The organism is Halorubrum sp. CSM-61 (assembly GCF_003781945.1).
Classification (GTDB): domain Archaea; phylum Halobacteriota; class Halobacteria; order Halobacteriales; family Haloferacaceae; genus Halorubrum.
The window spans coordinates 107987-470365 of record NZ_RJJW01000003.1 but is presented as its reverse complement, the minus strand read 5'-3'; the positions used below and the strand labels follow the sequence as shown (position 1 = coordinate 470365).

At 69.1% G+C, this 362379-nt stretch carries 335 protein-coding genes, 4 tRNA genes and 2 pseudogenes (1 of these 341 running past the window's edge); 158 read left to right on the top strand and 183 right to left on the bottom strand.

The window, feature by feature from the left end; genetic code table 11:
- On the bottom strand, positions 1-851 hold an 851-nt coding region (locus EDM04_RS07955), incomplete at its 3' end, for a transposase (RefSeq protein ID WP_164471107.1).
- Positions 852-1037: 186 nt separating this feature from the next.
- On the opposite strand from EDM04_RS07955, the gene EDM04_RS07950 reads away from it, so the two are divergent.
- Positions 1038-1250: a PLDc N-terminal domain-containing protein gene (locus EDM04_RS07950; protein ID WP_123620869.1), complete on the top strand. Its 213-nt coding sequence runs from the start codon at positions 1038-1040 to the stop codon at positions 1248-1250.
- Between the two features lie 34 nt (positions 1251-1284).
- Here EDM04_RS07950 and EDM04_RS07945 read toward each other — a convergent pair whose 3' ends face one another.
- From EDM04_RS07945 to malA, 3 genes are read right to left on the bottom strand one after another with little or no spacing between them, the layout of a single operon-like run.
- Positions 1285-2316 carry a sodium:calcium antiporter gene (locus tag EDM04_RS07945; protein ID WP_123620868.1) on the bottom strand — a complete coding sequence of 344 codons (1032 nt, stop codon included), beginning with the start codon at positions 2314-2316 and terminating at the stop codon, positions 1285-1287.
- 3 nt (positions 2317-2319) lie between these two features.
- Positions 2320-3810: a 4-alpha-glucanotransferase gene (gene malQ / locus EDM04_RS07940; RefSeq protein ID WP_123620866.1), complete on the bottom strand. Its 1491-nt coding sequence runs from the start codon at positions 3808-3810 to the stop codon at positions 2320-2322.
- Positions 3811-3870: 60 nt separating this feature from the next.
- Positions 3871-6006, bottom strand: coding sequence for an alpha-amylase MalA (gene malA, locus EDM04_RS07935; protein ID WP_123620864.1), 2136 nt, complete (start codon positions 6004-6006; stop codon positions 3871-3873).
- Between the two features lie 147 nt (positions 6007-6153).
- On the opposite strand from malA, the gene EDM04_RS07930 reads away from it, so the two are divergent.
- Positions 6154-10911, top strand: coding sequence for a glycoside hydrolase family 15 protein (locus tag EDM04_RS07930; protein ID WP_123620862.1), 4758 nt, complete (start codon positions 6154-6156; stop codon positions 10909-10911).
- A gap of 527 nt (positions 10912-11438) precedes the next feature.
- Here the strand turns inward: EDM04_RS07930 and EDM04_RS07925 are convergent.
- The 6 genes from EDM04_RS07925 to EDM04_RS07900 form a co-directional block, all read right to left on the bottom strand.
- Positions 11439-11882 (bottom strand): hypothetical protein, encoded by a 444-nt coding sequence (locus EDM04_RS07925; protein ID WP_123620860.1) that lies wholly within the window; start codon positions 11880-11882, stop codon positions 11439-11441.
- A complete protein-coding gene (locus EDM04_RS07920) occupies positions 11875-13743 on the bottom strand; it encodes a DNA mismatch repair protein (RefSeq protein WP_123620857.1) in 1869 nt (622 codons plus the stop codon). The genes EDM04_RS07925 and EDM04_RS07920 overlap by 8 nt, the downstream gene beginning before the upstream one ends.
- Positions 13744-13810: 67 nt before the next feature.
- On the bottom strand, positions 13811-14959 hold the full coding sequence (locus EDM04_RS07915; protein ID WP_123620855.1) for an acyl-CoA dehydrogenase family protein: 1149 nt from the start codon (positions 14957-14959) through the stop codon (positions 13811-13813).
- A gap of 61 nt (positions 14960-15020) precedes the next feature.
- On the bottom strand, positions 15021-17057 hold the full coding sequence (locus EDM04_RS07910; protein ID WP_123620903.1) for an AMP-binding protein: 2037 nt from the start codon (positions 17055-17057) through the stop codon (positions 15021-15023).
- A 15-nt stretch (positions 17058-17072) separates the two neighbouring features.
- Positions 17073-17507: a universal stress protein gene (locus EDM04_RS07905; RefSeq protein WP_123620853.1), complete on the bottom strand. Its 435-nt coding sequence runs from the start codon at positions 17505-17507 to the stop codon at positions 17073-17075.
- 115 nt (positions 17508-17622) lie between these two features.
- Positions 17623-18576, bottom strand: a complete 954-nt coding sequence (locus EDM04_RS07900; RefSeq protein WP_123620851.1) for a transcription initiation factor IIB family protein — start codon at positions 18574-18576, stop codon at positions 17623-17625.
- 254 nt (positions 18577-18830) lie between these two features.
- Here EDM04_RS07900 and EDM04_RS07895 point away from each other — a divergent pair, with 254 nt between their 5' ends.
- Together EDM04_RS07895 and EDM04_RS07890 are read left to right on the top strand one after the other, a co-directional pair.
- Positions 18831-19232 (top strand): hypothetical protein, encoded by a 402-nt coding sequence (locus EDM04_RS07895; RefSeq protein WP_123620849.1) that lies wholly within the window; start codon positions 18831-18833, stop codon positions 19230-19232.
- 4 nt (positions 19233-19236) lie between these two features.
- Positions 19237-19860: an METTL5 family protein gene (locus tag EDM04_RS07890; protein WP_123620847.1), complete on the top strand. Its 624-nt coding sequence runs from the start codon at positions 19237-19239 to the stop codon at positions 19858-19860.
- A 644-nt stretch (positions 19861-20504) separates the two neighbouring features.
- Here the strand turns inward: EDM04_RS07890 and EDM04_RS07885 are convergent.
- The 3 genes from EDM04_RS07885 to EDM04_RS07875 all read right to left on the bottom strand — a co-directional run bounded on the left by EDM04_RS07885 (position 20505) and on the right by EDM04_RS07875 (position 23286).
- Entirely contained in the window at positions 20505-22463 is a 1959-nt protein-coding gene (locus EDM04_RS07885; RefSeq protein ID WP_123620845.1) for a rhomboid family protein, read from the bottom strand.
- A gap of 96 nt (positions 22464-22559) precedes the next feature.
- A complete protein-coding gene (locus EDM04_RS07880; RefSeq protein WP_123620843.1) occupies positions 22560-22838 on the bottom strand; it encodes a UPF0058 family protein in 279 nt (92 codons plus the stop codon).
- A gap of 232 nt (positions 22839-23070) precedes the next feature.
- Positions 23071-23286, bottom strand: coding sequence for a surface glycoprotein precursor (locus EDM04_RS07875; protein ID WP_015910219.1), 216 nt, complete (start codon positions 23284-23286; stop codon positions 23071-23073).
- Between the two features lie 235 nt (positions 23287-23521).
- Between EDM04_RS07875 and EDM04_RS07870 the strand changes: the two genes are divergently transcribed.
- Positions 23522-24139 carry a sulfite oxidase-like oxidoreductase gene (locus EDM04_RS07870; RefSeq protein ID WP_123620841.1) on the top strand — a complete coding sequence of 206 codons (618 nt, stop codon included), beginning with the start codon at positions 23522-23524 and terminating at the stop codon, positions 24137-24139.
- An 80-nt stretch (positions 24140-24219) separates the two neighbouring features.
- A complete protein-coding gene (locus tag EDM04_RS07865) occupies positions 24220-25572 on the top strand; it encodes an isochorismate synthase MenF (protein ID WP_123620839.1) in 1353 nt (450 codons plus the stop codon).
- A 33-nt stretch (positions 25573-25605) separates the two neighbouring features.
- On the opposite strand, the gene EDM04_RS07860 is transcribed toward EDM04_RS07865, so the two are convergent.
- On the bottom strand, positions 25606-26346 hold the full coding sequence (locus EDM04_RS07860; RefSeq protein ID WP_123620837.1) for a proteasome assembly chaperone family protein: 741 nt from the start codon (positions 26344-26346) through the stop codon (positions 25606-25608).
- Positions 26347-26461: 115 nt separating this feature from the next.
- Here EDM04_RS07860 and EDM04_RS07855 point away from each other — a divergent pair, with 115 nt between their 5' ends.
- Both EDM04_RS07855 and EDM04_RS07850 read left to right on the top strand, forming a co-directional pair.
- The gene (locus EDM04_RS07855) at positions 26462-27412 is read left to right on the top strand and encodes an RsmB/NOP family class I SAM-dependent RNA methyltransferase (RefSeq protein ID WP_123620835.1); all 951 of its coding nucleotides are present in this window, start codon (positions 26462-26464) and stop codon (positions 27410-27412) included.
- Positions 27409-27969 (top strand): hypothetical protein, encoded by a 561-nt coding sequence (locus tag EDM04_RS07850; protein WP_123620833.1) that lies wholly within the window; start codon positions 27409-27411, stop codon positions 27967-27969. Before EDM04_RS07855 ends, EDM04_RS07850 begins: the two co-directional genes overlap by 4 nt.
- 20 nt (positions 27970-27989) lie before the next feature.
- Here EDM04_RS07850 and EDM04_RS07845 read toward each other — a convergent pair whose 3' ends face one another.
- Together EDM04_RS07845 and thiC are read right to left on the bottom strand one after the other, a co-directional pair.
- Positions 27990-29507, bottom strand: a complete 1518-nt coding sequence (locus EDM04_RS07845) for a DUF790 family protein (protein WP_123620831.1) — start codon at positions 29505-29507, stop codon at positions 27990-27992.
- A 75-nt stretch (positions 29508-29582) separates the two neighbouring features.
- Complete coding sequence (thiC, locus tag EDM04_RS07840; protein WP_123620829.1) at positions 29583-31031, bottom strand: phosphomethylpyrimidine synthase ThiC; 1449 nt, start codon at positions 31029-31031, stop codon at positions 29583-29585.
- 110 nt (positions 31032-31141) lie between these two features.
- On the opposite strand from thiC, the gene EDM04_RS07835 reads away from it, so the two are divergent.
- The 7 genes from EDM04_RS07835 to EDM04_RS07805 all read left to right on the top strand — a co-directional run bounded on the left by EDM04_RS07835 (position 31142) and on the right by EDM04_RS07805 (position 39027).
- Entirely contained in the window at positions 31142-32890 is a 1749-nt protein-coding gene (locus EDM04_RS07835; protein WP_123620827.1) for a tRNA uridine(34) 5-carboxymethylaminomethyl modification radical SAM/GNAT enzyme Elp3, read from the top strand.
- A 56-nt stretch (positions 32891-32946) separates the two neighbouring features.
- A complete protein-coding gene (locus tag EDM04_RS07830; RefSeq protein ID WP_123620813.1) occupies positions 32947-33207 on the top strand; it encodes an AbrB/MazE/SpoVT family DNA-binding domain-containing protein in 261 nt (86 codons plus the stop codon).
- A 1-nt stretch (position 33208) separates the two neighbouring features.
- Positions 33209-33616 carry a hypothetical protein gene (locus tag EDM04_RS07825; RefSeq protein WP_123620811.1) on the top strand — a complete coding sequence of 136 codons (408 nt, stop codon included), beginning with the start codon at positions 33209-33211 and terminating at the stop codon, positions 33614-33616.
- Between the two features lie 62 nt (positions 33617-33678).
- The gene (gene rqcH / locus EDM04_RS07820) at positions 33679-35883 is read left to right on the top strand and encodes a ribosome rescue protein RqcH (RefSeq protein WP_123620809.1); all 2205 of its coding nucleotides are present in this window, start codon (positions 33679-33681) and stop codon (positions 35881-35883) included.
- Positions 35884-36186: 303 nt separating this feature from the next.
- The gene (locus EDM04_RS07815) at positions 36187-36570 is read left to right on the top strand and encodes a DUF5820 family protein (RefSeq protein WP_123620807.1); all 384 of its coding nucleotides are present in this window, start codon (positions 36187-36189) and stop codon (positions 36568-36570) included.
- Positions 36571-36719: 149 nt separating this feature from the next.
- Positions 36720-38219: an amidophosphoribosyltransferase gene (gene purF, locus EDM04_RS07810; RefSeq protein WP_123620805.1), complete on the top strand. Its 1500-nt coding sequence runs from the start codon at positions 36720-36722 to the stop codon at positions 38217-38219.
- A 115-nt stretch (positions 38220-38334) separates the two neighbouring features.
- The gene (locus EDM04_RS07805) at positions 38335-39027 is read left to right on the top strand and encodes a halocyanin domain-containing protein (protein ID WP_123620803.1); all 693 of its coding nucleotides are present in this window, start codon (positions 38335-38337) and stop codon (positions 39025-39027) included.
- Between the two features lie 57 nt (positions 39028-39084).
- On the opposite strand, the gene EDM04_RS07800 is transcribed toward EDM04_RS07805, so the two are convergent.
- Positions 39085-39645, bottom strand: coding sequence for a DUF420 domain-containing protein (locus EDM04_RS07800; protein WP_123620801.1), 561 nt, complete (start codon positions 39643-39645; stop codon positions 39085-39087).
- A 203-nt stretch (positions 39646-39848) separates the two neighbouring features.
- On the opposite strand from EDM04_RS07800, the gene EDM04_RS07795 reads away from it, so the two are divergent.
- Positions 39849-39933 (top strand) — tRNA-Leu (locus EDM04_RS07795).
- Between the two features lie 557 nt (positions 39934-40490).
- A complete protein-coding gene (gatE, locus tag EDM04_RS07790; RefSeq protein WP_123620800.1) occupies positions 40491-42374 on the top strand; it encodes a Glu-tRNA(Gln) amidotransferase subunit GatE in 1884 nt (627 codons plus the stop codon).
- A gap of 507 nt (positions 42375-42881) precedes the next feature.
- On the opposite strand, the gene EDM04_RS07785 is transcribed toward gatE, so the two are convergent.
- Positions 42882-43364: an Lrp/AsnC family transcriptional regulator gene (locus EDM04_RS07785; RefSeq protein ID WP_123620798.1), complete on the bottom strand. Its 483-nt coding sequence runs from the start codon at positions 43362-43364 to the stop codon at positions 42882-42884.
- A 182-nt stretch (positions 43365-43546) separates the two neighbouring features.
- Between EDM04_RS07785 and EDM04_RS07780 the strand changes: the two genes are divergently transcribed.
- A complete protein-coding gene (locus tag EDM04_RS07780) occupies positions 43547-44494 on the top strand; it encodes a DMT family transporter (RefSeq protein ID WP_123620796.1) in 948 nt (315 codons plus the stop codon).
- 27 nt (positions 44495-44521) lie between these two features.
- On the opposite strand, the gene EDM04_RS07775 is transcribed toward EDM04_RS07780, so the two are convergent.
- Positions 44522-45094 carry a hypothetical protein gene (locus EDM04_RS07775; protein WP_123620794.1) on the bottom strand — a complete coding sequence of 191 codons (573 nt, stop codon included), beginning with the start codon at positions 45092-45094 and terminating at the stop codon, positions 44522-44524.
- A 228-nt stretch (positions 45095-45322) separates the two neighbouring features.
- On the opposite strand from EDM04_RS07775, the gene EDM04_RS07770 reads away from it, so the two are divergent.
- Positions 45323-46330, top strand: coding sequence for a biotin--[acetyl-CoA-carboxylase] ligase (locus EDM04_RS07770; RefSeq protein ID WP_123620792.1), 1008 nt, complete (start codon positions 45323-45325; stop codon positions 46328-46330).
- 53 nt (positions 46331-46383) lie between these two features.
- On the opposite strand, the gene EDM04_RS07765 is transcribed toward EDM04_RS07770, so the two are convergent.
- Positions 46384-46950: a universal stress protein gene (locus EDM04_RS07765; protein WP_123620790.1), complete on the bottom strand. Its 567-nt coding sequence runs from the start codon at positions 46948-46950 to the stop codon at positions 46384-46386.
- Between the two features lie 128 nt (positions 46951-47078).
- Here EDM04_RS07765 and EDM04_RS07760 point away from each other — a divergent pair, with 128 nt between their 5' ends.
- From EDM04_RS07760 to ptsP, 4 genes are all read left to right on the top strand, one after another.
- On the top strand, positions 47079-47336 hold the full coding sequence (locus tag EDM04_RS07760; RefSeq protein WP_123620788.1) for a hypothetical protein: 258 nt from the start codon (positions 47079-47081) through the stop codon (positions 47334-47336).
- A gap of 90 nt (positions 47337-47426) precedes the next feature.
- Positions 47427-48629: a redox-regulated ATPase YchF gene (locus tag EDM04_RS07755; protein WP_123620786.1), complete on the top strand. Its 1203-nt coding sequence runs from the start codon at positions 47427-47429 to the stop codon at positions 48627-48629.
- 65 nt (positions 48630-48694) lie between these two features.
- The gene (locus EDM04_RS07750; RefSeq protein WP_123620784.1) at positions 48695-49021 is read left to right on the top strand and encodes an HPr family phosphocarrier protein; all 327 of its coding nucleotides are present in this window, start codon (positions 48695-48697) and stop codon (positions 49019-49021) included.
- Entirely contained in the window at positions 49018-50751 is a 1734-nt protein-coding gene (ptsP, locus tag EDM04_RS07745; protein WP_123620782.1) for a phosphoenolpyruvate--protein phosphotransferase, read from the top strand. Before EDM04_RS07750 ends, ptsP begins: the two co-directional genes overlap by 4 nt.
- An 18-nt stretch (positions 50752-50769) precedes the next feature.
- Here ptsP and dhaM read toward each other — a convergent pair whose 3' ends face one another.
- The 6 genes from dhaM to EDM04_RS07715 form a co-directional block, all read right to left on the bottom strand.
- On the bottom strand, positions 50770-51150 hold the full coding sequence (dhaM, locus tag EDM04_RS07740; RefSeq protein ID WP_123620780.1) for a dihydroxyacetone kinase phosphoryl donor subunit DhaM: 381 nt from the start codon (positions 51148-51150) through the stop codon (positions 50770-50772).
- On the bottom strand, positions 51150-51908 hold the full coding sequence (gene dhaL, locus EDM04_RS07735) for a dihydroxyacetone kinase subunit DhaL (protein ID WP_123620778.1): 759 nt from the start codon (positions 51906-51908) through the stop codon (positions 51150-51152). The genes dhaM and dhaL overlap by 1 nt, the downstream gene beginning before the upstream one ends.
- The gene (gene dhaK, locus EDM04_RS07730; RefSeq protein WP_123620776.1) at positions 51905-52906 is read right to left on the bottom strand and encodes a dihydroxyacetone kinase subunit DhaK; all 1002 of its coding nucleotides are present in this window, start codon (positions 52904-52906) and stop codon (positions 51905-51907) included. Before dhaK ends, dhaL begins: the two co-directional genes overlap by 4 nt.
- An 86-nt stretch (positions 52907-52992) precedes the next feature.
- Complete coding sequence (locus tag EDM04_RS07725) at positions 52993-53568, bottom strand: hypothetical protein (RefSeq protein ID WP_123620774.1); 576 nt, start codon at positions 53566-53568, stop codon at positions 52993-52995.
- A gap of 3 nt (positions 53569-53571) precedes the next feature.
- A complete protein-coding gene (locus EDM04_RS07720; RefSeq protein ID WP_123620772.1) occupies positions 53572-54765 on the bottom strand; it encodes a glycosyl transferase family 2 in 1194 nt (397 codons plus the stop codon).
- Between the two features lie 89 nt (positions 54766-54854).
- On the bottom strand, positions 54855-56039 hold the full coding sequence (locus EDM04_RS07715; protein ID WP_123620770.1) for a CynX/NimT family MFS transporter: 1185 nt from the start codon (positions 56037-56039) through the stop codon (positions 54855-54857).
- 118 nt (positions 56040-56157) lie between these two features.
- Between EDM04_RS07715 and EDM04_RS18490 the strand changes: the two genes are divergently transcribed.
- On the top strand, positions 56158-56328 hold the full coding sequence (locus tag EDM04_RS18490) for an HVO_0758 family zinc finger protein (RefSeq protein WP_008849790.1): 171 nt from the start codon (positions 56158-56160) through the stop codon (positions 56326-56328).
- Positions 56329-56422: 94 nt separating this feature from the next.
- Here EDM04_RS18490 and EDM04_RS07710 read toward each other — a convergent pair whose 3' ends face one another.
- Entirely contained in the window at positions 56423-57547 is a 1125-nt protein-coding gene (locus EDM04_RS07710; protein ID WP_123620768.1) for an aldo/keto reductase, read from the bottom strand.
- Between the two features lie 140 nt (positions 57548-57687).
- Here EDM04_RS07710 and EDM04_RS07705 point away from each other — a divergent pair, with 140 nt between their 5' ends.
- The 6 genes from EDM04_RS07705 to EDM04_RS07680 all read left to right on the top strand — a co-directional run bounded on the left by EDM04_RS07705 (position 57688) and on the right by EDM04_RS07680 (position 65641).
- Positions 57688-58602 (top strand): DUF502 domain-containing protein, encoded by a 915-nt coding sequence (locus EDM04_RS07705; RefSeq protein ID WP_123620766.1) that lies wholly within the window; start codon positions 57688-57690, stop codon positions 58600-58602.
- Positions 58603-58677: 75 nt separating this feature from the next.
- Positions 58678-59487, top strand: coding sequence for a diadenylate cyclase DacZ (gene dacZ / locus EDM04_RS07700; protein WP_123620764.1), 810 nt, complete (start codon positions 58678-58680; stop codon positions 59485-59487).
- 5 nt (positions 59488-59492) lie between these two features.
- Positions 59493-60281, top strand: coding sequence for a mechanosensitive ion channel family protein (locus tag EDM04_RS07695; protein WP_123620762.1), 789 nt, complete (start codon positions 59493-59495; stop codon positions 60279-60281).
- Positions 60282-60377: 96 nt separating this feature from the next.
- Positions 60378-61046, top strand: a complete 669-nt coding sequence (locus tag EDM04_RS07690; protein ID WP_123620760.1) for a GNAT family N-acetyltransferase — start codon at positions 60378-60380, stop codon at positions 61044-61046.
- 566 nt (positions 61047-61612) lie between these two features.
- Positions 61613-64057, top strand: a complete 2445-nt coding sequence (locus EDM04_RS07685; protein ID WP_123620758.1) for a DEAD/DEAH box helicase — start codon at positions 61613-61615, stop codon at positions 64055-64057.
- A 57-nt stretch (positions 64058-64114) separates the two neighbouring features.
- The gene (locus EDM04_RS07680; RefSeq protein WP_123620756.1) at positions 64115-65641 is read left to right on the top strand and encodes a deoxyribodipyrimidine photo-lyase; all 1527 of its coding nucleotides are present in this window, start codon (positions 64115-64117) and stop codon (positions 65639-65641) included.
- A gap of 31 nt (positions 65642-65672) precedes the next feature.
- Here EDM04_RS07680 and mvaD read toward each other — a convergent pair whose 3' ends face one another.
- The gene (mvaD, locus tag EDM04_RS07675) at positions 65673-66671 is read right to left on the bottom strand and encodes a phosphomevalonate decarboxylase MvaD (RefSeq protein WP_123620754.1); all 999 of its coding nucleotides are present in this window, start codon (positions 66669-66671) and stop codon (positions 65673-65675) included.
- Positions 66672-67282: 611 nt separating this feature from the next.
- Between mvaD and EDM04_RS07670 the strand changes: the two genes are divergently transcribed.
- Positions 67283-67627, top strand: coding sequence for a 2Fe-2S iron-sulfur cluster-binding protein (locus tag EDM04_RS07670; RefSeq protein ID WP_123620752.1), 345 nt, complete (start codon positions 67283-67285; stop codon positions 67625-67627).
- Positions 67628-68061: 434 nt separating this feature from the next.
- Here the strand turns inward: EDM04_RS07670 and EDM04_RS07665 are convergent, their stop codons facing one another.
- Genes EDM04_RS07665 through EDM04_RS07655 form a run of 3 tightly spaced genes read right to left on the bottom strand, consistent with a single transcriptional unit; the run spans position 68062 to position 72093 of the window.
- A complete protein-coding gene (locus EDM04_RS07665; RefSeq protein ID WP_123620750.1) occupies positions 68062-69132 on the bottom strand; it encodes an ABC transporter permease in 1071 nt (356 codons plus the stop codon).
- Positions 69125-71041, bottom strand: a complete 1917-nt coding sequence (locus EDM04_RS07660) for an ABC transporter permease (protein ID WP_123620748.1) — start codon at positions 71039-71041, stop codon at positions 69125-69127. Before EDM04_RS07660 ends, EDM04_RS07665 begins: the two co-directional genes overlap by 8 nt.
- Positions 71038-72093, bottom strand: a complete 1056-nt coding sequence (locus EDM04_RS07655) for an ABC transporter ATP-binding protein (protein WP_123620746.1) — start codon at positions 72091-72093, stop codon at positions 71038-71040. The genes EDM04_RS07660 and EDM04_RS07655 overlap by 4 nt, the downstream gene beginning before the upstream one ends.
- Positions 72094-72229: 136 nt before the next feature.
- Between EDM04_RS07655 and EDM04_RS07650 the strand changes: the two genes are divergently transcribed.
- Positions 72230-73243 carry a hypothetical protein gene (locus EDM04_RS07650; RefSeq protein ID WP_123620744.1) on the top strand — a complete coding sequence of 338 codons (1014 nt, stop codon included), beginning with the start codon at positions 72230-72232 and terminating at the stop codon, positions 73241-73243.
- Between the two features lie 27 nt (positions 73244-73270).
- Here EDM04_RS07650 and EDM04_RS07645 read toward each other — a convergent pair whose 3' ends face one another.
- The gene (locus EDM04_RS07645) at positions 73271-73786 is read right to left on the bottom strand and encodes a CNNM domain-containing protein (RefSeq protein ID WP_123620742.1); all 516 of its coding nucleotides are present in this window, start codon (positions 73784-73786) and stop codon (positions 73271-73273) included.
- Positions 73787-74119: 333 nt separating this feature from the next.
- On the opposite strand from EDM04_RS07645, the gene EDM04_RS07640 reads away from it, so the two are divergent.
- Positions 74120-74683, top strand: coding sequence for an SRPBCC family protein (locus tag EDM04_RS07640; protein WP_123620740.1), 564 nt, complete (start codon positions 74120-74122; stop codon positions 74681-74683).
- Between the two features lie 27 nt (positions 74684-74710).
- Here the strand turns inward: EDM04_RS07640 and EDM04_RS07635 are convergent, their stop codons facing one another.
- Both EDM04_RS07635 and EDM04_RS07630 read right to left on the bottom strand, forming a co-directional pair.
- Complete coding sequence (locus EDM04_RS07635; RefSeq protein ID WP_123620738.1) at positions 74711-75193, bottom strand: VOC family protein; 483 nt, start codon at positions 75191-75193, stop codon at positions 74711-74713.
- A gap of 81 nt (positions 75194-75274) precedes the next feature.
- Entirely contained in the window at positions 75275-75724 is a 450-nt protein-coding gene (locus tag EDM04_RS07630) for a DoxX family membrane protein (RefSeq protein WP_123620736.1), read from the bottom strand.
- Between the two features lie 69 nt (positions 75725-75793).
- On the opposite strand from EDM04_RS07630, the gene EDM04_RS07625 reads away from it, so the two are divergent.
- Together EDM04_RS07625 and EDM04_RS07620 are read left to right on the top strand one after the other, a co-directional pair.
- On the top strand, positions 75794-76201 hold the full coding sequence (locus tag EDM04_RS07625) for a helix-turn-helix domain-containing protein (RefSeq protein WP_123620734.1): 408 nt from the start codon (positions 75794-75796) through the stop codon (positions 76199-76201).
- A 393-nt stretch (positions 76202-76594) separates the two neighbouring features.
- Positions 76595-77068: a hypothetical protein gene (locus EDM04_RS07620; protein ID WP_123620732.1), complete on the top strand. Its 474-nt coding sequence runs from the start codon at positions 76595-76597 to the stop codon at positions 77066-77068.
- Positions 77069-77078: 10 nt separating this feature from the next.
- On the opposite strand, the gene EDM04_RS07615 is transcribed toward EDM04_RS07620, so the two are convergent.
- Positions 77079-77357 carry an acylphosphatase gene (locus EDM04_RS07615; RefSeq protein ID WP_123620730.1) on the bottom strand — a complete coding sequence of 93 codons (279 nt, stop codon included), beginning with the start codon at positions 77355-77357 and terminating at the stop codon, positions 77079-77081.
- Between the two features lie 115 nt (positions 77358-77472).
- Here EDM04_RS07615 and EDM04_RS07610 point away from each other — a divergent pair, with 115 nt between their 5' ends.
- The 7 genes from EDM04_RS07610 (at position 77473) to EDM04_RS07580 (ending at position 86285) form a co-directional block, all read left to right on the top strand.
- A complete protein-coding gene (locus EDM04_RS07610) occupies positions 77473-78981 on the top strand; it encodes a phosphomannomutase (protein WP_123620728.1) in 1509 nt (502 codons plus the stop codon).
- Between the two features lie 197 nt (positions 78982-79178).
- Complete coding sequence (locus EDM04_RS07605; protein WP_123620726.1) at positions 79179-80351, top strand: BMP family protein; 1173 nt, start codon at positions 79179-79181, stop codon at positions 80349-80351.
- 123 nt (positions 80352-80474) lie between these two features.
- Positions 80475-82091: an ABC transporter ATP-binding protein gene (locus EDM04_RS07600; protein WP_123620724.1), complete on the top strand. Its 1617-nt coding sequence runs from the start codon at positions 80475-80477 to the stop codon at positions 82089-82091.
- On the top strand, positions 82088-83434 hold the full coding sequence (locus EDM04_RS07595; RefSeq protein ID WP_123620722.1) for an ABC transporter permease: 1347 nt from the start codon (positions 82088-82090) through the stop codon (positions 83432-83434). Before EDM04_RS07600 ends, EDM04_RS07595 begins: the two co-directional genes overlap by 4 nt.
- Positions 83427-84479 (top strand): ABC transporter permease, encoded by a 1053-nt coding sequence (locus EDM04_RS07590; protein ID WP_123620720.1) that lies wholly within the window; start codon positions 83427-83429, stop codon positions 84477-84479. Before EDM04_RS07595 ends, EDM04_RS07590 begins: the two co-directional genes overlap by 8 nt.
- Before the next feature lie 171 nt (positions 84480-84650).
- Positions 84651-86021 carry a geranylgeranyl reductase family protein gene (locus EDM04_RS07585; protein ID WP_123620718.1) on the top strand — a complete coding sequence of 457 codons (1371 nt, stop codon included), beginning with the start codon at positions 84651-84653 and terminating at the stop codon, positions 86019-86021.
- A gap of 84 nt (positions 86022-86105) precedes the next feature.
- Entirely contained in the window at positions 86106-86285 is a 180-nt protein-coding gene (locus EDM04_RS07580; RefSeq protein ID WP_123620717.1) for a hypothetical protein, read from the top strand.
- 37 nt (positions 86286-86322) lie between these two features.
- Here EDM04_RS07580 and EDM04_RS07575 read toward each other — a convergent pair whose 3' ends face one another.
- The 4 genes from EDM04_RS07575 to EDM04_RS07560 all read right to left on the bottom strand — a co-directional run bounded on the left by EDM04_RS07575 (position 86323) and on the right by EDM04_RS07560 (position 90364).
- Positions 86323-87603, bottom strand: a complete 1281-nt coding sequence (locus tag EDM04_RS07575) for an amidohydrolase (protein WP_123620716.1) — start codon at positions 87601-87603, stop codon at positions 86323-86325.
- 70 nt (positions 87604-87673) lie between these two features.
- Positions 87674-87964 carry a DUF6360 family protein gene (locus EDM04_RS07570; protein ID WP_123620715.1) on the bottom strand — a complete coding sequence of 97 codons (291 nt, stop codon included), beginning with the start codon at positions 87962-87964 and terminating at the stop codon, positions 87674-87676.
- A gap of 73 nt (positions 87965-88037) precedes the next feature.
- Positions 88038-88466, bottom strand: coding sequence for a universal stress protein (locus EDM04_RS07565; protein WP_123620714.1), 429 nt, complete (start codon positions 88464-88466; stop codon positions 88038-88040).
- 137 nt (positions 88467-88603) lie between these two features.
- Positions 88604-90364, bottom strand: coding sequence for a nitrite/sulfite reductase (locus tag EDM04_RS07560; protein ID WP_123620712.1), 1761 nt, complete (start codon positions 90362-90364; stop codon positions 88604-88606).
- A gap of 704 nt (positions 90365-91068) precedes the next feature.
- Between EDM04_RS07560 and nasA (EDM04_RS07555) the strand changes: the two genes are divergently transcribed.
- From nasA (EDM04_RS07555) to EDM04_RS07545, 3 genes are all read left to right on the top strand, one after another.
- Positions 91069-93183, top strand: a complete 2115-nt coding sequence (gene nasA / locus EDM04_RS07555) for an assimilatory nitrate reductase NasA (RefSeq protein WP_123620710.1) — start codon at positions 91069-91071, stop codon at positions 93181-93183.
- A gap of 195 nt (positions 93184-93378) precedes the next feature.
- Positions 93379-95517 carry an assimilatory nitrate reductase NasA gene (gene nasA, locus EDM04_RS07550; RefSeq protein ID WP_123620708.1) on the top strand — a complete coding sequence of 713 codons (2139 nt, stop codon included), beginning with the start codon at positions 93379-93381 and terminating at the stop codon, positions 95515-95517.
- 490 nt (positions 95518-96007) lie between these two features.
- On the top strand, positions 96008-97357 hold the full coding sequence (locus EDM04_RS07545) for an MFS transporter (protein WP_123620706.1): 1350 nt from the start codon (positions 96008-96010) through the stop codon (positions 97355-97357).
- A gap of 29 nt (positions 97358-97386) precedes the next feature.
- Here EDM04_RS07545 and EDM04_RS07540 read toward each other — a convergent pair whose 3' ends face one another.
- Positions 97387-97719: an uS10/mL48 family ribosomal protein gene (locus EDM04_RS07540; RefSeq protein ID WP_123620703.1), complete on the bottom strand. Its 333-nt coding sequence runs from the start codon at positions 97717-97719 to the stop codon at positions 97387-97389.
- Positions 97720-97921: 202 nt separating this feature from the next.
- Here EDM04_RS07540 and EDM04_RS07535 point away from each other — a divergent pair, with 202 nt between their 5' ends.
- Positions 97922-98368 carry a bis(5'-nucleosyl)-tetraphosphatase gene (locus EDM04_RS07535; RefSeq protein WP_123620701.1) on the top strand — a complete coding sequence of 149 codons (447 nt, stop codon included), beginning with the start codon at positions 97922-97924 and terminating at the stop codon, positions 98366-98368.
- Positions 98369-98422: 54 nt separating this feature from the next.
- On the top strand, positions 98423-99418 hold the full coding sequence (locus tag EDM04_RS07530; RefSeq protein ID WP_123620699.1) for a DUF5787 family protein: 996 nt from the start codon (positions 98423-98425) through the stop codon (positions 99416-99418).
- A 565-nt stretch (positions 99419-99983) separates the two neighbouring features.
- Here EDM04_RS07530 and EDM04_RS07525 read toward each other — a convergent pair.
- Positions 99984-103055, bottom strand: coding sequence for an FAD-binding and (Fe-S)-binding domain-containing protein (locus EDM04_RS07525; RefSeq protein WP_123620697.1), 3072 nt, complete (start codon positions 103053-103055; stop codon positions 99984-99986).
- A gap of 138 nt (positions 103056-103193) precedes the next feature.
- Between EDM04_RS07525 and EDM04_RS07520 the strand changes: the two genes are divergently transcribed.
- The 3 genes from EDM04_RS07520 (at position 103194) to EDM04_RS07510 (ending at position 106396) form a co-directional block, all read left to right on the top strand.
- On the top strand, positions 103194-103763 hold the full coding sequence (locus EDM04_RS07520; RefSeq protein WP_123620695.1) for an LUD domain-containing protein: 570 nt from the start codon (positions 103194-103196) through the stop codon (positions 103761-103763).
- Positions 103756-105990: an LUD domain-containing protein gene (locus EDM04_RS07515; protein ID WP_123620693.1), complete on the top strand. Its 2235-nt coding sequence runs from the start codon at positions 103756-103758 to the stop codon at positions 105988-105990. The genes EDM04_RS07520 and EDM04_RS07515 overlap by 8 nt, the downstream gene beginning before the upstream one ends.
- A 103-nt stretch (positions 105991-106093) precedes the next feature.
- Positions 106094-106396: a PRC-barrel domain-containing protein gene (locus EDM04_RS07510; RefSeq protein ID WP_123620691.1), complete on the top strand. Its 303-nt coding sequence runs from the start codon at positions 106094-106096 to the stop codon at positions 106394-106396.
- A 15-nt stretch (positions 106397-106411) separates the two neighbouring features.
- On the opposite strand, the gene EDM04_RS07505 is transcribed toward EDM04_RS07510, so the two are convergent.
- From EDM04_RS07505 to EDM04_RS07460, 10 genes are all read right to left on the bottom strand, one after another.
- Positions 106412-106735: a hypothetical protein gene (locus EDM04_RS07505; RefSeq protein WP_123620689.1), complete on the bottom strand. Its 324-nt coding sequence runs from the start codon at positions 106733-106735 to the stop codon at positions 106412-106414.
- Positions 106736-106803: 68 nt separating this feature from the next.
- The gene (locus EDM04_RS07500) at positions 106804-107220 is read right to left on the bottom strand and encodes a hypothetical protein (protein WP_123620901.1); all 417 of its coding nucleotides are present in this window, start codon (positions 107218-107220) and stop codon (positions 106804-106806) included.
- A 22-nt stretch (positions 107221-107242) separates the two neighbouring features.
- On the bottom strand, positions 107243-107935 hold the full coding sequence (locus tag EDM04_RS07495) for a hypothetical protein (RefSeq protein ID WP_123620899.1): 693 nt from the start codon (positions 107933-107935) through the stop codon (positions 107243-107245).
- 84 nt (positions 107936-108019) lie between these two features.
- On the bottom strand, positions 108020-108472 hold the full coding sequence (locus EDM04_RS07490; RefSeq protein ID WP_123620687.1) for a DUF5804 family protein: 453 nt from the start codon (positions 108470-108472) through the stop codon (positions 108020-108022).
- 76 nt (positions 108473-108548) lie between these two features.
- Positions 108549-109589 carry a HAMP domain-containing sensor histidine kinase gene (locus EDM04_RS07485; protein ID WP_123620685.1) on the bottom strand — a complete coding sequence of 347 codons (1041 nt, stop codon included), beginning with the start codon at positions 109587-109589 and terminating at the stop codon, positions 108549-108551.
- Positions 109590-109660: 71 nt separating this feature from the next.
- A complete protein-coding gene (locus tag EDM04_RS07480; protein ID WP_123620683.1) occupies positions 109661-110863 on the bottom strand; it encodes a methionine adenosyltransferase in 1203 nt (400 codons plus the stop codon).
- A 113-nt stretch (positions 110864-110976) separates the two neighbouring features.
- Positions 110977-112098 carry a pyridoxal phosphate-dependent aminotransferase gene (locus EDM04_RS07475; protein WP_123620681.1) on the bottom strand — a complete coding sequence of 374 codons (1122 nt, stop codon included), beginning with the start codon at positions 112096-112098 and terminating at the stop codon, positions 110977-110979.
- Positions 112099-112123: 25 nt separating this feature from the next.
- Positions 112124-113224 (bottom strand): DUF5821 family protein, encoded by a 1101-nt coding sequence (locus EDM04_RS07470; RefSeq protein WP_241154866.1) that lies wholly within the window; start codon positions 113222-113224, stop codon positions 112124-112126.
- Between the two features lie 45 nt (positions 113225-113269).
- The gene (locus tag EDM04_RS07465) at positions 113270-114010 is read right to left on the bottom strand and encodes a tRNA (adenine-N1)-methyltransferase (RefSeq protein WP_123620679.1); all 741 of its coding nucleotides are present in this window, start codon (positions 114008-114010) and stop codon (positions 113270-113272) included.
- Positions 114011-114020: 10 nt separating this feature from the next.
- Positions 114021-114437 (bottom strand): nascent polypeptide-associated complex protein, encoded by a 417-nt coding sequence (locus tag EDM04_RS07460; RefSeq protein WP_123620677.1) that lies wholly within the window; start codon positions 114435-114437, stop codon positions 114021-114023.
- A gap of 150 nt (positions 114438-114587) precedes the next feature.
- Between EDM04_RS07460 and EDM04_RS07455 the strand changes: the two genes are divergently transcribed.
- Entirely contained in the window at positions 114588-115361 is a 774-nt protein-coding gene (locus EDM04_RS07455) for a creatininase family protein (protein WP_123620675.1), read from the top strand.
- Positions 115362-115383: 22 nt separating this feature from the next.
- Here the strand turns inward: EDM04_RS07455 and EDM04_RS07450 are convergent, their stop codons facing one another.
- Both EDM04_RS07450 and EDM04_RS07445 read right to left on the bottom strand, forming a co-directional pair.
- Complete coding sequence (locus EDM04_RS07450; RefSeq protein ID WP_123620673.1) at positions 115384-116091, bottom strand: 6-hydroxymethylpterin diphosphokinase MptE-like protein; 708 nt, start codon at positions 116089-116091, stop codon at positions 115384-115386.
- Between the two features lie 171 nt (positions 116092-116262).
- The gene (locus EDM04_RS07445; RefSeq protein WP_123620671.1) at positions 116263-117549 is read right to left on the bottom strand and encodes a dihydropteroate synthase; all 1287 of its coding nucleotides are present in this window, start codon (positions 117547-117549) and stop codon (positions 116263-116265) included.
- A 152-nt stretch (positions 117550-117701) separates the two neighbouring features.
- Between EDM04_RS07445 and EDM04_RS07440 the strand changes: the two genes are divergently transcribed.
- Positions 117702-117932, top strand: a complete 231-nt coding sequence (locus tag EDM04_RS07440; RefSeq protein WP_123620669.1) for a hypothetical protein — start codon at positions 117702-117704, stop codon at positions 117930-117932.
- A gap of 6 nt (positions 117933-117938) precedes the next feature.
- Here the strand turns inward: EDM04_RS07440 and EDM04_RS07435 are convergent, their stop codons facing one another.
- Positions 117939-118499 (bottom strand): DUF192 domain-containing protein, encoded by a 561-nt coding sequence (locus EDM04_RS07435; protein WP_123620667.1) that lies wholly within the window; start codon positions 118497-118499, stop codon positions 117939-117941.
- A gap of 97 nt (positions 118500-118596) precedes the next feature.
- On the opposite strand from EDM04_RS07435, the gene EDM04_RS07430 reads away from it, so the two are divergent.
- The 4 genes from EDM04_RS07430 (at position 118597) to EDM04_RS07415 (ending at position 121116) form a co-directional block, all read left to right on the top strand.
- On the top strand, positions 118597-119187 hold the full coding sequence (locus tag EDM04_RS07430) for a hypothetical protein (RefSeq protein ID WP_123620664.1): 591 nt from the start codon (positions 118597-118599) through the stop codon (positions 119185-119187).
- On the top strand, positions 119184-119996 hold the full coding sequence (locus EDM04_RS07425; RefSeq protein WP_123620662.1) for an RNA methyltransferase: 813 nt from the start codon (positions 119184-119186) through the stop codon (positions 119994-119996). Before EDM04_RS07430 ends, EDM04_RS07425 begins: the two co-directional genes overlap by 4 nt.
- 101 nt (positions 119997-120097) lie before the next feature.
- Complete coding sequence (locus EDM04_RS07420) at positions 120098-120760, top strand: AzlC family ABC transporter permease (RefSeq protein ID WP_123620895.1); 663 nt, start codon at positions 120098-120100, stop codon at positions 120758-120760.
- Positions 120757-121116, top strand: coding sequence for an AzlD domain-containing protein (locus EDM04_RS07415; RefSeq protein ID WP_123620660.1), 360 nt, complete (start codon positions 120757-120759; stop codon positions 121114-121116). The genes EDM04_RS07420 and EDM04_RS07415 overlap by 4 nt, the downstream gene beginning before the upstream one ends.
- A 110-nt stretch (positions 121117-121226) precedes the next feature.
- Here EDM04_RS07415 and EDM04_RS07410 read toward each other — a convergent pair whose 3' ends face one another.
- The 3 genes from EDM04_RS07410 to EDM04_RS07400 form a co-directional block, all read right to left on the bottom strand.
- Positions 121227-122471: an RNA-guided endonuclease TnpB family protein gene (locus EDM04_RS07410; protein WP_123620658.1), complete on the bottom strand. Its 1245-nt coding sequence runs from the start codon at positions 122469-122471 to the stop codon at positions 121227-121229.
- A 238-nt stretch (positions 122472-122709) separates the two neighbouring features.
- Positions 122710-123852 (bottom strand): pyridoxal phosphate-dependent aminotransferase, encoded by a 1143-nt coding sequence (locus EDM04_RS07405; protein WP_123620656.1) that lies wholly within the window; start codon positions 123850-123852, stop codon positions 122710-122712.
- On the bottom strand, positions 123849-124337 hold the full coding sequence (locus EDM04_RS07400) for an Lrp/AsnC family transcriptional regulator (RefSeq protein ID WP_123620654.1): 489 nt from the start codon (positions 124335-124337) through the stop codon (positions 123849-123851). The genes EDM04_RS07405 and EDM04_RS07400 overlap by 4 nt, the downstream gene beginning before the upstream one ends.
- A 142-nt stretch (positions 124338-124479) precedes the next feature.
- On the opposite strand from EDM04_RS07400, the gene EDM04_RS07395 reads away from it, so the two are divergent.
- Positions 124480-125343, top strand: coding sequence for an aldo/keto reductase (locus EDM04_RS07395; protein ID WP_123620652.1), 864 nt, complete (start codon positions 124480-124482; stop codon positions 125341-125343).
- A gap of 28 nt (positions 125344-125371) precedes the next feature.
- Here the strand turns inward: EDM04_RS07395 and EDM04_RS07390 are convergent, their stop codons facing one another.
- Together EDM04_RS07390 and EDM04_RS07385 are read right to left on the bottom strand one after the other, a co-directional pair.
- Entirely contained in the window at positions 125372-126187 is an 816-nt protein-coding gene (locus EDM04_RS07390; RefSeq protein ID WP_123620650.1) for a hypothetical protein, read from the bottom strand.
- Between the two features lie 40 nt (positions 126188-126227).
- Positions 126228-127577, bottom strand: a complete 1350-nt coding sequence (locus tag EDM04_RS07385) for an adenylosuccinate synthase (protein ID WP_123620648.1) — start codon at positions 127575-127577, stop codon at positions 126228-126230.
- 325 nt (positions 127578-127902) lie between these two features.
- Between EDM04_RS07385 and EDM04_RS07380 the strand changes: the two genes are divergently transcribed.
- Positions 127903-128208, top strand: coding sequence for a hypothetical protein (locus EDM04_RS07380; protein WP_004045854.1), 306 nt, complete (start codon positions 127903-127905; stop codon positions 128206-128208).
- A gap of 190 nt (positions 128209-128398) precedes the next feature.
- On the opposite strand, the gene EDM04_RS07375 is transcribed toward EDM04_RS07380, so the two are convergent.
- The 3 genes from EDM04_RS07375 to EDM04_RS07365 all read right to left on the bottom strand — a co-directional run bounded on the left by EDM04_RS07375 (position 128399) and on the right by EDM04_RS07365 (position 132340).
- Entirely contained in the window at positions 128399-130666 is a 2268-nt protein-coding gene (locus EDM04_RS07375; protein ID WP_123620646.1) for a hypothetical protein, read from the bottom strand.
- 119 nt (positions 130667-130785) lie between these two features.
- On the bottom strand, positions 130786-131259 hold the full coding sequence (locus EDM04_RS07370; protein ID WP_123620644.1) for an NUDIX hydrolase: 474 nt from the start codon (positions 131257-131259) through the stop codon (positions 130786-130788).
- Between the two features lie 103 nt (positions 131260-131362).
- Complete coding sequence (locus EDM04_RS07365; RefSeq protein ID WP_123620642.1) at positions 131363-132340, bottom strand: transcription initiation factor IIB family protein; 978 nt, start codon at positions 132338-132340, stop codon at positions 131363-131365.
- A gap of 347 nt (positions 132341-132687) precedes the next feature.
- On the opposite strand from EDM04_RS07365, the gene EDM04_RS07360 reads away from it, so the two are divergent.
- Both EDM04_RS07360 and EDM04_RS07355 read left to right on the top strand, forming a co-directional pair.
- On the top strand, positions 132688-133860 hold the full coding sequence (locus EDM04_RS07360; protein ID WP_123620640.1) for a Xaa-Pro peptidase family protein: 1173 nt from the start codon (positions 132688-132690) through the stop codon (positions 133858-133860).
- A gap of 69 nt (positions 133861-133929) precedes the next feature.
- On the top strand, positions 133930-135114 hold the full coding sequence (locus tag EDM04_RS07355) for an MFS transporter (protein ID WP_123620638.1): 1185 nt from the start codon (positions 133930-133932) through the stop codon (positions 135112-135114).
- A 45-nt stretch (positions 135115-135159) separates the two neighbouring features.
- On the opposite strand, the gene EDM04_RS07350 is transcribed toward EDM04_RS07355, so the two are convergent.
- The 5 genes from EDM04_RS07350 to EDM04_RS07330 all read right to left on the bottom strand — a co-directional run bounded on the left by EDM04_RS07350 (position 135160) and on the right by EDM04_RS07330 (position 138563).
- A complete protein-coding gene (locus tag EDM04_RS07350; RefSeq protein ID WP_004045847.1) occupies positions 135160-135396 on the bottom strand; it encodes a hypothetical protein in 237 nt (78 codons plus the stop codon).
- 75 nt (positions 135397-135471) lie between these two features.
- Positions 135472-136074 carry a CDP-alcohol phosphatidyltransferase family protein gene (locus EDM04_RS07345; RefSeq protein ID WP_123620636.1) on the bottom strand — a complete coding sequence of 201 codons (603 nt, stop codon included), beginning with the start codon at positions 136072-136074 and terminating at the stop codon, positions 135472-135474.
- A gap of 26 nt (positions 136075-136100) precedes the next feature.
- On the bottom strand, positions 136101-136616 hold the full coding sequence (locus tag EDM04_RS07340) for an adenylate kinase family protein (protein ID WP_123620634.1): 516 nt from the start codon (positions 136614-136616) through the stop codon (positions 136101-136103).
- Positions 136613-137707, bottom strand: coding sequence for a histidinol-phosphate transaminase (hisC, locus tag EDM04_RS07335; protein ID WP_123620632.1), 1095 nt, complete (start codon positions 137705-137707; stop codon positions 136613-136615). Before hisC ends, EDM04_RS07340 begins: the two co-directional genes overlap by 4 nt.
- A 112-nt stretch (positions 137708-137819) precedes the next feature.
- The gene (locus EDM04_RS07330) at positions 137820-138563 is read right to left on the bottom strand and encodes a fumarylacetoacetate hydrolase family protein (RefSeq protein ID WP_123620630.1); all 744 of its coding nucleotides are present in this window, start codon (positions 138561-138563) and stop codon (positions 137820-137822) included.
- Positions 138564-138776: 213 nt separating this feature from the next.
- Here EDM04_RS07330 and EDM04_RS07325 point away from each other — a divergent pair, with 213 nt between their 5' ends.
- Positions 138777-139499, top strand: a complete 723-nt coding sequence (locus EDM04_RS07325) for a metal-dependent hydrolase (RefSeq protein ID WP_123620628.1) — start codon at positions 138777-138779, stop codon at positions 139497-139499.
- A 491-nt stretch (positions 139500-139990) separates the two neighbouring features.
- Complete coding sequence (locus EDM04_RS07320) at positions 139991-140182, top strand: hypothetical protein (RefSeq protein ID WP_123620626.1); 192 nt, start codon at positions 139991-139993, stop codon at positions 140180-140182.
- 23 nt (positions 140183-140205) lie between these two features.
- On the opposite strand, the gene EDM04_RS07315 is transcribed toward EDM04_RS07320, so the two are convergent.
- The gene (locus tag EDM04_RS07315) at positions 140206-142287 is read right to left on the bottom strand and encodes a long-chain fatty acid--CoA ligase (RefSeq protein WP_123620624.1); all 2082 of its coding nucleotides are present in this window, start codon (positions 142285-142287) and stop codon (positions 140206-140208) included.
- Between the two features lie 105 nt (positions 142288-142392).
- Here EDM04_RS07315 and EDM04_RS07310 point away from each other — a divergent pair, with 105 nt between their 5' ends.
- Both EDM04_RS07310 and EDM04_RS07305 read left to right on the top strand, forming a co-directional pair.
- Entirely contained in the window at positions 142393-144309 is a 1917-nt protein-coding gene (locus tag EDM04_RS07310; RefSeq protein WP_123620622.1) for a helicase C-terminal domain-containing protein, read from the top strand.
- 397 nt (positions 144310-144706) lie between these two features.
- Complete coding sequence (locus EDM04_RS07305; RefSeq protein ID WP_123620620.1) at positions 144707-144898, top strand: UPF0175 family protein; 192 nt, start codon at positions 144707-144709, stop codon at positions 144896-144898.
- 657 nt (positions 144899-145555) lie between these two features.
- On the opposite strand, the gene EDM04_RS07295 is transcribed toward EDM04_RS07305, so the two are convergent.
- On the bottom strand, positions 145556-146662 hold the full coding sequence (locus EDM04_RS07295) for a 60S ribosomal export protein NMD3 (RefSeq protein WP_123620616.1): 1107 nt from the start codon (positions 146660-146662) through the stop codon (positions 145556-145558).
- A 134-nt stretch (positions 146663-146796) separates the two neighbouring features.
- Between EDM04_RS07295 and EDM04_RS07290 the strand changes: the two genes are divergently transcribed.
- From EDM04_RS07290 to EDM04_RS07275, 4 genes are all read left to right on the top strand, one after another.
- Positions 146797-147150, top strand: a complete 354-nt coding sequence (locus tag EDM04_RS07290) for a DNA-binding protein (protein WP_123620614.1) — start codon at positions 146797-146799, stop codon at positions 147148-147150.
- Positions 147151-147744, top strand: coding sequence for an asparagine synthase-related protein (locus EDM04_RS07285; protein ID WP_123620612.1), 594 nt, complete (start codon positions 147151-147153; stop codon positions 147742-147744).
- Positions 147745-147832: 88 nt separating this feature from the next.
- Complete coding sequence (gene hisS, locus EDM04_RS07280; RefSeq protein ID WP_123620610.1) at positions 147833-149155, top strand: histidine--tRNA ligase; 1323 nt, start codon at positions 147833-147835, stop codon at positions 149153-149155.
- 61 nt (positions 149156-149216) lie between these two features.
- Positions 149217-150293, top strand: coding sequence for a CNNM domain-containing protein (locus EDM04_RS07275; protein WP_123620608.1), 1077 nt, complete (start codon positions 149217-149219; stop codon positions 150291-150293).
- A gap of 40 nt (positions 150294-150333) precedes the next feature.
- Here EDM04_RS07275 and EDM04_RS07270 read toward each other — a convergent pair whose 3' ends face one another.
- From EDM04_RS07270 to EDM04_RS07195, 16 genes are all read right to left on the bottom strand, one after another.
- A complete protein-coding gene (locus EDM04_RS07270) occupies positions 150334-150762 on the bottom strand; it encodes a DoxX family protein (protein WP_123620606.1) in 429 nt (142 codons plus the stop codon).
- Positions 150763-150814: 52 nt separating this feature from the next.
- On the bottom strand, positions 150815-151099 hold the full coding sequence (locus tag EDM04_RS07265; RefSeq protein WP_164471105.1) for a HalOD1 output domain-containing protein: 285 nt from the start codon (positions 151097-151099) through the stop codon (positions 150815-150817).
- 298 nt (positions 151100-151397) lie between these two features.
- Positions 151398-152177 carry an ABC transporter permease gene (locus EDM04_RS07260; RefSeq protein ID WP_123620604.1) on the bottom strand — a complete coding sequence of 260 codons (780 nt, stop codon included), beginning with the start codon at positions 152175-152177 and terminating at the stop codon, positions 151398-151400.
- On the bottom strand, positions 152143-153480 hold the full coding sequence (locus EDM04_RS07255) for an ABC transporter substrate-binding protein (protein ID WP_206424440.1): 1338 nt from the start codon (positions 153478-153480) through the stop codon (positions 152143-152145). The genes EDM04_RS07260 and EDM04_RS07255 overlap by 35 nt, the downstream gene beginning before the upstream one ends.
- Positions 153477-154370: an ABC transporter ATP-binding protein gene (locus tag EDM04_RS07250; RefSeq protein ID WP_123620602.1), complete on the bottom strand. Its 894-nt coding sequence runs from the start codon at positions 154368-154370 to the stop codon at positions 153477-153479. Before EDM04_RS07250 ends, EDM04_RS07255 begins: the two co-directional genes overlap by 4 nt.
- Before the next feature lie 3 nt (positions 154371-154373).
- Positions 154374-155327, bottom strand: a complete 954-nt coding sequence (locus EDM04_RS07245; RefSeq protein WP_123620600.1) for an ABC transporter substrate-binding protein — start codon at positions 155325-155327, stop codon at positions 154374-154376.
- 243 nt (positions 155328-155570) lie between these two features.
- Positions 155571-156173: a hypothetical protein gene (locus EDM04_RS07240; protein ID WP_123620594.1), complete on the bottom strand. Its 603-nt coding sequence runs from the start codon at positions 156171-156173 to the stop codon at positions 155571-155573.
- Positions 156174-156193: 20 nt separating this feature from the next.
- Positions 156194-156787, bottom strand: a complete 594-nt coding sequence (locus EDM04_RS07235) for a DJ-1/PfpI family protein (RefSeq protein ID WP_123620591.1) — start codon at positions 156785-156787, stop codon at positions 156194-156196.
- A 97-nt stretch (positions 156788-156884) separates the two neighbouring features.
- The gene (locus tag EDM04_RS18780) at positions 156885-157064 is read right to left on the bottom strand and encodes a hypothetical protein (protein ID WP_241154865.1); all 180 of its coding nucleotides are present in this window, start codon (positions 157062-157064) and stop codon (positions 156885-156887) included.
- Between the two features lie 352 nt (positions 157065-157416).
- Complete coding sequence (locus tag EDM04_RS07225) at positions 157417-158079, bottom strand: cytochrome c biogenesis CcdA family protein (protein WP_123620589.1); 663 nt, start codon at positions 158077-158079, stop codon at positions 157417-157419.
- A 4-nt stretch (positions 158080-158083) separates the two neighbouring features.
- Positions 158084-158602, bottom strand: a complete 519-nt coding sequence (locus EDM04_RS07220; RefSeq protein WP_123620587.1) for a TlpA disulfide reductase family protein — start codon at positions 158600-158602, stop codon at positions 158084-158086.
- Position 158603: 1 nt separating this feature from the next.
- On the bottom strand, positions 158604-159323 hold the full coding sequence (locus EDM04_RS07215) for an SCO family protein (protein ID WP_123620585.1): 720 nt from the start codon (positions 159321-159323) through the stop codon (positions 158604-158606).
- An 85-nt stretch (positions 159324-159408) separates the two neighbouring features.
- A complete protein-coding gene (locus EDM04_RS07210) occupies positions 159409-160023 on the bottom strand; it encodes a halocyanin (protein ID WP_123620583.1) in 615 nt (204 codons plus the stop codon).
- Positions 160024-160087: 64 nt separating this feature from the next.
- On the bottom strand, positions 160088-161185 hold the full coding sequence (nirK, locus tag EDM04_RS07205; protein ID WP_123620581.1) for a copper-containing nitrite reductase: 1098 nt from the start codon (positions 161183-161185) through the stop codon (positions 160088-160090).
- Between the two features lie 198 nt (positions 161186-161383).
- Positions 161384-162043: a helix-turn-helix domain-containing protein gene (locus tag EDM04_RS07200; RefSeq protein WP_123620579.1), complete on the bottom strand. Its 660-nt coding sequence runs from the start codon at positions 162041-162043 to the stop codon at positions 161384-161386.
- A gap of 317 nt (positions 162044-162360) precedes the next feature.
- A complete protein-coding gene (locus tag EDM04_RS07195) occupies positions 162361-162864 on the bottom strand; it encodes a DUF4112 domain-containing protein (protein WP_241154864.1) in 504 nt (167 codons plus the stop codon).
- 252 nt (positions 162865-163116) lie between these two features.
- Between EDM04_RS07195 and EDM04_RS07190 the strand changes: the two genes are divergently transcribed.
- The gene (locus tag EDM04_RS07190) at positions 163117-165678 is read left to right on the top strand and encodes a cation-translocating P-type ATPase (protein WP_123620577.1); all 2562 of its coding nucleotides are present in this window, start codon (positions 163117-163119) and stop codon (positions 165676-165678) included.
- 96 nt (positions 165679-165774) lie between these two features.
- Here EDM04_RS07190 and EDM04_RS07185 read toward each other — a convergent pair whose 3' ends face one another.
- From EDM04_RS07185 to EDM04_RS07165, 5 genes are all read right to left on the bottom strand, one after another.
- Complete coding sequence (locus EDM04_RS07185; protein WP_123620575.1) at positions 165775-166257, bottom strand: hypothetical protein; 483 nt, start codon at positions 166255-166257, stop codon at positions 165775-165777.
- Positions 166258-167051: 794 nt separating this feature from the next.
- A complete protein-coding gene (locus tag EDM04_RS07180; RefSeq protein ID WP_123620573.1) occupies positions 167052-167741 on the bottom strand; it encodes a hypothetical protein in 690 nt (229 codons plus the stop codon).
- Between the two features lie 61 nt (positions 167742-167802).
- Positions 167803-169527 (bottom strand): cbb3-type cytochrome c oxidase subunit I, encoded by a 1725-nt coding sequence (locus EDM04_RS07175; protein ID WP_123620571.1) that lies wholly within the window; start codon positions 169525-169527, stop codon positions 167803-167805.
- Between the two features lies 1 nt (position 169528).
- On the bottom strand, positions 169529-170071 hold the full coding sequence (locus EDM04_RS07170; RefSeq protein ID WP_123620569.1) for a cytochrome C oxidase subunit II: 543 nt from the start codon (positions 170069-170071) through the stop codon (positions 169529-169531).
- Positions 170072-170327: 256 nt separating this feature from the next.
- The gene (locus tag EDM04_RS07165; protein ID WP_123620567.1) at positions 170328-171728 is read right to left on the bottom strand and encodes a heme o synthase; all 1401 of its coding nucleotides are present in this window, start codon (positions 171726-171728) and stop codon (positions 170328-170330) included.
- A gap of 269 nt (positions 171729-171997) precedes the next feature.
- Between EDM04_RS07165 and nirK (EDM04_RS07160) the strand changes: the two genes are divergently transcribed.
- Positions 171998-173068, top strand: a complete 1071-nt coding sequence (gene nirK, locus EDM04_RS07160) for a copper-containing nitrite reductase (protein WP_206424439.1) — start codon at positions 171998-172000, stop codon at positions 173066-173068.
- Positions 173069-173095: 27 nt separating this feature from the next.
- A pseudogene (locus EDM04_RS19125) lies at positions 173096-173281 on the top strand (DUF2249 domain-containing protein); the annotation flags it as partial.
- A gap of 93 nt (positions 173282-173374) precedes the next feature.
- Here the strand turns inward: EDM04_RS19125 and EDM04_RS07150 are convergent.
- A complete protein-coding gene (locus EDM04_RS07150) occupies positions 173375-173998 on the bottom strand; it encodes a hypothetical protein (protein WP_123620563.1) in 624 nt (207 codons plus the stop codon).
- A 187-nt stretch (positions 173999-174185) separates the two neighbouring features.
- Entirely contained in the window at positions 174186-175544 is a 1359-nt protein-coding gene (locus tag EDM04_RS07145; RefSeq protein ID WP_123620561.1) for a hypothetical protein, read from the bottom strand.
- A 187-nt stretch (positions 175545-175731) separates the two neighbouring features.
- Between EDM04_RS07145 and EDM04_RS07140 the strand changes: the two genes are divergently transcribed.
- Complete coding sequence (locus tag EDM04_RS07140; RefSeq protein ID WP_123620559.1) at positions 175732-176214, top strand: metal-dependent transcriptional regulator; 483 nt, start codon at positions 175732-175734, stop codon at positions 176212-176214.
- 212 nt (positions 176215-176426) lie between these two features.
- Here the strand turns inward: EDM04_RS07140 and pdxS are convergent, their stop codons facing one another.
- Positions 176427-177335, bottom strand: coding sequence for a pyridoxal 5'-phosphate synthase lyase subunit PdxS (pdxS, locus tag EDM04_RS07135; RefSeq protein ID WP_123620557.1), 909 nt, complete (start codon positions 177333-177335; stop codon positions 176427-176429).
- A gap of 95 nt (positions 177336-177430) precedes the next feature.
- Between pdxS and EDM04_RS07130 the strand changes: the two genes are divergently transcribed.
- Entirely contained in the window at positions 177431-178120 is a 690-nt protein-coding gene (locus EDM04_RS07130) for a molybdenum cofactor guanylyltransferase (RefSeq protein ID WP_123620554.1), read from the top strand.
- 38 nt (positions 178121-178158) lie between these two features.
- Here the strand turns inward: EDM04_RS07130 and EDM04_RS07125 are convergent, their stop codons facing one another.
- The gene (locus tag EDM04_RS07125) at positions 178159-178716 is read right to left on the bottom strand and encodes a J domain-containing protein (RefSeq protein WP_123620552.1); all 558 of its coding nucleotides are present in this window, start codon (positions 178714-178716) and stop codon (positions 178159-178161) included.
- A 124-nt stretch (positions 178717-178840) separates the two neighbouring features.
- On the opposite strand from EDM04_RS07125, the gene mutS reads away from it, so the two are divergent.
- The 3 genes from mutS to EDM04_RS18690 all read left to right on the top strand — a co-directional run bounded on the left by mutS (position 178841) and on the right by EDM04_RS18690 (position 185337).
- The gene (gene mutS, locus EDM04_RS07120) at positions 178841-181684 is read left to right on the top strand and encodes a DNA mismatch repair protein MutS (protein WP_123620550.1); all 2844 of its coding nucleotides are present in this window, start codon (positions 178841-178843) and stop codon (positions 181682-181684) included.
- Positions 181674-183434 carry a DNA mismatch repair endonuclease MutL gene (gene mutL / locus EDM04_RS07115; RefSeq protein WP_123620548.1) on the top strand — a complete coding sequence of 587 codons (1761 nt, stop codon included), beginning with the start codon at positions 181674-181676 and terminating at the stop codon, positions 183432-183434. Before mutS ends, mutL begins: the two co-directional genes overlap by 11 nt.
- A gap of 130 nt (positions 183435-183564) precedes the next feature.
- Positions 183565-185337, top strand: a complete 1773-nt coding sequence (locus EDM04_RS18690; RefSeq protein WP_206424438.1) for a right-handed parallel beta-helix repeat-containing protein — start codon at positions 183565-183567, stop codon at positions 185335-185337.
- On the opposite strand, the gene EDM04_RS07105 is transcribed toward EDM04_RS18690, so the two are convergent.
- Together EDM04_RS07105 and EDM04_RS07100 are read right to left on the bottom strand one after the other, a co-directional pair.
- Positions 185330-186571, bottom strand: a complete 1242-nt coding sequence (locus EDM04_RS07105; protein ID WP_241154863.1) for a mechanosensitive ion channel family protein — start codon at positions 186569-186571, stop codon at positions 185330-185332. The two genes, EDM04_RS18690 and EDM04_RS07105, sit on opposite strands and share 8 nt — an antisense overlap.
- A 129-nt stretch (positions 186572-186700) precedes the next feature.
- Positions 186701-188080, bottom strand: coding sequence for a hypothetical protein (locus EDM04_RS07100; protein ID WP_123620547.1), 1380 nt, complete (start codon positions 188078-188080; stop codon positions 186701-186703).
- A gap of 178 nt (positions 188081-188258) precedes the next feature.
- On the opposite strand from EDM04_RS07100, the gene EDM04_RS18485 reads away from it, so the two are divergent.
- A tRNA-Met gene (locus tag EDM04_RS18485) sits at positions 188259-188412 on the top strand.
- 123 nt (positions 188413-188535) lie between these two features.
- Positions 188536-189030 carry an HPP family protein gene (locus tag EDM04_RS07090; RefSeq protein WP_123620545.1) on the top strand — a complete coding sequence of 165 codons (495 nt, stop codon included), beginning with the start codon at positions 188536-188538 and terminating at the stop codon, positions 189028-189030.
- 502 nt (positions 189031-189532) lie between these two features.
- Here EDM04_RS07090 and EDM04_RS07085 read toward each other — a convergent pair.
- Complete coding sequence (locus EDM04_RS07085) at positions 189533-190672, bottom strand: zinc-dependent metalloprotease (RefSeq protein ID WP_123620543.1); 1140 nt, start codon at positions 190670-190672, stop codon at positions 189533-189535.
- A 152-nt stretch (positions 190673-190824) separates the two neighbouring features.
- Here EDM04_RS07085 and EDM04_RS07080 point away from each other — a divergent pair, with 152 nt between their 5' ends.
- On the top strand, positions 190825-191889 hold the full coding sequence (locus tag EDM04_RS07080) for a M28 family peptidase (protein WP_123620541.1): 1065 nt from the start codon (positions 190825-190827) through the stop codon (positions 191887-191889).
- Between the two features lie 132 nt (positions 191890-192021).
- A tRNA-Glu gene (locus EDM04_RS07075) sits at positions 192022-192096 on the top strand.
- A 161-nt stretch (positions 192097-192257) separates the two neighbouring features.
- On the opposite strand, the gene EDM04_RS07070 is transcribed toward EDM04_RS07075, so the two are convergent.
- From EDM04_RS07070 to EDM04_RS07060, 3 genes are all read right to left on the bottom strand, one after another.
- A complete protein-coding gene (locus EDM04_RS07070; RefSeq protein WP_123620539.1) occupies positions 192258-194630 on the bottom strand; it encodes a family 16 glycoside hydrolase in 2373 nt (790 codons plus the stop codon).
- Between the two features lie 745 nt (positions 194631-195375).
- Positions 195376-195807 carry a DoxX family protein gene (locus EDM04_RS07065; protein WP_123620537.1) on the bottom strand — a complete coding sequence of 144 codons (432 nt, stop codon included), beginning with the start codon at positions 195805-195807 and terminating at the stop codon, positions 195376-195378.
- Positions 195804-196850 (bottom strand): sialidase family protein, encoded by a 1047-nt coding sequence (locus EDM04_RS07060; protein WP_123620534.1) that lies wholly within the window; start codon positions 196848-196850, stop codon positions 195804-195806. Before EDM04_RS07060 ends, EDM04_RS07065 begins: the two co-directional genes overlap by 4 nt.
- Before the next feature lie 119 nt (positions 196851-196969).
- Here EDM04_RS07060 and EDM04_RS07055 point away from each other — a divergent pair, with 119 nt between their 5' ends.
- A complete protein-coding gene (locus tag EDM04_RS07055; RefSeq protein ID WP_123620532.1) occupies positions 196970-197998 on the top strand; it encodes a TatD family hydrolase in 1029 nt (342 codons plus the stop codon).
- A 373-nt stretch (positions 197999-198371) separates the two neighbouring features.
- On the opposite strand, the gene EDM04_RS07050 is transcribed toward EDM04_RS07055, so the two are convergent.
- From EDM04_RS07050 to EDM04_RS07030, 5 genes are all read right to left on the bottom strand, one after another.
- Complete coding sequence (locus EDM04_RS07050) at positions 198372-199265, bottom strand: fumarylacetoacetate hydrolase family protein (RefSeq protein ID WP_123620530.1); 894 nt, start codon at positions 199263-199265, stop codon at positions 198372-198374.
- 92 nt (positions 199266-199357) lie between these two features.
- Positions 199358-199747 carry a Zn-ribbon domain-containing OB-fold protein gene (locus EDM04_RS07045; RefSeq protein ID WP_123620528.1) on the bottom strand — a complete coding sequence of 130 codons (390 nt, stop codon included), beginning with the start codon at positions 199745-199747 and terminating at the stop codon, positions 199358-199360.
- Entirely contained in the window at positions 199740-200912 is a 1173-nt protein-coding gene (locus EDM04_RS07040) for a thiolase family protein (RefSeq protein ID WP_123620526.1), read from the bottom strand. The genes EDM04_RS07045 and EDM04_RS07040 overlap by 8 nt, the downstream gene beginning before the upstream one ends.
- Before the next feature lie 3 nt (positions 200913-200915).
- Positions 200916-202130: a CaiB/BaiF CoA-transferase family protein gene (locus tag EDM04_RS07035; RefSeq protein WP_123620524.1), complete on the bottom strand. Its 1215-nt coding sequence runs from the start codon at positions 202128-202130 to the stop codon at positions 200916-200918.
- 244 nt (positions 202131-202374) lie between these two features.
- A complete protein-coding gene (locus EDM04_RS07030; RefSeq protein ID WP_123620522.1) occupies positions 202375-203139 on the bottom strand; it encodes an IclR family transcriptional regulator in 765 nt (254 codons plus the stop codon).
- A gap of 547 nt (positions 203140-203686) precedes the next feature.
- Here EDM04_RS07030 and EDM04_RS07025 point away from each other — a divergent pair.
- From EDM04_RS07025 to EDM04_RS07000, 6 genes are read left to right on the top strand one after another with little or no spacing between them, the layout of a single operon-like run.
- Complete coding sequence (locus EDM04_RS07025) at positions 203687-204601, top strand: sugar phosphate isomerase/epimerase (protein ID WP_164471104.1); 915 nt, start codon at positions 203687-203689, stop codon at positions 204599-204601.
- Positions 204601-205467, top strand: a complete 867-nt coding sequence (locus EDM04_RS07020) for an SDR family NAD(P)-dependent oxidoreductase (protein ID WP_206424437.1) — start codon at positions 204601-204603, stop codon at positions 205465-205467. The genes EDM04_RS07025 and EDM04_RS07020 overlap by 1 nt, the downstream gene beginning before the upstream one ends.
- Positions 205454-206773: an ABC transporter substrate-binding protein gene (locus tag EDM04_RS07015; RefSeq protein ID WP_123620518.1), complete on the top strand. Its 1320-nt coding sequence runs from the start codon at positions 205454-205456 to the stop codon at positions 206771-206773. The genes EDM04_RS07020 and EDM04_RS07015 overlap by 14 nt, the downstream gene beginning before the upstream one ends.
- A gap of 11 nt (positions 206774-206784) precedes the next feature.
- A complete protein-coding gene (locus tag EDM04_RS07010) occupies positions 206785-208734 on the top strand; it encodes an ABC transporter permease (protein WP_123620516.1) in 1950 nt (649 codons plus the stop codon).
- A gap of 3 nt (positions 208735-208737) precedes the next feature.
- Positions 208738-209484, top strand: a complete 747-nt coding sequence (locus EDM04_RS07005; RefSeq protein WP_123620514.1) for an ABC transporter ATP-binding protein — start codon at positions 208738-208740, stop codon at positions 209482-209484.
- Between the two features lie 2 nt (positions 209485-209486).
- Entirely contained in the window at positions 209487-210224 is a 738-nt protein-coding gene (locus EDM04_RS07000; RefSeq protein ID WP_123620512.1) for an ABC transporter ATP-binding protein, read from the top strand.
- A gap of 212 nt (positions 210225-210436) precedes the next feature.
- On the opposite strand, the gene rdfA is transcribed toward EDM04_RS07000, so the two are convergent.
- A complete protein-coding gene (gene rdfA / locus EDM04_RS06995; RefSeq protein WP_123620510.1) occupies positions 210437-211063 on the bottom strand; it encodes a rod-determining factor RdfA in 627 nt (208 codons plus the stop codon).
- A 267-nt stretch (positions 211064-211330) separates the two neighbouring features.
- On the opposite strand from rdfA, the gene EDM04_RS06990 reads away from it, so the two are divergent.
- Together EDM04_RS06990 and xacR are read left to right on the top strand one after the other, a co-directional pair.
- Positions 211331-212845, top strand: coding sequence for a phosphoenolpyruvate carboxykinase (ATP) (locus tag EDM04_RS06990; protein WP_123620508.1), 1515 nt, complete (start codon positions 211331-211333; stop codon positions 212843-212845).
- A gap of 275 nt (positions 212846-213120) precedes the next feature.
- On the top strand, positions 213121-213876 hold the full coding sequence (gene xacR, locus EDM04_RS06985) for an HTH-type transcriptional regulator XacR (protein ID WP_123620505.1): 756 nt from the start codon (positions 213121-213123) through the stop codon (positions 213874-213876).
- 384 nt (positions 213877-214260) lie between these two features.
- Here xacR and EDM04_RS06980 read toward each other — a convergent pair whose 3' ends face one another.
- From EDM04_RS06980 to EDM04_RS06970, 3 genes are all read right to left on the bottom strand, one after another.
- Positions 214261-215223: a mannonate dehydratase gene (locus tag EDM04_RS06980; protein ID WP_241154862.1), complete on the bottom strand. Its 963-nt coding sequence runs from the start codon at positions 215221-215223 to the stop codon at positions 214261-214263.
- A 196-nt stretch (positions 215224-215419) separates the two neighbouring features.
- Complete coding sequence (locus tag EDM04_RS06975; protein WP_123620503.1) at positions 215420-215875, bottom strand: universal stress protein; 456 nt, start codon at positions 215873-215875, stop codon at positions 215420-215422.
- 127 nt (positions 215876-216002) lie between these two features.
- Complete coding sequence (locus EDM04_RS06970; protein ID WP_164471103.1) at positions 216003-217451, bottom strand: aldehyde dehydrogenase family protein; 1449 nt, start codon at positions 217449-217451, stop codon at positions 216003-216005.
- Positions 217452-217598: 147 nt separating this feature from the next.
- On the opposite strand from EDM04_RS06970, the gene gfo6 reads away from it, so the two are divergent.
- From gfo6 to EDM04_RS06955, 3 genes are all read left to right on the top strand, one after another.
- Positions 217599-218684, top strand: coding sequence for a D-xylose 1-dehydrogenase Gfo6 (gene gfo6 / locus EDM04_RS06965; protein WP_123620498.1), 1086 nt, complete (start codon positions 217599-217601; stop codon positions 218682-218684).
- Positions 218685-218985: 301 nt separating this feature from the next.
- Positions 218986-220224 carry a mandelate racemase/muconate lactonizing enzyme family protein gene (locus tag EDM04_RS06960; protein WP_123620496.1) on the top strand — a complete coding sequence of 413 codons (1239 nt, stop codon included), beginning with the start codon at positions 218986-218988 and terminating at the stop codon, positions 220222-220224.
- Between the two features lie 193 nt (positions 220225-220417).
- Positions 220418-221293, top strand: coding sequence for a fumarylacetoacetate hydrolase family protein (locus EDM04_RS06955; RefSeq protein WP_123620494.1), 876 nt, complete (start codon positions 220418-220420; stop codon positions 221291-221293).
- Between the two features lie 72 nt (positions 221294-221365).
- Here the strand turns inward: EDM04_RS06955 and EDM04_RS06950 are convergent, their stop codons facing one another.
- A complete protein-coding gene (locus tag EDM04_RS06950; RefSeq protein WP_123620885.1) occupies positions 221366-223624 on the bottom strand; it encodes a glycoside hydrolase family 3 N-terminal domain-containing protein in 2259 nt (752 codons plus the stop codon).
- 491 nt (positions 223625-224115) lie between these two features.
- Here EDM04_RS06950 and EDM04_RS06945 point away from each other — a divergent pair, with 491 nt between their 5' ends.
- On the top strand, positions 224116-226383 hold the full coding sequence (locus EDM04_RS06945; RefSeq protein ID WP_241154861.1) for a glycoside hydrolase family 3 N-terminal domain-containing protein: 2268 nt from the start codon (positions 224116-224118) through the stop codon (positions 226381-226383).
- Positions 226384-226476: 93 nt separating this feature from the next.
- On the opposite strand, the gene EDM04_RS06940 is transcribed toward EDM04_RS06945, so the two are convergent.
- Positions 226477-228405 (bottom strand): archaea-specific SMC-related protein, encoded by a 1929-nt coding sequence (locus EDM04_RS06940; RefSeq protein ID WP_123620492.1) that lies wholly within the window; start codon positions 228403-228405, stop codon positions 226477-226479.
- A 793-nt stretch (positions 228406-229198) separates the two neighbouring features.
- Here EDM04_RS06940 and EDM04_RS06935 point away from each other — a divergent pair.
- Positions 229199-229792, top strand: a complete 594-nt coding sequence (locus EDM04_RS06935; RefSeq protein ID WP_123620490.1) for a class I SAM-dependent methyltransferase — start codon at positions 229199-229201, stop codon at positions 229790-229792.
- 41 nt (positions 229793-229833) lie between these two features.
- Here the strand turns inward: EDM04_RS06935 and EDM04_RS06930 are convergent, their stop codons facing one another.
- From EDM04_RS06930 to EDM04_RS06915, 4 genes are all read right to left on the bottom strand, one after another.
- Positions 229834-230754, bottom strand: coding sequence for a DUF3267 domain-containing protein (locus EDM04_RS06930; protein ID WP_123620488.1), 921 nt, complete (start codon positions 230752-230754; stop codon positions 229834-229836).
- A gap of 69 nt (positions 230755-230823) precedes the next feature.
- On the bottom strand, positions 230824-231459 hold the full coding sequence (locus tag EDM04_RS06925) for an Sjogren's syndrome/scleroderma autoantigen 1 family protein (RefSeq protein ID WP_123620486.1): 636 nt from the start codon (positions 231457-231459) through the stop codon (positions 230824-230826).
- A 107-nt stretch (positions 231460-231566) separates the two neighbouring features.
- Positions 231567-231989, bottom strand: coding sequence for a Fe-S cluster assembly sulfur transfer protein SufU (gene sufU / locus EDM04_RS06920; RefSeq protein WP_123620484.1), 423 nt, complete (start codon positions 231987-231989; stop codon positions 231567-231569).
- 81 nt (positions 231990-232070) lie between these two features.
- Positions 232071-232592 (bottom strand): response regulator, encoded by a 522-nt coding sequence (locus EDM04_RS06915; RefSeq protein WP_123620482.1) that lies wholly within the window; start codon positions 232590-232592, stop codon positions 232071-232073.
- Between the two features lie 340 nt (positions 232593-232932).
- On the opposite strand from EDM04_RS06915, the gene EDM04_RS19120 reads away from it, so the two are divergent.
- The gene (locus EDM04_RS19120) at positions 232933-234144 is read left to right on the top strand and encodes a CAP domain-containing protein (protein ID WP_123620480.1); all 1212 of its coding nucleotides are present in this window, start codon (positions 232933-232935) and stop codon (positions 234142-234144) included.
- A gap of 303 nt (positions 234145-234447) precedes the next feature.
- Here EDM04_RS19120 and EDM04_RS06905 read toward each other — a convergent pair whose 3' ends face one another.
- The 3 genes from EDM04_RS06905 to EDM04_RS06895 all read right to left on the bottom strand — a co-directional run bounded on the left by EDM04_RS06905 (position 234448) and on the right by EDM04_RS06895 (position 236774).
- Positions 234448-235725 (bottom strand): aminotransferase class V-fold PLP-dependent enzyme, encoded by a 1278-nt coding sequence (locus EDM04_RS06905; protein WP_123620478.1) that lies wholly within the window; start codon positions 235723-235725, stop codon positions 234448-234450.
- Between the two features lie 281 nt (positions 235726-236006).
- Positions 236007-236423, bottom strand: coding sequence for a transcriptional regulator (locus EDM04_RS06900; protein ID WP_123620476.1), 417 nt, complete (start codon positions 236421-236423; stop codon positions 236007-236009).
- A gap of 33 nt (positions 236424-236456) precedes the next feature.
- The gene (locus EDM04_RS06895) at positions 236457-236774 is read right to left on the bottom strand and encodes a DUF6516 family protein (protein WP_123620474.1); all 318 of its coding nucleotides are present in this window, start codon (positions 236772-236774) and stop codon (positions 236457-236459) included.
- Between the two features lie 544 nt (positions 236775-237318).
- On the opposite strand from EDM04_RS06895, the gene hemC reads away from it, so the two are divergent.
- From hemC to EDM04_RS06875, 4 genes are all read left to right on the top strand, one after another.
- Positions 237319-238578 (top strand): hydroxymethylbilane synthase, encoded by a 1260-nt coding sequence (hemC, locus tag EDM04_RS06890; RefSeq protein WP_123620472.1) that lies wholly within the window; start codon positions 237319-237321, stop codon positions 238576-238578.
- Positions 238571-239359 carry a uroporphyrinogen-III C-methyltransferase gene (gene cobA, locus EDM04_RS06885; RefSeq protein WP_123620470.1) on the top strand — a complete coding sequence of 263 codons (789 nt, stop codon included), beginning with the start codon at positions 238571-238573 and terminating at the stop codon, positions 239357-239359. The genes hemC and cobA overlap by 8 nt, the downstream gene beginning before the upstream one ends.
- Positions 239356-240195: a uroporphyrinogen-III synthase gene (locus tag EDM04_RS06880; protein ID WP_123620467.1), complete on the top strand. Its 840-nt coding sequence runs from the start codon at positions 239356-239358 to the stop codon at positions 240193-240195. Before cobA ends, EDM04_RS06880 begins: the two co-directional genes overlap by 4 nt.
- 286 nt (positions 240196-240481) lie before the next feature.
- The gene (locus EDM04_RS06875; RefSeq protein WP_123620465.1) at positions 240482-240880 is read left to right on the top strand and encodes a hypothetical protein; all 399 of its coding nucleotides are present in this window, start codon (positions 240482-240484) and stop codon (positions 240878-240880) included.
- A 51-nt stretch (positions 240881-240931) separates the two neighbouring features.
- On the opposite strand, the gene glmM is transcribed toward EDM04_RS06875, so the two are convergent.
- Positions 240932-242293 (bottom strand): phosphoglucosamine mutase, encoded by a 1362-nt coding sequence (glmM, locus tag EDM04_RS06870; protein WP_123620463.1) that lies wholly within the window; start codon positions 242291-242293, stop codon positions 240932-240934.
- A 140-nt stretch (positions 242294-242433) separates the two neighbouring features.
- Here glmM and EDM04_RS06865 point away from each other — a divergent pair, with 140 nt between their 5' ends.
- A complete protein-coding gene (locus EDM04_RS06865) occupies positions 242434-243036 on the top strand; it encodes a hypothetical protein (protein ID WP_123620461.1) in 603 nt (200 codons plus the stop codon).
- Positions 243037-243597: 561 nt separating this feature from the next.
- Here the strand turns inward: EDM04_RS06865 and EDM04_RS06860 are convergent.
- The 4 genes from EDM04_RS06860 to EDM04_RS06845 form a co-directional block, all read right to left on the bottom strand.
- Positions 243598-244206 carry a hypothetical protein gene (locus tag EDM04_RS06860; RefSeq protein ID WP_123620459.1) on the bottom strand — a complete coding sequence of 203 codons (609 nt, stop codon included), beginning with the start codon at positions 244204-244206 and terminating at the stop codon, positions 243598-243600.
- Positions 244207-244249: 43 nt separating this feature from the next.
- Entirely contained in the window at positions 244250-244636 is a 387-nt protein-coding gene (locus EDM04_RS06855) for a hypothetical protein (RefSeq protein ID WP_123620457.1), read from the bottom strand.
- Entirely contained in the window at positions 244636-245331 is a 696-nt protein-coding gene (locus EDM04_RS06850; protein ID WP_123620455.1) for an ATPase domain-containing protein, read from the bottom strand. The genes EDM04_RS06855 and EDM04_RS06850 overlap by 1 nt, the downstream gene beginning before the upstream one ends.
- A gap of 116 nt (positions 245332-245447) precedes the next feature.
- The gene (locus EDM04_RS06845; protein ID WP_123620453.1) at positions 245448-245948 is read right to left on the bottom strand and encodes a chemotaxis protein CheW; all 501 of its coding nucleotides are present in this window, start codon (positions 245946-245948) and stop codon (positions 245448-245450) included.
- A 102-nt stretch (positions 245949-246050) separates the two neighbouring features.
- Here EDM04_RS06845 and cheB point away from each other — a divergent pair, with 102 nt between their 5' ends.
- The 9 genes from cheB to EDM04_RS06800 all read left to right on the top strand — a co-directional run bounded on the left by cheB (position 246051) and on the right by EDM04_RS06800 (position 256200).
- Positions 246051-247163: a chemotaxis-specific protein-glutamate methyltransferase CheB gene (gene cheB / locus EDM04_RS06840; protein ID WP_206424435.1), complete on the top strand. Its 1113-nt coding sequence runs from the start codon at positions 246051-246053 to the stop codon at positions 247161-247163.
- Positions 247163-249424: a chemotaxis protein CheA gene (locus tag EDM04_RS06835; RefSeq protein WP_123620449.1), complete on the top strand. Its 2262-nt coding sequence runs from the start codon at positions 247163-247165 to the stop codon at positions 249422-249424. The genes cheB and EDM04_RS06835 overlap by 1 nt, the downstream gene beginning before the upstream one ends.
- Positions 249421-250230, top strand: a complete 810-nt coding sequence (locus EDM04_RS06830; protein ID WP_123620447.1) for a protein-glutamate O-methyltransferase CheR — start codon at positions 249421-249423, stop codon at positions 250228-250230. The genes EDM04_RS06835 and EDM04_RS06830 overlap by 4 nt, the downstream gene beginning before the upstream one ends.
- Positions 250230-251441 carry a HEAT repeat domain-containing protein gene (locus tag EDM04_RS06825; protein ID WP_123620445.1) on the top strand — a complete coding sequence of 404 codons (1212 nt, stop codon included), beginning with the start codon at positions 250230-250232 and terminating at the stop codon, positions 251439-251441. Before EDM04_RS06830 ends, EDM04_RS06825 begins: the two co-directional genes overlap by 1 nt.
- Positions 251442-252314 (top strand): CheF family chemotaxis protein, encoded by an 873-nt coding sequence (locus EDM04_RS06820; protein WP_123620443.1) that lies wholly within the window; start codon positions 251442-251444, stop codon positions 252312-252314.
- Positions 252315-252590: 276 nt separating this feature from the next.
- Positions 252591-253304 carry an HAD family hydrolase gene (locus tag EDM04_RS06815; RefSeq protein WP_123620441.1) on the top strand — a complete coding sequence of 238 codons (714 nt, stop codon included), beginning with the start codon at positions 252591-252593 and terminating at the stop codon, positions 253302-253304.
- A complete protein-coding gene (locus tag EDM04_RS06810) occupies positions 253301-253993 on the top strand; it encodes a class II aldolase/adducin family protein (protein WP_123620438.1) in 693 nt (230 codons plus the stop codon). Before EDM04_RS06815 ends, EDM04_RS06810 begins: the two co-directional genes overlap by 4 nt.
- 54 nt (positions 253994-254047) lie before the next feature.
- Positions 254048-255019, top strand: a complete 972-nt coding sequence (locus EDM04_RS06805) for a ribose 1,5-bisphosphate isomerase (RefSeq protein WP_123620436.1) — start codon at positions 254048-254050, stop codon at positions 255017-255019.
- Positions 255016-256200, top strand: coding sequence for a carbohydrate kinase family protein (locus tag EDM04_RS06800; protein WP_123620434.1), 1185 nt, complete (start codon positions 255016-255018; stop codon positions 256198-256200). The genes EDM04_RS06805 and EDM04_RS06800 overlap by 4 nt, the downstream gene beginning before the upstream one ends.
- A gap of 574 nt (positions 256201-256774) precedes the next feature.
- Here EDM04_RS06800 and EDM04_RS06795 read toward each other — a convergent pair.
- Positions 256775-257980 (bottom strand): hypothetical protein, encoded by a 1206-nt coding sequence (locus EDM04_RS06795; RefSeq protein WP_123620432.1) that lies wholly within the window; start codon positions 257978-257980, stop codon positions 256775-256777.
- A 347-nt stretch (positions 257981-258327) separates the two neighbouring features.
- Here EDM04_RS06795 and EDM04_RS06790 point away from each other — a divergent pair, with 347 nt between their 5' ends.
- From EDM04_RS06790 to EDM04_RS06780, 3 genes are all read left to right on the top strand, one after another.
- Positions 258328-258549: a hypothetical protein gene (locus EDM04_RS06790; RefSeq protein WP_123620430.1), complete on the top strand. Its 222-nt coding sequence runs from the start codon at positions 258328-258330 to the stop codon at positions 258547-258549.
- Between the two features lie 123 nt (positions 258550-258672).
- Positions 258673-260331, top strand: coding sequence for a DUF255 domain-containing protein (locus EDM04_RS06785; RefSeq protein WP_123620428.1), 1659 nt, complete (start codon positions 258673-258675; stop codon positions 260329-260331).
- A 146-nt stretch (positions 260332-260477) separates the two neighbouring features.
- A complete protein-coding gene (locus EDM04_RS06780) occupies positions 260478-261284 on the top strand; it encodes a TrmB family transcriptional regulator (RefSeq protein ID WP_123620426.1) in 807 nt (268 codons plus the stop codon).
- A 629-nt stretch (positions 261285-261913) separates the two neighbouring features.
- On the opposite strand, the gene mptA is transcribed toward EDM04_RS06780, so the two are convergent.
- Entirely contained in the window at positions 261914-262843 is a 930-nt protein-coding gene (mptA, locus tag EDM04_RS06775) for a GTP cyclohydrolase MptA (RefSeq protein WP_123620424.1), read from the bottom strand.
- 198 nt (positions 262844-263041) lie between these two features.
- Between mptA and EDM04_RS06770 the strand changes: the two genes are divergently transcribed.
- The 5 genes from EDM04_RS06770 (at position 263042) to EDM04_RS06745 (ending at position 267069) form a co-directional block, all read left to right on the top strand.
- A complete protein-coding gene (locus EDM04_RS06770; RefSeq protein ID WP_123620422.1) occupies positions 263042-263335 on the top strand; it encodes a 50S ribosomal protein L21e in 294 nt (97 codons plus the stop codon).
- 6 nt (positions 263336-263341) lie between these two features.
- On the top strand, positions 263342-263698 hold the full coding sequence (locus EDM04_RS06765) for an RNA polymerase Rpb4 family protein (RefSeq protein WP_008007107.1): 357 nt from the start codon (positions 263342-263344) through the stop codon (positions 263696-263698).
- A gap of 488 nt (positions 263699-264186) precedes the next feature.
- Complete coding sequence (locus tag EDM04_RS06755) at positions 264187-265029, top strand: translation initiation factor eIF-2B (protein WP_123620418.1); 843 nt, start codon at positions 264187-264189, stop codon at positions 265027-265029.
- Positions 265030-265153: 124 nt separating this feature from the next.
- Complete coding sequence (locus EDM04_RS06750; RefSeq protein ID WP_123620415.1) at positions 265154-266119, top strand: hypothetical protein; 966 nt, start codon at positions 265154-265156, stop codon at positions 266117-266119.
- Between the two features lie 8 nt (positions 266120-266127).
- On the top strand, positions 266128-267069 hold the full coding sequence (locus EDM04_RS06745; RefSeq protein ID WP_123620413.1) for a TIGR03571 family LLM class oxidoreductase: 942 nt from the start codon (positions 266128-266130) through the stop codon (positions 267067-267069).
- Positions 267070-267335: 266 nt separating this feature from the next.
- Here EDM04_RS06745 and EDM04_RS06740 read toward each other — a convergent pair whose 3' ends face one another.
- Entirely contained in the window at positions 267336-268409 is a 1074-nt protein-coding gene (locus EDM04_RS06740; protein ID WP_123620411.1) for an aldo/keto reductase, read from the bottom strand.
- A gap of 159 nt (positions 268410-268568) precedes the next feature.
- Here EDM04_RS06740 and EDM04_RS06735 point away from each other — a divergent pair, with 159 nt between their 5' ends.
- The 3 genes from EDM04_RS06735 (at position 268569) to EDM04_RS06725 (ending at position 271670) form a co-directional block, all read left to right on the top strand.
- Positions 268569-269480 (top strand): acyltransferase, encoded by a 912-nt coding sequence (locus tag EDM04_RS06735; RefSeq protein ID WP_123620409.1) that lies wholly within the window; start codon positions 268569-268571, stop codon positions 269478-269480.
- Between the two features lie 75 nt (positions 269481-269555).
- Positions 269556-270848, top strand: coding sequence for a glucose-6-phosphate isomerase (locus EDM04_RS06730; protein ID WP_123620406.1), 1293 nt, complete (start codon positions 269556-269558; stop codon positions 270846-270848).
- A 93-nt stretch (positions 270849-270941) separates the two neighbouring features.
- The gene (locus EDM04_RS06725; RefSeq protein ID WP_123620404.1) at positions 270942-271670 is read left to right on the top strand and encodes a CPBP family intramembrane glutamic endopeptidase; all 729 of its coding nucleotides are present in this window, start codon (positions 270942-270944) and stop codon (positions 271668-271670) included.
- Between the two features lie 405 nt (positions 271671-272075).
- Here the strand turns inward: EDM04_RS06725 and EDM04_RS06720 are convergent, their stop codons facing one another.
- The 3 genes from EDM04_RS06720 to EDM04_RS06710 all read right to left on the bottom strand — a co-directional run bounded on the left by EDM04_RS06720 (position 272076) and on the right by EDM04_RS06710 (position 274584).
- Positions 272076-273368, bottom strand: coding sequence for a DNA double-strand break repair nuclease NurA (locus tag EDM04_RS06720; protein WP_123620402.1), 1293 nt, complete (start codon positions 273366-273368; stop codon positions 272076-272078).
- Positions 273369-273425: 57 nt separating this feature from the next.
- Positions 273426-273701, bottom strand: a complete 276-nt coding sequence (locus tag EDM04_RS06715) for a hypothetical protein (protein ID WP_123620400.1) — start codon at positions 273699-273701, stop codon at positions 273426-273428.
- Between the two features lie 244 nt (positions 273702-273945).
- On the bottom strand, positions 273946-274584 hold the full coding sequence (locus EDM04_RS06710) for an IS6 family transposase (RefSeq protein WP_123620025.1): 639 nt from the start codon (positions 274582-274584) through the stop codon (positions 273946-273948).
- A 216-nt stretch (positions 274585-274800) separates the two neighbouring features.
- On the opposite strand from EDM04_RS06710, the gene EDM04_RS06705 reads away from it, so the two are divergent.
- Complete coding sequence (locus EDM04_RS06705) at positions 274801-276618, top strand: methyl-accepting chemotaxis protein (RefSeq protein WP_277424147.1); 1818 nt, start codon at positions 274801-274803, stop codon at positions 276616-276618.
- A gap of 23 nt (positions 276619-276641) precedes the next feature.
- Here the strand turns inward: EDM04_RS06705 and EDM04_RS06700 are convergent, their stop codons facing one another.
- Together EDM04_RS06700 and EDM04_RS06695 are read right to left on the bottom strand one after the other, a co-directional pair.
- Positions 276642-277061, bottom strand: a complete 420-nt coding sequence (locus EDM04_RS06700) for a hypothetical protein (RefSeq protein ID WP_123620398.1) — start codon at positions 277059-277061, stop codon at positions 276642-276644.
- Positions 277061-277591: a DUF2240 family protein gene (locus EDM04_RS06695; protein ID WP_123620396.1), complete on the bottom strand. Its 531-nt coding sequence runs from the start codon at positions 277589-277591 to the stop codon at positions 277061-277063. The genes EDM04_RS06700 and EDM04_RS06695 overlap by 1 nt, the downstream gene beginning before the upstream one ends.
- A gap of 170 nt (positions 277592-277761) precedes the next feature.
- Here EDM04_RS06695 and EDM04_RS06690 point away from each other — a divergent pair, with 170 nt between their 5' ends.
- Entirely contained in the window at positions 277762-279000 is a 1239-nt protein-coding gene (locus EDM04_RS06690) for a cytochrome P450 (protein ID WP_123620394.1), read from the top strand.
- Positions 279001-279074: 74 nt separating this feature from the next.
- Here EDM04_RS06690 and EDM04_RS06685 read toward each other — a convergent pair whose 3' ends face one another.
- On the bottom strand, positions 279075-280544 hold the full coding sequence (locus tag EDM04_RS06685; protein ID WP_123620391.1) for a Na+/H+ antiporter NhaC family protein: 1470 nt from the start codon (positions 280542-280544) through the stop codon (positions 279075-279077).
- A 200-nt stretch (positions 280545-280744) separates the two neighbouring features.
- Between EDM04_RS06685 and EDM04_RS06680 the strand changes: the two genes are divergently transcribed.
- Positions 280745-281731: a GTPase gene (locus EDM04_RS06680; RefSeq protein ID WP_123620389.1), complete on the top strand. Its 987-nt coding sequence runs from the start codon at positions 280745-280747 to the stop codon at positions 281729-281731.
- A gap of 87 nt (positions 281732-281818) precedes the next feature.
- Here EDM04_RS06680 and EDM04_RS06675 read toward each other — a convergent pair whose 3' ends face one another.
- The 3 genes from EDM04_RS06675 to EDM04_RS06665 all read right to left on the bottom strand — a co-directional run bounded on the left by EDM04_RS06675 (position 281819) and on the right by EDM04_RS06665 (position 286400).
- Positions 281819-282580 (bottom strand): SIMPL domain-containing protein, encoded by a 762-nt coding sequence (locus EDM04_RS06675; RefSeq protein ID WP_123620387.1) that lies wholly within the window; start codon positions 282578-282580, stop codon positions 281819-281821.
- An 89-nt stretch (positions 282581-282669) separates the two neighbouring features.
- A complete protein-coding gene (locus tag EDM04_RS06670; protein ID WP_123620385.1) occupies positions 282670-284958 on the bottom strand; it encodes a formate/nitrite transporter family protein in 2289 nt (762 codons plus the stop codon).
- A 167-nt stretch (positions 284959-285125) separates the two neighbouring features.
- A complete protein-coding gene (locus EDM04_RS06665; RefSeq protein ID WP_123620879.1) occupies positions 285126-286400 on the bottom strand; it encodes a TIGR00341 family protein in 1275 nt (424 codons plus the stop codon).
- A gap of 192 nt (positions 286401-286592) precedes the next feature.
- On the opposite strand from EDM04_RS06665, the gene EDM04_RS06660 reads away from it, so the two are divergent.
- The 4 genes from EDM04_RS06660 (at position 286593) to EDM04_RS06645 (ending at position 288594) form a co-directional block, all read left to right on the top strand.
- Positions 286593-286838, top strand: a complete 246-nt coding sequence (locus tag EDM04_RS06660) for a hypothetical protein (protein ID WP_123620383.1) — start codon at positions 286593-286595, stop codon at positions 286836-286838.
- Positions 286839-286983: 145 nt separating this feature from the next.
- On the top strand, positions 286984-287865 hold the full coding sequence (locus tag EDM04_RS06655; protein ID WP_123620380.1) for a homoserine kinase: 882 nt from the start codon (positions 286984-286986) through the stop codon (positions 287863-287865).
- A 94-nt stretch (positions 287866-287959) separates the two neighbouring features.
- Positions 287960-288190 carry an antitoxin VapB family protein gene (locus EDM04_RS06650; RefSeq protein WP_123620378.1) on the top strand — a complete coding sequence of 77 codons (231 nt, stop codon included), beginning with the start codon at positions 287960-287962 and terminating at the stop codon, positions 288188-288190.
- The gene (locus EDM04_RS06645) at positions 288187-288594 is read left to right on the top strand and encodes a PIN domain-containing protein (RefSeq protein ID WP_123620376.1); all 408 of its coding nucleotides are present in this window, start codon (positions 288187-288189) and stop codon (positions 288592-288594) included. The genes EDM04_RS06650 and EDM04_RS06645 overlap by 4 nt, the downstream gene beginning before the upstream one ends.
- Before the next feature lie 210 nt (positions 288595-288804).
- Here the strand turns inward: EDM04_RS06645 and EDM04_RS06640 are convergent, their stop codons facing one another.
- The 4 genes from EDM04_RS06640 to trxA (EDM04_RS06625) all read right to left on the bottom strand — a co-directional run bounded on the left by EDM04_RS06640 (position 288805) and on the right by trxA (EDM04_RS06625) (position 291893).
- Positions 288805-289242, bottom strand: coding sequence for a hypothetical protein (locus tag EDM04_RS06640; RefSeq protein ID WP_123620374.1), 438 nt, complete (start codon positions 289240-289242; stop codon positions 288805-288807).
- A gap of 545 nt (positions 289243-289787) precedes the next feature.
- Entirely contained in the window at positions 289788-290360 is a 573-nt protein-coding gene (locus tag EDM04_RS06635) for a class I SAM-dependent methyltransferase (protein ID WP_123620372.1), read from the bottom strand.
- 45 nt (positions 290361-290405) lie between these two features.
- Complete coding sequence (locus EDM04_RS06630; protein WP_123620370.1) at positions 290406-291554, bottom strand: aminotransferase class V-fold PLP-dependent enzyme; 1149 nt, start codon at positions 291552-291554, stop codon at positions 290406-290408.
- Positions 291555-291893, bottom strand: coding sequence for a thioredoxin (gene trxA, locus EDM04_RS06625; protein WP_123620368.1), 339 nt, complete (start codon positions 291891-291893; stop codon positions 291555-291557). It abuts the gene before it with no gap.
- 170 nt (positions 291894-292063) lie between these two features.
- Between trxA (EDM04_RS06625) and EDM04_RS06620 the strand changes: the two genes are divergently transcribed.
- From EDM04_RS06620 to EDM04_RS06610, 3 genes are all read left to right on the top strand, one after another.
- A complete protein-coding gene (locus EDM04_RS06620) occupies positions 292064-292594 on the top strand; it encodes a DUF5817 domain-containing protein (protein ID WP_123620366.1) in 531 nt (176 codons plus the stop codon).
- Positions 292595-292656: 62 nt separating this feature from the next.
- Entirely contained in the window at positions 292657-293676 is a 1020-nt protein-coding gene (locus EDM04_RS06615; protein WP_123620364.1) for a PGF-CTERM sorting domain-containing protein, read from the top strand.
- A complete protein-coding gene (locus tag EDM04_RS06610; protein WP_123620362.1) occupies positions 293673-294140 on the top strand; it encodes a hypothetical protein in 468 nt (155 codons plus the stop codon). Before EDM04_RS06615 ends, EDM04_RS06610 begins: the two co-directional genes overlap by 4 nt.
- Positions 294141-294156: 16 nt before the next feature.
- Here EDM04_RS06610 and EDM04_RS06605 read toward each other — a convergent pair whose 3' ends face one another.
- Positions 294157-294516: a hypothetical protein gene (locus tag EDM04_RS06605; protein ID WP_123620360.1), complete on the bottom strand. Its 360-nt coding sequence runs from the start codon at positions 294514-294516 to the stop codon at positions 294157-294159.
- A gap of 88 nt (positions 294517-294604) precedes the next feature.
- Positions 294605-295441 (bottom strand): ubiquinol-cytochrome c reductase iron-sulfur subunit, encoded by an 837-nt coding sequence (locus tag EDM04_RS06600; RefSeq protein ID WP_123620358.1) that lies wholly within the window; start codon positions 295439-295441, stop codon positions 294605-294607.
- Positions 295442-295646: 205 nt separating this feature from the next.
- Here EDM04_RS06600 and ppc point away from each other — a divergent pair, with 205 nt between their 5' ends.
- Complete coding sequence (ppc, locus tag EDM04_RS06595) at positions 295647-298349, top strand: phosphoenolpyruvate carboxylase (RefSeq protein ID WP_123620356.1); 2703 nt, start codon at positions 295647-295649, stop codon at positions 298347-298349.
- Between the two features lie 268 nt (positions 298350-298617).
- Here the strand turns inward: ppc and EDM04_RS06590 are convergent, their stop codons facing one another.
- From EDM04_RS06590 to EDM04_RS06575, 4 genes are all read right to left on the bottom strand, one after another.
- Positions 298618-299073 carry a 30S ribosomal protein S19e gene (locus EDM04_RS06590; RefSeq protein WP_123620354.1) on the bottom strand — a complete coding sequence of 152 codons (456 nt, stop codon included), beginning with the start codon at positions 299071-299073 and terminating at the stop codon, positions 298618-298620.
- Positions 299074-299209: 136 nt separating this feature from the next.
- Positions 299210-300553: a hydroxymethylglutaryl-CoA synthase gene (gene hmgB, locus EDM04_RS06585; RefSeq protein ID WP_123620352.1), complete on the bottom strand. Its 1344-nt coding sequence runs from the start codon at positions 300551-300553 to the stop codon at positions 299210-299212.
- Positions 300554-300640: 87 nt separating this feature from the next.
- Positions 300641-301960, bottom strand: a complete 1320-nt coding sequence (locus EDM04_RS06580) for a hypothetical protein (protein ID WP_123620350.1) — start codon at positions 301958-301960, stop codon at positions 300641-300643.
- 131 nt (positions 301961-302091) lie between these two features.
- Positions 302092-302289: a hypothetical protein gene (locus tag EDM04_RS06575; RefSeq protein WP_123620348.1), complete on the bottom strand. Its 198-nt coding sequence runs from the start codon at positions 302287-302289 to the stop codon at positions 302092-302094.
- Positions 302290-302476: 187 nt separating this feature from the next.
- Here EDM04_RS06575 and EDM04_RS06570 point away from each other — a divergent pair, with 187 nt between their 5' ends.
- Positions 302477-303202, top strand: coding sequence for a nucleoside phosphorylase (locus tag EDM04_RS06570; protein ID WP_123620346.1), 726 nt, complete (start codon positions 302477-302479; stop codon positions 303200-303202).
- 23 nt (positions 303203-303225) lie between these two features.
- On the opposite strand, the gene EDM04_RS06565 is transcribed toward EDM04_RS06570, so the two are convergent.
- Positions 303226-303675 carry a UPF0179 family protein gene (locus EDM04_RS06565; protein WP_123620344.1) on the bottom strand — a complete coding sequence of 150 codons (450 nt, stop codon included), beginning with the start codon at positions 303673-303675 and terminating at the stop codon, positions 303226-303228.
- Positions 303676-303802: 127 nt separating this feature from the next.
- Between EDM04_RS06565 and tmcA the strand changes: the two genes are divergently transcribed.
- The gene (gene tmcA, locus EDM04_RS06560; protein WP_123620342.1) at positions 303803-306127 is read left to right on the top strand and encodes a tRNA(Met) cytidine acetyltransferase TmcA; all 2325 of its coding nucleotides are present in this window, start codon (positions 303803-303805) and stop codon (positions 306125-306127) included.
- A gap of 587 nt (positions 306128-306714) precedes the next feature.
- On the opposite strand, the gene EDM04_RS06555 is transcribed toward tmcA, so the two are convergent.
- Both EDM04_RS06555 and EDM04_RS06550 read right to left on the bottom strand, forming a co-directional pair.
- Positions 306715-307044 carry a ferredoxin family protein gene (locus EDM04_RS06555; RefSeq protein WP_123620340.1) on the bottom strand — a complete coding sequence of 110 codons (330 nt, stop codon included), beginning with the start codon at positions 307042-307044 and terminating at the stop codon, positions 306715-306717.
- An 82-nt stretch (positions 307045-307126) separates the two neighbouring features.
- Positions 307127-308899 carry a glutamate--tRNA ligase gene (locus EDM04_RS06550; RefSeq protein WP_123620338.1) on the bottom strand — a complete coding sequence of 591 codons (1773 nt, stop codon included), beginning with the start codon at positions 308897-308899 and terminating at the stop codon, positions 307127-307129.
- A gap of 367 nt (positions 308900-309266) precedes the next feature.
- Between EDM04_RS06550 and EDM04_RS06545 the strand changes: the two genes are divergently transcribed.
- Entirely contained in the window at positions 309267-309494 is a 228-nt protein-coding gene (locus tag EDM04_RS06545) for a hypothetical protein (protein WP_123620336.1), read from the top strand.
- 36 nt (positions 309495-309530) lie between these two features.
- On the opposite strand, the gene surE is transcribed toward EDM04_RS06545, so the two are convergent.
- On the bottom strand, positions 309531-310448 hold the full coding sequence (gene surE / locus EDM04_RS06540) for a 5'/3'-nucleotidase SurE (protein ID WP_123620334.1): 918 nt from the start codon (positions 310446-310448) through the stop codon (positions 309531-309533).
- A gap of 236 nt (positions 310449-310684) precedes the next feature.
- On the bottom strand, positions 310685-311746 hold the full coding sequence (gene carA / locus EDM04_RS06535) for a glutamine-hydrolyzing carbamoyl-phosphate synthase small subunit (protein WP_123620333.1): 1062 nt from the start codon (positions 311744-311746) through the stop codon (positions 310685-310687).
- A 96-nt stretch (positions 311747-311842) separates the two neighbouring features.
- On the opposite strand from carA, the gene EDM04_RS06530 reads away from it, so the two are divergent.
- Positions 311843-312256, top strand: a complete 414-nt coding sequence (locus EDM04_RS06530) for an Lrp/AsnC family transcriptional regulator (protein ID WP_123620332.1) — start codon at positions 311843-311845, stop codon at positions 312254-312256.
- Positions 312257-312815: 559 nt separating this feature from the next.
- Here EDM04_RS06530 and EDM04_RS06525 read toward each other — a convergent pair.
- From EDM04_RS06525 to EDM04_RS06505, 5 genes are all read right to left on the bottom strand, one after another.
- A complete protein-coding gene (locus tag EDM04_RS06525) occupies positions 312816-313394 on the bottom strand; it encodes a hypothetical protein (RefSeq protein WP_241154858.1) in 579 nt (192 codons plus the stop codon).
- On the bottom strand, positions 313387-313974 hold the full coding sequence (locus EDM04_RS06520) for a nucleotidyltransferase domain-containing protein (protein ID WP_123620331.1): 588 nt from the start codon (positions 313972-313974) through the stop codon (positions 313387-313389). The genes EDM04_RS06525 and EDM04_RS06520 overlap by 8 nt, the downstream gene beginning before the upstream one ends.
- Before the next feature lie 252 nt (positions 313975-314226).
- On the bottom strand, positions 314227-315489 hold the full coding sequence (gene icd / locus EDM04_RS06515) for an isocitrate dehydrogenase (NADP(+)) (RefSeq protein WP_123620330.1): 1263 nt from the start codon (positions 315487-315489) through the stop codon (positions 314227-314229).
- Positions 315490-315613: 124 nt separating this feature from the next.
- Entirely contained in the window at positions 315614-316552 is a 939-nt protein-coding gene (locus EDM04_RS06510) for a glycosyltransferase (protein WP_123620329.1), read from the bottom strand.
- 74 nt (positions 316553-316626) lie between these two features.
- A complete protein-coding gene (locus tag EDM04_RS06505) occupies positions 316627-318198 on the bottom strand; it encodes an HTTM domain-containing protein (protein ID WP_123620328.1) in 1572 nt (523 codons plus the stop codon).
- 110 nt (positions 318199-318308) lie between these two features.
- On the opposite strand from EDM04_RS06505, the gene EDM04_RS06500 reads away from it, so the two are divergent.
- The 9 genes from EDM04_RS06500 (at position 318309) to EDM04_RS06460 (ending at position 325347) form a co-directional block, all read left to right on the top strand.
- Complete coding sequence (locus EDM04_RS06500) at positions 318309-319244, top strand: isoaspartyl peptidase/L-asparaginase (RefSeq protein ID WP_123620327.1); 936 nt, start codon at positions 318309-318311, stop codon at positions 319242-319244.
- Positions 319245-319682: 438 nt separating this feature from the next.
- Positions 319683-320723 (top strand): 2-phospho-L-lactate transferase, encoded by a 1041-nt coding sequence (cofD, locus tag EDM04_RS06495; protein ID WP_123620326.1) that lies wholly within the window; start codon positions 319683-319685, stop codon positions 320721-320723.
- Complete coding sequence (locus EDM04_RS06490) at positions 320720-321550, top strand: tRNA-dihydrouridine synthase (protein ID WP_123620325.1); 831 nt, start codon at positions 320720-320722, stop codon at positions 321548-321550. The genes cofD and EDM04_RS06490 overlap by 4 nt, the downstream gene beginning before the upstream one ends.
- Positions 321547-322539 (top strand): triphosphoribosyl-dephospho-CoA synthase, encoded by a 993-nt coding sequence (locus EDM04_RS06485; protein WP_123620324.1) that lies wholly within the window; start codon positions 321547-321549, stop codon positions 322537-322539. Before EDM04_RS06490 ends, EDM04_RS06485 begins: the two co-directional genes overlap by 4 nt.
- Positions 322536-323177, top strand: a complete 642-nt coding sequence (locus EDM04_RS06480) for a DUF447 domain-containing protein (RefSeq protein WP_123620323.1) — start codon at positions 322536-322538, stop codon at positions 323175-323177. Before EDM04_RS06485 ends, EDM04_RS06480 begins: the two co-directional genes overlap by 4 nt.
- 86 nt (positions 323178-323263) lie before the next feature.
- On the top strand, positions 323264-323458 hold the full coding sequence (locus tag EDM04_RS06475) for a 30S ribosomal protein S17e (RefSeq protein ID WP_123620322.1): 195 nt from the start codon (positions 323264-323266) through the stop codon (positions 323456-323458).
- A 120-nt stretch (positions 323459-323578) separates the two neighbouring features.
- A complete protein-coding gene (locus tag EDM04_RS06470; protein WP_123620321.1) occupies positions 323579-324814 on the top strand; it encodes a tripartite tricarboxylate transporter permease in 1236 nt (411 codons plus the stop codon).
- Positions 324815-324898: 84 nt separating this feature from the next.
- Positions 324899-325078 carry an HVO_2753 family zinc finger protein gene (locus tag EDM04_RS06465; protein ID WP_004047107.1) on the top strand — a complete coding sequence of 60 codons (180 nt, stop codon included), beginning with the start codon at positions 324899-324901 and terminating at the stop codon, positions 325076-325078.
- A 2-nt stretch (positions 325079-325080) separates the two neighbouring features.
- Entirely contained in the window at positions 325081-325347 is a 267-nt protein-coding gene (locus tag EDM04_RS06460; protein WP_008007020.1) for an elongation factor 1-beta, read from the top strand.
- Positions 325348-325443: 96 nt separating this feature from the next.
- Here the strand turns inward: EDM04_RS06460 and EDM04_RS06455 are convergent, their stop codons facing one another.
- The 6 genes and pseudogenes from EDM04_RS06455 to EDM04_RS19030 form a co-directional block, all read right to left on the bottom strand.
- Positions 325444-325839, bottom strand: a complete 396-nt coding sequence (locus tag EDM04_RS06455; protein ID WP_123620320.1) for a co-chaperone YbbN — start codon at positions 325837-325839, stop codon at positions 325444-325446.
- Positions 325840-325899: 60 nt separating this feature from the next.
- Positions 325900-329535, bottom strand: coding sequence for a UvrD-helicase domain-containing protein (locus tag EDM04_RS06450; protein WP_123620319.1), 3636 nt, complete (start codon positions 329533-329535; stop codon positions 325900-325902).
- The gene (locus EDM04_RS06445) at positions 329532-330812 is read right to left on the bottom strand and encodes a hypothetical protein (RefSeq protein WP_123620318.1); all 1281 of its coding nucleotides are present in this window, start codon (positions 330810-330812) and stop codon (positions 329532-329534) included. The genes EDM04_RS06450 and EDM04_RS06445 overlap by 4 nt, the downstream gene beginning before the upstream one ends.
- Entirely contained in the window at positions 330809-331645 is an 837-nt protein-coding gene (locus tag EDM04_RS06440; RefSeq protein WP_123620317.1) for a hypothetical protein, read from the bottom strand. The genes EDM04_RS06445 and EDM04_RS06440 overlap by 4 nt, the downstream gene beginning before the upstream one ends.
- Positions 331646-332157: 512 nt before the next feature.
- Entirely contained in the window at positions 332158-332568 is a 411-nt protein-coding gene (locus EDM04_RS06435; protein WP_123620877.1) for a DoxX family protein, read from the bottom strand.
- 185 nt (positions 332569-332753) lie between these two features.
- Positions 332754-334108, bottom strand: a pseudogene (locus tag EDM04_RS19030) (amidohydrolase family protein).
- 94 nt (positions 334109-334202) lie between these two features.
- Here EDM04_RS19030 and EDM04_RS06425 point away from each other — a divergent pair.
- The 6 genes from EDM04_RS06425 to EDM04_RS06400 all read left to right on the top strand — a co-directional run bounded on the left by EDM04_RS06425 (position 334203) and on the right by EDM04_RS06400 (position 337357).
- A complete protein-coding gene (locus EDM04_RS06425) occupies positions 334203-334817 on the top strand; it encodes a TetR/AcrR family transcriptional regulator (protein ID WP_123620316.1) in 615 nt (204 codons plus the stop codon).
- Positions 334818-334906: 89 nt separating this feature from the next.
- A complete protein-coding gene (gene phoU / locus EDM04_RS06420; protein ID WP_123620315.1) occupies positions 334907-335581 on the top strand; it encodes a phosphate signaling complex protein PhoU in 675 nt (224 codons plus the stop codon).
- A 10-nt stretch (positions 335582-335591) separates the two neighbouring features.
- Positions 335592-335990, top strand: coding sequence for a thioesterase family protein (locus EDM04_RS06415; protein WP_123620314.1), 399 nt, complete (start codon positions 335592-335594; stop codon positions 335988-335990).
- A 148-nt stretch (positions 335991-336138) separates the two neighbouring features.
- On the top strand, positions 336139-336378 hold the full coding sequence (locus EDM04_RS06410; protein WP_123620313.1) for a glutathione S-transferase N-terminal domain-containing protein: 240 nt from the start codon (positions 336139-336141) through the stop codon (positions 336376-336378).
- On the top strand, positions 336375-336908 hold the full coding sequence (locus EDM04_RS06405; RefSeq protein WP_123620312.1) for a cob(I)yrinic acid a,c-diamide adenosyltransferase: 534 nt from the start codon (positions 336375-336377) through the stop codon (positions 336906-336908). Before EDM04_RS06410 ends, EDM04_RS06405 begins: the two co-directional genes overlap by 4 nt.
- 170 nt (positions 336909-337078) lie before the next feature.
- Positions 337079-337357 carry a hypothetical protein gene (locus EDM04_RS06400; RefSeq protein WP_123620311.1) on the top strand — a complete coding sequence of 93 codons (279 nt, stop codon included), beginning with the start codon at positions 337079-337081 and terminating at the stop codon, positions 337355-337357.
- Between the two features lie 27 nt (positions 337358-337384).
- Here EDM04_RS06400 and EDM04_RS06395 read toward each other — a convergent pair whose 3' ends face one another.
- A complete protein-coding gene (locus EDM04_RS06395; protein ID WP_123620310.1) occupies positions 337385-337894 on the bottom strand; it encodes a hypothetical protein in 510 nt (169 codons plus the stop codon).
- An 84-nt stretch (positions 337895-337978) separates the two neighbouring features.
- On the opposite strand from EDM04_RS06395, the gene EDM04_RS06390 reads away from it, so the two are divergent.
- A tRNA-Val gene (locus tag EDM04_RS06390) sits at positions 337979-338053 on the top strand.
- Between the two features lie 360 nt (positions 338054-338413).
- Here the strand turns inward: EDM04_RS06390 and EDM04_RS06385 are convergent.
- The 5 genes from EDM04_RS06385 to EDM04_RS06365 form a co-directional block, all read right to left on the bottom strand.
- Complete coding sequence (locus EDM04_RS06385; protein WP_123620309.1) at positions 338414-339631, bottom strand: pyridoxal-phosphate dependent enzyme; 1218 nt, start codon at positions 339629-339631, stop codon at positions 338414-338416.
- A gap of 77 nt (positions 339632-339708) precedes the next feature.
- Positions 339709-340548 carry an SDR family oxidoreductase gene (locus EDM04_RS06380; RefSeq protein ID WP_123620308.1) on the bottom strand — a complete coding sequence of 280 codons (840 nt, stop codon included), beginning with the start codon at positions 340546-340548 and terminating at the stop codon, positions 339709-339711.
- A gap of 756 nt (positions 340549-341304) precedes the next feature.
- Positions 341305-341598: a hypothetical protein gene (locus tag EDM04_RS06375; RefSeq protein ID WP_123620307.1), complete on the bottom strand. Its 294-nt coding sequence runs from the start codon at positions 341596-341598 to the stop codon at positions 341305-341307.
- On the bottom strand, positions 341595-341864 hold the full coding sequence (locus tag EDM04_RS06370) for a hypothetical protein (RefSeq protein ID WP_123620306.1): 270 nt from the start codon (positions 341862-341864) through the stop codon (positions 341595-341597). Before EDM04_RS06370 ends, EDM04_RS06375 begins: the two co-directional genes overlap by 4 nt.
- Positions 341865-342313: 449 nt before the next feature.
- Positions 342314-343171 (bottom strand): hypothetical protein, encoded by an 858-nt coding sequence (locus tag EDM04_RS06365; protein ID WP_123620305.1) that lies wholly within the window; start codon positions 343169-343171, stop codon positions 342314-342316.
- Between the two features lie 222 nt (positions 343172-343393).
- On the opposite strand from EDM04_RS06365, the gene EDM04_RS06360 reads away from it, so the two are divergent.
- The 3 genes from EDM04_RS06360 to EDM04_RS06350 all read left to right on the top strand — a co-directional run bounded on the left by EDM04_RS06360 (position 343394) and on the right by EDM04_RS06350 (position 346960).
- On the top strand, positions 343394-344521 hold the full coding sequence (locus EDM04_RS06360) for a tRNA (guanine(26)-N(2))-dimethyltransferase (protein WP_123620304.1): 1128 nt from the start codon (positions 343394-343396) through the stop codon (positions 344519-344521).
- 99 nt (positions 344522-344620) lie between these two features.
- Complete coding sequence (locus EDM04_RS06355; protein ID WP_123620303.1) at positions 344621-345937, top strand: YihY/virulence factor BrkB family protein; 1317 nt, start codon at positions 344621-344623, stop codon at positions 345935-345937.
- A 15-nt stretch (positions 345938-345952) separates the two neighbouring features.
- Entirely contained in the window at positions 345953-346960 is a 1008-nt protein-coding gene (locus EDM04_RS06350) for a phosphatase PAP2 family protein (protein WP_123620302.1), read from the top strand.
- A 264-nt stretch (positions 346961-347224) separates the two neighbouring features.
- On the opposite strand, the gene EDM04_RS06345 is transcribed toward EDM04_RS06350, so the two are convergent.
- The 3 genes from EDM04_RS06345 to EDM04_RS18480 form a co-directional block, all read right to left on the bottom strand.
- The gene (locus EDM04_RS06345) at positions 347225-347629 is read right to left on the bottom strand and encodes a helix-turn-helix domain-containing protein (protein WP_123620301.1); all 405 of its coding nucleotides are present in this window, start codon (positions 347627-347629) and stop codon (positions 347225-347227) included.
- 118 nt (positions 347630-347747) lie between these two features.
- On the bottom strand, positions 347748-348806 hold the full coding sequence (locus EDM04_RS06340; RefSeq protein WP_123620300.1) for a sulfite exporter TauE/SafE family protein: 1059 nt from the start codon (positions 348804-348806) through the stop codon (positions 347748-347750).
- Complete coding sequence (locus EDM04_RS18480) at positions 348796-348960, bottom strand: hypothetical protein (RefSeq protein ID WP_164471102.1); 165 nt, start codon at positions 348958-348960, stop codon at positions 348796-348798. Before EDM04_RS18480 ends, EDM04_RS06340 begins: the two co-directional genes overlap by 11 nt.
- A 260-nt stretch (positions 348961-349220) precedes the next feature.
- Between EDM04_RS18480 and EDM04_RS06335 the strand changes: the two genes are divergently transcribed.
- The gene (locus EDM04_RS06335) at positions 349221-350063 is read left to right on the top strand and encodes a universal stress protein (RefSeq protein ID WP_123620299.1); all 843 of its coding nucleotides are present in this window, start codon (positions 349221-349223) and stop codon (positions 350061-350063) included.
- Between the two features lie 95 nt (positions 350064-350158).
- Here the strand turns inward: EDM04_RS06335 and EDM04_RS06330 are convergent, their stop codons facing one another.
- The 5 genes from EDM04_RS06330 to EDM04_RS06310 all read right to left on the bottom strand — a co-directional run bounded on the left by EDM04_RS06330 (position 350159) and on the right by EDM04_RS06310 (position 355009).
- Positions 350159-351445, bottom strand: coding sequence for an MFS transporter (locus tag EDM04_RS06330; protein WP_123620298.1), 1287 nt, complete (start codon positions 351443-351445; stop codon positions 350159-350161).
- Between the two features lie 32 nt (positions 351446-351477).
- The gene (locus EDM04_RS06325) at positions 351478-352653 is read right to left on the bottom strand and encodes an inorganic phosphate transporter (protein WP_123620297.1); all 1176 of its coding nucleotides are present in this window, start codon (positions 352651-352653) and stop codon (positions 351478-351480) included.
- Between the two features lie 13 nt (positions 352654-352666).
- Positions 352667-353128 carry a YeeE/YedE family protein gene (locus EDM04_RS06320; RefSeq protein WP_123620296.1) on the bottom strand — a complete coding sequence of 154 codons (462 nt, stop codon included), beginning with the start codon at positions 353126-353128 and terminating at the stop codon, positions 352667-352669.
- Between the two features lie 121 nt (positions 353129-353249).
- Positions 353250-353807, bottom strand: coding sequence for a YeeE/YedE family protein (locus tag EDM04_RS06315; RefSeq protein WP_123620295.1), 558 nt, complete (start codon positions 353805-353807; stop codon positions 353250-353252).
- A gap of 8 nt (positions 353808-353815) precedes the next feature.
- On the bottom strand, positions 353816-355009 hold the full coding sequence (locus EDM04_RS06310; RefSeq protein WP_123620294.1) for an MBL fold metallo-hydrolase: 1194 nt from the start codon (positions 355007-355009) through the stop codon (positions 353816-353818).
- A gap of 245 nt (positions 355010-355254) precedes the next feature.
- On the opposite strand from EDM04_RS06310, the gene EDM04_RS06305 reads away from it, so the two are divergent.
- From EDM04_RS06305 to EDM04_RS06295, 3 genes are read left to right on the top strand one after another with little or no spacing between them, the layout of a single operon-like run.
- Positions 355255-355500: a sulfurtransferase TusA family protein gene (locus tag EDM04_RS06305; RefSeq protein ID WP_123620293.1), complete on the top strand. Its 246-nt coding sequence runs from the start codon at positions 355255-355257 to the stop codon at positions 355498-355500.
- A gap of 2 nt (positions 355501-355502) precedes the next feature.
- A complete protein-coding gene (locus EDM04_RS06300; RefSeq protein WP_123620292.1) occupies positions 355503-356075 on the top strand; it encodes a DsrE/DsrF/DrsH-like family protein in 573 nt (190 codons plus the stop codon).
- Positions 356076-356080: 5 nt separating this feature from the next.
- A complete protein-coding gene (locus EDM04_RS06295; RefSeq protein ID WP_123620291.1) occupies positions 356081-356302 on the top strand; it encodes a HalOD1 output domain-containing protein in 222 nt (73 codons plus the stop codon).
- A gap of 120 nt (positions 356303-356422) precedes the next feature.
- Here EDM04_RS06295 and EDM04_RS06290 read toward each other — a convergent pair whose 3' ends face one another.
- The 8 genes from EDM04_RS06290 to EDM04_RS06255 all read right to left on the bottom strand — a co-directional run.
- Positions 356423-357541 (bottom strand): aminotransferase class V-fold PLP-dependent enzyme, encoded by a 1119-nt coding sequence (locus EDM04_RS06290; RefSeq protein ID WP_123620290.1) that lies wholly within the window; start codon positions 357539-357541, stop codon positions 356423-356425.
- Between the two features lie 15 nt (positions 357542-357556).
- Positions 357557-357748, bottom strand: a complete 192-nt coding sequence (locus EDM04_RS06285; RefSeq protein ID WP_206424434.1) for a hypothetical protein — start codon at positions 357746-357748, stop codon at positions 357557-357559.
- 117 nt (positions 357749-357865) lie between these two features.
- On the bottom strand, positions 357866-358492 hold the full coding sequence (locus EDM04_RS06280; protein ID WP_123620289.1) for a DUF1641 domain-containing protein: 627 nt from the start codon (positions 358490-358492) through the stop codon (positions 357866-357868).
- A 2-nt stretch (positions 358493-358494) separates the two neighbouring features.
- The gene (locus tag EDM04_RS06275) at positions 358495-359640 is read right to left on the bottom strand and encodes an NAD(P)/FAD-dependent oxidoreductase (RefSeq protein ID WP_123620288.1); all 1146 of its coding nucleotides are present in this window, start codon (positions 359638-359640) and stop codon (positions 358495-358497) included.
- Positions 359637-359873 (bottom strand): sulfurtransferase TusA family protein, encoded by a 237-nt coding sequence (locus EDM04_RS06270; protein WP_123620287.1) that lies wholly within the window; start codon positions 359871-359873, stop codon positions 359637-359639. Before EDM04_RS06270 ends, EDM04_RS06275 begins: the two co-directional genes overlap by 4 nt.
- A 176-nt stretch (positions 359874-360049) precedes the next feature.
- Entirely contained in the window at positions 360050-361300 is a 1251-nt protein-coding gene (locus EDM04_RS06265; protein WP_123620286.1) for a M20 family metallopeptidase, read from the bottom strand.
- A 100-nt stretch (positions 361301-361400) separates the two neighbouring features.
- A complete protein-coding gene (gene trxA, locus EDM04_RS06260) occupies positions 361401-361814 on the bottom strand; it encodes a thioredoxin (protein WP_123620285.1) in 414 nt (137 codons plus the stop codon).
- 229 nt (positions 361815-362043) lie between these two features.
- Positions 362044-362379: the 3' portion of a hypothetical protein gene (locus EDM04_RS06255; RefSeq protein WP_123620284.1), read on the bottom strand. Its footprint extends 108 nt past the window's final position; only the last 336 of its 444 coding nucleotides appear in the window; its start codon lies beyond the right edge, outside the window; its stop codon occupies positions 362044-362046.

Here is a 362379-nt window from a genome sequence, read left to right as displayed (position 1 = left end):
GGCTCGGAGATGTGTATAAGAGACAGCCGCTGGACGATGTGTTTTGAGAGCGTGTGGAAGTAGTGAGTACGGCGAGCTGACTTCTTCTGGTTTAGCCGCGTGGCCTGCTCGGAGTTCGAATCGTCACACCGAGCGATTCGCTTGCTGAAGTAGTAGTCGTCCTGTTTCAAGCAATTCAGCGGGTATAGCTCGCTGTGACCGTCTTCATAAGCGAGCGCAGCGAAGTTGTTGATACCGAGATCAACACCCACGGTTTTCTCACCCGGGGCTTCATCTACGTCGATTTCGACCTTACAGACAAATTGTAGTTCCCACTCGTCGCCCGTCCAGACAATCTTGACTTGTTGAACGTTCTCCACGGTGGAAAGGTCAACGTCGGGGCGGGTCTGGTACTTACACAGGACGAAGTCCGACCAGTACTCCTTGAGGTTCGAGCCTTTTGAGAGTCGGACTCGGTCGTACTGAGTGTCGAGTTTGAAGCCTTTCTGCTTGAATGTGACCGTTGAACGCGGGTGTTCGTCGCCGTGTTTGCGGTAGCCGGGCGGGTTCGCTTTCGTATCTCCGTTTTGTTGGTTGCTGTACCAGCCCTTGAACGCCTCAGCGAGTTCTTGAAGGACTCGCTGACTTGACTGAGAATGTAAGTCATCGTAGCGTTCGTGGGTTTTGAGGTACGCGGTGAGTTCGGTGTGGTTGGGGATGTGACCGATTTCATCCCAGAGCCGACTGCATGTCCACCGTCCGACGTTCCAAATTTTCGAAGCTGCGAACCCGAGCGAATCAAGGTCGTCCGACACCCGTGACTGGTTCCGAATGGAAGCAGTGTGGGTGCGAGTAACGACCTGTTTCGCCATACGTAACCTATATAGACAAAATTACTTGAAGGTGTGCATTAGCGCAGCGTGGAATATCCACGCATGCCATCAAACGGTGGACTGTGAAGGGTAGTGTCGGATTCATCCCCGCGCTAAAGCGCGAGGCTTTCTCCTCGATTCTCCGTAACCAAAGACACTTATTTTCCGCCTGAGTCGTCGATGACGATGTCCCCGATACTGCTACAGGGAGGAGCGGGCGCGCTGTTCCTCCTGTTCAGCCTCCTCGTGCTGCTCGTACAGCTCGGCATCGTCGTCTGGATCTACTCCGACGCCCAGCAGCGCAGCGACCAGCCCGCGTTCCTGTGGGCGATCGTCGCGTTCCTCGCGCCGCTTCTGGGGCTCGTGTTGTACCTGATCCTCGGTCGGAACCGGTACTGAGGGTCGGCGCCGGCGACGGAGGACGACTAACCCTTTAAACTCCTCTCAGCACCGTCGTCGCCCCGACCGTCTCCGCGACCACCCACGCGACGAACAGGAGGTACGCGACCAACAGGACGGACGACTCCCGATCGGTGAGCGACAGGTCCGTCCGGAGCGTCGCGAACAACAACACGGTCGCCACGGTAAGCACGCCCAGCATCGGGACGGCGGTCGAGAAGTTCACGTCGACGCTTCCGACGATCAACACCCCGACGGGGATGGCGACGAGCAGGTCGAAGGTGTTCGACCCCAGCACGTTCCCGAGGCTCGTCCCGCCGCGCCCCTCGCGCGCGGTCCGGACGCTCACGAGGGCGTCCGGGAGGCTCGTCGCGGCGGCGACGACGGTGACCCCGGCGAGGAACTCCGGGACGCCGAACGCCGACCCGAGCGACTCGACCGACCCGACCAGCCGCTCGACTGCGACGCCGATGAGGAGCAGGCCGGCCGCGAGCTTCCCCCACTCGCGGCGGACGCCCACGCCCTCCCGCACGCGCTCGATCGCCGCGTCGCCGACGTCCTCGTACTGGATGAACAGGTAGAGCCCGTACAGCGCGAGCGGGATCGCCGCGACCGGGCGGGTGAGCTCCCCCGCGATCGGGTCCGACGAGACGGGGTAGTAGATGACCGCGAGCGAGAACGTGACCACAAGCGCCGACACCGCGATCATGTAGAACTGCGCCTCCTTGTACACGATCGCGCGGCTGGCCTCGAGGTCGCCGTCGGCGCCGAACCCGGAGAGGCCGGGGATGACGAGGATGTTGAAGATGGCGGAGCCGACGAGCGCGCCCACGCCCATATCGAAGACGCCGGTGGCCGCGGTGACGACGACGCTGGCGAACTCCGGGAAGCTCGACCCGACGGCGACGACGATCGACCCCTGCACCACCGCCGGGAGCCCGTAGTACTCGGAGAGCGTCTCCGCGGCCTCCTCTAACCAGCCGCTCCCCACCCAGATCGCGCCGGTGGCGACGGCGATCACGGCGACGTGGAGGACCGAGCCGTCCGCGAGGCTCCAGCCGGGCATCGATTATCTGACGTGGTCGCCCGCGAGCTCCCACAGCCGGTCGGCTATCTCGTCGTCGAGCGCGTCGCGGCGGACGCGCCACTCCCAGTTGCCGCCGAGGGTGCCCGGCTCGTTGAACCGCGACTCGCTCTCGAGCCCGAGCAGGTCCTGGACCGTCGTCATCGCCACCACCGCCTCCGAGGCCCACATCTCCTCGATGATCTCCCACTCGGTCGGGCGATCGCCCTCGGCGCCGACGTTGTACCGGAAGCACTCGCGCTGGCGCTCCGGGAGGTCCTCGAAGTACCCGACCCACGTGTCCGTGTCGTGGGTCGACGTGTAGCCGACGACGCCCTCGGGGTAGTGCATCGGCTGGTACTCGTCGCCCTCCGCACACCAGTCGGCGTACTGCGGGACGCGCATCCCGGGGAAGCCGAACTCCGCCATCAGCTCGTCCATCTCCGGCTCCTCGAACCCGAGGTCCTCGGCGATGAAGGGCGCTTTCCCCAGCTCGCGCTCCACGGTCTCGAACAGGTCGCGACCCGGTCCCTCGCGCCACTCGCCGGCCGCGGGGTCGTCGCGGTCGGCCGGGATCGCCCAGTACTTGACGAACCCGAGGAAGTGGTCGAGCCGCGCCACGTCGGCGAGCTCGAACAGCCGCCGGAACCGGGCGATCCACCAGTCGTAGCCGCGCTCCGCGAGCCGGTCCCAGTCGTAGACGGGGTTCCCCCACCGCTGGCCGGTGTCGCCGGCGTTCGGCGGCACCCCCGCGACCGCGGCGGGCCGGTTCCCTCCGTCGAGCCGGAACGCCTCGGGGTTCGCCCACACGTCCGCGGAGTCGAGCGCGACGTAGATGGGCACGTCCCCGACGATCGACACGCCCTCCTCGTCGGCGACCGCCCGGAGGTCGCGCCACTGCCGGTCGAACGTCCACTGGAGGAACTCGCGGAACCGCACCTCGGTCGCGCGGCGCTCGCGGGCGTCGGCGAGCGCGTCCGGCTCCCGCGTCCGGAGCGGGTCCGGCCACTCGGTCCACGTGTCCTCGTCTCTCGCGGCCGAGATCGCGCGGAACAGCGCGTAGTCGTCGAGCCACGGCTCGCGCTCGCGGAAGGCGTCCAGCGCCGCGCGGTCGTCCGCGGTCGCTCGCCCCTCGAACCGCTCGAACGCGGTCCGCAACAGCGGCTCCTTGTACCCGCGGACCGCCTCGTAGTCGACCCGGTCGTCCGGGAAGTCGGGGACCGGTTCGAGGTCGGACTCGTCGAGCCAGCCGTCGTCGACGAGGCCGTCGAGGTCGATCAGGAGGGGGTTGCCGGCGAACGCGGAGGGCGACTGGTACGGGGACTCCCCGGCGGCGTCCATCGTCGGGCCGAGCGGACAGATCTGCCAGTGGCGCACGTCGGCGTCGCCCAAAAAGGAGAGGAACGCCTCCGCGCCGTCGCCCAGGTCGCCGATGCCGTGTCTCCCCGGGAGCGAGGTGACGTGACAGAACACGCCGCCGGAGCGGTCGAGTCGCATGCGTTCCCCTGCGCCCCCCACCGACTCAAGCGTTGCGTCCGTTCAGTCTCGCTGACGGTTTCAGTTCTCGATCTCGCGCACGACCGCGACGTCGTCGACGCGGATCCGCTCGGTCCCGTCGCCGTCGACGACCACGCAGGGCTCGCCGGTCACGAGGTTCCGGTCGCCGTGGTCGACGCCGACCGAGACGCTCGCCGGCTCGGGCGCGAAGTTGAGGACGACGACCAGCGACTCCTCGTCGTCGCTCCGGCGGAACGCCACCACGTCGTCGGGGTGAACCTCCCCGCTGGCGACGATCGGCCGCTCGGAGAGGTCGCCGCTGGCGACGTGGTACCCCACCCGGTCGAGGTCGCCGTCGGGCCCGAGCGCGGAGTGCTCGGCGCGGACCGCGAGCAGCCGCTCGTAGCGGTCGCGGACCCCGTCGCGGGCGTGCTCCCACGCGATCGCGTCGCGCCGGCCGCGCTGACCGATCTCCTGGCCGGCGTAGATCATCGGAACGCCCGGCAGGGTGACGATCGCCGCGCCCGCCGCGGCAGCGGCGGCGTCGCCGCACTCGACGCGGTAGCGCGTCTCGTCGTGGTTCTCGATGTACTGGAGGAACTCGGCGTGGTCCGGGAAGCCGATCTCCGCGCGCTGGTCGATCGCGTCGAGCAGCGACGCGGCGGGGTCGACCCCGCGCCCGATCTGCCGGAGCTGGAAGTACAGCGTCGCGTCGAAGTGCACGTCGAACATCCCCTCGTGGAAGCCGGGGATGTACGGGATCGTCTCGTCCATCAGCAGGAACTCCCGGTCGATGTCCTTCACGCGGTCGCGGAGCTCGCGCCAGAAGGAGTCGGGGACCGCCCACGCCATGTCGCAACGGAACCCGTCGACGAGGGGGGCCCACTCGTCGATCACGTCGAGGAGGAACCGCCGGACGTCGAGGTTCGCGTGGTTTAAGTTCGCGATCAGCTCCCAGTCGAAGTACGTCCCCGGCTCGCCGGACTCCTGCCACTCGTAGCGGTCGCGGTACGGGGAGTCCGGGTTCCCGTAGGCGTCCTCGAACCACTCGTGGTCGCGCGCGGTGTGGTTGGCGACGAAGTCGAACAGCACGCGCAGCCCGTGGTCGTGGGCCGTCTCGACCAGCGCCTCGTAGTCGTCGCGGTCGCCGAGGTCCTCGGCCACGTCGAAGAAGTCGGTAATGTTGTAGCCGTGCGGCTTCCCGTCGTGTTTGAGGACTGGCGTGAGCCACAGCGTGTCGACGCCGAGATCCGCGATCGCCGGGATCCGCTCTGCGATCGCGTCGAACGTCTTTCCGCGCTCGTCGTCGCCGCCGTCGCTCCCCCCGCCATCCCCGTCGGCGAAGGTCCGGACGTACACCTCGTAGACGGACGCGTCGCGGGTCCACGCCGGCGGGTCGTTGAGCCGCACAGTCTCGAAGTCGGAGCCGTTCGGCCCGCCGATCGGCCCGCTCTCGCCGTCCCCTCGCCCTCGCTCGACGCCGTCCCCGCTCCGCTCGACCGCGACCGCGTCGGCGACGCTGACGCGCGGCTCCCGTCCGGGCTCCGCGGCGACGGCGACCCCGTGGACGCGCAGGCGGTCCGCGACCGCGGCCGCGGGAACCCGGATCTCCCGCCCGTCGCCGCTCGTTTCTAAGGCGTCGCGCGGGTTGGTCCGTCCCTCCGCGACCGCGCTCGCGACGTCGCGGTCGTCGACGACGAACGCGACTCGCAGGTCGTCCGCGCCGAGCGAGGAGTGCGGGTTCGGGGTCGGCGTCGCGCGGACGACGATCTCGGGGGCGCCCGCGTCGCCGTCGCCACCGGCCTCGCTCGACACCACGCTCGCGTCTAACCGCACGCGCGGGCGCCCGGTGCCTGCGTCGGCGCGGCCTTCGGCGTAGTCGACGGGGGCGTCACCGGCGGTGCGGTCGCGGATCGCCGTCCCGCTCCCGCCCTTCACGTCGACGCCCTCGTAGCTCGACGGGAACGCGCGGACCGTCAGCAGGTGGTCGCCGTCCGGCGCGTCGAGGCCGATCCGGTAGCGTCCGGGTACGTCGGGGGTGAACTCGGTCACCGAGTCGCTTCCGACCGTCGCTTCGCTGTCCGGGGGCGCGTCGACGACGCGCCACGCGTAGGACGCGCTCGGGTCCGGATCTCGCGGCGCGAGCTCCGTGGTCTCGCCGGTCGCGAGGAATCGCGGGGGTCCGGGATGGTGCATGTAACCCCCATCGGCGCCCGGGGCCTTCGGTGTTGCTCCTGTGCGGATCGTCGCCGACCCGGGCGAGGGACGGCGCAACCCTCGGCGCCGGGGCGCGCAGACGGCCTCGGTCGTCAAGGCTTTCACCTCGGCAATCGCAGGGAACCCATGCGACTGCGAACCGCTCTCACTGAACACGAACGTCGGCGCGGCGAGCGCTACCCGGCGGAGCGACCCACCACCGCCGGCGCGTTCACGGGCGACGACGGTCGGCTGGTCCACGTCGGGCCGAACGGGACCGTCCACGACTGTTCGTACTCCCTCTCCGGGGTCGGCGGCGCCGACCGCCTCCGGATGGGGATCACGGCCGGGCGGGGCGTCCGCTGGTTCGACGACCTCACGACGACCCGCCAGCACTACGACGGCGACACGCCCCTCGTCGAGACCGAGTACGACGCCGGGCGCTACACGATCCACCAGTTCGATCTGGTCGTCAGCGACACCCACCTCACCCACGTCGAGCTGCGCGGCGCGCCGCCGGCGGACGCGGAGCTCGTCGCGGCCTGCGCGTTCTCGCCGGACATGGTCGAGGGGCGCGTCGGCAACCTCGTCCACGAGGCGGCCGGCCCCGAGGACGGCAGCGTCGTCGAGGTGTACCACCGGACCGAACACGACTTCCTCACCGCCTCGACAGGCCTCACGGCCGCGCACGGCCAGCGGCTCCGTACCGTCTCCGAGCTGCTCGGCGAGAGCGGCGAGGGGTTCCCGCACCGCGGCGAGATCGACCAGCGCGAGGACTCCCGGCTCACCCCCGACGTGGTCGTCCGCGCCCCCTTCGAGCGCGACGGCCGGACCGAGCGCGTCACGCTCGCGAGCCGCGCAGTCCTCGACAGGCGGGAGACCCGCGAGACGGTCGACGACGCCAAGGACGCGATCTCGGACGGCCCCGACCGCCAGCGCCGCATCGACGAGCTGTCGCGGATCGCGACCGCCTACCCCGACGCCGACGACCTCCGCGAGGCCGCCGAGGGCCGCGGCCCCGCCGTCCCCGACGACACGCCGCGCCGGTCGGTAGTCGCCAGCGACCTCCGCGCGCTCGACCTGCTCACCGCCGAGTCCGGCGCGCGGATCGCCGCCCCGGAGTTCGACCCCTTCTACTCCACGTCCGGCGGCTACGGCTACACGTGGTTCCGCGACGAGGCGGAGGCGTCGCTGGCCCTGCTCGGCGCGAGCGACGAGCTCGGCTTAGACGCCGACGAGGAGCTGCTCGCCACGGCCTCCTTCTTCTGTCGCACGCAGGACGCCGACGGCTCGTGGCCCCACCGGGTGTGGGCCGACTCCGGCAAGGTCGCGCCCGGCTGGGCGAACGCCCGGATCGAGGGCGCGAACGGCACCGCGGGCCCGAACGACCAGCTCGACCAGCCCGCGTCGGTCGTCGCCTTCCTCGCCCGGCTCCGCCGGACCGAGGACCTCCCCCCGGAGTGGCGCGAGCGCGTTGACGACACCCTCGCGGACGCCCTCGCGTTCCTCCGCGAGACGACCGAGGACGACGGGCTCCCCCGGCGGTGTCAGAACTGCTGGGAGAACGCGCTCGGCCGGTTCACCCACACGGGCGCGACGTACCTCCGCGCGTTCGCCGCCGTGGCGCGCGCGCCGCTCCCCGACGACGTGCGGGCCGACGCGGCCGACGCGGCCGACGCCGCACTCGCCGGCCTGCAAGACCGGTGGAACCCGGACACGGAGCGGTTCCCGCAGCGCGCGAGCGCGGAGAGCCGCGACGACCGCCCGGACGCCAGCACGTTCGCGCTCGCGGGCGCGGCGACCGAGTACGCGTCGCTGCGCGACGAGCGTGGCGAGGCGACCGACGGGGGTGCCGCCACCGCCACCGCCGCCGAAATCGACTTCGACGCCTTCCTCGACCGCGTGACGACGCACGTGCTGACGACGATCGGCGATCTCCGGCGCGAGACGGCCGACGTGGAGGGGCTCGTCCGGTTCACCGGCGACGACTGGCGCACCGCGGAGCAGGGCGCCGCGAAGGTGTGGTCGATCGCGACGCTTTGGGGGTCGACGGCCGCCGCCGAGCTGGGCGGGCTCGTCCGCGAGCGAGACGGGGACGCCCGCGACCTGTTCGGCGCCGCGCGCGACCTCTACGCGCTCTGTGAGCCCGACGGACCGTTCGTCAACGACGCCGGGCTCATCGCCGAGCAGGCGTTCGACGACGGCGACCTCGACGGCGCGACCCCGATCGCGTGGTCGCACGCCCTCCGGATCGACGCGACGGTGACGCTCGCGCGACACGGGGCGCTCCCGGTCCCGCACGACGAGCCGCGCGGACCGGACGAGGCGCCTCACTGGACGACCGGCCGGAAGTTCGGCGTCGGCACGCCCGCCGACCACGAGGCCGCCGACCCCGTGCCGGTCTGGTTCACGCTGACCGAGGGCGCGCTCACCGAGGCGCGGTTCCCCCGGATCGACGTCATGAACGTCCGGACCTTCGACTTCCTCGTCGCCGACCCGGAGACGGGGTACACGGTCCGAACCTTCGACGAGACCAGCCACGTGACGGCGACGGAGACGGTCGAGCGGAGCACGGAGCCGACCGTCGACGACGCCCTCGCGTACACGCAGACGATCCGCGAGACCGGCGACGGCCACGGCCACCGCTGGACGCTCACCGTCGAGTACGCGGTCGACACCGACGGCGACGCGGTCCTCGCCGACGTGTCGTTCGAGGGGAGCCGCGAGTACGACGTGTACGCCCTCGTCGACACCACGATCACGAACGTGGGGACGAACGACCGCGGCGACCGGGTCGGCGGCTCCGACGGCTACCACCTGCTCGCGCGCAACGACGACGCGGCCGAGCGCGACACGGGGAAGCTCGTCGACGACGAGGGCGACTCCTTCGAGGTCGCGCTCGCGCTCGACAGCGCGGGCGGCTTCGACTGGGCGAGCGTGCTCGCGGCGGGGAGCGACGCGTCCGACGCGCTGTTCGCCGACGGCGACCGCGGCGAGGGGACCGAGTCGGCCACCGGCAACGTCGTGCTCGCCGGGCTCGTCGGGAGCGGGACCGAGGTCTCGGACGCGGTCGCGCTCGGGTTCGCCGAGAACGCCGACACCGCGGCCGCGCTCGGCGAGGCACGCGGCGCGGTCTCCCGCGGCTTCGCGACCGTCTCCGAGTCGTACGTCGAGACGTGGCGCGAGTGGCTCGCGGACCGGCAGTTCCCCGACTCCGTGACCGGCGACGCCGACTTGGAGACCCAGTACCGGTTCGCGCTGATGACGCTGGCGGCGGTCGAGGACAAGCGGCACGACGGCGCGGGGATCGCCAGCCCGTCGGTGCCGTGGGGCGAGACGGAGTACGCCGCCGAGGACCGCGGCTACGGCTACAACTTCGTCTGGTCGCGCGACCTCTATCAGGTGTTCACGGCGTTGATCGAGGTCGGCGAGGTCACGCGCGGCGCCGACGCGCTCGCGTACCTCTACAACACCCAGCAGGACGACGACGGGTTCCTCCCGCAGAACACCTACATCGACGGGCGCACGCGGTGGGGCGGCGAGCAGATGGACAACATCGCGTTCCCGTCGGTGATGGCGTGGCAGCTGTACGAACACGGGATCGCGCCCGGCGACGCCGACTACACCTACGATCAGGTCCGCCGCTCGCTCGGCTACATCGCCGCCAACGGTCCGGAGACGGCCCAGGAGCGCTGGGAGGAGGAGGCCGGCTTCTCGCCGTCGAGCATCGCCGCCGAGATCGCGGGGCTCGTCTGCGGGGCCGCGCTCGCGGTCGCCGAGGCCGACCGGATCGAGGCGGGCGGCGTCACCGCCGGCTCCGGGTCGGCGACCGACCCCGAATCGCTCCGCGCCGACGCCCTCGCGTGGCTCGCGCTCGCCGACGACTGGGCGGTCCGCGTCGAGGAGTGGTGCGCGACCGCGACGGGCACCGAGCGACACGGCGAGACCCCCTACTACGTGCGGGTCACCGCCGACGGCGACCCGGAGATCGGTCGCCCCCGGACGATCGCCAACGACGGCCCCACCTACGACGAGCGGGAGATCGTCGACGGCGGCTTCCTCGAACTGGTCCGGCTCGGCGTGAAGCCCGCGGACGACGCCGTCGTCCGGAACTCCGTCTCCGTGGTCGACGACTCGATCCGCGTCGACACCCCGTACGGCCCCGCCTGGTACCGGTACGTCGGCGACGCGTACGGCGAGATCGCGCGCGGCGACCCCGGCGGCCCCTGGGCCGGGAACGGCGACGGTCGCGGGCGCCTGTGGCCGATCTTCACCGGCGAGCGCGGCGAGTACGAGCTGCGCGCCCGCGCCGACGGCCCCGACGCCTTCGGCGGCACCGACGAGGACGCCCTCGAACCCGACGCCCTCCTCGAGACGATGGCCGGGTTCGGCAACTCGGGCCGGATGTTGCCCGAGCAGGTGTGGGACCGCGAGCACCCGACCGACTACGGCTGGGAGTTCGGCGAGGGCACCGGGGGGGCCACCCCCCTCGCGTGGTCGATGGCCGGCTTCATCCGGCTCGCGCACGGCGTCGACGCGGGCGAACCGGTCGAGACGCCGACCGTCGTCCGCGACCGCTACGTCGAGCGCGACCGGGCGGCGCCGCCGGAGCTGACGGCGACCGTGGAGTACGTCGACGACGCCCTCGTCGTCGCCGGCGAGACCGACGCGGACACCGTCGCGGTGTACACGCCGGACGGCTCTGAGCTCGCGACGCCGGCGGACGGCAAGTACGAGTTCCGCCTCGACCCGGCGCTCGACGCGAAGACGCTCGTCGTCGCCGCCGCGAACACCGGCGGAGTCGGGAGCAGCGACGATGACGCGGACGACGAGACTGTCGACGCCGAGACGGTCCTCGACGAGTTCTCCGGCGCCGGAACCGCGGTCGAGCGACTCCGGCTGTAGCCGAGTGCGGTTTTCAACCGGTTCCGGTGAGCGATCCCGTTTCAGACGGATTCTCGGCCGGACCGGTTGGCCGCTGGAGTATTCTCGATCGATAGCGGGAGTGGGTATAGTAAAACGGTGGAGCGGTTGTTTATAAGCGATCGAGTGGTGTTGCTGGCGGCTGTTTATAACTTATCGACGCTACTGTGGTGAAGGTCTTCAAAGCCCCAGTCGCTCTCGGCTCCCACAGCTCGCTGCGGTCCTCGGTCGCTCCGCTCCCTGCGGTCCTTGCGTCGCTGGGGTTCGCCGAGAGCGACTGCCCCTTTGAGTCCCACCCAACCACACACCACCGCGCCTCACGCCTCCCCAACCTCGCGGTTCGCGCTCTGCGAGCGCTCACCGCATCCCTCGCGCGTGCTCCTCGGCCGCGAAGCGGCCTCGGAGGCACGCGCCACCGCACTTATAAACGATCGTCGCTGTCGCTTACGATAATTTAAATACTCCTCACCCACCACCGATCTGCAATACCCACTCCCGGCGTCAATCGTTCATCCAAGGGCGGTCACGTCGACTTCGACGGCCCGCTCGTCACCGACGTCGAGTTCGACGCCGTCGACCACCGATTCGCGGACCGCCTCGCGCCACGACTCGACGGCGTCGGTGTGTCGCTTCCGGCGGGTTTCCACGTCCGCGTCCGGGTTCTCCGCCATCGTCTCGTCCACCTCCGGATAGGGGGGAACGTCCGAGACGAGGTCGCGCGGGTCGACGTGGATCGGGGCAGGGCCATCGCCGCCGGACCCCTCCTCGTCGCCTCCGTCGACCGCGTGGATCCGAGCGCGCATCCGTCCCGAGAAGGGCGGCGTCACGCGGAGCACGACCTCGCGGTCGCTCCGCAGGGTCGCCTCCAGCGCGGTCGCCACGTCGTCGCGGTGGACCGCGATCGACCGGATTCGGTCGGGGCCGCCGGTCCCGGACGGGTCCCCCTCAGTCATCGCCCCTCGACCACTCCGCGTCCGAGAGGGTGCGCTGGACCGCCTCCTCGCCGACCGCGCCGGCGAGGTGTTCGAACCCGGCGCGGACGCCGCGGTCCGTCGCGTTCGCCACCAGCCGCGAGACGATGAACTCCGGCGTCGACTTCCCGACCGTGCCGAACCGCGGCTGGTAGTCGACGCGGAGGTCCAGGTCGTTCGTGAGCCCCTCGGCGAAGATGCCGTCGATCCGGGCGGGCTCCGGGAGCGGGCTCAGATCGTCCGCGAGGTGGGTGACGTAGACGCCGAGCGCGCCCCGGTCCACGGTGAGCGTCACGAGCCCGTTCAAGAGGTCCGCGGCCCGCCCCGGCTCCGTGATCGCCTCGAACTCGTCGACGAGCATGAGGGTCCGGCCGTCGGCGACAAGCGGCGGCACGACCGACTTCAGCGTCGACTCTAACACGCCGGCGTTGAAGGAGGCGTGCCGGCGGTGGAAGACGATCCGGTCGAACGCGCCGACCTCCGCCTCCTCGGCCGGGACCGGGAGCCCCATCGAGGCCAAAAGGGCGACCGCACACAGCGTCTCCAACAGGGTGGTCTTCCCGCCGGAGTTCGCCCCCGTCAGGACGCTCACGCGGTCGCCGGTCGGCGGGGCTTCGGCGTTCGAAACGCCGGGATCGCCCGCCAGCGAGTGCGTGCCGATCGCGTACGACACCGGCTGCACGTCGCCGTCGATGAAGAGGTTGCGGGCGTTCCGCACCGCCACGCCGTCGTCGACGAGGGTGGGTCGCGTCAGATCGTACGCGACCGCGAACCGCGCGAGCGACAGGAGGAACGCGGCGTCGGAGACGGCCGAGACCGCGCCGGCGACGGTGGTTGCGCCTCCTTCGTGCCCGCCCCCCTCGCCTCCTTCGTGCCCGCCCCCCTCGCCTCCCTCATCTCCGCCCCGCATCCCGCCGATCCGCTCGCGGATGTCGGCGGCGACGGTCTCCTCGCGCTCCGCGACCGCCCCCTCCAGTTCCGCGACCAGATCGCGGAGGGTGGCGGAGACGAAGTCGGCGGCGTCGAGCGCCTCGTCCGGCGCGACCGACCGCACCGTCGCCGGGTCGACGACGGTCTCGCTCGCGACGTGGTCGATCGTCGCCGCCTCCAGCGCCTCGAAGTCCCGCAGGGAGCCGTCCCGGACCGCGTCGAGCACGTCGAACGCCGAGTTCGAGAGCTCGCGTGCCGCGTCGAGCTGGTCGCGCCGACGGTCGAGCTCGTCGTCCGCGCCGCGCGCGACCTCGATCTCGCCGTCGCCGCCGGGTCCCGTCGGGTCGATCGCGCCCCGCACGTCGGCGAGCGCGTCGGCGGCGTCGCGCAGGCGCTCCCCGTCGAGCGTCCCAATCTCCTCGAAGGGAGTCTCCGTGAGACCGGCCTCGCGCAGCGCGACGGCGGTCTCGACGGCCGCCAGATCCGAGCCCTCGGCGGCGTCGTACTGGTCGAACGCCTCGGTCACCCGCTCTCGCTCGCCGTCGTCGAGCGCCGCCCACGCGTCGCGGGCGGCGACCACCTCGTCGAGCCGGGACTCGACCGCGTCCCGGTCGGTGAGCGGTGTCAGGACTCGGATCCGGTCGGCGGCGTGGGCGGTCAGCGCGTGGCTCGCCGCCAGCGTGAGGAGGTCGTCGTACACGGAGCGCGTGTCGCCGGTCGCGAGGACGTCCATGCCGGCCTCGCCGTTCGCCCGGCGGAGGATCCGGGTGGCTCGCCCGCGGTGAAGCCCGGCGTCGACCAGCGCCCGTACGTCGGCCGACTCGATCGCTTCGATCGCCCGCTCGGTGCCGAGCGACTCCGTGAGACGCTCGCTCGTCTTCGGGCCGATCCCCCAGTAGTCCTCCAGTCGCATACGTCGTGGTGTCCCCCCGGCGTCTTGGCGTTTTCGTCGGGGACCTCATCCCGAGGAGGCTGTCACCTCACCGCGACTGCCGGTAGATCAGGTTCCGCTGGATGTCGTTGGCGCCCTCGTAGATCACCGGGATGCGCACGTCGCGGTAGACGCGGGCGATCCGGCGGTCGGTGAGGATCGAGCGTCCGCCGTGGAGCTTCATCCCCTTCTCGGCGCAGTCGGTCGCGACCTCGGTCGATTTGGTCTTCGCGAGGGCGGCCCAGTACCCCGCGTCGTCGTTGTCCGCGACCTTCTCGCAGGCGCGCCAGTTGAGCGCGCGCGCCGACTCGAAGCCGATCCGCATGTCCGAGAGGGTGTGCTGGACGGCCTGGAACTCGTTGACGGTGCGGCCGAAGGCGTTGCGCCCGTGAACGAACTCCTCGGCCTCCTCGATGGCCGCGGCCGCGAGCCCGAGCCCGTGGCCGCCGACGATCACGCGACCGTGGTTGAAGAAGTCGGCGAGCACGTAGAAGCCGCCGCCCTCGCTGCCGACGACGTTCTCCTCGGGGACGAAGCAGTCCTCGAAGACGATGTGGCCCTGCTTGGAGGCGCGCATCCCCATCTTCTCCGGGATGTGCTCCGCCTCGTACCCGTCCGAGTCGGTCTCGACGATGAACAGGGTGTAGTTCGAGTAGCGGTCCTCGCCGTCGCCGGTCTTGGCGTAGACGGTGAGCCAGTCGGCCTCGACCGCGTTGCCGACCCAGTACTTCTCACCGGTGAGCTCGTAGCCGCCCTCCACCTTCTCGGCGCTCGTCGTCATCCCCGCGAGGTCCGATCCGGTCTCGGGCTCCGAGACGGCCAGCCCCGAGATCTGGTCGTTCTCCGCGACGGGGCGGAGGTACTCCTCCTTCTGTTCGTCGGTGCCGTACTGCTCGACCATCTCGCAGCCGAAGCTCGCGAGCTGGAGCGTGAGCGCGATGCCGGCGTCGGCGCGGTAGAACTCCTCCGCGATCGCGAGCACCTGCGCGAGGTCGAACCCCTTCCCGCCGTACTCCTCGCCGATGTCCTGCGCGACGAGCCCGGCGTCCATCCCGGCCTCCAGTATCTCCCACGGGTACTCGCCCGACTCGTAGTACGACTCGGCGTTGGGGGCGATGTGCTCGTCGGCGAACTCGCGGGCCTCCGCCTTCACGTCCCTCGCGCGCTCCGGGACGATGCTGTCGTCGAGTAGATCCATGGGTCACGTGTGGACCCCGTGGTCAAAACGTTCGTGGAACAACGGAGAACACCGGGACAGTTTATGCGCCGTCGCGGTCGTTCGACGCTTCGTCGGCGTCCTCGTCGTTAGTCGTCTCTTCGTCGCCGTCGTCGTTGGCCGGCGTTTCGTCTCCCCCCTCTCCCGTAGTCGCCGCTTCGTCACGTTCGCTACCCTCCTCTCCGCCGGCGTCATGCTCATCATTGCCGTCGTCGGTACGGTCGCTATCGGCGGGATCCGAGTCTCCGCCTTCGGCGTGGTCGTTCGCCGCGTCTCCCGCTGTCGGCGACTCGTCCGGATCCGCCGCTTCTGCCGGATCGACCGGTTCGGCCTGCTCGATCAGTTCCGCCGCTTCGGCCGCTTCGGTCTCCGCGTCCGCTCCGGCCGGTTCGGTCGGCTCGGCCGGCTCGAACCCGGCCGTCTCCAGATCGGCGTCGCCCCGCGGGTCGTGCCCGCGCTCGCGGAGGATACGGCGCACCGCCTCCCGGTCGACGGTCCCCGACACGGTTCGGGGGAGATCGTCGACGTACGCGACGGTCTTCGGAATCTTGAACCCCGAGAGCCGCTCCCGCGCGAACGAGACGAGCCGCTCCTCGTCCACGAGCGGCGGCGCGTCGCTCGCGATCGGTTCGGCCGCGCCCGCGGACTCGCCGCCCGTCTCCCCGTCGCCGGCGTCTCGCAGCAGGTCGTCGACCGCGAGCAGCGCCGAGACGCGCTCGCCCCACACGTCGTCGTCGAGCCCCACCACGGCGGCGTCCTCGACCGGCGGGAACTCCCTGAGCACGTCGACCACCTCGCCGGGCTCGACGTTCTCGCCGCCGGTGACGATCCGGTCGTCGAGGCGGTTGAGCACGTAGAGGAACCCCCCGCCGTCGACGCGACCCACGTCGCCGGTGTGGAGGCCGTGTGGACCGAACGCGGATCGGTCGAGAGTACCGGTATTCGGCTCGTTTCCGTCGCTTTCGCCCGCTCGGTCGTTCCCGTCTCCCGCGTCGATGTACCCGGGGGTCACCGTCGGCCCGTCGACGGCGATCTCGCCGGACTCCCCGCGCTCGACCGGCGTCCCCTCCTCGTCGACGATCGTCACGTCGGTCCCGAACAGGGGGCGGCCGACGGTGCCGAGCCGGTCCCTCGTCTGTCGGGGCGTCGCGGTCGCGATCTGGGAGGCGGACTCGGTCATCCCGTAGGTCGGGTACACCGGGATCGAGTAGTCGCGACAGCGCTCGATCAGCTCGTCCGGGGCGGGCGCCCCGCCGAGAAGCACCACTCGGAGCGTGTCCGAGAGGGTCCCGCGCCGGTCGAGCATCCGCTTGAGCATCGTCGGGACCAACGAGATCCCGGTCACGTCGTAGGTGTCGATGTCGTCCGCGGTGCCGCCCGGGTCGAACCCTTCGCGGAGCACGAGCGTCGTCCCGTACAGCGCGGAGCGGTACACCGGGGCGAGCCCGCCCATGTGGTGAAGCGACAGCGACACGAGCCACCGGTCCCCGCGGTCGACGCCGAGTCGGAACGCGGAGGCGACCGCCGAGCTGTACACGTTGCCCGCGGTGAGCGGGACGGGCTTGGGGTCGCCGGTCGTTCCGGAGGTGAACAGGACACAGAGGTAGTCCGACTCCGTCCACTCCGCCGGATCGACCGGCTCCGGATCGACGGCGTGTACCGCCGCGACGTCCTCGGCGACTGGATCGTCGACGGAGAACACCGGTACCTCGCTATCCGTATCACAGCCGTCGACGGCACCGAGCGCGGCCTCTTCCGTCGGCTCCGCACAGACCACCGCGTCGAGATCGGTCCGCTCGACGCGCTCGGAGAGCTCGCGTTCGGTGAGTTCCTGTCCCAGCGGGACGAAGGTCGCCCCGATCCGCATCGCCGCGTGGACGAGCCCCACCGTCCCGACGTACGGCGGCGTGAGCACGCCCAGCCTGTCGTCCGCCTCGATCCCGTGGGCGACGAGCCGCCCGGCGGTCTCGGAGACGAGCCGGTCGAGGTCGGTGTAGGTCCACGCCTCGCCGTCTTCGGCCCGGATCAGGGCGGTATGGTCCGGCGAGGAGACGACGCGGTGTGACAGCCAGTCGCGCATCGTCGTCACCGTCGGCTACTCATCGGCGGGCTGGCGCACCGTCAGCACCGGTACGTCCGACGTGCGGACGACCCGCTCCGTGACGCTGCCGAGCAGGTACCGATCGAGCCCCTTCCGACCGTGGGTTCCCATCACGATCACGTCGATGGCGTTCTCGGCGACGTAGTCGCGGATCGACTGGTAGGCGGTGCCCGTGACGACCGTCGTCTCGCAGTCGACGCCCGCGTCCGCGGCGGCGTCGGCGACGCGGCGCGTGGCCTCTTTCCCCTCGGATTCGAGCGCCTCGACGACGATGTCGGCGCCGGCTTCGAGCGTCGAGTACGCCGCTCCGTCGACGACGTAGAGGGCGTGCAGGCGAGCGTCGTACTGTCGGGCGAGGTCGATCGCGTGCTCGATCGCGGCGTCCGAGGCCGGACTGCCGTCGGTCGGCACGAGGATCTGAGAGTACATCTCGTCACGGGATACGCCCGGTATCGATTAAAAACCCGATCACCGCGGACTTTCGTCGCAGCCGACCTTACGGGGAATCGAGGAGAAAGCCTCGCACTTCAGCGCGGAGAGGATGTCAACGGAAGCCCATCGCTTCGATCTGCTCTTGATACCGGTTGCGGATGGTGACTTCGGTGACCTGCGCGACGTCGGCGACCTCGCGCTGGGTCTTCTTCTCGTTACACAGCAGGGAGGCGGCGTAGATCGCGGCGGCGGCGAATCCGGTCGGCGACTTCCCCGAGAGGAGCCCCTGCTCCGCGGAGACGTCGATTATCTCCGTCGCCTTCGACTGCACCTCCTCGCTGAGCTCCAGCGAGGACGCGAACCGGGGGACGAACTGCTTCGGGTCGACCGGCTTCAGTTCTAAGCCGAGCTCTTGGGAGATGTAGCGATACGTGCGTCCGATCTCCTTTTGCGGGACGCGCGACACGTCGGCGACCTCGTCGAGCGAGCGCGGGATCCCCTCCTGACGACAGGCGGCGTAGAGGGCGGCGGTGGAGACGCCCTCGATCGAGCGCCCGCGGATGAGGTCCTCGTTGAGCGCGCGTCGGTAGATGACCGAGGCGACCTCGCGTACCGATCGGGGGACGCCGAGGGCGCTCGCCATGCGGTCGATCTCCGAGAGCGCGAACTGGAGGTTGCGCTCGCCGGCGTCCTTGGTCCGAATCCGCTCCTGCCACTTGCGCAGGCGGTGCATCTGCGACCGCTTCTCGGAGGAGAGCGATCGCCCGTAGGCGTCCTTGTCCTTCCAGTCGATCGTCGTCGTCAGCCCCTTGTCGTGCATCGTCTCGGTGATGGGGGCGCCGACGCGCGACTTCGACTGCCGCTCCGAGTGGTTGAACGCGCGCCACTCCGGGCCGCGGTCGATGTTCCGTTCGTCCAGCACCAGGCCACAGTCCTCACAGACGAGCTCTTGATCGGCGTCGGTGACGATCTCAGTGGAATCGCACTCCGGGCAGGAGAGCGTTTCCTCGTCCGACTCGTGCTCCGTTTCCCGCTCCTGTTGGCGCTGGCGGCTCGGACGTTCCATTATAAGGTTTCTGGTTACTCCCGCATTTAAACCTTTGTCTGAACTCGACCGTTGCTCTCGTCGCGCCGATCTACAGGACTCCGTTCAAAACGGCTCTCCAACCCGTATACGGCGTGTCCTGTATCTGTCATTCTTCCCAGTATACCGCGGGATTTGACCGACACGAACTCGAATTGAACACGAAACGTGACCGTCTAGGTATTACTATTAAGCATTCAACAAAGCTTTTGTATTACTAATGCATATAGCAGAGTATGAGCACGACGCAGTCCGACGGGATCGAAGCCACGCTCCGCGGCTGTCGACCGGCGGAGATCGACCCCATCGTCATCGACGCCGCCGACCTCGAAAGTACCGCCCCCGAACACCTCCGCGATCTCAAGGCCGAATTCTCCGCCCGCGGCTACCAGCCCGCGACGCTCTCCGTCGCGGCCTGCTTCGACTGTGACGACGCGCTCTCGACCCAGCGCGAGGCCGACCGGCTCCGCGAGTACGTCCGCGCCGCGTCGTTCCTCGGTGCCGGTCGGATCGAGGTCCGGCTGGACGAGGTCGCGGACCGAGGGGCGGCCGAGCCGGCGCTGTCGGCGCTCGCAGAACGAGCCCGCCGGGAGGGCGTCGAACTCGTCCGCGTCGACGACGGCTCGCTCGCCCCCTGAGCGGATGGCGTCGAAGCGATCGCTCGCGACCAAGCTCGGCGTCGTCGCCGGCTTCGAGGCGCCCACCGCCGCGCTCGAACAGTACCCGACGCCCCCCGATCTGGCGGCGCACGTCGTCCACCTCGCCGACCTCCACGGCGACGTCGACGGCCGGACCGTCCTCGATCTGGGCACCGGAACGGGGATGCTCGCGCTCGCGGCGGCCCTCCGCGGTCCCGCGCGCGTGTTCGGGATCGAACTCGACCGCGGCGCGCTCTCGACCGCGACCGAAAACGAGCGCCGGGTCGCCGCCAGCGCCCCCGTCCACTGGATCCAGGCCGACGCGACGCGGCTCCCGCTCGACGTGCCGGACCCCGTGACCGTCGTGATGAATCCGCCGTTCGGCGCGCAGGACGGGAACCGGAACGCCGACCGCGGGTTCCTCGCGACCGCGAGCCGCGCGGCCGCCGTCTCCTACTCGGTCCACAACGCCGGCAGCCGCGAGTTCGTCGAGGCGTTCGCGGCCGACAACGGCGGCGACGTCACCCACGCGTTCGCCGCCGACTTCGCGATCGAGGCGCAGTTCGACCACCACGCCGACGCCGCCCGCGAGATCGACACCGAAGTGTACCGGATCGAGTGGGAGTGACGGCTCGGCCTCGCGTCGCGGGCGCGGTTCTCGCTCGGCTGATTGCTTTTAAATACTGAGCTGGTGATCCACTTCGACCCGATTTCGGTCAGTACAGACACTGTGACGATCGATTACGGGAGTTGGTATATCGATATGGTGGAGTGGTTGTTTATACGTGATCGAGTGGTGTCGCTGTCGGCTGTTTATAAGTCGTCGACGGCGCTGCGGTGAACACTTCCAAAGCCCCAGCCGCTGCGGGCGCCGCACGCTCGCTGCGCGCCTCACTCGGTCGCTGCCGCTCCCTCGTTGCGGTGCTTACATCGCCTGCGGCGCCCGCAGCGGCTGCCCCTTTGAGTCCCACCCGCCCCGCACAGCACCGCAGCCTCACGCCTCCCCAGCCTCGTCGGCCGGCGCTTATAAGCGCCGGCCGACTCCCTCGCACCGTCGGTTCGCGGCCGCCGATGGCGGCCGCTCACCGGGGCGCGCCGCCGCACGCCATTTATAAGCGATCGTCGCCCATCACTTACGATCGTTTAAATACCGAACTATCCCCACCGATCTGCAATACTCACTCCCGCTATCGCTCAAGAAGCACCTTCAGCGACCAATCGTTTCGGAAAGAGTCCGTCTGAAGAAGTAGATCCAAACAGCACCGGGTCACCTCACTGCCGCCCCTCGTACGTCTCCCGCTCAGCGATCCGCACCCGCGTCTCCCCGCGCTCCGCGAACACCGCGTCGCCCTCCCGGATGAACGCGACCCCACGCAGTGTCACCGACTCGTTCGCCGCCGGGAGCGGTGCGGTCTCGGTCTCTTCGCCCCCGTCTACCCGCAGCTCGAACCCGCCGTCGACGGCGGCCACGGTAACGTTCCGACCGTCGATCCGGGGCTCCGCCCGCACCGACTCGCTCGCGTACAGCGTCGTGCGCGTCTCGTCGCGCACCGCGTCGACCCGGTAGGTCGGGCCGCCGTTGGCCGCCACCCACCCGGTGCGCTGGACCCAGACGGTCTCGCGCCAGCCGGTTCCGCCCACGTCGACCGCGCGGTACCCCCAGAACGCGAGGTTCCCCTTCGAGACCGCCGTGGTCCAGATCTCCCGGTCGGCGTTCGCCACGATCACCCCGGAGGTGTTGACGCTCGTCGTCCGGCCGAACGCCTCCAGTTCGACGACGCTCACCACCCGATTCTCGACGTTCTCGGCGTACGTCACCTGATACCCTTCGACCTCGACCGGGTCGCCGGGGAGCTCGTCGTCGTCGACGGCGACGAGGTTCGGACCGATCCCCGGGCCGGCCACGACCGCCAGCGCCGCGACGAGTAACAGGAGGCCGACCGCGGCGGGCGTCACGGACCGGATCCCCTCCCGTATCGTCTCCGGTTCGGGAACCGCGAGGTCCGGTCGGATCGGCTCGTCGCGCCCGGCGACCGCGAGCGCGACGATCGCCGCGAGGACCGCGAGCAGCCCGAGTCCGATCGCGCGGTACATCTCGAACCGCTCGTCCCCGAGGTACCAGTAGACGGCCCAGAGCCGGCGAGACGCGCCGAACAGCAGGATCGCGCCGAACGCGACGAGCGCGCTCGTCCCGGACTGCGGATCGATCCACGCGGGAAGCGCGTCAGACGCGGAGGACGCGTTCCCCGCGTTCTCCGAGCTCCGCCGCCGCCGGACGAGCCACACCGCGGCGAGGATCCCCCCGATCAGCCCGATAGCGTGCCCCTGTATCGCGATGTTCGCCCAGCTCGGCGGACCGTACGACCCGCTGGCCTCCGAGACCACCACCGGATCCCGGATCGCCCGGTAGGCGACGTTAACCAGCGTCGCCCCGGCGAGCCCGGCGAGCGTCCCGATCGGGTAGAAGACGAGCGCGAACCCCCAGAGCGCGAACACCACGCCCGAGAAGCCGATCACCGGGCCGAGCGCGAACAGCGACGAGAGGACGCCGAACGCCAGCATCGCCCCCGGAACGACGACGAACGCCCGGGCGTAGGGGTTCGCGGAGAGCGCTCCGCGAGAGAGCGATTCGCGGGAGACCGATTTACGGGAGAACGACCCGACGGAGAACCTCCCGATCGAGAGCGACTCTCGAAGCGAGGCGGGATCGGAGAGCGACTCTCGAAGCGAGGCGAGGGAGAGGGCGGCGGCCGACGACTCGATCGACGACCGCGAGCCGACCGACGGGAGCACCGACCGCACGGTTCCGCGGTTCGCATCGGTCCCGTCGTCGACGTCGCGGCCGCCGGGGAAGTGCCCGTAGGCGTACTCGGCCAGCGCGCCGGCGACGAGCGTCGACAGGAGATTGCCGGTGATGTGCCCGCGTCCGGAGTGCGCGAGCCCGGACCAGAGCATCCCCTCCGGGTAGAAGTACGACCACGACCGGAAGGGGATCACGACGGGCCGGTTCGGGTTCTCCAGCCCGCTCTGCACGAACAGGTACACCGCGACGACCGCGGCGATCGCGACGAGCGTCCCCCATGGGACGCCGAAGAGGAACCGGGAGCGAAGCGCTCGGGTCCACGCGCCCCGCGGCCTGTCGGCCCGATACACGAGAGCGAGCGCGAGGGCGACGAGAGCGCCGCCGGCGACGAGGTGAGCGGTGTCGGACGAGAGCGCCTCCGCGACCATGTTGGTGGGGAGGCGGCCGGGCGCTTAAGGGTTCGCGGGGCACCTCGGTTTCGGTCGCGCCCACCCCGACCGATTCGGCTCCGGGCTACCGTCGGCTCAGATCTTGCTTTCGGCGTCGTCGGCGAGCTCCTCCATCCGCTTGCCGACGCGACCGGCGGGGGAGAACTCGTCTTCGCTCATCGCGTTCGCGAGGGCGTTGCCGAGCACGAACACGGCGTGTTTGTGTTCGCTCTTCGATTTGTGGACGTGGGAGGGATCGACGTCGAGCTCGTCGTACGGGTCGAAAAGCGAGGCGTCCACGGTCTCGTGGTTGCGGAAGTGCTCCATGATCGTCACCATCTGCTCGTGGAGTTCGAGGAGCTCGTCTTTGTGCATGCCCCTTGCTACGGGCCGTGTACCCTTTAAGCGTTGTTGAGGGGTATACGCACGGTTCTGCAGCGTTTCGATCCGCACGACCGAACCGCTCGGAACGAATTGGGGGACGGGGACAATACGGGGACGGCGCGAGGACGACGCGGACGAAAACACCGTGGCGGGTTCGATCTCGGACGGGCGATCGGAATCAGAGGAACGATCGGAACCGACCGGAACGGAGCGGTTCGTTCCCTCAGAAGACGTACTCGTCCTCGTGGCCCATCATGCCCTCGTCTTCGAACCCGCCGGAGTCCTCCTCGTCTCGCGGACCGCTCGTCTTGAACGCCTTTATGCCCGTCGAAAGGAGCTCTTCGACCGCCTCTTCGCGGTTGAGGAACTCCCCCTGCTCGACCATCTGAGCGATCTGCATCTCCAGATGCTCCGGCACGGTAATCTCTACTTGTGGCATTTCCTGTCCGGGAGTAATGGGAATGGGTATATAAATGTGGCGTCGATGCTACGGCTATTAGAAACCGATTTCGGGCGTTATTGGAACCCTAATTTTGATTTTTAGAACTCTACTTTCAAATATCGAAATTCGTGGAGAACTTCTAACAGTTCTGTGAGGCGCTCTCCGGACCGCGTCCGTCACTCGTCGCCCCGAGAGCGACATCCATAGGTGACGCCGAGACGTAGAGGGGACCATGACCGAAGCCGCCGAGACCGACTCGATCGAGGACCTCACGGACCTCTACCGCGAGTACGGCGACGATCGGCTCCCCCCGGGACAGCGCGAGACCGACCGCTTCCCGGTGCTTTCGAAGAGCGGAACGCCATCGTGGGACCCGGAGACGTTCGAGTTCGAGGTGTGGGGGGCCGTCGAGGAGCCGCTCTCGTACTCGCTTTCCGCCTTCCGCGAGCTCCCCGCGGTGACCCAGCGACAGGACTTCCACTGCGTGACCGGCTGGAGCAAGTTCGACTGCGCGTTCACCGGGGTCGAGTTCGAGGAGATCGTCGAGCGCGCGGGCGTCCGAGACGACGCCGACCACGTCCTCTTCCACGCGCTGGACGGCTACACGACGAACCTCTCGCTGGAGGAGTGCGCCCGCGAGGGCGTGCTGTTCGCGTACGGGTTCGACGGCGACGACCTCCCCGCCGACCACGGCGGCCCGATCCGCGTCGTCACGCCGCACAAGTACGCGTACAAGGGAGCGAAGTGGGTCTCGGGCGTCGAGTTCCTCACTGAGAAGGAGCTCGGCTACTGGGAGAAGCGCGGCTACAGCGACACCGCGAACCCGTGGAACGAAGAGCGGTACAGCTGAACCCCACCCGCACTCGCCCCCGCGGCCGCGAACGTTCCGGATAGTCAGGATAAAGGTTCCCCGGACCCGATCGATCGGCAATGGAACGGGTGCGTTCGTCCCCGACGGCGACTCTCGTCAGCCGGACGACCGGGATCGACAGGCCCGCGTTCGCGGCCGCCTTCGACGCGCTCCCGGCGCCGCGGACGACGTGGAACGCCCCCGACGACGCGCTCGTGCTCGCCAGCGGCGCAGCCGCGACGCTGACCGCGAGCGGCCCGGCCCGGTTCGCCGAGATCCGGGCCGGTGCGGACGACCTGTTCGACTCCGGCGACGTCCACGCCGGGACCGAGGCCGCCCGTCCGCGCCTGTTCGGCGGATTCGCCTTCCACGAAGGAGGCTGTGACGGCGACCCCTGGGGGCCGTTCCCCGAGGCGCGATTCGTGCTCCCGCGCGTGCAGGTCACGTTCGCGGACAACGGCGCGTGGCTCACGGTGAACGCGGTGGGCGACGACGCCGCCCCCGACGCGGTCGAGGAGCGTCTCGCCGAGGAACGCGATCGGCTCGTGGGACTCGGGGGGCCGTCGGGCATCTCGGCCGAAGACCGCCCGCCGCGGCCCGGAATCGCGGCGACCCGCCGGACGACGAGCCGCGAGGCGTGGCGCGAGAGCGTCGAGGCCGCGGTCGACCGGATCCGCGGCGGCGACCTGCGGAAGGTGGTGCTCGCGCAGGCGTTGGAGGCGGACCTCGCCGCGGAATTCCCCCGCGCGGCGACGCTCGACCGGCTCGCGGAGAAGTACCCGGACTGTCACCGGTACTACTTCGAGCCCGACGCCGGTGGGAGCGCCTTCTTCGGCGCGACTCCGGAGCGGCTGGTCGCGCTGCGCGGCCGCACCGTCGAGACCGACGCGCTCGCGGGGACGACCGGTCGCGGAGAGACGCCGACCGAGGACGAGTGGCTCGCGCAGGAGCTGCTGGACGACGCCAAGAACGTCCACGAACACGAGCTCGTCGCCGACACGGTCCGCGAGCAGCTGGAGCCGTTCGCGGCCTCTATCTCCGCGGGCGAGCGCCGCGTCCGGCGGCTCGCCACGGTCCAGCACCTCCACACCCCGATCACGGCCGAGCTGAACGCGGACCGTCACGTCCTCGACCTCGTCGAGGCGCTTCACCCCACCCCCGCGGTCGGCGGGCTCCCGCCGGACCGCGCGCTGGAGACGATCCACGACACGGAGCCGTTCGACCGCGGCTGGTACGCCGCGCCGGTCGGCTGGATCGACGCCGCCGGCAACGGCGCGTTCGCGGTCGCGATCCGGTCCGCGGTGGCGACCCCTCGCCGCGCGACCCTTTTCGCCGGCGTCGGGCTCGTCGCCGACTCCGACCCCGACCGCGAGTGGGACGAGGTCCAGCTCAAGTACCGGCCGATCCTCGACGAGCTCGAGGACGGGGACTGACGGGTCGCCTCCGGCCGAAATCGAGGCCGATCCTCACTGGAACATCTTCAGCGGCTCCGCCTGCGAACTCTCCTCGGTCGCCTCTTGCATCCGCTTCGCGAACGCCTGCTTCGCCTCCCGGATCTCGCCCGCCTGGTCGACGAGCCCGTCGGTCGGCGTTTCGGTCCCCGCGATCGGGTCGATCCCCTTTTGAATGAGGATCCGCGCGGCCTCGGGGTCGGGGAACTGCGGGTCCGACTCGACGACGAGTCCGACCGCGTCGCGGTCGCGCTCCAGGGCTTCCGCGAGCATCGCGCCCGTCGGCCCGGAGACGAGCCCGGCCTCGGGCGGGTCCTCGACGTCGGCGCGATCGAGGGCCTCGCCGCCGTTCCCGGTCGCGATTCCGTAAACCGCCGGCGGCGCCTCCCCCTTCTCGCGCCCCAGCCCGGAGAGGAAGATCGGGAATACCCCGGTTTCCGCGAACCAGCTCTCCAGGCAGCCGGCGACCTCGGTCGCGGCGCCGGGGTTCACCGGTACGTCGCTGCGGAGCGCGACGAGGTCGCGCTCCTCGTCGGCGTACAGCCGCACGGGCGTCGTCACCGCCCGATCGTCCTCGCGGTAGACGGCCACCCGCGGGAGCCCGTCGCAGTGGACGTTCGCGTAGTGGACCATCTCGTGGGCCTCGATCATATGATCGGTCGCGATCTTGCCGACGAGGCCGACGCCGGGGAACCCCTCCACCAGCGTCGGCTCGTCTAACGACACCTCGTCGTCGAGTACGGAGATGCGTGCCATGCGTTCGCGTACGCCGGGCAGCGACCTAAAGGTACGGCGCGAGGTGGCGACCGCGTGGGGCGGTCGCTCGCCCCCGTCCCGAAACCGACTAACCGTCCGGCGCGCAAGGGGCGCCATGAATCCGTTAGAGCGGTACGAGCCGCTCGTCGACGACGCGGCGGCGTTCCGCGCGGCCTGCGACCGGCCGCTGCCGTCGGTCGTCCGCGTGAACGAGATGGCGGCCTCGCCGGCCCGGGTCCGCGAGGCCTTCGACGACGAGGGCGTGGCCTACGAGCCCGTCGACTGGCACGACGGCCTCTTCCGGCTCCCCGAGGGCAATCCCGGCGGGAACTGGCCGTACGTCCACGGCTGGACCCACGGACAGGAGGAGGTCTCCGTGTTGCCAGGGCTCGCGCTCGATCCGCAACCCGGCGAGCGCGTCTGGGACGCCTGCGCGGCGCCGGGCAGCAAGACCACCCAGATCGCCGACGCGATGAGCGACGAGGGGACGGTCGTCGCCAACGACAACAACCTCGGTCGGCTCTCCGCGCTCCGGCACAACGCCGAGCGCCTCGGGATCACGAACGCGATCGTCACGAACCAGGACGCGCGCAACTTCTCGACGAAGCCGCTCGCGTTCGACGAGTTCGACCGCGCCCTCGTCGACGCGCCCTGCTCGTGTGAGGGCACCTGCCGCAAGAACCCGGACGTGGTCGACCAGTGGACGCTCGATCACGTCCACGCGGTCGCCGGGATCCAGAAGGGAATCTTGGCCCGCGCCGTGCAGGCGACCCGCCCCGGCGGCACCGTGGTCTACTCCACCTGCACGTTCGCGCCCGAGGAGAACGAGGCGGTGCTCGACCACGTCCTCGCGAACGAGGACTGCGAGATACTCGACTTCGACCTCCCGCTCGACACGGTCCCCGGCGTGACGGAGTGGGACGGCGAGACCTACGACGAGTCGGTGACGCGCGCGCACCGCGTCTACCCGCACCACAACGACACGGGCGGGTTCTTCTGCGCGAAGCTGCGGGTCGGCGGGGAGGGCAACGAGACCGCGGCCGCCGACGGAGAGGTGGGCGCATGAGCGACGACGCCGAGTCCGCCGGCGAGGCGGACGCCCCGACCGCCACCAACGACGGCCAGCGGTTCGACCGCCTCCCCGAGACCCCCGCCGACCGCGAGGTCGAGGGACGCGCGAGCCGACGAGAAGTGATCGACTGGTGGGAGGAGCGGTTCGGGATCGACCCGAGCGCCTTCGAGGAGTACACCTTCTGGGAGAAGGGTGCGGGGAAGGTCTGGATCTTCAACGGCGAGGCGACCGACCCCAGCGCGGTGGAGGCGATCGGGATGACCTTCCTCCGGACGCGACAGGAACACTGGAAGCCGACGACTCGGGCGGCGACCCGGTTCGGGGGGCTCGCGACGCAGAACGTGATCGAACTCGACCCCGAGCAGGCGGTGGCCTTCGTGGCCGGCGACGACCAGGACCTCCCCGAGTGGGACGGCGACTGGGGGTACCTGATCGCGACCCACGAGGTCGCCGGCGAGTCGGCACCGATCGGGGTCGGGCTGTACCTCTACGACGAGTTACGATCGGTGGTTCCGAAGGGGAGCCGGGCGGACCTGCCGGTCGTGGAGTAGACGCGCGGTTCGACCGCCGACTACTCCTTCTTCTCCCGCACCGTCCCGCCGCCGAGCCCCTCCCACTCGACGCGGTAGCCGAGCCGCGAGAGCGCGGCGCTCGCGTCGTCGATCCCGCGCTCGTCGAGGACCGCCTCGGCTTCCGAGAGTGCCATTCCCGCTTCCAGTTCCTCGCCCGCCGCCTCCAACACCGCGGGGCGCACGAGGGTCCGACCGATCCGCTCGTGGTCCGGGAACGACTTGTCCTCGATCGCCTCGACGCTCACGCCGTACTCGTCGGCGAGCTCGTCGAGCCCGATCGCGTCCGCCTCCGGCGAGAGCGACTCCGGGAGTTCCGCGGCCGCGTCGGCGACGAACTCGGCCTCGTACTCGCGCAACACGTCGACGATTTCCTTCACGCGGACGGTCCCCGAGTAGCTCACCACGCGGTGGTCGCGCGCGGCGATCTCCTCGCCGACGCCGAGGCTCTCGTCGACGGCGACCAGCAGGTCCACGTCCTCCACGTCCGCGAGCTGGGAGAGCTTCTTCTCGACGTACTCTGGGGTCCAAAAGCCCATGACTTCGAAGAACAGTCGGAAATCGGCGTGGTCGTAGTCGAACGCGAAGTCGGGGATCATCACCCGCGTTCCGGTTTCGAGCGGCTCCGGCTCGCGGACGAGCGTCCAGTCGAGGTCGAGCCCGCGGAACCGCCCGGCGAAGTCGGCCTCGACCCCGCTGTCGAAGTCGGGCTCCGCGACCGGCTCGACGCCCGGCACCGTCACGTCGCCGTCGGAGAGGCGCATGGTGCGCTCGCGCCCGCGGTCGTCGATCGTCGCCGACAACTCCCAGTCCGCCGACTCCGCGACGGTCCGGAGCAGTCTCGCGAACGCGGTCCCGTAGCGACGGGTGCGCGAGAACAAGGCGTCGGGCCCGGTGACGACCAGTTCGCGGCCCTCGGGGGTCTGCTCTATCTCGTACATCAGCCGAAGCCGCTTGACCGCGGAGACGAGCCGCTTCGGGTCGTTCGACCGTACCCGGACTTCGGTGGCGTCGAAGAGCGCGGTCTGGGCCAGGGAGAGGTCGTACTGTTCGAGGAGGGAGTCGGGGTCCCACCGCACGTCGGCGTCGACGAGGACCTCGTTGACGTCGCGGTCGGCGTACAGCGACGCCTCCACGTCTCCGGAGCCGATCCCGAGCGCGTCGGCGGCGCGGTCGACCGCCTCGTCGCGCTCGCTCTCGCTCGCGACGCCCACCGCCTCCGCGGCCTCGAACGCGGCCCGCCGAACGCGACGCGGCGGCACGGGAGCCCGCGTCTCGAACTCGCACTCGCGCTCGACCAGGGCCGCGAGCCCGCGGACGAGCTTGAAGTCGCCGCCGGACTCGGCGGCGTCGGCCTCCAGCGCCGCCAGCGCGTCGTCGAGATCGCCGCGCCGCTCCCCGACGTGAGACTCGAAGGTCCCGAGCACCCGCGCCGCGAGCGGGCGGTGCTCGCGGGTCGCGAAGCGGGGGCGGTAGCCGCCGCCGGCCCGCGAGACGCGCAGGAGGTCCTTGCGTAGCACGCTCTCGTGGTTCGGTCCGGTCGACCTAAAACGAGCGGATCCGGTCGACGACCGGGAGGCGCGTTCGAGAGCGGATCAGTCGTCGGCGTGCCCCGTTTCCGGCGTGAAGGTGACGCCGCCGATCTCGATCTCGTCCGGAACGCGGCTGGCGTCGTGGGTTCCGACCGGCGGGACGTTCACCGCCGCGGCGGCGGACGCGTCGAGGTCGGTCTCGCCGTCGATGGCGTCCATCTCGCCGTCCGCGTCTCGCGCGTCCTGATCGATGCGCATCGAGCAGAACTCCGCGCCGCACATCGAGCAGAACCGGGCCTCCTTGTAGTTGTCCCCGGGGAGCGTCTGATCGTGGTAGGATCGCGCGCGTTCCGGATCGAGCGCGAGGTCGAACTGCCGGGCCCAGTCGAACTCGTAGCGCGCCTCCGAGAGGGCGTCGTCCCAGTCGCGCGCACCCGGAAGCCCGTTGGCGACGTCGGCGGCGTGGGCCGCGATTCGATACGCCGCGAGACCGTCCCGCACGTCCTCCGCGTCGGGGAGACCGAGGTGCTCCTTCGGCGTGACGTAGCAGAGCATCGCCGCGCCCGCTCGCGCCGCTTCGGTCGCGCCGATCGCGCTCGTGATGTGGTCGTATCCCGGGGCGATATCGGTCACGAGGGGACCGAGCACGTAGAACGGCGCGCCGTCGCACACCTCCCGTTGCCGATCGACGTTGTCGGCGATCTCGTCCATCGGGACGTGGCCGGGGCCCTCCACCATCACCTGCACGCCGTGATCCCACGCGGTCCGGGTGAGCTCGCCGAGGGTCTCGAGCTCGGCGAACTGCGCCTCATCGCTCGCGTCGGCGAGGCAGCCGGGGCGGAGGCCGTCGCCGAGCGATACCGTCACGTCGTGTGCCGCGAGGATTTCACAGATCTCCCCGAACTTCGCGTACAGGGGGTTCTGCATCCCGTTCTCCTCGATCCACTGGGCGAGGATCGAGCCGCCGCGGGAGACGATCCCGGTCTTGCGACCGTCGGTCAGCGGCAGATGCTCCAGCAACACGCCCGCGTGGATCGTCATGTAGTCGACCCCCTGTTCGGCCTGTTTCTCTATCACGTCGATCAGTAGCTCGTGAGTGATATCGGCCGGGTCGTCCGCTCGCTTCACCGCCTCGTATATCGGAACCGTCCCGATCGGAACCGGCGAGTACGCGACGTTCGCCTCGCGGGTCTCGTCCAAGCGCTCCCCCGTCGAGAGGTCCATGACGGTGTCCGCTCCGTAGTGGACGGCCGCGTGGAGCTTCCGGAGCTCCGCGTCGAGGTCGCTGGTCGACTCGCTGTTGCCGATGTTGGCGTTGACCTTCGTCGAGAACTCCCTGCCGATGATCATCGGGTCGAGCGAGTCGTGGGCGTGGTTGTTCGGTATCACCGCCTGTCCGTCGGCGACCTGCCGACGGACGAACTCGGGATCGCGGTTCTCGCGCTCCGCCACGCGCGCCATCGCGGGCGTTATCTCTCCATCTCGGGCCCGCTGGATCTGTGTCGCCGCCATTGATTACTTAGTTATACTACTAGTTAATATACTCTGGGATCGACGGTTCCGCGCTCCCGATCGGGGCTCGTGCGACACGCTTAACTCCGAAACCCGTCGATCGAAGCGTAATGAGTACCGACGCGGCGAGTGACGCGGACGCCGGAAGCGAGGGGGGCGACGGTGGGGGCGGGAATTCCGACGGCGACGAGCCCGAGGCGTTCGTCCGGGCCTGCGAGCACCTCGTCGACCGGATCCTCGCGGGCGAGATCGACCGCGACGATCTGGAGTCCGCCAAGCTCGACGCCTGCTCGGAGTTCTCCTCGTCGAAGGTCCCGAAGAACACGGAAATACTGGATCACGCGCCCCCGGAGGCCCGCGACGACGTGATCGAGGTCGTCCAGCGGAAGCCCGTCCGGACCGCCTCCGGCGTCTCGCCGGTCGCGATCATGACCTCGCCGAAGCTGTGCCCGCACGGGAAGTGCCTCTACTGTCCCGGCGGGCCGGCATCGGAGTTCTCCTCGGCGCAGTCGTACACGGGCCACGAGCCCGCCGCGGCCCGCGGCGAGCAGAACGACTACGACCCGTACGGCCAGGTCACGCTCCGGCTCGAACAGCTCCGGAAGATCGGCCACCCGGTCGACAAGGTGGAGCTCATCCTGATGGGCGGGACGATGACGGCGCGGTCGCACGACTACCAGGAGTGGTTCGTCAAGCGCGCCTTACAGGCGATGAACGACTACGACCTCGAGAAGGAGCCCGAACCGGCCGAGGAGGAGTCCTTTGCACCCGCCCCCGAGGAGACCGAGTTCGAGTATCTGGAGGACGTGATCGCGGAAAACGAGACCAACGAGATCCGCAACATCGGCACCACCTTCGAGACGAAGCCGGACTGGTGCGATCCGGAGCAGATCGACCGCATGCTCGATCTCGGTGGGACCAAAGTGGAGGTCGGCGTCCAGACCACCTACGAGCGGATCAACCGCGAGATGCACCGCGGGCACGGCAACGAGGCGAGTCGCAACGCCAACCGCCGCCTGCGCGACGCCGCGTTCAAGGTCGGCTTCCACATGATGCCGGGCCAGCCGGGGATGACCCGCGAGATGTGTATCGAGGACTTCCGACAGATCTTCGAGAACCCCGACTGGCGGCCGGACTACCTCAAGATCTACCCGACCCTCGTCGTCGAGGGGACCCGGGTGTACGACCGGTGGCGCCGCGACGACTTCGAGCCGCTGTCGAACGAGGAGGCGGCCGACGTCGTCGCCGAGGCGATGGACCACATCCCGAAGTACACGCGGCTCCAGCGCGTCCAGCGCGACATCCCCGCCGACTTCATCGAGGGCGGCGTCTGGAAGTCGAACCTCCGGCAGCTCGCCGATCAACGGGCCGAGGAGAAGGGGATCGTCCAGCGCGACATCCGCGCCCGCGAGGTGGGTCACAACGACGCCGATCCGGACCCGGACGACGTGGTGCTCGACGTGATGACCTACGAGGCCGGCGGCGGGACGGAACACTTCATCTCGTTCGAGGACCCCGTCCGCGACCTGCTCGTCGGGTTCTGCCGCCTGCGGTTCCCCTCGTTCGCGCCCGAGCAGCCCGGCGCGCCCGGCACCGAGGACGACCCCATCCGTCGCGAACTGGCGGACGCCGCGCTGATCCGCGAACTGCACGTGTACGGCAGCGAGGTCGCCATCGGTGGCGACGGCGACTGGCAGCATCAGGGGTACGGGACGAAGCTCCTCGAACGCGCCGAGGAGCTCGCCCGCGACGCCGGCTACCGCAAGATGGCGATCATTTCCGGGATCGGCGCCCGCGAGTACTATCGGAACAAGCTCGGCTACCACCAAGACGGGCCGTACGTCTCGAAGCGGCTGTAGGCGGAGTCTAGATAGCACCCCCCAAAACTAAGGTATTACGAGAAGTATTACTGTGTATGAGCAAGTCAACACGGATCACGGAGAAGGGGCAGGCGACGATCCCGAAATCTCTCCGCGAGAAGTACGACTTGGCGCCCGGCGACGAGGTGATATGGATGGACACCGACGAGGGAATCGTCGTGAAAAAGCGCACGCGTACCGGCGGGCGAGGGATGCTCGTTCCCGAGGACACTTCCCGAGAGGAGCGGGAGGCGGTCGCCGAGGAGTTGGCGGAGCGCGTCCGAGATCGGCGTGACCGCAACTACGAGGAGGCCTGACGTGTCGGTGTACACCGCCGACGCGGTTTCACTTCTCTCTTATCTCGTCGACGCGCTCCCGCGCACGGCTGATCGGATCTTCAGCGAGGCGGAGGCCGGGGAGACGATCGTTCAGGCCCCGAGCACGGCGCTCGCAGAGGTGTTGTACGCGGTCTCCCGAGACGAAGACGTTCGAGGTGTCACCCTCACTGGGACACCAGAAGACGCTCGTCAGGCGCTGGTCGGTAACGGACCGATCTCGGTCGCGTCGATCGACGACGCCGAACTGGCGGAGTACGTTCAGATTATCGACGAATTGAGTATTCACGACGGCCTGCTAGTCGCCAGTCACCGGGTGCGGGAGACGGACGCGATCATCACAAGTGACGGCGTCATCGCTGACGCCGGCTACGAGACCGTCTGGAACTGAGTTCGGCCTGCGGCAACGACCGAACGACACGCCTTTTTCCGGGCCGGCGGTTTCTATCGAGTATGGACCAGAAGCGGGAGCTGTCGAGCATCGACCTCGGCGCGCTCGTCACCGAGCTCAATCGGTACGAGGGCGCGAAGGTCGACAAGGCGTACCTCTACGACGACGACCTGCTCCGGCTGAAGCTCCGCGATTTCGACCGCGGCCGAGTCGAGCTCATGATCGAGGTGGGCGACGTCAAGCGCGCCCACGTCGCGGATCCCGAGCACGTCGCCGACGCCCCCGGTCGGCCGCCGAACTTCGCGAAGATGCTCAGAAACCGGATGTCCGGCGCCGACTTCGCGGGCGTCGAGCAGTACGAGTTCGACCGGATCCTCACCTTCGAGTTCGAGCGCGAGGACCAGAACACGACGCTCGTCGCCGAGCTGTTCGGACAGGGGAACGTCGCCGCGCTCGACGAGACCGGCGAGGTCGTCGGGGCGCTCCAGACCGTCCGACTCAAGTCCCGGACGGTCGCGCCCGGCTCCCAGTACGAGTACCCCGCCTCGCGGCTCAACCCCCTCGACGTGAGCCTCGGCGGGTTCGAACGCCACATGCGCGAGTCCGACAGCGACGTGGTGCGGACCCTCGCCACGCAGCTCAACCTCGGCGGGCTCTACGCCGAGGAGGTGTGCACTCGGGCGGGCGTCGAGAAGGAGACGCCCATCGAGGAGGCCACCGACGACCAGCTCCGGGCGCTTCACGAGGCGCTCGAGCGCATCGGCGAGCGGCTTCGCTCGGGCGACGTCGACCCGCGGGTGTACGAGGAGGCACTGGACAACGAGGGCGACGACGACGACCGCGAGCCCCGCGTCGTCGACGTCACGCCCTTCCCGCTCTCCGAGCACGAGGGGCTCCCGAGCGTCGGCTTCGACTCCTTCAACGCCGCCGTCGACGAGTACTTCTACCGGCTCGAAGGCGAGGAGAGCGACGCGGGCGAGGCCCCCGCAGACGCCAGTCCGTCCCGCCCCGACTTCGAGGAGGAGATCGCCAAACAGGAGCGGATCATCGAACAGCAGAAGGGGGCGATCGAGGGGTTCGAACAGCAGGCCGAAGAAGAGCGCGAGCGCGCGGAGCTGCTGTACGCGCAGTACGACCTCGTCGACGAGGTGCTCTCGACGGTGCGAGAGGCACGCGAGAACGAGGTCCCGTGGGACGAGATCGCGGAGACCCTCGACGCCGGCGCGGAGCGGGGCATCCCGGCGGCCGAGGCCGTCGTCGACGTCGACGGCGGTGAGGGCACGGTGACGGTCGCGCTCGACGCCGATGGCGACGAAGAGAACGGTGACGGGGGCGACTCGGTCCGCGTGGAACTCGACGCGAGCGCGGGCGTGGAGGTCAACGCCGACCGACTCTATCAGGAGGCCAAGCGGATCGAGGGGAAGAAGGAGGGCGCGACGGAGGCGATCGAGTCGACCCGGAAGGAGCTCGAGGCGGTCAGAGAGCGAAAGGCCGAGTGGGAGGCGAAGGAGGCGGCCGACGACGGCGACGACGCCGGCGGCGACGGCGGGGACGACGAAGACGAGGAGGAGTACGAGACCGACTGGCTCTCCCGTTCCTCCATCCCGATCCGGAGCCCCGACGACTGGTACGACCGCTTCCGGTGGTTCCACACCTCGACGGGGTACCTCGTCATCGGCGGACGCAACGCCGACCAGAACGAGGAGCTGGTGAAAAAGTACATGGGCAAACACGACCGGTTCTTCCACACGCAGGCGCACGGCGGGCCGGTGACGCTGTTGAAGGCGGCGGGGCCCTCGGAGTCGGCCGATCCGGTCGACTTCTCGGAGGAGACCCTGCGGGAGGCCGCGCAGTTCGCCGTCTCCTACTCCTCGGACTGGAAGGACGGGCGCGGCGCGGGCGACGCCTACATGGTCGAGCCCGATCAGGTGTCGAAGACGCCCGAGAGCGGCGAGTACATCGAGAAGGGGAGCTTCGTGATCCGCGGGGACCGCACCTACTTCGAGGACGTGCCCTGCCGGGTCGCCGTCGGCGTCCAGTGCGAGCCCGTCACCCGCGCCATCGGCGGACCGCCCTCGGCGATCGTCGACCGCGCGGCGACGAGCGTCACGCTGGAGCCGGGGATGTACGCGCAGAACGACGCCGCGATGATGGTGTACCGCGAGCTGAAGGGACGCTTCGCCGACACGTCGTTCGTGCGGAAGGTGGCGAGCGCCGATCAGCTCCAGGAGTTCCTGCCGCCGGGAGGGTCGGACATCGTGGACTGAGGCGATCGGGTCGGCCTCGGTCGAGCGTGCCGAGCTACCGGCGCGAGGCCGACCGCCGTCGGCGGTTCGCGTCCGCTTCCTGACGGAGGGCCTCTCGGTGTTCGTCCCAGGTGGCGTACGTCCGCTTCGGCGTCGGTCCGGCCCGGACGCGGGTTTTTGTATGCATGGTATTTCACCACATATTATTCTACTCGTCAGGATATAATCTCTTTTCTCGATCCCGGATACGTTTTTCCTGACTATCTCCCGCGCCGGTACGCCTCGGAGCGCGACCCTTTCAAGCCTCCGCCCCCGATTCCGCCCATGAGATTCGAGGCGCTGCCGGACGGCTGGCGGGTGTGGAACGAGGAGCCGAGCGGCCGGGCGATCCTCGTCTACCGCCCGGACGTGTTCGGCGGCGACGACCTCCCGTCCGAGTGTCTCCCGACGATCTACCTGACGAACGGCGCGCGCAACTCTCGTCCCGGCTCGGGCCAGTACGCCACCGACGAGTGGCACGTCGTCCTCTTCTTGGAGCCCGAGATCGAGGCGGTCGCCGAGACGTACGAGAGCCGCGAGGCGGGCGCGGCCGCCGCCGTCGACGTCGCGGAGCGGTTCGCCGCCGGCGACGTGAACTACCGGGCCGCCTACCAGGTGCCGCGGGAGGCGTACTTCGAGCGATTGGACGAGTTGGTCGGCGGAGCGTGAGAGGGTCGTCCGCCGGCGGGAAAAGAAGGTCGTCGGGTCGGCGAGTTCTCCGGGGTCGATCCATTCTCGTGCATACTTCCGTGTTTTAAACGGGCTATTGTGCCACGAACACGAGGGTTTTTATCGACTCACGCCCCACCGAGGAGTATATGCAAGCCGGTGGGGACAACACCGCTGACGAGCCGCGAGAGAAGTGCGGCGTCGTCGGCGTCTCGCTCGCCGACCGCGAGGCCGCGCGACCGCTGTACTACGCGCTGTACGCGCTCCAACACCGGGGACAGGAGTCCGCGGGGATCGTCACGCACGACGGGTTCCAACAGCACAGCCACGTCGAACGCGGGCTCGTCGGCGACGCGTTCGACGAGGGCGATCTGGAGTCGCTGTCGGGCGGCACCGGGATCGGTCACGTCCGGTATCCGACCGCCGGCAGCCTCGACAAGAGCTGCGCGCAGCCCTTCTCGGTCTCGTTTAAGTCCGGCTCGCTCGGGCTCTCGCACAACGGGAACCTCGTCAACGCCGACGAGGTGCGCGAGGAGCTCGCGGCGGCGGGCCACGCGTTCACCTCCGACGGCGACACCGAGGTGATCGCCCACGACCTCGCGCGCAACCTCCTCGAAGAGGACCTCGTGCGGGCGGTCAAACACACGATGAGCCGCATCCACGGCTCCTACTCGCTGGCGATCACCCACGACGACACCGTGTTGGGCGTGCGCGACCCCCTCGGAAACCGCCCGCTGTGTCTCGGGAAGATCGACGGCGGCTACGTCCTCGCCAGCGAGTCGGCCGCGATCGACACCCTCGACGGGGAGCTGATCCGCGACGTGCGCCCCGGCGAGCTGGTCGTTCTGAACCCCGACGGGACCGGCTACGACACCTATCAGCTCGTCGAGCGCGAGTCGACCGCCCACTGCTTCTTCGAACACGTCTACTTCGCGCGCCCCGACTCGGTGATCGACGAGAACCTCGTGTACGAGGTGCGTCGAAAGCTCGGTCGGAAGCTCTGGGAGGAGTCCGGCGTCGAGTCGGACGTGGTGATGCCCGTTCCGGACTCCGGGCGGGCGTTCGCCTCCGGCTACGCCGACGCCGCCGGCGAGACGACCGCGGACGGGGAGCCCCGTCCCGAGGGCGACGGCGGCATCGAGTTCGCCGAGGGGCTGATGAAGAACCGCTACGTCGGCCGGACGTTCATCATGCCGACCCAAGACGAGCGCGAGCGCGCGGTCCGACTGAAGCTCAACCCGATCAAGTCGACCGTCGAGGGCAAGTCGGTCACCATCATCGACGACTCGATCGTCCGGGGGACCACCTCGACGCAGCTCGTCGAGCTCGTCCGCGAGGCGGGCGCCGAGGAGGTCCACCTCCGGATCGGCGCGCCCGCGATCGTCGCGCCCTGTTACTTCGGCATCGACATGGCGACCCGCGAGGAGCTGATCGCCGCCGACGCCTCGACCGAGGAGATCCGGGAGGAGGTGGGCGCGGACTCGCTGTCGTACCTCTCGATCGACGCCGTCGCCGACGCGCTCGGCGAGAGCCGCGCGGACCTCTGTCTGGGGTGCGTCACCGGGGAGTACCCGTTCGACGTGGCGGGCGAGGAGACCGACCGCGACGTCGAGGGCGACGCGCCCGGCCCGACCCCGGCCGACGACTGATCCGGCTGTCGCCTCTCCTTTCGGCCGCGTTTCGTCCCGGACCCCCGCCGTCGCGTTCTCACGGCGCGGCGTCGGGATCGGGAATTTAAATACGCCGACGCCGGGAGATACGCGTATGACTTCCGACGCCGACGAGACGACGATGACTCGCCGCGGACTGTTCAGGGCCGGCGCCGCGGGGGCCGCCGTCGCGACGGGGCTCGCCGCCGGATCCGGGGGAGCGGCCGCCCAGTACGACGGCTGGCTGGACGACGTCGACAACTACGACGGCACCCACGACTACACCGGGCAGGACGAGGTCACGGTCGCGGTCGGCGCGGTCGACGGGCTCAAGTTCGGCCCGGCGGCGATCCTGATCGACCCCGGGACGACGGTCGTCTGGGAGTGGACCGGCGAGGGCGGCGCGCACAACGTCGTCGCCGACGACGGGACGTTCGACAGCGGCGAAACGGTCAGCGAGGAGGGGACCACCTTCGAGTACACCTTCGACGACGCCGAGGACGGCGACACGTTCAATTACCTCTGTACTCCCCACGAGGCGGTCGGGATGAAGGGCTCGGTCGCGGTCGGCTCGGTCGACGACGACCTCGTGACGCCCGGCGACGGGGGGGACGGTGACGACGGATCCGCCGGAAACCAAACTGACGACGGAAACGCGACCGACGGCGATAATTCGACCGACGGCGAGTCCGCCGGTCGCGACCTCACCGCCAACGACATCGGCGCGCTTTCGCTCGCGTTCGGCGTCGCCGGTGCGCTGCTCGTCCCGCTGTTCTACGCCGCCCACAAGATGGCGAACGAGGAGTAGCGAGAGCCGTCGGCCCCTCGGCCCCGTCGGCCCGTCGGATCGATACCGCGATCTTTCTCAGAAGGCGTGATACAGCATGAGGTAGACGCCGATCCCCATGGCGAAGGAGACCAACCAGAGCACCGCGGCGACGGAGCCGACCTGCGCGTGACGGGTGTGGTACAGTTCTTGATAGGGACGGGTAGCGGCGAGCAGCAGGGCGTAGAAGACGAACGGGATACAGACGATCGCGAACAGGACGTGGATCGCGAGGAACGGGAGGTAGACGTACGTGTACACGGTCTCCGGCCCGGGGAACTCGACGGTCCCGACGAGGATCAGCCGGTAGAGGTAGCTCGCGAGGAACGCGACGAACAGGCCGAACGACGAGAGCATGAGCGCCCTGTGGCGACCGACGTTTCCGCGGGCGATCGCCCGCCAGCCGAGCAGGATGGTGACGATCGCGCCCGCGGAGATCGCGGCGTTGAGGTGCGGGAGCGCGGCGAGGACCGCGTCGCTCGCGCGCGGCAGCACGCCGCTCGGGATCGCGCCGCCGACGGCGCCGAACACCAGGGCGAGCGCGACGGCGGACAGGAGGCCGGTTAAAAACGGGACGTTCTCGCGGGCCCACTGGGACATGGGCGATCGGTGGGGCGCCGCTCCCAAACGCGTGGCGGTTCCGGCCCGCCGGTCCGGCTGGCAGGGTTCCGGCGGGCCGGATCCGGCGACCTCTCGTCGCGCGTGTAGTCGATCGATCGGTGGCAACCTCCGGCACGGTCCCGCCGAATGGAAGGGCTTTTAATTAGGGGAAGGGTACGTGGAGACGCGACAGAACACCGCGAGCGTGGGTAGCCAAGCCAGGCCAACGGCGCAGCGTTGAGGGCGCTGTCCTGTAGAGGTCCGCCGGTTCAAATCCGGTCCCACGCATCGCACGGGGCACACCCCCACGATGCACGGTGTTGTCTACACGACAGCACCCACGCACAATTCCTTTCGAACGTTACGCGCTGAGTGATGACTCTACCGTGTCGCGTCTGTTGCGTCTCGTCTATCGGACGCTCGCGAAACTCCAGCCGCTTGCTTATAATTCGTTGACGCCGGATCGACGGTGAACACCTCCAAAGCCCCAGCCGGGAGGGCGGCGCACACTCGTTGCGCGCTTCGGTCGCTCGCGTTGCTCGCTTCCTGCAGTGCTTACGTCGTCTGCGCCGCCCTCCCGGCTGCCCCTTTGAGTCCCACCCCGCACCGCCCAGCACCGTAGCCTCACACCTCCCCAACCTCGTCAGTCGCCATCGCTTCGCTCGGCGACTGACTCCCTCGCGCGTGCTCCTTGTGGCCTATCGGCCACTCGGAGGCACGCGCCACCGCCTCGTTCACTTATAAATCACGTCGCCGGCGTCGGTTTCCACCGCTCTCTCCCACGGCCGATCGCTGTTCGCGCGAACTGCCACCCTTTTAGTCGCGCGCCGTCGGAGTGAGGCGTAATGAGTACGGACGCGACCCCCGAGTACGACTACGAGGAGCTGGGGCTCGTCGCCGGGCTGGAGATCCACCAGCAGCTCGACACGGCGACGAAGCTGTTCTGCGACTCCCCGACCGTCGAACGCGACCCCGAGGAGGCCGACCGGTCGATCACCCGCCGGCTCCACCCGACGAAGAGCGAGCTCGGCGAGCTCGACGACGCCGCGATGGAGGAGAGCCGCGTCGACCGCGAGTTCACCTACCTCGCGTACGACACCACCTGTCTCGTCGAGGAGGACGACGAGCCGCCCCGCCGCGTCGACGGGGAGGCGCTCTCGGTGGCGCTCCAGATCGCCGACCTGCTCGACATCTCCGTCGTCGATCAGGCCCACGTCATGCGGAAGCTCGTCATCGACGGCTCGAACACCTCCGGGTTCCAGCGCTCGATCCTCCTCGGGCAGGCGGGCGAGATCGAGACCAGCGAGGGCCGCGTGTCGATCGCGGACCTCATGCTCGAAGAGGAGTCGGCAAAGCGCGTCGAGGAGACCGAAGACGGGGTTATCTACTCGCTCGACCGGCTCGGCGTCCCCCTCGTCGAGATCGGGACGGGGCCGGACATCCGGAGCCCCGAGGGCGCCCGCGAGGCCGCCGCGCGCATCGGCATGCTGCTCCGGTCGACGGGCGCGGTCAAGCGCGGGCTCGGTACGATCCGACAGGACGTGAACGTCTCCATCGCCGACGGCGCCCGCGTCGAGGTGAAGGGCGTCCAGGACCTCCAGGGGATCGAGGACATCGTCCGCGGCGAGGTCGGGCGACAGGCCGAGCTGCTCGATATCCGCGACGAGCTCCGCGAGCGCGACGCGAGCGTCGGTGACGTGCGGAACGTGACCGACACCTTCGCCGAAACCGAATCGGGCGTCATACGCGGTGCGCTCGACGCGGGCGGGGAGGTGACGGCGGTCCCCCTCTTCGGCTTCGACGGGCTCGTCGGCCGCGAGATCCAGTCGGATCGGCGGCTCGGGACGGAGCTCTCGGACCACGCGAAGCGCCACGGCGCGGGCGGCATCTTCCACACCGACGAGCTGCCGGCGTACGGCGTGACCGATGAAGAAGTGTCTGCCCTCCGCGACGCGGTCGGTGCCGGCGAGGAGGACGCGGTCGCCATCGTCGCCGCCGATCCCGAGACCGCCGACCTCGCGATCGAGGCCGCCGCCGACCGCGCCGAGACCGCGATCGAGGGCGTTCCCGAGGAGACCCGCGGCGCGAACGACGACGGCACCACCCGCTACCTCCGACCCCTGCCGGGCGCCGCGCGGATGTACCCCGAGACGGACGTGCCGCCGGTCGAGCCGGACCCCTCCGACGTGGACCGGCCGGAGCTCCTCGACGAGAAGGCCGAGCGGTACGCCGAGGAGTTCGGACTCGACGCCGGCCTCGCCGAGCAGGTCGCGTTCGGCCAGCGGTTCCCCCTGTTCGAGACCGCGGTCGACCGCGGCGTCGACCCCACCTTCGCGGCCTCGACGCTGGAGTCGACGACGACGGAAATTCGCCGGGAGGGGGCGGCCGTCGAGAACCTCACCGACGAGCAGTTCCTCGACCTCTTCGACCTCGTCGAGGGCGGCGACCTCGCGAAGGAGGGCGTTCCCGAGGTACTGACGACGCTCGCCGAGAATCCCGAGTTGTCGGCGGCCGAGGCCGTCGAGGAGGCCGGGCTGTCGGGCGTGAGCGAGGCCGAGGTCCGGGAGGCCGTGGTGGCGGTCGTCGAGCGCAACGCCGACCAGATCGAGGAGGAAGGAATGGGCGCCTTCTCCGGGTTGATGGGCGAGGCGATGGGCGCGCTCCGCGGGAAGGCCGACGGCGAAGTCGTCTCCGACGTGCTGCGCGAGGAGATCGGCAAGCGGTCGTAGATCTCGGCGTGTATGGCGTCTGTTTATTTGTAGGCAGTTGGTGTGTATTCGGTCTGTTACGCGTTCCTGTGAGTCGTTTATAAGCGGATGACTGTCGATCGACGGAGAACACCTCCAAATCCCCAGCCGCTCGCTTATAAGTGACTGGCGACAGATCGACGGAGAACACCTCCAAAGCCCCAGCCGTGAGGCGGGCGCACGCTCGCTGTGCGCTTCAGTCGCTCGCGTTGCTCGCTCCTTCCAGTGCTTGCGTCGCCTGCGCCCGCCTCACCGACTGCCCCTTTGAGTCCCACCCCGTACCGCACAGCACCTCCCGCCTCCCCAGCCTCGCCGCTCGCTCGGGGCTCCCTCCGGTCGCCCACGTCGCTCGCGGCATCCCTCGCGCGTGCTCCTCGCGCCCTGGGGGCGCTCGGAGGCACGCGCCACCGCACCTCTGTTAATAAGTGACCGCCCTTCTCCCAATTATGCTTAAAAATGCCGCCGTTGCCCCAGCGAGACCGCCTTTCCTCAGTCGGTCAGCTCCTCGATCAACGTGTCGAGGTCGTAGGTCGCCGGCGCGCGGGACTCGTCGCGCAGGGTCGAGATCGTGAACGTCGAGTTCGTGCGCTCGACCTGCGGGATCGCCTCGAAGTCGCTGATGAGGCGCTCGACGGTGTCGGACGACGAGAGCCGCGCGAGGACGACGAAGTCGGTCTCGCCCATCGTGAAGAACGCCTCCGTGACGCCCTCGACCGCGAGCAGCTCCTCGGCGAACTCCTCGTAGGGCCCCTCGTAATCCGCGAGCACCTCGACGATCACGGTGACGCCGAGCCCGAGCGCCTCGTGGTCGAGGTCGTACAGGTCGTTCTCGATCACGCCGTCCTCCCGGAGGTTGTTCAGTCGGTAGTGGATCGTCGACACCGGGATGTCGGTCTCCTCGTGGAGCCGCTCGGGACTTCCGGTGCCGAGGTCCGAGATCGCCTTCAACAGCCGCACGTCGCGCTCGTCCATACGACCCATTTGAGTGATGGTCTGTTATATATTACGACCGATATACTTGAAGCCAAATTCAAAATTAGCTCTCGTTTCGGGACCGATTCGCAATAGATTCGTATGTGTGATTGTTCATTTCCAATTCGAGGCGATCCGAGAGAATAGTTTAACTATCTCTGCCAATTTCGAATAGATAGCCAATGAATCTGCGGACCCTCATTTCCACTCCCGAATCGATCGTCGCCGCCTTCGTCCTCCTCGCGACGCTGTGGGGCACCTCCTTCGTCGCCATCGAGGCCGGACTGCACTACTTCCCGCCCCTGCTGTTCGCCGGCGTGCGCTACGCCGTCGCCGGCGCGATCGTGTTGGGCGTCGCCGCGGTCATGTCCGGCAGGACGGTCCCCGAGGGCCGCGACGAGTGGCTCGGTGTCGCCGTCGCCGGCGCCTTCGTGATCGCCGCGTACCACGGGCTCCTGTACGTCGCCGAGCTCCACATCACGGGCGCGGTCGCCGCCGTGGTCGTGAGCCTCTCGCCGGTGTTGACCGCCACGTTCGCGGCCGTCCTCCTCCCGAACGAGCGGCTCGGCCCCCTCGAGATCGGCGGGTTCGCGCTCGGGATCCTCGGCGTGATCGTGATCGCCGATCCGATGGAGGCGGGGATCGGCAGCGCCGCCCTGCTCGGAGTCGCGCTCGCGTTCGCCGGCGCGGTCGCCTTCTCGCTCGGCGCGGTGCTGCTCCGCCCGCTCCGCACCGACCTCCCGATCGCCGCGCTGCAGGGGTGGGCGATGGTCTCCGGCGCCGGGATGCTGTTCGTCGGCGCCGCCCTGCTCGGCGAGTCGTCCGCGGCGATCGTCTGGAACGCGACCTCGGTCGCGTCGCTGTCGTACCTCACGTTGCTGTCGGGCGTCGTCGCGTTCCTGATTTACTTCGCGCTGCTCGACGAAGTCGGTCCGGCCCAGCTCCACCTCGTCGGCTACGCCGAGCCGGTCGTCGCCGCGGTCGGGAGCTGGGTCCTGCTCGGGAGCCTGATCGACGCGGAGGCGATGGTCGGCTTCGTCGCGATCCTCGCGGGCTTCGTCGTGCTCGAACGCCGCGAGATCGCCGCCTACGTCGATTTCGACGTCGAAGAGGCGCTTCGGGCGCGCTGAGACCGGTCGATCGTCGCCGAGAACTCCTTATCCGCCGATATCCGCCGTCAGTCCCGCCCGAAGGTCTCGCCCGAAGTAGTGACCGAGCAGCGCCAGCCCCAGCCCTAGCCCGCCGCCGACGGCGAGCAGCGGGAGTCCCCACTGCTGGAGGTAGTCGACCCCGATCGGGAGGAAGCCGACCCCGAGGACGCTTGTCACGGCGGTCCCCGCGCCCGCCGCGGCGCCGGCGAGCCCCGTCTCGACGTACCTCCGCGCCGAGAGGACCAGCCCGACGAGGAACGCGGCGAGGAACACCCCGGCCGCGGAGCCGATCGTCCCGCCGATGATCGGGATCGCCCCGCCGGCGAACACCCCGATCGCGACGGCGACGAGCGCGACGACGAACGACTTCGCGGAGAACCAGCGTCCGTCCATACCGACGCGACCGCGTCCGGATCCGCCCGTCTCCGAACCCGTTCGGCCCACGCTCTCGGCGTCCGACGAATCGTCGGCGCCCGCCGTGGAGCCGCCCCCGCCGTCCATGAGGTCGTCGTCGAGGAGGTCGTCGAGGTCGTCCATCGGGTCCCCGTCGGACGACTCCCGCTCCTTGGAGGGTTGCATACCCGAGCGTTCGCCCCTGAGACCTTGTGTCTTGCGCCGAGCCGGATCCTCGCCCCCCGATCGGAGAAATCGTTGATCCCGCCGTCGTCCCGTGCGATTCGGTAACGCTCGCCGTTTCACCGGAAACCCGGTGTCTCCCATGTCCCGCCGTTCCCGGTTCGGACTGCGGGAGGGAGGCGCGGTCGCCGACCCGGAACGGCTTTGCGCGTCCGCGACGATTCCGACGACATGGACACGCGTCGCGCGCTGCTCGACGCCCTCGGCGACGGCCCCGTCTCCGGGCCCGCGCTCGCCGACGACCTCGACGTGTCGCGGGCGGCGGTCTGGAAGGCGGTCGAGTCGCTCCGCGAGGAGGGGTTCGCGGTCGAATCGACGCCGGAGGGGTACGTCGCGCCCGCGGACCCCGGCTACTCCGCCGCCGGCATCGAGTTCGGACTCGACGCGCCCTACGCGGTCGAGTACCACGACACGCTCCCGTCGACCAACGACCGCGCCCGCGAGCTAGCGGCCGAGGGCGCGATCCCAGTAGGGGGCGTCGCCGTCGTCGCAGACGAGCAGACCGGCGGCCGGGGGCGGCTCGACCGCGAGTGGGTCGCGCCCAGCGGCGGCGTCTGGCTCTCGCTCGCGGTCGGACCCGACGTGCCGCCGGCCCGCGCGCCGCTCTTCACCCTCGCCGCCGCCGTCGCGACCGCCGACGCCTGTCGGGAGGCGGGCGTCGACGCCCACATCAAGTGGCCGAACGACGTGCTCGTCGGCGGTCCCGGAGCCGAGGGCGATGGCAAGGACGGATCGGACGACGACCGCGACGGCGACCGCGGCGGCCGCAAGCTCGCCGGGATCCTCACCGAGATGGAGGGCGAGGCCGACCGCGTCTCGTGGCTCGTCGCGGGGATCGGCGTCAACGCCAACGTCGACGCCGAGAGGCTCCCGTCGGGCGCGACCTCCCTGCGGGAGGAGCTGGGCGAGCCCGTCGACAGGCGTCGGTTCGCCGCGACCCTCCTCGAACGCTTCGCGGCGCTCGCGGGGACGCCCGACCGGATGGACCGGATCCTCCCGGCGTGGCGCGAGCGCGCGAGCACCCTCGGCCGCCGGGTCCGCGTCGACACCCCGAACGGTCCGGTGACGGGCACCGCGGTCGACGTGGAGCCGCCGGGCGCGCTCGCCATCGAGACGGACGACGGAGTCAGACGGGTTCACGCCGGCGACTGCGAACACCTGCGCGACGCCGGCGACTGAGGGTCGGTCGACACGCTCGACCCGAAACGGATCGCGAAAACGGCGGCTTCCGGCTAGCTGTGGCCGGTCGCTTCCGGCTCTCCGTCGGTCGACGGGTCCCCCTCGCCCGGCGTGCCGCTTTCGGCCGGGGCACTCCCCTCGGCCGGAGCGCCGCTCCCGACGCCCTCCGCTTCCGGAATGTCGCCGTCCAGCCGCACCGTCAGCACTGGGACCTTCGACCCCCGGACCACCTTCTCGGCGACGCTCCCGAGGAGGAGTCGATCGATTCCCCCCCGTCCGTGCGTCCCCATCACGATCAGATCACAGCCGTTGCCCTCGGCGTACCGGATGATCTCCTTGCTCGGGGAGCCCTCCACGACCGCCGTCTCGACGGCGAGGTCGGTCTCGGCCGCGAGGGTCTCGACCTCCGCGACCGCCTCGCTCGCGTCGTCCCGCAGGAGGTCCCCGAGTCCCTCCCACGAGCTCTCCATCGGCATCCCCGCGTAGCTCGCCGTGTCGACCACGTACAGCGCGTGGACGCCGGCGCCGTGAGCCGACGCGAGCTCGAGGGCGTGCGCGACCGCCCGCTTCCCCTCGGCGGAGCCGTCGGTCGGGACGAGGATCCGGTCGTATAGGGCCATATGTTCACATACACCACAGACTTGCCGGCACATAACTCTTTGCGCGTTTTGCCGGTACTTTCGCGGTCGTATATGTCGGAATTCGGACGTGTAGGGGCGCTTAAGGTCTCACGCCCCGATATCCAGCCATGACATCCGAGATCCACCTCTCGCGCCTCGAAAACGAGCTGCAGGACTACTCCTACCCGATCGCCCGCGACGACCTCGCCGGGTCCTGCGCGGGCACGACCGTGCTGTTCGCCGACGGCGACGCCGATCTCGGCGACCTCGTGGCCGACGTCGATCAGGAGCGGTTCGAGAGCGCCGAGGACGCGGTCGCCGCGCTCCACAACGTGCTTCCGATCGAGGCGGTCGGAGAGCCGGGGCAGTCCGAGGGCGACGCCTGACCGGGTCCCGAGCCCTCTCCCCTCGTCACCCGTCCCCACGCCACGGCGCGTCTCGCATCGCTTTTCACCGTGGATCGCGCACTGGTGGTAATGAGTTACCGGATCGGTCTCGTCGGCAAGCCTTCCGTGGGGAAGTCGACGTTCTTCAACGCCGCGACGATGAACGACGTGCCCGAGGGCGCGTACCCGTTCACCACGATCGACCCGACCGTCGGCGAGGCGTACGTCCGCGTCGACTGCGCCGCCCCCGAGTTCGACGAGACCTGCACGCCGAGCGTCGGCGTCTGCCGCGACGGCACCCGCTTCGTCCCCGTCAAGCTGGTCGACGTCGCCGGCCTCGTCCCCGGCGCCCACGAGGGGCGCGGGCTCGGCAACCAGTTCCTCACCGACCTCAACGAGACCGACGTGCTGATCCACGTCGTCGACTTCTCCGGCAAGACCGACATCGAGGGCGAGGCCACCGAGGGCCACGACCCGCGCGAGGACATCGACTTCTTAGAGAAGGAGCTCGACGCGTGGTACCTCGACGTGTTGGAGAAGGGCCTCGAGAAGTTCGAGACGCGCTACCACGGCGCGGACGCCGCCATCGAGGCGGAGCTCGCCGACCAGATGTCCGCGTTCGGCATCGACAAGGACCGGATGAAGCGGGTGATCTTAGCCGAGGGGCTCGATCTCGACCCCGAGACGTGGGACGAGACCGACAAGGCCGACCTGGCCCGCGAGATCCGCAAGCGCACGAAGCCGATGGTCGTCGCCGCGAACAAGATGGACACCTCCGAGGCGCAGGCGAACTGGGAGGAGATCACGGCGGATCCCGACTACGACCACCTCTCCTTCGTCCCCGCGAGCGCCCACGCCGAGAAGGCCCTGAAGAACGCCGACGACGCCGGCGTCGTCGACTACGCGCCCGGCGAGAGCGACTTCGAGATCGTCGGCGACGTCTCCGACGAGCAGGAGGCGGGCTTAGAGCAGATCGGCGAGTTCGCCGCCGAGTACGACGGGACCGGCGTGCAGGGCGCGCTGGAGGAGGCCGTCTTCGACGTGCTCGGCTGTATCGCGGTCTTCCCCGGCTCCGCGAACGGGAGCAAAGACGAGAAGGGCGTCTTCCGGGACTGCTTCATCCTCCCCGAGGGGTCGACGACCGAGGACTTCGCGTTCCACATCCACTCGGACATCGGCGAGGGGCTCCTCCACGGCACCGACTGCCGGAGCGGCCGGCAGGTCGGAACCGACCGCGAGCTCTCCCACCGCGACGTGATCGAACTGGTGTCGACGAAGCAGGCGGCGCCGTAGGTCGGTCGGCGCCTCGGATCTCGGCGCGCACTACTTATAAGACCGTTCCGCGCCCATCGAGGCCTATGGAACGTACCGTGACGGTGGTGCCGGAGGCGGGCCTGCACGCGCGGCCGGCCTCGAAGCTGGTGCAGGCGGCGAACCGGTTCGACGCCGACGTGTCGATCGGTCGCGCGGACGACGGCGACGAGGGGCTCGTCCGCGCCGACAGCATGCTCTCGGTGAGCGGGCTGAACGTCGCCCACGGCGAGTCGGTCCGCGTCGTCGCCGAGGGGCCGGACGCGGCCGACGCGCTCGACGCGGTCTGCGACCTCCTGACGAGCGAGGTCGACGGGGACGCGAACGGAGAGGACGACGCCGAGAGCGCCGCCGACGGCGGTGACCCGACGTGAGGGTCCTCACCGGCGTCGGGAGCACGCCGCTTTCGGGCGTCGGCGCGGCGCGCTGGTACCGCCCGGAGGCCGACCTGACGCTCCCCGACCGCCCCGACCCGTCCGCGGTCGACGCCGAGGCCGAACTGGCGCGGTTCGGGGACGCCCGCGACGCGGCCCGCGAGGCGATCCGAGACGCCCGCGACTGGGCGGCCGAGCGCGTCGGCGGGGAGGAGGCGGCGGTGTTCGAGGCCCACGAGCAGTTCCTCGACGACCCCGAACTCGTCGAGGACATCGAGGCGACCATCGGCGACGGGACGCCGGCGGAACACGCGGTGAGCGACCGCTTCGCGGCCGCGGTCGAGCAGTTCGAGGCGCTGGAGGGCCCGATGGCCGAACGCGCCGACGACCTCCGGGACGTGCGGGACCGCCTGCTTCGCGTTCTTTTAAGTGCCGATGCCGGAGCCGTCGCCGACCGACCCGACGCAATCGGTGATCTCCCGGCCGGAACCGTGCTGCTCGCCGAGCGACTCACCCCGAGCGATACCGCGGAACTGGACCCGGACGCGGTCGCCGGAATCGCCACCGTCGCCGGGGGGCGGACCGCGCATGCGGCGATCATCGCGCGGTCGCTGTCGATCCCGGCGGTCGTCGGCGTCGGCGAACGCCTCCGCGAGATCGCGGACGGAACCGAACTGCTCGTCGACGGGGCGGACGGGCGGGTCGTCGTCGACCCGGACGCGGCGACCCGCGAAGGGGCCGACACGGACGCGCCGCCGGCGGTGACCGAGCGCGTCTCGACCGCCGACGGCCGACCGATCGAGGTGGCCGCGAACGTCGGGAGCGAGGCGGAGATCGCACCCGCGGCCGATCGCGGCGCCGACGGGATCGGGCTGTTCCGGACGGAGTTCCTCTTCTACGACCGCGAGGCGCCACCGACCGAGGAGGAGCAGCACGAGGCCGTGACCGCCGCCCTCTCGGCGTTCCCCGACGACCGGGTCGTCGTCAGGACCCTCGACATAGGCGGCGACAAGCGGGTCCCGTACCTCGATCTCCCCGAGGAGACGAACCCGTTCCTCGGCCGGCGGGGGATCCGGCTCTCGCTCGACGAGCACCGCGACCTGTTCGAGACGCAGCTCCGGGCGCTGCTGCGTGCGGCCGCGACCGAGGGCGGCGAGGGCCTCGCGGTGATGTTCCCGCTCGTCTCCCGGATCGAGGAGGTGGAGGCCGCGGTCTCGGCGGTCGAATCGGTCGCCGCCGATCTCGACGGTGAGGGGGTCGAGCACGCGGTTCCCGAGCTCGGCGCGATGGTCGAGACGCCGGCCGCGGCCTTCCTCGCGGACCGGCTCGTCGACCGGCTCGACTTCCTGAGTATCGGGACGAACGACCTCGCGCAGTACGTGATGGCGGCCGACCGCGAGAACGACGGCGTCGCCGCCTACCACGACCCGCTCCACCCGGCGGTGTTGCGCGCGATCGACCGCACCGCGTCGGCTACGGAGGGAACCGACGCGGCGGGGACCGACGCGTGGGTCGGGATGTGCGGCGAGATGGCCGGCGATCCGGAGCTTACCGAACTGCTCGTCGGGCTCGGGCTCGACGAGCTCAGCATGAGCGCGGTGACCGCGCCGGCGGTGAAAGAGCGGGTCCGCGAGATCGATTCCGCGGAAGCGAGCGCGCTCGCCGACGAGGCGCTCGCCTGCGAGACGCGGGCCGAGGTGCGGGACGTGCTCGGCCTCGACGGGGAGTGAGCGCTCGCCGTCCTCCCGCTATAGCTTCTCCATCCCGCGGGCCGCCTCGGCCTGCTCGCGGACCGAGTCGAGCGTGGCGGACGGGTCGGTGGCGGCGACGGCGGCGTTGACCGCGCCCTCGAGCACGGGCGCGTCGGCGATGACGGCCTCCGCGTCGCTCAGCTCGATCGCCACGTCGGCGTTCATCACCGCGCTGCCCAGATCGACGAGGACGACGACGCCCTCGTCGTCGTCGGCGGCGTCGACGGCCTCTCGGATCGCGTCCGGGACGGTGCCGATCCCCCCCTGCCCGTCGCCGCCGACGGGCTCGATGCGGGTGTCACCGGCCATCTCGGCGGCGATCTCGACGATTCCCTCGGCCGCCCGCTCGCTGTGGGAGACGACGACGAGGCCGACCATCAGTCGCCGTCCCCTGACGCCGCGTCGCCGTCCGCGGCCTCGGCCGCCGATTCGTCCGGGATCGTCGGCGAGGTCGCGTCGACGTCGGGCACCTCCTCGCCGAGCGCGTCGGCGGCGACCGCGAGCAGCTCTTCGAGGATGTACAGCGCGCTCGTCGCGCCGGGGTCCTGATGGCCGACGGACCGCCAGCCGAGGTAGGAGGCCCGGCCCTTCCGAGCCCGGATCGGGACCGTGAACGCGACGCCGCGTTCGGCGGCGTCCACCGCCTTCGCGAGGGCATCCAGCGGCGGGAGGCCGTCCGTCTCGACCGATTTCTTGAACGTGTGGACGGCCGGGGTGAGCGCGTCGACCACCGTCTGGTCGCCGACTCGGGCGTCGCCGCGGTCCTCGACCTTCTCCAAGTAGGTCTCGGCGAACGCCACGGCGCTCTCGGCGGTGACCCCGTCGTCGAGCTCGGCGCCCGCGAACACGAGCGAGCCGCCGAACAGGGGTCCGGAGGCGCCGCCGACCTCGGCCATGAGCGTCTTTCCGACCGTCTTACAGACCGTCTGCGGATCCGGGTCGTCGAGCTCGCGGCCCGCCTCGGCGGCGGCCGCCCAGCCCCGCGCCATGTTGCCGCCGTGGTCCGCGTCGCCGATGGCGGAGTCGAGTTCGGTGAGGTAGTCGCGCTCGGCTTCGATGCGCTCGGCGACCGCCTCGACCGCCGCGACGACGGCGGCGCCGTCGGAGTCGCTCACGCCCGACTCGTTCCCGCTCATCGCGTCCGAGTGAGCGCGGGGGTGTCGGCCGGCGCGCCGAGCAGTTCCTTCAGCTCGTCGTCGACGGCGCAGACGGTGACCGACGCGCCCGCCATGTCGAGCGAGGTCATGTAGTCGCCGACCCACGCGTCCCACGTCTCCAGGCCGCGCTCGCCGAGCAGCTCCTGTAGCCGACGGTTGACGACGAACAGCTCCATCTGCGGGGTCCCGCCCATCCCGTTGACTATCGTGAGCACCTCTTGGCCGGAGTCGAGGTCGAGGTCGTCGAGGACGGCCTCCGTCAGCTCCGTCGTGATCTCGTCGGCGCTCATCACCTCGGTGCGCTCGGTGCCCGGCTCGCCGTGGATCCCGATCCCCAGCTCGATCTCGTCGTCTCCCAGATCGAAGGTCGGCTCGCCCTTCTCGGGGGTCACACAGGAGGTGAGCGCCGTGCCCATCGTGCCGACGTTGTCGATCACCTTCTCCGCGACGCGTTTGACCTCCGAGAGATCGGCGCCCTGCGCGGCCTTCGCGCCGGCGGCCTTATGGACGAGGATCGTCCCGCAGACCCCCCGACGGCCGGAGGTGTACAGCGAGTCCTCGACGGCGACATCGTCGTCGACGACGACGCTCTCGACTTCGACGCCCTCCATCTCGACGAGCTCGATGGCGGTGTCGAAGTTCATCACGTCGCCCTCGTAGTTCTTGATGATCGCGAGGACGCCGTCGCCCGCGTCGCAGGCGTCGATGAGCGCCTCGAACTCGTCGGCCGTCGGCGAGGAGAACACGCCGCCCGCGGCGGCACCGTCGAGCATGCCGTCGCCGATGTAGCCGGCGTGGGTCGGCTCGTGGCCGCTCCCGCCGCCCGTCACCAGCGCCACCTTCCCCTCGACCGGTGCGTCGTCCCGGACCATCACCTGCGTGTCCGGGAGCCGTCGGATCCGGTCCGGATACGCCGCGGTCATCCCGTCGAGCATCTCGTCGACGACGTCGTCCGGATCGTTGATCAGCTTCTTCATAATCAACGTCAATGACACTCTCTGCGCCATTAAAGATACCCTCCGAGAGCCCGCGGTCCGCGGCGGGAGGGTCACCGCGAAGCCGACTACCCGTCCAACTCGGCCACGATCCGCTCGCGGACGTCCCCGGCGTCGACGGGCGCCCACGCCTCGATGTCGTAGGTCACGTCGGCGAGGACCTCCAGCCGGTCCGCGTCGCCCGACTCGATCGCGGCCACCGCGTCCTCGGACAGCCGAGCCAACACCGCCTCCGAGAGCGTCTCCCGGTCCACGTCGCGCTCGGATACGTCGAGGATGTGCGGGAGGTCCTCAGCGTCCGCCGGCAGCGAGGGGAACGCCGCCGGGCCGACCGCGAGGGCGACCGCGTCCGCGGCGTCGTCTGCGTCTCCGGGGTCCGCCACCGCGTCCGGTTCGCTCCCTCCTCCAACCTCCGAGAGCGCCCGAGGCGGCGCGGGGACGAGCGCGTACTCCGCGACCGCGACGTCGATGGCGGCGGCGATGGCCTCGTCGTCGACCTCGGCGCGCTGTTTGAAGGCGAGCTCCGAGAGCGCCTCCGACAGCTCCTCGCGGGTGAGCCACTCGAACAGGTCGACGACGCCGGCGAGGTCGTCTCGGGCGGCGACGCTGGGGGCGTTACCGCCGAGTCCGCCTCCGTCCCCCATCGGTCAGTCCTCCCCCGGCGCGGCGTCGGCGCTCGGGTCCGCGGGTCGCCGATCGTCGGCCTCTCTCGGCTTCCGGTTCGTCCGACTCGACCCCTTCCTCCGTACCACCGCGAGGTCGGCCCGCGCCGCGTCGGCGACCTCGGCGGGCGTGACGGGCGCGTCGCGCCACGCCGGCAGGCGGGTGTCGGGCCCCGGCTCGCCGAGGGCGTCGGTGTAGGTCGCGACCTGCTCGCGCTCGTCGGCGCGGTCGTAGTCGAGGCCGTTGAACGCGGCGTCGGTCTCGTAGCCGCGGATCAGCCCGTCGGCCGCCTCCCGGTACCGCTCGGCGAGCGCGCCGTACTCCACCTCGACGCCGGCGTTCTCGACCGCTCGGAGGGTCGCCTCGCCGACCGCCCGGCTCATGTCGGCGAGCCCGGTCGGGCCGTCGACGGAGCGGTGGTCGTGCTCGTACCGGCCCAGGTCGACCTGCGCGCTCTCGGCGAAGCCGGCGTGCGCGAACGCCTCGCCGAGCGTCCCGACCTCTAACCCCCAGCCGCGCTGGACGCGGAGCCGCGAGACGAGGTCGCTCGTCGCCGCGAACTCCCCGGCGAGCGCGTAGCGGAACGCGTCGAGGTACTCCAGAACCCCGGCCTCGCGCCGCTCGGTGGCGTCGGCGAGCGCGCGGACCAAGGGCCTGAAGAACAGCCGGAACAGCCGCCCGTACAGCGACCCGTCCTCGACGCGGGCGTAGTACCCCTTCGAGAACTCGTGGCCGCGTGAGAGCGGGAACAGCAGCCGGTTCACGAACGCGGGCGAGTACGTCTTCGTGTCGGCGTCGTGGACGACGACGAACTCCTCCTCCAAGGCGCGGCCGAGCCCGAGCCACACGTCTCGGCCCTTCCCGCGGTCCCCGTCGAGCCCGCGCGCCGCGAGCAGCTCCGTGAGTCGCGGGCCGCCGCACCAGAGCGGTTCCACGTTCACGTCGAAGCCGTCGAGCCAGTCGGCGAAGGGCCCGACGCGCTCGGCGGGCGCGCGGAGGGGAACGACGACGCGGGCGGGGTCGACCGACTCCAGCGCCGTCAGGACCCGATCGGCCGCGAGCGTCCCGTACTCGCGTTCCGTCATCGGCACGACGACCGCCGCCCGGCCGGTCGGCGCGTCGGGTCGGTGGTCGGTCAACGCGTGCAGCGTGGTCACGCGCTCTTGGACGTACTCCATCTATCCGGTACACGGACGGGACGCCCTAAATAGGTGCGATACCCGTGCTCCCGTGCCGGTCTCGGTCGGCAGCGGACTGCCGACCGCCCTCAGCGCGCCGGCTCCGCGCCCGCGGCGCCGCCGGGAACGCGTCCGGCGTACTCGAGCACCGCGTACGCGACGACGACGAGCGCGAGCCCGCCGGCGAGCGTGAGGAACACCGCGTCGTAGCCGGCGCCGGCCTCGATCGCCTCGCCGACGACCCACGAGCCGGCCGCCTGCGTCGTCATCATCCCGGCGGAGAAGACCGCGTACGCCGACGCCCGCGACTCGTCCGGCAGCGACGCGAGCAGGTAGGTGTCGCCGGCGGGGAACAGCATGTGGATCGCGAAACCGACGACGACGCTGGCGGCGACGACCGCGACCAGCCCGGAGGAGACGATCACGAGGACGACTCCGACGAGGAACGTCGACACGATCCCGAGGAGGTACGGGACGTGCGGGAGCCGGTCGGCGAGGTCGCCGGAGACGAGGAACGCCGGGACGCCCGCGGCGAAGATCACCGTCAGCAGGTTTCGCGCGGTCGCCTCCGCGATCCCCTTGTCGATCATGTACAGCTCGTAGAAGTTGAACAGCCCCTGCCAGACGAAGCTCGTGAGCCCCATCAGGACGACGCCCGCGAGGATGAGCTTCCACTCGGAGAGCGCGCCGGCGACGAAGTCGGTGTCGCCCGCGCCGGCGTCCGGGAGGTCGGCCTGCCGGGCGAAGACGACGAAGACGACGGTGGAGGCGGCGGCGGCGAGCGCGAGCCCGTAGAAGGCGAGCCGCCAGTCGTACCAGAGCGCGACCGTGACGACCGGCGCGGCGGCGACGGCGGCGAGCTGGCTCGACATCCCGTGAACGCCCATCACGCGCCCGACGCGGGTCGGGAACAGCTCCGCGATGAAGGGGTTGGCGGCGACGAAGTAAACGCCGGACGCCAGACCGATCGCGAACGCGGCGGTCATCAGCGTCGGGACGCCCGGGGCCAGCGCGACGCCGAGCGCGCCGAGGGTCAGCATCGCGCCGGAGACGAGGATCACGAACCGCCGAGAGAAGCGCGTCAGCGCCCAGCCCGCCGGGAGTCGCGGGGCCGCCGAGCCGAGCCACGCGAGCGTGACGATCAGCCCGGCGGTCCCCTCGCCGATCGCGAACTCGGCGATGAACTCGCCCACGAGGGGCGCGAACACGACCCGCGCGAAGTTGACGAGGAAGACGATCGCACACAGCGATCCGAACAGCCGGCTCCGTGACACGGACGTCGTTGTCGGCGGCGGGAGACAAGGGTTGCGAAAGCGGCCGCGGCGCTCGACCCGCCGCGTCCGACCGGCGTCGTACGGGGTTTTTATACGGTCACGCGATCAACTTCGAGCCATGAAATCGACGCGGAAGGGGCTTCGCGACGGCGACCTGTTCAAGGACACCTACGAGCGGCTGAACTGCGCCGACTGCGAGAAGGTGCTGAAAAAGCAGAACGACCCGGACGAGGTGTTCTCCGTCCGCGTCTGCCCCGAGTGCGAAGCCACGTTCAAAGAGCTGCGCTGACCCGTTCTCCCGCCTGCTCCCGAAGCGTCACCGAAACCGATCGCATCGCGTCCCTCTCGTGTTGTCTCTCCCCTCCTCCTCGCGTCTTTCTCCGCTACTCGAACACCGCGTCGAACGCCGACGCGCCGAGTGGGTCGAAGGTTCCGGCGGCGACGTTCTCGCGGAGGTGGTCGAGGTCGCTCGCGCCGACGAGAGAGGAGGTGACGCCCGGCGCGCTCCGCGCGAAGTTGAGCGCGCGCTGGGCCGGCGTCTCGCCCGCGAGCGTCGCGTCGACGTCGTCCGGGATCGCGTCCTCGACGGCGAGTTCGCCCTGCCCGATGCTCGCGCTCGTCACCACGGAGAGCCCGGCCTCGTGGGCGAACTCCAGCGCGGAGACCGGCTCCGCGCCGGTGTCGCGGTCGGCGTCGCCCTCGGGCGCGCGGTGGTTCCGCCGCGTGAACGCGTCCGCCATGGCGACGTTGAAGGGGAGTTGGATCGCCTCGAACCCGTGGTTGTCGTCGGGGCCGACCGCCTCGCCGGCGGCCTCGGCCCGGGAGAGCACCGCGGCGAGCGAGAGGTACCGCTCGTCGCCCTCGGGGACCCGGAACGCGTCCCACGTCGCGACGCCGTAGGCCCCGATATCGTCCGCGGCGCGTCGGCGCTCTAGGGCCTCGAAGGCGGCCTCCAGCCGGTCGTACACCGCCTCGCGAGACCGCGTCGCCAGCTGCGTCTCCGGGTTGTGGACGTAGTAGCAGTCGACCGCGTCGAGGCCGAGCCGGTCCAGCGAGCGATCGAGCGACCACTCCAGGTAGTCGGGTGCGATCGCGTGCGCCCCGTTCGCGAGGTCGTCGGGTGCGACGATCCCCGGTTCTACAAATTGCTCTCGGACGAACGCGGCGGGATCGTCGGGGCGCTCGCCGTCGAACGGGAGGAACCCCCCCTTCGTCGCCACGACGACCGCGTCGCGGTCGATCGGGGAGTTCCGAACCGCCTCGCCGACGACGCGCTCGGCGCGCCCGCACCGGTAGTTGACGGCGGTGTCGACGTGGTTCACGCCGGAGCGCAGCGCGAGGCCGATCGCCTCGCGGTACGCGTCGTCGACGGCGGCGGTGGGATCGCCGAGGTAGGTGCCGATCCCGACGCTGGAGACCACGCCGGGGCCGAACCGGCGGAAGTAGGTGCGCCCGAAGGCGTCGCCGAACTCGTCGCGGTAGTCCCAGAGGGCCTCGCGGGTCGCCATGTGCGTCCGGTAGTCGCCTCGGGGCTAAAAGTCGCGCGGGAGGTCGTCCGATGCCCGTCGACCGGACGATCGTCGAGAGACGCCGGTCCGTTCGGTTAACCCGTTTATAATTACAAGACCGCTCCCTCCACAGTGGAACAATGTACGGAAAGGGAGCGATTCAGACGCTCGAGAAAATCATTCTCACCGGACTCGCGATAGTCATTCCTCTCCTCTTAACGCTCTACTTCATCTGGTTCGTGATCGGGCGGATCCGGCAGAGCCTCGGCCCCGTCGTCGGAATGCTCGAGACCGCGGGAGTCATCGGGTTCTTCCGGCGGCGCGCGCTCATCGCCTTCCTCCTCGAGACGGGCGTGTACACCGACGTGATCGGTTTCCTGAGCGAGATCATCGCCATCCTCCTGTTCCTGTTCCTGATCGTCGCCGTCGGTGCCGTCGCGCGGTACCGGTACGGCGAAGCCCTCGTCAACGTGCTCGATTATCTGATCGCGTCGATCCCCGGGATCGGGACGGTGTACCAGACGCTCCGTCGGGTCGGTAACCTCGTCTTGGGCGACGACGTCGACAACTTCGAGGCGGTGAAGCTCGTCGAGATGCTCTCCGAGGACACCTACCTCATCGCCTTTCAAACGGCCGCGCCGCCCGACGCAGTCGACGAGGCGACCGGCTCCGAAGAGATGATAACCCTCTTCGTCCCGATGGCTCCGAACCCGGTCACCGGGGGATTCTTAGTGTACGTTCCGCGCGACCGGGTCTTCGACGTGGACCTCACCGTCGACGACGCCGTCAGAGCGATTCTCACCAGCGGACTCGCCACCGAAGAGGCGGATCAGTTCGGATCGGCTCTGACGACCGACAACCCCTCTCCCGGGATCGGCGCCGCCGCTTCGGAATTCGAATCGGTCGGGACGGCAGCGGATCCGTCGGTCCTCGGCGACCTGCTCGGCTCCGTCGACGCTGATTCGGTCGGCCCCTCCGACACCGGCTCGGTCGGCCCCTCCGACACCGGTTCGGCCGGCTCTTCCGACCACGACGAAAGCGGCGGGGGTCGGTGACGCTCTCACCGCTCGTCTGACGCGCGCACGACGCCGACACAACGACTATACGTCGGCCGAGAGTCCGTGAGAGTAATGGCCTCGCTCACCGATCACCTGTCCGATCTCGTCGAGGACGCGGACGCCGTGTTGCTGTTCTCGCCGACCAGCTCGTTCTACAACCGGTTCGAGGACGGCGACACGGAGATCGTCGTCATCGCCCCCGACAACGACGTCGACGCGGAGGTGTTCGTCGAGCTTCCCCTCCCCTTCGACAACGTCAAAGACCGGATCCGGTTCGGCATCGAGGGAGCGATGGACGCCGGCCTCGTCTCCGAGGGCGACGAGGTGGCCTGCATCGCGTCCGTCTTCGACGGCGGGTCGGACGCGGTGGTCCGCGTCACCGTCGACGAGACGGTCCACACCGGGATATACGACCTCTTCGTCAACTCCCGGGCGGAGCCGAGCGTGATCCGCGACGTGTTCGAGGTCGCGATCGAGCTCGGACAGAAGGGGCAGAAGGGGAAGCCGGTGGGCGCGCTGTTCGTCGTCGGCGACGCGGGGAAGGTGATGAACAAGTCCCGCCCGCTGTCGTACAACCCCTTCGAGAAGTCGCACGTCCACGTCGGCGACCCCATCGTCAACGTAATGCTCAAGGAGTTCTCGCGGCTCGACGGCGCGTTCGTCGTCTCCGACTCCGGGAAGATCGTCTCCGCGTACCGCTACCTCGAACCCGGCGCGGAGGGCGTCGACATCCCGAAGGGGCTCAGCGCGCGCCACATGGCCGGCGGGGCGATCACCCGCGACACGAACGCGACGGCGATCGTGCTCTCCGAGTCGGACGGGCTCGTGCGGGCGTTTAAGGCGGGAGAACTCGTCTTGGAGATCGATCCGGAGGAGTACTGATCGCCATGTCCGCGGTACCGACACCCCTCTCCGAGTTCGTCGCAGCGGTCCCGGACCGGATCTGGCTCGCCCTGTTCGTGCTGCTGTTCGGACTGTTCGCGGCGTACCTCGTGGGCGTGATCAATCGCCGCCTGCTGACTCGCGCGGGCGTCCCGGAGGTGATCGAGGGGACCGCCTTCGAGCGCACCGCTCGCGAGTTCGACACCTCGACGGTGCGGATCCTGGCCCAGCTGTCGAGCTACTTCATCGTCGCCGTCACTATCATCGTCGCGCTGACCGTCGCCGACGTCAACTACCTCCAACGGTTCTGGTCGGACGTCGCCGCGTTCCTCCCGCGGCTGTTCGTCGCCGTCATCGTTCTCATCGTCGGGATCGTCGTCGGCGACAAGGCGGAGCTGCTGGTCGCCGAGCGGCTCCGCGGGATCAAGCTCCCCGAGCTCGGCGTGTTACCGCCGCTCGTGAAGTACAGCGTCGTCTACGTCGCCGTCCTGATCGCGCTCGGACAGGTCGGCGTACAGACCATCGCGCTTGTCGTGTTGCTGGCGGCGTTCGCGCTCGCGGTCGTGCTGTTCGCCGCGCTGGCGACGAAGGACCTCGTCGCCAGCGCGGCCGCCGGGGTGTTCCTCCTGCTCCGGCAGCCGTACGGGATCGGCGACGAGGTGCGGGTCGCCGGCGAGCGCGGGATCGTCCAGGAGGTCGACCTGTTCGTCACCCGCATCGAGGCCGACGGCGAGGAGCACGTGGTGCCGAACCACTCGGTGTTCCGGGACGGGATCGTGCTGATTCGGGAGTAGCGTCCGACCGGAACACCCCGTTGCGGCGCCCGCCCCGTTCCCACGCAGTGGGACCAGCTGTCACGATATAACTCCGCGGGGGACCGACCGTCAGGTATGAGCCACGACGCCACCGTCGCCTGCGACGGCTGGGACGGCAGCGAGTGCGAGGGGACGGTCCACTGTCCGCCGCGCTGTCCGCGCTTCGTCGACAAGCGGGGTGCCCGGTGGACGATTCGCCCCGCGGTCGGGGCGGACGCCGCGGCCCTCGCGGAGATGTACGAGGGGTTCGAGACGCCGGACCGCGCGCAGGGGCTCCCGCCGGTGACCCGGAGTCGCCGGGCCGACTGGATCGAGACGATGCTCGACGAGGGGAGCAACGTCGTCGCCGAGCGCGACGGCGAAGTCTTCGGCCACGCGGTGTACACGCCGAGCGACGCGCCCCGCCCCGAACTCGCCGTCTTCGTCCACCCCGAGACGCAGGGGCGCGGCGTGGGGACGGAGCTCTGCCGCCACGTCATCGCCGACGCCGCCGCCGGGGGGCGCGAGGGGCTCGAACTCCACGTCGAGAGCGGGAACCGGGTCGCGCGGAGCGTCTACCGGACGGTCGGCTTCGAACTCGCCGACCGGAGAGGGGACATCCGGATGACGCTCGACCTCGACGACCCGGTCGCGACCGAGGTGCGCTGGCCGCCGCTCGCCCGCGATGGACCGGACGACCCGCTCCCGCGGGAGCCGATCCCGATGGAGGTCGGTGGGAGGCGGGTCGCCGGCGCCGACGACTAGAGAGCGGTCGAGGCAGACAAGAGCGAGCAATTGCGGGAGTGGGTATAGCACGCTTGTAGAGTGGTTGTTTATACGTGATCGAGCGGTGTTGCTGGCGGCTGTTTTTAAGCGATCGGCGACACTGCGGTGACGACCTCCAAAGCCCCAGCCGCTGTGGGCGGCGCACGCTCGTTGCGCTCCTCACTCAGTCGCTTCGCTCCCTCGTTGCGGTGCTTACGTCGCCTGCGCCGCCCACAGCGGCTGCCCCTTTGAGTCCCACCCGACCGCACAGCCTCCCGCCTCCCCAGCCTCGTCGCTGGCGGCTGTCGCCGCCAGCGACTCCCTCGCACCGTCGGTTCGCGGCCGCCGATGGCGGCCGCTCACTGGGGCGCGCCACCGCGTTGTTCTTTATAAGCGATCGTCGCCGCCGCTCACGGATCCTTTAAATACTGATTCGCCACCACCGATCTGCAATACCTACTCCCGTAATCGACCGAGACCACCTTCGACGCTCAGCGTTTTCGTTCCGAACGGACTCCGTACCGACCGCAACGATTAGGGCCGACCGACCCCACGATACCGTAGCCGTGGAGGACGCCATCGAGTGGCTGCGGAACCGACCGTTCTACGAGGGACAGATCGCGGAGCACCGCCGCCTGCCCGCCCGCGAGCCCGAATTTCGCGACGTCGATCTCGCGCCCCGGATGGCCGACGCGCTCGCGAAAGACGGGATCGACCGGCTCTACCGCCACCAGGCCGAGGCGATCGAGGCGGTCCGCGACGGCGACGACGCCGTGCTCGCCACCGAGACCGCGAGCGGGAAGTCGCTCGCGTACACCGTGCCGGCCTTCGAGGCGGCGATGGACCACGGGGGTCGAACCCTCTACGTCGGCCCCCAGAACGCGCTGATCGCGGACCAAGAGGAGAGCCTGAGCGACCTCGCCCACGGGCTCGGGTTCGGCAGCGGCGTCTCCGTCGAGTCCTACACGGGGCGGCTCTCGCGGTCGGAGAAGCGGGAGGTGCGCGACCGCGAGCCGACCGTCCTCCTCTCGAACCCGGACATGCTCCACTACGCCCTGCTCCCGTACGCGGGGCGCCTGTGGGACTGGTTCTTCTCGTCGCTGGAGTACGTCGTGATCGACGAGGTCCACAGCTACCGCGGGGTGTTCGGCTCGCAGGTCGCGCTGACCCTCCGACGACTCGCGCGGACCTGCGAGCGGTTCGAGTCGAGCCCGCAGTTCGTCTGCTGTTCGGCGACGATCAACAACCCGGTCGAGCACGTCGCGACCGTGACCGGACGCGACCCGGAGGGGATAACTCTGATCGACGAGGACACCTCCGGCCGCGGCCCGCGCGACTGGGTGCTGTGGAACCCGCCGGAGTACGACGACGACTGGCAGGAGCGCGGGAGCGGCCGGCGGAAGTCGAGCCACGCCGAGAGCAAGCGGCTCTTCTGCGATCTCGTGACCGCGGGCGCACAGACTCTGGCGTTCACGCGGGCCAGACAGACCGCGGAGCAGTACGCGACCGACAGCGCGAGCGACCTCCGAGAGCGCGGCGAGCGCGACCTCGCCGGGGCGGTCGGCGCGTATCAGGCGGCCTTAACCGACGACCGGCGCCGCGAGATCGAGGCGGACCTCCACTCCGGGGAACTCCGGGGCGTCTGGTCGACGAGCGCCCTCGAGCTCGGCGTCGACGTGGGCGGGCTCGACGCCGTCATCCTGGACGGCTACCCCGGGACGCGGATGTCGGCGCACCAGCGCGCGGGGCGGGCGGGCCGCGGCGACGACCCGGCGCTCGTGGTGATGGTCGGCGGCGAGGACCAGCTCGACCAGTACCTCATGCGCAACCCGAGCGACTTCTTCGAGGCGCCGCCGGAGGACGCGATCTGCGACCCCGAGAACGACCAACTGCTCCCGGGGCACGTCGCCTGCGCCGCCGACGAGAGCTGGCTCTCGCCCGCCGACGAGCGCTTTTTCGGCGAGTCGTTCCCGAACGTCGTCGCGGACCTGACCGACGAGGGAACTCTGGAGAGGCGGGAGGTCGCCGACGGGATCCGATGGACGTACGCCGGCTCGTCGAGCCCGCAGCAGTCGGTGAGCCTGCGGACCGCCGGCGACCGCGAGGTGGATCTGATCGACTCGTCGCGCAACGAGACGGTCGCCTCGCTCGGGTTCGGCGACGCCTTACGCGACGCGCATCCCGGCGCGATCTACCACCAGCAGGGCCGGACCTACGAGGTGACGGAGCTCGACCTCGACCGCGACGTCGCCGAGTTGCAGTCCTCGTGGGCCGACTACTACACTCGGCCGCTCACCGAGAAGGACATCGTCGTGAACGCGGACCTCGGCGAGCGCGAGCTGTCGGCCCGCCCGGACGTTCCGGTCCGGTTCGCGGACGTGACCGTGACGGAGCGGATTACGGGGTTCGTCCGGAAGGACGCCAAGACGGGCGAGTCGCTCGGGGAGTCGACGCTGGACCTCCCGGAGACGACGTTGCGGACGAAGGCGCTGTACTTCCCGGTGCCGGCGGATATCGAGTCGGAGATGCGCGCGCTCGAGGGGCCCGGCGGGAACGACGGCGGCGCGAGCGAGGCGGTCGCCGACGGGGAGACGGCGACTGACGGTGGCGACGGGGAAGCGACGACCGACGGCGGCGAGGGCCTCCCGGGCGGCGAACACGCTTTCAACGGCGGGATCCACGCGGCCGAGCACGGGCTCATCTCGCTTTTCCCCTTCCACCTGCTCTGTGACCGCGCCGACGTTGGCGGCATCTCGACGCCGTACCACCCCCACACCGACGCTCCGGCGGTGTTCGTCTACGACGGCCACCCCGGCGGCGTCGGGCTCACGCGGCGCGGTCACGAGCGGATCGAGGAGCTGATGGCTCGCACGGCCCGCCTGATCGAAACCTGCGACTGCGAGGGCGGCTGTCCCGCGTGCGTCCAGTCGCCCCACTGCGGAAACGCGAACGAGCCGCTGGCGAAGGCGCCCGCGGTGCGGCTGCTGGAGGCGCTGACGCCGGGCGAGTGACGGATCCGGCGGTTCGCGACCCGGTGGTTTCACGGTCCTCGCACCCCTGCCGATCCCATGGAGCTGTTCTGGCACCGGCGGGACCTCAGAGTCGCCGACAACGTCGGGCTCGCGGCCGCGACCGGGACGCGTGACGACGACCGGGGACCGACCGCACCCGTGTTCGTCTTCGACCCGGACGTGCTCGACCACGCGAGCGACGTGCGGGTCCGTCGCCTCCTCGACGGGCTCGCGGCGCTCCGGGACGAGTACCGCGAGCGCGGCAGCGACCTCCTCGTCGCCCGCGGCGATCCGGAGGTCGTTCTCCCGGAGCTGGCCGACGCACTCGACGCCGACCGCGTCGTCTGGAACCGCGACTACTCGGGGCTCGCACGCGAGCGGGACGCGGGCGTCCGCAGGGCCCTCAACGACGCCGATATCGAGCGCGAGGCGCACCACGACGCGGTCCTGCACGAGCCCGACTCGATCCGGACCAACGCCGGCGACCCCTACTCGGTGTACTCCTACTACTGGAAGAAGTGGACCGACCGTCAGACCGACGACCCGACGCCGACGCCGGAGGCGAGCGATCTCGTCGATGTCGACGTGCTGACTGCGGCGGTGGACGGCGACGACGCCATCGCAGACGGGGGCGTCGAAACCGCCCGCGTCGCCGTCGGCGACCTCCCCGCGCCCACCGATCTGGGGTTCGCGGAGCCGGAGGCGGCGATCGGTCCCGCGGGCACCGCGGCGGCCCGCGACCGGCTCGACGACTTCCTCTCCGAGGCGGTGTTCTCCTACGATGCGGAACGCGACTACCCCGCACAGGAGGGAACCTCGCGCATGTCCGCGTTCCTGAAGTACGGTGAGATCGGGATCAGAGAGGCGTACGAGGCGACGAAAGACGCGATGGACGCGGCAGCGGAGGAGGCCGGCGGGGAAGGCGAGGGCGGCGACAACGGTGGCCCCGTTACCGCGGTCGAGGAGTACCAGCAGCAGCTCGCGTGGCGGGAGTTCTACACGCAGGTGCTGTATCACAACCCCGAGGTGGTGACAGAGAACTACGAGCAGTACGAGGAGGGGATCGCGTGGCGCGACGACCCCGAAGAGATCGCGGCGTGGAAGCGCGGGGAGACGGGGTACCCCATCGTCGACGCCGGGATGCGCCAGCTCCGCGAGGAGGGGTTCATGCACAACCGCGTGCGGATGATCGTCGCCTCGTTCCTCACGAAGGACCTGCTCGCCGACTGGCGCCACGGCTACGACCACTTTCGCGAGCACTTGACCGACCACGACACCGCCAACGACAACGGCGGGTGGCAGTGGGCGGCCTCCACCGGAACCGACGCCCAGCCCTACTTCCGGATCTTCAACCCGATGACGCAGGGGGAGCGCTACGACCCCGACGCGGAGTACATCAAGACGTACGTCCCCGAACTGCGGGACCTCGACGCCGACCTCATCCACGAGTGGCACGATCTGTCACCCACCCAGCGCGCGAACGCGGCGCCCGACTACCCCGCGCCGATCGTCGATCACTCGGAGCGGCGCGAGGAGGCGTTAGCGATGTACAAGCGGGCGCGCGGAGAGGATCCGGACGGGTAGGCGGAAGCCGGTGACGAACCGCCGATCCGATCTAGAACAGCGCCTCGCTCTCGTCGAGGACGCGCGCCGGGCCGCCGACCTCCCAGACGTCGGTGTCGACGCCGATATCGCTGATTCGGTTCTCGACCTCGTCGACGTGGTCGGCGAGCGTGTTCACGTACACGGAGGCGCCGGTGTCCGTCGAGAAGTAGACCGGGACGCCCTCCTCGCGGAGTTCGCGGACCGCGTTGAACACGGCGATCGTCTCGGGCTGCCAGTACACCCACCCCGAGGGGCCGGTCATCGTCGTCGCCGTCAGCGACAGCGAGTCGTGCTCGGCGGTCTCGAAGATCCGGTCGAAGTCGCCCTCGCGAAGCGCGTCGGTCATCTCGACGAGCTGGTCCTGCACGTGGGCGGTCCGGGCCTGCATCATGTGGCTCGCGGCGGCCTCGCGGTGGGCCTCCTCGGTCTCCTTGTACGCGGGGACGTGCGCGGCGACGATCCGGAGATCCTCCTCGGGGTCGAACCCGTCGTCGCTCACGCCCGCGTCGAGCCGGTACGAGCGGCAGTCCTCGTCGTTGAGCCCGGCGTCGAGCCGCGAGTACGCGCCGGTGACCGCGCGGGCCGCGGAGGAGGAGCCGCGGCGGGCGACGGTGGAGACCTCGGGGAGGGTCAGATCGAGGCCGGCGGCCTCGGTCAGGGCGAGCGCGGCGGCCGCGAACCCGGACGACGAGGAGCCGAAGCCGATGTTCGACGGGAAGGAGTTCTCGCTCTCCAGCCGGACCGCGGCGTCGACGCCGGCCAGCTCGCGGACGTGCTCGACGACCATGTCGATGCGCTCGGCGGCGCGCCCGTCGACCTCGTCGCCGCCGATGACGTAGGTGTCCTCGCTCGCGTCGGGCTGCCACTCGACGGTGGTCGTCGTCGCGGTCGGGGCGGTACAGAGGCTGATGCTGTCGTGGTACGGCAGTCGGAGCTGCTCGTCGCGCATCCCGTGGTACTTGACGAGCCCCTGGATCGGGTGGGCTCGCGCGGTGGCCTTCTCGGTCATACCTCGGGAAGCGTCCGGCGGGGGATTAGTCGTTGCGATGGGCGGGAGGGTGAGTGTAGCAGGTGTGGCTTGAGACACGATGAGTCGATCGAGACAGATGCGGTGGCGCGCGCCTCCGAGCGGCCGCTTTTAAGCGGCCGTGAGGAGCGCCGCGCGAGGGAGTCGGTCGCCCGGAGCGAAGCGACGGGCGACCGACGAGGCTGGGGAGGCGTGAGGCTGCGCGGTGCTGGTGGGGCGGGACTCAAAGGGGCAGTCGCGAGGGCGAAGGCGCGGGACGCAAGGACCGCAAGGAGCGAGCGACGCGAGCGACTGAGGACCGCAGCGACCGCACCGAGTCCTCGCGACTGGGGCTTTGGCGGTGTTCACCGCCGGTCCGTCGTCAGCCACTTATTGCCGAGCGACTGGGGCTTTGGCGGTGTTCACCGCCGGTCCGTCGTCAGCCACTTATTGCCGAGCGACTGGGGCTTTGGCGGTGTTCACCTCCCTCATAACGCCACCGACAGATCGACGCGAACTGGACGGAACGCCACCGCTCACGTCTCCTTCCGTCCCCGCGACGGCAACGCGGTCGAGGGGAACCCTTTTTGACGGGTCGGCGGGTACACCGCGCTATGACCGAGTACACCGTCGAGTTCGTCGGCACCGGCGAGACGATCGAGGTGGCCGACACGGAGACGATCCTCCAGCCCTGCATCGAGGAGGGGATCGCACAGGAGTACTCCTGTCGCGTCGGGATGTGCCTCGCCTGCTCCGCGGAGATCGTGGAGGGCGAGGTGACCCAGCCGGCGGCCCGCGGGCTCACCGACGAGGAGGCCGACGAGTACGCGCTCACCTGCATGGCGCGGCCGCAGTCCGACCTGAAGCTCGACCGCGGCAAGTACCCGCCGAGCATCGAGGACGACGCGGCGACGGACGCGGGTGACACGGATTCGGACGGGGTCGCGGCCGACGACTGATACGCAGTCGGAGAGCGACTCGTTCTTTGTAAGCGAGCCGTGGTTCGTCGCGGATTGGTCGATCGTTTATAAGTGCCTGACCGCGGATCGCGGGTGAACGCCACCCAAGCCCCAGCCGCTCGGCAATACGCGGTCGATCCCTCCACGCTGAACGCCACCAAAGCCCCAGCCGCGAGGCCGTCGCACGCTCGCTGCGCGCTTCGGTCGCTCGCGGCGCTCGCTCCCTGCAGTGCTTGCGTCGCCTGTGACGGCCTCGCGACTGCCCCTTTGAGTCCCACCCGACCGCAACCGCACAGCGCCTCACGCCTCCCCAGCCTCGTCGGTCACTCTCCGCTTCGCTCCGAGTGACCGACTCCCTCGCGCGTGCGGCTCACGCCCTTCGGGCGCTCGCCGGCACGCGCCGACCGCCTCGTTCGTTTATAAGCGATCGCCGCTCACGTCTCGAACCCGTTCTCCGCGACGATAGTGCGGACGCCGACGTACGCGACCGCGGCGAGCCCGACGTAGGCGACCACGAGGGCGGTCGTCGTCGCGTCGGCGCTGTCGATCGCGAGCCGCGCGACCGCGTTCGCGGGACCGCCGGCCATCGCCGTGGCGCCGCCGAAGAGGACCAGCACGCCGATCGAGTAGAGGAACTGCGCCGCGCGCCGGTCGGGCGCGAGCGCGGAGATGGCGAGCGCGAGCGCGACCACGAGGGCGGTGAGCGCGGTCATCAGCACGAGGATCGACGGGACGTTGGCCACGGGCGTCCCGTTCGCGCGGAGCAGGAGGAGCCAGAGGAGCGCCTGTCCGGGGGCGATCGCGACCGCCGCCAGCGCCTTCCCGTCGACTATCTCGCCGAGCGTGACGGGCGCGACCCGGAGCAGCTCGAAGGTCCCCTCGTCGATCTCCTCGCTGATCGAGTCGACCACGAGCGACCCCGAGATGAAGACGGGGAGGAACACTAAGACGGGGATCAACACGGTGTACGTGAACGTGAAGTACGGGCTCGTGCCGGTACGTTCGGGGAGGGGAAGCGGCGACTCGCTCAGGAACGCGGCCCGGTCCGCGCGCTCCTGACGCTCGTAGGTCCGGAGCAGGTCGCGGAGCTGGACGACGATCACGGTGGTCTCCACCGTGGCGTCCGGGGCGGTGACCACGGCCGAGACCCCGCCGTCGTCGTTCCGGTTCGCGACCACCACCGCGTCGGCGGCGTTGCGGTCGAAGGCGAGCCGCGCCGCCCCCGCGTCTTCGTAGCGCGTGACCGAGGCCCCGTCGACCTCGCTCGCGGCGCGTTCGAGGTCGCTCACGGCGTCGCCCGCACCGGCCACCTCGACCTCCGCGCCGCCGAGCGATCCCGGGTCGTACATCGAGACGAGCCCGACGACGAGGAACGACGAGAACGCGGCGATGAACAGCTGGATCCCGATCGCGAGCAGGATCGTCTTCTCCGTGCGCAGGCCCGACAGCTCCCGCCCGGCGATCGTCAGGCGGCTGTCCGTCGGCCGGCCGCCCCGACTACGCATAGACGCGCACCACCCCGAAGTTGTACGCGGCGTGGATCAGCGTCGCCAGCGCCAGCGTCAGGACGTAGTACGTCCGCCCCCGGCTCGCCCCCACCGCGGCGACCGTCGTCGAGAACCCGTGAAGCAGGAGGGGCGCGAAGAACAGCCCCGCCACCGCGATCGGCGGGAGCCCCTCCATCCCCGCCACGCTCCCGAACGCGGCGCGGCCGACGAACAGCTCCGTGAGCCCGACCGCCTGCACGACGGCCGTGACTTTCTCCGCGAGGAAGAAGCCGACCGCCGAGGCGCACCCGACCGCGACGGCGACCCGGTCGGTCCGGGCGAAGGCGCCGCGCTCGAAGCCGGCGTAGAGGTGGACGCTCTTCGCGACCTCCTCGATGAACGCGATCGTGACTAAGAGCACGGGGATCGACACCGTTACCGGCAGCGCGAAGAGCAGCGCGACGGCCAAAAGCTCCGCGACGAACACGAAGGGGATCGTGCAGGCCGTGAGGACGGCGATCGGGACGAGCGCGCGGAGGCCGGAGCGGGAGCGGAGCGTCCCGGCACCCGCCTTCCCGACCGACCGGAGCCGCACCGCCAGCGCGTCGAGGAACTTCCGCCCCACCGGTTTCTGCGTGAACATGTCCTCCTCGCGGTAGACGCCGAGCCCGAGCCCGAACAGGAGCGCCGCCCCCGTCGCCATCGGGACGGTCGAGAAGAGGGCCTCGCCGAGTCCGACCGCCTCGCCCTGCAGGTCGAAGACGACCAGCGTGAGCGGCGACACGAGCGCCACGGGCGTCACGTTCGTGAAGATCGCCGGCACGAACGCGTACGTCGTGAGGAGGACGCTCACCCCCACCGTGACGAAGGTGAGCTCCTTGAACGACCGCGCGAACATCGCGCCGACGAAGGTGGCCCCCAGGAACGCCAGCGCCACCGGGAGCACGGCGATCACCGAGAGCGCCCCGCCGCCGACACCGAGGGCGATGCACGTCGTGACGAGCGCCGCGACCGCGACGTACGGGAGCGTCTTCCCCGCGACGATGTCGACCGGTGACAGCGGCGTCACGAGCAGGGGCTCGCCGCGCCGGTTCGTCCGCTCGTCGAGCACCGAGGAGCCGTACGCCTGGATGAGGAAGTTCATCGGGACGAGGAAGACGAAGGCCAAGAGCAGCGAGACGAACGGGAAGGGCGGCGAGATCGACCCCGGTGACCCGACCGTGTCGGCGCCGAACGCCGCGCCATCGACCGAGGGGACCGCGAGTCCGCCGTCCTCGTTCGCTCCGTCGTCGCTCGCGGTGTCGCCGCCGGTTCCGCCGCTCCCGCCGGAGCCGCCACCGCCGCCGTCGGACCCGTCGCCGCCGTCTCCGGAGCCGTCACCGCTTTCGCCGCCCCCGTCTCCGTCGTCGTCTCCGCCGAGCGTCGAACCCTCGTCGAGTCCGCTCGTCCGACCGACGTACTGGAGTGCGACGGTGACCGGGAACGCGGCGGTCCGGTTCTCCTCGGCCGCCATCAGCCGCTCGTTGTGCGCCTCGACCGCCTCCCGGAACTCGGCGGCCGCGGCCTCGCCCTTCCGCGTGTCGCTGGCGCGGACGGCGACGGTCTCGACCGTCCCGCTCCGGCTGCCGTCGACCACGACGAGGTCGGCCGTGTCGCCGAGGACCGCGCCGTCGACGGGGGCGCGCGTCAGCGCCGGCGCCTCCTCGACCGCGTCCGCGTACGGGGAGTCGTCGTTCACGGCCACGCGGTACACGTCGCGGTCGACGTCGAGCCCGACGACGCCGGCCGCGAGTCCGCCGCCGAGGACGCCCCCGGCGACGAGCAGGAGCGCGAGCGCCGCGAGCAGAGTTCGGCGGTCGACGCCGCCGCCCGCGCGGACCGTCTCCCAGCGGGCGACCCGGAGGATCCGTCGGAGTCGGTCGATCACTCGGTCCCCTCCGGCGGCTCCGCTGCTCGCGACTCGTCGTTTGACGGCTCTGCGTCTCCCGCCTGCTCAGCGTCCTCGTCGTCGGAGCCCTCGCCGGCGGCTCCGCCTCCGGTGTACCGCCCCGGCATGGGCCGTCCGACGATGTCGAGGAACACGTCCTCCAAGCTCGGCTCTCGGGTGCGGATGTCGACGACCTCGCCGCCCGCCGCGGCGGCGGCCTCGCGGACCGCCTCGACCGCGTCCATCGTCGGGACGGTGGTGCGGAACCGGTCGCCGACCTCCTCGGTCGCAGCGTCGAGGGCGGCGTGATCGCCGGAATCACCGAACATTTCGACCAGCGCGTCGGTCCGCGCGGGTGCCACGTCGGTGAAGACGCGGTACGTCGTCTCGCCGTGTCGCTCGCGGATCCCGTCGACGCTCCCGCGGGCGACGATCCGGCCCTCGTTCATCACCGCGACGCGGTCGCAGACCGACTCGACGTGATACAGGTTGTGCGCGGAGAAGACGACCGTTTTGCCCGTCTCGCGCAGCTCGCGGGTGAACTCCAGCACGGAGTTCGTCGTCACCGGGTCGAGCCCCGAGGCCGGCTCGTCGTACACGAGCACGTCGGGATCGTTGACGAGCGACCGGGCGATGGCGACCTTGCGTTTCATCCCCTTCGACATGTCGCCGAGCCGGCGCTCGCGGTGGTCCAGTTCGAGCCGGTCGAGCGCGGCCTCGATCCGTTCGTTCGCGGTCTCCCGCGGCACGTCGTACAGGTCGGCGAAGAAGCGCAGGTACGACAGCGGCGTCATCTCCTCGTATAAGGGCGACTCCTCGGGGAGGAAGCCCAACTGCCGGCGCATCTCCGGGTCGTCGGAGGCGAACCCGGCGACCTCGACCTCGCCGTCGGTGGGATCGACGAGCCCGGCGAGCACCTTCAGCGTCGTCGTCTTCCCGGCGCCGTTCGGGCCGACGACCCCGAACACCTCGCCCTCCGCGACGGAGAAGGTGCTGTCGACGACGGCGGCGAAGTCACCGTACGTCTTCCGCAGCCCCTCCACTTCGATCATGCGCTCGGGTCCGCCGTCGGGCGGGTTAAAGCCACGCCCGCGGCTATCACCCGCGAGAACGCGGACGCCGTGGCCGACCGGCGCCCCCGTCCCCTCGCCGGTACCCTTACGGCGTCGGTTCGAGAACGTCTCCCGTATGAGCGATCGACGGGGGGTCACGGGGGGTCGCGACGACGCCCCGGACGAGGCCGGCGGCGCCGCCGCGTCCGATCACCCGGGCGAGCGGGCCGAGGACGCCGCGTCCGATCACCCGGGCGAGCGGGCCGAGGACGCCGCGTCCGGAAATACGGGCGGAGCCCTCGGGAAGGGCGGAGACGCCGGGGAAAGCGGCGACCCCGCGATCGATCCCGCGGTCGCGGCGGCGACCCGCGAGGAGCTGCGCGCCACGTTCGACTACCAGGTCGAGCGGCTCCGCGAGATCGACAACAAGGCGATCGAGATCCTGAAGGCGAACCTGCTTCTCATCGGGATCGTCGTCACCGGCGGTTCGATCGTCGTTCAGACCACGGTGGACCTGGCCGTCTTCTTGAACCCCTTCACCGTGGTCGGCGGGCTCCTCCTGCTCGCGTCGACCGGGCTGGCCGCGGTCACGTACACCGCATCGGACCTCCGCGGCGGGCTGGATATCAAGGCCGTCGACGCCGTGATCGCCGCCGAACGCGGGCAGGGAGAGGGACCGTGGGGCGCTGGCGACGGCGAGCCCGAGTTCGACGAGCGACTCCTCCGGAGCTACGCCGAATGGATCGACTACAACGCCCGCGTCACCGCCGTCAACGACCTGCTGGCGACGGTGACGGTCCTGTTGATCTTCGTCGCCTTCGTCTACGTGATCGCCGGCGTCGTCGTGGGGGCGGCGGGTCTCACGACCACCGAATCGTTGGTCTCCTTCGCCGTTCTCACGGCCTTCGCGACCGCATTTACATGGGTCTCCACGCACATGGACCACCTCGGGCCCGAGACCACGCACCCGGCGGCGGCGTTCGCGGGGATCCCGCTCTCGAAGGGCGGGGATCGGCGGCAGGCGTGGTCGTCGCTGCGGGCCATGCTCGGGCGGGCGCCCACGGAGGACGAAGAGCTTGGTATCGCGACGGTCGAGACGGAGATCGAGGCGGGGGAGAACGGGGACGCCGAGGGACCAAATCCGAGATAACGAGGCGGACGCCCGACGACAGACGACTCAGTCCGTGTACGGCTTCTCGATGTTCGCGTCGGCGCTGATGTACGCGTTCATCCGACGAGTGATCCCGTCGAACAACGTGATGAGCGGGGAGAGGATGCGCTCGACAAGTCGGATCGGGGACGCGATCCGCAGGGACCACCGCTCGGCGTTTCCGAGGCCGAACGCCTTGGGGACGATCTCGCCGAACACGAGGACGAGAAAGCTCGTACACAGCGTCGTCACCACGACCGCGGCGCCGGAGGGGAGATAGCTCGCGACCAGAACGGTCACGATACTCGAGATCGCGATGTTGACGACGTTGTTCCCGACGAGAAGCGTCACCAGCAGCCGGTGTGGATCGTCGTAGAGCTCTCTCAGGACGTGCGCTCGGGGATCGTCCGTGGCGGCCTGCCGTTCGAACCACTCCGCCGGCAGCGAGAAGATCGCGGTCTCCGAACTCGAGAAGAACGCGCTGAGCGCCAGTAGCACCGTTACCGTCGCGATCCCGGCCAACCCGAGTGTGACTCCGACCATACGACGTATATAAAACCGACGTCAAAGAGGGTGCCGGCCGGACGCCGGCGATCGAAGCGGACGCGCTCCGCTCGTGCGGTCGATGCCCGAAGCGGTGCGAGTCACGAACCCCAAGAGTCAGAAATCGCGGGGACGCGCTACTCCTCCTCTTCCTCGACGGGACCTCGTCCTCGTTCCCAGACGGCTTTCGCCGACGTGTCGTTCGGTGCCGTGTGCGAGACGTCTTTCATGGTGTCGCGGTCGTCTGCCATCTTGACGCAGGCTAGCGAGGATCCGCGTATTAACCCTTCGTGGAAAGAGATAATGAGACCTGATACCATTTAAGGAATTAATATGTGTCGGTTTAACTACGACGATATCGTTGAACGGATCGTGAATTCTCGGTCTCATACCGGCGACGAATCGGACGTGCGTTTCGATCGGGGGGTGTGCGCCGGCGGGTCGGCGACGGTCGTCCGCGAGGGGACGACGCTCGCCGTGGGCCGCGACGTCGCGGTCGCGCCGGCGGTCGCCGCGGAGGTCCTCCGCGACACCCGGCGCTGGCCCGACTGGGGGCCGGCGATCGACGCCGTCGAGAGCGACGACCGGTACGTGACTCGCGGGACGGCGGGGCGAGTTCGCGTCGCCGGCGCGTGGCTCCCCTTCCGCGTGACCGCGTGCAACGACCGCCGCTGGGACTGGCGCGTCTCCGGGATCCCCGCGACCGGCCACCGCGTCGACCGGTACGTCGGCGAGCCGGACCGCAGCCGCGTCGTCGTCGAGGTGCCGCTGATCGCGGCGTGGTACGTCCCCGTCTGCCGGCGCGCGCTGGACCGGTTCGCGGCGCTGATCGAGGAGCGGTCGGGCGAGGAATCGGCCGACCGCGCGATCGACGTCGACGCCGTCGACGACGACTGAGGTCGCCGGTTCGCACTGCGGCGCCGCTTAGCTCTCGTAGCCCTCCGCGAACGGGTCGATCTCCTCGCTGCCGGGCTCCTCCTCGTCGCGGGTGAATCCCGGCCCCTCGGTCGCCAGCTCGAAGACGAGCCCGTCGGGGTCGCTGAAGTAGATGCTCTTGAAGTAGGTGCGATCTTTCACCTCGGAGACGCGGACTCCCTGCTCGCGGAGGTGCGCCTGCCACTCGCGGAGCGTCTCCTCGTCTTCGACGCCGAACGCGAAGTGGTGGCTCGCGCCGGGCCCGGGCGCCCCCTGCGAGCCCGGGTACTCGAAGTAGGTGACGTTGGTCCCCGGCTCGCCTTTCGGCGTCGACGAGAAGTAGTAGTGAGGCGTCCCCGGATCGTCGTAGTTCTGCGTCCGCTTGACGGTGTGCCATCCGAGCGCGTCCTCGTAGAACGCGACGGTCTCGTCCATGTCGGTACAGATGTTCGTCACGTGGTGCAGTCCGGTGGTGGGTGGGGCGTCGGTCATGGCTGTGTGATCGGTTATCGGGAGGAAAGTTAGTGGTGAGGGTGGTCGAGGGGCGAGTCGGCGTTCGTCAGGCTCGTCGGCTCAGAACAGACCGAGGCCCACCGCGTACGGCCACGCGGTGCCGCCGACCGCCAACAGCGCGAGCGCGGCGCCGGCGCCGTAGACGTTCTTGAGGAAGCTCGTCATCTCGCTCTGCTTCTCCTCGGGGTCGTCGATCGACCAGAAGTCGTGCATCGTCACGGCGGAGACGAGCAGAAAGGCGGCGAGCGCGCCGGCTGCGAGCACGGGGAACGCGCCGGCCGCGACGCCGAGCCCGCCGAGGACTAAGACGAGCCCGGAGGCGATCACCGAGAAGCGCGGCGCCGGGAGGCCCTTGAACTCGGCGTAGCCGGCCATGGTGTCGACGTCCATGAAGTGGTTCAGCCCCATGAACGCGAGCGTGGCGCCGAACAGGATCCGGCCGAGCAGGAATGTCTCGCCCGCGAGGGGAGTGTCGAACTGTAGCGGTAGCGTCGTGAATTCAGCTAACATCGTGTAACTACGTATACGGACGTAACCTATTTATCGCTTCCCGGACAATAGCGTCAGTAGGTAACCCCGATGTCATCGCAGGAACTCGCCGGCTCCGACCCGGCGGAAACGACCGACGCAGAGCCCGACGCGGACGCGTCTACCGCCTCGGACGCGTCTTCGGCACCGGACACGCCGTGTCCGGTCGTCGACTCGCTCGAACAGATCGGCTCGCGCTGGCGGCTCGTCGTCCTCCACGAGCTGTTGAACGGCGAGTCCCGGTTCAACGAGCTGAAACGCGAGACCGACGCGAACGCCCGGACGCTCTCGCGCGTGCTCGACGACCTGCAGGAGACCGGGTTCGTCGACCGCCGGCTGGAGGAGGACTCGCCCGTGGCGACCTACTACAGCCTCACGCCGAAGGGGGAGTCGCTGGCGCCCGTCTTCGAGGAGATCGACGACTGGGCCCACGAGTGGCTCGCCGAGTGCAGCGGGTAGGAAATCGTTGGTGAGACCGTCGATCGTTTATAAACGGTTGTCGTCGGGACGTACACCTTCAAAGCCCCGGCCGCGAGGCGCTTCGCGCCTCTGGCAGCCGGCGGCAAAGCCGCCGGCGACTGCCCCTTTGAGTCCCACCCCGCACAGCACCGCACCTCACTCCTCCCCAACCTCGCCGCTCACGCCCTACGGGCGCTCGCGGCGTCCCTCGCGCGTGCTGACTCGCGACCGCCTTCGGCGGCCGCTCGCAGGCACGCGCCACCGCCTCGATGATTTATAAGCAACCGACGCCCCCGTTCGTGCCTGTTTATATACTGTGACGCCACTGACGATTTCGCCTGTGAGCCTCTCACCGCCGAAACGCACACCACCTTCCGACCCCTACGGACCGGCGTGTACGCCGGCCTGAAGAACACCCCCTGTTGCCTGTGCGGGCGCGACGACACCCACACCCGGATAGCCGTGCCGCCGCGAGCGATCGGGCTGATGAAAAACGGCGATCCGATCTCGTGGCGGGACGTGGTCGGCACCGTCACGCTCCGCTTCTGTGCCGACGACTGGGACCTCGTGAGCGATCTGGCGATCGAGATGGACACCCACCCGCTCTCGCGGTGCAACGCGGCGCACGTCTCGCTCGACCTCCGCGAGGACCACGAGGCGCTGCTGTCGGCGGTGAAAGGCGAGACCGATCAGACGGAACTGGAGGCGCGACTCGAGTCGGAGGCCGAAGCGACCCTCGACGCCGTCGACGACCCCTACACCGAGGAGCGCGACGTGGTCGAGGCGATCGTGGTGTTGCGCGCGTTAGAGGAGCTCGGCGTGCGGGACCCGCCGGGAGACGTCGCGGCGGTCGCGGACGACGACTGACCTCCCCGTTTTACCACCTGACTTCGAACCCGTCGAGCCCCTCCGGCTCTTCGTAGGTCGCGTTGACGTCGTCGACGTCGGCCGCCTCGCTCCCCGTCTCGCACCACTTGACCATCTCCTCGACGGCCGCCTCCGGCCCCTCGAAGACCGCTTCGACGCGCCCGTCGTCGAGGTTACGCACCCAGCCGTCGACGCCCGTTTCCCGGGCCGTATCGCGGGTCGTCGCGCGGTAGTAAACTCCCTGCACGCGTCCCGAGACGTACACGTGTGCTCGCGTTCGGTCGGTCATCGGGTGGTGGGTGCGTCCGCCGGACTGTTAAGCGTCGCGGGGGCGGTTCGAGAGTCGCCGGCGCCCGTGACCCGCAACCGACGACTTCTAACGGAACGCGGGCGACACCGGAGGTATGGACTTGTTCGGAACCGCGGGGATCCGCGGCAGCGCCGAGACCCGCGTGACGCCGGAGCTCGCGCTGGCCGTCGGCCGCGCGGTCGCGGCGGAGGTACGGGAGGCCGGATCGGAGGACGGAGTCGCCGAAGTCGTGCTCGCCCGCGACGGTCGCGTGACGGGCCCGGCGATCGCGGCCGCGACGGAGTCGGGGCTCGCGTCCGGCGGCGTCCGCGTCCTGCGCGCCGGGCGGCTCCCCACCCCGGCGCTCGCGCACGCCTCGCAGGGGCGGTACGGCGTGATGCTCACGGCCTCGCACAACCCGCCGGCTGACAACGGGATCAAGCTGTTCCGGGACGGCAGCGAGTTCGACCGGGAGGCGGAGCGCGCCGTCGAGGAGCGCGTCGCGGGCGAGGAGCCGCCGGCGACGTGGGACGAGTGGACCGAGGCGGAACGCGTCGACACCCTCGGCGGCTACCTCGACGCGGTCCGCGCGTACGCGGAGCGGTTCGGGGGCGACCTCGACGGCCTCCGGGTCGCCGTCGACTGCGGGAACGGGATGTCCGCGCCCGCGACGCCGGTCGTCCTCCGGGAGCTCGGCGCGGAGGTCGTCACGCTCAACGGGAACGTCGACGGCCACTTCCCCGGCCGCGGGAGCAAGCCGACCCCCGAGACCCTGCGGGACCTCCGGGCGTTCGTCGCCGACGCCAACGAGGGCGTCGAACGCCCGGGTCGCCCGGGCGCGGACGGCGGAGACGATGAGGGCGCCGAGAGCGCCGGCGACGCGGGAGCGGACGGGACCGAGGGGTTCGCCTTCGGGATCGGTCACGACGGCGACTCGGACCGGATCGTGATCGTCGACGCCGACGGCGAGGTGGTCCACGAGGACACCGTCCTCGCGCTGCTCGCGGAGCGGTACACCCGCGAGAGCGACGCCGCCGACCCGGTGGTCGTGACGACGCCGAACGCCTCGGGCCGGATCGACGAGCGCGTCCGCGAGGCCGGCGGCCGGGTCGAGCGCGTTCGGCTCGGCGCGCTCCACGAGGGGATCGCGGCGGTGCGCGCGGAGGCGGCGGACGGCGACGGCGGGGCCGCCTCCGACACCAGCGTCGTCTTCGCCGCGGAGCCGTGGAAGCACATTCACGTCGGCTTCGGCGAGTGGATCGACGGGGTCGCCTCGGCGGCCGTGATCGCCCGGCTCGTCGCCGAGTCGGGGCTCGACGCGCTCCGCGCGCCGATCGCGGAGCGCCCGTACCGCAAGGTCAGCGTCGACTGCCCGGACGAGGCCAAGACCGGCGTGATGGAGCGGCTGGAGACGACCCTGCCCGACGCCTTCCCGGACGCGGCCGTCGACACCGACCACGGCGTTCGGCTGGAGTTCCCGGACGCGTCGTGGACCCTCGTGCGTCCCTCCGGCACGGAGCCGTACGTGCGGGTGTACGCCGAGAGCGACGCGGTCGACGAGCTGATCGCGGATGTCGAGGCGGTCGTCGAGGGCGCGGTGGTCGCGGTCGCCGGCGGCGAGTAGCCGCTTGCCCCGCGGGTGACGAGAACGGTGTGCCATCGAATCCGATTGATCGTTCCTGATACACCACGAACATGTGTACGATTCGGGTCGATCGCGGCGGATAGGTGACGATATTTCCGCGGTATCTCGCGAACGTGCAACACCGAGACGGAGAGAGCGACGAATTTATGCCGCGTACCCGCCCCGTTGTAGGTGACATGGCATCCGACTTCGATCGGCGGCGGTTCCTCAAGGCGGCGAGCGCGGCGGGCCTCGTGGGCCTCGCCGGCTGTAGCGGCGGCCCGAGCGGCGACGGATCGGACGGGTCCGACGGCAACGACTCCGACGGATCCGACGGAATGGACGGCGACGACGGCTCTGACGGGTCCGACGGCGACGACTCTGACGGGTCCGACGGCGACGACGTCCCCGCGACGGTCGGCATCGTTTACTCCGACGGCGGGCTCGGCGACAACTCGTTCAACGACGCGGCCAAGCAGGGCATCCTCGACGCCGAGGAGGAGTTCGGCATCGCGTACGACGAGTCGGAGCCGGACGGCACCGGCGAGTTCGGACAGTACCAGCAGCGCTACGCGAGCTCGACGGATCCCGACTACGACCTGGTCTCCTGTATCGGGTTCAACCAGGGCGACGCGCTCACCGAGACCGCGCCGCAGTTCCCCGATCAGGACTTCATGGTCGTCGACACCGTGGTCGAGGAGTCGAACGTCGCGAGCTACCTGTTCCGCGAGCACGAGGGCTCGTTCCTGATGGGCGTGCTCGCCGGGAACCTCACCGAGACCGACTTCTCCGCGGGCGCGGGCTCGACCGCCCCCGACTCGACGAACGTCGGGTTCATCGGCGGCGTCGACAGCCCGGTCATCCGCCGGTTCCAGGCCGGCTTCGAGGCCGGCGTCGACTACGCGTCCGACGACGTCGACGTCACCACGAGCTACGTGGGCAGCTACGCCGACCCTTCGGGCGGACAGGAGCAGGCGCTGTCGATGTACCAGAGCGGTGCCGACATCGTCTACCACGCCGCGGGCGCGACGGGCGTCGGCGTCTTCCAGGCCGCACAGGAGGAGGGCCGGTTCGCGTTCGGCGTCGACCAGGACCAGTCGATCACCGAGGACTCGTTCGCGGACGTGATCCTGGCGTCGATGGTGAAACGCGTCGACACCGCGGTGTACGAGTCGATCTCGAACGTCATCGACGACGACCACCAGGGCGGCTCGACGGTCGCGCTCGGGCTGGAGTCGAACGGGGTCGAGTGCGTCTACGGCCAAGAGATCGGCGACGAGGTGCCCGACGAGGTCGTGACCGCGGTCTCGGACGCGCGCGACGAGATCATCGAGGGGAACATCGAAGTGCCGGAGACCACGAGCAACTGATCGCGGCGAGCGACTGAAGGCAGACCGCGACTTTTCCACCGATCCGATCGATCGAACGACAGTTCCGCCCCCGTCAGTCGGGAATCCGCGCTCTTTTAGGCTCCGACGCGGAGTTACGGGTGAATGAACCCGGCGGTCCACATGGACGGCATCACGAAGCGATTCCCCGGGGTCGTCGCGAACGACGACGTGGATCTCGCGGTGGAGCGGGGGAGCGTCCACGCCCTCCTTGGCGAGAACGGGGCCGGCAAGACCACGCTGATGAACGTGTTGTACGGCCTCTACGAGCCGACCGAGGGGACCGTCTTCCTCGACGGCGAGCCGCAGTCGTTCGACTCGCCGCGCGACGCGATCGACGCGGGCGTCGGCATGATCCACCAGCACTTCATGCTCGTCGACCCGATGACGGTGTGGGAGAACGTCGTCTTGGGCAACGAGCCGAAGACGTGGGGCGGGCTCCGCGTCGACGAGGACGCCGCTCGCGAGGCGGTCGTCGACCTGAGCGAGCGCTACGGCTTCGACGTGGACCCCGACGCCCGGATCGAGGACGTCTCGGTGGGCGTCCAACAGCGCGTCGAGATCCTGAAGGCGCTGTACCGCGGCGCCGACGTGCTCATCCTCGACGAGCCGACCGCGGTGCTGACGCCACAGGAGGTCGAGGACCTGTACGACGTCTTCGAGGAGCTCACCGACCAGGGGAAGACGATCATCTTCATCTCGCACAAGCTCGGGGAGGCGCTGTCGGCCGCCGACGAGATCACGGTCCTCCGCGACGGCGTCAACGTCGGCACGGTCGCGACCGACGGGGTGACCCGCGAGGAGCTCGCGGAGATGATGGTCGGCCGCGAGGTGCTGATGGACCCGGCGACGACGCCGCAGGAGCCGGGCGACCGAGTGCTGGAAGTGACGGACGTCCGCGCCGAGGACGACCGCGGCGTCGAGGCGGTGTCGGGGGTCTCCTTCGAGGTCCGCGCGGGCGAGGTGTTCGGAATCGCGGGCGTCGACGGCAACGGGCAGTCGCAGCTCGTCGAGGCGATCACCGGGATGCGCGAGGCGACCGACGGGTCGGTAACCTACCTCGGCGAGCCGATGGCCGGCGCGAGCCGCCGCGAGCACATCGACCGCGGGATGGCCTTCATCCCCGAGGACCGACAGGAGCGCGGGCTGGTGATGTCGTACGACCTGACCGAGAACGGCATCCTCGGGAGCCAACACGACCCGCCGTTCGCGTCGGGCGGCCGGCTCGACTGGCGGGCCTCGCGGGAGCACGCGGAGTCCGTGATCGAGCAGTACGACGTGCGCCCGCCGAACGCCGACGCCGAGGCGGAGTCGCTCTCCGGCGGCAACCAGCAGAAGTTCATCGTGGGCCGGGAGTTCGAGCGCGACCCGGACCTGGTCGTGGCGATGCACCCGACGCGGGGGGTCGACATCGGCTCCACGGAGTTCCTCCACGACCGCCTGCTCGAACTGCGCGCCGAGGGGAAGGCGGTGCTCTTGGTCTCCTCGAAGCTGGACGAGGTACAGGGGCTCTCCGACCGGCTCGCCGTGATCCACGAAGGGGAGTTCACCGGGGTCGTCGACCCCGCCACGGTGACCGAAGAGGAGATCGGCCTGCTGATGGCCGGCGAGACGCTCGACGACGACTCCGTCGAGGGGGCCGCGGTCCACGACGCCGCGACAGATCCCGCCGGTGACGCCGAGACAGATGACGACGCCGGCGGTGAGGAGGTGGACGCGTGAGCCGCTCCGACGCCGGGGCTGACGGCGGGAGCGACCCCGACCGGGTCCCCTCGATCGCCCGCCGAGTCGTCGCGCCGTTCGTCGACCGATCGGTCGCCGAGCGCCTCCTGATAAGCGTCGCCGCGATCCTGCTCTCGATCGTCGTCGGGTTCGTCATCGTCCTCATCTCCGGCCGGATCGCGCAGTGTAGTACCGCGGCGTGGACGATGCCGCTCACGGGGCTCGGATTCTGTTACGACCCGGTCGAAGTGTACGTCGTCCTGTTCAACGGCGCGTTGGGCTACCCGTTCGCGGTGGGCGAGCCGGGACTGTTCGATCCCAACTGGACCCCGTTCAACCTCTCGTTCGGGCTGACGCTCTCGGAGACGACGCTGCTGATCTTCACCGGGCTCTCGGTCGCGGTCGCGTTCCGCGCCGGGCTGTTCAACATCGGGACGCAGGGCCAGCTCGTCGTCGGCGCGCTGGCGACCGCGCTGACCGTGCTCGCCGCGGCGCCGTTCCTCCCGGAGGGACCCGCCGCGGGCGTGGTCCTGATCGTCGTCGGCACCCTCGCCGGCGCGGTCGGCGGCGGGTTCTGGGGCGCGATCCCCGGCGCGCTGAAGGCGTACGCCGACGCCAACGAGGTGATCACGACGATCATGCTCAACTTCATCGCCGCGAACATCGCGTACGTCCTCGTGTTGGAGGTGTTCCGCGCCGAGGGCTCGTCGGTCGTCGCGACCCGGTACGTCCCCGAGCACGCTCAGTACCTCCCGTGGTTCTTCCCGGAGTCCAGCGACTTCGCGCTGCTTGCGCTGCTCGTCGGACTCGGCTTCATCGGCGGGCTCTACTACCTCGTCGAGCACACCTCGTTCGGCTACGACCTGCGCACGAGCGGGGTGCAAGCGGCCGCCGCCAAGTACGGCGGCGTGAACGCCAAGGCCACGACCGTGCGGGCGATGACGCTCTCTGGCGCGGTCGGCGGCGTCGGCGGTTCGGTATGGGTGCTGATGTCCGAGGGGCGGTGGATGGCGTCGGTCCCCGCGCTCGGCTTCGACGGGATCACCGTCTCCATCCTCGCCGGGAACAACCCGCTGGGCGTGTTGCCGGCGGCGTTCCTCTTCGGCATCCTGAAGGGCGGCGCCCTGGAGATCGGCTTCCGGACCGACGTGCCGACACAGCTCGTCGGCGTCCTCCGCGGACTCATCATCCTGTTCGTGGCCATGCCGGAGTTCTTCCGGATGGCCGGCCGGTTCATGGGGATGGGCTCCTCGGGTCCGGGCGGGCCCGGCGGGTCGGCGTCGACCGCGGAGGAGACGGGCGACGATTCGGCCGCCGTCGGCGGGGGTGAGGCCGATGCGTAATCCGCTCGCGGACGTCACGATCCCGATTCTCGACGACCTGATCGAGTCCGACTACGTACGGTCGCTGATCGTCGGCACCGTCGGGGTGCTCGGCGCGTTGCTGGTGTTCGGCGCGCTGTTCCCCGACTCCGTCGCGGGCGACCTCTCGGGGATCGTCTTCTCGTCGAGCACCGCGGCCTCGACGTCGCGGCTCGCGGCCCCGATCGTGCTCGCCGGGCTCGGCGGCATCTTCGCGGAGAAGTCCGGCGTCATCAACATCGGACTGGAGGGACTGCTGATCATCTCGGCGTTCGCCTCCGTCTACGTCGCCTCGGTCGTCGGGATCGGCAACGCGGTGCTCGGAATCCCAGCCATCTGGGTCGGCTTCCTCGCAGGGGTCGCCGCGTCGACGGCGCTCGCCGGCGTGTTCGGGGTCGTCTGCATCGAGTTCAAGGCCGACCAGATCATCGCCGGGCTCGCGGTCTGGCTCATCGCGTTAGGGCTCGCGCCGTTCATGTCGACGGTGTTCTTCGGCGGCGTCAACACGCCGAACCTCGGCGCGCGCGTGAGCTGGCGGTACTCCGCGGTGATGGTCGTGGTCGCGACGTTCGCGTCGTGGTGGGCGCTGAACCGCACCGCGTTCGGCAAGCACCTGCGGGCGGCCGGCGAGAACCCGAAGGCGCTCGACACGGTGGGCGTCTCCGTCTCGAAGGTGCGTCACGCCGGCGTGCTGCTGTCCGGCGTGCTCTCCGGCGTCGGCGGCTCCGCGCTCGCGCTCTCGATCGGCCAGTTCGTCGGCTCCGGCGAGACGATGGTGCAGGGGAAGGGGTTCATCGCCATCGTGGCGTACCTGTTCGGCAACTACAACCCGGTCGGGACGCTCGGGGCGGGCGTGCTGTTCGCCGGGCTCGACGCGGTCCAGATCCGCCTCCAGCAGCTCGGCTACGCGGTCCCCGACACGCTGGTCCAGACGATCCCGTACGTCGTCGTGATCGTCGTCCTCGCGCTGGTCGGTCGCACCCGGCTCCCCGAGGCCGCGGGCGAGCACTACGAGACCGAGGACTGAGGGCGGCTCGTCGCCCCGGTCGCGCTCGCCGTTTTCCTTTTCCCCGTCCCGACCGCGCTCGTACCGTGCTCGCACCACGCCCGTCTCGCCCCCGTACCGCCCTCGTGTCGGTCCGAAAGCGACCGAATCGGGAACAAAGAGTTTTGCCACAGGGGCGACCACGCACGTGGTATGAGCATCGACGAGTACGACGTCGTCGTGGCGGGCGCCGGGACCGCCGGCTGTTACGCGGCCGCGACGATCGCGAACGAGGGGCTCGACGTCGTCATCGTCGAGCGGAAGGACGCGGAGGAGGCCGGCCACATCGCCTGCGGGGACGCGCTGAAGGGCGCCGACGCCTTCCCGGAGGCGATCCCGAAAGACCGGCTGGAGCCGGCGTTCACCAACACCGGCGTCGACCACGGGCGCTTCGAGATCCCGCAGGAGGACACGATCCTCGAAATTCCCGTCCCCGGCGAGCTCGCCGTCATCGACCGGTGGGAGTACGGGCGACAGATCATCTCGGGCGCGGAGGACGCGGGAGTCGACTTCCACTACGACACCGTGATCAACGACGTGATCCAGACCGACACCGGTCGGGTCACGGGACTGAGCGCCAAGCGCAAGGGCGACCCGGTCACCTACGAGGCGGATCTGGTCATCGACGGCGCCGGGTCGCTGTCGCTGTTACAGGACAAGGCGGACTTCGAGGAGACGACCTTCGACACCAACGTCCGGTACTCCCAGTTCTGCTCGGCGTACCGCGAGATCGTCGAGGTGCCGGAGCCGGTCGAGTGGGACGACGCCCTCGTGTTCAAGGCGACCGACCGCGCCGCGGGCTACCTCTGGTACTTCCCGCGGACCGCGACCGAGATCAACGTCGGGCTCGGCTTCCAGATGAACGAGGAGCCGATGCAGCTCGTCGAGGCGCTGAAACGCGATCTCCGGAACCGCGACGAGTTCGCGGGCGCCGAGGTCAAAGATAAGCTCGGCGCCGCGCTGCCGACCCGCCGCCCGTACGACTCGGCGGTCGCGCCGGGGTACATGGCGGTCGGCGACGCCGCGGGCCACGTCAACCCGACCACCGGCGGCGGCATCGCCGGCGCGGCGTACGCGGGCAAGTACGCCGGCGAGCAGGCGGTGAAGGCGGTCTCGGACGGCGACGTGAGCGAGGAGAACCTCTGGCGGTACAACACGCGCGTGATGGACCACTTCGGCGGCCGATACGCCGGCCTCGACGTGTACAACGTGCTCTCGACCGCGGTCGACGTCGACGACCTGATGGGCCTGCTCGCGGCGCTGCCGGGCGAGAAGCTCGCTGAGGCGCTGTACGAGGGGTCGACCTCGATGTCCTTCGGCCTGAAGCTGAAGGCGGCGGTCAAGAGCTTCGGGTACTGGGGGACGATCCGGAACTTCTACCAGACGAAGACGCTCGCCGACGAGCTGCTCGACCACTACGAATCCTACCCGACCAGCCCCGCCGCGATGGCGAACTGGACCCGCGAGCGCGACGCGATCATGGACCGGATCTACGAGACGACGGGCGCGGACGCGAAGTACTGAGTCGCAGTCTGATCCCGGGGGGCGAGTCCCTCCTCCGCGTCCCGGCGAACGCTTTTGTCTCGTCGCCCCCTCGTACGAGGGACTATGGGGCTATTCACCGAGCTCGGCCGGCAGGTAGAGACGTTCAAACAGTCCGCGAAGAACGCGGCCGAGAGCGCCGAGACGTTCCGGTGTCCCGCCTGCGGCGAGGAGTTCGACGGTTCGCGGGAGCAGTGCCCGGAGTGCGGGGAGGAGATAGACGGATCGGCGGAGACGACGGAATAGCCGCCTCTAATTTTCGTTTTCCCCGTTCTCTCCCGGCTCAGGGCCGCGTCTGGGCGACCTTCCGGATCGCCCCGGAGAGCACGCCGATTCCGATCGCGATGTCGCCCTCGACGGTGTCGAACGTGCTCGTGTGGTGGCCGCCGGGGTGGTCGGTGCCGACGCCGACGTAGCAGGCGAGCCCGCCGCGCTTTTGAACCGACTGCATCAGGTAGGTGGCGTCCTCTGACCCACCGAGGTCGGCGCTGTCGACGATCTGCGTGACGCCCGCCACGTCGCCGGCGACCTCGCCGACGATCCCGGCGAGCGCGTCGTCGCTCGTCGCGCTCGGGGCCTCGCCCTTCGTCGAGACCTCGACCGCGCAGTCGTGCATCTCCGCGGCCGACTCCAGGATCCGGTCGGCGTGCTCGGACATGGACGAGGCCAGCTCGGTCGTCGCACCTCGGAGCTCGCCCTCGATGAGCGACTCCTCGGGGATGACGTTCGTCGCGGTGCCGCCGCCGACGATCCCGGCGTTCACCCGGGTCGGACCGTCGGCGTGTCGGGGGATCGCGTAGAGGTTCTGGACCGCCGCCGCCATCGCCTGCACCGCGTTCCGTCCCTGTTCCGGACGCGCGCCCGCGTGGGCCGGCTCGCCCGTGAACTCCGCGAGGAAGTGCCGCACGGCGAGGAACCCGTCGACGCCGCAGACGACCTCGCCGGATGGGTGATCGAGGCCCACGTGGACGGCGTAGAGGTAGTCGACGTCGTCGAGGTGGCCCGACTCCGCCATCGGCTTGCCGCCCGCGACCTGCTCTTCGCCGGGCTGGAAGAACACCTTGAGCGTGCCCGCAAAGTCGGAGTCGAGAACCGCGTCGAGCGTTCCGAGCCCCATCGTCGCGTGCGCGTCGTGGCCGCACGCGTGCATGTACCCCTCCCGCTCCGATCGGAACCCCTCGGCCGCGGGGACGTGGTCGGCGTCCTCGGACTCTGTCACCGGGAGCGCATCGATGTCGACCCGGAGCCCGATCACGGGGCCGGGACCGCGCTCGGCGACCGCGACGCAGCCGGTGTACCCGCCCGAGAGCCGGTCGACGATCTCCGGGTCCGCGCCCGCGTCGCGGGCGCGCTGCTCCCACTCCGCGAGCTCCTCGTCGTCGGGGACGTTCATGCGGTCGTCGGTCGCCAGCGCGTCCGGGCCGACGTACAGCTCCGTGAGGTCGCGCTCGCGGAGCTCCTCGACGATCCGGGCGGTGGTGTAGAACTCGCGCCACGCGGGCTCGGGGTGGCGGTGCAGGTCGCGGCGGAACGCGCGGTACGCGTCGTCGTCGAGAGCGCTCATACCGCCGCGAGGCTTCGACCGGGCTTAAACGATCGCGTGGCGGTTCGACTCTCTCGTTCTCTCCGCGTCGTCAGTCGTCGCTTTCGTCTCCGTCCTCGATCCGGTCCGCGTACCGCGTCAGCGCGGCCGCGACCGTCCTTGCCTGCTCCGGCGTGAGATCGACCCTGTCGGCGTGGTTCGGAAGCCGGTCGACGTCGAGGCCGTCGAGCTCGAACTGCAGTTCGACGCGACCCGGCTCCTCGTCGGACGCTGTGACGTTCAACACGCCTGTGGCGTCCTCGGTCCAGTCGTAGCCGACGGCCGCCCCGTCGACGAGGTCCAGCGTCGTGTACGCGGTCACCGACGTGATCCGCTCGTTCATGTCCGGGCGGACGGCGGGAAGCGACATGGGCCTTGCGACGGGGAAAGAAGCGGTCACGTCGGGCGAGGAGCGCTCACTCCGACTCGGGCGTCCGAACCGTGAACACCGGCACGTCGGCGGTCCGGACGACCTTCTCGGTGACGCTGCCGAGCAGGTACTTCTCGATCCCGCTTCGCCCCCGCGTCCCCATGACGATCATGTCGGCCTCGCCGTCGGCGTATCGCGTGATCTCCGTGTGGGGGTCTCCGTCTTCGATCCGCGTGATCACCTCTACGTCCTCGTCGCGGAGCCGCCGCTCGAACTCCTCGGTCACCTCCTCGCCCTCCGCGCGGAGGGAGTTAACGTTCTTGCCGCCGCCGGCGCCGACGCCGGCGTACGTCGTGTTCACCACGTAGAGGACGTGGACCCGCGCGTCGAAGGCCTCCGCCTGACTCACCGCGTGCGGGAACGTCCGCTTCGATGCCTCGCTGCCGTCGGTCGGGAACAGAATTTCGTCGTACATGTGATGGAAGTCGCTCCGGACCGATCTACCAGCCGAACAGCTCCGGCGCGACGTCGGCCGACGCGTGTTGCGCCCGGTCCTCCGTGTCGCCCTCGGCGGCGATCGTGCGGTCGTCCGTCCCCGAACCGATCGCGCGGTCAGTCATCGGACGAGACCACCTCTGGATCCGCCGCCGTCGTCCCCTCCTCGGCGAACGGGTACCACGACTGCTTCGCGTCGGTGAGCGTCGGATCGACGTAGTCGGTCTCCTCGGGCTCGCACAGCTCCGCGAGCGTCTCGTCGTCGGTCGCGGCCACCCACTCGCGGAACGTCTGGCCCGGCGCCCGGCGCTCCCCGAACGCCTCGATCAGGTTCCGGATCGCGCCTGGGGCCTCGTCGGCCGGCACCCGCTGTCGGACGTAGTCGACGAAGGAGGGGTCCTCGCCCATCCCGCCGCCGACGCCGATGTCGACCGCCTCGACCATCTCCCCGTCCTTCCGCGCCCGCATGCCGAGCAGGCCGATGTCCGCCGTGTTGGCCTGGCCGCAGTCGGCGGTACAGCCGGAGAAGTGGACCTTCAGCTGTTCGACGTCGTCGGGCAGGTCGACGTTCTCGCGGAACCAGCGGAGCATCGTCGCCATCCGCGTCTTGGTCTCGACGAGCGCGATCGAGCAGAACTCGGTGCCGGTACAGGCCATCGCACCCCGGACGAACGGGTTCGGCTCCGGGCGGTGTTTCGCGAGCAGCGACTCCGCGAGCAGCTCGTCCACCCGATCGGGCTCCACGTCGACGATGATCGGGTTCTGCCGGCGCGTGAGCCGGATCTCGCCGGAGCCGTACTCGTCGGCGAGGTCGGCGAGCTCGATCGCCTCCTCGGCCGGCAGCCGGCCGACGGGGACGCTGAGGCCCACGTACCGCTTGCCGTCGCCCTGTTCGTGGACGCCGGTGTAGTCCTTCTTACCCTCCTCGGGGGCCGACCCGGCGTTGTAGGTGTACTCGTCGCGGATGTCCTCGCCGGCGGTCCGGAGGTCGGCGTCGACGTACTCCTCCTCGAGCAGGTCGCGGATCCACTCGGTGCCGTGCTCGTCGACGAAGAACCGCGAGCGGTTCTTCGCGCGGACCTGCCGATCGCCGTGGTCGTGGTACAGCTCGACGAAGCCGCGGACGACCTCGTACGCCTCGTCCGGCGTGACGAACACGTCGAGGGGGCGAGCGACCCGGGGCTCGCGACCGCCGAGCCCGCCGCCGACGCGCACGTTGAAGCCGAGCGTCCCCTCGTCGTCAATCTGCTTGCTTGCGGGTTCGAGCCCGATGTCGTTGATCGCGTCCTGCGCGCCGCCCTCGGGCGTCCCGGAGACGCTGATGTTGAACTTCCGGGGCATGTTACAGAGGTCGTCGTCGCCACGGATCTCCTCTTGGAACCGTTCGAGCAGCGGGAGCGTGTCGATCACCTCGTTCGCGTCCTTGCCGGCGACCGGACTGCCGGAGATGTTCCGCATCGTGTCCCCGCCCGAGGAGCGAGTGGTCACCCCGACCGATTCGAGCTTCTCCCAAATTTCCGGGATGTCTTCCAGTTCGATCCAGTGGAGCTGGATCGACTGTCGGGTCGTCAGGTCGATCCACCCGTCGCCGAACTCGGGGTTCGACACCGGCCCCGACGCGTAGTCGCGGGCGACCTCGGCGATCGCGCGGAGCTGACCGGGCTCTAAGATCCCGTTGGCGTTGGTCAGCCGCATCATGAAGTACCCCTCCTGGCCCGAGCGCTGGTGGAACACCCCCCAGAACTTGAATCGGGTGAACCACTTCTCGCGCTCGTCTTCCGGGATCGACTCGAGCCCCGTCTCCGCGAACTCCAGTAGCTTCTCACGCACCTCGTCGCCGTACAGCTCCGACTTCCAGTCCTCCTTTTTGTTGGCCATCACCGATCACTCTCCTCGTTGGTGTGGAACTGTTCCGGGTTTATATTGGCCGAATGGTGGTCCATATCGGGTAGAAGTTTACAGGGAATCATAAAATAGTTCGGTTTTTATAAAATCACAAAATAGAGAGCATAACGAAGCGATCGGAAAGGCGTCGCTCAGAGCAGAATATATTTCTATCTATAACCAACGAAATTATAAATGGGGTAGCGTAGCCGGAGAGAAGTTCACAAATTCAACCGGGCCGTCGCAGTGTGGCGCGAGTCGGAGTTCACTCGTATCGATCGGGTGTCCGCTCCGAGCGAGCGTCACGGTTCGCGACAAATGGGTCACGCGTCGCGTGATCGACCCGTTGGTCGCGGAGATCGCCGTTCGCCGAGCGTCTCGGACCGCACGCGTTCCCGTCCGGCATCGAGGACCCACGCGGGTGCGTCGGCGGCGCGTGCGTGGGCGTCGACGCCCGCCCAAGTATGCGCATGTTTATTTAGAAATACCTTGAATTACTGTGCGTTCCTTTTCTAATACGCGCTATTCATCCATACCAAAACAATTATAGCGCTGATTGGGTATGTGATATTCAGAAACTAACTGATGCGAAACCACGTGTGCGGGCCACCTGTTTCGGACCGGTCACGGATCGGAACCGCCGGCGGATCGACCGCTCTAGCGGGGCGCGGGATCACCACGGAGGAGTCGCACCGCCGATGAGCGAGTGGACGCCGACCACGTGTATGCGGTGTGCCGTCGGGTGCGGGCACCTCCAGCAGGGGTACGCCACCCACTACGGGCTCGACACCGTCCGCGGCGACGCCTCGCATCCGGTCAACCGCGGCCTCGCCTGCCAGCGCGGCATCGACGAGACCGCGAACCCGGACGGCGACTGGCTGACGCGGCCCCTTATCAGGGAAGACGGCACCCTCGTGCCCACCAGCTGGGAGACGGCGATCGGGACCGTCGTCTCGCATATCGAGGACGCCCTCGCCGAGAGCTCGGACGGCGTCGCCGTGTTGGGGAGCGGCCAGCAGACGAACGAGGCGGCGTACGCGCTTGGGAAGCTCGCTCGCGGCGGCCTCGGCACCCGGTACTACGACGCCAACACCACCCTCTGTATGGCCTCCGCCGTCACCGCTTACTACCAGGCGTTCGGGAGCGACGCGCCGCCGCCGACCTACGAGGACGTTCCCGACGCACAGACGCACGTGATCTGGGGCGCGAACCCCGCGGTGGCGCATCCGGTGATGTACCGCTGGATCGCCGACAGCGCGAGCGACGACGACAGCGAGCTGATCGTCGTCGATCCCGTCGAGAGCGAGACCGTCGACGACGCGGACTGCCACGTCCAGGTGGACCCCGGCACCGATCTGGCGTTCGCCCGGGCGGTGTTGGCGCAGATCGTCGCCGACGACGCCGTCGACAGCGAGTTCGTCGCCGAGGCGACGACGGGGTTCGAGGCGACGGTCGACGCGTTGCCCTCGGTGGGAGAGGCCGCCGAGGCCGCCGGGGTCTCGGTCGAGACCGTCGAGCGCGTCGCGGAGGCCGTGACTGACCCGACGCTCGTCTACTGGGGGATGGGCGTCAACCAGAGCGTGCAGGGGACGGCGACCTCGCGAGCCCTCATCGACCTGTGTCTCGCGACGGGGAACCTCCGACCCGGAAGCGGACCGTTCTCGTTGACGGGCCAAGCGAACTCGATGGGGACTCGCGTCTGCTCGTCGAAGGGGACGTGGCCGGGTCAACGCGGGTTCACTGATCCGGAAGAGCGGCGGTTCGTCGCCGACGCGTGGGGGATCCCGCGGAGCCGGCTCCCGGACGACCCGGGTCCGGGACCGGTCGGCATCGTCGACGCCGTCGCGGACGGCCCGCCAGAGGTGTGCTGGACGGTGGCGACGAACCCGGTCGCGGGGATGCCCGACGCGAGCCGCGTCAAGGGCGCTCTCGAAGACGCCTTCCTCGTCGCACAGGACGCGTTCCGGACCGAGACCGTCGAGCTGGCCGACGTGGTGCTGCCGGCGGCGACGTGGGGCGAGTCCGAGGGGACCGTCACCAACATGGAGCGCCGGGTCTCTCGGGTCCGCGCCGCCACGGAGACCTCCCCGAAGATCAAGCAGGATCTCGACATCATCGTCGCCATCGGCGCCGCGATCGACGGGGAGCTGTTTCCGGAACCCGCGGTCTCGCCGGAATCGACCTTCGACGAGCTCCGCGAGCTGACGGCGGGGACGCCCGCGGATCTGTCTGGGATCTCCTACGACCGGCTGGAGGCGGAGCGCGCGGTCAGGTGGCCCGCGCCGTCGCCCGAGGCGGAGGGCGGGTACCGCTACGTCGGCGACGACGGGTGGTCGTTCCCGACGCCGTCGGGCCGCGCGCGGTTCTCGACGGGGGTCCACGACGGCCTCGCCGAGCCGACCGACGACGAGTTCCCGCTGACCTTAACGACCGGCCGAGAGCCCGGCGCGTACAACACCGGGGTTCGGAGCCGCGGGGTCGAGGCCGACGGGCCTCCGACCGCACGGATCCACCCGGAGACGACGCTGGAGTACATCGAGGCGTTCGACCGCGGGAAGACGGTCGTCTCGTCGCGGCGGGGGTCCGCGACGATAAGGGTCAACCCGGACGACGGCGTGCCGAAGGGGGTGGTGTGGCTGCCGATCCACCACCCGGCCGTGAACGTCCTCACGCTCCCGGTCGTCGATCCCGAGTCCGACGAGCCGAACCTCAAGCAGTGCGCGGTCGACGTCCGGGCGCCGCAACCGTCGAACCCGTTGGTCCACGAGGGTCGTCCCACCGCGGACGGCGAGCCCGCCTCCTCGGACGACTGACTTCCCTGCCCCCGTCCCGGTTCCGGCGGACGAGCGAGCCGCGAGCGTTCCGCCCACAGTATACTACACGGTTATTCATGCGAAAAAAGAATTATACCGGACGGGAAAAAACGGAGAGCCAGATCGACACGAGAACAGCGTACGAATGAATGTGATTATCTGTTTAATCGAGACGGTTGCGCACTATAAACGCAAATGACTGATCGAAGGCCAACAACGTGTATGCGATGCGCGGTCGGGTGCGGCTACCGACAGCGCGCCGGCGACGACGGGCGACTCGGCGTCCGCGGCGACGACGGTCACCCGACGAACGGGGGCGAGACCTGCAGTCGGGGGGTCCGCGAGACGGTCGAGCCGAGCGGCGAGCGGCTGACGGAACCCCTGATCCGCCGCGGCGGGACGCTCCGGCCGACGGACTGGGACACCGCTCTCGGGACGGTCTCGGTGCGGATCGTCGAGGCGCTCAGGGACGGGAACGACAACGTCGCGGTCTTGGGAAGCGGCCAGCAGACGAACGAGGCGGCGTACGCGCTGGGGAAGCTCGCGCGCGGTGGCTTCGGCACCCGGTACTACGACGCCAACACCACCCTCTGTATGGCCTCGGCGGTGCAGGCGTATATGGGGGCGTTCGGGAGCGACGCGCCGCCGCCGACCTACGAGGACATCCCCGACGCCGAGACGCACGTGATCTGGGGCGCGAACCCCGCGGTGGCGCATCCGGTGATGTACCGGTGGATCGCCGACAGCGCGAGCGACGACGACGGCCGACTGATCGTCGTCGACCCCGTCGAGAGCGCGACCGCCGCCGACGCCGACTGCCACGTCCGACCGGAGCCGGGGACCGATCTGGCCTTAGCGCGGGCCGTGCTCGCGCAGGTCGTCGAGGACGGGCTCGTCGACCGGGAGTTCGTCGAGCGGCACACCGAGGGGTTCGAGGCAATAGTCGGATCGCTGCCCGAGGTCGACGTTGCCGCCGAGACCGCCGGCGTGTCGGTCGAGCGCGTCTCCGAACTCGCCGCGGCGTTCGACGATCGGACGCTCGTGTACTGGGGAATGGGCGTCAATCAGAGCGTGCAGGGTACCGGAACCGCCCGCTCGCTGATCGATCTTTGTCTCGCGACGGGGAACGTGGGCCCCGGCAGCGGGCCGTTCTCGCTGACCGGGCAGGCGAACTCGATGGGGAACCGCGTCTGCGCCTCGAAGTCGTCGTGGCCGGGGTACAGACCGTTCGACGACGCGGCGCACCGCAAGGCGATCGCGAACGCGTGGGGCGTTCCCCTGCGCCGGCTCCCCGACTCGTCCGGCCCGGGGTTCGTCCGGATCGTCGACGAGCTGGCGCGGGACAACGTCGACGTCTGCTGGACGGTGGCGACGAACCCGGCCGCGGGGATGCCGGACGCGAACCACGTCGAGAGCGCGCTCGAGGACACGTTCCTGATCGTCCAGGACGCGTTCCGCTCCGACACCGTCGAGCTGGCGGACGTGGTGTTGCCGGCGGCGACGTGGGGCGAGTCCGAGGGGACGGTGATGAACATGGAGCGCCGCGTCTCTCGGGTCACCGCCGCGCGAGAGCCCCCGGAGGGCGTCCGGCGGGACGTGGACGTCATCGGCGCGGTCGCCGACCGGGTCGTCCCCGAACTGTTCGAGTCGACGCGGCTCGACCCCGAGGCGCTGTTCGACGAGGTCGGCGCGCTGACGCGCGGCACGACGGCGGACCTCTCGGGGATCTCCTACGACCGGCTCGCGGAGGAGCTGGCCGTCCGGTGGCCGGCCCCGGACGGGACCGCCGAAGGCGGGTATCGGTACCACGCCGGAGGTTCCGAGAACGACGGCGAGAGCCCGTGGTCGTTCCCCACCGACTCCGGCCGAGCGCGGTTCTCGAGCGCGACTCACGGGGGCGTGCCGGAGCCGATCGACGAGTCGTACCCGCTCACGCTCACCACCGGTCGGCGTCCGGACGCGTACAACACCGGGATCCGGACCCGGTTCGACGACGGTACCGGTGACGACGGCGACAGCGCGACCGCGGCGCGGATGCACCCCGAAACGATCGCCGACAACCTGCGGGCGTTCGACCGGGGGGAGACGGTGATCGAGTCCCGCCGGTCCGCGGTGACGGTCCGGGTCGCGCCCGACGCCGACGTGCCGCCGGGGCTCGTCTGGCTCCCGGTCCACAACCCGGCGGCGAACCGGCTCACGCTGTCCGCCGCGGACCCGGAGTCCGCCGAACCGAACCTCAAGCAGTGCGCGGTCGCGCTGCGGGCCCCGAACGGTACCACTACCGATATCGCCGGCGGCTCGGGTCAGCCGAACGGGACCGGCTCGTACTCCTGATCGGGTCGCCCGCCGCTGGCTGCCTTTCTGCCTGCAGTCCGTCTCCTTCCGACCAGTCGCGTCGCCGTCTCTCGTGTAATCGTGTGCCCAGTACCCATGGAATCGTGATTAAAGAAGTAAAACAGATCAGCGAACGATCGGACAGGTCGTTGTTCTTTCGAGAATAGATCGATTAGATTCGCATTTTTTAATTTCTCTCATTTATCTGGGAATGATTCTCTGTGAAAACGCTTCTTGAGGATAGCACACCACGGCCGCCTAGAATATAATTTTGTCAACCAATTTGTTTATTAATATCTAGTCTGTGTTGTTGTTTTGTAAGAAATACCATGCTCACCCAATTCGAATCGCAATCGGTGTGCGATCCGGACTCCGACGCCGCCAAACTCTCGCCGAGGTGCGCACCCCGGCGTGAGAACGCGGTCGATCGGGGGATCGAGGTTCGCGATCGTCCAGACGCCAACGATCGTTCCTCAGGGGGTGTCTCGCGGTGAAGGCGACCGACCTGCTGTACGGCAAGTACCGGAACCTGATCCTCGCGACGGCGATGTTCAACCTCGGGTTCGTGATCTGGTTCTCGTTCGCGCCGTTCACCGGCGGCATCGCCGCGGAGTTCGGTCTTTCTGTCCAACAGCTCGGGATCGTGGCGAGCGCGGCCGTCGTCGCCGTCCCCCTCGGCCGCATCCTCGTCGGACCGCTGACCGACCGGTTCGGGGCTGACGTCACCGGCGGCGTGACGCTCGTGACAGTCGGGGCGTTCGCGATCGCCAGCGCGTTCGTACAGACCTACGAGGTGTTCACCGCCTCTCGGATCGTCGCGTCGCTGTCGGGGATCACGTTCGTCATCGGCATCCAACACGTCTCCGAGTGGTTCGAGGCGGAGAACCTCGGAACCGCTGAGGGGATCTTCGCCGGGATCGGCAACGCCGGGGCCGGACTGGGCGCGTACTTCACGCTCCCGCGGATCTTCGGCGAGGGATACGTCGACCCGATATTCGGGACCGGGTTCCTCGCCACCTCGTCGAACTGGCGGGCGGCGTTCTTCTACACGGGCGTGCTCGCGGTGCTGCTCGGGGTCGTCTACTACGTCTTCGGCGCCGCCGCGAAGAGCGAGACCAAACGAGAGGCGACGAAGGCGGGCGTGAGCTGGGACCAGTGGCGCTTCATCGCCACCCGCTACGGCGCGGTCGTCCTCTCCGTCGCGTACGTGATGTCGTTCGGGCTCGAACTGGCGATGAACGGCTGGCTGGGAACGTACTACCGCGAGGCGTTCGGCCAGGGCGACGTGGTGATCGCGGCGACGTTCGCCGCGACGTTCTCGGTCGCCGCCGGACTCTTACGGCCCATCGGTGGCTACGTCAGCGACGTGGTCGCGCGCAACGAGCGGGACATCCTCCCCTTCTTCGCCGGGGAGTACCGCAACCAATGGACGTTCGCCACGCTCTCGTTCGTGGTGCTGTCGATGTTCGGCATGACGCTCGCCGGGCTGACGGGGAACATCTACGTCGCCGTCGCGGCCGGGTTCCTCGTCGGGACCGGCTGCGCGTTCTCCGAGGGCGCCATCTTCGCGCAGGTGCCGACGATGTTCCCCGACAACTCCGGGTCGGTCACCGGGATCGTCGGTGGGATCGGCACCGTCGGCGGGGTCGTCTACCCGCTGGCCTTCTCCGCCGCGTTCCTCCCGAACCTCCACGTCGGCTACGCGATCGTCGGGGCGTCGATGCTCCCGATCCTCGGACTCGCCGCGTGGGTGTTCCAGCCGAGGATCGCTGAGCGCGCGAACGACGACGGGTGGCTCGTCTCCGGCGAGCGGATCGTCGCGACCGGCGACGACGACTGAGCCGTCGGTCGCTCCAGCGGTTTAAAAAATCAGTCGCGGCGGTGACCGAGCGGTTTCTTCTGATCGACTTCGACCTCGACGTGGATCGAGTCGGGGAAGTCGCGGGCGACGACCTCGCGGGCGATGTCGTCGGCGCCGTGGATCTCCATGGAGCGCTTGTACACGTCGTAGCTCCACGGCGAGAACTCGTCGCCGGCGCGGAGCTGCTTGTAAAGCGGGACGCGGACCGTCTCGGCGGGCGTGGCGTGCGGGCCCTTACACTCCGCGCCCTTGCGTTCGAGCGTCGACTTGAGTTCCTCGACCGTCTCGGCGAGCACGTCCCGGTCGCCGGAGGCGAAAGAGAGTTTCGTGACGAAGGTCATGGCTGGGGGTTACCGGTGATGGTGGCCCGAGGACCAAAAACGCATCTACCGAGGCGGGAGGCTACATGCAGCGCCCAGATCGGCGTATAAAAATCTCGACACCGAGGGTTAACGCCGCCCAAATCAGCCGAAGAGGGCCGCAACGGCCGGTGCGTTCGCGACTCCGACACCCTCTTTAGGGGTGCTCGCTTACCTGACGCTAATGACGGTCGAAGCGACCAGCGCTGGAGCCATCCTCTTCCGCGACACCCGCGGCGAACGGGAGTACTTGCTCCTGAAGAGCCGACCGGGGGACTGGGAGTTCCCCAAGGGCGGGGTCGAGGGGGACGAGGAGCTCCAGCAGACGGCGATACGGGAAGTCGGCGAGGAGGCCGGGATCGAGGATTTCCGGCTGATAGACGGCTTCCGCGAGGAGTACGACTACGTGTTCGAGGCGAACGGCAACACCATCCACAAGACGGTCCACCTGTTCATCGCGCGCTCGTTCGAGGCGAGCGCCGAGATATCGAACGAACACCGCGACCTGCAGTGGCGCGACTACGATCAGGCGCTCAACACGATCACGCAGACCGGGCCCCGAGAGATCCTCGAAGACGCTCACGAGTACCTCGACGAGCGGAAAGACGACGAGACGGGCGAGTACGTCTGACCCTCGGGCGACCGTGACGATCCGCTTTTCACTCCGGCGTCGGCGATTCCGACCGTGACTCCGGACGCCGAGTTCGGCTACGAGCTCCTCGTCTGTCGGTACGCCGAGCTCGCGTGGCACCCGAGCGACGGTCCCCGTCCCGCGGTCGTCGCCCGCCAGCTCGGTACCAAGAAGCGCCGCTGGGACACGGTCGTGATCGAGGTCGATCCGGCGGCGTTCGCGGCCCGCCGCGCGTTCGGCGACCGGACCATCGATTCCGATCTCCTCCACGTCGTGCGCCACGCCCCGGCCGAGTGGGCGTGGTACCGCGACGCGCTCCCGCACCCCGGCTACCCGTGGCGCTACGTCCGGCAGGCGGTGCACCGGGCCGCGGGCCGGAGCCTGATCGAGAAGCGCCGGCGGAACAACCGGATCCAGCTCCGCCGGACGCGACCGTACCCGGACTGGGTCGAGCGGATCGTCGCGATCGAGAACAAGCCGGACCTGGACCGCTCCGCCGCCGACCGCCTCGCCGACCAGCTCGCTCACGACGTGGAGGCCGGCCTCGCGGACGAGGCGTGGCTCGCGACCGAGACGACCGGCGAGCGCGTCGAGCCGGCGCTGCTCCGCGAGATGCCCGTCGAGGCCGGCATCCTCGCGACCGACTTCTCCGAGGGGGTTCGCGCCGACGCGGCGAGCGTGGCGTGGCACCCGAGCGATCTGGGCCCGCAGGGAAGCGAGCGACGCGATCCCGAGATCGAGACGCTCCGGCTGGAGATCGCCGAGCGCGCCTACGGGAAGGGGTGGCGCTCCTTCGCCGACACGATGCGCCCGGACTGTCGGCACTTCGAACTCCGCCGGGAGGGTCGAGCGCTCGTCCCGTACTGCGCGGCGAAGGACAAGGTCCCGACCGGCCGGGAGTGTTCGGGCTCCTGCGCGGAGTTCTCACCCGAGCCGCCCCAGTGGCGCACGAAGGGCTGGCCGATCGAGGGGGGTCCCGGGAAGGGACTCGAACTGGTCTTGGACCGACGGCGGGAGCGAGAGCGCGATCGGGTCGAAGGAGGCGAGTAACTTGATCGAGTGCGGGAGTGAGTATTGCAGATCGGTGGTGACAGTTCGATATTTAAACAGCCGTGAGCGACGGGGACGACCGCTTATGAATGAACGGCTGTGGCGCGCCCCGGTTCGCGGCCGCCATTGGCGGCCGCGAACCGCCGGTGCGAGGGAGTCGCTGGCGGCTGTCGCCGCCAGCGACGAGGCTGGGGAGGCGTGAGGCGCTGTGCGGTTGCGGGCGGGTGGGACTCAAAGGGGCAGCCGCTAAGGGCGTCGCAGGGGACGCAAGCACCGCAACGAGGGAGCGAACACCGTGAGCGACCGAGTGAGGCGCGCAGCGAGCATGCGTCGCCCTTAGCGGCTGGGGCTTTGAAGCTGTTCACCGCAGCACCGTCGATCACTTATAAACCGCCGCCAGCAACACTACTCGATCAGTTATAAACAACTACTCCACCATATCGCTATACCTACTCCCGCTATCAATCGTCACCGGACCGATATTGACCGGAACGCTTGCGCCCGTGGCTTTTGAGAACGACTCCCCGTTCGGTTCACGGGGGAGTCCCCCGCCGGGATCGCCCGCCTACGCCAGCGCCGCCGCCAGCTTCTCGACCGGATGCGGCGGTTCGGGGGCGCCGCCGTCGCGCTCCTTCAGTTGGCTCCGGCAGGAGGCGCCGGGCGCGACGACCTCGTCGCCGTCGCTCGCCTCGACCTGATCGAACAGGATCCGACCGATCGCCTTGCTCATCGAGTAGTGCTCGGCCTCGTAGCCGAACGAGCCCGCCATCCCGCAACAGGAGGTGTCGAGCGGGTCGACCCCGTACCCTGCCCGTCGGAGCACACCCACGGCGTGGTGGTCCTTCTTCGTCGCCTTCTGGTGACAGTGGCCGTGGTAGGTGAGCGACTCGGTTGGCGCGTCGAGGTCGATCCCCTCGTCGAGCCGGTGGGCGTCGACGTACTCCATGATTCCGTAGGTGTTCGCCGAGACCGACGCCACGTCGGCGTCGGGCACGTCGCTGGCGTCGCCGTCGAGCAGGTCGTGGTAGTCGCTCTGGAGCATCACGGCGTCGGTCGGCTCGACGACGACCACGTCCCAGCCGTTCCGCGTCTCGGGCGCGAGCGTCTCGACCGCGTCTTCGGCGGCCTTCCGGGACTTCTCGAGCATCCCCTTCGAGTGCGGGGGGCGACCGCTCCCGTCCACGTCCGGGATCCGGACGTGGCAGTTCGCGGCCTCCAGCACGCGTACCGCGGCCTTCCCCGCGCCGGGGTTCGTGTAGGTGGTGTACACGTCTGGGAACAGCAGCACGTCGCGGTCGGCCTCGGCGCGGGCGATTCCCGCGCCGCCGCGGGCCTCGAACCAGTCGGTCAGGCTCTCCGAGCGGAACGTGGGGAGGTCGCGCTCCCTCGCGATCCCGAGGGCCTTCTCCATGACGAGGCCGGCGCCCGGGAGCTTCCCGGGGAGGTTCGAGAGGGGGGCCAGCTTCGATCCGAGGGGCGCCAACCGCTCGAAGTTCCCCAGCACCCGCGTGCGGAGGTCGATCCCGTGCTCCTCGTGGTGGGCGTGCTCGACCTCGGCCTTGAGCTTCGCCATGTCGACGCCGCTCGGGCAGTCCACCGTACAGCCCTTACAGCCGACGCAGAGGTCCATCACCTCGGTGACGAACTCGTCGTCGGTCGGGTCGTCGGGGAGCTCGCCGTTCATGGCTCCGCGGAGCATGTTCGCCCGGCCGCGGGTCGCCTGTATCTCCTCCTCGGAGGCGCGGAAGGTCGGACACATCACGCCGCCGGTGGTCTCCTGCGGACCGCGACAGCCCCCGCAGCCGTGGCAGAGCTCGACCATCCCCTGCATCCCGTTGTCGATCGCCCACTCCATCGCCGGGTCGAAGCCGGCGTCGTACTCGTAGTCGGCGTCGAACCGGAGGTTCTCGCGCATGTCGAAGTCGCCGCAGACGTTCCCCGGATTGAGCAGCCAGTCGGGGTCGAAGGCGGTCTTCAGCTCGCGGAAGGCGTCCCACAGGTCCTCGCCGTACAGCTTCCGGTTCCACTGGGTCCGGGCGCGGCCGTCGCCGTGCTCGCCAGACACCGACCCGCCGAGCCGGACCACGGCGTCGGTGACGCGGTCGGCGATATCGACCATCGCGTCCACGCCGTCGACGTCCTTCGTGTTGATCAGCGGTCGGACGTGGAGCACCCCCGGCCCGGCGTGCGCGTAGAACGTCGCGAACGTGTCGTTGTCCTCCAGAATCTCCTGGAACTCGCGGGTGTACTCCGGGAGGTGCTCCGGCGGGATCGCGCAGTCCTCGATGAAGGAGATGTGCTTGTCGTCGGTGGTGCGCGACAGCAGGATCGGGAGCCCCGCCTTGCGCATCTTCCAGAACCGGTCGCGCTTCGCGGGGTCGTGCGCCTCCATCGCGTCGACCGCGCGACGGGGCTGGCTCGTGACCGCCGCGGCGCCGTCGCTCGGCTCCGCCACCGTCGCCGGTCGGGGTCGCTCGGCCGTCGCGCCCGCCCGGTCCGCGATCAGGTCCGCGACCTTCCGTTTCCCCTCCGCGTCGCTGTCGGCGTAGAACTCGACGAGGAGCACGGAATTGGTTCCCTCGGGAAGCATTCCGACGACCTCCGCGAACTCCGGCGTGTCGGCGGCGAGCCCTAAGAGGACGTCGTCCATCACCTCGACGGCGGCGGGGTCGTGTTCGAGGATCGGCGCCACGTCCTCCATGGCGTCGAGGAGGTCGTCGTACGTCAGGAGCGCCACCGCCTTCGTCTCCGGAATCGCCACGAGCGAGACCGTCGCCTCCGTCACCGTCGCGAGCGTCCCCTCGCTGCCGGCCATGAGGCGAGCGAGGTTGACCGCGCCCGCCTCGCCGTGATCGCCGCGGTACTCGGCGAGCAGGCGGTCGAGGTTGTAGCCGGAGACGTTCCGCTTCATCTCCGGGAACCGCTCGTCGATCGCGTCCGCCTCCTCGTCTAAGATTCGGACGACCTCGGCGTAGATTCGCGGCAGGAGGTCGTCGGCGTCGGGATCGGCCGACTCGCGCAGCTCCTCGACGGCGACCTCCCCGAAGGTCGTCACCGTCCCGTCCGCGAGCACGACCTCCGCCTCCTCGACGTAGTGGTCGGTCTTCCCGTACTTCAGCGAGTGCGAGCCGGTGGAGTTGTTGCCGATCGCGCCGCCGAGCGCGGACTTGTCGCGCCACGCCGGGTCGGGCGCGAACTTCAGCCCGTGGGGCTCGACCGCGGCGTTGAGATCGCCGACGTACGCCCCCGCCTGCGCCCGGGCGGTCCCCGCGTCCGGGTCCGTCGACAGCACCGCGTCCATCGAGTCGGTCAGATCGAGGACGACCGCCTCGCTCACCGTCTGGCCCGCGAGCGACGTGCCGCCTCCGCGCGGCAACACCGGAATTCCCTCCTCGAAGCAGTACTCGTGAACCGCCGCCACGTCCGCCGTCGACGCCGGCATCACGACCCCGATCGGCGTGACCTCGTACGCCGACGCGTCGGTCGCGTACAGCCGCTTCGAGTAGTCGTCGAACCGTACGTCGCCGTCGACCCGGGCCTCCAGCGCCTCGACGAGGTCCGGGCGCTCCACCGCCCCGCCCGTGTAGTCGAAGTCCCCCCCGTCCCGCGGATCCGGGTCCGGCGTGTTGGTTGCCATGAGAGTCCCTCACGGTCGAGCTATGAAAAATCTCCTGACCCGGCATATCGAACGGGAACCTCCCGCCCAGCCGCAAGCTCGAACGGGGTCCCCGAAACCCGGCACAACACCCATATGTATCCCGTTGAATGATGACGTATGTCACTCGCCGACCGCTCGACGTTCAAGCGCCGGCTGGACTCCCTCGGAGTGACCGTCACCGAGGGGCCGCCGAGCGCGTGCGGGGAACTGATCGACGAGGCCGCGGGGGACCCGGCCGTCGGGGTCCCGCTCGGCGGAGGGGGCGACGACCCGACCGACGCGCCGGTCGCGCTGCCCGACCGGGTCGAGACCGACCCGACGACCGCAGAGCTCCGCGCGGCCCACACCGGCGTCACCGACGCGGAGCTCGGGGTCGTCGCGTACGGGAGCGTCGCGATCGAGGCCGACCGGGCGGGAACCGAGCCGGTGAGCCTCTTCGTCGACCGCCACGTCGTCGTCCTCCGCGAGGCCGACCTCGTCCCCGACATGCCGGACGCGTTCGAGTGGCTCGGCCCGAAGGCGCGCGACGAGTCGGCGGACGTGGTGTTCGCCACCGGTCCCAGCGCGACCGCCGACATGGGCGGGCTCGTCCAAGGGGCGCACGGCCCGAAGGAGGTCCACGTGGTGCTGTTGCGGGACGACGAGGCGGCCGACTCCGCGGATCCCGGGGTGACCGCCGATGAGTAGCGACGCCGCGAAGGCCGACCGCATCCGCGAGCTGATGGCGGCCGAGGGCGACGCGGTCGCCGCGAACACCCGCGGGTTCAACGAGGGGCGCTACGAGTCGACGGGCCGGCTCGACGACTACGAGGAGCTGAAAGGCGAGGCCCGCGCCATCAAGGAGGACGCGATCGGCCGCCTGCCGGAACTGATCGAGCAGGTGAGAGAATCGGTCGAAGCCGACGGCGGGACCGTCTACGTCGCCGACGACGCGGCGGACGCGAACCGGTACATCACGGAGCTGACCGCCCGGGAGCGCGACGCCGACCGCCTCGTGAAGTCGAAGTCGATGACCTCCGAGGAGATCGAGGTGAACGAGGCGCTCGAAGCGGAGGGCGTGGAGGTGGTCGAGACGGACCTCGGCGAGTGGGTCCTCCAGCTCGCCGACGAGGCGCCCTCGCACATCGTCGCGCCGGCGATCCACAAGTCCCGCGAGGGCATCTCGGAGCTGTTCGCGGAGCGGTTCGACCTCGACGACCCGCCGGAGACCGCCGAGGAGCTCACGGTGTTCGCCCGCGAGCGGCTCGGCGAGCTGATCGAGGACGCCGACGTGGGGATGACGGGGGCGAACTTCATCGCCGCGGACTCGGGCACGATGCTTCTGGTCACCAGCGAGGGCAACGCCCGGAAGTCGGTGACCGCGACCGACACCCACGTCGCGGTCGCGGGCGTCGAGAAGCTCGTCCCGACCGTCGAGGACTTCTCGCCGTTCGTCGAGCTGATCGGCCGGTCCGGGACGGGACAGGACGTGACCTCCTACATCTCGACGCTCACCCCGCCCGTCGATTCCCCCATTCCGGACTTCCAGGGCGACGAGGAGCCGCTCGCCGACGGCTCGGGCGACGACCGCGACTTCCACCTCGTCCTCATCGACAACGGGCGCATGGCGATGCGCGACGACGAGGAGCTGAAGGAGACGCTGTACTGCATCCGGTGTTCCGCCTGCGCGAACGCCTGCGGCAACTTCCAGAGCGTCGGCGGCCACGCGTTCGGCGGGGAGACGTACTCCGGCGGCATCGCCACCGGCTGGGAGGCCGGGATCGAGGGGCTCGACGTCGCCGCCGAGTTCAACGACCTCTGTACCGGCTGCTCCCGGTGCGTCCCGGCGTGTCCCGTCGGGATCGACATCCCGTGGATCAACACGGTCGTCCGCGACCGGATCAACCGCGGCGAGGTCGACTCTCGACAGACCGACTGGCTGTTCGAGGAGCTGGTGCCCGACGAGGAGCCCGCGGGACTCGATCTGGGGACGCGGGTCGTCGGCAGCTACGAGACCGTCGCGAAGCTCGGGAGCCTGACCGCGCCGATCGCGAACCGGCTCGCCGACGCGGGCCCGCTCCGCGCGCTCGCCGAGCGCGTGACCGGGATCGACCGCCGGCGCGACCTGCCCGAGTTCGCGAGCGAGCCGCTCGTCGACTGGTTCGAGCGCCGGGGCGGCGCCGCGGTCCCTGCGGACGAGGCGTCCCGGGAAGCCGTGCTCTACCCCGACACCGCGACCAACTACGTCGACATCGACCGGGGAAAGGCGGCGGTGCGCGCGCTGGAGGCGCTCGGCGTCCACGTCCGGGTCCCAGACCTCTCGGGGAGCGGTCGTCCGCCGCTCTCGCAGGGGATGGTCGCGACCGCGCGAGCGTCGGCCGAGGACGCGTACGCGGGGCTCGCCCCCCACGTCGACGCCGGCCGCGACGTGGTCGTGATCGAACCGAGCGACCTCGCGATGTTCCGGCGCGAGTACGAGAAGCTCCTCCCGGAGCGCTCGTTCGAGCGACTCGCCGACGCCGGCTACGACGTGATGGAGTACTGTTTCGGCCTCCTGGAGAACGGCGGCGACCCGGCCGCGCTCCGGGCGCCGGCCGAGGGGACGGGCCCGGTGGCCTCGGGGACGCGCGTCGCCTACCACCCGCACTGCCAGGCGCGGACGATCGGCGTCGGCGAGCACGCGACCGCCGTGATGGAGCGGCTCGGCTACGACGTGCGCGTCTCTGAGACGGAGTGTTGCGGGATGGCCGGCTCGTTCGGCTACAAGACCGACTACTACGAACTGAGCATGGACGTGGGAGAGCCCCTCCGCGAGCAGTTCGGCGACACCGACCGGACCGTCGTCGCCTCGGGCACCTCCTGTAACGAACAGCTGGACGCCCTGCTGGAGTCGACGCCGATGCACCCGGTGGAGCTGATCGCGCCGCGGGAGTGAGCGGGCGCGGGACGGTCGCGACGGGCCCCGCCCCACCCGTCCCGTCTGACGGGCGTCGTTCGACAACGAACGCTTAATAGGCGCGCTCGTGACCGTACCGCATATGAACGCTGCTCCGGAGGAGATCACCTCCCTCGTCGGTCGCGAGGTCTACTCGAACAACGGCGTCTTCGTCGGCGAGATCGAAGACGTGCGCCTCGATCTGGACGCACAGGCGGTGACCGGGCTCGCGCTCGCGGAACTCAACCACGAGCTGTTCGCCGGGCGCGTCGACGGGAACACCGGCGTCATCCTCCCGTACCGCTGGGTCCGCGCCGTCGGTGACGTCGTGCTGATAAACGACATCATCGAACGGCTCGACACCGGGAGCGACGAGACGGAGGGCGAGGCCGAACTGGAGGTCTAACGCGCTCTCACGCCGTCAGAAGGGGAGCGCGTCTCGCAGGCTCGTCAGGAACCCGCCGCCCTCCCGCCGCTTGCGGTCGAACACCGGGTACAGCGCGTCGAGGAACTCCGTCTCGTTCTCGAACCGGCTCTGCGGCACCTCGTCGAGCGCCTCGCCGAGCGCGATCGTCCGGCCCTTGGCGTCGTAGGGGATCTCACTGTCGCCGAGGGCGTCGCGGATCTCCCCGGCCGTCGCCGGGAACGACACGTCCGCCTCCTCGATCCGGCCGTCGAGCACGGCGATGCCGAACTCGATCGCGTCCGGCTCGGAGGATCCGCCGCCGGGTGGGCGTGCTGCCATTGCGGGAAGATACTCGCTCGGGGCTTTTTAAACTCATGCTCGGAGCCTGCCGGGACGATTGTCTCCCTTCACTCGGGAAGCGACTCCTCCGGCGGCGCCGCGTCGAGGACCGCCAGCTCGATTCCGTCGCCGGCGCGGTCGAACGCGGCGACCGCGTCGTCGTCGTACGGCGGCACGGCCACGAGCACGATCGCCGCGAGGTCGTCCGTCTTCGACACGCCGAGGAACCCGTTCGGGTGCGAGACGAACCGCGCGCCGCCCCGCCCCGCGGGCGTCCCGATGTCGACGCCGAACACCGCGTTCACCGAGCCGCCGACCTCCGCGGGCGTGAAGTGAGTCAACACCGGCATCTCCGGGTCGAGTCCGGTCTCCTCGTCGAACTCGCCGGCGCGCGTCGCCGAGAGCTTCAGGCTCGTCTCGTCGGGGTCGCGCTCGGCGGCCAGATCGAGGAGCACCGTCAACAGGTCGCGCGTGACGTGGATCACGGGCATACGGGCGTCGACACGGTCAGATCCCGAGCGCCGAGCGGAGCGTCTTCGCGTACAGCCCGGGCGCCTTGCGGCGCGACCCGGAGAGCGCGTCCTCGACGGCGAGCGCGCCGCGCTCCGCTACGCCGACGCCGTGGCCCACGCGCACCCGCTCCGGATCGAGCCCGGAGAGCGCCTCGGTCGGCGGAAACAGCCGCAGCATCGGGTGGACGCCGAGCCGCTCGCGGTCGCCCCGGAAGTACGGAGCGGAGCCGAGCGACTCGGGGACGATCAGCGTCTCGCCGTCGAAGAAGCCGACCTCCTGCCACGGGGGGACAGTCGAGTCGCGGATCCGGAACGCCTCGAACCCCGAGTCGGCCAGCCGCGAACCGAACCGCTCGACGGGCGCGTCGATCTCGTCGGCGACGCCGGTCATCCACTCGGCGACGTAGACGGGGACGCCGTGTCGCGTCGCGATCGCGGCGCTGTCGCGCTTGTGGCGGTCTAAGCCGATGACGACGCCCGCGACCGTACCGAGCTCGTCCAGCAGGTCGTCGACGCCGGGGGCGTCGACCGGGTCGAACACCCAGACGTCGTCCGTCTCGCTCTCCTCGTTCGGGACCGCGACCGCGTGGCTCGCGCGCTCCATCTCCTCGTCGGGGTACGCGATCCAACCGACGCCGCGGCCGAAGCGGTCGATCTCGTGGAGCTCCGCGTCGCCGTCAGCTTTCATTCCCATATCACGTGTTCGGTCCGGACCCTTTTTAACCCGTCTCCGGCGGAAGCGGCGTCGAGACCCGCTGGCGACCCCTTCCGCTCACCCAGAGAACTCCGACTCGCTCACCCGGACGACCACCGTCTCGTCGACGTCGCGGAGGTCGTACTCGGGCGTCTCGCCCTGCGTCCGGCGGACGTAGAGGGGTTCGACCGGTCGCCCGTCGACGAGCCCGAACACCTTCAGGCGCTGGTCGGTCTCTTCCGGGGGGACCGCGCCGTCGCGCACCTCCCGAGCGAGGTCGCGCGAGAGCCACTCGTCGGGGGAGACGGAGGGCTCGCGGACGAGCGCCTCGTCGACGAAGCGCACGAGGTACCAGTTGAGGTCGTTTAAAAGGGACACTGCAGCGCCGAGGCTCACGGTGTCGACGGCGACGCTGTTCTCGAAGGGCTCCTCGATCTCGTAGGTCGCGAGGGCGTCCCGGGCCGTCTCGCGGGACAGCAGCTCGTAGGTGAGGTTCACGTCGGGGTCGCCGAGGAGACACACCCGCGTCACACGCTATCGCACTCGGCCGCTCCACAAATCGGTTGCGGTCACGCGGACCGGGAACCGCTCGGACCGCCGAGCGCTCTCACTCCGTCTCGAAGACGAACTTCGCTCCGCCCTCGTCGCTCTCCGCGATCGACACCGTCCAGCCGTGGGCGTCGGCGATCCGCGAGACGATCGCGAGCCCGAACCCGGTCCCCTCCGCCGCGGTGGTGTACCCGGCGTCGAGCACCGATTCCCGCTCGTCGTCGGGAATTCCGGGGCCGTCGTCGGCGACGAAAAAGCCCGTCGGCGTGGCGCCGACCGTGACGACCACCGATCCGTCGGCGCCGCCGTGCTCGATCGCGTTGCGAAAGAGGTTCTCGAGGAGTCGGCGGAGGCGAGACGGATCGGCGTCGATTGTGGCGTCGCCCGCGATCTCAAGCCTGTTCGCTTCGTCTCCGGTGTCCTCGACGTTCGCCGTCGTCGACCACGCCTCCCGCGCCAGCGCGCCGAGCGAGACCGACTCCGTTTCCGTCGCTTCCTCCCCCTCCCGGGCGAGCGTCAGGGTGTCGTCGATGATCTGTTCCGTGCGATCCAAGGCGCCCGCGATCCGGTCGAACGCCTCCTCGTCGCCCTCGCGGGCGAGGGGGAGGTATCCCTGCGCGACGGAGAGCGGGTTCCGGAGGTCGTGAGCGACGACCGACGCGAACTCGTCCAACCGACTCCGCCGGGTCTCGCTCTCGCGAGACGTGCGTATCGCGGTCCGTCGCTGGTGATCGTACAGCCCGACTAAGAGCCCGAGCAGCGTCCCGCGTACGAAGGCGTTCACCACCGTGAGCCGCCGTTCGGTGAGCACGACCCCCTGCGTCTGCTGGTAGAGGATCGTCGTGCCTTCGATTCCGGCGATCACCGTCCCGCAGAGCAGACACCAGGCGACGACCCGACGGGTGATCGTCGTTCGCTCGTCGTACCGGATCCACCACAGCAGCGCCAGCAGCGCGGCACCGAATCCGAGCGGGATCAGCGATCCGAGAACGACCGCTACCGGGTCGTCGGTCGGAGACGAAGAGAATTCGACGACGCGAGCGACGATCCCGACCACCGCGACGAGCGCGAGGACCGGCCACGCGCGGGTCGAATCCATTACCGAACGTCACCCGTCAAACCGCAAATAACTTCTGAGATCCGTTACGTACCGCTGCGGCGGTACCCGGCTCAGAACGTCGACACGTCGCCGTCGATGACGCTGCGAGTCACGTCCGTGACGTCGGACAGCTCCTCGTCGACGATGGCGACGACCTCCTCCTCGATGTCGTCGATATCGAGCCCCTCCTCGGTGACGAGCTGCGCGTCGGCGACGTGAGGCTCGTCGATCGGGCGCCCGATCTGCGAGAGCAGGCGGACCTGCAGGTCGCGGATCCCGTCGACCTCGTCGGTGACGGACTCCGCGATCCGGGTCGACAGGAGGTTGTAGATCTTCCCGATGTGGTTGACGGGGTTCTTCCCGGAGGTCGCCTCCATCGACATCGGTCGGTTCGGAGTGATGAGTCCGTTCGCGCGGTTGCCGCGCCCCACGGACCCGTCGTCGCCCTGCTCGGCGGAGGTGCCGGTGACGGTGAGGTACACCGAGCCCTCCTCGTAGTCGTCGGCGGTGTTGACGTCGACGTGGACCGCTCGGTCCGTGCGCGCCTCGGCCAGATCGGTGACGAACTCGCGCACGTCCTCGACGGCGTCGTCGTACTCGTCGAGATCGTCGACGTACCGGTCGACCATCGCCGCCGCGACCGTGATGTCGATCCGGTCGCCCTCGCGTTTGCCCATGATCTTCACGTCCGGTCCGAGCTCGGGGTGGTCGTCGTGGTAGGTCGTGTTGAGCTCCCGCTCGGCCTCGTAGACGATCCGCTCGGTCTCCGTCAGGGGCGCGTGGCCGACGCCGAAGGAGGTGTCGTTGGCCATCGGAACCTGCTGGGTCTCCTCGCCGAACACGTCCTGGAGGTCGCCGGAGCCCTCGCCGAGCCTGGCGTCGACGATCACGTCGGTGCCGTACTCCAGCTCCGGGATCGCCTCGGAGAGGTAGTCGCGGGCGGCCGCGAGCGCGGTCGAATCGACGGGGAGCTGCTCTCCCTCGTACTCCTTCGTCGCGCGGCCCACGATGAGCACGTAGAGCGGCTCGACGACCTCGCCGCCGCCGTAGGCGGGCGCGGCGCGGCCGGCGACCAGCTGCGTCTCGTCGGTGTTGTAGTGGAGCACCTTCCCGACGCGGTCCAAGTAGAGCTGCGAGAGCGCGCGCGACACCGACTCCGCGATACCGTCGCAGATCGAGTCGGGGTGTCCGATACCCTTCCGCTCGACGATCTCGACCTCCTGGTCCTCGACCGCTCGGCGGTCGAGGCGGCTGACCTGAATGTTCCGGTCCATTACCAACCGGTACTTCATCGGCGACAGTATAACTTGCGGAAACCTCCCGGGACTGACTAATGCTTTGAGGTTATCGTTTGGCAGGTGTTGCCCGTATCTGCGTCATGTCGCGGCTACTTCACCGCCTCGTAGGCGTCCGCCATCACGTCGAGCGCTTCCCGGAGCTCGCTCTCGTCGGTCGCGTACGAGATCCGGGCGTGGCCGCGCCCGCCCTCGCCGAACGCCTCGCCCGGCACGACGACCACGCCGCGGTCGAGGCACTCGTCGACGAACCCCTCGGGAACCCGCGGCATCGCGTAGAACGCCCCCTGCGGCGTCGGGCAGTCGATCCCGATGTCGTCGAAGCCCTCGAGGAGGAGGTCGCGGCGGCGCTCGAAGGAGGCGGTCATCTCGTCGACGACCCCGCGATCGCCGCGCAGCGCGGCCTCGGCGGCGTACTGCGCCGGAGCCGACGCGCAGGCCTGCGCGTACTGGTGGACGCGGAGCATGCGGTCGACGCGCTCGGACGAACCGTACACCCAGCCGAGCCGCCAGCCCGTCATCGAGAACAGCTTCGAGGCGGAGTTGACGACGACGACGCTGTCGGTCTCGGCGAACTCCATCGGGGAGTAGTGGTCCCCGTCGAAGACGGTGTACTCGTACACCTCGTCGGAGACGCAGAGCACGTCGTGCTCGTCGGCGATCCGCGCGAACTCGCGCACGTCTTCCTCGGAGGAGACCGCGCCCGTGGGGTTGCCGGGCGAGTTCACCACGAACGCCGCGGTGTCGTCGGTGATCGCGTCTTCGATCGCCGCCGGGTCGATCGTGAGGTCGTCGCGCAGCGGGACCGGGACCGGCTCCGCGCCCGTCAGCTTCGTCAGCGCGTCGTAGGAGACGAACCCCGGGTCCGGGATCAGCACCTCGTCGCCGGCGTCGACGTGCGCCTCCAAGGCGACGTGGAGCGCCTCGCTGCCGCCCGCGGTGGCGATCGCGTTTCCGGGGTCGAGGTCGACCCCCTGATCCGCCCGGTGTTTCTCGGCGATCGCCTCGCGCAGCGACCGGGTCCCCTTGTTCTCGGTGTAGGCGTCGGCCTTCCCGGCCTCGATGGCGTCTACCGCGGCCTGTCGCGCGCGGTCCGGCGTCGGGAAGTCGGGCTGTCCGAGCCCGAGGTTGATCGCGTCGTCGCCGGCCGCCTCGAACACCTCGCGGATCCCGCTGATGGAGATCCGCTCGACCCTGTCGGAGAAGTTCGGCATACCCGTTCGGGGGCGCCGCCGGGAGTTAGTTCTTGTCACGTCGCGCCCGCTCCCACACCGGTCGGCGCTCGTCGCGTCCGGGGGTCTCGCGGACCCGCCCGTCCTCGTCGACCGGGAGCGCGAACCGCCCGCGGAGCACGCTGAGCACCTCTACCGGAGTCGCGCGGAGCAGCGCGTCGTCGACGGCGCGAAGCCGGAGCTGGGGCCGTCCGTCGCCCGCCGGAACCTTGATCGCCTCGATCAGACCGCGCCGCACGAGGGCCTTGCGGTCGTCGGTGAGGTCCTGGCCGGCGGCGATCCCGACGCCCCCGTCGAGGTCGGCGCTCTCGTCTCCTTCGTCGCCATCGCCGTTTCCGCCGCTATCGTCGCTCCCCCGGCCCGACTCGTCGCCGATCCACCGCCTGAGGTCCCACAGCAGGTGGTCGTGCCGCGCCGCCAGCGCGAGGAGGAGGGTCCGATCGGTGACCTCGCCGGTCCGACCGACCGCGCCGTACGGGAGCGCGTCGAGGGCCGCCGCCACGTCGTCGGCGAACCGGTCGTCGAGCGTCTCGCGGGCGGCCGCGAGCAGGCGGCTTCGCGCGGGCATGTCGACGCTCGCGGGCGTCGCCGCCGCGAACCGCTCGCGCACCGCCCGGGACGCGGGCGCGACCCGGTCCGGCGTCTCCTCGGCGACGAGCGTCCGGTTCCCCTCCGGTCCGGCGACCGCGTCGACGCGCTCCGGGGACGCGAACAGGACCCGTCCGGCGTCGCTCTCGTTCGCTCCCGTCCGGGGACCGGCCCCCGTCCGGAGTTCGATCGCTCCCGCCGCGACCGCCTCGGCGACCGCGGTGCCGAGGACGAACGCCCGTCCGAGCGCGTCGACGACGCCCGGTCGACAGGCGACCCGCCACGGCGTGTCGTCCTCCGTCCGCTCCCGGGCCGCGAGTATCGGCGGGAGAAGCGCCAGTGGAACGCCGACGGCGACGACTTCTGATCGGCCGGTGAGCGCCGATTCGACCGCGTCGACGAGTCCGGCGTCGGTCCCGTCGATCTCGACGGCGACGTCGGAGGGGTCGTCTCCGAGCCCGTCACGTTCGCTGGGGCTGTCGCCGGCGGCGATGTAGCCGCCGGTCGTCGGCGAAGCCATACGCTCCGTGGCAGCGGAATCGGAAAGAACGTTGCGCCGCTCCGGCTACGGGGCCCGACCGAACACCAGATACCCGGTGTGGCCGACGCCCGCGGTGGAGGGACGGGAGCCGCGGTCGGAGAAGTCCATCTCGCGCTGGATCGTTTCGAGCGTCTCGACGCCCTCGAAGCCGGCCTCGCGGGCGGCGAGGGCGGCCTCGCGGGTCCCCTCGACGAAGGGGGAGTAGACGGCGAGGCGGCCGCCGGAGACCAGCAGGTCGTCCGCGCGCTCGACCACCGCCGGGGCGTCGCCCGTGTCGAGTGTCAACACGTCGAAGGGGTCCTCGTCGGCGAGCGCGTCCAGTTCCTCGCTGAGGTCGCCGGTGCGGACCTCGACGCGGTCCGACACGCCGGCGGTCGCCATGTTCCCGCGGGCGACCTCGGCGAAGTCGGGGTCGATCTCGTAGGTGGTCACGTCGGCGCCCGCGCGGCCGAGGTACGCCGCGAGGATCCCCGTCCCGGTGCCGGCGTCGAGCACGCGGTCGCCGCCGGACGCGCCGGTGTGGCCCATCACGAGCCCCACGTCGCGGGGCATCATCGGGGCGCCGGTGCGTTCGAGGTGGTTGAAGAGATCCGGGCCGCGGAGCTCGCGGACCTCGAAGACGGTTCCGAGGTGGGTCTCGACGGTGTCGCCGCCCTCGACGTCGTCGGGGACCTCGAGCACGCCGAGGTCGGTGCCGAACTCCTCGCCCGGCTCCAACAGGTACTCCCGGTCGTCGTGGACCAGCAGGTACGCGGCGTCCGTCACGCCGGATCAGTCACTCCAGGTCCGCGATGGCGGCCGCGAGGTCGCCGTCGACCTTCTCTAAGGCCTCGCGGGCCGCGGACTGCGGGACGCCCGCGCGCTCGGCGACGAGCGCCACGTCCTCGTCGGGAATGGCGTCGGTGACGCCCGCGTCGCGTTCCGTCGCGTCGGGCGACTCGTCGCCCTCCTCGATCGCGGAGGGGCTCCCGCCGGCGCCGGCGTCGGCGACCGTCTCGGGGGAACCGACGATCTGGTAGGTCTCCTGTCCCTGGGCGTCCATCTTGGTCACCTGGGCGCCGTCGAAGACGAGGTCGTCGCCGTCGGCCGTCTCGATGACGACCCGGTCGGCGTCGAGCTCCTCGACGTCGATCCCCATCTGTTTCATCATCTGTTTCATCTTTCGCGGGTTCATGCCGCCTCCTCCGAACATACCTCCGAATTCGGCGGGACGACACAAAAAGGGTGGCGACACGGGTCGACGGCGTCGGTCGGGGCGCTCGCTCCGGGATCGGGACCGCCGCTCCCGGCGAGCGCGACCGAGAAAGCGGGTTTCATACGTCCCCGAACCCGGAGGTCGGGTATGTATCTCGCCGACCACACGTGGCCGGAGCTCGGGGAGGCGCTGGCGGACGCGTCCGTCGCGCTCGTCCCGCTCGGCTCCACGGAACAGCACGGCCCGCACCTGCCGTTGGCGACCGACCACCTGATCGCCGAGGCGCTCGCGACCGCGGCCGCCGAGGAGACCGGCGCCGTCCGCACGCCGACGGTCACCGTCGGCGTCAGCCCGCACCACCGGCAGTTCCCGGGGACGATGTGGGTCGACCCGCCGGCGTTCCGCGACTATGTGGAGTCGTTCACCCGGAACCTCGCGTACCACGGGATCGACCGCGTCGTGTTCGTGAACGCCCACGGCGGCAACGTCCAGCACCTCCGGGAGGTCGGGCGACGGCTCCACGAGGACGAGACGGCCTACGCGATCGAGTGGATGTGGGACGAGTCGATCCCGGGGCTCGTCGACGACCTGTTCGAGCACAACGGACCCCACGCGGGCCCGAAGGAGACCGCGATGATCACCCACATCGCCCCGGAGCTGGTCGACGCGGACCGGCTGGAGGACGCCCGCGACGACGGGCTCGTCCACCTCGACGAGTCGGACGCGGTGGTCCACGGGGCCCGTACCTACTACGACTCGATCGACAACTCCCCGAACGGGGCCTTCGGCGACCCGACCGACGTGACCGAGGAGAAGGCGGAGCGGCTGTTCGAGGCCGCGAGCGGTCAGCTCGTCGAACTGGTCGAGTGGCTCGACGCGCGCGACCCCGAGGAGCTGCTGCCGAAGGACCGGGTGGCGTAGCGCGCTCCGATCCTCTTCCGAACTACCCGTCGCCCCCGCGGAGGATCGGATCGAGCGCGTCGTCCAACTCCCCGCGCCGCCCGTCCAAGATATCGAACCGCTCGTCGCGGCGGCGTTCCAGCCACCGCAACAGCCGCGCTGCCCAGTCGAGCTTCCGCGCCTTCGTCGGGTTCACGTCCGGGTCGTCGAAGTCCCAGCCCGGGAAGACGAGGCGCCCGACGCCGACGTGGTCCGCGAGGAAGGCGGCGCGGTCGCCGTCGGTGAACCCGCCGAGGTTTCGGACCGGGCCGACCGGGGCCGCCTGCGTCGTCGCCAGCGTCGCCTCGTCCGCGAACCGGGGGAGCCACTCGCGGACCGCGGGGAGGTTGTCGCCGTGGGCGTGGGCCGCGACCGGGACTCCCTCGCGGGTGAGCGCCGCCGCGGTGTCGGGGTTCTTGTCGAGGTCGGTCACCATGCAGTCGACGGCGACGCCGCGGTCGCGGAGGACGTCGGCGGCGGTGGAGGCGGCGACGACCGCGTCGGCGTCGCGGGCGACCTCGATCTCGTCCGCCAGACGCGGGGCGGCGCCCGCGATCGCCACGGTGTCACCGCGCCAGTCGCCGAGCCGGTCGAGGGGGAACGGGGTCGCGATCTCGGCGGCGACGTCGCGGGCGCGCTCGTCCGCGGCTCGGTCGAAGCCGAAGTCGGCGAGGATCGCCTCGTAGACGGGTTCGAAGGTCTCGAAGTTCATGGGTTAGACCACCATACCGACGCGACGCTACCGCGTCTCGGCCGCGACGAACGGCGCCGCCGCTGGGGGCGAGGAATATGGTATGGGCCGGAGTAGCACAGAGTACCCCTACCCGCGTGCCCCTCCGGCGTCCACTGAACGGGTTGTCTACACGACGGCATAAACTTTCTCTTACTTGGAGGTTTCCCCGATCGGTTCCAGTGCGGCGTCGAGCGCGCCTGAGACGCCAGAAACGGCCGATCGAACCGCGGACAGCGCGGTCGGCGTTCCGACGAGGAGCCCGTACCCCCCGTCGGCACCGGTGCGCTCGGGCGTCCCGCCGTCGGCGGCGGAGGGGCGAACCGCGGCCTCGTGGGCGGGGGAACCGGCGAGAGCGAACGCCGCGGCGACGCCGGGCTCCGCGGTCGCCGCCCGGAGCGCGCCCACGGCCTCGTCGGTGAGCCCGCGCAGCTCGTAGGTGCGGACGACCGCGTCACCGGCGACGGACTGGTCGGCGCCGAGCCGGTCGAGGTGGCGCTCGGCCTCTCGAACGGTCGTCACGTCCAGCTCCTCGAGGGCGACCTCGCCGGTCTCGGCGTCGTCCTCCGACCGGACCCGATTCCGGGCGAACTCCGCGCCGACCAGCGCCGCGTCGCGCGTCTCGGCCACGTCGTGGGTTCGGATCACGTGGGCGCCGCGTTCGACCGCCATCGAGGTGGCCGCCAGCGACGCCGGAAGGGCCTCCTCGGTGCTGCGTCCCGCGATCGTCTTCAGGAAGCTCTTGCGGTTGATCGAGACGAGCAGCGGGCGACCGTACCCCCGGAACTCTCGGAGCCGGCGGAACGTCTCGCGATCGTCATCGTGGGTCTTCTCGACGGACCAGCCGCCGAACGCTGGGTCGAGGATCGTCTTGTCGGTGAACCCGTTCATCGAGAGCGCCTCGTAGATGTCGTCCGCGTAGCTCCAGCTACGCTCTGGACTGGCGGCGCTCCGCGCCGCCCAGTCGACGTCCTCGATCGCGCCCGGCCGCTCCAGATCGGGCGGCGAGGCCATCTTCGAGACCGCCGCGTCGTGCTCGCGGCAGACCCGCGGCATCTCGGGGTCGGCGAAGCCGCAGATGTCGTTGACCATGTCGAAGCCGCGCGCGAGCGCCTCGTCGGCGACCTCGTGGTAGCGGGTCTCGATCGACCAGACGGCGTCGCCGGAGGTCGACTCCAGCGTCTCGACCGCGGTGTCGAGCCGGTCCAGCTCCTGTTCGGCGGAGAGCACCGCTAAGTCCTTGTTGGCCGACTCGAGGCCGACGTCGACGATATCGGCGCCCTCGCCGATCAGCTCCTCGTCGACGTACTCCGCGGCCTCGCCGGGGTCGTCGTACACGCTCGGGTCGTACGGCGACTCCGCGGAGACGTTGAGCACGCCCATGATCCGGGGCGGGTGGTCGTCGCCGATCCCCAGCCCCGCGGCGTCCACGTTTCGCATACGATCACCACGGACGCGAGCGACATAAACGGGACGAGTACCCGACGCGTTCGCCGGCGGATCGGCGCTCGGGGCCTCGGTGGCCGTGATAGTGTGAGACGTGACGGCAGGCTTCGCGCACGCGTTAATGCCGTCGAGCACGGAACTGACGCATGCAGACGAAAGCGGAAGATCGGTTGCTCGGACTCGCGCTGGCCGCCCTCCTCGCGACGATCGGAGGCGAACTGCTCGGGAGTCAGGCCCTCATCACGGTCGGCGTGATCGCGTGCGTCCTCGCGATCGCGGCGCTGTTCGGGGTCATGAGCGTCGTCCTCGCCGTGAGCGTCGCTCGAACGTCGGAGCTGAACGCCCCGGATCCGACGGCTATCGAGAGAGTCCGATAACCGCGGTCACAGCTCGAACGCGAGCGTGTCCCCGACTTCGACGTCGCGTCGATCGGTCCACTCGTAGGGGACTTCGAGCACGTACTGTCCGGAGCCGGGATACCGCTGCTCGCTCCCGTCCTCGTTCGGGGCGGGCTCCGGCGCGTTGTGGATCCTGGTGATCGTCCTCTCGGCGTCGACGTAGACGATGTCGATCCCGAAGTCCATCTCCGGCATGATGAACGTGAGCGAGTCCCGCGGCTCCGAGTACGCGAATAGCATGCCGCCGTCTTCCGGGAGCGCCTCGGCGTCGCTGAGGCCAAGAGGACGCTTTTCTTCGTCGTCCGCGATCGCTGCGGTCACCGACCCCAGCTCCTCGCCCTCCGGACTCTCGACGACCACGGTCGTCGTCTCGTAGTCGGCGTACGTCCCGGCCGGCCACTCGATGTCGGTTTCTTCATCCCCGTCACCGTCCTCACCGTCGCTCTCGCCACTCTCCCCGTCGGCCGTCGGCGCGCCCCCGCCACAGCCCGCGAGCCCGCCGGTCGACGCGACACCCATCGCCGCGAGGACTCCCCGTCGTCGCATTGATGGGGGGTACGGACCGCGTCCGTATATGCCTCGCGAACGGGACGCTCGTGCCCGGAAGGACGCGCTTTTATCCGCGCTTCGCGTAGCCTCGCGCATGGCGAAAGTGAGCATCGGCCTCCGAGGGTGGCGCTTCGACGAGGCGGAGATCTTCACCGACGACGAGGAGCTGAAGCCCCTCGACGAGATCCCCGAGGAGCCCCGAGAGCGTCTCGTGCGGCTCGTCGGCCTCGTCGAGGAGCCCTGCGACGTCTGTTACCTCGACTACGGCGAAGCGGAGATCCACCGCTGTAACCAGGCGGAGATCGTCTACGGCGAGCCCAACGGGGAGGTGCTGCTCTGCCCCGAACACGAGCCGGACCTCCTCTACTGGTTCCGCGAGGAGGGCGGCAGCGAGCACGCGGGCTCGCTGGAGTTCGGCGACCGCTTCCACGAGTGGGTCGCCGCGGGCAACGAGGCCCCCGAGGGGTACGGCTCGGTCGAGCACGTCGAGGAGGACCCCGACGGGCTCCCGGACCTGCCGGACCAACAGGACGTACAGGAGCGCGTCGAGCGGGACTTCGACGGCGACCGGATCGACATCCTCGAGCTCGCCGGCGAGAGCGACGAGGAGGGCGACGAAGACAAGCTGAGCGAGGACGACTTCGACGACGTCGACCTCTCGACCGACTACCCGTCGAACCGATGAGCGGAGCAGACGAGGGCGACGATCGCGACGACTCACGGGCCCGCCGAAAGCCGGTCGTGGTCGTCGTCGAGCCGGAGACGCCGGGCAACGTCGGCACCATCGCCCGCGCGATGAAGAACTTCGGGCTCACGGACCTCAAGCTGGTCGACCCGCCGGAGCTGAAGGAGGACGGCGAGGCGTACGGCTTCGCCGGCCACGCCCGCGAGGACGTGCTCCCGAACGCCGACGAGGTGACCTTCGACGAGGTCGTCGCGAACTACCACACGGTCGGCACCACCGCGATCACCGGCGAGGACGACCGGAGCCACGAGCGGTTCCCCTTCAAGACGCCGACCGAACTGCGCGAGTCGCTGCAGACCGTCGACGCGCCCACCGCCATCGTCTTCGGCCGCGAGGGACGCGGGCTCAACAACGAGGAGCTCTCGCGGCTCGACGAGGTGTGCTCGATCCCGGCCGACGACGACTACCCCGTCCTGAACCTCGGGCAGGCCGCCACGGTCCTCCTGTACGAGCTCCGCGATCTCACCGTCGACGAGACGCAGCTCCCCGACACCGAGGTCACGCGCGCCCCCGAGGGCGACGTGGAGCGCTTCCACGACTTTTTCGGCGAGTTCCTCGAGGTCACCGGCCAGCGCGAGCACGTCCGCGAGAAGAACGCGCTGCTGATGCGCCGCCTGCTCGGTCGCGCGCACCCGACCGAGCGCGAGATCCACTCCCTGCTCGGCACGTTCCGCAAGGCCAACGCGAAGCTGGAGCACGCCGACCACCTCGCGGCGAAGCACGACGAGCCCGTCTACCCGCGAGAGTGACCGTGGACGGAGACCTCCTCGACGGCGACGCCGCCGACCCCTCCGACGGCGACGCCTCTGCCCCGTCCGACGGCGACCCGTCCGGCCTCACCGACGGCGACATCCGGGCCGGCGTCCGGGACGTGTCGCCGCTGCTGCTCGGGATCGCCCCGTTCGCCCTGATCGCCGGGATCGCCGCCGTCGACGCCGGGCTCGGGCTCGCCGAGGCGGTCGGGATGTCGGTGATCGTGTTCGCGGGCGCCTCGCAGCTCGCCGCGATCGACCTGATCGGGTCGAACGCGCCGCTCGCGGTCGTGGTCGGCACCGCGGTCGTGATCAACCTCCGGATGGTGATGTACTCGGCCTCGATCGCGCCCCACTTCGCGGACTACGGTCGCAGGTTCCGGGCGGGCCTCGCGTACCTGCTCACCGATCAGGCGTACGCGCTCTCGGTCGCGGAGTTCGAGGCGAACTCGGAGCGCAGCCGGTGGCGCTACTACTTCGGGGCGGCCGCGGCGCTGTGGGTCGTCTGGCAGATCGGCACGGTGGTCGGCGTCGTCGTCGGCGCCGGCGTCCCCGACGCGTGGGGACTGACCTTCGCGGTCCCGCTGGTGTTCCTCGCGCTCCTCGTCCCCGCGATGAAGGACCGACCGACCACCGCCGCGGGCGTCGCCGGCGGGACGATCGCGGTCGCGGCCGCCGGGCTCCCCCTGAACCTCGGGCTGCTCGCGGGCGCCGTCTCCGGAATTGCGGTCGGCCTGCTGACGGAGGTGTACGGGTCGTGACCGGCGGATCCCTCATCCCCTTCGGCGGCTCGCTCGAGGTCTGGCTCGCCATCGTCGTCATCGGGCTCGCGACGTACGGATTCCGGCTCTCATTCATCCACCTCTTCGGGCGGATCGACGAGGTGCCCGCGCGGATCAAACGCCCGCTCCGATACGTCCCGCCGGCGGTGCTCGCGGCGCTGGTGCTCCCCGATCTGGTGACGGTCCGCCCCTCGGTCGCCGCGACGCTCGCCGACGAGCGGCTGATCGCGGGCGCCGTCGCCGGCGTGATCGCGTGGCGCACGGAGGACGTGACGGCGACGATCGCCGGCGGGATGGTCACGCTGTGGCTGTTCCGGTTCGTCGTGTTCGTCTGAGACGTTGGTCTGCCTCAAACGGCTAGTTGGTAAACTACCCCACCCTACTTCGCTCACCGCATACGCGGTTCGCTCGTTGAGGGTGGGGCTTTGATGTGGATTCCCGGCAATCAGTCGCCAGCAATAGGCTGGTGACTCTCACCGTTCAACGTTCCACCATTCACACGCACGTCTACTGGTGCGTCTCCGCTCCCCGACTTGGGCGAGGAACGGAGGCTGTGTTCCTGTTTCCGGGCGTATCGCACCCCGATATTCTTCGCTGCATTGTAGTCCGCATTGACCTTATACCCGCACTTCTGGCACTCAAAGTGTTCGCAGTCACGGTTTGATTCGTGCGTGAACCCACAGTCCGTCCGAGAACAACGTTGGGACGTGTGGTTCGGCGCAACCTGCTTCACCGCAACGCCTCGTTCAGTGGCCTTGTACCCGACGTACTCATAGAGGCGACGGAATGCCCAGACGTGGTGCCACTTCGCCTGTGGAAGCCGCTCACGGATGTCTGTTAAGTCCTCGAACACGATCACGTCGCACCCGTTCTCGACAGCTTCCGTGACGATCTCGTTGGCAACCGTGTGGATGTACTGTTTCCGCCACGATTCTTCGCTCTTGCCGAGGCGAAGGACTGCGTTGTGCGCGGCTTGCGTGCCGCGCTGTTGCATCTCACCACGCCGCTTCTCGAACTCGCGGCACCAGTGATCGTAGTCGTCACCTTGCCAGAACGTGCCGGTCGAAGCTACTGCAAGGCTGTTGACGCCGAGGTCGATACCGAGGACTGTTTGGTGCCCGGTATCTGCCGAACCCTCGGACTCGTCGTCATCGTACTTCCGGGTCGTAATGTGAAAGTAGAACTCGTCGGTCGCCTTGTCGTATTGGAGTGTACTCGCCCGGAACTCGTACTCGTCCGAAAGAACGTACTGTTCGTAGGGTGTCGGGCTGTCCGCCGGGAGTTCAAACTCACACTCAACGCGGCCGTTGACGGTTGACAGCGAGACTTCGTTTCGGTAGAACGTCGCACTCCGCTTGTCATAGAGCATACTCCACGACGTGAACTCAGGCTGGCTCACACGCTTGCCCCGTTTCCACCGCTCGACGCACCCCTTCGTCGCTTGGACCGCACGTCGGATGGCTTCTTGGACGAGGTTCGCGGTGAGTTCAGTTTCTTCCCGTAGCTCCGCGTAGAGTGCGTCTCGCGCAGTTGAGTTTGCCGTGACGCAGTTCGTGTAGGAACGGTCGTCCCAACAGAACTCGGCAGCACGATTCGCGCAGTGAAGGAACTGGCGAGCTGACTCGTGGAGGTCGTCGCGTCGCTCATCGGGAACGACGAGTTTGACCGGCGCGGTTCGACGCACCTCAATACTTCAGATTACTACTTGAGGGTATTTATAATCTCAGGAGTCGGGTGGCTACAGTCATGCGGTTTCGTCATCGTTTGTCGGTTTCCTCTCCGACCTACTCGCTCGTTACACTCGCTCTCTCCTCACGGGCCGCAGGCCCGTTCGGATGGTCAGCGGGACCTTCGGTCCCGCACGACTTGAGGTCGGAGGCTCCACCTTGAATTATGCTGAACGTCTGTATAACCACGACCGAGTCCGGTCAGTCCCGCCCGTCGACGAACGCCGCGATCCGGTCTGTGGCCTCCTTCAGTTCGCGCATCGAGGTCGCGTACGACACGCGGAGGTGGCCCTCGCCGCCCTCGCCGAAGACGGAGCCGGGAACGACGGCGACGCCCTGCGCCTCCAGCAGCTCCTCGGCGAAGGCCTCGTCGTCGCCGCCGCAGTCGGGGAACGCGTAGAAGGCGCCGCCGGGTTCGAAGGTGTCGAGGCCCATCTCGTTGAACCGGGAGACGACCAGCCGTCGCCGGCGGTTGTACTCGTCGACCATCTCTGTCACCTCCTCGTCGCAGCGGTCGAGGGCTTCGATCGCGGCGTACTGCGGCGTCGTCGGCGCCGACAGCATCGTGTACTGGTGGATCCGGTTCATCGCGTCGATCGCCTCGGCGGGGCCCAGCGCGTATCCGAGGCGGAGGCCCGTCATCGCGTACGCCTTCGAGAACCCGTTGACGACGACGGTGCGCTCGCGCATTCCCGGCTGCGTGGCGATCGACGCGTGGTCGGCGCCGTAGGTGAGCGCGGAGTAGATCTCGTCTGCGATCACCCGCAGGTCCTCGTCGCGGCAGAACGCGGCGACCTCGGCGTACTCCTCTTCCGTCATCGTCGCACCCGTCGGGTTGTTCGGGTAACAGAGGACGAGCAGGTCCGCCTCCGCGGCGCCGGCCGCCTCCAGCGACTCCCGCGTGAGCGCGAAGTCGTCTCCGGCCCGCGTGGGGACCGTCAGCTGCTCGCCGCCCGCCAGTTCGATCCCCGGGCCGTACGAGATGTACGTCGGCTCGTGGACCGCGACCGTGTCGCCGGGGTCGACCAGCGCGCGGAACGCCAGGTCGACCGCCTCGCTCGCGCCGGTCGTGACGAGCACCTCCTCGGCCGGATCGTACGACTGATCGTAGCGCTCGTGGTGGTCGGCGATCCGCTCGCGGAGGGCGGCCATTCCGCGGTTCGAGGTGTAGGAGGTCTTCCCGCGCTCTAAGGAGTCGATCGCGGCGGTGCGGGCGGCCCACGGCGCCGAGAAGTCGGGCTCGCCGACCCCGAGAGAGATCACGTCGTCGCGCGCCTCCGCGAGCTCGAAGAACTTCCGGATCCCCGACTCGGGGAGGTCTCGCGCGCGGTCCGAGAGCCTCATGGCGAGACGGAGAGGCGGTCGTCGTCGTCGCCGTCCTCGAACCGGATCCCGCCGTCCTTGTAGGTGTCCATGATGTAGTGGGTCACCGTCTGCGTGACCGCGGGCATCGGCGCGACCTGCTCGGAGATGAACTCGGAGACGTCCTGCATGTTCTCTCCGAGCACCTCGACGGCGAAGTCGTAGTCGCCGGAGACCAGATGGAGGGCGTCGACCGCGGGGAACTTCGCGATCCGGTCGGCGACCTGCTCGTAGCCGGTCTCGCGGTCGAGTTCGACGTTGATCTCGACTATCGCGCGGATCTTCCCCTCGTCGACGCGGTCCCAGTCGACGACGGCTTGGTAGCCGTGAACCACGTTGTCCGCCTCCAGCGCGTCGATCGCCGCCGCTACCGCGTCCGCGTCGAGGCCCGTCTGGGCCGCGATGTCGTCGATGTCCTCGCGGGCGTTCCGCGCCAACACGTCGAGTACCTCGCGCTCGGCGTCCATGCTTTACGATCGCGCGGGGGCGGTTTATGAGTAGCGACGCGCGCAAGACGGGCGAGGAATCGTAGCGTGGAAAGGTCACAGTCGAGGCGCGTCCCCTTCCGCCATCCCCACGGCTTTCCGCCTGGCGAGCGATCGTTCGACCATGGCTTCAGACTCCACCGGCAGGAGCGATACGTTCGACATCGGCGGCGACCTGACCGTCGACCGCCTCGGCTTCGGCGCGATGCGGATCACGGGCGAGGATATCATCGGCCGACCCGCCGACGAGGAGGGGGCTAAGGCGGTGCTCCGGCGCGCGGTCGAGCTCGGCGTCGACTTCGTCGACACCGCCGACTCCTACGGGCCGGGCGTCTCGGAGCGCCTGATCGGCGAGGCGCTCGGCGACCCCGACGACGTCGTCGTCGCCTCGAAGGCCGGCCTGCTCCGCAACCGCGAGGGCGACTGGCTCCCCCGCGGCGACCCCGACTTCCTGAAGAACCAGGTGCTGTGTAGCCTCGATCGGCTCGACACCGACACGATCGACCTGTACCAGTTCCACCGCCCGGACCCGGACACCGACTTCGAGGAGTCGGTCCACGCGTTCGCGGAGATGAAGGACGCCGGCCAGATCGCTCACGTCGGAGTCTCAAACATCACCGTCGAGCAGTTAGAGACGGCGACTGAGATCGTCGACGTCGCCACGGTCCAGAATCAGTACAACGTCGGCCACCGCGACGACGAGGACGTGCTCCGCGCCTGCGAGGAAAAGGGAGTGGGGTTCATCCCGTGGGGTCCGATGTACGCGATCGGCGGAGACGAGACACCCGACGCGCTCGGGGAGGTCGCCGACCGCCGCGACGCGACGGCGCGGCAGGTCGCGCTCGCGTGGCTGCTCGATCACTCCGACGTGACGCTCCCGATCCCGGGCACGTCGAGCGTCGACCACCTCGAGTCGAACCTCGCGGCGGCGGACCTGTCGCTGACCGACGAGGACCTGCGCGCACTGAACGAGATCGACCCGCAGTGAGAGGCTCATCGCGGCGGCCGACCAGCGGTCACTCGACGGTCTCGACGTCGGCCATCTCGGCGACCTTCAGCGCGACCGCGACGTTGAACGCGAGGCCGAGCGGTGCGGCGACGACCGCGGCCAGTACCGCCCCGACCGGTCCGACGCGCGTCAGGAGGCTCAGGGGGGCGGAACAGACGGCAGTGACGATCGCGACGAAGAGGAAGAATCCGAGCGGCTGGTGACGTCGCACGAGTCCGCGCGCTCGGCGGGCCGCAGACTCGATCCCACGGTCCTCCAACACGAGGACGTACACCGTCGGGAAGAACAGGTAGGAGAGCGCCAGCGCCGCGAGGACCGCGGCCACGAACAGCGGCGGGACCACGATCAACGGGAGGAAGACCGCAGCCAGCGCGACGACGACGAGCGCCTCCAGCGCGATCATCCGGACGCCGAACCGGCGGACGCTCGCGGCGAAATCGTACCGACCGGTCGTGATCCCCGCCGCGATGCCGCCGAAGTACCCCGCGCTCAGCGCGCCTGAGACGACGACGTACGCCGCGAGCGCCGGAACGAGAAGCGGAAGCGACTCCAGCGTCCCGAACGGGACGGAGACGGACAGCCCGTCGCCGGTCGGAGCCTCGACGAAGCTCCAGAGGTCGTATCGGTACACGGGAAACGACGCTCGGATCGATATCCCGTCCGTCCGCGACGCGGCCAGCAAGTCGCTGGCGTTCATCAGCGCCGTGACGAGCGGGACGAGCGCGAGCGGAAGCAGCCGAGAGAGGTGCGCGAAGGTGCGTTCGAAGATCGGCTCCGGCGGGGACGACGCGTCGGCCGACGAGCCGTCGGAGGGTTGGGCCATATCGGCGGTTCGCGTCCGACCCTCAAAACTCGGGGGGCCGCTACTCGTCGAACGGGTTCGTCAGCTCGACCGTCTCCTCGCGGTCGGGGCCGACGCCGACCGCGTAGATCGGGGTGTCGATCTCGGCGGCGACGAACTCCAGGTACTCGCGGGCCGCCTCGGGGAGCGCGTCGTAGCCCCGCTCGGCGACCGCGGCCGAGTCGAACGGCTCCCACGTGTCGAGGGTCTCGTAGACGGGCTCGCAGCGCTCCCACCGATCGGTCGTCGTGGGGACGGTGTCGAGCGTCTCTCCCTCCAGCTCGTACCCCGTACACACCTTCAGCTCGTCGAGCCCGGCGAGCACGTCCACGTGGTTGACCGCGACGCCCGTGAAGCCGGAGACGCGCGCGGCGTGCCGGAGCATGGGGAGGTCGAGCCAGCCGATCCGGCGGGGGCGGCCGGTGACGGTGCCGAACTCGCCGCCCTTCTCGCGGATGTCGTCGGCGAGCGCCTCCTCGTCGGCGTCGCCGTCGAGCTCGGTCGGGAGCGGCCCCTCGCCGACCCGCGAGAGGTACGCCTTCACGATTCCGACGACCTCGCCGTCCCCCACCGTGGTGACGCCGAGCCCGGAACCGACCGAGGCGGCACCGGCGGTCGGGTTCGAGGAGGTGACGAACGGGTAGTTCCCGTGGTCGATGTCGATGTGCGTGCCCTGCGCGCCCTCGAAGAGGATCTCGTCGCCCGCCTCGCGGCGGCGGTGGAGGTAGTCGGAGCAGTTGACGGTCATTCCCTCGTCGGCGAGGCGCTCGCCGATCGCGGCGAACTCCTCGTGGAGCGCGTCGACGTCGAACGCCTCGGCGCGGTCATCATCAAGATCGAGCCCGTACACGTCCTCGACGAGCGCGCGCTTCTGCGGGACGACGTACTCGAGCTTCTCGCGGAGCACGTCGGGGTCGAGCAGGTCCGCGATCCGGATCCCGCGGCGTCCGGCCTTGTCCTCGTAGGTCGGGCCGATGCCGCGACCGGTGGTGCCGACCGCGTCGCCGGCGTCGTCGTCCGCCTTGACCTCCTCCTCGATCCCGTCCAGCACGCGGTGGTACGGGAGGATGACGTGCGCCCGGCGGGCGACCCGCACGTCGGGGTCGAGCCCGCGCTCCCGCAGGTCGTCGATCTCGGTGAACAGCGTCTTCGGGTTGACGACGCAGCCGTTGCCCAGGATCCCGGTCGTGCCCCGGACCGCGCCGCTCGGCACTAGGGACAGCTTGTACTCGACGCCGCCCTCGACGACGGTGTGGCCGGCGTTGTCGCCGCCCTGATAACGGACTACGACGTCCGCGTCCCCTCCCCACCGGTCGACGAGCGCGCCCTTGCCCTCGTCTCCCAGCTGGGAGCCGACGATGGTGAGTGTCATACGACCCGGTGGTTCCGGGCGGGGGGTAAAACCGATTACGGTCCAGTGCCGAGAATACACCACGAACGTGCATTGGATCCGAGACGTGTACGTGTCGGTATCGTCGTTCGTGCAGGTCTTTGTGGTTCGGACGGATGGTCGTCGGCAGGACGTGGCCGTTCACGCGAGTCGCCTCCGCGATCGGCGACGACGGATCGACCGATCGCTCCGGGGGCGCCACGATCGAATGCGTTAACTACCCCCACGTCAAAGCCTCGGGTCGAGCGATTTCGGACGTCCTCCGACAGCAACTTTTAAACCGGGGCATGACGAGTTAACATGTGCCATGATAGATCGACTAGAGAAGGAGGTAGACATGCTGGAACGTCACCTCCAGGTCCTGCGGATGGTCATCGAAAACGAGCCGATCGGCATCGTGAAGATGTCGAACGAGACGGGATACCCCCATCACAAGGTCCGCTACTCGCTGCGCGTGCTCGAGGAGGAGAACCTCATCGAGCCGTCCAGCCAGGGCGCGATCACGACGGAGCGCACCCACGAGTTCGTCGACGAGCTCGACGAGAAGCTCGACGAGACGGTCGACAAGCTCGGCTCCATGCGGATCGACGACGCCGCGGAGCTCGAGAACTGAAACCGATTCGACTTCGCGCGAGGCGACGCACGGACCGCGTTGTGACGGCTGTAAAGCGGCGTTTAGGTGGTGTTTTGATGCGTTCGAATCGCATTTAAACCGCGCTTCGATCGGTTTTCGATCGGCTTTGCAGTTCGGTCCCGCCAGCCGCGTTCTCCCGGATCGACGCTTCTCGTCTCGGCCCCGCCGGCTACAGGTCGGGGACAGTCATGTGGAAGCCGCCGTCGCGGGCCTCGACGAGACAGAGGTGGTACCCCTGCTTGCGCGAGAGCTTCACGAAGCTCGCGCGCTTCGACCGGCTGAACAGCCCGCCGCCGACCGCGTCGCTCGCGGTCTCTAACGCGCCCGGTTCGAAGAAGCTCTCCGTCACCGCGAACGCCGCGGCGAAGGGCTCGTTCGACTCGGCGATGTCGCGACCGTTCTCGACGAGCGACTCAAGGGTCCCCTCGGCGGTCGGGTCGCGGCTGTCGTTGAGGTCGGCGACGAAAAGCGGGTTCCCCATCCGGTCGCGCAACACCAGATCGAACGAGCGCTGCTCGCGCGTCTCCTCGCCGTTCTCCCGGATCGCGATGGACACGGAGCCGCCGATCTCGGCGCGGTCGATCTCCGGGATGGCGTCGTACAGATCCCGGAGCACGCCCTGGTTGCCGGTCCCGCTCACCTCGAACGGGAGGTCCTCGACGAGCCACCGGGTGAACCCGTACTCGATGGTGTCCTCCAGGAACTCGTCGTACGGGCGACCGTCGACGACCAGCCCGTCCGTCTCGAAGCTCGTGTGGTGTTCGATCCGGAGGTTCTCGCGGAGCGCGTCGCGGTCGACGGTCCCGTCGTGAGCGTCTTCGAGGGTCGCGCCGCCCTTGGACTCGTACCGCACGAAGAGGTTCGTCCCGCTCCGCGCCTCCGTCGGCGAGATGGACCGGTCGCTCTCGGGGAGCCGGTCGCGGGCTGACGACAGCTCCGATTTCAGTCGGTCGCGCTCCTCGCGGAGCGTCGACAGCTCGGACTCCAGCCGCTCGACCTCGGACTCGAGGTCGTCCCGCTCCGCGGCGATCTCGTCGCGGTCGGTCGCGAGCTTGTCGCGTTCCGCCGCCAGCGACGCCCGCTTCTCCTCGGCGGCCTCGAGCTCGCTCCGGAGCCGTTCGACCCGATCGCCGCCCTGCTCGTCCGCTCTCGCCCCCCTTCCCGAACCCGAACCCCGCTGGGAGACTGCCGAGCGGTTCGACCGGCTCCGGTCGGTGGAGCGCGGCTCCGGAGACCGGTCGTCGTCGGGCGCGGCGGAACCGGCGTCCCCGCTTCGGTCGGGGTTCGGGTCGGCCTTCCCGGGGCGCCGTCCGCTCCGCGGATCGCTCGCTTCCGACGGGTCGAGCGCGGGGATCGACTTCTGCTCGCGCCACTGCTCCTCCTCGGAGAACACGTCCTCGTCCGGGCGGTCCCCCTCGGGGTCGGCGGTGGAAGCGTCGGCCGCGTCGGCCGCGTCGGCCGCGCTCGGCGCGTCGGACGACGCGTCCCCGGTGGAGGGGTCCGGCTCCGCGGCCGCTTCCGCGCCCTCGACGGCGTCCGTCGTCGGTCGGCTCCCGTTCGGCTCGCCGGCCCGCTCCCGCGGCGGGTCCGACGCCTCGTCGGACCGCGTCGAGGCCTCTCGCGGCGTCTGCTCCCCGCCGCGAGCCGCGCCGTCGGTCGGCTCCTCGTCGGGAGTCGCGTCGCGAACGGGCTCGTCGTCGGCGGTCTCGGCTCCGTCGGTGATCCCGCGCTCGGCGACGTCGCTCTCGGCCGGCTCGTCCCGGACGGATCGGTCCTCGACGGACTCCTCCTCGCCGGCCGCGTCGTCGTTTGACGCGTCGTCGTTCGTCGCGTCGCCGTCCGGTCCGTCTTCGTCGGCCGCCTCGCCCTCGGCGGCGGTCGCGCCGCCGGCCGAACCGGAGTCGGGGATCTCCCGCACGTTCAGATCGACCTCGTAGACGGTGTAGATCCCGACCTCGTCGTCGGCCAGTTCGAAGGCGTCGTCGCCGGTCTCGAGCCGGCGCGAGTTGCCGACGTACGCCGCGGCCATCGACTCGCCCGCGGTGTAGGTGACGTAGTAGTCGCCCGAGAGCACGTTCTCCGACAGCTCGACGTAGCCGGTGAACCCGCCCTGCGAGAGCTTCCGATCGGCCTCCGAGAGCGGCGTGTCGTTCGTGTAGTACTGCGCCCGCGGCTCCCCGCCCCGCTCCTGCATGGCGAACAGGACCGGGAGGACCTCGGCCGGAGCCTTGTAAATCGTCCCGGAGGCGTCCGCGAACGCGTCGAGGTCGGCGCCGGCGGTGCCGACGACGCGGCCCTCGAACACGAACAGCCACCCCGTGCCGTTCGTCACCGCGCCGGAGAACCCCCGGTCGACGAGACGCCGGAGCCCCGCGAAGCCGTCCGAGAACTCCCGAGCGTCCCACCCGGTTATCTCCGCTCTTCGCTCTGCGTCCATTCTTGCGTTTACGTCGCCTGCAACGACCCAAATACCTTCCGGAGCGTGAGACGGTCGTCTGACGCCGGCCGTCGGTCGATCTCGCCTCGACGTCGGGTTTGTCCCCCCTTCGTTTCCGACTACGCCCCGTCGACCGCGGCGATCGCCTCCCGACCGAGCTCGATCACGTCGCGCTGGAGGTCGCTCTCGGCCAGCTCCGTCGGCGTGTACCAGCGCCAGCCGTCGGGGTCGACCTCGTCGGCGCCGTTCGGCGCGATCTCGCGGGAGTCGACCCGCGCGTAGTAGAGGTGGTCGACGTGCTGGTGACCCACGGAGCCGTCCGCGTGGACGTTGATGTCGTGGAGCATGAGGTGGGCGGGCTCCGGGAGCCCGCGGGTGTTCGGCCCCTCGATCGGCGACTCGGTCGCGACGAGCTCCGCCTCCAACCCCGTCTCCTCGCGGACCTCGCGGAGCGCGGCCTCGTGGGGAATCTCGTCGCGGTCGACGTGCCCGCCCGGCGGGAGCCGGATCCCCAGCCGTTCGTGCGCGTGGAGCGCGGTCGCGCCGTCGTTGACGACGTACGTCGTCGCCGTGAAGTGGCGAGTGGTCTCCATACCCGTGGCTCGGCCCGGGGCGGTTTGGACGTTCTGGAAAAAGGGCGAGGCGTCGACGACGAGGGATCGGGTGGATCGGTTCGCCTCGGACCGGAGCGCGGCGTCAGTTCAGCGCGACGCCGTCCTCGGCCTCGAGGAGCTCGTGGTACCGGTTCCGGATGGTGACTTCGCTGATGTTCGCGACGTCGCTGACCTCGCTCTGCGTCACCTTCTCGTTGACGAGTAGCGCGGCGGCGTAGACGGCGGCGGCCGCGAGCCCCACGGGCGACTTGCCCGAGTGGATCCCCTGTTCCTTCGCGGTGTCGAGCAGGCTGCGCGCCCGTCGCTCCGCCTCGTCGGAGAGCCCGAGGTCGGAGGCGAACCGGGGGACGTAGCTCTCGGGGTCGGCGGGCTGGATCTCCAGCTTGAGCTCGCGGACGACGTACCGGTACGTCCGGGCGATCTCGTCCTTCTCGACGCGGGAGACCGCCGCGATCTCGTCGAGGCTCCGCGGGGTCCCGGCCTGCCGGGCGGCGGCGTACAGCGACGCCGTCGACACGCCCTCGATGGAGCGGCCGGGAAGCAGGTCGTCGTCGAGCGCGCGGCGGTAGACGACCGAGGCGGTCTCGCGGACGTTGTCGGGGAGCCCGAGGGCGCTGGCCATGCGGTCGATCTCGCCGAGCGCCTGTTTCAGGTTGCGCTCCTTGGAGTCGCGGGTGCGGAACCGCTCGTTCCAGGTGCGGAGCCGCTGCATCTTCTCGCGCTGGCGGCTGGACAGCGACTTGCCGTAGGCGTCCTTGTCCTGCCAGCCGATGTTCGTCGAGAGCCCCTTGTCGTGCATCATGTTCGTCGTCGGGGCGCCGACGCGGCTCTTCTCGTCCTTCTCCTTCGAGTCGAACGCGCGCCACTCCGGCCCGCGGTCGATCTCGTCCTCCTCGACGACGAGCCCGCAGTCGACACAGACGGTCTCGCCGTGCTCCGTGTCGGTCGCTAGCTGGCCGTTACACTCCGGGCAGCGGAGCTCTTCCTCCTCGCTTTCCGACTCGGTCTGGCTCTCGTCGTCGACGTGCTCGGTCGTGTAGGTTCGAAGGTTCTCGCTCATTGGTTTAGTACGTGGAGGGAAAGACGAAACCGAGAGACGGATCTCGGTGTTTTCCTCACCTTCGGGTAAGTGCCGAACGCATTTAAATATTCGCCCGAAATGTGTTACTAAAACATGGCCAAAAACGACGTTTACAACCGTTATAATCCGTATTTCGTAGAAATATGGGGCGATCGGTATCGCAGGCGGGATCGCCGTCGGTCGGATACCCGTTCCGTATATATCTGTTTCGTGATCCCTCTCGGCGAGCCGACAGTCTCGTTTGATCTGTATTCGCGGGCGTTCCCGCGAGCCGCTCGCGGTTCCGCGAGGACAACGGATTTGGGGGTCGGCCGAGCAGGTGTCCCATGAACCGCGCGCGACTCGACGACCGGCTCGCCGACCTCGACACGGACGGCTACCTGATCGACGCCTCACAGGACGACGCCAACCAGCTGTACCTCTCCGGGTTCACCGGTCCCGACCCGTTTCTCACGCTGTACGCCGACGGCGAGATCCACGTGCTGGTCGGCGGGCTGGAGTACGGACGCGCGAAGAAGGAGGCGAACGCCGACACGGTCGAGCGCCACGCCGACTACGACTACGAGTACGGCGGCCGCGAGGCCCGCAACGACATGTACGCCCGCTTCGTTCGCGACAAGGGCGTCCAGTCCGTCTCGATGCCGCCGCGGGGGCCGGTCGGCACCGCGGACGCGCTCCGCGATCGCGGGATCGGGGTGACCGTCGACGGCGACGACCGGCTCGGCGAGGTCCGCGCCGTCAAGACCGATGCGGAGGTCGACGCGATCCGCGAGGCCCAGCGCGCCAACGAGGCGGCGATGCGGGCCGCCGAAGAGCTGATCGCGGGCGCCGACGTGGCCGGCGACGGCGACGACGCGGAGACGGGCGTCCTGCTCCGCGACGGCGAGCCGCTCACCAGCGAGCGGGTGACCGAGGAGATCGAGGTGACGCTGCTCCGGCGCGGCTGCGCGCTCGACCAGACGATCGTCGCCGGGGGCGCGCAGGCCGCGGACCCCCACGACCGCGGGTCGGGACCGCTCCGCGCGAACGAGGCGATCATCGTCGACATCTTCCCGCGGTCGAAGGCGACGAAGTACAACGCCGACATGACCCGGACGTTCTGCGTCGGCGAACCGAGCGATCGGCTCCGCGAGTGGTACGACCTCACCGAGCGCGCGCTCGACGCCGCGCTCGACGCGGTCGAGCCGGGCGCGACCGGCGAGGACGTGCACGCGGCGGCCTGCGAGGTGTACGAGGACGCCGGCGAGCCGACCTTCCGGACCGACCCCGAGACGGAGACGGGGTTCATCCACTCCACCGGCCACGGGGTCGGCCTCGACGTCCACGAGTCGCCCCGGCTCGCGAGCGGCGGGGAGGAGTTAGAGCCCGGCCACGTGATCACCGTCGAACCCGGGCTCTACGACCCCGACGTGGGCGGCGTCCGGATAGAGGACATTGTCGTCGTCACCGAGGACGGTTACGAGAACTTCACGGAGTACCCGATCGAGTTCGTGGTCTGACCGCACACCACACCCGGTTCGGCTGGCCGCGACCGGAACCCGCTTTGACCCGGGTCGAGAACGGCGACCGTGAACTGGCGGTACAAACACACCGCGCTCGCGCTCTGTACGCTCGCGTTCACCGCGACGATGGTCGCGCGGCTGGTCATCAGTCCGCTTATCCCGCGGATCCGCCTCGAGTTCGGGGTCACCAACGCGACCGTCGGGCTCGGGCTGTCGGGGATGTGGCTGGCGTACGCACTCTCGCAGTTCCCCTCGGGCGTGCTCGGCGATCGGTACGGGGAGCGGACCGTCATCCTGACGGCAGTCGGCGCCACCGCGGTCGCCTCTCTGCTTATCGCCGTCTCCCCGTCGATCGTCGCGTTCATCGTCTTCGCCGTGATCCTCGGCGCCGGCGCCGGCCTCCACTACTCGGTGGCGACCACCTTCCTCACGCGGCAGTTCGACGACATCGGCCGCGCGATCGGCGTCCACGTCGCCGGCGGTCCGATCGCGGGGCTCGCCGCCCCGCCGCTGGCCGCGCTCGTCGGGTCGCGGTACGGCTGGCGCGCCGGCATCGCCCTCGGCGTCGCCGCCGCCGTCCCCGTGTTCGTCCTGTTCGCGTGGCGCGTGGAACCGACCGAGCCGCTCCGGCCGGACCAGGCGATGCGCGAGCGGTTCGCGCTCGGGCCGCTCGCGGAGCTGCTCTCCCGGCCCCGGATCCTCTACACGACCGCGCTGGCGACGATGGGCGCGTTCGCGTGGCAGGCGACCGCCTCCTTCCTCCCGTCGTTCCTGGAGTTCGGAACGGGGCTCTCGACCGCGCTGTCGGCGCTTCTGTTCTCGCTGTACTTCCTCGTCCACGGCGCGACCCAGCCGGTGACGGGGTCGGTCTCCGACCGGATCGGCCGCGACGCGACCGTGATGGCGACGATGGCCGCCGGAGTCGTCGGTTACGGGCTGCTCGTCGCGGCGGCGGAGTTCGGGTTCGGTCGCCCCGCGATCGTCGCCGGCGTCGGGTTCGTCGGCCTCGCGATGTCGTGGGGCGCGCCCCTGCAGTCGCGGTTCATGGACCTCCTCTCCGACCGGGAGCGCGGCGCCGGCTTCGGGCTCGTCCGGACCGCCTACATGGTGATCGGCGCGTCCGGGAGCGTCGTCGTCGGCGCGGTCTCGGACGCCGCCGGCTGGTCGGTCGCGTTCGGGTTGCTCGCCGGCGTAATGGGCGTCGGACTCGTCGCGCTGGCGGCGAACCGGGCGCTGCGACTCGGCTACTAGCGGGCCGGTCGGCGGTTAAAAGGGTCTGGTTGCCGGCGACCTCGACTACAGGCGGTCGTCTTCGAGGCTTCCCGGATCCTCCGCCGTGTCGAACATGTTGTTCTCGGCGCCGTCCAGCATCTCGTCGCGGGGCTCGTCGTCGACGACGCTCACGTTGTACGCCTCGATACCGGACGCGATCAGGTCCTCCGCGGCCTGCTCCTCGGAGACGAACTCCTGTTCGGCGAGCTGCTGGAACTCCGCGTACACGTCGTCGGACAGGTTCAGCTCGAAGGTGGGCATACGCACTCGTTCCGGCCGGATGCTTTTAAGCGTTCCCTCGCCGGTGACCGTCGCGCGCAACCGCGACCCCGTTCCTTACAGATCGCGCCACGCACCGAGGAACCGCTGGACCGCAGTCAGGTGGCCGACCGCCGCGAACAGCGCGAGCAGGAGACCGACGACGTTCAGGCCGGCGACGATCGGCGCGGCGTACGCCGCGGCGACGACGCCGACGATCCCCATCAGCGCGAGTCGGTCCGCCCGTCCGAGCAGGCCGCCGTACTCGCGGCCGATGCCGACCGCCTGGATCTGGGTGCCCATGTACGAGGTCATCAGCACGCCGGTCACCGCCGCGAAGCCGAGCGCGTACGCCCCGATCCCCACGGTGAAGCCGGCGATCACCGCGATGTCGGCGTAGCGGTCGAGGACGTGATCGAGGAGGTCGCCGCCGTCGGATGAGACCTCGAGGTGGCGGGCCAAGGCGCCGTCGACGAGGTCGAGCCAGCCGTTGAGCAGGACGCAGACCGCCCCGACGATATAAAAGGCGGGTTCGCCGACCGCGAACGCGCCGGCGGCCGCGACCGCGACGCCGAACGCGAGGACGCTCACCTGGTCCGGCGAGAGCCCGATCTTGGCCGCGGCGCGCACCCACGGGCCGAGCAGGCGGTCCGCGACCGACCGGTACTGGTCGAGGGTCATCTATCGATCCGACCGTCGCGGCGGGCTTATATATAATCCATGAAGTCGACGGTGCCCGCGCTCGGCTCGCGGTCGCCCTCGATCGCGGCGCGGATCTCGTCGGCCACGGCCGCCGGGTCGCGGTCGGTGGTGTCGATCTCGTAGACGTTCTCGACGCCGTGTTCGCCGACGGCCTCCGAGAGGATCACGTCGAGCGCCTCGCTCTCCGCATTTTCCTCGGCGGTCGCGCCCGACTCGCCGCGCTCGCGGAGGCGCGTCTCGACGGTCTCCGGGTGACACCGGAGGACGACCACGCGGTCGACGTCGAACCGGTGCGCGAGGTGCGAGTCGAGCACGCCGGACCAGTCGCCGAGGCGCTCGCGGACCGCGTCGAGGTCGGCGACGAGCGTGTCGCGGTCGGCGTCGCGCTCGGTCCAGAGGTCGTCGTCGCCCTTGATCCGGTCGTTGAGGTGGATCACGTCGTACTCGTCGGCGAGCAGTTCCGTCGCCGTCGACTTGCCGGTTCCGGGAGTGCCGGTGACGGCGACGCGGTCGGCGGTCATGGCCGAGCCCCCAGCCCGAGGTCCGCGAGCGTCTCGTTGAGCCGGTCGACGGCCTCGCGGGTCCCCTCGCGCGTGCCGGTCGAGATCCGGACGTGGTTCGGGAGCCCGAAGGAGGTGCAGTCGCGGACGATCACGCCGCGTTCCTGCGCCGCGTCGGCGACCCGCTCCGCGTCGCCGACCTCGGCGAGCACGAAGTTCCCGGCCGACTCGACGGTGGGGGCGTCGAGCTCGTCCGCGATGTACTCGCGGGCCCAGCGCGCCGTCTCGACAGACTCCGCGACGTGTTCCTCGTCGTCGAGGGCGGCGAGCGCCGCCCGGCACGCCAGCTCGCTCGCCGCGAACGGCGTGTTCACGCGGGCGTACGCCTCTCCCCACGCCTCCGGGACGACGCTGTAGCCGATCCGGAGCCCGGCGAGGCCGTACGCCTTCGAGAACGTGCGGAGGACCGCCACGTCGTCGCGCTCGTCGACCAGCGGGATCGCGCTGTCGACCGCGGCGAACTCCCCGTACGCCTCGTCGACGACGACGAGCGTCTCCTCGGCGGTCGCGTCCGCGATCGCCCGCACCTCGTCGAGCGGCATCACCGAGCCCGAGGGGTTGTGCGGCGAGGTGACGTAGACGATCCGCTCGCCGCCGTAGGCGGACAGCACCGTCTCGGCGTCCTGCGCGAAGCCGTCGTCCGGGGTGAGCGCGTACTCGGAGACCTCGCCGTGGTGGTACCGGGCGGACATCGCGTAGTAGGCGAAGCCGGGCTCCGGGACGAGCACCTCGTCGCCCGGCTCCAACGCGGCCCGCGAGAGGTAGTCGATCGAGCCGTCGGCGCCGGGCGAGACCCAGACCTGCTCGGTCGACACCTCCCACTTCGCGGCCAGCTTCTCGGTGAGATCGGTGTGCGAGGACTTCGGGTACTGGTGGACGCGGTCGGCGTGCTCGCGGATCGCCTCGACGGCCGCCGGGCTCGGGCCGTGCGGGTTCTCGTTCGAGGAGAGCTTGATGAGGTCGTCGGGGTCGAGCCCGCGGTCGCGGGCGACCTCCTCGACGCCCCGGCCCGGCACGTACGGCGAGTGATCGGAGAGATCCCGTGGTTGCATGCGCGTGGATCCGGGCGGGGCGCTCTTAAGGGTGGCCGAACCGGTCGTTCACCGGAAACCCGGTGTGCAATCGGGCGGCAGGGAGCGAGACGGCGGGAGTTCTCCCAGGCGGTCAGGGAACCCGCACGTCGTGTTCGAGCGTCCCGACGCCCTCGACCTCGACCTCGACGGTGTCGCCGTCGGAGAGCGCGCCGACGCCCTCGGGGGTCCCGGTCGAGATCACGTCGCCGGGCTCTAAGGTGAGGTAGGTCGTGATCTCCTCGATCAGCGTCGGCACGTCGAAGATGAAGTGCTCGCGGTCGCTGGACTGCTTCGTCTCGCCGTTGACGCGGAGCTCGACGCTCGCGTCGGCCGGGACCTCGTCCGGGGTCGCCAGCACGGGCCCGAGCGGCGCGGCGCCGTCGAACGCCTTGCCGCGCACCCAGTTCTGCTCGCGGTTCTGGTCGTCGCGGTTCGACACGTCGTTCATGCAGGTGAAGCCGGCGACGACGTCCATCGCCTCGTCGGCATTGACGTCCTTGCACTGCTCGCCGATGACGACCGCGATCTCGGCCTCCCAGTCGATCCGGTCTTTCCCGGCGGGGACCGTAATCTCGTCGCCGTGGCTCGCAAGCGCGTTCGGCGGCTTCAAGAAGAGCAGCGGCCGGTCCGGCACCTCGTTGCCGAGTTCGGCGGCGTGGTCGGCGTAGTTGCGCCCGATACAGACGATCTTCGTCGGCTCGGCGGGCGGGAGCACGTCGATCGCGGGGTCGTCGAGGGCGTACTCGTCGCCCGCGAAGGCGACGGCGTCGGTCTCGGGGTCGTAGGTCCCCTCGCGGATCGATCCGGCCGGGTCGCGGAATCGCACGTGGTGCATGTCTCCGCAATCGGGCGGCCGCCCGAAAAGCGTTCCCGGAGAGGCAATCCGGACGGGACCATCGGTCGCATTCGACCCCGGACTCGGCGTCGTTCCGCTCGGAGGGGTATCGACGAGCGGTTCGTGCGGCGGGCGGTGAACTCCTCCCCCGGGGGGCGAGGTGACCGCGGCGTCGGCTTTTATTACGACTCGCTGAGACGTACCACGCGTACCATGGAACTCACCTGGCACGGCCACTCCACGTGGCACGTCGTCGTCGACGACACGGAACTCCTGATCGATCCGTTCTTCGACAACCCGAAGACCGACGTCGACCCGGAGGAGCTCGACCCCGACTACCTCCTCTTGACCCACGGCCACTCGGACCACATCGGCGACGCCGACCGGTACGAGGGCGCGACGGTGGTCGCCACCCCGGAGCTGACCGGGTACGTCCAGGACACCTTCGGCCACGAGGACGCCGTCGGCGGCATGGGGATGAACATCGGCGGCACCGTCGAGTGCGGCGACGCGTGGGTGACGATGGTCCGCGCGGACCACTCGAACGGGATCGACACCGGCTACGGCACCTCCGCCGGGATGCCCGCCGGGTTCGTGATCGGCGACAAGAAGCCGACCCAGGAGTCCGACGCCGACTGCACGTCGTTCTACCACGCCGGCGACACCGGGCTGATGTCCGAGATGGTCGACGTGATCGCGCCGTACCTCGAACCCGACGCCGCCGCCTTACCCGCGGGCGACCACTTCACGATGGGGCCCGCGGGGGCCGGCATCGCCGCCGACTGGGTGGGCGCCGACGTCGTGTTCCCGATGCACTACGACACGTTCCCGCCGATCGAAATCGAGACGCGCGAGTTCGTCAACGAGGTGAAGGCGGCCGGCGCCGCGGCCGAGCCCGTCGTCCTCGACGGCGACGAGACGTACGTGCTAGATTGACATCCTCTCCGCCCTGAAGGGCGAAGATTCCCACGGCACCGTGCCGCCGGTTTGGGATGTTCAAGGTTTGTAGTCGCCTCGATGACGGCTACTGGCTGTGCCAATCAGCCGTTACTCCTATCCCGCCATGGGATTCGGAGGTACTTTTTACTGCTACACCCCTGTTCCGACACGGAAGAGGGTGTCTTCCGTTTGGAATCAAGGGAATCCCGATATTGTCCGATTAGTGGGGCGGTAGACCGCCTCGGTTGAGTGTTGATATACGGGAACGCAACTTAAAACATCCGTCCGGCACGTTGAATATAGTTCGCGTAGGAGTTGTCGGATTCATCCCCGCGCTGAAGCGCGAGGCTTTCCCCTCGAACTTCCGTAAGCCGCCATCGGCGGAAGCCGCCAGCGGTACGTTGCCGCGTGCGCCAGACCGCATCCAGCGCCGGCACTGCCGAGCAATCCGGCGGTAGCTATTTATGCTCTTCGAGAGTGTTAGAAATATGAAACGAAAGGCCGAACGGCGGTGTCACCTGCTGCTGGCCGTCTCGTTGGTTCTCCTGACCATCGGCGTCGGGTACGACCTGGTCGTCGGCACCAAGTTGGCCGATTTCCTGGTCATCATCGCGGGACTGCTCTTCGGCTGGATCGCGTTCCTCTACTGTTTGGGGAACACCGAACTGTGGAGGGCGTAGGCGTCGACGGCGTCGGTTTCCGCCTACGCCTCCTCGTAGATGAGATCGACCTCGTCGGCGAAGCGGTCTAGGATGTTGCGCCGCTTCTTCTTCATCGTCGGCGTGAGCAGGTCGTTCTCCTCGGTGAACTCCTCCTCGACGAGCCGGAACTGCTTGATCCGCTCGTACGGCTCGAACTCCTCGTTGACGCGGTCGACCTCCTCCTGGATCCGCTCGCGGACCCGATCGTCGCGGCAGATCTCCCTGTGACCGTCGGGGAGGTCGACGCCGCGCGCGTCGGCCCACGCCGCCACCTTCTCGAAGTTCGGGACGATCAGCGCGGAGACGAACTTCCGGCCGTCGCCTAACACGACGCACTGCTCGACGAACTCGTTCGCGGCGAACCGGTCCTCGATCGGTCCCGGCGCGACGTTCTTCCCGGTCGAGAGGACGAGCAGCTGCTTGGCGCGCTCGCGGAAGGCGATGTACCCGTCCGGTCGGAGCTGGACGATGTCGCCGGTGCGGAACCAGGGATCGTCCGGGTCGCCGTCGCGGTCTTCGGGCGGGTCGCCCGCCACGACGGCGTCGTCCGGCAGCCGGTCGGGCTCGGTGAACGCCTCCGAGGTCGCGTCCGGACGGTTCCAGTAGCCGTCGGTCACCTGCGGGCCCCGCACGAGCAGCTCGCCGACGTCGCCCGACAGATCCGCGACCTCCTCGCCGACGACGGTCCCGTCGATCGCGACCTCGGTGTCGACCACCGGCGGGCCGATGGTGCCGACCGTCGGCTCCTCCGGCGGATTGACGCTGATGACGGGCGAGGTCTCGGTGAGCCCGTACCCCTCCAGAATGGGGAGATCCATCGCGTGGTACAGCGCGCACAGCTCCGCCGACAGCGACCCGCCGCCCGAGATGAAGAAGTCGACGTTGCCGCCGATCGCCTCCCGGACCGACGAGAACACCAGCCTGTCGGCGACCGCGCGCTTGGCGTCGAGCAGCGCGCCCGGGTCGTCGGCCTCGTGGTGGGCCTGCCCCACGCCGACCGCCCACTCGAAGATGCGCTCTTTGACGGGCGATTCGCTCGCCTGCTCGCGGATCGCGTCGTACAGCTTCTCGTAGACGCGCGGGACGCTCGTGATCGTCGTCGGACGCACCAGCCCGAAGTCCTCGCGGAGGGTGTCGGGGCTCTCGGCGTAAGCGACGGTCGCACCCGCCGCAAACATCATGTAGTGGCCGGCGAGCCGCTCGAAGACGTGCGCGAGCGGGAGGAAGGAGAGCGTCGTCGACTCGGCGCTGATCCCCGGCGCGTCGGGGTCGCGGTCCGGGCGGTCCGCGAACCGCCGGTAACACTGGTTGACGTTCTCCCGGAAGTTGGCGTGGGTGAGCCGGACGCCCTTGGGCTGACCCGTGGTCCCGGAGGTGTAGATGAGGCTCGCGAGGTCCCCGACGTCGACCGCGTCGATCCACGACTGGTAGGCGTCTTCGTCGAACGCCTCCTCGCCGAGGGCGTGGACCTCGCCGAGGGTGTACACGTCGTCGACGGAGAGGCCGGCGCCGTCGCCGTCGCCGCTGATGTCGTCCGTACCTTCCATCTCCGCGTCGAGATCCGCCGCGTCCACGTCGTCGAACGTCACGACCGCGTCGAGCTCGTGTTCGAGGTCGTCGGCGACCCCGAGCACCTCGTCGAGCAGCTCGCGGTTCTCGGCGACCACGACGGTCGCCTCCGGGTCCTCGATCAGGTACCGGACCTGCTTCGGCGACGAGGAGGCGTACACGGTCGTGACGGTCGCACCCGCGGCCAGCGCCGCGAAGTCGGTCTGGGCCCACTCCATCCGAGTCTGCGCGTACAGCGCCACGCGGGTGTCAGCGTCGACGCCGAGCTCGCGGAGCCCGGCCGCGAGCCGCCGGACGATCGCGCGCATCTCGGCGTAGGTCACGTCGGCGTACTCGCCCGCCGAGGCGGGCGGGAGCACGCCGCTGGAGATCAGCGACCGGTCGTACACCCCGCCCTTGTACCGCTGGGCGAGCCGGTCCGCGTTGCGCTCTGCGGACCGCTCGAACGTGCGCGGGAGCGTCTCTCGGGCGACGACGTCGTCCGCGAACTCCCGCTCCGCCTCTCGCCAGTTCATACCACGATCTCCCGCCCGAACCGTATAAACGATCGGGTAGTTTCGAGTTCATTTCGTGACGGCCTCAAGCGAGGGTTTAATTCCGCGAGCGCGCCAGTGGCAGTCGTGGACCCCGATCGGATCCCCGCCGAGTTCCCCGCCCCGAGCTTCCGGGGGGCACAGGAGCGAGCGCTCGCGGACATCCGCGACGCGTTCGCCGCCGGAAACGACGTGGTCTTGGTGCGCGCGCCGACCGGCAGCGGCAAGTCCCTCCTCGCGCGGGCGATCATGGGCGCGTCGGCGACCGTCGACGAGACCTCCCCGAGCGAGGCGACCGGCGCCTACTACACGACCCCGCAGGTGTCGCAGATCGACGACGTGGAGGCCGACGACCTGCTCGACGACCTGGCGGTGATCCGCGGGAAATCGAACTACGACTGCATCCTCCCCGGCGAGCACGACACGCCGGTCAACCGCGCCCCCTGCGTCCGCCAGCAGGGGTTCGACTGCTCGGTGAAACACCGGTGCCCGTACTTCTCCGACCGCGCGATCGCCTCAGGGAACCGCTACGCGGCCATGACGTTGGCGTACTTCATGCGCACCGCCGGCTCGGAGGTGTTCCGGAAACGCGACACGGTGGTGATCGACGAGGCGCACGGCCTCGCGGAGTGGGCGGAGATGTACGCGACGATCGAGCTCTCGCCCGACCGCGTCCCCGTCTGGGACGAGGTCGGCGTCCCCGACGTGGCGGCCGACGCCGGCCCGGAGGAGGACGCGCTCGACCGCACCGCGCGGTTCGCCGCGTCGCTCCGCGACACCGCGAAGCGGGCGAAAGACGAGCTGACCGGCCGGCCCGAGCTGGACCGCGAGGAGGTCGCGCGCCGGGACCGCTTACAGGAGCTCATCAGCGAGCTCGGCTGGTTCCTGGAGGACTACCGCGATCCGGAGTCGCCGACGACGTGGGTCGTCGACCAGCCGGACGGGGAAGGGTCGGCGCTCGCGATCAAGCCCCTCGATCCGGCCCGCTACCTCCGGCACACGGTGTGGGACCGCGGGAACACGTTCGCGCTGCTGTCCGCCACCATCCTCTCGAAGGAGGCGTTCTGTCGCGGCGTCGGCCTCGACCCCGCGAACGTCGCCCTCGTCGACGTCGAGCACACGTTCCCGCTCTCGCACCGCCCTCTCTACGACGTGACGCAGGGGCAGATGACCTACGAGCACCGCGACGAGACGGTGCCGAAGATCGCCCGCCTGATCGTCCGGCTGATGGCCGAACACCCCGACGAGAAGGGGCTGATCCACGCGCACTCCTACGACATCGCCGGCCGGCTCACGGAGCTGCTGGGCGAGTTCGGCGTCGCCGCGCGCGTCCGCCGGCACGACCGCGCGAACCGAGACGCGGAGCTGTCGGCGTGGAAGGCCAGCGACGACCCGGAGGTGTTCGTCTCGGTGAAGATGGAGGAGGCGCTCGACCTGAAAGGCGACCTCTGTCGCTGGCAGGTGGTGTGTAAGGCGCCGTACCGCAACACCAACGACTCGCGGGTCGCCCGCCGGCTCGCCGACGACCAGTGGGCGTGGTACCACCGGACCGCGCTCCGGACCGTGATCCAGGCGTGCGGGCGGGTCGTCCGCGCGCCCGACGACCGCGGCGCGACGTACCTCGCGGACGACTCCCTCTTGGACCTCTTCGACCGCGCGGAAGCCGACACGCCCCCGTGGTTCCGCGACCAGATCGACGCGATGACGACGCCGACGCTGCCCGATTTCGATCCCGCCGCCGCGCTCGCCGGAATCGACGCCGAGCCGTCCGGGCCGTCGCGAGCGGCCCGCCGCGGAGGGTCGGCGCTCGGCGGGGGCGGATCCGGCGGAAGCGGAGGCATCGGAAGCGGCGGCTCGCGGGCGAACGGCTCGGGATCGTCAGGCGGGTCGGGGACGGGGGCGACCGGAAAGGGCGGCGGGAGCAATACGACGCGAACGCGCTCGGAGGCGGACGCGGACCGTCGCGACGACCACCCGCTCTCAGACGTGTGGGGCGACGGCTAGGGATCGCCGGTAGGGAGTCGGAAGCGGTGGCGGTCCACGGGGGACCGCGATCGGCTGATCGGGTTTTCGGCCCCGTTTTCGATCCGGTTCCGTTCGGCGCTTACAGGAGCGTGACGCCCCACGCGGCCATGGAACTGACCATGAGGAACGCGAAGAACAGCGCGAACAGCTGTTGTCTGTCCATACCCCGGCTACGACCGCAGAGCGTGATAACTCCTGCGGGCGCGGGTCGACGACCGGTCCGATCGGCGCCCGGCGTTGCGTATCGATCGAGAGGCCATCCGGAATGCATTATACTCCCACGGACTGATCAACCGTCAATATATATCGTATAAGGTGTATCAGGAGCCTCAATCGATTAGTAACCTTCATAAACCATCACGGTAGTAGGGTAGATATGGCAACGAAGGGGCTGGCGACCGCGCTGACGCTGTACGGGGCGCGAACACTGACGCTCTCTCAGGCCGCCGCGCAGGCCGGCCTCAGCGAGCCGGAGTTCGTCGATCAGTTGGAGCGCCGCGGGATCGACGTGACCGAGTCGGAGCGCGCCGCCGCGCTCGGAGAGGAGCGTTCGGTCCACGCCGACTGATCGGAAACGACGCGAACGGTCGGCAGTTCGGCCTTTCGACTCCGGTTCGATCCCACTCTTGAGGCCCGCTTGCGGTCGAAGCGGGTACCGCTGAAAGATGTTTTCTGATCGATAGCGGGAGTACGGGTTGCACGTTGGCTGATCGGTCGTTTATACGTGATCGAGGGGTGTTGCTGGCGGCTGTGTATCCGTGATCGACTCTGCGGTGAAGGCCTCCAAAGCCCCAGCCGCTCGGCTATAAATCGGTGACTGCGGATCGACGGTGAAGGCCTCCAAAGCCCCAGCCGCTCGGCTATAAATCGGTGACTGCGGATCGACGGTGAAGGCCTCCAAAGCCCCAGCCGCGAGGACTCGCGCGGCTTGCTGCGCGCTTCAGTCGCTCGCTTCGCTCGCTCCTTGCAGTGCTTACTGCGCCGTGCTTCGTCCTCGCGGCTGCCCCTTTGAGTCCCACCCGCCCCGCAACCGCACAGCACCTCATGCCTCCCCAGCCTCGTCGCTGGCGGCGACAGCCGCCAGCGACTCCCTCGCGCGTGCTCCTCGCGGCCGCCTTCGGCGGCCACTCGGAGGCACGCACCACCGCACGGTTCTTTATAAGCAATCGTCACCGTCGCTCACAGTTCACTTAAATATTGTCTCGTCGCCACAAACGTGCGAGACTTACTCCTCGGGGACGAGGTGGACCTCGCCGCCGTGCTCGAACGCGAGCACGGAGCCGGCGTCGCCGTCGACGAAGTCGGGATTCGGGACCGTCTTCGCCTCGTAGGTGACCGGGTCGAGCACCTGGATCGCGTTCTCGTCTTCCACCGTCACCACGGTCGTCTCCGCGGCGTCGTCCCGCCGGCCGAGCCGGACCGCGTCTGGGGCCGCCCCGTCCTCGAACTCGGAGGTGTACTCCGCGCCCGTGGCGAGTCGGACGCCGCGGAGCCGGCCGGAAACGCTCGTGATGAGCACGGGGCCGTCGCCGTCCTCGGGGTCGATTATCTCGCCTTCGGCGTAGCGCGGGAGGCGGACCGCGAACGTCACTCGGTACACCTCGTTGCCGTCGCCGTCCTCGGTGACGAGGGTCGGGTACGACTCGAAGCTCCCGCCGAGCGCCTCCGTGATCCGCGTCGCGACGTTCTGCGCGAGCCGGTTCGACGAGAGCTTGACGTTCGGTCCGTCGTCGGTCTCTTTCACCTCCGTGATGAACGCCTCGCGGTCGCCGTCGGCCTCCTGATCGGCGACGTACGACTCGGCGATCTCGAGCGCCTCGGCGCGCTCCGCGGGCGTGAGCTCGCGCTCGTCCGCGCGCACCTGTACGACCCCCGCGTAGTAGCCGCCGGCGATCCGACCGCAGCGGTCGCAGGTCCCCCGCGAGATCTTCACGGGGACCGTCACCTCCGCCGAGCGGAGCGTCCCGCGGACGACCCCCGAGAAGCGGCAGTGCATCCGGACGTTGTTCTCGTCGACCTGCTCGGGCTCGACGCCCCACTCGACGTCTTCGGCGTCGACGTGGACCCCGAGCGCCTCCGCGACCTCGTCGACGGCGACGTCGGTGTAGTCGCGCGCGCCCACGTCCCGCCACGACTCGCCGCGGCGGACCGCGCCGCAGCCGGAACAGACCAGCACCTCGATCCGGTCGGGCGCGTCGACCAGCTCGAAGTCCTCGAAGTAGCAGTCGTCACACAGCAGCGCGTCCCGCCCTCGGGGGTCGCCGGGAAGCGGCTCGCGCCGCTCCGGGACGGCGTCGCCACACCGGGGACAGAACTCCCGCGACTCGCTCATTACCGGCGGCTACGCCGAGGAGGCGTTTAAGCGGCGCGGACCGGCCTCGCCGGACCTCGTCGAGCCGCCGCCGGAGACGCTTCCGGTCCGATCCCTCCGAAATCGTTTTTCGCGCGGACCGAGAACGGGTGCGTATGAGCGAGAACCCCGACGACGAACGGCTCGAAGAGCTGCGAGAGAAGAAGATGCAGGAGCTCCGCGAGCGCGAACAGGGCGGCGGAGCGGACGCCGAGGCCCAACAGCAGGCTCAGGAGCGCGCCGAGGCCCAGCAGGAGGCCGTCCTCAAGCAGTACCTCACGGACGGCGCGCGCCAGCGGCTCAACGCGGTCGCGATGTCGAAACCGGAGTTCGGCGACAAGGTGAAACAGCAGGTCGCGGCGCTCGCGCAGAGCGGGCGGATCCAGGGACAGATCGACGAAGACCAGATGCGCGACCTCCTGAAGGAACTCCAGCCCGACCAGCAGAGCTTCGACATCCGGCGGCGATAGATGGAGCTCGCGCTGCTGTACAGCGGGGGGAAGGACTCCTCGCTCGCGGCCCACCTGCTCGACCGGTTCTACGACGTGCGCTGCGTCACCGGCAGCTTCGGGCTCACCGACGACTGGCAACACGCCGAGCGCGCGGCCGCGGAGCTAGGTTTCCCCTTCGAGCGCGTCGACCTCGACCGCGAGGTCGCCGAGGAGGCGATCGAGACCATGATCGGCGACGGCTACCCCCGAAACGGGATCCAGCGCGTCCACGAGCACGCCCTGGAGACGATCGCGAGCCACGAGGTCGACGCGATCGCCGACGGCACGCGCCGCGACGACCGCGTTCCCACGGTGTCGCGCGCGCAGGCGCAGAGCCTGGAGGACCGTCACGGGATCGACTACATCTCTCCGCTCTCCGGGTTCGGCCGCCACGCCGTCGACCGCCTCGTCGAGGAGACGTTCGACGTCCAGCAGGGGCCGAGCGAGGAGGTTCCCAAGGCCGACTACGAGGACGAGCTCCGGACGCTCATCGCCGACGAACACGGCGAGGAGACGGTCGGCGAGGTGTTCCCGGACCACGACCAGACGTACGTGCACGGTCGGAACGACTGAGTCGCGACCGGTCGGCCGCCGCTCTTCGCGGACCTCGACTGCGGCCCGAAAGGATGCTTTCAAGCGGGCGCTCGCCGAATCGACGCTCATGTACGACGGCCTGAAGGGATTCCGCGACTTCTACCCCGGCGAGCAGTCCGCCCGCCGCGAGGTGACCGACGCCATCGAGGACGCCGCGAGCCGGCACGGCTTCCGCGAGATCGCCACCCCCGCGCTGGAGCGGACGGAGATGTACGTCGACAAGTCCGGCGAGGAGATCGTCGAGGAGCTGTACGCCTTCGACGACAAGGGGGGCCGCGGCGTCTCGATGACTCCGGAGCTCACGCCCACCGTCGCCCGGATGGTGGTCGCGAAGGGACAGGAGCTGTCGAAGCCGATCAAGTGGATGTCCACCCGCCCGTTCTGGCGCTACGAGCAGGTCCAGCAGGGCCGGTTCCGCGAGTTCTACCAGACGAACATCGACGTGTTCGGCTCCTCGGCGCCCGAGGCCGACGCCGAGGTGCTCGCGGTCGCCGCCGACGCGCTCACGAGCCTGGGGCTCACCGGCGACGACTTCGAGTTCCGCGTCTCGCACCGCGACATCCTCGGCGGTCTCGTCCGGGCGCTCTCCGACGACCCCGACGCGGTCGACGCGAAGGCCGCGATCCGCGCGGTCGACAAGCGCGAGAAGGTCGACGACGGCGAGTACCTCGGACTCCTCTCCGACGCCGGGCTCGACCGCGCGACCGCTCGCGAGTTCGACGACCTCATCTCGGACGTGGAGACTCCCGACGACCTCGACGCGGTCGCCGAGGCCGGCGGCGACGAGGTCGAAGCGGCGGTCGAGAACCTCCGGAACGTGCTCGCCGCCGCCGACGACTTCGGCGCCGGCGAGTTCTGCGAGGTGTCGCTGACGACCGCCCGCGGGCTCGACTACTACACCGGCGTCGTCTTCGAGTGCTTCGACTCGACCGGGGAGGTGTCTCGCTCCGTCTTCGGCGGGGGGCGCTACGACGACCTCATCGAGAGCTTCGGCGGCCAGCCGACGCCCGCGGTCGGGGTCGCGCCCGGCCACGCCACGCTCAAGCTCCTCTGTCAGCGCGCCGGCGTCTGGCCCGACGAGGAGCTTTCGACCGACTACTACGTCCTCTCGGTCGGCGACACCCGCGCCGAGGCCGCCGCGCTCGCCCGCGACCTCCGCGCGCTCGGCGACGACGTGGTCGTCGAGGGGGACGTTTCCGACCGCTCGTTCGGCGCGCAGCTCGGCTACGCCGACTCGATCAACGCCGAGACCGTCGTGGTCGTCGGCGAGCGCGACTTAGAGAACGGCGAGTACACGGTGAAGGACATGGAGAGCGGCGACGAGACGACCGTTCCGGTCGAGGAGTTCCCGCCCGAGGAGGGGCTGCCGACCTACGAGGACTACGAGTAGCGACCGGTTTCGAACCGACCCGCCTCAACGCTTTTCAATCGCGCGGCGAGACCCCGACACGATGATCCCGCTCGCGACCGCGATGCCTCCCGGCGAGATCGGTCTGCGCGTGGCGGCCGGCGTCGCCCTCATCTTGATCAACGCGTACTTCGTGGCGATCGAGTTCGGACTGACCCGCCTCAGACAGTACCCCGAGTCCGACATCGACACTCCCGGACTCCGCCGCGCGTGGGAGATGACGGACGATCTGGAGTTCTACCTCACGACCTGTCAGATCTGGATCTCGGGGACGAGCATCGCGCTCGGAATCGTCGCCGAACCCGGGCTCGCGGCCGTCTTCGCGCCGCTCTTCGAGAACACCGCGCTCGCGTCGGCCGGTGCCGGCTCTCTATTGGCCTTCTTTCTCATCAACATGGTCCACCTCACGCACGGCGAGCAGACGCCGACGTACCTCGGCGTCGAGCGCTCGAAGCAGGTCGCCGAGTACGGCGCGCGCCCGCTCTACTGGTTCGCGTGGCTCATCTCCCCGCTGATCACGTTCGGCGACTGGGTCGCGAAGGCGACGCTCCGGCTGTTCGGCGTCGAGATGACCGGCGCGTGGACGGAGACCGAAGGGGACGTGTTGGAGACGCGAGCGCAGCTCCGCACCCGCCTCGGTTCGATGATGGAGGAGATAGAGCTGCCGGAGGAGCGCCGCCGGGAGGTCCTCAACGCGCTCGATGTCGACGAGGTCCCCGTGAGCGAGATCATGACGCCCGACGACGACATCGTATCGCTGTCGACGACCGCCTCGGTCGAGGAGAACCTCGACCGGATCAGCGACACGCCCCACAGCCGCTTCCCGCTGTTCGGCGCGGACCGCACCGAGATCGAGGGGATCGTGTACGCCCCGTCGGTCGTCACCCACTTCGCGGAGCTCGCGGGCGGGTCGCTGACGTTCGCGGACGTCGCGGCGCCGCCGATGACCGTGGCCGCGGACGCGAGCGTGAGCGACGCCTACGACCGGTTCCAGGCGGAACACCAGGAGCTGGCGGTCGTCATCCACGACGGCGAGGTCGTCGGGCTGATCACCGCGACCGACGCGATGGAGGCGGTCATGGGCCAGTTGGAGGACCCGTTGGACGCCGGCGACTTATAAAAAAACGACCGCGGCTCCGGAACCGTCTCCGGGTCTTCGCTCAGTTCCTGTACGCCTCCCGCAGGAACACGAGCGCGCCGCCGAGCATCGCGAGGTTCCCGAAGAAGGCGAGCCGCTCGCCGCTCCTGTCGTCCTCGTCGGCGTTCCAGAAGTCGTGCATCGTCGCGGTCACGACCGTCAGAAAGGCGACGGCCGCGCCGGTCGCGACCCGCGGGAGCCGCCAGACCGCGATGCCGACGCCCGCGGCGACCATCATCCCGGACGCGAACGGGGCGGCGAGGTCGGGGGCGGGCACCCCCGCGGACTCGGCGTACTCGATCGTGTCCTCCATGTCGCGGAAGTCCTCCGAGGCCTGCGCGGCGAGGCCGACGCCGAGCAGGACCCGGCCGAGCCGGGAGGGCGCGCCGGTGTCGTCGGTGTCATCGATGCGGCCGGTGTCATCGACGCCGTCGGTGTCGTCTTCGGTCATGCCTGTACGCACGGTAGCATGACACATAAATCGACGTGCGGGAGGGGTTGTTTCACACGTGATGACTCGTGTCCTGTGTGCAGCTGTCACATCGGTCTGTGGTATCGTTCTGAATCGGGCGAACGTAGACGAGGCTGTCCGAGTGAACGATGACCCTGTGACCAGCGTACGGGAACGTGACCGTCACATCGCGGGCTCGGTCGTCCGTAACGATCGCCTCCAGTCCCTCGAGGTCAACCGACTGAGAGAGCGGGGGTAACTCCTCTATCGGCGTGCTCAACGCGTCGGAAACCGTCTCGGCGATACTCAGAAGCAGTTCTTCCGAAGACTCACTCATGACTCACTATCGTTATTCTTCCCCAGTAGTAACAGATACCGTATTACGTATAACCTGACATTACTCGAAACGCCGTCTCTGAGCCCTGTACTCTCTCTGAAATAGGCCTCCCTAATCTCGCTTCGAGTATACTACTTGTATTCAGAGCTGCCGTCGAAACGGTACCCGATAGATTCTCTCCGTGAACCGATAAATAATGTATTCGCAATCCCGGCAGCCTGCCGTTATAATATAGTTTATTTGAAATGTAGTGCTTCGATAGACGCGATCTGTCAATCGAGGGCGTCGGCAGAGCCGACTACCCCCAGTTCCACCGTGTGTGAAGCCGACGGACGGATAGGTCGAGCCAGAACCCGATAAAGCCGATCACCAGCATGATCGCGGGGATCTCCGCGTAGGAGAACCGATCGCGGGCGTCTAAGATGAGGTAGCCCAGCCCGGTGTTGACCCCGAGCATCTCCGCGGGGACGAGGATGATCCAGAGGATGCCGATCGACAGGCGGATCCCCGTGAGCATGTCCGGGATCACCGCGGGGACGACGACCCGGCGGAGCAGGGCGCGCGTGTCGCCGCCGAGCGACTCGCCGACCGTGATCCAGTCGTCGTCGATCGTCGCGATCCCGTGGGCGGTGTTCAACACGATCGGCCAGAGGCCGGCCATGAACATCACGAACACCGCCGACCGGGTCCCGACGCCGAAGACGATGATGGCGATGGGGAACCACGCCAACGGCGAGATCATTCGCATGAACTGGAAGAGCACGGTCGTCGCGCGCTCTGCCGCCTTGAAGTAGCCGACGACGATCCCGATCGGGAGCCCGACCGCCAGACAGAGGCCTAAGGCGATCGCGAACCGGTAGATGCTGACGAGGACGTGGTCGTAGAACGCGGGCGAGACGACCAGCTCCGCGAGGACGGCGAACGTCGCCGCCGGCGCGAAGTTGGTGATGATGCCGCTGCCGAGCGCCGTCACCGCCCACCAGACGGCGAGGCCGCCGAGGAGCCCGACCGCCGGCAGCAGGCGGCCGCTCTCCCCGACCAGCTCAGAACCGTATCGTCTCCTGTCTCTCGTAGCCATTGTCCTCGGGAACGTCGAACGCCGGCGGGCCGCCGGCCGCTTCCAGCGCTGTGCGAACCGGGTCGTACGCGACGAGGTCGTCGGCGACCTCGGCGGGGTCCAACTCGTCGAGGAAGGCGTCCTCGCCCTCCACGCGGGTCTCGCTCATGCGGCGCACCAGCTCCTCCGTGTACGAGGGGTACGGGTACGGGTAGAAGCCGATCCGGTCGATGTCCCAGTCGGCGTTCCGGATCGCGCCCGAGTCGAGGTACGGCTGGTGCTCGTCGTAGTGCGTGAGCGCGCGGTCGATCGGCTCGGGGCCCTGCGGGAGCAGCCCGCTCCCCTCGGAGGAGAGCAGCTGCGCGGCCTCCGACCGGTTCTCGCGGAGGTACTGCTGAGCGTCGACGATCCCGCTCATCACGTCGGTCGTCCACTCCGGCCGCGACTCCACCAGCTCCTCGCGCATCACGACGACGCAGCAGGCGTGCTCGCGCCACACGTCGCCGGTGAAGCGCAGGATCTTGCCGCCGGCGTCGAGCTCGCCGATCGCGTTGAACGGCTCGGCGACGATGTACCCCTCGATGGAGCCGTTCTCGAGCGCCGCGGGCATGTCAGGCGGCGGCGTCACGACGAGGTTGACCTCGTCGTCCGCCACCTCGTCGGCCGAGGAGTCGGTCCGGGGCGTGAGCCCGTGCTCGCGGAGCCCCATCTGGAGGATGACGTTGTGGATGGAGTACCAGAACGGGACGGCGACGGTGCCGCCGCCGAGGTCCGCCCACTCGTCGATCTCCTGTTGGACCGTCAGCGCGGAGCCGTCCGTGTGGTCCCACGCGACGACCTTCGCGTTGGCGTCCAGCTCGTCGCCGTAGCGCATCCACACCGTCATCGGCATCAGGAAGTGGGCGACGTTGACCTCGCCGGAGAGGAACGCCTCCGCGAGGTCCGACCAGCCGCGGAACAGCGTCGGCTCCGCGGCGTCGACGCCGTGGTCCGCGAAGTGGCCGTTGGCGTACCCCGTAAGCAGGGGCGCTGCGTCCGTGATCGGGAGGTAGCCGATCTCCGCGGTCGGTGGACCGCCGTCGCCGCTCCCGCCGCCGAGACAGCCGGCCGTCGCGCCGACGCCGGCCGCCGCGAGCGACGCCAGCCCCGACTCCTTCATGAACTCGCGTCGAGAGAGCCCGCTCGTGCGGGCCTTCTCCGATGGGTTCCGCCAGCCGGCGCCGCCGACGAGTTCGCGCGCGCTCGCGGCGACGTCGGGGTCGACCTCGTCGTCGCGGTCCGCGCCGTGGTCGTGCCTTCGGCCGCTATCGTGGTCGCGCGTCATTCGAGTCCCACCGCCTCCAGCTGCTCGAAGGTCGCCGCGCGCTCCTCGAGGAACGCCTCGTCGTCGCGGGAGCGCGTCTCGCTGTCGATGCGCTCGACGTGTTCGATGCCCGCGGGGACCGGTCCCATGATCGCGACGCGGTCGCCGAGGTACACCGCCTCGTCGATGTCGTGCGTGACGAACACGGCGGTGACGCCGAGCTCGTCGACGATCCGGAGCAGCTCGTCCTGCAGCTCCATCTTCGTCAGCTGGTCGAGCGCGGAGAACGGCTCGTCTAAGAGCAGCACGTCGGGGTCGTTCGCGAGCGTCCGCGCGAGCGACGCGCGCTGCGCCATCCCGCCCGACAGGTCCGCGGTGTCGGCGTCCGCGAAGCCGTCGAGCCCGACCAGCTCTAACAGCTCGTCGACGTGGTCGGCGTCGGGCTCCCCGCCGCGGAGCCGCGGGCCGATCTCGACGTTCTCGCGCACCGAGAGCCACGGGTACAGCAGGGGGTCCTGAAAGACGACGCCCCACCGGTAGTCGGGCCCCGTCACGGCCTCGCCGTCGATCTCGACGCGGCCGTCGGTCGGGTCCTCGAGTCCCGCGAGTAGGTGCAGCAGCGTCGTCTTGCCGCAGCCGGACGGCCCGAGCAGACAGCAGACCTCGCCGGGGTCGACCCGGAGGTCGAGCCCGTCGAAGACGAGGGTCTCGTCGTACCGCTTCGTGAGGTCGCTGGCGGCGATCGGCGCGGCGTCGGCGGCGCGACGGCCGGCCGTCTCGGCGTCGGCGGTACCGTCGGCTCCGACCGCGGACGCGGAGTCGGACTCGGAGTGCGAGCCGGATTCCGCCTCGGATCGGGCGTCCGACTCCCCGTCGTCCTCGGTCGTCGCCGCGCGGGACTCGATCGACATCGATCAGTCCGCCGTCGCCTCGGGCTCGTCCTCCTCGGACTCGGCCTCGTCGTCCGGGAGCACGCCCTCGTTGTCGAGCTCCTCGGCGGTCCCGATGTCGGCGTCGTCCGGGACGAAGCCCTTCTCGCGCATCCAGTCCGTGGTCGCGTCGATCCGCTTCTCGTCGGGGGCGCGCACGGGGAGGAACTCGCGGAGCTCGAACTCCTCGCGGAGCCGCTCGAAGTTCACGTCGTCGAACGCCGGCTTGTCGCCGGCCTCGTCCTCGAGGAGCTCGACGTACCGGTCGGTGAACCCGTCGAGGTCGTCGTTGATGTCGGCGACCGCGCGGTTCAGCGCCGCGAGGAACCCCTCCAGCTTCTCCGGCTCGGGCTGCTCGCGCGTCGTGATGGCGGCGCGGCACGGGCCGTCGAAGACCTCCTTCAGCTCCTCGTCGTAGCGGCCGAGCGTGACGAACGGCTCCAGCACCGCGATGGAGTCGACCTCGCCCGCTTTCACCGCGTCGAAGCGCTCCTCGGCCTCGCCGACGTGCTCTAAGACGATATCGTCCTCGTCGAACCCCTCGTTCTCCAGCATCTCGCGCATCGAGTAGAAGGAGGTGGCGTACTTGTTGATCCCGACGGAGCGACCGCGCAGGTCGTCGATGGTCTCGGCGTCGTCGTCGGCGTCGACGAAGACGACGCGGTCCCACTCGCTGTAGGAGCCGACGATGTCGCGGTCGGTCTCGGAGACCTCCTGGACCGCGTTCCACTCGCAGACGCCGTGCGTGCCGCCGTCCTCGTCCATGTCGTCCCACCAGTCGGCGTCGAAGGCGTTCTCGCCCTCGAAGTCCTGCGTGCCCGGCGCGAAGTACGAGAGGTCGGCGTCGACGCCCTCGTCCTCGAAGTATCCGTTCTCTTCCGCGACGTCCTGGACCAGCCTCCACGTGAAGTATTCGTGGGAGACATTCAAATCTGACATCGAATACCTCTTGGTTTTATTGTAAGGTATAACTCCGGAAACCGACAAGGATGAGCGGTGAAACCATCTTCGCGCAAATATTGCGACGACCGAACGTGTTCGGTCGCCGATTCGCCCGTCGATATCGCGTTTTCCCCGCTTTAACCCGTCCGAAAGGCGTCGTTCCGTCCGTTTCGCGACCGAAGCCGTCAGAGGTAGCCACAATATTTGTTCGTTCCTCCCGTGATCGCGAAAAGCGGCTTCTCAGGCCTTCTCGATGCGTTCAAAGAGACTTTCCGCCGCGTCGGCGTCGAACGCCATAGGTCGCCGCCACCACGGCCCCTTCCCCGAGTCGCTGGAGAGCGCGGTGACGAGGCGGTTCGCGTCCGCGCCAGCCTCCGGCGTACTCAGGGGGACGACGCGCTCGAACGCCCCCGAGGTCGCCGGGTCGCCGTCCTCGATCCCGCCGCGACGGCTCCCCTCGTCCGGGCCCGCCCAGCCGTGCGGCCGCAGCGACAGCGTCGCGTAGAAGAGCAGCCAGTCGCCCGGGCCGAGCCCGGCGATCCGGCCGGCCTTCACGCCGTGGGGGTCGCCGTAGGTCGCGCGATCCCGCCCGTGGACGCGGGGGAGCTCCGGGTCGAGGTGGACCGGAGTCTCGCGCAGGTCGGCCGGCACCGCGAAGGGGAGGTCGAGGTCGCTGTAGGTCGGGGGCGGCTCGTCGACCGGGAACCGCTCGCGCGGGAGCGTCGCCGCCGACTCGGGGATCGGCACGTAGGCGAACGACCCGTCGGGGTAGACGGGGCCGCGGAAGCCGGGCTGGTTCGTGTTGGCGGCGACGTTGACGGCGACGGCGCGGGGATCGGCCATGAAGAGAAGTAGCGAGCGCGTCAGTCCGCGGTCGCCGCGGGCGCGCCGTGCTCGATCTCGGTGCCGAGCAGGTCGAGGAACTGCGCGATCCACTCGGGGTGATCGGGCCACGCCTGCCCGGTGACGAGGTTCCCGTCGGTGGTCACGCCGTCGACCCACGAGCAGCCCGCGGCCTCGACCTCGGGCCTGACCGCGGGGTACGCCGTCATCTCGTAGCCGTCGAGCACCCCCGCCGCCGCGAGGATCTGCGGGCCGTGACAGAGCGACGCGACCGGCTTGTCGGCCTCGAAGAAGTGCCGCACCGCGTCGAGCACCTCGTCGTAGCCGCGGAGGTACTCGGGCGCGCGCCCGCCGGGGACGACCAAGGCGTCGTAGTCGGCCGGGTCGACCGCGTCGAACCCGTGGGTGAGTTCGAAGTCGTGGCCGCGCTCTTCGAGATAGGTCTGGTCGCCCCGGAAGTCGTGGATCGCCGTCTTGACCGTCTCTCCGCCCTCCCTCTCCGGACAGACCGCGTGGACTTCGTGGCCGACCGCCCGAAGCGCCTGGAACGGGACCATGATCTCGTAGTCCTCGCCGAAGTCGCCGACGATCATCAGTATCCGTTGTCCAGTCATGTGTGCAACACCACGCTGGCGTACGCTCCGCGACCGCATAACGGTACTGGCGAGTGGTACCGCGACGCAAGCGACCGCGGCCGCGCTGGCACCGACCTCACTCGACGCAGACCGCTTCGAGCCAGTCGAACTGGGCCGTCAGCTCCGTCCGTCGCTGCCGCTCGATGACCGTCGCGTCGAGCACGTCGCCGACGATCGCGACGTCGGGCGTGAACGCCGTCGTCGCTTCCACCTCACTGCCGTCGGGCGCGGAGGAGACGGCGTGCGTCGTCCGCATCTCCTCGAAGATCCCCTCGCGCTGGTCGTAGGCGAGGTCGGCTCCGGGGCGGTCGACGAGTTCGAGCGCGAGCTCGATCGTCGTGATTCCCCACCTCGTTCGCGACGCGGACCGCCTCGCCGTCGACGGTCACCTCGTCGAACCCCGACGCCCGAATGAACTGGCCGATCCGCCTCATCGACTCGCGGACGGTCACCGGGGGCGCGTCGATCCTCCGGGAGAGCGTCACCGAGTTCATGGGCCGCTCCCCTCGTCGGAACGCGACGAGCGTCTCGGATGTGTGGCGGTCATTCGACGGTATACAGAGGATGCTCCGACCCCTTCGTGCGTGTCTCGAACACGTTCGGGTATCTCAGACGACGCCGAGCGCGTAGGCGACCTGTCCGACGCCGGCGACGACGAGCAGGGCGCCGGCGACCGTGGTGAACCGGTCGACGCCCCCGGCGACCGCGCCCGCACCGACGCGGTGGCCGACCGCGGTCGCGACTGTCACCGCCAGCATGAGGCCGGCGAAGCTCCCCGCGTAGCTCGCGAGGACCGCGGCGGCGCCGGCCGTCCCGAACGTCATCGACTGGACCGCGACCGCGAGGAACAGCGGGAGCACGCAGGCGGTCGCGGCCAGCGCGTAGAGGCCGCCGAAGAGGGCGAACCCGAGCACGCTCGTCCGGCGCTCCGGGAGCGAGACGTGCGCGCCGAGGCTCCGGCCGGAGAGAACGACGCCGCCGAGGGCGACGAGCGCGACGCCGACGAGCGGCTCGACGACGGGGAGGAGCCGCTCGACCGCCTCGGCGGCGGCGAGCGCGATCCCGGAGAGGACGCCGAACGCGAGAAGCGCGCCGGTCGCCGCCGCGAGACCGCGGACGGCCGCGTCGGCGATCGGGACGCCCCCGTCGTCGACTGCGGCGGCGTAGTAGCCGACGTAGCCGGGGAGCAGGGCGTACGCGCACGGCGAGAAGAACGTCGCGGCGCCCGCCCCGAGCGCGAAGGACGCGGTCCCGGCGAGTTGGGCGTTCATGGGCTCACCTCGCGGCCGCGAGTCGCTCCCGGAGTCGCTCCGCGGACTGGTGGCCGCGGGCGGTCGAGACGATCCGGTTGTCGGCGTCGAGCACGACGGTGTACGGGACGCCCGCCGCGTCGAGGCGTTCGGTGAGCGTCAGCTCCGGGTCGTACGCGACCGGCCAGTCGCCGTCGTGCTCGCGCCACCACTCGGCGACATCGTCCTCTGTCACCGTCTGCCCGACCGGCTCGTTCGTCACGGAGACGACCTGCGCGTCCGCGACGCTCGCGGCGACCTCGCTCAGCGGCGCCATCGAGCGCGCGCAGACGCTACACCACGTGGCGAACACCTCCACGAGGGTGACGCGGCCGGGCTCCGGGACCGTCTCGGTACCGGGCGGGCTTCCGGGCGCCTCGATCCGAGGGAGGTCGACGGAAGCCATCGCGTCGTCGCCGCCGAACACGTCGCCGTAGACGGCGCCGGCGCCGAGGCCGGCGACCCCGATCCCCGCCGCGCCCGCGAGGAGGTCTCGTCGGCGCATCCTACCACCTCTCCCGAAGCGTCCGGACGTCGTCTACGACGTCGGCGGGGTTCGGCGGCCGGCCGGTGTAAGCCCGCTCGACGTAGCCGTCGGCGTTCGCCAGCAGGACCGTGTTGGCGTGGACGTACGCCATGTTCTCCGTCTCTCGGTCCTCCTCCGGAACGCGCTCGAACGCGACGCCGAACGCGTCGGTGACGACCTCCCGTGCGCGGGCCTCGCTCTCCGGCCGGAGGAACCACCAGTTGCCGGCGTCCCAGTCGACGCCGCGGTCCTCGCCGTACGTCTCGAGTTCGGCCGCGGTGTCGTGTTCGGGATCGAACGTCGTCGGCAGGAACGCGACCTCGTCAGCGAACCCCTCCGCGACCGACTCGGCCTGTACCTGTACGAGGTTGGCGGTCAGGGCCGGACACGTCATCGAACACCGGGTGAACACGAAGGTGAGCATGACGTGGCGCTCGCCGACGAACTCCCGCGTCGACACCTCGCGGTCGTGTCTCGGCGCCGGGACCGAGACCTCGGGCAGCCGCTCGCCGTGAATCGGGTACGGGAGGTCTCGCTCCGCGAGCGTCTCGTAGTTGTCGGGCGCGTCCAACACGGCGTTCTCGGCGGCGCCGGTCGATCCGATCGGCAGCCCGGCACAGCCGGCCAGCGAGGCGCCGAGCGCGGCCGCGCCGACGCTCCGAAGCATCGTTCGCCGATCGACGGTGGGTGTCGGTGACATGGGTGCGTGGATCCGCGTTCGTCGGTTCGGTTTGATCAGGGGCTCGGTCCGCCCCGGTCGGTATGATGAGACGCGTCACGGAGACCTACTCGCCGAGCGTCTCGCGGCACCGCTCGTCGTATTCGGCCATGGTGTCCGCCGCGAGGCCGGGTAGCTCGTCGGGGCCGCGTTCGATCGCGGGCGCGCCGTCGAGGTCGGGTTCGCCAACCACGACTCGGCCGACGTTCCCGAACGACTCGTGAGTGCCACAGAGCACGACCGTGTCTGCGTAGTCGTAGATCCCCTCCCGCTCGAACGTCACCGAGAACCGGCTCCCGTCGCGGAGGAGGTCGCTCGACCACGGCTCGGCGCCCTCGGGAATCCGTCGGCCGTCGCCGTGCGTCTCCGGGTGGTAGGTCGCGACGGCGTTGCGCTGGCCGTCGCCGACCCACGTGACCGTCCCGCCGGCCTCGACGTGGACGATCCCCGGCTCGATCGACGGGCTCGGGATCGAGGCGATCGACACCGCGACCTCGGACGCTGGCGCGCCGAGTTTCCCGGCGGCGCCGTCGCTCGCCGCACCGCCGGACGCGTCTTCGGTCGCCCCGTCGCCGGCGCTGTCGACTCCGTCAGCGCCCGTTCCGCCGTTCGCGCCGCCCGCGGCGCTCCCGAGACAGCCGGCGAGACCGAGCGCGGTCGCCGACCCGGCGAGTCCGAGCACGCGGCGCCGAGTGTGAGTGTTCGACATGGGCCTGTTGGGTGGTTCGAGGGCTGTCCCGCGGCGATCACTCGCCGCCGGAATCGCCGTCGGGATCGGGGTCGTATATCTCCGGCTTCTGTTCGCCCTGCACGTCGAGGACGCCGAGCATCCCCTTACGGACCACGCGGGTCAGCGCGTGGTCGACGAGCTTGATCGGGCCGGGGACCGGCGTCTTGATCTCGGCGGCGGTGACGGTACCGGGCGAGACCGGCGTCGTCTCCACGAACCGGGCCGGGTCTGAGACGAGGTCACCGTCCCGGTAGAGCTTGTCCCAGACGTTGCCGATGGCGTGCCACGAGCTGCTGAGGTTCGGGCCGCCGTTGGACACGAAGATCCGGATCCGCTCGTCTTGGTCGACCTGGACCGGGCCGTACCCCGACTCGGTGAAGGCGTACGCTTCGCCGTTGTAGGTCACGTACGTCGGATCCTCCGACTTCGCGGCCTCGAGGCTGAACTTGTGGTGGCCCTCCTCGCCCGCCCCCTTGTCCGTGTAGATCTCGTGCTGGCCGAAGTAGAGCTCGCGGTCGACCTTCGGAAGCCCCTCCTTCGGCTCGACGAGGATGGCGCCGAACATGCCCGCGCTGATGTGGTGGTCCATGTTCGGGACCGCGCAGTGGTAGATGTGGCTACCGGGGTAGGTGGCCTTGAACTCGATGGTGGCCTCCTCGCCCGGAGCGATCGTCGTCGCGTCGGCTCCGCCGCCGGGCCCGTAGACGGCGTGGAAGTCGATGTTGTGCGGCATGTCGCTGTCCTCGGGGTTCCGCAGCGTGAGGTTCACCGTGTCTCCCCGACGGACGCGGACCATCGGCCCGGGGACCTGCCCCTCGAAGGTCATGTAGTCGAAGGTGACCCCGGGCTCGATCTCGGCGGTCACCTCCGTCGTCTCCATCGTGATGTCGTGCGTGCGCGGCTCGTTCCAGTCGACGGGATCGGGGATGTCGGTCGGGTCCGCGGCGATCCGGTCCACGTCGACCGACGCGGCCTCGGACGAGTCCGACGTCTGGGCCGCGTCGGTCGTCGCGGTGGGGGCGCTGTTCTCGGCACAGCCGGCGAGCGCGGCCGCGCCGCCGAGGCCCGCCACTTTCAGGAACGAACGCCGTTCGATGTTGGGTAGTAGCGTCATTGGCTCTCCCTCTGGTTACGGATTGGAGGCTACACCCAGTATAACACCACAATTATTCTCATTTCGTGAGCAAATTCCTGAACATCATCGCCGTTTTGACTTAAAGGGTGTCCGGGTGTGATACCGGAGGTCCGAATACGTTCGGTCGGCGGGTAGTCGCGACGGCTCGTGGCCCCGCAGATCGGAGGGGACCGAACCTCAGTGGCCCGTCTCGCCGTCGTCGGTCTGCGGGGGGAGATCCTCGACGAACCGCTTGACGGCGATCTCCTCGGCGCGGTGGAGGGCCTCGCTGCAGGTGGACTTCGCGACCCCGACGCGGTCGGCCAGCTCGGTGAGAGAGCAGGCCCGCGGCGTGTCGTAGTACCCCTCCTCGATCGCCCGGAGGAGCAGCTCTTGTTCGGTCTCGGTCAACAGCCCGCTCGCCGACAGCCGCTCGCGGACATACTTGACGCGGAACTCCAGGTCGAGCTCGTCGAACTGGCGGCCCAGTTCCGCGATCCGGTCGTGGGCTCCGGTGACGTCGATGATCGCCTCGCCGTCGCTGATCTCGACGGGCATCTCGATGGGGACGCCCGACCGCTTCGCCGCGAGCTGCAGCAGCGGCGCCGAGGTCTCGAACTGCACCGTCGCCTCGCGGTCGGACCGGTCCATCACCGAGGTGTCGGTGACGGCCGGGTGCGACTTCATGGCGTCGAGGACCGCGTCGATGTCCGGGGCGGTTATCCACACGAGCGCGAACCCCGGACCGTCCCCCGGGAGCGCGGCGATCACCCGAAGCGTCGCCGCCGGGAACTCTCGGGAGACGTCGGCGGCCCACGGGCCGTCGGGGAGCTCGACGACGAGGCGTGCTTGTGTCATGGGTCTCGCGGGCGAGGTGTCGGTTCGGGCCGCGGTCGCGGGAGCGGTCGCCCCCTCCCCGACCGCCGGGACGTGAGCGTGACGCGTCGTCGGTCGAGGTCGCGTTCGGCCATCGTCGGACGGGTTCACGTACGGCTCGAATTAAAAGGGTTCTCCGGGGGCTTTTCACGGAATGACACCGTCGACCGAATTATTCGAGGCGTTACCCTATACCCGCCTCTGGGCGGAACTGGCTCGCCGCGACGGCCCGCCTCGGCGGGGAAGACGCGGCCCTCGACGCGGCCCGTTCAGTCGAACAAGGGGCGGACGCGGCCCTTTCAGTCGAACGAGGATTCCACGTGCGATTCGAGCATCGACGCGTTTCGCTTGTTGACCTTCAGGACCGCGTCGATCAGCGTCCCGAGGACCGGGACGGAGCCCAACGCGAAGTCCACGCCGACGAGGAACAGCATCGTCGCGAGCGTTCGGACCGGGGCGCCGGCGCGGAACGCCTCGACGACGATGTACAGCGACGCCGCCGCCGCGACCGAGTCCCCCGCGACCGGCAGGATCCCCACCACCGGGTCGAGTCCGACCCGATAGCCCAGCCCGGGGATCGTGAACGCCTCGTCTAAGAGCCCGCTGACGCGTCGGCTGCGCTCGACCGCGCGCTCGGCGTCGGCGCGCGACATCGATTCGCCGCGGGACGCGAACAGCTCTCGGAGCCGCTCGAGGCCTCCAGTCTCTCCCGTTCGTTCTCGGTCGATGGTTCGATCGGTACCGACGGTCGACTCGGTATCAGGGGTCAGTACCGTCACGTCCGTCTCGTCGCTGTCGTCCATACTCCCGGTTGGAGACGAACACGGAAAGGTACCCGACACGGCTTTAGACGGGCTCTCCGGCGTGTCCTTGCGTGCGCAAGCGTCCCGCGGTCGCGGCTCGATCGCGGACGGATTACTCGGCGGGCGCGATCGCTCCGCCTCCCGGATCGTCCTCGCCTCCGTCACCCGGGCCGTGACCGACCCCGCCCGTCGGGCAACCGGTCGAACATGTTCGCGGATAGCCACTCGTGGGTGGCCGACCGATCACGGGTGATGGGACACTGTCGGCTCTGTGACCTCCCGACTCCGGACTCACCCGTCACGGCGACCGGCGTCGACGGCGAGTTCTGCTGCCGCGGCTGTCTGGAGGTGGCTCGCCGGCTCGACGACCCCGACGACCCCGGGACGGAGCCGGAGGGGACCGGCGAGGCGAGGCTCGGCGGCGATCCGGAGACGGCGAAAAACGACCGAGCGGCGGACGAGACGGGCTTTCCACCGGACGCCGCCGAGGCCTATCTGGCGGTCGACGGGATGCACTGCACCACCTGCGAGGCGTTCCTCGGCGTGCGCGGCGACGACTGCCCGGGAGTCCGCGCCGTGGAGGCGAACTACGGCACCGAGACCGCCCGCGTCGTCTACGATCCGGAAGAGATCGAACGAGCGGAGCTCCCGGAGTCGCTCTCCGGATACGGCTACACGCTCCGGTTCCGAGACGGAGCGGGGACGGACGAGGGATCGGGGGCCGGAGACGAGGACTCGACAGCCGGCGACGATCGCGCGGGAGCGCGCCCGGACGATCGTACGATCGAACGGCTCGTCGTGGGCGGCTTCCTCGCGATGCTGGTGATGCCGTGGTACGTCCTGTCGCTGTACCCGAGCTACCTCGGCGTCGAGACGAACGTCCTCGCGATCGACACGACCACCGCCGCGGGGCGGTACCTGCCGCTGGCGTTCATCGCGCTCCTCACGACCGTCCTGCTGGCGTACACGGGCGCGCCGCTCCTCCGAGGCGCGTACGTGAGCGTGCGGGCGCGCCGGCCGAACATGGACCTGCTCGTCGCTGTCGCCGCGCTGTCCGCGTACGCCTACAGCACCCTCGCGCTCGCGACCGGGAGTACGCACCTGTACTACGACGTCACGGTCGCCGTCGTGATGGTCGTCTCGCTCGGCCGGTTCTACGAGGGGCGAGTCCGGGCGCGAGCGACCGATCTGCTCGAGACCGTCACGGCCGCGCGCGTCGAGTCGGCGACGCGAGTCACCGGAGCGGGATCGGAATCCGTCCCGATCGCGGACCTGGAACCGGGCGACCGAGTCCGGGTCACGCCCGGCGAGCGCGTGCCGATCGACGGCACCGTGATCGAGGGGGCCGCCGACGTCGACGAGTCCGTGATAACGGGGGAGTCGCTCCCGGTGCGGAAGGGACCCGGTGAGACGGTGATCGGCGGCGCAACCCTCCTCGGCGACGCCCGGGAGACCGACGGGGGAGCGGTCGACGGACGGGCGATCGAGGGAGGCGAGTCGGCCGGCGCGATCGCGATTCGGGTCGGCGAGGACGCCGAGAGCACCGCGGACCGGCTCGCCGCCGCGCTCTGGGAGGTCCAGACCGCCACGCCGGGTATCCAGCGGTTCGTCGACGCGCTGGCGACCGCCTTCGTCCCGGTCGTGCTGACGCTCGGGCTGCTCGTCGCCGGCTGGGGGCTCGCGACCGGGGAGCCGGTCGCCGCCGCGATGCTCGCCGGGCTGACCGTGCTCGTCGTCTCCTGTCCGTGCGCGATGGGGCTCGCGACCCCGCTCGCCGTCTCCGGCGGGCTCCGCGACGCGCTCGACCGCGGCGTGGTCGTCACGGACGCCTCGGTGTTCGAGGTCGCTCGGGAAGCGGAGACGGTCGTGTTCGACAAGACCGGGACCCTCACCGCGGGCGAGATGCGCGTCGGCGAGACGCACGGCGACGACCGGACGCTCCGCCGCGCCGCCGCGATCGAGCGCCGCGCCGACCACCCCGTCGCGGACGCGATCCGGGAGGCGGCGGCCGGAGACGAGACGGCGACCGACACCCTCTCCGAGGAGGTGCAGGTGGAGTCGTTCGCCCGCCACCCCGGCGCGGGGATCTCGGGAGAGATCGTCGCCGCCGACCCGGAGGGGTCCGACTCCCGGGCGACCGCGGCGCGCGTCGTCGTCGGGACCGCGGACCTCGTCGAACGCGAGTGCGGCCCGATGCCCGACGACCTGCGGGAGCGCGTCGACGCCGTCGCGGACCGGGGCGCCCTGCCGGTCGCGGTGGGGTGGAACGGCGCGGCCCGCGGGGTGATCGCCGTCGAGGACCGCGAGCGAGAGGGGTGGGACGCGGCGCTCGAGGCGTTCGCCGACCGCGAGGTCGCGGTCCTGACCGGCGACGAGGGCCCCCGAGCCGACCGGTTCCGGGACCACCCCGCGGTGGACGAGGTCTTCGCCGGCGTGCCGCCGGACGGGAAGCTCGAGGCGGTCCGCGGGTTCGCCGCGTCCGGGACCACCGCGATGGTCGGCGACGGGACCAACGACGCGCCGGCGCTCGCGGCGGCCGACCTCGGGATCGCGATGGGCGACGGGACGGCCCGCGCCGTCGAGGCCGCGGACGTGGTGATCGCCGACGAGGACCTTCGCGCGGTCGAGACCGTGTTCGACCTCGCGGCCGGGACGCGGCGGCGCATCCGCGAGAACGTGGCGTGGGCGCTGTGTTACAACGCGGTCGCCATCCCGCTCGCGGTCGCGGGGGCGCTCAACCCCTTCTTCGCCGCGCTGGCGATGGCCGCCAGCAGCGGTATCGTCGTGACGAACTCGACGCGGTCGGTGCTGTGAGGGCGGCCCTGCGAAACGGGGGATCGCGGCTCTGTTGAAATCCTCAACAAGCGACATATTCTGCCCCAGCAGCGGTCAATATAGGGTCTTCAGTAATCAAGCCGACCGTATACGCGTCGCCATCCATCTGATGACGGACCCCGCAACGTAGCCGGTCGTTCCGACGATGACCGCAAGCGCCAGTCCAAAACTAACGCTTGTTTCGAGTCCCCCGAGTAATTCGGCGCGGGCAGACCCGTATGCGAACCCCAGCATTCTCGGCGAGGTGTACCGGCCCACGCCCATCCACTCACCAGTGAGATAACCGACGAGTGGTGGAAAGGCGTACCCCCAGAGGCTGATCAGCCACAGTGAGCCGACAGTTGGGACTAAGCCCGCACCGAGAATCCCCGCGATGACAGCAGTTCCCGGAACGATCACAAGCCAGCCCCAGAACTCGTAGAGGCGAACACCCATCCCGAGGAGGAACGCGACAGACGCGAGACCCAAGAGACCGACAACAGAACCGAGAACAGCCCGACGAGGGAGACGGTCACCGAAGAGAGACCTCCAGACCCGACCACCGTCGATATGTTCCATACCTGTTGTTTTCCTACGGTATTGTTAGTTGTTCGGTCAAGTGTGCGTCTCTCATCGACCGGCCGTTCCAGGTGAAAATCTATCTGGAGAATGGGATTTCAACAGAGCCGAGATCGCTAAACGGCGTCGGTTAAACGACGACGGGAGTGAGTGTTGCAGATCGGTGGCGGAGAGGACGTATTTAAAGCATACTGAGCGACGGCGACGATCGCTTATAAATAACGAGTACGGTGGCGCGTGCCTGCGAGGCCGCTTCGCGGCCGAGCAGCACCGCGCGAGGGAGTCGCTGGCGGCGACAGCCGCCAGCGACAGGGCGAGAGCGAAGCTCTCGCTAGCAACCGGACGTAGTCCGGTGACGAGGCTGGGGAGGCGTGAGGCGCGGTTGCGGTGCTGTGCGGGGTGGGACTCAAAAGGGCAGTCGCTGCGGGCGGCGCAGGCGTTCACGAGAGCGGAGCTCTCGTGAGCCAATCAGAACGCGAAGCGTTCTGATGACGACGCAAGCACCGCAGCGAGCGTGCGCCGCCCACAGCGGCTGGGGCTTTGAACGTGTTCACCACAGCGTCACCGATCACGTATAAACAGCCGACAGCAACACCACTCGATCGCTTATAAACAACCGCTCCCACAACGTACTATACTCACTCCCGTAATCGATCGTCGCTGCCCCTCACAGGAGCGGTGGAAGGCACACAAGTAGCGTGTCGGAGCGCGCGGTCACCCAGTGAGAGCCGCGCGGCCGAATCCGAGCTGATCGCTCCGATCGTATCGGAACGAGAGACTCCCTGATGTCCTCCCTACACCGTCCGGATGAACCGCCGGAGCGTCTCGCCGTCCGAGTCCCGGAGCTCGATCTCGAACTGCTTCCCGGACGGCCCGTCCGAGAGCGACTCGCGGGGCGCCGACACCGCGTACGGCGGCTCGTCGCTGCGGTCGATCTCCTCGTCCCCGGAGAGGAGCACGACGTGATCGACCCCCTCGGCGGTCTCGAGCTCGCAGGTGACCGGGTCGCCGTCCGTCTCACAGACGAGGTCCGCGGTCACGTCGCCGCCGTCGGCGCCGAAGCCGGACGAGAAGTCGAGCAGCATCACGCCCGGCGCGAGGGTGCCGACGACCGCGACGATCACGAGGAACGTCGTGAAGTTGATCTTCGACCCGTTGCGGACGATCCGCCGCACCGTGGGGTTCTCGGCGGTGCGGCGCAGCCGGATCACGGTCGGGACGACCAGCACGTGGGTGAGCGGCCCCCACGCGATCAGGACGAAGCCGTAGGCGATCGCGTACCGGAGCGCGACCGCGTCTATCCAGTAGGCCGCCAAGACGTTCCCGCCCATCCACAGGAAGAGCCCGAGGAAGACGAGCGCGCCGCTCTTGAGCCAGCGCCAGACGGGCGTGTTGGCGTAGTACACGCTCAGGAAGTCGCGCCACGTCTGGCGTGCGATACCGCCGAGTCGCGTCAGGGGATTTGTCCGAGACGTATCGGTCATTCGTGGTGTGTCTCGCGGTCGTTGGGTCGGGTTCTCTGGGAGTGATACGGGCGGTCGGCGCCTACGCGCCGATCGCCCAGAGCTGGGTCAACAGGTACCAGTTCAATATGTAGACGGCGGCGAAGACGCCGAGGAAGATCAGACAGAGCGCGAAGGTCCCGCGGAGCTCGACCGCGTGGATCGGCTCGCCGCCGTCGGCGTGGAGCCCGCCCTCGGGGAGCATCCCCCCGTCGTCGCCGACGGGAAGCCGGTCGCCGAACAGCAGCGACCCGACCGAGACGCCGACGAACAGGACGCCGGAGAGGATCGCCAACAGGGCGAAGATCCCGAAGATCATGAATATCGGGATCGCGGCCGAGAAGCTGAACTCCGATCCGGGGATGTTCCTGACGACCTCGGCGGTCCGGCGCGGCACGCCGTAGAGGATCCCGGCGTACATCAGCATGAGCGTGGCGACGCTCATCGCGGCCCCGTACGCGTACGGGATCGCGGACGCCAGCGTGTCCGAGACGTAGTCCCGGCGGAACATCGTCTTGATGACGAACAAGACGAGTCCGAAGAACGCGAGCGTCGTCCCGAGCGCGACGGTCGCGTGGAAGTGCCCGACCGTCGCGAGGGTGTTGTGCCAGGTCATGTTCACCTGCACCTGTCCCATCACGACGCCGGTGATCCCGCCGAGGAACCCGAAGAGGATGATGCTGAACATCGTCGAGGCGAAGACGGGGTTCCGCCACGGCGCGGAGGTGAGCCAGCCGAAGAGCCCGCCGCCCTGCCCCCGACGGCGGCGGCCGGCCTCGATCCCGGCCGGGATCGCGAACGCGTGGATCATGCTCGCGAAGGCCGCGCCGTAGAAGGCGTAGGAGGTGTTCCAGATGCGCCAGCCCGCGGACATGCCGGGGTCGACGAGCAGGTGGTGGGCCGCCCCGAGGTTGATGAAGAAGAGGTAGAGGATGAAGGCGGTCCGAGAGACCTTCTCGGAGATCACTACGGCGCCGCCCACGACGTGCGTCAGGAAGTACCACACCGTGATCATCGCGAGTAAGTTGATCTGCTGGGTCCCGTGGCCGACGATCCAGTAGAGCTGTCGGTAGATCCCCGGGTCCACGGAGGCAATGAGGTCGATCCGCCACGCGAGCGCGTACGCGAACGCCGCGATCCCGCCGAGGATCGCCTCCACGGCGATGATCCCGGTGATGAACGCGCCGAAGGCGACGAGCGGGAGCGTCCGGCCGCTGTCGCGGGTCTCCGACCAGATCGTCGCGAAGAACGGCAGCGCCGCGATCGTGGTTCCCAAGAGGAAGACGATTGCGGTGCCGTAGAACCACGGCGAGACGGGGAGGGGGACGTACGCCGTCAGGAGCGGCGCCTCGTTGGGCGCCTCTGCCAGCCAGATGGACGCGTTCACGCCGACCGCGCCGGCCAGCATCGTGACGTATCCGACCGTCGCGAGCCGCCGAAGCGGGAGCTTTCGGCCGAGCACCATCGGACCGCCGACGTAGAGGACGGCGATCTCCATGAACACCATCCAGAAGATGAGCAGGTTCCACGCGTGGATGCTCAGGTGCGTGTAGTAGCTGCTCGGGTCGATCAGCCCGACGAACTCCCAGCGGGTCATCGCGACCGAGAACGCGAAGCTGCCCCCGACCGCGAGCGCGATCACCGCGGTCAGCCCGAACAGCTTCACGTAGTTCTCCACCGACCGGTGGACGTCGAGTCCGGTGACCGAGCAGGTCCGGAAGCCGTCCGCGTCGTAGTCGTTCCGGAACAGGGAGGCGATCGCCGACATGCTACCCCTCCACCACCGTGAAGCGGCCGTGCATCGTCCGGTGCCCCTGTCCGCAGAACTCGTTGCAGACGACGTGGTAGGTGCCCGGCTCGTCGAAGGTCATCGGGATCACCCATTCGGAGCCCGGGAACACCTGGAGGTTGATCTGCTTGTTCAGGTTCTCCTCCGGCCGGACCGAGAAGCCGTGTTGCACGTCGTAGGCGCCGAGGTGGATGTCGTACTCGCGGCCCGCCTCGAGGACGACCGGGAGCCCGTCCCAGTTGAACCGCATCGCGCCGACGTACACGTCGTCCTCGGGCGGGACCAAGCCGTCTTCGGTCTCCTCGGCGGCCTCTTTGTACTCGCCGACGCGTTCCTGGTACTCGTCGGGGTCGACGTCGTACGTCGTGCCGATCGGGTTCTGGTCGCCGAACTGCGTGAACCCGGCCATCCACGAGAAGATGCCGAGCGACCACGCGCCCGCGAGCCCGAGCCAGATGCTCTCCCGTCGGTGCACCGGGGTGTTCCACCAGTCGTCGTCGGGGTCGTCGAGTGGGTTGCTCATGCGTCGATCACCTCACGGGAAGCGACAGGAGGTCGAGCAGTCCCCACCCGACGTAGGCCACGAGAAAGAAGGCGATGGCCGCCGCGGCCAACAGCCAGATGCGGTTATAGAGGCGTTGCATCGCAGGGACGTCTCCGCCGTCGGATGTCGTACGGTTGCTCATCGGTCGCTCACACGGCCCGATACACGGATACGCATGGTGAGCGTTCGCCCGCACATGTTCGCGCGCGGTTCGGGCCCGGTGCGCGCGCCGGCGTCACGTCGGTACCAGTGCGAGCGTCTCCACGAGAATCGCGGCGAGGACGGCGCCGAGGTAGGCGTTCGAGGCGTGGAAGCTCCGGTAGGCGGCGGCCCGTTCGTCCTCGTCTCCGGATCCCCGTCCGGCGGCGTCGTACTGGCGGACCACGCTTCGCACGAACAGCGCGCCGAGCGCCGTGGTGGTGACCGCGTAGAGGAGGCCGAGGTCGGAGACGCTCCCCAACAGGACCGCGGCGATCAGGGTGACGCCGAGCCACGCGAGGATCCGCCGGCGCGCGGTCTCGACGCCCGCGACGACCGGCAACATCGGGTAGTCGGCGCGCGCGTAGTCCTCGCGGTGGGCGATCGCGAGGTTGTAGAAGTGCGCCGGGGTCCAACAGCAGACGACGACCGCGAGCAGGACGGCGGGGAGCCCGACCGTCCCGGTCACCGCGGCGTACCCGATCAGCGCCGGGAGGGCGCCCGAACCGCCGCCGATCACGGTGTTCCACCGGGTCGTCGGCTTCAACAGGACCGTGTACACGTACGCGTAGTAGACGACCGCCGCCGCGGTGAGCGCGGCCGCGAGCGCGTTGACGAACGCGAGCATGACCGCCATCGAGGCGACGACGAGCGCGACGGCGAAGCCGGTCGCGCGCCGGACGCCGACCCGATCGGTCGCGATCGGTCGGTCCGCGGTCCGCCGCATCTTGCGGTCGCGGTCGCGCTCGTACACGTGGTTGAACGCCCCCGACGCGCCGGTCGCGAGGACGCCGCCGCCGAGGGTCGCGACGACCGTCACGCCGTCGAGTTCGGTCCCGCCGGCGACGGCCAGTCCCATCCCCGCCAGCGCGAGCAGGCACAGCAGCCACATCAGCCGGGGCTTGGTCAGTTCGAGGTACGCCCGAACCCGGCCGCGAAGCCGGATCGTGTCGCTTCCCGACGCCCGAGGGTCGGCATCCCCGTCCAGCGCAGTCGGCGTCCCGGGGTCGACCGACCGGGTCGGAGCGCCGTCGTCGCGGGTAGACGCGTCGTCGTCTGGGGTCGGCGCGTCCGCGCTCTCTTCAACCCTGATCACGAGCGTCGCGAGGAGGACGGCGAAGACCGCGATCCCGCCCAGCAGGTGAGCGCCGCCGTCGAACGGCAGGACGCCGGTGCGACCCGCGAGCCCGACACCGGCCTGCGCTACATAGGCGATCAGGACCGCGATCGTTCCGACGCGGACGCCGCGCGAGGCCGCCGTTCGGTGGGCGAGAAGGGCGGCGGCGGCGAGCAGGACGCCGACGGCCACCGCGGAGGCGTAATGGAACGCAGCGAGCGCCGCGCCCGCGTCAGCGGCGGCGGTCGCTCCGAGCGCGACGAGCAGATACGTCCCCACGACTGACCAGGTCAGGAGCGTCGCGAGCCGTGGTCGGTCCATACGTCGGCCTCGCGTTCCGTCCCCGCGTTTCTTCTCCCGAACACGTTCGACGGGCCGGACCGACCCCGCTCACCGCTACGAAAACGAAACCGACGGGACCCGATCTGTCCCAGTCGTATCCGGTTACAGGAGATATTTAATATCCCACATATGGGGGTAGAGAGCCGATCTCGTCTCGGTGTTAGGGAACAGTATATACGCTATATGTCACGAGGTCGCCTCCGTTGAGACAGAGAAGAATCATGTCACAAGACCTCAGCAGGCGGAAGATGGTTGCAGCGCTCGGGAGCGGGGCGGTCGGCGCGGTGGCCGGCTGTATCGGTGCGCCGGTGAACGCGGAGACGCCGCCGCCGGAGGACGCGAGCGAGGACGTCGCCCCCGAACTGGACCCCGCACGCGACGTCGACGTCGGCCGGATCGCGGCCGACCCGACCGACGTGCCGGCTCCCGTCGACTGGGACGAGCCGCGCGAGCACGACGTCACCCTTCGGACGAAGGAGCTCGTCGCGGAGGTCGAGCCGGGCGTGACGTTCAAGTACATGACTTTCGAGGGGCAGGTCCCGGGGCCGACGATCCGCGTCCGGCGGGGCGACACCGTGAACCTCCGGTTCGAAGTTCCGCCCGACGACAACGACGACATCCACAACGTGGACTTCCACGCCGTGTACGGGCCCGGCGGCGGGGCCGTCGACACGACGCTCGTGCCCGGCGACGACGCGGCGGAACTCAGCTTCCGCGCCGAGTTCCCCGGCCTGTTCACCTACCACTGCGCGGTGCCGGCGATGGACCACCACGTCAGCGCCGGGATGTTCGGCGCGATCCTCGTCGAGCCCGAGGCGGGACTGCCCGCGGTGGACCGCGAGCTCTACCTCGGTCAACACGAGCTCTACACCGAGGGCGAACTGGGCGAGAAGGGCCACCACGCGTTCGACCACGGGGCGATGCTCGCGGAGGACCCGACGTACGTCGTCTTCAACGGCGAGCACCACGGCTTCACGACGGACCGCCTCGGCGCGATCGACGCCGCGGTCGACGAGACCGTCCGCGTGTTCTTCGTGAACGGCGGCCCGAACCTCAGCAGCTCGTGGCACCCGATCGGGAACGTCTGGTCGCGGCTGTACCGCGACGGCGACCTCGTCTCCCCGCCCGGCCGATACGTCGAGACGACGCCGGTCGCGCCCGGGACGGCGACGGTCGGCGAGATGGACCTCGCGGTTCCGGGCCCGATCAAAATCGTCGACCACGCGCTCTCGCGGGCCGGCCGTCGCGGCGCGCTCGCGGTCGTCGACGTCGACGGCGAACCCAATCCGGACGTGTACGACCCCGGCACGGACGAGTAGGGACCGATAGTTCGCCGTGTCGTATTTTTCACCCTCGTGAACGACCACGACCCGAAGCCGCTGTACCACCAGTTCGAGACTGAAGCCGGCCCGGAGTTCTACTGAGAATACCGCAAGCGTGATCCCGGCGAGTTCAGGGTGCTGATCGGAAAGGCCGAAGCACACGATGGTGGTGATTCGACCGTCTCGAAGGATCCGAACGCCCCGTTCTGACGAGGCGATTTCGAAGACGGACGGATCCGGAGCGAGACCGCGGATCACGGTGCCGACCACGCAGTGACCGCTGTCCCGGCCGACCGGCTCCCTTCAGAACGGTGCGTCCGGCGATCCCCGGCTCGGCCCCTCGTTCTCCATCGAGCGTTCCATCGGGTTCGACCCGATTTCGGTGCCGCCTTCCGGGTCGGCGGTCACGTCTCCCGTCTCGAGATACGTCCGCTCGAGGTCGGCGAGCTGCTCGTTGATCGCCCCGCTCTGATGGTGCATCGGTGCCGCGCGGACGCGGATGAGGTCATACTCGTGCCGTTCAGAGAGCCCATTCCACGCGCGGAACGATCCTATCGTGAGCGTGTGGGTCTGCGGACAGAACGGGGTCGTCGGCGTGAACTCCGCGCGGAGTACGCGGTCGATATCGTCCGATTCGACGGCGTCGTCGGCGTCGTCGCGTTCGTCGGCGTACCGGTAGCCGGCGCTCGTGTGACGCGTGTCGAGGTTCAGCCGGGCGAGGTTGTAGTTGAACGTCATATCGTACACTTTTCGCTCCTCGAAGCAGTCGCGAGTGAGTCGGTGAAACGCGACGTGATCCGCTCCGGTGAGCAGGCGGTGAGAGTCGAGGAACTCGCCCGGTCGCGGGAGGTGATCCGAAGCGAACTCGTCGTAGCCGTCGAACAGATCGCTGTCGTCGGATCCGAACGGAGACGGAAAGCTGGGCATACCCGTTCGTTCGCGATCGTGGAGGGTACTCCTGCTCCCGCACATGTTCGGATGGTGGCCTCGTCGTCGGGGGCGATCGGCGCTCGCCGCCGTGAAGCGTTGTGTCCACATCCGGAGTCCAGCTGATCCCGCGTTCGTGAGTGTTCTCAGAAGTCCTAGACGATTATCGGGCTTTCTGCTGGCAGATCTAGTCGTCGGCCGCCTCGTCAAGATCGCGCACTCGGCGCGGCGAGAACGAACCCAACACGATTCGATCGATCGCGTGTGGGCTGTGACGGACTAACACGAGTAACATGTTGGACACGAACGCCACGACGCCGCCGCCCACTAGCAGTCCGCCGAGGAGCGCCGGTGTTCCGGCGACCTCCAGTAGCTCTGCGCCTACGATCAGTGCGCTTCCGGCCCCGAGGAGCATCCCGTCGATCGCGGCGATCCGGTCGTCGTAGAGGTCGTCGATCATCGGGACGTCCTCTAACCCTAACAGATCGCTGTACCGGTTGACCCAGATGACGAAGGGAATGATGTGATACAGCGTTCCCACGACGACGAACCCGATCGCTCCCAACAGGAGCAGATGGCCGGCGTTCGCCGCGCCGAGCAGGTGATCGCGCGTCAACGGGTCAGATATCCACGCGGGTACTGTGACGGCGATCCACAGCACGAGCGCCCCCACTGCCACCATGTACCGCGTGTGCATCGGGGTCCGTTCGACCTGCATCTCGTACAGTTTGCGTACCAGGATGAGACAGAACGCCGACGCGGCGAACAGGATCAACAGACCGCCGACCCGCGCGGCGGGGGCGTGAGCCACGAGCCGACCGACCGCGAGTACGACGACGCCGGTGGGGTGCGCGATCTCTTCGACGGAGCGGAGCTGGTGGTCGATCCCGTGGAGCTCCGTCTGTGTGAACATCGTTCCGAGCTGGTACACCGCGCCGTACACCGTCGTGAGCACGGCACCGAACACCGCGAGGGTCGCGTGGGCGCCCACCACCCCGGACCGGCTGACGCCGATCCGCGAGAACGTCGGAACCGTGAAATCGATCGCGAGGAGGACGCCCAGAACGGTCAACAGGAGGAACAAGCCGAGCGCCCCGAGGAAGTGCCGCTCGGTGACGTCGTACTCCTCGACGGTGCCGAGCGTTCGGACGATGTTGTACGCGAAGGCCCAGAAGCCGACGAGCATGAGCGCTGCGAACGGGATCAACCACCTCATCTCGACCAGGAGAAACGCGACGACGAATCCCGAGAGACCGGCGACGACCAGCCCCAACTGCAGATTCGCGAGTCGCCGCGAGTAGAGGGTCGCGCCCGACCAGACGGGCACGAACTGCGTCATCGCCCCCATGATCGTGATACATATCCACCCGGCTAACAGGAGATGGACGTGAGCGAGCCGGCCCAGTCCCGGAACGGCGTTCAGGTGTAAGCCGACCCCGACTCCGATACCCGCGACGAGAAAGACGAGGCCGACGACGAAGTGTCGTAACGGGACCGTCATCGGGGGCTGTTGGTCCGTCTCGATGGTACCCGGGATCGCGCCCATGGATGCGGGTACGGTCTCCGCACACCTGACGGTACCACCGAAGATGTTCCCCTTCCGTCGGTCGCGGGTTCTACTGGTACGCGAGCGGAACGGTACGTCGACGAGCGTGGGCGAGATCTGAAATCGACGACATGCGGGAACATGTTCGGAGGTATCCTCATGTCCTGAGCGTGTCGAACAGACGATAATGGCTATCGACCACGCACAGATGGACGTCTGCGGCTGCGCGCGACCCACCGCCTGCGTCGATCGGAACGGCGGGCTGTATCTTGTCACCGTCAGGCGGCTCGGTACCGACCGCGACGACCGGGTTCGGACCGGGGAGGTGAGCGACCGCCTCGGTGTCGCGCCGTCGAGCGTGACGGAGATGTTCGAGCGACTCGCCGCCGCTGGGCTCCTCCGACACGAGAAGCGAGCCGGAGTCGAGCTCACCGATCACGGGAGGGAGGTCGCGTTGGAGCTCGAGGCGCGCCAGTGTGCAGTCCGAACGTTCTTTGGTCGTCGAACGGGGTTCGATATGCCGCTCGAAGTGGGGTACCGAATCGGATACGTGCTCCCGGACGAGGCGATCGAACGCCTGCGAGTGCTCGTAGACGGAACGTCGAACACGTGTGCTGCGACCCCATCAACTGGATTCGAACAGTGCCCGTTCGCAGGAACGGAGTGCTGAAAGCTACCGACGGGTACGTCCCCGAATACGTTCGGAGGGATACGCACCTCCTGATCGACGCGTGAACAGATACGGCCACTGAGCGAAACGAGACCGATCGACGCCTGGAGGTCCGAGAGGTCGACGGCGAACCGAATCCGGACGTGTACGACCCGGGGACCGAGGGGTCGGCCTGAGCGGGCCAACTCTCAGAGCTCTTTATAAACAGTCGCTCAAACGCCGCGTCCCTGCAGCTTCTCCTCGTCGGTCATGTCCTCGTTGGACTGACCCTTCATCCCCTTGCCGATGCCGGAGGCGATGTCGGCGAGCTCGTCGGGATCGTCCCAGTTGTTGACGGCCTCGACGATCGCCGTACCCATCGACTCGGGGTCCTCCGCGCCGAAGATGCCCGAGCCGACGAAGATGCCGTCGCAGCCGTGGTGCATCATCAGCGCGGCGTCGGCGGGCGTCGCGATGCCGCCGGCCGCGAAGTTGACGACCGGGAGCCGGCCGGCCTCGGCCGTCTCGTGGACCAGATCGCGGGGGGCGCCGTGCTCGCGCGCCCACTTCTCGCGCTCCTCGTAGTTGAGCCCGGTGAGCGTCCGGATCTGGTTCTTGATGGTGCGCTGGTGTTGGACGGCCTGGTTCACGTCGCCGGTGCCGGCCTCGCCCTTCGTCCGGATCATCGCCGCGCCCTCGCGGATCCGCCGGAGCGCCTCGGGGAGGTTCCGGGCGCCGCAGACGAACGGCGACGCGAAGTCGCGCTTGTCGGTGTGGTACTCGTCGTCGGCGGGCGTGAGCACCTCCGACTCGTCGATCATGTCGACGCCGAGCGACTCCAAGATCTCCGCCTCCTTGCGGTGGCCGATCCGCGATTTCCCCATCACCGGGATCGACACCTCGTCGATGATCTCGGTGACGTTCTGCGGGTCGGGCATCCGCGCGACGCCGCCGCGCTTGCGGATGTCGGCCGGGACCGCCTCCAGCGCCATCACCGCGACCGCGCCGGCGTCCTCCGCGATCCGCGCCTGCTCGCGGGTGACGACGTCCATGATCACACCGCCCTTCTGCATCCGCGCGAAGCCGCGCTTCACCAGGTCGGTCCCCCGCTTCAGCTCCTCGAGATCCGTGGCCTCTGCCATGTTCGATCCCTGGACCGCCGGCCACTTAACGGGTCGCTTTGCCGGGAGTTGGGGGGACCGCAACCGCGAAGTCCCCCGGCGTCCAACCGCGCCCCGTGACCACCGGAGCCATCCTCGCCGGGGGGCGCTCGACGCGCTTCGGCGACCGCGACAAGGCCGTCGCCCCCCTCGCGGGCGTGCCGATGGTCCGCCGCGTCGCGGACCGACTCGCGGGCGACGACGACCCCGTCCCGCCGGGTGCCGACCGCGCCGCCGGCGGCGACCCGATCGTCGACGAGATCGTGGTCAACTGTCGGCCCGATCAGCGGGAGGCGTTCGCGGACGCGCTCGACGGTCTCCCGCTCCCCCTCCGCTGGGCGGTCGACGACCAGCCCGATCTCGGGCCGGTCGCGGGGATCCGGAACGCCTGCCGAGTCGCCGACGACGAGTACGTCGCCGTCGTCGCCTGCGACACCCCGTTCGTCGACCCGGGGTTCCTCAGGTCGCTCCGCGAGGACGCCGCGGGACGCGAGGGGGCGATCCCGCGGCTCGACGACCGCTGGCTCCAGACGACGCAGGCGGTGTACCACGCCGAGGCGATGGCGGCCGCCTGCGACCGCGCCCTCGCCCGCGGCGACCGGAAGGTGCTGGCGCCGATCGACGACCTCGACCGCGTCGTCGTCGACGACGCCGAGATTCGCGATCGAACCACCGAACGGACGTTCACCAACGTCAACACGCGGTCGGAGCTCGCGGAGGCGGAGACCGCGATCGCGGATGCGCTCGGCGACGCCGACGCTCGGTGATCGGCGGGCGGAGCGGAGAATCGCGAGCGGAACCGCAGTCAGTCCGTCAACAGCTCGTACGCCTCGTTCAGCTCCTTGAACGCCGCCTCGTCGCCCTCCTCGCCGTCCGGGTGGATCCGCTTCGCCCGCCCCCGGTAGGCGGACCGGATCGCCTCGCTGTCGGCGGTCCGGTCGAGCCCGAGCGCCGCGTAGGCCTCGCGCTCGGACATCCCGCTCGTCGGCGGAGCGCGGTCGCGGGGGTCTCCGGCCTCGGGGCCTCCCGGTCCGGACGCGGCTCGGCGCCCACGACCGCGGCCCCCTCTAGCGGCCCCGCGACCGAACCCGCCGTCCGTCGCCCCGGCGGACCGGCGGTGTTCGGCGGCTCGGGCGCGCTGACGCGCTCGTGCGTGCTCTCCGGGACCCACCTGCGTGGCCTCGCGCCGGACGCGGTCGCGGAGCCGGCCGCTGGCGTGGTACCAGAGGAAGTACGAGACGACGCCGAACGGGACGGCGACCGCCAGCAGGACGGGGGAGACGACGACTCCGGCGACGAGCAGGAAGGCCGTCAGTCCGATGAACGTCGCTGCCATGCCGACGACGATCGCGCGGTTCGTCACGGGTTCTCTCGGGGTTCCAGCGTTGTAAGCGCTCGGGCGCCGCGGATCGACCGGACCGGTCGACCGGTCGGTCCCACCGCCCGGCTCCGCACCGTTTATGACCGCGGGCGCCCGGATCCGTGGTATGCCGACTGCGGACCGCGAGACGGTGACCGGGCTCCCGCCGGGGATCGCCGACGCCCGCGAGGAGCTGACGCCGATGCTCTCGCAGTACGCCGACCTGTGTGCCGCCCACGAGGACGCCCTCGTGCTGTTCCAGGTCGGCGACTTCTACGAGGCGTTCTGCGAGGCCGCCGAGGCCGTCGCCCGCGTCTGCGAGGTGGCGCTGACGGAGCGCTCCGACTCCACCGGCGACTACCCGATGGCGGGGATCCCCATCGACAACGCCGCGCCGTACCTCGAATCGCTGCTCGACGCGGGCTACCGCGTCGCCGTCGGCGACCAAGTCGAGGACGCCGAGCAGGCGTCCGGGCTCGTCGACCGCGCCGTCACCGAGGTGATCACCCCCGGGACCGTCGTCGAGGACGAGCTGCTGGAGGCCGGGACGACGAACTACGTGGCGGCGACCGCGAGAGAGGGAGAGACCGTCGGCCTCGCCGCCGTCGACGTCTCCACCGGCGAGTGCCTCGTCACGTCGGGCGACCGCGACGCGGTCGCGGAGGAGCTCGACCGGATCGCGCCCGCGGAGCTGATCGCGGGACCGGACGCCCCCGCCTTCGAGCTGGCGGACGCCGAGCGCGGCTGGACGACCCACGCGTACGACCCTGGTGCCTTCGAGCGCCGGGCCGCGACCGACCGGCTGGAGCCGTACCTCCCCGCCCCCGACCGCCGGTTCGACGGCGACGCCGAACTGCGGGCGGCGGGGGCGGTGCTCGCGTACGCCGAGTACACGCAGGGCGACGACGGCCCGCTCTCGTACGTCACCCGGATCCGGCGGTACGACCCCCGCGACCGGCTCCGGCTCGACGCGGCCGCCCAGCGCAGCCTCGAACTGTTCGAGAACCGCGGGCTGGGCGCGAGCGACACCCTGTTCGGCGCGCTCGACGAGACGAGCTGCGCGCTCGGCCGACGGTGTTTAGAGCGCTGGCTCCGGCGCCCCCTCGTCGACGCCGACGCGATCCGGAGCCGCCACGACGCGGTCGGCGAGCTGGTCGACCGCACCCTCGTCCGCGAGGAGCTGTCCGACGCGCTCGGGGCCGCCTACGACCTCGAACGCCTCGTCGGCCGGATCTCTCGGGGGCGCGCCGACGCCCGCGACCTGCGCTCGCTGCACGCGACGCTCGCGGTCGTGCCGAAGCTGAAAGCGACGCTGGCGGGGGCGGACGGGGAGGCGGGAGCGGGAGACGGCGCGGACGGAGAGGATGTCGGCGACACCGACGCCGCCCGCCCCCGCACCGACCACCTTCGCGACCTCCGCGACAGCCTCGACGAGCTGACCGAGGTCCGCGAGCTGATCGACGACGCGATCGCCGCGAACCCCCCGCCGGAGATCACCGACGGCGGCGTGATCGCCTCGGGATTCGACGACGATCTCGACGACCTCCGCACGACCGAGCGCGAGGGCCGGGAGTGGGTCGCCGACCTGGAGGCGAGCGAGCGCGAGCGCACCGGGATCGACTCGCTGTCGGTCGGCCACAATCAGGTCCACGGCTACTACATCGAGGTGACCGACGCCAACCTCGACCGCGTCCCAGACGACTACCGCCGCCGACAGACGCTGAAGAACAGCGAGCGCTACTACACGCCGGAGCTGAAGGAGCGCGAGGAGGAGATCGTCGGCGCCGCGGAGCGCGCGGACGCCCTGGAGTACGAGCTGTTCGTCGACGTGCGCGAGCGCGTCGCGAGCGAGACGGAGCGGATCCAGGGGCTCGCGGACGCGATCGCGGCGCTCGACGCGCTCCGCTCGCTGGCGACCGTCGCCGTCGAGCGGGACTACGTCCGCCCGGAGGTCGTCGACGACCCCGACGCCGGCGTCGAGGTCGAGGGGGGACGCCACCCGGTCGTCGAGCGCGCCGAGGAGTCGTTCGTCCCGAACGACGCCGACCTCCCGCGCGGGTCGATCGCGGTGATCACGGGCCCGAACATGAGCGGGAAGTCGACGTACATGCGGTCGGTCGCGCTCGCGGTCGTGCTCGCGCAGACCGGCTCGTTCGTCCCCGCGCAGGCGGCCACGCTCCCCGTCTTCGACCGGCTGTTCACCCGCGTCGGCGCCTCCGACGACATCGCGGGCGGCCAGTCGACGTTCATGCGCGAGATGAGCGAGCTGACCGAGATCCTCCACGACGCCGGCCCGGACTCGCTCGTCCTCTTAGACGAGGTGGGCCGCGGCACCGCCACGACCGACGGGCGCGCCATCGCCCGCGCCGCCGCCGAGTTCGTCCACGACGAGCTCGGCGCGACCGCCCTCTTCGCCACGCACTACCACGACCTGACCGACCTCGCCGACGAGCGCGAGCGCGCCTTCAACCTCCACTTCACGGCGACCCGCGAGGACGGCGACGTGACGTTCCTCCACCGGGTCGTTCCCGGCGCCTCCTCCTCGTCGTACGGCGTCGAGGTCGCCGAGCTCGCCGGTGTCCCGGCCCCGGTCGTGGACCGGTCCCGCGACCTCGTGGCCGCGGAGACGGGCGGCGCGGAGGGGGTCAACGCCGAGGGGGTCGACGCGGAGACGGACGCGTCCGATCCCGCGGTCGGCAGCGACGAGGGCGACGACCCCGACGCGTCACTACGGGAGTTCCTCGCGGAGGAGGAGACGGAACGGGAGGCAGATCCGAAGGGGACAGAGGACGCGAGCGCCGCGACCGACGGCGACTCCGCGGCCGACGGCGACCCCCGGACCGACCGGTCGGCCGGCGCCCAGACCGAACTGACCGCTGCCCTCCGCGACCTCGACCTCGCCCGAATGACGCCGATCGAGGCGCTGAACGCCCTCCACGACCTCCAGTCGCGGGTCGACAATGACGGGTGAGGAACGGCCTGCCGGGGGAACCAACTCCGAGGATCCGGACCGCGTCCGCCGGCTCGACCCCGCCACCGTCGGCCGGATCGCCGCCGGCGAGGTGGTGACCCGGCCCGCCCGCGTCGTCGGCGAACTGATCGACAACGCGCTCGACGCCGGCGCCTCGCGGGTCGAGATCGCGGTCGAGGGCGACGGCACCGACCGGATCCGGGTGGCAGACGACGGGCGGGGGATGAGCCGCGAGGACGCCCGGCTCGCGGTCGAGCGCCACGCGACGAGCAAGCTCGCGCCCGACGGCGACCCCGTGGGCGCGGGCTCGCTCGGCTTCCGCGGCGAGGCGCTGGCGGCGATCGCCGAGGCCGCGCGGCTCGAACTCGTCACCGGCGACGGCGACGCGGTCGGGACGCGGGTGGTCGTCGACGGCGCGGCGTCGGGCGGCGGGTCGGCACTCGACCGCGGTTCCGAGGGCCCGACCGTCACCGACGCCGGGCGCGCCCGCGGCACCACCGTCGTCGTCGAGGACCTGTTCGCGACCCGCCCCGCGCGCCGGGAGTCGCTCGCCGGGTCGGCGGCCGAGTTCGCGCGGGTCTCCTCGTTGGTCGCGGACTACGCGCTGGCGAACCCCGGCGTCGCGTTCACGCTGGAGCACGACGGGTCGCGGACGCTGTCGACGCCGGGATCCGGGATCACGGAGGCGCTGCTCGGCGTGTACGACCGAGAGACCGCGAGCCGGTCGACGGAGGTCGCGGCGAGCGCCGAGATCGAGGGGGCGGGGGACGGAGACGAATCCGCGTCGATCGACGTCGCCGGCGCCCTCGCGTACCCCTCGGTGACGCGCTCCTCGCGCGACCACGTCCGGGTCTCGGTGAACGGGCGCCCGGTCCGGAACGACCGGCTCGCCGCCGCGGTCCGCGCGGGATACGGCCGCCTGATCCCGGACGGTCGCGAGCCGGTGGCGGTCGTGGACGCGTCGCTGCCGCCGGTCCGCGTGGACCCGAACGTCCACCCGGCGAAGCGGGAGGTCGGGCTCCGCGACGCCGACGCGGTCGCGGACGCGGTCGAGTCGGTCGTCGCCGACGCGCTCACTGGCGCCGACCTCCGGCGGAAGGCCGAGGTCGACACCGGGCTCGAAGGCGCGCTGGAGCCGGTCGGCGGCGACGAGGGCGAGCGCCCGGCGGCGTTCGCGGACGCGGAGCCGATCGGGACCTTCCGGGACCTCTACCTCCTCGCGGAGGCCGGCGACGAGCTGCTCGTGATCGACGGCCACGCCGCCCACGAGCGCGTGAACTACGAGCGGCTCGCCCGGGCGTTCGACGGCGAGGCGGTGCCGACCGCCCCGCTCGACCCGCCGGCGACCGCGTCGCTGTCGGCCGACGAGGCGGCGGCCGCGGAGGCGCACGCCGACGCCCTCGCCGCGCTCGGGTTCGAGACGGAGCCGTTCGGCGGCGGGACCGTCAGGCTCCGGGCCGTCCCGGCGCCGTTCGGGCGGGCGGCCGACGCGGACGCGTTCCGCGACGCGCTCGCGACGCTCGCGGACGGGGAGTCGCCGCGGAATGCCCGCGAGACGCTGCTCGCCGACCTGGCGTGTCACCCGTCGTTGAAGCGCGGAGCGATCGGGGAGTTGACGCGTGAAGAGCTCCGGTCGCTGCTCGACCGACTCGGCGAGTGCGACCGCCCGTACGCGTGTCCGCACGGGCGGCCGACCGTCCTCTCGGTGGACGAGCCGACGTTCGCCGCGGGGTTCGGACGAGATCGGTGAATGCGATACGGGACGGATCGGCGGGACGGAACCTCTCGATGATACACCGATAGAGGCCGAGTAGCGGCCTTCTAACGCGGCGTTCAGCCGGCACATAACGATGACGCTCTGGAGAGTCGCATTCGTTGTCATGCCAAGGGAAGCGAACCCACCGGACGACGCGCAGGACGGATACTCGCGGCGGAAGTTCCTCCAGCGGGGCGTCGGCGGGGGGTTCGCCTTCGCCGGCATCGGGGGCGTTCGGACGGGAACCGTCGGCGACTACCAGCTCCCGAAGACGATCGCCGAGCCGACCACCGTCGACGAGTCGGGGAGATACCTCCTCGAAGACGACGTCTCCGCGGCGGGCGAGGGGATCGAAATCGCCGCGAGCAACGTGACGATCGACGGACGAGGACACCGGATCGAGGGGGACGGGGAGAGAACGGGGATCAAAGTGCGGGACGGCGCGCGCGGCGTCACCGTCGAGAACCTCACGGTGCGGAACTTCCGGCGAGGCGTCGACGTTCGCTGGGGCGCCTCTCTCACGCTCGATTCCGTGACGGTCGAGGGGAACGCCGCCGCCGGCGTGCGGAGCGAGGGCGGGGCGGAGATCGCGTGCGCGGACTCGGCGGTCCGTGGGAACGGAGGTGTCGGGATAGCGGTGGACGACGGCCGCGTCTCGATACGGGACTGCGAGATACGGGAGAACGCCGGACGAGCGCTCGTCGTCGAGTCGGGCGCTCGCGCGACGACGGTCGTCGAGGACTCCGTCGTCGCGGACAACGGCGGCGGCGTCCTGCTGCCGACGACCGCCGGATCGAGCGTCGAGCGGACGCTGATCGAGACGAACGACGGCCCGGGAGTGGAGACGGCCCCCGTCGGTCGCTCGCGGACCGAGGGTGACGACGGCTGGGCAGGCAAGACGACCCTCGTCGCCCGGTCGCCGATCGAGGCGACCGGCGGCTCGGGAGTCGAGAGGGCTCCTCCCGACGGTCCGCAGCTCGACGATCCCGTCCTCGTGCGCCGCTGCGACGTTCGGGACAACGCCGGCCCGGGCGTCGAGCACACGAACGGCTTCCTCGAAGTGCGAGGGTGCGTCCTCGCCGGGAACGAGGCGGGGTACAGACTGCGGGCGGCCGCCGCGTTCGAGGCGCGGCTCCGGCGCAACGTCGTCGAGGGCAACGAGGCGGGCGGTGCGGTCGCGGACGCGGCGTCGTTCCCGAAAGCGGTCGATGCGACGTGTAACTGGTGGGGCGACGAGACGGGCCCCAGCCACCGAGACAATCCCCTCGACGACCCGAGCGGGCAGTCGGTGAGCGACCGCGTCGAGTTCCTGCCGTGGAGCGCCGACCGGCCCGAAAACGCCGGTCGATCCGAGGACGCCGACCCGGCCGAAGACTCCGACTCCGCCGAGGACTCCGACCCCGCCGAGGACTCCGAACGATCCTGCACCGGCGGTCTCGAGACCGGCGAGGGCGGCGTCGGCTACGTCTCGGAGAAGTCGTACCGACGGATCACGGGCGCCGATCCGTACGGCGGGGGGTGCTGGGACGGGACGTTCTACCTGACCGATCCGTCGGATATCGATCCCAACGGATACGGTGATTCCGGCGCGATCGTCGGAGAGGACGAGCGGTTGGCGGAGGGGCACGTCATCCGCGCCGAGGCGGATGCGGTTCCCGTTACGCTCCCCACGTGGGGCGGCGAGCGGGGCGACTGCGAGTCCGTGCTGTTCGTCGAGCTGAACCAGCCGCTCTCCGCCGATCGCGCGTACCGAATCGCCGACGTTCACGGCCCGTCGCCCTATCGGGAAGACGTCGACACGAACGGGTTCTCTGAGACGGTCGACGCCGTGGTGCGGATAACGTTCGAGCCGGTGGAGCCGGAAGCGTCGGTCGACGGCGCGACGCCGCTCAGGTAGGGCGGTCGCTCGCGCGTCCGACGCTGCCGCCGGACGAGCGCTCGTCGTCGGCGTCGACACGCTCGACGCGCTCGACGGTCTCGTCCGTCTCCGCCGTCCCCGGCGGGTACGACACGGTCCGCTGCGGGTACGGGATGGAGATCCCGGCGTCCGCGAAGCGGTCCTGTATCATCTCGACGGCGGTCGCCTTCGAGCGCCACCGCGCCTGCGGGGTCGGCGGCTCGATCCAGAAGCGGAGGTCGAGTAAGATTGCGGAGTCGCCGAAGCCCGAGGGGATCACGTACGGCTTCGGGTTGTTGGCGATGGTTTCGATCTCGGTCAGGACCGCCTCGGCGATCTCGCTGGCCTCGTCGGGGTCGTCGTCGTACCCGATCCCGACCTCCATGTGGATCCGGAGCCGGCCCTCGCGGCTCCGGTTCGTGATCGCCTGGTTGGTGACCAGGTCGTTGGGCACCACGACGTACTCGCCGTCGAAGTTTCGCATGTGGGTGTTCATGATGGTGATGTCGGTGACGAACCCCTCCTCGTCGCCGATCTCCACCCAGTCGCCGATCTCGAACGGGCGCGCGAACATCAGGACGAAGCCGGCGATCAGCGACCCGAGCGTCTGGCGGGCCGCCATCCCGAGCACGATCCCTAAAAAGCCCGCCCCGACGAGCAGCCCGCCGAGGTTCACGCCCCAGATCCCGAGGACGGTTACCCCCGCGATCACCAGCACACCGACCTGCATGATCCGGCTGAGGAGCTGCTCTTGGTGGGCCGTGATGCGGTCGCTGTCGGCCGAGAGGTCCTCGACGTACTCGTCTAACACGTCGCTCGCGACGTAGGCGGCACCGAGGAGCAGCGCGGAGAGGAACGCCTGCGCGCCGATCGCGAGCGCGTTCTCCGCGACCGGAAGCACCGCGATCACGATCGCGAACCGTCCCCACAGCGCTAAGATCGCGACGGCGGCGAGCGCGAACAGCGCGAGCTGGAGGAGGCCGACGAACAGCCGCAGCGCGAACGAGACCGGAACGGCCTCGCGCATCGTCTCTATCGAGCTTTCCGCCCGCCCGTCGAGGAACCGTTCCAGCCAGCGCGTCGCGACGCGCTCTGCGGCCCGGACGACCCGAGGGAGGAGCAGCCAGCCGACGGCGAGCGTCGCGAGCAGGATCCCGGCGGTCACCGCGACGCGGGCCTCCGTGGTCGCGACGCTCCCCAACAGCGCGTCGAGGCGCGTCAGTTGTGCGGTCACTGTCCGACGGTTTTCCCTCGTAGTTAAAAATGGACTCCTGCAACTATCGCCCGAGAGAACCGGGGGCGGAAAACCGGGGGCGGAAAGGCCGGATCGGCGAGCCCGAGATCACCGACCGCCGAGCCGGGGTCAGCGACCGCGGCGGAGCTCCTCGATCAGCTGTTCGATCAGCGCGGACTGCCTGTCGAGGCGCTCGGACTGCTGCTCGACTGTGTGGCGCAGCTCGGCCACTTCGGTCGCGAGGTCCTCTCCCTCGACGCCGGCGCTCTCGAACGGCGAGCCGTCGAAGGCGTCCGCGTCGGCCGGCCCGGGTTCGTCCGGTGCGTCGGCGGCGCCCGCCGGATCGGCCGCCCCGGTCGACGCGATCTCCTCCGCAGTCGCCTCTCCCGCCGCGTCGTCCGCGAAGTCGGTCGTCGATCCCGCCGCCGGGTCGGCCTCGGCAGCCGAGTCCGTCACCGGGTCCGCGACCGAGTCGTCGGAGAGCGGGTCGTCAGCCAGCGGATCGTCGTCGAGCGGATCGTCGCCGAGCGGGTCGGAGTCGATCGCGCGATCGGCGGTCGATTCCTCGACGGTACCCGTTCCCGCACCGACCGCACCCTCGTCTACCGACGCCCCGCTTCCGGACGCGGGTTCCGTCCCGTCCTCGTGGGGCGTTTCGGGTTCCGCCTCCGCCACGGATCCGGCTTCCGGGGTCGCCCCGGATCCCGACTCCGGAGCCGTCTCGTCGCCCGATTCCGGAGGTGCGTCGGCCCCCTCCGCTTCCGCCTCCGCGTCGGCGACCGGCGACGCCGACAGCGGGTCGGGGCCCTCGCCGAAGTCGGTGGTGCCGCCGGCGTCCGCTTCCCCGGCGGCCGCCTCGTCGTCGCCTTCCTCGGCGACGGTCACGCGGAACTCCTCGAGGCTGTCGACGCCGTGATACGTGCAGACGGCGTCGACGAGCGTCTCCCGGACCGCCCGGGCGGACTCGTTGGGGGCCTTGAACCGCTCGGAGCGCCCGCCGTGGGTCAACACGACGGCGGTGGCGACGGTCCCCTCCTCGAAGTCGAGGTCGGTGATGTCGTCGTAGGCGAACTCCTCGAACTCCTCGTCCCAGACGGCGGAGCCGACGTGTTTGACCAGCCGGTCGCTGGTGACGACGAGCGTGAGCTCGGAGAAGCGGAAGGTGCGGACGACGGACTCGCCGGGCCCGGTGACGCCCGTCGCGGAGAGGACGCCGGCGAGGATCGGGTGGAGCACGTCGTCGGCGCGCTTGGCCGGCACCGAGATCGTCTCGTCGCCGTCGAGGCCGTAACCGAGGGTGAGTTTCGCCTTGCGGCGACCCGTCGAGACCGCGATGCGCTCGACGTCGTGGGAGTACTCCGCGACCGACTCGTCCGACAGCAGGCCGTCGCCGCGATAGACGAGCGTCCGCGTCGGCGTGACCGCGAGTCGGTCGGCTCCCCCGAGCGGGACCTCGGCCACGACCTCCTCGTCGCCGACGGTCCCCGCGAGCAGTTCGGGAAGGCTCATACCGCGGAGATCCGACCCGTCGGCCATAAATCCGCGGGGTCCGCGTCGACCGTGGTCGCGGAGGGGTCGGAATCGGATCGATCTCGCCGCCGGATCGCCCGCGGCGACTCTGTCACGGGTTCGCAACCTTCCGACGGATGGGAAGGTTAAAGGGTATCATCGCGGTACGAAAGGGTGAGGCCGGGTGGCTTAGCTGGACATAGCGCCGCACTCATAGGGTTCGGAGATTCGGTGCGGTGACGCCTTGGAAGCGTCCGCGTCCTTCCCGTGGCTCCGCCGAGCCTCGGACCTGGGACATGCGGAGATCGTGGGTTCGGAGCCCACCCCGGCCACTCAGTTTTCATATCCCGAGCGGCGTCGACATCTCGTCGCGGGTCACGACCGATTCTCCGAGCGCGACGTCGGCCGATACGCCGGCCGAAACGCCTACCCATCAGCGACGCGACGGCGACCGTATGCAAGCTCGCGACCTGATGGAGTCCGACGTGAAGACCGTCTCGCCGGACGACGACGTCGCCGACGTGTTCAAGAAGTTCGCTCGCTACGAGTTCAGCGGCTTCCCCGTCGTCGACGACGAGGACCGGCTGGTCGGCGTCGTCACCGAGTCCGACCTCGTCGACCTGTTCGAGCCCGACGACGAGACGCTGTGGATCCCGATCGGGCTTCCCCCGTTCGTCGACACGCTCACCTATCAGGTGAAGGCGCCGTGGGCCGACCTCGACCTGGGCGTCGACATGGTCCGGAACGCGGACAAGCCGATCTCCGAGGTGATGAGCACCGACGCGGCGACCGTCTCGCCCGACACCGACGTGAACGAGGTGCTCGATCTGCTCTCCGGCGACGACCCGAACATCAACCGGGTGCCGGTCGTCGATGATGACGGGAGAATTGTGGGGATCATCGCCCGGCAGGACGTCATTCGGGCGTTCCGCGATAAGCGACTGGCGTGAGGATCGGTGGTGTAGTGGATCGGCGGTGAACACCGCCAAAGCCCCAGCCGTTCGCTTATAAGCACCTGCCGACGGATCAGCGGTGAACATCTCCAAAGCCCCAGCCGCGAGGCCGTACGTGAGTGACGCTATCGGTGTCGCCGACGAGACCTCCAAAGCCCCAGCCGCTCGGCCGTACGTGAGTGACGCTATCGGTGTCGCCGACGAGACCTCCAAAGCCCCAGCCGCGAGGCGGGCAGACGCTCGCTGCGCTCCTCACTCGTTCGCTCCACTCACACGTTGCGATGCTTGCGTCGCCTCTGCCCGCCTCGCGGCTGCCCCTTTGAGTCCCGCCCCGCACAGCACCGCAGCCTCACGCCTCCCCAGCCTCGTCGGGCGCGTCTGTCGGGCTCCCCTCGGTCGCCCTCGTCGCGCCCGACTCCCTCGCGCGTGCTCCTCGCGCCCTTATCAGGGCGCTCGCAGGCACGCGCCACCGCATTCATTTTGTTCACCGATTGACCCCTCAGGGATCGACGCGCACCAGCCACGCCGCGGGATCGTCGAGTTCGGCGCGTGTCGGGAGATTCTCGGGACGCTCCCAGACGGCGCCCGCCGCCTCGATCCCCCGGGCGTCGACGACCTCGCGGAAGAAGGCGGCGCCCTGCTCGTACTGCCGGCGCTTCAGTCCCAGCCCGAGCAGCCGGCGCGCGAGCCGCTGAACGGGGTTCCCCCCGCCCCGACGCTCGTCGAGCTTCCGGCGGAGGTCGGCGTACTCGCCGTCGAACGCGCGGTCCATCAGCACCTCGGCGTACCCCTCGACCGCCGTCATCGCCGCCTGCAGCTCCGCGAACGGCTCGGTGTCGAGGGCGTCGACCGGGAGATTGCCCGCCGTCAGTCCGCCGCGGCCGGCCTCTCCCGCGCCGCCCGTGAGCCCCTCGATCCCCTGCTCGACCCGCGATTCGAGGTACTCGGGAAGCCACGGCGCCGCGCCGAACTCGGCCGCGTGCGTCACCTCGTGGAAGGCGATCCAGCGCCTGAATCGCGGGAAATCGACGTCGAGCGACCTCGCGACCTCGACGATGTTCGGGTGGACGAAGTAGAGCCCGTGGTCGGCGTCGGGCTCGTCGGCCAAGAGCAGCGGGTCGTACTGGCCGAGCACGTTGCGCGCGAGGAAGCCGAGCGTGAACGCCATCGATCCCGTGTTCGCGACCCGCGAGACGTCCCGGACGAATTCCCGCGTGAGGTCGCCGCTCGGGAGGCCTACGGGCCCCCCGGTGGGCTCGACGATCCCGCCGCTCGACCCGCCGACTCCGCCGGCTGGGTCGCCGATTCCGTCGGTCGCCCCGATCGACTCCCCGTCCCCGGTCGCGGCCGCCTCGATCGGCGCCATCACGTTCCGGAACGTGCCGACGCTGGCGTCGATCCAGTGATGACGGTTCTGCACCTCGATCGCGTCCGGCACGTCGAACTCGAGCCCCGCCACCTCGCGGAGCCGGGCCCGCGCATCGCGCACGTCGGTCGCGTACCCCGCCCGGTCCGCGTCGGTGAGCGCGAGCGATCCGGGGTCGGTGCCCTCCTTCGCGGCGGCCGCCGCCCGCTCCCAGTCGACGACGCCCGGCCCGCTGGCCTCGGAGACGGTTCGGAGGCTTCGGAGAATGTCCATGCGAACCGGAGGGGAGCACGCCTCAAGTCCCTTGTGTCGGTGGAGCTGTCAGCGCGTTCCGCGATCTCGCCGCTCCGACGCTCCGAACCCTTCCACCGTCTCGCCGCCCCGTATCGGCGGTTTCTTGCCGACCGCCGGATTCAGCCACGCGTATGCGCGGCTCCCAGAGAGCGTTCCTCGACGATCTGCTCGCGACCGCCAGCCCCTCCGGCTTCGAGACCCCGAGCCAGCGGGTCTGGACCGACTACGTCCGCGGCTTCGCCGACGAGGTCTCCGTCGACGCCTACGGCAACGCCGTCGCCGTCCACGAGGGCGACCCCGACGCGCCCACCGTCGCCCTGACGGGCCACGCCGACGAGATCGGCTTCATCGTCCGCGACGTGCTCGACGAGGGCTTCCTTCGAATCGCCCGGATCGGCGGCTCCGACCGAACCGTCTCGAAGGGCCAGCACGTCACCGTCCACGCGGACGAGCCGGTCCAGGGCGTGATCGGGCAGACCGCGATCCATCTGCGCGACGCCTCGACGGACGAGTACGAGGAGATCGCCGGCCAGTTCGTCGACATCGGCGCGACCGACGCCGAGGAGGCCGGCGAACACGTCGAGATCGGCGATCCCGTCACGTTCTCGACCGAAGTGGAGGAGTTGGTCGGCGACCGGATCGCCGCCCGCGGGATCGACAACCGGACAGGCACGTGGGCGGCCGCGGAAGGGCTCCGGCGCGCCGCCGAACGCAACGCCGACGCCACCGTCTACGCCGCCTCCACGGTACAGGAGGAGGTCGGGCTCAAGGGCGCGCAGATGGTCGGCGTCGACCTCGACGCGGTGGACGCGTTCGTCGCCGTCGACGTCACCCACGCTACCGACAACCCCGACGTCGACCGCGAGCACCAGGGCCCGGTCGAGCTCGGCGCCGGCCCCGTGATCGCTCGCGGCAGCGCGAACCACCCCGTCCTCGTCGACCTCGCGCGCGACGCCGCCGACGCCGCCGACATCGACGTGCAGCTGCAGGCGGCGGGCTCTCGGACCGGCACCGACGCCGACGCCTTCTACACCTCCAGAGGCGGCGTCCCGTCGCTCACCGTCTCCATCCCGAACCGCTACATGCACACGCCGGTCGAGGTGGTCGACACCGGCGACCTCGACGCCGTGGCCGACCTCCTCGCCGCGATCGCCGAGGACGCGGGCGACGCCGCCCCCTTCGCGGTCGACGTGTGAAGTCGACGTGAGCGACGCGTTCCGTCGGCGACAGAGAGACTTCTGGCCACGGTAAACCGGGACATGGCGGGGGCGAAACGGAACTGTTTTACAATATCCTGCCGTACCCGTAATTGCGTCGAACGGACGTGCGCTCTGGTGGTGTAGTCCGGCCAATCATATCACCCTCTCACGGTGATGACCTGGGTTCGAATCCCAGCCGGAGCATCCTCATTCGACCCCTTCTCCCGATTTTCGTCGTGAATAACCGGAGGTTAACCCGGGTTCTGGATCGTTTCCAGGAACGCGAAAGAACCGCTCGGCGACCGGCAGTTCCTCGACGCCCGAAATAAACAGAAGCCGCGATGAGGCGGGTGAGCCCGAGGCGATCAGTCGAGCGATCGCGCCCACGTGTTGCGGAACTGCATCCGGCTCCCCTCTTCCGTGAGGCGGAGCGGCAGCTCCGAGTCGTGGGCCTCGTACTCGTCGAGCGAGCCGTCGGCGTTCGGCCCCTCGACCTGCAGTCGCGTCTGGACGGCGACGCCGTTCAGGAACGCGGTGGTCTGGGCCTCCCGTACGAGGTCGCCGTCCTCGAACCGCGGCCCCTGCCAGACTATGTCGAGCTGCTGCCACTCCCCGGGGCGACGGACGGCGTCGTGGTGGGGCGGCGCCTGATCGACGTACGCGCCCGCCCACTCGTCAAGGTCGACGCGGTTCATGTAGGTGTCGAGGATCTGGAGCTCGTACCGCCCGAACAGCAGGACGCCGCTGTTGCCCCGGTCCGTGCCGTCTCCCTCGACGTCCTCGGGGACGCGGAACTCGACGTGGATCTGCGCGTCGCCGTACGCCTCGTCGCTGGTCCAGTCGCCGTCGCCCGGTTCGAGCGTGAGCTCGTCGTCGATCAGGAGGTCGGCGTCGCTCGGCGCGTCGCCGGGCTCCTCGCCGGGCTCGATCTGCTCGGGGTGGTCCGGGTGGTCGAGGTCCGTCGCGGCGTCGCGGTCCGGCCAGTCCTCGCGCTCCTCCCAGACGCCCCGTTCGCTGTCGTAGTCCGGCACGTCGCTCGGGTCGTCGATCTCGACGGGCGACTCGGGCAGATCGCGGTACCAGACGTTCCGGTAGTGCACCTCGTCGGTCTCCGCGCCGTGGTCCTGCAGAACGAGGGGCGCCTCCTCGAGGAAGTTCCCGTCGTCGTCCTGCGGGTGCGGGTTGGTATCGTTGTCGAACTCGTCTTCGAACAGATCGACCCAGTAGTTGGGTCCCGGAACGTCGAAGTGGTTGATGACCGCGACGCCGTTGAAAAGCACCGTTAGCTGCGGATACCGCTGTAGCTCCCCGTCGTCGAACCGGGGGCCGCGCCAGAGGACGTCGTACGCGTTCCACTCGCCCGGCGGGTTGATCGGCAACACCAGCGGCACGGCGCCGCCCTCGGGCGAGGCGAGGTAGAACGACCCGGCGTAGCCGCTCGGGTAGGTGGGGTTGTCGTGGCTCTGGAGCACCTGAATCTCGTAGGTCTCCATCAGGAAGACGCCGCTGTTCCCCGGGGTCTGTCCGTCGCCGTCGTTCTCGACGTCGACGTAGCCGTCGTACTCCTCGGGGACGCGCCACTCGAGGTGCAGGTGACAGTCCCCGAACGCCTCGCCCGTCCGAACGTTACCGGAACCGAGGTTCACCTCGAAGTACTCGCCGTCCTCGGCCTCGTTCCACTCCGCCTCGCTCCCGTCGGTGTGCTCCCAGCCCTCGAGCGTCGCCTCGTCGCCGTCCCAGAGGACCGTCGCGTCCGACGGCGGGTCGCCGCTCAGCCCGTCGTCGCCCGGAACGACGCGCGGGGGTCGCTCCTGTGGGCCGTTTATCCGGTCGAGGTACTCCGCGCCGTAGTAGAGGGAGTGAACCGGCTCGGGCGCCCCGTCGTACTCGTAGATGAGGTAGTCGACGTCCGTGTTGTTCCGGGCGACGTTCGCGAGCGCGGTCATGTTAACGTCGCCCTCGCCGATCTCGGTGAACTCCCCGTCGGCGGTCATGTCCTTCATGTGGAGCGACCCGACCTTGTCCCGGTGTCTGTTGAGGACCGCGACCGGGTCGGCGCCGCCGACGAGCGCCCACCCGACGTCCAGCTGCAGGTGGACGTTGTCGTTGACGTGCTGGGCGAAGATGTCGAACCCGAACGTCCCGTCTATCGTCTGGAACTCCTGGTCGTGGTTGTGGTAGCCGAACTCCATCCCCTCCTCGGCGACCCTGTCCGCCATCTCGTTGACGCGCTCGGCCCATTCGACGATACCGTCTTCGCTCTCCCACGTGCCGTCGCCCTTGTAGGCGTGGATCAGCGCGTCGGCACCGAACTCGGAGTACGTCTCGATCGTCTCCTCGAAATTGTCCTCCAGTTGCTCGATGCCGACGTGGGCGCTGGACAGTTCGAGCCCGGTTTCCTCGAGCGCGGTAGCGACTGCCTCCTCGTCGTCGATATAGTACGGTTCGACGGTGTCGTAGCCCGCGTTGGCGCTCTCGTAGACGAGCTCCGCGACCGACAGGTCGGAGTTGTTGTACGTCCAGAACTGGGTGGAGGTCGGGATCTCGCTTCTCCCCCGTCCGGGATTCTCACTCCCGCGCCCCCGTCCCTCGCCTTGCCCCTCGTCGGGCTGTGCCGTTCCGAGTCCCGCGAGGGAACCGCTCATTCCGACAGCGCCGATTCCCTGCAGCACTCTCCGGCGGTTCGCCGTTTTTCGCCCGTTTCCACTCGCTTTCTCCGTTTGATCTGAGTCGCTCATGTTCTTGCTGGTAGCACCCGACCCCTCCGTCGGGCAACACGTCCATCAGGAAAATACGTGATAAGTATAGGCTGAATTACTACTTTTCAGTAGGTGAAAAATCTGCTAATCTCGACGTATCATCCTGTTGCAGGACGTGAGATCGGGGTCGAGGAGAAAGAGATCGCTCGCGTGCAGCTCGCCCGCCACGCCGTCGATCAGGATGGTACATCCGGTTCCGCGCCGCGATGGTGACCGCGACGCCCCGACCGTGGGTGAGTACGCATGAGCAGCGGAATAGAGACATACCAAATTGGCATATACAATATATTTCCGATACTTTTCTAGACGACTGCGTACCGAGCGGGATTCAAACTCGGGACCGATCTACCTCGGCTCGTCGAGAAAATCGCTTTAGACGGTTGTAGACGAGAGATACCGCCGTGATTCGTCTCCTCGGTCGATCGTTTTCAGCGTTATTTTTAAGAATATTTAGATCCCTTCCAGATGGCCTTAATCCACTATTATAACCGCGTATACTGGTCGAATATGCGATATTCAGAAGATATGAGTGAATTATACAGACCTATTCGCGACTATTAATTGAATAAGTTCAGTATGATTTGCTGATTTGGGAATACATATTTAAAATCATATGATCACACTATTACCTGCTTTCATATGAATTCCGCGCTCCAGAGACGCCGGAGCGGAAACTCGATCGCTCGGGTCCGATCGAATCGGTTGGCGAGTCAGTGCGAGCGCCTCACTCCTTGTCGGCGGCGTCGAGGAGCGTGATCGCGCCGCCGAGCAGCGCGAGGTTCTTCAGGAAGTTGATCTTGTTGTCGTGGCGTTCCTTTCCTTCCATCGTCCAGAAGTCGTGGATCGCTGGAGTGGTGCCGATGAAGAACGTGACGAGCGCGCCGGCCGACAGTCGGGGGAGCTTCCAGAAGACGACGCCGAGGTTGGCGACGAACAGCATCCCCGTGACGAACGGGACGAGCACGTCGGGCATCGGCACGCCCTTCGCTTCGGCGACCTCGACGCGCTTTGCGTTGTTCTTGAACCCGTCGAGCGCCATGTACGCGAGGACGCCGGCGTACAGCGCTCGACCGATCGCGGACGGAGGGTTGCCGGTCGATTTCGGGTCGGCGACCGGCTTCGACTCGCCGGTCCGCTCGCCGTCGGTCACGCTCACACCACCTCGATGCGGCTGACGTTCGCGTCGATGCGTCCGACCGTCTCGTAGCTCCCGTCGTCGGTCCGGCGCATGATCCGGCCCTCCACGTCGTCGCGCTGGTCCGGCACGTCGAACAGCCCCGACCCGCAGATCACGTCGCCGTCGTACACGTCCCACGTCTCGACGATCTCGTGGGGCTCGCCGGGGAAGGAGACGCGCTCGAAGTCGCGACCGAAGTTCGTCGACTCGAACAGCGCCACCCCGTGGTCGTCGTTCACCCAGGCCGGCGGCGCCTCCTCGCCGCCGCAGAAGAAGACGGTGCCGTCGTGGACGAACACGCGCCGGACGTACGAGAAGTCGTTGCCGGTGTCGATCCGCGTCCACGACTCGCCCGCGTCGGTGGTGCGCCAGAGCCCGCCCTCGCCGACAGCGTGACCCAGTCCCAGATTCTCCAGGTTATGGTCGAGGTATCCCGTCGCCGCCAGCCAGACGTCCTCCGAGATCGGCAGGATCTGGTGGACGTCGTCGACGATCGTATCTCGTCGGTCGGTCCACGTCTGTCCCCCGTCCGCGCTCAGGTGGATCCCCCCCGCCTCGACGCCCGCGATCAGCCGGTCCGGACGGCCGGGAACCGCCTGGAGCGCCCGCAACCGAGCGTAGTGCGGGTCGATCGGCGACTCCCAGTGACCGCGCGACGGGAGCTCGCGGAACCCCTTCAGTTCGGTCCACGTCTCCCCGCCGTCGACCGAGCGGAAGATGTACGGATCGTTCGTCCCGGCGTAGAGCGCGCCGTCCGCGGTCGCGAGGATCGACCAGACCTCGCTCTGTCCCGCGTGCCAGAACCGGTCTCCGAGGGGAACGCCGAGGTCCGCCCACGTCTCGCCGCCGTCCAGCGAGCGGTACGCCCCCGTCGAAGATGCGACGAAGACGCCCTCGGTGTGGTCCCACGACTTCACGGCGGTGACGACCCCGCAGTCGAGCACTTCGCGCGCCTCGCCCCGATCGAACGGGACGCCGTCGACGCGGTACAGACCGCTGTCTGTTCCGATCAATAGTGGCATATCCGATGTGAGACGAGGAGCCACAATAAAGGTTCTCAATGTGTACACCTAAGTGGTCTCGGGGCAAGACGGAGGTACACCGATCACGGGGCGATTCGCCTCGCTCGGACCCACAACTCATGACGGGCTCTCACCCGACGAAACGCCCGACTGACGCGGCGTACTTAGACGAGCGAGACGGCGGCGATGCCCCGACGCTCGACCCGCCGCGGGAGCTCCTCACCCTCCCGTGGATCGACATCCACAACCACGCGCACACGCTCTCGTGGGACGACCGGGAGCGGTACGCCCTCTCGGGCTGTCGGTCGATGATGATGGTCGCGTCCGGCTACCACTGGACCCCCTATAAGCCGGTCGAGGCCGACGACATCCGCTTCCTGTGGGACGACGCGATCAACCGCCGCGAGGCGATCGAGCGCAACCACTTCTTCGAGGCGAAGCTCGGGCTCGGCGTCCACACCGGCGTCCGCATCGAGAACCCCGACGAACTGCTGGACGCGATGGACGACTACTGCGCGCTCGACGAGGTCGTCGCCGTCGGCGAGACCGGCGTCGTTCCCTCCCAACACGTCGAGCGCTGGGGGGTAGAGGAGCAGCAGGCCGTCGTGCAGGCCCAGATGGAACTCGCGCGGGACCACGACCTCCCCGTCCTCCTCCACACGCCGAACACGTCGACCGACGCGAAGCGCTCCTACCGCGACGGCCTCGGGGTCACCCCCGGCTACGAGAAGAACACGGGCCTCGGCGCCGACCCGGTCCTCGACGGCGACAACCCCGCGCTGGAGTCCGTGAAACGCGACGTGGCGGCCGCGCGCGACGCCCGGCTCCCCGAGGAGCGCGTCGTCGCCTCGCACGCCGACGCCAACAACACCGCGTACCTGATGGAGGAGACCGACTGCTACCTGAGCTACACGATCGGCCACTCGTGGCTGGTCGGCGTCGACGCCGCCGACGTGGCGAACGCCATCGACGAGTACGGCCCCGACCGGGTCATGGTCGACACCGACTGCGCGAACGTCCTCCGGACCGACCCGTACGCCCTCAAGCGCGCGATCTTCGAGCTGTACCGGTACGGGATCGACGTCGACGACATCCGACAAGTGGTACTGGAGAACCCCCGCGAGGTCTTCGGGTTCGAAGAAGAGTAGTCCGCGATTCTCGCCGGTGGACCCCCTATCGGCGTCTCGTTCTTCGCGCAGATATTTGAGTGACAGCGACGATCCCCTATAAACCGACACTGTGCGGTGGCGCGTGCCTGCGAGGCCGCACCGCGGCCGAGCAGCACGCGCGAGGGAGTCGCGACCGAAGGGAGCGACGAGGCTGGGGCTTTGGAGGTGTTCACCGGAGAGGAGTCGAACACGTTGTACCGAGCGGCTGGGGCTTTGGAGGTGTTCACCGGAGGGGAGTCGAACACGTTGTACCGAGCGGCTGAGGCCTTGGAGGTGTTCACCGCGCTAGCAACGAGCCATAAACAGCCTCCGACGAGGCCACTCAGACACTTATAAAGAGCCGACGCGCCGTTTACTCCCCGTCGAACGCGAACTCGGTCGTCAGCTCGCCGACCTCCTCGACGCCGATCGTGACGCTGTCGCCGTCCTCCAGCAGAACCGGCGGCTCGCGGTACACGCCCACGCCCGGCGGCGTGCCGGTGAACAGCAGGTCGCCCGGCGTGAGCGTGAACGCCTGACTGCAGAAGGAGACGAGCTCGTCGATCCCGAAGATCAGGTTCGCCGTCGTCGACTCCTGGAGCCGCTCGCCGTTCACGTCGGCCCAGATGTCCAGGTCGTGCGGGTCAGACACCTCGTCGGTCGTGACGAGCTCCGGCCCGGTCGGCGCGAACGAGTCGAGGCTCTTCCCGCGGACCCACTGCCCGTCGCCGTGCTGGAGATCCCGCGCCGACACGTCGTTGCCGACGAGGAAGCCGGCCACGTGGTCCATCGCCTCTTCGGGATCGACCCGGCGCGCCTCCTCGCCGATGACGACGACCAGCTCCGCCTCGTAGTCGACCTTCTGCGTGAGGTCGGGGTCCCACGAGACCGTGTCCTCCGGCCCCGCCACCGTCGTCGGGAACTTCGAGAAGAGCACGGGCTCGTCGGGGATCTCGTTGTCGCCCTCCTCCGCGTGGTCGCGGTAGTTGAGCCCGACGCAGACGACCTTCTCCGGGTCGGAGACGGGCGCCGCCCGCGAGAGGTCGGCGGCGTCGTAGACGCCGACGCCCGTCTCCTCGGCGTACTCGATCGCCAGCTCCGCCTTTCGACGACACTCCCACGCTTCGAGGAGGTCGCTCGTCTGCGGTCCGAGGTCGACGCCCGCCCCGGCGCCCGCCTCGGAGAGCTTGACGACCGTCTCGTCTCCCGTCGCCACGCCACACCACGGCTGTTCTGCCGGCTCCGCTCGGTATTGTCCGACGCGCATACGTGTGGTACTGATTCGGTGGCGTAATAATAGTGCCTGTGCGAGGCGGCGGACGGGGCACCGACCCCGAGCGGTCGTTCAACGCCGACCGATCACTCCTCGTCGGCGATCGCGGTCAGTCGCGGGTCCGTCGCGTCACCGCCCTCTCGGAGTCGGTGCGCGCCCGCGAACGCGACTCGGTCGCCGACGGCGACGTCGCCGTCGACCAGCTGCGCGGTCAGTCGGACCTTCCCGAACCGGGCGATCCCGAGGTGGTTCGGACTGCGGACGTCCGGGGGCGTCATCTCGACCGTCGTCCGGGCGACGAGCACGCCCTCGCCGAGCTCGTACGTCCCGATCGTCCGGCCCGAACAGTCCGGACAGCGGTGTCGGTCGTAGTACCACCTGGCGCCGCAGTCGTCGCAGACGAACGCGCGGTCGACGGGGACGCCTTGCTCGGCGGGTCGCTCTCCGCCGGTGCGTCCGCCGGTCGTCTCACCCATGCCGGACCACCGTGCAGACGCTGTTGTTCCCGAACCCCGCGACATTAATCGCGAAGCCGACCTCGGCGTTCGCCACTTGGCGCTCGTCGGGGAGGTCGCCGCGGAGCTGCCAGACCAGCTCGACGAGCTGGGAGAGCCCGGTCGCGCCGAGCGGGTGCCCCCGCGCTTTCAACCCCCCGCCCGGGTTCACCGGGAGCGAGCCGTCGATCGCGGTCTCGCCGTCGAGCGTGGCCTCCCACGCGGTGCCGGGGTCGTAGAACCCCAGCTCCTCCAGTTCGAGGAGTTCCAGGATCGTGAACGCGTCGTGAATACACGCCACGTCGACGTCGTCGACGGTTAGTCCGGTCCCGTCGAACGCCCGCTCGCCGGCGGTCCGAACGCTCTCGATGGCGAGCGGATCGTCGCGCTCGGCGACGGCGTGGGTCCCCGTCGCGCTCCCGATCCCCTCGATCCGGACGCTCCGGTCGCCGCGGCGGCCGTCCCCGTCCCCGGCGCTCCCCTCGGGCGAGAGGACCAGCGCGGCGGCGCCGTCGGTCATCGGACAGCAGTCGTACAGCCGGAGCGGGTCGGCGACGACGGGGGAGTCGAGCGCGTCCTCGACGGTGATCTCCTTCCGGAACTGCGCGACGGGGTTGGCGCTCGCGTTCCGGTGGTTCTTCGCCGCGACCGCCGCGAGCGACTCGCGGGGCGCGTCGTAGCGGTCGAGGTACGCCCCGGCCGCGAGCCCGCCGAACGACGGGAGGGTGAGCCCCTGCCGGTACTCGCGGTCGTGGACGAGCCGGCTAATCGATTCGGTGACTTCGGGGGTGTCGCGGACGGACATCTTCTCGACGCCGACGACGAGCGCGACGGATTCGTTGCCGCCGTCGACCGCCTCCACCCCGCGGTGGCACGCGCTGGCGCCGCTGGCGCTGGTGTTCTCGATCCGGTCGGCCGAGACGCCCTCGACGCCGAGGGCGGAGGCCAGGGCGTTCGCGACGCCGGCGCGCGTCCCGAGCGACTCCGCGAGCGCGTTGCCGACGTGCAGCGAGGTGACCGCCTCGCGCGAGTGGTGCGAGTCGGCCAGCGCGCGGTCCGCGGCCGTCGCGGCGAGTTCGAGGATCGACGCGTCGGCGGCGGCCCGGAACTCGGTCATCCCGACGCCGGAGATGGCGACTCCGGTCATCGCTCAGCGCTCGTCGTCGGAGCCGAACGCGCCCGCGTCCGCGAGCTCGTCGATCTCGGCGTCGGAGTAGCCGAGCTCCCGGAACACGTCGCGGTTGTGCTCGCCCAGCGTCGGGGGCGCGCGGTCGAACCCGCTCTCCGCGTCCCCGTACCGCAGCGGGTGTTCGATCACCGGGATCTCGCCGAGCTCCGGGTGTTCGATCTCGGTCACCGTCCCGCGCGCGTCGATCTGGGGGTTGTGCAGCGCCTCCTCGACGTCGTACACCGGGCCCGCGGGGACCCCGGCGTCCTCGGCGATGATCTCGATCCACTCGTCGGTCGTGTGCTCGGCGAGCGTCTCCTCGATCTCGGCCTCCAGCTCGTCGAGGTGGTCGACCCGGTCGGCGTTCTCCTCGAACCGGTCGTCCTCGGGGAGGTCCGGCCGGTCGAGCGCCTCGCACAGCTCCCCCCATAGCTTCTCGTTGAGGATGCAGATATTGATGAACCCGTCCTTCGTCTCGAACGTCTGGTACGGGGCGAGGACGGGGTCCTTCGTCCCCATGCGTTTGGTCTCCTCGCCGGCGAACACCATCCCGGCCTGCTTGGTGAGCCACGGCAGCGTCGCTTCGAGCATCCCGAGGTCGATGTACTCGCCCTCGCCCGTCCGCTCCCGGCGATACAGCGCCGTCATCGTCCCGAACGCGGCCCACATGGCCGTGATGAGGTCCGTCATCGGCAGCCCGACCTTCACCGGCTGACGACCCTCCTCGCCGGTGACGCTCATGATCCCGCTCATCCCCTGAATGAGGAGGTCGTACCCCGACCGCTCGCGCCACGGTCCGGTCTGGCCGAACGCGGAGATCGCGAGGTAGATCAGGTCGTCGTTGTACTCGCCCAGCGTCTCGTGGTCGACGTCGAGCCGCTCTGCGGTCCCCGGCCGGAAGTTCTGGATGAACACGTCGGCCTCCTCGACGAGTTCGTAGAGCGCCTCCTTGGCCTCCGGGTTCTTCAGGTCGAGTTCGAGGCTCTTCTTCCCGTAGTTCAGCGACCAGTAGTACGGCGATTCGCCCTTGATAAAGGGCGGCCCGGAATGGCGCACCGCGTCGCCGTACCCCGGCTGTTCGATCTTCACCACCTCGGCGCCCTGATTCGCGAGCATCGCGGAACAGAAGCCGCCGGTGACGAAGGTGGAGAGGTCGAGGACCTTCACCCCCTCGAGTATCTTTCCCGTGTCGGTCATGTTCGGTGCCCCTCGGTAGTTGCGTGCGTCGCGTGTTCGCGTGTCATGGGTTTGTGTCGTGAGCTCGTGTGTCGTGAGCTCGTGAGCTCGTGTGTCGTGAATTTGCGTGTCACGGTCTCGTGCGTCACGGACTCGTGGACGGTCGCGGGTCGGGTTCTGATCGTCGCGCGCGAAGCCGGATCCGCGATCTTGTTGGATTCCGTGTACGACACGTCGGCGTATCGGGTAGTAAAACTATCGCCGGCTACGTGTGTTCGATGTGGAGTTCGAGCTCGTTGGCCGCCGCCAGCACCGTCTCGCGGATCTCGTTCTCCAGGCGGTCGGTCCGAAGTCTCGTTCCCGGTCCAGAGACGCTCAGCGCCCCGATCACGTCGTCGTCTCGCCCGCGGATGCACGTCCCCATGGCGTGGACGCCCCCCGTCGACTCCTCGATGTTCAGCGCGTACCCCCGATCGCGGACCTCCGCGAGGGCCTCCCGAAGCTCCTCCCGGTTCGTGATCGTGTTCGGCCCCGTCTGCTCGAACTCGAAGGCGTCGACGAGCGGCTCCCGCGTCGACGCCGGCAGGTTGGCCAGGATCGCCTTCCCCGCGGCGCTCGCGTAGAGGGTTCCCCGCCGACCCATGTGCGCACCGGTCTGTACGGGATTCTCGCCGGTCTCCGTGTAAATGTACACGCGTTCGAGCCCCTCCCGCACGATGAACTGCGCCCGCTCGCTCGTCTGCTCCGCGAGGTCGTCCACCTTCGATTTGATCATCTGATATTCTGGGATCTCTCGCTGTAGATCGCCGCCGACGGTGAGGAACTTGAAGCTCAGTCCGTACTCGTTCCCGTCTTTCACGACGTACCCGTGCTCTTGGAGGGTGAACAGGTGCCGATGCGCCGTACTTCGGGTCATCTCGGCCTCGTTACCGACCGCTTCGAGCGTGAGCGGTCCCCGATCGAACAGCAGTTCGACGATCTCGAGGCTCTTCGCCGTCGTTTTGACCGTCGACGCGGGCGGGTTGTTCATACCGTTGTTACCGGCTAATCGTACTTAAACATCCCGTATATTCAGATATAAATAAAAATCGGTGGCAGTGAGCGTGATCCGAATCGATCCGAGACGACAAAAATCGCATATACTCGGACACCCGTTCGGTTCAGGGTCGATCGACGCCAGCCGTCGCTCCGTGCGCTCGACACCTCGAACCGGCGTCGATCGACGTCTGCCAAGCCGGACGGCAGTAACGACGATAGAAATTACAAACATATGTGTGTAATGTTTGAGTCAACTAATCCGATACATAGATCCCGTATTCTGAACGACCGATATCGGCCTTGGTACCTATAGAATTCGGGACTAAATTACACAAACCGTAGATCAACGGATTGCAATCTGTCTCAATATGCGGGATTATGCCTTTCGAACACACCGATTCCGTCGGTTCGGGGAATCGGGTGACGCGAGGTGTCGGGAGAGCGACCTCCTCGTGTCGCTGCCGGACCCCCGTGAGTGGCTTGAGGGCGTGGCTCCGGCCGGGCACAACGTTAAGTCGGTGCGAGTGAGACTCACAGCCATGCACTTGGCGGTACAGACGCTACCGTTCGAGGAACCGCTCGAATCCACGCTCGAATTTCTCGCCCCGTTGGGCGTCGAGAGCATCGATTGGCGCTGTGATCCCGACGAGTATTTGGACGCGGAGACGGACCAAGCGGAGCTTCTCGAAACGGTCCGCGCACACGGGATGGAGATATCGATGCTCGGCGTGACCGGCTACAACCCGCTTCACCCCGTGTCGGAGCAGGCAGACGCGGCCGACGAGCGACTCCGGAAGACGATCCGACTGGCGGATCAGCTCGGCGTCGACACCGTCTCCGCGTTCTCGGGCCTGCCGGGCGGTCACCCCGACGACCGGACCCCGAACTGGACCGCGACGCCGATACCGCCCGGCGACCAGCGGGAGCGCTTCGACTACCAGTGGGAGGATGTGGCGATCCCCTACTGGACCGATCTCGGGGCGTACGCAGACGACTACGGGATCGACGTCGCCATCGAGATCCACGTCAACACGCTCGTCAACAGCCCGGCGGCGCTCCGGCGGCTCCGGGACGCCACGCACGACCGGATCGGCGGGTACCTCGATCCCGGCCACCTCTGGCTCCAAGACATCGATCCCGTGGCCTCGGTCCGGTACCTCGCGGAAGACGACGCGCTGTTCCACGTCGAGGCGTCCGACGTGCAGACCCACGAGGCGAACCTCGCGGTCAAGGGGCGGTGGGACATGACGCCGCTCGACGACGCCGAGAACCGCCCGTGGTCGTTCTGCCCGATCGGGTACGGACACGACGAGGAGGCGTGGCGGGAGATCGTCACCGCCCTCGATCTAGTCGGCTACGACGGGCCCGTCAGCATCCAACAGCTCAACACGCCGCAGCCGCTCCACAGCGGTATGGAGCATTCGACCGCGTTCCTCGACCGGGTGTTGATCTGATGGTTCGATCGGACGACTCGTCCATGCTCGGGGACACCACCGCGTTCGTCACCGGAGGGAGCCAGAACATCGGGCGGCGGATCGCGCTGACCCTCGCCGACTACGGGGCGAACGTCGCCGTCGCGGCCCGCGGCGAGGGGATCCACGAGACGGTCGAGCTGATCGACGATCCGGACCGGGCGATCGCGGTCGAGACCGACGTGACCGACGTCGATTCGATCGAGTCCTCGGTCCGGGAGACCGTCGAGGCGTTCGGCGGCCTCGACTGCGTCGTCAACGACGCGGGGATCGCCGGCCCCACCGCGCGTATCGACGACACCACCGTCGACGACTGGGAGCGGACGCTCGACGTCAACCTCCTCGGGCAGGTCCACACGGTGCGGGCCGCGGCGCCGCACCTCCGGGAGAGCGCTCGCGGGCGGGTCGTGAACATCTCGTCGACGGCGGCCAAGGACGTGCTTCCGAGCCGGTCGCCGTACAACGTCTCGAAGATGGGCGTCATCGCGCTCACCCGCTCGCTGGCGCTCGACCTCGGCGACGACGGCGTCACGGTCAACGCGGTCTGTCCCGGCGCGACCTCGGGGGACCGGATCGATAACTCCATCGAGCAACAGGCGGCGAATATGGGTGTCTCGTTCGAGAAGGCGAAGGAGCGCCTCTTCACCGGCGACGCCGCCCTCGGAACGCTCGTCGACGAGGAGGACACCGCGGAGGCGGTGGCCTTCCTCGCCTCCGAGCGCGCGCGCGCCACATCTCAGGACAGGCGATCAACGTCGACGCGGGGTCCTGCTGGGAGTAGCGTCCGATACCTCAAGGCGAAGGTTTATCATATATCACTATTATTGATTCGTTATGCGACCGAGTGACAATACGCGCAGACGCACCGTTCTCAAACGCGCCGGCGGCGGCGCGCTCGGCGCCGCCTCGCTGTCGCTGCTCGCGGGCTGTGCGGACGACGGAGGCGGGGACGGAGACGGAGATGGAGACGGAAGCGGAAACGGCGACGGAGACGACGGCGACCTCAATAGCGGCGACGTGGGCGACAACCCCGTTCGGATCGGCTTCCTCATCCCGCAGACCGGCATCTTCGCCGCCCAAGGCGAGGCCATGGAGCGCGGCGCGGAGACGACGCTTCACCAGCTCAACGAGGAGGTCGGCGGCATCCTGGACCGCGACGTGGCGGGGTTCATCGAAGACACCGAGGGCGACCCCGGTCAGGGGCGGGACATGGCGCGTCGACACGTGGAGACGAACGACGTGGACGTGCTCATCGGGGCCGTCTCGGGCGCGGTGAACCTCTCGATCGCGGACTACGCCCACGACGAGGGCGTCCCGTACTTCGCGTACGGGGGTCCCGAGGAGATCACGGGCAGCGAGTGTCGCCCCACCACCTTCCGGTACCAGTACTCCGACAGTCAGATCGCGCGGACCGGCGCGAAGTGGGCGCTGGAGAACCTCGGCGAGAACGTGTGGATCCACGTCGCCGACTACGCGTTCGGCCAGTCGATCAGTCGCGAGTGGAAGAAGGCCTTCGAGGCGTCCGACCTCGAGTACAACATCGTCGACGAGACGCAGACGCCGCTTGGTCACGACGACTACTCGTCCGTCCTCAGCCAGATCCAGTCCTCCGAGGCGGACTGGGTCCTCCAGGGGTTCAGCGGGTCCGACGCGGTGAATTTCTTGAGCCAGTCAACCCAGTTCGGCCTCGAACAGGACATCATGAGCACGACGAACACCTACCGCCCGCTCCGGGAGGGGGCGGGGAGTTCGGCCGTCGGGACCTACACCACGATCCGCTACGAGCCGACGTACGATACCGAGGCGAATCAGACGCTCGTCGACCTTCATACGGAGCTTCACGACCAGCCGCCCACCGACTTCGCGCTCGTGATCTGGAGCAGCCTCCTGCGATACGCGGAGGCCGCCGAAGCCGCTGGCTCGGTGGAGACGGAAGCGATCATCGGCGAGCTCGAGGGGATGGAGAGCGAGGAGCCGATGGGCCCCGCGACGATGCGCGAGTGCGACCACCAGGCGATGCGCAAGGGGTTCGTCGGCCGGATCACGGAGCCGAACGAACACGACTGGCCGGGTCAGGAGATCGTCGGCGAACTCGGTGCCGAAGAGGTCACCCGTCCCTGCACCGACACCGGCTGTGAGATGCCGGACCTCTAGCGGCCCCCGCCATGATCGCATCTCAATCGCTGCCGCTGTTAGCCTTCATCAGCGTGGAGCAAGCGGCGTTTCTGCTCTTAAACGGACTGGCGCTCGGCGTGCTGTACGTGTTGATCGCCGCGGGGTTCGCCGTTATCTTCGGGATCACGGACGTACTCAACTTCGCGCACGGCGCGTTCTACATGGTAGGCGCGTACCTCACGCTCGCGGTCGTCGACGCCACGGGGAGCTTCTTCGTGGCCCTCATCGTCGGTCCTATCGCGGTGGCGGGGATCGGTGTGGTCGCCGAGCGGCTCACCCTCTCGAACATCTACGACCGGTCGCCGCTGTATCACGTGCTCATCACCTTCGGCGTCCTGCTCATCGTCACCGAGCTGGTGGAGATCGTCTGGGGGACCGGCACGCAGTTCTTCCAGACGCCGGAGCTCCTCGCCGGGGCGGTCCAGGTCGGTCCGATCGCGTACCCGAAGTACCGCCTCTTCACCATCCTCGCGGGCGCGGTCATCGCGCTCGGCACGTGGCTTCTGATCCGGTACTCGCGGTTCGGCCTGATCCTCCGTGCGGGCGCACAGGACCAGGCGACGGCGCGTCTCATGGGCGTGAACATCAAGAAGTACTACACGCTCACGTTCGCGCTCGGGACGTTCCTGGCCGCGATCGCCGGCGGGCTGGCGAGCCCGTTCCTGAGCGTCAACCCGGAGATGGGGAACGGCGCGCTCATCATCGCGTTCGTCGTGGTCGCGATCGGCGGGCTCGGGAGCTTCGCCGGGGCGGTCGTCGCGGGGCTGCTCGTCGGGTTCACCCAAGCGGCGGTCGACACGTTCGTCCCGGCGCTGTCTGGGTTCGTGTTCTACATCCTGCTGCTCGCCGCGCTGCTGATCAAACCCGAGGGGATCCTCGGCGACTACGAGATCCGAAAGCACGCGGCCAAGCTCTCGTACGACGAGCGGATCCCCCCGGTTCCGCTGACCGACCGCCGCGTCCTCGCGCTTCTCGGGGCGCTCCTGCTCCTCCCGGTGGTCGGGCTCAACACGGTCATGAGCAGTTACGGCGTCGGACTGGTGGCGCTCATGTTCATCTGGGGGATCTTAGCGCTCAGCCTCGACACCGTCACCGGGTACACGGGCCTGATCTCGTTCGGCCACGCGGCGTTCTACGGGGTGGGGAGCTACGTGGTGGCGCTGACGACGCTGAACGTCACGAACTCCTTCCTCCTCAGCATGGGCGCCGCGATTCTGGTCGCGGCGTCCATCGCGTGGCTGGTCGGCGCCATCTCCGCGCGGCTCTCCGGGCTCTACTTCGCGATCATCACGTTCGCGATCGGGCAGCTACTGTATCAGATGTCGGTGTCGTGGAGCGGCCTGACGGGCGGGAGCAACGGCCTCTCGATCGACCGCGTCGAACTGCTCGGGTTCGTCGACGTGTCGGACACGGTCACGTTCTACTACCTCGCACTCGCGATGCTCGTCGCGTCCTACTACGTCGCGAAGCGCATCATGGACTCGCCGTTCGGGCTCCAGCTACAGGCGATCCGCGAGAGCGAGCGTCGCACGACGTTCCTCGGCTACAACACGAACATGGCCAAGCGACGGATCTTCGCCGTCTCCGGCGCCCTAGGAGGGGTCGCCGGCGGGCTGTTCGTCACGCTCCAGACGTTCACCAGCCCGGAGACGCTGTTCTGGGTCGTCTCCGGGGACGCGCTGTTCGCCATGGTCCTCGGCGGCGTGGGAACCCTGTACGGACCGATCATCGGCGGAGCGGTGCTGATCGGGCTCGACCAGATCCTGACGATCTACTTCGATCACTGGCGGATGCTGCTCGGGCTCATCCTGATCGTGATCGTGCTGTTCGCGCCGCGGGGGCTCGTCAGCTTCTACGCGATCGGAGCGGAGCTGCTCCGCGGGGAACGGGGGCCGTTTGGAAGCGCCGAACCGGAACCGGTCGAAGAGAGGGGTGACTGACAGATGTTGGAAACACGAAACCTCACGAAGACGTTCGGTGCACTGACCGCGGTCAACAGCGTCGACCTGACGATCGAGCGCGAGGGGATCCACTCCATAATCGGGCCCAACGGCGCCGGGAAGTCGACGCTGTTCCACCTGTTGACGGGGTACCACCAACCGACCGAGGGGACGATCCGGTTCGAGGGCGAGAACATCGAGGGGAAATCCCCGCGGACGATCGTCGACAAGGGGATCAGCAGATCGTTCCAGATATCGGATCTGTTCGACGGCCTCACGGTCGAGGAGAACGTCCGGATCGCGACGCAGTCGCTCGACGAGAACCGCAACTCGGTCTGGAAGCGGTCTGACTCGATCGACTCGACGCGGAAGGCCGAGACGCTCATGGAAGACCTCGACCTGACGGAGTTCGCCGACACCCGGGCGGACGCGCTCAGCCACGGCGACCGTCGGAAGCTCGAGGTGGGATTGGCGATCGCCGTCGAGCCGGACCTGATGCTCTTGGACGAGCCGACCGCCGGGATGGGGAACGAGGGATCCGCCAAGATGGTGCAGACGATACGGCGGATCGCGGACGAGCGGGACATCAAGCTCGTCCTGATCGAACACGACCTCGAGATGGTTATGGAGATCTCCGACCGGATCACCGTACTCAATCGCGGCGCGATACTCAAGGAGGGCGATCCCGAGACGATACAGGCGGACGAGGACGTGCAGGAAGCGTACATCGGCACCGGGGAGGGGGAGTGACGATGGCGCCCGACTCCCTCCTCGAAATGGACGGCGTGTACGCCTCGTACGGCTCCGGACACGTGCTGTGGGACGTATCGCTCGACGTCGACGACGGCGAAGTCGTGGGGCTCCTCGGACGGAACGGCGCCGGGAAGACCACCACGCTCCGGACGATATCCGGCGTCATCAAGCCGACAGAGGGCGCGGTCCGCTTCGGCGGCGAGGACATCACGGCGGTGCCCGACTACGAAATCAGCCAGCGCGGAATCAGCTACGTCCCGGAGGGACGCGACGTGTTCCCCGACCTCACCGTCCACGAGAACCTGCGCATGGGCGGCGTGACGGGGAGCGAGGGTATCATGACGATCGAGGAGATCCTCGAGTGGATGCCCCGCCTCGAGGAGCGGAAGTCGCTAAAGGCCTCGAAGCTCAGCGGCGGCGAACAGCAGATGCTCGCGATCGGGCGCGCACTGATGAGCAAGACGGAACTCCTGCTGCTCGACGAGCCGACCGAGGGACTGGCTCCCCAGATCGTCGAAGACGTGATCGAGACTATCGAGACGATCAAGGGCCGGGACATCCCCATCCTGCTCGTAGAACAGAACCTGAACACCGTGTTAGAAGTCGCGGACCGAGTGTACATCCTCGATCAGGGCCGGGTCGTCTACGACGGTTCGATCGACGAACTCCGAGCGGACGAGGACGTGCAACTGGAGTATCTCGGCGTCGGGACCGACAGGTCTCAACAGCTCGACTGACGGGGTTGAACGGTTTCGGGCGTCACGGCAATCCACCCTTCTCTCTGTTACCTGCGCGAGTGCGGAGACCGATCGAGGGAAACGACGGCCCGAGGGGTGGTTCGGTCCCCGAACCCGACCAAGATATATAAAATAAATATAATACATTGGAAACTGATGACTTACCGCCGTACTACCGCCACCGTGTTCCAACCAGCGAGCCGGCCGCCGGCTCACTCGTCGCCGGCGGTCTCGGACTCCGCCGCGCAGCCGCAGCCGCCGCGCCGGATCAGTTCCCCGACGGGCGAGTCGGCGCCGCAGTTCGGGCAGACGGCGCGCACGTCGACGAGCACGTCGTAGTCGCCCCGGTCCAGCTCCTCGGCGTTCGCGAGCGAGGAGATGGCCGACTCGGCGACCGCCGAGACCCGTCCCTGGAGCTTCTCGATGGTCTCGACCTTCCGGTCGGCCATGTCGTCGTCCGCCGCCGGGAGGCTCGCCTCGCGCTCCTGCGTGAGGTACGTGTGGATCGCTTGGTGAGTGACGAAGTCGCCGGTGAGCTCGTCGACGTCGATCCCCTCGCGTTCGAGGCGACGACGCGCCCGCGTCGCGGACGACCCCGACTCGCCGCGGAGGGCCTCGTACGTGCTCGACACGTCGACGTTGAGCGACGAGACGCCGACCTCGCGGAGGGCCGCCTCCAGCACCGCCTCGTTGAACTCGTCGGCGAGGTCCCGCAGGCTCGTCCGCTCGCCCGCCTCGCCGGTCCACGCGGCCTCCAAGTTCGCGCCCATGCCGTCGAGGTCGTACTCCCGGATCACCCGGGCGACCTTCGTGTTCGCGCCACTCGCTTCGGTGGTCATACCCTGGGTTCGACCCCGAGCGTGACAAAATCATCGGTGTACCGCCCCACCGGTCGTTCAGGGGGAATCGAAGGGAGACGACGGCCCGTGGCCCCGGCAGCATTCATTACGATATTCGTATAATTCTTCAAATTGGTAATTTTTCGTATGTGTGTTCACAGGTCCCGAGCGCGCGCCGAGCGTCATCGCCAGCGGGCGTCGGCGGGCGTCGCTGGCCAGTGTCCCACCGTTCAGCACGCTTATATACTCTCAAACGAAATTCCGTACATGGCCACTCAAGATCCGGTCCCGGAACCCACGGCGTATCCGGATCCGGAGACGGCGGACCACGTCACGTACAACCCCTCGTTCGCTGAACTGCGCGAGCTGTCGGCGGACGAGGAGGTGACGACGGAGTACGGATCGCCGTCGTACGTGAGCGACTATCGGTCGCGGAGCGCCGAGGCGACGGCGAACACCCTCGACGACGACTTCGACGACGAGGATTACGGCGTGTTCGCGCGCGGCGTCGAGTGGGTCAACGACCCGGAGAACGACGTGGTCTGCGTCGACCGCGTCGTCGGTCGGCACCCGGACACCTCGTACGTGTGTCGGCTGTTCCTCCCCGCGGAGTACGGCCGGATCGCGCTGTCGTGGGCGAAGCTCCTCGAACCGTCTCACGGTCGGTCCCCGGACTTCGTCACGGTGCAGCTGCCCGACGCGACCGACGATCCGCGGATCCGGGTCCACCCGGAAGACGGCGCCACGACGGTTCTCGGGAGCGATTACACGGGCGAGGCGAAGAAGTCGTTCCTCCGGCTGTTCATGCACCGCGCGAAGCGACAGGGCGGACTGGGCCTTCACGCGGGGAGCAAGCGCGTTACGCTCGCCGACGGGGACGACACCCGCGACGTGGGACAGCTGTTCCTGGGGCTCTCCGGGACGGGGAAGTCGACACTGACCAGCCACGGCCTCTGGCTCGACGACCCGGAGGGCGTCGAGATGATCCAGGACGACGTGTGCGCGCTCCTGCCCTCCGGGACGGTCGCCGGGAGCGAGGGCGGCGGCCTCTACATCAAAACCATCGGCCTCGACGCGTCCGAACAGCCGGAGCTGCACAGCGCCGCGACGGACGAGAGCGCAGTCCTCGAGAACGTCGCCGTCGACGACGACGGCGCGGTCCACTTCGACGAGCCTCGCTACGGGAAGAACGCGCGGGCGACCATCCGACGGAACCGGCTGGAGAGCTCGGCGGACGACATCGACCTGGATCACGTCGACCAGGTGTTTTTCATCACCCGGAACCCCCTGATGCCGCCGATCGCGCGCCTCGACCACGAGCAGGCCGCGGTCGCGTTCATGCTCGGTGAGTCCGTGGAGACGAGCGCGGGCGACCCCTCGCGGGTGGGTGAGCCGATCCGGGTCGTCGGCACCAACCCGTTCATCGTCGGCTCCGAGGGCGAGGAGGGGAACCAGTTCCGCGATCTCATCGCCGACCTCGACGTCGAGTGTTACGTCATCAACACGGGAACGGTGGGAACCGACGATCCGATCGACGTCGGCGTCGAGGAGACCGTCGCCGTGCTGGAGGGAGCGGCCCGGAACCGCATCGAGTGGGAGCGCGACGACGACCTCGGACTGACCGTTCCGAGCGAGGTTCCGGGGATCGACGTCGAGCGGTTCGCCGTCACGGACCGCGTCGACGACTTCGAGGCGGCCCGCGACGCGCTCCGCGAGGACCGCCGCGAGTACCTCGCCGAGTTCGAGGACCTCGACGACGAGATCCGCGACGCGATGTACTAGTGGAGCGCTCCGAGCAGACGAGCGATCCGTGGCCTCTCGTTACCGTCTCGCCACACTGAGGGCCTGTCGAACGCATACCGGGTATTGATTCGACGATTACATTCCCTCGCTCGACGATAGTCGATTAGCTCCGGGCTTACTACGTGGAGCCCGCCCGATCCGGTCGGGCAGCCCGCCGATCCCTCCGTCGCTCGCCGTAAACGGGACCCCGTACTCCCGAACGTCGTTCTGTATCCCAGAACGCTTATCACCGCTTCGTATCTTGATCGATCACCATGGACGCCAAGCATCCGGTGCGAACCACCGAGAAGACTCTCGCGCTGGTCGACGAGCTGATGGACCGGGGGCCGTGCGGAGTGACGGAGCTGGCGGAGGGGGTAGAGATGGGGAAGAGCGCGGTACACAACCACCTCACGACGCTCCAAAAGCACGGGTACGTGCTGAAGACCGGCGAGAAGTACCAGCTCGGGCTGAAGTTCCTCGAGGTCGGCGGCTCCACCCGGAAGTCGATGGAGTTCTATCAGGTCGCCGAGCCTGAGGTGAAGTCGCTCGCGGACGAGACCGGTGAGCTCGCGAACCTCCTCGTCGAGGAGCAGGGGATGGGCGTGTACCTGATGCGGTCGAAGGGCGAGGAGGCCGTCGACCTCGACACCTACGCCGGGCTCCGGACCAACCTCCACACCACCGCGCTCGGGAAGGCGGTCCTCGCGCACCTGCCTGAGTCCCGCGTCGAAGAGATCATCGAGCAGCGCGGGTTAGAGCGAAAGACCCCCCGCAGCGTCGGCTCCCGCGAGGAGCTGTTCGACGCGCTAGAGGGCGTCCGCGACCGCGGGTACGCGATCGACGACGGGGAGCGCCTCGAGGGGCTGCGGTGTATCGCGGCCCCGGTCAAGGACTCCTCGGACGAGGTGCTGGGCGCGATCAGCGTGTCGGCGCCCGCCAGCCGCGTCAGCGACGACGACCTCCACGGCCGGCTCCCCGAACGCGTGCTCAGCGCGGCCAACGTCGTCGAACTGAACATCAACTACTGACCGTCGTTCCGTCATTCAGAACGCCTTTCGGCGGCTTTCACGCGCCGATGCGAGCAGCACTACTGCTAATTGCGACGGATATCGGTCGATCGAGGTCGGTTCCCGCGATCAGAACTACAACCGTGCTTTTTTGACATCCTCTCCGCCCTAAAGGGCGAGGATTCCCCGAAGGGGATATTCAGGTTGCGCGTTTCCTCGGGTTCAAGTACGCTTTCGCGTGACCCGTCGAAGGTCGCCACTGAGTTGTGACCAACGGTGTGCTTTCCAGCGCGCACTCGGCCATCCTCTCGACCGATCCGAACCGACCGAGCGGGGTGCGGTGGCGGAAGCTCGGACCGCGCCTTCCCACCGGTCTGCACTACGGTGCCTTCCCACCGGTCTGCACTACGGTGCCTCCCCACCGGTCTGCTCTAACAGACCCCTCATGTACCCGATCGCGAACAGCCGCCCCATGTCGGTGTAGCCGGCCTGCGCGTCGTCGCGGTGGCCCTCGTCGAGCATCCGCGGAACGTGGTCGGGACGGATCGGGCCGTCGAAGCCGATCTCGCGGTACGCCTCCATCGCGGCGAGCATGTCGGTGGGCCCGTCGTCCTGCCACGTCTCGACGAACTCCTCGGGGGTTCCGTCGACGTCTCGGAAGTGCACGAAGTGGATCCGGTCGCCGAACCGCCGGATCGTCTCGGGAACGTCGGCACCCATCGCGGCGTAGTTGCCCTGACAGAACGTCAGCCCGTGGTTCGGGCTGTCGTGAAGGTCGAGGATGCGCCGGACGTTCTCCACGGAACTGACCAGCCGCGGAACCCCCCGCAGAGAGTCGACCGGCGGGTCGTCGGGATGGAGCGCCAGCTTCACGCCCGCCTCCTCGGCCACGGGGACGACCTCCTCGAGGAAGTGCTCGAGGTTCTCCCAGAGCTCCGCCTCGGTCACGTCGACCGGGTAGTCCGACGCGCGCTCTGCCTGCTCGTGGTCGTAGGCCGTCGTCCGGGAGTCGCCGCGCAGCGGGACCTCGTCGGCGGTGCGGAGGACCCCGATCGGGTTCTCCGTCCAGACCCAGCAGTAGACGCCGATGCCCGCCCGGCCCATGTTCCGAACCAGGCGCTTGACCGTCTCGATCTCCTCGTCCCGGCCCTCCTGTCCGAGAACGGTCTTCGTCATCGGCGGGCGGTCCTCCACCACGTCCAGCGAGAGCCCGTGGGCCGCGAACCGGTTTTTGGTCCGGAGGAGCGAGTCGTACGTCCACCACTCGTCTTCCCCCCAGAACCGGACGACGGCGGTCGAAACACCGAGCTGACGGGCGAGGGTCCACCGGCGGTCGGGACGCGGCGGCAACATGACTGTCGTGTCCATGCGACACCTTCGCGACGCGCCGCAATAGTGGTTGCGTGAACGAATCGGTAATCCGGTGGTGAATCATATTGGGGAAAATTACTTATTACAAGCGAAACGTTTTGCTTGTACGGTCGAGTGCCACAAGTCACCATCTATCAACTCGACCGTGTCTTCCGTCCCGCCGAGCGATCGGTATCCCGACGATTCGGAGCCGTCAGTTCGTGCGAACGGTGACGAACCCGGAGAAGTTGAGGATGAGCTGTTGGGTGGTGTCGCCGAACATCGCTTTCCCCGTCGGGGACCGCCGCCGTCCCGTGGTGTACACGTGGTCGCAGCCGTGTTCCTCCGTGAGCTCGATGACCCGGCTCGCCTCCATCTCCTCGGTCACGTCCGTCAGGACCGTGTACTCGATATCGAAGTCCGCGAACGGCTCTCGGACGATGTCGTCGACGAACTGCTTCGCGACGGCCTGCGCGTCCTCGTCGGCGTAGTCTTTGTTCTCCACGCGACCGATCTCGTCGAGGGCCGTCTGCGACTCCTCGAACTGCTCCGGCGTCAGCGGGAGGTACAACACCAGGTCGGCGTCCGTCCCGGCGGCGTACGCCGCGGCCTCTCGAAGCATGTCGCCGCTGTGGTCCGGATCGTCGATGGCTACGAACGCGTTCTCCATGGACGCGTTCACGGACCCGTCCCGTATAAAACTCCTCTCTCGGAAGGAATGTGGACCGGCCGTCAGTGGGACAGACGCGGCCGGTGGTTTCGGGACGATACTGTGGAGATACGGGGCGGCGACCGGCTCAGTAGTTGTCGTAGACGGTCTTCTCGATGGTGTAGAACTCCAGCCCCTCGTCGCCCTGTTCGCGCCAGGTCTCTGAGGAGGAGCGCTTGAAGCCGCCGAAGGGGACGTGAAGCTCGAGGCCGGTCGTCTTCTCGTTGACCTTGACGACGCCGGCTTCCGCCTCGTCGATGAACCGCTTGGCCTCCGTGTGGTCGTCGGTGACGACGCTGGCCGAGAGCCCGTACTCCACGTCGTTGGCGACGCGGAGCCCCTCGTCGTAGTCGCTCACCTCGATGACGGCGATCACCGGGCCGAACACCTCTTCGCAGGCGATCGTGTCGTCGTTGTCGACGTCGGTCAGGACGGTCGGCTCGACGAAGTGGCCGGTCTCGACCGCGTCGCCGGTGGGCTTCCCGCCGCCGGCCGCGACCGTCGCGCCCTCGTCGCGGGCGATGTCGACGTACTCGAGCGTGGACTCCATCTCGTCGGCGCTGACCTGCGGTCCCATCTCGTGGTCGAGGCCGGGGCCGATGTCGATGGCCTCCGCGGCGTCGACGAGCTCGTCGACGAACTCGTCGTACACGTCCTCGTGGACGATCGCGCGGGAACACGCGGTACACGACTGGCCCGTCGTTCCGAAACCGCCGGAGGCGACGATCTCGGCGGCCTCGGCGGGATCGGCCGAATCGGCGACCAGCGTCGGGTTCTTCCCGCCCATCTCCGTCTGGACCCGCTTGCCGGCGTCCGTGGCCTGATCGTAGACCATCTCGCCGACCTGTCCGCTGCCCGTGAAGGAGACGGCGTCGGTGCCCTCGTTCGTGATGAACTCGTTGCCGACCGAGCTTCCGGGGCCGGTCACGACGTTGAGCACGCCGTCCGGGAGCCCGGCCTCGTCTAACGCCTCCGCGATCGCGAAGACGACGCCCGGGGCGGCGCTCGCGGGCTTGATGACCACGGTGTTGCCCGCGGCGAGCGCGGGGGCGAGCTTCCACGCCGGGATGGCGATGGGGTAGTTCCACGGCGTGATCAGCGCCGCGACGCCGACCGGCTCCTTGCGCGTGTAGAGCGTCGTGTCACGGCTGCTGGAGCCTTTCACCGTCCCGCCGAGGTCCGAGGCCTTCCCGGCGAAGTAGTGGAAGATGTCTATCGCGCGCTGTACCTCGCCGGCCGCCTCGGGACGGGCCTTCCCCTCTTCCGCGACGAGCGTCTCGGTGAGCTCGTCCTTCCGATCGGCGAGGATCGTCCCCGCCTGCCGGAGGACCCGACCGCGCTCCGGACCGGGCGTGGTCGCCCACTCCTCCTGCGCGTCGGCCGCCGCCTCGACCGCCTCGACGGCGTCCGCCGTGTCGGATTGCTGGTAGCTCGCTATCGTCTCGTCGGGGGCCGCGGGGTCGTGAACCTCGAACGTCTCTCCCGTCTCCGAGGAGACCCACTCGCCGTCGACGTAGTTCTGATTGGGCTCAGGCACGCCTCCACCTTCGAGGCCGACCCATACCATTCTTACGGTTTTAGCGATCCGCGAGACGGCGTCGGCGGCGTCCACCGAGAGTGGGTCTCGTTCCCCGCGAGCCGCGTCGTCCAATAGGCTTTTGCAGATAGCCGCGAACGTCGAGCCATGGCAGCCGCCGACTATCTCAAGAGCGTCAGAGATCGGGACTGGGAGGAGTTGGAGTCGGGAACGCTCCGGATCGCGATGATCAGCCTCGGCTGGTGGACCCGCGAACAGGCGATCCCCGCGGTCGCCGACTCGGAGTTCTGCGAGACCACCGTTCTCGTCAGCCGGAGCCGCGAGAAGGCGACCGCGGCCGCAGAGGAGATTCCGACCGTCGAGGCCGCGCTCACCGACGAGGAGTTCGCGGACGGCGAGGCGACCGACGCGTACGACGCGGCCTACGTCTGCACGCCGAACGCGCTCCACCTGCCGTACGCGGAGGCCGCCGCCGAACACGGAAAGGCCGTCCTCTGTGAGAAGCCCGTGGAGTCGACCCGCGAGCGCGCCGAGCGCCTCGTCGAGGCCACCGCGGACGTGCCGCTGATGGTCGCCTACCGGATGCAGACCGATCCCCTGGTCCGCCGAACGCGCGAGCTGATCGCGGCGGGCGCCGTCGGCGATCCCGTAAGCGTCCACGGGAGCATGAGCCAACAGATGCAGGAGACGGTCTCCGGCGACCCCGACCAGTGGCGCCTCGACCCGGAGCTCGTCGGCTACGGCGCGAGCGTGATGGATCTGGGCATCTACCCGCTCAACACCGCGCGGTTCGTCCTCGACGCCGACCCCGTCAGCGTGACCGCTCAGATGCGGTCGGTAGACGAGGCGTTCCGGGACGTGCCCGACCAGTACGCCGCCTTCACGATCCGGTTCGACGACGGGACGCAGGCGGCCTGCACGGCCAGCCAACACGCCGCGTACACGGGGCACTTCCGCGTCGTCGGCACCGACGGTGAGCTGGTCCTCGAACCGAGCTTCCTCGGACAGCCGGAAGGGACGCTGACGCTCCGCAGCGACGGCCGGCGCTTCGAGCTTGACGACGGCCGGCGAGACGTGATGAGAGACGAGATGACCGAGGAGTTCGACTACTTCGCCGACCGCGTGCTCCGCGACGCGCCGATCGGCCCCGACGGCGACCACGCACTCGTCGACATGCGCGCCCTCGAAGCGATCTACGAGGCCGCCGAGACCGGGACGACCGTCTCGCTGTAGACGTCGTCGTCTCCGGCCGGCGGACAGCGGTCCTACCGGGACGCGTCGGACTCCTCCTTCCCCCGGCGCGTCGAGGATGTCTAACGGCTCGTTCGCGAACGTGACGGTGCGGAGCGGTACCCCGTACCGCTCGGTGCTCGCGTCGTACTCGCGGAGCTCGTCGATCGTCTCGCCGGTGTGCGGAAGGGCCGTCACGGTCTCGTGAACGTTGATCGTAGTCGGCGTTTCACTCCCGATCGAGATGGGGAACGGAACCCCACCCACAAGCTTTACTATCGGGTTCTGGGATATACGGACGCTAATGGTCGATCACGCGAAGCTCCGCGACCCGAACGCGGAGTACACCATGCGGGACCTCTCGGCGGAGACGATGGACATCACGAACTCGCGGGGCGGAGTCCGCGACGCCGAGATCACGGACGTACAGACGACGATGGTCGACGGCAACTACCCGTGGATCCTCGTCCGGGTCTACACCGACGCGGGCGTCGTCGGCACCGGCGAGTCCTACTGGGGCGGCGGCGACACCGCCATCATCGAGCGCATGAAGCCGTTCCTCGTCGGGGAGAACCCCCTCGACATCGACCGGCTCTACGAGCACCTCGTCCAGAAGATGTCCGGCGAGGGCTCGATCTCGGGGAAGGTCATCTCCGCCATCTCCGGCATCGAGATCGCGCTCCACGACGCCGCCGGGAAGCTCCTCGACGTGCCCGCCTACCAGCTCGTCGGCGGGAAGTACCGCGACGAGGTCCGCGTGTACTGCGACCTCCACACCGAGAACGAGGCCGACCCGCAGGCCTGCGCCGCCGAGGCCGAACGCGTCGTCGAGAACTTCGGCTACGACGCCATCAAGTTCGACCTCGACGTGCCGTCCGGCCACGAGAAGGACCGCGCGAACCGCCACCTCCGCAACCCCGAGATCGACCACAAGGTCGAGATCGTCGAGGCGACCACCGAGGCGGTCGGCGACGAGGCCGACGTGGCCTTCGACTGCCACTGGTCGTTCACCGGCGGCTCCGCGAAGCGCCTCGCGGAGGCCCTCGAGCCGTACGACGTGTGGTGGCTCGAAGACCCCGTCCCGCCGGAGAACCACGAGGTGCAGGAGGAGGTGACGAAGTCGACGACGACCCCCATCGCGGTCGGCGAGAACGTCTACCGGAAACACGGCCAGCGGACCCTCCTCGAACCGCAGGCGGTCGACATCGTCGCGCCGGACCTGCCGCGCGTCGGCGGGATGCGCGAGACCCGCAAGATCGCGGACCTGGCGGACATGTACTACATCCCGGTGGCGATGCACAACGTCTCTTCGCCGATCGGCACGATGGCGTCCGCGCAGGTCGGCGCGGCCATCCCGAACTCGCTCGCCTTGGAGTACCACTCCTACGAGCTCGGCTGGTGGGAGGACCTGGTCGAAGAGGACGACCTGATCGAGGAGGGCCGCATGGAGATCCCGGAGGAGCCGGGGCTCGGCCTGACGCTTGACCTCGACGCCGTCGGGGAGCACATGGTCGAGGGCGAGACGCTGTTCGACGAGGAGTAAAACGACTCGTCGAGCCAGATAGACGAGCGCAGCGAGTCTATCGGTGTTTGACGAGGCGTAAGCCGAAGCCGAGCCAGCGAATCTTCGCTTCGCGTCGTCCGATCCGGCGAAACCGGCAGAGTGCGAGGAGGCGATCCGGGCGGACGGTCGTACTGGCGGTACTCTTATAACGGCGACTGCGTATCTGTGTGGTATGCGGTATTACCGACTCCCCGGCGGAGAGCACAGCGCGGGGTCCGACTCGCTGGTCGTCGTCGACGACGGCGACGCCTACGACCTGTCGACGGCGTCGGACGATCTCGGGTCGTTCACGGAGCTCGCTCGCGCCGCGAACGCGTGCGACGAGTCTATCGACTCCATCGCTCGGGACCGGATCCCCGACGCGGATCGGGTGGACCTCGACCACGACGACGTGCTCCTCCCGGTGACCCCCGACGAGGTGTGGGCCGCGGGCGTCACGTACCAGATCAGCGAACAGGCGCGCGAGGCCGAGAGCGGCAAGCCCGAGGTGTACATCGACGTGTACGACAGCGAGCGCCCGGAGCTGTTCTTAAAGGCCACCCCCTCGCGGACGGTCGGCCCCAACGACGCCGTCGGGATCCGCGGCGACTCCACGTGGGACGTGCCGGAGCCGGAGCTCGGCGTCGTGCTCCACCGCGAGGAGGTCGTCGGGTACACGATCGGTAACGACGTGTCGAGCCGGTCCATCGAGGGCGAGAACCCGCTGTACCTCCCGCAGGCGAAGGTGTACGACAAGTGCTGTTCGATCGGCCCGTGCGTGGCGACCGGAGACGCCGTCGGCGACCCCCACGACCTCGGGATGTCGCTCGCCATCGAGCGCGACGGCGAGGTCCTCTTCGAGGACTCCACCTCGACGAGCGAGATGGCGACCACCTGCGAGAAGCTCGTCTCCTACCTCCGGCGGCACAACGACCTCCCCGAGACCGTCGTCCTGCTGACCGGCACCGCCTTAGTGCCGCCGGAGTCGTTCACGCTCGCCGAGGGCGATCGGATCGCGATCGACATCGACGAGATCGGACAGCTCGTCAACGGCACCGTCAACGTCTGACGACCCGATTTACGCTCGAACTACGCGTCGTCCGCGACCGCCCGAATTGCGCGCCGCCCGCGACTACCCGACCTACACCTCGTCTCCCACCCGCGTCTCGGTGAAGTACGTCCGCCCGTTCTCCGGCACCTCCTTCGTCCCGGTGACCTCGAACGCGGCGGTGTCGGCGACGTCGGCCGCGGAGTGACCGACGCGGAACTCGTAGGGACCGGCCTCGACGGCGAGGTCCATGTCGCGGTCGTGGTACGCGAGCTGCGTGGCGTCGACCTCGAAGGCGACGCGCGCGCTCTCACCGGGGTCGAGGGCGACGCGCTCGAACCCGACGAGCTCCTGCACCGGGCGGGCCTGATCGGGGTTCTCGGCGCTGGCGTACAGCTGGACCACGTCGCGGCCCGCCGTGTCGCCGACGTTCTCGACGGTCACCTCGGCGGTGATGGCCCCCGCGGGCGGCAGTTCGGTCGCCGACAGCGAGAGGTCGCCGTACTCGAAGTCGGTGTAGCTGAGCCCGTGTCCGAACGGGTACAGCGGGTCGCTCTCGGTGTAGACGTACTCCTCGTTGGCGGTGTTGGGCTTCCGACTGTAGTGGACCGGGAGCTGGCCGACCGACCGCGGGATGGAGACGGGGAGGTGGCCGGCGGGATTGTGCTCGCCGAACAGCACGGAGGCGACGCCCTCGCCGCCGCGCTCGCCGGGGAGCCACGCCTGCACGACCGCGGGAACCGACTCCGCGATCGACTCGATCGAGTGCGGCTTCCCGCTCACGACGACGACGACGAGCGGCGTGTCGGTCTCATGGACGCGCTCGACGAGGTCGCGCTGGACGCCGGGAAGCCCGAGGTCGACCACGTCACACCCCTCGCCGCTGGTGGCGACGCTTGGCTTGTTGACGCGGTCGCGGTCGGAGTCGGAGAAGTCGACGGCCGAGCGCGCGCCGACGAACGCGAGCGCGGCGTCGGCGTCCGCGGCGGCGTCCGCTGCCGCGTCGAAGCCGTCGGTCTCGGGGCCGGTGGTCGTACAGCCCCGCTCGTAGGTCACGTCGAAGCCGTGCTCGTCGGCGCGCTCGCGGACCGCGTCGAGCGGCGTCGTGGCGTCGAGCTCGACCTCCGCCTCGGGGTAGTGAGCGGGGTAGGCGTAGTCGCCCATGAGCTCCTGTGCGTCGTCAGCCTTCGGCCCGAGGACCGCGACGGAGTCGGTCTCCGCGCCGGCGAGCGGGAGCAGGTCGCCCTCGTTTTTCAGGAGGGTCATCGACTCCCGGGCCGCGCGCTCGGTGAGCTCGCGGGCCGCGTCGGTGCCGTAGGGCTCGGCGGCCGCCTCGGCGTCGACGGTCGCGTCGTCGAGGAGCCCCGCGTCGGCCTTCGCGCGGAGGACGCGCCGGACCGCCGCGTCGAGCGTCGCCTCGGAGAGCTCGCCCGCCTCGACCGCGTCGACGAGGTGCTCGCCGTAGCAGTCGGTGTAGGGGAGCTCCACGTCGACGCCGGCCTCCAGGGCCGCGGTGCCGGCCTCGCGCTCGTCGGCGGCGACGCCGTGCTCGCTCCGGAGGAACTCGACGCTGTAGTAGTCGGAGACGACGGTGCCGTCGAACTCCCACTCGCCGCGGAGCACCTCCGTCAGCAGCCACTCGTCGCTGGCGCAGGGAACGCCGTCGATATCGTGGTACGCGTTCATCACGGACTCCGCGTTCGCGGTGCGGACCGCGGCCTCGAACGGGAACAGGTGCGTCTCGCGCAGCTCGCGGCGGCCGACGTTGACCGAGCTTCGGTTCTTCCCGCCCTCGCCGACGCCGTGGCCCGCGAAGTGTTTGAGCGTCGCCGTGACGCCGTCGCCGCCGTCCTGTAACCCCTCGACGTAGCCGCACGCCATCGACGCGACGAGGTACGGGTCCTCGCCGAACGTCTCCTCGACGCGTCCCCACCGGAGGTCGCGGGCGACGTCGAGGACGGGCGAGAGCGCGTGCGCGGTGCCGATCGCTTCGAGCTGCTCCCGGACGGTGTCCGTGACCGACTCGAGCAGCTCCGGCGACCACGTGCTCGCCATCCCGATCATCTGCGGGAACGTCGTGCCCGCGGGCCCCATGTACCCGCTCAGACACTCCTCGTGGGGGATCGCCGGGACTCCGAGCCGGGTCTCCTCGCGGAGGTATTGTTGAAGCTCGTTCGTCCGCTCGGCGGCCGCCTTCGGGGGGAGTCCGCCCTCCCCGCCGATCCGCGTGAGGTGACCGATCCCGTTCGAGAGGTGCTCGTCGACGGCATCCTCGTCGAGCTCGCCGTCCTCGGTCAGGATTCGGTCGGCGTTCACGGAGCCGAGCTGCGCTGCCTTCTCCGCGACCGTCATCCGGTCGAGGAGCCGATCGACGCGTCGTTCGGTCGGTGTCTCGGCGACACCGCCGTCTGGACAAGTTCGCATCACCGGACACCTCTCGATCCCAGATATTAATGATTCGGGTGTCGGCGGGCGTCGGCCCGGACGGGCATCCCAACGGGACCGCCCCGTGACGTATTCCCACTGGACCGCCCCGTGACCTATCCCAACGGGATCGTCCCCGTGACGACGACGGCAGCTTCGTTCTCGGTGTCAGAACTCTCGTGCTGATAAAGGAGACATAATTTCTCAGATTCGGCGCGGTCAATCCGGTTTCGCGTCGGAATTCGGACGCTTCGCGACGACGTTTCAGACTGATGATTTATACGGCGTCGTTCTGTGATAGAGAACGGAAGAATGCGATGCACGCGGCTCGGATCGGACAGCGGATCGGGAGATCCGTCGTCACGCCCGGAGGCGACCGCCGCAGTACTTTTAAATAGTACGGCCGGGAGGTGTCGATCATGGACGACCGAGCCGAGCCGCCGACGTACCGGCAGGGCGGCGCTTCGACGGACGAGCGGATCGACGACCTCCTCGACCGGATGACGCCGGCGGAGAAGGCCGGACAGGTGACCGGGACGTGGGCGGGGACGCTCCGCGAGACGCACGACCTCGACGACGTGAAGGCGGCGATCGACGAGCGTCACCTCGGCTTCGCGGCCCCGTTCGGCTGGGGCGGGGCGCTCGCGACGACTCCCGAGGACGCCGTGGCCGCAGTCGAGGAGCTCCAGACCTACGCCCGAGAGGAGACGCGGCTGGGAATCCCGCTGCTGTTCAGCGTCGACGCGGTCCACGGGCACGCGTACATCTCGGGCGCGACGGTGTTCCCGAACGGGCTCGGGGCGGCGGCGACGTGGGACCCGGAGGGGATCGAGGCCGCGGCCGCCGTGACGGCGCGAGAGGTCCGCGCGACGGGCGCCCACCAGAACTACGGGCCGACGGTCGACGTGGGGCGCGACCCGCGGTGGGGGCGCGTCTTCGAGACGTTCGGCGAGAGCCCGCACCTCGTGGGAGAGCTCGCGGCCGCGAAGGTCCGGGGGTATCAGGGAGAGGACCTCGGTGACTCCGCGGCCCCCTCCGATCCCGACCGCGTCGTCGCGACGGCCAAGCACTTCCCGGCGTACGGCGAGCCGGAGCGCGGCGAGGACGCCTCGCCCGTCGACGTCTCCGAGTACAAGCTCCGGAACACGTTCGTCCGCCCGTTCGAGCGCGCACTCGACGCGGGCGTCGCGTCGGTGATGCCGTCGTACAACTCGATCAACGGCGAGCCCTCCCACGGCTCCGCGGCGCACCTCGACGGCCTGCTCCGCGAGGAGCTGGGGTTCGAGGGGCACGTCGTCTCCGACTGGAACGGGATCCGACACCTCCACGAGGACCACCGCACCGCCGCCGATCACGCCGACGGCGTCCGGCAGGCGCGCGAGGCGGGCGTCGACGTGGCGTCGGTCGGCCACGCGCCCCACGCCGAGCGGGTCGTCGAACTGGTCGAGGACGGCGACCTCGACGAGGCGACGCTCGACCGGGCGGTGCGGCGCGTCCTCCGCGTGAAGTTCGACCTCGGACTGTTCGACCAGGACCCTGAGGACACCGCCGACGAGGCGGCCGCCGTCGAGACGCTGGGCGCGTCGGCCCATCGCGATCGGGCGTTGGAGACCGCGCGGGACAGCATGACGCTCTTGGAGAACGACGGACTGCTGCCGCTCTCCGGCGACGAGGACGTGTTCGTGGGCGGCCCGAACGCCGACGACCTCGTCGACCAGCTCGGCGGCTGGAGCGTCGCGCGCGACGACGGGGTCCCGGGGGAGACGATCCGGGAGGCGATCGAGGACGCGACCGCCGGCGACGTGGCGTACGCGCCGGGGACGACGCTCGACGAGCCCGTCGACGTCGACGAGGCGGTCAGGGGGGCGCGCGAGGCGGACGTGGCCGTGCTCGCGCTCGGCGAAGGGTGGTACATCCACGAGTTCGGCCCGGAGGCGCTGGCCGGGAGCGAGACGGGCGACTGGCCCACCAGAGGCGATCTCCGCCTCCCGGAGGCGCAACGGGAGCTCGTTCGACGGGTACACGAGACGGGAACGCCGGTCGTCGGCGTCCTCGTGGCCGGCCGACCGCTGATCGTCGACTGGATGGCCGAGCACGTGCCGGCCCTCCTCATGGCGTACTTCCCCGGCACGGAGGGCGGCGTCGCGGTCGCGGAGACGCTGTTCGGCGGGAACGGCCCGAGCGGTCGACTGCCGATCTCCGTGCCGCGCGACGAGGGCGATCTCCCGCAATACCACGACGCACTCGCGCATCCGACGCCGATCGGGGCGGACGAACACCCCGACTCGTACGACCCCCTGTACCCGTTCGGCCACGGGCTCAGCTACACCGACTTCGAGACGACGGATCTGCGCGCGACGGTCGAGAAGGGCGCCGAGGGCAAGGGAGCGGCCGACCCCGCGGAGCGAACGGTCCGGGTCGCGGTCGAGGTGTCCAACGTCGGCGACCGCGCCGGCACCGAGACGGTACAGGTGTACGCCAGCCAGCGGCACGCGTCCCGCGTGCGACCGGTCCGGTCGCTCGTCGGGTTCGACCGCGTGACCCTCGATCCCGGCGAGCGCGAGCGCGTCGAGGTGCCGGTCCCCGCGGAGCGACTCGGGTTCCACAAGCCGCGTGAGGGGCGCGTCGTGGAGTCCGGAGCGTATCGGCTCGACGTGGCCGAGGAGTCGACGACCGTCGACCTGTAGCGTCTCGTCCGAGAGTCGCCAACCGTTCTGGAATTCGGAACGGTGAGAGGACAACCGTTACAAGCGTATCAGTGTAATAGAGAGTTCGGTCGCTCAGTCGATCTGTTCGACGTAGGCGTACTCCTCGGGGAGGGCGGCGGCGTCTTCCGGAAGGAGCGCGGCGACGAGATAGTCGGCGTGCGTCCGGAAGTAGTCGACGACGCGCGCGATCCGGTCCGAGTCGATCGCTTCCAGCGAGTCGAGCAGGACGAACGGGACCGACTCGTAGACGTCGTGGACGAGGTAGCCGGCGAGCGCGAACACGAGCCCCGTCACCTCCCGTTCGCTCTCCGAGAGGTGGTCGACCGTGTCCTCGTAGGCGGTCCCGTCGGGCGACGAGCGGACGATGTGCAGGTCGAAGCGGGTCCGGGTGACCTTGCGGCGGCCCTCGCGGACCTCGGTCTCTCGGCGTTCGATCCAGATCCGGTCGAGGTTCTCGTACTCCAGGATGTCGAGGACCGTCTCCATGTGCTCGTTGAACTCCTCGACGGCGGTCTCCTCGATGCGGTCGACGCGCGTCCGCAGCTCCGTCAGGCGCTCCGCGAGCTCCTCGCGTTCGGCCTTCAGCTCCTCGCGGCGCTCGATCGCGGCCTCCCGCTCGTCGATCTCGTCGTCGATCTCGTCGATCTCGTCTTCGAGCCGCTCGACCCGGAGCTCGATCCCGTTCGCCTCGCGGTGGAGCTCCAACGCCTCGTCGTAGCCGTCGACGTCGACCGACTCGGCTTCTTCCTCCAGCTCCTCGATCTCCGCCTCCTTCGACTCGATCCGCTCTTCGAGGTCCGCGATCCGCGACTCGGTCGACTCGATCTCCGTCCCGACCGCGTCGAGCCGCTCCTCGGCGCGCTCGATCTCGCGTCGGGCCTGCTGGATCGACGACTGCCGGTCGGTGAGCTCCTGGATCTCCGCGCGGATCTCGTTGCGCTCGTCGAGCTTGTCGGACCGGAGCTCGCGGAGCCGGTCGAGGGTCGCCTCGATCTGGTCCGTCTCGACCTCGGACCCGCAGGTCCAACAGACCGTCTGGTCGCCCGCGGTCAGCGCGTCGGTCGGATCGTCGCCGGGCGTCCCCTCGTCGATGTCGATCCCGGAGCCGTCGACCATGTCCTCGTTGAAGCCGATGACGCTGCCGAGCTCGTTGATGTCGTCGTCGAGCGAGCGCTTCCGGCGGCGCAGTTCGTCGATGCGACCGGCGAGCCGGTCCGCGTTCTCGTCGGGCTCCTCCGCCTCCTCGACGGTCTCCCGAAGCTCCTCGCGCTCCGCCTTCAGCTCCGAGATCGTCGAGCGTTCCGTTTCGAGGTCGAACTCGAGGTCATCGAGGTCAGAGCGGGCGTCGCGGACCCGCTGGAACGCCTCCTCCATCTCCTCTTTGCGCGTCCGGCTCTCCTCGACGCCGGCATCGAGCTCGTCGAGCTCCCCGCGGACCGACTCGAGCTCTTCTTCGGCCGCCTCCAGCTCCTCGACCTTCTCGCGGCGGTCCGCTTCGAGGTCGGGGAGGTCGCGTTCGAGGCTGTCGAGCTGCTCGATCTCTGACTCCAGATCGTCGCGCTCGCGCTTGCACTCGCGGATCTCCGCGTCGATCGCGTCGGTGTCGATCGGCCGCATGATGATCTCGCGGAGGTCGTCGCCGCGCGCCACCGCCCGCCGCGCCTCGTTGTTCTCGAGCAGGAACGCGAACAGGTCGGCCAGCTCCGGGTCGTCGAGGTACGGGTCGCCGCCGAACGCGACGGAGTCGCCGCGGCGCTGCAGGGTTCGCGTGTACGTCTCGTCGCCGAGTTCGAGGGTCACGTCGCCCTCCTCGGCGTCGCCCTTCAGCGAGCTCTGCCGGCTGCCCAGCCCGGCCATCAACGCCTGCAAGAAGGAGGTCCGGTTCGTCGCGTTTCGCCCGGTCAAAATCGAGACACCGTCGGAGAGTGTGACCGACGCCTCGTCGATGCCACCGATGTTTCGGACGTCGATGCGGACGGCGGATTTCGAGATCTGAGCCATCGATATGGTCGGAGAAGGGTGGTCAGGGTGTTAAGTGTATCCTTCGCTCACGAGTCGCGGTATTTCGAATCAAGTGCGTCTGCGTCGCTCGCCCACCCGAAGCTGCTCTCGATCGAACGATACCTCCTCCGAAAATAGATACTATACCCGATGTATTAGAAATAACATAAGACTAAACAAATATTCTCCGGCGGAGCCGATCCATCGGCCCGATCGGGCATCGAAGCGATCTCTCGATACGCCCACGGGCCCGTCGATTCCGACGGTGAAAGCGTTCGACGTTTCACTCGGGGCGTGTCCGTCCTCTGTCGGAAAAGAGAAGGTTCGGCCACTGGTCAAAATTCCCTCCGTGTGGGCGTCGATACGAGGGTCAAAAACCGGGTTACACTCGGTCTCGTCTCACGGGAGGCGGGTTCGGCGCCGTCCCGACTTCCACGCTCGCCGCGAGCGTCGCCTTTCGCCCGTAGTGAATCGGTCGACTGAGGACCGACGACGGGAACTGTCGGCGTTGTTGAGCGCCGTCTTCGCCGGCCCCCCTCGCCGATCGCAGCGCCGTTCCGATTTCGATCGATTCCCTACGGTCGATCCCGCTCCGGGACGAACCGCGAACGGCGTATAGGATTAAATACATATCAAAATACGACATAATATTGAAAACAGAGAGGATTGAAAATCAGATCGAATTCACGAGCAACCGCCGCGATTTCTCGATTCGCCCGGACCTCCGCGTCAACACGGGGGCCGTCGGCGAGCGATCCGAACTGCTACCTTCCCTCGCCTCTCACGCCCGGACATGGACCGTTTCCGGAACACGGGACAGCCGGACTGGGACTGGTGGGGACGGGTGTGGCCGACGCCGGGCGCCACCCTCCGACGGCTCGGCCTCGCGCCCGGGGACCGCGTCGCCGAGGTCGGGAGCGGGAACGGCTACTTCGCGCTGCCCGCGGCGCGGATCGCCGACCCGGCGACGGTGTACGCCGTCGACGTCGACGGGTCGCTGCTCGCCGAGCTCGACGCGCTCGCGGCGGACCAGGGAGTCGACAACGTCGCGACGGTGGAGGGGGACGCCCGGGCGCTCCCGGACCTGCTCCCCGAGCCCGCGGACGTCGCGCTGCTCGCGAACGCGTTCCACGGGATCGAGGACCGCGCCGCGTTCGTCGAGGGCGTCGCCGCCGCGATCGCTTCCGACGGCCGGTTCGTCGTGGTGAACTGGCGCGACCTGCCGCGCGAGGAGACGACGATCGGCGGCGAGCCCCGGGGGCCGCCGACCGACCTGCGGCTCTCGCCGGCGGCGACCCGCCGGGCCGTGGAAGACGCGAGCGACCTGCGCCTCGCGCGGGAGGTCGACCTCCCGCCGTACCACTACGGGCTCGTCTTCGAGCGCTGAGGGGACCGACGAACGCCGGGGAGAACCGAGCGCCGGCCGGCTTACGTCCTGTCGGCCGCCCGCCGTCCGCGGCGATACGCTCGCACGAGCGCGTACGCCAGCCCGATCAGTGCCCCGACGCCGAACACGCCGGGACCGACGCTGAACGAGATCTCGTTCGGCGCGTTCACGAACTCGAAGAGGTAGGTGACCCGTCCCGGCGTTCCGACGACGATCGACTCGACGCCGAGCGCCGGAAGGAGGAGCGGGCCGCCGACCGCCAGCGCGAGGGCCGTCGAGACGACCGCGACGGCCGCGCCCGCGAGGGCGTCCCACGCGACCGCGGTCACGGAGGGCGTCCGCGGAGCGTCGCCGGCTCGACCCACGATCCGAGCGCCGGTCTCGTGATCGACGATCCGGACGTGGGCGGGGTACCCCAGCACCGAGACTGTCATCCAGAGGTCCGCGACCGCGCCGGCCGCGTTGAGCGTCAGCGGGAGGGCCAGCCACCCCCACCCGAACGCGAGCATGAGGGGGACGCCGACCGCCGTCATGACGACGAGGGGGGTGAGGAGGACGACGACGAACTGGTTCCGAGTGAACTCGTGGTCGGTCGTCGCGTACGCGTACGGGAGGACGAAGTGGGCGACGCCGACCCCGTACCGCGGCTTCCCGCCGTAGTACCGGATCGCGAGACCGTGCAGCCACTCGTGGGGGACGAGAAAGAACGTTCCGAGGAACGCGATCACGAGGATGTTGACCGGTGTCGCGATCCACCCGAGCGTCGCCGGCGCGAACTGGAACCCGATCGTCTCCCCGGTCGCGAACCGGAACAGCCCGGCGAAGAGGATCCAACCGGCCACCATGCCGAGCGTGCCGACGGCCGTCATCTGGACCGTCAGCGCTCTGGTGAGCGTGAGCTCGCCGAGGACGCGATCGGTGCCGTCGTCGTCGGAGGTGGCCGAAGCGGGGGAATCGGTCATACGCCTCCAGACGTGTCGAACCACTAAGAAGTGTGCCGTCCGAACCTCGGCCGCCGGGACGCGAACGCGTCAGTCCAGCGCCGCCAGCGCCTCCGCCGCCTCTCGGGCCGCCCGCAGGTGGTCGCGGGCGCGCCGCGGGTCGTCCGTCTCCTCGGCCGCGCGGGCGAACCGCGCCAGCGTCCGCGTCAGCGACGCGCGGGCGTCGGCGACGGTTCCCGATCCGGCCGGCTCGGCCGGTGGAGTCGCAGTCGGCTTATCACGCGACGCCTCGGCGTTCGGCGGAGGCGAGGCCGCGTTCGAAGTCGCGGCGTTCTGCCTCGCGCTTGAGGGAACCGACTGCTCCGCAGCCGAGGACGCAGACGCGTCTCCGGGGTCTTTCTGCGGCTGGCTCTCGTCTTTGTCCCCGGTCCTCACGACCGTTCGGGGCGCGTTCCCCGCCTCTTCCAGATCCGCGGTCTGCGCGCTCTCCTGTGAGCCGCCCTGCGCGCTCTCGTCCGATCTGGTCGCCTGACACGTCGGACAGAACTCCTGCCCGTCGTGGCGGAAGATGGGGTCGCCGCAGTCGTCGCAGTGGCGGTTCGTCATCGTCGCGCCCTGCAACAGCAGTTCGGACATCCGCTGGGTGTGTTCTCGCTTCTGGTCGTCCTCCGCGAACTTCTCGCGGAGCTTCTCGCGTTCGGCCTCCTTGTCGAACCCGTCGCTCATACGCGGACGAACGTGACTCACGAGCAAAAGTCCCGTGGGCTCGGGACGGGTGGATCGGACCGAGAGAAGGGGACGGAGCGGATCGAGGCGATTCGGTAGCGAGGGACCTACTCCTCGGTGATCGTGCGGTCGTCGGGGTCGAGCTCGCCGCGGTGGATCTTCGAGCCGTCCTGCGCGACCTGGCGGCCGAGCACCGCGCACTTCACGCGCATGGGCGAGATGTCGACGCCGAGCATCTCGGTGACGTCGTCGGTGTCGAGCTCGTCGAGCTCCTCGATCGACATCCCGTGGAGCCGCTCGGAGAGCATGCTCGCCGAGGCCATCGAGATGGCGCAGCCGTCGCCGGTAAAGCGCACCGCGTCGATCGTCTCGCCCGCGTCGTCGAGGGCGATCTGCATCCGGATCGTGTCGCCGCAGGAGGGGTTCTCGCCGACGTGCGTGAAGTCGGGGTCCTCGAGCTCCCCGTAGTTGCGCGGGTTCTTGTAGTGGTCGAGGATCTGCTGCCGGTACATGTCCGAGCCCAGTCCCATATCGGTCTCAGGTAGGCCCGTGCGAGTCAAAAGGGTTCCGTCGCCTCGAGAGGCGAGCCACTCCTCCGAGCGGCGGCGCAGTCACTCCTCCAAACGGATCGGCCCCGAAACACTTGACGCGTCGTCGGCGGAGAGGGATTCCGCGGGCTCGCCGCGGCCGGCGCCGCGCTCCTCGACGAGTGTCCGAACCCGGTCGAGGATGCGCTCGTACTGTCCCGGGGCCGGCCGTTTCTCGAAGTACGCGTCCGCGCCGGCGCCGAACGCCCGCGCCTCCACCCGCTCGCCGCGATGGGTGGTGTGAAACACGACGGGGAGGTCCTCGCCGTCGCGCCGGAGCCGATCGACGAGTTCCACGCCCGACCCGTCGGGAAGTCGCTGTTCGGTGACGACGCAGTCGGCGTCGTCGACCGCGGCCAGGGCCGCCTCCGTTCCTCTCACCGTCCGGACGGACACCCCGTCCGCGAAGTGCGCCGCGAACGTCGCGAAGAGTTCCGTCGATCGCGGGTCGGGCTCGACGTGAAGCACGTCGATTGTCGGCTTCTCGTCGGTCAGCGGGCTCGGTTCGGAGATATCTGACGGCGTGGACGGGTTGCGGTCGGTCATTGTTGGATACGGGCGACAACTCATCGGAGGACTACAACGCGAGTTGTTATTCTTCTTCAAATGAATGTTTACTCGGTAGATAATAAATATGGTGCGAGCGTCGTTGGCACGACTCGGTACAACCGGTCACACCGGGATCGCCTCACAACCGAACTCAGCACCTCATCGACCGCTACGCTTGCGGTTGCTGGTAACTTCGGTGGGATCGCGACCGGAATCGAAATGGACCTCCGGCATGTCGACGTTCGGGACCAGCTTAGCACTCCATCCGTGTTCCGGCGAATGTTCAGGTGCGAAATTTTATCAATAAATCTATACCAAACCCGGTTCACCGAAGAGTATGGAGTGCGACCACTGCGGTCGCGAGTTGAAGGCCCTTGAGTATACCTGCAGTCGGTGTAACGGCACATTTTGTACCAAGTGTCGACTACCCGAATCGCATGATTGTGTCGCTCTTGAAGTTGAGAAGGCAGAACGCCGACTGAAGCGTGAAGAGGGAGATGTAGGGCCGTGGTTTAAAGACGATTTTCGGTTATCAAACGTCGACGCCTCAGACTCCACGAAACGCACTCGAAAACACCCTGCCGACGAGAAGCCGAAGTCAACAGCCGAGTGCCAAACCTGCGGAACACCGCTACGCGATCATGAGATCGCGGGCTGTCCGTATTGTGGGGAGGTGTACTGCGGTGAACACATCGGCGCACACCGCTCGGAGTGCTTTGATCCTCCCACGGCAGGTGCCCCAACCGATCAACAAGAAAACGATGTTGATACTGCAGGGTCACCTGATGTCGCACCTGATGGATCAATAATTCGTGATAGTTCAGACAAAAACCAGATGTCTAAAGATGAAAACTCCGAGAGTAGTGGGTTCTCAAACGCTTTTTGGCTCGTAGTGGGTGTGCTAATGTGGTTGGCCTCATCAGTGACCGGTTTCGTAAAACGCGTATTTACATATCCAGCTGACAGCGTCTGGAAAGCGACTAAACTGGCCCTAATAATCGGTGTCGCACTCTTACTCGCTGGTCAGATAGGCGTGGGTCCTGTCGGTTCATCTCCCGGGGAGATCGTCTCCCCGCTGGCGGATACAGCGTTGAACGCTACCGAACCGGGACAGCTCGACGAGCAGAAAGTCGAGCGGCTCGTTCGAGAGGACATCAACGAGAGAAGGGCAGAGAGGGAATTGTCGAGACTTTCATCGTCGGTTAGTCTGCAAGAACAAGCCCGGTTACACAGCGTTGATATGGTCGAACATGACGAACTAGCGCACGATCTCCCGGGATCGACCACAGATGAACGTCTCGCAATGGCAAATTGCAACTTCGGCGGTGAAAACGTTGCACAGTCGTGGTACCAAAAACGAGTAGAAACATCGGAAGGAGAGGTATACATCGGGGATGAAGAAACTCTCGCCGAGGAACTCGTTACTCAGTGGATGAACTCACCGGGACACCGCGAAAATCTGCTTCGACAAGAGTGGTCACAAACCGGAATTGGTATCGAACTCACAGAAGACGACAAGGTCTACGCGACGCAGAAGTTCTGCGCCTGAATTGCTAAATCTGATTATATACCGTATGTCCGCAGTTGTTACACTCTGTTGGTTCTGAGCGGTATTTTTTCCCGCAATTGGCACACTCCCACTTTTTAAATCGGTCAAACAAACCCATACTAGGCGAACTAAATATATAATATATAAAATCTTTGATTAGGTAGACAACCTCCGCTCCGTCTCCTGACTGGCTCTTTTTAGTATCCACCCGTGTCTCAACTGAGGAATGCCGACTCACAAGCAAACGACTGGGCCCCGAAACGATCTGCGTCGAGCGCGCTATCGGTGTCCGAAAGGCCGCGCTTACGCGAACAGGTCGCGCGCCTCGCCGACCGCCTCGATCAAGGCGTCGACCTCCTCGACGGTGTTGTAGAGGTAGAACGAGGCGCGCGCGGAGGCGGCGACGCCGAGCTCGTCGTGGAGCGGCTGGGTGCAGTGGTCGCCGGCGCGGATCGCGACGCCGTAGTCGTTGAGTATGCTGGACAGGTCGTGAGCGTGGACGCCCTCGACGTTGAACGCGACGAGCCCGCCGCGGTCGTGGCCCGGCGGGCCGTAGATCTCCACGCCGCCGAGGTCGGTCAGCTCGTCGTACGCGTACTCGGCCAGCAGGTCCTCGTGGGCCTGCACGTTCTCCATGCCGATATCCTCTAAGTACTCGATCGCGGCCGCGAAGGCGATCCCCTGCGCGATCGAGGGCGTGCCGGCCTCGAACTTCCACGGCAGGTCCTCCCACGTGGAGTCCTCGAAGGAGACGCGCCGGATCATGTCGCCGCCGTAGAGGTACGGCTGCATCTCCTCTAAGATCTCCTCGCGGCCGTACAGCGCCCCGATACCGGTCGGGCCGCACATCTTGTGGGCGGAGAAGGCGAGGAAGTCGACGCCGAGGTCCTCGACGTCGACCGGGCGCGTCGGCACCGACTGCGCGCCGTCCGCGAAGACGTACGCGTCGTGGTCGTGAGCCATCGCCGCGATCTCGGGGATCGGGTTGACGGTGCCCAGCGTGTTCGAGACGTGGACGACCGACACCATCTGCGTGTCGTCGTCGATACACTCCGCGGCGTGCTCCATGTCGAGCCGCCCCTCGTCGGTCACCTCGATGAACCGGGCGTCGGCGCCGGTTCGCTTGCCGATCTGCTGCCAGGTGACGAGCGACGCGTGGTGCTCCATCTGCGTGAGGACGACGTTGTCGCCGGGACCTAACTCTTCGAGCCCCCACGCGTACGCGACGAGGTTCATCGCCTCCGTGGTGTTCTTCGTGAAGACGATCTCCTCGCGGCCCGACGCCCCGATGAAGTCGGCGACGGTGTCGTGTGCCTCCTCGTAGGCGACGGAGGCCTCCTGGCTCAGCTGGTGGATCCCGCGGTGGACGTTGGCGTTGTAGCCGCGGTAGTAGTCCGCGATCGTGTCGACGACGGGGTCCGGCGTGTGCGACGTCGCCGCGTTGTCGAGGTAGACGAGCGGGGTGTCGTCGCCCGGCCCCTCGCCCGGCGTCTCCGGATCGCCGCCGACCTTCCGATCGAGGATCGGGAAGTCGGCGCGGACGGCCTCGACGTCGAACGGGTACTGTTCCTGAACTCCCATTACCCGGAGTTGGGCCCCGAGCACTAACACCCCTTCGGTCCGGTACGTGTTGCCAGTGTCTCGGAGGTGGATCTAGAGAGCTTCACCGCTGGTTCGTCCTTATAAATCTCGTTATGATCTCGCGTACGAGAGAGTACGTTTCGTGTGTTCTGTGAAATACGAGAACACTTTGGTTGGCGGTGTTGAAATACTATCCTTCGGAGATATCATCGTCTGAAACAGCTGGTCGATGAGATCTGCGAATTGATCGCTGAGAATCCTCCCAGTTTGAGACGACCCGACTACGCACTCGCGGGGGCGCTGTCGGCATCGCCGTTATCGATGAGCGGGTAGTCGATGTGGACTTCGATGCGGTCGAATGGGACGATCGGTTGTATCGCGCCGCTGGGGCCGCCCGCTTCGAGCGTCAGGATACCCAGTACTTCCAACTGCTTCAGGTCAGAGTGGACGTCGGATACGTCTCGTTCGACGAGCCGTGCCGCTTCGCGCATGCTTTCGGGAGCTTCCTCAGCGATCGCTCGGATGAGCTCTAGGCGGAGCGGGGTGAGACTGTCGACGAGGTCATCGTAGGTTCCGAACTGGAGCGTCGCTTTTCCGTCCTGGTCGTCGAGATCGTCGGCCTCGACGCCTTGGACGAATTGGAGTGCGTCCTGACGGGTCTGTTCTCGGTCGCCGACGGTGATGTGGAGTGTGGTCATGGTCGGGGTGGCGGTGGGTCGGGTGGTGTTCGATCAGTGTGGCCGGGGCGGGTCGCCGCCGACAGCGTCCCAGTACTCGTCCGCGCTCGCCCAGAACTCGACGAGCAGCTCCTCCATCCCGGGGAACTCGACGCCGTCGAGATCGCCGGCTGCGGTGTGATGCTCGTGCCCCTTCGTGTCCTCGTGGGAGTTGTCGTACCGGACGAGCGTGAGATCGTCGAGGGTGCCCAGATGGAGCGTGTACTTCCAACCCGAGGGGTACGTCTCGGTGTCGTCAGTCGGCCGAAGCACGACGTTCTCGACGAGGCCGGCTTCGACGTGCGTGTATTGGAAGAGCGGCTCTGGGGGCATCCCTTACGTGTTGGGACACACCCCAACGCCATAAGCGTTGGGCAGAAGTCCAACACTGAGCAGAAACGCCGCTCGTCGGCGACATCTTCAGTGGATGTTAGCTTGTTTGTTGGTTATTTCGCGTCAAATCGGACGAATCACCAGTTCGGTGAACGGGCGTACTGAGCGTTCAGTGAGTCACCTGTATTGACTGCTGCTCTCGGTTTTCTACGTTGGTTTCTCGAGAACACACGAAATGTACTCTCTCACTTCACTCACTTCGAGCGGCTCGCCTCGAGCAGCTTGCAGATCTAGGGTATCCGACACGCCACACAACATCCCAAGAACACACGAAACCTACTCTCACGGTTCGCGGGATCGAATATCCGACACGGACTGCAACCGCCTCGGAGAACACACGAAATGTACTCTCTCACTGTCATCGACGACTCAGACGGCTTAGCGCTCGTGATACGTACACACGCCCCGATCCCGTATTCCGCTCCCGCGCCAACGTCACGCCCGAACTAGTGCCCTTTTGAACGCGGGGAACCTCAGTCCGGGTATGACCGATACGCTCAGGCTCGCGACGCGCGGATCGGACCTGGCCCTCCGGCAGGCCGGGACCGTCCGCGACGCCCTGTCGAGCCGCCGACGCGACGTGGAGATCCGGCGCGTCGAGACCCGCGGCGACCAGATCCCCGACGAGCTGATCCACCGCCTCGGTAAGACCGGCGCCTTCGTGCGCGCGCTCGACGAGGAGGTGCTCTCCGGCGACGCCGACCTCGCCGTCCACTCGCTGAAGGACGTGCCCACCGAGGGGATGGACGACGTGGTGATCGCCGGCGTCCCCGAGCGCGCGCCCTCCGGCGACGTGCTCGTCCACCCCGACGGCCTCGCGATCGAGGACCTCCCCGCGGGCTCGGTGGTCGGCACCGGCTCGCTCCGGCGGACCGCCCAGATCAAGGCCGCCCGGCCCGATCTCGTGGTCGAACCCCTCCGCGGCAACGTCGACACCCGGATCGAGAAGCTGCTCGCGCCGGGGTTACAGGCGGAACACGAGCGACGGCTGATCGCCTCGGGCGAGGCGCGCGCGGCGACGGCGGAGGAAGGTGGAGAGAGCGGCGAGGGAGATGACGGCGAGAGCGACGCCGACGAGCCGAACTGGGACGCGCTCGGCGACGACGAAGGCGACGGAAACGACGGAAACAACGTGGAAGCGGGAGACGAGGTCGACGAGGAGTTCGACCGGAGCGTCGAGGAGTGGTTCGACTCGCTCTCGGACCTCGAACGCTCGGCGATGGAGCGGAAGGTCGAGACCGAGTACGACGCCATCGTCCTCGCTGAGGCCGGGCTCCGGCGCTCGGAGCTGTTCTACGAGGTGCCCACGACGCGGCTCCCCCGCGAGGAGTTCGTCCCCGCGGCCGGGCAGGGCGCCATCGCCGTCACCGCGACCGACCCGGACGTGATCGAGGACGTTCGCTCCGCGGTCGACCACCCGCGGACCCGCGTCGCCGTCACCGTCGAACGCACGATCCTCGGCGAGCTCAACGGCGGCTGCGTCGCCCCGATCGGCGTCTCCGCGCTCGTGCAGGGCGAGCACGTCCACACCCGCGTCCGCGTGCTCTCGACCGACGGCACCGAGGAGGTGGCCGACACCCGCGACCTCCCGATCCGCTCGCACGCGAAGGCGGCGGAGGAGTTCGCGGCGGACCTCGCCGACAGAGGCGCCGCGGACCTGATCGAGACGGCGCGCGAGGAGACGGAGGCCGAGGCGGACGAGGGGACCCGGGAAGGGACGGAGGAGGAGGCGAACGATGAGTGAGGGGGACTCCCTCGGAACGGTGTACCTCGTCGGCTCAGGCCCGGGCGACCCGGACCTGCTGACGGTGCGGGCCGCCGACCTGATCGAGTCGGCCGACGTGGTGCTCCACGACAAGCTCCCCGGCCCGGAGATCCTCGGACGGATCCCCGAGGAGAAGCGCGAGGACGTGGGGAAGCGGGCCGGCGGCGAGTGGACCCCGCAGGAGTACACGAACCGCCGCCTCGTCGAGCTGGCGCGGGAGGGGAAGTCGGTCGTCCGCCTGAAGGGCGGCGACCCGTTCGTCTTCGGGCGCGGCGGCGAGGAGGCGGAACACCTCGCGGACGCCGAGATTCCCTTCGAGGTCGTCCCCGGCGTCACCTCCGCGATCGCGGGCCCCGCGGTCGCCGGGATCCCGGTGACGCACCGCGACCACGCCTCCTCCGTCTCCTTCGTCACGGGCCACGAGGACCCGACGAAGGAGGAGTCGGCGGTCGACTGGGACGCGCTCGCGGCCACCGGCGGCACCCTCGTCGTGCTGATGGGCGTCGGCAAGCTCCCGGCGTACACCGCGGAGCTCCGCGACGCCGGGCTCGACGGCGACACCCCCGTCGCGCTGGTCGAGCGGGCGACGCGGCCCGACATGCGCGTCGCGACCGGCACCCTCGACACTATCGTCGAGGTCCGCGACGAGGCGGGGATCGAGCCGCCCGCGATCACCGTGATCGGCGACGTGGCCGCGACGCGCGACCGCGTCGTCGGGTACCTCCGGAACGACGACGCTGAGCGAGGTGACGGGGCGTGAGCGACGGGGACGAAGCTCGCGGCGACGCTGACGCCCCTGGCGATCCCGACGCCCCCCGCGTCGCCGTCTTCCGCCCCGCCGACGAGCGGATCGAGGACGCGGAGGAACTGTTGGCGTCGCTCGACGCCGAGACGGTCGCGGACCCGATGCTCGCGGTCGAGCCGACGGGCGCGGTGCCCGCCGCGTCCGGGGCAGCGCCGTACGTCGTCCTCACGAGCAAGACGGGCGTCGAACTCGCCGCCGAGGCGGGCTGGGAACCGGGCGACGCGACGCTCGTCGCCATCGGTCCCGCGACCGCGGACGCGGCGCGGGCGGCGGGCTGGACCGTCGACCTCGTGCCGGACGAGTACACCTCCGCCGGGCTGGTGGCGGCGCTTTCGGGTCGCGTCGACGGCGAGCGCGTCGAGGTGGCGCGGTCGGACCACGGCAGCGACGTGCTCTTGGACGGGCTCCGCGAGGCCGGGGCGACCGTGACCGAGACGGTGCTGTACCGACTGACGCGCCCGGAGGGAGCCGGCGAGTCCGCGGCGCTGGCCGCCGCGGGCGACCTCGACGCCGCCGCGTTCACCTCGTCGCTCACGGTGACTCACTTCCTCGACGCCGCCGAAGATCGGGGAGTCCGCGACGCGGCGATCGACGGGCTGAACGACGCGGTCGTCGGCGCCATCGGGCCGCCGACCGCGGAGACGGCCGCCGAACGCGGGATCGACGTCGACGTGGTCCCCGACGACGCCGACTTCGAAGCGCTCGCGCGGGCCGTCGTCGAGGCGGTAGACGGGGACGGGGAAGCCGGCCGCGACAAAGCCGAGGACGGGGCGACCGAGCGTCGTCGATAGCGGCTGCGACTTATAAACCGACGCTCACCGCCGACGGGAACTGTCAGGTGGCGACGGACGGCGCTATCGACGATCGAGCGGATTACTCGTCGAACGCCTCTCGTGAGGCGGTAGGTCTCACGACCGATACCGAGGTGCGGAGCAGTTATCGAATCGGAGAGACGGGCGTGAGAGCCGATGTGAGCGCCCTTTGAGCGCCATTCGGAACGACCACTGACACTTCTTGATTATCATAGTAGATATCTAGCCCCGTACATTTATCAGCCGACAGGTGAGAAGAAGTGACATGGAACCGAGCGAGCGCTGGTCGATCCGGGTCGACGACGGGGTGCTCGTCGTCGAGCTCCCGCACGGGACGGGGCTCTCCCCGTCGGACGGCGAGGCGCTGCTCGATCGGTGGCGGGCGCTGGCGGCCGAGCGACGAGTGACCGCCGTCGTGCTCGTCGTGCGGACGACGCGACCCTGCTCGGACGCCGGCCGCCGGACCCTCCGGCTCGCGGCGCGGGCCGCCGCCGAGCGCGGCGTGACGCGGTTCGCGGTGGTCGCGGAACGCCCAAAGCGGCGGTACCTCGAACGGACGATGGACGTCAAGGGGGTCGACGCCGAGCCCTTCAACGACGCCGCGGCCGCGATGCGGTGGGCGAAGTGCCCCTCGGAGCCGGCGGCGTCCGCCGTCACCGAGTGATCGGTCGGCGTCGCTGACGGGTGTCTTGCTCTCGAACGCCTGCGATCCTCCCTACCGCCCGCTCTCGACCGCGACGTACATGTCCGTCGCGAGCCGTTCCGCGCGGTCGGCGTCGGCCGACTCGGCGTAGATCCGGATCTTCGGCTCGGTGCCGGAGGGACGCACGAGCACCCACGCGTCGCCGTAGTCGAGCCGGTAGCCGTCGGTGGTGTTCGGCTCCGCGTCCGCAGTCTCCACGTAGGCGCGCGCGGCCGACAGCATCTCGTCGCGCTCGTCGTCGTCCGCGTACTCGACGTTGCGCCGCACGAAGTGGTAGTCGGCGTAGGGGGCGACCGTCTCGCTGACCGGGCCGTCGGCGGCCGCGAGCAGTTCGAGGAAGCGCGCGCCGATGTACGCGCCGTCCCGGGAGAGCCGGTACGGCGGGAAGAACAGCCCGCCGTTCCCCTCGCCGGCGATCGGTACCCGCACGCCCTCCTCGTGGAGTTCGCGCGTTCGGGTGATGATGTTCGTCGCCCCGATGGGCGTGAGCTCGAGGTCGGCGTCGTTGGCGTCGCAGACGTCGACGAGCCGCTGTGAGACGTTCACCGCGCTGACGACGGCGTCGCCGGGGCGGAGGCAGGCGTCCGCCATCGCCGCGAACGAGGTGTCGCCGTCGACGAACTCTCCGTCCTCGTCGACGAACACCGCCCGGTCCGCGTCGCCGTCGTGAGCGATCCCCACGTCGGCGTCGGTGGTCGCGACGAGCCGCCGGAGGTCCTCGAGGTTCTCCGAGACCGGCTCCGAATCCCGGCCGGGGAAGTGGCCGTCGGGCGTCGCGTTCACGGTCAGCACCTCGCAGCCGAGCTCCCGGTAGATCCGCGGCGACGCCACCGACGCCGCGCCGTGACCGGGGTCGACCGCGACCGTGAGGTCCGCGTCGGCGATCGCCTCGGCGTCGACCGCGTCGATCAGCTGGTCCGCGTAGTCGTCGACCGCGCCCTCTACCCGGGACGTGGCGCCCGCGTTCCGCCAGTCCGTGTGGTCGTAGTCGTCGTCGAGGACCCGCCGCTCGATCCGTTCGAGCACGTCGACCGACAGCTCCACGCCGTCGTCCCCGACGAGCTTGATCCCGTTGAACTCCGGCGGGTTGTGCGAGGCGGTGACGAGCACGCACGGGACGCCGGCCGACTCGCAGTAGTTGCCGGCCGCGGGCGTCGGGACGACGCCCAGCCGGTCGACGTCGCAGCCGACCGCGGCGAGCCCGCTCGCCGCGGCGTTGGCGAACAGCTCGCCGGTGGTGCGGGTGTCGCGGGCGACGGCGACCCGGTCGGCGTCCCAGGTCGTGCCGGCGGCCTTCGCGATCTCGAGGACGAGCTCCGGCGTGAGGTACCGGAGCGCGACCCCGCGAATGCCGCTGGATCCGAACAGCTCCATGGGCGGCCATGCGCCGGCCGCCGGGAAAGCGGTTCCGAACCGGCGCCGGAGCGAGACCCCCTGTCACGACCCTTTGAGACCACCTGTCACGCTCCGAACCGACGCGTGCGGTTCAAGCCGGCGGCCTCCCAACGGGTCGCATGGAGCGCACGCGACGGGATCTGTTGGCGACGAGCGCGGCGACCCTCACCGCCGTCGGATCGGTCGGCGTCGCCGGGTGCCTCGACTTCGCCGCGGGAGACGGGCCCCAGGGCCCCGAGGGGATCCCGGAGACGCTGACCTGCGAGGACGACGCGTTCGTCCGGCTGACGGCCCCCTTCGACGAACCGGTCGAGGGGACCATCGTCGACGCCGGGGAGACGCGGTTCGAGCTGTCGGCGGAGGGGAACGCCGAGACGTACGGCCAGTCATTGCGGCTCGTGTTCCGCAACACCGGCGACGAGCCGGGGACGGTCCTCGGGAGGCACGCCTACTCGCTCCAGCGCGAGACGGGCGAGGGGTGGCTGGACGTCCGGGGGTCGGCCGCCGGCGAGGCGGTCGAGCTCCCCCGAGACGAGGAGACGCTCGACCCGAGCGGCGCGTACATCTGGTCGATCGACTTAGAGGAGGCGGCGATCGCGTCCGCGGTCCCCGACCGGGACCTGAGGGTGTGCCCGCCGCTCGGGGCCGGCACGTACCGGTTCGTCTACTGGGGGATCGTCGACGCCCCGCCGCTGGCCGCCGAGTTCGAGCTGATCGGGTGATCAGGGGAAGGAGTCCGATCCGGGTGCAGTCAGTACAGCCACCGCGGCGAGCGATAGCGGAAGTGGATGTTGCAGATCGGCAGCGTTGAGACGATATTTAAAAGACTGTGAGCGACGGCGACGATCGCTTATAAATTCGGTTGCGGTCGGCGCGTGCCTGCGAGGCCGCCTCGCGGCCGAGCAGCACCGCGCGAGGGACGCCGCGAGCGGAGCGAGCGGCGAGGCTGGGGAGGCGTGAGGCTGTGCGGTACGGGCGGGACTCAAAGGGGCAGCCGCTGGGGGCGGCGCAGGCGACCCAAGCACCGCAGGGAGCGAGTAACACGAGCGACCGAGGAGCGCAGCGAGCGTGCGCCGCCCCCAGCGGCTGGGGCTTTGGAGGTCTCCTCCGGAGCGAAGTCGATCGCTTATAAACAGCCGACAGCAACACCACAATCCGGCTTATAAACAACCACACTCACAACGTACTATATCCACTCCCGCTATCGATCAAGAAGGCCGCTTCAGCGATCGACTATTTCGGACGAGAACGTCTCTGAAGAGGGTTTCAAAAGATCCCGATCCCTAAAACGAGGTCCACTCCGAGGGCTGCCCGACTCGACCGCGGACGCGGAACTCCCGGGCGTCGCCCTCGACACGGGTCTCGGCGATCACGTCGAACGGCTCGTGGAGGGTGTGGACCACCTGCTCGTCGTGGGCGGTCGAGTTGACCACGCCGACGAACGGCCACCCCTCGCCGGAGGTCTGCGAGGTCATCACGCGGGTGAACCGGTAGATTCGCTCGGGGTCCCAGTACATCAACAGCTGAGACAGCGAGTAGACGCCGACGGCGCGGTCGCGGCCGGCGGAGGACTCGACCACGTCGGTGAACTTGATCCCGATGTCGGTGAGGTTGCCGGCGCTGGCGACGTACTTCGTCGTCGGCGTGTCGTCGCGCTTGTCGCCCTGCTCGTGGGTGACGCAGTCGATGACGACCACGTCGTCGCCGTCCCTCCCGGTGATCGACTCGTAGTCCTCGCGGACCTTCTCCGCGGTGCGGCCGGTGGAGATGACGACCGGTCCGGTCGACCACTCGGCGAGCAGTCGGTTGAACAGGTCGTACTTCCCGCTCATCGGCGGCCCGGTGACGAGCACGCTGTCGGCGTCGCGGACAGCGTCGGGAAGCACGGTCATGTGTCTGGCATGAGGCGGTATCGGGTAAAACCCTTCCGAGGGATCACTTCCGAAGCATCGACGGGAAGTCAAGCGAGGACGGGGGACCCTCGCGGGGCCGCCTCGTGAGTGTCAGTTCCGTTATCGCTCCAGGGAGCGCCGCCGACACGGGCGAACCGCGGGGGGAGCCCCCGCCGTCGACGAGCCGGTTCCAGACCGCCTCGGCGTCGTCGGCCTCGGCGGCGATATCCAGCGCCTTCGTCCGTCCCTCGTCGTACGAGAGCTCGATCAGACTCCGGTCGTACGCGTTCTCGAAGTTCTCCAGCACGCGGTCGAGCTCGGCCGGCCGCTCGCTGCCGACGCCGTCCGCGACCCCGAGCGCGAACGCGCGCTCGACCGCCTCCTCGCGGTCGAGATCGTCCCACTCCGTGCCGAAGGTCCGGTCGTACATCAGCGGTCCACCGCCGCGGCCTCGCCGACCCGGAGCCCGCCGTCGGTGAACTCGACGCCCTGGATGTCGGTGTCGAGGTCGGTCCCGCGCATCTTCAGCACCTGAATCCCGCGCTGCATCCCGCCGTCCTCGAGGTAGTTGTGCATGAAGACGACGCCGTGCGCGAGGTAGTGCTCCTCGGAGTAGGCGCTCGGATCGGTCATCTCGGAGATGAGCAGCGTCGTCGCGTCCGTCCGCTTCAGCGAGGAGAGCAGCTGGATCATCGTGTCCTCGTCGTCGTCGAGCAGGAACCGCAACAGCATGGTGGAGTCGAAGACGACCCGGTCGATGTCGCGGGAGTTGATGAAGCCCGTGAGCCGGTTCGTCACCCCGGAGTGGTCGCGTCGCTCGCCCGGTAGGCCGAAGAAGCGTCGACCGTCCGAGGAGAAGGAGTCGAGGAAGGTGATCCGGTCGGAGTCGAGCGCGCGGTCGAACCCGAAGTCGTACCCGCCCATGTCGCGACGGATCCCCTCCTTCGTCTCGTGCATGCTGATGTACAGCACGTCCTCTCCGTTGCGGGCGCCCTGCGCGGCGAACTGCGAGCAGAACGTCGTTTTCCCGCTGCCGGGAGGGCCGCTGACAACGTACAGGCGGTTCTCCGGGAAGCCGCCGTCGACGAGGTCGTCGAACCCGGGAACGCCGCTTGAGGCGCGCATACGGATCGACTCGTCGGTCACCGGTTAAGGGTTGGCACCCGGTTCTCACGGGTGAGAACGATCGGGGATCGATCGCCGGACGGTCCGCGAACGGTCGGCGGCCGGCGACCGACGCCTTACGCCTCGGCGTCCTCGCTCTCCGCGCCGAGCTCGGCGGCGTCGAGGTCGGCCGCGTCGAGGTCAGCGATCTCGTCGATGTCGGGCGAGACCCAGACCACGAAGCGGTCGTCGGACTTGACGATCCCGTTGACACCCTCGTCGTCGACGGTCGTCGCCTGATCGACGTTCTCCGGGGCCACGTCGCGCACCTGGAACACCTCGTCGACCATCCAGCCGACCGTACCGCCCTCGTCGATCTCCGCGTCGTCGAAGACGACGATCCGCTCGCGGGGGCCCTCCTCGTCGATAGAGAAGAGCGTCTTCGGGTCGACGATCGTGGTCGTGCGCCCCCGCAGATCCATCACGCCCTCGACGTGGTCGGGGGAGTTGGGGATCCGCGTGAGCTCGCCGGCGTCGACGATCTCGTCGATGACGCCGATGTCCAGACAGTACGTCCCCTCGCCCAGTCCGAACTCCAGCACCTTCGTGGGTTCGGCGTCCGTCTCGATGGCTGCCATGGACGTGTCTGCGGCGAAGGGACCAATAACCGTGTCCCCTGAATTATCAGGCGTGATTACCGGGTCCGTGCATTTATGCTGATTCTGGGCCCGCTTCCGTACATGAGTAGGACGACGGATCGGCGAGGCGGTCGCGACGACTCCTTGCGGGTGGTTGTCGTCGACGACTCGCCGTTCATGCGAGGGTTGATCTCCGACCTCCTGACCGACGCGGGGGTCGCGGTCGTCGGCGAGGCGGGCGACGGCGCCGAGGCGCTGTCGGTGGTCGCCGAGACGCGTCCGGACGTCGTGACGATGGACGTCGAGATGCCGGGAATGGGCGGGCTCGAAGCCGTCGAGCGGCTGATGGACGAGACGCCGACGCCCGTGCTGATGCTCTCGGCGCACACCGCCGAGGGCGCAGAGGTGACGTTCGAGGCGCTCGAGCGTGGGGCGGTCGACTTCTTCTCGAAGCCCGGCGGCGAGGTCTCGACCGGCGTCTCCCGCGAGTCGGACCGGCTCGTCGAGGCGGTCCGGTCGGTCGCGGGCGCCGACCTCGCCGCGGCGACGCGCGACCGCCGCGAGCGCGAGGCCGCCGGGGGCGGCTCGGAGGCGGCGGTTTCGGGACCGTCAGCCCCGTCCGCGCCGACCCCGACGGCCGAGGTCGACGGGCCGCTGACGGTCGTGATCGGCGCGTCGACCGGCGGACCGAACGCGGTCGAGCGCGTCATGGCGGCGCTGCCGATGGCCGACTGTCGGGTCGTCGTCGTCCAGCACATGCCGGAGGCGTTCACGTCGCGGTTCGCCGACCGCCTCGACGAGGCCTCGGCGTACGACGTGCGCGAGGCGAGCGACGGCGCCCGGATCGGCTCCGGCGAGGCGCTCGTCGCCCGCGGCGGGAGCCACACCCGGATCGACAGCTACCGGTCCGGGCGGCTCCGCGTCAAGCTCGACGAGGACGACTCGCAGTCGGTCACGCCCGCCGCGGACGTGACGATGCGCTCGGCGGCCGAGGTCGTCGACGGCCCCCTCGTGGGCGTCGTGTTGACCGGGATGGGATCGGACGCCGCGGAGGGGATCCGAGCGATGGCCGACGCGGGCGCGCGGACCATCGCGCAGAGCGAGGACACCTGCGTGATCTACGGGATGCCGAAGCGCGCGGTGGAGACGGGCGGCGTCGACGAGGTCCGCGACCTCGACGACGTGGCCGGCGCTATCGTGGGGGGTGAGGCCTGATGGACTCCCACCGCGCCGCGTTCGTCGCCGAGGCGGAAGACGGGATCACGGACCTGAACAACGCCCTGCTCGCGCTGGAGGCCGACCCCGAGGACGCCGAGGCGATGGACGACGTGTTCCGCGTCGCGCACACGCTCAAGGGCAACGCCGCGGCGATGGGGTACGAGGACGTCTCCGACTTCGGGCACGCCCTCGAGGACCTCCTCGACGCGGTCCGGCAGGGCGACCGCGAGGTGACGCCCGAGCTGATGGACCTCCTCTTCGAGGGGGTCGACACCGTCGAGGCGATGGTCTCGGAGATCGCGGACACGGGCGACGTGTCGACCGACCCCTCCGATCTGGAGAGCCGCCTCCGCGAGATGGAAGAGCACGGGACCGTCGGCGGCGGGGACGGAGACGCCGGCGACGAGGCGGAGACCAGCGACGAGGCCGACGCGGGCGGTGCCGACGGCGACGCGGACGAAGGCGACGAGGGCGATGAAGATAGCGGCGACGCCGCCGCTGAGGACGATACGGCGGACGCGGTCGACGTCGCCGTCCCCGAGGTCCCCGACGCGGCGGCCGCCCTCGACGACCCGGTCGTCTACGCGGACGTGACGATCGGCGAGACCGCGATGGCGGGCGTCGACGCGGCGCTCGTGGTGCAGGCGCTCGGCAATCAGTTCGGCGAGTACGTCACGGTTCCCGACGCCGAGACGCTGGAGGACGGCGAGTACGACGAGCGGTTCGACGCCTTCGTCGGCGACGCCGACCCAGCGGTCGTCGCCGAGGGGATCGGCGCGCTCACGCAGGTCGAGTCGATCGCGACGGCCCCCGTCGGAGACGGCGACGACGGCGAAGGTAACGAAGCGGGCGACGCGGGCGACGCGACTGCGGAGGCAGGCGATACCACCGCCGCCGGCGACACAGACGACGGAAACGCAGTCGACGACGGCGATGCGGACGCGGACGATTCCGAGGGCGACTCGGCCAGCAAAGACGACGACGGCGCGCCGTCCGGCTCCAAGTCCGGCGACGAGATCAAGTCGATCCGGGTCGACGTCGATCAGGTCGACGAGCTGTACGGGCTCGTCGAGCAGCTGGTGACGAGCCGGATCAAGCTCCGCCGGGAGTTAGAGGAGCTGAACGCGCAGTCGGACGCGTTAGACGAGCTCGACAAGCTCGCGTCCAGCCTGCAGGACACGGCGATGGACATGCGGCTCATCCCGTTCTCGCAGGTGTCGGACTCGTTCCCGCGGCTCGTCCGCGACATCTCGCGAGACCTCGACAAGCGGATCGACTTCGAGATCGAGGGCTCCGACGTGGAGCTCGACCGCACCATCCTCACGGAGATGCGCGATCCCCTCGTCCACGTCCTGCGGAACGCGGTCGACCACGGGATCGAGACCCCCGAGGAGCGCGAGGCGGCCGGCAAGGACCCGACGGGACACGTCAGGCTCACGGCCGAGCGCGAGCGTGATCACGTCATCATCGAGGTTGGGGACGACGGCGGCGGGCTCGACGCCGACCAGCTCCGCGAGAAGGCGGTCGACGAAGGCGTCAAGAGCCGCGAGGCGGTCGAGGCGATGGAGGACGACGAGGTCTACGACCTCGTGTTCCACCCCGGCTTCTCCACCGCGGAAGAGGTGACGGACGTCTCCGGGCGCGGCGTCGGGATGGACGTGGTCCGGACGACCGCGCGCGACCTCGACGGCTCGGTCTCGGTCGAGAGCGAGCCGGGCGAGGGGACCACGGTCCGGTTCCGGCTCCCCGTCACCGTCGCCATCGTGAAGGTGATGTTCGTCGACGTGGGCGGCACGGAGTACGGGATCCCGATCAAGTCGATCGCCGAGGTCGCCCGCGCGGACGACGTGGAGGAGGTCCATGGCGACGAGATCGTCCGCCACGAAGACGATCTCTACCCCGTGATCCGGCTGAACGAGCGGCTCGCGAACGGCGGCGCCGCGGCGGTCCGGTCCGAAACCGGCGCCGGCGGACCGGGCGGGCCCGACGCGGCAACCGGCGACGAGGGAGGAGCCGCGGACGCTGACGGCGAGTCCGCCTCCGCGACGACGGACGGCGGCGTGACCGACGAGGGGATGCTCGTGCGGATCCGCGAGGAGACCCGACAGGTCGCGCTCCACTGCGACGCCGTGCTCGATCAGGAGGAAGTGGTCGTGAAACCGCTCGACGGGCCGCTGTCGGGGACGCCGGGCCTCAGCGGCACGGCGGTCCTCGGCGACGGTGACGTCGTGGCCGTCCTCGACGTGGTGAGCTTATGAGCGGCGACACCGAGACGGAGTTCGAGGGCGTCCTCAGGCAGATCAACGACACGGTGCCGTTCGAGCCCGGCTACTACAACGAGTCGTACCTCGACCGCCGGATCACCGCTCGGATGCGCCGGCGAGACACCGAGTCGCACGCCGAGTACGAGCGACTGCTCCGGGAGGACGACGGCGAGCGCGAGGCGCTGATGGACGCGCTCACGATCAACGTGACGGAGTTCTTCCGCAACCCGGAGATGTGGGACGTGCTCCGAGGCGTGCTCCGCGAGCGGACCGACGAAAAGCGGCGGGTCCGCGTCTGGTCGGCCCCCTCGGCCGACGGCCGCGAGCCGTACTCGGTCGCAATGTTAGCCTGCGACGACCCCGATATCGACGAGTCTCGCGTCGAGGTGCTCGGCTCGGACATCAGCGAGGAGGCGCTCGACAACGCCCGCGATGGCGTCTACCACACCACGCGCACGACCGACATCGCGGCGGAGCTCGAACCGCTCTCGGACCCCGATCGCTACGTCGAGCGCGACGAGGACGCGTTCCGGGTGCGCCCGGAAGTCCAGCGGCTCGTCGACTTCCAGACGCACGACCTGATCCGCGACGGCGCGCGCGACCCCTTCGACGTGGTGTTATGTCGCAACCTGTTGATCTACATCGACGTGGACCACAAGGGGGCGCTGTTCGACACGCTCGAGGCGTCGCTCGCGGACGACGGCGTGCTCGTCCTCGGCATGACCGAGAGCGTCCCTCCGGACCGCTCGGACAGGTACGACCCGATCGACAAGCGCCGGCGGGTGTTCCGGAGGGTCTGATGTCGCTGTACCAGCACGCGCGAGACGGGAACGCCGAACGGCTCAGAGACGCCATGGGCAGCGACAGCGCCGCGGTCCGGAAGCGCGCGTCCGAATTCCTCGGCGAGGTCGCCGATCCGGACGACCAGCCGTCCATCGACGTGCTCCTGCGCGCCGCGACCGGCGACGAGGACGCGCAGGTACGCGGGGCCGCGGTCGACGCGCTCGACGAGGTCGGTGAGGCGGCGCTCGAACAGCTCCTCGCGGAGCTCACGGGCACGAAGGGATCGGAGGCGGAGTGGGTCACCGCCCGGAAGTTCGCCCGCGCGCTGCGGGCCGACCGCCCGGAGCTCCGGATGGCCGCCGCCAAGGCGCTCGGCCGGCTCGACGACGGTAGCGGCCTTCAACACCTCGTCGAGGCGCTCGACGACGAGGACTCCCGCGTCAGGCTCCGCGCGTGTCAGGCCTGCGGGACCTACGCGGATCCGCGTGCGATCCCCGGACTGGCGGAGCGACTCGACGACGACGACGCGCGGGTCCGACGGGCCGCCGCGAACGCGCTCGGTAACGTCGGCACCGATCAGGCGCTCGCGCCGCTGCTCGACCTGCTCGACGACTCCGACGAATCGCTCCGGCGCATCGCGGCCGGCGCCCTGGGGAAGGCGAACAACCCGGAGCCGGTCGAGCCGCTGGCGCGCGCGCTCGGCGACGAGAGCGCGGTGGTGCGCAACGCAGCGGTGTACTCGGTCATCGAGCTGCTCTCGAACGTGCCGACGCAGCAGAGCCACGCCGTCCGCGATCAGGTCGTCTCCGAGCTGAAGCAGGCCGACGACGCGACCGTCGTCGAGCCGCTCGTCGAGATCCTCACCGACGGGCAGCAGAGCCGTCAACGGCGGAACGCGGCGTGGATCCTCGGTCGGGTCGCGGAGCCGGAGTCGGCGGTCGCGGTCGAGGCGCTCGCGGACGCGCTCGCCGACGACGACGCGCAGACCGCGCAGTTCGCGGCCACCAGCCTCAAGAGCCTCGGCGGGCCGACCGTCGAGGACCGGCTCCTCGACCGGCTCGGCACCGAACACCCCGAGGACGCCCGCGCGAAAGCGGTGTTCGTGCTCGGACAAGTCGGCGGCCAAGAGACGCTCAACAAGCTCGAAGAGTTCACCGACGACGAGAGCCCGGCGGTCCGGAAGCGGGTGTTCTCGGCGGTCTCGAAGCTCCGGGCGGGGGGTCCGTAAATGTCCGACGGAGGCGGCGAGTACAAGGTCGCCGACACCCAGGCGCGGTTCGCGGTCGCCGTCCGCGACGGGCGGAAGGTGAGCGACGTCTCGTGGACGGCGGGACGCGTGCTCTTATCGAACCGCCGGCTGATCTTGGCCGGCAACGACGGCAAGCGCACGATCCCGCTCTCGAAGCTCGAGGGGCTCGGCGGGCGTCACGACGCCAACCAGTCGGTCGCGCGGGTCTCTAACTACGTCAGCTTCGACCTCGGCGATCAGGTGCTGCTCGTCGCCGCCTCGGAGCACGAGTCGTTCGAGCGCGACGTGTACCGGGCGCTGCTCGACCAGCGGACGGTGACCGCGAAACATCCCGCAATCGAGGGCGGCGTCGTCCAGGAGACCGAATGGGAGCAGGCGCGGGTGAAGATCGACGAGAACGGGCTCAACGCGGCCCTGGAAAGCGGCGCGTTCGTGAAGTTCGACCTCGACGACATCAGCGGGCTCGACGCCGCGAAACGCACCGTCAACGGCGAGAAGAAGCCCGTGATCGAGGTGTCGCACACCGACGACGAGGGGACCAGCATCGAGACCCACATCGCCGGCGACCCCAGCCGGATGCGGTTCGTCGAGGCGTGGCTCCGGAAGGGCGAGGAGCGCTCGTCGACGAACGTCGACCTCTCCAGCCGCGACCGAGAGGTGTTGATGGCGCTTTACTCCGGCGTCTCGCCGTTCGAGATCCCGTCGTTCCTCGGGATGGACGTCGACGCCGTCGAGGAGACGTTCGAGCGGCTGATCGACCTCGAAGTCGTCGAGGAGGTGCGGGTGCGTCGCGAGGTGGCGCTGAACTCCCGCGGACGCAACATCGCCAGCGAGGCGATGAACGAGCAGTAGCCGGCGGGCGATCGCTCGCCGGCGGGCGTCGCTGTCGAAAGTCGTTGGCGGGGGGTGGCGGACAGCCGGCGCGGTCGCTTTTCCGCGGCGGTGCGCCGGGCTCCCGCCTCGGCCGCCGCGGGGCGTCGCTCACGTCACGGGCGTCTTGGTCGCGGTATCGGTGTTAAGCGACGTCGTCGGGGTGTCCCGCATCGTCGGAAATGCCCCGCACCGTCGCGGCCGCTCCGCGCCCCGCCGTCGAATCACGCTTAAGTCACCGCCGGACCGAGGCAGGGCATGAGCTACGAGGCGGTGTTCTTCGACCTCGATAACACCCTGTACCCGTACGCCCCCTGCAACGAGGCGGGTAAGCGGGCCGCCCTCGCGGCGTTCCGCGAGCGGGGGTACGAGATGGACCGCGAGACGTTCGACGAACTGTACGCGGCCGGGCGCCGGGAGACGAAGCGCGAGACCCGCGAGACCGCCGCCTCCCACGACCGGCACATCTACTTTAAACGCGCGCTGCGGCGCCACGCCGGCGAGCACGACGCCGCCGACGCGCTGGCGCTCGGCGACGCGTACTGGGAGGGGTACGCGAGCGAGATGGAGCTGTGCGACGGGGTCGAGCGCGTCTTCGACGCCCTGGCCGAGGCGGGGACGGATATCGCCGTCGTGACTAACCTCACCACGCGCGTCCAGCTGCGGAAGCTCTCGCGGCTCGCGATCGACGACCGGATCGACCGGCTCGTCACCTCCGAGGAGGTCGGCCGCGAGAAGCCGAGCGCGATCCCCTTCACGACCGCGCTCGCGGCGTTCGACCGCCGGCCGAGCGAGGCGCTCATGGTCGGAGATAACGTCGGCGCCGACGTGGCCGGCGCGAACGCGGTCGGGATGGACACGGCGCTGTTCGTCGCCGACGGCGATGCTCCCCCCGCCGACGAGCTCGACGGCGACCGGCGCCCGGACTACCGGCTCGACTCGTTCGCCGACCTGACGGAGGTGGCGGCGTGAGCCGAGATGACTCCGGTTCCGGCGCGGACGCCGACCCCGACCTCCTGCGCGACGCCCGCGAGGCGGTCGTGGAGTACGCGCCGGCGCTCGCGGACCTGACGCCCGGCCGGACCGGAAACCTGAGCGTCCGCGACGGCGACTCGGTCGCGGTGACGCCGACCGGCGTCCCCTACGACTCCTTCGACGCGGCCGACGTGCCGGTGGTCTCGCTGGAGGGCGATCGGCTGGCGGGTCGGATGGCCCCGTCGAGCGAGGTGCCGATGCACACGGGGATCTACAAGCACGACCGGCCGGGCGCGATCGTCCACACCCACTCCCCGTGGGCGACGACGATGGCGACGCTCCACCGGAAGCTCCCGCCCGTCCACTACATGATCGCCGCCGTCGGGCGGGAGGTCCCGCTGGCCGACTACGCGCCGTACGGCACCGAGGAGCTGGCCGCGAACGTGGTGGCCGCGATGGGCGAGGCCGACTCCGACGCGGCGATCCTCGCGAACCACGGGCTCGTCGTCACCGGTCCCGACGTCGAGACGGCGGTCGAGAACACCCACCACGTCGAGGACCTCTGCCGGCTCTACCTCCGGGCGTCGGCCGTGGGCGAGCCGCACGTGCTCTCCGACGAGCAGATGGCGACCGTCGAGGAGCGGTTCGAGAGCTACGGCCAACAGCCGGGCGCCGACGACTCGTAACCCGACCGCCTCCTGCCCGGTTTTATAAATACCGGGGGCGGCTACTGGACCGGTATGACCGACAGAGAGCCGGCGGCCCCGGTCCGGGAGACCGCCGAATCGATCGCGACGATGGAGACCCGCGGCGCGGCGGCCATCGCGTCCGCGGCCGCCGAGGCGCTCGCCGCGCAGGCCGAGGCCGCGGCCGACTCCGGTGAGACCGCGAGCGACCCCGCCGCCTTCCGAGCGTCGATGCGCGCCGCGGCGCGGACCCTCCGCGAGACGCGACCGACCGCCGTGTCGCTGCCGAACGCCCTCCGCTACGTCCTCCAGCGGATGGAGGGCGAGGCGGTCGACGGACTCCGCCGCAGCGTCGTCGACGCGAGCGACGCGTTCGTCCGCCAACTCGATCGCGCGCAGGACGACCTCGGGCAGGTCGGCGCGAACCGCCTCGCCGACGGCGACACGGTGATGACCCACTGCCACTCGACGGACGCGCTCGCCTGCGTCGAGGCCGCCGTCGAGCAGGGGAAGTCGATCTCGGCGGTCGTCAAGGAGACGCGCCCGCGCCTGCAGGGCCACATCACCGCCGAGCAGCTCCGGGACATCGGCGTTCCCGTCACCATGATCGTCGACTCGGCGGCGCGGCGGTACCTCGACGAGGTCGACCACGTCGTCGTCGGCGCCGACTCGATCGCCGCGGACGGCGGCGTCATCAACAAGATCGGCACCTCGGGGCTCGCGGTCAACGCCCGCGAGCGCGGCGTCCCGATCATGACCGCCGCCCAGACGATCAAGCTCCACCCGGAGACCCTGACGGGCCACACCGTCGAGATCGAGATGCGCGACGAGGACGAGGTGATCGAGCCGGCGGCCCGCGAGGAGATCGGCGAGATCACGGTCGAGAACCCGGCGTTCGACGTGACGCCGCCGCGATACATGGACGCGATCGTCACCGAACACGGTCAGTTCCCACCCGAGAGCATCGTGACGCTGATGCGCGAGCTGTTCGGCGAGGGCGCCGCCGAGCCGTGGGCCGAGCCATGAGCGGGGACGGCCCGGGACGCGACGGGACCGACGACTGGGAGGAGGAGCTCGCGGAGTGGGACGAGGAGGTCTCCGAGTGGGAGGCCGGCGAGGGGGAAGACTCCGTCGCCGGCGACGGGGCCGACGCCGACGTCGGGGCTGAGGCCGATGGGAGCGCCAGTGAAGACGGGGGCGGCGACAACGACCCCGTCGACGCCGACCCCGACCTCGAACCGGAGTCCGCCGACCGCGTCCCGAAGGTGATCTCGGCGGGCCACATCAACTGGGACGTGACGATCCACGTCGATCAGCTGCCGGAGCCGGACGGGGAGACCCGCATCGACTTGCTCGAACAGTCCGGCGGCGGCAGCGCCGCGAACGTCGCGGTCGGGCTCGTGGGCCTCGGCGGCCAGTCGGTCGTCTACGGGAGCGTCGGCGGCGACGAGTCGGGCGCGCTCGCGCTCCGCGAGCTGGCGAGCGCCGGCGTCGACCCCGGACAGGTCCTCGTGGACGCGGACGAGCCGACCTCGGTGAAGTACGCGATCGTCGACGGCGGCGGGGAGCTGCTCATGCTCGCGAACGACGGCGCCAACGAGTCGTTCACCGCGGCCGAGCTCGACCGCGACACGCTGACGGCGGCCGATCACCTCCACCTCACCGGCCAGCAGCCGGGGACCGCGGCCGCGCTCGCGACCGCCGCGGCGGAGGCCGGGACGACCCGAAGCTTCGACCCGGGGCGCCGGGTCGGCGACCGCGAGTTCGAGGCCGCGCTCCACGCCACGGACGTGCTCTTCCTCAACGCCCCCGAGGCCGACGCGCTCGCCGACTCGACCGACATCGACCCGTGGGAGCCCGACGACCGCGTCGTCGCGATCAAACTCGGCGAGGAGGGCGCGACGGTCCGGACCCCCCACGGCGACGTGTCGCACCCGGGGTTCGACGTCGACGCGGTCGACACCGTCGGCGCCGGCGACGCGTTCGCGGCCGGGTTCCTGGGCGCCGCCTTGAGAGACCCCGAGATCACCCGCGACGGGTTCTCGCACGACCCCCGCGACTACCAGGTGCCGCTGCTCGTGGGGAACGCGTGCGGCGCGATCGCCGCCGAGACGGTGACCGCCCGCGCCGAACTCTCGTGGGAGCGCGTCCGCTCGGTGATGGGCGAGTCGCCCGAGTCGGACCTGCTGATCGAGATCCGGGTGTGAGACGGCGCTGGTGAACGTGCTACGAGCGACAGCGACGATCGCTTATAAAGAGCAGTGCGGCGGCCGCGAGCCAGCATGCGCGAGGTCGTCGGGCTTCGTCCGACTGCCAGAGGGACCGAAGGTCCCTCGCTGGAGTCGGTCGGCCTCCGCGTTTCTCCGGCCGACCGACGAGGCTGGGGAGGTGTGAGGCGCGGTTGCGGTCCCGCGAGCGACCACCGGGAGCGAGCGGGAGTACGGAAGTCGCAGCCCGCGCAGCGAAGCGAGCAGGAACGTCTTCCGGTGGTGCGGTCGGGGGGACTCAAAGGGGCAGCCGCGAGGACGAAGCACACCGACGCAAGCACCGCAGGGAGCGAACGAAGTGAGCGACTGAGGAGCACAGCGAGGTGCGCGAGTCCTCGCGGCTGGGGCTTTGGAGAGGTTCACCGACGGTTTATCAGCAACCATTTATAAGCGAGCGACTGGGGCTTTGGAGGCCCCCCTCCACGGCACCGCCTTTCACTTGTGGATAGCCGCCAGCGACGCCACTCGATCACTTCTAAACGACTGAACCACCGTATCGATATATCCGATCCCGCTACCCGACGTAGTCGAACGCGATCGCGATGTCGGCGGCGCCGAAGAAGACGAACCGGTAGCGACCCGGCACCAAGTCGGGACAGACCCGGAGGGCGTCGGCGTGGGGACCGTCCGCGACGAGGCCGGACTCGGTCATCTCGAACTCCCAGGTGAGCGTCTCGCCCGGTCGAACGACGAGCGCCTCGTCGGTGTACTCGAACGTGGCGCCCTCGCCGCCGCCGCGGATCTCGGTCCATCCGGCCTCGGTCCGCAGTTCGAGGTTGTACTTCCCCTGGTTGCCGACGTAGGCCAGGCGTCTCGAGACGTTCGTCAGTTCGATCCTGAAGCGAGTTCCGCGGCCGATCGCCATCTGCTCGGAGGCGGGGTCGTCGTCCCCGGGAATTACGGCTCGGAGCGCGAGCGGTCCGTCGCCGCCCGCGTCGCTGCCCGCGCCCCCGCCGCCGCCCCAGTTGACCTCGCCCTCGTACCACTGCGGGTGCCGCTCGAACCCCTCCGTCTCGCACTCGAACGAGGCGGGGACGTTCGGGGGGTCGCCGTCCGGGCGGACGCCGCCGGGCAGCGCCTCCGGGTCGCGGATCCCCTCCTCGCCGGTCAGCTCCGCGGTCTCGCCCCAGCCGTCCGTCAGCGAGAGCCGGAGCGCGTCGGGCAGGGGATCGGCGGTGACCCGGAGCAGCGCGCCGGAGAAGGTGATCGCCTCGCCGCACGCCTCCTCGTCCGCGGCGGTGCTCTCGACGGTCGCGCTCGCGACGAGCGTCCCGTCCTCGACGCCGACGTCGTCGAACGCGATCCGGTCGTGGCAGGTTGTCGGGCCGACCGACTCGACGTACGCGAGCACGGACTCGTCGAAGTCGGTCGCCTCGACGAACTCCCCCACCTCCGCGGGGGCGTCGTCGAACAGCCACCGGGTCTCGTCCTCCGCGGTGAACAGCACACAGAAGCCGCGCCGCGACTCGCGGTCCCACGCGGGTCCCGAGAGGGCGTCGCCGGCCTGTCGGACCGCCGTGTCGGTGACGCCGTCGCCGCCGTCGCCGCCGTCGGTCCCGTTGCCGGTTCCGCCGTCGGTCCCGTTGCCGGTTCCGCCGTCGCTCCCGTCGCTCCCGTCGCCGCCGTCTCCGGGATCGGTCCCGTCGGTACAGCCGGCGAGCGCGGCGACGCCGCCCGTCCCGATGCCGTATATCGCCGTTCGGCGCGTGAGTTCGGTCATGTCGGGCGTGGCTACGACGGCCCCACATAAGGGCTTCCCGTAGACGCAAAGACCTCTCTGTGTCACGCCGGTGCGGTCTCCGGTCGACCGGGGCTCGGGTCGGGCACCGTCTCCGATCGAACGCGATCCGATCGAGCGCAATCCGATCGAGCGCCGGCATCGCCCTCGTCTCGCCGCGATCGAACCGACTCCTCGACGATCGTCGTTGATATCCGAAAAAGCGTGAGAGAAATCGATGAAGTATTAGAGCGGATCTGAGAGCGTTTTAAAACGTCGCCGGGGGTCGGTGAAATGGTCCGAACCCTCTGCGGGCTATATGTGGATACCGGTGGTAGTCGGGAGTATCCATGTCCATCCCCGCGCCCACGCGCCTCGCTTCCGGCCGACAGGTGACCGGGCTGATGACCGGCACGATGAAGGCCGCCGCCTTCTGGGCGGCGATCGCCATCCCGGCCGCCTACCCCGTGCTCCTCTACATGGGGCTCGAAGGCACTCCCGGTCTGCTGTTCGTCGGCCTGCTGTTCGCGAACGCCCTCGCGCTCGCGCTCGGCCACGACTACAAGCGGTGAGGCCGCCGCAAGCCCCCGAATCGCGTCGCGATCGACGGCCGAAGACTCCCTCCCTCTCGGTCCTTTTGCTTCCTCCCTGACCGCTCTCGAAGCGCTTACCCACCGCCCGACCCGACTACCGGTATGACCGACGAGACGCACGTCGAGTGGCGCGACTGGGGCGCCGAGGCCTTCGCCGAGGCCGACGAGCGGGACTGCCCGGTCCTCCTGTCGCTGTCCGCCACGTGGTGTGAGGGCTGTCACGAGATGGACGCGATCACCTACGCGGAGCCGCGGATCGCCGCCAACGTCAACGAGGGGTTCGTCCCGGTCCGCGTCGACGTCGACCGCCACCCGCGGGTGCGCGAGCGGTACAACATGGGCGGGTTCCCGACGACCGCCTTCCTCACGCCGGAGGGAGAGCTGCTCACCGGCGCGGGGTACCTCGACGTGGACGGGATGCGGCAGGTGCTCGAGTCGGTCCGACAGATGTGGGCCGACAAGGGTCGAGACGCGGGTCGGGTCCCGCGCGCGCTCGACGCCGACCTCCCGCCGAGCGGGGAGGTGACGGACGCGATCGAGAGCCACCTCGCCGGCCAGATCGAGGCGAAGTACGACGAGGAGTACGCCGGCTGGGGGTCGGACGCGAAGTTCCCGCTTCCCCGCACCGTCGAGTTCGCGCTGAAGCGCGACCGCGACCGCGCCCTCCGGACGCTCGACGCGGTGCGCGACCACCTCGCCGACGACGTCGCCGGCGGCTTCTTCCGGTTCGCGGGGACGCACGACTGGGGCGACGTGGCCTACGAGAAGCCGATCGACACGAACGCGGCCGTCACCCGGGCGTTCGCGAACGCCTACCTCTACACCGGCGACGAGGCGTACCTCGATCCCGCGACCGACGCGGTGGAGTTCCTCACCGACGACCTCTGGACCGGCTACGGCGTCGGGGGGAGCCTCGGCCCCGGGCTCGGGCGCGCCTACTACGCCGCCTCCGCCGCGGACCGCGAGGAGCTGGACGCCCCCCGTCGGGACCTGACCGTCTTCGCGGGCGGGAACGCGCTCGCGGCCGACGCGCTGCTCGCGGTGGCCGCCTACACCGACGACGAGCGCGCGCGCGAGTACGCCGAGCGGGTCCTCGACGGGCTCGAACGCGACCTGATCGACGTCGACACCGGGGAAGTGACCCGCTACCGCGGGAGCGACGAGGTCGGCGAGTCGGACCTGCTCGCCGACGTCGCGCGCGTCGTGAGCGCGTACACCCGCGCCGCCGGCGTGCTGGGCGATGGCGCGGGCGTCGCCCGCGCGGTCGCGGACCGAGCGATCGATCGGCTCCGCGTCGACGGCTCCTTCGTCGACGGGCCGCGGTCGGGCGCGGGGCTGCTCGACCGCCCCTTCCGCCCGCTCGACGGCAACGTGGAGATGGCGACCGCGCTGCTCGACCTGGCGGCGCTGACCGGCGAGGAGCGCTACGAGACGGTCGCCCGCGAGACCGCCGAGGCGTTCGCCGGCGCCACCGAGCGGCTGAGCGTGCAGGTCGCGGGGTACGGGAGCCTCGCGGGGCGGCTCCTCCGCGGCACCACCGCGGTCGTCGTCGGCGACGAGCCCGGGAGCGACCTCCACCGCGCCGCGTGGCGGGTCGCGGACCACGAGAAGGTCGTCGTCCCGAACGCCCACCGGGAGGACGCGCCCGCCCCGCGGTCGGTGCCCGAGGGGTCGGCGGTCGTGCTCGCGGGAGACGCCGCCTCCGAGCCCGCGGAAACACCTGACGAGTTGATGACGCGAGTCGCAGAGACGATCGAGTAGCGGTCCGGTCGCGCCGCGTTCCTCGCTATTGGGTACTTCGGTTGGGTATCTTCGCCGATCCGGTCGGCGATGCGCCCAAGCGACGACCACCCCTGTTCCGTGTAAACCGGCGACGTGTTTATACGGCTGCCGGCGGATCGGACGGTATGGCATCTCTCCGCGACCTCGGGCTCTCCGAGTACGAGGCCCGCGCGTACCGCGCGCTCTTACGCACCGGGCCGACGACGGCGAAGGACCTCTCGCGGGCCAGCGAGGTCCCGATGGGGCGGGTGTACGACGTGCTCAACAGCTTGGAGCAGCACAACCTGGTCCGGAGTCAGGCGGCCAGCCGGCCGAAGAAGTACGCGGCGGTGGAGCCCGACGCCGCGCTCGACCGGCTGTTAGAGGAGAAGAAGCGGGAGCTGGAGACCCAGGCGGAGCAGTACGAGGAGGTCGTCGCCGACCTCTCGACGGAGCTCGACGCGGGCGAGCCCGTCGACGGGCAGTTCTGGACCGCGGCCGTCGGCGCGGAGGACGCCACCGACCTCCTCCTAGAGCGGATCGCGGCCGCGGAGCGCCGGATGGTCGTCGTCGCCGGCGCGCCCGCGACCGGCTTCGACCTCGGGACGATCGGCGAGCAAGTGACCGACGAGCTGGAGGCCGCGTTGGACCGGGGCGTCGAGATCCGCGTGTTGCTGTCGCCGGCGACGGTCGACGCGCTCCCGCGGAGCGTCGGCCGGCGGTACACCGCCGAGCTCTCGGACATGGAGGGGTTCGAGGTGCGCACGATCGACGGTGTCGACGGGACCTTCTCCGTCTTCGACGGGATAGAGGTGTGTATCGAGGTGCCGCACCCGCTCTCCGGCGACGAGCCGTTCGCGATGATCGACGTGAAGGACGCGGAGTTCGCGGCGAGCGTGAAAGACCAGTTCGAGCCGCAGTGGAGAGAGGCGGAGCCGCTGACGTTCGGGTGAACTGCCTCGTTACGGCTTCACCGAGAGGCGCGTACCGGTCAGCGTGTGGTTAGCACAGGAATAACGGTGAGCGAGTTCGGGAGTGAGTATTGCAGATCGGTGGCGGTGATCGAGTATTTAAATGACCGAGAGTGACGACGACGATTGCTTATAAATGGATGTGCGGTGGCGCGTGCCTCCGAGCGCCCACAGGGCGCGAGGAGCACGCGCGAGGGAGTCGCTGGCGGCGACAGCCGCCAGCGACGAGGCTGGGGAGGCGTGAGGCTGCGGTGCGGGGAGGGTGGGACTCAAAGGGGCAGCCGCTGCGGGCGGCGCAGGCGACGTAAGCACCGCAACGAGGGAGCGAACACCGTGAGCGACCGAGTGAGGCGCGCAGCGAGCGTGCGCCGCCCGCAGCGGCTGGGGCTTTGAAGCTGTTCACCGCAGAGTGGTCGATCGCTTATAAACAGCCGCTGGCAACACCACTCGATAACTTATAAACGGCCACCCCAGAACCGTGCTATACCTACTCCCGCCATCGCTCAAGAGCCGGCATTCAACGACCAGTTGTTCCGGACGAGGGAGCGTCTGAAAAGGTTCAACGGATCTCGTTAACCAGGATGAACCGACGAGAAAAGGCTAGACCGCGCTCACTCCACGTCCAGTTCGTCCCGCAGATCGCCCATCCGGACTTCCCGCTCGGCGTGGGCGTTGTGCTGGTGGATCGACTCGTCGTTGGACTGTCGCATGTGGATCACGGCGTCGTCCGCGAGGTGGTCGAACTCGTCGACGGTGCCCTCGGCGAGCGCGCGGACGCAGTCCTCGACGAACTTCGCGTCGGCGTGCGCCTCGTAGGTCATGTGGTCCTCGTCGGGCCGTTTCGCCATGTTGTAGATCCGGGCGCTCATCGAGTCGCGGGCGACGTCGATCAGGTCCCGGAGGTCGATGTCGGGATGGCCGTCGGTGGTGACGGTCAGGGTGGCGTGACCGCGCTGGGAGTGGCCCGGCTGCGGGACGGCCTCCAAGAACTCCTCGGTCGTCTCCTCGTCGACGCCCAGATCGGCGAGCTTCTCGCGGGCGCGGGACTCGCTCATCCCCTGCGAGCAGGGGCAGACGGTCATGCCGGTGACCTCCGCGCCGATCTCCTCGCGAGTGCCCTCCTCGGTCGCGGTAGCGCTGGCGACGATCGTCGCCGTGCTCTGCGTCTCGATCCCGGACGCCGGCGTGTCCTCGCGGGTGACCAGTTCCGCCGACATCGACACCTCGGCGGTGGTGGTGTAGTCGTGCTTCTCTAAGAGTCGCTCGGCGGCGTCGCCGCAGACCTCCTCGACGCGGTACGCCTCCTCGCGGGTGATCTCTTCGAGGATCTCGTCGATCGTCGCGAGGTTCCGCGACATGTCGATCCCCTTGCGACCGCTCGGGAGGTCGACGAACACCTCGAACTCCGCCATGAGGACGATCGGGCGCTTGTCGCCGCGAGCGATCTTGACGAGCTTCTCGACCCCGGTGACCCCGACCTGCGAGAGCCCGACCGAGACGTCGGGCGCCGACGCCTGGACGTCCGGCAGCTGGTGACTCATTACGAATACGATCGGGAGTCACCGGATTAGCCCTTTCGAAAGGGGGAGTCGCGTGGGGTAGTCTCGGCCGGCGGTGCGTCGGCGGCGGAAGCGCTCCGGGCTCGACGCGGCGGTCTCCGAACGACCGTGGTACCGGCTCCCGGTCGAGCGCCGTAACGCACCATTTATAACCGCGGCAGCGGAAGAACGCCCAAGACCATGCCGAGTTCCAATGGGCCCCAGAAGGCGACCCGCGACAAGCTCTCGAACAAACCCCGCGACCGCGGCACGTCGCCGCCGCAGCGAGCGATCCAGGAGTTCGACGAGGGGTCGCAGGTCCACCTCAAGATCGACCCGAGCGTCCAGAAGGGCCGGTTCCACCCGCGCTTCGACGGTCGCACCGGCACGGTGGTCGGCAAGCAGGGCGCCGCGTTCAAAGTCGAGATTCCGGACGGCGGCAAGACGAAGACCCTCGTCGTCACCGCCGCCCACATGAGCGCGCAGCAGAACTGAACCGCAATGACCATCTTCAAAGAGAAGATCGACGAGGAGTACGTCACCACCTCCGAGGCGAAGGAGATCCTCGTGGACATCGAGGCGGAGCGCGCGGACGACGAGGACCGCGACCTGCGCTACGAGCTCGCCCGCGCGATCGAGCACGTCAACCGCTTCGCTCACCTCGACGCCGAGGAGTCTCGGGAGCTGGTCGAGGAGCTGACCGAGCTCGACCAGATCGACGTGCCGACCGCGGTGAAGATCGCGGACCTGCTGCCCGAGGACCGCACCGAGCTTCGTTCGGTGTTCGCACAGGAGCGCTACTCGCTCGACGGCGACGAGCTCGACGACGTGCTGAACGTCGTCGCGAAGTACGCCTGATACGCATCTGACCGTCTTTTCGTTTCGCGTTTCGTTCGATACGTCGCTGACGCTTACTCTGTAGAGTACGCTTCCGAAGTCCCAGCCGCTCGCTTATAAGTGGTTGATACTGGATCGGCGGTGAACGCCTCCAAAGCCCCAGCCGCGACGACTCGCGCGCTTTGCTGCGCTCCTCGCTCGGTCGCTGGCGCTCCCTCGCTGCGGTGCTTCCGTCGTCGTGCTTCGTCCTCGCGACTGCCCCTTTGAGTCCCACCCGACCGCACAGCACCGCAGCCTCACGCCTCCCCAACCTCGTCGGGCGCCCTCCGCTTCGCTCCGGCCGCCCGACTCCCTCGCGCGGCGCTCCTCGTGGCCTGTCGGCCACTCGGAGGCGCGCGCCACCGCAGATGGACGCGTTGTGCCACCGGCGTTTCGGCCGATCGGAGTCACGCTTCAGCGATCCGACGAGACCCCGGAACCCCTTTGAATTGGGGCGACCACTCTCCGGTATGATCGACGAGACGGTCGCCGAAATTCGGGCGATGCGGACCCACAGCACGTCGGCGGTGGCCGTGAAGGCGACGCGGTCGCTCGCGGACCTGCTCGACCGCGAGTACAGGACGGTCGACGAGTTCGAGCGCGACCTCGAACACAACGCGGGGGTGTTGCGCCGGTCGAACCCCTCCCACGCCGCGCTCCACAACGCGATGCGCGAGGTCGAGCGCTCCATCGTCGGCGAGGCGACGAGCGTCGAGGGCGGCAAACAGCGGCTCGAAGAGACCATCGCCCGCGTCGTCGACGACATCGAGACGGCGAAGGGCGAGGCCGCCGCCAACGCGGCCGAGCGCATCGAGGACGGCGACACCCTCCTGGTCCACGACTACTCGACGACCGTGCTGGAGTCGATCGAGAACGCGGCCCGCGACGGCGCCCACCTGACGGTGTACGTCACCGAGGCGCGCCCGCGCACTCTCGGCCGGAAGACCGCCCGCGCGCTCGCCGGCATGGCGCGGGTCGACACCCGGATGGTGGTCGACAGCGCGATGGGATACGCCCTCCGCGACTGCGACCGCGTGCTCCTCGGGATCACCTGCATGACCGGCGGCACGTACTACAACCGCGTCGGGACGTTCCCGCTCGTCGTCACCGCGCGCGAGCTCGGCGTGCCGGTGACCGCGGTCGGCTCCGGCGCGAAGCAGATCGAGGAGTTCCGGTTCGAAAACGAGTTCCGTGACGCGGTCGAGGTGATGCGCGAGCCCGTCGAGGGCGTGACGATCGAGAACCCGAGCTACGACGCGACCCCGATCGGCATGATCGACACCGTGATCACCGACGACGGCGTCGTCGAGTAGTCGGCGGGAAGGCGAACCGGTCGCCGTCACCGAGACGGAGCGACCCGTCGGATCCGGGAACCGTCGAGTCAGCTTCCGAGATCCGCCACAAGCACTTTGTACGTGTGCCTCGTTGTCGCACACAATGAGCGTGAAACAGGGGGCGACGGGCGTCTTTCGGATCCAGAGCGCGGAGCCGGCGACGGCGGAGTGTACCGGCCTCTCCTGTGACATCGCCTCCGTCGCGACCGAGCCCGGCGCCGTCACCGCGCTCGTCCTTGCGGGCGTCGTCGCGTTCGTCGCGCTGGCGTACGTCCGCGACGCCAAGGCGAACTGTCACGACGAGCGGCGGCGGGTCCTCGACGAGCGCGCCGCCTTCGAAGAGTTCGCGGACCGCGTCTCCGGGCTCGACCCCGCGCCAGCCTCCTCGACCGCGCCGTCGTTCGACGGGCCGACGGCCGCGGTCCGCACTGTCTCCGCGGTCGACGGGAGAAGCGGGACCGGCGACGTCCGGCTCAGGCGCGTGCTCGCGGCGTACCGCGACACGGTGATGTCGCTGCCCCACTACGGGGAGGAGTACGACGAAACGGTCCCCGAGAGCCTCGCCGCCGAGCTGGGGCCGGACACGACCGCCGCGCTGGCCTCCAACGGCACCCTCTCGTCCGGGGCGCAGACGGCGCTGGTGCGGCGGAGCCGGCAGGCCGCGGACGCACGATCGTCGCTGGCGGACGCGATCGGGGCGGAGATCGACGCGCTGTCGCAGTACGAGAACGACCTGAGCCGCGTCGACCGCCGCCGCCGTCGGCTCCTCGAACACCTCGACGGCGTGAAGGGTGACCGAACGGACGCCGCGATCGACGTCTGGAACCGCCTCGACGAGCTCGAAGACGACTGCGACGAGGCCGCGACCGAGCGCCAGCGCGCGCTCGACGATCCGCCGATGACCGTCGACGCCCCGGGCGAGGGGGCGGATCGGCGGTCGTTCCACGAGTACCTGTACGGATCGGCCGACCGGCCGCGCTACCCCGTGTTGGCCCAGATCGCGGAGATCGTCGGACGGATCCGGAGCGACCGCGATCGGGTCGCGAACCGCGTCGCCGGCGGCGAGTGACTCGCGCGATGCCGGACGCCGGCGCGCCCGAGGACGCGAGCCACGCCAACGCCGGCTTCCGACGCCTGTTCGGCGGCGACGGACTCACGTTCGGGCTCGGATTCCCCTTGACTGGCGAGCGACGCGGAACGCCGGACCCCGTCGAGGAGGTCCGGCTCGCGGAGCGCGCCGAGGCCCTCGGCTTCGACGGGCTCTGGGCGCGGGACGTGCCGACCTACTGGCCGCGGTTCGGCGACGCCGGCGGCGCGTTCGACCCGTGGGCGCTGCTCTCCCACGTCGCCGCCCGCACCGACGAGGTCGCGCTCGGCACGTCGAGCGTCGTCCTCCCGCTCCGGCACCCGATCCACCTCGCGAAGTCCGCCGCGACGATCGACCGGCTCTCCGACGGCCGGGTCGTGCTGGGAGTCGCCTCCGGCGACCGCGACCCCGAGTACCCGGCGTTCGGCGTCGATCCCGAGCGACGGGGTGAGACGGTCCGCGACCGGATCGCGGCGATGCGCGCGTGCTGGCGCGAGGAGTTCCCGGAGGTCGACGGCGAGTGGGGGAAACTCGACGGCGAGCTCGACGTGCTCCCGAAGCCGACGACCGAGACGCTTCCCGTGTTGCCGACGGGCAACGCCCGGCAGTCGACCGAGTGGATCGCGGAACGCGGCGACGGCTGGCTGTTCTACCACCTGCCGGACGAGACGCTCCGGAGCTACGTCGCGGAGTGGCGCGAGCTGGCGGGTGCGAAGCCGTTCGCCATCGCCGTCGGCGTCGAGTTCGCCGACGACCCGACCGCCGAGCCCGAACACCTCCACCTCGGCTACCGCGCCGGCGCCGAGTGGTTTCGTGAGTACTTCCGGCGGCTCGACGAGTTCGGCGTCGACCACGTGATCGTCGGCCTGCGTGGCGACGACCCCGAGGCGGGAATGGAGACGTTCGCGGAGGCGGTGGTCGCGCCGCATTGAGTCCGGCTTTGCGCCGCCGTCTCGCGGAGCGATCCGAGCCGACCCATCGCGGGAGGTTTATACCCGACGACGGCCACGCTGCAGACGGTGGCCATGACGACGTGTTACCCCCACTGAGCCCCTTGTGATGAGGGTTTTCCACCGAGCCACCACTTCGAAACCGCGAGCGGCGGCGATCTCCGACATGGGCGTGGTGAAAGTGGTTCGAACGGACAGAGAGGCGTCGCAGTCCGGCGATCTCGACGGGAAACGAGCGGGTCGACCGGTCAGTACGACGCGGCGCGCTTGTCGAGGCCGGCGGCCTCGATGTCCTCGCCGTCGACGGAGGTCCGGAGGGCGTCCATCCCGTCGTCGCGGTCGATGTCGAAGTTGCGCGCGTACAGCTCCTGGACGCGGTCGTACTCGGCGTCGGAGAGGGGCGGCACCTCGCTCGCGGCGCTCCACGCGGCGATGTCGTCGCCGTCGCGGAACGTCGGCGTCACGGAGGCGACCTCGTCGTGCGCGAGGAGCCAGCGGATCGCGGCCTGCGCCATCGTGCGGGTTCCCTCGGCGTTATCGGGCTCCTCGAGGAAGCGGATCGCCTCGACCTTCTCCCAGCCCGTCTCGTACCACTCCTTCGGGCGGTGCGAGCGGTGGTCGCCGTCCTCGAGGACGGTGTCGGGCGTCACCTGCTCGTTGAGCAGGCCGGAGGAGTGCGGGACGCGGGCGATCACCGAGGTGTCCGAGCCGCTCTCGCGGACGGCGTCGACGAAGTGGCGGCCCGGCTGCTGCTCGAAGAGGTTGAAGACGGTCTGGACCGCGTCGAACTCCTCGTACTCGATCGCGGCGTCGCCCTCGGCGAGCCAGCCGATCGAGGGGCCGAGCGCCCAGCCGAGCGCGCGGACGCGCCCGGACTCCTTCCACTCGCGGAGGAGGTCGCGCACCTCGGGCGTGACGTCGTCGACGTTGGCGTTGTGGAGCTGGAGCAGGTCGACGTGATCGGTGTCGAGCCGGTCGAGCGAGCGCTCGAACGCGGTCTCGAGGTACTCGCGGTCGAGCTCCTTCGGGAGCTCCCCGTGGCCGGCCTGCGGGTTGTCGTAGAAGTCGTAGCCGATCTTCGTCGCGAGCGTGACCTCGTCGCGGCGGTCCGCGATCGCCCGCCCGACGATCTCCTCGCTGTCGCCGTGGCCGTACACGTCGCCGGTGTCGACGTAGGTGACGCCCGCGTCGAGCGCGTCCTCGACCATGCCGACCGCCTGTTCGTCCGAGCGGTCGCCCCACCAGTCGGTGCCGACGACCCACGCGCCGAAGCCGATCTCCGAGACCTCGACGCCGGAGTTCCCGAGTTCGCGGTGCTGCATACCCGACCTTCGGGATCGGGACACTTAGCGGGTGCGGTCTCCCTCACGCGGCGGGATAGCGAGATGCGTTTATAACATCGACCGCTCCCGGCTCGGCCCGGCCTGACGACGCCTTCGCACAACCGAATCCCTTTGAGGCACGGCGACGAACGTGCGACGATGACAAAGCGACACGTCTCCCTGCCCGACGGTGCGGAGGCCGGGGTCCGAGGGTTCATCGACGAGGTGGACGAACGGCTTTCCTCGGACGAGGACACCTGCGAGGTCGTCCGAGACACGCTGATCGACCTCCACGGCGACCGGGAGCGATGGGAGGCGTGGCGGGACGGCGAGTCGGTATCGAAGGCGGAGCGCGTGCGCCTGCAGGGGTACGACCCCTGTAACGCCACGCTGGAGTCGGAGTACTACGCCGAGAAGGACGAGGACCGGTTCCAGCGCTCGAAGCACCTCCAGTGGCTCTGGCGCCAGTTCGACGCCACGCCGATGGCCGACAACGTCGAGTTCGCGCTCCGCTTCCGCCAGATGCTCGGGAACCACCTCTTCGCCGAGTGCGGGGAGAACTGCCGCTTTTTCAAAGGTATCTCGGTTACCTACGGTCACAACATCGAGATCGGCGACAACGTCGTGGTCCACGACGACGTCCACCTCGATGACCGGGGGAAGCTGACGATCGGCGACCGCGCGTCGATCTCCGACGGCGTCCACCTCTACAGCCACGACCACGACCTCGTCGACCAGACCGAGGTCCGGAACTTCCACACGATCGTCGAAGACGACGCCCGCGTCACCTACGACGCGATGGTACGCGCCGGCTGCCGGATCGGCGAGAACAGCGTCGTCGGCGCGCGTTCGGTCGTGCAGGGCGACGTGCCCGACCACCACGTCGTCGTCGGCTCGCCCGCCCGGAGCGTCCGAGTGAAGCCGGGCTGGGAGGAGGTCGCCGACGAACTGAAGGACGGTCGGCTCCCGGACCGGCAGGACGAGCGCGAGATCGAGTACGAGCTCCCCGACGGCCTCGATCGGTTCGACGAGTTCCAGCGCGACCTGCGGCCGCCGGGCCCGTCGCAGTGAGCCCGCCGCGGTGAGATCACGCCCCCGCGCCGGTACGAGACCTATTCTTAAGTTCCGGTCGCTCGCACGTCCGGTATGCACGTCGACCTCGGCAACGCCTTGGAGACGACACCGGGACTCACGGAGGAGACGTTGGAGCGGCTCGATTTGCGGGTCGCGGGCGCGCACGAGCGAATCGCCGCCGGCATGGCCGACGACGAGTTCGGCTATGCCGCCCTGAACCTCCCGGAGACGACCGATCCCGACGCGATCCGCGCGGCGACCGACCGGTTCGACCGTCCCGAGGCGGTCCTGACTGTCGGCATCGGCGGGAGCGCGCTCGGCGCGGCGACGCTCGCGAACGCCCTCGAGAGCGACGTGGACGCCTACTTCCTCGACAACGTCGACCCCGACGCGGTCAGGTCGCTCCTCGACGACCTCCCGCTCGACGAGACCGTCGTCAACGTCGTCTCGAAGTCCGGGACGACCGCGGAGACGCTCGCGAACTTCCTCGTCGTCCGCGAGGCGATGACGGAGGCGGGCGTCGACTGGACCGAGCGCACCCTCGTGACGACGGGCGAGGCGGGGAACCTCCGCGCGCTCGCCGACGCCCACGACCTCCCGGCACTCGGCGTGCCGGACGGGGTCCCGGGGCGCTTCTCCGCGCTCTCGCCGGTCGGGCTCGCGGTGCCGGCCCTGCAGGGTCACGACGTCGAGGCGATCCTCGCGGGCGGGCGCGACGGGATGGAGAGCCTGTCGGGGTCGCTGTTCCAGACGCCCGCCTACGCCTACGGCGCGGCGACCTACGCGCTCGCGGAGCGCGGCGCGCTCACCAACGCCGTGATGCCGTACGCGGAGTCGCTGGAGACGTTCGCGGAGTGGTTCGCCCAGCTGTGGGCCGAGAGCCTCGGGAAGGACGGGCTCGGCCAGACCCCGGCGCGCGCGCTCGGCGCGACCGACCAGCACTCCCAGCTCCAGCTGTACCGCGCCGGCCCGCCGGACAAGCTCGTCTCGCTGATCCGACCGACCGAGCGCGCCGAGACGGCGATCCCCGAGACCGACCTCGACGGGCTGGCGTACCTCGGCGGCTCGTCGCTCGGCGACCTGCTCGACGCCGAGTTCGAGGCGACCGAGGCGAGCCTCGCGGCGGCCGACGTGCCGAACCTCCGCGTCGAGATCGACCGCGTCGACGAGCGGAGCCTCGGGGAGCTGCTGTACGGGATGGAGGCCGCCTGCGTGCTGTACGGCGAGCTCGCGAGCGTCTCGACGTTCACCCAGCCCGCGGTCGAGTGGGGGAAGAAGGCGGCTCGGGGACTGCTCGGCGGCGGCGACTTCCCGGAGGCCGACGCCGTGGCCGACAAGCGCGAACTGCGGATCGACGGCTCCTGAGGCGAGGCGGTCGCGGTGTCGTAGTCCGGCGCCGTCCCGCGGGCGGGTGTCCCTTCCGGTGCGAATAAACCGTCGCGAGTCGTATCGCCGTCGATGAGCGAGTCGCCCCCCGAGCCGATGAACCGGGTCCTCCGCGTCGCCAGCGCCGCCTTCGTCGTCGTCTTCGCACTCCTCGTCGCCAGCGCGGTGACCGCGCCGGCGGCGCAGTTCGCCGTCTCGCTGGGTCTCGTCGGCGAGGGGACGACCGGGCTGCAGGTGTTACAGACCCTGCTGCAGTTCGCCGGGTTCCTCGCCGCGGTGGCCGGCTACCTCGCGATCACCGACCAGTGGGGGCTCGTCGGCGTCTCTCGGCCGACGCTCCGGGACGCCGGGCTCGTCCTCGGCGGCGGGATCGCCCTGTTCGCGTTCCAGTACGGCGCGCTGTTCGTTCTTGGTGAGATCGGACTCACGACCGGACAGAACCAGGCGGTCGTCCCCGCGGGCGACCCGGTGACCTACTACCTCGCGATGATCGCCGTGTCGCTGCTCGTGGTCGGCCCCGTCGAGGAGGCGCTGTTCCGCGGCGCCGTGCAGGGCGGGCTCCGGCGCGCGTTCGACGCCGCCCCGGCGATCCTCCTCGCGAGCCTCATGTTCGGACTGATCCACCTCCCCTCCGTCTCCGGCACGCCGGGCCAGCGGTGGGCCTACGTCGCCGTCGTCGTCGTGCTCGGCGCGGTGCTCGGCGTCCTCTACGAGCACACGGAGAACGTGTTAGTCCCCGGGTTGGCTCACGGCGTGTACAACGCCGTCATCTACGTGGTGTTGCTCGCGCAGTCGCTGTGAGACGTGATCGACGCTGACGAGACCACTCCCGAAGCCCCAGCCGCTCGGCTGTACGTGGTCGGTTACCGTGGATCGGCGGTGAACACCTCCAAAGCCCCAGCCGCTCGGCTATAAGTGATCGGCTGCGGATCGACGGTGAACCCTCCAAAGCCCCAGCCGCGAGGGCTCGCGCGGCTTGCTGCGTTCCTCGCTCGGTCGCTATCGCTCCCTCGCTGCGGTACTTGCTGCGCCGTGCTTCGCCCTCGCGGTTGCCCCTTTGAGTCCCACCCCGCACAGCACCGCCCCGCACCTCACACCTCCCCAACCTCGCCGCGGCCGCCGGAGGCGGCCGCGGGCTCCCTCGCGCGTGCTGACTCGCGCCCACGGGGCGCTCGCAGGCACGCGCCGACCGCGTCGACGGGCCGTTTAATACGGCTCCTTGCCCCACCGCCGGTCGTCGTACGTCGCCTGTTGGTCGCTGTCGAAGCGCTCCTCGAACTTCCGGCGGAGCGCGGCCTTCTCCGTCGCCGAGATCCGCGCCAGCTCGTCCGCCTTGCCGACCGCCTCCGGCGGTCCCCGCGTCGTCGCCACGTCGGCGAGGACCTGCCGGGTGAGCCGGTCGCGGGTCTCGGCGTCGCGGGCGAACGCGTACGGCGCCTCCAGCTTGTAGGTCACGTCGGTCCGGGGGTCGTACACGACCATGAACGTCGGCTCGTACAGCTCCGGGTCGAGCTCCCGTTCGATCCCGAGGGCGTCGCCGTCGGCGGCCATCGTCGCGTCGGCGCCGCCCCGGCTGTGAAACCACGTGGTGAAGGTGAGCTCGTCGTCGACGCGCTCGGACCGGGCGTCGGGGGCGTCGCCGCCGGACCCTCCGTCCCCGCCTTCGCCGTCGCCCTCGCGACGCTCCAAGAGCCGGGTGAAAAGCGCCGTGTCGTCGGGCCACGGCGGCTCGACGCCCTTCCGGGTCAGCGCGCGGACGATCGTCCCGCTGGAGGGGTTCTTCACGAAGCCGGCCAGCGGCACGTCGCGCTCGACGAACCGCTCGACGAGCCGGACGTACTTCTCGACCACGGCGCGGGGCTTCGCCTCCCGTGCGAGCGCGCCCAGTTCGGGGTTGCGGTCGTCCCACGTGAACAGCTCCTTCGGGTAGATCGGCCCGTCGAGGACGAGCAGGTCGTCGACCTCGTCGGCGTGGTCGAGCGCGTGGGTCCCCTCGGCGAGGTACAAGGCGAGCGCGTGGACGACCCCCTCGGCGTACCGGTTCACGCGGGGGGCGTGAAGCACGCGCTGTCGGGTGTGGCCGTCGTCGCGCGAGCGCCACTCGCCGTCGAAGCTCGCGGTCGAGTCGCCGGCGTGGACGGTCGCGACGATCGTCCGGTCGCGGTGGAGATCGAGGTCGCTCGGCGCGCTCGCCATCGCGGCGTGGGCCACGTCGACGACGAGTCCGTTCTTGAAGGTGGTCGGGTTGATCGTGCCGGAGTCGAGCCCGTGGACCGTCTCGAACGGGCGGTCGGTGAGGGCGGCGTCGTCGACGGGGGCCCGCCGGCGCTCGTGTGCGTCGACGGGCTCGATCACGACCCGGCCGTCGCGCCGGAGCTCGGGGAGCCAGTCGCGCCACACCCGGCCCGCGAGGTCGTCGTGATCGGTCGCGTCCACGTCGCCCGCGATGCCGTACGCGAGCTGCGCGATGTTCTCGACGTGGATCGGATCGAGCGTCACGGCCGTACCGCGGTTCGGAGGGATATAAAACGCGTCGGCTCGGGCGGGCGGGGAACGCTACTCCCCAGCCCCGTCCTCCGCAACCCGTTCGGCCACGAGTTTGCTCTGTAACCGATCGAGCCCGAGCGTGAGAAGGAAGAAGCTCCCGCCGACGTACAGGAGCGACTGCGGTTCGGCGACGAGTCGACTTATGAGGCTGTTCCCGTAGCCGATGACTGTGCTCAGATATCCCAGTACCGAGGCGGTCCATCCCATCCCGGTGAGGCCGGTAAGCTGGTTAAGTAGATCCTCGTCGGCATCGCGAATTATACTCAGTAACGTGGTTGTTATCATCGCCTTAACTCGAGTATTCGGCGATGGTATATAAATTATTTTCACGTTTTCTTGAATGTAGTTATTATGTGACTGTCTCGATTCCGTCACTTTCTCTCCCAGACTCGTCCGCGCTACCGGCTCCGTCCGCGAGGCTTCGCGGGGAGCGACTCGTCCCGACGGCCGCCTCGCGAGAACACCCGTTGGCGCCGCTGGAGGCCGTTCGAGCGTCGATGCAGTATCAGGGGTAATATTCGGGGTCGCGTTAAGTTTGGCGTGAATTGTGGTAGACTGCGAGGGCTTCGAGCCAATTTTGAGCTGTCTCGAACGCGACATTGCTGAAACTATTCGCAAACGATGATGTTCGTCTTTCTATTTCCCAAAAGACACGTTCGATGGCATTCCGATTTCCATGTCGAATCACTTRAAATCGATAGCCGTCTTCAGCGAGGACTGAGCCGAGATAGTCTGCGTCATCGACGAGAAATTCGACGTTGTTGAGCTGATAKCGCCGGTGTAGCTCGGTGAGAAACCATCGCGTCGTCTGTTTGTTTGCGGTCGGATAGAGACTTACGTGAAGGATCTCGTTCGTCTGTGGATCAACCGCGCCGTACAGCCAGAACTTCTGGCCGTGGAGGCGGATCATCTTTTCATCAACCGCGAGTTGATCCTCGGAGACGGTCGAGATCGGCTGTAGATCGGCTTTATGAACCCAGTGATGGATAGCGACATGACTGCGATCRATCCCRAACCTTTCGAGATGATTACTTACCTCGCGTAGTGACATACCGGCCAAATGACAGCGGATCCCTACTTCAATCGCCCAGCGCGGCGTTCGATCTCGCTCCACAAACGACAAGTCGATCCAGGCGATACGTTCGCTGAGGCGGTCGAATTCTGTCATAGACACTCAGAAATCGTCCGCCTCATCCTCTAACTTAACGCGACCTATTCGGAGGGTGTAATCTTTTAAATGGTACGACGTGTCTCCTCCATGACCGAATCAACGGTCGGGTCGAGCGGGGGGAACTACGACCCGTCGAACGGTGCGGAGAGCGATCCGTCAGGACCGATAGGGAAGCTTCGAGAGGTGCTCAGATACGTCCCGGACGGCACGTCGATGCCGGAGGAGATGTGGAGCGGTCGCCACCGGAACATCCTGATCGGGATCGCGGTGCAAGTGCCGCTGTTGATCGCGCTGGGCCTGTACGACGGGACGGAGTCGCTCGTCACGGGCGCGGAGATCCCGGCGGTGCCGGCGTGGATGCTCGGCGGGTTCATCGCCATCATCCTCGGTACCGCGGCGCTGGCGAACTGGTCGCGGCTCGGCCGCCGCCAACGGACGGTTCTGGCGGCGTTCAGCGCGATGACGGTGTCGATGGCGCTCGTCAAACTCTCCGGCGGCTACATCGAGGCGCACTTCCACTTCTTCGTGTTCGTCGCCGTGCTCGCGCTGTACGAGGACTGGCTACCGTTCGCCGTCGGCATGCTGTACGTCGCGCTCGGTCACGGCGCGTTCAGCCTGATCGACTCCAGTCTGGTTTACAACCACCCCGCCGCGATCGCGAACCCGATCGTCTGGGGGGGAATCCACGCGGTCTTCACCACGGCCCTCGCGGCGGCGCTGATGGTCAACTGGTACTCCATCGAGAAGTCCCGCGAGGAGGCGCAGCGCCAGCTCGATCTGGTCGCCGAGCAGAAGGCGGAGATACAGGACGTCGAGGCGGCGAAGGCGGAGGTCGAAAAGCGCCGCGAGGAGGTCGAGTGGCTGAACCAGCACCTCGAGGCGAAGGCCGACGACTACAGCGCGGCGATGGACCGCGCGGCCGACGGCGACCTCACGGTCCGACTGGACGCCGAGAGCGAGAGCGAGGCGATGGAGCAGATCGGCGCGGCGTTCAACGAGATGATGGACGACATCGAGGCGACGATGCGGGACGTCCAGTCGTTCGCGGGCGAGGTGTCCGCGGCCAGCGGAAAGACGGTCGAGGGCGTCGACGCAGCCGAGGCGCGCAGCGAGGACGTGCGCCGATCGATCGAGGAGATCGCCGAGGGCGCCGCCGACCAGCGCGAGATGCTCGAACAGGTCTCCGGCGAGATGAACACCCTCTCGGCGACGATCGAGGAGGTCGCCTCCTCGACGGAGACCGTCGCGGACGCGGCCCAGGAGACGGCGTCGATCGCCGACGAGGGACAGGACACCGCCGGCGAGGCGATCGATAGCGTCCGGGAGTCGCAAGAGGCGATCGGCGAGACGGCCGAGAAGGTCCGGGTCCTCGACGAGCGGATGGAGGACATCGGCGAGATCGTCGACCTCATCGGCGACATCGCCGAGCAGACGAACCTGCTCGCACTTAACGCCAACATCGAGGCGGCGCGGGCCGGCGGCGGTGGCGGCGGGAGCGACGGGTTCGCGGTCGTCGCCGACGAGGTGAAACAGCTGGCCGAGGAGACGCAGGAGGCTGCCTTGGAGATCGAGGAGCTCATCGCCGGCACGCAGGCGCAGACGCAGGCGACCGTCGAGGAGGTCCGGACCGCCGAAGCGCATATGGAGGTGGGCGCCGAGGCCGTCGGGGACGCCGCCGACGCGTTCGCCGAGGTGGCGGAAAACGCCGGGGAGACCGACGAGGGGATCCGCGAGATCAGCAAGGCGACCGACGATCAGGCCGCGAGCACCGAGGAGACGGTGTCGATGGTCGAGGAGGTCGCGGGGATCAGCCAGTCGACCGCCGACGAGGCCGACGAGGTCGGCGCGGCGGCCGACGAGCAGCTCGCCGCGATGTCGCAGGCGACCGCCGAGGCCGGCTCGGTCGCCGAGCAGGCCGAGCGACTCCGGTCGCTGCTCCGGAAGTTCGAGGTCGGCGGGGAGTCGACCGACGACCCGTCGGCGTCGGGGGCGCGCAACGTCGCCGTGGGCGACGGCGGGCGGGCGAACTGAGACGGCGACTCCCTTCTTCCGCGCTACTGCCTTTCTCCGATCGCGTCGACGACGGCTTCGAAGGCCGGGAGCGCTCGCTTCACCTGCGCGCCGTCCTCGACGAACACCAGCGTCCGCGGCGGCCGGACCTCCTTCGGCCTGACGCGGAGCCCCGCGTCGTCGGCGGCGTCGGCGGCGACCGCGGGGAGGTCCGTCCCGTCGTCGTTCTCAGCAGCGCCCGCGACGAACTCGATCCGGAGCCGGTCCGGCTGGACGTATGCCTCGGCGACGAGGGTCTCGCCGCCGTGAATCACCCTGTACGCGAGCGCGCCGTCCGGCGTCGGCTCGACGTCGGGGTCGGCGTCGGCCAGCGCGAGGTCCCGCAGACGCCCCCCGTCGCCGGAGACCTCCGAGGCGAGCAGCTGGCCGATCCGGACCCCGTCGGTCAGGCGCTCGTCGACCATCACTCGGCCCCCGCGGCGCCGGTGGTCGGGTCGTCCGTCGCGTCACCCTCACCGGTCGCGCCGCTCTCGCCGGCCACATCCCCGGCGGCGGCCAGCTCCTCGCGAACGCCGGCCGCGAGCTGGTCGACGGCGGCGCCGTGCTCCTTCGCGAAGAGGACCGCGGCCGCCTCGATGCTGATCGCGAGCGATCGCTGGCGCTCGTTGATGCCGGCGACCGCGCGCTGCTTCTCGACGCCGGCGGCGACGATCGCGTCGAGGGCCGTCTCGAAGGTGGACTGCTCGCGGAGGATCGACTCGTCGGGTTCGAACCCTTCGGGGACGGTCACGTCGGCCGGGTCGAACCGGGCGACGAGGTCGCCGTCCTCCTCGGCGACCAGCCCGCGCCCGAGCGCGACGTCGACGAGCCGCTTCGCCTGATCGGGGGAGAACCAGTCCCGATCGAGCGACAGCGCGACGACGAACTCCCCCTCGCCCAACCGCTCCGTCGCTCGCTGTCTGAAGGGCACGGCGACGGCGACCTCGAGGCTCATGTGCGAATCGGCGGGCGTCGACGGCGGTAAACCTACCGGACCGCGAGCCGGCGCGGGACGGTCCACCGTGGGGCCGCGCGATGTGAACACTGACGCAACGAAGAAAGTCACGTATTATTACAATCCACCTACCCGAGAATTTTAGCCAGTCCGACCTCAAGCGGTAGGATATGAGTTCGGCAGGTCCCCAAGGGCTCCAGACCGTCCCCCGAGAACTGCGAGACCGCGAATCGTGGCTCGAACCGTTCGACTGGTACGAGCGGATGCGCGAGGAGGCGCCGGTCCGGTACGACGCCGAGCGTCGCACGTGGGACGTCTTCCGGTACGAGGACGTGAAACGGGTGTTAGACGACGACGAGACGTTCTCGGTGGACCCCCGGGAGGCGTCCGACTTCGTCGAGCCCGAGAGACCGGGCGAGGGACTGATCCTCGACACGATGCTGTTCGAGGACCCGCCCCGTCACGACGAGCTCCGGGGCGTCGTCGACGAGTGGTTCCAGCCCCGGGCGCTCGCCGACCGCGAACCGCACTTCCGAGAGCTGGCGGGCGAGCTGGTCGACGACGCCGTCGATGCACAGGGGCGGATGGACGTGGTCGAGGACCTCGCGTACCCGTTTCCGGTGACGGTCATCGCCGAACTGCTCGGCGTCCCGGCGTCGGACCGCGACCGATTCAAGACGTGGTCGAACACGCTCGTGGCGGCCGCGAGCGACGAGGAGAGCGACGAGGCGTACGCGGAACGCCAGCAACAGAGCCAGATGGAGATGGGGCAGTACTTCCTGGAGATGATCGAGGACCGCCGCGAGTCGCCCCGAGACGACCTCCTCTCCGTCATCGTCACCGCCGAGTCGGACGCGGGGGGACGGCTCTCCCGCGAGGAGGCGCTCGGGATGTGCATCCTGCTGCTCGTCGCGGGGAACATCACGACGACGAACCTCATTACGAACGCGGTTCGGTGCTTCGCCGAGGCGGACGGCGACCCCTTCGAGGAGCTCCGCGGGGACGACCGCGCGCTCGGGAGCGCTATCGAGGAAGTGCTGCGGTACCGGTCGCCGGTGCAGGCGATGAGCCGGGTCGCCACCGAGGACGTGACGCTGCGCGGGGAGACCGTCGAAGCGGGCGACCGCCTCATCGTCTGGCTCGGCTCCGCGAACCGCGACGAACGCCAGTTCGACGACGCCGACGCGTTCCGAGCCGACCGATCGCCCACCCAGCACCTCGGGTTCGGCCACGGCACCCATTACTGTCTGGGCGCGCCGCTGGCCCGGCTCGAAGCCAAGGTCGGTCTCTCGGAGCTGCTCGACCGCGTCGAAGACGTGCGACTCGCGGAGACGACCCTGCAGCCGACTCGGAGTTCGTTCATCTACGGCGTCGAATCGCTCCCGATCCGATACGACGAGCGACGGTAGCGCGCTCGACTGCGAAGGAAGAGGAGAGCTGCCGACGAACGACGCCGCGGCGAGGCGTCGATCGAGGCCGGGCCTCAGTCGTCGTCGGTCGGGGAGAAGGTCGCGTCGCCGTCGACCGCGGCGGCTTCGGCCGGCGTCGGCGTCGCGTTCAGCGAGTAGCCGGTCGCGGCCATGACGAACAGCACGAGCGGCGAGAGGAACGCGAACAGGTAGTACGGCGCGTACTCGAGCGTCGGGACCCCCGTGACGCCCGCCATGTAGACGGCGCCCGCGTGCCACGGGAACAGCGCGCCGGTCGGCGTCCCGGCGGCCTCGACGGCTCGGGAGAGCTGGTCGGTGTCCATCCCGAACTCGTCGTAGGTGTTCCGGAGCGTGACGCTCGGGAGGACGATGCTCATGTACTGCTGGGCGGTGAGCGCGTTGATTGCGATCGCGGAGACGCCGGTCCCGGCGACGAGCGCGCCGGGGCTCTTCACGGACGAGGTGAACGCGTGGGCGATCACCGCGAGGACGCCCGTGCGCTCTAAGATCCCGCCGAGCGCGAGCGCGGCGACGACGACGGTGATCGTCCAGGCGGAGCCGGTGAGCCCGCCCGTCGCGAGCAGCTCGTTCACCAGGTCGGAGCCGGACTCAGGCGCGGTGCCGTACATGAACGTCTCCCAGGCGGCGACGAAGCCGGACCCCTGCACCAAGAGGGTCGTGGCCACGCCGGCGAACACGCCGGCGACGAGGGTCGGGAGCGCGGCGTACCCGCGCAGCGCCAGCCCGAAGGTGACCACGAGCGGGATGAAGGCGAGAATCGTGATCGCGTACGTCTCGCCGAGCGCGCCCTGGATCTCGGTGATCCGGCCCGCCGGGATCTCGCCGCTGGCGCGGAGGCCGAGCGCGGCGAAGCCGAGCACCGCGAGCCCGAAGGCGAGGAGGGTACCGGTCCGCATCCGGCGGATGTGCGCGTACAGGTCGGTGTTGGTGACGCCGGCCGCGAGGTTGGTGGTGTCGGAGAGCGGCGACTGCTTGTCGCCGGCGTACGCGCCCGAGAGGACGGCCCCGACCGTCATCGGAGCGGGGACGCCGAGCCCCGCGCCGATGCCGACGAAGGCGACGCCGAGCGTCCCCACCGTGGTCCACGAGGAACCGATGGCGAACGCGACGACGGCGGCGACGACCGCGGCCGCCGGCAGGAACGTCGTCGGCGAGAGGATCTCCAGCCCGTAGTACATCAGCCCCGGAATCGTGCCGGCGCTGACCCACGTCGCGATCAGGCCGTAGATGGTGAAGATGATGAGAAGCGCCTGTAAGCCCATCACGAGGCCGTTGGCGATCCCGTCGAACAGCTCCTCCCAGTCGTAACCGAGCCACAGCCCGAAGCCGCCGACGAAGGCGATACTCCAGAGGAGCGGCGGGTGCGGGTCGAGGCCGAGGACGGCCGAGCCGATGCCGAGGAACGCCACGACGGCGAGGACCGGGATCAGCGCCAGCGCCAGACTCGGGCGCCGGTCCGGATCGAGGTCCTCGTAGGTCGTCGGCGTGAACGTACGTGTCATGCCCCCACTTATTCCTTTGAAGCATAAGTATATCTCGAAATATGCGTGAGGAAGATAATGATCGTTCATCGTCGTTCGCGGCCGGAGCGGAGATGATCGGGGTATCGCCGCCGACACCGTGCGTCCGGCCGTGCGCCGCCGTGACGCGGGGGTCGCCGAACGGACGGTCTTATACGCGTCGGCGGTCAAGTCGGGGCAACATGATATTTGAGGGCCTCCCGACGACCCCCCGCTCGGAGGAACTCGTCGACAAGGCGTTCTCGCGGGCGGCGCGCGCGGGACGCGCCAAGCGCGGACACGAGGCGCAGGAGTCGATGCTGCGGACCGCCGGCAACGTGCTCTCGGACAACCTGGAGAACGTCGTGGTCTCGTGGCCGGACTTCGGCTTCGACGTGGACCCGTTCTACTACGAGCTCGCCGACGCCATCGTCGACGTCGACCGCCTCCGGCAGGCGCTCTCGCAGGTGATGTGGGCCAGCCGCCAGATCGAGGACCTCCGCGACGAGTACACGACGAAGATCCGCAACTCGGACGTCGACACCGCGCGCAAACACCGGAAGCAGGCGTTCGCGCGCATGGCCGACGTGATGGACCAGATCGAAGAGGACCTGCGGTACATCGGCGACTCGCGGGACCAGCTGAAGGTGCTGCCGGACGTGAAACCCGACGAGCCCGCGATCGTGATCGCCGGCTACCCCAACGTCGGCAAGTCGTCGTTCGTCAACCGGGTCACCCGCGCGTCGAACCAGATCGCGGAGTACCCGTTCACCACGAAGGGCGTCCAGATCGGTCACTTCGAGCGCGACCACGTCCGGTACCAGATCGTCGACACCCCCGGGCTGCTCGACCGGCCCGCGGACGAGCGCAACGACATCGAGCGGCAGGCGGTCAGCGCCCTCGAACACCTCGCGGACGTGGTCGTGTTCGTGTTAGACCCCTCCGGCGACTGCGGCTACCCCCTCGACGTCCAGCTCGAACTCCGCGAGGAGGTCCGGGCGCTGTTCGGCGAGGACGTGCCGTTCCTCACGGTGGCGAACAAACACGACCGCTTCGACGCGGTGCAGGCGGAGTCCGTGGACGCGACCATGAGCGTCACTAACGACGAGAACGTCGAGCGCGTGCTCGACATGGCCGTCGAGGCGGCCGCGTTCGAGCCCGACCTCCCGACTCGCGACGGCGAGGAGTGAGGGGCCGCTTATAAACGTCGGCGCCGCGGCTCGGCGGTCGTTCGCGCGCGCTCTGCTTCCTCAAAAATACCCGATCGAGCGCCCGCGTCAGGCCTGCTCGGCCGCGTAGACGACGTTGACGCTGACCTGCACGCTCACGTCGCCGGTCTCGACGCCGGTGGCGGCGCCGGCGTCCGCGCCGTCGCTCTCGGCCGCCATGGCCGCGTCGGACACCCGGTACGGCGTCACGCCCGCGTTGGCGGTGGAGACGCTGTAGGCGCCGGTTATCTCTAACCCGCTGGAGTCCGCGAGCACGGAGGCGTCGTCCTCGGCGTTCGCCATCGCGTTCTCGATGGCGGTCTCGCGGACCTCGCGTTCGCGCTCCTCGCTCAGCCCGAACTCGATCCGCTGGACCTCGTCGGCGCCGGCGTCGACCGCGACGTCGATGACCTCGCCGACCCCGTCCACGTCGTCGACCGCGATCGCGTAGCGGTGGACCCCCTGATACCGCGTTCTCTCGGGGTCGTCGCGCGTCTCGTAGGACTCGCGCACGTCGTACCGGTCGGTCCGAATGTCGTCCTCGTCGAGCCCCCAGTCGGTGAGCGCCGCGCGGACCTCGTCGTCGCTCGCGGCCAACTCGTCGCGGACGGCCCCGGAGTCGTTACCGGTCGCGGTCACCGCGACGCGTATCGTCGCGCGGTCCGGCTCGGCCGTGGCCTCGCCGTCCGCGGTCACTTCGATGTTCCTGTCGAGCGCCGAGTCGTCGCCCGCGTCGACGCCGGTGCTTCCGGTCGAGCCGACGAGCCCCGAACAGCCCGCGAGCGCGACGAGCAGCGCGACGCCGACGGCGGTCGCCAGTTTCCTGTTCATACTCGACCCGTCGTCGGGAACCGTCAAATAAGTCGCCGAAAGGACAAAGAGCCGTTTGCCCTATCGTACGGTGGAACCGGCGATCGCGATCAGGCGGATCGGGTCCCGTCATCCGTCTCGCCCTCGTCACGCTCCCCGTCGTCGTCCGTCTCGCCGTCCGAGTCGTCGGCACGCTCCCCGTTCGCTTCCCCGCCGTCATCTTCCACCTCGCCGTCGTCTTCCACCTCGCCGTCGTCTTCCACCTCGCCGTCGTCTTCCACCTCGTCGTGATCCATGATCACCGTGGGCTCGGAGGAGAGGTCGCCGTCCGCCTCCTCCTCGTCCCCTTGCTCGTCGTCCGGGTCGTCGTGGTCCCTGATCACCGTGGGCTCGGAAGCGGGCTCGCCGTCGCCGTCGCCGGCGTCACCACCGGCACCGTCTCGACCGTCGTCGGCGTCGGCGTCGATCGCCCGATCGGACGCCGCGTCTCCTCCCTCGTTCGGCTCGCCGAGCTTCGCCCCGTTCGACGCGTCCGGATCGCGCTCGACGCCGCCGTCCGGCGGGCCCGACACCCGCCGCCCGGAGCCGAAGAGCCGCTCGCGGAGCGATCGGCGGCTGGGACGCTCGGCGAGCAGCAGCGAGCAGTCCACGTCGTGGACCACGTCGAGGTGCAGCGAGTTCGAGACGAGCCGCGAGAGCAGCCCCTTCTCCGTCGCGCCGATGATGACGAGGGTGCTGTCCTCGGCCTCTCGGGCGATGGCGCCCTCGACGTCGCCGGTGTCGTCGACGATCCGCTCGGCGTTCGAGAGCCCCTGTTCCGCGGCCCACGAGGTGAGGAACTCCTCGCCCTCGGCGCGCTCCTCCGGCCCGTCGACGACGTGGAGGAGGCTCACCTCGGCGCCCGCGGTCCGGGAGAGGACGCTCGCGACCTCGGCGCCGAGCGCCGAGTCCGGGCCGCCGGAGGTCGGGAGCAGGACCCGCGAGGTGTCGAGGTCGCTCTCGCTCAGGATGAGGAAGTCGCAGGGGAGCTGGTTGGTCAGCTCGTCGATGGGCCGCTCAGCCCGGGCGGCGCTCCAGAGCTGGTCTTCTCCCCACCCCATCAACACGGCGTCGGGTCGGGTCCGGCGGGCCATGTTGAACACCTCCTCGAAGGAGCGGTGCGAGACGACCGTGGAGGTGGAGACGTCGATGTCGTACTCCTCGGCGGTCCGGCGGAGCCCGGCCATCCCCTCCTCGGAGACGTCGGAGATCCGCCCGGCGCCCGCCGACAGCGACATCCGTTCCGGCGCCTGCACGACGTGGACGATGTGGACGAGCCCGTCCTCGTGGTCGCTGGCGAGCCGGCTCGCGAGCTCGACGATGGGGACGTCGGTCCGCGGGTTCGTGATGGGGACCATGATCCGGTGGCCCTCGTTGGCGAACAGCGTCGCCTCCGTGGCGTCCAGAATGGGGACGTACGAGCGCCCTGCGGCGCGACCGAGCACCCATTCGGGCACCGTGAGCCGGCGGGTCATCCCCTCGAAGCGCGCCTCCTCTAAGCGCTCCTCGCTGGTCTGGAAGTAGTTCACCAGCGTGACCAGGACGACGCCGCCGATGGTGTTGCCGAGCAACACCGGGATCACGAAGCCGACGATCCCGGAGTAGAGGCTTATCTCCGCGCCGTACAGCGGGATGTTGTACTCGAAGAACATGTAGAGGACCTCGGTGAAGGAGACGACCACGTGGAACAGGTCGCCGAGCGGGATCGCGAGGAACGCGAGGTAGACGACGAGCATCCGGGTGACGGAGTCGGTGGACGCGAACCCGACCCAGACGACGCCGGCGACGATCAGCCCCGCCATCGCGCCCTTGAAAAACAGGGGGACTGCGCCGACGGTGAACCCGCCCTCGGAGATGTACCGCGCCGCGTCGACGGTGTCGCCGGTGAAGACGCCGCCGTACGAGAGCACGAGCGCCCCGAYCCCCCCGCCGATGAAGTTGCCCGCGAGCACGATCATCCAGTGGCGGAGGAGCGTGGGAAGGCTCGCGAGCCGCTCTAGAGTCAGCGCGACCGGCGGCAGCGTGTTCTCGGTGTACAGCTGGTAGCCGCCGATGATGATGTAGATGAACCCGAGCGGGTAGAGGAGCACGCTCAAGATCGGATGGGAGTCGGTCGCGGCCGTCAGGGAGGCGTACAGCATGAAGGTGATCGTGATCGCCAGCCCGGCGGCGACGCCGCTGAAGAAGAGCTCGCGGCGGCCGGAGGTCACTTCCTCGTCCGCGGCCGCGATGATCCGCTGGAACACCTCGTCCGACGAGAAGCGGTCCCGGACCGCCTCGCCGACCGCCGGCGCCCCGCTTCGGGAACGCTCGACGACCTCGCGCATCGAATCGTCGTCGGGTCGCTTTGAGTCGGTCACTGCCGGATCACTGTCGGCGCGACAAAAAGTAGTTCCTCTTTCGGCAGGCGGGGGAAAGCGACGGCGCTGAACGGATGCTCGGGGGTATCCGACGAACCGGTAGCACGGTCCGATCGCGGGTTCGGCACGCCGTCCCGCGGCGCCGGAGCGGCCTCCTCGCGGGAGCCTCAGGCGCGGCTGACCTCCACGAGTCGCACCTCGATCCGCACGTCCTCGTCGACCACCATCTCGATCCGGCGGTCGAGGACCAGGGCGACTACCTCCGCATTGGTGTTCGGGGGCGCCCCGACGGTAACCACCACGCGTTCGGTGTTTCGGGGCGGTAGCGTCCCGCCGCGGTCGACGTCCAGTTCGATCAGTTCCATCTCCGAGTCCATCGACTCCAGCTCGTCGCCGACGGCGGTCCGGATGTCGGCCTCGGTCGTCGAGGCGACGTACGTGTCGTAGGTGACGCCCCCGAGGAACACCGATAGCACCGCGATGGCGACGGCGAGGATCGCGACGCGCTTCACGAAGGCCGAGCGCGCGTCGTCCTCGCGGAACCACCGCTGGGGCCGGTACCCCTCGTACCACAGCATCACCAGCGCGGAGAGGTTGATCGAGAGGACGTTCACCGCCACGATCACGCCCGCGCCGAGCAGGAGGCGGGGGATCTGAAACGCGATCCCGATGCCGACGGCGGCCGCCGGGGGGATGAGCGCCACCGCGATCATCACGCCGACGATGGCCTCCGAGACGCCCGTCATCAGCGAGACGATCCCGGCGATCCCGGCGCCGATCGCCACGACGAGGATCAGGACGTTCGGGGCGAGTCGCTCGGAGACCTCGGCGAATTCGAGCGGATCGATCCCGGGCGGCACCAGCGCGAGGCTCCGGATCGCGAACGCGAACAGCGTCGCGGCGGCGATCGCGACGACGACCCCGATCACCTGCATCCGCACGCCGCGCCGGAAGATCTCCTCGTCGTCGATGACGGTCCCGACCGCGGCCGACAGCGCGGGGCCGATCAGGGGCGCGATCACCATCGATCCCACCACGGTCGCCGGCGAGTCGAGCAGGAGGCCGGCGGTCGCGATCACCGCCGAGATCACGGTCATCAGCACGTACGTCCGGAGCCCGGACAGGAGGTCCTCCGCCTTCGCCTGCAGCTCCTCCCGCGAGATGTAGTTGCCCGCGTGGTCGGCGTCCTCGGCGTACTCGTCTTCGAGGGCTTCGAACCGACGGGAGATGACCGTCTCGGCCGCGACGATGACCGTGTAGGTGCTCTCGTCGATCCCCTCCTCTCGGAGCCGTTCGAGCACCGGCTCGACGGCGGCGGTCGGGAGCGGGAACGTCGCGACCGCGGTGTACTCGCGGCCGCTCGTCTCGTCGGTGACGACGTAGTCGACGCCCTCGTCGTCGAGCGCGCGGATCACGGCGGCGCGCTTCCCCGCCGGTATCATGACCTGAACGAGTCGCACGATCGCTCGTCTCGCCGGTGCGACTTATAGGGGACGGTGGTCGCGAGCGGAGCGGTCGAAGAGGGTCCGCGGTCGACCCGGTCGGCCGGGAGGACCGATCCGGGGACCGAATCCACGGCCGCCCCGCGCGAAACGGAACTTTAATGCGCGAATCCCTCGCACGTTCAGACAAGAATGCTCTCGCCGCTGTTCATCGACACGTTCCTGCTCGATTACCACCTCGGGCACGTCATACTGCTCGGGTTCCTCGTCTCGCTTTTGGCGACCGCGCCCCTGAAGTCCCAGAAGGTGACCGGGTCCGTCGTCGCCGGCTTCGGGACGATCTTCCTGGTCGCCCCGTACACGACGATGCCGCAGGTGTACATCCTCGCGGGCATTCCGATGATCCTGATCGGCGCGCTGCTGTGGACGATGGCCTGAAACTGACCCGGTTCGCGCTTCCGATCACCGCTTTCCGTCGTTTTCCTTCCGGGTTCTCCTCTCCCGACAGCGCCGGCGCTCCGCCCCTCCGCACCGCCGTTGCTCGATCCCGCCTCTTTTTGCACCCCGAGGGACACTCCCCGCCATGGTCACGGTACGGGCACCCGCCACGAGCGCGAACCTCGGCAGCGGGTTCGACGTGTTCGGCGCTGCCCTCACGCGTCCGGCGGACGTCGTCACCGTCGAGAAGGCGGCGGAGACGACGATCGAGGTCACCGGGGTCGGGGCGCAGTACATCCCCGAGGACCCCGAGAAGAACACGGTCGGCGCGGTCGTCGAGGCGCTCGACGCGCCCGCGCGCATCCACATCGACAAGGGCGTCCGCCCGGCGTCCGGGCTCGGTTCCTCGGCGGCCAGCGCCGCGGGCGCCGCGGTCGCGCTCAACCGGCTCTACGACCGCGGGCTCTCCCGCTCGGAGCTGGTCCCCGTCGCCGCGGAGGGCGAGGCGGTCGTCTCCGGCGTCGCGCACTCCGACAACGTCGCCCCCTCGATCCTCGGCGGGTTCACGGTGACGACGAGCGAGGGGACCCACGCCGTCGACGCCTCGATCCCCCTCGTGGTCTGTCTCCCCGACGTCGCCGTCTCGACCCGCGACGCGCGCCGAGTCGTCCCCGAGTCGGCCTCGATGGAGGACTTAGTCGAGACGGTCGGCAACGCCGCCACCCTCGCGGTCGGGATGTGCCGCTCCGACCCCGAGCTCGTCGGCGCCGGCATGAGCGACCCCGTCGTCACCCCCGAGCGCGCCCGGCTGATCACGGGCTACGACGACGTGCGCGCGGCCGCCTTCGACGCCGGCGCGGCCGGCGTCACCGTCAGCGGCGCCGGCCCCGCGATCCTCGCCGTCTGCCGGGACGGGCGTCGGCGGGGGGTCGCCGCCGCGATGCTCGACGCCTTCTCCGAGGCCGGCATCGACGCCCGCGCCTACCAGAGCCGGATCGGCCGGGGAGCGACGGTGCTGGAGGAGTGAGGCGACGATAGCGTAGCGGTGCCGTCGCTGCGCCACTCCTCTCCCAGTCCACCCAAATATTGATTCCCGCAGAGTGTCAACGCTGTCAACAAGAATGTCTCATCAGGTTCGCTTGGAAGACGACGTATACGAACGGATCAAGGCGAACAAACGCGACGACGAGTCGTTCAGCGACGCCGTTTCGCGGCTCATCGGCGGCCGATCGCTTCGAGATCTCCGCGGCGTCTTCGACGAGGATCAGGTGAGCGAGATGCGAGACGCCATCGAGACCGCGGATCAGAGAGACCGCGAGGAAGTCCGCGAGGTCGCGGAACGCTTCGAATGATCGTCGACACGAGCTTCGTTTTGGACGTCATCGACGGCGTCGATTCGGCCCTCGCGAAGGAACGAGAGCTCGAGGCCGAAGGCGTCCCGCTCGTCATCCCCTCGATGACCGTTCTGGAGCTGTACATCGGCGTCGGGAAAGTGGCGAACACCCGCGAAGAGCGTCGGAAGGTGGAATCGGTGCTCGACTCGTACCCGCTGGTAGATATGACGCCGAGCATCTCTCGACGCGCCGGCCGGCTGCTCGGGGAGCGCATGGCCGACACGGGCGACGGCGAGGGACCGGGGATCGGAAAGAGCGACGCGGCGATCGCCGCGACGGCGATAGAACGCGACGAGCCCGTTCTGGCCGGCGACACACACTTCGAGGCCATTCCGGGAGTCGTCCACGAGAGCTATCGGTGAACGCACCGCAGGACGATATATAAACAAACGGCGCTGTTGAATCCGATTTTTCAGACGCGTTCTCGCCCGAAACAGCTGATCGGTGAAGAGTGCGAATTAACCGCTGGGAATCCTACCAGTTTCAAATGATGTTCGGAGCGTCGTGCGAGATAACGTTGAAGTCCTCCGCAGTTGGTAGTTTCATGCCCTCGATCGCTCAGTACAAGAGCGCTAATCCGCAGTGGAGAATATTATATCTGTTTCATCTGATTTAATAATCACCGAAAGAAATCCGCCTGATTTAGGGGTGAAATCACGCTCAACAGACTCACGTTCACTCACGTTAACCTCAACTGAGTAAGACTTGTCATAGCATCCAGCTGATCTTATGATCTCCGAGTCATTAGTGGTCTCGCGGGAGTCTTCGGTTAGAGACATCTCTTGGTATAAGATTTCTCTTTCGTCATTAAACAGAGAAATGGTTACTTGGTGTGATTGATCATTATTATTATTAACATCTATAAGAAACAAATCTTCAGATGAACATGAGTCTGGTATATTTTGGAATTCTTCTTTGTCTGATTGACTGGATGTGTCTGGTAATTGTTCTAGGCATCCCGTCAATCCCAATATAGCAACTGTAGCTGGGCCGAATTGTCTTCGCTTCATAGGTAGTAAAGTTAAACCCGATAGAATATGTTTTGTGGCGAAGTTTAGGGTAATATCGACTGAACAATTCGTGAGACCCCTGTGTTGACCGCAACCAAGCCAGAAATCTCATATTCTGAGTATTTCAACAAACCCGGCGTTTATGAGTTATCAACGATCCAGTGACGACCTTCGAAGGCCCAGACACTCATTTATAACCGATTGTCAGCAGATCGACGACGAACACATCCAAAGCCCCAGCCGGGAGGACTCGCGCGGCTTGCTGCGCACCTCGCTCAGTCGCTACGCTCCTTCGCTGCGGTGCTTGCTACGCCGGGCTTCGCCCTCCCGGCCGCCCCCTTTGAGTCCCACCCCGCCTAACCGCACCGCAGCCTCACCCCTCCCCAGCCTCGCGGTTCGCGCTCTCCGAGCACTCACCGCGTTCCTCGCGCGTACGACTCGCAGCCTGACGGCTGCTCGTCGACACGCGCCACCGCCACCATTCATAAGTAAGACCGACGAGACCTACCTTTCTCCGACGAGTATCCTTCGCACTTATAAGCTGACTACGACACGCGAGCGATCACGGCGAACGTCTCGGTGCGCTCGGAGGCGGAGAGGACCTCGAACCCCGTCGCCTCCAGCGCCGCGACCGCGTCGCTCGCGTCGAACCGCTCGTCGGCCGGGGGGCCGTGCTCGCCGTCGCCCGCGGCCGACCAGTCGAAGAGCGCGAGCCGACCCTCGGTGCGGATCACCCGGGCCAGCTCCGCGATCGCGTCGTCGCTCGCGAACTCGTGGTACGTCATCGTCGAGAACGCGGCGTCGAGCTCGCCGTCCTCGAAGGGGAGGGCGGCCACGTCGCTCTCGACGAGGTCGACGTTCTCGGGGACGCCCTTCTCCCGGTAGAACGCGTGCATCTCGGCCTGCACGTCGACGCCGTAGACGGTCCCGACGTGGGGCGCGACCGCGTCGGTGTAGAAGCCGGTGCCGCTCCCGAGGTCGGCGACGGTCGCCGCCGGGCGGTCGGCGCGCTCGGCCGTCAGCGCGCCCACGACTTCCTCTCCGGACACCCAGCGGTACCGGACCGCGGGACGCTCCAGTCGGTCGGCCTTCTCGGCGTCGAACGTGTGAAATCCCATGCGCGGTCTTGTGCGCGGTCCGCTAAAACGCGTCCGGTCTCGGGCTCACCACTCGACCGCGAGGGCGTCGACCAACCGGTCGATCTCGGCCTCGGTGGAGACGGCGTGGACCGACGCCCGGACCCCGTCGGGGTGGGGCAGCGAGCGGACGACGATCCCCTCGTCGGCGAGCCGGTCGACCGTCGCCTCGGGGTCGTCGACGTCGATCGTCACGAGCCCGGACTCGTACTCGCGGGGACTCAGCAGGCGGTCGTCGGGGACGCCGTCCTTGAGCCGGTCCGTGAGCGACGCGATCCGGTCTTCGATCGTCGAGATCCCGACCGCCTCGATCGCGTCGAGCGCCTCGAGTAACCCGGCGTGGGCGGCCGGGGTCGTGGTCCCGACCTCGAAGCGCTTCGCGCCCGCTTTGAACGCGATCTCGTCGGCGTCGGGGTCCTCGACGCTCCGGTAGCCGACCGCGCGCGGCGCCAGCCCGGCCGCGGCCTCGCGGTCGACGTAGAGGAACCCGGACCCCCACGGGCCGAGCAGCCACTTGTGGCCCGCCGCCGCCACCGCGTCGGCGCCCCACGCGGACACGTCCATCGCGACCTGTCCCGGCGACTGGACCGCGTCGACGAGGGTGAACGCGCCCGCCTCGTCGGCGATGTCGACGAGGTCCGCGACCGGGAGCCGCGTCCCGTGGGTCCACGTGAGCGCGCTGAAACAGACGAGCCGCGCGTCCGCGACGGCGTCCGCGTACGCCTCGCGGTCGATCCGACCGTCCTCGGTCTCGACGACGCGTACCTCGACGCCCTCGCGTTCCAGCCGCTTCCACGGGAGGACGCCGGCCGGGTGTTCCAGATCGGTCCGAACGACCGCGTCGCCGGGTTCCCAGTCGATCGCGCCCGCGATCCGGGTGATCCCGTCGGTGGTGCTCTCGGTCAGGGCGATCTCGTCGGGCTCGGCGCCGACGAAGTCGGCGACGCGCTCGCGGACCGTCTCGTACGTCCCGAAGGCGTGATCGTACGGGTCCGTCGTCCCCGAGCCGAACTCGTGCTCGGCGACGAAGTCGGACGCCGCATCGACGACGCGCTCGGGGCTCGGCCCGTGCGCGCCGAAGTTGAAGTACGCGGCCTCGCCGAGCGCTGGCACGTCCGCGCGGAGTTCGCGCAGCTCGCGGGGAGTCGTCTCGTCGTCGACCTCGGGATCGGCCATTCAGGCGGTGTGCTCCTCGATCGCGCCGGCGAGCGCGTCCTCCGTCTGCGCGCCGACCATCCGATCCGCGAGCTCGCCGTCGGCGAACACGAGCAGCGTCGGGATGCTCTGCACGCCGTACTCGCCGGCCAGCCCCTGATGTTCGTCGACGTCGACCTTCAGGACGGTCGCGTCGGTGTCGCTCGCGACCGCCTCGACGGCCGGCTCCATCATCTGACAGGGGCCGCACCAGTCCGCGTGGAAGTCGACGAGGACCACGCCGTCGGCGACGCGGTCGTCGAACTCGTCGGGGTCGGCCAGCCGAATCGGTTCCGTGGGGGCGGCGTCGGTTGAACTCATCGCGTCTCCCTACGCGTCCCACGCGGATAATGGTTTTGAACGGAACACACAATACCGCTATTGGACCGAACCGGACCGAACCGGACCGAACGCGGCGGACCGGGCGCACGCCGACCGTCCCGGCGGCGCGGGTCCGAGGGTTCAAATCCGGGGGCGACGAACCGCGCCGCATGTACGCGGTCGTCGGCTGCAACGAGTGCGCGGCGATGTGGCTCCTCGCGGACCCGCGGACGAGCGACAGCGCGCGGTGTCCCCGCTGCGGGAAGACGCATCGGACGGCGAAGCTCAAGCGGTTCTTCGAGTCGGAGGACCGCGACGCGGCCCGCGAGGCCCGGGCCGCGCTGCTCGCGAAGAAGCGCGACGAGAGCGCGGCGTTCGCCGAGATCGACCACGTCTCGGAGCTGGAACGCGCCGTCGACGAGGCGGGGATCGACGACCGCGAGTACCTCGAGGCCTCCGGGATCGACGCCGACGCGGTCGGCGAGGCGGGCGCCCGCGCCGAGGGCGGCGGCGGGGGGTCGCGGAGCCGGACCGAGATCGTCCGCGACGCGGTGGAGGCGGTCGACGAGCCCACCGAGGAGAGCGTCGTCGCGCACGCGAGCGAGCACGGCGTTCCGCCCGAGCGGGCCCGCGAGATCCTGACGCGGCTCGCGCGTCGCGGGGAGCTCTCCGAGTCGGGCGGGCGGTACCGGGCGCTCTGAGGGGGCGATTCTCGCCCCGATCCCTGACAAAGCACTTATATTGTCGTTCAGACGTGTCGAGTATGGACACGCGAACTGCCCTCCTGGCGGCCGCCGCCGCGCTCCTGCTCGCGGGCGCGGTCGGCGCCGTCGCCGCGCCGGACGCGATCGTCGACCCCCGAGAGGCCGACGAGCGCCCCGGCGACGTACGCATCGTCGACACGGTCGTCTCGCCGGGTGAAGTGCGCGGCGAGACCGCGGAGCTCCGGCTCGGAGTCGACCTCCAGCACCGGGGCTCGCCCGTCGAGAACGTCACCGTCCGCCACCGCGCGATCGGCGCCGACTCGGGACTGCTCGTCGACGAGACGACGGTCGACGTCGGCGGCGTGGACGGCGGCGGCGAGCGGACGATAAACGGCTCCGTCGACGTGGACCGCGAAGGCGGCTACCGGATCGAGACCGTCGTCTTCGCCGACGGCGAGCGGCGCGCGTCCCAGACGACCCGCGTCGGCGGCGTCGCGGCGCTCACCCCGGACTACGCCGACTCGCGCGTCGGCTTCACCGAGGGCAACGTCTGGCCGACCGTCGCGGTCAGCGTGCGCGAGGCCGACAACGAGACCGCGACGCTGTCGGTGTCGATCTCGGTGACGAACCGCGGCGACGGCCCCTCGGAGCCGCTCGACCTCCGGGTGCTGCTCCGGCAGTCCGAGTCGAACGTGATCGCCGACGAGGCGAGCGAGACGGTCGGCGAGGTCCGACCCGGCCGGACCGACACCGTGACGACGACCGTCGAGGTACCCGCGAACTACAACTACTACGTCGACGCCGCGCTGTGGAGCGACGACGTGCTCATCGACGAGACGCAGGGCGTCGCCAACCTCAACCCCCGGGAGACGATCAGCGCCGACGAGACCGTCGAAGAGGTGGAGTTCACCGTCGAGGACTTCACGCGAGGCGGGGGCGGCGACGACGCGGCGGACGGCGCCGGCGCCGACCGCGATCGCGGCGAGGACGGATCCGGAGACTCGACGCCCGGCTTCGGCCCCCTCGTCGCGCTCGTCGCGCTGGTCGGCGCGGCCCTCGTGGCACGGAGGCGACCATGACGGACGAGCACGACCGCGGCGGTTGGAACGGCTCGGACGACTCGAACGATGACGCGGACGACCTCGATACGGACGACACCACCGACGCGCCAACCGGACCCATGACCGACACCGCTACCGACGACACTTCCACCGACGACCCCGCATCGCCCACCACTGACCGCAAGAACGACGCGAACGAGAGCGACGCCCGGTTCGGTCGGCTCTCGACCGACGACCTCCGCGGGCTCATCGACCGGATCGGGCTGGCGGCGCTGATCCTGCTCGCGCTGATCGCCGGCTGGAGCTTCTACAGTCAGGCGGGCCGCGCGATCCGGACGTGGCTCGACCCGGCCTACCAGCCGATCGCCCTCGCGGCGTTCAACCTCGCGGTGCTGCTCGTCGCGCTCGCGGGCGTCGCCCACCAGCTGTACCGGATCCGCCGGAGCGAGGGGGGCGGCGGGGAAGAGGAGCCTACCGGCTGAGTCGTCCTCGGCGGGGCTACTCCTCGGGGAGGTCGTCGGTGCTGGCCGGGATGCGCTCGACCTGTCCCGCGAGCGTCGCCGCATCGCCCGCGACGGTGGACGCCTCGACGCCCGCCTCGTTCGCCACGAGCCGGACGTGCGCGGCCAACAGCGCGAGCGCGCGGAGGCCGTCGCCCTCGTCTCCCGAATCGCCGTCGCTCCGCTGGGCGAAGGTGGTGTCGACCTCGCCGTCGCGGACGACGCCGACGTGGACCGCCTCGATCCCCTCGCCGTCGAGGAGGTCGCGAGCGCGGTCGATCTCGGTAGCGAACGGGTCGTCGTCGGTCGGAGCGTCGTCGGCCGCCGCTCCGTCCGCGGGAACCTCGTCGTCGCTCATGGAGAGGTGTACGCGAAGCGGGGAGAAAAGCGCGGCGCCCGTCGGGCGCGCGGTTTCGCGATACCGTCGATTCCGCCGGGTCCCTCGGTTATTCGTCCGGACGGGGCCGGGCGATGAACAGCGACTCTTCGAGGGTGAACGGGTCGTACGTCGACTGGTGACAGACGCAGTAGGTCCCGTTTTCGGCGTCGTACCGGGCCGACTCTTCGAGCACCTTGTAGTCAGGGATACAACAGAAGTGCGTGCAGACGTTCAGGTACGCCAGGAACCCCTGGTCCGTCGAGGCGGAGACCCACTCGTCGTCCTGTGCGGCCTCCTCGATCAGCGGCGAGCGGATGACGATGGCGTTGAGGTCGGCGTCGGCGTCCTCGGACCGCCACGTGACGGACGCCGGCTTCCCGACGCCGTCGTCGCCGATCCCGTTGCCCCACTCGGCGTAGTCCTGGAAGTCGTCGACGTGGATCTGGTCGCCGTCCTCGTACGTCTCGTCCTGCCAGTCGTACTTGCCGGGGGCCGCCCGGAACAGGTTGTCCGACTCGAAGTTCGGCTCGATGTTCTCCTGCGACTCGACGCCGCAGTACTGGAACCACTCGCCGGAGTAGGTCCGGCCGCCGAGCTGCTCCTGTGCGACCTCGATCTCTCGGCCCTCCTGCGTGACGGTCTGCGTCTCGGGCCAGATTCCGCGGATGTACCCGTCGTCGGTGACTTCGACCGGGATCTGCGGGAGGCCGCGCGGCGCCGGGCCGCCGGTGTGGGCGATCGACATCGCGACGGTCGACCCGCCGCCGACGCCGCCGGAGGTCGTCAGGGTGTTCACCGTCGCCGACCCCATCGCGCCGACCCCCGCGAGGGCCGCGCCGCCGACGACGCCCTTGACGAAGCGGCGCCGGCCGGACTCGGCCGGATACTTGTCGGACTGACTCATACGCGTCGTTCGGGTTGGACCGGTAAAAAGGGTGACGAACCCTCCACCGGAGCGGGAAAGGGGTAGGGAACGCTCGGCGGCTGGCCCGTCGACGGTCCGCTCCGCCGAGAGGTGTCGAACGATCGATCAATACGTTTACTCGGAACCGAGGCAAACATTCGTTCAGGCATCGCCTTTAACCGACCGCGATTGGTGTACCTGTGGTATGGTATTACACAACCGAGACGTGCGGACGGACGTGCGCGAGCTGGGCGCGCTCGTGGGAGACGTCCTCGCCGCGCAGGCCTCGACCGAGGCGTACGAGACCGTCGAGGACCTCCGAAACGCGGCGATCGACTACCGGCGCGGCGACGCGGCGAGCCGGGACGCCCTCCACCAGTCGGTCGGAGAACTGACGACGACCCGGGAGGAGATCGTCGCCCGCGCGTTCACGACCTACTTCGAGCTGATCAACCTCGCCGAGGAGCGCGAGCGGGTCCGCGCCATCCGGGGCGCCGACGAGGAGGGGGCGCTCCACGACTCCTTCGACGCCACGATCGCCGAGTTCGCGGAGGCCGGCGTCGGGCCCGGCGAGCTCCGGGAGCTGCTGGAGGACGTACTCATCGAACCGACGTTCACCGCCCACCCCACCGAGGCCCGGCGAGCCACGGTGAAGGCGAAGCTCCGGTCGATCGCTAACCACCTAGAGGAGCTCGACGAGCGCAACCTCACCGAGCGCGAGCGCAACGGGATCTGGCGCGACGTCACCGCCGAGGTGACCAGCCTCTGGGGCACCCGGCAGGTGCGCCAGCGCAGCCCGGAGCCGGAAGACGAGGCGCGAAACGTCCAGTGGTACCTAGAGAACACCCTCTTCGACGTCGTCGGCGACGCCTACGAGGAGTTCGAGGAGACCATCTCCAAGGAGTACGACGACGTCGACTGCCCCAAGCTCTTCGAGTTCCGCTCGTGGGCGGGCTCCGACCGCGACGGCAACCCGTTCGTCACGCCCGAGGTCACCGACGAGACGCTGGCGCGCCAGCGCGAGGTCGCCGTCGAGAAGTACCGCGACCGGTGTAAGCGGCTCTCCGCGGTGTTGAGCCAAGACGGCGAGCGCTACGCGATCGACGACGCGCTCGCGGAGTCGCTGGCGGCCGACGCCGAGCGGTTCCCGACGGTGGTCGAGGAGGCGCGCGAGCGCTACCCCGACGAGCCGTACCGCCAGAAGCTCCGCCTGATGCGCGAGCGGCTCGACCGCGTCGACGACGTGCGCCCCGGCGAGTACCCCGACGGCGACGCGTTCCTCGCGGACCTGAACGTGATCGCCGACTCGCTGGCGGCCGACGGACAGGACGCGGTCCGCGAGTCGTTCGTCGAGCCGCTCCGCCGACAGGTGGACACCTTCGGGTTCACGCTCGCGTCGCTGGACCTCCGCGACCACCGCGAGAACCACACCGAGGCCGTCGCCGAGGCGGTCGCGAACGAGGGCGTCGACTACGAGGATATGGACGAGGACGCCCGACAGGAGTTCCTCACCGAGGCGATCCTCCAGGAGGACTCGGTCGTCGACGCCGACGAGCCCGGGGACGTCTCCGAGACCACCGATCGGGTGCTCCGCCGGTTCCAGGAGCTCGCCGAGTGGCAAGAGGAGTACGGCGCGCAGGCGATCGACACCTACTGCATCTCGATGACCGAGGAGCCGAGCCACGTGCTCGAAGTGCTCTTCTTGGCCGATCAGGTCGGCGTCGTCTCGCTGCCGGACCACTGCGGGCTCGACGTGGTTCCCTTACTGGAGACCGAGTCCGCGCTCAACGGCGCCGAGCGCATCCTCGGAGCGCTGTTCGACAACGAGGCGTACGCGACCGCCCTCGAAGTCCGCGGCGAGATCCAGGAGGTGATGCTCGGCTACTCCGACTCCAACAAGGAGAACGGGTTCCTCGCCGCGAACTGGGACCTCTACGAGAACCAGCGCCGGATCGCGCGGTTCTGCCGCGAGGAGGAGGTCACCCTCCGGCTGTTCCACGGCCGCGGCGGCTCCATCTCGCGGGGCGGCGGCCCGATGAACGAGGCGCTGCTCGCGCTGCCCAACGAGACCGTCACCGGACAGGTGAAGTTCACCGAGCAGGGCGAGGCGATCGCGGAGAAGTACGCCAACCCGCGGATCGCCGAGCGCGAACTCGAACAGATGCTCGATGCGCAGATCCGCGCGCGTCACGAGGCCAACGAGGAGCCCACCGAGGACGTGCCCGACGAGTGGGTCGACGCGATGGAGACGATGGCGCCCGTCGCCCGCGAGACGTACCGCGATCTGTTGAACACCGACGGGTTCGTCGACTACTTCGGACAGGCGACGCCCATTTCGGTCGTCGAGAACCTCAACCTCGGCTCGCGGCCCGCCTCGCGATCCGGCGAGCGCACCGTCGAGGACCTCCGCGCGATCCCGTGGGTGTTCTCGTGGACGCAGACCCGGCTCATCCTCCCGGGCTGGTACTCGCTCGCGTCCGGGATCGACGCGTACCTCGACGCGGTCGGCGAGGAGGAGGGTCTCGAAACGCTCGGGGAGATGTACGAGGAGTGGCCCTTTTTCCGAACCACCCTCGACAACGCCGGGCTCGCGCTCGCCCGCACCGACCCCGAGATCGCCGCCGAGTACGCCGACCTCGCGGACGACGAGCTCCGCGAGCGCTTCTTCCCCGAACTCATCGGCGAGTACGAACGCGGCCGGGAACTCGTCTTGGAGATCAGCGGCCGCGACGACCTGATCCGCCGCGAGTGGCTCGAAGAGAGCCTCGACCGACGGAACCCCTACGTCGATCCGCTGAACCTGCTGCAGGCGGACCTGCTCGGGCGGACCCACCGCACCGACGAGGAGGAGCGCACCCTCCGGCTCACCGTCAACGGCATCGCCGCCGGGATGAAAAACACCGGGTAGCCCGGTTTCCGGTCGCCTGAACGCCGCTTTTTCTCTCGAATCGACCGCAAGTCGAGGCGCTGACGATGGGTCGCGACAAGCGGCGTTGGTCGGCTCGCTTCGTATTTTATATAGCGATATGAGATATACGCCGGTGAATCCGGGGGTTCATCACCGAACGGCAGCGTGGGACAAAAACCGCACAACGGCCGAGTATCCGGGAATTAGATGCAGCTCCGGGAGCCGCGGCTCGGAGAGCAAGCGATACCGCGAAAAGCGAACCGTCGATCTACGCGTAGCGTTCGAGTTCCGGTCGATCGAGGTCCTCGAAGACGTCGGCGGCGACCTCGGAGAGGAAGGCCTCGCCCTCGTCGGAGACGCGGCGGCCCTCGCCGGCGGCGGTCGTCACGAGCCCGTCGTCTTCGAGGGCCTGCAGCGACGCGCGGATGAGCTTGCGGGAGCCGCCCTCGTGTTCGCCCGGGCGGACGGAGTAGCGGTTCGAGCCGCGCTTCTTCGAGCCGTACTCGGTGGCGAGCCGCTCGATGCCGACCGGCTCGTTCTGGGCGACCTTCCGGAGGAGGCTGGCGGAGCGCACGTACCAGAAGTCCTCCTGTTCCGGCGGAAGCTCCTTGCCGGCGCCGCTCTTGGCGAACTCGACCCAGTCGGGCTCGTCGATCCGGTCCTCGAGCCGTGCGGCGACCTCCTCGATGAGGGCGTCGGCCGGCACGTCGTAGATGGTTACCATTGAGGTGAAATTCAGCCTAACGTCGTTTAAACCCATCGTATTCGAGAGGCGTCGTGTGACCCGTTTTCACGGGTAGCGGAGTCAGAGAAACGGGATCGGGAGCACGATCTCTCGCCGTGGACGCTTCGCCGAACGGCTACTCGACGTACTCGTACTTCCGCTCGTTCATCCGGCCCCAGCCGGTGAAGACGAACTCCGCCTCCGGCTGCGTGAACTCCTCGATCTCGCGTTCCACGTCCATGTCGTACTCGTGGACATCGTGCACGTCCTCGTACTCGTCCCACGTGAGGTCGTATCGGGCCGCGAGCTGGTCGTCGATGTCGAGCTCCTCGATCTCCGCGCGCCAGCCCTCGCGGATCGTCTCCGCGTGGATCTCGGCCTGCGCGCCGGAGCCGTAGGAGGCGACGAGCAGCGTGTCGTCGACGAACGACCGGTCGCGCGTCAGGGCGTCGCGCAGCGCGCTGACGCGGGCGATGTGAACCGAGCTGGTGTACCAGTTTCCGACCTCTCGCGAGAGCCCGAGCGTCGGCTCCACGGCGGTGTCGTACCACGTCCGATACTGTTCGGTGGTCTTCAGCTCGTCCATGTAGTCGCGGATGGCCTCCTCGTAGGCCTCTCGGTCCGCGTAGTCGTCCTCGCGGGGCTGCCGACCGATCTCGTCGGCGAGCGCGTCCTCGTGCTCCGTGTCGCGGATGACGTGTCGGTACGCGAGCAGGGCCGCCTTCCGGACCATCCCGGGGAACGGGGTGTGGAACGGGGCGTACGCGAAGTCGTCGAGCTCGATGTCGTCGGTGACTGACTCGTAGTCTTCGAGAGCCTCCCGCATCCGGGAGAGGTACACCTGTACGGAGCGTTTCCCGTCGACGCTCGGGAACTGCTGGTTCGGCTTCAGGAAGTCCGTCTCGTCCTTCGAGCCGTACCCCTGCTCGGTCGAAAGCGCGACGATCGAGGGGTCCTCGTCGATCAGCATCGCGACGGCGCCGGCCCCCTGCGTCGCCTCGCCGGGGTCCCCGCGGGCGTAGAGCGCGGTGTCGGTCGTGATGACGATCGCGGGCCGATCGCGGTTTCGCCCGGCGCGGATCCAGTTATAGGCGTCGTCGATCGCCTGCGTCCCCGCCAGGCACGCGAACTTGCGCTCGCCCTTGTTGGCGTGGGTGAAGTCGCCGTCGTACACCTGTTCGAGACAGCCCGCGATGTACGTCGACACGGGCTTCGAGTGGTCGAACGCCGACTCGGTGGCGACGTCTATCCGGCCGATGTCCTCGGGTTCGAGCCCCTTCCGGTCCATCAGCCCCTTCGCGGCGTTCGCGCCCATCGTGACGATGTCCTCGTACACGTCCGGGAACGAGGAGTTGTTGAGCCCGAGCCCCTTCGTGTACTTCTCCGGGTCGTCGCCCTTCTCCGGCGCGAACGTGCCCGGCAAGTCGAGCTTGAGCTTTCCGGTCCAGATCTCGACGGCGTCGATGCCGACTTCGGTCATGAACGGTTCTTCATGCGGCCGGCATATGGTTTTGTCGATGGCCCTTTACGTCGATCGTGGAAATTTTGGTTCACGATCTAGAAGCGCTCAGTTCGGAACGGAGATGACGAGTGATTTCTGGCTTCCGTCGGCGAAATACAATGTGATATCAATATCCTCACCGGTCATATCCACTCGATCGCCAGATCCACCGGCACCGTCTGTTTGGAAGAATGCTAGCGTGATCGTCGCGTCGTCATCCGTAGCAATACCGACATCCGACGAGAGTGTGACTTGCGTTCCGATAAAGTAGCGGTCTTGCCCAGTGTCACCCGCTTCGTGGAATCCCTCGCTCGATGAGGACGCAACATAGATTTCACGTTGTCCTGCACCTGCGCCGCCATTCTGTTCCTTGAGTACCTCGGCCTGCGACGTGGTCGAATCAATTGAAATACTCTCTATCTCGGCGACCCCACTACCGTCGTTCCTGACACTAAATTGGACGCCACTAGTTCCCCAGAATGTACTCGCGTCATCGTTCGAGACTATTCCAGATGCTTGAGTAGGACCATCTCCCCCGTCGCTACCACTATCACCGTCCCCGCCGTCTCCACCGCCGCCACCGCTACCGACTGCCCCGTCGGTATTCTGCGTCGGGTCTTCCGGCGCTTCCTGCACGCCAACTGTGTCCACTGTCAGATCGTCAGCCGTCGTGTTGAGCGTCAGGTTGTAGACGCCGTCGCCGTTCGTGTCGTCCGTAACGCCGCCGTAGACCTCGCTGTCCGTCGGAAGATCGGTCTTCGTTTCCCAGTCGCCCTCGCTCAACCGGGTCGGAACGGTGACGGTGAGATCACCTTCAGGAAGCGTCTCAGTAACGCTCTCTGCCGGACGGAGTTCGAGCGTCACCCGACCAGTTCCGCTTCGACGGAACTCGTTCTGGAGGGCGACGATCCGTACCTCCCCGTCGCCGCTGACGAGCTCTTGATCTTCGATCACCGCGATCCCGCTCCCCCGATCGCGAGCGTCCACGTAGAGCACGGACGCGTCGTACCACGTCGACGACTGGTCGATTTCGTTGTAGCCCGGCCGGTATTGGAGGAACCGCGTGGGAACGGTTACGGTTCCCTCGGGCGTCCCGTTCGAGATCACGACCGGATAGGACTCAGTCGTTTGGAGCGTCCCGGCTGGTGAAGGCGGGTTAATCGTGAACACGCGAGACGGATAGGTAGTGCCCAGCCGAACCGTCTGATACTGCGGCCGATCGGTGCTCCCGGCTTGTAGGACCCCTGCCCTGAGATCGACGAGGTCGTTACGAACGTCCTCGAAGTGCTGGAACTCCACCTGTGCATTCTCCTGCGGCACGACCTGCACCTGATACAGCGAGAGCGCGAGGATGAGGAACCCGAACAGGATCACCGTCCCGATCACGACCGACTGGCCCCGACGGTCGCGACTGAAGCGCATTAGGAGATGTCGACGCCGGGCGGGTATAAAATCCTCCGTCCGGCCTCTCAGTCGCGATAACCGCCCGTGCGGTGGCGGACGGGAGCCGCCGAGAGTCAGCCGCCGCCCGCTCGCCGCGCCGTCAGCCACGCCGACAGGACGGCGACGGACCCAGAGAACCCGCCGATCAACACGGCCTGCGTCCAGTTAAAGCCGAGCAGCGTCCCGGCGATCGGCGTAATGAGAAGAAACGTGACGACGAGCGCGCCGATCGACGCGGCGAGCGAGAGAGCTTGTTCGTCGGAGTCGCTCATGGTCGAACCTGGCGAGGACGGCCGATAAACCGGCCGATCCGACGCCGTCGGCGCGATCGCCGAAACGAGCCGATCAATCGCGATATGACAGCTATAAATCCTATTCCGCGATATCAAATGTTATCATCGGCTGCCGACCCGCCGCCCGACCGGTCCGTTTTTGCGCGCGGCGGCTGTCTCGGCGCGTATGGCGAAACAGCCGCATCTGCTGGTCGAGGAGGGCGACGTACACGAGATCGCGATCATCCCCGGCGACCCGGGGCGCGTCGACCGGATCGCCGACCTCTGTGACGACAGCGAGCTCGTCGCGCAGAACCGCGAGTACAAGGTCGTCAACGCGAGCTACGAGGGGACCGACCTCACGATCTGCTCGACCGGGATCGGCTGCCCGTCGGCCGCGATCGCGGTCGAGGAGCTCTCGCGGGTCGGCGTCGAGACGTTCCTCCGGTGTGGCACCTGCGGCGCCTTACAGGCCGACATGGACGTCGGCGACATGGTGGTCGCGACCGGCGCGGCCAAGGAGGAGGGGACGAGCAAGCGCTACGAGTCGGTCGAGTACCCCGCGGTCCCCGACTACGACGCGCTGCGCGAGCTCGTCGGCGCCGCCGAGGACAACGGCGAGGAGATCCACGTCGGGCCGATCGTCTCCGACGACGCGTTCTACAACGAGGACGACGAGTGCGTCGCAGAGTGGAACGACGCGAACCTACTCGCAGTCGAGATGGAGGCGGCGACCGTCTTCGCGCTCGCGCGCCGCAAGGGGCTCCGCGCCGGCGCGATCTGCACCGTCGACGGCAACCTCGTCGCGGGCACCCAGAAGGGCGCGGACTCGGACGACGAGCTGCCGGAGAAGGCCAAGGACAACGTCGAACGCGCGATCCGGATCACGCTGAACGCGGTCACGGCGTTATAGGCGTCGGCTCGAAAATCGACCCCCTACCCGTCTTCCGCCCGGAACTCCACCAGCGTCAGGTCTCGGTCGAGCGCGCAGGTGTCGTGCGGGGGCTCGCCGAGCACCTGATCGATCACGCGCTCGTCGTCGAAGTCGGCGCCGTCGGGGACGCAGTACCCGTGGCTCGGGCACTCGGTGTGCGGGCACGGCCCGGCGAGCGACACGCGCCCGCCGGCGTACGCCTGCTTCGACGGGACGTTCGCGGGGACGGGCGCGGGCTCGACCTCGACCGCGCGGACGCCGGCGTCGTGGACGGCGCAGTCGAGGGTCTGGGCGTTCTCGCGGATCCCGGTCACGCGGTACCGGGTCCCCTCGGAGAGGTTGAGACACTGGCTCCGGTAGGGACACCCCTCGCAGTCGGGCGACTCCCCCTGATAGACGAACTCGCGGCCGGTGTCCGCGAGCCGCGTGCCGATGAGCGTGACCGTGGTCATACCCGGAGCGACGCGCCGAGCGTCCGTAAGCGTCCCGCCTCGCGGAGCGCGAGGCGATCGGTCGCGAGGGACGCCCGCGTCCGGAGGGCAAGACACATCTGCACCCCCCGGCAACGACGAGCGAACGATGATCGCGGGGCTGGCGCGGGACGCGAAGCGGGAGGCCGAGGCGGCGAACGAGCGGCGCGTCCTCGTGCTCGCCGGGGACCGCGACCGGGGAGTCGACGCGGCCTACGACGCGATCGAGGCGGTCGACCCCGCGTCGACCGCTATCGTCTCCACGCGAGAGGGGTTCCGGTTCGAGGAACATCGGCCGCGGAACGCCGACGAGCTGCTCGGTCGCACCCGGGAGGTCGTCGTCCTCGACTGCCACGAGCGGTTCGTCCCGAACGCGCTCGGTCGGTGCGTCGGCGCGGTCGACGGCGGCGGCCTCCTCGTCCTCCTGACGCCCGACCTCGACGCGTGGCCCGCGGTCCGCGACCGCTTCGACGACTCGCTCGCGGTCCCGCCGTACGAGGTCGACGACGTGACGGGGCGGTTCCGCGAGCGCCTCGTCGAGACGCTCCGGTCGCATCCGGGAATCGCGATCGTCTCGCTCGGCGCGGACGGGCCCGAGGGCGACGCGATCGAGCGAGACGGACTCGTTGGTTTCCCGGAAGCGGCGACCACAGAGACGACCGCCCCGCCGACCGCCCCACCGAACGCGACCTTCCCGGACGCCGCCTACGAGGCCTGTCTCACGAGCGATCAGGTTCGGGCGGTGAGGGCGTTCGAGTCGCTCGCGACCCCCGGAAACGCGGTCGTCGCCGAGGCGGACCGCGGGCGCGGGAAGTCGAGCGCGGCGGGGATCGCGGCGGGGGCGCTCGCGCTCGCCGGGGCCGACGTGCTCGTCACGGCGCCGGCGTTCCGGAACGCGGCGGAGGTGTTCGCTCGGGCGAGCGAGCTGATCGGGGAAGGGGGGACCGATTCTGAGACCGCTCCCCGCCGCCTCGACGCGCCGGGCGGCGGACGGGTCCGCTTTCTCACGCCCGCCGAGGCCGCCGCCCTCCCCGACGGCCCGGACGCGGTGATCGTCGACGAGGCGGCCGCGCTCCCGGTGCGGCTGCTGGAACGGTTCCTCGACGCGCCCGCGGTCGCGTTCTGCACGACGGTCCACGGCTACGAGGGGGCCGGCCGCGGGTTCTCGATCCGGTTCAAGGAGCGGCTGCGCGCGAGCCGCTTTTCGGTGCGAGACGTGCGGCTCGACGAGCCGATCCGGTACGCGCGGAACGACCCGGTGGAGGCGTGGACGTCGCGGGCGCTCCTGCTAGACGCGCGCCCCGCGGTCGACGAGGCGGTCGCGGGGTCTGCGGTCGGGGACGCGACGTACCGCGCGCTCCCGGCCGCCGACCTGCTCGCGGACGAGTCGCTGCTCCGGGAGGCGTTCGGGCTGCTCGTCGCCGCGCACTATCGCACCGAGCCGAACGACCTCGCTCGCCTGCTCGACGCGCCGAACCTCACCGCGCGGGCCCTGGTGGCCGAGGGGCGGGTGGTCGCGGTCGCGCTGCTCGCGCGGGAGGGCGGGCTCGACGCGGAGACCCGCCGGCGGATGTACGAGGGCGAGCGCGTCCGCGGCAACATGGTGCCGGACGTGCTCACGAGCCAGCTCCGCGACGAGGCCGCCGCCGAGCCGCGGGGCCTGCGGACGGTCCGGATCGCGACCCATCACGCGCTCAGGGACGAGGGGTTCGGCACGCGCCTGCTCGACGAGGTGCACGCGGAGTTCGGCGGGGAGGGTGAGAGGGTCGACGGCGACTCCGACGCCGTCGACTACTTCTCGGTCGGCTACGGCGCGACCCCGCGACTCCTCCGCTTCTGGCGACGGGCGGGCTACCGGACGGTCCACCTCTCGACCTCCCGCAACGACGCCTCCGGCGAGCACTCCGCGATCATGCTCCGGCCGACGATCGGGGCCGGCGAGGGCAGACCGGGGAAGGCCCTCCTCGACCGCCACGCCGCCGCCTTCCGCGACCGCGAGCGCGACGGGCTCTCCGACGCCCACCGCGACGTGGACCCCGACGTGGTCGTCGGCGCGCTCCGCGCCTGCCCGGCCCCGGTCTCCGTGGACCTGACCGAGATCGAGTGGCGCTCCGTCGTCGGCGCGTCGTACGGCCCGGGGATGTACGACAGCGCGCCCGGAGCCTTCCGTGACCTCGCGCTCGCGGCGCTGATCGAGGGCGACGAGAGGGAAGAGACGGGCGACTGCGACGCGGTCCTCGACGCCCGTGAGAAGCGTCTGCTCGTCCGGAAGGTCCTGCAGGGCTACCCGAGCGAGTCGGTCGCGGACGAACTCGGGTACGTGTCGGCGGGCGCGTGTATGCGCGCGCTCGGCGACGCCTACGAGCCCCTCGTCGAGCGGTACGGGACCGGCTTCGCGCTCGAAGAGCGGGAGCGGTTTATAAGCGATTTATAACCCGGTTATAAGCGATTGATCGAAGACGGCGACGGCAAACACGACCAAACGGTGCGGTGGCGCGCGCCTTCCGAGCGCCCACCGGGCGCGAGGAGCGCGTGCGAGGTCGCCGGCGCGTAGCGCCGGCTGCCAGAGGGACCTTCGGTCCCTCGCTGGAGGCGGTCGCCCGGAGCAACGCGGAGGGCGGCCGACGAGGCTGGGGAGGTGTGAGGCTGCGGACCCGCGAGCGACCGCAGAGAGTGAGCGGGAGCACGGAAGTCGCAGCCCGCGCAGCGAACGGAGTGAGCGAGCAGGACCGTCTTCCGGCGGTGCGGTGCTACCGGGTGGGACTCAAAGGGGCAGTCGCGAGGACGGCGGAGGCGACTCAAGGACCGCAGGGAGCGAACGGAGCGAGCGACTGAGGACCGCAGCGAGCGTCCGCCGTCCTCGCGGCTGGGGCTTTGGCGGTGTTCACCACCGAGTCATCGATCACGTACTACCGAGCGGCTGGGGCTTTGGCGGTGTTCACCGTCGCTATCGGTCTCGGTACTTAAAAACGAGCGACTGGGGTGTCAGAAAACCCGTCTCGCCTCACTGCACTCGGTCGCTTATAAACGGTTCTCGCGGCCGGGATCGACGTCGATCGCGTCGACCGGGCAGACGTCCACGCACAACATACAGTCGATACACTGGTCCTCGTCGGCGGGGTTCGCCTTCCGCTCGGACTCGGGGTGACCGGGGGTGTCGACCCACTCGAACACGTCGACCGGGCAGTCCTCCAGACACGCGCCGTCGGCGAGACAGATGTCGAAGTCGACCGCGACGTGCGTGCCGCGGATCCCCTGCTTCTCGGGCGGCTCGACGGGCCCCCAGACGGCGACGCCGTCCTCCTCGCCGACTTTCTCCCGGTTCTGTTCGAAGTTCGAGTCGATGGCCATCTTGCCAGTAATTCCGGGGCTCGCTACTTAACCCCCGCGGCAGGCGGCCGCGAGAGCGCCGCGCGAGCCGGCCGGCCCCCGACTAGGGGTGCGCGTAGTACGCCAGCAGGTCCTCCTCGCCGTTCGGGCCGTCCGGCTCGTCGGTCGCCTCGGGATCGAACGCGTCGATCCGAGCGAAGCCGACGCGCACGAACTGGACGACCGTGTCGGGGTCGACCTCGGCGAGCGCGGGCTCGGCGATACCGCGCACGTCGCCGGAGACGGTGCGGAGGAGCGTGTCGAGCCCCTCCTCGACCGGCGCCCAGTGGACAACGTCCACGCCGCCGTCGCGGACCACGTCGATGTCGGCGTCGACGAAGACCAGCTCGTCGCCCTCGTACCGGACGCAGCCGTACCCCTTGAGCCAGACGCGCTCGCCCTCGCTCGGGAGGTCGGGCGACTCGACGGCGATCCGGCCGGCGGGCACCTCGCGGTCGCCGCGGTCGGCGTGGTCGGGGTGGAGCGGCGGGTGGCCCGCCTCGGGCGCCGGCGCGTCGCCGTCGACGATCGGCAGCTCCACGGCGGGCGCGTCCTCGCGGTCGCGCACGAGGAAGTAGCGGTTCGCCTCGTCGTCGACCAGGTCGCGGTTGTTGGCGTAGACGGAGGACATCGCCAGATCGACGTCGGAGGTGGACATCCCCAGTTCGGTCATCGAGTCGACGAGGGCCTGCCCCCGGATACCGCGACGACGCATCGACCGAATGGTCGGGGCGCGCGGGTCGTCCCAGCCGGTCAGCTCGCCCGTTTCGATGAGCTCCTTGATCGTCGACGTCGACAGCGTCACGTCGTACTCGTCGACCTGCACGTGGCCCCAGTGGAGCACCTCGGGGTACTCCCAGCCGAAGTTGTCGTAGACGAACCGCTGGCGCTTCGCGGAGTCCTGGAGGTCGATCCCGCGGATGATGTGCGTGACGCCCGTGAGGTGGTCGTCGACGCCGGACTGGAAGTCGAGCATGGGCCAACAGCGGTACTCTGCCGCCTCCTCGCGCGGGTGCGGCGTGTCGATCATCCGGAAGGCGACCCAGTCGCGGAGCGCCGGGTTCTTGTGCCCGATGTCGGTCCGGACGCGTAAGACCAATTCGCCGGCCGAGTACTCGCCGTCGATCATGGCGTCGAACTCCTCGTGGACCGTCTCGCCGTCCTTCTCGCGGTGCGGGCACGGCTCGCCCGCGTTCTTCAGCTCCGAGAAGTCGTCGCCGGAGCACGAGCAGGTGTAGGCGCCGCCGGCGTCGATCAGCTCGCGTGCGTGGTCGTAGTAGGTCTCCAGTCGGTCCGACGCCCGGAGCACGCGGTCGGGCTCGAACCCGAGGTACTCGATGTCCTCCAGGATGGCGTCGTACGCGTCCAGATCGGGGCGTTTCGTCTCCGGGTCCGTGTCGTCGAACCGGCAGATGAACTCGCCGTCGTAGCGCTCCTTGTACGTCCCGATCACGGCGGGCATGCGCGCGTGTCCGACGTGCCACGGGCCGTTCGGGTTCGGCGCGGCGCGCATCACGACCTCCCCCTCCTCGGCGTTCGGGAGGTCGGGGAGGACGTGGTCGTCCGCCTCGTCTTCCGCCTCGAGCTCCGCGAGCTTGTCGGGCGCGAGTTCGCCGAGACGCTCCCGGCGCTCGGCCTCGTCCATGTCGGCGATCCGGTTCACGACCGGCGCGACGACGCCGGGGATCTCGTCGCCGTGCGGTCGGAACTCGGGGTTCTCGCCCATGAGCGGGCCCATGATGGCGCCCACGTCCGGGTCGTTACCGTGTTTGAGCGCGTTGAACAGCGCGGCGGCCTCGCCGGCCGCCTCGACGCGCTCGCGGAGTTCGTCGTCCATGCTCACCGGTTGTCGGGGTCGGCTCAAAAGCGCCGCGGAACGGCGGCCGAGGAGACGCCTCGCCGGGGCGCGGTCGGACGCCGCGGACGGGTCCGCGGGTAGGGGCAGACGTCATCTCCGCCCGAACCGACTTAAACGGCCGAGACCGTTCACGGCGGAACGCCCCCGTTACGGGCGTGAACGGTCGAGAGACTTATGCGGACGCGGCGGCGTAGGTATGCGGATCGTTTCCAATACGAACGGCGATCGGCCGGGCGCCCGATCGGCTCCGCCGGGTTGATATCCGAGCGAACCGTGGGTGGCCCATGAACACCGGAGCGACCGGAGGCCGACCGCGGACCGCGGAGGGATCTGCGTGGTAGGCCCCATGTCGGACGCGGAGCGCGACGCCGGGAACCGGCGGATAAAGGCCGTCATCCTCCTCATCGTGGCGGTGTCGCCGCCGCTCATCGCGCTCCAGTTCGACCCCTCGACGATCGAACTGCTCGCCGCGCTCGGCGTCGGCGTCGCGCTGGGGCTGGTCGTCGTGTGGTACCTCGGACGGTTGGGCAGAGAGTTCACCGAGGGATCGCGTCGGCCGGGACGGCGGCGCTGAGGTCGCGGCGGCGGCGCCGAGGAGGATTTTCGTCCGTCAGTCCTGTTCGACCCGCGAGGCCGCCGACTCGGGCGCCGACCGGCCCTCGACGACCTCGCCGGTGCGGTCGCCCGCGATCGATCGCGACGACGACAGCGGCGAGATACTCACCTCGCCCTCGACGGCCGCGAGCCGGTCGGAACCCGGGTCGTCGGCGACGTCGCCGCGGAGGAACTCCCGCCAGAAGCGGTCGCGGAGCTCCATCCCCATCTCCCCGCGACGTTCGTTGAACTTCCAGTCCTCGGGGACGTTCTCCTCGTCCGGACCCTCCTCGCCCGGCCGGAACTCGATCACGTCGAAGCCGCGCGCGGGCTCGGTTAACCGGTAGGTCGGGTCGTCGGCCGCCTCGTCGTCGGCCGCCGGAACGTTGACGTTCAGCACGTCGGCGCCGAACGGGAGGCGCGGGCCGGCACCGTCGTCGTCGGCGCCCTTGTCCCCGATCTCAGCGCGGTCGAGCAGGTCCGCGACGACCTCGCCGGCGACCGCGAAGTCGCCGGTGTCGAGCGTCGGCGAAACGGGGAGGTTGCCGCGGTCGTACAGCGACACCGCGATCGCCGGGGTGCCGAGGAACGACGCCTCCATCGCGGCGCCGACCGTGCCGGACTGCCCGAGGATGTGCGCGCCGATGTTCGGCCCGTGGTTACAGCCGGAGACGACCGCGTCGGGGTCGAGCCCGAGCGCGACTTCCGCGACGGCGACGCAGTCGGCGGGGGTCCCCTCGACCGCGTAGCCGAGGTCGGTCTCGGCGTACTCCACCGTCGTGTCCCACCACGAGCGCGCGCCGCCGACGCCGGACTGGTTGCTCTCGGGCGCGACCACCGTCACCTCGTAGTCGTCCGAGAGCGCGTCGTACAGCGCCCGGATCCCGACGGCGTCGACGCCGTCGTCGTTGGTGAGGAGGATCTCCGTCGTCATGGCCGTCACTGCGAGGGGGCGGGGGAAAACGTCGCCGGTCGCGGGCGGAGAGAGCCGACGGGCGAGGGCGGAGAGAGCCGACGGGCGAGGGCGGAGAGAGCCGACGGGCGAGGGCGGAAGAGAGTGAAAAGGACCGCGGGCGTCGGCCGGATGGTACTCGGGTGGTCAGCGAGAGGGCCCGGGGATCGGGAGGGGTCGTGCGCGGGAGGCGGAGCCGCAGGAAACCGAAGCCGGCGTCAGTCGGCCGCGACGTGCGGCGTCGAGTGCGCCAGCTCCAGCACCTCGTCGAAGAAGCCGAGCGAGTCGTGGGGGCCGGGGTTCGCCTCGGGGTGGTACTGGCGGGTGATGACGTCGAGCTCCTCGCTGTCGAGCCCCTCGACGGTGTCGTCGTTGACGTTCACCTGCGTCACCTCAAGCGGGCCGGTGTCGTCGACCGTGTAGCCGTGGTTCTGCGTGGTCATCACGACCTTGTCGGTGCGGAGGTCCTTCACGGGCTGGTTGACGCCGCGGTGACCGAACGCCATCTTCTCGGTCGAGCCGCCGAGCGCGCTCGTGATCACCTGCTGGCCGAGGCAGATGCCGGCCATCGGAAGGTCGCCGGCGACGGCGTCGACGACCTCCTGCGCGGCGACGAAGTTCTCCGGGTCGCCCGGGCCGTTCGAGACGAAGAGGACGTCGGGGTCCACGTCGGCCACGTCCTCGGGGGTCGCGTCGTACGGGAGGACGTGCACGTCCGCGCCGCGCTCGGTGAGCGAGGAGATGATCGAGCCCTTCGCGCCGCAGTCGAGCAAGGCAACGTCGGCGACGCCGTCGCCCTCGTGGACGGTCGGCTCGGTCACCGACACCTGCGCGCCGATGTCGACGTGGTCGCTCATCGGCTCGCACGCCTCCATCTCCTCGACCGCGTCCTCGGGGGTCGCGTCGGGGCCGGCGGCGATCCCGCAGGCCATCGCGCCCTCCTCGCGGACGGTGGTGACGATCTCGCGGGTGTCGACGTGGTCGACGGCGGGCACGTCCTCGTCGGCGAGCCACTCGGCGACGTCGTCGGTCAGCTCGCGGGCGATCGCCGCGCGGGGCTGGACCGAGTCGGACTCGAACCGCTCGCTTCGGACGCCGTAGTTCCCGATCAGGGGGTACGAGAAGGTGAGGATCTGTTCGGCGTAGGAGGGGTCGGTGAGCGACTCCTCGTAGCCGGTGTACGCGGTCGTGAACACCAGTTCGCCACGGGTGCGCCCCGGCGCACGAGCGCGCGCTTCGAGCACGCGTCCGTCGGCCAGCGCGATGTAGGCGTCCGACATTACGAGAAACGTACGCGCAAAGGGTAATAAATGCGTCGTTCGTAGCCTCGTTACGATATTCGTAACGAGTAAGTCACCGCGGCGAAAGGGTCGGGTATGGACGACCTCGATCGCCGGATCCTCTCGATACTGCGACGGGACGCGCGGACCCCTTACACGGAGATCGCGGACAGCGTGGGGACCTCCGAGGGGACCGTGCGCAACCGCGTCGACCGCATGACCGAAGAGGGGATCATCGAGCGGTTCACCGTCACGACCCGCACCGGCAACGTGAAGGCGATGATCGAGATATCGGTGGAGATGAACGTCGACACCGCCGCCGTCGGCGAGCGCATGGTCGACTGGGAGGAGGTGGACTTCGTCTGGCAGGTCTCCGGCGAGGACGACATCGTGCTCGTCGTCGACGCCGTCGACACGCGCGCGGTCAACGAGCTCATCTCGCAGGCGAGGGAGATGGACGAGGTCAAGTCGACGAAGACGCGGCTGATCCTCGACGAGCGGCTGGGGTAGGCGACGGCTGCTCATGAAAATGGGGCTCTGTTCAAATTCTAGCAATTGGCATTTCCATACCCTCGACTGCTCAGTACAGACACAGCGATAAGCGATTTCGGGAGTGAGTGTTGCAGATCATCGGTTCCGAGACTGTATTTAAACCGACCGCGAGCGACAGCGACGATCGCTTAGAAAGATCGGTGCGGTGGCGCGCGCCTGCGAGCGGCCGCCCTCGGCGGCCGCGAGACAGCGCCGCGCGAGGGAGTCGGCCGGCGCTTATAAGCGTCGGCCGACGAGGCTGGGGAGGTGTGAGGCTGCGGTGCTGTTGCGGACGGGCGGGACTCAAAGGGGCGTCGCGAGGCGGGCGCAGGCGACGCAAGCACCGCAGTAAAGGAGCGTTAGCGACTGAGCGAGGAGCGCAGCGAGCGTGCGCCCGCCTCGCGGCTGGGGCTTTGGAGGTCTTTACCGCAGCACCGTCGATCACGTATAAATGGCCGACAGCAACATCCCAATCCGACGTATAAACCACCACGCCACAAACGTGCGAGACCTACTCCCGATACCGATCAAGGAGCAGTCAGGCCCTCACGGTTGAATCGGTTTCGGGATCATGAAATAAACATCGTCGCAAGAGTTCTATGACATCCTCAGCCGCGGAGTATCTATCAGTCACCTCCGGCAGAGGCTCGTGTGACACCCGAGTCATGTCGACGAGATCTCGGTGAATGTCGTCGGCAAGCCGGTACATCGCTTCGGCCTGTTCCTTCGTCGCGATACCAAGCCTGTAGTAGGTCTTCGTTCGATTCCGGTTCCACAGCTCGGCAAGGTCCTCCCCAAACGCGTCGTCGTAGAGGCCAATCTCGGCACCACGCTGGTAGAGTCGTCGGTGGCTGCTGACGACCTCTGCTGCGGACATGGCCCCGTCGTGGATCAACCGGAACTGGATCGTGCGCTCGATGGCGACGAACGCCGACTCGATCACGACCGTGTAGTACCCTTGATCGAGGAGAGTCGATCCGACCTCCAACAGCCGGCAGGCACGGCGAAGTTGGACCAACTCCGCGTCGTCGACGTCCAATCCCTCCTCGATCGTTCCGGGGCTGCCCTCGAAGGTTCGCTCGGCCTCCTCCAATCGGTCTCGGATATCGTCATTCATCGGTGTACACCTCGGTCCGGAGCTCGGAGAGTTGGTCAGAGCCGACCAGCGTAATTCCGTCGTCGAACTGGGGGCGGAGTTGGTCACCAATTCGTCGGACGCTATCCGTCGATTCGACGAGCGGCTGGTACGTGTATCGGTTCCCCTCGAACCGTTGGTCTTCGAGGTCACTGACGACCGACTGAACACTCCGGCGACCTGCGGTTCTATCCTCGTCGACAATTACCAATACATCGATGTCGCTGGTCCTGTCCGCTTCCCCCCGTGCGACACTTCCGAACAGGACGACCCCGACTACCTCGTCCAACTCGTCCTGGAGTCGTTGCAAAAATGCCCGGACCGGTTGGTGAAACTCGTCCTGCGGGATCGAGAGAATCGGGTCCGGTTTTGTGAGCCGCTCTCGGTTGATCCGTACCTGCTGGGTCCGCCCGTCCCGTGCAGTCTCGATGACATCGAGATCGGAAAGTAGCCTAACCGCCTTTGAGATCGTTCCTTGATTTGCCCCTGTGAGGTTCGCGAGTTCGCTCATCGAGTACGTCGCATACGGTTGATCGATAAGCACGTCGAGAACGTCCTGCATCGCTTGGTATCGGAACACTCGATCCTCCGGAAACGGATATTTCAGCTCTATCGAGATCGACCCTTTCCTATTAGGCATACAATTCCTATTAGGAAACTATATAAAAACTCTGACGGTGGCTAGTCCAGATGAGATCCCAACAGGAAAATAATGAAAATCGTCGACGCTGACGCCGATGCGATTAACCGACGCTTACGCCGGCTCGTCGATATTCCCGGAAATCGGGGATTTCCGGGCGCTCGAAAAGCTCGCTTAGGCGAGCTTTTCGATGTTGTCGACGACGGCGTCGGCGAACTCGCTGGTGGCGAGTTTCTCGCCGCCGTCGATCTGGCGGTGGAGGTCGTAGGTGACCTGGCCCGAGGAGATGGTCTCTTCGACGGCGTCGCGGACGAGGTCGGCGGCGTCGGACCAGCCGAGGTAGTCGAGCATCTCGCGGCCCGAGAGGATCATCGCGGTGGGGTTGACCTTGTCCTCGCCGGCGTACTTGGGCGCGGAGCCGTGGACGGGTTCGGCGAGACAGCGGCCGTGGCCGCGGTTGATGCCGGGCGCGATGCCGAGCCCGCCGATCTGTGCGCCGGCGGCGTCCGAGAAGTAGTCGCCGTTGAGGTTCATCGTCGCGACCACGTCGTACTCGTCGGTGCGGGTGAGCACCTGCTGGAGCATGTTGTCGGCGATGCGGTCTTTCACGACGAGGGTGCCGTCGGGCCGCTCGCCGTCGTGCTCGTTCCAGAGCTGGTCTTCGGTGATGACGTCCTCGCCGTACTCTTGGTCGGCGAGCTCGTAGCCCCAGTCGCGGAACGCGCCCTCGGTGAACTTCATGATGTTGCCCTTGTGGACGAGCGTGACCGAGTCGCGGTCGTTGGCGAGCGCGTAGTCGATCGCCTCGCGGATGAGCCGTTTCGAGCCGAACTCGGAGATGGGCTTGACGCCGATGCCGACGGGCCCGTCGTGGATGATGTCGTCGATGCCCATGTCGTCTTCGACGAACTCGCGCACGTCTTCGACCTCGTCGGTGCCGGCCTCCCACTCGATGCCGGCGTAGACGTCCTCGGTGTTCTCCCGGAACGTGACCATGTCCATCGCTTCCGGGTTCTTCACCGGCGACGGCACGCCGTCGAGGTAGTAGGTCGGGCGGACGTTCGCGTACAGGTCGAGCGTCTTGCGCAACGCGACGTTCAGCGAGCGGAACCCGGCGCCGACGGGCGTCGTCAGCGGGCCCTTGATCGCGACGCGGTGGTTCCGAATGGCCGAGACCGTGTCCTCGGGGAGGTTCTCGTCGTACTTCTCGCGGGCGCTCGCCCCGGCGTAGACGCGCATCCACGCGATGGAGCGACCCGTCGCCTCCGCGGCCGCGTCCAGTACCTTCTGGGCGGCCGGTCCGACGTCGGTGCCGATCCCGTCGCCGTGGATGATCGGGATGATCGGGTTCTCGGGAACGTTCAGCTCGCCGGTCTCCTCGTCCGCCAGCGTGATGGCCTCACCGTCGTCGGGGACGTCGACCTTCTCGTAGCTCATGAACGTTCGTGCGTTGTCGGACCCGCGTAAAGTGCCTGCCGCTTTGCGTCTGAGCGCTCGAACCCCCGAAATCGGCGTGTTTTGCCGGACCTACGCGAGAACCATCCTCACCGGAAGCACGCCCTCACGCGGGGAGCACCTCCACGTCGAACAGCGACCGCCACCGGTAGCGCCGGCCGCCCCAGACGAACGTCCGCCGCGCCAGCGCGTACGCGAGGAAGACCGGCGAGGCGAGCACCGACGGCCCCGCGAGCAGGAACGTCGCCCGGCGGATCCCGAACCGGGCGTACACCGCGGCCGAGATCGCGGTGACGACCGCCACGCCGACCACCGGCGCGAACAGACACAGCGCGGCGACCGCGACCGCGAAGGCGACGTCGAACGCGGCCGCTCGGGGCGTGTGGAACCGCATGATACGGAAGAACCGGACGAACCGCTCCAGCGATCCCCGGAGCGACCCGCCGCACGGGACGGTCCGCGTCCGGTCCGCGGCGGTCACGTCGAGGTACTCGGTGAGCGTCCCGTCGTCGCTGACGGTCCGGCGGAGGTCCGCGAGGAACCCGTCCTGTCCGTTCCGGAGGTCGTCGCGCTCGAAGACGACCGCGCCGCCCCAGGCGATCCCGCCCGCGAACACCGCGGCCGTCCCGCCGATCGCGTACGCGGGCTCGAACAGCCGAGCGAGGGGGTCCGTCCCGACGAAGACGGGAATCTCCGTCGTCGGCCCTTGTCTCTCGTAGTCGGCCTCGAGCGTCGCGAGCCAGTCGTCCGGGTGCGCGAAGTCGTCGTCGGTCCAGGCGATCCGGTCGTTCGCGGCCGCCTCCATCCCCGCGGCGATGGCGTTCGCCTTCCCGGAGCAGCCCTCGGGCTCGCCCGCGAGGACGATCCGGACGCCGTCCGGCGTCGTCCCCCGGCGATCGGCGACCGGGTCGTCGGCCGCGTCGCAGATCACGAGCAGCTCGTCGCGCTCGCCGAGCTGTCCGGCCACCTCGTCGCAGGCGTCGGTCCAGCGCACGGTCGGGAGGAGGACGGAGGTCGGCGTGCGGTCCTGATCCGTGCTAGTCACGTCGTCCGTTTCGCGTGCGGGGTTGATAAGTGGTCAGTCGGCGTCCGGTCGCTCGATCTCCACACCGCTCTCCCTCACCGACACTCGCGCGTCCCGATCTCCCGGACTCGGACCTCGTCGCTCCCGGAGACGTCGACCTCGACCGACGAGACCGTCACCGACTCGATCTCCGCGCCCGAGAGACCCGCCGCCCGGTCACAGAGGTATGCGAGCGTCGCGTCGACGCGGTCCGGGTCGTCGGGCGGCAGCAGCGAGAAGTGTTTGCGCCAGCGGGCGGTGGGATAGCCTCGGGCGTCGGCCAGGGGGCGATCGGCCGCGACCGGGTCGCCGTACAGCGCGTCGATCCGGTCGCCGTCCGCGGTCGTCGCCGTCGCGAGCACGAGCGAATCGGTCGAGGGCGGCGAGGGCGCGAACATGTCCCAGTCGCTGTCGCCCGGGTCGGACACCGCCGCGACGGGGTCGGGCGCGGCGACGACGCCGAGTCCCACCGCGTTCCACGCGAGCGCCGAGACGAGGAGGACCGCGGCGACGGCGGCGAGGGCGCGGCCGCGGGTCGCTCCGGCGGGGACGATATCGGAGAGCGAGTCCCCGAATGACGACCCGGATCGCGGCGGCGCGGGGAGACCCTCGGCCGCCGACCGAACCTCGACCGCCGACCGAAACCGCTCGGTCGCGGGCGCGGCCAGCGACTCGATCCGGTCCCAGACGAACGGCGGGAAGAAGGGGAGCAACGCGGTCGCCGACGCGACCGAGAAGACGCCGATCTGCAGCGTGAGCGTCATCGAGAGGTGGGCGGCGACGAGGACGCCGGCGAGCGCGGCCCGGACCCGCCCGGCGCTCGCGACGAGCAGCGGCGAGGCGACGAGCAGCCCGAGCCAGCCGTACGCGGCGGCCGCGAGCAGCGCCGCGTTCTCGGGCACCAGCCCTCCGAGCGGGCCGTGGAGGTACGTGAGCCGGAAGACGGTCTCGACCGCCTCGCCCGCGGGCCACGCCTCGCCGCGGAGCTTCACGACCGCGTTCGAGACGTAGACCGCGATGACGACGGCCAACAGGAGCGCCGAGGCGGGGCCGGCGAACCGGGCGCGTTCGGTCGGCGGGTGCGCTCCCGGAGCGGCCCCCTGCCCCCGTCTCCGGACCGCGTCCACCGACCAGCGCGCGCCGATCGGACACAGCAGGCCGGCCCCGAGCAGCTGCCAGAGCAGCGTGTCGCCGGCGTTGAGCACGAACGGGTTCCGCGCCTGCAGCGACGCGAGCAGGACCAGCGAGACCGCGGCGGCGAGCCGGGTGCGGTAGCCGACCGCGAGAGCGATCGCGGCGAGACCGGCGACGATGAACAGCGGGCCGACGACCCACGCCTCGCCGGAGAGCGCGTGCAGCGAGAGGCGGGTCCCGAGGGCGTACGGCTCCGGGACCGCCGACCGGGGGAGCACCCCAGAATCGGTGTAGAAGGCCGTCAGGTTCCGGGCGCGCAGCGCGAGGTCGGCGAGGAGGACGGCGCCGAGCGCGATCCGGAACGCCGCGAGCGCGCGCACGTCGATCCCGATCCGGCGGCGGAGCGCGGCGCGGAGGCGGGCGGAGACCGGGGATCCGGGCGCGCCGACTTCGGATCCGGTGTCGTCGCTTGCGGCGTCTCGTCGTTCGGTCACGTGGTGACGACTCCCCGAGGAGCGGAAATAGGTCTTGCGGCGGCGGGAGGGAGACAGATCGGTCCACCCGCTTTCCGGGCGCTTATTGGAGCGCCGCGAGACTCCCGCGTATGCGCGTCATCGCTCACGGCGGCGCCGGCGGGCGTCCGGACGAGCCGGCTCTCAGACAGGCGACGCTCGACGAAGCGACCCGCCGCGGCGTCGACGCCGACACGCCCCTCGGCGCGGTCGAGGCGGCGCTCGGCGTCCTCGAGTCGGACCCGCGGTTCAACGCCGGCGTCGGCGGCGCGGTCCAGTCCGACGGCGTCGTCCGCACCGACGCCGGCGCGATGACCTCCGATCGAGAGATCGGCGCGGCCTGCTCGATGCCCGGCGTCGAGCGCGCGGCGAGCGTCGCCCGCGTCGTTCACTCGGAGACGCCGCACATCTTCGTCTCCGGGGAGCACGCGGTCGAGCTCGCGAGCGAGTTCGGGATCGAGACCGGCGTCGACCTGCTCACCGAGGAGGCGCGGGAGCGGTACGAGGCGGAGGACCCGCCGCGGGGCGGTCCCCGCGAGCACCTCGACTGGCTCGCGACGCGGTTCGGATCGGGCGACGATCGGGCGGGCGGGAGGTCGGAGGGCGGCGGGGAGGGAGACGGCGGGGAGGGGGACGACCGGAAGCGTGACGCCCCCGACCACGACACGGTCGGCGCGGTCGCGACCGACGGCGAGACGTTCGCCGCGGCGACCTCCACGGGCGGCCGCTCGTTCGCGCTCGCGGGGCGCGTCGGCGACGTGCCGCAGGTCGGGTCGGGATTCTTCTGTACCGAGGCCGGCGGCGCGAGCGCGACGGGCGCCGGCGAGGACATCGCGCGCGTCACGCTCTCGCGGCGGGCCGTGGGACATCTCGACGACGGGGTCGACGCGCAGGCCGCGGCCGAGCGAGCGATTAGCGAGTTCGACGCGATCACCGGATCGGGTGCGGGTGTGATCGTGCTCGGGGAGGACGGGGCCGGGAGCGCGTTCAACACGGACGGGATGCAGACGAGCATCGCTTATAAGTAATCGCTGTCGACAGGTCGACGCCGAACACCGCCGAAGCCCCAGCCGCTCACTTATAAGTGGTTGACTGCGGATCGACGCCGAACACCGCCGAAGCCCCAGCCGCGAAGCGGGCAGACGCTCGCTGCGGTCCTCACTCAGTCGCTATCGCTCCTTCGTTGCGGTCCTTACTCCCTCTGCCCGCTTCGCGGCTGCCCCTTCGAGTCCCGCCCCGCACAGCACCGCCCCGCACCTCACGCCTCCCCAGCCTCGTCGCTCACTTCGTTCGCGACTCCCTCGCGCGTGCACCTCGCGCCCGGTGGGCGCTCGGAGGCACGCGCCGACCGTGAAGATCGGTTGATCGTCGTCGATCCCTTATAAATAGATCCGTTACATCCACCCGGATCCGTCTCGTCGCCCTCGGAGGCGAGGATACAAATCCGCCGGTCGTCTTCTTCGGGTATGGTCACGTTCCTCGCCGGCGGCACGGGGACGCCGAAGCTCCTCGACGGGGCGACCCGCGTGTTCGAGCCCGCCGAGATCGCGGTCGTCGCGAACACGGGCGACGACGTCGAGCTCGGCGGCCACCTCGTCTGCCCCGACGTCGACACCGTGCTGTTCGCCGGCGGCGGCGTCCTCGACCGCGAGACGTGGTGGGGGATCGCGGAGGACACGACGGCGACTCACGAGGAGCTGCGCCGGCTCACCGAGGCGGCCGGACTCGAGACGGGCCCCCGCTACCTCGGCGACGCGGCGCAGACGGCGGGCCGCGAGATCGCGCGCTGGCGGCGCTTCTCGGGCGTGGGCGAGTTCATGGAAATCGGGGACCGCGACCGTGCGGTCCACGTCACGCGCACGAGCCTGCTCGACGAGGGCCAGACGCTCACCGAGGCGATCCGGGTCCTCGCGGACGCCTTCGACCTCGACGTCGACCTCCACCCGATGTCCGACGACCCGGTCGCGACGCTGATCCACACCGAGGCAGGCGAGACGGTCCACTTCCAGGAGTACTGGGTGGCGCGCCGGGGCGATCCCGCCGTCGCCGACGTGGAGTTCCGGGGCGCGGACGACGCGGAGCCCACCCCCGCCGTCGAGGAGGCTCTCGCCGACCCGGTCGTCATCGGCCCCTCCAACCCCGTGACGAGCGTCGGGCCGATGCTCGCGCTCCCGGGCGTCGAGGCGGCGCTGGAGGCTCCCCCCGTGGTCGCCGTCTCGCCGTTCGTCGGCGACGAGGTCTTCTCCGGGCCCGCCGCCGACCTGATGGAAGGCGTCGGCCGCGAGCCCTCGACCGCGGGCGTCGCAGACGCGTACCCGTTCGCGGACGCGTTCGTCCTCGACGACGGCGACCCGACCGAGCTGCCGGACCGACACGTCGAGCGCACCGACACCCGCATCGACGACGCGGACGACGCCGAGCGCGTTTCCCGGGCGTGCGAGCGCGCGCTGGCGGCGGTGACGGACGGGGAGACGGGACCGGAAGCGGACCCGGAGGTGGCGGAGTGACGGCGAGCGACGCCGAGTCCGCCCCGCCGTTCCTCGTCGCGGCCAGCCTCAGTGGCGCGTCCGACGCCGACTGGGCGCGGGCCGCGGCCCCGCACGTCGACGCCGCGGTCCTCGGGGGAATCGCGCTCGACCCGGCGAGTCGGGCCGCCGCGCGCGACCTCGTCGCCCGCGACCGCTCGGAGTTCCTCCCCGAGGACCCGCTCGCGTGGATCGCTCGCCAGCTAGACCGGCTCGCCGACGACTCGCTCCGACCCGGCGTCAACGTCCGGAGCGCGACCGTCGACCCGGTCCGCGAGGCAGCGGAGATCTGCGCCGAGCGCGGCGCGGTCTGCGAGGTGAACGCGCACTGCCGACAGCCCGAACTGCGCGCGGTCGGCTGCGGCGAGTCGCTCCTCCGGGACGCGGACCGGCTGGCCGAGTACGTCTCCGCCGCCGCCGAGACCGGCGCGACGACGAGCGTGAAGGTCCGCGCGGAGGTCCCCGACGTCGACCTCGTCGCCGTCGCGGACGCGGTCGCCGACGCTGGCGCCGACTGGCTCCACGTCGACGCGATGGACTCGGAGGCGGTCGTCCAGGAACTGACCGCCGGTCGGACGACCGGCGAGGCCGAGCGCCCCCGCGACGGCCTCACCGTGATCGCCAACAACGGCGTACGGGGCCGGGCGACCGTCGCGGAGTACGCCGCCTACGGCGCGGACGCCGTGAGCGTCGGCCGGCCAAGCGAGCGCCCGCCGGCCCTCTCCCGAGTCGCCGACGCGGTGGCTGTGTGGCGGAAGGGGCAGTTGCTCGCGGCGGGCGACGCGGACCCGCCGGAGGCACCGCCGTGAGACGGGACCCCGTCGACGACGCGACGCTCGCGCTCTTACTGGAGGTGGCCGGGACGCCGAAGCCCGGCAACGTCGACCGGCACCGCGACCTCGCCGACCTCCGGTTCGAGGCGTTCCTCGGCGGGGCGGTCGGCGCCCGCGAGGGGCTGGAACTGGCCGCGGACGGAGGAACGGGCGCGGACGGAGAAGCAGGCGCGGACGAAGCGGCGACGGTCGGCCGCGCCTTCGAGCGCGGCGTCGAGGGGATGGCGGCCCGGGCAGGGACGAACACCCAGTTCGGCTGCCTCCTGCTGCTCGTCCCGCTGGTGCGGGCGACGGTCGCGGGCGGGGGGACGGACGGCGATCTCACCCCCGCGGCCGTCGATCGGGTCGCCCGAGGGACGACCGTCGACGACGCGATCGCGTTCTACCGCGCGTTCGAGCACGTCGACGTCGCGGTCGCGGACCCGCCCGCGGACGCCGCCGACCTCGACGTGCGACGCGGGGGCGACGCGGCCCCCGCGCTCCGGGAACGGGACGCGACCTTGCGGGACGTGATGGCGCTCTCCGCGGATCCGCCCGAGTCCGACGGGGTCCCCGACCGCAACGCGCGGGAGTGGGTCGAGGGGTTCCCGCGGACGTTCCGCGCGGCCGAGTGGATCCGGAGCGACGAGGGGCCCCTGACCGACCGCGCGGCCCGGGCGTTTCTGGGGCTGCTCGCGGCCGAGCCCGACACGCTGATCGCGGCGAACCGCGGCCCGGAGACGGCCCGCGAGGCCAGCGAGCGGGCGGCCGCGCTGCTGGGCGGAGCGGATCCGGCTTCCGACGCGCTCGCCGGCGTCGAGGGGGCCGAGATCGACGCCGACGCGGTCCACGTCGCGGACCTCGACGCCGCGGAGGAGCTGGCGGTCGAGTTCGTCGACGAGGGGATCAACCCCGGGACGACCGCCGACCTCACCTGCGCGGCGCTGTACGTCGCCCTCCGGCGGGGTGCGGAGGTGGCGCCGTGAGCGACGACGGCGCCTCTTCCGCGCCTCCTGACTGGCCGGTCGCCCTCCGCGGGGTCACCGAGTCGGTCGTGACGACGCTCGGGCCGAACGACCGCTGGAACGTCGCGGCGCTCGGGCTTCACGCACCGGACGACCCGAGCGAGCCCGTCACCGCGCGGACGTACGGCCGAACTCGGACGTGGCGGAACTTCGCGGAGCGCGGCGGCGGCGTCGTCCAGTTCACGACCGACCCGCGGACGTTCGTCGACGCCGCGCTGACGATTCGCGAGGTCGACGATCCGGTGCTCCCGACCGCCGACGCGTGGGTCGAGGTGACAGTCGAGGAGATCCGGAGCGAGACCGAGGGCGACACGACGGTCCGGACGTGGGCGCTCGACCCGGTCGAGCGCGCGGTCGTGAGAGAGCGCGTTCCGACGATCAACCGCGGGTTCGGCGCGGTCGTCGACGCGACGGTGGCCGTCTCGCGGCTGGACGTTCCGGGGTTCGACACAGACGAACTCCTCGAACGCCTGCGGTACTTCGCGGACGTGGTCGAGCGGTGCGGCGGCCCGGCTGAGCGCGAGGCGTTCGCCGCGATCGACGAGGCGACCGGGTGGCGGGAGCGGGCGGGGGACAGCGGGGAGGAAGGAGGGGCGTGACCGAGAAATCGATCGACGCGAACGCGCCTGCGGCCCGCTCGCGGCGTAACGAACCCTTTTAGTTCGGGCCGGCGGTATCGCTCGGTATGGCCATCAAACCCAAGTACATCAAGCAGCTCGGGAACGTCCTGCTTGAGCGGTACCCGGACTCGTTCAACACGGACTTCGAGACGAACAAGGACAGCGTCACCGCGCTGACGACCGTCGAGTCGAAGGGCGTCCGCAACCGGATCGCCGGCTACGTCACCCAGAAGAAGGCGCAGGCGGCCCAGAAGGCGTAAGCGGGTTCGAGTTTCTGTCGGTTCGTTCTCCCACAATCGAGCCGCGGCTTCGTCGGTGTCGATGGCGACGAGCTCCCGCCTCCGCACGTTTATGCCGGAAGCCGCGGCCACCTCGTCGCGATGGACGCGCTCGTGCGGCCGGTCGTCGACCCGGGGTTCGCGGCGGCGGCGCTGGCGTTCCTGTGCGGGGGCGTCGCGCTCGGGACCGCGAGCGGGCTCGTCCCGGGGCTCCACGCCAACAACTTCGCGCTGCTTTTAGCCGGGTTCGCTCCCTCGGTCTCCGCCGACCCGCTGCTCGTCGGCGTCGCGATGCTCGGCGCGGGCGTGGTCCACTCCTTCCTCGACATCGTGCCCGCGCTCGCGCTCGGCGTCCCGGACGCCGCTACGGCGGTCGCCGCGCTGCCGGGTCACCGGCTCGTGGTGGCGGGACGCGGCCGCGAGGCGGTCCGGCTCTCCGCGGTCGGATCGGGGCTGGCGGTCGCGCTCGCGGTTCCGCTGGCGGTGCCGATCACGTGGGTCATGGTGCGCGGCTACCCCGTCGTCAGGGAGCACCTCCCGCTGCTCCTGGGCGGCGTCGTCGCCTTCCTCGTGCTCACCGAGTCGTCGAGGCGGGCCGCGCTCGGCGGGTTCGTCGCCTTCCTCGCGAGCGCCGCGCTCGGCCTCGCGACGCTCGACGTCGAACCCGTTGCGCCGCTCGACGCGGGCGGCGTCCTCGCGCCGCTTTTCGCCGGGCTGTTCGGCGCGCCGGTGCTCGTCGACGCGATGGGCGGCGGGGGCGTGCCGCCGCAGGCCGACGCGCGGATCGCGATGAGCCGACGCGGGCTCGGCGTCAGCGCGGGCGGCGGGTCGCTCGCCGGCGCGGTCGTCGGCTACGTGCCGGGCGTCTCCGCGGCGATCGCGGCGGTCGCGGCGCTGCCGGCGGTCCCGCGCGACGAGTCGGACCGCGGGTTCGTCGTCGCCACGAGCGGCGCGAACACGGCGAACACTATATTCGCGCTGTTCGCGCTCGTCGCGCTCGGAACGCCCAGAACGGGCGTGACCGTCGCGATCGACCGCGCCGAGGTCCCCTTCGCGCTCCCGATCCTGCTCGTCTCGGCCGCGACCGCCGCGGCCTGCGGGTTCGCGCTCGTGTTGGTCATCGGCGACGCGTACCTCCGCGTCGTCGGGAACGCGGACTACACGCGGCTGTCGATCGGCGTACTGGTGCTGCTCGCGGGGATCTCGTACGCCTTCGCGGGGACGTTCGGGATCGGCGTGTTCGCCGTCGCCGGGGCGTTAGGGCTCGTCCCGCCGCGGGTCGGCGCGCGCCGGGTCCACCTGATGGGTGTGCTGATCGGGCCGCTCATGCTCGGGTGAACCACGGTACCTCGTCGCAATCGGCGGCACGGAGAGCGAGGGCAAAGAACAACGGTTAAAAGTCGCGCGGTGGTGGTTCACTGTATGAGCGAGAGTGAAACGCAGGGCACCCGGCAGTGTGTCTCCTGTGGCATTCAGGTGGCCGGGATGAACGCCGCGCGGTTCTCCTGCCCCGACTGCGGCGAGACGATCCACCGGTGCGCCAAGTGCCGGAAGCAGAGCAACCTCTACGAGTGTCCCGACTGCGGCTTCCGAGGGCCCTGACCATGGGAGACGTCGCCGCCAAGATCAAGGTCATGCCGAACAGCCCCGACGTGGACCTCGACGACCTGCAGGACCGGCTCGAGGAGTCGCTCCCGCAGGGCGCGAAGATCCGCGGCTTCCAGCGCGACGACGTCGCGTTCGGACTCGTCGCCCTCCTGCCCACCGTCATCGTCCCCGACGGCGCGGGCGGCACCGAGGCCGTCGAGGAAGCGTTCAACGAGGTCGACGGCGTCGAGTCCGTCGCCGTCGAGAACGTCGGTCGCCTCTAGGCGACTCCGTTCTCCCCGCAGACGACGCGACCACGGCTTTTTCGCGTCCGACCGTTCCCCGTTCGGAGAGTGCCAGCTGTGCGATCCGATCGGCCGTTACGCGAGGTGCTCCGTGATCCACGCGGCGAGGTCGTCGCCCGGGACGAACCCCTCCGCGCGCCGCGCGACGGGCTCGCCGTCGACGAACAGCACGAACAGCGGGACGCTCCGCACGTCGAACCGCTCGACGAGCGGCGGGTCGTCGCGGGGGTTCACGAGCGCGGCCGGGATGTCGAGCTCGCGGGCGACGTTGCCGAGGACGGGCTCCATGCTCGCGCAGATGCCGCAGCCGTCCGTGTAGAATTCGACGAGGGCGGCGTCCGCGTCGGCGACGAACGCGTCAAGCGCCTCCGCGTCGTCGAGGGACGTCGGTCGTCGGACCTCCGCGCCGGCGTTCCCTGCGGACGCGTCGTCAGCGGACTCGGTGTTCTCGGACTCAGTCTTGGGATTCATATACACTATTGTCGTCGGAGGGGGATAAAGCCTCGCGTCAGAGCCGCACCAGGGGCGATCTCACCGGTCGAGGAGCCGTCGCAGCCGCCGGTGAACGATGTCGGCCGGCCACGAGGCCGTCGTCGTCTCGCGTGCGACGCCGAACGTCTCGACGGTCCGGCGGACGGGCGCATCGCGCGCGCCGCGCTGGTCCGCGAGGAACGCGTACGCCGCGATCTGGAGCTCGTACCGCCGCCGCGTCTCGGGAGTCGGCTCGGCCAGGGCGATCTTCGCGTCGGTCACGAACCGCTCTCCGTTCGGGTACTCGACGACGAAGTCCGCCCGCCCGTGGATCTCGACCTCGAGGTCGCCGACCTCGGCCAGCCCGTCCAGCGGGCGTTCGACGCCGACCTCGGTCGCCGGGTCCGCGATCCGGTCCCAAAGGTCCGAGCCGAGGAAGTCGTCGAGAACGCTCCCGAAGAACGCGAACATCCCCTCGCGTTCGGTCTCGTCGACGGGTTCCGAGAGCGCGTTCACGGCGTCGTCGAAGGCGGCGCGCACCTCGGGGTCCGTCGTCCGGATCGCCCGCTCGCCGACGCCACGGGTGACCAGTTTCGTGAGCGCGTCGTGGAGACACGTCCCGACCTCCTCGGGACCGAGCCGGTCGAACCGCAGCGGGAGATCGTGGGCGACCTCGTTGGTGGTCGTGTGCAGCGGCTCGTTCAGGAGGTGGGCGAGCGCGTACCGGTCCGCGTCCTCCGTCAGCGGGTACATCGTGCTGGGACTCAGAAACCGGGGGACCCACGGGTCGAGTCGGTCGCGCCGCGTCGGGGAGGCGGCGACGCGACCGCGGCCGGTTTGAGCCGTCGTCGGCTCGTCGCGCCCCGCGAACAGGTCCACGTCGTTGACTCCGACCTCGATCGCGTCCCGGTTCGTGTCCCGGTTCCGGTCCGCGTCGAGCCGGAGTTCGTAGGACTCGGTGCCGTCGCGCGGGAACGCTAGCCCGTCGCGGAGCGCGTCGAGCCACCGGTCCCGGGGCCGGTCCTCTCCACCGGACGAGCGAGGGAGCGGAACGACGAGGTGGTCCCGGGCTCGCGTCAGCGCCACGTACAGCAGTCGCCACGCCTCGGCGCGTTCGTTTTCGGCCACGCGGCGGAGCCGCTCCGGGCCGACGAGCGCGTCGGAGTCGGCGGACCCCGGGGCGAAGTCGCCCGCGGCGTCCCGCCATCGAGCCGTCGCCCAGCGGAGCCCGACGTCGCGGCCCCAGCCGTCCCCGGCGCCGTACAGTCCCCCGTCGAACGGAGGGATAGCGATATCCTCGGGCACGTCCGTGTCCGTCGGCGGCGCGAGCCCCGCGATCTCTCCCTGCGCGACGAACCGACGGGTGTGGGGGCCGCGCGACCATATGTCGAACCCGGGGTCTGCGACGACGACCACGTCGTCCTGGTCTCCCTTGGCCCGGTGGACCGTGCGGAACTCGACGTCGTAGGCGGCCCCGGCCGCGCTCGGCTGTGACGGGCCGACTGCGGGGTCCTCCCGGAACGGCTCCGCGAGGTCGATCAGCTCCGCGGGCGAGAAGCGGTCGTCCCCCTCCCACTCGGAGACCGTCTCGACGAGCGCGTCCAGGTTGGCGACCCGCTGGTCCGGATCCGCGTCGGTGACGCACCCGCTCGGATCGGCCCGTAGCGCGAGCGCCTCGATGACGTCCTCGACGTACGCGCTCGCCGGGAGTCGGGCGAAGGCGTCGCACCGGTCGCGAAGCCGGACGAGCCCGCGGAGCGTCTCTCGCTGCGCGACCGAGAGGGAGTCCGGGTCGTCGTCGAGCACCCGGTCGAGGTCCCAGGACCGGGCCTCGAACGGGGTCGGATCGGAGGAGGCCGCGTCGAAGGGGGCGCTCAGCGGGGACTCGGTGAGGAGCTCGGCGGTGCGCTCCGGGGACCCGGGCGCGATCAGCCACTCGCAGACGGCGAGGACCGCCTCGACGGCGGGGGAGTCGAACAGCGCGTCGGTCGCGGTGCGGACGCGGAGCCCCTCGGCGGCGAACGCCGCCTCGTACTCGGGCATCCGCGTTCCGCGCCGGAACAGCACCGTGACGCCCAGCGGGTCGCCGTCGGCGTCGCGGAACGTCCCGTCGGCGAGCCCCCGCGAGACGAGGGTCGCGAGCACGCTCGCCTCCCCGCCCTCGCCGTCGGGATTCGCCCACGTCGCGGAGCCGGGGCGACCGACGCCGGCGAACGACGCGACGTGGACGGCGGGGGAATCGCCGCCGTCCTGATCGTCGTCCTTCACACCACTCTCGCCGCCGCCGCGGGCCGCGTCCAACCGCGCGTACGAGGCGTCGAGGTCGCCGATATCGCCGCGCGCCGGATCGTCGAATATGGGCTCGGCGATCGCGTTTGTCGCCGCGGCGACGTCGGGCACGCACCGGTAGGTGGTGGTCGCCGTCCGGTTCTCGTGGACCGCCCAGTCCACGCCGAGGTAGGTCCCCTCCGCCGTCGCCGCGACGAACCACCGCGGGTCGGCGTGGCGCCACAGGTAGATCCCCTGCAGGGGGTCGCCGCAGGCGAACACCCGCGCGTCGCTCGTCACGACGTGCGAGAGCGCGGCGTGCTGGACGGCGGAGACGTCCTGCGCCTCGTCGACGACCAGGCTCCGGATCCGCGAGCGGTACGTTCGGAGCAGCCGATCGCGGCGCGCGTCGTCGACCGAACGGAACGGTTCCGGCAGGTCAGACCGCGAGTCCGACTCCTCGAAGTACGCGTCCACGAGGTACGCGACGTCGGTGTGCGAGACCGCGCCGCGCTCGCGGACCGCCTCTCGGTAGCGGGCGCGGTACGCCGAGAGGACGGCGCAGAAGTCGTCGATGCGCGCGTCCCACGCGTCGTACAGCTCGCGGTCGGCGTCGAGCAGGCGCGCTCGGTCCGAGCCGGACACCGCCTCGCGGGCGCGGTCGGCGGCTCCTCCATCGCTCGCTTCCCCTCCCTCGACGAATAGTTCGACCGACCGCACGATATCGTCGAACGAGCCGGGTTTCCCGCCCGGATAGACCGAGTCGCGGGTCTTGGTTATCTCCGACCGAAATGCCTCGGTCGAGAGGCGCCGATCGCGGCAGTACGTCAGCGCGTCCGCGAGCATCTCGTCGACGCCCGCGTCGTACTCGCCCGCCGGATACGCGGCCTCGAGGTCGCGGAGCCGCCGGGCCTGTTCCGGGTCCTCGCGGAGCGACTCGTAGCAGTCGCGGTGGACCCGCTTTATCAGCGCGTCGTTCCCGACCGACGGCGTCTCGTCGAAGCCGACGTCGCCCGCGAACTCCCGGAACATCCCGCGCAGGAACCCGTCGACGGTGCCCGCGTAGGGAGCCTGTCGAACGCGCTGTTGGAGGTATCGGAGCTCCGCCTCGGAGACGTCGGCCGCGGCGGGGACGAGGTCGCCCTCGACGATCGCCCGCAGCCGGTCGCAGATCGCCGGCACGATCTCGGCCGCCTCGTCGCGGTTGAACGAGACCACCGCGACGTGCTGTTCGGGCGTCGGGTCGCCCGACGCGTATCGGCGGAGGAGGTCCTCGGCGGCGACGTGGTGGGCGACGACCGACTTGCCGGCCCCCGGAACGCAGTCGAGAGTGAACAGCCCGGCGTCGGCCGCGAAGTACGCGTCCCGGATCTCCCGCTGGGCGCCTCGCAGCCTGAGGGGCTCGGCGTCGCCGAGACCGTCACTCACGGTCCCTCCTCCGCGGCGGCGCCGCTTTCGGTACCGTCGCCGACGACCTCCCGCAGCGCCGGCGGGAGCTCCCGATCGGTCCCGACCAACCGCCGTCGAGACGCCTCGGAGACCCGCCGCGTCTCGACGTGGTCGAGCAGCGGGGAGCGGGCCACGTCGTCGCCGCCGGCGGTCCGCGTGTGGCGGGTGACGACGACGCAGTCCCCCGCCGCCCGGAGCGCGTCGACGAACTGGTCGCGGTCGCGACCGCCGACCCACGCCGGCCGCGGCGCGAGCGTCTCGGACCCTTCACCGCCCCGGAGGACCGCCTCCTGAAACTCCGGCGGCAACGCGGACCGCGTCGGCCGCGGCCACTCCTCGGCCGTCAGTCCGACGGCGATCACGTAGGGGACGTCGAGCGCCCAGACGTCGTTCGCCTCGAAGACGTCGAGCGCGCGGGCGTTCGAGTGCTCCCGGCGACCGGGGCGCTGCGTGGCGATCTCGCCGGCCAGATCGGCGGCGGCGTCCCACGAGCGCTCCAGCGTCCCCTCGTCGAGCCGGTCCGCGAACTTGCGGCGCAGCTGTCGGACGAGGGTGCGGACCCGCACGACCGCACGGGCGTCGGTCTCGGTGTCGAGCAGCGCCGGCGCGTCCGCGGCCTTCGTCTCCGGGAGCCCGCGGTCGGCGTATCCCTCGATCACCTCGCCGAGCAGCGAGGCGACCGACGCCGGCTCCGGCGCCGGGGAGTCCTCGAGCCACTGGGCGAACCGCCGGAACCGGTCGTCGACGCCCTCGGTCGCGTCGATCGCCTCGATCACTTCGATCCACTCCGGGATCGATCGCGAGCCGTCCGGGAGGGACTCTCGGACCCGGTGGATCGCCTCGGGCTCGATCGGCCACTCCGTCGGCTGCGTATCGGAGCCGGGGGGAGCCGCCGGCGACCACCGGATTTCGAGGGGACGGAGCAGCGCCTCGCGGTCTACGGCCTCTCCGGCCAGCGCCTCGCACACCGACTCGACGAGGGCGTACGGGCGGGTCCGGGTCACGCGGAGTTGGGTCCAGAACACGGGCGCGATCCCGTGCCGGAGCGCCGCCCGGAACAGCGGCTCCTCGTAGGGATCGAGGTCGCGGACCGCGACGGCGACGTCTCGGACCGGAACGTCCGCGTCTCGGAGCGCGGTCGCGACCGCCAGCGCGCTGCGCGCCTCGTCCCGGCGCGTCGGAGACGCGATCTCGATCACGGGGGCGTCGGGCGCCTCGATCGGCGCCGAGAGCGCGAGCCGGTCGGCCCCCGTCATTCGAACGCCTCCGTTCCGGGGTCGTCGACGGCGAGGAGGTCGGGGACCCGACGCCGGAGGTACTCGCCGGTCCCCTCTCGGAAGTGGACGTGGGCCGCGACGGGCGTGACGGCCAGCAGCGCGTTGAGGAGGTCGGTGTGCGGCGCGGACAGGCTGGAGAGCCCGAGGAGCGTGATCCGCTCGATCCCCGGATACGCTTCGTCCCATGCCGACCCGTTCGTCGCGGCGATCGCTCGCGTCGCCCGGCGCAGGAGCGCCGTCTCGGAGACCGCCTCCGCGGTTCGGTCCCGCAGCTCGCGTTCGATCGCGAGCGCGGCGTCGAGGAGCTCCGCCGCCCCCTCGTCGATCGGGCCGTCGAGCCCGCCGGCCGTCTCCGTCCACGCCGCGATCCGCTCCGAGTGGAAGTTGGTGATCGCCTCGACTTCGGTCCGGATCTGCTCGACGCGCCGCGGGTCCCGCGACGACGCCCCCGTCGGAAGGGGGAGGTCGGTGGAACGAGAGGGGTCCGTCGAGTCGTCGGCCGCCGCGGCGTCGAGTATCGACCGGATCAGCGCGAGGCGGTCGACGCGGTCCACGGCCGCGGTCGGTCGCCCCGCCGCCTCCAACGCGCGGAGACAGATCTCGACCGGGTCCGCGAAGCGGAAGGCGTCGCTCGGCAGCCGCGCCTCGCGGAGCCGGCGCTGGACGTTCCGCTGGTGGAGTTCGACCGGGGAGACGACGAGCTCGTTCGGGCGCGGGCGAGCGCGAGCCCGCTCGAACAGCCGCTCTTCGCCCCCGACGTGAAGCGTCAGTCGGTCCGGGATCTCGTCGTCGCGTGTGCGCGCTTCTTTCATTGATCGAAGTCGACGGTTCGTCGGTTCGGGCTCTATCACGTCCACCCCCGAACCGTTGTCGGTCGCGGACCCCGCCGATCACGGACTCCATCACCAACCTCAGTGATACAATATTTAACTGATCGTGAGCAGCAGCGGCGATCGCTTATAAATGAACAGGTCGGTGCGGTGGCGCGCGCCTTCGAGCGCCCACCGGGCGCGAGAAGCGCGTGCGAGGGAGTCAGTCGTCCGGAGCAACGCGGAGGACGACTGACGAGGCTGGGGAGGCGTGAGGCTGCGGTTACGGTGCGGTCGGGTGGGACTCAAAGGGGCAGCCGCGAGGGCGAAGACGGGCGACGCAAGGACCGCAAGGAGGGAGTGATAGCGACCGACCGAGGACCGCAGCGAGCCCATCGAGTCCTCGCGGCTGGGGCTTTGGAGGTGTTCGCCGTCGATCGACTGTCAGCCGCTTATAAGCGAGCGGCAGCGAGGCGCTACGCTCCTCTGGCAGCCGGCGACCAAGTCGCCGGCGACTACTCCTCGTTGTCGGCGGCGTCGAGAAGCGTGATCGCGCCGCCGAGCAGCGCGAGGTTCTTCAGGAAGTTGATCTTGTTGCCGTGGCGTTCCTTCCCCTCCATCGTCCAGAAGTCGTGGATCGCGGGGGTCGTCCCGAGGAAGAACGCGATCAGCGCGCCGGCCGAGGCACGCGGGAACTTCCAGAAGACGACGCCGAGGTTGGCGACGAACAACATTCCGGTGACGAACGGCACGAGCACGTCCGGCATGGGAACGCCCTTCGCTTCGGCGACCTCGACCCGTTTCTCGTTGTTCTTGAACCCGTCGAGCGCCATGTACGCGAGGACGCCGCCGTACAGCGCGCGGCCGATCGCGGACGGGGGGTCACCTGCCGATTTCGAGTCGCCGGTCGACTCGCCGTCGGTCACGCCGACACCACCCCGGTGCGTCCATCCGTCCGGCACGCGCCGACCTCGCTCCGGTACGAACCGCTTACCGTCCCGTTCAGAAGTGACATACAGCCGTACGTGCGCCCGAGGCGGCTAAAGTTTTACCGGCTCGTAAAACGCGTGTCGTCCGATTCGCCTGCGGATCGCGTCCCGGATCGGCGGGCCTACAGGTCGATCCCGGCCTCGTCGAGCAGGCGCCATCCCGATTCGACGAACCGGTCGAACTCCTCGCCGACCTTCGGGTTCGTCAGCTCGCCGTCGCGCTTGACGACCTCGCCGTCGACGAGCACGGTGTCGATGTGAGATGTGTCCGCCTGGAACACGACGGTCTGGACCGGGGAGTGCGAGGGTGCCGTCATGAAGTCGTTCGCGTCGAAGCAAACGAGGTCCGCGCGCTTTCCGGGGGTGATCGTCCCGATCTCGTCGTCCAGCCCGAGCGCCTTCGCGCCCTCGACGGTGGCCATCTCGAGGGTGTCGCGCGCGGAGATGCTCACCTCGGTGACCTCCTCGTCGCCCTCCAGGACCGCCTGGTTGTCGAACATGCGCTGGAGCTGCATCCCGATCCGCATCTGGCTGCCCATGTCGCCGCTGACGTTCGAGCAGACGTCGACGCCCCACGTCGGGCGCCCGCCCGCTTCGAGCACCTTCCCGGTGACGGGGATGCCGTGACCCATCTGCATCTCGACCTCCGGCGTCGACGAGAACGAGACGCCCTGCTCGACGGCGTGATCGATGTCCTCCTGCGAGAAGTGGTTGCCGTGGGCGACGTTGACGTCGGGACCGAGCATGTCCTCGATACAGCCGAACCCCTGGTAGTCGCCGCCGTACTCCGAGGAGGGCCACGCGCGGCGCCCATGTGGATGGTCGAGAGCGCCCCCAGATCGCGCGCCAGTTCCAAGTCCGCCCGGGCGGTCTCGTCGGTACAGAAGTCCGGCCCGCGGAGCCCGAGCGCCAGGCTGAGCAGGTCGTCGTCGCGGATCCGCTCCTCGTGGAGCTGGCGGATGTTCTCCTCGGGGAGACCCACGTCGCTCTCGTACCACCACTTCGCCGAGTCGTCGCCCGGCGGCCCGTAGGTGTACACCGCGCGCAGTCCGGCGTCTTTCAGCGCGTCGACGGCGCGTTCGCCGTGTTCGAGCGTGTTGGGGTACGACCAGTCCAGCGCGGTGGTCGTCCCCGTGTGGAGCTTCTCGAAGGCGCCGAAGAGGCCGCCGAGGTACATGTCCTCGGGCCGGTAGAGCCCGGTGATGTTGCCGAGCATGTGGTCGAAGTACTCGTTCATCAGCGACCAGTCCCCGGCGATGCCCCTGACCTGCGTCTGCGCGAGGTGGATGTGCGAGTCGACGAAGCCGGGAACGACGATCTGGTCGGCGGCGTCGATGACCTCCGCGTTCTCCGTCGAGAGCCCGTGCCCGACCTCGACGATCTCTCCGTCCTCGATCAGTACGTCCGCCTCGTCGAGGTCCCCGATATCCGGATCCAGCGTGACGACCGTCCCGTTCTGAATGATCTTTCGTGTCATGTGTGAGTGTACCGTTTGACCATGAGGGTAAAAGTTTACTGCTTGGTAAAGTACGGTGGGATCGCTTATATGCCTCACCGCCGGAGGGGGTCGTATGAGCGACTCCCGCGAGACGGTCTCCTCCAAGGACACCGAGGAGGTGATCATGGAGGCCACGTTCCGTGCGCTGAGCAAGCACGGGTACAAAGACCTCCGAATGCGAGATATCGGCGAGGAGATGGACCTGACGCGGCAGGTGATCCACTACCACTTCGACGGGAAGTACGACCTGCTGTCCGCGTTCTTGGAGTACGTCATCGACCAGTACGAGGGCAGCGTGGAGGTCGACGGGAGCGACGACCCCCGGTCCGAGCTCGACGCGCGGATCGATCAGTGCCTCTTCGGGCCGGAGTTCGAGGAGTTCGGCCACTGGGACCGCATGAAGGTGTACCACGAGCTGTACACCCACGCGCAGAACGACGGCGACCACCGGGAGATCTTCAACGAGCACTACGACCGGGTTCGCGGGAGCATCGTCGAGGTCGTTGAGGAGGGGATCGAACGGGGCGATTTCGCCCCCGTCGACGCCGAGCGGATGGGGCAGCTCATTACCGACGTCATCCACGCCGCGCGCGGACGCCGGATGGCGCTCGGGCACGAAGACGCGCCCGAGGAGGCTCGCAAGGCGATCGACGAGTTCATCCTCAGCTCGCTGTACGCCGACGACTGACAGAAGACCCGTGGAAGTTCGAGCGCCGCGTCGGACCGCCGATCGGCGACGTGTTTTTATACGTCCGGTGAGGGTGATACGGCAACACGATGCCACGCGAAGAGTACCAGACGAAGCTGGAGGGGCTCCGCGACGACGTGCTTTACATGAGCGAGCTCGTCGCCGAGCGGCTCCGGATGGGCCTCGACGCCCTGGAGCGGCAGGACGCCGAGCTGGGCGAGAAAGTCATCACGGGCGACGCCGAGATCAACGACCTGTACCTCGAGCTGGAGGGGAAGTGCACGGACCTCATCGCGCTCCAGCAGCCGGTGGCGGGCGACCTGCGGTTCATCGCCGCCTCGTTCAAGATCATCACCGACCTCGAGCGGATCGCCGACCTCGCGACGAACCTCGGGGGATACGCCAAACAGGCCGACCGGGAGGTGTTCCCCGACGTTGACGTCCAACGCATCGGCGACGACACGCTGGCGATGCTCGACGACGCGATGGACGCCTACGCCGATTCGGACCCCGAGCGCTGTTTCGAGGTCGCCGAGGCCGACGACGACGTCGACGCCGCCTGCGAGGCCGCGAGCGAACTCGTCGTGCGCGACCTGATCGAGCGCGACGAGCTCCGCGAGGAGGCGGACGTGGAGGGGACGATGCGGAACGTCTCGCGGCTCCTGCTCACGATCCGCGACCTCGAGCGCGTCGGCGACCACGCGGTCAACATCGCGGCGCGCTCGCTGTACATGATCGAGAACGACGACGAACTGCTGTACTGATCGCTTCCACGTGAACACCTACACCACCGAGATCGACGTTCGGTTCCGCGACATCGACGCGATGGGCCACGTCAACAACGCCGTCTACGCGACGTACCTCGAGCAGGCGCGGGCCGAGTACTATCGGGACGTGCTCGACGCCGACCTCTCCGCGCTGGCGACGGTGTTGGCGTCGCTGTCGATAGAGTTCCGGCGACCGGTCGAACTGACGGACGGGACCGTCACCGTCGCGATGGACGTCGCCGAACTCGGCACCTCCAGCGTGACGATGGCCTACGACGTTCGCACCGACGACGAGCTGGTCGCCGAGGCGGAGACGACGCTCGTGGCCCTCGATCCGGACGCGGGCGAGCCCGCCCCGATTCCCGAGGAGTACCGGTCGGCCATCGAGTCGTACCACGGGATCTGACCGGCCGAGAGCGGTTCATCCGTCCGGTCGCTCCGCGCTCGTCGTTCGCGTCTCTCCCGCTCGCGTCTCCTCGCCCGCATCTCCCCCGCTTGCGTCTACTCATCCGCGACACCCTACCTTCTTGCCGCCCCGCGCCGATCGGTCGGGTATGTCCGTTCGACTGTACGCCCTCGACGGGTGCCCGTGGTGTGAGAAGGCCGCCGAGGCGTTAGACGAGGCCGGGGTGGAGTACGAGACCGAGTGGGTCGACGCGCTCCACTCCGACCGGAACGAGGTGAAGCGAGTCAGCGGCCAGCGCGGGGTACCCGTTCTTGTCGACGACGAGCGCGGCGTGACGATGGCGGAGAGCGCGAACATCGTGGAGTACGTGGAGAAGAGCCTCGCGTGACCATCTACACCGGACGCGGCGACGAGGGCGACACCGACCTCCGAGACATGAGCCGGGTGTCGAAGGCGAGCCCCCGGATCGAGGCGTACGGGACCGTCGACGAGGCGAACGCGCTGATCGGGACGGTGCGCCCGACAGGCCACGACGACCTCGACGACCTGCTGGAGACGGTCCAGAACCATCTCCACGTCGTGCAGGCGGACCTGGCGAACCCCGATCCCGACCCCGACGACCCCGCGGTCGAGTCCGAGCACGTCGAGGCGCTCGAGGAACGAATCGACGCGCTCGACGAGGAGCTGGAGCCGCTGCGCTCCTTTATCCTCCCGGGCGGCGGCGAGGCGGGCGCCCGGCTCCACCACGCCCGCACGGTGACTCGACGGGCGGAGCGTCGGGTCGTCGAACTGGCGCGGTCGGAGCCGATCAACGAGACGGTCGTCACCTACCTCAACCGGCTCTCGGACCTGCTGTTCACGCTCGGTCGCGTCGCGAACGCGCGGGACGGCGAGCCCGAGGAGTCGCCCTCCTACTGAGGGTCTTCCCTCCGCACCTTTTCACTGCTGTTTCCGCGATTCCGTCGCCCTTCCCCTCAGCAGCCGCGGGAATCCGGCGATCCCGACTCGCCGACGGTGGCGAGACAGCACCAATCTGTCCCCGGCGAACGGCCACAAAGGATATATCCGTCGCATTCCAAAGGACAGATATGAGCAAACACTTCGAAGACGCACGGTACTACCTCGGTCGCGCGGCGGAACACGCGAAGGCGGGCGTGAAAGAGGAGCTGGAGCCGGTCGAAGCGCGGGTGAAGGACCTCGTCGGCATCGAGGAGGAGGAGGAGCCGGAGGCCTCGCGGCTCGACCGATTGCAGGCCGACCTGAAGCGGCTAGAGGCGCGCGCGGAAGGCGAGGCCCGCGAAGCGGTGGCGTCGGCGCGCGAGCGCGTCGCCGAGTACCGCGGTCGCGACGCCGCGAAGGCGGAGTAGCGCGGTCTGACGGGAGCGTATCGGTTTTTACGATCCGTCGCCTCCGCCGGTGAGCCGCTCGGTCGCCGGCACGACGGTGTACTCGATGCCGGCGCGCTCGAACAGCGCCCTCGCACGCTCGATTCCCGCCTCGGCGTCGACGTCGGTCGTGCGGTAGTGCCGGATCGGGTGGCGGATCCACGACGGCTCCCAGTGGGCGTACACGTCGGTCGTCTCGCGGTTCGGGCCGACGAACAGCGCGAGGTGGAGCTGCTGGTCGCTCGCGAGCGCGCCCTCTGGATACCGGACCCAGCTCGCGACCGACGTTTCCGGCGGCGTCGCGTACTCGCGGAACTTGAGCGAGGAGACGAGATTCCGGACGAACCCGAGCCGGTGGAGCCGCGCCTCGACGACCGGATACGGCTCCCGGAGCGTGAACGCGTACTGATCGCGGGGCGTTTCCCGCTCCGCGTAGAGGCCGATCGCCGACAGCGGGAGGTGAAGCAGGCTCGTCGCGTGCTGACGGAGGCGTTCGAGGAACCGGAGCTCGTGGGTCATGATGGGGCGGTTCGGGCGCTCGACGAAAGCCTCTTCGCCGTAAGGTAACCCTTAAGGCCAGCGGTCGGATACGTCGAGGCGAGCGGGTTGGTGGTCTAGCCAGGTTATGACGGCTCCTTCACACGGAGCAGGTCGGCGGTTCGAATCCGCCCCAACCCATCCGCTTTCCTGACGTTCGTGAAGGAGCTATGGAGCAGGTCGGCGTTCCCGCCGAGCGGAGCGAGGCGGGAAGCAGCGGACGACCGAAGGAAGTCCGCCAGCGTTCGAATCCGCCCCAACCATACGTAGTACGCACGGACTGCAACCGTACGAATCCGGTATTTCGGACCGTCTGTAGCCGTCCGATCGGATCTTCCCGAAGTTGGAATACGCCGACGCCACCGGTCCGTCCGATATCGATCGGACGCCCTTCGGCCGGTCTACGAACGGCACCGTCAGCTCGATCATCACGCGAGGTGAAACGCTCCGCTCCGGTTCGGTTCGTTGGCGATTCCGCCGTTCACTGCAGCCTCGACCGACTCACGCGGAAAGCTCTCGAACCGCGGCGGGAACGTCCTCGCGATCGATCTCGCGGACCGGCGGGGCCTCGGCACCGGGCGTCCCGTACTTGTATCCCGACCCGGTCACGATTACGGCGACGTCCTCGTCGCGATCGAGTTCGCCGGACTCCGTGAGCTCGCGAACGCCCGCCGTCGCCACGGCGCAAGAGGGTTCGACGGAGAGTCCGGCGTCGGACGCGATCCGGTCCGTCTCGGCCAGTAACGCGTCCTCCGAGACTGACACAACCGCGCCGTCGGTGGCGTCCACCGCCGCCAGCGCTCGGTTCCCGCTCGGCGGGTCGGCGTTGTTGATCGAGACGGCGGCGGTCGGCGCTCCGGTGACGGGCTCGACGCGTGCCGCTCCGCGTCGGAACGCTCGCGCGACCGGGTCACAGCGCGCGGCCTGCGCGAGGTAGATCCGGGGCGTCGTTTCGATCAGTCCCGCTCCGCGCAACTCTCGAAGGGCCTTCCAGACGCCGCTCGCCTGCCCGCCGCTGCTGACCGGCAGGACGATCGCGTCGGGCGCGTCCGGACGGAACGCCTCGCAGATCTCGTACGCGACGGTTTTCTGTCCCGCGACCCGCAGGGGACTATCCGAGTTCAGGAACGCGACGCCGAGGTCGCGTTCGAGGGTGTCGTCGTACAGCCGTCCGTAGTCGCCGCGGACCCGGAACAGGTGCGGGTCGTGCTGAGCGATCATCGCCAGCCGGGAGTCCGGCGTGTCCTCGGAGACGAGGATCACCGCTTCCCGGTCGTCCGCCGCCGCGTGGGCCGCGACGCTCAGCGCCATGTTTCCGTGCGAGACGGTCCCGATCGGCCCGTCGAGACGACCGATCCCGACGGCCGTCCCACGGTCTTTGAAGCTCCCCGTCGGGTTGGTACCCTCGAGTTTGAGGTGCATTCGCGGGCCGCTCGCCGGTTCGATCGACGGTGCTCGCAGGAGCGGCGTGCCGCCGGCGACCGCGGCGAGACCGACGGGCGTCGCCGCGGGGAGGACGGACTCGTAGCGCCAGAGGCTCCCACGTCCGGCGACGTCTCCTTCGGCTCCTTCGGTTCCGTCGGTGTCCTGTCCGCCCGCATCGGGCCAAGAAACCGCGTCGGCGTCGGTTTCGAACCAAAGCGGCTCCCCACAGGAACACCGAGCGGCGTCCCCGAACGGATACGTCTCGCCGCAGTCGTAACACGCCAGTCGGTCCATGCCTGCCGATCGCGACCGACACGCAAAGCGTTGACCGGTTCGCGGCGCCCGCGGTGCCCGCGACGCCGCCAGCGGAGTCACGCCTCGCGTTCGAACGCCGGATCGAACAGCCGCGCCGACATCGGCGCCGGGTCGCCGTCGGTGAGGTTGTACGCCGAGAAGTCGGTGACGCCCGCCTCGCGGAGCAGCTCCTCGTCGTAGAAGCTGTTGCCCGTGCACTCGGCGGGGTCGCGCGCGAGGATTTCGAGCACCGCGTCGGAGACGACCTCGGGGGTGCGCCAGTCGTCCGCGGTCCCGAGCCCGAAGTAGCGGGTCGCGCGGGTGTCGATCGTCGTCACCGGCCAGAACGTGTTACAGCCCACGTCGTCGCCCGCCAGCTCCTCGGCGAGCGAGAGCGTGACGAACGACATCCCGAGCTTCGACCACGCGTACGGCGCCTTCCCCGGCGAGCGGTCGGTCACGATCGGCGGCGAGTTCGACAGCAGCCACGCCTCGTCGAGCCCCGCGAGGTGGTCGGCGAACGCGTGCGCGACGAGGTGGGTCCCGCGGACGTTCACGTCGGTCAGGAGGTCGAACCGGTCGGCCGGCAGGTCGGCGATATTGGCGAGCTGGATGGCGCTCGCGTTGTTGATCACGATGTCGACCTCGCCGAAGCGGTCGATCGCCTCCTCGACCCGGGCCTCGTCGCGGAGGTCGAGTTCGAGCGCGAGCGCCTCGGCGCCGCGGTCGCGAACCTCGCGGGCCGTCTGCTCGATCGATCCCTCCAGATCGGAGTCGTCACTATCGGTCGTCTTGCCGGTCGAGACGACGTTACAGCCGCGGTCGGCGAGCGCGAGCGCGAGCCGTTTGCCAATTCCACGCGTCGTTCCCGTGATAAACGCCGTCGAGCCCGAGAGGTCGGGGTCCGAGAGTGCCATGGCCCCAGTACAACGGACCGAGGGATAATTCTCGGTGTCCGAACCGCGAGGTCGGTGCTACCCGTATTGGCCATCACCGGATGAGACGTTCCACGTTCTGGGGATTTCGACAGACGTGGCGATGGGCTGTTTCGGGAGCAAATGTTGCAGATCGGTTGCAGTGCTTCAGTATTTAAAACGGTGAGCGACGGCGACGATCGCTTATAAAGAACGATGCGGTTGGCGCGTGCCTCCGAGCGGCCGACAGGCCGCGAGGAGCACGCGCGAGGGAGTCGCTGGCGGCTATCGCCGCCAGCGACGAGGCTGGGGAGGCGTGAGGCGCGGTTGCGGTGTTGTGCGGGTGGGATTCAAAGGGGCAGTCGCTGTGGGCGGCGCAGGCGACGTAAGCACCGCAACGAGGGAGCAACGCGACCGAGTGAGGCGCGCAGCGAGCGTGCGCCGTCCACAGCGACTGGGGCTTTGGAGGCCGTCACCGCAGTGTCGCCGATCGCTTAAAAACAGCCGCCAGCAACATCACTCGATCGCTTCTAAAAACCCGTTCCACCAATTCGCTATACCCACTCCCGCTATCGATCAAAAAGCACTCTCTAGCCATCAGCGAGTTCAGGTAAAACCGTCTCCGACTGGACGGATTTCAACAGAGCTAACAGAACCGTTCGTTGGTGCGTCTGAACGATCGACTCCGTCTACGGGCACCACCCATGTCGGTAGTTGTGGTCCGCATCAGGTCGTCGTTCGAGCCGGTTCCGGAGAGAGCTACGCCGTCGAGACGCGCCACGTGGTCGCGCCGGTGTACGACCACTTCTCGATCTCGAGGTCCTGGACGGAGTCCTGGAGCTGCACGATCAGCGCGCCGATCTCCTTCGGCGAGAGCCCCACGTCGTCGCTGATGAACTTCGCCTTGAAGTACGTCTCGCCATCGGCCGCCTCCTCGCGGAGGAACGCGGCGAGGCGGTCGGCCTTGGAGGCGGGCGATTCGGTCGATTCATCCGATGCGTCCGATTCGGCGGACCGCTCGGTCGTCTGCGGGAGGGGTTGAGTGGTACTCATGCGTGGGAGGGAGTGTCGTCGGCGGCGTTGTGCTCGTGACCGACTACGACGCAGGCCATGTGGACGGCGATGAGTGCGAGCGCGCTCCACGTCTCGAAGCCCATCGCGCCGTACGCCGCGGGGACGTACGCGAGGGGGAGAACGACCGCCGCCCAGAACGCCGCGGCGCGAACGCCCGCGATCGCTTTGTTCCGGCAGGCGGTCGACAGGCTGGACCCGATCCGAATCGGCGCCCGGACAGATGAGGGGGACGTTTGGCTTGACATGGGGAACACCGTCTTCGCTCGACGCGTGGAGCGCCGGGTGCATATAAGGGCCAGAGCGTTGCCGCGTCTTCAGCCGGATTAACGATATCTCCGGTGAGTTTCGGACCGTTCACCGGTTTCACCGACCGTTTAAAAACTGTTGAGAGATAATTAGAATGTTTATGACTGTCTCTAAATTCGTACTTTCTTATTTCTGTAGTGGACGGCCAAACGACGTCTGCGACGGTCACCGCCCGTCTCCGAGAGCCGTTCATCGCGCGCGACGTGTCGCGCGCGATCGGCGATCGGTCACCCCTCCGCCGAGCGGCCCCCATCCGCGACCGACGCGGCGGGCCGGTACTCCGCGCGTGTGCGGCGGTGTCGCCTCAAACGGCGTCGGACTCTCTGGGTCGATCGCGGAAGGTCGGGAGAAATAGCGGTCCGGGCTGCGTCCGTCCGCGGGAGGCCGACTAGGAGTCGTCGGACTGCTTCTCGTCGACGGTCTGCTCGACGGTCTCCTCCACCGTCTCCTCGACCTTTTTGTCGACGGTTTCCTCGACCTTCTCGTCCACGGTTTCCTCGACCTTCTCGTCCACGGTTTCCTCGACCTTCTCGTCCACGGTTTCCTCGACCTTCTCGTCCACCGTCTCCTCTACCGTTTCACCGACCGTCTCCTCAACGGTCTCTTCGACCTTCTCGCCAACCGTCTCCTCGACGGTCTTCTCGACCGTTTCCTCGACCTTCTCGCCAACCGTCTCCTCGACGGTCTTCTCGACGGTCTCCTCGACCTTCTCACCAACCGTCTCCTCGACCTTTCCGGAGACCTCCTCGCTGACCGTGTCGGCGACCTCGCTGACCTCCTTGTTGACGGTCTCGCCCACGCTCTTCTCGACCTCCTTGCTGACCGTGTCGCCAACTGTCTTCTCGACCTCTTTGCTGACCGTGTCGCCGACCGTCTTCTCAACCTCTTTGCTGACGGTCTCGCCCACGCTCTTCTCCACTTCCTTACTGACCGTGTCGCCGACCGTCTTCTCGACCTCCTTGTTGACCGTCTCGCCCACGCCCTTCTCCACTTCCTTGTTGACCGTCTCACCGACGCTCTTCTCGACCTCTTTGCCGACCTGATCGGCGACCTCGCGGGTCATCCAGTCCGGGTCGAACCGGGCCATCTTCCAGACGACGTGGACGACGTAGGAGGCGAACACGCCGATCCCGAACGCGACGCCGATGTCGTTCACGTCGAGCGTCGCGATGAGCACGATCGCCAACGCGATCAGCGCGCCGTAGGCGATGTCGGTGATCGCGTCGACGCGGGCGGGGCTCACCATCGCCGGCCCTCCGCCGAGGCCGCGCCGCGTCCGGGAGTCGCTCCGCCACCGAGAACCGATCTTCGGCTCCGCGTAGTAGTCATGTATCTCTCTTTCCTCGCTGGCGGGCTAAATCTCCCGCTTCGCGGTCGAGGGCGAACGCGATCGGTCGGGGATGAACGCGGGCGATCGGCCCGGCGCGCGGAGCGGGGTCCTTTTGTGGCGGATGGCCGAACGCGGGGTATGGACATCGAGGAGGGCGGTCTCACCGTCTCCGTTCCGGAGGCCCGCGACGGGGCCAGCGAGGGCACCGGCGGCGGGGTCTTCTTCAACCCCACGCAGGAGCTGAACCGCGACGTGACCGTCGCGGTGCTGCGCGCGTACCGCGACCGCGAGCCGCGCGCGGCGTCGTACCTCGACGCGATGGCGGCCTCCGGGATCCGCGGCGTCCGCGCCGCCGCCGAGGGGTACGACGTCACCTGCGCCGACGTGGACCCCGACGCGGTCGAGCTCGCGGACGAGAACCTCGCCGCCAACCATCTGGACGGCGAGACCGTTCACCGCGACGTCAACGCCCTGCTGTACGAGAGCGTCTTCGACGTGGTGGACCTGGACCCGTACGGGACGCCGATCCCCTTCGCGGACGCCGCGCTGGCGAACGCGCGCAACCTCGTCTGCGTCACCGCCACCGACACCGCTCCCCTCTGTGGCGCCCACCTGAACAGCGGGATCCGCAAGTACGGCGCGGTCCCGCGCAACACCGACTACCACCCCGAAATGGGGCTCCGGACGCTGATCTCCGCGCTGGTCCGGACCGCCGCGCGCTACGACAAGGCGGCCCGCCCGATCGTCTCGCACGTCTCCCGCCACTACGCGCGGACCTACCTCGAACTGGAGTCGGGCGCGCGGGCGGCCGACGGCTGTATCGACGAGCTCGGGTACGTGGACCACTGTGAGGACTGCCTCTGGCGGGAACCGACCCGAGGGCTGATCGCGGACCCCGTCGACGCTTGCCCCGTCTGCGGGAGCGACCGCGTGCTCACCGCCGGCCCGCTCTGGCTCGGCGCGGTCGCGGACCCCGACTTCACGCGCGCGGTCCGGGAGCGCGTCACCGACGACATGGGCGAGGCGAAGCGCGCCCGGAAGCTCCTCGGGACCGTCGCGCGCGAGCTCGACACCCCCACGCACTACGACCAGCACCGGCTGTACAAGGAGTGGGGCGAGCCCGCCATCGGGATGGACGAGTTCGTCGAGCGCCTGAAGGGGGCCGGGTACGAGGCGAGCCGCGCGCACTACCGCGGCACGGCGGTCAAGAGCACGGCCTCGATCCCGGAGATGCGGGAGGCGGTCCTCGGCGAGGACGGCGTCTGACGCCGCCGGTTCGTCTCCGCCCCCGTCCTCCTCGCCTCACCGATCCGAATCCGCTCCCATACGCCCCGTTTTTTGTCGCCGTCGCCCGAACGCGTGAGCGTGCCCCGTCACTCGACCACCGCGCTCGGAACCGTCCGCCGCGTCGTCGACGTCGCGTTAGACCGGCAGGTGACGTTCCTCTCCGCCGCCATCGCCTACTACGCGTTCGTCTCGCTGATCCCCGCGCTGCTCCTGCTCGTCGTCGTCGCGACCGCCGTCTTCGGCGAGGCGATCGCCGCCGAGCTCGTGGCGGCGGCCGGGGGGTTCCTCACGCCCGCCGGCGAGGAGGCCGTCGTCGAGGCGATCTCCTCCGCCGGCGGACGGACCGGTGCGGGCGTGCTCGGGCTGGCGGTGTTGCTCTGGTCGACGCTGAAGGTGTTCCGCGGGCTCGACACCGCCTTCGTCGAGCTGTACGGCGGCGACGAGTCGCCGGCCTTCCTCAAGCAGCTCGCCGACGCCGCCTCCGTCGTCCTCGGCGTCGGCGTCGGCATCGGCGTGATGGTCGCCGTCGGCGCGTTCGTCGCGGCCGCGGACGCGGTCCCGCTCGTGGATGCCGCGAGCGTCCTCGCGTTGCCCGCCTTTCTCGCCGTCGTCTTCCTCCCCATGTACTACGTCCTCCCCCAGCCGGCGATCGGGATCCGGGAAGCGCTCCCCGGGGCCGTCTTCGCCGCCGTCGGCTGGACGCTGCTGCAGGCCGGCTTTCAGGTGTACGCCGCGAGCGCCGGACGGTATCAGGTGTACGGCGTGATCGGCGGCATTCTGCTTCTCGTCACGTGGCTGTACCTCGCGGCCGCCGTGGTCGTGGTCGGCGGCGTCGTCAACGTCGTCCTCGCGGGACGGAGCGGCGGGAACGCAACGCCCGACGACGGTCACGGCGACCGCGATGACCGCACCGGACGCGAAACGGACCGGCAGTTACAACACGCCAGCGACCGACCGCCGGGTATGAACGGTGAGTCGGACGGCGCGGACGACGCCGGCGACGAGGAACGCCCGGCGGGCGCGCCGGACGTGGCGGCGCTACAGGAGGAGGTGAGCCGGCTGCGGGCGGAGTTCGACGCGTTCGAAGACGACGTCGAGCGACGCACCGTCGACAAGCCGGCCGTCGAGTCGGAGCTGAAGCGGTACGTCCGCTCGCGGATGCGTCGCGGCCACGCCCGCGGCTGGGGGCCGTACCTCGTGCTCCTCTACGGCACGGTGCTGATCCTCGGCGCGTTCTCCTTTCTCAACGGGCTCTACGCCATCGCCGCGATGCTCATCCTCGGGCTGTCGACGCTGGGGCTGTACACGCTCTTCATCGTCGTCGGCATCGGCCTCAACCTGCTGGAAACGCCCGGCAAGGCGATCGACTACGCCCGCGACCGGGGCGACGACTAATCGAGTGATCGGCTCGTGACCGGACTCGTCGCCGCCGAGCGGGGGATCGGCGAGACGCCGCTCGTCGACGTGCTCCCGGAGTTCGTCGTCGTCGCCTTCGCCGCGGTCACCCATCTCGCGGACCCGTGGTTCCTCTTCGGACTGCTGGCGGTCGGCTACTGGTTCGCGACCGACCGGGTCGCGGCCGCGCCCCGTCGCGCCGGCGCGACCGCGATCGCCGTCGTCACCTGCGCGTACGCCGCCACGGCGCTCGGCAAGGCGTGGTTCGCGGTCCCCCGCCCGCCCGGCGCGGTCGGTCCCGCGGACGTGCCGACGTGGCTCCCCGGCCTGCTGTCGGCGTGGTACGAGGCGCAGGTGCTCTCCGACGGCTTCGGCTTCCCGAGCGGTCACGCCACCGGGGGCGCGGCGGCGTACCTCGCGCTGGCGCTCGCGTACGACCGGGCGTGGACCGCACGGAAGCGGCTCCTCGCCGCCGGTACCGTCGCCGTCGCCGTCGCGCTCTCGCGGGTCGTCATCCGGGTCCACTACGTCGTCGACGTGCTCGCGGGGCTGGCCGTGGGGAGCGGCGTCGTGCTCGGCGCGCTGTGGCTCGCGGGCGACCCGCGGATCCGGCGGAGTGAAGGCAGGACCGCGGACGAGGGGGCCGGGCCCGATCCCCGCGGTGCCACCGCCGGGCTCGATCCCACGCTCCCGTTCCTGTTGGCGGCGGTCGTCTCGACCGGCGCGCTGGCCGTCGCCGTCACGAGCGGGCACACCGACGAGGTGGTCGAAGCGGGGATCGGGATCGCCACCGGTGCGGGCGGCGCGATCGGCTGGCGGCTGATCGACGGCGACGAGCCCCCCGTGCCCGTCCGGATCGCGGTCCCCGCGCTCGCCGTCACCGGCGGGCTCTGGGTCGGCGCGTACGCCCTCGCGGGGACGCTCCCGATGACGCTGGCCGCGACGACCGCCGCCGTCGTCGTCGTCGTGGCGCTCCCCGCGCTGCCGGACCGGATTGAGCGACTCTCGGGAGTCCGGGACTGAGAGTGTCCCGGAGATGCCGCGATCGATGCGGGGAGTACGTCTCGCAAGTCGGTGGATCGGTTAACGTCTCGCAAATTGGTTGCTCTTCACAATAATTTGTGTAGTAGTTACAATACTGCACAATATACTGCTAGGCGTGGTATTCGAGCACGCTACTGCGCGATTGACATCTTCCCCGTCCTGAAGGGTGGGGCTTTCTCATTGGACTTCCGTAATAAGGTAAATCGCTGCTGCAACGGCTCGTCCGAGTGAAAAAGTGTGAGGTTAGCTTTCTGCAGCGGGAGCCGGAGTATCGGACTGCTCGTACTTTGTTTCGAACTCCTGGATGAGCTGGCCCATCTTCGCGTACCAGTCGTTGAGCATCCGCTGCATGTCATCGGTGATCTTCGACGGGTCCGTCGGCGAGTAGACGTGGTAGTAGCCGCCCTGGTCGTAGTTGATCTGCTCTTTCTCGATGAACCCCGTCTGGAGCAGGCGCTGGACGGCCCGATACGCAGTCGAGCGCTCTCGGTCCACGCGCTCCGCGAGTTCATCAACGGTCAGCGGTTCCTCTGCCTCGACGAGTGCTCGGAAGCACTCTCTGTCGAGATCCTTGAGCCCGTGGAAGCACTCCAGTAGCCCCTCACACTCCATGTCTTGACGGAGCTGTTCGGCCATCGAATCTGGCATTGTAATCAATACCACGTAGGTCAGCAGCCGTTAAAAGACTTTTGTACGGATTGTACAATTTTGTGGTGAGCCGAGTAAATTGACACGGCGACCGAATAGCGGATTGACCTAAAACAGATTAGTCTGCGGCTGTAGCCGCCTGACGACGCGTCTTACGGAGCGAAGCGATCGTCGTGTAGAGGATCGCGAAGGCGACGACGACTGCCGCGCCGATGACGAGGACTAGCCCGAGTAGCTCGAGAGTCGGGTTGCCGAGGTAGGACCCAACTTCGCCGATACCCACAGCAATGGCACCGATCAACAGCATGCCGCCGAAGTAAATCTTGATGCCGTCAGCGTCGACGACGGCGGTCGCGGCGGACCCGATACGCGCACCGAGTGCGCTTCCGAACAGCAGCGGGGCGACGATGCTTAGGTTGACGCCGCCGCCCTGTCCGTAGAGGTAGCTCCCGAGGCCACCGGAGAAGACGATCTCGAAGAGGTCGGTGCCGACGGCGACGGGCACCGGGACGCCGATCGCGTAGATCATCGCCGGCATCCGGATGAAGCCGCCACCGACGCCGAGGAACCCGGACAGGACGCCGGTCGCGAAGGCGACGACCGTGATGACCCACGCGGAGACGCGGACGTCGCCGCGGAGGGTCACCATCGGCGGAATGCGAACGGTCTGTTGAACCGTCTTCGCGATTTCGGGGATCTCGTACTCGTCGAGGTCCCGGTCGGTCGCCTCGTGGTCGATCCCCCCTCCGCCGTCGTTGTTCAAGGCGTCACGAGTCACCATCGCGCCGACACCGCCGAGCAGGACGACGTAGGCGACGCTGATGACACCGCCGGCGAGTCCCATCGATTCGAGGTAGTAGACGCTCGCGCGACCGGCCTCGATGCCGATGGTCGTCCCGGTGATCATGATCGCGCCGAGCTTGTAGTCGACCTGCCCGAGATCGTGGTGTTTGAGGGTCGCGATGACCGCCGTCCCGAAGACGAACGCCATCCCGCTGCCGACCGCGACGGGCGCCGGATAGTCCAGCATCAGCAAGGCGGGGGTGACGAGGAACGACCCGCCCATGCCGAAGAACCCGAACAGGACGCCGACGACGAGGCCGAACCCGACGAACAGCACCAGCATCTCGGGGCTCGTCCCCAGGATTCCGATCCCGTCGAGGAGACTACTGAGCACTCGCTTCACCTCCGACCAGGAGTTTCATGAGATACGGACCGAAGAGCCGTTCGAGACCGCCGTAGCCCACGTACAGCACGATCGCTTCCAGTAGAATCGCGCCGATGAGCAGGGCCGTCTCCGGGTCCCACGCGGGAATCTCTAGTCCTGCCATCGATTCATCCTCCGGCTTTCGAATCCGGTAATTCGGTGTTGGCACATTTCTGCTCGATATCTCCTACCCCCCTCGTGCCTATAACAGTTTTGGGGTTACTACACAATACTATATTCAGGTAACCTCAGGTGGAGTACCGATAACTTACAATGAACATATCGAACTCCGTCAGCTCCAAAACGAACCGGCGTACGTCCCGAGAGTAGACTGCCACTCAGATCCCCAAAACTGTGTTGTCCTCGGTCGGCGAAGGTGTCGACATGAGGGCCCTGTGCGCGACCGACCTCTCGGCTGCAAGTGAGGCTGCGATAGAGAACGAAACCCGTCTCGGGTGTCTGGGCCGTGTCGGCGTCGACACGATCCATCTCGTGACGGTCGTCCCGGCGAACGTCCACTCCGGAATGCCCGGCGTGAACTTCGAGGAGCGGCGCCGACAGGGATTGGACCAATATCGGCAGGTGATCGAAACCGCAGGGTTCGACGTCGAGACGCACGTCGTCCGCGGAACTCCGTATCGACGAATCAACGGCATCGCTGAGACCGTACACGCCGATCTATCTGTCGTCGGATCGCGTGGGCAGAGCCCGCTGGAGAACCGCGTTATCGGTTCGACCGCACGCAACCTCGCGCGGACGACCGTCGTGCCGTTATTGGTCAATCGCGTCGAGCGGGCGACGGACGACCCCGATGTCCTCCGAGAACATCTCTTTCAGCGAATTCTCTTCGCGACGGACTTTTCGGAGAACGCCGATCGAGCGTTCGACGCCTTCTCGTACCTCCGTCACGCGACCGAAGAAGTCACGCTCGTTTACGTGCGGTCGCCGAAAGACGAGGGCGCCGACGATGAGAGCCCGCGGGAACAACTGGCTGAGCATGCGAGTACGCTGGAAAACTGGGACATCGAGACACGGATCGAGGTCCGCCACGGCGATCCCGCTGACGAAATCCTCGACGTCGAAGCAGAAGTGATGCCGTCGACGATCCTCGTCGGGTCGAAGGGGCGAAGCCGTATCCGGCGACTCCTGTTGGGCAGCGTTTCAGAGGAGATTGTCGCGCAGGCGACGGGGAACGTCTTCCTCGTTCCGCCGCCCCGAGCAGTCTGAGAGAGACAACACCAGGGCTGCGATATTGTCGGGCGGTAGCCCATGCTAGCTCTCAGGACGCGTGGGGGCACACGAGACGGGCCCTCACGGAGCATTCAGTCTTCAGTGACGCTTCCCCTTCCGGCCCTCGCAGGCGCGGGTGGCTCGTGAGTACCGAACTCGGGATGAGTCTCCTCCATCCAGAGATACACCACCGCCCCGGAAACAAACATCAGACCAGCGGTCAGGTAAAACGCGGCTTCAACGTTCGCGAACTCCATCGAGAGTCCGATCAGGACCGCGCCGACAGCGTACCCGGAGTCACGCCACATCCGGTAGACGCCCATCCCCGCCGACCGCCACGTCGGGTGGGCCGCGTCGCTGGGGACCGTCATCAGGTTCGGATACAGCAGCGCCATCCCCAGACCGGAAACCCCAGCCAGCACGGCCCACGGGAGGTAGCTATCGACGAGCACCATCCCCAGGACGCCCGCGCCCGCGAGGAACATCCCGGCGATGACGGGCGGACGGCGGCCGATGCGGTCCGCGAGCCCCCCGGTCGCGATCTGGAGGAAGTACATCGCGCTGTGGACGCCGACGACGACCCCGACCGCCGCGATACCGAGGCCCTGACTCGTGAGGTACAGCGGGACGGCGATCCAGAACAGCGTGTCCACGAAGTTCTCGATGTGGCCGGCCTGTGCCGCCGCGAACAGCGTCCGGTCGCCGTACGTCGCGCGCTTCAGCACCTCATTGAACGGAAGGTTCGCGTCGTGATGGTCGTCGTCACCCTCGGCTTGGGCGTACTGGACGGTCTCCTTGATCAGGAAGATCGAGATGAGGAACGCCAGCACGACGACCACTGCGAGGAAGTAGAACGGCTCGGGCCGCAGACTCCACTGGCCTGCGATGACGCCCGTGACCCAGGCTCCGACGGCGACGCCGGTGTAGCCGAACGCCTCGTCGATGCCGACCGCGAGGCCGCGCTGATCGGGGCCCGCGAGGTCGATCTTCGCGTTGATCGCCATACTCCACGTCAACGCCTGGTTGACACCCAGCAGGACGTTCCCGACCGTAATCCAGCCCCAGCTCGGCGCGAAGATGAGGATGGCTGGGAGGGGAAGCGCCGTCGCCCACCCGGCGACGAGGACGGGCTTGCGGCCGTACTCCTCGCCCCACTTGCCGGCGTAGAGATTGAGGATCGACTTCACGACGCCGAACGAAACGACGAACGAGCCGATCACGAGGAACGACTCGACGCCGAGGACGTCCTCCCCCAGCACGGGAACGACGGTCCGTTCGGAACCGATGGTCAGCCCGGTCGCGAAGACGAGCAGGACGTGCAACGAGAACTGCCCGAGGTGTTCGCGGATCCCCTGTCTGCGTTCTGTTGTGGTACTCATTGGTAATGGATTTCAGTTGCGTTATTTGTGGATTACAGTAGGAGGAACGCGGTAGCGTATGCGAGCGCAAACGCGAGCAGGAACGACCCTGCCCACGCTCCAAGCGTCATACCGATTTTCCGCGCATCCACCGCTTCTCGACCGCCGACAGCGGCACCGCTCCCGATGATGGCGCTGACGACGATCTCGTTGAACGAGACGGGCACGCCCAGCAGGACGGCAAGCTGCGCTATGAGGAACGACGGCACGAGCGCCGAGATGGCGCGACGCGGCCCGAGCGACGAGTAGTCCTGCGCGAGTGACTTGATCATCCGGGGAGCGCCCGTCCAGGAACCCGCAAGCATCCCCAGGCCACCGCCGACCAGCACCGCGAACATCGACACGATCTCGGCTCCTTCGAGGAGCGGAATCAGCGGCCCGACCGCGAGGCCGACCTGGCTACCGCCCGCGGAGAACGCGACGAGCGAGCCGAGCGCGAGCAACACGCGCTGCAGCCCTCCGCGTTGGTCACTGCCGACGTCCCACCAGACCACAGCGGCGACGACCACGGCCGCACCACCGGTCAAGACGAGCGCCGACGCGCGTCCGTCGACTGCCAGTATCTGCTGTCCGACGCCTCGAAGGGTTCCCGCGGAGCTTTCCCCTCCGAGGAAGCTGAACTCGATGTTGACGAGCACGGCGGTGACGAGACCGACGAGGACGGGGATACTGTACCGTTCGGGGACGTCAGACCGCGGGAGCAGACTCGCGATTGCGTACGCGATGCCACCGCCCACGAACGGCGTCAACACCCAGACGGCCGCAATCTGCTGATACTTCGACCAGATCGGCGTCCCGCCGAGGGCGAGACCGACGCCGATGACGGCGCCGGTCACGGTGAACGCCGTCGCGATCGGATACCCGGTGACGACGCCGACCGCCATCAGGCCGGCACCCAACACCAGCACGAGGATGACGCCGGTGACGGGCATGCTCATCCCGCCGACGAGTCCGCTCCCGACGGCTTCCGAGACGTTCCCGCCCTGCGTTACGGCGCCGACGAAGCCGAAAATCCCGACCAGCAGCGCGGCCCGCATCGTGCCGATGGCGTTCGCGCCGACGGCGGGAGCGAACGGAGTTGCACCGCTCGATCCGGCGCCGATAACCCACGCCATGAACAGGCTGGCGAGCGCCGCCCCGATGAAGAGGGCGATGAGGGCGGGGTCCATTGAGAGGGTGACGTTAGTCGGCGCCCGCTGGGGCGGTGTCGCCGGTTCGGCTGCGGCTCCGCCAGTAGCCCTGCGCGTACGCGCCGAGGAACATCCCGGCGAGCGCCCAGAGGATGGTGACGTTGCCGACGCCGAGGCTCGCGTACGCCGCGCCCGGGCAGATACCGGAGAGCCCCCAGCCGACGCCGAAGACGGCGCCGCCGACCAGAACGTTTCGGTCGAACGGCTTTAGGCGACGCTCGTAGGGGTCGCCCGTGAGGGGCGCGGCGTCCCGAATTCGGGGTAGCAGGGCGAACGCGACCCCGGAGACGATGGCGGCGCCGAACATGACGAACGGCAGCCCGAGATCGTCGAACTGGAGGAAGTTCAGCACGACCTCCGGGCGCGCCATGTGGCTGAACCCGAGCCCGAACCCGAAGACGATACCGCCGACGAAGATCAGCGGCTTGAACAGCGGGTGGCGGTCGTCGCTCACGTGTCGCTCCCTCCGGTCGCTCCCGTTCGCGCAGTTCGAGACCCTCGCTGCTCACGGCTCACGTCCGTTCGCCGTTCGCCCGCCGAGGCGCTCACTCCGTTCGCCCCTCGCGTCTCGCAGCTCATGGGCTCACCCCCAGCGCGGCGACGACCTGTGCCGTCCCGATCGCTACCGTCAGGAACGTCACTACGCCGACCAGCGACGTCTTCGACGCCGAACCGACGCCGCAGACGCCGTGCCCGGACGTACAGCCCTTCCCGATCCGGGTACCGATACCGACCAGGATGCCGCCGAGGAACAGCCGCCACGGCTGGACGTCGGTCGTCCAGAGCGTCACGCCGGCGACCTCGTACAGCTGGCCGGTGTTCCCGGGTTCGTATAGGGAGCTCGTGACGAGGCCGGACTGGAACGTCGCGGCGAAGGCGAGCCCGCCGAGGACGATGCCGGCCGTGAACACGAGCCGCCAGTCCCGCGAGCCGACGTACTGCTGGAACCGCGACTGGCCGGAGACGTACGACAGCGTCGATTCGAGGAACGTACTCGCTCCGGCGGGGATGCCCGTCCCGACGTAGATCAGGACGGTCCCGAGGCCGACGAGTAGTCCCCCGACGGCGTACCGGCTGATGCCGTTCGGGAACAGCTCGGCGGCAAGCTGGAGCGGGACTGGATCAGTCACCATTGGCGTCGTTAGTCACCCGCGAGCGACTCCTGGCTCGCCGCGCAGTTGTTGGGGCCGAGTTCGAGCGTGAACGCCTCCTCGTCGTCGACGGCGTTCTGCCCGAGGTTCGTCGCGATGATGTCCTCGTAGTTGGCCGGCCGCGGCGGCATGTCCGAGAGGATCAGGTCGACGAACTCCTGTTCGTCCATCGTGAGCGCGCCCATCTCCTCGACGAGATCGCCGATAGGTGCGGTGTAGGTACCGTCCCCGGCGGGCTCGGCGGCGTCGCTGAAGTGTGCGCCACCGACGAGCGTGTCGTCGGGCAGCGTCAGCACGCGCTCTTGCAGGGACTCGTAGAGCATGCGGGCCGCGTCCGGTGCGCCGTCGTCGCCCTCCTCGAGGTCGGGGCGAGCGACGCTCTCGACGAACAGCCCGTCGCCGGTCGCGAGCAGGCTGCCGTCGACGAGGTACGAGGTCATCCCGGTCGTGTGACCGGGCGTGGAGACGGTTTCGATGGTGGCGTCGCCGACCTGGAAGGTGTCGCCGTCATCGGCCGTGGTCAGCTCGTCCGCGTACGTGACGCCGCGGTCGACGGCCGCCTCGGGAATGACGCCCTCCACGCCCTCGTCGGCGAGGTCACGCAGCCCCGAGATGTGGTCGGCGTGGATGTGGGTGTCCAGCGCGTACTGGAGGTCGACGCCGAGGTCGTCGACGTCGTCGAAGTAGCGGTCGGTGAACGCCCGCAGCGGGTCGATGATCGCGGCCTCGCCGTCGTCGTAGAGCAGGTAGCCGAGACAGCCCGAAGAGGGGCGCTGGTACTGAACGAGCGTGCCGGCGCCGTCGTAGCGCTCGATTTCGACGGCTTCGTAGACGGTCGCCCAGCCGTTCATCCCGTCCTCGAGGTGGTTCACGTCGTACCCGCGCTCCGCGAGCGTGCCCGCGACGTACTCGCTGGCGCCGCCCTTCGCGCACAGGACGGTCACCTCGCGGTCGTCGGGGATCCGCTCGAGGACGTCGTCGTCGATCTCGTCGTCGAGGAACTCGAAGTACGGGACGTTGACCGACGTGACGTTCTCGCCGTCGATGCGCCACTCCTCGTAGTCGGATTGCATGCGCGCGTCGAGGAGGGTAACGTCCTCGCCGGCGTCGATACGGTCCTTCAGCGTTTCCGGCTCGACCGACGCGACGTCGACGTCGGGAGTCGGAAAGTCATCAGCGTCCATGTTGTGCAATCACTTCTACCGGCCGGATGTACAAAAGGATTTTCATAGTATTCCCCCAATTAAACAATACTGTCTGAAGGAGAATGCGTCATATATTCCTAAACTACTCGAATAAACGTTAATAGAGCTGTTGTTCGGGTATCCTACACTAATTAGTAGTTTGCAGTAAGCACAAGAACCGACAATCTTTTACTCGGGTAGGGGGTATTGTGCGATAGCTCCAATACAGACGGAGCAGATAACCAATGAGTGCTGAATACGACATCGCGGAGACGCTCGACGTGAAAGGTACATCGTGCCCGATGCCTGTGGTGAAGACGAAAGGCGCCATCGACGACCTCGCCGCCGGCGAGATCCTCGAAGTGCTGGCCACCGATTCGGGCAGCATGAGCGACATCGACGGGTGGGCCGCCGGAACCGAGGGCGTCGAGCTCGTCGACCAGGAGGAAGGCGACGACGTGTACAAACACTACGTGCGCAAGACGGAGTAACGATGAGCACGGACACACCCGACGCGTCGGCCGACGACGCGCCCTCGCGTGCGGAACTGGCTGCACGCGTCGACGAACTGGAGGACGCGCTCGCAGAAGCCACCGGCGAGGACGACGGCAAGAAGATGAGCATCATCGCGACGAAGGGCACGCTCGATATGGCGTACCCGCCGCTCATCCTCGCCAGCACCGCSGCCGCGTTCGGCTACGACGTGACCGTCTTCCAYACGTTCTGGGGGCTGGACATCCTCCACGAGGAGCGCTCGAAGAACCTCAAGCTCAGCTCCGTCGGCAACCCCAACATGCCCGTCCCGAACGCSGTCGCCGCGCTCCCSGGCATGGACCGCGTSACGACGAAGATGATGGARAAGAAGATCGCGGACAACGACACCGCCACCATCGAGGAACTCATGGAGACGAGCCTCGACATGGGCGTCGAGTTCCAGGCCTGYCAGATGACCATCGACCTGATGGRCTACGACGAGGACGACTTCTACGACGGCGTCACCACGGGCGTCGGCGCGGCGACAGCCCTCCAAGACATGGCCGACGCCGACATCCAGCTCCTCGTCTAACCTTTATGAATAACCTCGAAGACCCGATCGCTCAGATTGTCGAGGCCGTCGCGGAGGCAGAGGGCGTCAAGCCGGTCGCGCTCGATCCGCCGCTCGCAGAGATCGTCGATCCGGATGCAGTAGAAGCGTTAGTCGAAGATTCGACGGCGTCTGACCTCGACGTTCGATTCGAGTATCGTGGTCACGACATCCTCGTCGCCGACAGCGGTCGCGTACAGGTCGACTGAAGCAGACAGAACTTCCCTTCGGTAGCGGTATCCCACCGACGGCCACTCCAGCAGCGGCGTTTGATACAATCGGGGAGCGTATGCTCCCGTCTTTAGGCGGGGGTCAAACGAGCAATTGCGTCAGTTCCACTCCGATTCGAGGGCGTCCAACAGCCGCTCGACCTCGGCGTGAGTGTTGACCGCGTGGACCGACGCGCGGACGGCGTCCGGCTCAGGTAAGGCACGAACCACGATCCCATCCGTCGCGAGGCGGTCGACCGTTGCTCCGGGGTCGTCCACCTCGATGGTCACGAGTCCCGACTCGGGGTCCGCTGGACTGAGAAGCCGATCGTCGGGGACGTCAGCGGTCAGCTGGCCGGCCAATTCTTGGATCCGGTCCGCGATACGGTCGACGCCGACCTCGTCGATCGCCTCGATGGCTTCGGCTAGGGCGACGTGTGTCGCCGGGTTAGCCGAGCCGACCTCGAATCGGCGGGCGCCGGCTGCGAACTCGTAGGGGTCTGCAGTTGGCGTGTCGACGCTTCGGTAGCCGACCGTGGTGGGCGTGAGGGAGTCGGCCACGTGAGCATCGACGTAGAGGAAGCCGCCGCCCCACAGCCCCAGCAGCCACTTGTGGCCGGCCGCCGCGACGGCGTCCGCCCCCCACTCCTCGACGTCCATCGGGAGCTGTCCCGGCACCTGCACGGCGTCGACGAGCGCGAACGCCCCGGCGTCGTGGGCGATATCGACGAGGTCGCCGATCGGTAACCGGGTGCCGTGCGTCCACGTCACGGCGCTGAAACAGGCCAGGCGCGCGTCGGCGACGGCCTCGGCGAAGGCGTCGAGGTCGACGCGACCGTCCTCGGCCTCGACGACCCGGACATCGACGCCCTCCTGTTCGAGCCGTTGCCACGGGAGCGTCCCGGCCGGGTGTTCGAGGTCGGTTCGAACGACGGTGTCGCCGGGCTTCCAGTCGATGGCGGTGGCGACGGCGTTGATGCCCGCGGTCGTGCTCTCCGTGAGCCCGATCTCGTCGTCGTCCGCACCGACGAAACCGGCGACGCGCTCCCGCACTCGGTCGTATGCGTCGAACGCCACCTCGTAGGGGTCGTTTCGCGTGCTCGGCTCGTACTCGTGTGACCGCACGAACTCGTCTGCGGCCTCGACGACGTACCGTGGACTCGGCCCGTGAGCACCGAAATTCAGGTAGACGTCCTCGTGTAAGGCGGGCGTGTCGGCGCGGAGTTCTCTGGGAGTCATCTCGTTGTCGGTGAGTTAGTCGTAATACCGGGCGATCAGGTCGCGGAGTGTCTGCTCGTTCTGGCCGCCGCGAGGCCGTTCCACCGGTTGCCCGTCGACGAAGGGGACGAACGTGGGCGTGCTCCCGGCACCGAACTCGATCGCCGTTTCGAGGTCGTCGCCGCCGAGCGAAGCTACACCGTCCGTCGCTGCTGCCTGAGTTGCCATTACGGGACCTTACGCACCGAGTGTTTAATAGAGTTGGGCTTACTACACAATATAATTCGGTGCGGTCACTCCCCCGCCCGCATCGACCGGGAGAGCGGCCCGACTCGGAGGGGGCGGTCAGTGTGACTTCTCGGTGGATTTCGCACGGCCGAGCGCGCCTGCGAGCGCCAGCAGGTAGCCGAGCCCGTACCGGACGTCCGGATCGCGTACTCCGCGAAGCAGGCCGACAGCCCCGACCCGCTCGGGGGAGCTCCGCTCCGCTTCACCGACGCTCTCCAGCAGCGTTTGGATGCCGTCACGAGTCTCGTCGTCCGCGGCCGTCTGCGCGACCTCGCCGACCGCGGCGCCGGTACCGGCCAGCGACGTGACCATCTCGTCGTCGAGCGCCGCGGTCGCCAGCGATCCGACCTCCGCGAGTTCGGCCAATTCGTCGAGCGTCCCGCTTTGCTGGAGCACGACGAGCGTGTCGAGCGCTTCGCGCAGTTCGTCGCCGTTCTCCCCGACCGCCTCGGCCAGTGCCACGGCCTCGTCCGTCGCGAGGCCGTCGGCGGACTCGGCGAGCGTCGACCCCGTGGCCGAGAGCTCGCGGACCATCTCGTCGTCGAGCGCGCTCTCGCCCAGCGAGATCACGTCCAGTAGCTCGTTGACGGCGTCGAGGTGCTCCACGAACTCGGCGACGGCCTCGGGGTTCCGTTCGATCGCCGCCTCCAACTCGGACGGCTCGGGGTTCTGCGGTTCGGACATGATCAGAGCAGTCCTCGTGCAGTCAGCCAGTAGGACTCGTTGTACGCCAGCTTCGACCAGTGGAGTTTCTCCGACGGCGGCGCCGGCGACGGCGGATTCTCGTAGTCGAACTCGACGAACGACGCCGCGTCCATCCCCGTCTCGATGAAGCACAGCGTCTTCCCGTCGTAGGTGGCCGTGGGCGGGCGGCCGCGGATCTCGCTGGCGAGACGCTGGCCGACGACGCCGGCCTGGTAGTGAGCGACGCTGCCCGCGTTCGGGACGCCGGTGTCGGCGGTGTCGCCGAGCGCGTAGACGTTCTCGGCGGCCTCGGCCTCCAGCGTGTGCTTGTCGACGCCGACCCAGCCGTCGTCGCCGAGTCCCGCCTCCTCGATGAGGTCGACGCCGCCGTGAGGGGGAATCGTCACGAGGAGGTCGTAGTCGAGTTCCGTCCCTTCCATCGACGTGATCGTCTCCGCCTCGGGGTCGACCAACTCGGCGTTGAAGAACGTCTCGACGTTGATGTCCCGTTCCTCCATGATGGGGCGGGCCCACTCGGCGATGTGGGGATTGCCGTGGACGCGCTGGATCGGGTACGTGTACGTGATGTCGACGTCCTCGCGGAGGCCGCGCTCGCGGAGCCAGTCGTCGGCCATGAAGACGAACTCCAGCGGTGCCGCCGGACACATGTGGGGCGTCCCGATGACGCTCAACACGAGGTCACCGTCGGTGAACTCCARCAGTTCGTCGCGCARGTCGGTCGCGCCCGRCTCGCTGTAGTAGTTGTGACCGYCCTCCGTGAGGCCCGRAATCTGGTCGGGCTCCAACGTCGASCCGGTCGCCAGCACGAGGTAGTCGTAGCTGACTGGTGGGGCACTCCCGTGGAACTGGAGCCGCTGGGCCTCGGTGTCGATGTCSGACACGCGGTCGATCCGGAGRTCGATTGCGTCGTCGACGAGGTCGTCGAGCGGGCGACGGCCGTCGTCRGGTTCGCGCTGGCCGAACGGCACGTACAGCCAGACCGGCTTRTAGACGTGGTCGGGGCCGTCGTTGACCAGCGTGACGCGGACCTCGCCGGCGTCGAGTTCGGGTTCGAGTCGGTCGGCGAGGTCGTTCGCGAGGACGGTCCCGCCGGTCCCGCCGCCGACGATAACGACGTGCTCGGTCATGCTTTCTCCACGTAGAACGCGTTGTGGTCGCCGAGCTCTTCGACCGCAAGCAGTTCGTTACCGGCCTCCTCGGCCCACTCGGGAACGTCGGTGAGCGACTGGTCGCTGTCGCTCAGCAGTCGGATCACGTCCCCCGACTCGGCGCTCCGAATCTTTCCGATGAGGTCCATCAACGGGCCGGGGCATGCTGCGCCTCTGGCATCGACGGTGTCGTCAGGCTCGATGTCAGTCATAGAGAGCTCACAGGGGGCAGTTGGAACTGACCCATATTAGTATTGGATATAGATTCCAAGACTATGAAAATCTGTAGAACCGGGATGGGCTATCGGGAAGTGATCTTGAAATCACAGAGTAGAGACGTTTACGGAGAATCGAGGAGAAAGCCTCGGGCTTCAGCGCGGGGAGGATGTCAGTAACCGAGCTGGGACTGCCACCGTGTTGGTAAATGAGCGTAGACAACGGCATTGTCGACGAGTACGTCGACCGGAACGTACTCATCCGGCGCGTGGACGGTGTCGGTTCCGAGCGCGAACTCGACGGTCGGGATGCCCGCATTCCGGAGTTTCTTGGCGTCACCACCGCCCGTAGCGCTCCGCCTGAAAACGCGATCGCCCGTGACGTCTTCCGCGATCGACGCGACGGCTTCGACGAGTGGGCTGGCGGGTGCTTCGGCCGTATCGACGCTCCAGGAGACGTCGGCGATCGTGATACCGTCGCAGTCGGAGACGCACTCCCGAATCTCCGCGAGCATATCGGGCGTGTGGACACCTGCGGTCAGTCGCACGTCAACTTCGGCGTGTGCAGACTGCGGGACGGTGTTTATCGCGTCCCCGCCCTCGAGGACGCCGAGGTTGATCGAGGGGTACCAGAACAGCTCTCGAGCGGCGGCCTCACCCATCGAGGGGGCGTAGTATTCAATTGACTCCTCGACGGTCGGTGCCACGTCATCGTTGATCTCGAGTCGCTGGGTGCCAAACCGTTCGCGTATAGTCCCGACGGCGTCGTAGAGTCGGTCGATGGCATTGACGCCGAGTACCGGTCGGGAGCCGTGAGCCCCCTCACCGCTGGCTTCGAGCGTCAGCCAGATGCTGCCCCGGTCCGCGATTGTGACGGAGTGGCGGCCTTCCTCGCAGGTCGGCTCGCCGATCACGCACGCGTCAGCCTCGAGCTCACCAGCGTCCAGTAACGCTGGCAAGCCGGCGTCACCGCCCACTTCCTCGTCGCTCACGAACGCAAATTGGAGGTCGACGGGTGGTTCAGCGTCGGTGGCTGCGAAGGCCTGTAGTGCGAACAGCATCGACGCCACGGCGCCTTTCATATCGGTTGCACCGCGGCCGTAAAGGCGCTCGTCGGCGCGCTCGCCGAGCGGGTCGTGAGACCACGCGTCGGCGTCGAAGGGCACCGTATCGAGGTGGCCATTGTAAAGCAGCGTGCGGTCAGACTTGCCAGGAATTCGAACGAGCAGGTTTGGCTTCGCTGGATCGACCGCAAACCGCTCGACATCGACCGGAAGTGGATCGAGGAATCGTTCGATTTCGACGACGATTTCGCGCATGTCGCCGGGCGGGTTCGACGTCTCAATCGCGAGGAGGTCGAGGGCGAGCGCGACCAGTTCCTCTCGGTGTGCTCGCACGTACTCGGACGGCGTAGCGTCGCTCATGGCGTTGCGTCGCTCATTCGTCCGCTACCTCCCCCCGGGGACTTTCGCCGCGGTGAGTATCGGGGTCCAGACAGGGGAAGACTCGTCGGTCATCGTTGGTTCACGCGTGTGTTTCGATCACGGAGCGAAGCTGCGCTTCGTCCTGCATACCGACGAGCCGTTCCGCCGGCTGCCCGTCAGCGAACAGGACGAGGGTCGGAACCCCCTGGACACCGTGCTCTGCGGCGAGTTGCTGATTCGCGTCGATGTCGATCTTCGCTACGGTCGCATCGGTCTCGGCCGCGATCGTTTCGACGATCGGTTCGAGCATCTGACACGGGCCACACCAATCGGCGTAGAAGTCGGCTAGCACGAGACCGTACTCACCGACAGTTTCGGACAGCTCGGCGCCGCCGTCGATATGGATCGGTTCGGACGGGCTCTTCGGGGTGGACGCCTCAGAACCGCCCGTTTCAGCCTTGTTTCGAAGCTCAGCCAGTTTCTGTCGACGGATCTCATCGATATCTTCAGCCATTAGGTGTCCGTTTGAACCGCTCCGCCTTATGTGTTTTTCATAACTCGTACAATACTGTATCGGATGAAGTTTGAACGATAGGGGTCAGAGACAGGACTCAATCGGCCGCTTCTCTCGATCCTCCGAGTCTCGGCTGTACCGTTCTTCAAACTCCAGAATAAGCTGCCCGATCGATCAACGAGTGCACCACTCTTGCACGTGGAAAAAAGGGGAGGGAACCGTCGCCGAGTCAGTCGTCTTCGAGCGCCTGCGCGATGCGCTGGAGCTGGCGGGTGGCGTCGCGGACCTCGTCGCGGAGCTGGCGCACCTCGCGGACGAGCTCCTCGTTGCCGGCCTGATCGCCGCGCTCCTCGCCGCGACCGCCCGCGCCGCCGGAACCGCCGCCCATGCCCGGCGGGCCGCCGGCGCCGCCCGGACCGCCGCCGCCCATCATGCCGGACATCATCTGCGCGAAGGGGTTGCCGCCGCCGCCACCGCCCATCCCCGGCGGGCCGCCGCCGCCCATCATCTCCTCGGGGTCGGGTCGGTCGCCCTCCTCGCGCTCCTGCTCGCGTCGCTCGCGGAT

Bases quoted from the DNA above. Each gene is read 5' to 3' on its own strand.
- EDM04_RS06955 (WP_123620494.1), top strand. From the start codon at position 220,418: ATGCGGTATTACCGACTCCCCGGCGGAGAGCACAGCGCGGGGTCCGAC.
- EDM04_RS07275 (WP_123620608.1), top strand. From the start codon at position 149,217: ATGATCCCGCTCGCGACCGCGATGCCTCCCGGCGAGATCGGTCTGCGC.
- EDM04_RS07950 (WP_123620869.1), top strand. From the start codon at position 1,038: ATGTCCCCGATACTGCTACAGGGAGGAGCGGGCGCGCTGTTCCTCCTG.
- EDM04_RS06550 (WP_123620338.1), bottom strand. From the start codon at position 308,899: ATGGACGACGAACTCCGCGAGCGCGTCGAGGCGGCCGGCGAGGCCGCC.
- EDM04_RS06770 (WP_123620422.1), top strand. From the start codon at position 263,042: ATGCCGAGTTCCAATGGGCCCCAGAAGGCGACCCGCGACAAGCTCTCG.
- EDM04_RS07255 (WP_206424440.1), bottom strand. From the start codon at position 153,480: ATGACGCGCGACCACGATAGCGGCCGAAGGCACGACCACGGCGCGGAC.
- EDM04_RS07510 (WP_123620691.1), top strand. From the start codon at position 106,094: ATGAACGCTGCTCCGGAGGAGATCACCTCCCTCGTCGGTCGCGAGGTC.
- EDM04_RS07425 (WP_123620662.1), top strand. From the start codon at position 119,184: ATGAGCGGAGCAGACGAGGGCGACGATCGCGACGACTCACGGGCCCGC.
- EDM04_RS06615 (WP_123620364.1), top strand. From the start codon at position 292,657: ATGGACACGCGAACTGCCCTCCTGGCGGCCGCCGCCGCGCTCCTGCTC.
- EDM04_RS07290 (WP_123620614.1), top strand. From the start codon at position 146,797: ATGAGCGAGAACCCCGACGACGAACGGCTCGAAGAGCTGCGAGAGAAG.
- EDM04_RS06740 (WP_123620411.1), bottom strand. From the start codon at position 268,409: ATGCAGCACCGCGAACTCGGGAACTCCGGCGTCGAGGTCTCGGAGATC.
- EDM04_RS06855 (WP_123620457.1), bottom strand. From the start codon at position 244,636: ATGTACGACCGGACCTTCGGCACGGAGTGGGACGATCTCGACCGCGAG.
- EDM04_RS07380 (WP_004045854.1), top strand. From the start codon at position 127,903: ATGATAGATCGACTAGAGAAGGAGGTAGACATGCTGGAACGTCACCTC.
- EDM04_RS06365 (WP_123620305.1), bottom strand. From the start codon at position 343,171: ATGGTGAGCCCCGCCCGCGTCGACGCGATCACCGACATCGCCTACGGC.
- EDM04_RS06725 (WP_123620404.1), top strand. From the start codon at position 270,942: ATGAGCGAGTCGCCCCCCGAGCCGATGAACCGGGTCCTCCGCGTCGCC.
- EDM04_RS07860 (WP_123620837.1), bottom strand. From the start codon at position 26,346: ATGGCACGCATCTCCGTACTCGACGACGAGGTGTCGTTAGACGAGCCG.
- EDM04_RS07295 (WP_123620616.1), bottom strand. From the start codon at position 146,662: ATGAGCGAGTCGCGGGAGTTCTGTCCCCGGTGTGGCGACGCCGTCCCG.
- EDM04_RS06650 (WP_123620378.1), top strand. From the start codon at position 287,960: ATGTCTCATCAGGTTCGCTTGGAAGACGACGTATACGAACGGATCAAG.
- dacZ (WP_123620764.1), top strand. From the start codon at position 58,678: ATGGCCTCGCTCACCGATCACCTGTCCGATCTCGTCGAGGACGCGGAC.
- EDM04_RS06375 (WP_123620307.1), bottom strand. From the start codon at position 341,598: ATGAGTACCACTCAACCCCTCCCGCAGACGACCGAGCGGTCCGCCGAA.
- sufU (WP_123620484.1), bottom strand. From the start codon at position 231,989: ATGGGACTGGGCTCGGACATGTACCGGCAGCAGATCCTCGACCACTAC.
- EDM04_RS06795 (WP_123620432.1), bottom strand. From the start codon at position 257,980: ATGACCGAACTCACGCGCCGAACGGCGATATACGGCATCGGGACGGGC.
- EDM04_RS07375 (WP_123620646.1), bottom strand. From the start codon at position 130,666: ATGGACGCAGAGCGAAGAGCGGAGATAACCGGGTGGGACGCTCGGGAG.
- EDM04_RS07625 (WP_123620734.1), top strand. From the start codon at position 75,794: ATGTCATCGCAGGAACTCGCCGGCTCCGACCCGGCGGAAACGACCGAC.
- EDM04_RS07370 (WP_123620644.1), bottom strand. From the start codon at position 131,259: ATGGAGACCACTCGCCACTTCACGGCGACGACGTACGTCGTCAACGAC.
- EDM04_RS07090 (WP_123620545.1), top strand. From the start codon at position 188,536: ATGCAAGCTCGCGACCTGATGGAGTCCGACGTGAAGACCGTCTCGCCG.
- dhaK (WP_123620776.1), bottom strand. From the start codon at position 52,906: ATGAAGAAGCTGATCAACGATCCGGACGACGTCGTCGACGAGATGCTC.
- EDM04_RS07240 (WP_123620594.1), bottom strand. From the start codon at position 156,173: ATGGCCGATCCCCGCGCCGTCGCCGTCAACGTCGCCGCCAACACGAAC.
- EDM04_RS07615 (WP_123620730.1), bottom strand. From the start codon at position 77,357: ATGACCGACCGAACGCGAGCACACGTGTACGTCTCGGGACGCGTGCAG.
- EDM04_RS06635 (WP_123620372.1), bottom strand. From the start codon at position 290,360: ATGGGATTTCACACGTTCGACGCCGAGAAGGCCGACCGACTGGAGCGT.
- EDM04_RS07830 (WP_123620813.1), top strand. From the start codon at position 32,947: ATGAGCAAGTCAACACGGATCACGGAGAAGGGGCAGGCGACGATCCCG.
- EDM04_RS07600 (WP_123620724.1), top strand. From the start codon at position 80,475: ATGAACCCGGCGGTCCACATGGACGGCATCACGAAGCGATTCCCCGGG.
- EDM04_RS07430 (WP_123620664.1), top strand. From the start codon at position 118,597: ATGGCGAAAGTGAGCATCGGCCTCCGAGGGTGGCGCTTCGACGAGGCG.
- EDM04_RS06835 (WP_123620449.1), top strand. From the start codon at position 247,163: ATGGACTCCCACCGCGCCGCGTTCGTCGCCGAGGCGGAAGACGGGATC.
- EDM04_RS07225 (WP_123620589.1), bottom strand. From the start codon at position 158,079: ATGAACGCCCAACTCGCCGGGACCGCGTCCTTCGCGCTCGGGGCGGGC.
- EDM04_RS07030 (WP_123620522.1), bottom strand. From the start codon at position 203,139: ATGAACAACCCGCCCGCGTCGACGGTCAAAACGACGGCGAAGAGCCTC.
- EDM04_RS07305 (WP_123620620.1), top strand. From the start codon at position 144,707: ATGGCAACGAAGGGGCTGGCGACCGCGCTGACGCTGTACGGGGCGCGA.
- cheB (WP_206424435.1), top strand. From the start codon at position 246,051: ATGAGTAGGACGACGGATCGGCGAGGCGGTCGCGACGACTCCTTGCGG.
- EDM04_RS07315 (WP_123620624.1), bottom strand. From the start codon at position 142,287: ATGAACTGGCGAGAGGCGGAGCGGGAGTTCGCGGACGACGTCGTCGCC.
- EDM04_RS06730 (WP_123620406.1), top strand. From the start codon at position 269,556: ATGCACGTCGACCTCGGCAACGCCTTGGAGACGACACCGGGACTCACG.
- EDM04_RS07485 (WP_123620685.1), bottom strand. From the start codon at position 109,589: ATGGATTCGACCCGCGCGTGGCCGGTCCTCGCGCTCGTCGCGGTGGTC.
- EDM04_RS06685 (WP_123620391.1), bottom strand. From the start codon at position 280,544: ATGACACGTACGTTCACGCCGACGACCTACGAGGACCTCGATCCGGAC.
- EDM04_RS18780 (WP_241154865.1), bottom strand. From the start codon at position 157,064: ATGCGGACGACGCACGCCGTCTCCTCCGCGCCCGACGGCAGTGAGGTG.
- EDM04_RS07050 (WP_123620530.1), bottom strand. From the start codon at position 199,265: ATGCGCGTCGGACAATACCGAGCGGAGCCGGCAGAACAGCCGTGGTGT.
- EDM04_RS07905 (WP_123620853.1), bottom strand. From the start codon at position 17,507: ATGTACTCTCAGATCCTCGTGCCGACCGACGGCAGTCCGGCCTCGGAC.
- EDM04_RS07665 (WP_123620750.1), bottom strand. From the start codon at position 69,132: ATGCGTAGTCGGGGCGGCCGGCCGACGGACAGCCGCCTGACGATCGCC.
- EDM04_RS06520 (WP_123620331.1), bottom strand. From the start codon at position 313,974: ATGCAGGACGTTCTCGACGTGCTTATCGATCAACCGTATGCGACGTAC.
- EDM04_RS07945 (WP_123620868.1), bottom strand. From the start codon at position 2,316: ATGCCCGGCTGGAGCCTCGCGGACGGCTCGGTCCTCCACGTCGCCGTG.
- EDM04_RS06285 (WP_206424434.1), bottom strand. From the start codon at position 357,748: ATGGCAACTCAGGCAGCAGCGACGGACGGTGTAGCTTCGCTCGGCGGC.
- EDM04_RS07070 (WP_123620539.1), bottom strand. From the start codon at position 194,630: ATGAGCGACTCAGATCAAACGGAGAAAGCGAGTGGAAACGGGCGAAAA.
- EDM04_RS07575 (WP_123620716.1), bottom strand. From the start codon at position 87,603: ATGAGCGCTCTCGACGACGACGCGTACCGCGCGTTCCGCCGCGACCTG.
- EDM04_RS07755 (WP_123620786.1), top strand. From the start codon at position 47,427: ATGAGTTACCGGATCGGTCTCGTCGGCAAGCCTTCCGTGGGGAAGTCG.
- EDM04_RS06600 (WP_123620358.1), bottom strand. From the start codon at position 295,441: ATGAGTCAGTCCGACAAGTATCCGGCCGAGTCCGGCCGGCGCCGCTTC.
- EDM04_RS06305 (WP_123620293.1), top strand. From the start codon at position 355,255: ATGAGTGCTGAATACGACATCGCGGAGACGCTCGACGTGAAAGGTACA.
- EDM04_RS06395 (WP_123620310.1), bottom strand. From the start codon at position 337,894: ATGACCCACGAGCTCCGGTTCCTCGAACGCCTCCGTCAGCACGCGACG.
- EDM04_RS06935 (WP_123620490.1), top strand. From the start codon at position 229,199: ATGGACCGTTTCCGGAACACGGGACAGCCGGACTGGGACTGGTGGGGA.
- EDM04_RS07025 (WP_164471104.1), top strand. From the start codon at position 203,687: ATGCACTTGGCGGTACAGACGCTACCGTTCGAGGAACCGCTCGAATCC.
- EDM04_RS06445 (WP_123620318.1), bottom strand. From the start codon at position 330,812: ATGACGGGGGCCGACCGGCTCGCGCTCTCGGCGCCGATCGAGGCGCCC.
- EDM04_RS06690 (WP_123620394.1), top strand. From the start codon at position 277,762: ATGAGTTCGGCAGGTCCCCAAGGGCTCCAGACCGTCCCCCGAGAACTG.
- EDM04_RS06975 (WP_123620503.1), bottom strand. From the start codon at position 215,875: ATGGAGAACGCGTTCGTAGCCATCGACGATCCGGACCACAGCGGCGAC.
- EDM04_RS07015 (WP_123620518.1), top strand. From the start codon at position 205,454: ATGCGACCGAGTGACAATACGCGCAGACGCACCGTTCTCAAACGCGCC.
- EDM04_RS06360 (WP_123620304.1), top strand. From the start codon at position 343,394: ATGGACATCGAGGAGGGCGGTCTCACCGTCTCCGTTCCGGAGGCCCGC.
- EDM04_RS06270 (WP_123620287.1), bottom strand. From the start codon at position 359,873: ATGACTGACATCGAGCCTGACGACACCGTCGATGCCAGAGGCGCAGCA.
- EDM04_RS06945 (WP_241154861.1), top strand. From the start codon at position 224,116: ATGGACGACCGAGCCGAGCCGCCGACGTACCGGCAGGGCGGCGCTTCG.
- EDM04_RS06555 (WP_123620340.1), bottom strand. From the start codon at position 307,044: ATGGCCATCGACTCGAACTTCGAACAGAACCGGGAGAAAGTCGGCGAG.
- cofD (WP_123620326.1), top strand. From the start codon at position 319,683: ATGGTCACGTTCCTCGCCGGCGGCACGGGGACGCCGAAGCTCCTCGAC.
- EDM04_RS07590 (WP_123620720.1), top strand. From the start codon at position 83,427: ATGCGTAATCCGCTCGCGGACGTCACGATCCCGATTCTCGACGACCTG.
- xacR (WP_123620505.1), top strand. From the start codon at position 213,121: ATGGACGCCAAGCATCCGGTGCGAACCACCGAGAAGACTCTCGCGCTG.
- EDM04_RS07610 (WP_123620728.1), top strand. From the start codon at position 77,473: ATGGACTTGTTCGGAACCGCGGGGATCCGCGGCAGCGCCGAGACCCGC.
- EDM04_RS06335 (WP_123620299.1), top strand. From the start codon at position 349,221: ATGAGGGCCCTGTGCGCGACCGACCTCTCGGCTGCAAGTGAGGCTGCG.
- dhaL (WP_123620778.1), bottom strand. From the start codon at position 51,908: ATGAGCGGGAACGAGTCGGGCGTGAGCGACTCCGACGGCGCCGCCGTC.
- EDM04_RS06525 (WP_241154858.1), bottom strand. From the start codon at position 313,394: ATGAATGACGATATCCGAGACCGATTGGAGGAGGCCGAGCGAACCTTC.
- EDM04_RS06570 (WP_123620346.1), top strand. From the start codon at position 302,477: ATGGCGAAACAGCCGCATCTGCTGGTCGAGGAGGGCGACGTACACGAG.
- rqcH (WP_123620809.1), top strand. From the start codon at position 33,679: ATGGACCAGAAGCGGGAGCTGTCGAGCATCGACCTCGGCGCGCTCGTC.
- EDM04_RS06900 (WP_123620476.1), bottom strand. From the start codon at position 236,423: ATGACCACACTCCACATCACCGTCGGCGACCGAGAACAGACCCGTCAG.
- EDM04_RS07180 (WP_123620573.1), bottom strand. From the start codon at position 167,741: ATGACCGATACGTCTCGGACAAATCCCCTGACGCGACTCGGCGGTATC.
- EDM04_RS06605 (WP_123620360.1), bottom strand. From the start codon at position 294,516: ATGAGCGACGACGAGGTTCCCGCGGACGGAGCGGCGGCCGACGACGCT.
- EDM04_RS07330 (WP_123620630.1), bottom strand. From the start codon at position 138,563: ATGCACCACGTGCGATTCCGCGACCCGGCCGGATCGATCCGCGAGGGG.
- EDM04_RS06875 (WP_123620465.1), top strand. From the start codon at position 240,482: ATGGAACCGAGCGAGCGCTGGTCGATCCGGGTCGACGACGGGGTGCTC.
- nirK (WP_206424439.1), top strand. From the start codon at position 171,998: ATGGTTGCAGCGCTCGGGAGCGGGGCGGTCGGCGCGGTGGCCGGCTGT.
- EDM04_RS06950 (WP_123620885.1), bottom strand. From the start codon at position 223,624: ATGACGGTCGCGGAGAAGGCAGCGCAGCTCGGCTCCGTGAACGCCGAC.
- EDM04_RS07140 (WP_123620559.1), top strand. From the start codon at position 175,732: ATGGCTATCGACCACGCACAGATGGACGTCTGCGGCTGCGCGCGACCC.
- EDM04_RS07890 (WP_123620847.1), top strand. From the start codon at position 19,237: ATGGCGTCGAAGCGATCGCTCGCGACCAAGCTCGGCGTCGTCGCCGGC.
- EDM04_RS07215 (WP_123620585.1), bottom strand. From the start codon at position 159,323: ATGTCACCGACACCCACCGTCGATCGGCGAACGATGCTTCGGAGCGTC.
- EDM04_RS07690 (WP_123620760.1), top strand. From the start codon at position 60,378: ATGAGCCACGACGCCACCGTCGCCTGCGACGGCTGGGACGGCAGCGAG.
- EDM04_RS07195 (WP_241154864.1), bottom strand. From the start codon at position 162,864: ATGGACGACAGCGACGAGACGGACGTGACGGTACTGACCCCTGATACC.
- EDM04_RS07350 (WP_004045847.1), bottom strand. From the start codon at position 135,396: ATGCCCACCTTCGAGCTGAACCTGTCCGACGACGTGTACGCGGAGTTC.
- EDM04_RS06845 (WP_123620453.1), bottom strand. From the start codon at position 245,948: ATGGCAGCCATCGAGACGGACGCCGAACCCACGAAGGTGCTGGAGTTC.
- EDM04_RS07535 (WP_123620701.1), top strand. From the start codon at position 97,922: ATGACGGTCGAAGCGACCAGCGCTGGAGCCATCCTCTTCCGCGACACC.
- EDM04_RS07580 (WP_123620717.1), top strand. From the start codon at position 86,106: ATGGGGCTATTCACCGAGCTCGGCCGGCAGGTAGAGACGTTCAAACAG.
- malQ (WP_123620866.1), bottom strand. From the start codon at position 3,810: ATGCGACTCGACCGCTCCGGCGGCGTGTTCTGTCACGTCACCTCGCTC.
- EDM04_RS06675 (WP_123620387.1), bottom strand. From the start codon at position 282,580: ATGAACAGGAAACTGGCGACCGCCGTCGGCGTCGCGCTGCTCGTCGCG.
- EDM04_RS06325 (WP_123620297.1), bottom strand. From the start codon at position 352,653: ATGGACCCCGCCCTCATCGCCCTCTTCATCGGGGCGGCGCTCGCCAGC.
- trxA (WP_123620285.1), bottom strand. From the start codon at position 361,814: ATGGCTGAAGATATCGATGAGATCCGTCGACAGAAACTGGCTGAGCTT.
- EDM04_RS07455 (WP_123620675.1), top strand. From the start codon at position 114,588: ATGTATCTCGCCGACCACACGTGGCCGGAGCTCGGGGAGGCGCTGGCG.
- EDM04_RS07920 (WP_123620857.1), bottom strand. From the start codon at position 13,743: ATGCGACTGGAGGACTACTGGGGGATCGGCCCGAAGACGAGCGAGCGT.
- purF (WP_123620805.1), top strand. From the start codon at position 36,720: ATGCAAGCCGGTGGGGACAACACCGCTGACGAGCCGCGAGAGAAGTGC.
- EDM04_RS07035 (WP_123620524.1), bottom strand. From the start codon at position 202,130: ATGACCGACACGGGAAAGATACTCGAGGGGGTGAAGGTCCTCGACCTC.
- EDM04_RS07775 (WP_123620794.1), bottom strand. From the start codon at position 45,094: ATGCAACCCTCCAAGGAGCGGGAGTCGTCCGACGGGGACCCGATGGAC.
- EDM04_RS06800 (WP_123620434.1), top strand. From the start codon at position 255,016: ATGAGCGGGGACGGCCCGGGACGCGACGGGACCGACGACTGGGAGGAG.
- EDM04_RS06500 (WP_123620327.1), top strand. From the start codon at position 318,309: ATGCGCGTCATCGCTCACGGCGGCGCCGGCGGGCGTCCGGACGAGCCG.
- EDM04_RS06645 (WP_123620376.1), top strand. From the start codon at position 288,187: ATGATCGTCGACACGAGCTTCGTTTTGGACGTCATCGACGGCGTCGAT.
- EDM04_RS07800 (WP_123620801.1), bottom strand. From the start codon at position 39,645: ATGTCCCAGTGGGCCCGCGAGAACGTCCCGTTTTTAACCGGCCTCCTG.
- EDM04_RS06825 (WP_123620445.1), top strand. From the start codon at position 250,230: ATGTCGCTGTACCAGCACGCGCGAGACGGGAACGCCGAACGGCTCAGA.
- icd (WP_123620330.1), bottom strand. From the start codon at position 315,489: ATGAGCTACGAGAAGGTCGACGTCCCCGACGACGGTGAGGCCATCACG.
- EDM04_RS07200 (WP_123620579.1), bottom strand. From the start codon at position 162,043: ATGACACAAGCACGCCTCGTCGTCGAGCTCCCCGACGGCCCGTGGGCC.
- EDM04_RS06705 (WP_277424147.1), top strand. From the start codon at position 274,801: ATGCCGGAGGAGATGTGGAGCGGTCGCCACCGGAACATCCTGATCGGG.
- EDM04_RS07895 (WP_123620849.1), top strand. From the start codon at position 18,831: ATGAGCACGACGCAGTCCGACGGGATCGAAGCCACGCTCCGCGGCTGT.
- EDM04_RS06660 (WP_123620383.1), top strand. From the start codon at position 286,593: ATGCTCTCGCCGCTGTTCATCGACACGTTCCTGCTCGATTACCACCTC.
- EDM04_RS06785 (WP_123620428.1), top strand. From the start codon at position 258,673: ATGACCGACGAGACGCACGTCGAGTGGCGCGACTGGGGCGCCGAGGCC.
- EDM04_RS07870 (WP_123620841.1), top strand. From the start codon at position 23,522: ATGACCGAAGCCGCCGAGACCGACTCGATCGAGGACCTCACGGACCTC.
- EDM04_RS06895 (WP_123620474.1), bottom strand. From the start codon at position 236,774: ATGCCCCCAGAGCCGCTCTTCCAATACACGCACGTCGAAGCCGGCCTC.
- EDM04_RS07470 (WP_241154866.1), bottom strand. From the start codon at position 113,224: ATGGCTTCGCCGACGACCGGCGGCTACATCGCCGCCGGCGACAGCCCC.
- EDM04_RS07815 (WP_123620807.1), top strand. From the start codon at position 36,187: ATGAGATTCGAGGCGCTGCCGGACGGCTGGCGGGTGTGGAACGAGGAG.
- EDM04_RS07480 (WP_123620683.1), bottom strand. From the start codon at position 110,863: ATGGACCGGAACATTCAGGTCAGCCGCCTCGACCGCCGAGCGGTCGAG.
- dhaM (WP_123620780.1), bottom strand. From the start codon at position 51,150: ATGGTCGGCCTCGTCGTCGTCTCCCACAGCGAGCGGGCGGCCGAGGGA.
- EDM04_RS07190 (WP_123620577.1), top strand. From the start codon at position 163,117: ATGGGACACTGTCGGCTCTGTGACCTCCCGACTCCGGACTCACCCGTC.
- EDM04_RS06905 (WP_123620478.1), bottom strand. From the start codon at position 235,725: ATGGGAGTTCAGGAACAGTACCCGTTCGACGTCGAGGCCGTCCGCGCC.
- EDM04_RS07835 (WP_123620827.1), top strand. From the start codon at position 31,142: ATGAGTACCGACGCGGCGAGTGACGCGGACGCCGGAAGCGAGGGGGGC.
- EDM04_RS06715 (WP_123620400.1), bottom strand. From the start codon at position 273,701: ATGATAACAACCACGTTACTGAGTATAATTCGCGATGCCGACGAGGAT.
- surE (WP_123620334.1), bottom strand. From the start codon at position 310,448: ATGACGACGGAGATCCTCCTCACCAACGACGACGGCGTCGACGCCGTC.
- EDM04_RS07505 (WP_123620689.1), bottom strand. From the start codon at position 106,735: ATGGCAGCACGCCCACCCGGCGGCGGATCCTCCGAGCCGGACGCGATC.
- EDM04_RS07930 (WP_123620862.1), top strand. From the start codon at position 6,154: ATGCGACTGCGAACCGCTCTCACTGAACACGAACGTCGGCGCGGCGAG.
- EDM04_RS07910 (WP_123620903.1), bottom strand. From the start codon at position 17,057: ATGCGCGACTGGCTGTCACACCGCGTCGTCTCCTCGCCGGACCATACC.
- EDM04_RS07175 (WP_123620571.1), bottom strand. From the start codon at position 169,527: ATGTCGGCGATCGCCTCCCTGTTCCGGAACGACTACGACGCGGACGGC.
- glmM (WP_123620463.1), bottom strand. From the start codon at position 242,293: ATGGAGCTGTTCGGATCCAGCGGCATTCGCGGGGTCGCGCTCCGGTAC.
- EDM04_RS06400 (WP_123620311.1), top strand. From the start codon at position 337,079: ATGAGCAAACACTTCGAAGACGCACGGTACTACCTCGGTCGCGCGGCG.
- nirK (WP_123620581.1), bottom strand. From the start codon at position 161,185: ATGACGCTACTACCCAACATCGAACGGCGTTCGTTCCTGAAAGTGGCG.
- EDM04_RS07750 (WP_123620784.1), top strand. From the start codon at position 48,695: ATGGAACGTACCGTGACGGTGGTGCCGGAGGCGGGCCTGCACGCGCGG.
- EDM04_RS07705 (WP_123620766.1), top strand. From the start codon at position 57,688: ATGTACGGAAAGGGAGCGATTCAGACGCTCGAGAAAATCATTCTCACC.
- EDM04_RS06700 (WP_123620398.1), bottom strand. From the start codon at position 277,061: ATGGTCGACGAGCGCCTGACCGACGGGGTCCGGATCGGCCAGCTGCTC.
- gatE (WP_123620800.1), top strand. From the start codon at position 40,491: ATGAGTACGGACGCGACCCCCGAGTACGACTACGAGGAGCTGGGGCTC.
- EDM04_RS06930 (WP_123620488.1), bottom strand. From the start codon at position 230,754: ATGACCGATTCCCCCGCTTCGGCCACCTCCGACGACGACGGCACCGAT.
- EDM04_RS07345 (WP_123620636.1), bottom strand. From the start codon at position 136,074: ATGACCCTCGACCAGTACCGGTCGGTCGCGGACCGCCTGCTCGGCCCG.
- gfo6 (WP_123620498.1), top strand. From the start codon at position 217,599: ATGGCAGCCGCCGACTATCTCAAGAGCGTCAGAGATCGGGACTGGGAG.
- EDM04_RS07515 (WP_123620693.1), top strand. From the start codon at position 103,756: ATGAGTAGCGACGCCGCGAAGGCCGACCGCATCCGCGAGCTGATGGCG.
- EDM04_RS07325 (WP_123620628.1), top strand. From the start codon at position 138,777: ATGGAACTCACCTGGCACGGCCACTCCACGTGGCACGTCGTCGTCGAC.
- EDM04_RS06780 (WP_123620426.1), top strand. From the start codon at position 260,478: ATGGCATCTCTCCGCGACCTCGGGCTCTCCGAGTACGAGGCCCGCGCG.
- EDM04_RS06610 (WP_123620362.1), top strand. From the start codon at position 293,673: ATGACGGACGAGCACGACCGCGGCGGTTGGAACGGCTCGGACGACTCG.
- EDM04_RS06750 (WP_123620415.1), top strand. From the start codon at position 265,154: ATGAGCGTGAAACAGGGGGCGACGGGCGTCTTTCGGATCCAGAGCGCG.
- EDM04_RS06460 (WP_008007020.1), top strand. From the start codon at position 325,081: ATGGGAGACGTCGCCGCCAAGATCAAGGTCATGCCGAACAGCCCCGAC.
- EDM04_RS18480 (WP_164471102.1), bottom strand. From the start codon at position 348,960: ATGGCAGGACTAGAGATTCCCGCGTGGGACCCGGAGACGGCCCTGCTC.
- EDM04_RS07165 (WP_123620567.1), bottom strand. From the start codon at position 171,728: ATGGACCGACCACGGCTCGCGACGCTCCTGACCTGGTCAGTCGTGGGG.
- EDM04_RS07445 (WP_123620671.1), bottom strand. From the start codon at position 117,549: ATGCGAAACGTGGACGCCGCGGGGCTGGGGATCGGCGACGACCACCCG.
- EDM04_RS07880 (WP_123620843.1), bottom strand. From the start codon at position 22,838: ATGCACAAAGACGAGCTCCTCGAACTCCACGAGCAGATGGTGACGATC.
- EDM04_RS07040 (WP_123620526.1), bottom strand. From the start codon at position 200,912: ATGACCGGAGTCGCCATCTCCGGCGTCGGGATGACCGAGTTCCGGGCC.
- EDM04_RS06425 (WP_123620316.1), top strand. From the start codon at position 334,203: ATGAGCGACTCCCGCGAGACGGTCTCCTCCAAGGACACCGAGGAGGTG.
- EDM04_RS06735 (WP_123620409.1), top strand. From the start codon at position 268,569: ATGACAAAGCGACACGTCTCCCTGCCCGACGGTGCGGAGGCCGGGGTC.
- EDM04_RS06265 (WP_123620286.1), bottom strand. From the start codon at position 361,300: ATGAGCGACGCTACGCCGTCCGAGTACGTGCGAGCACACCGAGAGGAA.
- EDM04_RS07900 (WP_123620851.1), bottom strand. From the start codon at position 18,576: ATGGAACGTCCGAGCCGCCAGCGCCAACAGGAGCGGGAAACGGAGCAC.
- trxA (WP_123620368.1), bottom strand. From the start codon at position 291,893: ATGAGTTCAACCGACGCCGCCCCCACGGAACCGATTCGGCTGGCCGAC.
- ppc (WP_123620356.1), top strand. From the start codon at position 295,647: ATGGTATTACACAACCGAGACGTGCGGACGGACGTGCGCGAGCTGGGC.
- nasA (WP_123620708.1), top strand. From the start codon at position 93,379: ATGACTGATCGAAGGCCAACAACGTGTATGCGATGCGCGGTCGGGTGC.
- EDM04_RS07525 (WP_123620697.1), bottom strand. From the start codon at position 103,055: ATGGCAACCAACACGCCGGACCCGGATCCGCGGGACGGGGGGGACTTC.
- EDM04_RS06940 (WP_123620492.1), bottom strand. From the start codon at position 228,405: ATGGCTCAGATCTCGAAATCCGCCGTCCGCATCGACGTCCGAAACATC.
- EDM04_RS07765 (WP_123620790.1), bottom strand. From the start codon at position 46,950: ATGGCCCTATACGACCGGATCCTCGTCCCGACCGACGGCTCCGCCGAG.
- EDM04_RS07365 (WP_123620642.1), bottom strand. From the start codon at position 132,340: ATGAGCGAGAACCTTCGAACCTACACGACCGAGCACGTCGACGACGAG.
- EDM04_RS07285 (WP_123620612.1), top strand. From the start codon at position 147,151: ATGGAGCTCGCGCTGCTGTACAGCGGGGGGAAGGACTCCTCGCTCGCG.
- EDM04_RS06295 (WP_123620291.1), top strand. From the start codon at position 356,081: ATGAATAACCTCGAAGACCCGATCGCTCAGATTGTCGAGGCCGTCGCG.
- EDM04_RS07405 (WP_123620656.1), bottom strand. From the start codon at position 123,852: ATGAGGCTCTCGGACCGCGCGCGAGACCTCCCCGAGTCGGGGATCCGG.
- EDM04_RS07320 (WP_123620626.1), top strand. From the start codon at position 139,991: ATGAAACGAAAGGCCGAACGGCGGTGTCACCTGCTGCTGGCCGTCTCG.
- EDM04_RS07560 (WP_123620712.1), bottom strand. From the start codon at position 90,364: ATGGCCAACAAAAAGGAGGACTGGAAGTCGGAGCTGTACGGCGACGAG.
- EDM04_RS07680 (WP_123620756.1), top strand. From the start codon at position 64,115: ATGGAGCTGTTCTGGCACCGGCGGGACCTCAGAGTCGCCGACAACGTC.
- EDM04_RS06280 (WP_123620289.1), bottom strand. From the start codon at position 358,492: ATGTCCGAACCGCAGAACCCCGAGCCGTCCGAGTTGGAGGCGGCGATC.
- EDM04_RS07780 (WP_123620796.1), top strand. From the start codon at position 43,547: ATGAATCTGCGGACCCTCATTTCCACTCCCGAATCGATCGTCGCCGCC.
- EDM04_RS06960 (WP_123620496.1), top strand. From the start codon at position 218,986: ATGGTCGATCACGCGAAGCTCCGCGACCCGAACGCGGAGTACACCATG.
- EDM04_RS07585 (WP_123620718.1), top strand. From the start codon at position 84,651: ATGAGCATCGACGAGTACGACGTCGTCGTGGCGGGCGCCGGGACCGCC.
- EDM04_RS07185 (WP_123620575.1), bottom strand. From the start codon at position 166,257: ATGGAACATATCGACGGTGGTCGGGTCTGGAGGTCTCTCTTCGGTGAC.
- mutL (WP_123620548.1), top strand. From the start codon at position 181,674: ATGACGGGTGAGGAACGGCCTGCCGGGGGAACCAACTCCGAGGATCCG.
- EDM04_RS06865 (WP_123620461.1), top strand. From the start codon at position 242,434: ATGGAGCGCACGCGACGGGATCTGTTGGCGACGAGCGCGGCGACCCTC.
- thiC (WP_123620829.1), bottom strand. From the start codon at position 31,031: ATGGCGGCGACACAGATCCAGCGGGCCCGAGATGGAGAGATAACGCCC.
- EDM04_RS06530 (WP_123620332.1), top strand. From the start codon at position 311,843: ATGGACGACCTCGATCGCCGGATCCTCTCGATACTGCGACGGGACGCG.
- mutS (WP_123620550.1), top strand. From the start codon at position 178,841: ATGCCGACTGCGGACCGCGAGACGGTGACCGGGCTCCCGCCGGGGATC.
- EDM04_RS07475 (WP_123620681.1), bottom strand. From the start codon at position 112,098: ATGCCGAACTTCTCCGACAGGGTCGAGCGGATCTCCATCAGCGGGATC.
- EDM04_RS06440 (WP_123620317.1), bottom strand. From the start codon at position 331,645: ATGAAAGAAGCGCGCACACGCGACGACGAGATCCCGGACCGACTGACG.
- hmgB (WP_123620352.1), bottom strand. From the start codon at position 300,553: ATGACCGAAGTCGGCATCGACGCCGTCGAGATCTGGACCGGAAAGCTC.
- EDM04_RS07725 (WP_123620774.1), bottom strand. From the start codon at position 53,568: ATGGGGGACGGAGGCGGACTCGGCGGTAACGCCCCCAGCGTCGCCGCC.
- EDM04_RS06620 (WP_123620366.1), top strand. From the start codon at position 292,064: ATGTACGCGGTCGTCGGCTGCAACGAGTGCGCGGCGATGTGGCTCCTC.
- EDM04_RS07865 (WP_123620839.1), top strand. From the start codon at position 24,220: ATGGAACGGGTGCGTTCGTCCCCGACGGCGACTCTCGTCAGCCGGACG.
- EDM04_RS06475 (WP_123620322.1), top strand. From the start codon at position 323,264: ATGGCCATCAAACCCAAGTACATCAAGCAGCTCGGGAACGTCCTGCTT.
- EDM04_RS07395 (WP_123620652.1), top strand. From the start codon at position 124,480: ATGGCTTCAGACTCCACCGGCAGGAGCGATACGTTCGACATCGGCGGC.
- EDM04_RS06805 (WP_123620436.1), top strand. From the start codon at position 254,048: ATGACCGACAGAGAGCCGGCGGCCCCGGTCCGGGAGACCGCCGAATCG.
- EDM04_RS06815 (WP_123620441.1), top strand. From the start codon at position 252,591: ATGAGCTACGAGGCGGTGTTCTTCGACCTCGATAACACCCTGTACCCG.
- EDM04_RS06310 (WP_123620294.1), bottom strand. From the start codon at position 355,009: ATGGACGCTGATGACTTTCCGACTCCCGACGTCGACGTCGCGTCGGTC.
- EDM04_RS07270 (WP_123620606.1), bottom strand. From the start codon at position 150,762: ATGACCGAAGACGACACCGACGGCGTCGATGACACCGGCCGCATCGAT.
- EDM04_RS06590 (WP_123620354.1), bottom strand. From the start codon at position 299,073: ATGGTAACCATCTACGACGTGCCGGCCGACGCCCTCATCGAGGAGGTC.
- EDM04_RS06655 (WP_123620380.1), top strand. From the start codon at position 286,984: ATGGTCACGGTACGGGCACCCGCCACGAGCGCGAACCTCGGCAGCGGG.
- EDM04_RS06545 (WP_123620336.1), top strand. From the start codon at position 309,267: ATGTCGGACGCGGAGCGCGACGCCGGGAACCGGCGGATAAAGGCCGTC.
- EDM04_RS06860 (WP_123620459.1), bottom strand. From the start codon at position 244,206: ATGACCGTGCTTCCCGACGCTGTCCGCGACGCCGACAGCGTGCTCGTC.
- EDM04_RS07650 (WP_123620744.1), top strand. From the start codon at position 72,230: ATGAGCGATCGACGGGGGGTCACGGGGGGTCGCGACGACGCCCCGGAC.
- EDM04_RS07150 (WP_123620563.1), bottom strand. From the start codon at position 173,998: ATGCCCAGCTTTCCGTCTCCGTTCGGATCCGACGACAGCGATCTGTTC.
- EDM04_RS07170 (WP_123620569.1), bottom strand. From the start codon at position 170,071: ATGAGCAACCCACTCGACGACCCCGACGACGACTGGTGGAACACCCCG.
- EDM04_RS07245 (WP_123620600.1), bottom strand. From the start codon at position 155,327: ATGTCAGATTTGAATGTCTCCCACGAATACTTCACGTGGAGGCTGGTC.
- EDM04_RS06385 (WP_123620309.1), bottom strand. From the start codon at position 339,631: ATGGACCGACTGGCGTGTTACGACTGCGGCGAGACGTATCCGTTCGGG.
- EDM04_RS07495 (WP_123620899.1), bottom strand. From the start codon at position 107,935: ATGAAAGCTGACGGCGACGCGGAGCTCCACGAGATCGACCGCTTCGGC.
- EDM04_RS07000 (WP_123620512.1), top strand. From the start codon at position 209,487: ATGGCGCCCGACTCCCTCCTCGAAATGGACGGCGTGTACGCCTCGTAC.
- EDM04_RS07785 (WP_123620798.1), bottom strand. From the start codon at position 43,364: ATGGACGAGCGCGACGTGCGGCTGTTGAAGGCGATCTCGGACCTCGGC.
- EDM04_RS07635 (WP_123620738.1), bottom strand. From the start codon at position 75,193: ATGACCGACGCCCCACCCACCACCGGACTGCACCACGTGACGAACATC.
- EDM04_RS07760 (WP_123620788.1), top strand. From the start codon at position 47,079: ATGACATCCGAGATCCACCTCTCGCGCCTCGAAAACGAGCTGCAGGAC.
- EDM04_RS06410 (WP_123620313.1), top strand. From the start codon at position 336,139: ATGTCCGTTCGACTGTACGCCCTCGACGGGTGCCCGTGGTGTGAGAAG.
- EDM04_RS06665 (WP_123620879.1), bottom strand. From the start codon at position 286,400: ATGATACCGGCGGGGAAGCGCGCCGCCGTGATCCGCGCGCTCGACGAC.
- EDM04_RS06755 (WP_123620418.1), top strand. From the start codon at position 264,187: ATGATCGACGAGACGGTCGCCGAAATTCGGGCGATGCGGACCCACAGC.
- EDM04_RS07540 (WP_123620703.1), bottom strand. From the start codon at position 97,719: ATGACCTTCGTCACGAAACTCTCTTTCGCCTCCGGCGACCGGGACGTG.
- EDM04_RS07145 (WP_123620561.1), bottom strand. From the start codon at position 175,544: ATGGGCGCGATCCCGGGTACCATCGAGACGGACCAACAGCCCCCGATG.
- EDM04_RS06330 (WP_123620298.1), bottom strand. From the start codon at position 351,445: ATGAGTACCACAACAGAACGCAGACAGGGGATCCGCGAACACCTCGGG.
- EDM04_RS07085 (WP_123620543.1), bottom strand. From the start codon at position 190,672: ATGGACATTCTCCGAAGCCTCCGAACCGTCTCCGAGGCCAGCGGGCCG.
- EDM04_RS07055 (WP_123620532.1), top strand. From the start codon at position 196,970: ATGACGGGCTCTCACCCGACGAAACGCCCGACTGACGCGGCGTACTTA.
- EDM04_RS07925 (WP_123620860.1), bottom strand. From the start codon at position 11,882: ATGACTGAGGGGGACCCGTCCGGGACCGGCGGCCCCGACCGAATCCGG.
- EDM04_RS07805 (WP_123620803.1), top strand. From the start codon at position 38,335: ATGACTTCCGACGCCGACGAGACGACGATGACTCGCCGCGGACTGTTC.
- pdxS (WP_123620557.1), bottom strand. From the start codon at position 177,335: ATGGCAGAGGCCACGGATCTCGAGGAGCTGAAGCGGGGGACCGACCTG.
- EDM04_RS07885 (WP_123620845.1), bottom strand. From the start codon at position 22,463: ATGGTCGCGGAGGCGCTCTCGTCCGACACCGCTCACCTCGTCGCCGGC.
- malA (WP_123620864.1), bottom strand. From the start codon at position 6,006: ATGCACCATCCCGGACCCCCGCGATTCCTCGCGACCGGCGAGACCACG.
- EDM04_RS07060 (WP_123620534.1), bottom strand. From the start codon at position 196,850: ATGCCACTATTGATCGGAACAGACAGCGGTCTGTACCGCGTCGACGGC.
- EDM04_RS07605 (WP_123620726.1), top strand. From the start codon at position 79,179: ATGGCATCCGACTTCGATCGGCGGCGGTTCCTCAAGGCGGCGAGCGCG.
- EDM04_RS06990 (WP_123620508.1), top strand. From the start codon at position 211,331: ATGGCCACTCAAGATCCGGTCCCGGAACCCACGGCGTATCCGGATCCG.
- EDM04_RS06630 (WP_123620370.1), bottom strand. From the start codon at position 291,554: ATGGCCGATCCCGAGGTCGACGACGAGACGACTCCCCGCGAGCTGCGC.
- hemC (WP_123620472.1), top strand. From the start codon at position 237,319: ATGACCGATACGCTCAGGCTCGCGACGCGCGGATCGGACCTGGCCCTC.
- EDM04_RS07020 (WP_206424437.1), top strand. From the start codon at position 204,601: ATGGTTCGATCGGACGACTCGTCCATGCTCGGGGACACCACCGCGTTC.
- EDM04_RS07080 (WP_123620541.1), top strand. From the start codon at position 190,825: ATGCGCGGCTCCCAGAGAGCGTTCCTCGACGATCTGCTCGCGACCGCC.
- EDM04_RS06820 (WP_123620443.1), top strand. From the start codon at position 251,442: ATGTCCGACGGAGGCGGCGAGTACAAGGTCGCCGACACCCAGGCGCGG.
- EDM04_RS07340 (WP_123620634.1), bottom strand. From the start codon at position 136,616: ATGACCGCCGACCGCGTCGCCGTCACCGGCACTCCCGGAACCGGCAAG.
- EDM04_RS07850 (WP_123620833.1), top strand. From the start codon at position 27,409: ATGAGCGACGACGCCGAGTCCGCCGGCGAGGCGGACGCCCCGACCGCC.
- EDM04_RS06790 (WP_123620430.1), top strand. From the start codon at position 258,328: ATGTCCATCCCCGCGCCCACGCGCCTCGCTTCCGGCCGACAGGTGACC.
- EDM04_RS06470 (WP_123620321.1), top strand. From the start codon at position 323,579: ATGGACGCGCTCGTGCGGCCGGTCGTCGACCCGGGGTTCGCGGCGGCG.
- EDM04_RS06575 (WP_123620348.1), bottom strand. From the start codon at position 302,289: ATGAGCGACTCCGACGAACAAGCTCTCTCGCTCGCCGCGTCGATCGGC.
- EDM04_RS07260 (WP_123620604.1), bottom strand. From the start codon at position 152,177: ATGGCTACGAGAGACAGGAGACGATACGGTTCTGAGCTGGTCGGGGAG.
- EDM04_RS07005 (WP_123620514.1), top strand. From the start codon at position 208,738: ATGTTGGAAACACGAAACCTCACGAAGACGTTCGGTGCACTGACCGCG.
- cobA (WP_123620470.1), top strand. From the start codon at position 238,571: ATGAGTGAGGGGGACTCCCTCGGAACGGTGTACCTCGTCGGCTCAGGC.
- EDM04_RS07100 (WP_123620547.1), bottom strand. From the start codon at position 188,080: ATGAGCCTTCCCGAACTGCTCGCGGGGACCGTCGGCGACGAGGAGGTC.
- EDM04_RS07695 (WP_123620762.1), top strand. From the start codon at position 59,493: ATGTCCGCGGTACCGACACCCCTCTCCGAGTTCGTCGCAGCGGTCCCG.
- mptA (WP_123620424.1), bottom strand. From the start codon at position 262,843: ATGAGTCACCAGCTGCCGGACGTCCAGGCGTCGGCGCCCGACGTCTCG.
- EDM04_RS06315 (WP_123620295.1), bottom strand. From the start codon at position 353,807: ATGGTGACTGATCCAGTCCCGCTCCAGCTTGCCGCCGAGCTGTTCCCG.
- EDM04_RS07390 (WP_123620650.1), bottom strand. From the start codon at position 126,187: ATGGCCCAACCCTCCGACGGCTCGTCGGCCGACGCGTCGTCCCCGCCG.
- EDM04_RS06465 (WP_004047107.1), top strand. From the start codon at position 324,899: ATGAGCGAGAGTGAAACGCAGGGCACCCGGCAGTGTGTCTCCTGTGGC.
- EDM04_RS07010 (WP_123620516.1), top strand. From the start codon at position 206,785: ATGATCGCATCTCAATCGCTGCCGCTGTTAGCCTTCATCAGCGTGGAG.
- EDM04_RS07385 (WP_123620648.1), bottom strand. From the start codon at position 127,577: ATGACACTCACCATCGTCGGCTCCCAGCTGGGAGACGAGGGCAAGGGC.
- EDM04_RS18690 (WP_206424438.1), top strand. From the start codon at position 183,565: ATGCCAAGGGAAGCGAACCCACCGGACGACGCGCAGGACGGATACTCG.
- EDM04_RS07235 (WP_123620591.1), bottom strand. From the start codon at position 156,787: ATGACTGGACAACGGATACTGATGATCGTCGGCGACTTCGGCGAGGAC.
- EDM04_RS06680 (WP_123620389.1), top strand. From the start codon at position 280,745: ATGATATTTGAGGGCCTCCCGACGACCCCCCGCTCGGAGGAACTCGTC.
- EDM04_RS06745 (WP_123620413.1), top strand. From the start codon at position 266,128: ATGCCGGACGCCGGCGCGCCCGAGGACGCGAGCCACGCCAACGCCGGC.
- EDM04_RS07460 (WP_123620677.1), bottom strand. From the start codon at position 114,437: ATGTTCGGAGGAGGCGGCATGAACCCGCGAAAGATGAAACAGATGATG.
- rdfA (WP_123620510.1), bottom strand. From the start codon at position 211,063: ATGACCACCGAAGCGAGTGGCGCGAACACGAAGGTCGCCCGGGTGATC.
- EDM04_RS07265 (WP_164471105.1), bottom strand. From the start codon at position 151,099: ATGAGTGAGTCTTCGGAAGAACTGCTTCTGAGTATCGCCGAGACGGTT.
- EDM04_RS07570 (WP_123620715.1), bottom strand. From the start codon at position 87,964: ATGAACGAGCGGATCACGTCGGTGACCGCGTACACGACGCTGGACCTC.
- EDM04_RS07440 (WP_123620669.1), top strand. From the start codon at position 117,702: ATGCAGACGAAAGCGGAAGATCGGTTGCTCGGACTCGCGCTGGCCGCC.
- EDM04_RS07435 (WP_123620667.1), bottom strand. From the start codon at position 118,499: ATGCGACGACGGGGAGTCCTCGCGGCGATGGGTGTCGCGTCGACCGGC.
- EDM04_RS06695 (WP_123620396.1), bottom strand. From the start codon at position 277,591: ATGAGCCTCGAGGTCGCCGTCGCCGTGCCCTTCAGACAGCGAGCGACG.
- EDM04_RS07450 (WP_123620673.1), bottom strand. From the start codon at position 116,091: ATGAACTTCGAGACCTTCGAACCCGTCTACGAGGCGATCCTCGCCGAC.
- mvaD (WP_123620754.1), bottom strand. From the start codon at position 66,671: ATGACCGAGAAGGCCACCGCGCGAGCCCACCCGATCCAGGGGCTCGTC.
- EDM04_RS07855 (WP_123620835.1), top strand. From the start codon at position 26,462: ATGAATCCGTTAGAGCGGTACGAGCCGCTCGTCGACGACGCGGCGGCG.
- EDM04_RS07915 (WP_123620855.1), bottom strand. From the start codon at position 14,959: ATGGATCTACTCGACGACAGCATCGTCCCGGAGCGCGCGAGGGACGTG.
- EDM04_RS07645 (WP_123620742.1), bottom strand. From the start codon at position 73,786: ATGGTCGGAGTCACACTCGGGTTGGCCGGGATCGCGACGGTAACGGTG.
- hisC (WP_123620632.1), bottom strand. From the start codon at position 137,707: ATGCAACCACGGGATCTCTCCGATCACTCGCCGTACGTGCCGGGCCGG.
- EDM04_RS06455 (WP_123620320.1), bottom strand. From the start codon at position 325,839: ATGAATCCCAAGACTGAGTCCGAGAACACCGAGTCCGCTGACGACGCG.
- EDM04_RS07360 (WP_123620640.1), top strand. From the start codon at position 132,688: ATGAACCGCGCGCGACTCGACGACCGGCTCGCCGACCTCGACACGGAC.
- EDM04_RS07655 (WP_123620746.1), bottom strand. From the start codon at position 72,093: ATGATCGAAGTGGAGGGGCTGCGGAAGACGTACGGTGACTTCGCCGCC.
- EDM04_RS07640 (WP_123620740.1), top strand. From the start codon at position 74,120: ATGTGTCGGTTTAACTACGACGATATCGTTGAACGGATCGTGAATTCT.
- EDM04_RS06915 (WP_123620482.1), bottom strand. From the start codon at position 232,592: ATGACCGACCGCAACCCGTCCACGCCGTCAGATATCTCCGAACCGAGC.
- EDM04_RS06765 (WP_008007107.1), top strand. From the start codon at position 263,342: ATGACCATCTTCAAAGAGAAGATCGACGAGGAGTACGTCACCACCTCC.
- EDM04_RS06290 (WP_123620290.1), bottom strand. From the start codon at position 357,541: ATGACTCCCAGAGAACTCCGCGCCGACACGCCCGCCTTACACGAGGAC.
- EDM04_RS07670 (WP_123620752.1), top strand. From the start codon at position 67,283: ATGACCGAGTACACCGTCGAGTTCGTCGGCACCGGCGAGACGATCGAG.
- EDM04_RS07220 (WP_123620587.1), bottom strand. From the start codon at position 158,602: ATGCGCCGACGAGACCTCCTCGCGGGCGCGGCGGGGATCGGGGTCGCC.
- EDM04_RS06830 (WP_123620447.1), top strand. From the start codon at position 249,421: ATGAGCGGCGACACCGAGACGGAGTTCGAGGGCGTCCTCAGGCAGATC.
- EDM04_RS06370 (WP_123620306.1), bottom strand. From the start codon at position 341,864: ATGTCAAGCCAAACGTCCCCCTCATCTGTCCGGGCGCCGATTCGGATC.
- EDM04_RS07875 (WP_015910219.1), bottom strand. From the start codon at position 23,286: ATGCCACAAGTAGAGATTACCGTGCCGGAGCATCTGGAGATGCAGATC.
- carA (WP_123620333.1), bottom strand. From the start codon at position 311,746: ATGTCGGACGCCTACATCGCGCTGGCCGACGGACGCGTGCTCGAAGCG.
- EDM04_RS06850 (WP_123620455.1), bottom strand. From the start codon at position 245,331: ATGCGCGCCTCAAGCGGCGTTCCCGGGTTCGACGACCTCGTCGACGGC.
- EDM04_RS07770 (WP_123620792.1), top strand. From the start codon at position 45,323: ATGGACACGCGTCGCGCGCTGCTCGACGCCCTCGGCGACGGCCCCGTC.
- EDM04_RS07565 (WP_123620714.1), bottom strand. From the start codon at position 88,466: ATGTACGACGAAATTCTGTTCCCGACCGACGGCAGCGAGGCATCGAAG.
- EDM04_RS07520 (WP_123620695.1), top strand. From the start codon at position 103,194: ATGTCACTCGCCGACCGCTCGACGTTCAAGCGCCGGCTGGACTCCCTC.
- EDM04_RS18490 (WP_008849790.1), top strand. From the start codon at position 56,158: ATGAAATCGACGCGGAAGGGGCTTCGCGACGGCGACCTGTTCAAGGAC.
- EDM04_RS06640 (WP_123620374.1), bottom strand. From the start codon at position 289,242: ATGAAGCGAAGACAATTCGGCCCAGCTACAGTTGCTATATTGGGATTG.
- EDM04_RS07720 (WP_123620772.1), bottom strand. From the start codon at position 54,765: ATGGAGTACGTCCAAGAGCGCGTGACCACGCTGCACGCGTTGACCGAC.
- EDM04_RS07710 (WP_123620768.1), bottom strand. From the start codon at position 57,547: ATGGCGACCCGCGAGGCCCTCTGGGACTACCGCGACGAGTTCGGCGAC.
- EDM04_RS06925 (WP_123620486.1), bottom strand. From the start codon at position 231,459: ATGAGCGACGGGTTCGACAAGGAGGCCGAACGCGAGAAGCTCCGCGAG.
- EDM04_RS07400 (WP_123620654.1), bottom strand. From the start codon at position 124,337: ATGGACGCCGAGCGCGAGGTACTCGACGTGTTGGCGCGGAACGCCCGC.
- EDM04_RS06380 (WP_123620308.1), bottom strand. From the start codon at position 340,548: ATGGCACTCTCGGACCCCGACCTCTCGGGCTCGACGGCGTTTATCACG.
- EDM04_RS06345 (WP_123620301.1), bottom strand. From the start codon at position 347,629: ATGCCAGATTCGATGGCCGAACAGCTCCGTCAAGACATGGAGTGTGAG.
- EDM04_RS06565 (WP_123620344.1), bottom strand. From the start codon at position 303,675: ATGACCACGGTCACGCTCATCGGCACGCGGCTCGCGGACACCGGCCGC.
- EDM04_RS07045 (WP_123620528.1), bottom strand. From the start codon at position 199,747: ATGGGTGAGACGACCGGCGGACGCACCGGCGGAGAGCGACCCGCCGAG.
- nasA (WP_123620710.1), top strand. From the start codon at position 91,069: ATGAGCGAGTGGACGCCGACCACGTGTATGCGGTGTGCCGTCGGGTGC.
- EDM04_RS07250 (WP_123620602.1), bottom strand. From the start codon at position 154,370: ATGTCGATCGAGTCCCGCGCGGCGACGACCGAGGACGACGGGGAGTCG.
- EDM04_RS06980 (WP_241154862.1), bottom strand. From the start codon at position 215,223: ATGGACACGACAGTCATGTTGCCGCCGCGTCCCGACCGCCGGTGGACC.
- phoU (WP_123620315.1), top strand. From the start codon at position 334,907: ATGCCACGCGAAGAGTACCAGACGAAGCTGGAGGGGCTCCGCGACGAC.
- tmcA (WP_123620342.1), top strand. From the start codon at position 303,803: ATGATCGCGGGGCTGGCGCGGGACGCGAAGCGGGAGGCCGAGGCGGCG.
- hisS (WP_123620610.1), top strand. From the start codon at position 147,833: ATGTACGACGGCCTGAAGGGATTCCGCGACTTCTACCCCGGCGAGCAG.
- EDM04_RS07630 (WP_123620736.1), bottom strand. From the start codon at position 75,724: ATGTTAGCTGAATTCACGACGCTACCGCTACAGTTCGACACTCCCCTC.
- EDM04_RS19120 (WP_123620480.1), top strand. From the start codon at position 232,933: ATGGAGTGCGACCACTGCGGTCGCGAGTTGAAGGCCCTTGAGTATACC.